Here is a 458,999-nt window from a genome sequence, read left to right as displayed (position 1 = left end):
GTGCGCTTTCGCGGCTTGGCCAAAAACACGGCGCAACTGGTGACACTGTTCGCTCTGTCGAACCTGTGGATGGCGCGCCGACATTTACTGACGAATGCAGGAGAGGTGCGCCTGTAATGCGGGAAATGGCCACCGGAGTGGGGTCCGGGTGGCGAAAACGTAAGAAATACTCGTCGAATTGATTGTTTTTTGATCATTTGGCGAGTTTAAAAGTTGCGCTAGGTGGTATGCCGGGGAAATACATGGCTACTTCAGACCATCCCTAACGCACAGGACTGCCAGCGGTTAGTCAGCGCACGCCATCAGCAAGCGTTGGCGAACTCTTTGTTTGATGGGCTACGGCAACACTTCAGCCGACGCCCTCCAGTGAACACTTATCTAGCTTGGCAGAAGGACCAGGAAAGATCCTAGTCTAGCTTTGTAGTTTCAGGGCGCTGAAAAGAAAAATGAGCAATGACCTCAAGTAGAGAAAAAAACAAACCAATAGTATTTGGTAGCGGCACTATTATCGGTGCCCTAGGTGGGCTGATTGGCTTGGGTGGCGCAGAGTTCAGGCTGCCACTACTCATCGGATTGTTTGGTTTCGGTGCGTTGGAGGCTGTCATTCTCAACAAGGCCATGAGCCTCGTGGTGGTAGCCACAGCTCTTCCATTTCGCGCATTCAGCGTTCCCTACTCTGCGGTCTTTGAACGGTGGGACATCATCGTCACGCTTCTGGCTGGAAGCCTTGCGGGTGCTTGGTTTGGAGCGGGATGGGCAACCAAGCTCAAGAGTAAAACCTTGTACCGCGTTTTGGCAGTGCTGCTCGTAGGCATCGCTGTTGCTTTGCTGTTCGGCCATGAGGCAAGCGCAACTGGGGTCGCCCTGCTTCAAGGCGAGACACTGGCTATAGTCGGGATCGTGGTTGGCTTCGGTATCGGAGTAGTTGCTGCATTGATGGGGGTTGCTGGCGGTGAGTTGTTAATACCCACAATCGTTCTACTATTCGGTGCTGACATCAAGCTCGCTGGCAGTCTTTCACTTGCTGTGAGCCTGCCCACAATGATTGTGGGTTTCACGCGATACAGCCGCGACCAGAGCTTTTCGATAATCCGCGCTCAACGGCCATTCATACTGGTCATGGCAGCGGGTTCCATCATAGGAACATTCATCGGCGGGCAATTACTAGGTCTGATCCCGACAACATATCTCCTCCCGTTGCTCGCCGCCATTCTCCTGATTTCCTCGGTAAAAGTATGGCGTCATAGTTGAACTTTGACTCGGCCGCTAAGGGAAAGGCACTCGCCCATGAACCGAATTTACTGGTCTGGCCAAAAACCTCAATTTAGTAGTACCTGAGCGCACGGCAACCTTGGGCCGCCCTTGTGGTTCGCACTTATGCGGCGGCAATTCTTCAATTTCACTCGCTCGCGGTAGAGGAGGCCACGCCAGCACATCCCTTAAGTAGGTATACGGATCATGGCTTAAAGGTGACGGGTGGATTCTTTGCTAGGATTATCGATAGTGCTCCAAGACAAAATCAGGATTCGCCATGCACGCCCGCCATGTACCAGTTTACCTTGTGCTGCTTGGTGTTCTGAACACGGTCTATGCAGGTTTCGATGAAGGTTTCTCGGCTTTTCAGCGAGGAGATTTCACCGCCGCTTTACGTGAATGGCGACCTTTAGCTGAACAGGGCAACGCTGCCGCACAATCCAACCTCGGAATGATGTACGTCCAGGGCAAAGGCGTGCCGCAGGACTTCAAGGAGGCCATCAAGTGGTATCGCCTCGCTGCCGAGCAGGGGGCAGCCCTCGCTCGATCCAACCTCGGAGTGCTATACGCCAATGGTTATGGGGTGCCGCAGAATCACGTGGTAGCTTATGCGCTCTTTAGCCTGGCGGCCGCGAGCGCTCCTGACAGCATTGCGTTAGAAGAGCGCGATAGGATTACCGCTTCAATGACGCCACAAGAGATTGAGGCCGCGCAGAAGCTGACGCAGGACATGTCTGGCAATCCCATCAAAGCCATAGATGCGTATCTTCACTGAAAAGGCGATGACCTATGGCCCGAAATATTGTGCCGATCATCATCCAGTTCGGCTCAATCGTATGCATAATTCCATTTCAAAGTTGATCAAGACACCCAGCAAGACCATCGCTGAGATTCATCAGCAATTGCTCGTAGTTGTTGGACAAGGGTTTTAGACCAAAGCCCAGCGCATCTAGTTCGGCAAAATGCACTGGCAGGCCATCGCTCAAGGTTTGCGCCAGACGTGGACGCATGGGTGGTTCGCTAAATATACAGGTAGGTCCAGCAGCCTTGAGGCGCTCTCGCATCTCTGCGACGTGGCGTGCACCAGGCGGGACCTCGGCGTTGATTGCGAAAACTCCAGTGTGCTGCAATCCGTAGGCCTCCTCAAAGTAGTCGAAAGCCTGGTGGAAGACGAAGAACGGTTTGCCTTCCAGCGGCTTGAGGCGCGCTTTTAGTTTGATATCGAGGGTTTTTAAGCGTTGCTCGAAGGCATCCAGATTTGCTTGGTAGCGAGCGGCATTGCCTGGATCGACAAGAGCCAGATCCGAAGCCATGTGTTTGGCGATCAACCGTGCATTCTCAGGTCTCAGCCAGAGGTGGGCATCCAGTGCACCGGGTCGATGAAGTTGGTCATGATTATCGACCTGCAATTCTGTTGCCTGCTCTTTTGCATCATGCCCCTCAGATTGATCTCCGACAGGCTCGTCGTCATGTCGATGCTCCTCGCCAAAATGCCTTAGGTGCAGCCCCTGCATGTCCTGCACAGCCACGCTCTTGCCCTTTCGGCCCTCAAGTACGGTAGGCAGAAAGCCCTCCAAGTCTGGCCCGATCCAGTAAACCAGGTCTGCTTCTTTTACCTGACGCAAGTCCGAAGGACGTAACGTGTAATGGTGAGGTGAAGCACCGGCTGGTAGTAACACATCAGGTGTCCCGACACCGTCCTGCACGGCCGCAGCAATGAGTTGCAGCGGTTTGATGCTGGTTAGAACACGGGGTTCGGCGAAGGCCGAGGCGGCCACCAACCAAGTCAGGGTCACGGCGGGCAAAAGGGAAGAGAGGCGAGGCAAGGCGGCATCACTCATTGATTTTTATAGTTACATAATAACATACCGATCAGCCGGCATGTTCAAGTCGATCCGTGAATTCTGGATTGAGCGATGGAGTGCATATCTGCCGTTGCTTTGCAGCACGCAGTACTCCCACGGCAGTGCTTCGAGGAACCGGCCTGCTCCAGGCTGACTTTCAGGGCGAGCTGGTCTCTTCAGATTTTGGCGGCCAATCATGCAGTTTGCCTGGAGCAGCCTTAAAGCAGGTGTTGACGCGGTTACCTATTCGGCCAGCGACGATGTTGATCATCAATGACATATGGATGTTCATGATCGGTGCCGCTGTGTCCGTCCAGGTGAGTATGGTCATCCGACAGATTCTCATGGCTGTGCCTGATACTCTCTTGATCATGGGCCGGACGCCAGATCACGATGCTGACCGCCAATGCGCTACCTGCCACGACAACGAGCCCAACAAACGAGGCCGTGAGGCTGATGTTGGCACCCAGCCATCCCGCCAATGGGTAGGTAATCAACCAGCAGGCATGGGATAGCGCAAATTGGGCGGCAAACAACGCCGGGCGATCTTCGGCATGTGCAGAGCGACGCAACAGTCGACCGCTCGGAGTCTGGGCCAAGGAGTAGCCCACCCCAAGCACCATCCACAGCGGCAGCAGAAAGTTGTAGGTGGTCAGGTTGATGCCAACCGCTAAGCCTGCGACCAATATGCCTCCGCCAAACAGCATGGCCGTTCGGTCTTTGATGTTTTTCAACAATCGAGGCAAGACCAGGGCAGCGACCATCGAGCCGCCACCAAACGCAGCCAGCGCTAATGCCGTAGAACTCTGAGGCAGAGCGAAGCGCGACTGCACCAGCACTACGGTGTTGACGATGACCATTGCACTAGCAGCCGCTACCGTCAGATTGAGAGCCAGCAGCCCCCGCAAGCGAGGAGTGGCCAGGAATATGCGCAGGCCACGAGTGGTTCGTTCGTAGATGCTGCGTCGTGGCGTCGGTTTCGCCTTTGGCAGGAGTACTGTGGCGACCAAGGCCGCTGAGGCAAGGAACCCGATGACGGTGCCGGCGAACAGGTTATGGAAGCTGATCACGGTCAGCAACGCGGCGGCGAGCATTGGGCTGGCGACACTTTCAAGATCGTAGGCGAGACGTGATAGCGACAAGGCGCGGGTGTAATCGTCCTCATCCGGCAGTATGTCTGGAATGGTCGCCTGGAACGTCGGAGTGAACGCTGCCGAGGCGGACTGAAGGACGAAAATCAGCACATAGATTTGCCAGACTTCGGTCACGAACGGCAACGCCAGTGCAACCACGGCACGTATCAAATCCAGCGAGACCAGCATCGCTCGACGGGGTAGGCGTTCTGCAAAAGCGGCGGCAATCGGCGCCACGCCGATGTAGGCCGTCATTTTAATCGCCAAGGCTGTACCGAGGACGGCGCCCGCTTGGGCGCCCGCAAGATCGAATGCCAGTAGCCCCAGCGCGACGGTGGCGAGTCCAGTCCCTACGAGCGCGATTACTTGGGCGAGAAAGAGATGACGGTAGGTGCGGTTGGCTAGGATTTTCAGCATGAGAAATCTCACATGGAGAGGCGTGTGACCACTAGATTGTCGAGCATTTCTCGAAGAAAGAGAGCAACGAGTTTCTCGTTTATAGATGTTCTTATATCCTCCCTAGGGGGATATCACAACATCCTAAACTAGAGGCGGGGACAGCTCAAGAAATAGGCACTCAGCCTTTCATCGAATGTCAGGGAAACAGCGAGGAAGTTGCTTGCTCGATGAAGGCAATTGGCCATACTCTGCAAGGCGTGAGAGGTCTCACGAGTATAAAAACATGAGCATGGAGCAAGCCCTGATGAAACTGTCTGCCCTTTTGATCGCCGCTTTACTTTCGATTTCGTCCGCTGCTGCCTTCGCGCATAGTGGTGGTACTGATTCAAAAGGTTGCCATCGCAACCATAAAACGAACGACTACCACTGCCACTAAACGGCAAAAGCCCAGCGCTAGGCTGGGCTTCAGTGCGAGCTGGTCTCTTTACATTTGAGGAGGCCAGTTGTGCGATTCACCTTGGCATTCCTTGCACCAGGCATAAAGCGCGTCGTACAGGATCAGTCCATGCGAAAGCATTTCATGATCATCGGAATATCGCTGCGACAGCCCCAGTGAGATGGCGTACAGCCCAGCCGATTGTGGCGTCAGATCCAGACGAGAGGTATCTGCTCCCCGCACGATCTTCGCGAGCTGCTGCAAGGCGGGCTCATTGAGCTGGTACTTCTTCACAAACGCGTCGAAGCTGCACAACTCACCCTCATGGGTAAGCTCTACGCCCGGAATGTCGTAGGGTGTCGCATCTTTCTCAGCTGCAATCCGCAGCACATCACCGCTGGGTACGTACAAGAACTCGGCCTGTGGATCGATAAAGCGAGTGATCAGCCAAGGACAAGCAACCCGATCGATCTTGGGTCGTTCACGGGTAATCCACCTCATGGAACACCTCCTGCCTAGCTCAATAGGCTGGGTGGTCAGGCGAGCCCAATGCCCGCCAAAGATTGCTAATCAATTCATGCTTTCTAGCGCAGCAAATGCACAGCCAACCCGACGAGCGCGCAGGCCATCAGTACCTGAATGACGCCTCGCTTGAAGCGGAACAAGGCAATCGCCGCAGCAATCGCGATCAACGCGGAGGGCCAGTCCAGGTTACCGCTGAAGCCTTTCGGCCAAAGTACGTGATAGCCGAAGAAACACGCCAGATTGAGGATAACTCCCACCACCGCCGCCGTAATGGCGGTAAGGGGTGCCGTGAACTTGAGTTCGTTGTGGGTCGACTCCACCAGCGGGCCACCCGCGAGGATGAACAGGAACGATGGTAGAAAGGTGAACCAGGTCACTAGGGCGGCGGCCACAGCTCCCGCCAGAAATACTTGATCGGCACCGAATACTTGCAAGACATAGGCCCCGACAAAGCCGACGAAAGCCACCACCATGATCAGCGGCCCTGGCGTGGTTTCCCCCAGAGCCAGCCCGTCGATCATCTGCGTCGGGGTTAGCCAGCCATAGTGACCGACCGCGCCTTGGTAGACGTATGGGAGCACTGCGTAGGCTCCGCCAAAGGTCAGTAATGCCGCCTTGGTAAAGAACCAGCTCATCTGGGTCAAGGTTCCTTCCCAACCAAAGAGGGCGGTCAAAATCCCCATCGGCAAAGCCCATAGCACGGCGCCGATCAGTGCGAGCGATGCCAATTTCAACCAGCTGAACCGGGCATGTTCCGGGGACGGAGTGTCGTCATCGATCAAGGCTGGGCCGAAGGACTTTTTGGCGGCGCTATGCCCCCCAGCTCTGAACTTCTCGGGAGCCAGGCGACCTCCGACATAGCCGATTAACGCGGCCCCCAAGACGATCAGCGGGAACGGAACATTGAATGCAAAGATCGCGGTAAATGAAGCCGCCGCTATTGCCCACAGCCAATTGTTCTTCAATGCCCGAGAGCCGATTCTATGTGCCGCCTGCACCACGATGGCCGTTACGGCGGGTTTGATCCCATAGAAAAGTCCGGCCACCGCGGGGACATCGCCAAAGGCGATATACATCCACGAAAGAGCGATCAGGATGAAAAGTGAGGGCAGTACAAACAAAGCACCCGCAATAACTCCGCCCCAGGTTCGATGCATTAGCCAGCCAATGTAGGTTGCTAACTGCTGAGCTTCAGGCCCAGGCAACAACATGCAGTAATTGAGGGCATGCAGGAATCTGCGCTCGGAAATCCAGCGTCGCCGTTCCACCAGCTCCTGGTGCATGATCGAGATCTGTCCGGCTGGCCCGCCGAAACTGATGAAGCCGAGCTTCAGCCAGAACCAGAACGCCTCACGCAGACTAATCGGTTCAGGCCTCGACATATCCTCTTCAACCTCTGGTGCCAAAACCTTACTCATTGGGTTGCTCCTCTTTCACGAACCCGGCGAGCAGGCCATCGAAGATGGCACTTGCAGCTGCCAGCAGATGGTCGTCATGGGTAATGGTTTCACGTAGCCCTGCCAGCACCCGTTCGATACCGGCAGCCTCCACCGGCTGGATACCTCCGATATCGAGGTAGTGCACCAATGCGGCGATACGGTTTAGGCCGGGCTCTTGAAGCTCAAAACTGGCTTGTAGGGTTTCGAAGGTGACGCGGTTACCAACATGGCTGAAGGTTGCGTCATCGAAATCAAAACCCAGGGCACCGACTGGACAGTCCTGTGGCGTGTTCAGCCAGAGGATCTGAGCTTGCGCGTCAATGAAGCGACGAATGAGCCAGGCACACGCCAGTCGGTCGACCCAGGGACGCTTGCGTGTTGCCCAGACGCGTCCCTGATAATCATCAACATAGAGTGTCGTTATTGTTTGGTTGCTGCTGTGTGGCTCATCCGGAGACAGGGCCCTGCTAACCGCTGTCTCTAGCTCCTGCAAAGCCAAATTAATTTGCTGCTTCGGCTTACCTGGAAAGTAATCGATGTTGACCAGTTGTTCGTAGGCTTTGCGCAGCTTGCGAATCTGCTTGGTGGTGGCCAGTGCGTTCTCAGCATTGAGCTGTGCACGGCATGCTTCGATCTCAGTGCGTAGCTTGGTGTAGTCCTCGCTACGGTCGAACAGCTCGACAAAGCGCTCACCGTGAGAATCGACGACGGGCAAGACGTAAGCGGTGCCGTTGATGGCCAGGATGTCGCGTTCGACAGACGCTAACGCTTCACGACAGACACCGGTATCAGGCAGCAGGTAAGCACCATCGCGCAAAACTGCCGCACCTGAAGCTTTCAAAGCGCGCCAAGCCCGCATGCGTTCGGTGGCATTAGCGGTGGGTAAGCCAAGAATCAGAGTCAGCCAATTTTTCATGTAGAGATAGCTATTTAATATGTAGTCAGTATTACATTACTCCTAATCTTGGCGTTTGGAAAGCCGCCCTATAGAGCTAGGGTTTTGGCGAGACCAACTGGAGAAGGGGTTGCGAAGGCAGGGTTAATAGGTGCTGTGCGTGTTGGCCTGTCAGTCAGGCTTTCAAGCTTCAGACGTTCGTGATGAGCGTCCGGTTTTGGCCGTTCTCTGCCGGTCATGGCCAAGAAGCGTACTGGTCGAATCCGATGCAAATGGCTGGTTAGGTCAAATGCAAAAGGGTGGTCCAGACTGTGCAATTACCCATGAATGACGCTCACAACCCGAAACAGATAACTATTGACCTTGCCATCGTGTCAACGTTGATGCTGTCGGTGCGGTGAAAAGAGACCGCTCAGCACGAGAGGAATAACCATGTTCGTCTTAGATGTATCAGGCATTGGTTGCGGCAGTTGCGTCAGCAAAATTACCAAAGCGATTCAGTCACTGGACAACGAAGCTACGGTTTCCGTGGATCGGTCAGCCGGTAAGGTGAGTGTTGAAAGCAGCGAAAGCCCAGAGCAGATTCGTAAAGCTGTCGAGGCGTTAGGTTTTCCTTCTCAGATCAGCGCTTGAATGCTGACACCTGCCCCTAGTCAGAGCCCCGTATGCAGGGGGCTCCCCTTGGTGAACCCTCAGGGAGTACCGAAGCAGCCGCGTCGGCCACAATTACCGCTCGCAAGCCCTTGCGCTACTAATCACCTCGCAGAGCTTTGAGCAAACCTTTGAATGCTCCATTCAACCGAGTAAAAGCGGCGTCGAAACGTATTCCATTTTCTGTGTATTTTGCGACCTCGACCTGCTGATCGACAGTATTTTGATCAATGGCAGGTTGAGCTGGTGTGCTGTAAAGCAACGCACCTCCGTAAATATCACCTGCTGATTCTTTTTCGGTAACGTGTTTTACATTTGTTGTTTTCAAATAAAACGGAGTAGCAGGAGTTTCTGTTGTCTGGCTTGCAAGCACAGTAGAAAAATCTAAGTCTCGGGCCTTGAAGTTCGGCGTATCAGCGTTTGCGATATTGTTACTCAGGATCTCAGCTCTTTGACTACGATAAATTAACGCTCTTTCTGCGAAGCCAAGCGCTTTCTCAAAATTAATACTCACGCTAAATCACCCTCAGTAGCGCTACTATTTCCCATGAACATCGAACACTTAAGTGTTGACGCGGTGCATCCAGGTTCAGATATGCAGTTCCAGTAAAGAAACTAAAAAAACATCTTCCCCTTGAAAGTTAACGGAAACTTACAAAGTCACGCACCTCAAACTGATACTCAGTAAATAGCGGTGTGACGCTGGAAGATCGAGACCTTACGGATTAAATAGCGTGTTCCTCAAGAGAAATATCGCAACCTGACACAACTGTAATATTCACCTAAGGTTCCTGACAGGGGATGAGTCTTATAGTCCTATTGAGCCTTAAGCTCACCCCTAAGAATCATCACTTGATGTGGATTCGGGGGTTACCAATACTCATCCGAGGAAATTCAAATGAACCCCATCAAAACTTTGTTCGTCATCGCAGCCCTGACCGTCTCTTCTTTGGCAATGGCTGAAGGCGGTGGTGACCGGGCGTTCGCACGTATGGAAGCGGCTAGGAATAATTCAATGGAATCGTATCAAGTAGCCCAAAAGCAAAGCACCCAACCTCCCATCGCAGAAAGCCAAGCCAAATCGACGGACCACAAGAATTGCTGAATAGCTTGCTGCGCTCCCAAGCTGACAGAAATGTAATCACTGTGGTGGTTCAAATGTGGCAATTTCTGAGCTCGCTTGCCGTAAGAACTCGTTTTTAGTGACGGCGAGCGAGCTCATTCGGGCTCATTACACCCCCCGAGAGAGTGCCTTCACCTGTTTGAGCAACTCATTGGTTGTTTCGCACGGCTTCCCTTTTGACTGATCGGACATAAACGGCATGCATTCCAAAACCTCTAGGCGGACATTCGTTAAAGGCCTGGCCGCTGGTGGCATTCTCGGCGGCCTGGGTCTGTGGCGCACTCCTGTATGGGCAGTGACCAGTCCTGGTCTGCCGAGCGTTCTCACCGGTAACGAATTTGATCTGTTTATTGGTGAAACCCCTGTAAACATAACTGGCTCGCCGCGCACAGCCATGACCATCAATGGTTCGTTGCCCGGACCTTTGCTGCGCTGGCGCGAAGGCGAGACGGTCACACTGCGTGTGAAAAATCGCCTAGACCAAGACACCTCCATTCATTGGCACGGGATCATTCTGCCCGCCAATATGGACGGTGTACCGGGTTTGAGTTTCCATGGCATCGCGCCCGATGGCATGTACGAGTACAAATTCAAGGTGCATCAGAACGGTACGTACTGGTACCACAGCCACTCTGGTTTGCAGGAGCAGGCAGGCGTTTACGGTCCAATCGTCATCGACTCGAAAGAGCCTGAACCTTTTCAATACAACCGCGATTATGTGGTGATGTTGACTGACTGGACCGATGAAGATCCTAGTCGCGTCATGGCCAAGCTCAAGAAGCAATCGGACTACTACAATCACCACAAACGTACCGTGGGCGACTTTATCGACGACGTCAGCAAGCAAGGTTGGTCTGCTGCCGTGGCCGACCGGAAGATGTGGGCTGAAATGAAAATGAACCCCACTGATCTCGCAGACGTCAGTGGGGATACTTACACCTATCTCATGAATGGCCAGGCGCCTAACGGTAACTGGACCGGTATTTTCAAGCCGGGCGAGAAGCTGCGCCTGCGCTTTATCAACGGCTCAGCTATGAGCTATTTCGACGTCCGCATCCCTGGTTTGAAAATGACCGTTGTGGCGGCTGACGGCCAACATGTCGAACCAGTCAGCGTCGATGAATTCCGCATCGCCGTGGCAGAAACGTATGACGTGATCGTAGAACCTGCCAGCGAAGAAGCTTACACAATCTTCGCCCAGTCCATGGATAGAACCGGTTATGCACGTGGAACCTTGGCAGTTCGCGAAGGATTAAAGGCACAGGTACCTGCGATCGATCCTCGGCCGCTTTTGACCATGGATGACATGGGTATGGGCGGTATGGCGGGCATGGACCATGGCAGCATGGCTGGTATGGGCGGCGGCGATATGAAACAAGGTGACATGTCAGGCATGGCGGGCATGGACCACAGCAAAATGGCGGGAATGGACCAAAGTGACATGACCGGGATGACCGGCATGGACAGCGGTGACATGACTAACATGGCCGGTATGGACCACAGCAAGATGGCGGGAATGGACAAAGGCGACATGTCCAACATGGCCGGCATGGACCACAGCAAGATGGCGGGAATGGACAAAGGCGACATGTCCAACATGGCTGGCATGGACCACAGCAAGATGGCAGGGATGGGCGGTATGGGTGGCGAAATGCAAACTCACCCAGCGTCCGAAACCAACAACCCGTTGGTTGACATGCAAGCCATGAACCCAACGCCCAAGCTAAACGATCCAGGCATCGGGTTACGAAACAATGGTCGTCGAGTGCTCACCTACTCAGACCTGAAAAGCACCTTCCAAGACCCTGACGGTCGCGAGCCCAATCGCACCATTGAGCTTCATCTGACCGGTCACATGGAGAAGTTTTCGTGGTCCTTCAACGGCATCAAATTCTCTGACGCCGAGCCGCTTCGTCTGAAGTATGGGGAGCGTCTGCGTATCACCCTGGTGAACGACACCATGATGACCCACCCCATCCACCTTCACGGCATGTGGAGCGACCTTGAAGATGAGAACGGCAAGTTCATGGTGCGCAAGCACACAATCGACATGCCACCAGGTACCAAGCGCAGCTATCGAGTCACCGCCGATGCCTTAGGTCGCTGGGCCTATCACTGCCACCTGCTTTTCCATATGGAAATGGGCATGTTCCGTGAAGTACGGGTTGATGAGTAAAGGAGACGATCTGTGAGCACATACCTAAATCGTAAATCGCTGGTCGGTTGCCTCTTTGCCGTCGGCTTGATGGGTGGACTCTCGTCCGTGGCGCTGGCAGTCGAAGATAGTAGTGTTCATTCACCTGCTACTCCTGCGGAAGCAACGAGCAAGCCTCCAACTGCGACAAACGAGTCAAAGCCCGATCACGGGTCAATGGATCACAGCAAGATGAGCCATGAGTCGATGGATCATGACCAAAAAACCAAAAAGGCAGATTGAGATCATGACCAGTAAGTTTTTACGCCCAACGTTGATAGCACTGGCAGTCTCTACCAGTCCTGCTTTCTTTGTCGTGGTTCACGCCGCTGAAGAGATGGATCACTCCAAGATGGACCACGGCTCAATCGGAGCTATGGACCATAGCAAGATGGGGGCTATGGATCACAGCAAGATGAGTATGGATGACGGGCAAATGGACGGAATGGAAAGTATGGATGGAGGGGCGACTACCACCAGTCGAACCCCAGTCCCCGTACTTACCGACGCTGACCGTGCAGCCGCCTTTCCAGATGTCGCTGGTCATGGTGTCCACGACAAAAAACTAAATTCCTTCATGCTGCTGGATAAATTTGAGTACCAGGATGCTGACAACGGTAGTGCATTGGCCTGGGATGCAAAAGGATGGATCGGCGGTGACGTTGACCGACTGTGGTTGCGCTCGGAAGGCGAACGTACCAATGGCGTAACGGAAAACGCTGAACTCTCAGCACTTTGGGGGCACTCCATCGGTCCATGGTGGGATGTCGTCACCGGCGTACGACAAGACTTCAAACCCGGGTCACCACAAACTTGGGGAGCGCTCGGTATTCAGGGCATGGCCCTCTATAACTTTGAAGCCGAAGCGACCGCCTACATCGGTGAGAACGGTCAAACCGCTGCTCGATTGGAAGGCGACTACGACATTCTGCTGACCAATCGCCTGATCTTGCAGCCGACGGCCGAAGCCAATTTTTACGGAAAAAATGATCCCCAGCGCGGCATTGGGTCTGGATTGGCAAACACCGAAGTAGGGCTCCGATTGCGTTATGAGATTGTTCGCCAATTTGCCCCTTACATTGGTGTTAGCTGGAGCCGCTCCTACGGCAATACGGCAGATCTGGCCAGCGATGAAGGAGAGGATGCCAACGAGGCCCGGTTTGTCGCCGGTATTCGGATGTGGTTTTGAGGGCCTGACATGAAAAGAACATTGAAAACATTGACTGCTGCCGGGGTGGTTGCCGCAATAACAGGTGCCGGCGTGGTTTATTTTGGTGTGATCAATGTTGGGGCGGATGAACCACATTCCGATCCCGTTTACGCGCTACTTTCCACCGCTCGGGATCGCTCGATCGAAGTGCGCTCACGCGACATTAAAGTCCCCGACCTGAGCGAAGAAGCTCTCATCCGCGCAGGTGCTGGCAACTACAACTCTATGTGCATCGGTTGCCATCTGGCTCCGGGTATTGCAGGAACCGAGTTAAGTAATAGCCTTTACCCTGCACCTCCGAATCTTTCAAAACTGGGCGTTGATGGAAACCCTGCCGCAGCTTTCTGGATCATCAAGCATGGAATCAAATCCACAGGCATGCCCGCTTGGGGTAAAAGCATGGCCGATCCCTACATATGGGGAATGGTCGCTTTTCTCCAGCAACTGCCTTCATTGGATGCAGAGCAATACAAAGCTCTAGCAACCAGCAGCGGTGGTCATCAACACGGTGGCGGTGAGAGCAAAATGCATAACCATGAAGGCCAGCATGAGGGCCAAAAAGGCGTTGTCGCGGGGCATCATGACGCGAGTGCAGCCGAAGAGATAGCCGAAGCAGGCGACCATCATGGCGAGAGAAACAGCGCTCATGCCCATGAGGCGGCCGCAGCGCCTTCTCAGGATGAAAGTACCGAACACGCCCATCCTCAGGTTGTGGAGGCTTCACATGACGCCCCTGAAACTCCGGCCACTCAGCCAAAAACTCATACCCACGCTGATGGGAAGGAACATACCCATGCGAAATAACTTTCTTCGTCCCGGTCGGGCACTTCGCCTCGCTGCATTTGCGGCTCTGTTTATCAGTTCAGCTGGTCATGCAGCAGAGTCGCTGACGATCGACGTCCATCGTGACGCTAACTGTGGATGCTGCAAGAAGTGGATCCAGCACCTTGAAGCTAACGGCTTCACCGTCGTTGATCATGTAGAAACCAACATGAGCGCGGTCAAGCAGGATCTCGGTGTTGCTCCACGACTCTCGTCCTGCCACACAGCAATGATCAATGGAAAGTTTGTTGAAGGTCACGTGCCCGCCGAGCAAATCATTGCGATGAGCAAACGTGACGACCTTCTCGGGATCGCCGTTCCTGGCATGCCGGCCGGCTCCCCAGGAATGGAAGTGGACGGGAAACATGACGCTTATAAGGTAATCGGCTTGTCCAAAGCAGGCACAGACCACGTCATTGCTGAATACCCCGGAAACTGATCTTCTAATCTTGTTCCTGCATGGTCAGGGTCATGGCAGTGCAGAGGACATAGCTCATTTTGAACGTAAAAAAGGCGCCACTAGGGCGCCTAAACCGCCTCCCAAACCAAAGGAGAAACAAGGAGGCGGGATGTATCTGGTGGTTGAGCAATACTTCACTGCGCGTTAGAAACCTTTCAACTGACAGAGATGATTTCATAAAATGGATAACTTCAGCCTGTCCTGAAAATTACTTCTACGTCAGCGGGCAGTAAGCTTGTTCGGACAAACGGAAAATTATGTTGCGCTTAAATAATTTGCATGGTCTAGCTTCCATGTGGGCAGTTGTCGGCCATAACCTTATATTCCACGGTGTTAAGCTTGCCGGTAGAGTCTTCGTAGGTCATGCGCGAAGGAGCAATACCACAGGTTTTATTGGCTTGTGTGACACTGACGACCTTCTGGATATCGAGGTTCATACCATATTCATAATGAACAATTTCAGGAGGTGTCTTACCATTTCTTGAGGCGTATTGTTCCATTGCCTGTTGGTTCTCTTGCATCATTCGACCATAAACGCGGTCACCGCCTCCCTCAGCCATGGCCAAAGCAGATAAGGTCAAAATAGTAGCGGCAAAAAATCCTTTCATTGCTGTCATTGCTTTCATAATTATCTCCAGAGCTCAATTATTTCTGAGTTAAAGAGTAACAAGTGAAAGCTTTCAGAAAGCTGCCGCGAATGTTACTAATGTGAAAGGTGGACCCTGCTCCGCGTCTACGCTTAGGAGCCAGATGGGATTTTTATTATCACCTGAGGTTGGCAGACGCTGACGGAATACAGATGCCCTCAAAAGCTTATTGGAACCGGTGGTCCCTCCCAATTCCTCGATACGCCGGTAGATCTGAGCAAGGCCTCCGCGTCGACTCCGGTTCTTGCCAAGCTTTCCAGATCCCACTCGAAGAAACTGGAAAAAACCAGGAAAACCTTGCTTGCTACCGCTGAGGTCAATCTTACCGTCGAGTAATTCACCGGGAGCTTCATCCTGATGAGTTCAGAGACAGTCCACACCAAAGTTCTTAGACGGAAATGCCATACTGACTCTTGATGAATCTTGATCTGTTGATAAGTAAGGGGAAACTTCTGCTTGCGCAGATCCAGTTCATGAGGTAACGAACTTGGGAGCAGCGATTGCAAATTCCGAATGTTCACTCTCTTCGGATCTTTCGTAACTTTGTATAGCTCATCTACGCCCGCTTCGATAAGGGCTGCATACGCGCCGTCTCTAGAGTCGACAGACTTCTCGGCCGTAACTGCAACTTTTTTAGGTGCACGGAGTTTTGCCATTAACCATGCGTTATCATTTTCTAGAATCCATTGCGTAGGTTTGTACGCTTTCTTCCAGAGGTACTCGACATCGGCGTCGGCACGTAGCGCTAAAAGCAACTCAATTTTTTGGCGATATCTAGTTTTTTGGTTAGGATGCGATTCTTCGCCTTTGGGAACTCGCGGAGAAATAGAGGCACTCAGCAGGATAGACTCATTCTTCAGAGCCTCTTCAAAGTCATCTGCACTGGAAAACAAATGAAGAGCAATGATCAAATGCCGCGCGAGCGGCATATTTAGGGAAACTCTGAAAAAGACTTTCTGATTTGGCAAAATACCGCGACCCCACCCACCGAGTTTCCCGATGAAGCAGATGACCTTCGCCGACGCCGAGTACGCTGGCAAGCGCAAGCAAACCCGCAAGGAGTTGTTCCTGATCGAGATGGATCGGGTGGTGCCGTGGAAGGGCTTGATTGCTTTGATCGAGCCACATTATCCGAAAGGTGAAGGTGGCCGTCCGGCCTACCCGTTGATGGCGATGCTGCGTGTGCATCTGCTGCAGAACTGGTTCGGCTACAGCGATCCAGCGATGGAGGAAGCGCTGTACGAAACCACGATCCTGCGCCAGTTTGCCGGGCTGAACCTGGAGCGCATCCCCGACGAAACCACCATTCTCAACTTCCGCCGCTTGCTGGAGAAACACGAGCTGGCGGCCGGCATCCTCGCTGTCATCAATGGCTATCTGGGCGACCGCGGCCTGTCGCTGCGCCAGGGCACCATCGTCGATGCAACGCTGATCAATGCGCCCAGTTCGACCAAGAACAAGGACGGCAAGCGCGACCCGGAAATGCACCAGACCAAGAAGGGAAACCAGTATTATTTTGGCATGAAGGCCCACATCGGCGCCGATGACGAATCGGGTCTGGTGCACAGCGTAGTGGGCACGGCGGCCAATGTGGCGGATGTCACCCAGGTGGACAAATTGCTGCATGGCGACGAAAACGTGGTCTGCGCCGATGCAGGCTACACCGGTGTCGAAAAGCGGCCCGAGCATGAAGGACGTGAAGTTATCTGGCAGGTGGCGGCACGCCGCAGCACCTACAAAAAACTCGATAAGCGCAGCGTGCTGTACAAAGCCAAGCGCAAGATTGAAAAGGCCAAGGCTCAGGTGCGCGCCAAGGTCGAGCATCCGTTCCGGGTAATCAAGCGCCAGTTCGGTTACACCAAGGTGCGCTTTCGCGGCTTGGCCAAAAACACGGCGCAACTGGTGACACTGTTCGCTCTGTCGAACCTGTGGATGGCGCGCCGACATTTACTGACGAATGCAGGAGAGGTGCGCCTGTAATGCGGGAAATGGCCACCGGAGTGGGGTCCGGGTGGCGAAAACGTAAGAAATACTCGTCGAATTGATTGTTTTTTGATCATTTGGCGAGTTTAAAAGTTGCGCTAGGTGGTATGCCGGGGAAATACATGGCTACTTCAGACCATCCTTAGCTGACCTTTGTCTGATTTGAGCCGGATCCATTGCTCATGCTTCCCGGTGTTATAGGCTGGATCAATCTGCGACAAAAGCTCATCGCCGTAAGCGCTTTGGATGCTGTCGAATAGTTTTGCGATACCCGCATTTTTTCCGAAAATGAATCCGCGTTTCTTGCATTGGCGGACGTAGCACGAACTTAATACCGTACTGCCTATCGGAGGAATATTGCGTTGCAAGATATCGTGTGCGAACAGGGCGACTTTCTGTTCCAGATTTGAGCCCTTGTGAGTCGCTGCGCTGTTTAAGGGGCTCCAGCCGCACGCGCATGGCTCAGTCAGATTGGGAAGTAGCTTCAATTTTCGGTAGAACGGGCGAGAGCACTCGGGGCAGGCATGGATCAATGCGTCGCCATGACGCCAACAGACGGCAACACCGGGTATCTGGTGAGATCGATGCCAGTAGGCAGAACCCCGATCAATCAAATCCTCCTGAACGCAGGTAGGACAAAGCTTAGCCTTGCCATGGGTGGACTCTTCTCTGCGGGGCACCCGTACCACCCCGTCATAACCGAGCGGTCCTACGTTGTTCTCCGGACCCTGCTTAACCCCAAGAAAAGGTCGGTAAGCAGGAAAAGTCGTGTTGCTACTGATCAGCTCTGCGAGATTGCTCTCCGATTGCCCCGGCAGCCTGTGGGCGAGCCTCTCGATCTGCTTGGGTACGATGCCACCAATGCAAAAGGGTTTCGATGCGAACAAATCGCGGTAGGTTTCTGTCGCGGTTCTATTGCCTGACAGATAGTGATAGCGGGTGACACGAGAGTGCAGCATTTCATCCGGCATCGATACGGGGAAAAATAATAGATCAGACATCATTTACCGATTAAAGGTAGGGCTCGAAGAGAACGTGCATCCGAGGGCAGTATATATGCAACCCGTAAAATTCTGTATCCGGCCTGGATTTGGAAATGACACAGCCGCTCAACTTTGAATCGTAGTGAATTCATTTAAACCCTGCCGCGACCGTACTCCTTGAATACAACACACGTATCGATAACCCGCGTAGGTCAGCCCATGGCGATTGCTCGCAGGTTAGTACATTTTACTTGCTGATCGTGATCATGCGTATTCCGGACCTATTCTGGAAGGTGCAAATTTTCATTAACAGAAAAACAATGTGTTCACGGTGAATTAATTCAGAACGTTTTTTAGATGGAGGGAATGGCGGGCTGGATTACAGCGTGGGCCGAATGCTCGCGACCCGGTAGAGCGAAGAACGTGATACAGGCTTGCCCTCCGAGAGCAATTTGCGTCTAGCCCATCGCAGACGCCTATCGTGAAAGCCTTCGATTGATTCACATACTTTGTCGAGCATTGCTGCACAGAGAGGAAGCTTGCAGAGCTGCTTTTCGAAGCGAGACAGAACATGAAGCTCCCGGCCAATTCTGGTACGCGAGATGCGGACAGGCTTACCCGCAAGAGCATAAAGCGCTTCAGCACACTGACGGACTTCTTCGGCCAGTCTCGCATCGAGGGCAGCGAACATTTCGGCGCTATTTAGACGGGGCGTACGATGGGGGCTTGGGTTTACAGTTGACTCCGAAAGCCACTGCCTATCGTGGCGATACAGCCACGCATACCCCCTGCATGCATGTGCTTTGTAAAAGCGATAATCAGCCTCGAAAGCCGCGCGTCTTGCGCATAGCTCAATGTGAAATCGTGCCTCCCTCCAAGCACCTTGCCCGCCGGCTACATTTCGGATGTGACGATAGACATACGCCAATGAAACGCCTAGAACGGCAGCGATCTTTTTGGCATCAGCTCCCTCAAGAGCATGTTTCCACACAGCGGCTGACGAACAGTCCAGGCCTTCACCAGGCATCACCGGAGAAAGGCGCGTGTGAAGTCGAATGTGAGCTTTCGGACCACACGCCACCGCCTGTTTCATTGGGCGTTGACCATGCAGCAAGCTCACCATGTCAATGCCCAGAGCACCGGCCAATAAAATGTATTTGAGCGGATGGTGGGAGGTTATTGGCGTACGAAGCAGCTTCATGACCCATGAGGCGGGTGTACCTGCACGAACTTCTCCGAGTATAGAAAATTCCCATTCTCGCGGGAGTGCAGCAAAAAAATCGGCCATGTGCTGCGCCAGCATGTGCAGGTGCAAGCGATGGTTATCAGAGGCAAGGTTAAGCTGCGTTGCCCTTTGTAAAAGCGTGTAGCGCACCGCCTCCGCCGACAAAGCACTGACTTCAGACTCGATGACCTGAAGTGATCGCAACGCTATTTCGTGAAGCGGCGGCATGCGCAGCAACGGGGTATCGAGAAGTACCGTGTGTGCTTGCACATTCTCATCACTCGGCAGATTGAGTTGTCGAGAGCTACGGCTGGACCAGCGAGGATCAAGGATCCTAAGTGACGTGCCGTGATGCGGACATACCAGCACGCCTGGAAGCATGTGGACCCTGTGCCAGTAAGCAACTCCCCGTTGGGCCTGATCTTGGGCGATACATTCTGGGCATAACCGCACTCGGGAGGCGAATCCAATACGGCTCGCGTTGACGCCCAGCTTCAACATCAAGCCCTTCCCATCGGCAGTCATCAGCGTCCGAGCGTGTTCTACCTGGCTCATACTCAAAAACGGCGCATAGTAGGGTAATAGCGTGTGACGCATGAGGACCTCGGCTATCGATAGCTCGGTACCGCTGGGTAGCGCGTCGACAAACTCCCCTAAATGACTTGGGAATGCCACATTTTGCGAAAATGCTGCCGCCGATTTCAGTCCGGCAAATGCTTCTTGGCAATTACGAACACCGCAAAGACGGGCATAGCGAGAAATCACGCTGTGCAGCGTCTCGTCGGGAAACGCGGCGGGGAAGAAATGGAGTTTAAGGTGCACTTCGCCACCTCCCGACTCACGCTTTGTGGTACATCGGTGAGAACTCAAACAGGTCCTCGTTGAGCCAGCCCGCAGCGCGCAGAGCATCGAGGGGAGCGTCATGTTCGCTTAGCGCTGTAGCCTCTGAGTTTTCCACTGCAGTAGCAATTGGCGATGGGTGGCCTTTCGCAAGAATGGTTGGAGATGGGTCTACCGGCTTCTCACGGGATACAACACTTCGAAGCAAGGCAAGGCGATCCTCTCGTGCCAAACCATCGAAGACCATCATTTCGCTCAGCTGATCCTCAATCGGCAGCAAATCGTCGAACTGTCGCATCCGCTTCGGATCTCGGCTACGCAGAGCTGAAAGGGCTGGCTTTAGAATCTGCATTTTTGAGTTGCTTACCTTCACCAGGACCTCGGCAGTCAAACACTCCGAGCCACTCTGGACCGCATAACGCTGACTCAATACCAGCAGCTTGACCAGGAAATCTGTGACGCCTTGAGTGTGCTCATACAGCGTGTCGAAAATCTCGTCGGTCAGCTCAGCAGTCTGTTTGCACCACTGATAGCTCCAGAGATTTTCGACTAACAACCGCCACTCCTCATCATCTTTCTCGAATCGTTTGAATTCCAGCGTACCGGCACCACAGACTCGGCGGGCAGTCCGCATGACTTCTGAGAACAGGCTAATCGTAGAGTTCGTGCCACTGAAAACGACCGGGATACCAATGTTGTTAACCAAGTGCAGAAAGAAATTCAGCATGCTCTCCTTACCACCGGTTTTCGCCAAGTGGAGGTTTTGCAGCTCGTCGATTAACAAGGCGCCGATGAAAAACGTGCTGGCCACCTGCTCCATCTGTTGCAGCGCATCATTGATGTTTCGATGCCTGTAGCGCTTGTGATAGTCCTTGTCTCCTAGAGCGTCACCAACTGCATAAAAAAACTGCTGGCAAAATCCAGCCAGCGATCCATCCCGAGGGCAGTCAAGCTTCAGCCAAGTGATTTGGGTATGAACAAACTGCTTTCCCTCATAACGCTCATGACGGATTGTCTGTGGATAAAGGCTCAAAATGGCGTGGAGTGCCGTCGACTTGCCAATGCCGCTCAGGCCGACGACGGTGAACGTTTCTGCAGTGGACTTGAACGCATCGTGGTAACGCTGAGCCCCCGATAAAGAATGCAAATGCCGGACGGTAGCGGGCGACATCGGGTTACGCCCAACATACCCTCGACGGATGAGCAGTGAAAACAGGGCCTCCAGTTCCAGGTGTAACAAAAACGGCTGCACCACGGTTCTCAACCGGTCGATACAGTGAATTCGAGTGGATCCTTCGAGGGTCAGCTCTTTCGGATCCACCGGCTGAGGAAAATTCGAGATCAGCTCAATAGCCGCCGCCTCCGACAATATCGGAGGCAAAGCTTCGATAAGCGGATTGCCCGCATACTCACTTATGTCCTGTTTGACGTAATTGGCAAACGTCTGCGCACCTTTCATTTTGCCTGTCCTGGCCGAATTCTTTTGAGCAAATCGATAACCTGCGCAGTTCGCTCGCCGGCATATGAGTCATGCGCTTTCGGTGTCAATTCAGATTGAAGTGAAGCTGGCTCCGCCCTGACGCCTTCAGGAACAACCGCATTTTCACGCTCACGGAGACGTTCTTCTGCGCGGTTCTCGCGGATGTTCCCAGTGGCCTCTGCCTTGGTGGGCGGAGCAGGTTCCAATTTTCGTTCTGCGAGCGCATGACTGATGATCTGGTGGACCTGATCGCTAAGCTGGACACGGCTTTCCAGCTCGGCTCGCCGGCGAGTAGGCGGTTTTTGGCGATAGGCTTCGAGCAGATCAAAAATCTCGTCCGAGCGGTAATTCGCGTAACCGGCATCCGATCGTCGAAGATCACAGCGGATAAACTGCTTGGCCTCTCCCTGGATCCAGATGTGCGCCGCAGAGTTCGGATCGAACCAACACTCTATTGACCAAACGCCCCCTTTGCGAGCCTTGGCAAACCAATCTTTCTCTATGGCCATATCACACACGTAGTGCATGCCGCGAAACATCACCCCGCCCTTTTGAACGGTCGCGCGCTCGCGCGGCAAGAGATGGAGGTAAACCAGCTCGTCGGGACGTTTGTTGGATTCGATCAGGTCGTTTTCGCAGGCCCAATTCCATATCCCGTTGGGCGTAGGTTCAACGCCGTCATTCATCATCGCCTGAGTCAGTCGGTCAGGCTGTCGATGGTGCCGGTTATAGTGGAGCACGCAATTGATGAGTATCTGGGTGAACTCTTTGAGGTTCAGCGTGGCATCGAGCCGGTAATCTCGCTCGCCTCGCTCTTTGTCTCGCGCAGCTACCCCGCCAGGTAGCCATCTGATACCCGTCAAATCATTCAAAATGCCAAACCGACTTTCTACCATAGGCTTCCAATCAGGCCGATAAGGCGGAGCAGTGCCCATCTCAATTCCCAAGCCTGACGATAGCCCCTCTGCTGCCAGTGACAACATCTCTCCCCTGTCGGCGTAAATCTGGTGGGGCAGGTGGTGACAATTCCAATCATCTGAATTGATTTCAACGCCGTTCTGAGCGCAGAACTCGACTTTGGAGGTAAACGCGTTGAACAGCGCTTGCCTCGCCCCGTTCCAACTGGGACCTTCCAATCCTACATAGAGGCCAACAATCATTCCGGAGAAACTATCCACAACGATATAAACTACGGGCCGGCCAATGAGCATCCGTCTAGAGTAGCTGTTGACCAAATAAATATCGGCAATAGTTGCGTCGATTTCGAACTGATGACACGGTCCACGCAGCCAATCGCGAACGGTACCTGAAAGCGGACGGCAGTCCTTTAACCACTTCCTCAACCCTTTACGGCCACGCTCGGTTTCAATTTCGTCGAAAAAAATCTGTCCCCAATATCTGAACTGCCTCAGGCTGGGCAGCTCTAAGCTAGGCAGCAAACGAAGCTCTTCTTCACTGTTTTTAGAGATGTCTCGAACCGAGTAGAATCTTCTCAACATTTCGTCATATGCGCTCGAAATAGAAGACTTTTTATCTTTTACATAAAGGGAATACCCAACTCGGATGCATCGTTTATCAACCGCACCGAGCATCTTGGAAGGCGCAGTAAGAACGCCTTGAAACTTAGGCTTTCGCCCTGGAGGCCTACTTGGATCATATTTTCTATCGGCAACACCTACCGCCGAGTAATTATTAAGCAATGAGTTTCGAACTTGACCATAAAACCAATATCGGTAAAGAAGCCGATAGATAGTTTTTCGCTGGATTCCGAGCTCTGACGCCCGTTTGCTAACAAGCCGGCCTAACTCCCCCCGTACAAATATTTGTCCTGGATATTCAGGATCTAGCAGAGGGGCGATGACGGCCCACTTTTCGTCCCGGCCTTGCTTGGCTCTCTCATCCAACTGCTCCTCAAGCACAAGCATAAACTCGGGCGTGGTGATGGCTGCTGGTTTGGTGTGACCAGACGCTAGCGAGCGACGCAGCTCATCAAGACCAACAGCGTACGGCTGCCGGGGAGGGTCAGCTAGATCTATCACAACTGCTAAGTCATGCGTTTCATCCTGGTAAATGAGCCTGGCTATCGTAGAGATGACCGACAGATCGGTAACAGGCTCGAAAACGTCATTAACGAGAACAGTCATGACATTTTCTCCATCAACGATACTTGGGCAGGGATCTGGAAAACTTCGAAGTCAGGAACTAGACCAGTAAGGTGGAGAGGAGTGTTAACCAAATCTATTTTCAGTATCTTGTTCCAAACCAGATGGAAGAAAATTGCTTGAGCATCTATATAGGAAATGGACAGAAGGCATGCTATTTTTCTTAGACAGGTGGCCAAGGTCCACGAATATTCCCGGCTGTTTGCTAGGCAGTCGATAAAATTCGAATGCAACGGGACTTTCATTAAATCGCGATGCAGCTTCGAGTATTTTCTGATTAGTCCAAGATTTTTTATCAAATCTCGTGTAAAAAACTCATCTGTGACGATCTTCCAATCAACACCTTGGCTATGCCAAAAGCGCTTTTCAATCTCAAGTTTTTCAAGCGTGCGGTTACTTCCTTTGCCAACTAGGTCGGATCGATACTTCACAGTTCTAGCTACCGACTTAAAGTTTCCGTTCAAGTCCTTAACAGTTAGCAGGAAATCTGTTGTCATTACATAGGGCAGTGTCGTTCTAGGGTATCTGGGATAACGTACATCTATTGCCGACGCTATCGCTTGCGCACGCTCTGTAGGTAGTAACGGATATTGCTCACGGATATCCACGACGTTTTCAGAAAATTCACACACAAGGAAGTACGAACGCTCGAGATCTGACAGTAGGTGATGAATCCTCTCGATCTTCACACCTTGGATCTTGTGCGAACGACCTATCGACGGGACATCTTGTACCCGCAGCCAAGGCACGTAGCTTGCCCCGGCGCCTTCGCCAAATCCATTTGCAATATGCCGTTCAATGTCTTGCTGTGATGCAAACTTACGACCTCGCAACCCACGCCTCCTCAGTCGATGCGGACCGCTTCACCTCACGCCGAGAAAAAGTCGTAGAAGGACATGACCGCCGTAGCGGCCATATTTCAAAGCGTTTTCTAGACTACACCCGCGGAGAGTTGAAGCGATGAATCCAGACCAAAGGGAAAGCCTGGAAAGGAAAAACCCCCATAGATACGGGGGTTTGGGCCTTGTGTCAATCTATGTTCATGAGTGTCAAACTTTATTGTTTTGTGTCAATCTTTATTGTTCAAAACCAAGTGTTCAGTCAGCTGTGGATAACTTATTCCACCGTCACCGACTTCGCCAGATTCCGCGGCTGGTCAACGTCAGTGCCTTTCAACACGGCCACGTAGTACGACAGCAACTGCAGCGGGATGGTGTAGAGGATTGGCGACAGGATGTCGTGGATGTGCGGCATGTGGACAACGTGGGTGCCTTCGCCGTTGGTCATGCCAGCCTTCTCGTCTGCGAAGACGATCAACTGGCCGCCACGGGCGCGGACTTCCTGGAGGTTGGATTTCAACTTCTCCAGCAGTTCGTTGTTCGGTGCCACGGTGACCACGGGCATGTCGTTATCCACAAGCGCCAACGGACCGTGCTTCAGTTCGCCGGCCGGGTAGGCTTCAGCGTGGATGTAGGAGATTTCCTTGAGTTTCAGGGCCCCTTCCATTGCGACCGGGAATTGCGCGCCACGACCGAGGAACAGGGTGTGGTTCTTCTCGGCGAACAGCTCGGCGATTTTCTCTACGGTGCTGTCCATGGCCAAGGCTTCGCCCAGCCGTGTTGGCAGACGACGCAGTTCTTCGACCAGAGTGGCTTCGACGCCTTTGGCCAAGGTGCCGCGAACCTGACCCAGGGACAGGGTCAGCAACAGCAGGCCGACCAATTGGGTGGTGAAGGCTTTGGTGGAGGCCACGCCGATTTCGCGACCGGCCTGGGTCAGCAGGGTCAGGTCGGATTCACGCACCAGCGAGCTGATGCCGACGTTGCAGATCGCCAGGCTGGCGAGGAAGCCCAGTTCCTTGGCGTTGCGCAGGGCAGCCAGGGTATCGGCGGTTTCGCCGGACTGAGAGATAGTGACAAACAGGGTATCCGGCTGCACCACGACTTTGCGGTAGCGGAATTCACTGGCGACTTCGACCTGGCACGGGATACCGGCCAGCTCTTCGAGCCAGTACCGGGCAACCATACCGGCGTGGTAGCTGGTGCCGCAGGCGACGATCTGTACGTTGCGCACTTTGGCGAACAGCTCGGCAGCCTGTGGACCGAACGCCTGCACCAAGACACCGTTCGGGCTCAGACGACCTTCGAGGGTGCGTTGAACCACGGCCGGTTGCTCGTGGATTTCCTTGAGCATGAAGTGGCGGAATTCGCCCTTGTCGGCTGCTTCAGCGCCGTCGCGGTACTGCACGCTTTCGCGCTCGACGGTTTGGCCGTTCACGTCCCAGATGTGCACGCTGTCGCGGCGAATTTCGGCGATATCGCCTTCTTCCAGGTACATGAAACGGTCGGTGACCTGACGCAGGGCCAACTGGTCGGAAGCGAGGAAGTTTTCACCCAGGCCCAGACCGATCACCAGCGGGCTGCCACTGCGCGCTGCCACCAGGCGATCTGGTTGATCGGCGCTGATAACGGCCAGACCATAAGCACCGTGCAGTTCTTTAACGGTGGCTTTGAGGGCCACGGTCAGATCGCGCAGGTCCTTGAGTTTGTGGTTCAGCAGGTGTGCGATGACTTCGGTGTCGGTGTCCGAGGTGAACACGTAACCCAAGGCTTTCAGCTGTTCGCGCAGGGCTTCGTGGTTCTCGATGATGCCGTTGTGCACCACGGCCAGGTCGCCGGAGAAATGCGGGTGCGCGTTGCGCTCGCACGGCGCACCGTGAGTGGCCCAGCGGGTGTGGGCGATGCCGAGGCGACCGATCAGAGGTTCGGCTTCCAACGCGTTTTCCAGTTCGCTGACCTTGCCCGGACGACGCATGCGCTCGAGCTTTTCATCGTTGGTGAAGACCGCCACACCGGCGCTGTCATAGCCACGGTACTCCAGGCGCTTGAGGCCCTCGAGCAGGATGGCGGTGATGTTACGTTCTGCGACTGCGCCGACAATTCCACACATGCTATTTCTCCTGACTGACAGCCGCGCAAATTAAATTGATGCCGCGGGCCTGAATCTGATCGCGTGCCGCTAGTGGCAGGCGTTCATCGGTAATGAGGGTATGGACGCTGCTCCAGGGCAGCTCCAGATTAGGAATCTTGCGGCCGATCTTGTCGGCCTCCACCATCACGATCACTTCACGGGCGACGTCAGCCATGACCCGGCTCAGACCCAGCAATTCATTGAAGGTGGTGGTACCGCGAACCAGGTCTATGCCATCGGCACCGATGAACAACTGATCGAAGTCGTAAGAGCGTAGTACTTGCTCGGCGACCTGGCCTTGAAAGGACTCGGAATGCGGGTCCCAAGTGCCACCGGTCATCAACAGCACCGGCTCGTGTTCGAGTTCGCTCAACGCATTGGCAACGTGCAAGGAGTTGGTCATCACCACCAAGCCCGGCTGTTGGCCGAGTTCCGGGATCATCGCGGCGGTGGTGCTGCCGCTGTCGATGATGATCCGAGCATGCTCACGAATCCGCGTAACAGCAGCGCGGGCGATGGCTTGCTTGTATTTGGAAACCGGTTGACCGATGTCGGCTACCAGCTCCTGAGGCATGGTGATCGCTCCGCCGTAACGGCGTAGCAGCAGACCATTACTTTCAAGTGCGGCCAAATCCTTGCGAACCGTAACTTCTGAAGTTTCGAAGCGCTTGGCCAGCTCGTCCACACTGACTTCGCCCTGTTCATTGAGCAAGGCGAGAATGTTGTGGCGGCGTTGGGGTGTATTGCGTTTCGACATGAGCGAGTAAGTTTCGATTCGAAAGATAACGGAAGCAATCAAAACCTATTGGCGAAACTTCGTCAAGTCTGCGCTAGAAAAATTATCTGTGGATAAAAGCTTCGCGGGCAAGTCGGATCGCCGCCCGCTCGCTCCTAAGGGCCAGAGTCGTTCACAAAATTTGTTAACGACATGGATCCTTCAGGAGCGAGTGGGCGGCGATCCGACTTGCCCGCGAAGGCAATCTCAAAACCGCCGCAACGCACTGTGGATAACTCAGCTCTTTTTGATCTTCACCGGCCGTTTCCAGCCATCGATGTTCTTCTGACGTGCCCGCCCCACAGCCAACTGCGCGTTATCCACATTCTGCGTGATGGTTGAACCGGCCGCCGTCGTCGCACCGGAAGAGATATCCACAGGCGCCACCAACGAGTTGTTGGAACCGATGAACACGTCTTCACCCAAGACGGTTTTCCACTTGTTGGCGCCATCGTAGTTGCACGTGATGGTGCCCGCGCCAATGTTGGTGCGCGCACCGATCTCGGCATCGCCCAGGTAGGTCAAATGACCGGCCTTGGCGCCTTCACCCAGGTGGGCGTTTTTCAGTTCGACAAAGTTACCCACATGCGCGCGAGCTTCAAGCACCGTACCCGGACGCAGACGTGCGAATGGACCGGCATCGCTGCCTTCGCCCAGGATCGCACCTTCGATATGGCTGTTGGCTTTGATCACCACGCCTTTGCGCAGGGTGCTGTCCTTGATCACACAGTTCGGGCCGATCACCACGTCATCTTCAATGACGACCTTGCCTTCAAGGATCACGTTGATATCGATCAGCACGTCTCGGCCGACGGTGACTTCACCGCGTACATCGAAACGGGCCGGGTCACGCAGGGTCACGCCTTGAGCCATCAAGCGGCGACCGGCGCGCAACTGATAATGACGCTCGAGTTCGGCGAGCTGCTTGCGGTCGTTGGCGCCCTGCACTTCCATGGCGTCATGGGGATGCTCAGTGGCCACCACCAGACCATCGCTGACTGCCATTGCGATCACGTCCGTCAGGTAATACTCGCCTTGGGCATTGTTGTTGGAGAGACGGCTCATCCATCCACCCAGCTGTGCGAAAGGCAGGGCCAGAATGCCGGTGTTGCCTTCGGTGATTGCGCGCTCGGACTCGTTGGCGTCTTTCTGCTCAACGATGGCCGTGACCTTGCCGGCGGCATCGCGGACGATGCGGCCATAACCGGTCGGGTCATCCAGCTCGACGGTGAGCAAGCCCAGTTGCTGCGGGGCCACTTTCTTGAGCAAACGTTGCAAGGTTTCAACTTCGATCAGCGGAACGTCACCGTACAGGATCAGTACGGTGTCGGACTCGATGAACGGCACGGCCTGAGCCACCGCATGGCCGGTACCCAGCTGTTGGTCCTGCAGGACGAAATTCAGATCATCCGCCGCCAGACGCTCGCGCACCGCTTCGGCGCCATGGCCAATCACCACGTGGATGCGCTGTGGATCAAGTTGCCGGGCGCTGTGGATAACATGGCCAAGCATCGAGTTGCCGGCGATCGGGTGCAGAACTTTCGGCAACGCCGAACGCATGCGAGTGCCTTGGCCGGCAGCGAGAATAACGATTTCAAGAGACATGACTGGCTACCAATCCTGGGTGGTCAGCGGCTGCGACCAGGTTATGAAAAACGGAAAAGAAAAAAGGGTAGCCGAGGCTACCCTTTTTAATCAATCGCGCAACAAGCAATGGCCTATTAGTGGCCAAACTTCTTGCGGATCTGCTGGACGGTGCGCAGCTGAGCTGCGGCCTCGGCCAGACGTGCGGCAGCAGAACCGTAATCGAATTCCGCGCCCCGCTCATGCAAGGCCTTCTCGGCAGCCTTAACGGCTTCCTGAGCGGAGGCTTCGTCCAGGTCGGCAGCACGTTGCACGGTGTCGGCAAGAACCTTGACCATGTTCGGCTGAACCTCGAGGAAACCACCGGAGATGTAATACACCTCCTCTTCCCCGCCCTGCTTGATCAGGCGGATCGGACCCGGCTTGAGATTAGTGATCAGCGGCGCGTGACCCAAGGCGATACCAAGATCACCCAGTGCACCGTGCGCAACCACCATCTCGACCAGGCCGGAAAAGATTTCCCCTTCCGCGCTGACGATATCGCAATGGACTGTCATAGCCATCTGATTGCCTCAACCTAAATTAGCGCCCGTTGCCGGGCGCCGGGATTACAGTTTCTTGGCTTTCTCGATCGCTTCTTCGATGCCGCCGACCATGTAGAACGCTTGTTCTGGCAGGTGGTCGTAGTCACCGTTGAGGATGCCTTTGAAGCCAGCAATGGTGTCTTTCAGGGAAACGTATTTACCCGAAGCACCGGTGAAGACTTCAGCCACGAAGAACGGCTGCGACAAGAAACGCTGGATCTTACGAGCACGGTTTACCAACTGCTTGTCGGCTTCCGACAGCTCGTCCATACCCAGGATCGCAATGATGTCCTTCAGTTCTTTGTAACGTTGCAGAACATACTGTACGCCGCGAGCGGTGTCGTAGTGGTCCTGGCCGATTACGTTCGGGTCCAGCTGGCGCGAAGTCGAGTCGAGTGGATCGACCGCTGGGTAGATACCCAGGGAAGCGATGTCACGGGACAGAACGACGGTGGCGTCCAAGTGGGCGAAGGTGGTCGCTGGCGACGGGTCAGTCAAGTCATCCGCAGGTACGTATACCGCTTGGATCGAGGTGATCGAACCGTTCTTGGTCGAAGTGATACGCTCTTGCAGAGTACCCATCTCTTCGGCCAGGGTCGGCTGGTAACCTACTGCGGAAGGCATACGGCCCAGCAGTGCGGATACTTCAGTACCGGCCAGGGTGTAACGATAGATGTTGTCGACGAACAGCAGAACGTCGTTACCTTCGTCACGGAACTTCTCGGCCATGGTCAGGCCGGTCAGTGCTACGCGCAGACGGTTACCCGGCGGCTCGTTCATCTGACCGTAAACCAGTGCCACTTTGTCCAGAACGTTGGAATCCTTCATCTCGTGGTAGAAGTCGTTACCCTCACGAGTACGCTCACCCACACCGGCGAACACGGAATAACCGCTGTGCTCGATGGCGATGTTACGGATCAGTTCCATCATGTTTACGGTTTTGCCTACACCGGCACCACCGAACAGACCGACTTTACCACCCTTGGCGAACGGGCAAACCAGGTCGATAACCTTGATGCCGGTTTCCAGCAGGTCGTTGCCGCCCGCTTGTTCAGCGAAGGTTGGCGCAGGACGGTGAATGCCCCAGCGCTCTTCGGTGTCGATCGGGCCAGCTTCGTCGATCGGGTTACCGAGGACGTCCATGATCCGGCCCAGGGTCGCTTTACCGACTGGTACGGAGATGGCTGCGCCAGAGTCGGTGACTTCCAGACCGCGCTTCAAGCCTTCGGTGGAACCCATCGCAATGGTACGAACCACGCCGTCGCCCAGCTGTTGCTGAACTTCGAGGGTGGTTTCAGCCGCGCTCACTACTTTCAGCGCGTTGTAGATGCTCGGTACGCTGTCGCGTGGAAATTCCACGTCGATAACGGCGCCGATGATTTGAACGATACGTCCGCTACTCATAGCTGGATCCTCTGAATATTTGAACCGTTAAACCGCGGCAGCGCCGCCGACGATTTCCGAGATCTCTTGGGTGATCGCAGCCTGACGCGCCTTGTTGTAGACCAGCTGCAAATCGCTGATCAAATCACCGGCGTTGTCGGTAGCGTTCTTCATCGCGATCATCCGCGCAGCTTGTTCAGCCGCGTTGTTCTCGACCACCGCCTGGTAGACCTGCGACTCCACGTAACGGACCATCAAGCCGTCAAGCAGCTCTTTGGCGTCCGGTTCGTACAGATAATCCCAGTGGTGCTTGAGTTCCTGATCCGGGGTTGCCACCAGCGGAATCAACTGCTCCACGGTAGGCGATTGCGTCATGGTGTTAACGAATTTGTTGGACACCACGGACAGGCGGTCAATACGGCCGTCCAGGTAGGCATCCAGCATCACCTTGACGCTGCCGATCAGGTCATTGATCGACGGCTCTTCACCCAGGTGGCTGATAGCTGCTACGACGTTACCGCCGAAGTTGCGGAAGAAAGCCGCACCCTTGCTACCAACAACACACAGATCAATCTCGACGCCGTTTTCGCGGTTTACCGCCATGTCCTTGACCAAAGCCTTGAACAGGTTGGTGTTCAAGCCACCACACAGACCACGGTCACTGCTCACCACGACATAACCGACGCGCTTTACTTCACGGTCGAGCATGAATGGGTGGCGATATTCCGGGTTGGCGTTGGCCAGATGGCCAATAACCTGGCGGATGCGCTCCGCATAAGGACGGCTAGCAGCCATGCGCATTTGTGCCTTGCGCATTTTACTGACCGCCACTTTTTCCATGGCGCTGGTAATCTTTTGCGTGCTTTTGATGCTCGCAATCTTACTGCGAATCTCTTTTGCGCCTGCCATGTAACACCTATCAGGTTAGCAAGCGGGAGCCTTGCGGCTCCCGCTGCGGCTTACCAGGTTTGGGTGGCCTTGAACTTCTCGATACCGGCTTTCATGCCAGCGTCGATTTCGTCATTGAAGTCACCCTTCACGTTGATCTTCGCCATCAAATCGGCGTGATCGCGGTTGAAGAAAGCAATCAGCGCTTGTTCAAAGCTGCCGACCTTGGCGATTTCGACGTCAGTCAGGAACCCACGCTCAGCGGCATACAGCGACAGCGCCATGTCAGCGATCGACATTGGTGCGTATTGCTTCTGCTTCATCAGCTCGGTAACGCGCTGACCATGCTCAAGTTGCTTACGGGTCGCTTCGTCCAGGTCAGAAGCGAACTGGGCGAATGCCGCCAGTTCACGGTACTGAGCCAGAGCGGTACGGATACCACCGGAGAGCTTCTTGATGATCTTGGTCTGAGCGGCACCACCCACACGGGATACCGAAACACCGGCGTTCACAGCAGGACGGATCCCGGAGTTGAACATGGCCGATTCCAGGAAGATCTGACCGTCGGTGATGGAAATCACGTTGGTCGGAACGAACGCGGAAACGTCGCCAGCCTGGGTTTCGATGATCGGCAGTGCGGTCAGGGAACCGGTTTTGCCGGTCACTGCGCCGTTGGTGAACTTCTCTACGTACTCTTCCGAAACGCGGGATGCGCGCTCCAGCAGACGGGAGTGGAGATAGAACACGTCGCCTGGGTAAGCTTCACGGCCTGGTGGACGGCGCAGCAGCAGGGAGATCTGGCGATAAGCCACTGCTTGCTTGGACAGATCGTCATAAACGATCAGCGCGTCTTCACCGCGGTCGCGGAAGAATTCACCCATGGTGCAACCGGAGTACGGTGCCAGGAATTGCAGTGCTGCAGATTCCGAAGCGCTCGCTGCCACGACGATGGTGTTAGCCAGTGCGCCGTTTTCTTCCAGCTTGCGAACCACGTTGGCGATGGTCGATTGCTTCTGACCGATCGCGACGTAGACGCAGAAAATGCCGCTGTCTTTCTGGTTGATGATCGCGTCGATCGCCAGAGCGGTTTTACCGATCTGACGGTCACCGATGATCAGCTCACGCTGGCCACGGCCGACAGGAATCATGGCATCGACAGCCTTGTAGCCAGTCTGTACAGGCTGGTCTACCGACTTACGCCAGATCACGCCTGGAGCAACTTTCTCGACCGCATCGGTCTCGGTGTTGTTCAGCGGACCTTTGCCGTCAACTGGGTTACCCAGTGCGTCGACTACGCGACCCAGCAGTTCCTTACCAACCGGAACTTCGAGGATACGGCCGGTGCACTTGGCGCTCATGCCTTCAGCCAGAGACTGATAGGAGCCCAATACAACGGCACCTACGGAGTCTTGCTCCAGGTTGAGAGCCATACCGAAGACGCCGCCCGGAAACTCGATCATCTCGCCGTACATGACATCGGCCAGACCGTGAATCCGCACGATACCGTCAGATACGCTGACGACAGTGCCTTCGTTACGGGCTTGGGAGGTCACATCGAGCTTGTCGATGCGGCCCTTGATAATTTCACTTATTTCGGAAGGATTGAGTTGCTGCATTGCTCTGCTGCCCCTTCAAACTCAAGATTTCAATGCTTCGGCAAGGCTCGCGAGTTTGCCGCGAACCGAGCCATCGATAACCAGGTCGCCGGCGCGGATGACAATGCCCCCAATAAGGGATTTGTCTTCCTCGACTTGCAGGCGCACTTCCCGGTTGAGTCGTGCACTGAGAACCTTGGCGAGTTTGTCTTGCTGTTCTTGGTTCAATGCAAAAGCACTGGTCACTTCAACGTCTACCGACTTCTCTTGTTCAGCCTTGTACAGGTCGAACAGAGCGGATATCTCCGGCAAAAGCGGGAGACGGTCGTTTTCGGCAACGACGTGAATGAAGTTCTGTGCCTTGGCATCAAACTTGTCGCCGCACACGTCAATAAACGTGGCGGCCTTGTTTGCGCTCGTCAGTCGCGGGGCCTTGAGCACGCGCTGCATAGTGCCGTCTTGCGACACTGCTGCAGCCAGGCCGAGCATGGCTGACCAAGAGGCCAGTTGCTGGTGGGCCTGGGCGTGCTCGAAGGCTGCCTTAGCGTAAGGTCGGGCCAACGTGGTCAATTCTGCCATGATCGCCCTCGCTTAAATTTCAGCAGCCAGTTTGTTTACCAGCTCCGCGTGCGCGTTTTGATCGATTGTGGAACCCAGGATCTTCTCGGCGCCAGAGACTGCCAGGCTACCCAATTGGGCACGCAGCGCGTCTTTGACACTGTTCAGTTCCTGCTCGATCTCGGCCTGAGCCTGAACCTTCACACGGTCAGCGTCGATACGGGCTTTTTCAACAGCCTCTTCAACGATCTGGTTACCGCGTTTCTTGGCTTGCTCAATGATTTCGGCTGCCTGAGCTTTTGCTTCGCGCAGTTGCTGACCCGCTTTATCTTGGGCCAGCTCCAGGTCGCGAGCTGCTCGGGCGGCAGCGTCCAGTCCATCCGCGATCTTCTTCTGACGTTCGTGCAAAGCCGCGATGACCGGAGGCCACACGAACTTCATGCAAAACAGTACAAAAATGAAGAACGCAACGGACTGGCCAATCAGGGTTGCATTAATGTTCACGCCAACACCTCGCTCGTTCGTTGCACATCACACCAATTACTCGAAGGTTCGAGTAATTAGCCAGCGAGTTGACCAACGAATGGGTTCGCGAAAGTGAAGAACAGAGCGATACCAACACCGATCATGGTTACGGCGTCGAGCAGACCGGCAACGATGAACATTTTAACTTGCAGCATTGGAACCATTTCTGGCTGACGCGCTGCGCCTTCCAGGAACTTGCCGCCCAACAGGCCGAAACCAATTGCGGTACCCAGTGCGCCCAGGCCGATCAACAGTGCAACAGCGATAGCGGTTAGACCAACTACAGTTTCCATCTTTCCTCCCGACTTTTACGTCGTATGGTTTAGGTTTTTTAGATTTTAAAGCGGTAAAACAAATCGTTTCATAGCCCTGTTCGGGCCCCCACCCGTTTGACCGGATGGGACATCAGACTAGTCGAGACTGGTCTTAATGGTTCTCTTCGTGTGCCATCGACAGGTAGACGATGGTCAGCATCATGAAGATAAACGCCTGCAGGGTGATGATCAGGATGTGGAACACAGCCCACGCCCACTGCAGAACTACGCCCAGGCCGCTAAGCCAGAGCAGACCGCTGCCGAACATCACAGCAATCAGAATGAAGACCAGTTCGCCGGCGTACATGTTGCCGAACAGACGCAGTGCCAACGAGATTGGCTTGGCGATCAGTGTCACGAACTCCAGCAGGAAGTTCACCGGAATCAGCAGGGCTTGAACGAAGATGTTCTTGCTGCCGAACGGGTGCAGGGTCAGTTCGCCGATAAAGCCGCCGATGCCCTTGACCTTGATGCTGTAGAAAATGATCAACGCGAACACCGACAGGGCCATGCCCAGGGTAGCGTTCGGGTCAGTGGTGGATACGGCACGGAATGGAATGTGCGCATCACCAGTGATCAGGATGGCCAGCTGAGGAATCCAGTCGACCGGAATCAGGTCGACGGCGTTCATCAGGAAGACCCAGACGAAGATGGTCAGTGCCAACGGTGCAATCACCGGGCTACGGCCATGGAAGCTGTCTTTCACGCTGCCATCGACGAATTCGACCAATACTTCAACGAAGTTCTGCAAAGCACCAGGCTGACCGGAAGTCGCCTTCTTCGCCGCCATGCGGAAAAGAAGAACGAAGATCAGACCCAACGCGACCGACCAGCCGAGAGTATCGACGTGGAAAGCCCAGAAGCCCATTTCTTTGGCTTCTGCTGCGGTGTGGGCAAAACCCCACCCGCCAGTTGGGTGCTGACCGAAGGTCAGGTTCTGCAAGTGGTGCTGGATATAGCCCGAAGCGGTTGTTTCTGCCATGGTTGCCTCAAACGCCCTAAGGTCTCGAAAGTCTTGTTCTCATCAGCAGGGGCGCGAACCAGCTGACCAGTTGGGTCAACACGAAGACGCCGAATACAGCTAGCGGCGCCAATGGCTTCACACCTGCGAACGTCAATGCAAAGAGCACTGCCGTCAAAATCAGTTTGCCCGCCTCACCGGCATAAAAAGACCGGACGATGGCTTGGGCTGCTCGGGCGCCGGAAAACCGAAATGCCCTGTGAGCGAAATAAACATTGGGCAGCAAAGCTATCAGGCCTCCGCAGAGTCCTGAGTACCCGGCAACGACTCCGTGCCATTGCCAGAGCGCCAAAGCGGCGATCAGCAAAACGACAAACTGAGCCATTAACACCGGAAAAACTGCCAGGCGATGGAACGGCAAGCGGTTTGGCGTGCGGCTTTCCATCACAATTACTCCCCAATGGTCGGCTGCCAGAATTCAATAACTTGGCATAATTTGTGCCGACAAAATGCGCGCAGAGTATAGGGGCGGTTCTGCCCCTATTCAACCGTCAGGTAGTGATTTCCGACTGCACGCTACATGAGGAAATGTTTCAACGAATGTGCGCGAGCACACCTTGAAGCTCATCGAGGGAGTTGTAACCAATAACCAACTGCCCTTTCCCCTTCTTTCCGTGGCGGATCTGCACCGCAGAGCCTAGGCGTTCAGCCAGGCGCTGCTCGAGTCGGGCGATATCAGGGTCCTGTTTAACCGGTTCAGCAGGCTCCTGTTTGCCACTCAACCACTGGCGAACCAGTGCCTCGGTTTGGCGCACCGTCAGCCCTCGTGCGACAACATGTCGCGCCCCTTCAACCTGTTGATTCTCCGGTAAACCGAGCAAAGCACGCGCATGACCCATTTCCAGGTCGCCGTGCGACAGCATGGTTTTGATAACTTCCGGCAACGCGATCAAGCGTAGCAGGTTGGCCACGGTCACGCGGGATTTGCCCACGGCTTCGGCGACTTGCTGCTGAGTCAGCTGGAATTCCTGCTGCAAACGCTGCAAGGCCACGGCTTCTTCGATGGGATTGAGGTCTTCGCGCTGGATGTTCTCGATCAGCGCCATGGCGATCGCGGTTTCATCCGGCACATCGCGAACCATCGCCGGGATGGTTTCCTGGCCAGCCTGCTGGCTGGCGCGCCAGCGGCGTTCACCGGCGATGATTTCAAATCGACCGCTGCCAATCGGACGCACCACGATCGGCTGCATCACGCCCTGGGCCTTGATCGACTGCGCCAGTTCTTCCAGCGCCTGAGGATCCATGTCCCGACGCGGCTGGTACTTGCCGCGCTGGATCAAGTCCAGGGGCAGGTGCTGCAGCTCACGCTGATCGGCCTGGACCGCTTGTTCTTCCAGCGAGCTGACAGTCGGACCACTCAGCAGTGCATCCAGTCCACGTCCGAGACCTCGTTTCTTGACGGCCATGGGGATTCCTTAAGTTGCCTGAGCGGCGGCGGTGCGTGAGTTTTTGCGTTGACGACGAACAAGCTCGCCGGCCAATGCCAGATAGGCGATAGCGCCACGCGATGCTTTGTCGTAGGCCAGCGCCGGCATGCCATAGCTAGGTGCTTCGGCCAGACGGATGTTGCGCGGGATGACGGTGTCGTACAGCTGCTCGCCGAAGTGCTCCTTGAGCTGCGCCGATACATCGTTCATCAGGCTCAGGCGCGGGTCATACATGGTCCGCAACAGGCCTTCGACTTTCAGATTCGGGTTGAGCAATTCAGCGATGCGCTTGATGTTATCCACAAGGTCGCTCAAACCTTCGAGCGCGAAGTACTCGCACTGCATGGGGATAATTACCCCGTCAGCCGCAACCAACGCGTTCAGCGTCAGCATCGACAACGACGGCGGGCAGTCGATCAAAATGTAATCGTAGTTTTCACGGATCGGCGCCAACGCACTGCGCAGGCGACTTTCCTTCATCTGCATTTCCAGCAGAACCACTTCGGCTGCAGTCAGGTCACGGTTGGCCGGCAACAGCTGGTATCCGCCGTGCTCGGAGTAGTGCATGGCCTCAGCCAGGTCACACTCGCCGATCAGCAGGTCGTAGACCGAGTTTTCCAGCCCGTGTTTATCCACACCGCTACCCATGGTGGCGTTGCCCTGTGGATCGAGATCGATCAACAGCACCCGGCGCTTGGTAGCGACCAGGGAAGCTGCGAGGTTGATGCAGGTGGTGGTTTTACCCACACCACCTTTCTGGTTCGCTATCGCGAATACCTTAGCCATTCTTGCTTGTGTTCCCAATCATGCCGTGCGGCGCAGTATCAGCAGATGGCGTTGGCCTTGGCAACCAGGTACGGCCAGGGCGTGTTCGCTATCGAGGTGGAAGTCTGCCGGCAATGCTACCAGCTCATCAGCCGGATGAACGCCCTTCATTGCCAGCCAGCGTGTATCGGCATCGCCCAAGTGGCGAGTCCAGTTGCTGAAGTTTTCCATGCTGCTGAACGCCCGGGAGATGATCCCGTTGAATGGCTGGGCAGGCTGGAAAGCTTCGACACGACTGTGGATAACTTGCAGGTTGTCCAGTTTGAGTTCGAGTTTGACCTGGGTCAGGAAGCGGGTTTTCTTGCCGTTGCTGTCCAAACAGGTCACTTGCGAGTCTGGAAACAGGATGGCCAACGGAATACCCGGCATGCCGCCGCCGCTGCCAACGTCCAGCCAGCGACCATTCTCGACAAACGACATCACGCTCAAACTATCGAGCAGATGACGGGAGACCATTTCGTCCGGATCGCGCACGGCAGTCAGGTTGTAAGCCTTGTTCCATTTGATCAACAGGGCCAGGTAGCCCAGCAGCTGCGCATGCTGGGCTTCTGTCAGCGTGACACCGAGCTGGCGAGCGCCTGTGGATAACTCTTCGGCATGTTGCGAGGTGACCAACGAACTCAAGCGCTTTGCTCCAACTGACGGCCCGCGCCGCGTTTTTTCAAATGAATCATCAACAGCGAAATCGCTGCCGGCGTGACACCCGGGATACGTGACGCCTGGCCCAAAGTCTCTGGACGGGTCGCGCCGAGCTTGCTCTGGATCTCTTTTGAGAGACCGGAAATGTTTGTGTAATCGATATCCACAGGCAGTTTTGTATCTTCGCTGGCCCGCAGGCGAGCGATTTCATCCTGCTGGCGATCGATGTAGCCGGCGTACTTGGTCTTGATTTCGACCTGCTCGGCGACTTGTGGATCTTCCGCGCCCCCACCGGTCACGGCGATCAGACCAGCGTAGTCGATTTCCGGACGGCTCAGCAGGTTGAGCAAATTGTATTCGTGAGTCAGCGGCGTACCGAACTTCTCGGAAATCGTATCGCCCTGCTCAGTGCCCGGGCGGACCCAGGTACTTTTCAGGCGCTGTTCTTCAAGGTCGATGCTTTCGCGTTTCTTGCAGAAGGCCGCCCAACGCGCGTCATCCACCAGACCCAGCTCGCGACCTTTTTCGGTCAGACGCAGGTCGGCGTTGTCTTCACGCAGGATCAGGCGGTACTCGGCACGGGAAGTGAACATCCGGTACGGCTCTTGAGTACCGAGAGTAATCAGGTCGTCGACCAACACCCCGATGTACGCCTCGTCGCGACGCGGGCACCAGGCATCTTTGCCCTGCGCACGCAGAGCCGCGTTGGCGCCAGCCAGCAAACCCTGGGCGCCGGCTTCTTCGTAACCAGTGGTGCCGTTGATTTGCCCGGCGAAAAACAGACCGCCGATGACTTTGGTTTCGAGGCTGTACTTCAGGTCACGCGGGTCGAAGTAGTCGTACTCGATGGCATAGCCAGGACGAACAATGTGCGCGTTTTCCATGCCGCGGATCGATTGCACGATCTGCAGTTGCACGTCGAACGGCAAGGATGTGGATATCCCGTTCGGGTACAGCTCGTGCGTAGTCAAACCTTCCGGCTCGATGAAGACCTGGTGGCTTTCCTTGTCGGCAAAGCGGTGGATCTTGTCTTCGATCGACGGGCAATACCGCGGGCCGATGCCTTCGATCAGCCCTGCATCGGAATACATCGGAGAACGATCGAGGTTGGCGGCAATGATTTCGTGGGTGCGAGCGTTGGTGTGGGTAATCCAGCAGCTCACCTGTTTCGGATGTTGCTCTTTGGACCCCATGAACGACATCACCGGGATCGGTGTATCGCCTGCTTGCTCGGTCATCACCGAGAAATCCACAGAACGACCGTCGATCCGCGGTGGCGTACCGGTTTTCAGGCGACCGACTCGCAGCGGCAATTCACGCAGACGATGAGCCAGGGCGATCGATGGCGGATCGCCGGCACGGCCACCGGAGTAATTCTGCAAGCCGATGTGGATAAGTCCACCGAGGAAGGTGCCAGTGGTCAACACCACGGAATCGGCGAAGAAACGCAGACCCATCTGGGTGACAACACCGCGCACTTGTTCCTGCTCGACGATCAGGTCATCAGCAGCTTGTTGAAATATCCACAGGTTCGGCTGGTTTTCCAAAGCTTCGCGGACAGCGGCCTTGTACAGAACCCGGTCTGCCTGAGCGCGAGTCGCTCGTACGGCCGGACCTTTGCGGCTGTTCAACACGCGAAATTGAATACCACCTTTGTCGGTAGCCATGGCCATCGCGCCGCCGAGGGCATCGATTTCTTTCACCAGATGGCTTTTACCGATCCCACCGATGGCGGGGTTGCAACTCATGGCACCGAGGGTTTCCACGTTATGCGTCAACAACAGGGTTTTTGCACCCATACGTGCTGAGGCCAGTGCTGCCTCGGTACCGGCATGACCGCCGCCGATGACGATCACTTCAAAACGGGAAGGGAAATCCACCACGCACCTCGTGCCTGCTTCAGTTAGGTAATCAGGAATAGTTTGAGCTCAGGTTTCTGGACCTGGTCGACAAGTATAGGGACTTCGCCCTTCCTAAAGAACCCTTTGCACAAAATTTAACCAGCTGTGGAGAAGTCGGGGTTATAGAAATTAAAAAGAGAGAAATTTATTAAATCTTTGTTTTTATGTTTATTTCTACTGAGTCACATTTCTGTGGATAGATCGCTACAAGCCTTTATATTCAATATGTACAGCGATTCAAAACCCTGTGGTCATGTACCAAGGAGGCCCTTGGATAACCGGTTTAAGCCTGTGGATGAAAGGGATGGTTATCCACAGGGGCGGTTATCTTCAGTTTTCACGCCCTGTTATCAACTGCCCTTAGTGGCACTTACTCACAGGGCTTAATCCACAGATAAATGCTGATCGAGCAAATTCCGGACACGGAAAATCCGCTCAAGCAGAAAGAATCTGCTCGGCACTGGAGGAAATTTAAGGCAAGGGAGGGAACAGACAGGCGCGAACGGCCTGTCTGTGTATATCGGAAGGACTATTTACCGATGCAGAAGCTGGAAAAAATACGTCCCAGCAGATCATCCGAGCTGAATGCGCCGGTGATCTCACCCAAAGAGTGCTGAGCCTGGCGCAAATCTTCCGCCAGCAGCTCACCAGCACCCGCCAGAGTCAACTGCGCACGGCCATGCTCAAGGGATGCGCTGGCGTGTCGCAACGCATCAAGGTGACGCCTGCGTGCACTGAAGCTGCTTTCCGAAGTCTGCTCGTAACCCATGCAGGCCTTGAGATGTTCGCGTAGCAATTCCAGCCCCATACCGCCAGATTTGGCACTAAGGCTGATGGTGACGTGGCCATCGTCACTGACTTCCAGGGCAATCGCTTCTCCCGTCAGGTCAGCCTTATTACGGATCAGCGTAACTTTTGCCGGATCCGGGCGGATTTCAAGGAACTCCGGCCATAACGCAAACGGATCAAGTGCCTCAGGAGCGGTCGCATCGACCACCAGCAACACCCGATCTGCTTCGCCGATGGCTTTCAACGCCCGCTCGACGCCGATTTTTTCCACCTGGTCATCGGTATCCCGCAGACCGGCGGTGTCGACCACGTGCAACGGCATGCCATCGATGTGGATATGTTCGCGAAGAATATCCCGGGTGGTGCCGGCAATCTCGGTCACGATCGCGGCTTCTCGACCGGCCAAGGCATTCAGCAGGCTGGACTTGCCGGCATTTGGCCGGCCGGCAATGACCACGGTCATCCCGTCGCGAAGCAAAGCACCTTGCCCAGCTTCACGAAGTACTGTGGATAATTCATCGCGCACTTTGTCGAGCATGGCCAGTACGTGGCCGTCGGCCAGGAAGTCGATTTCTTCTTCCGGGAAATCGATCGCAGCCTCGACGTAGATGCGCAGGCCGATCAACTGCTCGGTGAGGTTATGCACACGCAGGGAGAATGCGCCTTGCAACGAACGCAGTGCATTTCGCGCAGCCTGTGCAGAACTGGCCTCGATCAAGTCGGCGATGGCTTCCGCCTGGGCCAGGTCGAGCTTGTCGTTGAGGAAGGCGCGTTCACTGAATTCTCCTGGCCGAGCCAGACGACAGCCCAGTTCCAGACAACGTTTGAGCAGCATATCGAGAACAATCGGCCCGCCATGCCCCTGCAGTTCAAGCACATCTTCGCCGGTGAAGGAGTTCGGTCCGGGGAAATACAGCGCGATGCCTTCGTCCAGCACCTCTTCGTTTTCGTTGAGAAACGGACCGTAGTGGGCAAATCGAGGTTTCAATTCCCGACCGCTGATCGCCCTGGCAGCAATGCTCGCCAACGGCCCGGAAATACGGACGATGCCCACACCGCCGCGACCTTGAGCGGTGGCGACAGCTGCGATGGTTTCCCGAGGAACGCTCATAAACCAGTACCCAGACAAAAATGACAGATAGCAAAACGCCCCACTAGGGGGCGTTTTGAGTGGTTATCCACAGTGTAAATCAGGCAGCTGCTTTGGTAGCTGCTTCGACTTTACGAGTGATGTACCACTGTTGGGCGATGGACAGGCAGTTGTTCACAACCCAGTACAGCACCAGACCAGCCGGGAACCACAGGAAGAAGAAGGTGAAGATGATTGGCATCAGCTTCATGACCTTCGCCTGCATCGGATCCGGAGGAGTCGGGTTCAACTGCTGCTGGATAAACATGGTTGCACCCATGATGATCGGCAGAATGAAGAACGGATCCTTGATCGACAGGTCAGTAATCCACAGCATGAACGGCGCTTGGCGCATTTCAACGCTTTCCAGCAGAACCCAGTACAGCGACAGGAAAACCGGCATCTGCACGAGGATTGGCAAGCAACCACCCAGCGGATTGATCTTCTCTTTCTTGTACAGCTCCATCATGGCTTGCGACATTTTCTGCCGATCATCGCCATGTTGCTCTTTCAGCGCAGCCAGTTTCGGTGCCACTGCACGCATGCGCGCCATGGATTTGTAGCTGGCAGCCGACAGCGGGAAGAAAATCCCCTTGATCAGCATGGTCAGGAAGATGATCGACCAGCCCCAGTTACCGATCAGCGCGTGGATGTGTTGCAGCAGCCAGAAGATTGGCTGGGCAATGAACCACAGAATGCCGTAATCGACGGTCAATTCCAGACCTGGGGACAACTCTTTCAGCACAGCCTGGCTTTTTGGACCAGCGTACAGAACAGCGCTGACTTCGGCTTTTGCACCTGGTGCAACGGTCACTGCCGGAGCGGTGTAGCCGATGATGTAGTTGCCTTTGCTGTCTTTACGGGTCTGGACGAGGTTGTTTTCGCTCTTCGCCGGAATCCACGCGGTCACGAAGTAGTGTTGCAACCAGGCAACCCAACCGCCGTTAACGGTTTCTTTCAGCTGAGCCTTGTCCATGTCCTTCATCGACACTTTCTTGTACGGCTCGTTACTTGTCCACAGGGCAGCGCCCAGGTAAGTCGCGGTGCCGGTGGCAGTGCTGGAAGAAGGATCGGAGCTGGCGTCACGCTTCAGCTGGGCGAACATCGCACCCGACCAAGGCTTGGCGCTTTCGTTGTCGATCAGGTAGGAAACGGTTACGTCATACAAGCCACGTTTTACGGTGAAACGCTTGATGTAGTTGACGCCGTCCTTGCTGAACTTCAGGTCCACGACCATTTGGTCCTGACCGTCAGCCAGTTGGTAGATCTTCTTCTCGGAGGAGTAAACCGGGCGACCGGCTGGACTTGCGTCCGGACCGTCGGTGCCGATCAGACCGCTCTGGGCCAGATAAGTCCGCTCGTTGCCGTTATCGAACAACTGGAATGGAATTTCCGGATGGTCCTGGCGACGTGGATACAGCGGCAACGTCAGTTGGGCAACATCACCACCTTGTGGATCGATAGCCAGGTTGAGCACATCCGTTTTGATCTGGATGAGGTCTTTGCTTACAGCCACTGGTGTTTCAGTAGGTGCAGTTGCACTGGTATCACTTGGTGCGCGTGGAATGTCGTCACTGACAGAAGCATTATTGCCAGTCGCCGTGTCCGGTAGGCCCGGTGCGGTAGTACTGGAAGCAACATTCTGAGTCGGCAGGGCAGCCTGGCCATAGTCCTGGTTCCATTTAAGAACCATAACGTAGGACACGATTGCCAGGGCGACGATCAGGATCGTGCGTTTGATATCCATGATTACTCGGCCATCGAAGAAGAACGGGAGGTAGGGATAGGCGGAACCGGGTCATAACCACCGGGATTCCACGGATGACAGCGACCTAAACGACGAAAGGTCAGCCAGCCACCGCGCAGAAGGCCATGATTTTCTATGGCTTCATACGCGTAGCAGGAACAACTGGGGTAGAAACGACAGTGACTGGCCATCAGAGGACTAATGGCATAGCGATAAAACTGGATCGGAACGAGTGCCAGTTTACGCATCGGGACTGTCTACCCCTACAGTTTCGGTTTTGACTGCTGGTACCGGCTTGCTACGTGCCAGACGCTTCCAGAGCTTGCCGAAATGCTGAATCAATTCGGGGTTTTCTACGTCACCCAAACCTTTGCGCGCGACGATAACGATGTCCCAACCGACCAGTGAATCCTGGTTCAGGCGAAACGATTCGCGCATCAGACGTTTGAGGCGATTGCGCTCGACGGAGAGCTTTACGCTCTTTTTCCCGATAACCAACCCGAGACGGGGGTGATCAAGATCGTTGTTGCGCGCAAGGAGCAGGAGATTTTTCCCCGGAACCTTGCCGGTAGGGGAGTCAAAGACTGCCTTGAAATGCCGGGGAGTAAGCAGACGCTTTTCCCGACTGAAGTCCTGACTCACCTCCAGTGCCGGATTATCAAACTGCCAGACGCGCACGACCTTTGGCGCGACGACGCGACAGGACGGCACGACCGTTCTTGGTAGCCATGCGAGCACGGAAACCGTGGGTACGAGCGCGTTTGATAGTGCTTGGTTGGAAAGTACGTTTCATTGTCGTGTTACCTGGTTCGTCCACAACGGGCCGGAATGGCCCCCGTTTTAAGAGACCGGGGATTCTAGAGAAAGCAAGCCTCTAGGTCAATTTCCAACCAGCGTTTCCTTATAAATAGATCTCCAGGCCTTTTCTCGTCCGCACGCCTTCGCTAGATATAGAAATAAAGAAGGACGTTATTTAAAGCTTTTTTGTAAAGCTTATAAAAGCTAGGGAGGCGATCTTCTGTGGATAACTACCTTTAGCCCTTCTATCCCGTGCTGTACAGAGAATGACAACTACGGTGGAAAACAGGGGGCAGCCTGTGCTGCACTGTCGGATAAGCTGTGGGTGGAATGGCCAGTTATCCACAGGCGGGTTATCCACCGAGTTTCACCCCCACTTGTCCAGTGCCCTCATGGGCGGTTATCCACAGAGCTTATGCACATACCATTGGTCGCCTTTTTGGCGGTTAACGCGTTGATAATTCATGGCCTGTGCGCAACCTGCATGTGGATAAGTGGGCGTCTGGCCGCTACAATGGCCGCTTGTTTTTGCCTCACCGGCTTTCAACTTAGGGGATATCCGTGTCAGTGGAACTTTGGCAGCAGTGCGTGGAGCTTTTGCGCGATGAGCTGCCTGCCCAACAATTCAACACTTGGATCCGTCCACTACAGGTCGAAGCCGAAGGCGACGAGTTGCGTGTCTACGCACCGAATCGTTTTGTTCTCGACTGGGTCAACGAAAAGTACCTGGGCCGCGTCCTTGAACTACTGGATGAGCATGGCAATGGCATCGCGCCCGCGCTCTCCTTATTAATAGGCAGCAAACGCAGTTCGGCACCGCGTGCGGCACCAAATGCACCGTTGGCCGCCGCTGCTTCCCAGGCTCAGGCCGCTCAAGCGCCTGTCAGCGCTCCAGCGCCAGCCCCGGCGGCCGCACCGACCAAGCGTGCGACGCAAAAAGTGGCGGAGGTCAGTGAAGAGCCGTCACGCGACAGCTTCGACCCGATGGCCGGCGCCAGCTCGCAACAGGCTCCTATTCGGTCAGAGCAGCGCACGGTGCAAGTCGAAGGCGCGCTCAAGCACACCAGTTACCTGAACCGCACGTTCACCTTCGAAAACTTTGTCGAGGGTAAGTCCAACCAGCTGGCCCGGGCTGCCGCCTGGCAGGTCGCGGATAACCCCAAGCACGGTTACAACCCGCTCTTCCTTTATGGCGGCGTCGGCTTGGGTAAGACTCACTTGATGCATGCTGTGGGTAACCATCTATTAAAGAAGAACCCGAATGCCAAGGTCGTGTACCTGCACTCGGAGCGATTCGTCGCCGACATGGTCAAGGCCCTGCAGCTGAACGCGATCAACGAGTTCAAACGCTTCTACCGTTCGGTGGATGCACTGCTGATCGATGACATTCAGTTCTTCGCTCGCAAAGAGCGGTCCCAGGAAGAGTTTTTCCACACCTTCAACGCCCTGCTTGAAGGTGGCCAGCAGGTCATTCTTACCAGTGACCGCTACCCGAAAGAAATCGAAGGCCTTGAAGAGCGCCTTAAATCCCGCTTCGGCTGGGGCCTGACGGTCGCCGTCGAGCCGCCGGAGCTGGAAACCCGCGTCGCGATCCTGATGAAAAAGGCTGACCAGGCCAAAGTCGATCTGCCACACGATGCGGCGTTCTTTATTGCCCAGCGTATCCGCTCCAACGTCCGTGAGCTGGAAGGCGCGCTTAAACGCGTGATCGCACACTCGCACTTCATGGGCCGCGACATCACCATCGAGTTGATTCGCGAATCCCTGAAAGACCTGTTGGCGCTGCAAGACAAACTGGTCTCTGTGGATAACATTCAGCGCACGGTCGCCGAGTACTACAAGATCAAGATTTCCGATCTGCTGTCCAAGCGTCGTTCTCGCTCGGTCGCACGTCCGCGTCAGGTTGCAATGGCGTTGTCCAAAGAGTTGACTAACCACAGCCTGCCCGAAATCGGCGATGTGTTTGGTGGCCGCGACCATACGACCGTTTTGCACGCCTGCCGCAAGATCAACGAACTTAAGGAATCCGACGCGGACATCCGCGAGGACTACAAGAACCTGCTGCGTACACTGACTACTTGATGAACACCAGCGCAGCTTATTAAGGCAAGGGACTAGACCATGCATTTCACCATTCAACGCGAAGCCCTGTTGAAACCCCTGCAACTGGTCGCAGGCGTCGTCGAGCGCCGACAGACCTTGCCGGTGCTCTCCAACGTGCTGCTGGTTGTCGAAGGCCAGCAACTGTCGCTGACCGGTACCGACCTGGAAGTCGAGCTGGTCGGTCGTGTGCAACTCGAAGAGCCTGCGGACCCGGGTTCCATCACTGTGCCTGCGCGCAAGCTGATGGACATCTGCAAGAGCTTGCCGAACGATGCGCTGATCGACATTAAGGTCGATGAGCAGAAGCTCGTCGTGAAGGCCGGTCGTAGCCGCTTCACCCTGTCGACCCTGCCGGCCAACGATTTCCCTACGGTCGAAGAAGGCCCTGGCTCGCTGACTTGCAGCCTGGAGCAGAGCAAGCTGCGTCGTTTGATCGAACGTACCAGCTTCGCCATGGCCCAGCAGGACGTGCGTTATTACCTGAACGGCATGCTGCTGGAAGTGTCCGAAGGCATCATCCGCGCCGTGGCCACCGACGGTCACCGTCTGGCGATGTGCTCGATGAAGGCCGATATCGGTCAGCCGGATCGCCATCAGGTCATCGTGCCGCGCAAAGGTATTCTTGAACTCGCGCGCTTGCTGACCGAGCCGGACGGCATCGTCAGCATCGTGCTGGGTCAACACCACATCCGCGCGACCACCGGCGAGTTCACCTTCACTTCGAAACTGGTCGACGGTAAATTCCCTGATTACGAGCGCGTTCTGCCAAAAGGCGGCGACAAGCTGGTACTCGGTGATCGCCAAGCGCTGCGTGAAGCATTCAGCCGCACTGCGATCCTGTCCAACGAGAAGTACCGCGGTATCCGACTGCAATTGGCCAACGGCCAGCTGAAAATTCAGGCGAACAACCCGGAGCAGGAAGAAGCTGAAGAAGAGGTCGGCGTCGAGTACAACGGCGGCAATCTGGAAATCGGCTTTAACGTGAGCTATCTGCTCGACGTGCTGGGCGTGATGACCACCGAGCAGGTTCGCCTGATCCTGTCCGACTCGAACAGCAGTGCGCTGGTGCAAGAGTCCGACAACGATGACTCGGCCTACGTTGTCATGCCGATGCGTCTGTAATCATGCTCAGCAGAAGCTAGATGTCTTTAAGTCGCGTCTCGGTCACCGCGGTGCGTAATCTGCACCCGGTGACCTTCTCCCCCTCCCCCCGAATCAATATTCTTTACGGCGCCAACGGCAGCGGCAAAACCAGTGTTCTGGAAGCCATTCACCTGCTGGGGCTTGCCCGTTCGTTTCGTAGCACCCGATTGTTGCCCGTCATTCAGTACGAGCAATTGGCATGCACGGTATTTGGGCAGGTTGAATTGGCCGAGGGTGGCCACAGCGCGTTGGGGATATCTCGCGACAGGCAGGGCGAGTTTCAGATTCGCATCGACGGCCAGAACGCTCGCAGTGCGGCGCAACTGGCGGAGATCCTGCCGCTTCAGTTGATTAACCCGGATAGCTTCCGCTTGTTGGAAGGCGCACCGAAGATTCGTCGGCAGTTTCTCGACTGGGGTGTGTTCCACGTGGAACCGCGATTCATGTCCACCTGGCAGCGCTTGCAGAAGGCCCTGCGCCAGAGAAACTCTTGGCTGCGGCATGGTACACTTGACGCCGTTTCGCAAGCGGTTTGGGACAGGGAACTGTGCCAGGCCAGCGCTGAAATAGATGAATACCGCCGCGCTTACATCAAAGCCTTGAAACCAGTCTTTGAACAGACCTTGAGCGAACTGGTTGAGCTCGAGGGTTTGACGCTCAGCTATTACCGCGGTTGGGACAAGGACCGGGAGTTGAGTGCTGTGCTCTCCGGGTCCCTTCAGCGGGATCAGCAAATGGGTCATACCCAAGCCGGACCACAACGTGCTGATTTGCGCCTTAGGTTGGGTGCACATAACGCCGCGGACATCTTGTCCCGTGGTCAGCAGAAGTTGGTGGTCTGTGCATTGCGGATTGCCCAAGGGCACCTGGTAAGCCAGGCCCGACGCGGCCAGTGTATTTATCTGGTGGATGACCTGCCGTCCGAACTGGACGAGCACCACCGTCGCGCGCTTTGCCGCTTGCTGGAAGACTTACGCTGCCAGGTGTTTATCACCTGTGTAGATCATGAATTATTGAGGGACGGCTGGCAGACGGAAACGCCAGTCGCTCTGTTCCACGTGGAACAGGGCCGTATCACCCAGACCCACGACCATCGGGAGTGAAGGCATTGAGCGAAGAAAATACGAATACCTACGACTCAACGAGCATTAAGGTGCTGAAAGGCCTGGATGCCGTCCGTAAACGTCCTGGTATGTACATTGGTGACACCGACGATGGCAGCGGTCTGCACCACATGGTCTTCGAGGTAGTCGACAACTCCATCGATGAAGCGCTCGCTGGCCACTGTGACGACATCAGCATCATTATCCACCCGGATGAATCCATCACCGTTCGCGACAACGGTCGTGGCATCCCGGTAGACGTGCACAAAGAAGAAGGCGTTTCGGCAGCCGAGGTCATCATGACCGTGCTGCACGCCGGCGGGAAGTTCGACGACAACTCCTACAAAGTATCCGGCGGTCTGCACGGTGTAGGTGTTTCGGTGGTCAACGCCCTGTCCGAAGAGCTAGTCCTGACCGTTCGCCGCAGCGGCAAGATCTGGGAACAGACGTACATTCACGGCGTTCCGAAAGAGCCGATGAAAATTGTTGGTGAGAGCGAAACCACCGGCACCCAGATCCACTTCAAACCGTCCGATCTGACCTTCAAGAATATCCACTTCAGCTGGGACATCCTGGCCAAGCGGATTCGTGAACTGTCCTTCCTCAACTCCGGTGTCGGTATCGTCCTCAAGGATGAGCGCAGCGGCAAGGAAGAGCTGTTCAAGTATGAAGGTGGCCTGCGTGCGTTCGTTGAATACCTGAACACCAACAAGACTCCGGTCAACCAGGTGTTCCACTTCAACATCCAGCGCGAAGACGGCATCGGCGTGGAAATCGCCCTGCAGTGGAACGACAGCTTCAACGAGAACCTGTTGTGCTTCACCAACAACATTCCACAGCGCGATGGCGGTACTCACTTGGTGGGTTTCCGCTCCGCACTGACGCGTAACTTGAACACCTACATCGAAGCGGAAGGTCTGGCGAAGAAGCACAAGGTCGCGACCACCGGTGACGATGCCCGTGAAGGCCTGACCGCAATCATTTCGGTGAAAGTCCCGGATCCGAAGTTCAGCTCCCAGACCAAAGACAAGCTGGTGTCTTCCGAAGTGAAGACCGCGGTCGAACAGGAAATGGGCAAGTACTTCTCCGACTTCCTGCTGGAAAACCCGAACGAGGCCAAACTGGTCGTCGGCAAGATGATCGACGCGGCTCGCGCTCGTGAAGCGGCGCGTAAAGCCCGCGAGATGACCCGTCGCAAAGGCGCGCTGGATATCGCCGGCCTGCCGGGCAAACTGGCTGACTGCCAGGAAAAAGACCCTGCCCTGTCAGAACTGTACCTCGTGGAAGGTGACTCTGCTGGCGGCTCCGCCAAGCAGGGTCGCAACCGCCGGACCCAGGCCATCCTGCCGTTGAAAGGCAAGATCCTGAACGTCGAGAAGGCGCGCTTCGACAAGATGATCTCTTCGCAAGAAGTGGGCACCTTGATCACCGCGCTGGGCTGCGGCATCGGCCGCGACGAGTACAACATCGCCAAGCTGCGTTACCACAACATCATCATCATGACCGATGCTGACGTCGACGGTTCGCACATCCGTACCCTGCTGCTGACCTTCTTCTTCCGTCAGTTGCCGGAACTGATCGAGCGCGGCTACATCTATATCGCTCAGCCGCCGCTGTACAAGGTCAAGAAAGGCAAGCAAGAGCAATACATCAAAGACGACGACGCCATGGAAGAGTACATGACGCAGTCGGCCCTGGAAGACGCGAGCCTGCACCTGAACGAGGATGCTCCGGGTATTTCCGGACCTGCCCTTGAGCGTCTCGTGAACGACTTCCGTCTGGTAATGAAGACTCTCAAGCGTCTGTCGCGACTGTACCCACAGGAACTGACCGAGCACTTCATCTATCTGCCTGCTGTCAGTCTGGAGCAATTGTCTGATCACGCAGCGATGCAGAATTGGATGGCCCAGTACGAAGTCCGTCTGCGCACTGTCGAGAAGTCTGGCCTGGTCTACAAAGCCAGCCTGCGTGAAGACCGTGAACGTAACGTCTGGCTGCCAGAGGTCGAACTGATCTCCCACGGCTTGTCGAACTACGTCACCTTCAACCGCGACTTCTTCGGCAGCAACGATTACAAAACCGTTGTATCCCTGGGCGCTCAACTGAGCACCTTGCTGGACGACGGTGCGTACATCCAGCGTGGCGAGCGCAAAAAGCCGGTCACCGAGTTCAAGGAAGCCCTTGAATGGCTGATGGCTGAAAGCACCAAGCGTCACACCATCCAGCGATACAAAGGTCTGGGCGAAATGAACCCGGATCAGCTGTGGGAAACCACCATGGACCCAAGCCAGCGCCGGATGCTCAAAGTGACCATCGAAGACGCCATTGGCGCAGACCAGATCTTCAACACCCTGATGGGTGATGCGGTCGAACCTCGTCGTGACTTCATCGAAAGCAACGCCTTGGCGGTGTCTAACCTGGATTTCTAATCCAGCAGCTGATGTAGGTTCACTGAATAGTTGCGTACTTTCACAAATAGATGGTTCTATAACCTCCAGAGTTAAGGACCATATTAAAAAGGCCCGCTTACAGCGGGCCTTTTTTTGCACTTGAAAAAGGCCGAATAAGATACCAGAGCGCGGGTACGAGTGACTTGAAACAGAAAAAATACTTACCACTTTCATTTATAAGCGATATGAAAAATACCACTAGAGGTTTAATGGGTTTGATGGTTTTAGCGTTGCTTAAGTATAAGTACATTATACCTTGTTAGTTTTATTGGTAGATCATCCATGTGATGGCCAAGTCAAAAAAACATGCGGATTTTAGGTTTGGGTCATGGATTTTCCTAATATGCTGGAATACTATTTAATACCTAAACTTTCAGGTAAATAACTGTTCTGATAGTGAAATCAAAACCTTACTGAAAATAATTGAAGCCGAATCTTAATTCACGAATTTCTAGAGATAGCGCGTTTAGAGGATAACCGTATAACGGAATACCACCTGAATGATGCTAGCTATAAAACCAGATGGGAAAAATGAACAGCAGGAGGTGTGAAATGTAAAAACGCGACCAAAACCCAGGGGGCTTTGACCGCGCTGATTTGAAGCAGAATTGCTGTCTAGGAAACCGCAATTTCAGCTTTTTTTCAGCTCCTGTCAATCCCCTCCCATCATTTCGACTTTATCGAGGCTGCTCGACGGGAAAGTGTTGCCTGTCGGTCGTGGTCCTTGATTACCGGTCTGTACCCGTCTTTCGCGGTGCAGCGACGGTGCACGTCTATGGAGGTGTGCGATGGCAGTACGTAAGGTAGTTACTCGCAGCTCATGTCATTTCAGGGGGTACTTCCCTTCTCTGAAAAATGGTCATTCCGTGGCCTGGGAGTCCCAGCTGGAAGGAGGTTTTTTTCGGTTACTCGAGCTATCCCCAGACGTTCTTCGCTATGAAGTGCAGCCATCTCGGGAAAGGTTTCGATTGGGTGATTCGTTCGTAGATTACGTTCCTGATCTCCGCGTTTTTCTTGCGAACGGTGGCGAGTGGTGGTTCGAAGTTAAGCCAGAGAAAAAGCTCCTGATCAAAAGCGTCAAGCAAAAGTTGGAAGCAGCCATGGTCCACTTCTCTGAAACTAATAGAAGTTTTTCAGTAGTTACTGATGGCCAAATATGGAGGGAACCGCTGGCGAAAAATTTAAGAAGTATTTTGTATCACCGCCGCGGTCCGTTACTTTCGCAATCCGATCTAGCCGAACTCATCCTAAAATTAGATAAATACAAACCGCAAAAATTAGAAGAAGTTGTGTCAGTTTTTGGAGAAATGGAAGCTTGGCGTTTACTAGGGCTGTGCATCATCGGTGTCGACTTGGAAAAGCCGCTGACTCACAAAACCCCGGTTTTTCTATCTGGAGGACATCGCCATGCAAACCTTTTTGCTTAAGGCGAAGTTAGTTGTTGTTATCAATGGTACGACAATGTCGCTTCAAAGGCGGCTAGTCGACAGACGTTTGCTTTTCTTCGATGAATTGGGCGAACCAACTACGTTGACCGAATATGAGTTTCAGCTCGGATATGAACGACGGGAAATTGAAATTAGCGAAGAGCAACCTTATCTAGGGGAGGTTCCTCATGTAAGGAACGTTGCCCCGGATCTGACCTGTTTCCCTTTGAAACAACGTGAAGAAGCCTTACGCCGTCGTAGATATCTAGAGGGCGTAATGGAGGGTAATACCATTCTACCTAATAAAGAATCGTTGAAAGAAAAATTAGCAGAGGTCGCAGCGAATCTCAAAGATGCATCTGTTCCTTCTGTTTCTACCATTAGAAGATGGTATTCAAGATTTGTAGGTGGAAGTGTTGTAAAACTTGTTCCAAAACATACTGATAAGGGGAGGTCCAACGTAATATCTGGTGAGTTGGAAGAAATATTAAAAAATGTGATAGATGAAATATATCTTCAATTGCAGCGGCACACAATATCGGTAGTAGTGGGGGAATATCTAAAGCGAGTCGATGAGAAAAATGCGTTGCGCCTTCCTACGGATCAGCTAACCAAACCGTGTGGTATGACTGTTCGTAGGTACATTGCCAAGCTCGACCCATACGAGGTTGATGTACGTCGAATAGGTAAACATGCTGCCAAGAAAAAACACCGGGTTGCGGGTGAATTGCTCGTGGTTGACGGCATCTTAGATCGCTGGGAGATCGACCACACCCAGTTAGATGTGCAGCTGGTAGACGAAGAAACTGGGTTGGTGATTGGGCGTCCCTATATCACCGTCGTGCTGGATAAATTTTCCCGCATGATCATGGGCTATCTTCTTCACTTAGCTGCCCCTAACACTGAGACGGTTCTGCGCGTCATCGAGCGCTCCATTCGTCCTAAGGCGGCTTTTTTAGAACGCTTTCCTAAGGTGCAGAACGAGTGGCGTGCTCATGGGCTGCCCGCCCGACTCGTTCCTGACAATGCCGCCGAATTCCATGCAGACGACTTGATCGCTGGATTCAACGAGCTAGGTATCGAGATTATGTACCCTCGATCCAGGGGGCCAGAGTTGAAAGGTTCAGTGGAAAGATTCTTCCGCACTCAGAATCTGGGATTGATTCATAACCTACCAGGCACGACTTTTTCCAATATCCAGCAAAAGGGTGATTATAAATCAGAGAAACATGCTTGCTTCACACTCGCTCAGCTTGAAGCCAGCGTGGTGAAATGGATCGTTGATGGTTACCACCAAACTCCCCACCGAGGTCTTAACGGAAAGACTCCTGCACAAATATGGGCTTCCGGTGAGGCATGCCGACTTATCAAGCTGCCCGTTGATCCTGACGCACTTGAATGTATTCTTGCACGCCGAAGTTTGGTGCAGGTACATCATTATGGTATTGAAATCGATGGTTATGGTTACCATTGCCCTGAACTTTCAGAGTTGAGAGCGCGGCTGAAACCAAAAGAAAAAATAAGTGTTCGATATCGCGATGAGATCGACCATGTCTGGGTTCACGATCGTTTTAGAAATGTGTTTTTACAGGTTCATATAAAGGACAAAAGCATGCTCGGGTTGAGCCGTGAACTATTGAAAGCGGCAAAAAAAGCTCTTAAAGAGAGTGGAAACTTCAATCCTAGTTTCGAGCAAGTTCACCAGTGCTATCGCGACATAAGAGATGATGTCGAACAGGCACGCCGTTCTCAAAAAATACGCACACGTCGGGCAGTAGCTCGCGCTAAGTTAGATAAGGACGGCTGGAAGATCCGCGCAGCTAAACCTCAAATCGTATCTGCTGAGATGGATTGGCTAGACAAACCGATTACAACCGGTATCGCAACACCGTTCAAAGTTACTTATCGTCGTCCAGACACGGGGAGTAAATCATGAGTAATTATAAAGAAAACCTGGCCCAATTTTCCCTTCGTCACCACTTCATCCTTAGCCCTCAAGCAGAGCGAGCCCTGACCCGCCTGATTGAAGTCCATGGAGACACGCGGCGGACAGGGACCAGCAAAGGACTGGTTATACAAGGGCCAAGTGGTGTGGGGAAAAGTACATTGATCAAAGAGTATGTTAGAGAGTTGGAATCTGCAAAAAGAAAGGAGGGGGTACATCGCTCCGTACTCATTGTAGAAATTCCATCCTCTCCCACCAAAAAGAACCTGGCAACGGCAATGCTGACGGCGATGAAAGACCCTTACGCAGACTCTCGAGGTCACTCTGCAGAAACGAAATTTGCGAGGATCATTCTACTTTTAAGCAATCTTGGCGTTGAGGTGGTCGTTTTAGACGAAGCGCAGCATCTCGTGGATTACAAGCGTAATGATGCGTACGAAGCCGCAGATTGGATCAAGAGCATGATGAACGAGACTAGTATTACTTTCGTGCTCGTCGGCCTGAAGCGGACTGAAGGTCTGCTTTGGGCCAACGAGCAACTGCGTCGAAGATTCTCTGCCACGGTTGATTACAACCGATTCATGCTGACGGAGTCCTGTTGGACACAGTTTGCGATGCTGCTCCAAGGTATTCGTGAATTGCTGCCGGTGGCGTCTATTAATTTTTCGGACAAAGAAATGATCCGCCGTTTTTACCTGGCTTCGTTTGGTTTGATTGACTATTTAATCAAAGTTATAGATCGATCTGTTTGGTTGGTGCAGCATCGAGACGCAGAGGGTATTAATCTTCCGATACTTTGCGAGGCGTTTAAAGATGAAGTATGGAGTGCTGCGCCTGAGGAACGTAATCCCTTTAGTGATGCGTTCGACTTCAAACCATTGATTAGGGATTGTGAACCTTTCGAAAACTTCGACATTATCGCGGCTTAAGACTAACAATGCCCGGTGGTAATCACCGGGCATTGATGATCGCTTCATTTTTTCGATAGGTTCTATAGGTACAATATTTATGTTTGATTTGTTGGTGAATCCTGCACCTAAGCACGATGAGAGTTTATCTGGTTATCTACATCGCTTGGGGGATTGTAATGGTCTATGGAATGGTGAAGTTATAAAATTGTTCAAAGACCTCACAGATGAACAAGCGAGTAAATGGCTAGATGAGGATATTAGGCCTGTAAGCTGGAAAGATGTGGCCTTAGAAATTCGGGCCCCACAATTCAATATTCAGAACGTCTGGTCATTAATAAATATTAAGTATTGCCCGGTTTGCTTAGCAGGGGGATTTTATTGGCGTGAATTATGGGATTTAACTCTCTATACGACCTGCATATTCCACAATGTAAACCTCGTATATAAATGCCCCATGTGCCAAGAAAAATCTACTCTAAAACTCCTTATCACAAAGTGCTGTGAAAAATGCCAGCACCCTGTATTTGAGACGTTGGAACCAGACAGGCTAGTCGACGAATTCAGAATTTGGATTTCGGCCGAACTTGAAAAACGTCTTCGACACGGTCGCGACAAAAATTTAGAAGGTATTGATTCACTAACATATCAACAGTTTAACTTTTTAGCCATTCGTCTCGGAGTAAGGGTAATAAGTCTTAAATGTTTCATGAATATGATAGTCGTTTCAACAGTATTTCGGGATGTGGCTCCTGACTTAGCCGTTGCTGCTGGCGAGATGTTTTTGGGGTGGCCTAAAACGTTTCATAGTTTACTCACTGATCTAAAGAGGCAAAGGGCTTCTAGTCATCCATGGAAATTAGGTTTAGCATTTGGGCCAATTTACAACGATGTATATTTGTCGTTAATTGACCAGTGCTACGATTTTATTCGTAGTGAGTTCGAAAAGTACGTTATTCGGTACTGGGAAGGGCCGCTGGCTATAAGAAACCGGCGTTTAAGCGAATGTACGCTGCTTGCGCATCGTTGGCTTCCATACAATCAAGCGGCGCGAACTGTTGGGCTACCTGAAAACTTTCTCCGAAGGATGCGGTTGTCTGGTGAGCTTGATGATCGAGAGTTCACGTACCCGTGTGGGAAAACGGTCGCGGTGGTTGATATCGAAGAAGTTCGTAAGCTTTCTTTGGTTCGGCATGAACCTCTTAATTTACGAGAGACGTCTCGTTTGTTAAGCCTAAGTCGGAAGCGTATCGAGCAGTTGATAGATGCTGGGGTACTTAGATTTTTTGGAGGTTGTCCGAGTGCTGGAGAAAAATGGTTGGTTGACTACAATTCAATAGTTGCGCTCAGGCCATCAGAGTTTTTGACAAGTCCGGGCGAAGATTTTTTAACTATCTCACAGATTGCTAAGCACTATCTGCCCACATCGAGCGGGCTAGTGGAGTTGGTGAGAGCAATTCAGTCTGGCGAAATATCTGCGTTTTGCAGAGCAGACTCAGACACTATAAGTATGGGTAAATGGCTGGTTAGCCAGAATGAGTTGGTGCTAAATAAAATATTAGTCAATATTTCATCTCAAGAGAAAGGTATGTCAGTTGCCAACGCAGCAAAAATGTTAGGTGTCAAGGAAGAGGTAGCTTACGCAATGGTACGCCTTGGCTGGCTGAGAAGCGACATAGTTCAATGTTCACGACGGTCCGCCTTTGTTGTCAGTCTCGAAGCGATACAACATTTTAAACGAAACTATATTCTCGCCCCAGAAGCTGCGCTGATTCTGAATGCACCTAGAGTAAGAATTACATTCAAGTTGCAAGAAGGGGGCTTTTTGCCCGTAGCGGGCCCAGGTCTTTTAAATGCCCGCTGCCGACAATATGTATGGCGTCGGAGTAAAAAATTAGTGGCTTATCTTGCTACAGCAGGAAAATCTTGAAAGTTACGCGAATGATTTTTTCTTGCCGATGCATGGTACTATACTTATCAACAAATAGATGATCTGATCTTGAATGTAGTTTCCGATCAACTGAGAGCCGGCTTATTTTGCTTTTAAGTCGGATCTCTTGTTTTCAGGATTTTTGCTGCAAACGACTGTAGCGACGCAAAGTGCCCACCACCGGCCCGATCTAAATAGGCTCCATGCATACCAAATTCTATGGGGCCATCGCAATCACATCTCATTGAATCACCAATCATCCACGATTCTCCGTAAGCGCTCCATGAACCCCACATTCAAAGCGCTTAGCTGATGCCGGATGCTGTGCTCCCGATTCTCTCAGGAGGCCAGCTCGTCATGATGCGACCCGACGCCAAAGTTCAAAAAGTTTATCTCTACCCCAAGCCCGTGGACTTCAGAAAGTCCATTGATGGCCTCGCTGCGCTGGTCGAGCTGGACATAAAAGTGGCGGTGTTCGACCCCGTGCTTTTTGTATTCCTGAATCGCCACCGTAACCGGGTGAAAATCCTCTACTGGGAGCGCAATGGCTTCTGCCTTTGGCTTAAGCGCTTGGAGTCTGAGCGTTTTAAAACATCACCCGATGCCGCCGACGAGGCCATCGTGTTGACGGTTCAGGAGCTGAACTGGCTGCTCGACGGTTTTGACCTGTGGCGCAACCGCCCTCATCAAGTTTTGACTCCAAGATTCGTCGCCTGACCGGTATAATCCGGGCATGAATTTAATGCCCGAAGACCTCCCAGATGACCCTGTTCTGCTCAAGCAAATGTTGCTTGAGGCGCTCAGCCGTCAGCAGGTTACGGCTGAGGCATACCAGACTCATATCGTCGATCTGAAAGAACAGATCAAGCTGCTGCGCGACCGCCTGTTCAATCGTAAATCTGAGCAGACCGTTGAACCCAATACCCCGCAATTGGCGCTGTTCAACGAGCCCGAAAGCGAGCCGATGCCTTCCGTCGGCGACGCTGACGAAGAAGTTGTGGCTCCGGCGCCACGTCGCGGCAAGCGCAAGCCTCTGTCGGCCGATCTGCCGCGTATCGAAGTCATCCACGAACTGCCCGAGCACGAACTGACCTGTGCCTGCGGTTGCCGCAAGCATGTGATCAGCGAAGAAGTCAGCGAACAGCTGGATATCGTGCCGATGCAGATCCGTGTCATCAAACATATCCGCAAGGTTTACGGTTGCCGTGGCTGCGAAACGGCACCGGTCACCGCCGACAAACCGGCTCAACTGATCGAAAAGAGCATGGCCAGCCCGAGCGTTCTGGCCATGTTGCTGACCACCAAGTACGTCGACGGCTTGCCGCTGCATCGTTTCGAGACGGTGTTAAGTCGACACGGTATCGATATACCAAGGCAAACACTGGCGCGCTGGGTGATGCAGTGCAGCGAACACTTTCAGCCACTGCTGAACCTAATGCGCGACCGATTACTGGAAAGCCCGGTGATCCATTGCGATGAAACCCGTGTTCAAGTATTGAAAGAGCCAGGTCGAGACCCGACCAGCCAATCCTGGATGTGGGTACAAACCAGCGGTCCGCCAGATCGTAAAGTCGTGTTGTTCGACTACACGTCCAGCCGTGCGCAGGAGGTTCCGTTGCGTCTGCTGGAAAGTTATCGCGGCTATGTGATGACCGATGATTACGCGGGCTATAACGCCTTGGCGTTGCAGCCGGGGGTTGAACGGCTGGCCTGCATGGCCCATGCGCGCCGCAAGTTGGTCGAGGCTCAGAAAGTGCAGCCGAAGGGCAAGACGGGACGTGCCGATATCGCCCTAACAATGATCAACAAGCTGTATGGCATCGAGCGCGAGCTCAAGGACAGCGATGATGAACAGCGTTTAATCGGCCGTCAGCAAAAGAGCGTACCGATCCTGGCTCAGTTGAAAAGCTGGTTGGAGAAAACGCAGCCCCAAGTCACGCCACAAAGTGTGCTGGGCAAGGCTGTTAACTATCTTGCCAACAACTGGAACCGGCTGGAGCGGTACGTGGAAGCCGGCTTTTTACCGATCGACAACAATGCGGCCGAACGGGCGATAAAACCGTTCGTTATCGGTCGTAAGGCGTGGCTGTTCAGCGACACGCCCAAAGGCGCTACCGCCAGTGCTCAGATCTACAGCCTGGTGGAGACCGCCAAGGTCAACGGCCAAGAGCCTTATACGTGGCTACGCCACGTACTGGAGCAGTTACCACATGCGCAGTCGGTCGCGGATTATGAAGCGCTGCTGCCGTGGAACTGTTCGCCAGAGATACGACGTTAAGCCTGACCCTATCGTGGGGGGGGGGTGGATCGTACGCTATCGAGACCTTTCGATATCCTTTGCTGTACCGCCAAATCCACTCAACACGTAATAGACTCGGTACGTTTTTTGGGCCTCCAAAGCCCTGTAAAAACGGAAAATCCTACCCCCGGTACAAAAATAGTCCTACCCCTGGTACAGGTCAAAAATGGCTCACATGAGCACAGATGGGGCGTACTTCTCCATTTTCGTGGCATTTATGTGGCATTTGAATGGCACTTAAATACCACAGAAATAGGGCCCATCTTTTGTGCCACCTGAAATACCTGGCCTTGGCATTTTTATGCCACTGAAATAACCAAACTTTGGCATTTTTGTGCCACTAAAATAGCCAAACATTGGCATTCTTATGCCAGCAAAATGGTAGGTGAGCTATTTATGTGCCACAGGTAGAGAAATATACGGGGCACCGCGTCTGGGATCAGGTGGTAACTTTGAATGCGGGGTTCATGGAGCGCTTACGATTCTCCAGGTAGCACACCAACGAGTTGTGTCACATGCTGATAGATTTTGAATGATGGTTTGATTGCTCCGATCGCAAAACTGTATGCGTAACCATCCAGATTTGGGTAAAGCCTTTCGATTGCGGATGCATATGGTTGGGCAAGATTGGAGCAAACCGCGACCTTTACGCCAGCAGCCTGGAGAGCTGCCACCGCAGCGACTCCATCAGAATAAGCCTGGATGCTGGTCAACTCTTCATGAAGCCCTTCCTCAAGTCGAATCATGTACCTGTTCTCAACAGTGATTCCGAAATACTCCGCGGCTTGTCTAAGGTCCATGGACATAGACAGTAGATCCTCCGCGTCACTGACTTTGGGCCTTCGACCTTGTTCGATCCCGATTTTTAGGATCTTCCGATAGGGATTTGTTCCGACACCTATTTTTACCAGCGTGCCGAATGCATCAAATATAACTGCCAAAACGGGCATGTAAGAGCACCCCTTTTAGGACGGGATTTTAGTTGCGACGGAATACTTACCGTATTACCGATCATAGACTCCTCCAGGCTTAATGTCAGCGCGAGGTTATACGTCAGACCAGCGAATCTATCTTGCGAATAATGCGAGAGTTTTTATAGCGCAACAATATCCTCGGCATCAATGTGTCTGCGTCTCGGTAGTGTGCAGGGGTGTATCCCATCAAGCCTGAGTACTTGGAGGCTTGCCCACCCAGCGGCTCATATAGGCTATGGAACTCTGCCTCTTCCCCGATCGTGCGCAGCCGTTGGTACTGGCGTTTGCAGAATGCGCATATATCAAGGTAAAGCGGAATGAACAGCGGCCCAGCTGTGTATTTGGCGCCCGCTAAGGCATTCTGAAAGTGTTCGAGTGCCAGGTCATCGCGCCCTGACGACATAGCCTCCATCGCTGCCCGCCATTCATTCATCCACACTGGCGAGGCTGGGGTGCAGTTATACCAGCGGTCGATGCTTAGCGAGTCGAAGGACGGGCCGTACCAGTAGTCCAGCGCGGTGGGAATGCGGGTATCGCTCTCTGCAAGGTTGCTCCACAGCCTGAGAGTTTTTGCATATTGCCGATAAGTTTCCAGCGAAGCTTCAATGACGGCTCCATCCGCCGGGTCATCGTTTTCAAACAACATGTCCAGGGTATCGGTCACTGGCAGTAGGCTACTCACTGTGCCTCCCTGCGGATAAGACGCGCTTTGCTTGGACTGTTCAGTGGCTCCGCATTCGAGCACCTGAAGGGTGAGGTTGTGGCAGATGAACGCCGAAAAGGCCTGGGTCGAAAACGTACTTTCATCGACCTTGTCTCTCAGCAGATACGCCAGGGGCCGCACGGTGTCTAATACGCAGGAGAACTTGATCTTGTTGTTTTTGGCGAAACGCCCCGCGGTCTGTTTTGACTTTGTGTCAGTGAGCGTTGATTTAAGGTCGCGGGCCCACACCTCGGCGTCGGTTACATCTGGGGTTTTGGCACTTTGATGAAACTGGTGCAGCTTATGCCGGGAGACACCGCATTCGCTCAAGGCAGAGTCAAGGAAGTCGACGAGTGGCCACTGGCTCTCTGCCAGGGTCGCGCAGGGCCAAATAGTGCCTGCGGGGGACTCGGCAACCAGAGTTCTGACCAAACGCGTAAGTGTTTGGTCGAGAAAATGATGATAAGGACCCGCCTGGGTGGCAGGGCACTCTCTTAGGAATTCGCGATAGTACATCGTCGCTGACTGGTAAAAGCAGACCGCCAGTTGCGAGACACCATATCGGGCATACCGCTCCTCGATCAACGCTTCGATATATTTCCCGAGCTCGACAAACTCATCATGCGAGCCAAAGTCGGAACGGGCCAGCTCCTGGACCCAAGCATGAACAGTTCTGTCTTTTTTGGTAAGCGTGGCTTTTTGCGGGGCCATTTGCGTAGTGACGGCCACCAATTCATTTAGCGAGCCGTATACACCGTCTGCTTTTTTTATAGCCTCGAACGCTTCGTGCATTGCCGCGCGCCGGCTCTTTTCGGTTGCGGGAACCGTGAAGGTAATGTCGTTATTATCGCTGGCCCATAGCCCCAAACAATCGCACACCACCTTGTTGAAGTAGCCCAGTGTCGGCATTTTATGATCGGTCAGCACCACGGTTCCGTCCTTCTGATGAATGTGCCACCAGTTTAGGTAATACGGCAGGCAGTTCTAGGTATCAAAATCGTAATCGTGGTACTTGGCCCAACATTAAACGTGTGTCAGGCACCAGAACTTTCATCCCGTTGGCTCGGCGATTGGCGGTATAAGTCCGGCCATCGCGCCTTACGTGATTAGCCCGGCAGCCTCTTATGGCCGCAACCGATCGATTTCGCTCGTCCGCTACCGGGTGATCCAGCGAAGCACCAGTTCTTGGGGCCCAGAGCTCAATGGCGGATCTGGCCCTCTGTCAATTTTTTCGATGGGTAGATGACTTGTCCGGATGGTTACGCGCACTCGCTAGAATCGATCATATGGTTAGTGCTGTCGCTCTCGCCCAAGAGGTGACAATCCAGATATAAGGCAGCTGAAGGCTTCCACCCCAAGAGAAAAAAGAGATGGAGGGGCTTAGGCCCTATGTCAGAAGTGAAAACAGCATTACGATCGGTGTGTAGTTTTGGCAGGCAACCGTAAAAGCGGGTCGTCATATGAGTAAAAACAACAAGCTTTCGGAAGACTCGAGTGCTGAGGATATATTGGAGGTCAAACGACTAGCCAGAATCAGGCTTATAGATGCGTTTTACGCGGCAGATAGCGAGAGCCTTGAACTAGCGGCCCAATATGTCAAAGCTGCATTACGCGGCAAAGGTTCGATTCCGAGACCCAAAAGGTTCAGTAGCCTAGGTAGCGACGACTGAAGAATATTTGGCTCGGTTCAGTAGTCATAAGAAGGTATGACTCAAATATCTTCATGCAGACGAAAACCCGATATAGTTTTTCCTCAGACGGCTGACATCTGGCTTAGGAAAATCCCCGCAACGCGGGGATTTTTAAGCTTTTAGAAAGCTGGACTGCTCTTCGCATCCGCATGAACCATCTGATTGGTACACGGCCTCTGATCCATTGTGGTTACTCCAGGCGCCGAAACGCATAGGGATAGGCTCAATCCATACGGCAACTCTACTCGCCGAGTCTCGCTGTAAGGGATATCGGCGGTTCGTGTTACGCGCCCCTCATCCTTGATCACTTCAGGCATAGGCAGACGGTGTACCTGCTTTGTTGAGGACGTCTCGCGGCGCCACTCCTCCCCAACCGTGTAGACAAAATCGAGCCGAAGCTTCGTGGATTGCTCGTTGACGGAAAGAATCTGGATTTGACTTGTGAGCGTTACAATCCCCAGTGAGCACTCTGTCCGTTGTGCATTGCATTGGCGAATAGTGACAGGCGGATAAGTCTGGTTATTCGTGGACCCGGCAACGTCAAAAAAACTGTTTCCTTCCACGATGTTCATTTTCGGGCGACCAGAAATATCTTCGGAATTGACCCGGTAATCGACAACGACAGGCCCTCTATGGCTTGCGTTCCAGCCCGCACAACCTGCCAGCACAGCCAGACCCAATCCCACAGTAAAACCAGCAACAGAACGCATGAAGTTTCCTTTAGACAATTAGGGTGTGATGCTAGCCCCGAACTCGTCGAGACCTGTTCGCCGATACACACAAACTCGTATGCGATCATTTCGTTCTTGGAAAATAACGACGACGCCCAGCATCGTGGTATGAAGCCTCAGACAGCAGGCCTCAACAACACTGACGACCAATATTCAGTTTCAGTAACGCCACCGCCATCACCTCGTCCACCAAAGGCCTACGTTGCGTCTGAAGACGCCATGCCGCAGAAATCGTCTGTAACCATGATGTCGGCGATCTGACGCGTAGCGCACCGTTCGTGCACGCGGAACTCAACGCGAGCATAATCAAATGACTCGAATGATGACGTGAGACCTGCAGATCATGAGTGAAAGCGAGCGCTGGACGGTTAGATGCAAGGACACCGGCGACGGCAGCGGCGATGCGATAGTTGATTTGCCGCCAGAGTTACTTTCACAATTCGGCTTGAGCATCGGCGACGTAATGACCATCGAAGTGGTCAACGGCGTAATCGTGCTCCAACCAGTGCACGGCCTCTCAACTCCTTCCTCATCGGCCGGGGCTTTACGAGAAGACTTCTACCAAGCTTACAGAATGCGCTTGGAAACCTATCTCCATATTCCCGCCCAAGCCTCGGATCAGGCCATTCACGAACTGATCGAAGCTGGCTTTCCGGCCCATAGCCTCCAAGTACTTTGCGATCAGGGAATCATCAGCCCTGCCGAGCGTGACAGGATCATTCCCCGCCGGACGTTTAAAACGCGCCTGGCCAGCAACCAGCACTTGAAAGCCGATGAGAGTGATCGAGTGTATCGTGCGGCGCATATTGCCGCGATGGCCGTGGCGGTCTTCGGCAACATCGAAAAAGCCCAGCACTGGTTGTCCAAACCCAAATCACGCTTTTCGGGAAAAAGTCCGTGTGAGCTGCTTTCCACCAGCCTAGGCGTCTATCGAGTGGAGGAAATGCTGATTCAAGTGGCTGAGGGCTTGTACTGTTAATTTACTAGTGAGCAAGGCAACACCGGCCGCGCCAGTGCCACGTCTTTAAAGACGGTACTTCCCACTGACTGCTTAGCCATAAGCGGACACTCCAGGCCCTTTCGCTCCACCCTCGTGATTGAAGTCTCTCTTGCCGAGGGACGTTAGATGATCCCTCCGTCCGCCGATTGTTGTATAGGTATAGGGGGTATGCCTATCATATAGCGCAGCATAGGTAGGGGGTATCCCATGGGTCATATCGCAGCACACAAAGACGATCTTCTCAAACGCGTAAAACGTATCGCCGGGCAAATTCAAGCCGTTGAACGGGCATTGGAATCGGATCTCGATTGCTCCAAGACACTGCACCTTGTCGCCGCCACACGCGGAGCTATCAACGGCTTGATGGAGGAAATCATCGAGGACCACGCGCGGGAGCATGTTGCGAACCCTGGGCTCAGTGAAGAGGAGCGTAACAAGGGCGTCGAAGAGCTTCTTGAAGCCATTCGTCGTTACTCCAAGTGAATACATCCAGGCACACACTCATGAACAGCACGAACATCAACTACACGCACGACCACGTGTTCCTTGGCTCAGCGCACGACGAAAATGCCAAGCGTACGCTTTGGGTTGTGGCTCTAACTGTTGTGATGATGGTTGGTGAAATCACTGCCGGGTATATCACTGGCTCGATGGCGTTATTGGCCGATGGCTTTCACATGGCAACTCATGCCGGCGCATTGGGCATCGCGGCGGCCGCTTACGGATACGCGAAACGCCACGCTTCCAGCCAGCGATACAGTTTTGGGACTGGAAAGGTCGGAGACTTGGGCGGATTCGCCTCGGCGCTGATTCTCGGTATGGTCTCTCTGGGAATAGGCGTTGAGTCTGTCATGCGCCTCTTGCAGCCAACGGACGTTCAGTTCGGCACCGCTACGCTCATCGCCATTGCCGGTTTGATCGTCAACATTGTCAGTGCCCTCTTGCTGGGCCACGGGCACAGTCATGGGCACGATCATGATGAGCATGGCCATACGCATGCCCATCACGGGAACGACAACAACCTGAAATCGGCCTACGTCCACGTCCTCGCAGACGCGCTCACTTCGGTTCTGGCCATCGCTGCACTGCTCGCCGGCCGGTATCTGGGCTGGGTGTGGCTGGACCCGGCCATGGGCATCCTCGGCGCCATCGTTATCGCGCGTTGGGCATGGACCTTGATGGGAGTCACCGCAGGTGTATTGCTGGATCAAACAGATGCGCACGTTGCCGAAGAAATCCGCGAACTGGTTGAAAAACCGGGGGATGCCACCATCACGGACTTGCACGTCTGGCGCGTTGGACCGCAAGCCCATGCGGCCATCGTCAGCGTCCTTGGTCAAGCGAGTGTGAACGCCGACAGCATTCGTGAACGACTCAAGCCGGTTCACGAAGTCAGCCATCTGACGGTCGAGTTTCGACCGGCCTGATTCAGCGCCTCCCCACCATTATCTCCAAAGGAACCCGCATGCCTCCAGGGAAACGTGAACTGGCGCGAATAGAACGCCGGTTGGTAACCATGCTGACCGAAGCGTGCGAAACAGCAAAAGGTGAAATCAAAGGCTTTACCTGGCTCACCCACACTGCTGACATGAACGCGTGGGCTGAAACCCTGACGGTGATTTGGGTGTTCGAAACCCTGGCTGACAGAAAGCTCGCCCAGGCTGACGCGAAGGCTCGCATCTTTGAGCTTACAGCCATCGCGTTGAATGAGGCGGACATCGACCTCAACCCTTCAAATCACAGTGTTCGCTTCGACTCGGAGGAAGAGTGCCAACGCACTCACGGTGGAGACTGGAAAAGTCGCCTGACTCGATCACGCGTGGCCAAAGGTGACTGACAATGGCTAAAGAAATCGAAAATCCCTGCATCTCAGTTTGCCAACTGAGTAGTGATCTGTGTGTAAGTTGCGGGCGAAGCAAGGAAGACATCAGGAAGTGGAAACGCATGAAGCGGCCTGAAAAAATGGCCGCTGTGCAAAGGGCGAACGTGCGCTTGAAAGGGCTGAAGAAAGCACAGGGATAGTTGCTTGCACGGTATGACAGCTCTGGGTCGTTTTCTGCCTGTCGCCACCTTCAATTATGTGGCTTGGGGAAACATCGAGAGTGATGGAGTGATGGTGTTAAATCCATTCCGGGATACGACTACCGCGGCCCCTAATGTTTGAGGCTTCAATCGACACGAACTTGTTGAGTGCCCCGCCGTAACCGAATACGGTTTAATGCTACGCGGGCGGGGGAGCGAGCGAATGCGAATAGAGTACCCACTTACATCGACTTGACCGAGACCACTTCCACAAACCTGAATTTCTTTCTGGCCGCCTTAGTAGCTTCTTGTTCTGCAACTAAGGAGCTCAGCGTATCGGCCTCATGTACCATCTCGTGCATCTCGCCTTCAAATTCGTTTCCCACACGGAGCGTGATTCTCAACCTAGGTGTGAAGCCTTTTGAGACTGTCTTTTTCTTCGCTGCCTTCACCGGTTGCACGATCACAACATCCAAAACTGTATCCTGCACGTTTGAGTTAATTGCCAGCGCAGAGGGCTCAGAATCACCGAATAGCGCACGGCGCATCTCATCTTCCATCAATTCTGTATTCATACCATTTCTCAAAAGGGTTTTATCTATAATCTGATCGAGTCTATCAGGATGGCCGGACTCTGTAGTAAAGCGTCGCTGGGGGCAGACCTGAAGTGATAAAGGGCAGCAGATACCGGCAAGCGTCAGGGTCTGTCCATCTGCCGCCTATCATGGCGGACAACTGTCGGCTAAACGCGGACGCTGTTAGGCGATGTATCCGATAAAAGCAGTCACCCCTACGCTCAGCAAGCAATGGCGTGGCTTCGAGCATCAGCTGCGCGTCCTACCCTTCGAATGGGTGGCGCTTGCGGGATTGATCAAGGGCGTTTTCGTCGGCTTCCAAGATTGCCTTGGCTATGCTAATCACGTGCTCTTCGTCCGGGTCTGACATCTGGCAGTTTACGGCCCGATTTTTCTTCACCGGTCATGGCCAAGGCAAAAGATGGTGCTCCACCTTCATGCTATGGCCGGGCATGCATGTGTGCGTGGAACTGAAGCGAGTGGGCATCCCCGGTAACGATGGGCGGTCCTGTTCGGTGGTCAGCCCGAGGGTAGCTGTGCGTGACTTCATGACTTTGGTCAGCCCTCTACGTGCCCTGCCGTTATCCCCGTTCATGACGTAGCCAATCATCATAGCCATTGGAAGGCCATTGGAATACTGGCCTGTGACAAAGCGCATGAGGCCCTCATCGACATATGGGACACAGAGGTTACGTACGCGGGCTGCATAGGACACGTTTAGCCGCTTGCATTCATAAGCTAGGTAGACGTCTTCATCGTCACCCACTGTTAACACGAAGTCGATGCTACTCGACAGGGATACGTTGCCGTTGGCGTCCTCGATCAATAGGACATATTGGTATGTGATTCTACCCGGCACCTTCTTCGTGCGCCTCAGAGCCTGAACTAGATGCTCGGTAATGTGATCTTCATGCGTCATCGCGTCCTTCTTGGACTGTAAAGGTCTGATGCAGATTGGCCAGGCAGCTTCAATCGCTTCGGACATTTGCTCACCAAGATCTCGAAAATGAGCAAGCCAAGCATCAGGACTACCCGCCAGCATGGTCCACCCCCTCCATTCCATGGAGGGCCGCGGCCGCTACGAACTCCGCTGCAATCTGCTCCGCGTCAGCCAATGCTGTGGATCGAAGCCAGTGCCGCAGCGCCGTGGGCTTCACTAGATACATGTCGCGGTCAACGATGAGACGCAGATCAGGTATCAGTTGCACGTTGCCAGGCAAATCGATGGGAAGCTTTGCGGCGATCGACCCGAGGAAGTCATTGAACTCGCCAAACGTGTCCTCAGTGTACGGCGCCGCCTCATCGCCGATTGTCAGCTTCAACACCGCCACATCGGAGGAGCGCGCTGCCAATGAAGCTTTGACGGGTACGCGAAAGTACGGAGAGAGTGCGTTGCACAGCATGGAGGCGTAGGTCGCCCGCTGACTCGAGCTAGCCTGCGCCCAGATGGACTGCAAGCCGGAGTTGCGTCTGGGCTGCATTGCTGGGATGACATGGTGAACTGTGTCTTCGATGATGGCCACGTCACCGGCATCGAGTCCGTAATACTCGAATACCAGACGGTCGATGGCGCCCAACACATCTTGCCGCGAGGCAAGCAGCTTCTGCGCGGTCGCAAGCTCGCTGTCAATCAGTGCCACCAACTTCTTTTCCGCTTTGAACGCCTTTGCAGGATCCGGCATATTCTCAGGATCGTCGAACGGCAGCCTCAGCAATTCACCTTGGGGTACTTTGGCCCGATCGGCTCCTAGGTATGACGTGTCGTGGAAATAAAACCAGGCCGCCAGACTGCTGTTTAGCACGGCCGTCAGCACCTTAGCTTTACGTTCCTGTCCAGGCGGCACGGTGATCGACTGAAGCGAACTTCGGAACACGATGTCCTGTTCGCTGAATGCCGCCCGCACCCGGCCAACGGCCCGTTCCACCCCTTGCGGAATCAAGATGTGAGGCCCAAAAAATCCGGCGTCAAACCCTGCCCGATGAACGACTGATGTATGCCAGGGGCTAGCCTCTACTCGTGGTATGGCCACTGCCTGGAACTGACTCGCATCCAGGTAGGGCAGCCGAGTAACGATCTCGACAATGGTCGTCTGGTACTCAGGATCGTTCAGGCGGTTCTCTTGCGCTGGCTTAAAACCCTGCCCGATCACCCAGTGCTCGTCCCGGTTGAACTCAACCTTGGAACGCTTGAAGGCCTTAAACTCCTGTACAAGCGAGCTTATGGGCGGGATCGTACGAAGGTATTGCAGCAGTCGTTCCTCGGGAGCCCGCGTCCACAAGCGACGCTTGAAAACGGTGGAATCCTCGGCGACTAGGTCGGCGCGAAACGTCAAACGATCGGCGCGCGACAGCGTCACCAGGCGCTTGAGTCGTAGGTTAAGGTCAGCCTTGGGGATCCAGTACTCGAAGCGGTAGGGCGCTTGCTCTTGCTTCTGAGGCCCATACAGCACGAAGGCGGTTGGACGCTGCGCTCCATCGAAAAGCTGAAAGCAGAGATCAGACATGTTGATAATTCGGCGGATCCTGGACCGCTGCAGCAACATCCGGCGCGCGGCTTGGCTCTCCGTGTTGTGCAAGATCCCCATGGCAGGCAACAGAAATGCCACTAGGCCTGTTGGCTTGATCCCTTCCAGGGCCTTCCATACGAATCCCCATGCAATGTCTTTGGCGGGCGCGAGGTAGCCATTGGAGGTGGTCCAATTTTGTGCTGTTGTCAGCTGTCCGGTACGACCATTCCAAGGCGGATTACCGATGATCACGTCAAATGGGGGGGCATCCTTGACGCTGAAGAAGTCTGACCCGGGAAGTAGAGTCTTCCCATAAAGAGGCGGCAGCAACTTGCCGGCCTTGATGAGTTTGGGCAAGTCTGAAGGGCTCGATTGTTCGAGGAGGGCGATATACAGGGAAAACGCCGTGACACGCACTGCGGAAGAGTTGATGTCTCCTCCATGGAGGCGATTCGCAATGGCTTTCAAGTCGGTCCACGTTGCATGTCGCTTCTTCTTGACCTGGCAATGGTGCTCGACCAGACGCTGGAACAACCGCACCAAGAAGATGCCAGATCCGCAAGCCGGATCGCAGTAGATGCCATGCGTCTTCTGCTCGTCGGTCAGTTCGTCCCACAGTTGATTGACTACGATATCGGCCAAGAACATCGGGGTATAAAATGCCCCGTCTGCACTCTTTTTGTCCGCCTCTTCCTTCAGGAACCGGTCGTAAACCGCGCTAATGAGTCCGATCGACATGTAACGGAAGTCGTAGCCCCAGAACCGAAGCTGGCGAGTGGCCATGTTCTCGTGACCGCAGCGGAACCGCGTGAGCACGGCTAGATGCTCAGGCTTGAGCTTGGGTGGCAGAGCGTCTCCGGTCTCAAATGCGCAAGGGGCTTTGAAGAGGTTGCCGTTGAAAGCACCATGCAGCCATGTGAACAGCGCGTCAAAGAGCTCAGGGTCTCCGGACCCGAGCAGCTCCAACAGAGTGCCAAAGCGATCCTGTGACGCGGCACGAAATACGGCCTCACCGATGATCTGACGATCCTCTAAGTAGGCTACGAACATGGTTTGCATCAGCAGCGCCTGAGAGGCATCTTTCCCAAGCTCGTCCTTGAGGCTGCGAAACGCCATCAGTAGGTTGGCCAGAAGAACGCTGTCAACTCGGTTGTCCGGATTGAAATAGCCATCGTTCTCATACCAGAACCGCCCCGACTCAGCCGCGTCGAGTAATTCGCGCAGCTCCAAGGCATCGCTGAGAAGGGAGAGCGTCTTGACTAAGCGTGGGTCTTTATCCCGGTTCTGGTCGCTATGCAACGGGCGTTGCACGAGCGAGTACGCAATCAATTCGTCGCTGCGAATGACGAGCAGCATGCTCATCAAACCTTGATTCCACAGAATCCGATGAAGCTCGTCGATGCGCTCTATGGAAACGAGGGGATCGCTCAAAAAGGCGATTGTGGGAACGCCATTGATACAGCTAACCGCCGATAGACCCAATTCATCGAGTGTAAAGCGGATCGCCTCGGCATGCGCACCTGCGGCGACCTTGCTGCCGGCCGCATAGAACTCGGGGGCCCGGCGTCTGTCGAGCGTCAGTGCCTTCGACCAGCGGGAATCGATGACCGCACTCATGAGCGGAGCCTCCGCGGTTGCATCGGGCCCGTAATGCCGAGCGATACCCAAATGCCCTGATGCTCAGTCATTGGTGGAACCCCAACGAGGTCTGCTTGTCGCCTGCGAACCGGCCGCCGCCTGCAGCGCCGCGCGGCCGCTTCTTGACGGGCTGTACTCGCGCTATGACAGGTTCGTAATCGATACGGTGAGTGGACATTTCAGCGAGAAGACTGGCGATCAATGCGAGATGTACCGGGACTTCACCCCGCTTCTTATAGTTGGAAACCGAGTTGGGCTGCATACCTACGAGGTCAGCAAAGCGCTTTACACTGAGTCCCGCACTGTTGAGCTCAGCAAGAAAATTGTCGTAGGTCATGGCGTGGTTTGATCATAATTTAATGAGACTTTGACACATAAAAACATGAGGTTCAATCAAAACAAGCCGGCCAGACTCGCAACGGTCGGCACCACGAATATTAAGCGGATTGTTGTGCGGGCTTCGGTGAGTGGTACCTGTCGCATTCCAGCAGGCGTCAGATAAAGATGATGCTTTTAAATTTTTCGGGCTGTAGTGACGGAAAAGGGTTGAAGCTTTGGTGCGCGCTGCCGAACACCTAGGCCTGATCCTCGCGAAGAACGGCCGCTCCATGAGCAGCCCTGGCGCATGACCATTGGTCCCAATAATCTAAATGTGTATCTATGAAAACAGTCATTTCGTCACTCGAATCTACAGCTGAAAGTTTTTCGAAACTCACCACTGCTGCACTTAAGCTCAGTATCGGCCTAGGAAGTGCTTGCGTAATTCTTTATGCGCTTCGAGTTGGACACTTCCCTCAAGGCCTTGCCCTAGGGGACGGGTTACTGTTCTTACTTGCAGCGAGTTGTTTTGGCGGTGTTTATGCCATGTTCGTGGCCTGCATGGTCTCGCTTGGCGTTTGCATGTCGATCATCGTGCGGCCGGTGTTCAGCCTTATTTATGAATATGCGCGTAAAAAAACGGGGGGTAAAAAAGCTAAGTACGAACTGGCTCGTTTCAATTGGCGTGCTATTCCTTTGGCCATAGTGGCTGGCGTGTTGATTTGGGGCCTTGGGCGACGTGACATCGCGGCCTACTGGAATTTGCCCCTGCTATCGATTGCGCTTTATTTGTTCTTTTCCATTGCTCACTCGGCTGGAGCGCAGTACCGGCTTCATGAAAAACTCTTGAACAGCGTAATCGCTACGCCCGAGAAGGATGCTCTTCTGCAATCGGGAGATGCTGGAAAACAAAAATCCGCCTATTTGGTTAGCCTTACTGTGGTCCTGCTAACACCACTTATTTTCGGCGGCGTTTCTGGCCAACTCATGGATGGCGCCATGCGCTTGGCGCAGGTCCGCATCGAGCATGCGACTATTTATGTTAAAGCGCCTTATAACGCCTTGGTTCCAGACACTCTGTTGGCGAAGGAAGCAAAAGTGCTGGAAGGCTACAAAGCCTACGCAGGGGTGAGCGTCTTGTTCAAAGGCTTTGGCAGCACGACGGTCATTTCTTTTGCGGACGGCGATCTTAAGCGCCAGCTAGATGTCCCTAATGACCAGATTATTGTGGAGAAGAAGTCTGGTTAGTGACGATTGCTACTCTTGGCGAGAGGCAGAAATCGACCCAAAGCCGCCCTCTGTGGAGGGCTCGTTCAATCAGGAAGGTATGCTGGCTAGACGGCTATTCAGCTTGCGCCCCCGCATAAATTAACGGTATGCGGGGGTGCCTGGTGGTGGGGCTATTACTTGGTGATGTTTTCACTGCCGGGCCAATTCAACAAGCCATGGGTGAAACCATAACTCGCGGCTTGGTAATAGGTAATCGCACGTGCGATGAGTGGGTCGTCGAGCTGAACTGTCACTTCATGACTGGCGCCCAGCGCATCATCGTGGCGTCGCAACACCGCTCGGGGGCTGAGAATCGCCAGATCTTTACCATCGAACAGTCCTAGGTGTTGGTAATTTCCTACCAGCACGCGGGGCGGCAGGGTGGAAGGCTGAAGCAAATTGCGGCCGAAGAATGTCGATTCGTAATTGAGGTTCAAAAGACCGAGCAGGGTTGGGGCTAGGTCGATCTGACTTGCCAGCTGACCGTCTTCACGCGCAGGAAGGAGCTTTGGCGCATAGATGAACAAAGGGATTTGGTAGTTACGGATCGGAAGATCTTCTTTACCCGCGCTGCCAGCGGTGTGGTCAGCGACAAAGACGAAGATAGTGTCGTCGAACCAAGCTTTCTTTCGGGCTGCTTCAAGAAACTTGCCGATTGCATAGTCGGTGTATTTCACAGCACCGTCACGGCCGTCACCGGATGCAATATCGATCCTTCCTTCAGGGTAAGTGTATGGACGATGATTGGAGGTGGTCATCAGTTGCAGCAGGAATGGTTTTTGGTAAGCGAAATTCTCGTCTGCCAGTTTCAGCGTTTGTTGGTAGAGGTCTTCATCAGCCATACCCCAGGCATTTTTGAAATGGATCTCAGCTTCATCGACACTGCTTTGATCGACAACTTCATAACCATTCCCGCTGAAGAACGCGTTCATGTTGTCAAAGTAGCCACGGCCGCCATATACAAACACGCTGTCATAGCCGACGTGATTCAACTGTTGGCCCAGGCTGGCAAAACCACTTTCACGGCCTACCCGTTTGACAATAGAGCGGCCCGGCGTTGGCGGAATAGACAACGTAATGGCTTCCAGGCCGCGGTCCGTCCTGGTGCCAGTGGCATAGAAGTTGTTGAAGTACAGGCTTTCCTTACGCAATTTGTCGAGATTAGGCGTCAGGTTGCCAGGGTTCCCATTGCTGCCCATGTACTTGGCGCTGAAGCTTTCGATAATCACCAAGATAATATTATGTCGCTGGGTCTTATCGTTCTGGGTCACGATTCGACGGACATCGAGCGAATCCTTACCAATGAACCGAACATCGCTTTCCGCCAACTCTTGGTGGATGTTCTTGCCAACTACGTCATTCGGCAAGGTGCCGTAGAATTGATCGTAGTCCAGCTCATTATTGCGAAATGCGGCGAAGAACTGGTAGGGACCATTGCTGGCCAGCTCATGCTGATAGGTGTTGCCGCCCTTGCCACGTGGAGTGTCTTGGTCAACGACCAACAGAACGAAAGCACTCAAAGCGAAAATCACTGCGATACTCAGCAGGCGCTGACGCCAGGACGGCAAAGGCGCACCAATTACCCGCTGAAGAGGTTTGTGCAGAGCAATGCAAATGACCACCGCGATAACCGCCAGCCCGCTAAGCAATTTGCCGATTGGGTAGGACTCCAGGATGTTGTTAAACACCTCGTCGGAGTACACCAAGTAATCCACGGCTATAAAATTGAAGCGTACTCCAAACTCGTCCCAGAACAGCCATTCAGCCACCGCAGTAAATAACATGGCGAAAACGCTGAGCGTCAGTAGCCCCTGCAAAAACCACTGGTGACCACGTGAACGCCACAGCGACGGCGGGCACAGCAGCACATAAAGGCTCATCGGCAGTGCGGCGTACAGTAAAAAGCTCAGGTCGTATAAGACTCCTATGCCAAAGATCGACGCAAATGCAGTGCCCGACTCTGAAAGATGAGTAGCAAGTAACACTAGGCGGGTGAGGAAAAAAATCACTAGCCACAGGCTTGTGACCATCATCAGGAAACGCAGCGGGGCGGAAGCAGGCGAACGCATTAAAAACTCCTTGTTGTGCTCCCTCCAGATTGGAAATTACTGCCGATTGGCCGTATGCATTCAAGACATTCCTGTCTTCGAATGCAATGAGCTGCGACTCATTTGGAGGTGAAGTGAATCTATACGGCAAATTAGTAAAATTTTGTCAAAAATGCGGGATTCTGGTTATTCAAAGCTGATATGAAACATTTTGATACAATAAGTCCGCCGTTATCTCGCCTTACCTTTCGCCTTAATATGTCCGGCATGACGCTGTATGTAATCGCCAACTCACCCACATCTGATGGGCCTACAGGTGGTGCGCAACAAGAGGGCAGATAATCGCGATCAAGAAAGCCGATTCATGTGGAACAGCGTCGTCGATAACTGCTAAGAGTTGGCAATCAGACGAGTGCCAACCTAAATGAAAATGACATTTATTAGAGTTTTTTTTGACGTTTTTTTCTCATTTTGCGCTCTACATTTGCGGCCCCCTAAACATGCAAATGATTCGCATTGATGGGCCATGTATCTGTGTGCGTGACTTCCAAAAGAATCAGGAGCTGCAACAAAATGATTTCCCCTATGCCCTCGTTCCTCAAAACCGCTCTACTGGCCACGGCGTTGCTGAGCGCCGGTCAGGTGTTTGCCGCCGATGCCGACGGCATTGTGGTCTACAACGCCCAGCATGAAAGCCTGACCAAAGCCTGGATCGAAGGCTTCACCCAGGAGACCGGGATCAAGGTCACAGTGCGCAATGGCGACGACACCGAGATGGGAAACCAGATTGTCCAGGAAGGCGCCGCCTCCCCTGCGGATGTATTTCTGACCGAAAATTCCCCGGCCATGGTGCTGGTGGACAACGCGGGACTGTTTACCCCAGTGGCGCCGACCACCCTTGAACAAGTCGACGCAGCCTACCGTCCGGCCCATGGCAAATGGGTGGGCATCGCGGCGCGCTCCACCGTGTTTGTCTACAACCCGGGCAAACTGCCGGAAGCGGACTTACCGAAATCACTCCTGGACCTCGCCGAGCCGAAATGGAAAGGTCGTTGGGCCGCTTCACCGGCCGGCGCCGATTTCCAGGCCATCGTCGCTGCAGTCCTAGAACTCAAGGGCGAAACCGCCACCCTTGAGTGGCTGAAAGGCATGAAGGCCAATTTCACCGCGTATCGCGGCAACAGCTCCGTGTTGAAAGCGGTCAATGCCGGGCAGATCGACAGTGGTGTGATCTACCACTATTACCGCTTCGGCGATCAGGCCAAGACCGGCGAAAACAGCAAGAACACTGCCCTGCACTACTTCAAACACAAAGATCCGGGAGCGTTTGTGAGTATCTCCGGCGGCGGCGTTCTGGCCTCCAGCCAGCACAAAGAACAAGCCCAGGCGTTCCTCAAGTGGGTGACCGGCAAGGACGGCCAGGCCATCCTCAAGACCGGCAACTCCTTTGAATACGCGGTAGGCAAAAACGCTGAATCCAACCCTAAATTAGTGCCTCTGCAACAGCTCGACGCGCCGAAAGTCGATGCGTCAAAACTCGACAGTAAAAAAGCCGTGGAACTGATGACTCAGGCCGGACTGCTTTGAATTGATGCCTGAAACGCTACCGGCGGACGTCGCTGCGGCGATACCCGCACACTTGCGCCGCCGCTCCCGCGGTCTGTTCTCGGGGCGCGGCGGTGCGTGGGTGATGGGTTTGTCGGTGCTGGTGTCAGTCCTGGCGCTGTTGCCGATTGCCTTCATCATCGGCGTGTCGTTGCAAACCGGCTGGGCAACGCTGGCGGCGCTGGTGTTCCGGCCGAGGGTCGGCGAGTTGCTGATCAACACCGTGTTGCTGGTGGTGATCACGATTCCCCTGTGCGTGGGCCTCGGCGTGACGCTGGCCTGGCTGACCGAGCGCAGCGATCTGCCGGGGCGGCGCTGGTGGTCGTTGCTGGCGACCGCACCACTGGCGGTTCCGGCCTTCGTTCACAGCTATGCCTGGGTCAGCCTGGTGTCGTCGATCAACGGACTGTTTGCCGGGGTGCTGGTCTCGGTGATCGCCTACTTTCCGTTCCTGTATTTGCCGGTTGCGGCAACCCTGCGCAGGCTCGATCCGGCCATTGAGGATGTGGCGCAGTCGATGGGGCTCAAGCCTTGGGCGGTATTTTTTCGGGTGGTGTTGCCGCAATTGCGCCTGGCCATCTGCGGCGGCGCATTGTTGGTAGGGCTGCATTTGCTGGCCGAATATGGCCTGTACGCAATGATCCGTTTCGACACCTTCACCACGGCGATCTTCGATCAGTTCAAGTCCACCTTCAACGGCCCCGCCGCTAACCTGCTGGCTGGCGTGCTGGCCCTGTGTTGCCTGGCGATGCTGACCGTGGAGTCGGCGGCGCGCGGCCATGCGCGATATGCCCGTGTCGGTTCGGGAAGTGCCCGTGAACAACGAATCGTCTGCCTGAAAACCGCGCCAACCGTGCTTGCGCTCACTTTACTGATCGTCACCTGCGCCTTGGCGCTCGGGGTGCCGCTGATCACGTTGAGCAAGTGGCTGATCGCGGGGGGACGCATGTCTGGCAGGTGGCTGAGCTGATGCCGGCGCTGCAACAGACATTACTGCTCGGCTTCGCGGGCGCCGCGCTCACCACCTGCGCGGCCATCCCGATTGCCTGGCTGTCGATTCGCTCGCCGGGGCGGCTGCAACGCATTCTTGAAAGCTGTAACTACATCACCAGTTCCTTGCCGGGGATTGTGGTTGCCCTGGCCCTGGTGACGGTCACGGTGCATTTCGCCCGGCCGATTTATCAGACGACGATCACCGTGTTGCTGGCGTACCTGCTGATGTTTTTGCCCCGCGCGCTGGTGAGTTTGCGTGCCGGTATCGCCCAGGCACCGGTTGAACTGGAGAACATTGCACGCAGCCTCGGCCGTTCGCCTGGTCGGGCACTGTGGCTGATCACCTTGCGACTGGCCGCGCCCGGCGCTGCTGCTGGCGCGGCGCTGGTGTTTTTGGCGATCACCAACGAATTGACCGCCACCCTGCTGCTGGCCCCAAACGGCACACGCACGCTGGCGACCGGATTCTGGGCATTGACCAGCGAAATCGACTACGCCGCCGCCGCGCCCTATGCCCTGCTGATGATTCTGCTGTCACTTCCGTTGACCGCACTTCTCTATCACCAATCCAAACGAACGGCTGGCCGATGAACGCCCTCGAACTGCATTCGATCTGCAAATCCTACGGCGCGCACCGCGCCCTGGAAAACATCAGCCTGGTGGTGCCGACGGGCAGCCGCACAGTGATCGTCGGCCCGTCGGGTTCGGGCAAAACCACGTTGCTGCGGATGATCGCCGGCTTCGAATTCCCGGACCGGGGCTGCGTGACCCTCAACGGCCAGACATTGGTCGACGACACTCACGAGGTCCCGGCACACCAACGCCAGATCGGCTACGTGCCCCAGGACGGCGCGCTGTTCCCGCACATGACCGTGGCCGCCAATATCGGTTTCGGACTGACAAGCAAGGGCAGAAGGAAACACGAGCGTATCGCTGTATTGATGGACAGCGTGGCGCTGGACGCGAACATGGCCAATCGTTGGCCTCACGAACTTTCGGGCGGCCAGCAACAGCGGGTGGCACTGGCGCGAGCCTTGGCACAACAGCCGCGCCTGATGTTGCTGGATGAGCCGTTTTCCGCCCTCGACACCGGCTTGCGTGCGTCCATGCGCAAACTGGTGGCGCGGCTGTTGGCCGACGCAGGGGTCACCACCATTCTGGTCACCCACGACCAGAGTGAGGCGCTGTCGTTTGCCGATCAGTTGGCGGTCATGCGTGACGGCCAACTGGTGCAATCCGGCCATCCGCTGGATCTTTACCGTTATCCCGGCGACGAACAAACCGCGCTGTTCCTCGGTGATGCCGTGGTCATGCCGGCCAGAATCGAAGCTGGCTGGGCCCATTGCGACCTGGGGCGGATCCCCGTCAATAACCATCGCAACAACCGCTGTGCGCAGATCATGTTGCGGCCCGAGCAATTGCAACTGGTCGGCATCGTACCGAATGCCGTGGAATCCTCGGGCTGCCGTGGCGTCGTGAGCGAGCGCGACTTCAGCGGAAATACCTGCACATTGATCGTGGAACTCGAAGCGTTGCCCGACACTGACCAACCCGGCAGATCCTTGATGGTGCGTAGTACCGGCCTCTACGCGCCGCCAGCCGGCAGTGCGGTGCACGTCTCAGCCCTAGGTCATGCCCATGTGCTGAACGAGCCTTGAAGCTGAAATTCAGGGATTAAAACGATCCACCACCCTTCGCCCACGCTCTCGTGAGTTCGCGCTCTTCGATCACGCGAATAGCGAAGTGATTTTTAAAGGCATAGCTATAAGGCACGTGGTAGATCATCTGTACCGGGTGGCAACAGTTCAAGGCGCCCATGATCTTTGACGGGCGCAATCTGTACGACGCCGATCGACTGACGCGCAGCGGGTTTATGTACTTCCCGATGGGTCGGGGAGACTAATGCAAGTTGCCCATTCCGTATCAAAAATGGAATGGCACAGTCGCGCATTGATAGCTGAAACCCGGTGCTGGTGTTAAGTGGCGCAAAGCTCGCGGAAGCGGGTTGATCAAGCAAAGTTGATTACGTTATTGGAAAGCTTGTTCAGCCGACTCGAATCCCCTCTGACAACTCCGGACGCCTGACGCAGAATTTAAATCTTTCGCAAAACGTAGACACGCCACATTGAAAAAAACGGAATAAAGTCAGACTTGCTATCAATAACGAAACCAGCTTCCTTGAACTCGGCTTCTGCGACGGATCGAGGAATAACAAACCTATTTTGATATTTAGTCTGCTCGCCCATGGCTCTACGCCGTTGTCCCTGGCGCTTTCGCTTCCATGACTTGAAGTTACCATCTACCCACATCGATAGGATAACGGTGTCGCGCGTCACCCGGTGAAACTCTCGCAACATCGTCAATCGATGCACGGATTCACCAATATGATGAATCAACCGCATGCTGAAAATGCTGTCCACCGAATTACCAGGTAAATCGATGGCGAACACTGAAGTTTTTAGAGGCGTTACACGTTTGACTATATCGGCAGGTTGATTATCTAATGCTGCTGTAATCATCTCCGACGAACTGTCTGCGCCAATGATGACTCGATTAGAGTTTTCTGCAAGTACGGACCAGAACCGTCCCGCGCCGCATGGAAGGTCGAGAACCAGCCCCGGGTCTCCCGCCTCGTGTAACGCATGGCGCGCCATCTGTACGTCCCGATAATGGGCCAGTTTTTGCGACAGTCCATCCTGATGCTTCAGGAAGTAATGTTTTACGTTATTTTTATCGTACTTCTCATAAAATTTAAGTTTGACAGGGGCGCTCATTGGCGATCTCCAGTGGTCAGGGCTCAATGCTAATCATCCGCCTGTCGCTGGAAGGTCAACGTGATGTGAATTTTCTGTATAGCTGTAACTCAAGCCTCGTAACGTCATCCGGCTAGCCTATTTACAGTAACCAGGCCCGGCGTCGTAGTAGACTTATCATTCTAGTCCTTGGCATTTTTTAACGTAGTGCTGGACCAGTTGCATGCCGGCAATCGGCAAACCAATCCCAGTAATACACAGGCTCCAGATCAGGCCTTCGATACCAAAAGAAATCAATGCTCCACCAATGAAGGTGGCGGGCAACGCTGGAAAAAAAAGAATACAAATAATCAATGCATGTGCGCCTAAAAGCCTTTTCAACCGACCTCTGGCGTTGAAGATACAGACCATCCAAAACAGCGCCCAGAACGCAATGGTCATCAAATAGACGGCTAAATGAAGCAAATCCCCCGCCATTCCGTAGCCATGCATACCCCTATCTCCTTTATGGAATTAACCTTTTTACGCTGACCGTCTCAAGCGTAGGCGATTCTGCGACAAAGCGGCTTGCCGCCCTCCGTAAGCACAAAAGATTATTCTAATCAGTCATGTGACGCTGTAAAAACGCGGCAGAATAGAAGACAGGTTAATTTGATAAGAAGCATGAAGGTAGCCGATGAATATACTGATCATTGAGGACAATCGTGACATTCACGACAACCTGATGGACTTTTTTGTTTTGAAGGGTCACCACGTCGAGGGAGCACTCGACGGCTTGACCGGGCTTCATCTCGCTGCCTCAAAATTCTTCGACGCGATTGTTCTAGATGTCATGCTCCCTGGAATCGATGGCAACAAGATTTGCCAAAGCCTGCGTCAGATTTCCAAATCCGACGTTGCCATTGTCATGTTAAGTGCACGAGACCAACTGGAAGATCGATTGATCGGCTTCAAGGTCGGTGCTGATGACTACGTCACCAAGCCGTTTGCCATGTCTGAAATTCTTGCCAGAATCGAAGCCGTGGTGTCGCGCCGCGCTCGAAAAATGAATCGGGTCATGGTTGTAGCCGATCTGCATTTTGACTTGGACACCATGGAAGTATCTCGCTCCGGGACATCCATCAAGATAAATCCTATTTGCATGAAGCTGTTGGAAACCCTCATGCGTAGAAGTCCGCATGTTGTCAAACGGACCGAGCTCGAAGATCTCATCTGGGGGCGCAACCGTCCGAGCAGCGACAGCCTTCGCAGTAACATCCATATGCTGCGCCGGGCATTGGACAAAGCCTTTGATGAACCACTGCTTCATACCGTACATGGCATTGGATACAGGCTTTGCGTCCTGAGCACCCTCCCTTTATAAACTCCGCGCGTATCTCCCGTCGGGGCGACAATCGGCGCTAGAGTTTTTACGCTGGCAAAACCACGTTTCTGACATTCAAGGTGAACTCTCACAGCGCGTGGCGTGTTGAACGCCGTAAAAATATGTAGCTTTACTTAACTGTGTGTTATCTGATTTTTCCCCACTCTGTCGCTTCCAACGACCCGATGATGTTTGGTTTGTGCCTCCCATCCACTTGGACGAATATGGCTTGTGTGTAAGCGCTGGAACGAGCTCCCGCACGTACTCCCATCAGTCTTTCGAAATGGTCGATACAGCCACTGTGAGTAATCAGGACCAAATTCTCGTTGTCGCTTTTATGAGCTATTACGGCGCCTTTGAATCCATCATCGCACTCACTCACCCACTCCTGAGTCGCCACCACCCGACCTGAAATAAAATCGGCAGTTTGGCGTGCACGGGGCAAGGGACTGGCGACCATCCGGGCTTTTTCGAGACCCAGTCGTCGCAAACCTTTGCCGACCACCATCGCAGCATTGCTTCCTTCGATGGTGATGCCCTCGATGTCGCCGAGGCACGGGTTTGCAGACCGATCGCATCGTTCGGCGTGTCTGACCAGGACCACTACGGAACCTTGCCTCCATTGCGCTTCAAGTCCTGATTTGATCATGTTGTTTCCCGCGCCCAAATCCACCACAGATGTCGCCGTTGAAAACCATACGCCTATCACGCCGAGCAGCAGCGTAATGAGGATCACCGCGAAAAATTTGCTGTGCAAACGGATAGCGCGCGGGACGAATTTCGAAATTATCGAGTCGTTGATAAGGATGTGGGGCATACCATCGAACCTTCAGCTTCAGGACACTGGTGCCAGCCAGGGTTACCCCTTAGAACTTCACCCTGCCATTCGGGCAACGATAGATTTGGCGCTGTACTGAAGCGGTGAAAGCGATGTCAAAAATCAGTAAACCCGGACGTTGATTGGCCAAATCGGCTACGACTATTACCGTTCAGCGGCAAAACAACATCCATATGGCTTAAGGCCAATAAGCAATAATTTCCGGCTTTGCTTGCGAAAGTTGGCTGAATCCAAGCAAGCTCGAAAGCCGTGACTCTCTACGCGATTTTTCCATGTTACTTGCCGGATTATGAGATCAAGTTTTCCCTCGATAATGGCGACGTTTGCCTGACGGTATTCGCTGAGCCGACTACTACTGCGATTTCCAAGTCGGATATTGGGTATGGTCTTGAACCGCAAAACACGACGTCCTAATGCGTTGATTTTTATCGCGCCAAAGCATGTCGGCATACGCCGGGAGAATGGACTGTGCCTGGATACGGTCTCAGCCGAGGCGTGCCTGAACGACATGAAACCGGCAGTCATTAACTAGACACCGGACGGCCAATTTGCCTTCCCTCAGGCTCAGCTAAGTTTCATTACTTACTTTCTCTTTCCGCGCGCATTTCGCGCTGCTTAAGAGAGGCTATCCGCCTATGAAATCCGCAATAGCCGGCTGGGTCAACAAAGTACCCGAAGTGACGCTGTCATTCTGGATGATTAAAATCTTGTCCACGACCGTAGGTGAAACAGGCGCCGACTTTCTGGCCGTCGATGCTGGTTTCGGCGCGGGGCCGACCAGTATCGGTATGGCTGCAGTACTGGCAATCGCGCTGTTCTGCCAATTTCGCACTAAAGGCTACACGCCTTGGATCTACTGGCTGACAGTCGTTCTGGTGAGCATCGTCGGAACTCAAATTACTGACATTCTGACCGACATACTGGACGTCAGCCTTTACACCAGCACGGCCGTATTTTCCACTCTGCTGGCGATCAACTTCTTGGTCTGGTACCGGGTAGAACACAACCTGTCGATCCGCGAAATTGTCACGCCGCGCCGGGAGTTGTTCTACTGGGCGACTGTACTCTGCACCTTCGCCCTGGGCACCGCCGCCGGTGACCTGGCAACCGAGGCCTTGGGCCTGGGTTTCACCCTCGGCGCTGTCATTTTCGGTGCACTGATCGCTGCCACTCTGGTTGCCTGGCACATGGGCTGCAATAGGGTGCTGACGTTCTGGATCGCCTACATTCTGACTCGTCCTTTCGGCGCCTCACTCGGTGACCTGCTGACCCAGTCTAAAACCTACGGGGGCCTCGGAATGGGTGCCACCTGGACCAGCGCCATCTTCTTGTGCGTCATTGTCATTCTGGTTGCGGTGGCGCAAATCAGCGTCGGCAACCGCAAAACCATCACTCAGTAATTGCCCAAACGCCAATCAAGGAATCGTCATGCGCCAGATTCAAAACATCATTCGTCACGTAGCCATCGTCTCCTCCATCTTGTTGCTCAGCATCGCCGCTGGTTGCTCGAAGCCTGCCAACAAGCCCATTGCCGGCGCCACGTCAGGTTCTGTTAGCACACAACCCCAACCTGGTTCAAAACTAGGAGAACTGTCTGAGTTCCGTAATATTGCCGCCGACGTCTCCGCCCTCGTCGATAAAAATGACTTGCCGGGCGCCAAAGCCCGCATCAAAGATCTGGAGACCGCTTGGGACTCCGCCGAAGCTGGTATCAAACCCCGTGCCGCAAGCGATTGGCATGTGGTGGACAAGGCGATCGACCATGCACTCGATGCCTTGCGCGCCGGTAATCCGCAACAGAGTGACTGCAAGGCAAAAATGGATGAGCTGTTGAACACCTTCGATTTGATGAAAAGCAAATCATGAGTCCTATGCAGCGCTGATTTCGCGGCGGACAAACGCTTGCGCTGGTGCTTCACTACAATCGCGACGGTCATGCTTGTCGCGCTTTTTTCTGGAGCGGGAAATGCGGATATTGCTGGTCGAAGACGACCCGATGATCGGTGATGCCATCCAAGGCGCCCTGAACGATGCGAGTTATGCCACTGACTGGGTGAAAAACGGTCTCACTGCTCTTGCAACGCTGGTCACCCAACACTATGACCTCGTACTGCTGGATCTCGGGTTACCCGGAAAGGATGGACTAGATGTCCTAGACAGTATTCGAGGGCGCAACAACTCGGTCCCACTGCTGATCATCACCGCTAGAGACGGCTTGGATGATCGCCTTCGGGGCCTTGACGGCGGTGCTGATGACTACCTGCTCAAACCCTTCGATATGGCCGAACTTCTGGCCCGTATACGTGCCGTGTTACGACGCAAAGGTGGCAACGCCCTGTCTTTGCTGGACAACGGCGTGGTGACGCTGGACCTGATATCCAAAGAGGCTACTACCACGGAAAATCTAGCCGTCCTACTGTCCAGTCGCGAATTCGCCCTGTTGCAGGCACTGTTGATTCGGCCAGGCGCAATTCTCTCTCGCAGTGAGCTTGAAGACCGTATTTACGGCTGGGGCAATGAAGTGGAAAGCAATGCGGTGGAATTTCTGATTCACGGCCTGCGGCGCAAGTTGGGCAGCCATGTCATCAAGAACGTCAGAGGTATGGGATGGATGGTTTCAAAAAGCGCTTGAGGGACTCGGTTCAATTACGCCTGTCCGTGACGCTGTCGCTCGCCATCCTGATCGTAGCAGTGGTGGCCGGTATCTTTGCTTTCGTCTCGGCATTCGACGAGGCCCACGAAATGCAGGACGATACCTTGCGCCAGGTGGCGGTCCTATTTGATCGGCAGCAGATGAGCCTGCACTATCCCGCAGCTCAAGAAGTCGATGGCGATAAGGAAGAGTCCAGGGTCATCGTGCAATATCTGGTCGACGGCAGCAAAGCCATCGGTAACGATGATGCTCTGATGCCATTGCCCATCCCCACAATACTCGCCGATGGCTTGTCTACCTTGAATGTCGCCGGCGAAGACTTTCGTGTGTTGGTCAGAACTACGGCCCGGGGTGAGCGTATCGTGGTCGCTCAAGAAACAGGCGCTCGCAACAAGGAAGCCCGCGAGAGCGCCTGGCGAAGTCTGCTGCCGTTCCTTATTTTGTTTCCAGTATTGTTGCTGGTGGTGGGCGATCTGGTGCGCAAACTATTCCGCCCCATTGCTGCGCTCTCTTCTGACATCGATCAACGCGATGAACAGGCCTTGCACCCTGTCGATGAGCGCAATCTGCCGACCGAGATCCGACCTTTCGTCGTCGCTATTAATCGCTTGCTCGCGCGAGTCGCGCTGTCCATGGAAAACCAGCGCCGCTTTGTCGCCGATGCTGCCCACGAACTGCGCTCCCCCATGACGGCCCTGTCCATTCAAGCCGAGCGGCTGGCAGCCACGGAAATGCCAGAGCCGGCTCGTCAGCGCCTCTTGCCGTTATCCCGGGGAATAGAGCGCAGCAGAAACTTGATTGATCAACTGCTGACCCTTGCTGCCGCACAATCGAGCTCGGATCGGCCACACACTGCTGTTTCAGTCCATGGAGTCTATCGACGTGTATTGGAGGATTTACTACCGCTGGCGGAACGTAAAAACATCGATATTGGTGTTGAGAGTATCGAGGACGTGCATGTCCTCATCAACGAAATAGATTTGTTAATCGTGGTGAAGAATCTGGTGGATAACGCGATCCGTTATACCCCCCGTGGGGGATGGATTGACCTTGCGGTTGAGCTGGTACAAGAGACAGCAATTTTGCAGATCAAGGACTCAGGCCCAGGTATTACAGTAGAACAACACGTGCGGGTGTTCGATCCATTTTATCGCAGCTTGGGAACCGATGAAGCAGGTTCCGGGCTGGGCCTGTCTATTGTCAAGGCGATAGCAGACCGCACAGGAATACGCGTTCAATTGAGTTTCTCTAACGAAACGAAGAAGAGCGGTTTATGTGTTTCGGTGTGGTTGCGACAGGCAAGTGTTTCGGCGCCCGCACGGCGCTGATTGTCAGTATTTCGACCCAAGCAACCACCAAAAAATGACTACTTCTTTTTGACGTTTTTTTACCAAAGTGCCTCGTAGAGTCGCGCTGACCAGCAATCTTATGACGTAACGTGCAGCACTATGACTCCTTCCAATCTTCAGGCTTATTTCAATGGGTTCGTCGTTCTTTTCAACGTGGACATTCTGGGCTCTGCTGTCAGCAGTGTTCGCTGCAATGACGGCTATTTTTGGCAAAATAGGCATAACCGGCATCAACTCTGATTTCGCCACTCTGATACGCACCGTGGTGGTGTTACTCAGCCTGGCGATGATCTTATACGCGACCGGACAATATCAGTCCCTCGGCTCGATATCGGCTCGCAGCTATTTATTCCTGGTCTTGTCAGGTCTGGCCACAGGAGCTTCCTGGATATGTTACTACCGAGCTTTGCAGCTCGGACAAGCGTCCCTGGTCGCCCCGGTGGACAAACTCAGCGTGGTACTTGTCGCCGTCTTGGGGGTCACCCTCTTGGGAGAGAGACTCGACGCTCGCCAATGGACAGGCATCAGCCTGATCACCATCGGTGTAGTGATGCTGGCGTGGCGACGATAGCCGCTCACATTGCCATTTGAGCATGCGTTCCACACGGGTAACTCCGCATTACCGACGGATTGAATCAGCCTACAGTGTGGCTATAGACACGCAATATCTTGCGAAACAATAAAATTAGCGAAAACGCTAACCACGCTCAATAATCTCTGAATCAGTACAATACGTTTGGGTGCCTAAACGATGAACAGGAATGATTTTTCGGTTGAAAGCTCTAATGCATTTAGCATAGTTATAGTCAATTACAAGACGCCTGAAATCACCAAGATATGTTTAGATTTATTGCGCCAGCATGTGCTCAACAACAGCGTCCAAATATGGGTGGTTGACAACTATTCCGCCGATGAAAGCACCGATTATCTGAGGACATTAGATTGGATCAACTTGATTGAACGTTCTGTCTCTGAACCAGAGGCAGGCCATATCGCCCATGGCAAAGCACTTGACGTGGTTTTGCAGCGAGTTGAAACCGACTACTTATTCCTGATGCATACCGACACATTTGTTTTCGATAAAAATATTTTTCCGATGATGCTGAATAGGTGCTTAAAAAACCCAAAGGTAGCAGCCGTAGGTTGTGTAGAACAAATAAATCGGGGTACCACCAGAACGCTTTGGCGCTTTAGCTCGCGACTATTCAAACACCATTTCCGACGACTGAAAACTTCTATCGGCTTGCGCTCCAGAGAACCAAAACCTTACAGAGAAGTTTACTTGAAAAGTTTTTGTACATTGTGGAACTGTAAACTTATCAAACAGCACGGCCTGCATTTTTCGATGGATGATCGTGTGCCTGGTTATACCCTCCAGGACCGTATGACCGAGCTTGGCTATGCAGTAGAGACGATATCGCCGCGTAAAATCTTTAGCTACTTGGATCACATCCAGGGGGGGACTGTTGCAGCGGCTGGCGGCTATGAAACGACGCACAGACGAACCAAAATGTACAATAGCATCCTTAAACGCCTAGCCAAGAGTGACAGCAAACCCTAAGGTACGCAGATACGCAGCAGCAATTCGTTCGGATTTGTTGCCCTACAGGTTTTATGATGATTTATTGGAGCGGTAATGGAACCCTTTATTCAAACACTTCCGATGACCCTCTCCCCGGAACTCGATTTCGACCAGAACGCAGCCAGCGCTATTGGTCACTCATTGGCCAATCAATATATTCAGGCTACGCCATTTCCACACATTGTTATCGACAATTTTTTACAAGAATACTTGATTGCGAGTATCTGCTCAAATTTTCCAGTCGAACCAACCAATAACGAAATGCTCTACGAGCGCGGCTACAAAGGTCAACGAAAACGTCAAATTAGCCCCAACGAATGCGGCGCTCATTTGAAGAATATTTTTAACGCGTTTAATTCGGCACCCATGTTGCTATTTCTTGAAAAGCTAACAGGCATTGACGGCTTGATACCTGATCCCTACTTTAGCGGAGGCGGGCTGCATGAGACGAAGAGCGGTGGTTTCCTTGGGGTGCACTCTGACTTCAGGCTCAACAAAAAGCTTAATATTGAACGTAGGCTAAATGTCATAATTTATCTGAATGAAAGCTGGCAAGAGGAATACGGTGGCAACCTGGAGCTTTGGGATGTCAATATGAAGACCTGCCTTAAAAAAATTTTGCCCATATACAATCGCTGTGTCATCTTCAATACAGACAAAGACAGTAATCACGGGCACCCGGAACCTTTAACGACTCCAGAGCACATCACGCGCAGATCCATAGCGCTTTATTACTACACCGCAGGAACGATGGTCATGGATCCTGCACAAAGAAACAAAACGCACTATAAGCCAAGACCCAAAGATCGTTTAAGCCTCAAGTACTATATAAGTAAACTAATTAAGAAAAAAAATTAAACTGTCTCGTCGCAGGATATCTCAGTCATTAGATGTTTTTTGATCTCTACGCATGAGTAGTTAAGGTGAGAGTAATTCTGTTGAGAGGTATGCGTCCGGGCATCACGCCTTGCGTGATTAAACCGGCTGCCACCTATGCGGCAGCAACTGATCGACTTCACTCGCCCGCTGCGTCAGAAGGCGCGTGAGGACGTCCTTCAAATAAGCATACGGATCATGCCTGTTGAGCCGCGCTGACTGGATGAAGCTCATGATCGCCGCCGCCCGTTTGCCGCTGCGCAGCGAACCTGCAAAGAGCCAGTTTTTGCGACCGAACGCCCACGGTCGGATTTGTTTCTCGGCCCAATTATTGTCAATGGGTACGGCCCCGTCACTGAGGTATCGCGACAAAGCTGCCACACGTCGCAGGCCCACTGGCGGACAAGCCACATATGCGCCTTGTCCAGCCCCGCCAGTTCTAGGCGCCAGGCGAGGTCGGCGCTAATCGCGGCGCGGCAGTGCAGCACGTTGGACAGTTGCACCCTGGAATAACCAAGGTGTTAGGCTTGGGCGGTAACGGTCATTTTGATTTTGGGTAGCACGTCTTCGCGCAGCCCTCTCCTGGGTGGGTAGGATTATGCATAGTCATCTGTCGTTCGCCTGACAGTTGTAGTCGAATTAATCGACCAGCTCCATGTTGGTACCGATGCAATTAGGTGGTCAAGTGGAGCGCAATTACGCACTCTGTGGCTTTTCGGAGAGACTCGCGCTATTCAGACAATAGGATGACATCCGAAAGGCCCTTATTGAAGGTCATCTATTGTGTGAGCTGGGTAGGTTTTTCTCATCTTATCTGTGACTTCTACTTTCGTGAGTCAAAGAAAAAATGAATTTATCCCCGTGTTTGCGGGTAGGCTTGAGTCATCTATTTTGAGACCCTACAGCTGACTGCTAATTGAAAAAGGCCAACGCTCAGCGTTGGCCTTTTTTTATACCTTCAAAGATGATCGCAGAGCCAAACACATCGCAAATCGCAGGCATAAAAAAACCGGCTATATCAGCCGGTTTTTTTGCGCCCGAAAAAAACTTATGCACCATTTCCGGAGTTTTATGAGTTTAAGAAATATATATATAAATCATAAAGATACGCTCATAAAACGTTAGTTTTCGGTAAAACGGTACACAGGTTATCCACAGAATCTCAGACAGCCACTTGATCGTTGGCCGAGGGGGCGGCTGGGGCGGCTGGCAGCGAACCCATTTCCCGCTGCATCTGCTCGTTCCAGCTCTGCACACGGTCATTCAGATCGGCAATGGCGCGCGGCCCACTGCCTACGGCGTACATTGGCTCGCCAATGATCACGGTGATGACGCCTTGCTTCTTCGCCCAACCGGTTTTCGGCCAGAACTTGCCGGCATTGTGCGCAATCGGCAGGACTGGAAGTGCGGCATTGACCGCCAATGCGGTGCCACCGCGTGAGAACTTGCCGATGGTGCCATAAGGAACGCGAGTCCCTTCGGGGAAGATCAGCACCCAGACGCCATCCTTCAGCAATTCATGTCCCTTCTTCGCCACATGCTTGAGCGCAGCTTTCGGATTGTCGCGGTCGATAGCGATCGGTCGCAACATGGCCATGGCCCAGCCGAAGAATGGCACGAACAGCAATGAGCGCTTGAGCACTTGGCTCAATGGCTCGAAGTAGGCAGAGAGAAAGAAGGTCTCCCAGGTGCTCTGGTGGTTCGACTGAATCACGCAGGGCTGGTCAGGCACGTTCTCGGCGCCCCTTACTTCGTAGCTGATGCCCAGAAAGACTTTGCTCAGCCACAAGGCGCAACGGCACCAGTACACATTGATGAAGCGATACCGCGCCTTGAACGGCAGAAACGGCGCGATTAAAAAGCTCAGGCTGCACCAAAGCAAGGAGCTGGTGCCCAGCAGCAGGTAAAAGAGGAAGGTTCTGATGGCCTGCAGTATCGACATGGCGACATTTACCGTTGCGGGCACTGCCCGCCTATTCAAGCGCACTCCCGATCAATCCTTGGTCAGGAACAATCGAAGCACTCTAATTGTGGATAAGTTCTGCGGCAATCGCCGCAAGATCGTCAAAAATCAAGGTGCCCACCGGCAGGGTCTTGCCCAGAGTCTTTTCGCCTTTCCCGGTCTTTACCAAAACTGGTTGAGAGTCGACGGCTTTGGCGGCTTCCAGGTCACCAAGGGTATCGCCGACGAACCATAGATGAGTCAGCGATACGTTGTAATGAGCGGCGATGGTTTTCAACATCCCGGGTTTTGGCTTGCGGCAATCGCAGCCGTCGTCCGGCCCGTGCGGGCAGTAGACAATCAGCCCGACCTCGCCGCCCTGCTCCGCCACCAACGAGCGCAAGCGCTCGTGCATAGCGTCCAGGGTTGCGATGTCGTAATAGCCGCGAGCGATGCCTGACTGGTTGGTAGCCACCGCCACCGTCCAGCCGGCCTTGCTCAACTGCGCGATGGCTTCGATCGAACCGGGGAGCGGAATCCACTCCTCCACCGACTTGATGTAAGCGTCGGAGTCGTAATTGATCACCCCGTCCCGATCGAGAATCAGCAGTTTCAACAGCAGTCCCTCAGCCCAGCATCGAAATGTCGGCAACGCCGAGGAACAGTCCACGCAGGCGCGCCAGCAATGCGTAACGGTTGGCGCGGACCTTGGCGTCTTCAGCGTTGACCATCACGGCCTCGAAGAACGCATCCACCGGCTCGCGCAAGGCAGCCAGACGGGCCAGCGATTCGCTGTACTGACGGGCAGCGGCCATCGGCTGTACAGCCTGGTCAGCCTGCTGGATCGCCGAGTACAGGGAGAACTCGTTGGCGTTGTCGAAATACTTGGCTTCCACGACCGAAGGAATGGAGCCTTCGACCTTGCTCAGCAAGTTCGAAACGCGTTTGTTCACCGCGGCCAGGGCTGCGGCTTCCGGCAATTTGCGGAACGCTTCCACGGCTTGTACGCGCTGATCGAAGTCCAGGGCAGAACCCGGTTTCAGGGCACGGACCGACAGGTAAGTCCCGACATCCACGCCTTCGTCTTCGTAACGGGCACGCAGACGGTCGAAGATGAACTCCAGCACCGAATCGTTCAGGCCGGCAGCCTTGACCTTGGTCCCGAACGCATTCACGGCGAATGCCACGGCGTCGTTCAGGTCGAGGTCGAGTTTCTTGTCGATCAGGATGCGCAACACGCCGAGTGCTGCACGACGCAGGGCGTACGGGTCTTTGCTGCCGGTTGGCAGCATGCCGATGCCGAAGATACCGACCAGGGTATCGAGCTTGTCGGCGATGGCCACGGCCGCACCGGTCAGGGTGGTCGGCAGTTCAGCACCGGCACCGCGCGGCATGTACTGCTCGTTCAGGGCCAGTGCGACTTCTTCCGGCTCGCCGTCGTTGAGGGCGTAGTAGTAACCGGCGACGCCTTGCATCTCCGGGAACTCACCGACCATCTCGGTCGCCAGATCGCACTTGGACAGCAGGCCGGCACGGGAAGCCCAGGCTGCGTTGCCGCCAATGCGTTGCGCGATGAACGCGGCCAGTTTGGAAACGCGCTCGGCCTTGTCGTAGACGCTGCCGAGTTTTTCCTGGAACACCACGTTCTGCAGGCGCAGGTTGAAGTCTTCGAGTTTCTGCTTCTTGTCTTGCTTGAAGAAGAACTCGGCGTCGGTCAGGCGTGGACGAACCACTTTCTCGTTACCGGCGATGATCTGTTGCGGGTCTTTGCTTTCGATGTTGGCCACAGTGATGAAACGTGGCAGCAACTTGCCGTCGGCATCCAGCAGGCAGAAGTACTTCTGGTTGTCCTGCATGGTGGTGATCAGGGCTTCTTGTGGCACGTCGAGGAAACGTTCCTCGAACGAGCACACCAGCGGCACCGGCCATTCGACCAGCGCGGTCACTTCGTCGAGCAAGGCTGGAGGAACGATGGCAGTACCTTCCTGCATCGTCGCCAGCTCTTCGGTGCGTTTGCTGATCAGCTCGCGACGCTCGTTGGCATCGGCCAGTACGTAGGCGGCACGCAGGTCGCTCAGGTAATTGGCCGGCGAAGTGATACGCACGCTTTCCGGGTGATGGAAGCGGTGACCACGGGAATCACGACCGGACTTCTGGGCGAGGATCGTGCAATCGATGACCTGGTCACCGAGCAGCATTACCAGCCATTGGGTCGGACGAACGAATTCTTCCTTGCGAGCACCCCAGCGCATGCGCTTGGGGATCGGCAGGTCGTTCAGCGAATCTTCAACGATGGTCGGCAGCAGGCTCGCAGTCGGCTTGCCGGCGATGCTTTGGCTGTAACGCAGTTTCGGGCCGCTTTGATCGATTTCGCTCAGGTCGACGCCGCATTTCTTGGCGAAGCCCAGTGCTGCTTGAGTCGGGTTGCCTTCGGCATCGAACGCGGCCTGACGTGGCGGGCCGTCGAGGTTGATGCTGCGATCCGGCTGCTGAGTCGCCAGCGAGGTGATCAGCACAGCCAGACGACGTGGTGCGGCGTAGACGGTTTTGGTCTCGTAGTTCAGGCCCGCGGCTTGCAGGCCCTTGTCGATACCGGCCAGAAACGCGTCGGCCAGGGTGTTCAGGGCTTTGGGTGGCAGTTCTTCGGTGCCCAGTTCAACCAGAAAATCTTGAGCACTCATTGTGCAGCCTCCAGCTTGGCCAGTACTTCGTCACGCAGGTCCGGGGTCGCCATCGGGAAGCCCAGCTTGGCGCGAGCCAGCAGGTAGGCTTGCGCAACGGAACGCGCCAGGGTGCGCACACGCAGAATGTATTGCTGACGCGCGGTCACCGAGATCGCCCGGCGCGCATCCAGCAGGTTGAAGGTATGGGAGGCCTTCAACACCATTTCGTAGCTCGGCAATGGCAGCGGCTGGTCGAGTTCGATCAGGCGCTTGGCTTCGCTTTCGTAGAAGTCGAACAGTTCGAACAGCTTCTCGACGTTGGCGTGTTCGAAGTTGTAGGTCGACTGCTCGACTTCGTTCTGGTGGAACACGTCGCCGTAAGTCACTTTACCGAACGGACCGTCAGCCCAGACCAGGTCGTAGACCGAGTCCACGCCTTGCAGGTACATGGCCAGACGTTCCAGACCGTAAGTGATCTCGCCGGTCACCGGGTAGCACTCGATGCCGCCCGCTTGCTGGAAGTAAGTGAACTGCGTCACTTCCATGCCGTTCAGCCAGACTTCCCAGCCCAGACCCCAGGCGCCCAGTGTCGGCGATTCCCAGTTGTCTTCGACGAAGCGAATGTCGTGGACCAACGGGTCCAGGCCGACGTGCTTGAGGGAGCCCAGGTACAGTTCCTGGAAGTTGTCCGGGTTCGGCTTCAGGACTACCTGGAACTGGTAGTAGTGCTGCAGACGATTCGGGTTTTCGCCGTAGCGGCCGTCAGTCGGGCGACGACTGGGCTGCACATAAGCGGCGTTCCAGGTTTCCGGGCCAATGGCGCGCAGGAATGTAGCGGTGTGGAAAGTGCCGGCGCCTACTTCCATATCGTAGGGCTGAAGTACCACACAACCTTGCTCGGCCCAGTATTGCTGGAGGGCGAGGATCAAGTCTTGGAAGGTACGCACGGCTGGCGTAGGCTGGCTCACGAAATTCACCTGTTTCTTGGGCTGCGATTTAAAGAGCGGGAGTATACCCGATTCGGTCCTGCGCACGCCCCCTGGAGCCTTATGCCACGCTGCTTTTGGTGTTCCGAAGATCCGCTGTACATGGCTTATCACGATCAGGAGTGGGGCACGCCGCTACGCGATGCGCAGGGTTTGTTCGAGTTGCTTTTGCTCGAAGGGTTCCAGGCCGGCCTTTCCTGGATCACCGTGCTGCGAAAACGTGAGCGATATCGCGAGGTGTTGTTCGGCTTCGACGTACAACGGGTGGCGCAGATGAGCGACGCGGAAATCGATGAATTGATGCTCGATCCGGGCATTATTCGCAATCGCCTCAAACTCAACGCCGCCCGACGCAACGCCCAGGCCTGGCTGGCGCTGGAGGACCCGGTAACGTTTCTCTGGTCCTTCGTCGGCGGCACGCCTGTGATCAATCATTTCAAGGATCGCACCGAAGTGCCGGCGGTCACGCCGACGGCGGTGGAGATGAGCAAAGGCTTGAAAAAGGCCGGCTTCACGTTCGTCGGTCCGACCATTTGCTACGCACTGATGCAGGCCTCGGGCATGGTCATGGACCACACGCAAGACTGCGACCGCTACGCTCAGCTTGCCAACGGCGGTTAGAATGGCCGCCTCGCGCACCGCACAAGATCAGGAGTGACCTGTGGATAAGTTTAAAGGCGCCTTGCTGGTAGGCGCTCTGCGGCTGTTTGCCCTGCTCCCGTGGCGGGCAGTGCAAGCCGTGGGCTCGGCCATTGGCTGGGTCATGTGGAAAACACCCAACCGTTCCCGCGATGTGGTGCGGATCAACCTCGCCAAGTGCTTCCCCGAAATGGACCCGGCTGAACGCGAGCGTCTGGTCGGCCAGAGCCTGAAAGACATCGGCAAGTCACTGACCGAAAGCGCTTGCGCCTGGATCTGGCCGGCTCAGCGTTCGATCGATCTGGTGCGTGAAGTCGAAGGGCTCGATGTGTTGAAGGACGCCCTCGCCTCCGGCAAGGGCGTGGTCGGCATCACCAGCCACCTGGGTAATTGGGAAGTGTTGAACCACTTCTATTGCAACCAGTGCAAACCGATCATTTTCTACCGACCGCCGAAACTGAAAGCGGTGGATGATCTGCTGCGCAAACAGCGGGTGCAATTGGGTAACCGCGTGGCCGCTTCCACCAAGGAAGGCATCCTCAGCGTCATCAAGGAAGTGCGCAAAGGTGGTGCAGTGGGTATTCCCGCTGACCCGGAACCAGCCGAATCCGCTGGGATATTCGTACCTTTTTTCGCCACCCAGGCGCTGACCAGCAAGTTCGTACCGAACATGCTCGCCGGCGGTAAAGCGGTCGGCGTGTTCTTGCATGCCCTGCGCCTGCCGGACGGTTCAGGTTACAAAGTGATCCTGGAAGCCGCGCCCGAAGCCATGTACAGCACCGATACCGAAACGTCGTGCGCAGCCATGAGCCAGGTGGTCGAGCGGTATGTGCGGGCCTATCCGAGCCAGTACATGTGGAGCATGAAGCGCTTCAAGAAGCGGCCACCCGGTGAAGAGCGTTGGTATTGAGTTGATTGGCATGATCTGTGGATAACTTGTAGGAGCAAGGCTTGCCCGCGAAAGCGATATAGCATCCAGCATCAATGTTGAATGTAATGACCTCTTCGCGGGCAAGCCTCGCTCCCACAGGGGGCAGGTTATCCACAACGGTTCATACAAGGGCGCAAAAGATGTCCGAGCACCGCAAATCGTTTCGCATCAAGATCACTCACGAAAGCTTCGGCGAATGCCTCGGTCAGACACGTAACCTGTCGGCCACGGGTGTCTACGTCAAGCATCCCGGTTTGTCGTCGTTGCCTAAAGGCGCGGTGGTTTTTGGACAGGTGCAGGGCTTGCCCACCGGTGCGCCACGCGTGCGCATGGAAGTGGTGCTGGTCGACGCCGATGGCATCGGCCTGCGTTACCTCTGATCAGTGCGCCTGACGCTCAAGCTTCTTCAGAAACACCGTCATCTCCTTCTCTGCCTGCTTGTCGCCATGCGCACGGGCGGCTTCCAGGCCCTGCTCCCACGCCTGACGCGCAGCTGGAAAGTCGGCCAGTGCCAGATGGGCCTTGCCTAAGAGCTTCCAGGCGGCCGAATACTTTGGATCGAACTCGACGCAACGCTGGAAATGCTCGGCGGCCTTGGCGTTTTCCCCAAGATCCAGATATCCCTTGCCCAGGCCGAAGCGCAGCAATGAGTTATCCACACCCTTGGCGAGCATTTTTTCCAGGGATTCGAGCATGGGGGGTTCCTTGTTGAGGTGTGTCAGGCGTTGATCTGTTTTAGTGAGGCCGCCTTCGCGAGCAGGCTCGCTCCCACAATTTATCTTCAGTGAACACGAATTTGGTGTGCGGCGAAAACCCCACTGTGGGAGCGAGCCTGCTCGCGAAGAGGCCCGCGCAGACGCCAAAAATGCTTGATCAGAAGAAGCTGAGCCCCACATGGAACAGCTTCTCCACATCCCGAATATGCTTTTTATCCATAAGGAACAAAATCACATGGTCGCCCGCCGCGATCACCGTGTTGTCATGCGCAATGATCACTTCCTCATCACGAATGATCGCGCCAATCGTCGTCCCCGGCGGCAAACCGATGTTCTGGATCGCCTTGCCAATCACCTTGCTCGATTTTTCATCACCATGGGCAATCGCCTCGATGGCCTCCGCCGCGCCGCGGCGCAATGAGTGCACGCTGACGATATCGCCGCGTCGCACGTGGGCCAGCAGCGTGCCGATGGTTGCCAGTTGCGGGCTGATGGCGATGTCGATATCGCCGCCCTGGATCAAGTCCACGTAAGCCGGATTGTTGATGATCGTCATCACCTTCTTCGCACCCAGGCGCTTTGCCAGCAGCGAGGACATGATGTTGGCTTCGTCATCGTTGGTCAGGGCCAGGAAGATGTCTGCGTCGGCAATGTTCTCTTCCATCAGCAAGTCGCGGTCGGAAGCACTGCCCTGCAACACCACGGTGCTGTCGAGGGTGTCCGAGAGATGGCGGCAGCGGGCCGGGTTCATCTCGATGATCTTCACTTGGTAGCGGCTTTCGATCGCCTCGGCCAGGCGCTCACCGATCTGCCCGCCACCGGCAATGACGATGCGCTTGTAGGTTTCATCCAGACGGCGCATTTCACTCATCACCGCGCGGATATTTGCCTTGGCGGCAATGAAAAACACTTCGTCATCCGCCTCGATCACCGTATCGCCCTGGGGCAGGATCGGCCGATCGCGGCGGAAAATCGCTGCAACCCGGGTTTCAACATTGGGCATGTGTTCCCGCAACTGGCGCAGTTGCTGGCCCACCAACGGTCCGCCGTAGTAGGCCTTCACCGCCACCAGTTGCGCTTTGCCTTCGGCGAAGTCGATCACCTGCAACGCGCCCGGATGCTGGATCAGGCGCTTGATGTAATTGGTGACAACCTGTTCCGGGCTGATCAGCACGTCAACCGGAATTGCTTCGTTATCGAACAGCTCGGAGCGCGTCAGGTACGCGGCTTCGCGGACCCGGGCGATCTTGGTCGGGGTATGGAACAGGGTGTGGGCGACCTGACAGGCCACCATGTTGGTTTCGTCGCTGTTGGTTACTGCCACCAGCATGTCGGCATCGTCCGCGCCGGCCTGACGCAGCACCGTCGGCAACGAGCCGCGGCCCTGCACGGTACGGATGTCCAGGCGATCGCCGAGGTCGCGCAGGCGTTCGCCGTCGGTGTCGACCACGGTAATGTCGTTGGCCTCGCTGGCCAGATGTTCTGCCAGCGAACCGCCGACCTGGCCTGCGCCGAGGATGATGATTTTCATCCAGTCACTCCCTTATAAACCGGTTAACCGCGCGCGGCGGCGATCTTGATCAGCTTGGCGTAGTAGAACCCGTCGTGGCCGCCTTCCTGGGCCAGCAACTGGCGACCGTGAGGTTGCTTGATACCGGCCGCCGTGGCGAGGTCCAGTTCACGCGCACCCGGCGTGCGAGCGAGGAAGGCTTCGATGACTTCAGTGTTCTCGGTCGGCAGCGTGGAGCAGGTGGCGTAAAGCAGAATCCCGCCGACTTCCAGAGTTATCCACATGGCGTCCAGCAGCTCGCCCTGAAGCACCGCGAGTGCAGCGATGTCATCCGGTTGGCGAGTCAGCTTGATGTCGGGGTGACGTCGGATCACGCCAGTCGCCGAGCATGGCGCATCCAGCAAAATGCGCTGGAAGGGTTTGCCGTCCCACCAGGTCGCCGTGTCGCGGCCGTCGGCGGCGATCAGCTCGGCGCTCAGGCCCAGGCGTGTGAGGTTCTCGCGCACGCGCACCAGACGCTTGGCTTCCAGATCCACGGCCACGACGCCCGCCAGTTTTGGCTCGGCTTCGAGGATGTGGCAGGTCTTGCCGCCCGGTGCGCAGCAGGCATCCAGTACCCGTTGGCCCGGCGCGAGGTCGAGCAGGTCGGCGGCCAATTGCGCCGCTTCGTCCTGCACGCTGATCCAGCCTTCGGCGAAGCCTGGCAGGCTGCGCACGTCGGCGGCAGCTTCGAGAATGATGCCGTCCTGACTGTAGACGCACGGCGTAGCGGCGATGCCGGCCTCAGTCAGCAGCCCAAGGTAAGCGTCGCGGGCGTGATGGCGGCGGTTGACCCGCAGAATCATCGGAGGATGCGCATTGTTCGCCGCGCAAATGGCTTCCCATTGCTCAGGCCAGAATGCCTTGAGGGATTTTTGCAGCCAGCGCGGGTGGGCGGTGCGCACCACCGGGTCGTGTTCCAGCTCGGCCAGCAACGCTTCGCTTTCACGCTGGGCGCGGCGCAGCACGGCGTTGAGCAAGGCCTTGGCCCATGGCTTTTTCAGCTTGTCGGCGCAACCGACGGTTTCGCCGATGGCGGCGTGGGCCGGGACGCGGGTGTAGAGCAGTTGATAGAGGCCGACCAGCAGCAGCGCCTCGACATCGGCGTCCGCTGCCTTGAACGGCTTCTGCAGCAGCTTGGCCGCCAACGCCGACAAACGTGGTTGCCAGCGCGCCGTGCCGAAGGCCAGGTCCTGGGTGAAGCCGCGATCACGGTCTTCAACCTTGTCCATTTGTGTCGGCAGCGAACTGTTGAGTGAGGCTTTTCCGTTAAGAACAGCGGCAAGTGCCTTGGCGGCGGCCAGACGTGGATTCATTGAGCGTCCGCCGCTTGACCGAGGACGGTGCCGACGGCGAATTTCTCACGACGGCTGTTGAACAAGTCGCTGAAGTTCAGCGCCTTGCCCCCGGGCAATTGCAGACGGGTCAGACACAGCGCTTGCTCACCGCAGGCGACGATCAAGCCGTCCTTGCTGGCGCTGAGGATTTGCCCCGGTGCGCCCTGCCCCTCGGCGAGGCTCGCGGCCAGCACTTTCAACGCTTCGCCGTTCAGCGTGCTGTGGGTGATCGGCCACGGGTTGAACGCGCGGACCAGGCGTTCCAGCTCAACCGCCGGACGGCTCCAGTCGATGCGTGCTTCGTCTTTGTTCAATTTGTGAGCATACGTTGCATGACTGTCATCCTGCACTTCGCCTTCCAGCGTTCCGGCGGCGAGGCCGGCAATCGCCTGGATCACGGCCGGTGGGCCCATTTCGGCGAGACGGTCGTGGAGGCTGCCGCCCGTGTCTTCGGCGGTGATCGGCGTGGTGACTTTCAGCAGCATCGGCCCGGTGTCGAGGCCCAGTTCCATGCGCATCACGGTCACGCCGCTTTCACTGTCGCCTGCTTCGACCGCACGCTGGATCGGCGCCGCCCCGCGCCAGCGTGGCAGCAATGAAGCGTGGCTGTTGATGCAACCCAGGCGCGGAATATCCAGCACCGCTTGCGGCAGGATCAAGCCATAGGCGACCACCACCAGCAAGTCCGGCTTGAGTGCGGCCAGTTCAGCCTGGGCGTCTTCGTTGCGCAGCGTTGGCGGTTGCAACACCGGGATGTTGTTTTCCAGTGCGAGTTGCTTGACCGGGCTTGGCATCAGCTTTTGCCCACGGCCCGCCGGACGGTCCGGCTGGGTGTAAACCGCGACGACTTCGTAAGGGCTGGCGAGCAGGGCCTTGAGGTGTTCGGCGGCGAATTCCGGGGTGCCGGCAAAGACGATGCGCAGTGGCTCAGTCATGGGAGCAATCTCTGAAAAGAAAAAGGCTTGCCGCAGCAAGCCTTTGAAAGAAGGGCATCAAGCGTTCTGGCGATGGAGCTTTTCCAGTTTCTTCTTGATTCGGTCGCGTTTGAGGTTCGACAGGTAGTCGACGAACAATTTGCCGTTGAGGTGGTCGCATTCGTGCTGGATGCACACGGCGAGCAGGCCTTCGGCAATCAGTTCGTAAGGCTTGCCGTCGCGGTCCAGGGCCTTGACCTTGACCTTCTGCGGGCGATCGACGTTTTCGTAGAAGCCCGGCACCGAGAGGCAGCCTTCCTGGTATTGCTCCATCTCGTCGGTCAGCGGTTCGAACTCGGGGTTGATGAACACCCGTGGTTCGCTGCGGTCTTCGGAGAGGTCCATCACGACGATACGTTTGTGCACGTTGACCTGGGTCGCGGCGAGGCCGATGCCTGGCGCTTCATACATTGTTTCAAACATGTCATCGACCAACTGACGCACTTCGTCGTCCACTACGGCCACAGGTTTGGCGATAGTGCGCAGGCGCGAGTCGGGAAATTCGAGGATGTCTAAAATGGCCATAAGCTTAATTGCTGCACGTGTGAGGTAAAGTCGGGTCGATGGCCTGGCAGGTCCGAAGATGCAGGCTACCGTTGTGAAGCGTAGCTCCTTTTCTTTTATCAAAGAGTCAGGAGCGAGCCACGAGGGCTCTGGCGTTTCACGCGAACGCACATAATAAAGGGATTCACCGCATGAGGAAATCACTACTCGCCTTGCTCCTTCTGGCCTCGGCCGGTTTGGCGCACGGGCAAGTGCAACTCAAGGAAGGTTTTCCACAGCAATACACCGTGGTGACGGGTGACACTCTCTGGGACATTTCCGGAAAATTCCTCCGGGAGCCGTGGAAGTGGCCGGAACTGTGGCAAGCCAATCCTCAGATCGAAAACCCTAATCTCATCTATCCCGGCGACTCGCTGTCGCTGGTCTATGTCAACGGCCAGCCCCGCCTGACCCTCAATCGCGGGGCTTCGCGCGGCACCATCAAGCTCTCGCCTCGGGTGCGCAGCTCGCCGGTGGCCGATGCGATCCCGAGCATTCCGCTGCAATCGATCAACAGCTTTTTGCTGAGCAACCGCATCGTCGACAAGGTCGAGGACTTCGACAAGGCGCCTTATATCGTCGCCGGCGATGCCGAACGCGTGCTCAGTGGCACCGGTGACCGCATTTTCGCCCGTGGCCATTTCGACCCGAACCAGCCGGTCTACGGCATCTTCCGCCAGGGCAAGGTCTACACCGATCCCGATAGCAAAGAGTTTTTGGGGATCAATGCTGATGACATCGGCGGTGGCGAGATTGTGGCCACCGAGGGCGACGTCGCCACCCTGGCACTGCAACGCACGACTCAAGAAGTGCGTCTCGGCGACCGTTTGTTCAGCGGTGAAGAACGATCCATCAACTCGACCTTCATGCCCAGTGCGCCAAAAACCGAGATCAATGGCTTGATCATCGATGTGCCGCGCGGGGTTACCCAGATTGGCGCGCTGGATGTGGTTACCCTGAACAAAGGTCAGCGTGATGGCCTGGCCGAAGGCAACGTGCTGGTGGTGATGAAAACCGGTGAAACCGTACGCGACCGGATCACTGGCCAGCCACTGAAAATCCCCGATGAGCGTGCCGGTTTGCTGATGGTGTTCCGCACTTACGACAAGCTCAGTTACGGGCTGGTACTCAACGCATCGCGCTCTCTGGCGGTGATGGATAAGGTGCGAAATCCGTAAGCAGGCTCCACAAGTTACCAACAGAGTTATCCACAGCTTATTCCCGTTTGAACGGGGCTCATAACGATCAAGGATGATCCATGTCGCTGTCTGCCGTCACACCGGTTTCCCCTGCGGAACTGGAAGCTCGTTTACGTCTGCACCGATTGCCAGAACTCGGCCCGGCGCGTTTCAAGAAATTGCTCGAAGCCTTCGGCTCGGCGTCCAAAGCCATCAGCGCGCCCGCCAGCGCCTGGCGTTCGCTGGGCTTGCCGCTGGCGTGCGCCGAGGCACGGCGCGTCAATGAAGTACGCGATGGCGCGGCCCACGCATTGGCCTGGCTAGAGCGCCCGGGCCAGCATTTATTGATGTGGGACCAGCCTGAGTACCCGGCGCTGCTGGCGGAAATCAGCGATGCGCCGCCGCTGTTATTTGTGGCAGGCGATCCCGACATTCTGGAAAAACCGCAATTGGCGATGGTCGGCAGTCGGCGCGCCTCGCGACCGGGCATGGACACTGCGGCGGCGTTTTCGCGCAGCCTGGCCGGCGCCGGTTTCGTCATCACCAGCGGTCTGGCGCTAGGCATCGATGCCGCCGCGCATCAAGCCGCGCTGGACGTGGGCGGGCGAACGGTCGGGGTCCTTGGCACGGGACTTGAAAAGTTTTATCCACAGCGCAATCGGCGGCTGGCGGACGCCATGATCGCCTCGGGCAGTGCAGTGCTTTCCGAGTTCCCGCTGGATGCCGGCCCCAGCGCCGGAAATTTCCCCCGGCGCAACCGGATCATCAGCGGTTTATCCCTCGGGGTGCTGGTGGTCGAAGCGAGTGTCGCCAGCGGTTCATTGATAACGGCGAGGCTGGCGGCGGAGCAAGGACGCGAGGTGTATGCGATTCCAGGGTCGATCCACCACCCTGGCGCCAAGGGTTGTCATCAGCTGATCCGTGACGGTGCGGAATTGGTGGAAACCACCGAGCATATCCTCGAAGCCTTGCGCGGCTGGCAACGGTTGCCGTTGTCCACAGAGACGCTGCAAGCACCCACTCATCCACTGCTCCTGTTGCTTCACGCCGCGCCCCACACCAGCGAAGCGTTGTCGGTCAGCAGTGGCTGGGCCTTGTCCAAAGTGCTGGCAGCGTTGACGGAGCTGGAAATGGACGGCCGGGCGGTGTGCGAAAGCGGGCGCTGGTTTGCGCGGGTGAGCTAGGTTTTATAAGGAAGATCGGTAAACTGCGCAGAGCCTTATTCCGGAGAGTTTTTCATGGTCAACAGTTGGCGCGTGCAACAAGCCGCACAAGCCGTTCGCGCAGGGGCAGTAATTGCCTATCCAACCGAAGCGGTCTGGGGCCTGGGTTGCGATCCGTGGGATGAAGAAGCGGTCTATCGTCTGTTGATGATCAAGGGCCGGTCTGTGGAAAAGGGCCTGATTCTGGTAGCCGACAATATTCGTCAGTTCGACTTCCTGTTCGAAGACTTCCCGGAACTGTGGATGGACCGCATGGCCAGCACTTGGCCGGGGCCGAATACCTGGCTGGTGCCGCATCAGAATCTGTTGCCGCAGTGGATTACCGGCGTGCATGAAACCGTAGCGCTGCGCGTCAGCGACCACCCGCTGGTGCGGGATCTGTGCGCGGTGGTCGGGCCGCTGGTGTCGACCTCGGCTAACCCTCAGGGTCGGCCAGCGGCGCGGACGCGAATTCGCGTCGAGCAGTATTTCCGCGGGCAAGTGGACTACGTCTTGGGCGGGAATCTGGGTGGGCGCAAGAATCCGAGCGTGATTCGCGATGTCGCGACCGGGAACGTCATTCGCCCGGATTAATCCCGCAGTAACACCTGTGGCGAGGGAGCTTGCTCCCGCTGGACTGCGCAGCAGTCCCGTTCTTTTAAAGATATGAGGGGCCGCTTCGCGGCCCAGCGGGAGCAAGCTCCCTCGCCACAGTTTGATGTTAAGGCAGCAGAACAGTCGAGCCAGTCGTACGCCGCGCCGACAACTCGGTCTGCGCCTTCGCCGCCTCAGCCAACGGATACTTCTGGCTGACGTCCACCTTAAGTTTGCCGCTGATGATCAACTCGAACAGCTCATCGGCCATGCGCTGCAGGTTTTCTGCGTTATTGGCGTAGGTCGCCAGCGTCGGCCGGGTCACGTACAACGAGCCCTTCGCCGCCAAAATCCCCAGGTTCACCCCGTCCACTGCGCCGGACGCATTGCCGAAGCTCACCACCAGGCCCCGTGGTGACACGCTATCGAGCGACGTTAGCCAGGTGTCCTTGCCGACGCCGTCGTACACCACCGGGACTTTTTTGCCGTCAGTCAATTCCAGCACCCGTTGTGCGACGTTTTCGTGGCTGTAATCGATAGTCGCCCATGCGCCGTTGGCTTTGGCCAGTGCGGCTTTCTCCGGCGAGCTGACCGTGCCGATCAACTTCACCCCCAAGGCCTTCGCCCATTGGCAGGCCAAGGATCCGACACCGCCCGCGGCGGCATGGAACAGGATGGTTTCGCCACCCTTGAGTTCATACGTCTGACGCAGCAGGTATTGCACGGTCAGGCCCTTGAGCATCACACCGGCGGCCTGTTCAAAACTGATGGCGTCCGGCAAGTGCACCAGGTTGGCCTCCGGCAATACGTGAACCTCGCTGTAGGCGCCCAACGGGCCGCTGCCGTATGCCACACGATCGCCGACCTTGAACCGGGTCACTTCGCTGCCCACCGCCTCGACCACGCCCGCACCTTCCGAGCCCAGGCCCGATGGCAGGGCGGGCAACGGATAGAGACCACTGCGGTAGTAAGTGTCGATGAAGTTCAGGCCGATGGCCTTGTTGACCACGCGAACCTGCTGCGGGCCGGGCTCGGCGGGTTGATAGTCGACATACTCGAGCACTTCGGGGCCGCCATGGGCGCGGAACTGGATACGCTTTGCCATCAGAACTCTCCTTAGGTCATTTGCGAAGCTCCCTATCGGACTCCTAAGCTTGACCTTCGTCAACTGCGGCAGGCCCATCTGCGATGTTATGCTACGCGCCCATTTGCGCCGGCCCCTGCTCCGATGGAGCGCCGCGTAGTTTTGCCCGATTCAAGGTGATGACATGACGACCCGCACCGAGGCCGTAAAAGCCTACCTGCTCGACCTGCAAGACCGGATTTGCGCAGCCCTTGAAGCCGAAGACGGCGACACGGCATTCGTCGAAGACGCCTGGACCCGGCCTGCCGGCGGTGGCGGTCGCACGCGTGTGATCGAAAACGGCGCGGTCATCGAAAAGGGTGGAGTCAACTTTTCCCACGTCTTTGGCAGCGGGCTCCCACCCTCCGCCAGCGCCCATCGCCCGGAACTGGCCGGCCGTGGTTTCGAAGCCCTGGGCGTGTCGCTGGTGATTCACCCGCACAACCCGCAGGTGCCGACTTCCCACGCCAACGTGCGCTTTTTCATTGCTGAAAAAGAAGGTGAAGAACCGGTCTGGTGGTTCGGCGGCGGTTTCGACCTGACCCCTTATTACGGTAACGAAGAAGACTGCGTGCACTGGCACCGCGTCGCCGAACAGGCCTGTGCGCCGTTCGGCCCGGACGTCTATCCGCGCTACAAGGCCTGGTGCGACAGCTATTTCCACATCAAGCATCGCCACGAGCCACGGGGCATCGGCGGTCTGTTTTTTGATGACTTGAACGAGTGGGACTTCGACACCAGCTTCGCCTTCATGCGCGCCATCGGTGACGCCTTCATCGAGGCCTACCTGCCGATCGTGCAGCGCCGCAAGAACGATGCGTTCACCGCCAAACAGCGTGAATTCCAGGAATTTCGCCGTGGCCGCTACGTCGAGTTCAACCTGGTCTACGACCGTGGCACGCTGTTCGGCCTGCAATCGGGTGGGCGCACCGAGTCGATCCTCATGTCCCTGCCCCCGCAAGTCCGCTGGGGCTACGACTGGAAAGCCGAGCCGGGCAGCGAAGAAGCTCGCCTGACCGACTATTTCCTGCAAGACCGCGATTGGTTGGCCAAGGCCTGAACGAGGAGTTCTGATGGACCGTTACGTCGTATTCGGTAACCCGATTGGTCACAGCAAGTCGCCGCTGATCCACCGCTTGTTTGCCGAGCAGACCGCTCAGCAACTGGACTACAGCACCTCGCTGGCGCCACTCGACGACTTTTCCGACTTCGCCAAGACGTTTTTCCTCGAAGGTCGCGGGGCGAATGTGACAGTGCCGTTCAAGGAAGAAGCTTATCGCCTGGCCAACAGTCTGACGGCACGGGCGCAGCGGGCAGGCGCGGTGAACACCCTGAGCAAACTCGCCGATGGCACGTTGTTGGGTGACAACACCGACGGCGCCGGACTGGTGCGGGACCTGACGGTCAACGCCGGTTTCAGTCTCAAGGGCAAACGTATCCTGCTGCTCGGCGCTGGCGGCGCGGTGCGCGGTGCGCTGGAGCCGTTGCTGGCCGAGCAACCCGCTTCGGTAATTATCGCCAACCGCACCGTCGAGAAAGCCGAGTTGCTGGCGGAATTGTTCGCGGACCTGGGGCCGGTGTCGGCCAGCGGTTTTGACTGGCTGCAAGAGTCGGTGGACCTGATCATCAACGCGACGTCGGCGAGTCTGTCAGGCGATGTACCGCCGATTGCCAGCAGCCTGATCGAACCGGGCAAGACGGTGTGCTACGACATGATGTACGGCAAGGAGCCGACCTCGTTCTGCCGCTGGGCCACTGAACACGGTGCGGCGGTGTCGATGGATGGATTGGGGATGCTCGCTGAGCAAGCGGCAGAAGCGTTTTTCCTGTGGCGCGGTGTGCGGCCGGATACAGCGCCAGTGCTGGCCGAACTACGCCGCCAACTGGCGCTGTAGTTCTTTGTGGCGAGGGAGCCTGCTCCCGCTGGGGTGCGAAGCGCTCGCAGATTTTCAGGGCTGCTTCGCAACCCAGCGGGAGCAAGCGCCCTCGCCACAAGTTATGCGTTCGTCATCAGAGTGGTGTGTTAGTCCTCAAACCGGATCGGGCATTTCTCCGCCCCTTCAAGCTTCCTCAACTCCTCCACCACCTGCGGCCGCGCGCTGCGCAGCGTCAGGCTGCGATTCTGCTTGAGCAGCCGCCGCGCTTCCTGGTGCAGCATTTCCACCCCTGAATAGTCGATGAAGTTGATCTGCTGCGCCTCGATCACCACACGTGCGCCGTGCATCCGTTGCAAACGCACTTGCAGGTAATGGCTGGCGCCGAAAAAGATCGACCCGCCGACCTGCAGAATGTCTTCATCGCCTTCGCGCCAATGCTGGACTCGCGGTTGTGAAGTCCGCTTGAGGTAAAAGAACAGTGACGCCAGCACCCCGGCATAGATCGCGGTCTGCAACTCCAGCAGTAGCGTGGCCACGCAGGTCAGCGCCATAACCAGGAACTCGGCGCGGCTGACCCGCAACAGCGCGCGGATGCCGCGATGATCGACCAGTCCCCAGGCGATCAACAGGATGCTCCCGGCCATGGCCGGGATCGGAATGTGCGAAATCAACGCCGCGCCGAAGATGGCGAACAGCGCCACCCACAGTGCTGAAAATACCCCGGCCAGCGGTGAGCAGGCACCCGCCTCGTAACTCAGGGCCGAGCGGGTGAAGGAACCGGCTGACAGCGAGCCGGAAAAAAACGCACCGACCATGTTCGAAAAACCCTGGGCGCGTACTTCCTGATTGGCGTCGAGCAATTGCTGGGAGCGTGCCGACAAGGAACGGGCAATCGACAGGCTCGTCACCAGCCCGAGCATCCCCACCGCCACGGCGCTGGGCAGCAGGCGAAGGATCAGATCCAGGTCCAGCGGCAGCGGACTGAAGGGCGGCAGCCGCCCGACAAACGCACTGACTAACTTCACATGGCCAAACATCGATGGCCAGAACCACACCAGCAGTCCGCTCAGCGCCAAGGTGATCAAAAGCGTCGGCCAGCGTGGCAGCAGTAATTTCAGGATCACGCCCACCCCGACGGTGGCCAGCCCCAGCACCAGCGAAGGTTTATCCACGTCGCCGAGGTGTTTGAACACCATCAAAAAGCTGTCCAGCGCCGTGGACTGATTGGGCAGGTCCAGCCCCAGCAGGTTCGGCAACTGGCCGATGGCAATCACCACCGCCGCGCCGAGGGTGAAGCCCAGCACTACCGAGTGAGAAACGAAATTCACCAGGGCGCCAAAGCGCAACAATCCGAGCAGCCACTGGAAAATGCCGGCGAGCAGTGTCAGAAGCAGGATCAAGGTGACGTAGTCTTCTGACGCGGGAACGGCCAGAGGACTGACGCTGGCATACAGGACGATGGATATCGCCGCTGTAGGACCACAGATCAAATGCCACGACGAACCCCAGAGGCAAGCGATCAGCACCGGAATGATCGCGGCGTACAGGCCGTATTCCGGCGGGAGACCGGCGATCAGGGCGTAGGCAATGGATTGCGGCAGCGCAAGAATGGCGCCGCTGAGGCCAACGATTAGGTCACGCCCGACGCTGGCGCGGGTTTGCCGGGGCAACCAGGAAAGGAAGGGAAAGAGTGAATGGCGGCTGGGGAAGGCCATGGGTCCTCTCGGGTGGAGTTTTGCGCAAGGGTATCAGTACGGGGTGAACATTGTGGCGAGGGAGCTTGCTCCCGCTCGGGAGCGAAGCGCCCGCAGATTTTTAGGGCTGCTTCGCAGCCCAGCGGGAGCAAGCTCCCTCGCCACAGGCAACCCTTACAACTTCGCTTTTACCGCCGGCAACGCATCTTTCCCATCCACGGTCTTCACGCCATCCAGCCATTTATCCAGCACGGCAGGGTTGGCCTTGATCCACGCCTTGGCCGCCTCGGCATTGCTGATTTTCTTGTTCACCACCTCGGCCATGATGCTGTTCTCCATCTCCTGGGTGAAACTCAGGTTGGTGAGCAGCTTGCCGACGTTCGGACAGGCCTGTGCATAACCTTTGCGGGTCAGCGTATAAACGCTGCCGGTGTCGCCGAAATACTTCTCCCCGCCTTTCAGGTAATGCATTTTCAACTGCACGTTCATCGGGTGCGGCGTCCAGCCGAGGAAGGTCACGAACTTCTGTTTCTTCACCGCGCGGGACACTTCGGCCAGCATGGCCTGCTCGCTGGACTCGACCAGTTTCCACTGGCCCATGTCGAAGTCGTTCTTCTTGATGATCTCTTGCAGCGAGATGTTCGCCGGGGCGCCGGAACCGATGCCGTAGATCTTCTTGTCGAACTTGTCGGCGTATTTATTCAGGTCGGAAAAGTTATGCACACCCGCATCCCACACGTAATCCGGGACGGCCAAGGTGAATTCGGTGCCGTCGAGGTTCTTCGCCAGTTGGGTGACATCACCCGTGGCGACGAATTTGTCGTAGAAGCCCTGCTGCGCCGGCATCCAGTTCCCCAGGAACACGTCGACCTGGCCATCTTTCAGCCCGCCAAAGGTGATCGGCACCGCGAGGGTGTCGACCTTGGCCTTGTAGCCCATGCCGTCCAGCAGAAACCCGGTGATGGCGTTGGTCGCAGCGATGTCGCTCCAGCCCGGATCAGCCATTTTCACCGTGTCGCAGCTCTGATCGGCAAAGGCCGATGCACTGCCCAGAGCCAGTAGCCCGACCGTCAGTACTGTGGATAACTTTTGCATGGACTTCCCCTTAACATTATTGGTTTTGGCAGGGTTGTGGATAACGTGCTTTACGTTCCAGATCGTCGAGGTCGATGTGGTTGCGCATGTATTGCTGACTGGCGTCTACCAGCGGCTGGTGATCCCAGCTCTTCAGCTTGCCGATGGTCAGCGCCTCGGCGACGAATCGCCGGCGACGCTGGCTCGCGAGCACCTGTTGGTGGATCGCCGGAATGTCCCATTTGGCCCGTGCTTCAGACAGAAACGCCTCGAACAGCGGCCGATGTTGCGGCGATTGGCTGAGTTCTTCCTGTTCGCGCGGGTCGTTGTGTACGTCGAAGAGTAGGCAAGGGTCATCTTCGCTGTAGATGAATTTGTAAGCGCCACGGCGAATCATCATCAAAGGGCTGATGGTGCCTTCGGCCATGTATTCGCCGAAGACTTCGTCGTGACCGCCCTGCCCTTGCAGGTGCGAGACCAGCGAACGACCGTCCAGTGGCAAACCCGGTTCCAGCGAACCGCCGGCCAGTTCTACAAAGGTTGGCAGCAAATCAGCGGTGGAAACCGCAGCACTGACGCGCCCGGCGCCGAATTGTCCCGGTGCGCTGATCAACAGTGGTACGCGGGCGGCCATTTCGAACCAATGCATTTTGTACCAGAGGCCGCGCTCGCCGAGCATATCGCCGTGGTCGCCGGAGAAGACGATGATGGTGTCATCGATCAGCCCGGTATCTTCCAGCGTTTGCAGGAGTTTGCCGACGTTGCTATCGATATAGCTGCAAGCTCCGAAATAAGCACGACGCGCATCGCGAATCTTATCCACAGGCAGCGGCTTGTCCCACAGGTCATACACCTTGAGCAAACGCTGGGAATGCGGGTCAAGTTCGGTTTGCGTCGGGGTTTCCGGCAGCGGGATGTCGGCATCGTCGTACATGTCCCAAAAAGCCTTGGGAATGGTGTACGGATCATGTGGGTGCGTCATCGACACGGTCAGGCAAAACGGCTGGTCGCCATCCTCGCGAATGTGATCGAACAGGTATTGCTGGGCCTTGAATACCACCTCTTCGTCGAAATCCAGCTGATTGGTGCGCACGCACGGCCCGGCCTGCAGCACCGAAGACATGTTGTGGTACCAGGTCGGACGCACGTCCGGTTCATCCCAGTTCACCGACCAGCCGTAGTCGGCCGGGTAGATGTCGCTGGTCAGGCGCTCTTCATAGCCGTGGAGTTGATCCGGGCCACAGAAATGCATCTTGCCCGACAGCGCGGTGCGGTAGCCGAGACGCCGCAGGTAGTGGGCATAAGTCGGTACATCGGCGGGGAAATCGGCCGCGTTGTCGTAGGCGCCGATCTTGCTCGGCAATTGACCGCTGACCAGGGTGAAACGCGACGGCGCGCACAGTGGGCTGTTGCAATAAGCGGCGTCGAACACCACGCCTTCGGCGGCGAGGCGGCTGAGATTGGGCAATTTGATGGGCGAGGAACCGTAGAACGGCAACATTGGCGCGGCCATCTGATCGGCCATGATGAAAAGAATATTCTTGCGCTTCATGTGATCGCGGCATTCCATAGTGAATATTTATGCGAGAGTGCTGCGATCGAGCATGGAGTCCACGCACTTTGTGGTAAAGCCCATGCACGGCAATGACTAGGATAAGCACCGCTTATGTATGACGCCCTTGGAAGTTTGTCGCTGGACCTGCTGCGAGCGTTTGAAGCGGCGGCCCGCCATCGCAGTTTTACCGCCGCAGCGGTAGAGCTGGGCACTACGCAGCCCGCCGTCAGCCAGCAGATCAAACGCCTGGAAGAACAACTCACCGCGCGGTTGTTTGATCGCATTTACCGTGGCATTGAGTTGACTGAGGCCGGGACCATTCTTTTCGAGCAGGTTCAGCTCGGTTTGCAGAATATCGATGCCGGATTAAGCGCGATCAGCACACAGCATCAACATGAAGTCTTGCAGGTGGCCACGGATTTCGCTTTTGCCGCGTATTGGCTGATGCCCCGATTGCACCGCTTTCATAAAGCCAATCCCCACGTCGACGTCAGCCTGGTCACCAGCGAGCGCAATCACAACATGCTGCGCACTGATATCGATGTGGCGGTGTTGTTTGGGGATGGCCGCTTCAAGCAGGGCGAAAGCCATTGGCTGTTCAGCGAAGAAGTGTTTCCGGTCTGCAGCCCGCTGCTGTTGAAGGATCGTCCCCTGCCCTTGCCGGCCCAGTCATTGCTGGAATTTCCACTGCTGCACCTGCGCGGCGAAAACAGCAGCAACTGGTTTGACTGGAGCGGCGTCTTTCGCGAGTTAGGGATTACATCGGCCCCGGCCCCCGGGCAATTGCGCTTCGACAATTACACGTTGCTGATTCAAGCGGCGATTGGTGGTCAGGGTGTTGCAATCGGCTGGCGGCACCTTGTGGATAACTTGCTGGCGCAAGGTTTGTTGTGTCGACCGATAGCCGACACGGTGATTTCCAGGCTCGGCTACTACGTGGTTTTGCCCCAGCGAAAACGGCGTGGGGTATTGATCCAACAATTTGTGGACTGGTTGATGGCTGAGCAGGCCAGCAGCGCCCAATCGCTGAATGGTTTACCGCTGCCGTCTATCGCCGTGTAGGGTCGGTCGAAACGAAGTTCACATGCTCGCGAACGTGAAGATTCAGCCGCAGCTCATCGGCAATCCCTACGGCCACGCGGTTCAACCGTTCAAGCGGTTCGGCCAGGCCCGGTTCAAGGCTGCTGCTGACGTGGCTGAAATGTTCAATCGTCAGCCCCGGCACTCCGCGAGGCGCATTGACCAGGGTCCAGTGCAAGGCACTGCTTTGCAGTGCATCAAGGATTTCCTCGGCGGCATGCCGCTGAAGGGGGTCCAGCGCTTCAGCCTCTGTGTCGTCGAGTTCGGCAAAATCCCCCACCAGGAACAGCCGGGCAATACCGGCCGCCTGCATGCCCTCGATCAGCGCGTCCACGGCCAACACCTGTTCGACCGGGCCTGGAACGATGGTTTTTTCAACGGTCTCGCTATTGAATGGCAATCCGGGGGCATCCAGCAGGCAAATAACCACCGAACTCCCCGCTACGCTTTGCTTGACGCGTTCGGCCTCGAACAGATCGCCGGTCTTGGTGCGCAATCCTGGGCGCGGTGGGAGCGCCGTCAGGTCATCCAGAATCGCGATCACTTCATGTTGACGCCGTAGCATTTCAGCCATCAGCGCACTGCCCAGGCTACTCATGGCACCATAAAGCACCACTTTGACCACCGGGGTTTCGGCATTTTTCATGGCTGAGGTTCCTTGTTCACAACGTATATGGCGTGTGACCTGTGGGAATAGGTGAGGGTTCGACTGGGTTTCAGAGGGTTTCAGATGCAACAGATCAAGGGTTACCACGCCCATGTCTATTTCGACGCCACGAGCATTGACCAGGCGCGAGCGCTGTGTGAGCACGCCGCGCAGGTGTTCCCGCTGAAAATGGGCCGCGTGCATGAACGTCCCGTGGGTCCGCACCCGGACTGGAGTTGCCAATTGGCGTTCGGGCCGGAGCTGATCGGCGAAGTGCTGCCGTGGCTGGCGCTCAACCGCAAGGGTTTGGTGGTGTTTCTGCACCCGGACACCGGCGACGATTTGCTGGACCACACCGAGCACGCGATCTGGATGGGCGCAATCCGGCCGCTGGACCTGTCTATTTTTTGATCAGAGGTTTTCTTCGGCTTCGCCGGGCAAATGTTCGTCCAAGTGCAGCCAGGGTAAGTGGCTGCGGGTCCAGATGTGACGCTCGGCCGGGGCTTGCTCCGGGTGATCGAGGGTGGCGATGGTCACGTCGATACTCTCGGGGCTCAGATGTGTGATCAACGCCAGTTGCGCCCCACAGTTCGGGCAGAAATAGCGCACGCAGGTAGTTGAAGATTCGTACTGCGCCGGCGTCCCTTTCAGCCATTTAAAGGCCGATACGGGAACCGTGATCCAGGTTGTCACGATCCCGCCGCTGACGCGCCGGCAGATCGAACAATGGCAGTGGGCGATGTCGTGCAAAGGTCCGCTGAATTGATAGCGCAGATGTCCGCAGTGGCAGCCGCCGGTGTGAAATTCGCTCATGACCTTACCTCCTGATGCGTATTTCCTGACGCTTTCGCGAGCAGGCTCGCTCCCACATTGGTTTTGTGTACGACACAGATCCTGTGTGGGAGCGAGCCTGCTCGCGATGCCCGCAACTCGGTCGCCCTCCCTGCCCCAGTCCGACGACCGGTTGCACATCCGGTCAATGCTTTCATCAGCGAAAGCTGGGTGAAAGCTTCCCCGATTAGGATCGCCCCCACTGCCGGCAAAAGACCGGTCGGCCAATGCCAGTGTTTTATCGCTCGCACAGCCCATTTAACAACAACAATGGTGATTCTGATGTCCTCTGCTACCCGCCGCTTCGCTGCAACTCCGCCCGTACGCCTCGTGCTTCCCGTTCTGCGCTGACCCACCCGGTTCGCCCATTCCCTAGCCGCGCTACGCCTGGAGTATTCCCATGCTGACTTTCCTTGGCTTCGCCATGGTCATCACGTTCATGTTCCTGATCATGACCAAGCGCCTGTCCGCGCTGATCGCCCTGATCATCATTCCTATCGTCTTCGCCCTGTTCGGTGGTTTCGCGCCGAAGATCGGCCCGATGATGCTCGAAGGCATCACCAAGCTGGCGCCGACCGGCGTGATGCTGATGTTTGCCATTCTGTATTTCGCCCTGATGATCGACTCCGGCCTGTTCGACCCGGCCGTGCGCAAGATCCTCAAACTGGTCAAGGGCGACCCGCTGAAAGTGTCGGTCGGCACCGCCGTACTGGCGCTCGTCGTTTCCCTCGACGGTGACGGCGCAACCACTTATATGATCTGCGTGGCCGCCATGCTGCCGCTCTACAGTCGCATCGGCATGAGCCCGCGGATCATGGCCGGCCTGATCATCCTCGCCGGTGGCGTGATGAACATGACGCCATGGGGCGGCCCGACTGCCCGTGCGGCCAGTGCGCTGCATGTGGACCCGTCCGACATTTTCGTTCCGATGATTCCAGCGATGGCGTTCGGCGTGGTGGCAATCCTGGCGATTGCCTACTTCTACGGCAAACGCGAGCGTGCGCGTCTGGGTGAACTGCACCTGGTGGGCGATGAAATCGACCACAGTGAAATCAGCGTTTCGCAATTCCCGGATGCCCGTCGTCCGAAGTTGATCTGGTTCAACGGCGCCCTGACCCTGGGCCTGATGTGCACCCTGATTGCCGGTCTGTTGCCGATGCCGGTGTTGTTCATGGTGGCGTTCAGTATTGCCATGATCGTCAACTATCCTTGCCTGCAACAGCAGAAGGATCGCGTCGCGGCTCACGCTGGCAGCGTACTTGCGGTGGTCGGTTTGATCTTCGCGGCGGGCATTTTCACCGGTATCCTGTCGGGCACCGGCATGGTCGATGCGATGTCGAAAAGCCTGCTGGCGGTGATCCCTGATTTCCTCGGCCCGTACCTGGCCGTGATTACCGCGCTGGTGAGCATGCCGTTCACGTTCTTTATGTCGAACGACGCATTTTATTACGGCGTGTTACCAGTACTTGCCGAAGCCGCCAGTCATTACGGTATAACCGCGGTTGAAATGGCACGTGCCTCGATCGTCGGTCAGCCCGTCCACCTGTTGAGCCCGCTGGTACCATCGACCTACTTGTTGGTGGCCCTGGCCGGTATCGATTTTGGTGACCATCAGCGCTTTACCCTGAAATGGGCAGTGCTGGTGTGCATGTGCATACTGGTAGCCGCATTGCTGATGGGGATTTTTCCGCTGTTCAGCACTCTATAAGCCCAAGACTCACCACAAAGGGTCCAGGCTTCGCTGTTTGAAGCCGGGCCTTTTGTGGTTTAACACTCGCTCAAAGGAATACACATGGAATGGCTGACCAACCCTGAAATCTGGGTTGCCTTCTTTACCCTGACCGCCCTGGAAATCGTCCTGGGTATCGATAACATCATCATGATTTCGATCCTGGTCAGCCGCATGCCCAAACACATGCAGCAGCGCACCCGGATCTTCGGCCTGGCGCTGGCCATGGTCACACGGATCCTGTTGCTGCTGTCGATCACTTGGGTCATGCGCCTTACCACCGATTTGTTTGAAGTGTTCGGCCAAGGCATTTCCGGGCGAGACCTGATCCTGTTCTTCGGTGGCCTGTTCCTGCTGTGGAAGAGCTCGCAAGAGATGTACCACGCGCTGGAAGGTGAAGACGAAACGAACGAAGAGCCGAGTGGCAAGGGCGGCAACTTCCTCTACACCATCATCCAGATCGCGATCATCGACATCGTGTTCTCGCTGGACTCGGTGATTACCGCCGTCGGCATGGTCTCTCATGTACCGGTCATGGTCGCGGCGATCATTGTTGCGGTGCTGGTGATGATGCTGGCTGCCGGCACCATCAGTGAGTTCATCGACAAGCACCCGTCGCTGAAGATGCTGGCACTGTCGTTCCTGCTGATCGTCGGTACGGTGCTGATTGCCGAATCCTTCGACGTTCACGTGCCAAAAGGCTACGTCTACTTCGCCATGGCGTTCTCGCTGGCGGTGGAAGCGATCAACATCAAGATGCGCACCGCGATTGCTAAAAAGCGCAAACAGCAGGATCCGGTGAAACTGCGCAAGGACATTCCGGGGCAATAACCCGAACCTGTGCACTGGCTGCTGCCAGTCAGTGCACAAAACCTGTGGGAGCGAGCCTGCTCGCGATAGCGGCCTGTCATTCAACATCAACGTTGAATGTGACGGCCTCATCGCGAGCAGGCTCGCTCCCACTTTTTTTGCTCTGTGATTAGCCTGGCGGATCGAGGTTATTCAACACTCGATTGCGGATACTTCACGATGGCGTGTTCAAAGGTTGACGCACCGAGCTCTGGTGGTTAGCGTCCCTCGCTCGCTTCAAACGACATGACAAGGAATGCATATGTCTGGAAAACCGGCTGCACGCCTCACGGACCCGACCACCTGCCCCCTTCCCGGCCACGGCACCAATCCGATTGCCAGCGGCTCACCCGATGTCTTTTTCAACGGTCTTGCGGCCGCTCGGGTCAGCGACACATGCACCTGCGACCTGGCCCTGAACGGTGGATTCTCTTCAACCGTGTTCATCAACGGCCTGAATGCCATACGCTCGATAGCACCACCAGCCATGGCGGTGTGGTGATTGGCGGCTCCGGCAACGTCATCATCGGCAACTCTCATTCCCCTGCGCCCTTCATCCCGCCCTTGCCGATCATTGGCCAGCCTTTGGTCGAATTCAAAGCCGTCAGCGCTGGCAATGGCGAACCGATTGCCCAACAGGACTACGAAATCGAAACCGCTGAAGGCCGGATCGTCAAAGGCCAGACCAACGCGGAGGGCATGACCCAAAGCGTCGCTACCCTGCAGCCCGACCTCGCCGTCGTCCGCTGGACTGTCTGACGCCTCAAGGAAGAATGAAATGACTGGACAATGCATGGCCCCAGACGACCTGGACATGAAGAAACTCTGGGACAGCACCTGCGAACTCCCCGTTTGCAAACGCGAAACCACTAAGGGCGGCCCTAACCCGAAAACCCGCGTTGAAGTGCCATTACTGACCTGTAATTGCCTGTGGCGCAGGTTTCAAAAAGAAGCCGAAGAGTGGGTCGCACCGGGCGGCGTGTTGATTGCCGACCCGCAAGCCCGTAACCGCAAGATCAACGCGGCCTATGCACAATTGTGGCTGGCGGATAACCGGTTTCAGTGGGCGGGGTTGGCGGCGTTTGCTTCGAAGCAGGTGGGGTGTGGGTTGATCCATGCGACCAAGTTGCAAACGGCTATTGCGGCGCAGAAGGCGGCGCAGGAGAAATTGCGGACGGGGAAGTCGGAAACCCTTTTCGAAGGATTTGGGTTCAAGCTCAGCAAGACTGATCCGGAAATCGAGAAAGAGTTAGCGAGCGCCAAAGCGGCCAATCCTCTTCCCACTGAGGATATTACCTTCGGCGACAACTCCCGCTCCGCTGTTCAGCAGCAGTTGGACTACGTGTATGAAATGCTGGCCCTCGGTAATACCTCGCTGTTTCTGGATGTTTATCCGTTGCATCGGTTTTTTATGGTGCGGGGCTTCAAAGAAATGGAAGCCTGTCTTTCCAAACGCAACCAACTAAAAAATGAAGTTCTGTGGCCCATCGCTGACAAAGTAGAGTTCGGTGCAGCGCGTGCAGAAGTGACCGATACTTTCAAAGCCATAGATGAAGGAAGAATTACCAAAAGCGTCGAATTCATGGCCGGTCATGAACAGCTGAACATTTTGCAACCTGCAATGTATGACGATTCCCACTTCGCTTACCTAATGCGCGGCACCCATGCTGGAGATGTCGTATCAGTAGTCACAGGGATGCTGTCCGGAGCCGCAGAAGAAATCCAGTTGACTCTGGCAAGTCAATGCAAAGCGGCAGACGGGCGAAAGGTTGCCTTCGGCAGTAATCCATTGGCCAATCTGGCAAACAAGGATCAACGAATGGAATTCGTACTTCGTGCTGCAACACAATTCGATGCCTTATTAAAAAACCCCACTTCAAAAGCCCAACTAAAGCAATCCATTACAGAAATATCTCAAGGTGGAGGGATCCGCTGATGAAGCCACTCACCAGGCTATCTCTGATAAGCATGAGTGCAATTGTTATTGGGCTGTGTATTGCCTACTTCAATTGGAATACGGAAGTTTTGAGTGCGCACATAGGGAAGTCTTACAAGGATACCGTTGAGGACTCAACGTTTTCGGTGCCTGCGAATACCGCTTTTTATCCAAGCACGCCACCGCATCCTAGTTCTACATGGATATCAGAGCCAGTCATCATCCATTTTGATGATCCTGAGCATGGTTTTACGCTACCAGCAACCAAGTTTGGCGCCGTTGGTTTTGATGAAGGTAAAGTCTCGACCATGACAACTTCTCCAATGTTGGAGACCTTGCCTTTCAATCAGCTGATTCCCTTACTCACTCAGTTGCAGGGGAAGCTAAAAGACTCGGGCTGGGTACCGCGCAACCCACAAGATAACTCTTGGTTAGCCGTCGGCAGCGAAGTAGAAAAAAACGCTTTGCAAAGGCAGTTGTTCGATCAGGTAGTCATCGTGATGCTCCTTATACCTCACAAATACAGTCTTGCGCTAAACGTCAAATGCTACGCTCGCTGTGATGAGCGCGACCCGAAAACGGCGAAGTATTTGATAGATGTTAGCGTCGGTTCGGATTACTACAGCGAATGATGAGTCGCGCCAGAAGGCGGCGTCGGTGTTTGCAAAGAGCAGCATTTTTTACGCTGTTCATTTGTCTGACTTCTTTTCACCACCCAGTTGATTTTTTGAACATTCATATCGGGAAGTCATACAGAGAAGTCGCACAAGACTCGACATTCCCAAATATTTGATCGACGTAGGGCTAGGCGACGATTTCTTTAGCGATTGAACTACCAATGATCTTAGGGCAGCTGCGCAGCCCAGCGGGAGCAAGCTCCCTCGCCACAGGGGTTGTGTCGCGCACCTTTTCAACTGTCCGGCTGAGACCTTCGGGTCCCTTTTTTACTCTCTGCATCAACCTGTTTTCATGACAGTTTTGTTTCAATCACTTCTTTAGCTATGCGATGCTGGCGCCCAGACCGTTAGCCAACTACAGCTTAAGTACAGAACGTAGAACGTCGCGCGGCACCGTCAATTTGCCCCTCTGGGGCGCTACCACCACAGGGGGCCTGCATGCTCACCCTGCTCAATTTGTTATCGGCCGTGGCCTTGTTGATCTGGGGCACGCACATCGTCCGAACCGGCATCTTGCGGGTCTACGGTTCCAATCTGCGCCATGTGATCGGCCAGAACATGTCCAAACGCTGGCTCGCGTTCATCTCGGGGATCGTCGTTACCGCGATGGTCCAGAGCAGCAACGCCACGGCCATGCTCGTCACATCCTTCGTCGGTCAGGGCCTGATGGCGCTGACGCCCGCCCTGGCAACGATGCTCGGCGCGGATGTCGGTACGGCGCTGATGGCGCGGGTGCTGACGTTTGATTTGTCGTGGCTGTCGCCGCTGCTGATTTTTCTCGGGGTGATTTTCTTCCTGTCCCGCAAGCAGACTCGCCAGGGCCAGATGGGTCGCGTCAGCATCGGTCTTGGGCTGATCATCCTGGCGCTGCAACTGATCGTCGAATCCGCCGCGCCGATTACCCAGGCGCAGGGCGTGAAAGTGATTTTCGCCTCATTGACCGGCGATATCCTGCTGGACGCCCTGGTCGGCGCGTTGTTCGCGATGGTTTCCTATTCCAGCCTGGCCGCCGTGCTGCTGACCGCAACCCTGGCTGGCGCCGGCGTCATCAGCCTGCCGGTGGCGATCGGCCTGGTGATCGGTGCCAACATCGGCAGCGGTATCCTCGCGTTTCTCAGCACCAGCATGCAAAACGCCGCTGGCCGTCAGGTGGCGCTCGGCAGCCTGCTGTACAAACTGATCGGGCTGCTGCTGATCATTCCGGTGCTGGACCCGCTGGTGCACTGGATCGACAGCCTCGACTTCAGCCCTCAGGAAATGGTCATTGGCTTCCATCTGCTCTACAACACCGTGCGCTGCCTGATCCTGTTGCCCAGCGTCGGCCCGATGGCCAGGCTTTGCGCGTGGCTGCTGCCGGAGCGGCCGGAGCTCAACGGCACGGCGAAACCCCGCCACCTTGATCCGACCGCGCTGGTTACCCCCAGCCTGGCATTGGCCAACGCCGCGCGAGAAACCCTGCGCATGGGCGATCTGATCGACAACATGCTCGAAGCAATGCTCGACGTGCTGCGTGGTAAACAATCCGCCATCACCCAGGAAATGCGCAAACTGACGGATGATGTCGAAGCGCTCTACAGCGCCATCAAGCTTTACCTGGCGCAAATGCCCCGAGAAGATTTGAGCGACCAAGACAGCCGGCGTTGGGCGGAAATCATCGAACTGGCGATCAACCTCAAGCTGGCCAGCGATTTGATCGAACGCATGCTGCGCAAGGTGCAGCAGCAGAAAACCTCGCAGCGCCGGTCTTTTTCCGAGGTTGGTCTGGAAGAACTGGCCGGGTTGCACAGCCAGTTGATCTCCAACCTGCGTTTGGGCTTGTCGGTATTTCTCAGTGCCGACAAGGAAAGTGCCCGCCAGCTTCTGCGTGAGAAACGTCGCTTTCGCGCACAGGAACGCCGCCTGGCCCATGCTCACGTCAGCCGTCTGCAACGTAAGATCGTGCAAAGTATCGAGACCAGTTCACTGCACCTGGAGCTGATCGCCGACATGAAGCGCTTGAACTCGCTGTTCTGTAGCAGCGCTTATGTGGTGCTGGAAACATCGGACACCGGTGCACTGGCGGTCGACGATATGGCTGACATCACGCATTCGCCTTGAACGTCTGGCGGTGTGGTCAGTCAGTAACAGTGGTTCCGGTTCAAGATCATCGCGAGCAGGCTCGCTCCCACATTTGAATTGTGGTGTTCACAAAACCAATGTGGGAGCGAGCCTGCTCGCGATGGCTGCCTGGAAAGCGACACGGATCTCCAATCAGCCGTATGGAAGCTTGCTATGCGTTGTCTGCTGTTCGCCTGTCTGTTGCTTGGCTCATTTCCTTCGTTTGCCCTGGATCGTTTCCAGGTCGAGGGCTATACGCTGCCCAACGGTTTGCAATTACTGCTCAAACCCGGCACCGAGCGCGGGCACGTGGCGATTCGCCTGGTGGTCGGCGTAGGTCTGGATGATTTCAGCTGCGCCGACAAGGAGCTGCCGCATCTGCTCGAACACTTGTTGTTCAGCGGCATCGATGCAACCGGCGAAGGCGGCCTGGAAGAGCGCATGCAGGCGTTGGGCGGTGAGTGGAACGCGTTCACCAGCAACGCTGACACGACGTTCGTCATTGAAGCCCCGGCGAAAAACCAGCGCAAGGTGCTCGACCTGCTGCTGGCGCTGCTGACGCAGACCCGAATCGACGACAACGCCATCAACGCCGCCAAACAAGTGGTCGAGCGTGAGGACGGCGGCCATTACTCGCACTTGCAGCGCTGGCTGGATCGTCAGGACCTGGGCCACACCGCGAGCAATCAGCTGGCAGTGGAGCTGGGCCTTAAATGCCCCGAGCGCCCGGAAGTCGATAACCTGACTCGCGAGCAACTCGAGACGGTACGCAAGGCCTGGTACGCGCCCAATAACATGACGCTGATCGTGGTCGGCGAGCTCGACAAGTTGTTGCCGGCGTATCTGGAACGCTCCTATGGTGAACTTGAAGCGGTCGAGCCTACCGATCACCTGCCCTTGCCGGAAATCCAGGCCAGTGCCGCCCATGAACGAACGCTGAGCGATGGTTTCGTCGGCGGCGGCGCCAAGTTGCATTGGCTGGTGCCGGAACCGGTGCTGCAGGATCAGCACGACGAAACCTTCGACCTGCTCAAGGACTATCTGGACTGGGCGCTCTACCGCCAATTGCGCCTGTCCCACGGTTTGTCCTACGGCCCCTCGGCCGAGCGCGAGGTGTTTGGCGGGGTGGGCTTCATGAGCCTGAACGCCGACCTTGAGCGCGATGACGTGCCTAAGGCCCGGCAGGTGCTGGAGGATTTGAAGGCCGATTTGCTCAAGGACGGTCTCGACGCAAACACCTTCAACCGCCTCAAACAGGCCGCCATCGCCCGCCAGGCTTGGGCCGTGCAAGGCACCAGCGCGCTGGCCGATTACTACTGGAGCGCGCTGGGCGACTACCAGGACGGGCGTTTCGCCGCCCCGGCCAGGGAACTGCAAGGCGTGACGCTGGAAGAAGCGAACAAGGCCATGCGCGAGTTGCTCATGCAACCGGGGTATGTGCGGATCGAGAAGCCGCTGATGAGTTATGACCAGTTGATGTGGGCGATGGCCGGGGTGTTTGGATTGCTTGTCCTCGGGGTATTGGCTTGGCGAGTCCATCGCCGCCGGTAACTGGCCGCCCTGGCAGCAGGGCTTTTGTGGCGAGGGAGCTTGCTCCCGCTCGGCTGCGCAGCAGTCGTAAAACCGGTGCTTGCGCTCTACCTGATGACACGCAGTGTGCGGGTTTGGGGGCGCTTCGCACCCCAGCGGGAGCAAGCTCCCTCGCCACAATGTTGTATAGGGAAAACGGACGTATCCCCTCGCCACGCCCCCGCCCGGGCGGTACTCTGTCGAGGATTTTTCCCACGACTATTGCGAACCGCCGAATGCCTACTCTGACCCTGTACGTCCAGCGCATCCTGGAATTGATGAAGCGCTATCCAGGGGTCATTGCGCTCGGTGGTTTTATCTCGGGAGTCGGCAGCTTCATCCTGGTGGATCGGCAACAGGGCCTGGCGACCTGGATCACCATCATCATGGTGCTCAGCTGGATCTGGCTGATGCTGGAAAACAGCCTGACCAAGTTGTTCACCAAACTCTTCAAGCGCGAAATCCCCCAGCCTTTGCTGCGTTACGCCACGCAGATGATCCACCAGGAAAGCCTGTTCTTCGTCCTGCCGTTCTTTTTCATCACCACGACCTGGAACAGTGGCCAGTTTTTCTTCACCGGTTTGCTGAGCATGGCGGCGCTGATTTCCATCATCGACCCGCTCTACTACAAATGGCTGGCACCCCGGCGCTGGGCGTTCCTGGCGTTGCACACGCTGACGCTGTTTGCCGCGCTGCTCACCGCGCTGCCCGTCATCTTGCACCTGACCACTTCGCAAAGCTTCAAACTGGCGCTGGGCACCGCTGTTTTACTGTCGTTCCCGAGCCTGGCCTCGATCTTCCCGATCCGCACGGTGCGCAACGCGTTGGCGATCCTGAGTATCACGCTGGGCATCGGTGCCCTCGGCTGGGTGCTGCGTTCCTGGGTGCCGCCGGCCACTTTATGGATGACCGACGTGGCGATCAGCACGCAAATGCAGGACCGCACACCCGGCAAGAGTCTGGACGAAGTCAGCGCCGAGCAGATCCGTGGGGACGGGTTGTACGCCTACACCGCCATCAACGCCCCGCGCGGCCTCGATGAGCGGATTTATCACGTGTGGCAGTTCAACGGTAAAGAGGTCGACCGTATCCCGCTGGACATCCACGGCGGACGCAAGGAAGGCTACCGTGCCTGGACCCACAAGCAGAATTTCCCAGGCAATCCTGCCGGTAAATGGCAAGTGCGGGTGCTGACCGAGGATGGCCAGGTCATCGGCGTGCTGCGCTTCAAGATCACGGACAGCACACCGATCAAAGAAAAGTAATCCGGTTCGTGCTATTACGTAGCGCTGCGCTAATAGCCGAACAAGCACGGAGCTTATGACCAGCAGCACAATGGCCGGCAATGCCCAGCTAGATGTCTCTCACTCCCCTGCTCAACTGCGGGTCACGGGTGACTGGACGCTCGCCCACTACGCCGATCTCAAACACCTGAGCGAAAAGCTCCGCGGCCAATACGACGACAGCACGCACATCGACCTCAATGGCCTCGGTGCGCTCGATACCGCCGGGGCGTCGTTGTTGGTGGAATTGCTCGGGTCCGAGCGCTTGGGCCGATCCGCCGAACACCCTGATTGCACCCTCTCTTCTGCAGACCGTGCCTTGTTGCAGACGGTTTATTGCTCGCTCAGCGACTTCTGCGTGCCGGTCAAGGAACCGGAGATCAGTGTCGGCATTCAATTGCTGACCCGCATTGGCCGCGCAGTCGACACCGTCTGGCAGGACACCCTGCAACTGCTGGGCTTCGTCGGCCTGATCCTCGAAACCATCGCCCGCAATCTGTTTCGTCCCAAGCGCTGGCGCATCACGCCCATGGTCGCGCACATCGAACAGACTGGCCTCGACGCCGCGCCCATCGTCGCCCTGCTGACCTTTCTGGTCGGTGCGGTGGTGGCGTTTCTCGGGGCGACGGTGCTGGCCAGCTTCGGTGCGAGTATTTTCACCGTGGACCTGGTGGCGTTCTCCTTCCTGCGAGAGTTCGGTGTGTTGCTGACCGCGATTCTGATGGCCGGCCGCACGGCCAGTGCGTTCACCGCGCAAATCGGTTCGATGAAGGCTAACGAAGAAATCGACGCGATCCGCACACTGGGCCTCGACCCGATGGAATTGCTCGTGGTGCCACGGGTGCTGGCGCTGCTGGTGGCGTTGCCGATGCTGACCTTCCTGGCCATGCTCTCGGGGATTATCGGCGGTGGCGTGGTCTGTGCCGTGTCGCTGGGTATCTCGCCGGCGATGTTCCTGTCGCTGCTGCAAACCGATATCGGCGTTCAGCACTTTCTGGTGGGGATCGTCAAAGCGCCGATCTTCGCGTTCCTGATCGCTGCAATCGGTTGCCTCGAAGGCTTCAAGGTCAGTGGCAGCGCTGAGTCCGTGGGCGCGCACACCACGTCGAGTGTGGTGCAGTCGATTTTCGTGGTGATCGTGCTCGATGCCGTGGCCGCGCTGTTTTTCATGGAGATGGGCTGGTGAGTCGTTTACCCCGAGCGCCCTCCGAGGCGGTGATCGAAGTCCGTGGGCTGTGCAATCGCTTCGGCAGCCAGAGCGTGCACGAAAACCTCGACCTCGATTTGTACAAAGGTGAAATCCTTGCCGTGGTCGGCGGTTCCGGCAGCGGAAAATCGGTGCTGCTGCGCAGCATCGTCGGCTTACGCCAGCCCAGCGAGGGTGTGGTGAAGGTCTTTGGCAAGAACCTGCCGACGCTGCCCGAACATGAACGCTCGATGGTCGAACGGCGTTTCGGCGTGCTGTTCCAGAAAGGCGCCCTGTTTTCTTCGCTGACCGTGACCGAGAACGTCGCCCTGCCCCTGATCGAACACGCCGGCCTGAGCCGTGAAGACGCCGAGCATCTGGCGGCGGTGAAACTGGCGTTGGCCGGTTTGCCGCTGTCCGCGGCGGACAAATACCCTGCCTCGCTGTCTGGCGGCATGATCAAGCGCGCGGCGCTGGCCCGGGCGTTGGCGCTGGACCCGGACATTCTGTTTCTCGACGAACCCACCGCCGGCCTCGACCCGATTGGCGCCGCAGCCTTTGATCAATTGATCCTGACGTTGCGCGATGCGTTGGGCCTGAGTGTGTTTCTGGTGACCCATGACCTCGACACGCTCTACACCATCACCGACCGGGTGGCGGTGCTGGCGCAGAAAAAGGTGCTGGTGGCGGACGCCATCGACAAGGTCTCGGAAACCGACGACCCGTGGATTCACGAATACTTCCATGGCCCTCGCGGCCGCGCGGCGCTGACCGCCGCTCAACAGTTGAAAGAGGTCTGACATGGAAACCCGAGCCCATCATGTATTGATCGGCCTGTTCACCGTGATTGTGGTGGCAGGCGCCCTGCTCTTCGGCCTGTGGCTGGCCAAGTCCAGTGTCGACACCGAGTTCAAGGATTACGAAGTCGTCTTCAACGAGGCGGTCAGCGGCCTGTCCAAGGGCAGCGCCGTGCAGTACAGCGGGATCAAGGTCGGTGATGTGGTGACGTTGCGCCTGGACCCGAAAGACCCGCGTCGGGTGCTGGCGCGGATTCGCCTGGGCGGCGATACGCCGATCAAAGAAGACACCCGGGCCATCCTGGCGCTGACCGGGATCACCGGCACATCGATCATTCAACTCAGTGGCGGTACGCCGCAAAGCCCGACCCTCAAAGGCAAGGACGGCCATCTGCCGGTGATTGTCGCTTCACCCTCGCCTATCGCTCGCTTGCTCAATGACAGCGGCGACCTGATGGCCGGTGTGAACACACTGATGCATAACGCCAACCTGATGTTTTCCACGGAGAACGTCGAGCGCATCAGCAAGACGCTGGAGCACCTGGAACAAACCACCGGGACCATCGCCGACCAGCGCGGTGATATTCGTCAGGCGATGCAGCAACTGGCTTCCGTCGGCAAGCAGGCTGGCGCCATGCTGGAACAGACGTCGACGCTGATGCGCAACGCCAACGGCTTGCTCAACGATCAGGGCAAGCAGATGTTCGGCAGCGCCGAGCAGGCGATGAAATCACTGGAACAAAGCAGCGCGACCATCAACAAGTTGCTCACGACCAACCAGGATTCCCTGAACAGCGGCTTGCAGGGCCTCAATGGCCTGGCGCCAGCGGTGCGCGAGCTGCGCGACACCCTGACGTCGTTGCGAGCCATCTCCCAGCGCCTGGAAGCCAACCCCAGCGGTTATTTGCTGGGTAATGACAAGAACAAGGAGTTCACGCCATGAAGCTTGCGACCTTCGCCCTCCTCGCCAGCTTCACGTTGGTCAGCGCCTGCTCGATCCTGCCCAAGTCCGAGCCCTCCGATGTCTATCGCTTGCCGTCGGCCCAGAGCAGCGTTTCGGCCAGCCACGGCACGCCGCAACGCTGGTCGCTGCGCCTGACCAAGCCGCAGGCCAGCGAAGCGTTGAACAGCCCGAAAATCGCCGTGATCCCGCAAGGTGATCTGATCAGCAGCTACACCGCCTCGCGCTGGAGTGATCCGGCGCCGGTGTTGCTGCGTAATCGGTTGCTGGATGGTTTCCAGCGGGACGGCCGGGTGCCGCTGCTGAGCACGGATGACAGCAACTTCCAGGCAGATCTGGAGTTGGGCGGGAGCCTGCAAGCATTTCAGACTGAGTACCAAGGCACCGCTGCGAGCGTGGTCGTGCGGCTGGATGCCTTGCTGGTGCGCGGGTATGACCAGCGCATCCTCGCCAGCCGCCGCTTTGAAGTGCGTCAGCCATTGGGCGATGTGAAAGTGCCGGCGGTGGTGGCCGGATTTGGCCAGGCGAGTGATCAGTTGACGGCGCAGGTGGTGGCTTGGACGGTAGAGCAAGGCCAGAAAGTCGCCCTTAAAGCCAACACGGGACCCCTGTAGGCGTGAGCCTGCTCGCGATAGCGGTAAATCAGTCACCACTAATGTTGACTGTCACACCGCTATCGCGAGCAGGCTCGCTCCCACAGGGGATCGTTGGTTAACCGAAGAACCAGTAGCAAACGCCGATGGCGCCCAGTACGCCAGCAAGCTCCGCCAGCAACGCGCACCCTACCGCATGCCGCGCCCGCTGGATGCCCACCGCGCCGAAGTACACCGCCAACACATAGAATGTCGTTTCCGTACTGCCCTGGACCGTCGCCGCCACCAGCGCCGGGAAGCTGTCCACGCCAGAGGTCTTCATCGTTTCGATCAGCATCGCCCGCGCGGCGCTGCCGGAGAACGGTTTGACCATCGCCGTCGGCAGTGCGTCGACGAAGCGCGTGTCCCAACCGGCCCACTCCACCAGATGCCGAATCCCGTCGAGACCAAAATCCAGCGCCCCGGACGCCCGCAGTACACCGACGGCGCAGAGCATCGCCACCAGATACGGCAGCAGGTTCTTGGCCACGTCGAAGCCCTCCTTGGCGCCTTCGACGAACGCTTCGTAGACCTTCACTTTGCGCAATGCGCCAACCACCAGAAACAGCATGATCAACCCGAACAGCGTCAGGTTGCCGAGGATCGATGACAGGCCGGCCAGAGCGGTCGCCGAGAGCGTCGCCAGCAGCGCCATGAAGCCACCGAGGGCCAAGGCACCGGGAATCAGATACGCGAGCACCACGGGGTCCCACAGTCGCAGACGTTGCATGAACGCCACCGACAGTAGGCCCACCAGTGTCGAGCAGCTGGTTGCCAGCAAAATCGGCAAGAACACCAGCGTCGGATCGGGCGCACCTTGCTGGGCGCGGTACATGAAGATCGTCACCGGCAGCAGGGTCAGGGAGGAGGCGTTGAGGACCAGGAACAGGATCTGCGCATTGCTGGCGATGGTGGCGCTGGGGTTGAGTTCTTGCAGCGCCTTCATGGCCTTCAGCCCGATCGGCGTGGCGGCGTTGTCCAGGCCCAGGCCGTTGGCGGCGAAGTTCAGCGTGATCAGGCCGATGGCCGGGTGACCGGCCGGCACTTCCGGCATCAGGCGCAAGAACAAGGGGCCCAGCGCCTTGGCCAGCCATTCGACGATCCCGGCCTTCTCGGCAATTCGCAGAAAGCCCAGCCAGAGGGTCAGGGTGCCGAACAGCAGGACCATGACTTCGACCGATAACTTGGCCATGGCGAAAATGCTTTCCACCATCGCCGCGAAGATCCCGGCGTTACCGCCGATCAGCCATTGCGCCAGTGCCGAAACGGCAGCCACGATGAAAAAGCCAAGCCACAGGCCATTGAGCACAGTTAAATCCCCCGAAGAATGCCGCGAATGATAGCGGGGTGTGCAGAAACGACAAACCCCGGATTTCTCCGGGGTTTGTTTGTTCGGCTTACACCGGACCTTTGTAGGAGTGAGCCTGCTCGCGATGGGGGCGGCACATCCAACATCTCTGTTGTTTGATGCACCGCTATCGCGAGCAGGCTCACTCCTGCAAGGTTTTGCGTTAGTTCTTGGAAACCTCGCCAACTGGCAGCTTTTCCTTGCTGCGCCAGTGCGGCAGCGAGTTCCAGTAGCGTTGGCCCTTGGCGTCGTCGTACATGCCTTCCCAGCGGGAGATGACCAGCACGGCCAAGGCATTGCCGATCACGTTCAAGGCAGTACGCGCCATGTCCATGATGCGGTCTACACCGGCGATGAAGGCCAGGCCTTCCAGCGGAATACCCACGCTGCCCAAGGTGGCCAGCAGCACTACGAAGGACACGCCCGGTACGCCGGCGATGCCTTTGGACGTCACCATCAGGGTCAGCACCAGCAGCAATTGCTGGCTGATCGACAGGTCGATGCCGTACAGCTGGGCAATGAAGATCGCCGCGATGCTCTGGTACAGGGTCGAGCCGTCGAGGTTGAACGAGTAACCGGTCGGCACCACGAAGCTGCAAATGGCTTTCGGCGCGCCGTAGGCTTCCATCTTCTCGATCACGCGCGGCAGCACGGTTTCGGAACTGGCGGTGGAGTAGGCCAGCACCAGCTCATCCTTGAAGATGCGCATCAGCTTGATCACCGAGAAGCCAAACATCCTGGCAATCAGGCCGAGAATGACAAAGGCGAAGAAGGCGATGGCGACGTAAACCAGGATCACCAGTTTGGCCAGCGGTATCAGAGAAGCGAAACCGAAGTTGGCCACGGTCACCGCGATCAGTGCGAACACGCCGATCGGGGCATAGTTCATGATCATGTGGGTGACTTTGAACATGCTCTCGGATACGCCCTGGAACATCTTCACCAGCGGCTCGCGCAGGTCCGATTGCAGGCTCGACAGACCGAGGCCGAACAATACGGAGAAGAAGATGATCGGCAGCATTTCGCCGCGGGCCATGGCCGCGAAGATGTTCGACGGGATCAGGTTGAGGATGGTTTCGATGAACGCGTGTTCATGCTGAACCTCGGCAGCTGTGGCCTGGTACTTGGAAATATCCACCGTACCCAGGGTGCTCATGTCGATGCCGGTGCCCGGATGGAACACGTTGGCCAGCACCAGACCGACCACGATGGCGATGGTGGTGACGATCTCGAAGTAAATGATGGTCTTGAGGCCGATACGCCCGAGTTTCTTCGCATCGCCTACGCCAGCGATGCCGACGATCAACGAGGAGATGACGATCGGGATCACGATCATCTTGATCAGACGGATAAAGATATCGCCTGCCGGTTGCAGGACGTTGCTGATCCACCAGGCTTTTTCGGCACTGAAATGGTTGAGCAGCGCACCGATTGCTATCCCCAGAACCAGACCGATGAGGATCTGCCAGGCGAGGCTGAGCTTTGCCTTCTTCATATCTTTACCCTTACTTGCGTTTGACTCAGGCGAATGCAAGAACTGGAACGCTCGTGGCGAAAAAGTCTGCGCATCTGCCCCCGTATAAGGTGCCCCGGAGCGCTTTGTTTCGGCTCTCTGGCAGGCGAAAAAAGGCGCAACTATTCCGATGCAAGGATGCGACGTCTAATGCCGTAAACGCCTACCCTATGCCGAATCGGCATGAGCTTTTTTAATTGAAACTCGCGTCCCAACCGGTTCGAATACGACATTTCGGCAGGCATAAGTGCCGTGAACCGGCCATTTCAGAGGAGGTTGGTTGTTTTTTAAACAGTTGAATTCATGACGAAATTTCGGAAAAAGCCTACGTTTGGCAGCGAAAACTCTTCTGCCGAAAGTCGAAGGTTTCTCGATATACGGTCGTGAAGAAACACCGCGAAACGGTTTTGTGGGGAATATGCAGCAGGGGGAATAGGGTGCAGTGCTCTAGATCAACGCTTTGCACGTTGAAGCTCTTCGCAAGTCCGTCCAGCCACTCTGGGCTGGCGAACTTGCGTCGCAGCTTTATTACCTGACCCGGCCCTTGCGCAGACACTCCATGTGCCCGTAGGTCACTCCGACCCTGAAACAGTCAGAACGTCCCGACCCCTTGGTCATGCGTCTACCTTCCTCGGGTAGCGCACTGGAAAGAAGCGATGCTGCTCCTTTCGTGTTTCAAACTCAGTACCAGTTCGGATCTTTCTTGAGCTGTTCCATCAACATGTCCTGCATGCCTTGGTTCGGTTTCCCGAGGAAGCGGTAGTCGGCATGTCGCGTTGGCGACTTGTCGGCCGGCAATCCTGCAGGTACTTCGACCAGCATGGCGTAGGCGTCCTGTTTGTCGAAGCTGAAAGCCACGATCAAGCGCTTGTTCAGGCACGTCGGTTGCGTTTCGCAAAGCGGCCCGACCAGGTACTTGTCGCCATCCTCTTCAACAGCATTCATTTGCTCGGCATCGCCAGACAGGTTCATCACCCATTCCGGCAGTCGTTCTTCCTTTTTAACGACTTTAGTCCACGTTTCACGGTACTGCGGGTCCGAATTCAATAATTCGCTGGCCCGCGTCTGGCCGTCATTGGCCGCCATCGCCATGGCACTACCGCCCAGAAGCAGGGCGGCTGCCAGTGTCTTTAACAAAACGCTCATGTTCAGCCTCGACCGCGACGGCCAAAGAAGAAGGAAGCAATAAACATCACCAGGAACACGACAAAGAGAATCTTGGCGATACCCGTGGCGGTGCCCGCGATACCACCGAAGCCCAGTACTGCAGCGATGATGGCAATGATCAAGAATGTGATTGCCCAGCTCAACATGGTGATTCTCCTTACGCTTCTATATTAGAGGTGCAGCTTGTGTTGCTTTTCCCGGCGCATTGAGCGCGCCAAGTCCGGTTGCTCAGAACACCCAACGTTCCTGACGGGGCATCTCATCCACAGGCTGCGCCTGGTCGACGTCCATCATTCGCATCGGTGCGAGGTCAGCCTGGCTGCTGCTGACGGCGCTGAAATGGGTCTGGGTAGCACGTTGAATCGACAGGTGCGGAGCCTCTGGTTGCTGGCTCTGTTCCCAAAGCAAAAACTGCTGACCTGCGATCAGCGTGATCAGCAGCGCCAGAATGCCAAACAGTCCTTGTTGGATATGCAAAGGCGAGATACGCAATTGGGCGACACGTTGGCGATTCATCCTGAAACTCCTCCCACTCTGGTGGTGATCTTGTTTAGTGGGCGTCGATTCAAAATGGCCCTGGTTATCTAGACTATTGCAGCCCGCATGCCAGCTTTTTCAAAGAAAAAAATCGTTTTAAATCAATATGTTAGATCTGACGTATAAATCATGACGGACGCATCCTGCACGATGGGCCGTGCAGGGTCGTGCGTATTGCACGATCGTTTCCCGGCAACTTTGATTATTTTTGAATTGAGAGGAGAGCGCGGATGTCAGAAAAGAACGCAGGTAATCGCCTCAACGGCGATTTTCGTGCAAAAAACCAGAGAAATCAGTCCATTAGCTAATGGATGAGTAGAGAGCTACCCTGCCATGGCCGGAATGGATCAGAATCAACCATGCAACTTGCCCGATTTTTCCGGGACTAACTCAAGATCATTCATTAAAGGAGCGCAGGAACATGGAATCAGCCACTGAGCATCAAGGCCGCATTCTGCTGGTGGATGACGAATCCGCCATTCTGCGAACCTTCCGCTATTGCCTTGAAGATGAAGGCTATAGCGTCGCCACCGCGAACAGTGCAGCGCAGGCCGATGCGTTGCTGCAACGTCAGGTGTTTGATCTGTGCTTCCTTGATCTGCGCCTGGGTGAAGACAATGGCCTGGATGTGCTGGCCCAGATGCGCATTCAGGCACCCTGGATGCGGGTGGTGATCGTCACCGCTCACTCGGCTGTCGACACCGCCGTGGATGCGATCCAGGCCGGTGCCGCCGACTACCTCGTCAAACCTTGCAGCCCCGACCAGTTGCGTCTGGCCACCGCCAAACAGCTGGAAGTTCGGCAGCTCTCGGCACGGCTGGAAGCCCTTGAAGGCGAAGTGCGTAAACCCAAGGACGGTCTGGATTCCCATAGCCCGGCCATGAAAGTGGTACTCGAAACCGCACGCCAGGTCGCCAGCACTGACGCCAACATTCTGATTCTCGGCGAGTCCGGTACCGGTAAAGGTGAACTGTCCCAAGCCATCCACGGTTGGAGCAAACGCCAGAAGAAATCCTGCGTCACCATCAACTGCCCGTCGCTGACGGCGGAATTGATGGAAAGTGAACTCTTCGGCCACAGCCGAGGCGCCTTCACCGGTGCCAGCGAAAGCACCTTGGGTCGGGTCAATCAAGCGGACGGCGGCACCTTGTTTCTCGACGAGATCGGCGACTTTCCCCTGACGTTGCAACCCAAGTTGCTGCGTTTTATCCAGGATAAGGAATACGAGCGCGTGGGTGATCCCGTGACCCGCCGCGCCGATGTGCGCATCCTCGCCGCGACCAACCTGAACCTCGAAGACATGGTGCGCGACGGTCGTTTCCGTGAAGACCTGCTCTATCGCCTGAACGTCATTACCTTGCACTTGCCGCCACTGCGCGAGCGCCGGGAGGACATTCTGAACCTGGCCGACCGTTTCCTGGCGCGTTTCGTCAAGGAGTACGCACGTCCGGCACGTGGCTTTAGCGACGAGGCTCGCGAAGCGTTGCTGGGTTACCGCTGGCCCGGCAACATCCGCGAACTGCGTAACGTGGTGGAGCGGGCGAGCATTATCTGCCCTCAGGAACGGGTCGAGATCAGCCACTTGGGCATGGCCGAGACCCCGACCAACAACGCCCCTCGAATCGGTGCGGCGTTGAGCCTGGATGAATTGGAGAAAGCCCACATCGGTGCCGTCCTCGCCACCGCCGATACCCTCGATCAGGCGGCCAAGACACTTGGCATCGATGCCTCGACCCTGTATCGCAAACGCAAGCAGTACAACCTGTGAGCCGGCAATGAAACTGGCGATGAAGCTGCGTACTCGGCTGTTCCTGAGTATTTCGGCGCTGATTACCGTGGCGCTGCTTGGGCTCTTGCTCGGGCTGGTCAGCGTGATGCAGATGGCTGGCACCCAGGAAGTGCTGGTTCGCAACAACTTTGTCACGCTGGACCTGGGCTTGAAATTGCGTCAGGCCTTGGGCGATCAACTGATGATCATGATCGACGAAAATCCCGATCCCGCAGCGTTCCAGGCCTCCCGGCAGCACTACCTCGAGCTGCTTGACGAAGGCATTTCCCTTCAGCAATCCGGCAATGGCGGCTACGGTTTCACACAGGCGAAGGCTGACTACCTCGACTTTCTTCAGGCCTACGATCAAACACAAGCCTCGGTGCCCGTATTGACCGGCAACGAGGCGCTGTTGGAAAAATTCAATACCCTGCGCAGCGGTCTCGTCTCCGAACAAAAGCGTTCCCTGGATAACATCAATGACATCGAACGCCAGGCCCGGGAACGCGCGTTGCTGATTGCCGGGCTGCTCGGTTTGATAGGGCTGGCCGTGCTGATCATCGGGTTCGTGACCGCCCATGCAATCGCCCGGCGGTTTGGCGCTCCGATTGAAGCGTTGGTCCAGGCTGCCGACGACATCGGCCAGGGTAATTTCGAGGTGACACTGCCGGTTTCCTCCGCCGAGGAAATGAACCAGCTGACCAAGCGCTTCGGCATCATGGCAGAGGCGCTACGTGAGCATCAGGCGATGAACATCGACGAGCTGCTCGCCGGTCAGCAGCGTTTGCAAGCGGTACTCGACAGCATCGACGATGGGTTGTTGATGATCGACCGCGAAGGGTATCTGGAACACCTCAACCCCGTGGCCCAGCGTCAGTTGGGGTGGGACACCGACCGACTCGGTCAAGGGCTGGGCACAGCGCTCGATCGTCCTGAACTGGATGAGCAGCTGCAATTGGTGCTGCGCGGCGGGACCCTGGAGCGGGCGCCGGAAGACCTGAGTATTGAGGTCGACGGTGAGTCGAGGTTACTGACGTACAGCCTGACGCCTGTCAGCCATACGCAGGGCCACATTCTTGGCGCCGTGATGGTGCTGCATGACGTCACAGAACAGCGTGCATTCGAACGGGTGCGCAGCGAGTTCGTCTTGCGCGCCTCCCATGAGTTGCGCACCCCGGTGACCGGGATGCACATGGCCTTCGGGCTGTTCCGCGAACGGGCGAAATTTCCTGAAGACTCTCGCGAAGCCGATTTACTGGACACCGTGAACGAAGAAATGCAGCGCTTGATGCAGCTGATCAACGACCTGCTGAATTTCTCGCGCTACCAAAACGGGTTGCAGAAACTCACGCTGGCGCCTTGTTCCATTGAAGAGTTACTGGAACAGGCTCAGGCACGCTTTGCCGGGGCTGCGGCGCAGAAGGGTATTGAGCTGCGGGTGGAAGTGCAGGGGCCGTTACCCCGATTGCAGGCCGACCAGGCGCAATTGGACCGGGTGCTCGATAACCTGATCGATAACGCTTTGCGTCATACCGCCCAGGATGGACTGATACGTTTGCAGGCGCGGCGCCATGGCGAGCGAGTGATTATCAGCGTTGAAGACAACGGTGAAGGCATTGCCTACGGTCAGCAGGGGCGGATCTTCGAGCCCTTCGTCCAGGTCGGACGCAAGAAGGGCGGTGCCGGGCTTGGTTTGGCGTTGTGCAAGGAAATCGTTCAGTTGCATGGCGGGCGAATGGGCGTTTATTCGCGGCCGGGACAGGGCACGCAGTTCTACATGGCGCTGGCGGTGTAGACCCAGCAGTCTGCTCAGGCTTCATCATCCAGGCGTCGATTGCTCAATCGGCGCCCACGGGTAATCAGTTCGATGAACTGCACGGCGCTCAGTGCATGGGCGAACAGCCAGCCCTGACCATACTTGACGCCTTCGCTGCTCAGAAACGCCGCTTGGGCTTCATGTTCTATGCCCTCGGCAATCACCCTGAGTTGCAGGGCCTGGGCCATATGAATGATGTGCGGTGCCACGCCGCTGCTGGCGGCATCATGGCCCAGCGCATCAATGAACGCCTTGTCGATTTTCAGGCAGTCCACCGGCAGGGTTTGCAGGTAGGCGAGGCTGCAATAGCCCGTGCCGAAATCATCGATCAGGACCTGATGCCCGACATCGCGCAAGGCTTGCAGGTTTTCCCTGGCCACCACTACATCGATCAAGCCCCGCTCAGTCACCTCAAAAGCAATCTGCTTTGCCGCGACCCGGTGCAAGGTCAGCAGGCGTGCCATCACCTGGCCGATACGCGGCACCATGACGTCGCAAGCTGCAAGGTTGACGGAGATGTACAACTGCGGATTGGCGCGTAGCAGTTGCCCCAGTTGTTCGAGAAGTCGCTGCAATACGAAGTCGGTCATCTGGCGGATCTGGCCGGTGTTTTCCGCCATCGGGATAAACAGGTCGGGGCTGGTCAGCGTGCCGTCCGGCCTTCGCCAGCGCAGCAAGGCTTCGGCCCCGACACAGTTGCGGCTGTCGAGATCGAAGATCGGCTGATACAACACCTGCAATTCGCCCCGTCGAATGGCGCCGTTCAGTTCAGCGTCCAGTGACTGACGCTGGCGCACCAGCAGAAACACCATGAAACCGACCAAGGCACTCAGCGCCAGACTGGCCGGCAGCAGCCACCACCACACGGCTGGCACATGCATGTTCGTGCGTGGGGTGATCAGCACCAATTGGTATTCGGGGTTGTTGGTGGGCATGCGGTAAATCAAGCGGGTTTGTGTCACCTGCAGCGCATCGCGGCTTTCCAGGGGCCAGAACTCCGTGGGCGGCCAGGCCTGTGCGGCACCGAGGACAGGAATCGCACGAGTGCCATGGGAGAGCACCACCAGCAGGCTACTGCCCGGGGAGAGATCGACCATGTCGGTCAAATGGCCACGAGAGGTAGCGACCCGAAAGTTGCCGCGTCCCAGCATCAGCGCAGCACGGTTTTCATCGGGCTCGGTGGTGGTGTTCAGCCAGTAGCTGTAGGTGGGGCCTTTGATGTCCGGTGGTCGACTTAATGACAGCCCTACCTGGCGAGGTCGATTCGAGCAAATCCGCGAGGCGTCCATGTAGGCCGCTTCGTAAACAAATCGGTAGTTGAAGCTGACCTGTTGCAAGGTTGCGATCATTTCATCATCGCAGCTACGCAGGGGCTGGGCTTCCAGATCGTCGAGGCTTTCGCGTAGCTGCCCGAATAGCTGTTCAAGCCGGGCGAGGAAACGCTCGCCCTGGGCATTCATTTCCTGGCTTTCCCGCTGCTCCACTTGATGCATCGCCAGAAACAGGCTGGCGGTCATCAATAGCGTTGCACTCAAGGCAGCAGCCAGCGTCGCCAAAAACCAAGGGCGATAGAACCAGCTACGGAGCGTCTCTCGAGCTACAGCCATTATGGATATCCGAAGAATTACCAATGAGTTATAGCTGCTGATTGAGAAAAAGCCCTTACCGTCGGGCGGCCGTCATTATTTTGTCTGATTCAAAACTTGTAGAAGCGCCGCCGTCTGAGCGTCAGGAGTGCCATCGAATCGAGCGGGGCGGAAATGCATTTGAAAGGCCGCCAGTACATGGCGCGTGGCGACATCAAGCTCGCCCGTTTGTGGCGTGGCATAACCCAGTCGGGCCAGCTGTCCCTGATACCAGCTGATGCTCGGCAGTTCTGCTGCGAACTGGGTTTGCTGGCGTGCGACGGCCTGCTCGTTTGGCCAGACGCCTATGCCTTCGCCGGCCAGACGCTTCCAGGGGAACAGCGGGCCGGGATCGAGCTTGCGCAGCGGCGCGATGTCGCTGTGCCCGATGATGGAACGAGGGTTGATGTTGTAACGCTTGCTGATGTCTTTGAGCAGGAAGATCAGCGACTGAACCTGATCTTCACTGTAGGGATACCAAAGGCGGCCCGTTGGAGTGTCTTTGAAGCCAGGATTGACGATCTCGATGCCGATGGAGCTGGAGTTCAGCCAGGTCCGGCCTTGCCATTCGCTTTCGCCTGCGTGCCAGGACCGAAGATTTTCATCCATCAGCTTATAGATGGTGGCGCCTTTGTCGTCACCGATCAGGTAGTGACTGCTGACCTCGCCGTGGGTCAGCAATTGCAGGGAGCGCTCGAGGGAGGCGGAGGTGTAATGCACCACCACGAACTGAATACGACTGTCGTGATTGGCTGAAGGGTGGCTGGTGTCGATCCGCGGGCCGCTGGCACAACCGGCCAACAGGAGCAGCGACGTAAAGAAGGCAAGACATTTCATGGCAGGAGGCAGTACACGCAAGTCAGTAATGCAACAGTGTAACGTACTGACTTGCGCGCAGAGCGCAAAAGCGCTGTTTTAAATAAAATGGAACAATTGGCTGTCAACCAGCCTCGACGCGATTGCGACCAGCATTTTTCGCACGGTATAGCGCCTGATCGGCTCTTTTAAGCACCAGGTCGCTGTGTTCTCCGGGTTTGAATGCCGTAAAACCTATGGAAATGGTGATGGTCACCCGCTCGCCCTTGAAGTGAAAAGGGCAGGCTTCAATCGATGCGCGCAAAGTATCCAGCAGTTGTGCGCCATTTATCGGTGACGTGTCTGGCATCAGCAAGACAAACTCCTCACCCCCGAACCGCGCAATGAAATCCGTCCCGCGCAGGCGTTTGCGCAACACGTTGGCAATGATTTTCAGCACTTTGTCACCTGCCAGGTGACCGTAGTTATCGTTGATGCGTTTGAAGTGGTCGAGGTCGAGCATCGCCAGCAACAGGATGTTGCCGTGTTGCTGCCATTCGCGGACTTCGTGTTCCAGCCGCTCACTCCAGGCCGCGCGATTGGGCAGGCCGGTGAGGGGATCGAGCAGCGCTTTCTGCCGTTGTTCTTCAAGGTGTTCGCGGTAGCCCAGCGCTTCCTGTTCCATGTGCGCCACGCGTTCGGCCAGGCTTTGCAACCGAGCCGCGACTTCCTGCTCACGTTCGTCGCGCTGTTTCTGGTGTTGATCCATGGTGCCGAGCAGGCCTTCGAGGCGGTTCTCCAAGACGTGCTTGAGGTCGTCCAGGTCCGCCGCCTCTTGCACGCTGCTCTGCAGGCCGTCGACTTGCTCGCGAATCTGCGTATCCATCTCGCGTGCAGCCGAGCGGTTGTCGGCATGGCCGTCGCTGGCAGCTTGCAAGTTGCTCTGGAACGATTCGAGACGTTCGTTGAGTTGTTGCAGGTACGCTTCGAATTCGTGCTGGCCGCTGTCGGTGATCGCCAGCATCAACGTCGCCAGATCATCGAGGATCGGGATCAGTTCGTACCAGTTCAACCCGTTTTGCAGACGATCACGCATCGCTTCGGCTTGTGGTCGATGGCGTTCGGGCAGCGTCAGGTCGTCGAGGAGGCCAAGGAGCGTGTCTTCGATATGCTTGGCGACTGAACTATAGGACGGCTCGGGTGAGTCGGGCAGGGCGTAGAGAACTTCCTCTGGCGCCAGGTGCTCTGTCTCGATGGTCACCGGGGTCAGTTCATCCGGGTTGACTGCCTGTAGCTCTTGCTCGGCTGGCGTTGGATCTATCGGTTGTTCGATGTTCGGCTGGGTCTGTGGCTCTACCGCTTGCGCAGATGCAGTCTCTGACTGAAGCACAGGCGGGACAAACACCACCAATTCCGGAGCAGGTTCTATTGCCTGTACTTCCAGTGATTCAGGGATCGCAGCGGCAGGTTGGACGTCGATGACCGTTGGCTGTTCGACTGGCGGATGCTCCACCGCGGGTGCGAGATCAACCGTTGCCGGCGGGGTCTCGGCAATCGGTTCGACAGTTTGCAGGAGCGGCGCTTGCACCGCAGGAACGGTGGCCTGCGGGGTGGCCTCATCCGCTTCCCGGTTACCAAACAGGCGCTGCAGAAAACCGGGGCGATCAGGTTCTGCCGGGTTATCCAGTTGACGTAAGGCTTTGCCTTGCAGGCCACTCAGTTCGCTGAGCAGCAACGGAATCTCACGGGCCTGACTGACTCGACCATCCAGTTGTTTGGCAAAGTTCTTCAGCGTCCGGCTGACTTCGCGAGGCAGTGGCAGTGTTTGCAGCTGAGTCACCAGCGCAGTCAATGCGGCGCTGGTCTGGTTGACCCGGGTTTCCCGGCGCTGCTCGGAGTCGAGTACGGCTTTTTCCAGGCGTGGAAGCAGGGCGGCCAGACCGGCGTCCATGTCATCGGTGCGCACGACTTCGCGCATTTCCTTCATGCACTGGTCAACGGCGCGATCGGTGCCTTCTGCGGCCAGGGTGCTGCGCACCAGCCCACGGCGCAGCAAGTCGAGCCGGGCATCCCATCGGCGTTCGAGCTTTTCCTGTTGTTCGATGCTTTTAAGGTATTTCTCTTTCCAGCGCTGTGTTTCGTCGCTCATTCATGGGATCCGCGAAGGGGCAGGACTCAACGCGGGGAATGCATCGGCCGTGAGCGAACCCGGCAGACGAATCTCTACCGCGACGGGCAGGTGATCTGAAATCGGTTGTGCCAGCACTTCGACCTTTTCAAGGGTCAGAGTGGGGCTGAGCAGAATATGGTCGAGGCAGCGCTGCGGGCGCCAGCTGGGGAAGGTCGCTTCCAGTTGCGGTGCTAGCAGACCGAGGTCACGCAACGGGGAGTTCTGCAGCAAATCACTGGCGTGGGTGTTCATGTCGCCCATCAGCACCTGGTGTTTGTAACCGCCGATCAACTCGCGGATGTAAGCCAGTTGCATGCTGCGAGCCCGAGCGCCCAGCGCCAGGTGCATCATCACCACCACCAGCGCCTCCGGACCTTCGCCGAAACGCACCAGAATCGCCCCGCGGCCCTTGGGCCCCGGCAGCGGATGATCTTCGATTGCCCACGGGCGCAGGCGGCTGAGCACGCCATTGCTGTGCTGGCCGAGGCGACCGAGATTGCGATTGAGTTGTTGATACCAGTAGGGAAAGGCGCCGAGCTGCGCCAGGTGTTCAACCTGATTGACGTAGCCTGATCGCAGGCTGCCGCCATCGGCTTCCTGCAAGGCGACCAGATCGAAGTCGCCCAGCAGATTGCCGATCTTTTGCAGATTGTCGGCACGCCCGGTGTGCGGCAGCAGATGCTGCCAGCCTCGGGTCAGGTAGTGCCGATAGCGCTCGGTACTGATGCCGACCTGGATATTGAAACTGAGCAAGCGCAGACGGCTGTCTGCGGGCAATCCCGTCGATTCCAGGTGATGCTCGTTGACCCGCGGATCATGCAGGCCAACGACACGTTCAGTTCCCCAGCGGCGCATGGCGGGCCCCGCGCTTAGTTGGCAGCAGCCTTGTTAGCCGCTCGCTCTTTGTTGACGAGTTTGTCGGCCAATTCCAGCGCTTTTTCGGCACCGCCGGCAGAGCCCACGTCAAAGCGGTATTTGCCGTTGACGATCATGGTTGGGACGCCGGAGATTTCATATTTCTTTGCCAGTTCTTTGGCTTTGTTGATCTGGCCCTTGATGGCGAAGGAGTCGAAGGTGGCCAGGAACTTGTCCTTGTCTACGCCTTGAGTGGCCAGGAAGTCGGCCATGTCGTCTTTGTCGGTCAGTTTCTTGTGTTCTTTCTGGATTGCGTTGAATACCGCAGCGTGAACCTTGTTCTCTACGCCCATCGCTTCAAGGGTCAGGAACATCTGGCCGTGTGCGTCCCATGGGCCGCCGAACATGGCAGGGATACGGACGAAGTTCACGTCGGAAGGCAGTTTCTCGACCCAAGGGTTGATCACCGGTTCAAAAGCGTAGCAATGCGGGCAGCCGTACCAGAACAGCTCCACGACTTCGATCTTGCCAGGCACGGCGACCGGAACCGGATTGGTCAGTTCGACATAAGGGGCGGCGGGTGCTTCGGCGGCTTGGGCAGTCATGCCGAACAGGCTGGCAGCGACGAGTGCGGCGCTGATGATCAGATTACGCATGCTTTACTCCTGGACAATTTGGGTCGCCTCGCGCGACCTGTTTTCAGACAGGTCCTGGCGGGCTTGAGTTCTGTAGTGTAACGGCAGCGGCCACAAAAAAGGGCGGCCTGAGCCACCCTTTTTATACTTGCTGCGACGGATTAATAGAGCGTTAACGTTGCAGGAGATGTACTTCCCGCGGCACGCCCTGTTCGCCGGTCTTAGTGCAGGCCTTGAATGTAGCTGGACACCGCAGCGATATCTTCGTCGCTGAGCTTTTTGGCAATGCTTTGCATTGGTTTGGTATCGCCATCGTTGGCACGACCGCCTTCTTCCTTGCGGAAGTCGGTCAATTGCTTGGCAACGTATTGAGCGTGCTGACCACCCAGATGCGGGAAGCCGGCAGCCGCGTTGCCCTTGCCATCCGGAGAGTGGCAGCCGGTGCAGGCTGGCAGGCCCTTGGCCAGGTCGCCACCGCGGAACAAGGCCTCACCGCGAGCCACGACTTTCGGGTCGGCGGCGCCAACGCTGCCTTTCTGGCTGGCGAAGTAAGCGGCGATATCAGCCAGGTCCTGATCGCTCAGGTTGGTCAGCAGGCCGGTCATTTCCAGAACGGTGCGTTTGCCGGACTTGATGTCGTGCAGCTGCTTGTTCAGATAACGCTCGCCCTGGCCTGCCAGTTTCGGAAAGTTAGGCGCCATGCTGTTGCCATCCGGGCCATGACAGGCGCCACATACTGCGGCTTTCGCCTGACCAGCAGTTGCATCACCTGCAGCATGGGCTACGCCGGAGATCCCCACGGTCAACAGCAGACTCACGATCAATTTGTTCATCAGCTAATCCAACTACGGCTAAGGGTTAAAGAGTTATGGACCGGGATCACTCGCTCATCCACTGGATGATTGCCTGGTAATCCTCGGCACTGCAGTCCATGCACAAACCACGCGGCGGCATCGCCTTGAAACCCTGGGTCACGTGTTGCACCAGCGTCCCCATACCTTTCGCCAACCTCGGCGTCCAAGCTTCCTGGTCGCCCTTTTTGGGAGCCATGGGTAGTTGGCCGGAATGACAGGCACCACAAACACGGTTGTACACAGCTTCCGGATCCTGTGTAGCCTGAGCGCTGTAAAGCGGCATCAAGACACCGGCAGCTAGCAGCCATTTCGTCATAAAACGACCTTTTCAGGGTTGAGAGCGTTCTGCGTTCTAATGCGCAATCAAGGTCAATCGCTCTCGTGAACTTCATCCTACGCTGGGACAAAGCGCACACAAAATCTGCGGCATTATATACTGGCGTCACTGAAACGGAAACGACACCGCTTGCCGCGTCCATTCCCGGCGCCGCCCACATCGGAAATCCCATGCAACTCAAGAACCCCATCCTCGGCCTGTGCCAACAGTCCACCTTCATGCTCAGCGCTGCCAAAGTCGATCAATGTCCCGACGACGAAGGCTTTGAAGTGGCCTTCGCCGGGCGTTCCAACGCCGGCAAATCCAGCGCGCTGAACACCCTGACGCACGCTAGCCTGGCGCGAACCTCGAAAACTCCGGGTCGCACGCAGCTCTTGAACTTCTTCAAGCTAGACGATGATCGTCGTCTGGTCGACCTTCCGGGTTACGGTTACGCGAAAGTGCCTATCCCGTTGAAGCTGCACTGGCAGCGTCACCTGGAAGCTTATCTGGGGGGTCGCGAGAGTTTGAAAGGCCTGATTCTGATGATGGACATCCGTCATCCAATGACCGATTTCGACCTGTTGATGCTCGACTGGGCCGTCGCCAGTGGCATGCCGATGCACATTTTGCTGACTAAAGCTGACAAGCTGACCTATGGCGCGGCGAAAAACGTGCTGCTCAAGGTTCAGGCAGACATCCGCAAAGGATGGGGCGATGCGATTAGCATCCAGCTGTTCTCGGCGCCAAAGCGCATGGGTCTGGAAGACGCCTACACTGTATTGGCAGGCTGGATGGAGCTGGCGGACAAAGGCTCCGAGGTTGCGGAGCAATAAATCGCAGGCAAAAAAAACCCCGGACTTCTTATGGGGAGGGGGAAGTTCCGGGGTTCAAGTTCCGGACCGCTAGGGCGGGGTCCAGATATCTGCCAACACTTAACACAACATAGGAGCATCGAAGGGCTTCACCAGCCATTCAGTAACTCTGAGTGGCAGTTCACAGGTTTAGTTCCGGAGCTTCAGAAACCATTTGTAATAAGTGTGATTTCTTTCCGAAATAAGGGCTCTTGACCCATCTGCCGCGGCACTATGCCGCAGCAGAAAACGCTCTTTCAGACGGCTCAGTGAGCCTCATCCCAGTTATTGCCTACGCCAACCTCGACCAGAAGCGGTACATCCAGCTTCACGGCGTCGCTCATGTGCACGCGAATTTCATCGCGGACCTGGTCGACCAGATCTTCACGCACCTCAAGCACCAATTCATCGTGCACCTGCAGGATGACTTTGGCGTCGAGGCCCGAGGAGGTCAGCCAGTTATCCACCGCCACCATGGCTTTTTTGATGATGTCCGCCGCCGTGCCCTGCATCGGGGCGTTGATCGCCGTGCGTTCGGCGCCTTTGCGCAGGGCCGGGTTTTTCGCGTTGATTTCCGGCAGGTACAGGCGTCGGCCGAAGATCGTTTCGACAAAACCTTGCTCGGCCGCCTGGGTGCGGGTGCGTTCCATGTACGCCAGAACACCCGGATAGCGGGCGAAATAACGGTCGATGTATGCCTGGGATTGCTTGCGATCAACGCCGATTTGCTTGGCCAGGCCAAACGCGCTCATGCCGTAGATCAAACCGAAGTTGATCGCCTTGGCGCTGCGACGTTGATCGGTGGTGACGTCGGCCAGTTCCACGCCGAACACTTCGGCGGCGGTGGCCTTGTGCACGTCCAGGTCATTGCGGAAGGCGTGCAGCAAACCTTCGTCCTTGGCCAGGTGCGCCATGATCCGCAGCTCGATTTGCGAATAGTCCGCCGCCAGCAGCTTGTAGCCCTTTGGCGCGACGAACGCCTGACGAATCCGCCGCCCTTCGGCCGTGCGGATTGGAATGTTCTGCAAGTTCGGATCGCTGGACGACAAGCGCCCGGTCGCCGCGACAGCTTGATGATAGGACGTGTGAATCCGCCCGGTGCGCGGGTTGATCTGTTCCGGCAGGCGATCGGTGTAAGTGCTTTTCAGCTTGCTCATCGAGCGGTACTGCATCAGCACTTTGGGTAAAGGGTAATCCTGCTCGGCCAGTTCCGCCAGGACGGCTTCGGCGGTGGACGCCTGGCCCTTGGCGGTTTTGCTGAGGATCGGCAACCCGAGCTTTTCGTACAGGATCACGCCCAATTGCTTCGGCGAGCCCAAGTTGAATTCTTCACCGGCGATGGCGAATGCCTCACGCTCCAGCGCGACCATTTTGTCGCCGAGCTCGACGCTTTGGATGCCCAGCAGGTTGGCATCGACCAACGCGCCCTGGCGTTCGATTCGCGCCAGTACCGGCACCAACGGCATTTCGATTTCGCTCAGGACTTTGCTCAGGCTCGGAATGGCATTGAGCTTTTCCTGCAAGGTCTGGTGCAGGCGCAGCGTCACGTCGGCGTCTTCGGCGGCGTAAGGCCCGGCCAGTTCCACCGAGATCTGGTCAAACGTCAGCTGCTTGGCACCCTTGCCGGCGATGTCCTGAAAACTCGTAGTGGTGTGGTTCAGGTACTTGAGCGCCAGGCTGTCCATGTCGTGGCGGGTCGCGGTGGAATCCAGCACGTAAGATTCGAGCATGGTGTCGAACGCGATGCCTTGCACGGTGATACCGCAATTCTGGTCGCCACCGATGGCGCAGTTGGCGAGGATGTTCATGTCGAACTTGGCGTGCTGGCCGACCTTGAGTTTGTTCGGATCTTCCAGAATCGGTTTCAGCGCGCGCAGCACGGTGTCGCGATCAAGCTGATCCGGCACACCCATGTAGGAATGGGTCAGCGGGATGTAGGCTGCTTCGTTGGCCTGTACAGCAAACGACAGGCCGACAAGCTGTGCCTGCTGCGCATCGATGCCGGTGGTTTCGGTATCAAAGGCGATCAATTTGGCGTCGTTGAGCTTCTTCAGCCACAGGTCGAAATCGGCCTGAGTGAGGATCGTGGTGTACTTGAGCTCGGTCTCGACAGCGGCTTCTTCAGCCACCGGCACGGTAACTTCCTGGCCGGAACGCTTGGCATCGCGCTGGTTTTCTTCGAACCAGCTCTTGAATTCGAGCAGGGTGTAGAGCTCAGCGAGTTTGTCGTGATCCGGCCGGCCCATTTGCAGGTCGTCGAGCCCGATGTCCAGCGGCACGTCGATCTTGATGGTTGCCAATTGATAGGAGAGGAATGCCATCTCCTTATGCTCTTCGAGCTTGGCCGGCAGGGTCTTGGCGCCGCGAATCGGCAGGGTCGGCACGATGTCGAGCTGTGCGTACAGCTCGGTCAGACCGCCGTTCACACCCACCAACAGGCCGGAAGCGGTTTTAGGACCAATGCCTGGAACGCCCGGAATGTTGTCGGAAGAATCGCCCATCAGTGCCAGATAATCGATGATCTGCTCGGGAGCGACGCCGAATTTCTCCTTCACGCCCTCCACGTCCAGCGCGCTACCGGTCATGGTGTTGACCAAGGTAATGTGGCCGTCGACCAGTTGCGCCATGTCCTTGTCGCCGGTGGAGATCACCACTGGTCGGTCAGCTGCTGCGCTGCTGCGGGCCAAAGTGCCGATCACGTCATCGGCCTCGACGCCTTCAACGCACAGCAGCGGGAAGCCCAGCGCGATCACGCTCTGATGCAGTGGCTCGATCTGTACGCGCATGTCGTCGGGCATGCTCGGACGATTAGCTTTGTACTCGGCGAACATTTCGTCACGGAATGTCCCGCCCTTGGCGTCGAACACCACGGCGAACGGACTGTCCGGGTACTGCTTGCGCAGACTCTTGAGCATGTTCAACACGCCTTTGACCGCTCCGGTCGGCAAACCCTTGGAAGTGGTCAGCGGCGGCAGGGCGTGAAAGGCGCGATACAGGTAAGAAGAACCGTCCACCAGGACGAGGGGGGCTTGGCTCATGAGCAGGATCAACCTTTTCGGCGGGTCCGGCGCTAGAATAGCGGGACCGTTGACGACAAAGGGACAAGGTTATCATGCGCACACTAAATCGCCTGTTGCTGGCTGGCTTGTTTGCAACCGTTCCCCTGGCCGTCATGGCGGCGGATGATGCGCCCACACCGGAGCCGGAAGTCACGATCCGCACGGAAGGGGACAAAACGATTCAGGAGTACCGCCAAAACGGTTTCCTGTACGCGATCAAGGTCACGCCGAAGGGCGCACCGCCGTATTTCCTGGTGCGTGCGGATGGGACAGATGCAAACTTCATCCGCTCGGATCAGCCGGATATGCTGATTCCGTCGTGGAAGATTTTTGAATGGAAGTAGTTTCTTAATTTCAATCGGCGCTGGCTCATGCAGCGGCGCCCGTACTGGCAGTTTAAACATGTCTGTGTTCACCCCGCTGGCTCGGCCCGAGCTGGAAACCTTTCTCGCCCCATACGGGCTCGGCCGCCTGCTTGATTTCCAGGGAATTGCCGCCGGTAGTGAAAACACCAATTTCTTCATCAGCCTGGAGCAGGGCGAATTTGTCCTGACCCTGGTCGAGCGCGGTCCGGTTCAGGAGATGCCGTTCTTCATCGAACTGCTCGATGTGCTGCACGAGGCCGATTTGCCGGTGCCTTACGCACTGCGCACCACCGACGGCGTGGCCTTGCGCGAACTGGCCGGCAAGCCTGCGCTGTTGCAACCACGCCTGGCCGGCAAGCACATCAAGGAAGCCAACGCGCAGCATTGCGCCCAAGTCGGCGAGTTGCTGGGCCATCTGCATCTGGCGACCCAGGCCAACATGATCAAGCGCAAAACCGATCGTGGCCTGGACTGGATGCTGGAGGAGGGCACGCAGTTGCTCTCCCACCTGAATGCCGAGCAGAGTGATTTGTTGCAGCGGGCGCTGGACGAAATCACTCAGCAGAAGACGAAAATCCTGGCGTTGCCACGGGCCAACATCCACGCGGATCTGTTCCGCGACAACGCGATGTTCGAAGGCACGCACCTGACCGGGTTGATCGACTTCTACAACGCGTGCTCGGGGCCGATGCTCTATGACGTGGCGATTGCCTTGAATGACTGGTGTTCGGATGACGACGGGCTGATCGACGGGCCGCGGGCGCGGGCGTTGCTCGGGGCCTATGCCGCGTTGCGTCCGTTCACTGCCGCAGAGGCTGAACTGTGGCCGACCATGTTGCGCGTGGCGTGTGTGCGGTTCTGGTTGTCACGGTTGATTGCCGCGGAGTCGTTTGCCGGTCAGGACGTGTTGATTCACGATCCAATGGAGTTTCAGCAGCGGTTGGCGCAGCGGCAGAAGGTCAGTACGCCGCTACCGTTCGCCCTTTAACAGCTTCGCGGGCAAGCCTCGCTCCTACAGGTTTGTGTCGTGCACATTATCTGTGAACGGCACAAACTCCGTAGGAGCGAGGCTTGCCCGCGGATGGGGCGTCGCAGATCCCGCCGTTACAACGACTCCAGACACCCCGCCAAATCATTCCCCAACTTCTCCAGCACCTGCTCATACCCCTGCGCAGTCGCCGGCGTGTACCCGCCCAACGCATCCAGCTCCGCCAATTTCACCGGCAGGCCTGCCACCAGGGTTTCCGCCAGGCGCGGACGCAACGGCGGTTCACTGAACACACAGGTCTTGCCGACTTCCTGCAACCGCGTGCGCATCGCTGCGACGTGCTGGGCGCCCGGCTGGACTTCGGCGGCGACGCTGAATACGCCTGCGTGCTTGAGGCCGTAGGCGTCTTCAAAGTAGTCGAAGGCCTCGTGGAATACGAAGTACGGTTTGCCTGCGATGCCGGCCAGACGCGCTTTCAAGCGAAGATCCATTGCATCCAGACGCTCATCGAACGCCTTGAGGTTGCTCTGATAACGCGTGGCGTTGGCCGGATCGGTTGCACTCAAGTCAGCAGCCATTTTTGTGGCGATCACGCGAGCGTTTACCGGAGACAACCACAAATGCGCGTCCAGGCTGCCGGGGCGATGATCGTGGTCATGCTCATCGGCTTCTTCCGCGTGCGAATGGTTGTCTTCGCCGAAGTGGCGAAGTTTCAGTCCCGGCAGATCCTGCACAGCGACGCTCGGCAGCGTTCGACCGTTCAGCACGCGAGGCAGGAACCCTTCCATGTCCGGACCGATCCAGTAAACCAGATCCACCGATTGCACCTTCCGTACGTCGGAAGGACGCAAGGCATAGTTATGCGGTGAAGCGCCCGGTGGTAGCAGCACTTCCGGGATTGCCACGCCGTCCTGCACCGCAGCGGCAATCAGCTGTAGCGGCTTGATGCTGGTGAGGACTTTGACGTCGGCTTGAGCTGGGCAAATGAACAGAAAACTTGCGGCAAATGTGACAAAGATAGAAAAAAGTCGGGACACGATGACCACTCGAAGAGGCGAGAACGGGTAACATAATAACGTCTCTCACAAAACTCGTCGCCGCTCATGCCTAAAACACCGATTGCCAGCCGTCCACACGACCACTCTCATTGCGTACATAGCGCACTGACTGAGGCCGATGCCTTGTGCGCACGTCAAGGCCTGCGCCTGACCGCCTTGCGTCGGCGGGTGCTGGAGCTGGTGTGGCAAAGTCACAAGCCGTTGGGTGCCTACGACATTCTCGCGGTACTCAGTGAGCAGGATGGCCGCCGCGCTGCGCCGCCTACCGTGTACCGTGCGCTGGATTTCCTGTTGGAAAACGGCCTCGTCCACCGCATCTCCTCGCTCAACGCCTTCGTCGGCTGCAATCACCCGGAGCATGCCCATCAGGGTCAATTCCTGATCTGCCGCGAATGTCACGCCGCCATTGAGCTCGAACAGAAATCCATCAGCGACGCGATCATCAGCAGCGCCAAGGATGTCGGTTTCGTCGTCGAAGGCCAGACCGTTGAAGTGGTCGGCCTCTGCTCGGGTTGCCAGGGGGCTTGATGAGCAATGCGCTGATTCGCCTCGAGCAGGTTGTCGTCACCTTTGCCGGGCAAAACGTGCTGGATAACATCGAGCTGAGCGTCGAGCCGGGGCAGATCGTCACCCTGATCGGCCCGAACGGCGCGGGCAAGACCACGCTGGTGCGCGCGGTGCTCGGTCTGTTGAAGCCGGACAGCGGCAGCGTCTGGCGCAAGCCGAAACTGCGGGTCGGTTACATGCCGCAAAAACTTCACGTCGATCCGACGCTGCCGTTGTCGGTACTGCGCTTTTTGCGTCTGGTGCCTGGCGTGGACCGTGCCAGGGCCTTGGCGGCACTCAAGGAAGTCGGCGCCGAGCAGGTGATCGACAGCCCGGTGCAAAGTGTTTCCGGTGGCGAGATGCAGCGTGTGCTGCTGGCTCGAGCCCTGCTGCGTGAGCCGGAACTGCTGGTGCTCGACGAACCGGTGCAAGGCGTCGATGTGGCCGGCCAAGCCGAGCTCTACAGCCTGATCACGCGGCTGCGCGACCGTCACGGCTGCGGGGTATTGATGGTCTCCCACGATTTGCACCTGGTCATGAGCACCACCGACCAGGTGGTCTGTCTGAATCGTCATGTCTGCTGCTCCGGGCACCCGGAACAAGTCAGCGGCGATCCGGCTTTCGTCGAGCTGTTCGGCAAAAACGCACAAAGCCTGGCGATTTATCACCACCACCACGACCACGCCCATGACCTGCATGGTTCGGTGGTCAACGCGGCCCCGACGGCCCAACCCCATGTCCATGGAGATAGCTGCAAGCATGGCTGATTTTCTGCTCTACGCCCTGCTTGCAGGTCTGGCTTTGGCGCTGGTCGCAGGACCGCTGGGTTCGTTCGTGGTCTGGCGGCGCATGGCCTATTTCGGCGACACCTTGTCCCACGCGGCCTTGCTCGGCGTGGCATTGGGCTTTCTGCTGGATGTCAGCCCTACCGTTGCCGTCACCGTCGGTTGCTTGCTGTTGGCGGTGCTGCTGGTGACGTTGCAACAGCGTCAGCCGCTGGCGTCCGACACGCTTTTGGGAATTCTCGCACCAAGCACGCTCTCTCTGGGCCTGGTCGTACTAAGCTTCATGCACGAAGTGCGGATCGACCTGATGGCGTATCTGTTCGGTGACTTGCTGGCGATCAGCCCGACCGACTTGGCCTGGATACTCGGTGGCAGCGCTGGTGTTCTCGCGTTGCTGGTGACGTTGTGGCGGCCATTGTTGGCGATCACGGTGCATGAAGAACTGGCCCGGGTGGAAGGTTTGCCCGTGCCGGCGCTGCGCCTGGCCTTGATGTTGCTGATCGCGGTGGTGATCGCTGTGGCGATGAAAATCGTCGGTGTGTTGCTGATTACTTCGCTGTTGATCATCCCGGCGGCTGCGGCACAACGTCACGCTCGCTCGCCGGAACAGATGGCGCTGGGCGCGAGCCTGCTGGGCATGCTCGCAGTCTGTGGCGGGCTGGCGTTGTCGTGGTTCAAAGACACCCCGGCGGGCCCGTCGATTGTTGTGACGGCCGCCGCACTGTTTCTGCTGAGTTTTGTCCTGCCCCGTCGAGGGGTGTAGACTTGCTCGTTTTTTGCGCAAATAGAGAGTCGCAGGAATGAAGCTGTCAGCCTCCCGTTATCTGCTCCTTGTCGCATTTTCGCTGCTACTGGGCGCTTGCCAAAGCACGCCATCGGCCACCACTGCGGCGACCGATGCCCGGGCCACGGCCATCGCGCAGCTGGAACAAAACCTGGCCAGCAGCGAGCTGGCCACCGCCGAAGACCAGTTGGCGACCTTGCAGGCCCAGTCGCCAGACGATCCGTCCCTTGTGCAATATCAGCGGCAATTGGCCGAAGCCTATCTGCGTCGCAGCCAAATCGTGCTGCAAAAGGGCGATGTAAATGCGGCCGCTACGGCGCTGGCCCGGGCCCGGGCATTAATGCCAAAGGCTCCGGCGCTGACGGGTGGGGTCAACAACGCCATCGTCAATGCCCGTAAAGCTGAACTGGACAGGGCTGAAGCGGCGCTCATGGCAGCCGAGGCCAAGCCACCGGCCAAAGTCATTGATCCTACGGCTGAGAGCACCACAATTGCGTTGAACCTCACGGATATGAGCAAACTTCGCCGTCAATTGGATGCGATTGCCGCCGATGTGGTGAATTACCAGTGCGATGTCAGCATTCAGGCGCCGCGTACCCAGGATTACCCATGGTTGGCGACGTTGCTGACTAAACGGGTGAAGAAGCTGGATTCGGGGTTCGATCTGAATCTGCAGAAGCAGATCCTGCGCAACGTTCCGGCGCAGATCGTCTTGAGTCCGCGTAAACCCTGAAAGCGTCGCGAGCAGGCTCGCTCTCACAGTGAATCGGGGTTGATTACACTTTCTATGATCAAACCCCAACCCTGTGGGAGCGAGCCTGCTCGCGAAGGCGTCCTCCCTAACGATACAAAACCTTAAGCCGGAATCGCCTTGGCCTTAGGCTCCCGATCCCAAACCCGATGCTGCCCGATGGCGGCAAAGAACGGTTTGATCAACTGGGCATCCGCACCCACGACCAGCCCCGCATCCACCTCAAGCTTCAACACGTCCAGCAACTGCTTCGCCTCGCCATGCAGCGCAATCGCTTTCAAGTGTTTGTAAGCTTCCAACAGGTAATGCAGCGCTACGCCATCGCCACTCAACGCCTTGATCGACGCCGCGCCACCGGGTACGAACACCGCATCGAATGCCACCGAAGGCAAGCCTTCCATTGAAGCGTCCACCGGCAGTGTCTTGCCATCGGCGGTGGTCACTGGCGCGGAAGTCGGGCCGAGCAGCTTGGCGTGCGCACCTTCTGCCTTCAGCGCCTTCTTCATCGCATCAATCGCAGCACCATCGACACCGTTGGCCGCCAGAATCGCCACTTTCCGCGTTTTGATATCCCCCGGCAGCAGGTTGGCCTGGCTCAAGGCCGGTGAGCGATCGAGTGAAGTTTTACGCACTTCGACGGTGCCAGCCTTCGGCGCCGGCAAACCAAGGTTCTGCGCCACGCGTTTGGCCAGTTCCAGATCGATATTGGCCAGGATCTCGTTCACCTGACGTGCACGGATGAATTCACGCTCAACCTTGCCCAGCTCAAAGCTGTAAGCCGAGATGATGTGTTCCTGCTCGTGCTTGCTCATGCTGTGGAAAAACAGGCGCGCTTGGGAGAAGTGATCGCCGAACGACTCGCTGCGCTGGCGAATCTTGTTGGCGTCGATGCGCTCTGGATAGGTCTCGAATCCACCGTCCTGCGCGGCAGGCGGCGTTTCTTTCGGCCAACCGCCATCGATGGAATTCGGCTCGTAGGAGGCGCGCCCCTTGTCGATGGTGGTGCGATGCAGCGCATCCCGCTGGCCGTTATGGAAGGGTGCTACGGGACGGTTGATCGGGATCTCGTGAAAATTCGGCCCACCGAGTCGGCTGATCTGCGTATCGGTGTAGGAAAACAGCCGCCCTTGCAGCAGCGGATCATTGGAGAAGTCGATGCCCGGCACGATATGGCCCGGGCAGAACGCAACCTGCTCGGTTTCGGCGAAGAAATTATCCGGGTTGCGGTTGAGCACCATCTTGCCCAGCGGGGTAATGGGCACCAGTTCTTCCGGGATCAGTTTGGTCGGGTCGAGGATGTCGAAGTCGAAGTTATGTTCGTTTTCTTCTTCGATGACCTGCACGCCCAACTCCCACTCCGGGTAGTCGCCCATCTCGATCGACTCCCACAGATCGCGGCGGTGGTAATCGGTGTCTTTACCGGCGAGCTTCTGCGCTTCATCCCACACCAGTGAGCAAGTACCGGCGGTAGGGCGCCAGTGGAATTTGACGAAGCGTGATTTTCCTTCGGCATTGATCAAGCGGAACGTGTGTACGCCAAAGCCCTGCATGCTGCGCAGGCTTTTCGGGATCGCCCGGTCGGACATGGCCCAGATCACCATGTGCGCCGACTCTGGCACCAGCGAGACGAAATCCCAGAAGGTGTCGTGAGCCGAGCCGCCGGTAGGGATCTCGTTGTGTGGCTCCGGTTTCACCGCGTGCACGAAGTCAGGGAACTTGATCGCATCCTGAATGAAAAACACCGGCATGTTATTGCCCACCAGGTCGAAGTTGCCCTCGTCGGTGAAGAATTTCACGGCGAAACCTCGCACGTCCCGCACGGTATCGCCTGACCCACGCGGACCCTGCACCGTGGAAAAGCGCACGAAGACCGGGGTTTTCTTGCCGGGATCTTGTAGGAAACCGGCTTTGGTCAGTACGGAATGGTTTTCATAGGTCTGGAAAAAACCATGAGCGCCAGTGCCCCGAGCATGGACGATGCGCTCTGGAATGCGCTCATGGTCAAAATGCGTGATTTTTTCACGCATGATGAAGTCTTCCAGCAACGACGGCCCGCGCGCGCCGACCTTCAACGTGTTCTGGTTGTCCGAAACCTTCACGCCCTGATTGGTGCGCAGGGCTTGTTCGGTGGCGTCGGAGCGAAACTTTTCCAGGCTCTCGAGCTTGGCATTGGTGTTGCCGCGGTCCAGGGTATCGGTCCCGGCCAGTGCGCTTTTAGGTGCGGCAGGCTTTTTAGTACTCATCAGTCGTAAACTCCTCGTTGCGATCCCGTAGCCAGGACTTATATGCATTCCCCAGGCACGGCACCGGGGGCGTTTTCGAGTTGCCTTATTAGTGACTGGCGCGCTTTTTAGCCGTTCCTTTTTTCTAACCTTCGATCGCGTTATTGCCAAATGGAAGGTTGAATGCGGAATAAATGCTAATAACCTCTATACGGACAGGCTAAAATGCGCGCCCGGCTAACCGCTGACCCTTTTCCAACGCGCCCCACAAGGTTCGCTACGTGATCGAGTTTCAAAACGTCCACAAAACCTACCGCGTCGCCGGTAAGGATATTCCCGCCCTGCACCCGACCAGTCTGACGATTGAGAACGGTCAGGTCTTCGGCCTGATCGGTCACTCCGGCGCGGGAAAAAGTACCCTGCTGCGTCTGATCAATCGCCTGGAAGAATCCAGCGGCGGCAAGATCTTCGTCGACGGTGAAGAAGTCACCGCGCTCGACGCCAACAGCCTGCGCCGCTTCCGCCAGCAGGTCGGGATGATTTTCCAGCACTTCAACCTGCTGGCGTCCAAGACCGTGGCCGACAACGTCGCGCTGCCGCTGACCCTGGCCGGTGAACTGTCGCGCAGCGAGATTGACCAGCGTGTCGCCGAGTTGCTGGCGCGGGTCGGTTTGTCTGACCACGCCAAAAAGTACCCGGCGCAGCTGTCCGGCGGCCAGAAGCAGCGCGTCGGCATTGCCCGCGCCCTGGCGACCAAGCCAAAAATCCTGCTGTGCGACGAAGCCACCAGCGCCCTGGACCCGCAGACCACGGCGTCGGTCCTGCAATTGCTGGCTGAGATCAATCGCGAGCTGAAACTGACCATCGTCCTGATTACCCACGAGATGGACGTGATCCGCCGGGTCTGCGACCAGGTCGCCGTAATGGACGCGGGTGTGATCGTCGAGCAAGGTTCGGTGGCCCAGGTGTTCCTGCATCCGAAACACCCGACCACCAAACGTTTCGTGCAAGAAGACGAGCAGATCGATGAAAGCGAACAGCGTGACGACTTCTCCCATGTGCCGGGCCGCATCGTGCGTCTGACCTTCCAGGGCGAAGCGACCTACGCACCACTGTTGGGGACCGTCGCTCGGGAAACGGGCGTGGACTACAGCATCCTGGCCGGTCGTATCGACCGCATCAAAGACGTCCCTTACGGGCAATTGACCCTGGCTGTTACCGGTGGCGACATGGAGGCGGCGTTCGCCCACTTCACCGCAGCTGACGTCCACATGGAGGTCCTGCGCTGATGGAAGTCCTGACAAGTTTCTTCGTCAACATCGACTGGTTCGAAATCTGGCTGGCTACCGGCGATACCCTGCTGATGCTCTTCGGTTCGTTGTTGTTCACCGTGTTGCTCGGCCTCCCGCTGGGCGTGTTGTTGTTCCTGTGCAGTCCGCGTCAGTTGCTGGAATCCAGAACGCTATACGCCGTGCTGTCGCTGGTGGTGAACATCCTGCGTTCGCTGCCGTTCATCATTTTGCTGATCGTGATGATCCCGTTCACCGTGCTGATCACCGGCACCTCGCTCGGCGTCGCCGGTGCGATCCCGCCGCTGGTAGTGGGTGCCACGCCGTTCTTCGGGCGACTGGTGGAAACCGCCCTGCGTGAAGTGGATCGCGGCATCATCGAAGCCACCCAGGCCATGGGTGCGACGACCCGGCAGATCATCATCAACGCCCTACTGCCAGAAGCCCGCCCGGGCATTTACGCGGCGATTACGGTGACGGCTATTACACTGGTGTCCTACACGGCGATGGCCGGTGTGGTCGGTGCCGGTGGGTTGGGCGACCTGGCGATCCGTTTTGGTTATCAGCGTTTCCAGACCGATGTGATGATCGTCACCGTGGTGCTGTTGCTGGTGCTGGTGCAGGTTCTGCAAATGGTTGGTGACAAACTGGTCGTCCATTTCTCCAGAAAATAAACAGTTCTCGTAAACAAGACATGAGCCGGCCATTCGCTGGCAGGCGCCAAATCCAGGCGCCGCAAGCGGGTACCCACAAGGAGTTAGCTGAATGAAAAAACTACTCGTCGCGTTCGCAGCCGTTGCAGCGTTTTCCGCTCACGCTGACACTCTGACCGTTGCAGCCACCCCGGTGCCGCACGCGGAAATCCTCGAATTCGTCAAACCGGCCCTGGCCAAAGACGGCGTGGACCTGAAGGTCAAAGTGTTCACTGACTACATCCAGCCAAACGTGCAGGTTGCCGAAAAACGCCTGGACGCCAACTTCTTCCAGCACCAGCCGTACCTCGATGAGTTCAACAAGGCCAAGGGCACCGACCTGGTCGCCGTTGCTGGCGTACACCTGGAACCGCTGGGCGCTTACTCCAGCAAGTACAAGGCCCTGACCGAACTGCCAGGCGGCGCCAACGTGGTGATCCCGAACGACGCCACCAACGGCGGTCGCGCGCTGTTGCTGCTGGCCAAGGCCGGCCTGATCAAGTTGAAGGATTCGAACAACATCCTGTCGACGGTCAAGGACATCACCGAGAACACCAAGGACCTGAAATTCCGTGAGCTGGAAGCCGCGACCATCCCGCGCGTGCTGACCCAGGTCGACCTGGCGCTGATCAACACCAACTACGCGCTGGAAGCCAAGCTCGATCCGTCCAAGGATGCACTGGTCATCGAAGGCAACGACTCGCCTTACGTGAACATCCTCGTAGCCCGCCCGGACGACAAGGACAGCGAAGACATGAAGAAACTGATTGCTGCCCTGCACAGCCCGGAAGTGAAGGCCTTTATCCTCGAGAAGTACAAAGGCGCGGTATTGCCGGCGTTCTGATCTGAGTCGTTAACAAAAAATGGGGCGCATCGAATGCGCCCCATTTTTTTATGCCTGAAACACCGTCCCCTGTAGGAGCCAGGCTTGCCGGCGACGGCGATCTCACGGGCGCTTTCGCCGGCAAGCCTGGCTCTTACAGGGGGCGTGGTGTTTATTTGCGGTTGAGCATCACCGGCAACTGCGCCACCAACTTGGCGTTATTCAGCGGTGCACGAATGAACCCACGCTGTGTCCCGTCCGGCCCGATCACCGCGAGGTTGCCGCTGTGATCAACCGTGTAATTCGGCTTGCTGGTGTCTGCCGGAATGAACGGAATGCTCACCGCATTGGCCAGTTTCTGAATGTCTTCAATCGACGAAGGCGTCAGGCCTGTGAACTGCGGATCGAAGTAGCCCAGGTACTGCTTGAGCTGCTTGGGCGTGTCGCGGTTCGGGTCGACGCTGACCAGGATGATCTGCAACTTCGCCACAGCCTCTGGCGGCAGTTCACTTTTGATCTGGCGCAGCTGGGCGAGGGTGGTCGGGCAGATGTCCGGGCAGAAGGTGTAGCCGAAGAACAGCAGTGACCATTTGTCTTTCAGCTCGTTGACCATCACCGGCTTGCCGTCCTGATCGGTCATCGTCACGTTTGGCAGGTTGCGGCTTTGCGGCAGCAAAATGATCCCGGCATCGATCAATGCCGTCGGATCGCCCTGGCCTTTTCCGGACAGCACTTTGTTGATGGTCAGGCCCAGAACCAGCGCGATCAGGGCGACGAGGATAAAGACGGTTTTCTGAGTTCGAGTCATAGGTTCAACAGTAAGTAGTGGTCTACGAGCAGCGCGATAAACAGCAGGAACAAGTAGTAGATAGAGTACTTGAAGGTGTTGATCGCCGCGTGCGGCCGAGTGCCACGGTACAGCACCACGGCCCATTGCAGAAACCTTGCGCCCAGTCCCAGGGCGCAAATCAGGTAAAGCATGCCGCTCATGTGGATCACGTAGGGCATCAGGCTGACCGCCAGCAGCGCGAAGGTATAAAGCAGGATGTGGACCTTGGTGTAATGCTCGCCATGGGTCACCGGCAACATCGGGATGTTGGCCTTGGCATATTCCTCTTTGCGGTGAATGGCCAGGGCCCAGAAGTGAGGCGGGGTCCAGGCGAAAATGATCAACACCAGCAACAAGGGTTCGGCGCTGACATGACCGGTGGCCGCGGTCCAGCCGAGCAACGGCGGGGCAGCGCCGGCCAGGCCACCGATAACGATGTTCTGCGGCGTTGCGCGCTTCAGGAAACCGGTATAGATCACCGCATAACCGAGCAGGGACGCGAGGGTCAGCCAGGCCGTCAGCGCATTGGTGAAGGCCAGCAGCACGGCTTGCCCAAGCACCGCCAATACCAGGGCAAATGTCAGCGCCGCCGCAGGTGAAACCCGCCCTTCAGCCAAGGGACGTTTGTGGGTACGCGCCATCACTGCATCGATACGCCGGTCCACCACATGATTCACCGCCGCCGCACCCCCGGCACACAACGCGATCCCCAGGTTGCCGAACACCAGCACCGTCCACGGCACCCCGGCGCGGGTCGCGAGGAACATGCCGACCAGCGAGGTGATGAGCATCAGCACCACCACTTTAGGCTTGGTCAGCTCCAGATAGTCACGCCAGATCGCCTGACTGTGACGTTCGCCGATCAGAGTCGCCATGGCATCTCTCCTTTTATTGTTATGGGCCCGGCTGAGTGTTTACGCGGGCTGAACCGCCAGCGTGCAAGGTTTTGCTGTTTGACCCGAACCAGGCTGGTTCGCGCGTGATAATTGACCAGCACCATCGTGAGCAACAGCGCTGCGCCCCCCGCGTTATGCGCGACCGCAACAGGCAGCGGCAGGTGGAACAAGACGTTGCTGATACCGAGGGTTATTTGGGCCGCAAGGGCGATCAGCACCATTGCGGCCAAGCGCGTCATGCCAACCACTTTCAGTTGCCAGGCCAGCCCCAGCAGCACGAGCGTCACCAGCAACGCGCCGATGCGGTGAGTCAGATGGATCGCTGTGCGGGCATCACTGTCCAGTTGCCCGCCCAGGTAATTGGGGCCGATGTGTTGGGTCAGGTGAAAACCGTTGGCGAAATCAGCCGGTGGCAGCCATTGCCCATGGCAGGTCGGGAAGTCGATGCAAGCCACGGCTGCATAGTTGGAACTGACCCAGCCCCCGAGGGCGATTTGCAGGATTACCAGCAGCAACCCGGCCGTCGCCCAGTGCTGCAATCGCCGTGGCACGGTCAGCGCCGGCAGTACGCCGGACAGGCGCAAGGTCAGCAAAAACAACAGGCTCAAGGTCGCAAAACCGCCGAGCAAATGCCCGGTCACCACCTGCGGCCAGAGCTTGAGCGTCACCGTCCACATGCCGAACGCCGCTTGGGCGATGACAACCACCAGCAGAAACAGCGGCAGCTTCACCGGTTGCCCCGGATGACGACGATGCACCCAGGCGCGACCGGCCAGCACTGAAATCAACAACCCGAGGGTGCCGGCGAAATAGCGGTGGACCATCTCGTTCCAGCCTTTGTGGGCTTCGACGGGTGCATCGGGAAAATGCAATTCGGCATGGGCCAGTTGGGCTTCGCTTTTCGGCACGCTGATAAAGCCGTAGCAACCCGGCCAGTCCGGGCAGCCGAGGCCGGCGTGGGTCAGGCGGGTGTAGGCGCCGAGCAACACCACAATCAGTGCCAGCAAGGTGGCAAACAGCGCGAGGCGAAATCCAGGTTTGGCCATGACGATGCCCTTATCCGATGTTCGACAGTTTCAGCAAATGACGCAGGTCGTTGAGCAGGTCCTTACCCTTCACCGTCGGGTCGTAGCGCAGCACCAGATTGCCGTGCGGGTCGATGATCCACAGTTGCGGTACGGTTTTGCCTCCCGCTGTTTTGGTGAAAGTGGTCAGGTCCATTGGGTAGCGTTGCAGTTGCGGGTATTCGCGGGTCAGCTTGGCGTCGTAATCGGCCGCCAACGGTTGGGCCGCGGCCAGGGCGTGACTGGCACGCCCGGCATCGCGACCGAGGCCGATCTGGATCTGCCGCGCCAGATAAACCAGCTGCTGGCAGTCCACCGAACACTCCTTGGGCGCCGTGACCAGCAATTGCCAACGGTCCTCCTGCGCTTGCACGCCAAGGTCGGCGCGGGTCTGGCCGTTGCCGATCAGCTCGCCGTGATAACTGCGGCCTTCCGGCACCCAGAACTGCAACTTGTACATGCCCGTGGCGAGGATCATCGGACCGATCACCCCCAGCAGGATCAGCAATAACTGCAACCGGCCCTTGCGCCGACTCGCCGGCGTTTTCGCCTCAGACATGCTGGGTGGATTCATGGCCGCTCCCATGGTGTTTCTCCTTTGCGTTGTGCCAGCCGAGATAGAGATAAAGGCCGAACAGGGCGATCGACATGGCGAACCACTGCACGGCATAAGCGATATGTTTTTCCGGCCCCATGGCCACTACCGGCCAATCGGCCTGGTAGGACGCGGGGCCGGCTTCTGCGCGTAATTCGTAGGCAAAACCGTCACGGTCGAGCGCCGTCCACAGCTTGGCGGGTTCGACGGCAGTGATCAGTTGTGGCCAGGTGGCGGTGCTCGGGTCGGCGTGCAATTGGAAGGTGGCGCCGGGGGAGACGTAGACCCAGGCATCCAGGCTCAGGGCCTGAGTCGGTGTCGTGAACTGCGGCGGGGTACGCCGATCCGGCCACGGCAGCCAGCCGCGATTGACCAGCAACCAGAGCCCGGTCGCCTGGTCCTGAAACGGTTGCAGCAGTTCGACGCCGACCTTGCCGTCGCGCTGGCGGTTATCCAGCAGCAGGCTGTGTGCGGCATCGAACTGGCCGTGAATTTGAACCCGGCGAAAGGCTGGATCGTCGGTGTGTAGCAGCTCGGTGCTGGCCATCGGTTCAGCCGTGCGGCGCTCGGCGTAGCTGTGCAGCAGTGCGCTTTTCTCCGCGCCCCGGCTCAATTGCCAGAACCCCAGTGACACCAGCATGGGCAATAGAAGTGCGACCACCAGGGTCGGCACGATGCCCGGCCGGAAGCGCTTCATGGCGTCGCCAGAAAGTCGCTGGTTGCGATAGCTATACTCAAGTGCATCGCCTTTCCCCCGGAGTCCCACCATGCTCAAAGCAGCCATCGTCCTGATGCTGATTGCCACAGTTGTCAGCCTGTTCAGCGGCCTGTTTTTTCTGGTCAAGGACGACAGCAGTTCGAACCGCCTCGTCATTGCCTTGAGTGTTCGTGTTGCCCTGGCCGCTATCACCGTCGGCTTGATTGCCTGGGGTTTTTTCAGCGGCCAGTTGGTTTCTAGTGCGCCTTGGTAAAGCCTCAGAGCACGTAGACGAAAACGAACAGCCCGATCCACACCACGTCCACGAAGTGCCAATACCAACTCGCCGCTTCAAACGCGAACTGGTGCTCGTTATCGAAGTGCCCGCGCATGATCCGCATCAGCATCACAAACAGAATGATGGTGCCGATGGTCACGTGGGCGCCGTGGAACCCGGTGAGCATGAAGAACGTCGCGCCGTAGATGCCGGAACCCAGGGTCAGGCCCAGTTCGCGATAGGCGTGGATATATTCTTCGGCCTGAAAACCGAGGAACGCACAGCCGAGCAAGACAGTGATCGCCAGCCAGATTTTCAGCGCACCGCGATGGCCCTTTTTCAAAGCGTGGTGGGCGATGGTCACGGTGACGCTGGAGCTCACGAGCAACACGGTATTGAGCAGCGGCAGGCCCCAGGGGCTGATAACGTCCTTGGGTGCCGGGAAGAGTTTCGGATCCGGGTTGTTCAACAGCGGCCAGACGAACTCGAAGTTCGGCCACAGCATGTGCGCCAGGCCTTTCGCGCCTTCACCGCCGAGCGCCGGACCGGACACATGCCGCACATAAAACAGTGCACCGAAGAAGGCGATGAAGAACATCACCTCCGAAAAGATGAACCAGCTCATGCCCCAGCGGAACGAGCGATCCATCTGGGCGCTGTACAACCCGCTGCGACTTTCCTTGATTACCGTGCCGAACCAGCCGAACAGCATGTAAGCCAACAGCAGGCCGCCGACGAAAAAGATCAGCGGGCCGTGGGATTCCGGCCGCGCAGCCTTCAGGTCGTTGAACCAGGTGGCCAGGCCGAACACGGTGACGAACATGCCGACGGTGGCGATGATCGGCCATTTGCTCTGGGCCGGTACGTAATAGTGTTCATGAGTTGCCATTTATTGTTCTCCTTATCGGGCACGCTCAGCCGCCAGTGTTTACAGCTACCGGTGGATGTCGGGCGGTGATATCGAACAGCGTGTAGGACAGCGTCAGGTGCTTCACTTCCTTGGGCATGTCGCGGTCAACGATGAAACGTACCGGCATCTCGATCCGTTGACCGGGCTGCAGCACTTGCTGGGTAAAGCAGAAACATTCAGTCTTGTGGAAGTACGCTGCCGCGTTGCTGGGTGCGATGCTCGGCACTGCCTGGGCGCTCATCGGTTTGTCGGTCGGGTTGTGCGCGATAAAAATCATCTCGTTCACTGCCCCCGGGTTGGCCGTCAGTTCGTCACTTTTGGGATAGAAATCCCAGGACATGTCGGCGGAGTTGGTCGACAGGAACTGCACACGCACCTGTCGCGAAGTGTCGACCGTCTGCTCGCCCTCGTACTGCCCGGCGGTCTTGCCATTGATGCCGAACGCCTTGCACATCACGTCATAGATCGGCACCAGGGCAAACCCGAAGATAAACATCGCCACCACCACCATCAGCAGGCGGGTGACCAGCTTCTTCATCGAAATCGAGTCAGCCATGGTTTCCAACCTCTTCGCCGAACCCTGTGGGAGCGAGCCTGCTCGCGAAGCAAACACCGCGGTTTAACAGGCAGACCGCGTCATCGTTCTTCGCGAGCAGGCTCGCTCCCACATAGGTTTGTGTGTTCATTTCACTTCCGGCGGCGTAGTGAAGGTGTGATACGGCGCTGGTGACGGAATGCTCCACTCCAGGCCTTCCGCGCCATCCCACGGTTTGGCGGGTGCTGGCGGGCCGCCGCGGATGGTCTTGATTACGATGAACAGGAAGAAGATCTGCGTGGCGCCGAACATGAACGCACCAATCGACGACACCATGTTGAAGTCGGCGAATTGCAGGTTGTAGTCCGGAATCCGCCGCGGCATGCCCGCCAGGCCCACGAAGTGCATCGGGAAGAACGCCATGTTCATGCCGATGAACGAGAGCCAGAAATGCAGCTTGCCGAGGGTTTCGTCGTACATGTGGCCGGTCCATTTCGGCAACCAATAGTAGGCCGACGCGAAGATCCCGAAGATCGCCCCCGGCACCAATACATAGTGGAAATGCGCGACCACGAAGTAGGTGTCCTGGTACTGGAAGTCCGCCGGGGCAATGGCAAGCATCAGCCCGGAGAAGCCGCCGATGGAGAACAGGATCACGAACGCCACCGCGAACAGCATCGGTGTCTCGAAGGTCAGCGAGCCTTGCCACATGGTGCTGGCCCAGTTGAACACTTTCACCCCGGTTGGCACCGCGATCAGCAGTGTGGCGTACATGAAGAACAACTCGCCCACCAGCGGAATGCCGACCACGAACATGTGGTGCGCCCAGACGATGAACGACAGGAACGCGATGCTCGCCGTGGCGTAGACCATCGAGGTGTAGCCAAACAGCGGCTTGCGCGAGAAGGTCGGGATGATCGAGCTGACGGCACCGAAGGCCGGCAGGATCATGATGTACACCTCGGGGTGACCGAAGAACCAGAACACATGCTGGAACAACACCGGATCACCGCCACCGGCGGCACTGAAGAAGCTGGTGCCGAAGTGGATGTCCATCAGCATCATCGTCACGCACCCGGCCAGCACCGGCATCACCGCGATCAGCAGGAAAGCGGTGATCAGCCACGTCCAGACGAACAGCGGCATCTTCATCAACGTCATGCCGGGGGCGCGCAGGTTGAGGATGGTGGCAATCACGTTGATCGCACCCATGATCGAACTGATCCCCATCAAGTGGATGGCGAAGATGAAGAACGTCACGCTTTCCGGTGCGTAGGTCGTCGACAGCGGGGCGTAGAACGTCCAGCCGAAGTTCGGTCCGCCACCGGGGGTGAACAGGGTCGACACCAGCAGGATGAACGCCGCCGGCAACAGCCAGAAGCTGAAGTTGTTCATCCGTGGCAGGGCCATGTCGGGCGCGCCGATCATCAACGGGATCATCCAGTTGGCGAGGCCGACGAACGCCGGCATCACCGCGCCGAACACCATGACCAGACCATGCATGGTCGTCATCTGGTTGAAGAATTCCGGCTGGACGATTTGCAGTCCCGGCTGGAACAGCTCGGCGCGAATCACCATCGCGAACGAGCCACCCAACAGGAACATGGAAAACGCAAACCACAGGTACAGCGTGCCGATGTCCTTGTGGTTGGTGGTCAGCACCCAACGCATCAGGCCTTTGGCGGGACCGTGGGCGTGATCGGCATGACCATGGTCATCGATGACGGCGCTCATGGCGTGTCTCCTGCAAACAGATGGGCTGGGCAGGCCGGGGCGCGCTGCCCCGACCGGTTCCTTGGTTGCGCAATAGACCGGGTCATTTGCTTTCCGCCTGTTTCAGCTCCAGCACTTCTTTAGGAGTGACCATGTCGCCTTTGTTGTTGCCCCAGGCGTTACGTTCGTAGGTCACCACCGCCGCGATATCGACTTCCGAGAGCTGCTTGCCGAACGCCGCCATCGCGGTACCCGGCTTGCCGTGGTAGACAATGCTCAGGTGACCTTCCTTCGGTCCGGTGGCGATTTTCGAGCCTTTGAGCGCCGGGAACATCGGCGGCAAGCCCTGACCTTCGGCCTGGTGACAGGCGACGCAGGCGGTGTGATAGACCTTGTCGCCGCGCTCCTTGAGCTCGTCGAGGGTCCATTCCTTGCTGGTCAGTTCTTTAAGCTGCAGGGATTCGGCCTTGCGTTCGGCCAGCCATTTTTCGTAATCGGCCTTTTCCTTGACCTCGACCACGATCGGCATGAAGCCATGGTCCTTGCCGCACAGTTCGGCGCACTGGCCACGATAGATGCCGGGCTTGTCGACGCGGGTCCAGGCTTCGTTGACGAACCCCGGAATCGCATCGCGCTTGACCGCGAAAGCCGGCACCCACCAGGAGTGGATAACGTCGGCGGACGTCACGAGGAAACGCACCTTGGCGCCAATCGGCAGCACTAAAGGCTTGTCGACCTCAAGCAAGTAATGCTCGCCCTTGGTTTCCTTGTTGTGGATCTGGTCGGCAGGGGTCGTCAGGTTGCTGAAGAATTCGACGTCCTGGCCCAGGTATTTGTAGTGCCACTTCCACTGATAGCCGGTGACCTGGATATCGATATCCGGCTCACTGGCGTCGTACATCTTGATCAGGGTTGCCGTCGCAGGAACCGCCATGGCCACCAGAATCAGGAAGGGCACGATGGTCCAGAGGATTTCGACGGTGGTGCTTTCATGAAATTTTGCGGCCACCTGCCCGGTAGAGCGGCGGTGGACCATCATCGACCAGAACATGGCGCCGAAGACGATGATGCCGATCACTACACAGATCCAGAAAATGGTCATGTGCAGGTCAAATACTGCGTGACTGATTTCAGTCGCTCCCGGCGCCATATTCACAGTCCAGGCGGCTTGCGCCTGGCTGAAAATCGACCACAACAGGAGGCCCATCCAGACGTGTGGATGTCGCATCATTGCGGGTTCCCCTTATCGTTCTTGTTATCCCGCCGGCTTTCACCTGCGGCAAGGGAGCGGCTTTTTCAGACTACGAAACTTGAATCGCCGAGCCTTGCTGCGTGTGCAGTCGGGCGTCATCAGCTAACTCCATTCCCACCCGAGTATAGACAGCGACTGCTACCTCGCAACGTGATGGCGTAAATGATCTGAAACAGCTGGGACTTGCGTTCAAGGTCACGAATGGAGAAGGATGCAGACGAGTGGTGGCAAATCGATATAACGGAGGCGTCTCAAGGATGAAACAATTATGACAAATGCGTCTTAGCATTTTTCATAAGCAAGCTAAGTTATGTCTTCCCTATTTCATTGCCTTTGTTTCCTGGAGTTTTCATGAACACCGCCGCATTGCGCGAGCAGATCCAAAAAGCCCAACAACACGAGGCCGAGACCGGCCTGCTGACTCGTCAGCTTGAAAATCAATTGCCACACCTTCACTCCGCCATCCAATTGCCGGATGTCGACGCCAACGGCGTGATGACGCGTTTTGTGGCCGCGTACATAGAGCAAGTGCCGGACCTGCTGGACGCAGCCAATGAAGTCGCCAGGGAAGCGGGTATCGAATCACAGATCAAGCCGGTGCTGACGATCGCCGAGCAGTTCTTCCTCCAGCCACCGGCAATCATGGCCGGTCATGTCGGCCTGGACAGCCTGCTGGATGAAGCCTATCTGGCGCATCGGTTGGTGGAAGAGGTCAATGACCTGTACATCAAGCATTTTGGCCAGCCACTGATCCCCTTGGACATGACGGTCGCCAACCTGATTGCTCACCAACTGATCGGCGAGGATTTTGCCAACCAACTGGATGAGGCGGTGCATCACGCTGTGGATGAGATGCTCAATGAAGACAGTTTCGCGCTGGAGTCCGTGGAGGCCTACCGCGAAAAACTCAACAGCCCGGACACCGGCGCCGCCTGGAAGCGCTGGCCGTGCCTGTCGCGCCAGCTGGGCGTAGGGCTGGAGCTGGATCAGCCGGCGGCTTGATTCTTTAGAATCAGCACCGTCCCCTGTGGGAACGAGCCTGCTCGCGATTGCGATATGTCATTCAACATTTATGTCGATTGATACACCGCCTTCGCGAGCAGGCTCGCTCCCACATTGGTTACTTCTACGCCGTAGAGCCCACTCCCGAGGTGGTTCGTAAACGCCCCTCCAACCGACGCTTCAACCCCCGCGCTTCAATAATCAGCTTCGACCCCTTGGCCGCATTGGCCCGACCCCATTCCTCAAGCAACTCCAGACACGAGTGATCGATGTAGCTCAGGTTATTGAGCGGCACATGCACTGTCGCGCCTGGGGGAATGGTCCCCAGCACCTGGGTCAGCGCCGGCACCTTGAGAAAGGTTGCGGCCCCCGTCAGTCGTAACTCCATCTCACCGTCGGCCGGCAGGTCGATCAGGCTGATTTTCAACCGCGAGGCCTTCCAGGCCAGTTTGGCCAGGGTCAACCCGAAGCCGATCAGCACGCCGGTCAACAGGTCGGTGAAGATGATTGCCAGCGCTGTCGCGGCGTAGGTGAACATCGGCATCCGGCCATAACGGCCCAGGCCGCGAAAGGCCTTGAGGTCGACCAGTTTGAAACCGGTGTACACCAGCACACCCGCCAGGCTTGCCACCGGAATGCTTTGCAGCACGCTGGACAGCAACAACACGAAAGCCAGCAACCACAGACCGTGGAAGATCGCCGACATTCGCGTGGTGGCGCCAGCCTGGACGTTGGCCGAGCTACGCACGATCACGCCGGTCATGGGCAGCGCGCCAAGCAGGCCGCAGAGCATGTTGCCGACGCCCTGTGCCGACAACTCCCGATCGAAATCGGAGCGCTGGCCGCTGTGCATGCGATCCACCGCCGCTGCGGAGAGCAGGGTCTCGGCGCTGGCGATGAAGGCCACGGCGAAAGCGGCGATCAATAACGTCGGGTCGGCCAGATTGAGCAAGTCGGCAGGCTTCAGCCAGTCGATGGCTTCTGCCAGGTTGGCCGGGACTTCCACGCGTTTGACCTGCAAGGCGAGCATCAGGCTGGCCACCGTCGCCAGACCTACGCCAAGCAGTGCGCCGGGAATGAAGCGAAGAGAGTGCGGACGGAATTTTTCCCACAGCCACATCACCGCAATCGTCGACAGGCCAAGCAACCCAGCCTGCCAGCCAAGGGAAGGCAAGGCCTGGATCACGGCCGCCGGGAAGGCTGCGAGGTTATCCAGTCCCGAAGGCTTGGGCACGGCGTCCAGCATCACATGCACTTGCGACAACACGATCAGCACGCCAATCCCGGCGAGCATGCCGTACACCACCGCTGGCGCCGTAACCCGAAACCAGCAACCCAGCTTGAAGCGCCCGGCCATCAGTTGCAGAAAACCCGCCAACAGCAGGATGGGACCGAGCATGGCAACACCATGCTGGCGCACCAGTTCAAAAACCAGCACCGCCAGACCCGCCGCCGGGCCGCTGACTTGCAGAGGCGAACCTGCAAGCCAACCGACGACCAGTCCACCGATGATCCCGGTGATCAAACCCTTGGCCGGCGGCAGGCCCGAGGCGATGGCGATGCCCATGCACAAGGGCAGGGCGACCAGAAACACAACCACGGACGCCAGCAGCTCCCGTGGCAGAACAGCTTTGAGTTGAGCAGCACGCATGGTGACTCTCCCGAAGTTTTCTTCAGGCGTGGCAAAGCCAGGCTGCTTGATCAGCAACCTCGGCTAAACCACACCTGGGAGGATTTAGAAGCGCGCTTTGGGCGTCGCCACGGGGATCGGATGGCTGCCATCAAGCGGCAGGAAACACCCTTTGTCCGCGTCGTAAGCTCTGATTTCGCTGGTTTCGATGTTGTAGATCCAGCCATGGATAAACAGCTGACCGTTAGCCATGCGCGAGGCGACCGAAGGGTGCGTGCGCAAATGCTGAAGCTGGGCGATCACGTTTTCTTCGGTGAGGACATGCATGCTTTCGCTTTCGTCAGCGCAATGGCAGTTTTCCTGGACCATCGATTTCGCCACTTCGGCATGACGCAGCCAGGCTTTGACCGTGGGCATTTTTTCCAGGCTTTGCGGGTTGAGCACGGCGCGCATCGCGCCACAGTCGGAGTGCCCGCAAATGATGATGTGCTGTACGCCGAGGGCCAGGACCGCGTATTCGATGGCCGTGGAAACACCGCCGTTCATCTGCCCATAAGGCGGCACAACGTTGCCGACGTTACGGGTCACGAACAGGTCGCCGGGGGCGCTTTGGGTGATCAGTTCAGGAACGATGCGCGAATCGGCGCAGGCGATAAACATCGCTCGAGGGCTCTGAGCCGTGGCGAGTTTTTTGAAGAGTTCTTCCTGCTGGGGAAAAACTTCGTGATGAAAATGCAAAAAGCCGTCAACGATATGCTTCAGCGCTGCATCGGCGGTTTCCGCCACGGGTTGGGCTGAAGCCGACGCAGCCAACGGCTGTTTATCCTTGTCACTCATGATTCATCCTCTTTGGCGGAGTCAGGGAATTTTCCCGTTTTGTCCGGTGTGAAGCCAGTGGCTGTTTAAAAAACATCCAGGCCGAAGATCTCGACCCGTCAGTCACTCGATGAACAAGGTATCTGTCGAAACTTAACTCAAACTGAATCAAGCGCTCTAGGACGTGTGTTCCAGGTCACAAAAAACGTGACCAGCCTAATGGCCAAGTGCTTTTCCTCCTACTCAACCATAGGCCAATTGTCCTCAAATCAACGACATCTGGCGACCTGGCGGACAGAAGGCGTCGCAGTCCAGGTTAAAACCTTCGCGATGATTGAGCCCCAACCGTTTGATCGATTTGGCAAAGCGTTGCGCCAACAGATCGGCAAACGGCCCCTCACCGCGCATTCGGGCTCCGAACCGACTGTCGTAGAGCTCCCCGCCACGGCTCTGGCGGATCAGGCTCAACACATGAGCGGCACGCTGCGGATAGTGGGCGGCCAGCCATTCTTCGAACAGCGGCGCCACTTCCAACGGCAGCCGCAACATCATATAGGCGGCGCTCTGGGCACCGGCAGCATGGGCTTCGGTGAGCAGGCTTTCCAGTTCGCTGTCGTTGATCATCGGAATCATCGGCGAACACAGCACGCCCACCGGTATCCCGGCTTCGCGCATGACCCGGATGGCACGTAGCCGGGCCTTGGGCGCAGCCGCGCGCGGTTCGAGGATGCGTTTGAGTTCATCGTCGAGGGTGGTGAGGCTGATCATCACCGCCACCAGCCGTTGCTCGGCGAGTTCGGCCAGCAGATCCAGGTCCCGAAGAATCAGCGAGCCCTTTGTAATGATGGTCACCGGATGCCGGTAACGCAGTAGCACTTCAAGGGTCTTGCGGGTGATTTTGTGTTCGCGCTCGATCGGCTGGTAGGGATCGGTGTTGGAGCCCAGATTGATCGGCGCGCATTGATAGCCGCGCTTGGACAGCTGTTCTTCCAGCACATCGGCGGCGTTGGTCTTGGCGATCAGTTTGGTTTCGAAATCGAGCCCGGGTGACATGTCCCAATAGGCATGGCTGGGGCGCGCGTAGCAGTAGATGCAACCGTGCTCGCAGCCGCGGTAAGGGTTGATCGAGCGGTCGAAGGGCAAGTCCGGGGAATTGTTGCGGGTGATGATGGTTTTCGCCGTTTCGATGCGCACTTGTGTGCCCTGCGTGACGGGCGCTTCCTGATACCAGCCGTCATCCTCGGCCACCGAGCGATTCGGCGCGAAGCGGTTGTGCGGGTTGGTGGCGGTGCCGCGGCCGCGAGGGGGAATAGGAATGGCCATTTGAGCTCCTGCTAGCTGTATAAATACACAGTATTAGAAGCAACAAGATTTGCCTAGCTCCGTTCGGCGTGTTCTCCAAGGTAGAGGGGACTGGTTGTGTATATACCTGTCATGTTTGACAGTAGACGGGGCAAGAAATACATCCTATGAATAACAAGGCACCGATATCTGGCCGCTGTTTCACGTTTACGTCATAGGAGATTTGGTTATGGAGACGAGTAAAGGGATATTGTTGACGGTACTCGACGTTAATAAAGACGGAGTTCAAGAGGTCAAAATAGAATTTGTTACTCGGGAAACTGACTTCGATCTGGGCTCCGGGAATTTTAGCGACACTATCGTTAATTCATATGCGGTTTTGGTTTCTAAGAAAAATGGCTCGACAACATTCAATAAGGCTTCCGTGCATGGCGATATTGACCAAGATGGAGATATTGATATGGAGGATGAGCAACTGCTTTTTGATCTTGCAAACACAGTCATTAAATTCAAGGCGAGTAGCGGAAATTGAAGGCGCTGAACAGTACTGGATATACAGCCACCTGTCATGTATGACAGTAGACAGCTTGTGAGTGGGCGGCCTACTTTGGGTTGGAGGATTCCAATTCAATGGAACCTCCCTCTCAATTGACTGACTCACGAGGTGTCATGATGGCCGTTAAAGAGATTCGCATTTCCATTGAAGATTTGAACAACGATAAAGTCCCAGAAGTCTTGCTCGAGTTCTATGACAAAAAGAAGGAGCTCGAGTTTTCAACTTCCGTTTCGGCGTCAAAAAAGAAAGGTGTTTACGATAAGGTTGACGTTAAAGGTGACGCCGATGGTGATGGGGATTTCGATCCCGCCGATGATAAAAAATTCATCCGCCTTGCGGCTGCCGCCGCTGAAATGTTGAAGTAAGTATTGGTGAGGCCGTACGGAATGCTCCCTACGGCCTATTTAGTTTTGGATTTGTTGGAGTATTGATGGGTTCTATCAAATATTTGCAATCATGAGAAACACATCGCAAGTGGCGCAATTATAAACTTCATTAGTAGTATTCGTTTCACGCGAAATTGTCGTGTTTAAAACATTAAAAGGATTTAATGAATGTCGAATTACAATCAGCGCGGTATCTTTCTTCAGCTGTTGCCCGCCTCTATCGTTAGTCCAAAAGAAGTTCGGGTTTCCATGCAGTTTGCGTTAAAGGAGGAGGGTTATGACCCGGAAAACCGCACGAGCACTTACTCCCTGCTGGACTCCAGCACCCGCGAGGCTGTATCGAATGACGGCGGCGTGACCTTCACCATGGGCGCCGCTCGTTCTGATGTGGACGGTGATGGTGACATCGACGCGCAAGACAAGGCCGTTCTGCTGGCCCTGGCGAAAGCTTATTCGAAAATCACTAATCCTTGAGTGCTACTGAACGCAGGCTTGTATAAAAACTGCATGAGTATGTCTTTGAACTAAGCACTTATAAGCGGTGCGAAAATTTCCGTGCCGCTTCTGTGTTATTGAATTGTGTAGGTCGCGCGATGAAAGCAGGATGAACTGTTCGATTCACAATTCTTTGACGGTTGACTCACGGGCCTTTGACCGTTCAGGGCCGAAGCTGTGAGTCATCTATCCACTTCTTCACACACGGTCGTCCGAGCATGTCCTTAACGCGCCTCTTTCCTGTGACGCTCCTGTTGTCGCTGGCCGCACTTTTCAACCTGACGGTGGCCTTCGCTGACGACAGCGCATCGCCCCGCCCGGCGGAATGGGCTCAATCGGTAGAGGCGCAATACAACCTCTACCAAATGACCCCGACGCTTTACCGCAGCGCTTTGCCCGACAGCGGCGCCGTATCGCTGCTGAAGAAACTCAACGTCGCGACCGTCATCAATTTTCTGCCCGAGTCGGATTCAAGCTGGTTGTCCACGCCGGACATTACTCAGGTGCAGCTGCCCTATCGCACCAATCACGTGGATGACGCCCAGGTGCTCAAGGCCCTTCGTGCCATCCAGACCGCCGAATCCCACGGCCCGGTGCTCATGCATTGCAAACACGGTTCGGACCGCACCGGCCTGATGGCGGCGATGTATCGGGTGGTGGTGCAAGGCTGGAGCAAGGAAGACGCCCTGAACGAGATGACCCAAGGCGGCTTTGGTGACAGCACCCATTTCAAGGACGGTGTGCGTTACATGATGCAGGCCGATGCCGACAAGCTTCGGACCGCGCTCGCCAACGGCGATTGCAGCACCAGTCCGTTTGCGGCCTGTTCCATGAAGAGTTGGTTCCAGTCCGCCCACGTCGAATAAGCATCAGTTCAGTGGGCAGCGGCTGCTGGACGGCGTTGCGAAAAAGCTGTCGGCGATCGGTTGTCCGAGGAATTCTTCCAGGGCGACCAATAGCGATCGCGAATCCCCCGGCGAAAAAAAGGCTTCGCGAAAGGCCTTGCCGGTTTGCGGGTTGAATACCCACTCGCGTTGAAACCGTTTGAACACCTCGGTCGCCAGTACACCCGACCATTTGTAGGCGTAAACCGACGCTGCGTACCCGGTCACCAGGTAATCGAAGCTGTTGGCGAACCGACAGTAAGGCGGCAGTTGCAGGTGAGGGATCTCGCGCTGCACGTCATCGAAGATCTGTTCAACGCTTCGGCCATCGCCTTGGCTGCGGTGCAATTCGAAGTCAAACAACGCGGACATTAACAGCTCTGCGGTTTGCCGGCTGGTCTGGGTCTGGATGGCTGCCAATGCGGCGTCGACTCGCGCTTCGGCCAGGCGCTCGCCGGTCTGGTGGTGAGCGGCCAGCCACAGCAGAAACTCCCCTGACAGGCACCAAAGCTCGAACAATTGCCCGGTGAACTCTGCCGAATCGCGTCCCAGCTGGGTGATACCGGACAGGCGATGGTGAGGCGAGCGGGTCAGAACGTGCTGCAGGCAATGGCCGAACTCATGGAACAAAACCCGCAGGTCCTTATGAGCGAGAAGGCAAGGATGCTCGGCAATCCCGGGCGTGAAGTTGCCATGAAGCACGGCGATCGGCAGCGTCAATCGACCTTCGGCGTTCACCCGTCGATTACGTGGCGTGGCGGTCCAGGCAAAGTCCGGCGCTTCGTCCCGATGAAAAGGGTCGAGGTAAATGTACCCGACGACCTGGCCATGCTCGCTGATTTCAAACAGACGCACGTTGTCATGCCAGCGACTGCACTCTTTCTGTTCGACGATCCGGATGCCAAACATGCGCTCGCTGAACAGGCAGAGCCGCTGCAAAGTCCCGTCCAGTGGAAAGTACGTTCGCAGGTTTTTCAGCGCCCCGCCGAGACGTTGCTGGCGCAATTGTTCGGCGAGAAACTCGTGGTCCCAAGGATGGACTTCAGTCATGCCGCGCTCAAGCGCAAACGCCTTGAGTTCTTGTGCGTCCTTCTCGAGTTCCGGTGTTGCCTGCACGATTTGCCGCCGCAGGAAACCGGTGACTTGCTCGGTGGACTCGGCCATTTCCGTTACGAGGCTGAGTTGCGCAAAGTTCTCATACCCCAGCAACCTGGCTTTCTGATGACGCATGGACAACAGCAGCTCCAGCACCGGACCATTATCGAATTGCCGGTCGTGGGGGCCTTGATCGGAAGCCCGGGTGGAGTAAGCGACAAAGTATTCTTCGCGCAGGGATCGGTCTTCGGCATAGGCCATGACACGAGTGTAGGTGTCCTGGTCCAGACGCATCAGCCAGCCGTCGTGCCCTGCCTGTTGCGCGTTGACTGTCAGACGCTCCAGTGTCGCCGCAGACAAACCGCGCAACTGCGAGATGTCATCGATGCGCTTGCTCCAGGCTGCGCTGGCGCCTTCCAGGTTGGTCAGGAACAGGCTTTGCAGCACCCCGATGTCACGATTCAGCCGGGCCAGCGTCTGCTGTTGTTCGATGGGCAAGTCGATGCCGGACAAGCGAAACCGGCGCAGAATTTTGTTCAAAACCGCTTTGCGCGGTTCATCGTAATTCGCCGCAGCGGGACTTTGCGCCAGCCGCTGATAAGCCCGGAACAGTGCATGATTACCCATCTTTTCAGATTTGTACTGCGCAGCGGCATCGCGGCAAGTCCCGCTGGCTGCGTCCCAGGCCTTACCCTCATGTTTCACCATTGAAAGGGTTTCGATGACGCCCATGGCCTCATCCAGACGCGCATCGGTTTCATCAACGGCCAATACCAGATCATCCCAGTTCGGGGTCGTGGATTGGCTCGCGATAATCCCGGCAATGGCCTTGCGGTTGTCGGCAACAAGGGTGTCGATGGCATGCACCAGGTGCTCGGCGCGAATGTCCGGCCAGGGCGGCAGGTCCCAGTGTTGTAGCAGCGGATTGTTATCAGGCATGGCGTCTTCCTTGAGTAGGGCTGAAGGATTCAGCCTAAGGAAGAAGCGCGGGGGAAGGGTGGTAAATAGATACCACCTTCCACCCGGTCTAAGGGTGGAAGGTGATGTTGACTCAATGGTGCTCGTCAGGCTTCTTCTTCAGCTTCGGGTTCGGGAAGAACTGCACCGCCTGAACCTTGGCGTCCGGCACCTTGAGCGCCGAAGTGTTGACCCGCGTGCCCAATTCCTTGGGCACCGACAGACCTTGTTCATTGAGCGTATCCGAATAACCGCAGGCCACGCATTCGCGATGCGGGACCTCGTCTTCGTTCCACATCATCAATTTGTCCGGCTCGCTACAGGCCGGGCAGACCGCCCCGGCGATAAAGCGTTTCTTCGTGATCACAGGCCCCTCGCTCATGCTGCCGCGTCCTCACTCAGGCCGCTATGGCGCAAGAGTGCGTCAATCGATGGCGCACGGCCACGGAAGTCGACGAACAGCACCATGGGTTCCTGCGAACCGCCACGCGCCAGAATCGCTTCGCGGAACGCACGACCTGTTTCGGCATTGAGCACGCCGTCTTCTTCGAACTTCGAGAAGGCGTCGGCCGACAGCACTTCAGCCCACTTGTAGCTGTAGTAACCCGCTGCGTAACCGCCGGCGAAGATGTGGGCGAAGCTGTTCGGGAAGCGGTTGTAGGCCGGTGGACGCATGACCGAGACCTCGTCACGCACACCTTCGAGTACTTGCAGCACGCTGCGACCGTCGCCGTGGGTGGCGTGCAGTTCGAAGTCGAACAGCGAGAACTCGAGTTGGCGCACCATCATCAGGCCGGACTGGAAGTTCTTCGCCGCGAGCATTTTCTCCAGAAGATCCTGAGGCAGCGGCTCGCCGGTTTCGTAGTGACCGGAGATCAGCGCCAGGCCTTCCGGCTCCCAGCACCAGTTTTCCATGAACTGACTTGGCAGCTCCACCGCATCCCAGGCCACGCCGTTGATGCCGGACACGCCGGCGTGTTCTACGCGGGTCAGCAGGTGATGCAGGCCGTGACCGAATTCGTGGAACAGGGTGGTCACTTCATCGTGGGTCAGCAGGGCCGGTTTGCCGCTGTCGGCTGGGGTGAAGTTGCACACCAGATTGGCCACCGGGCTTTGCAGCACGCCGCTGATGGTGCGGCGACGGTCACGGGCGCCGTCCATCCAGGCACCGCCGCGTTTGTTGGCGCGGGCATAGAGGTCGAAGAAGAAGCGGCCGACGTGCTGGCCGTTTTCCTTGATTTCGAACAGGCGAACATCCGGGTGCCAGGCGTCGAAGCCTTTCAGTTCGGCGATCTCGATGCCGTACAGGCGCTGGACGATAGCGAACAGGCCGCCCAGTACTTTGTCGATCGGGAAGTAGGCGCGCAGTGCTTCCTGGGCAACGCTGTAACGTTGTTCGCGAAGCTTTTCGCCGTAGAAACCGCTGTCCCAGCTTTGCAGGTCCGGGCAGCCTTGTTCGGCGGCGTAGGCCTTGAGCTGTTCCAGGTCCTGGGCGGCGAACGGTTTGCTGCGTTTGGCCAGATCGCGCAGGAAGCTGAGGACCTGATCGCTGGATTCAGCCATTTTGGTGGCCAGGCTCAGTTCCGAGAAGCTGGCGAAGCCGAGCAGCTTGGCCAGTTCCTGACGCAGGTCGAGGATTTCTTCCATGACCGGGCCGTTATCGTTCTGACCGGCGTTCGGGCCTTGGTCCGACGCACGGGTGCAATAGGCGGCGTAGACTTCTTCGCGCAAGGCACGGTCCTGGGCGTAGGTCATCACCGCGTAATAGCTCGGGAATTCCAGGGTGATGAGGAAGCCATCCAGATCTTTGGCCTGGGCTGCGGCGGCCATTTGCGCCTTGGCCGAATCGGTGAGGCCGGCGAGGGCGGCTTCATCGGTCACGTGCTTGGTCCAGGCTTGAGTCGCGTCGAGCAGCTGGTTGGAGAAGCGGCTGCCCAGCTCTGACAATTTGCTTTGCACTTCGGCGTAGCGCTTCTGCTCGGCGTCCGGCAGATCGATACCCGACAGACGGAAGTCTCGGAGGGCGTGTTCCAGGATGGTTTTCTGCGCCACGTCGAAACCGGCGGCTTCCGGGCTGTTGGCCAAGGCTTCGAAGGCATCGAACAGTTCACGGTTCTGGCCCAGCTCGGTGGAGTAGGCGCTCAAGGCCGGCAGGCAGGACTCGTAGGCTTCGCGCAATTCGGCGCTGTTGCACACGGCATTGAGGTGGCTGACCGGGCTCCAGGCGGCGCCCAGACGATCATTGAGTTCGTCCATCGCCAGCACCAGGCCGGCCCAGGTCGGTTGTTTGCCCTGGCTGTTGAGGATCTCGATAATGGCGGCACGGTTGTCAGCCAGGATCTGTTCAATGGCCGGTTGTACGTGTTCGGCCCGGATCGCCGAGAAGGGCGGCAGGTCGTAGGACTGCAAAAGAGGGTTGTTCACGCTCACGGTTGGCACCTTGGCTGGAAGAAACATGGGGCCATCTTAATTACAATCGACGCTCACCGCAGCTATCAGCAAAAGAGAGAGAGCCTATCGTGACCCTTCGCAAGTATCAGAACCACACGCCGCTACTGGGTAAAGGCGCTTTTGTCGACGGCTCGGCGGTGGTGATCGGCGACGTTGAAATCGGCGAAGACAGCTCTGTCTGGCCGCTGACGGTGATCCGTGGCGACATGCACCGCATCCGTATCGGTGCGCGCACCAGCGTTCAGGATGGCTGCGTGCTGCACATCACGCATGCCGGGCCGTTCAATCCCGATGGCTTTCCCTGCTTGATCGGAGACGACGTGACCATTGCCCATAAGGTCATGCTGCATGGCTGCAGTGTAGGCAACCGGATTCTGATCGGCATGGGCAGCATCGTCATGGATGGTGCGGTGATCGAGGACGATGTGATTGTCGGCGCTGGCAGTCTGGTGCCGCCGGGCAAGCGTCTGGAAAGCGGCTTCCTGTATGTGGGCAGCCCGGTGAAACAAATCCGCCCGCTGACGGACAAGGAAAATGCCTTTTTCACCTACAGCGCGGCGAACTACGTGAAGCTCAAGAATTTGCATCTGGCTGAAGGCTACGACCAGCTCTGACCCTGCGCCCTTATTCAGGATTCAACATGCATTACCAAACCGTTTTGTTTGATCTCGATGGGACCCTGACCGACCCGCGCGAGGGCATCACCCGTTCGATCCAGTTCGCCCTGAGCAAACTGGGGATCGATGAACCCGACCTGACCAAGCTCGAACACTTCATCGGCCCGCCGTTGTTGCAGGCGTTCATGCAGTTCTACGACTTCGACGAGCCCAAGGCCTGGGAAGCGGTGAATTTCTACCGCGAACGCTTCAAGGTCACAGGCCTGTACGAGAACCGTGTGTTCGACGGCGTCACACCGCTGCTGGAAACCCTCGGCGGGCAAGGGCGACAGTTGTTCATCGCAACCTCAAAGCCGTGGGTGTTCGCCCGGGAAATCGCCCGGCACTTCGACTTCGCCAGGCACTTCAAGGTGATTTACGGTAGCGAACTGGACGGGACACGCACCAACAAAGTCGAGTTGATTGCCTACCTGATGGCCGAAGAAGGCCTGGACCCGGCCAACACCCTGATGATCGGCGACCGCAAACACGACCTGATCGGCGCGCGCAGCAATGGGCTGGATGCGGTGGCGGTCGGTTATGGGTTTGGCAGCCCGGAAGAATTGAGCGCAGAAGCACCGGCCTATCACTTTGAGACGCTGGAAGAGATGCATCAGGCGTTTTTGCGGCGTTGATCAGTACGCCTTCGCGGGCAAGCCTCGCTCCTACAAAAGCAACATAGACCCCGTAGGAGCGAGGCTTGCCCGCGAAGAGGCCCGCCCAGATACATCCTGTGCAACAGTTACCACCCAAGTCCCTTCTAATCGTCCTAGGCTCAAAGTCTGAGGTCACGATCAAGGAGGATCATTAATGACAGAGCTAAAACATGCTCATCGATTGCGCACCGGCCGATATTCGGAGCCCGGACAGATTTACCTCCTGACAGCCGTCGTTTTGAACCGGCAACCGTTATTCCATGACTTCAAGAGTGGGCGACTGGTAGTCGATGCCCTGAAAACTGCTGAGCAGGAAGGGTTTGCGACGTCACTGGCCTGGGTCGTCATGCCCGATCATTTCCATTGGCTGATCGAGTTACAGAATATTCAGTTACCCAGTTTGATGGCTCGAACCAAATCACGCATCGCAGTAACGCTTAATCGCTCGGCAGGACGCCAAGGTCCGGTTTGGCAACATGGTTATCACGATCGCGCCATTCGTAAGGAAGAAGATCTACAGGCAGTTGCTCGCTACATCGTCGCCAATCCGTTGCGAGCTGGCTTGGTCGAGAGGGTAGGGGATTATCCGCTATGGGACGCGATCTGGTTGTGAGGTTGAAAACGCCTTCGCGGGCAAGCCTCGCTCCTACAAAAGCAACATAGATCCCGTAGGAGCGAGGCTTGCCCGCGAAGAGGCCCGCCCAGCCACCAGATTTTATGACCCCGTCAATGCCTTCAGCGCTACCTTGCGCTCAACCACTGGCAACGCACCAAGCTGCTCGACGGCGGCATAAAACTTCAGCCAGTCCCCACCCTCCTGCCTGTACAGCGCCGCAAACGCCGGCACCCATTGGTCATACAACCCAAACGGTAACAACCGGGCGTTGTTCATTGGCGCGTTGATCCACGCGTCATAGCGTTTATCCCCGGCCCATTGGCTATCGCGCAGCTGTCGATAGTCATGGCGCAGACGTTCGAATTCCGCCGCTTTGCGTTGGCGCATCTGGTCGGCGGGCAGTGGCAGGGCGTAGAGATTTTCAAGCCGCGTGCGGGTATCCATAACCAATTGAATAAATTGGTCTCGATGCTGCGCCTGCGCGCCATTGTCCGCTGCCAGACCGCGTGATGCCCGCCATTGCCGGGTGCCTTCCTGCTCGACGAAGGTGGCGAAGGACTCGTTGAACTCGGTGTCGTCCTTCACATAAAAGCGCTGGTGCGCGAGCTCGTGGAAGATCAGCGTTGCCAGCCGCTCGTCGCCCCAACCCATCATTGAGCTGAGAATCGGATCGTTGAACCAGCCGAGCGTCGAATAGGCCTCGACGCCGCCAATGGACACGTCCATACCTTTCAGGCGTTGCAAGGCCGCTTCGCCGCGGGCAGCACTCTGGCTGTAGTAACCGCGATAGGCGACGCAACCGGCGATAGGGAAGCAATGGTTTTGTGCTGTCAGGGAAAATTCCGGCGTGGCAAAGACGTTCCAGACCACGAACGGCCGGCCAATGTCGGCGTACAGACGGTAGCTCTGGTTATCCGGCAGATGCAGCTGTTGGCTGGCGAATGTCCGGGCCTTTTGCGATTGGGTCAGGTGCGCACGCAGCATCGGATCGCGAGACGGATCGGCAAGCACCTGGGCCACCGGCTCCCTGGCCCGCAGCAATTGCAGCTGACCGCTGGCCAACTGGCTGTAATAGCTGACGCTGGCGCAGCCGCTGAGGAATAAAAGCAACATACCCGGAAACAAAATCCGCAAAACGCGATCAAGTAACCCAAGGCTTGGAAGCGGCCTGATCAAAATAAAATCATCCCTGGAGAGTCTGCCCGCAAGACTATCCCGCCTGACTGGAGCTCCGCTATGCGCAAATTGATGCTGACGGGAGGCTTGTTGATGCTGACCGGCTGTGCCGGTTTCGGTTTACCTCACCATGATCCGTCGCAAGCATGGATCGAACTGGACTCACAGCAAGAAGACACCGCCCTGCAAGCGCTGGAAGTCGATGACAAGGCCTCTACCGACAAGCGGTATTTCGAGGTGCATCCGGGCCGTCATGAGCTGACGGTGCGCTACCAGTTTGCGGTCCAGCCCACCAACATCGGCCCCGACGCCGAGCCGCTGTGGCGTGACTGCCAGTTAAACGTGAAATTCAACGACTTCAATGCCGGTGAGCGATATCAGCTGCAAGCGGGGAATATCGGCTTCCGGCCATGGGCAAAGCTCTATGATCAACAGCGAAAAGTGATTGGCCAAGGCACGCCGGCTGGCTGCCAAAGCAGCTGATCGGCGCTATGCTGAATGACCATCTTTTGGGACATTCATCATGCGCAGATTGATGCTGTTGCTCGCGGCAGGCGTGGTTGCCGGCTGCCAGAGTCCGTTACCGGCGGTAAATCCGCAGATGGCCTGGATCGACTTCTCGACGCCATTCCCCAACGACAGGTTGCTGATGGCAGAGCGACTGGACAAACAGCGATTGCGTGACGGGCGCTTTTTCCAGGTGACGCCCGGCAGCCATGAGCTGGTCGTCAGGTTCGACTTTGAGGTGCCCGGTGGTGGGGGCATGAACATGATGAACACCCCCACGGAACGGCTGTGCTACCTGACCGTCAAATACGATCATTTCGAAGCCGGCCAGCGTTATGTGCTGGAAGGCCGTTCGATCGCCTTCACCCCAAGCGCCCGATTGTTCAATGCAAAGCGGGAGATCGTCGCTGAAGATCGGCAGACCTATTGCGTCCCGTGAGGTGAATCAGCGGTCGTTTTTCTGGTAGATGATTTTCTTTGTGCCGTTTTCGCAGCTGCCGACGACCATGTTCTGATCGTGGACTTCGTCATTGGTGACGATTTCCAGGGTGTAGGACGAGACGTTATTGGCCTGGATCTTGGCCTCGATCTCGGCCTTGAGTTCTTCACAGGATTTCGGTGCCGCCAGGGCCGAAGTGGCCAGCGTGCAACCGATAATCGCCAAGGCAAAACGTTTCATGGTTGAAGCTCCCTTGAGGCCGCGCGCAGTTTTTGCGCTTGAGCGGCTGTCATTTATTCGACCACAGTTTTGCAAAGCGAGTTCTGACACCGCTCACAAAGCGCAGCTTTATCGTTGGAATTGTGTTGTTTACAAGTTCGCCTTCGCGAGCGGGTCGGGTCGCGAAGGCGTCGGTACATTCAACGCCTGATCATCAGCTGACCAACGTCGCATCCAGGCTGATTTTCGCATTCAGCACTTTGGACACCGGGCAGCCTTCTTTGGCCTTGTTGCTCAGCTCCTCGAACTGCGCCTGAGTCGCCCCGGGGATTTTCGCCTTGAGGATCAATTTCACCGCAGTGATCGCAAAACCACCGTCGACTTGATCCAGGGTCACTTCAGCATTGGTATCGATGCTGTCAGCCTTGAGCCCGGCATCACCCAGGATCATCGAAAACGCCATCGAGAAACATCCCGCATGCGCCGCGCCGATCAGCTCTTCCGGATTGGTGCCTTTGCCGCCTTCGAAACGAGCCTTGAAGCCGTAGGGCGCTTCTCTGAGTACACCGGTTTCAGTAGAGATCGAGCCGATGCCGGTTTTCAGATCGCCTTCCCAATGAGCCGATGCTTTCTTCGTAATAGCCATGTCTGCCTCCTCAAGATCCGGTGCGAGCGTCGCACCTTCATGGTTTTCGGTTGCTAGGGTTCTGAGGGTAGACGGTTGTGCAAAGTTCACCTCATCTCATAAAGTCCTACTGCTTTTGTAGGATTTTTTGGCCTGGCTATTGAATCTCGGGTATATGCCCTCATTGCATGAAGCACGCTTATAGATTCGGCAGGTTTTCGTTCGCAAGAAAAACCTGCGCCCACCATTGGAGAAGCAGGCTTATGAAACGACTGTCCGATATCAAGTTTTCGACCCTTGATCTGGTGCCCGTGCGCGAGAACGGCAGCGCGGCCCAGTCGCTGCGTAATTCCCTGGACCTGGCGCAGCATGTCGAAAAATTAGGCTATACCCGCTTCTGGGTCGCCGAACACCACAACATGGACGGCATCGCCAGTTCGGCCACCTCGGTATTGCTCGGCTACCTGGCCGGTGGCACGTCGACCATTCGTGTCGGCTCCGGCGGCGTGATGCTGCCCAACCACGCGCCGCTGGTGATCGCGGAGCAATTCGGCACACTCGAAAGCCTGTATCCAGGCCGGATAGATCTGGGTTTGGGGCGCGCCCCCGGTTCCGATCAAATGACCGCACGCGCCCTGCGTCGCGAGCGTTCCGGCAGCGCCGACGAGTTTCCGGAAGATGTTACGGAGCTGATGCGATATCTCGGCCCACGCACGCCTGACCAACGAATCATCGCCATGCCGGGCACCGGCACCAATGTCCCTGTCTGGTTGCTGGGCTCCAGCCTGTTCAGTGCACAATTGGCCGGTGAGCGCGGTTTGCCCTACGCCTTCGCCTCGCATTTCGCACCGCGCTTCATGCACGAGGCGATTCGCGTCTACCGTAATCACTTCAAGCCTTCGGCGGTGCTGGATAAGCCGTATGTGATGCTCGGTGTGCCGCTGGTCGCCGCTGACACTGACGAGCAGGCGGATTACCTGGCGACATCGGTCTATCAGCGCATCCTGGCGTTGATGCGTGGCCAAAGCCTGGTGCAGCGTCCGCCGGTGAAAACCATGGATGGCCTGTGGCTGCCACATGAGAAGGAAGCCGTCGGCGATTTCCTCGGGCTGGCGATGGTGGGCAGCCCGCAGAAGATCCGCGCCAAGCTTGAAGTGCTGATCGAGCAGACTCAGGCGGACGAGCTGATTTTCACCTGCGACCTTTACGAACATGCGGATCGGGTGCATTCCTATGAGCTGCTGGCGCAGGTCATGAAGGGCTGAGGCGCCGACGCCGCCACACAAAAAAGCCGACGCATTGCGTCGGCTTTTTGATTTGTAAGGGACATCAGTCTTTCTTGTAGACGATTGCCTTGGTGCCCTTTTCACAGGTACCGACGACTGTTCCGCCGGCCTCAGCGCCTTTATCGACGATTTCCAGTGAATAGCCGGCAACGCCCTTGACATCCAGTTTTGCTGCGATTTCGGCTTTCAGCTCTTCGCACGATTTGCCGTCAGCAAAGGCTGTTCCTGCAAGGCTCAACAAACCTACCGCTAAAATAAAATACTTCATCTGTCGCATTCCCTGGTCGGATCAAAGGGAGCATCCAGCCATCAGCCGGAGGCACTCATGTAGCGCTTTGCCATTTCCCTATGGCATTCGGCCAGCGCGCAAGTTCAGGAGACTAGCTCAAACTCAGCTGCTGGCAATCCGGAACCCGACTTTGAGCGTCACCTGAAAGTGAGCGGCCTTGCCATCCTTGATGTGCCCGCGGGTTTCGGTCACTTCAAACCATTCCAGGTGCTTGATGCTCTTATTGGCTTCGGCCAGCGCGTTATTGATGGCGTCCTCAATGCTGCTGGTGGACGAGCCAACCAATTCGACTTTCTTGTAGGTGTGATGGTCAGTCATGGCGTTCTCCTTGGGTGTGAAATACAGCCTAGCAGTGATTTTTCGTATTACTTCTGTCGGCTAATGCCATGCAGAAGTTCAGATTTACTGCACTTTCTCGAACCGTTGAAGTCCCAACCAACACACGCTACTCATCATCAATGAAGGAGAGCCACCATGGCCAACACCTCTTTACGTAAAGCCTCATTGCAAAGCATGGAAGCCGAGATCGAGAGTCTGCTGAAATCTTTGGAAAATCTGAAAGACGACGCCTCGGACGAGTCGCGTAAAACCCTCAAAGCGCTGAAAGGCAACGCCGAGAACGCGCTGAAACATTCGCGCCATCTGCTCAGCGATGCGTATGAAGAAGTCAAAGTCAAAACCCGCGAAACCGGGATTGCCACTCGGGACTACGCCCAGGAACACCCTTGGACTACTGCGGGCGTCGCTGTCGGCGCACTGGGTCTGCTTGCGGCTTATCTGCTGTTCAAGCGCGGCGACTGATCGGTTTGGTGCAGCTCGGCCTTGAGCCACTGCGCCAACTGTCGAGCGCGCCCGTCCGCGGCGCGCTTGGGTAGCCACAAGGCCAGTTGCGCCGGGGTTTCACTGAATCCCCAAGGCGCAACCAGGCGACCGGCCTTCAAGTCCTCAGCCACCAGCGGCTCAGGCGCAATCGCCACCCCCAGCCCCGCTACGGCTGCTTCCAGCAAATAATACAAATGCTCGAAACTTTGACCGTACTTCAACGCCTTGGCGTCGAGGCCACTTTGCTGTGCCCAGCTCGGCCAAGCCTGTGGGCGCGAGGTAGTGTGCAGCAAGGGTTCGTTCAATAACGCTGTGGCCTGCGCAGCTTGCAGCCTTTCATAACCCGCGAAACGCGGGCTCATCACCGGGCCGATTCGTTCGCTGGCCAACTCATAGACTTGCATGTCCGCCGGCCATGGCGGCTCGGCAAACACCAGCAGGGCATCGAGCCCCGGCCGTCGCGGATCGAGATCGCCTTCCCCGGCCGACAGGTGCAGGCGCAGGTCGGGCAAGTCCGCGTTCAGTCGTCCCAGGCGTGGAATAAACCAGCGCGCCAACAAACTGCCCGAGCAACCCAAAACAAATGGAGCGTCAGCGGTGCTTTGGGTCAGCTCTGCGCAAACCGTGCGTAGACGTTCAAAGGCCTCACCGCTGGCATCGCGCAAACGCACGCCGGCATCTGTGAGTTTCAAGCCGCGTCCATCCTTGATGAACAGGCTCACACCGAGGTGTTCTTCGAGCACCTTGAGTTGTCGGCTGACCGCACCATGAGTGACGTGCAGCTGTTCGGCAGCCTGACTGACGCTGTTCAGCCGTGCCGTGGCTTCAAAGGCGCGAAGGGCGTTGAGCGGGGGAAGGTCGTGGCTCATGGGATCTGTGAGTTTTCCTGACAGGTTGTGGCGATCTTATCGGTTTTCAGGCTGGGACGTCAGGGGTAGAGTGACCGTCATTGTCATCTCACGAATCCCACTGGAGCGACCCATGACCCAGACTAATCTGCGCAACGGCCCCGACGCCAACGGCCTGTTTGGCTCGTTCGGCGGCCGTTACGTCGCCGAAACCTTGATGCCGTTGGTGCTCGACCTGGCCCGTGAATACGAATTGGCCAAGGAAGATCCAGCATTCAAAGAAGAATTGGCCTACTTCCAACGGGACTACGTCGGACGTCCAAGCCCGCTGTACTACGCCGAACGCCTGACCGAATTCTGCGGCGGCGCAAAGATTTATCTGAAACGCGAAGAGCTGAACCACACCGGCGCGCACAAGATCAACAACTGCATCGGCCAGATCCTGCTGGCTCGGCGCATGGGCAAGAAACGCATCATTGCCGAGACCGGCGCCGGCATGCACGGCGTGGCGACGGCGACCGTGGCTGCACGTTTCGGCCTGGATTGCGTGATCTACATGGGCACCACCGACATCGAACGTCAACAGGCCAACGTGTTCCGCATGAAGCTGCTGGGCGCCGAAGTGATCCCGGTGGTCGCCGGGACTGGCACCCTGAAAGACGCGATGAACGAAGCGTTGCGTGACTGGGTGACCAATGTCGACAGCACCTTCTACCTCATCGGCACCGTGGCCGGCCCGCACCCTTATCCAGCGATGGTTCGCGACTTCCAGTCTGTTATCGGCAAAGAAACCCGTACTCAACTGCAAGCCCAGGAAGGTCGTCTGCCGGACAGCCTGGTGGCGTGCATCGGTGGCGGTTCCAACGCCATGGGCCTGTTTCACCCGTTCCTCGATGACAAAAGCGTCGAAATCATTGGCGTGGAAGCCGCCGGTTACGGCATTGAAACCGGTAAGCATGCCGCCAGCCTGAACGGCGGTGTTCCGGGTGTGCTGCACGGCAACCGTACTTTCCTGTTGCAGGACGACGATGGCCAGATCATCGACGCCCACTCGATCTCGGCCGGCCTCGACTATCCAGGCATCGGCCCGGAACACGCTTGGTTGCATGACATCGGCCGCGTTCAGTACACCTCGGTGACCGACGACGAAGCCCTCGATGCGTTCCACAAATGCTGCCGCCTGGAAGGGATTATTCCTGCACTGGAAAGCGCCCACGCCTTGGCCGAAGTGTTCAAGCGCGCACCGACCCTGCCCAAAGATCACCTGATGGTGGTCAACCTGTCCGGTCGTGGCGACAAAGACATGCAAACCGTGATGCACCACATGGAACAATCGAAGCAGGAGAAACACTGATGAGCCGCCTGCAAACGCGCTTTGCCGAACTCAAGGAACAGAATCGCGCCGCCCTGGTGACCTTCGTCACCGCTGGCGACCCGAGCTATGACACGTCCCTGGCGATCCTCAAAGGCTTGCCCGGTGCGGGTGCCGATGTGATCGAGTTGGGCATGCCCTTCACCGATCCAATGGCCGATGGCCCGGCCATCCAGTTGGCCAACATCCGCGCCCTTGGCGCCAAGCAGAACCTGGCGAAAACCCTGCAAATGGTTCGCGAGTTCCGTGAAGGCAATACCGAGACGCCGCTGGTGCTGATGGGGTATTTCAACCCGATCCACATGTACGGCGTGCCGCGCTTCATCGCCGACGCCAAGGAGGCCGGTGTTGATGGTTTGATCGTGGTCGACCTGCCGCCGGAGCATAACGGTGAGCTGTGCGAGCCGGCGCAGGCCGCCGGACTGGATTTCATCCGCCTGACCACGCCGACAACCGACGATGTGCGCCTGCCGACCGTTCTGAACGGCAGCTCTGGCTTCGTCTACTACGTGTCGGTTGCCGGTGTGACCGGGGCGGGCGCGGCGACGCTGGAACACGTTGAAGAAGCGGTTGCTCGTCTGCGTCGCCACACCGACCTGCCGATCAGTATCGGTTTCGGCATTCGTACACCGGAGCAAGCGGCGTCCATCGCGCGTCTGGCCGATGGTGTGGTGGTGGGTTCGGCATTGATCGACCACATCGCCAATGCCTCAACGCCGGCGCAGGCGGTTGATGGCGTGCTGAGCCTTTGCTCGGCGTTGGCTGAAGGCGTGCGTAAGGCCCGCGTCAGCTGAAGGTAAAGTTCCTGATACAGAGGAATTAGAGCCTCGCGGCACAGACTAAACAGCAAGACCGAGGGCTTCAGGACTACGTTCTGAAGCCCTTTTTGCTGTGTGTGCAGTGAGGAAAGACCTGATGAAAATGCCGAAACGTCTGATTGCCAGCCTGGGCGTGCTGATGCTCAGTGCCACGCCGCTGCTGCATGCGAGCGCCGATCAGCGCGACGATCACGACCGCGGCGGCCCGCCGCAGGGCCATTACGATAACCGTGGTGACAACCATGGCGATGACCACCGTGGCCCGCAGGACAATCATCGCGGCGGCCCTCCGCCACGGGACTTCGGCCCGGTGCGCCAGACTATTCACGATAACCACGGCTATTTTGTACGCGGGGCACCCCCTCCTCCAGGTGTTCATCTGGTGCGTGGTCGACCATTGCCTCACGGCTATTACGGTGAGCGTCTGGATAATCGTGCCTTGGGGCGGCTGCCGCATTACCCGGGCTACGAATGGCGCCGTGCAGGGGGCGACATTGTGCTGATCGCCGTGGGCACCGGGATCGTCTATGAAATTCTGGAAGGGGTGCTTTGATTTAACGTGCAGGCAAAGAAGGCGTCATGGATCATCCACGACGCCTTCTTGCTTATGGCAACTCCAGCCCGCCTGCTGCTTTATGCAATTTGCGCAAATGTTCGCCAACCAGTTTCAGGTTGGCTTCATTGGCGGCCATCTCCGCTGCCCGGCCTGGTTCGAGCAGCGCTCTGACTTCCTTGTCCAGATCGCCGGTCAGCAGCTGAAGCTGCTTCTGCCGCAGGTTGCTTTCCGATTCCAGGCGCTGCCATTCATTCGGTTGAGGCAATCCGTAACCGCCGGTGCCGAGCAGCTCTGCGGGACGACTGAGGAAGCCGCTATTAGCGAGAATTTGCTGCAAGGTCGCGTTTGCCTTGTCCATACCGCCGTTCTTCAATTCCCGTGCGCCCAGATAACGCTGCTTCACTTCATCCTGGGCCAGCACCAGTTGTTGACGGAAGCTTGCCTGCTCCAGCAACAGCAATGCCGCGCTGGTGCGCAAGTCAGCCTGCTCAAACCATTGCCGGCGCTCGTCAGCTTTTAATGCCAGCCAGTCTTCGACTTTTTCCTGCTTGATCGGCAAGTGCTTTTTCAGCACTTCGAACATCGCTTGGTAACGATCACGGAAGGAGTCGAAGCGGTAACCCAGGCGCAACGCTTCGCGTGGGTCATCCAGCACGCTGGTATTCGCCAGTCCGCGGCCCTTCATCACTTCCAGCAAGCCGTTGGGCATGATGCTGTCGAGCCCGACCAGTTTCGCGTTGTTGCTGCCGCTGCGCAGCAACTTCAAGCCTTCCACCGCGCAGTTGTTGGAGAGGAAATAATAATTGCCGTCGTAACTCCAATGCATCTCGGCGGCGTGTTCCACCACGTCTTCAATTTCGTTGCGCGTCAGGTTCAGCGGTACCGAGGCCAGGCTGCGCAGTTCAGTCTTGGTGTATTCGTCGATCACTTGGGCCAACGGCAGTACAAACAGGCGCGAGGGGTATTTACCCACCAGCCCATCCCAGCTCGAGAGCTGCACGTCGCCGACGAAGGCGCGGTAGGACAAGACCAGGTGCTGGTCGAGATCCAGTCGGCAATCTGGCCCGCGAGGCCGACCCGGCGCGCAGATCACCAGGCGCAACATGCTGTGCCCCCAGCGACTGACCCAGTTCTGGTTGGCTTCGGCCAGCAGATAGTCGACGGCGTACACCCGTTCCGGATCGACTTGGCCCAGCGGTTGTTTAGCAAAGTCGTTGCCGGCATTGAGGAAGGCAAAGGATTTGCTGCACGGGTCCTTGGCGGCGGGAGCCCAGCCGAAATGTTCTTTGTAGTAGCGATACAGCGCGGGGCGACGGCAGGCATAGCTCGGGTCGAGGAGGAAATACTCCATGTTGACCGCGACAAACTCTTTGGGACTGCTCGTTTCGTAGATGTCCGGGCTGCGGGCGATCTGCCGGTTGTGCTGCTCGCGCTCGCCACGGCGACCGACGTATTGCGGCCAACCGGCCAGGTCGAGCAAGCGCGGATCATCGCTCAGGGTAAAGCGGCGGTCGGATTGACCACGGCATTCATCCGGGATGCCGATCAGGCCGGAACTGTTGTTGCGCCGGGTACAGCGCTGGATCAGCGTACGTTCCGCGTCCGGCCACAGGCGCGAACGGTCGTAAATATGGGTGAGTTCATGCAACACCGTTGCGAGCATTTCGCGGCGGACGGTGACGTGGGGGCGATAGGTTTTTTTGGTGGCAGCGCTGCCGTCCGTGAGGCTGGCGAGCAGGTTGCGGTTCAGGTCGAGTTCGGACACCAGCGAAGCCTGGCCATAGGCATTGCTCGGCATGTCGTCGGTCCAGCCAACATCAATGCGCCGGTCCAGTTTTTCGATAAAACGTGGCGGCAAGGCCTGCATGGCTTCATCGAGCAACGCCTGACTGGCTTGCTGTTGTTCGGCGCTCAGACCCTCGGTCTTGAGTCGTAATTGCAAGCCAGCCTGGGCCGTGTTGCACAGCAGCAACATCAGCCCGGCCAGCAGCCAGGCGTTTGGCGACCTCACAGTGCGAGGATGGCTTCGGCGAGCACCTGATCACTGGCGTCCCGGGCTTCCGGCACACGGGTGCGCAATGTACTGAAGGCGGCCTCCAGATGCGCACCACGAATATCCCCATCGCTGGCGACGAAACTCGCGGCATCATCGTGGGCTTCGCGAATAATTTTCGAGTCGCGAATGGACGTCGTGGTATCGGAAGTGAAATCAAGTGTGCGTTGGGTGGCATTGATGAGGATGTTGCTGGTGGCAACCAAGGTGTGCGCCTGGGTCACATCGGCCAATAAAAGCAGGCCAAGGGCAACAGCAATCAGAGGGCTACGCATGGAACGACTCCGCAAGGACAAAGGATAACTATTGGACGAGAATTGCCTGCGCCAGTTCAAGGTCGCTTGCATGAAGTTTTGGCTGGCTGCGGCGCAAGTAAATCAACGCGGATTCCAGTTGCGCTCCGCGTAGTTGGCCGTCACTGGCAATGAACGCCGCAGCGTCATCGTGTGCGGCGATCAGCAGCTTACGGTCGAAGGGGGCGGCGGTCACCATGCTGGTGGCGTAACCCGTGACGACGATGCCTTGGGTCGACAAGTTGAACGCGTCGAAGGCATAGGTCGGGGCCGACCAGCAGGCCGCGAGAAATACTGAAATGAAAAGCTGCTTTGAAAGAAGACGCATGAGACTCGTTTGTCGAAAGCGAGTCCAAAGGCTAGCGCAATCCCCGGGCTAGAGCCAGTGCCGAAACATTGGGACACGACAGGCGTGTCCCATGTGACAGCGTTGCTTAGATCGTCAGGATGGCCTGTGCCAGCTGTGCATCAGTGGCGTTTAGCTGAGGAGCCTGGTGGCGGATGTGGTCAAGTGCGCTTTCCAGTTTCACGCCACGAATGGCGCCTTCGCTGGCGACGAAGCTGGCGGCGTCGTCACGGGCAGCGCGCACGATCTTGTCATCGCGAAAGGAGGAAGTGACATCGGAGGTTGCATCGGAACTGGACTTAAGTGCGCCTACGACGGCATCCGTGGTCACGATAAAGCTGGTCGCGTGGGAATTGGCAGCCACGGCAAGCAGGGCTGCAGCGCTGAGCAGACGAAGACGGGACATGGTGTAACTCCTTTGGATAACCGATTGAGAGGTGTTGAGGTAGCTGTTGAGTCAGACGCCTGTCGAACAGCGCTCGCCACGTTCTGGCTTGATATTAGGCCTGCTTTTATCGGTTCGAACAGTCCCTTCTGTTAAAGCAGCGGCCTAGCGCCAGAACGGTTTATCCAATTCATTAATCCGATCCGCGTGGCTGATGCCTAGGTCCGAGAGTTGCTGATCATTGAGCTGGCCCAGCAAACGCCGGGTTCTGGCTCTCTCAAGGGCGGCGGCGAGCGACTGCAGCAATCGTTTAAGTCTGTGGAGTCGAGGCTTCTTTAGAAGGGCGGGGGCAGAAACATTCAGTAAGTTATCCATGGCGCGAAGTCCTTTTGCCGGAGAGTCAGGACTTCATGTTGAGCGCAGCGACACTGGGCCTACAGATACACTGTCGTAAAATTGTACTGGTGCAATATGATAAATATTAAAACTGTACTCATTGTCGGCTAACCCTTTTGTACGGCCGCCGACTAGGGCCGAAAACGACAAAGCCCGTCGTGGTTTCCCACGACGGGCTTTGTTTTTTCAATTTGGAGTGCTGGCGGTGGACCCGGTGGGTCAGAGCCAGCGACGCTAACTTAGCGCCAGAACGGCTTGCTCAGCTCTTCGTAGCGTTGTGCTTCGCTAATCCCGGCATCAGCCAGCAGACGCGAATCCAGACGAGCCAGTTGATGGCGGCTGGAGATGCGGCGCTGCCACAGCATCAGGTTGGCAATAACGCGAAGAGGCATGGAAGCCTGGGTTTTTGCAGCGGTATCTTCGAAGAACAGTTCGGAACTGAGTGTACGTTCCATGGTTGACATCCTTCCGCTTGTGGCGGGATTAGGTAGTGGTTTAACTGATGCCAATGATCCTCTCGTTTGGCTAGTCTCTGTAGATACAGTTCACCTGTATTGTGAGGGACCAGTTAACTGTTAATAGGGGGTGTACTGGTCGAAATTGAGGCAACTGTACCTGTCGGCACTATATTGGTGCGATTTTGATGTTTTCGCTTGAATGGGTAGGCAAATACGGTAGGAAATGACCAGTACAGCAGTACAGTTTTAAACAAAATCTAGTGTGGCCAAGGCCAGCTGACACAACTGTGTTTGCGTCAGCTGTTTTTTTGCTGAATCAGACCGCCAGCATTCGTCCGGTTTCTTCCAGGTTGATGTGCCAGCGCAGGGCATCGCGCAGGATATGCGGGGTGTGCCCGCCCAATGCGCAGGCCGACGTAAAGTAGTCATCCAGCGCCTGGCGATAGTCCGGGTGCACACAGTTGTCGATGATCACCCGTGCTCGCTCCCGTGGTGCCAGGCCACGCAGGTCGGCCAGGCCAATCTCCGTCACCAGGATGTCGACGTCATGCTCGGTATGGTCGACGTGGCTGACCATCGGCACCACGCTGGAGATCGCGCCACCCTTGGCGATGGATTTGGTCACGAAGATTGCCAGGTGCGCGTTGCGCGCAAAGTCCCCGGAACCGCCGATGCCATTCATCATGCGTGTGCCGCAGACATGGGTAGAGTTGACGTTGCCGTACAGGTCGAACTCCAGAGCGGTGTTGATGCCGATGATGCCCAGGCGCCGCACGACTTCCGGGTGGTTCGAGATTTCCTGTGGCCGCAGGACCAGTTTGTCCTTATAGCGCTCGAGGTTGCCGAAGACGTCGGCGTTGCGCCGGCTCGACAGGGTGATCGAGCTACCTGACGCAAAACTCAGCTTGCCGGCGTCGATCAGGTCGAAGGTCGAGTCCTGCAGCACCTCGGAATACATGGTCAGGTCTTCGAATGGCGAGTCGATCAGGCCGCACATTACCGAGTTGGCGATGGTGCCGATCCCGGCCTGCAACGGGCCGAGTTTGTTGGTCATGCGCCCGGCAGCCACTTCTTGCTTGAAGAAGTCGATCAGGTGATCGGCAATGGCTTGGGTGTCGACGTCCGGCGGCAGGACAGTGGAGGGCGAGTCGGACTGGTTGGTGATCACGATCGCGACAATCTTTTCCGGCGGGATGGGGATGGCGGTGCTGCCAATGCGATCGTCAACCTTTACCAGCGGAATCGGTGTACGAGTCGGGCGATAGGTCGGGATATAGATGTCGTGTAGACCTTCGAGATTCGGGTTGTGCGCGAGGTTGATCTCGACGATCACCTGTTTGGCGAAAATCGCGAAGCTGGCCGAGTTGCCAACCGAGGTGGTCGGCACGATATGGCCCTGCTCGGTGATCGCCACGGCCTCAATCACGGCGATGTCCGGCAGCGTGAGTTGCTGGTTGCGCAATTGCTCCACGGTTTCCGAGAGATGCTGGTCAATGAACATCACTTCGCCGGCGTTAATCGCCTTGCGCAAAGTGCTATCAACCTGGAATGGCATGCGTCGCGACAGTACGCCGGCTTCGGTGAGCTGTTTATCGAGGTCATTGCCCAGACTGGCGCCGGTCATCAACGTGATTTTCAGCGGGGTGATTTTGGCGCGCTCGGCCAATGCGTGGGGGACGGCTTTGGCTTCGCCAGCGCGAGTGAAACCACTCATGCCGACGGTCATGCCGTCCTGAATCAGAGCGGCAGCGTCAGCGGCGCTCATCACCTTTTCCAACAACGAAGGCAAGCGAATACGATCACGGTACATGGATGGTTATCTCGGGCAACGGAAGCAAGGTGTGCAGTCTAGTGATTTGAAAAAAATCCGTCCCGCTACCATGGTCGAATGCAGAGGCCTGATTTAGAGCCTTTGGTCGGGTTTCACGGGGAATAAAAAAACCCCAGCCTACTAAAGGCTGAGGTTTTGGGTATTGCGTTGGAGCAGGTTTTACTCGACAGCTTTGACCATGTCTTCGATGACTTTCTTGGCGTCGCCGAAGACCATCATGGTTTTGTCGAGGTAGAACAGTTCGTTGTCCAGGCCGGCATAACCGCTGGCCATCGAGCGCTTGTTGACGATGATGGTCTTGGCCTTGAACGCCTCGAGAATCGGCATACCGGCAATCGGCGATTTCGGGTCGTTCTTCGCGGCCGGGTTGACCACGTCGTTGGCGCCGAGCACCAGCACTACGTCGGCCTGACCGAACTCGGAGTTGATGTCTTCCATCTCGAACACCTGGTCGTAAGGCACTTCGGCCTCGGCCAGCAGCACGTTCATGTGGCCAGGCATGCGACCGGCAACCGGGTGGATCGCGTACTTCACGGTCACACCGCGATGGGTCAGCTTCTCGGTCAACTCTTTAAGCGCATGTTGCGCCCGAGCGACCGCCAGGCCGTAACCCGGAACGATGATCACGGTGTCGGCGTTGGTCAGCAGGAAGGTCGCGTCGTCAGCCGAACCGGATTTAACCGGGCGGGCTTCTTTCGAACCGGCCGGGCCAGCCGCGTCTGCCGTATTGCCGAAACCACCGAGCAGCACATTAAAGAAGGAGCGGTTCATCGCCTTGCACATGATGTACGAGAGGATCGCACCGGACGAACCCACCAGCGAACCGGCGATGATCAGCATCGAGTTGTTCAGCGAGAAGCCGATCCCCGCGGCTGCCCAGCCCGAGTAGCTGTTAAGCATCGACACCACCACCGGCATGTCGGCCCCGCCGATCGGGATGATGATCAACACACCCAGCACGAAGGCCAGGGCCAGCATCAGCGCGAAGGCACTGAGGTTGCCGGTCAGCATGAAGGTGATGCCCAGCGCCAGAGTGGCCAGGCCCAGCAACAGGTTCAGCTTGTGCTGGCCACCGAACTGTACCGGTGCGCCCTGAAACAGGCGAAACTTGTACTTGCCCGACAGCTTGCCGAAAGCGATCACAGAGCCGGAGAAGGTGATTGCACCGATAGCCGCACCCAGGAACAGTTCCAGACGGTTGCCCGCCGGAATCGCATCACCGAGCTGTTTGACGATGCCCAACGATTGCGGCTCAACGACCGCCGCGATCGCAATAAACACCGCAGCCATACCGATCATGCTGTGCATGAAAGCGACCAGTTCCGGCATCTTGGTCATTTCAACGCGCTTGGCCATGATCGACCCGGCGGTGCCGCCGACCAGCAGGCCGACGATGACATAACCGATGCCGGCGGTGGCCAGCTCAGCGCCCAGCTTATAGATGAGGCCTACGGTAGTGAGAATCGCCAGGCCCATGCCGAGCATGCCGAACAGGTTGCCACGGCGCGACGTGGTCGGGTGCGACAGGCCTTTGAGCGCCTGGATGAAGCAGATGGACGCAATCAAGTACAGCGTCGTTACGAGGTTCATGCTCATTACTTGGGCGCCTCTTCTTTTACTTTCGGGGCTTTTTTCTTGAACATCTCAAGCATTCTGCGGGTGACCAGGAAACCACCGAACACGTTTACCGCGGCCAGCGCCACGGCGAGGGTGCCCATGGTTTTGCCCAGTGGCGTCACGGTCAACGCGGCGGCCAGCATGGCGCCGACGATGACAATCGCCGAGATGGCGTTGGTGACTGCCATCAGGGGGGTGTGCAATGCAGGCGTTACGTTCCAGACCACGTGATAACCGACATAAATCGCCAGCACGAAGATGATCAGGTTGTAGATACCGGGGGAGATAAGCTCTTCCATCGTCTGAATCCCTGCTTAGGCGTTTTTGCGGATGACTTGGCCGTCGCGGCACATCAGGCACGCGGCGACGATGTCGTCTTCGAGGTTGATCTCGAACTGGCCTTCTTTGTTGAAGACCAGCTTCAGGAAGTCCAGCAGGTTGCGTGCGTACAGGGCCGAAGCGTCTGCCGCGACCGCGCCCGCCAGATTGGTCGGGCCGCAAATGGTCACGCCATTCTCGACCACGACCTGGTCGGCCACGGTGAGCGGGCAGTTGCCGCCCTGGGCTGCGGCGAGGTCGATGACCACCGAGCCTGGCTTCATCTGCGCCACGGTTTCCGCGCTCAACAGCGTCGGCGCCTTGCGGCCCGGGATCAGTGCGGTGGTAATGACGATGTCAGCCTGCTTGGCGCGTTCGTGCACGGCCAGGGCCTGACGCTGCATCCAGCTGGCGGGCATTGGCCGGGCGTAACCGCCGACACCGACAGCGCATTCGCGCTCTTCATCGGTTTCATACGGTACGTCGACGAACTTGGCGCCGAGGGATTCGATCTGCTCTTTAACTGCAGGGCGCACGTCGGACGCTTCGATCACTGCCCCCAGGCGTTTCGCCGTGGCGATCGCCTGCAAACCTGCAACGCCGGCGCCCAGAATCAGCACGCGCGCCGCTTTCACGGTACCCGCAGCCGTCATCAGCATCGGCATGAAGCGCGGGTAGTGGTGAGCGGCCAGCAACACGGCTTTATAGCCGGCGATGTTCGCTTGGGAGGACAGCACATCCAGGCTTTGAGCGCGGGAGGTGCGCGGAGCCGCTTCCAGCGCGAACGCGGTAATGCCGCACTCGGCCAGCTTGGCAATGGTTTCATTGCTGAACGGGTTGAGCATGCCGACCACAACGGTGCCGCTTTTAATCAGCGTCAGCTCGCTGTCGCTGGGGGCGACCACCTTGAGAATCAGCTCGGCACCAAACGCGTCGTTGGCGCTGCCAATCGTTGCGCCTGCCGCTTCATAAGCACTGTCGACAACGCTGGCGTTAATGCCGGCGCCGCTTTGCACAGTGACCTTATGACCCTGGCCGATCAGCTTCTTGATGGTTTCCGGGGTTGCAGCAACCCGCGTTTCACCCGTCTGGGTTTCGAGAGGAACACCAATGTGCACGTCAAATCTCCTGCGTGATCTTATTGAGTAAACCCAGGCACTTCGGATGGTGCGGCTGGGGCGGCCGATCAGCACGATCCCGCCAAATCTGGGCGGGGCGCGGCATTTTGCAGGCGAACTTTGTGCCCTTCAAGGGATTATGACGGGTGACGGAAAATTAACTACAAGTCACCCCGTGACCGAATGTCGCAACCGACCGCCTCAATCCCTTGCAGGCCGTGCCTTGTAAGGATTTTGGCCGAATTTCAAGAATTTACACATCGGCACGGTGAATGAGGCGTCATTGCTGGTGAATGGAGGCTCAAAGCCACGTCGGCAGGCACTTGTGGGACGTTTGTACTGCTTGTCGGTACAGTCTGCGAATATGCGACAAAAACGTATATCTGTAGGGCTTTGGTTTTGTTGACTACGGGGTCAGCTAACGCCGGTAAGCCTTTACCCTTCTAGGCTGTAGCTTTGTGCTTGGGTGACCAGCCAATCGCGAAATGCCCGTAGAGACGCCGATTCGACCTTTCGCTCCGGAATCATCAGATAATAGGCCTTGATGCTCGACAGCGCCTGAGTGTTGGCTATCACCAGGCGCTTCTCCGTCAGTTCGCGTTGAATCAGGAATGGCGGAATCAGCGCGATCCCCATGTCGTGCATCGCCGCTTGGGCAAGCATGGAGAATAGCTCGTAGCGCGGTCCTGTCATGTCCCGTGGCACATTCAGGTGCTGAGAGTTGAACCACTGGCGCCAGGCATAAGGGCGCGTGGTCTGTTGCAGCAGGGGCATTTCGGCGATTTCATCGGGTGTCAGATTGGCTTTTTTGCGCAGTAGCGTAGGGCTGCACACCGGCATCGGATTTTCGCCCATTAGCCTGTGGGATTCGGTACCCGACCAATCCGCATCACCAAAGTAAATCGCGGCATCGAAGTCGGTATCGGCGAACAGGAAGGGGCGTGTGCGGTTGGTGAGGTTGACCGTCACTTCCGGGTGTTTGTGCTGGAAGTCTTTGAGGCGTGGCAGCAGCCATTGGGTGCCAAAGGTCGGTACGACGGCCAGCTCGATCACATTGGCGCCCTGTTGCCCCATCACGGACAAGGTGTCCCGCTCGACCGCGTCAAGCTGGGTTGCTACGCGGCGACTGTAGGAAAGTCCGGCTTCCGTCAGCTTCACTCCGCGCCGCGAGCGTCGGAAAAGTTCTACGCTGAGGAACTCCTCGAGGCTGGCGATCTGTCGGCAAATGGCGCCTTGAGTGAGCGAAAGCTCCTGCGCCGCTTTGGTAAAGCTCTCGTGGCGCGCTGCCGCTTCAAAGCTGATCAGGGCGGTGGTGCTAGGGATTTTCCGGCGCATGTACTCCAACCTCACTAATACATCGCATAAAGGCTATTTCGCGACGTTACGGAGTGAGAAATTAGCACAACAGTATGCAAAATCCTCGTTTGCCGTAATGCCGGACCAGGCCTAGGATCAGTCCACGTTATTTGACCCGATTCGAGAGGACACACTCATGGGCGGTAAAGCTAGCTTCAACTGGATCGATCCCCTGCTGCTGGATCAACAGCTCACCGAAGAAGAGCGCATGATCCGCGACACTGCCGAGCAATTCGCTCAGCAGAAGCTCGCACCGCGCGTGCTTGAAGCTTTCCGTCATGAAAAGACCGATCCGGCGATCTTCCGCGAGATGGGCGAAGTGGGCCTGTTGGGTGCGACCATTCCCGAGCAGTACGGCGGCAGCGGTCTGAACTACGTCAGCTACGGGCTGATTGCTCGTGAGGTTGAGCGTGTCGACTCCGGCTACCGTTCGATGATGAGTGTGCAGTCCTCGCTGGTCATGGTGCCGATCAATGAATTCGGCACTGAAGCCCAAAAGCAGAAGTACCTGCCGAAACTGGCCTCGGGCGAGTGGATTGGCTGCTTCGGTCTGACAGAGCCTAACCATGGTTCCGACCCGGGCGCGATGATTACTCGTGCACGCAAAGTGGAAGGCGGCTACAACCTGACCGGCAGCAAGATGTGGATCACCAACAGTCCGATTGCCGATGTGTTCGTGGTTTGGGGTAAGGATGATGCGGGCGACATCCGTGGCTTTGTTCTGGAAAAAGGCTGGAAAGGCCTGAGTGCTCCGGCGATCCATGGCAAGGTTGGCCTGCGTGCATCAATCACCGGCGAGATCGTCATGGACAACGTGTTTGTTCCTGAAGAGAACATTTTTCCTGACGTCCGCGGTTTGAAAGGCCCTTTTACTTGCCTCAACTCCGCGCGCTACGGCATTTCCTGGGGCGCTTTGGGCGCTGCCGAGTTCTGCTGGCACACCGCTCGCCAGTACACCCTGGATCGTCAGCAGTTCGGTCGCCCGTTGGCCGCCACTCAGCTGATCCAGAAGAAGCTTGCCGACATGCAGACCGAGATCACCCTGGCACTGCAAGGCTGCCTGCGTCTGGGTCGTATGAAGGATGAAGGCACGGCGGCAGTCGAGATCACCTCGATGATGAAGCGCAACTCCTGCGGCAAGTCCCTGGACATCGCGCGTATGGCGCGTGACATGTTGGGCGGTAATGGCATTTCCGATGAATTCGGTGTTGCTCGCCACCTGGTCAACCTGGAAGTGGTGAATACCTATGAAGGTACGCACGACGTCCACGCACTGATCCTCGGTCGCGCGCAAACCGGCATCCAGGCGTTCTATTAATAGGAGAACGTCCATGGGCGCGCTTTCGCATCTACGGGTACTGGATTTATCGCGGGTGCTGGCCGGGCCTTGGGCCGGGCAGATCCTTGCCGACCTTGGCGCCGAAGTGATTAAGGTTGAGCGTCCGGGCAATGGCGACGATACGCGTGCCTGGGGACCGCCCTTCCTGAAAGACGCCTATGGCGAGAACACCAGCGAGGCCGCCTATTACTTGTCGGCCAATCGCAACAAGCAATCGGTGACCATCGATTTCACGCGTCCAGAAGGGCAAAAGCTGGTACGTGAGCTGGCAGCCAAGTCGGACATCCTGATCGAGAACTTCAAGGTCGGTGGCCTGGCGGCTTATGGGTTGGACTATGAGTCGCTTAAAGCCATCAATCCGAATCTGATTTATTGCTCGATTACCGGGTTTGGTCAAACCGGGCCTTACGCCAAGCGCGCGGGTTATGACTTCATGATCCAGGGTCTGGGCGGGCTGATGAGCCTGACCGGTCGACCTGAGGGAGATGAGGGCGCAGGGCCGGTGAAAGTCGGTGTGGCGCTGACAGACATCCTGACGGGGCTCTATTCGACGGTAGCGATCCTTGCCGCGTTGGCCCATAGGGAACATGACGGTGGTGGTCAGCATATCGATATGGCGTTGCTGGATGTTCAGGTTGCGTGCCTGGCCAACCAGGCGATGAACTATCTGACTACGGGTAATGCGCCCAAGCGCCTGGGTAATGCACATCCGAACATCGTGCCCTATCAGGATTTTCCTACGGCGGATGGAGACTTCATTCTCACCGTGGGTAATGACGGGCAGTTCCGCAAGTTTGCGGAGGTGGCTGGGCAGCCTCAGTGGGCGGATGACCCACGCTTCGCGACCAACAAGCTGCGGGTGGCGAATCGCGCGGTGTTGATCCCGCTGATCCGTCAGGCGACTGTCTTCAAGACCACCGCTGAGTGGGTGTTACAGCTAGAGCAGGCGGGTGTGCCATGCGGACCTATTAATGACTTGGCTCAGATGTTTGCTGATCCTCAGGTCAAGGCGCGTGGTTTGGCGATCGAGCTACCCCATGTGCTAGCAGGCATGGTGCCACAGGTAGCGAGCCCCATTCGCCTGTCGGAAACGCCGGTGGAGTATCGTAATGCGCCTCCGTTATTGGGCGAGCACACGCTGGAGGTTCTGCAGCGGGTGTTGGGTCTGGATGCAGAAACGGTCGCCGCTTTCAAAGTGGCGGGGGTCCTCTGAAGATTCCTTCTATATAGAGGGGTGGTTTTGCTCTCCTATATAGAAGGAAGCGGTCTGTTTTCCGGCTTTCTGCAAGTTATTGATAGAAAAGCCAAATCAGGGGTTGACGGCAGATTCTGGAAGTCTATAATTCGCCCCACTTCCGGCGCAGTCGAAACGGAAAACTCCTTGGTAAACAAAGAGTTACGCAGTTTTCGACAGCGAGTTGCTTCAGGTTATCGAAGCCCAGAAGGAGTTGATCAGGCGGGGTTGTTTGGCTTGATTGACGGTTCGATCTTCTCGGTCGAAAGCGGAGAAAAAGAGGTGTTGACAGCAGCGAGTAACGCTGTAGAATTCGCCTCCCGCTAACGAGAGATCGGAAGCGCAAGTGGTTGAAGTTGCAAAGGAAACTTTGAAAACTTCTGAAAATAACCGCTTGACAGCAACAGAGGCTGCTGTAGAATGCGCGCCTCGGTTGAGACGAAAGATCTTAACCAACCGCTCTTTAACAACTGAATCAAGCAATTCGTGTGGGTGCTTGTGGAGTCAGACTGATAGTCAACAAGATTATCAGCATCACAAGTTACTCCGCGAGAAATCAAAGATGTAACCAACGATTGCTGAGCCAAGTTTAGGGTTTCTTAAAAACCCAAAGATGTTTGAACTGAAGAGTTTGATCATGGCTCAGATTGAACGCTGGCGGCAGGCCTAACACATGCAAGTCGAGCGGCAGCACGGGTACTTGTACCTGGTGGCGAGCGGCGGACGGGTGAGTAATGCCTAGGAATCTGCCTGGTAGTGGGGGATAACGCTCGGAAACGGACGCTAATACCGCATACGTCCTACGGGAGAAAGCAGGGGACCTTCGGGCCTTGCGCTATCAGATGAGCCTAGGTCGGATTAGCTAGTTGGTGAGGTAATGGCTCACCAAGGCGACGATCCGTAACTGGTCTGAGAGGATGATCAGTCACACTGGAACTGAGACACGGTCCAGACTCCTACGGGAGGCAGCAGTGGGGAATATTGGACAATGGGCGAAAGCCTGATCCAGCCATGCCGCGTGTGTGAAGAAGGTCTTCGGATTGTAAAGCACTTTAAGTTGGGAGGAAGGGCAGTTACCTAATACGTATCTGTTTTGACGTTACCGACAGAATAAGCACCGGCTAACTCTGTGCCAGCAGCCGCGGTAATACAGAGGGTGCAAGCGTTAATCGGAATTACTGGGCGTAAAGCGCGCGTAGGTGGTTTGTTAAGTTGGATGTGAAATCCCCGGGCTCAACCTGGGAACTGCATTCAAAACTGACAAGCTAGAGTATGGTAGAGGGTGGTGGAATTTCCTGTGTAGCGGTGAAATGCGTAGATATAGGAAGGAACACCAGTGGCGAAGGCGACCACCTGGACTGATACTGACACTGAGGTGCGAAAGCGTGGGGAGCAAACAGGATTAGATACCCTGGTAGTCCACGCCGTAAACGATGTCAACTAGCCGTTGGGAGCCTTGAGCTCTTAGTGGCGCAGCTAACGCATTAAGTTGACCGCCTGGGGAGTACGGCCGCAAGGTTAAAACTCAAATGAATTGACGGGGGCCCGCACAAGCGGTGGAGCATGTGGTTTAATTCGAAGCAACGCGAAGAACCTTACCAGGCCTTGACATCCAATGAACTTTCCAGAGATGGATTGGTGCCTTCGGGAACATTGAGACAGGTGCTGCATGGCTGTCGTCAGCTCGTGTCGTGAGATGTTGGGTTAAGTCCCGTAACGAGCGCAACCCTTGTCCTTAGTTACCAGCACGTAATGGTGGGCACTCTAAGGAGACTGCCGGTGACAAACCGGAGGAAGGTGGGGATGACGTCAAGTCATCATGGCCCTTACGGCCTGGGCTACACACGTGCTACAATGGTCGGTACAGAGGGTTGCCAAGCCGCGAGGTGGAGCTAATCCCAGAAAACCGATCGTAGTCCGGATCGCAGTCTGCAACTCGACTGCGTGAAGTCGGAATCGCTAGTAATCGCGAATCAGAATGTCGCGGTGAATACGTTCCCGGGCCTTGTACACACCGCCCGTCACACCATGGGAGTGGGTTGCACCAGAAGTAGCTAGTCTAACCTTCGGGAGGACGGTTACCACGGTGTGATTCATGACTGGGGTGAAGTCGTAACAAGGTAGCCGTAGGGGAACCTGCGGCTGGATCACCTCCTTAATCGACGACATCAGCTGCTCCATAAGTTCCCACACGAATTGCTTGATTCATTGAAGAAGACGATAAGAAGCAGCCCGAAATTGGGTCTGTAGCTCAGTTGGTTAGAGCGCACCCCTGATAAGGGTGAGGTCGGCAGTTCGAATCTGCCCAGACCCACCAATTTTGTGTGGGAACCTGTAGAAATACGGGGCCATAGCTCAGCTGGGAGAGCGCCTGCCTTGCACGCAGGAGGTCAACGGTTCGATCCCGTTTGGCTCCACCACTACTGCTTCTGTTTGTTGAAAGCTTAGAAATGAGCATTCCATTGTGATGATGGTGAATGTTGATTTCTAGTCTTTGGCTAGATCGTTCTTTAAAAATTTGGGTATGTGATAGAAAGATAGACTGAACGTTACTTTCACTGGTAACGGATCAGGCTAAGGTAAAATTTGTGAGTTGCTCTTAATTGAGTATTATCGAATTTTCGGCGAATGTCGTCTTCACAGTATAACCAGATTGCTTGGGGTTATATGGTCAAGTGAAGAAGCGCATACGGTGGATGCCTTGGCAGTCAGAGGCGATGAAAGACGTGGTAGCCTGCGAAAAGCTTCGGGGAGTCGGCAAACAGACTTTGATCCGGAGATGTCTGAATGGGGGAACCCAGCCATCATAAGATGGTTATCTTAAGCTGAATACATAGGCTTAAGAGGCGAACCAGGGGAACTGAAACATCTAAGTACCCTGAGGAAAAGAAATCAACCGAGATTCCCTTAGTAGTGGCGAGCGAACGGGGACTAGCCCTTAAGTGGCTTTGAGATTAGCGGAACGCTCTGGAAAGTGCGGCCATAGTGGGTGATAGCCCTGTACGCGAAAATCTCTTAGTCATGAAATCGAGTAGGACGGAGCACGAGAAACTTTGTCTGAATATGGGGGGACCATCCTCCAAGGCTAAATACTACTGACTGACCGATAGTGAACTAGTACCGTGAGGGAAAGGCGAAAAGAACCCCGGAGAGGGGAGTGAAATAGATCCTGAAACCGTATGCGTACAAGCAGTGGGAGCCCACTTTGTTGGGTGACTGCGTACCTTTTGTATAATGGGTCAGCGACTTATTTTCAGTGGCGAGCTTAACCGAATAGGGGAGGCGTAGCGAAAGCGAGTCTTAATAGGGCGTCTAGTCGCTGGGAATAGACCCGAAACCGGGCGATCTATCCATGGGCAGGTTGAAGGTTGGGTAACACTAACTGGAGGACCGAACCGACTACCGTTGAAAAGTTAGCGGATGACCTGTGGATCGGAGTGAAAGGCTAATCAAGCTCGGAGATAGCTGGTTCTCCTCGAAAGCTATTTAGGTAGCGCCTCATGTATCACTGTAGGGGGTAGAGCACTGTTTCGGCTAGGGGGTCATCCCGACTTACCAAACCGATGCAAACTCCGAATACCTACAAGTGCCGAGCATGGGAGACACACGGCGGGTGCTAACGTCCGTCGTGAAAAGGGAAACAACCCAGACCGTCAGCTAAGGTCCCAAAGTTATGGTTAAGTGGGAAACGATGTGGGAAGGCTTAGACAGCTAGGAGGTTGGCTTAGAAGCAGCCACCCTTTAAAGAAAGCGTAATAGCTCACTAGTCGAGTCGGCCTGCGCGGAAGATGTAACGGGGCTCAAACCATACACCGAAGCTACGGGTATCACTTAGGTGATGCGGTAGAGGAGCGTTCTGTAAGCCTGTGAAGGTGAGTTGAGAAGCTTGCTGGAGGTATCAGAAGTGCGAATGCTGACATGAGTAACGACAATGGGTGTGAAAAACACCCACGCCGAAAGACCAAGGTTTCCTGCGCAACGTTAATCGACGCAGGGTTAGTCGGTCCCTAAGGCGAGGCTGAAAAGCGTAGTCGATGGAAAACAGGTTAATATTCCTGTACTTCTGGTTATTGCGATGGAGGGACGGAGAAGGCTAGGCCAGCTTGGCGTTGGTTGTCCAAGTTTAAGGTGGTAGGCTGGAATCTTAGGTAAATCCGGGATTCTAAGGCCGAGAGCTGATGACGAGTGTTCTTTTAGAACACGAAGTGGTTGATGCCATGCTTCCAAGAAAAGCTTCTAAGCTTCAGGTAACCAGGAACCGTACCCCAAACCGACACAGGTGGTTGGGTAGAGAATACCAAGGCGCTTGAGAGAACTCGGGTGAAGGAACTAGGCAAAATGGCACCGTAACTTCGGGAGAAGGTGCGCCGGTGAGGGTGAAGCATTTACTGCGTAAGCCCATGCCGGTCGAAGATACCAGGCCGCTGCGACTGTTTATTAAAAACACAGCACTCTGCAAACACGAAAGTGGACGTATAGGGTGTGACGCCTGCCCGGTGCCGGAAGGTTAATTGATGGGGTTAGCTAACGCGAAGCTCTTGATCGAAGCCCCGGTAAACGGCGGCCGTAACTATAACGGTCCTAAGGTAGCGAAATTCCTTGTCGGGTAAGTTCCGACCTGCACGAATGGCGTAACGATGGCGGCGCTGTCTCCACCCGAGACTCAGTGAAATTGAAATCGCTGTGAAGATGCAGTGTATCCGCGGCTAGACGGAAAGACCCCGTGAACCTTTACTATAGCTTTGCACTGGACTTTGAATTTGCTTGTGTAGGATAGGTGGGAGGCTTTGAAGCGTGGACGCCAGTTCGCGTGGAGCCAACCTTGAAATACCACCCTGGCAACTTTGAGGTTCTAACTCAGGTCCGTTATCCGGATCGAGGACAGTGTATGGTGGGTAGTTTGACTGGGGCGGTCTCCTCCTAAAGAGTAACGGAGGAGTACGAAGGTGCGCTCAGACCGGTCGGAAATCGGTCGTAGAGTATAAAGGCAAAAGCGCGCTTGACTGCGAGACAGACACGTCGAGCAGGTACGAAAGTAGGTCTTAGTGATCCGGTGGTTCTGTATGGAAGGGCCATCGCTCAACGGATAAAAGGTACTCCGGGGATAACAGGCTGATACCGCCCAAGAGTTCATATCGACGGCGGTGTTTGGCACCTCGATGTCGGCTCATCACATCCTGGGGCTGAAGCCGGTCCCAAGGGTATGGCTGTTCGCCATTTAAAGTGGTACGCGAGCTGGGTTTAGAACGTCGTGAGACAGTTCGGTCCCTATCTGCCGTGGACGTTTGAGATTTGAGAGGGGCTGCTCCTAGTACGAGAGGACCGGAGTGGACGAACCTCTGGTGTTCCGGTTGTCACGCCAGTGGCATTGCCGGGTAGCTATGTTCGGAATAGATAACCGCTGAAAGCATCTAAGCGGGAAACTAGCCTCAAGATGAGATCTCACTGGGACCTTGAGTCCCCTGAAGGGCCGTCGAAGACTACGACGTTGATAGGTTGGGTGTGTAAGCGCTGTGAGGCGTTGAGCTAACCAATACTAATTGCCCGTGAGGCTTGACCATATAACACCCAAGCAATTTGCTGACCTGAAAAGGCACCAGATTGCGGTGTGTGAAGACGAAACGAACCGAAAGTTCGATTGTTCACAAACACCGAGATCTATCACATACCCATTCGCTGGAGCGTGCGCCGTAAGGCAAGCGACCTGGCTACCGAATTTCTTGACGACCATAGAGCATTGGAACCACCTGATCCCATCCCGAACTCAGCAGTGAAACGATGCATCGCCGATGGTAGTGTGGGGTTTCCCCATGTGAGAGTAGGTCATCGTCAAGATTAAATTCCGAAACCCCTATCTGCGTATGCAGGTAGGGGTTTTGTTTTAGTAGAAGTCACCAATTTTGCTGGCACGTTACGACTGTAACGGGCTGGTCACAGAATTTCTTGACGACCATAGAGCATTGGAACCACCTGATCCCATCCCGAACTCAGCAGTGAAACGATGCATCGCCGATGGTAGTGTGGGGTTTCCCCATGTGAGAGTAGGTCATCGTCAAGATTGAATTCCGAAACCCCTGTCTGCTAACGCAGACAGGGGTTTTGTCGTTTTGGCTCCTAAAAACGTCAGGTCATTATCCCCCGCGAGTCATGCCACTTCTGCGCCACACCCTTGCCCAGTGTTGATGTCCAATAAGTGCATCGAGCTCCAACGGCTCTAGAGCGCCGTTCGGCGGGAATGTCGGTCATTTCATACAAACCCCTAAGATTTCTCCGACTAGTGCCGAAAGACTAGTGAGACATGCGTGCACCAAAGTAGCGCGACCGAAGAATTCCGCCTGCGCTGTTACATGGAATGTTGCACCTGGAACGCATCCCCACTTTTTGCATAAGAAGTCCCATGAAATGAATCTCAAGTTCAGCCATAAAATCCTTCTGGCCGCCTCTGGCGTCGTGGTGCTGGCTTTTGCGTTGTTCACTTTGTACAACGACTATCTGCAGCGAAACACGATCCGGCAAAACCTCGAGTCCTCCGTCCAGCAAGCTGGCGATCTGACCGCCAGCAGCGTGCAGAACTGGATGAGCGGCCGTGTGCTGGTGCTGGAAAACCTCGCCCAGAACGTCGCTCATCAAGGCGCCAATGCGGACCTTCCCGGACTGGTTGATCAACCGGCCCTCACCTCGAACTTCCAGTTCACTTACGTCGGCCAGGCCAACGGCGTGTTCACCCAACGCCCTGACGCGAAGATGCCGGACGGTTACGATCCGCGTCAGCGTCCCTGGTACAAACAAGCCGTGGCTGCCGATAAGACCATGCTGACGCCGCCGTACATGGCCGCCGTCGGTGGGTTGGTGGTGACCATCGCCATGCCGGTGAAAAAGAACGGTGAATTGCTCGGCGTGGTCGGCGGTGATCTGAGCCTGGAGACCCTGGTAAAGATCATCAACTCGGTGGACTTCGGTGGCATCGGCCACGCGTTCCTGGTCAGTGCCGACGGTCAGGTGATCGTCAGCCCGGACAAAGACCAGGTGATGAAAAACCTGAAGGACATTTATCCAAACTCTGGCGTGCGCATCGAGAAGGGCAATCAGGACGTCACCCTGAACAAGCAGGACCGCATCCTCTCGTTCACCCCGGTGATCGGTTTGCCGAATGCCGAGTGGTACATCGGTCTGTCGATCGACAAGGACAAGGCCTACGCACCACTGAGTCAATTCCGCACTTCGGCGTTGATTGCAATGTTCATCGCCGTCAGTGTGATTGCCGTGCTGTTGAGCCTGCTGATCAACGTGCTGATGCGTCCGCTGACCACCATGGGCCGCGCGATGCAGGACATCGCCCAGGGCGAGGGCGACCTGACCCGTCGTCTGGCCGTGGAAAGCAAAGACGAGTTCGGCGAGTTGGGTGGTTCGTTCAACCAGTTCGTGGAGCGGATTCACGCATCGATTTCCGAAGTGTCCTCGGCGACCCGCCAGGTCCACGATTTGTCGCAGCGCGTAATGGCATCGTCCAACGCTTCGATCGTCGGCTCCGATGAGCAAAGCGCGCGCACCAACAGCGTGGCTGCCGCCATCAACCAATTGGGTGCCGCCACCCAGGAAATCGCCCGCAATGCTGCCGATGCTTCGCAGCATGCGAGCGGTGCAAGCGAGCAGGCGGATGATGGTCGTCAGGTAGTAGAGAAAACCATCCTGGCCATGACCGAGTTGTCGCAGAAAATCAGCCTGTCCTGCACCCAGATCGAAACCCTGAACGCCAGCACTGACAACATCGGGCACATTCTGGATGTGATCAAAGGCATCTCCCAGCAGACCAACTTGCTGGCGCTCAACGCCGCCATCGAAGCGGCGCGTGCCGGTGAAGCCGGTCGTGGTTTTGCGGTCGTGGCGGACGAAGTGCGCAACCTGGCGCATCGCACACAGGAGTCGGCGGAAGAGATCCACAAGATGATCACCTCGCTGCAGATCGGTTCTCGCGAAGCAGTGACGACCATGAATGCCAGTCAGCTCTCCAGTGAAGAGAGTGTCGAAGTGGCGAATCAGGCGGGCCTGCGATTGGTCAGCGTGACGCAGCGCATCGGCGAAATCGACGGCATGAACCAGTCGGTGGCCGCGGCGACCGAAGAGCAGACGGCGGTAGTGGAAACCCTCAATGTCGACGTCAACCAGATCAACTTGTTGAACCAGCAGAGCGTGGCGAACCTCAATGAAACGTTGAAGGATTGTGATGCGTTGTCGTTGCAGGCGAACCGGTTGAAGCAACTGGTCGATAGCTTCAAGATCTGATTCGGGTCAGTTCTACTGCGTTATCGTTCTTCGCGGGCAAGCCTCGCTCCTACAGGGCATGGAAAACCCTGTAGAAGCGAGGCTTGCCCGCGAAAGCGGTAGAAAAGTCACCGCTGAACCAATGCTCTACACAAACAGCTTCAACACATTATTCATCGCGTCATCCGCAAACCCCTGCACGAAATCCTTGAACCCCGGCAACGCCTCGGCACCTCCCTGCGCCGGTTCGGCAATGATGGTCCAGGTCGCCCGTGACGTGTTCGCACCAAGCGGTTCAACACTCATTGCCGCCCACAAATTGGCCACGCCCAGTGTGTTGTAAATGGTCGTCCACGTCATGCTCAGTGCCTGGTCATTTCGCGAGTTGAGTTGCTCGACCACCAGGTTGCCGTCCTTGAAAAATTTCTTGCGCAGCGACGACACGCCTTCGCCCGTCATCTCGATGTGCGACAGCGCCGGAATGAACTGATCGAAGCCGGCAAAGTTGCCGACCACCGCCCAGACCTGCGCGGCATCCGCCGGCACCTCCACCGAGGACACGACGTGGCAGCCTTGCGGGTTTTTGATCAGGGTATCGGGTTGCAGATTGTTCATGGTCTTGCTCCATTGGGTTTGAATGAATCAGATGAAATTGATTTCTTTGAGGTAGTCGCAACCGCGACGCAGCAGTGCGGGTGATTTTTCCGGGTAGTGCGCGCCCATCTGCCGAACGCCGGCCTGGGCGTTGTCGTGGCCGATCATCGAGATGTCGCCGATGTCTTCCTCGAAGCCGTTGAGGTAGAAACCGAGTACGCCGAACAGCGCGTTGTCGCTGTCGACCCGACCCAGTTGCTGTTGCCAGTCGGCGACGCTGACCATGGAGAACTCCCGGCCCGCCTCACGGAATGACGCGACGTAATCGTCCCAACTCAGGGGCTCGGGGTTGTGCAGGTTGAACACCGCTTTTTCAGACGAATAACGGCTGGCATGGAAGCCAATGAAGCGAGCGAGAAAGTCCACCGGCATCAGGTCGAAATTCAGCGAAAACTCCGGCACCTGGCCGAGCTGGATCGAGCCCTTGAGCATCAGCATCAAGCGGTTTTTGTGCGGCTGACAGACGCCGGAGAGGCTGTTGAAGCTGATGTTGCCGGGGCGATAAAGATTGACCCGCACCCCACGTTCACGCGCTCGTTCGAGGATCCGTTCGCCGACCCACTTGGACAGGTTGTAGCCGTTCTTGATGTAGATCGGCGGTGTCTGCGCTGCGGGTAATTCCAGCACTCGGCCATCGTCGGCAATCGTGCTGGACGCCGACAGCGTGGAGACAAAATTGAAGATCTTCTTGCTGCGCCCCTCGCACAGCCGCAGGCATTCGAAAATCGGCTCGACGTTGTCCCGCGCCAACGACTCGTAATCGAGCACGTGATTGACGTTGGCGGCGTTGTGCACCAGCGCGCCGAACTCTCGATCGAGGCGCTCGTAAACGTGCGCATCAAGCCCCAACGCCGGGCGAGTGATGTCTGCCGCGTAAACCTGCACCCGACTCAGGTCCAGGTGCTCCAGTCGGTTTTCCCGCAACGCATGAGCGAAGCGCTCAGCCGCCGATTGCCCACCGCCATCGCGCACCAGGCAGGCCACTTCAGTGACGCCCCACGCCAGCAACGCTTCGACGATATGCACACCGACAAAACTGTTTGCGCCGGTGACGATCACCTTGTGCACATCGCCCATGCGGCTGATGGGCAGTGGCTGAATATCCAGCTCGCGGAAGGCATCCGCCAGTGCTTGCGCGCTCAGGACTTCCTCGGTGCCGGAGCCGCGCACCAATGTCGCCAGCTTCGCAATAGTCGGCAATTCAATGAAGCGATTGATCGAGATGCTGCGGCCGAATTCTTCACGTAATCGCAGCAACATCCGTGACAACAGAATCGAGTGGCCGCCCAGATTGAAGAAACTTTCGTCGGTCGAAATATCGCTGGCCGGCAACTCCAGCAGCTCAGCCCAGATCTCCAGCAACAGCGCTTCATCGGCGCTGGCGGGCAAGCGCCGTGTCGTGTTTTCGGCAACATTCACCGGCATCGCCAGCAGCGCTTTGCGGTCGACTTTGCCGTTACTGGCGAACGGCATGCTCGGCAGTTCAGTCCAGGCGATGGGTTGCATGTAGTCCGGCAAAAACTGCATCGCATGAGCCTTCAAGGCTTCGCGCGCGGCGCCCGTTTGGTTCTCCTGAGGTTGTGCGAGGAACGCCAGAATCCGCCGTTGGCTGTCGATAACCACCGCCACCTGGCGGTACAACTGACTGTCGCGCAGGCAGCGTTCGATCTCTTCCGGCTCGACGCGAAAGCCGCGGATTTTCACCTGATTGTCCCGCCGTCCGCACAGCTCGATACCGTCGCCGGTCCATTTCGTCATATCGCCGGTACGGTAGGCGCGCAGGCGCTGGCCGTCTGGCAAGTTCATGTCCAGGTAACGTTCGGCAGTCTGCTGCGGGTTGTTCAGATAACCCAGGCACACCCCCGGCCCGACAATGTACAACTCACCGACGACCTGCTCGGCCACCGGCTGAAAAGCCTCATCGAGAATTAGCACCTGGCTGTTGGCAATCGGCGACCCGAGGGTGCGGTTGTTGTCGCCAGCGCGCAGTTGGCGCGCGGTAATAAGCACCGTGGCTTCGGTCGGGCCATAGAGGTTGTAGAGATTGCCCTGACGGGTGAGCTGCTCGATAACGTAGGGTTCGCAGACATCGCCGCCGGTCATTATATGATCCAGGACCTGCAGCTGATCCAGCGGCAGAATGCTCAACAGCGCTGGCGGTAAAAATGCATGGCTGAGGCGTTGATGGCGAATCAGCTCGACCAGTTGCAACGGATCGCGACGCTGGTCGTCGTTCGGCACGATCAGTTCGGCGCCCTGAAGCAGGGTCGGGAAAATATCGATCAGCGACGAGTCGAAACTCAACGACGAAAACTGCAAGGCCCGACTGTGTTCGGTCAGCTGCACATAGTCGGCATACCACGCGGTGAAGTGCGCGAGGTTAGCCTGGCTGAGCAGCACGCCTTTGGGATGCCCGGTGGTGCCCGAGGTATAGAGCGCCATGCAGGGCGCGTCGAGAGCGGGGCGCTGGCGCATCAAGGGTTGACCGAGGGCGACGTCAGCGAAGTCGATGCGACTGATGTCCAGCCCCGGCATTTCATCGGCGAGGGGATGCTGGCCGTCATGCAGCAACAACACCGCTCCTGCATTCGAAAGGATGTACTGCTGACGTTGCAGTGGATGGCTCGGCTCCAGCGGCAAGTACACCGCGCCGCTGCCCAGAATCGCCAGGATCCCTGCATACAACGCACTGCATTTCGGCAGGCAGATCCCCACCACCAACGGGCCTTGATGCTGTGCGAGCAACGGCAGCAAGCGTTGTTGGATCGCACGGCTCTGGGCGTGTAATTGCCGATAACTCAGCGATGTGCCGTCGATGTTCAGCGCAGGTCGTTCGGCGGACTCGATGAAGCGTTGTTGCAGGCGCTCGATCATCGGGATCCGGGCGAGTTCTTGCAGCCACGGTTGAGCGGTGTTGTTGAGTTGATGAACGAACGCCAGGCGTTCTAAAAACAGCAGATTGTCCACCTGTTCAAAATGGGCTGCCGCAGCCGGTTCAGCGCAGAGAAAATACTCGGCGTCCCGGGAGAATCGGCTGACCAGCAGTGAGACGTGATCCACCAGTTCCGCCACCGCTCGCAGGCGCAAGGCCTGGCCGTTTCCGCTAGGTTCATCGGCAATTGGCACGCGCGTGAACAGCGTTGATCCTTGCATGCACAGCAGGTCAATCGGCGGTAGACCGGTGACGTTCGGCACGCCAATTCCCAGTTGCAGTGTCAGATGCGGCGCATCACTCGGGACTGAAAACGCCTGGCTGGCGTCGTCAATCAGCAGATCAAACAACGGCGCCTCCTCAAACGCATCGAGCCGCACCAGCGAATGACCCTGTTGTTCAAGTTCCAGCGCCAGGTCGGTCAAGGCCTGGCTTTGCCCAATGAGCAGAATGTCGAGACGTCTCATGATGTTCTCCTCGTTAAACCAGGTAGTCGCTGAGGGTGTCTTGCACGCACGGCGAATCCAGCAGCGAACTGCTGCGGAAAAACCGCACGATGTTGGCGACCAGCGGGTGATGACGATTGATCGGGAAGGCCAGCCCCGAGATCTCGTTCTTGAGTGCCTGGCGTGCCGCGTCGCTGATCTGCAAGGCTTCGATCAAGCGGAAATCGAAGGACTTCTGGATGTCGTTGGTCAGGTAATGGCCGATGAACACTGGCAGGATTTGCGCGATGAGCTGGCGGTCGTCTTCGCTCGCGGTGTGCCAGTAAATGCGCACCATCCGCGACCAGAACCCGGAATGGCGGCCCTCGTCGAGCAAGTGATCGGCCATCAGGCCCTTGATCGACTGCTTGACCGTGTCGTCCTTGGCGAACGCCGCGACATCGCCGGTTACGGTGTTCTCGGCGATGGCCACGCAGATCAGTTCTACCGCGCTGCGCAGATGCTCTGGTGCGAGGGCCACGGCCGCCGGGATCGCCCGACTCAGCTCGATTTCATCCGGCAGCTGGATTGGCGTAATGCCGGTCATGGCGACGGTCTGCTGCATGAAGTCCATGGCCACCAGCGCGTGGTAATCCTCGTCCACCACCACAGTCATGGCGTCATAGCGACAGGCAAACGGGAACGCCACGGCGAAGCGATTTTTGGCGATGCTGCGGGCGGTCTTGTCGACGATCTCGGTTTCGAAAATCACCACGTCGTTGATGAATTTGTAGAGCGTCTGCACCAGCGCGAAGTCCCGTTGTTCCGGGCATTCGCGCAGGAAGGTCTCGCTCAGCACCAACGGTTGGCGGCTCAACGGATAGATCAGCTTGCCGTCGTTCTCCAGCACGCGCCGCGGGCGGGTGCGGATGGTCGCGCGACTTTCCCAGGCGTCGGCGAAGGATTGGTAGTCGGCGGCGTTCATGCGTTCACCTCCGCAACCGGTTCGCTCATGCTCAGGCGCAGGCCGTCCCACAAGGCAATGCGACTTTCCACGGCGGCAATGGCGCTGGCGTAGACGTCCGCTTCGCGTTGCGGATCGCCGTCGACCAGCCGGGCGAGGAGTTTTTCAGCGGCGGGGCCGTGGTCCTCGGAGTCGACTTCGATGTGCCGCTCCAGGTAGTAACGGAAGGTGGGCGCCTGCTCGATGCCGATGCCCCAGTCGTCGAGAATCCGTTGGAACATCTGCGGAATAACGCTCTCACGACCGTGCAAAAACGCTGCGGCAACGCTGTGTCCCGGCGCATGCAGCGCGGTGTGCAAGGTGTGCCGTACAAACTGCGCAGCCGCCGGATCGACATCAACGCTTTGCAGCGCCACGTCGTAACTCACGCCTTCTTGTTGCAACGCCACGAAGCGTTCCACGGCCGCCGTGCTGGCACCGACTTCGCGCATCGCATCCAGGTACAACTCGAAATGACTGTAATGACCTTGGGCCGGGCGATCATCGGACTCTTCACCCAGCACAATCTCATTGATAAGACGCGCGGCCTGCGGATCTCGCGGCGGCAACCAGGGCAGTTGGACGCAGGTCAGCTCCTGTTGCAGGCGTTTGGTCAGCGACATGAAATCCCACACCGCAAAGACATGGGTTTCCATGAACCGTTGAAGTACCGACAGCGAATGTATTTCAGAAAAGATCGGGTGTGCACTAAGTTCTGCTTTCTTCTGGTTGAGTCGGTCTTTATTCGTTTTCATGAGCGAGCCTATAAGTGATCTGAAGTGCCGTTAAGGGTGTTGTGATCAATAAGTGACGGTCGTCTAACATTTTTGTTGGCGAGCGAATGCCTCAACTAAATTGATCTCATTAAGTGCGATACAGTCGTTTGGGTGCCGGATTTGCTGGCGGCGGAGAAAAACTAATACACGAATAAAGTATCGAGCAAGTTATTTTTGTATTATTTGAGAGTTTAACTTTCTTGAACGCGACAAGTTCTAATAAAACTATAAGTATCAGTTTTATTTGGGCGTAGTTGCTCCTTTCGGCGAAGTATCGTCAAAATTCAAATGAAGAGTGAATGCCTCACTCAAAGCAACTTTCAAAGTTGTTCCGTTGAATGCTTCAAGGGGGTGGAAGTTGGCTGGGATTGACGCCGGTGCTTCCTTTCCCGTGACAAGACTCCTTCCGTAGGTTCTTGGTGCGAGGACTGTGCCGCCATGGCGGCGCGTCGCCCGTTCATTATTCGTTGGCAGCCCAAGAGTGAGCGTAAATCACGGCCGCCGCTATCGCCCGGCCGTCATCTTTGCTGGCGTATTGATGGAACCTGAGGGAGGCGAATCGAAGGCAGGCTTGGGGTGGGGGCGTGCGGTGGCTGAAGCGGGGATGTGTAAGTAGATTATTCACAGCAAGCGCGGCGCGCAGTTCGGACTGCGCGCCCAGGCTTGGCGCCGGGAGTTACCTGGGGGTTTTCTTGTTAAGCGCTTCGGGGCTGTTGAGGTAGCGCGTGATGACCTCGACACCGCGATTGAGGTGATGCTTGAGCAGCTCGACCGCACGCTCGACGTTGCGGTCTTCGACGGCCAGCAACAGCGCTCGGTGGTCTTCCTGGGACAACTTGCCCAAGCCCATGGCTTCCAGATTAAAGCGCAGGAAGCGCTCTTCTTCGTTCAACCCGTCCTCGACCAGCCGCAATAGCCGCTGGTTAGGCGCCTTGCAATAAAGCGCCATGTGGAAGAGCCGATTGAGGCGGCCGATTTCGCTGTAATCGTGCTCCATTTCCAGGTCGTCGATATGCTTGGCTGCCCGCTCGACGTCTTCCTTTTCCAACAAGGGAATCGACAAACGCAGTGCCTCGGATTCCAACAGAATCCGTAATGCATACGTTTCGACGGCATCGCCCTGGACCAGCGGTGCAACCACCGCGCCTTTATGGGCGATAACATTCAGCAGCGCCTGGGCTTCAAGTTGGCGCAAGGCTTCACGCACCGGCATGCGGCTGACGCCGAACAGGTCGGCCAAATCTTGCTGGCGCAACGCGGTGCCGCAGGGAATGCGCCCGTCTAGAATGGCCGATCGCAGGGTTTCTTCGATCACCGAGCGTGCCAAGTGAGCGGGAATCGGCCCGTTGACCTTGATACTGCTGAGGGGGTTGGGCTTCTGTGTCACAACTACGCACCCTGATTGGCTGAAATATTTGGATCCAAATGGACACTAGTGACTGCCATGCAGCTTGTCAAACGGACAAAAGACCGCAGCCCGCGACGTTTCATGTCACCTACCATTCAAAGTCTAGCGCGTTGCCAGTGATTGCACCGTGCCATTGTCTTTTAACGGGCTAACCTGCACCATCAACCGAATTTCACCTGCCTGACCTGGATGCCTCGCATTGGCGGTACGTTTCGCGATCCCTCGGACTTTGCGCTGGCTGTGCTGCGCGTTGCTGCTGGCTGGCGCCATGCTGGGCGGGCTGCATGCCGATTGGGATTTTTCGCTGATCAGCCGCAAGGCGCAGGCCTTGTATGGGCCATTGGGTGACGGGAAGCCGCGCATCGATGCCTGGCAGCATCTGCTGGCCACGCAGAAGCAGGCCAGCGAGCTGGAACAGCTCAATGTGGTCAACCAGTTTTTCAACAAGCAGGTGCGTTACGTTGAGGACATCGACCTTTGGCATGAGGTCGATTATTGGGAAACACCCATCGAAGCCCTGTGGAAGGGCGCCGGCGACTGCGAAGACTATGCGATCGCCAAGTACTTCAGCCTGCGCCATCTCGGCGTTTCCAGTGACAAGCTGCGCATTACCTACGTCAAGGCGTTGCGCCTGAACCGGGCGCACATGGTGCTGACTTACTATTCGAGCCCCGAGGCCATGCCGCTGGTGCTCGACAGCCTGATCGATGCAATAAAACCGGCCAGCCAACGAACCGACTTGCTGCCGGTCTACTCTTTCAATGCCGAAGGGTTGTGGTTGCCGGGCGCCAAGGGCAACAAAAAGGTCGGAGATACCAAACGCCTGTCACGCTGGCAGGACGTTTTGAAGAAAATGCAGGCCGAAGGTTTTCCGGTCGAAACGACTAACTAGGAGCACGCGCTCAGATGTCTTTGTTCAAACAGCTGTTGATCGCTATCTGTCTGTTCCTGGTGGTCGCCTTCACCGGCAGCTTCATGGTCAGCCTGGAAAGCTCGCGGACCCAGTACGTCAACCAGTTGCGCTCCCACGCCCAGGACGCCGCGACGGCATTGGCGTTGTCCCTGACGCCGAACATCGACGACCCGGCGATGGTCGAGCTGCTGGTCAGTTCGATCTTCGACAGCGGCTATTACGCGAGCATCCGCGTGGTCGACCTCAAGACTGACCAGACCATCGTCGAGCGCAGCGGCATTCCAGCGGTGAACAACGTGCCGGACTGGTTCGTCAAAATGATCGGCCTGGAACCGGCCGGCGGCGATGCGCTGGTCAGCCGTGGCTGGGAACAGGCGGCGCGGGTCGAGGTGGTCAGCCATCCGATGTTCGCCTTGGCCAAGCTTTGGCAGAGCGCGTTGGGCAGCCTCGGCTGGTTGCTGATTTGCGGTGCGGTGAGCGCGGTATTGGGCGCGCTGTTGCTGCGTCGACAACTGAAGCCGCTGGATTACATGGTCAAGCAATCCCACGCCATTGCTCGCCGCGAATTCCTCAGCCTGCCGGAACTACCGCGCACACCGGAACTGCGCCGAGTGGTGCAGGCCATGAATCAGATGGTCGAGAAGCTCAAGGCGCTGTTTCAGGAACAGGCCGAGCGCAGTGAAAAACTACGGGTCGAGTCCTACCAGGACAACCTCACGGGCCTGGCCAACCGTCGTTATTTCGAGATGCAGTTGAACGCCCGGGTGAGCAATCCGGAGCAGGCGAGTTCGGGTTATCTGCTGCTGTTGCGGGTCAAGGACCTGGCTGGTTTGAACCAGCGTCTGGGCGGTCAGCGCACCGACCAATTATTGCAGGCCGTGGGCGAGCAACTGTCCCGCGAGTGCGCCAAGTACCCGGAAACACAGAACCTCGTCACCCGGATCCGTGGCGGTGAGTTTGCCGTGCTGGCGCCGGGGCTGGTGCGCGAAGAAGCGCTGCAACTGGCGCAGAATCTGGACAGCGCCTTGGCCAGCCTGCATGCGACCGGTGCCACGGATGTGGCCTCGGTCGCGTCGATCGGTCTGGCGCCGTTTATTCATGGCGACTCGCCCCAAGCGGTGTTGGGTTTGGGCGACCAGGCGCTGGCTCAGGCTGAAGGCCAGGGCGAACAGAGCTGGGCATGCCTCGATCACAGCGCCTCGGTCAGCGTCGGGGATGACCATCACGCCTGGCATACATTGCTGGACCAGGCGCTGAATCAGCAGCGGTTTCAGTTGTATTTCCAACCGGTGGTGGCCAGCCAGGACACGCAAGTGGTGCTGCATTACAAGGTGCTGTCGCGGTTGATCGACGACGAGGGCCAGACCATTCCCGCTGGACGCTTCCTGCCGTGGCTGGAGCGCTTTGGCTGGACCGCGCGCCTGGATCGGCTGATGCTGGAGTTGGTGCTTGAGCAGATGGCCGAGCATGAAGAATCGCTGGCGCTGAACCTGTCTTCGGCGACGTTGGCCGATCCGCAGGCGCTGAATAAAGTCTTCGAGATTTTGCGTGCCCACTCCGATCTCGGACCGCGGCTGACCCTGGAAATCGGCGAGGAACAACTGCCCGAGCAAGCGATGCTGGAAGAACTGACACGGCGCCTGCGTGAGCTTGGGTTCTCGTTGAGCCTGCAACGGTTTGGCGGGCGCTTCAGCATGATCGGCAACCTGGCGCGGCTGGGGTTGGCGTACCTGAAGATCGACGGCAGTTACATCCGTGCGATTGATCAGGAAAGCGACAAGCGCCTGTTTATCGAAGCGATTCAGCGAGCGGCACATAGCATTGATTTGCCGTTGATCGCCGAGCGGGTGGAGACCGAAGGGGAGTTGTCGGTGATTCGGGAGATGGGGTTGTATGGGGTTCAGGGGCAGTTGTTTGGTGAGCCGAAGCCTTGGCAGTGATGCTTTAGGATTTGGTCGTCTGGGAGTTCGTCTTCGCGGGCAAGCCTCGCTCCTACAAGGTCGTGCGTTGGCGTAAACCTGTAGGAACGAGGCTTGCCCGCGAAGGCGTCAGCACAGCCAACATCGAAGGCTGAGGTTTAAATCAACCCTGTCTCATCATCATCAATCAAGTGACTCAACCCACCCAACGCCTCACGCGCCTGGGTCCGGTCCATCAGCTTGGCCTGGGCGGCGGCCGGCAGGTCGGTGACGCGGATAACGCCTTTGCTGGTCAGCACCTGGATCAAGTCGTCGAGTACCCGGATCATTTCCAGGTCGCTCTGCTTGAGCTGGGTCAGGCTTTTTTCCACAGCTTCGTTGGCGTACCAAGCCTGGATTTCATGGTTGTCGGCCGGCAGCGTTTCCGTGGCTTCGGCGTAGGCCGCAGCTTCCACGCGCACTAACTGACCTTGCGCATCGCGTTGCACGTAGAACATTGAGCATCCCTCAGAAATGAACCAGCGTCATGCTGTCAGCAGCATAGGCCAACTGGGCACGAGTATGCGGTGCGGCGACGAAATCGTCACCGGGGGGATGGGCACAAACGTGACGGCCGCCCCATAAGGGCGGCCGTTTTTCGTGGGATCAGCTGTTGTTGTGATCGACTTTGATGGTCGGGTCACTGCCGGCAATCAACGAGTTCAGGTTGGCGCTGGACCAGTTATTGCCTTCCAGTTTGATCGTCACATCCGGCGTTGCGGCCGCGGCATCGCCTGAGTTGAACTTGCCGCCGGAGCTGACTTGCAGCGACGACACGCCATCCACGGTGCTGATTTTCAGGAAGTTGTCGATGGTGCTGCCGGTTTCGCCTTGCAGCAGATCGCGCAAGTCGATGCGGTCACCTTCGCTGGCCTTGAAGTCCTTGATCACGTCGTTGCCGGTGTCGCCAGCCTTCCAGACGAAGGTGTCGGCACCCGAACCGCCAATCAGGATGTCGTTACCCTGACCGCCCATCAGCGAATCGTTACCCGAGCCGCCGAGCAGGATGTCATTGCCCTTGCCGCCGTCGAGCAGGTCGTTGCCGCCCTGGCCGAAGATAATGTCATTGCCCGAACCGCCCAACAGCGTGTCGTTGCCGTCATGGGCGCCGGACACGTCGAATGCGCTGTAGTGCTCGGTGATGAACTGGTGCACGTTGCTGGTGGTGACTTTGCTGACGTCCACACCGGTTTCTTTGGCGACGAACGCCTGCATCGCCTGGTAACCCTCGCCGGCGATGCCGTTGAAGCTCACCAGGTCGCCGAACAGGATGTCGTTACCATTGCCGCCATTGACCGTGTCGGCACCCGGCATGGTCGCTTCGGTGTGACCGATGATCGAGTTGGCCAGGTCTTTCGGATCAATGTTGGTTTGCGGCGTCTTGTCCGAGTCGTATGGCTTGAGGTCGCTGAGGGTGACGTCTTTGTTCAGGCCGATGGCTTCAACCGTCGACACCTTGTCCAGCAGCGCGAAACCGTTGGTCGAGTTGTCGATGGCGCTGGAGCCAGTGCTGCTGCCGTTGCCGTCGCGATAGGACAGCTCGTAAGTGCCGTTGCCCTCAGCGCGAATGGTGCCCAGTTCGGAACTGCTCCAGTAACCGCCCCACGAGTTCTTGTACGTCTGCAGCGTGACGGTGCCGGAGTTATCGATGGTCAGGTAGTGAGTGCTGTCCAGATAACCGGAGTAGGTCTGCCCCAACTTGTAATTGGTGGTGGTGATCACATCATCGAGCTTCACGTTGCCGAACAGGGTCGGGTTGGTCTGCTCACCGCTCTGGTAGTAGGTCGGCTTGCCATCGGTGATGAAATACGTGAGGTTTTTCGCCCCGGTGTTGGCCATGGCGTCGGCACTCTGGAACCAGTTCGCCGTGGTTTTGAATACGTCTTCGTAGTTGGTGCCGCCGCCCGACGACATGGAATCCAGCACCGCTTTGAGCAGGATCAGTGCATTCGGATCGTTCAGGTTCACCGAGACAGACTTGTTGACCTGGTTATCGAAGTCCGCAAGGAAGATGTTCACCGTCCCGGAATTACCACCCATGCTCTGCTTGAGGGTGTTGAATACCGACGTCAGCGAGTCCTTGGCGGCGCTGATCGACGAGGCGCTCATGCTGCCCGAACTGTCGACCATGAAGGCGATGTTGTAGTTGGTTCCCGGCACCACGGTCAGCCCGCCGATGTCGGCGACCATGATGTCGTTGCCGTCGGTGCCGGTGATGGTGTCATCGGCCGCCGTGGCAGTAACGGCGTTGTAGACCGCCGGGTAAACCGTGACCGGGATTGTCGCGGTGCTGGCCGCAGAGCCGCCGAGAACTTCGGTGGAGGTCGAGGTCACGGTCAGGTTGAACTGGCCGTTGTAGTACGGCGGCGGGGTCACGGTCAGGGAGCCGAGGTTCCAGCCAGTGACGTTGGCCTCACCCGACGAGGTGCTGGCGGTGAAGGTGTGGCCGGCGCCATCGGTGAGCACGGAGCCCGCCGGGATGCCGCTGATCTTCACGACCAGGCTTTCGGAGCCGTCGGTGTCCGTGAGCGCAGTTTTGATCGCAGACAGGTGAACGCTGGTGCCTTCGGCCGCTTCGTTGAGCTTGTAGCCGTCGTAGTAGCCTTCGCCGTTGGTGCCGTGCAGGTCGGAAACTGTCACGCCGGAAGCGGCCAGATCTGCCACGCCGGTGTACAGCGGCACACCAGCGCTGCTCAGGTCGACCGCCGCGCCGCCGTTGACCGACAGGTTGACGTCGTAGCTGCCCGGGCCGCTCTGGTTGTGGTGGTAGATATCCAGGGTGTAGTAGCCGCTGGCGGTCGGGGTGAACGAACCGCTCAGGTTGCCGCCCGCGCCCCAGAGCGCGCTGGCCACGTTTTTGCCGCCGATGGTCACGAGCAGGCTGTCATCGCCGGTGCCGCTGAAGCTGTAAGTCTTGCCGGCTTCAAGGTAGATCAGGCCGGACGTTTTTGATGCGGTGCCAGCGGTCACGCTGCCGTCGGACTGCACGTTGGTCACGGTGGTGCTGCTGTTCGGTTTGCCGGCCGCATCGATTACCGACTTCAGCGTGTTCGACGCCGCGCCGCTGCCATCAGTGCCGAGGCCCGACAGGCCGGTCCAGACTTCCTTGATCAGCCCGGTGGATTTGACACTGTTGTCCGCCACGCTCAAGGACGGCGCGTCAGCCACCGGCGTGATGTCGATCTTGATCGTGCCGATGCTGCCCAACGTTGTGCCGTCAGTAGGCTGGAACTTGATCTGTGCGTAGTCCGCCAGATTGTTGCCGACGCCGGTGCCGCCGTAGCCATTGGCGCCGGACTCGTTGGCATCCGGCAGGAAGCGCACTTTACCCGCGTCGATGTCAGCCTTGGACAGGGTCTGGTTGGTCGTCACGTCGGTCCAGGTCGAACCGTTCAGGTACTGCAATTTGCCTTCGCCCGGCAGGCCGGTGATTTTTACGCCGAGGCTGGCGGCCGGACTGTCGACGTCGCTGACGCCGAAGGTCGACCAGCCGAGGATCAGCGGGGTGTCCTCGGTGCCGGTGAGGTTAACCGGCGCGGCGGTTGGCGCATCGTTCACTGCCACGACGTTGACGGTGGTGGTCGCAGTGTTGGAGTAGTTGCTGCCATCGGTCACCGTCACGGTGATGATCCGCGGCACGGTGCTCGGGTCTTCACTGCTGTTGGTGAAACTGATGTTCTTGATCTGCTGCATGTAGTCGGCCAGCGTCGCATTGCCGGACAACGTCAGCGTGACGGTGCCGTCCTTGCTGTTGGCATTGATGGAGATGCCGTTGACGCTGTTGCCCAGGTTCAGCGCGTCGCCCGGTTGACGGTTGGTCAGCACGATGGTCGCGCCGGTCAGCAGGGTGCTGTCCGGGTCGGTGATTTTCAGGTCGGTGTCGCCGATCGATACACCTTGGCCCGTGGTGCCTTCGGTGAAGGTCACGTTGTAGTTGGCCCCGGTGGCGCCGCTGGAGTTGTTGGCGTCCAGGTCGAGCACGGGCGGCGCATCGTTGTCGATGATCGAAGTGCTGATGCTGCCGTTGGACGCGCTGATCGCCAGGTTCTCGAAGTTGCCGCCGGTGGCCGAGTCGATCTTGACCACGAAGTTTTCGGTGCCCTCGGTGATCCTGTTGTCCAAGGTCGCAACATTGAAATTCGCCGTGCTGGCACCCGCCGGAATTTTCACGGTGTACACGCCGGTGAAGTCCGAACCGTCGGCGGCGGTGCCGCTGTAGGTGATCTTCAGAGTGACTTCGGTCTGCGCCGGGCTCGTCAGGCTGACGGTGTAACTGGCGGTCTGGCCCTCAGTCACCGAGGTGCTGCCGGTGATGCTGACTTCGGTCCGGTCGAGGGTGTCGGTGACGTTGGTGACGGCCGCCGCCGGGCTTTTGACCAGGTTCTCGAAATTACCACCGGTGGCGTTGCTGATGGTCGCCTGGACCGTGCCCGCGTCTTTGTAGACGTCGTCGGCCGGCGCCTTGACGGTCACGGAGCCGCTGGTGGCGTTGGCGGCGATGGTGATCACTGCGCCGTTGCTCAATGTCACGGTGACCGGAGTGCCGGCGGCATGGGTCAGGTTCGCTGTGTAGACGATCGAACCGCCTTCAGCGACCGAGTCGGTTGCTGTCAGGCTAAGCGTGGTGGTGTCCGCCGAGTCGGTGACCGAGGTGTCCGCCGACTTGCCATCGACGTCGAGCTTCTCGTAATTGCCGCCCTTGGCGTCGTCGATTTTGACGCTCAGGGAGCCGCCACCGGCCAAGGCATCGTTCGGTGCGATGAAGTTCACACTGGCGCTGCTCGCGCCGACCGGAATGGTGATGGTCTGGTTGTTGGAGAGGGTCACGACAACCGGGGAACCGGTCACTGGCGCAGTCACGGACGCGGTGTAAACCACGGTGCCGCCTTCGGCCACGGAAGGCGTGGCGGTCAGGCTGACGGTCGAGGTGTCGATCGTGTCGGTGACGTTGGTGACGGCCGCCGCCGGGCTTTTGACCAGGTTCTCGAAATTACCACCGGTGGCGTTGCTGATGGTCGCCTGGACCGTACCCGCGTCTTTGTAGACGTCATCGGCCGGTGCCTTGACGGTCACGGAGCCGCTGGTGGCGCCGGCGGCAATGGTGATCACCGCGCCGTTCGACAGGTTTACGGTGACTGGTGTGCCAGCCGCGCTGGTCAGGTTGGCGGTGTAGACGATGGAACCGCCTTCGGCGACCGAATCGGTTGCTGTCAGGCTAAGCGTGGTGGTGTCCGCCGAGTCGGTGACCGAGGTGTCGGCCGACTTGCCGTCGACGTCCAGCTTCTCGTAGTTACCGCCCTTGGCGTCGTCGATTTTGACGCTCAGCGAGCCGCCGCCGGCGAGGGCATCGTTCGGCGCAACGTAGTTCACGCTGGCGCTGCTCGAACCGACCGGAATGGTGATGGTCTGGCCGTTGGACAAGCTCACGACAACTGGCGAGCCGGTCACTGGCGCGGTGACGGACGCGGTGTACACCACGGTGCCGCCTTCGGCCACGGAAGAAGTCGCAGTGAGGCTGACGGTCGAGGTGTCGACGGTGTCGGTGACGCTGGTCACCGCTGCGGCCGGGTCCTTGACCAGGTTTTCGAAGTTGCCGCCAGTGGCGTCCTTGATGGTTGCTTCGACTTTGCCCGCGTCTTTGTAAACGTCATCGGCCGGTGCCTTGACGGTCACGGAGCCGCTGGTGGCGTTGGCGGCGATGGTGATCACTGCGCCGTTGCTCAGGGTGACGGTGACCGGCGTGCCAGCCGCGTTGGTCAGGTTCGCGGTGTAGACGATCGAACCGCCTTCAGCGACCGAATCGGTTGCTGTCAGGCTCAGAGTGGTGGTGTCCGCCGAGTCGGTGACCGAGGTGTCGGCCGACTTGCCGTCGACGTCCAGCTTCTCGTAATTGCCGCCCTTGGCATCATCAATCTTGACGCTCAGCGAGCTGCCGCCAGCCAAGGCATCGTTTGGTGCAACAAAATTCACGCTACCCGAACTTGCGCCAACCGGGATGGTGATGGTCTGGCCGTTGGACAAGCTCACGACAACTGGCGAGCCGGTCACTGGCGCAGTCACGGACGCGGTGTACACCACGGTGCCGCCTTCGGCCACGGACGAAGTCGCAGTGAGGCTGACGGTCGAGGTATCGACGGTGTCGGTGACGCTGGTCACCGCTGCGGCCGGGTCCTTGACCAGGTTTTCGAAGTTGCCGCCAGTGGCGTCCTTGATGGTCGCTTCGACTTTGCCGGCGTCTTTGTAGACGTCATCGGCCGGTGCCTTGACGGTCACGGAGCCGCTGGTGGCGTTGGCGGCGATGGTGATCACTGCGCCGTTGCTCAATGTCACGGTGACCGGAGTGCCGGCCGCGTTGGTCAGGTTCGCGGTGTAGACGATCGAACCGCCTTCAGCGACCGAATCGGTTGCTGTCAGGCTAAGCGTGGTGGTGTCGGCCGAGTCAGTCACCGAGGTGTCCGCCGACTTGCCATCGACGTCGAGCTTCTCGTAATTGCCGCCCTTGGCATCATCAATCTTGACGCTCAGGGAGCCGCCGCCCGCGAGGGCATCGTTTGGTGCAACAAAATTCACGCTACCCGAACTTGCGCCAACCGGGATGGTGATGGTCTGGCCGTTGGACAAGCTCACGACAACCGGCGAACCGGTCACTGGCGCAGTCACGGACGCGGTGTAAACCACGGTGCCGCCTTCGACCACGGAAGGCGTGGCGGTCAGGCTGACGGTCGAGGTGTCGATCGTGTCGGTGACGCTGGTCACAGCGGCAGCCGGGTCTTTCACCAGGTTCTCGAAGTTGCCGCCAGTGGCGTCCTTGATGGTGACTTCGACCTTGCCGGCATCCTTGTAGACGTCATCGGCCGGAGCCTTGACGGTCACGGAGCCGCTGGTGGCGCCGGCGGCGATGGTGATCACCGCGCCGTTCGACAGGTTTACGGTGACTGGTGTGCCAGCCGCGCTGGTCAGGTTGGCGGTGTAGACGATCGAACCGCCTTCAGCGACCGAATCGGTTGCTGTCAGGCTCAGAGTGGTGGTGTCCGCCGAGTCGGTGACCGAGGTGTCGGCCGACTTGCCATCGACGTCCAGCTTCTCGTAATTGCCGCCCTTCGCATCATCAATCTTGACGCTCAGCGAGCCGCCGCCCGCCAGGGCATCGTTTGGCGCAACGTAGTTCACGCTGGCGCTGCTCGAGCCAACTGGAATGGTGATGGTCTGGTTGTTGGAGAGGGTCACCACTACTGGCGAACCGGTCACTGGTGCAGAGACGGATGCGGTGTAAACCACGGTGCCGCCTTCGACCACGGAAGGCGTGGCGGTCAGGCTGACGGTCGAGGTGTCGATCGTGTCGGTGACGCTGGTCACAGCGGCAGCCGGGTCTTTCACCAGGTTCTCAAAGTTGCCGCCAGTGGCATCCTTGATGGTCGCTTCGACTTTGCCGGCGTCTTTGTAGACGTCATCGGCCGGTGCCTTGACGGTCACGGAGCCGCTGGTGGCGCCGGCGGCGATGGTGATGACGGCGCCGTTGCTCAGGTTCACGGTGACCGGCGTGCCGGCCGCGCTGGTCAGGTTGGCGGTGTAGACGATCGAACCGCCTTCAGCGACCGAGTCGGTTGCTGTCAGGCTGAGTGTGGTGGTGTCCGCCGAGTCGGTGACCGAGGTATCCGCCGACTTGCCGTCGACGTCCAGCTTCTCGTAATTGCCGCCCTTCGCATCATCAATCTTGACGCTCAGCGAGCCGCCGCCCGCCAGGGCATCGTTTGGCGCAACGTAGTTCACGCTGGCGCTGCTCGAGCCAACTGGAATGGTGATGGTCTGGTTGTTGGAGAGGGTCACCACTACTGGCGAACCGGTCACTGGTGCAGAGACGGATGCGGTGTAAACCACGGTGCCGCCTTCGACCACGGAAGGCGTGGCGGTCAGGCTGACGGTCGAGGTGTCGATCGTGTCGGTGACGCTGGTCACAGCGGCAGCCGGGTCTTTCACCAGGTTCTCAAAGTTGCCGCCAGTGGCATCCTTGATGGTCGCTTCGACTTTGCCGGCGTCTTTGTAGACGTCATCGGCCGGAGCCTTGACGGTCACGGAGCCGCTGGTGGCGCCGGCGGCGATGGTGATCACCGCGCCGTTCGAAAGGGTGACGGTGACCGGCGTGCCGGCCGCGTTGGTCACGTTAGCGGTGTAGACGATCGAACCGCCTTCAGCGACCGAATCAGTAGCGCTCAAGCTCAACGTCGTGGCGTCCGCGCTGTCGGTCACTTTGGTGACGACGGCGGAGCGGTCGGTGTCGAGTTTTTCGAAGTTGCCGCCCGTGCTGTCTGCGATCGCTGCCCGAACAGGCGAGGCGCCGGTGTAGACGTCATTTGGCACGGTGTACGGCGCCGAACCGCTGGACTCGCCGGCCTTGATGTTGATCACCAGACCGTTATTCAGGGTCACGGTCATGGCCGTGTCGGCAGGATGGCTCAACGTGGCGGTGTAGTTGATCTGACCACCTTCGCCGACGGTGCTCACATCGGCACTGAGCTTGAGCGTGGTGGTATCCACGGTGTCGTTGACGGTGGTGGTGTGCGTGGTTTTGCTGACGTCGAGTTTTTCGAAATTGCCGCCGTCGGTGCTGGCGATGCCAACGGTGATTTTGCTGCCGTCCTTGTAGACGTCATCGCTCGGCGCCGGAACGGTGATGAGGCCCGACTTGTCGCCGGCCTTGATCAAGACGCTCTCGCCGTTGCTCAGTTTGACCGTCATGTCGGTGCCGGCGGCATTGCTGAGGTTGACGGTGTACGTAATGGTGCCGCCCTCGACCACGTAGTTGCTGGCGGTCATGGTCACTTTGGTGGTGTCCAGGGTGTCACTGATGGCGGTCGAGGTCGGGGTCTTGTCGGCGACCAGGCTCTCGTAATTGCCCCCCGTCACATCCTTGATGGCGTTGGTCAGCGGCTCGTGGCCGACCAAGGCATCGTTCGGCGCTTTGACGGTGATCGAGGCGTTACTTTCGCCGACCGCAATGGTGATTTTTTCGCCATTGGACAAGGTCACGACGACCGGCGAACCGGTGACCGGCGCGGTGACGGAAGCGGTGTAGACCACGTTGCCGCCTTCGGCGACAGAGGAAGTTGCAGTCAGGCTGACGGTCGACGTATTGATCGTGTCAGTGACTTCAGTAACCGCCGCTCCCGGGCTGGTGACCAGGTTTTCGAAGTTGCCGCCAGTCGCGTCTTTGATGGTCGCTTCGACTTTTCCGGCATCTTTGTAGACGTCATCGGCAGGCGCCTTGACCGTCACGGAGCCGACCGTCGCGCCGGCCGCGATGGTGATCACGGCACCGTTCGACAGGTTCACAGTGACCGGGGTGCCGGCAGCATTGGTCAACGTCGCGGTATAGACAATCGAACCGCCTTCCGCGACCGAGTCGGTAGCGCTCAGGCTGACGGTGGTGGTGTCTGCGGAATCAGTAATCGAGGTGTCTGCCGACTTGCCGTCGATGTCCAGCTTCTCGTAGTTGCCACCCTTCGCGTCGTCGATTTTCACGCTCAGAGAACCACCGCCCGCCAATGCGTCGTTTGGCGTTATGAAGTCCACACTGGCGCTGCTCGAGCCGACCGGAATGGTGATGGTCTGGCCGTTGGACAAGGTCACGACAACCGGCGAGCCGGTCACCGGAGCGGTAACGGACGCGGTGTAAACCACGGTCCCGCCTTCCGCCACGCTGCTGTTGGCCGTCAAGCTGACGGTCGAAGTATCGAGGGTGTCGGTAACGTCAGTCACTGCCGGAACAGTGCTTGGCACCAGGTTCTCGAAGTTGCCACCAGTCGCGTCTTTGATGGTCGCTTCGACTTTCCCGGCGTCTTTGTAGACGTCATCGGCTGGTGCCTTGACCGTCACGGAGCCGACCGTCGCGCCGGCCGCGATGGTGATCACCGCACCGTTGCTCAGGTTCACGGTGACCGGCGTGCCGGCAGCATTGGTCAACGTCGCGGTGTAGACGATCGAACCGCCCTCAGCCACCGAATCCGAAGCGCTCAGGCTCAGGGTGGTGGTGTCTTTGACGTCGGTCACCGAAGTCACCGCCGGGGTTTGATTCGCCACCAGGTTTTCGTAGTTGCCGCCGGTGGTGCCATCGATTTTCACGCTCAGCGAACCGCCGCCAGCCAAGGCGTCGTTCGGTGCAACAAAATTCACGCTACCCGAACTCGCGCCGACCGGAATGGTGATGAACTGTCCGTTGGACAACGCCACCACCACCGGCGAACCGGTCACTGGCGCATTGACCGACGCGGTGTAAACCACGGTGCCGCCTTCGACCGTGCTGGCCGTGGCGGTCAGGGAGACGGTGCTGTTGTTGATGGTGTCGGTTACGTCGGTGACTGCTGGCGTCTTGTCGGCCACCAGGTTTTCGAAGTTACCACCGGTGGTCTTGGTGATGCTGGCGTCGACTTTGCCAGCGTCTTTATAGACGTCATCCTTGGGGCGGCGAAGTTCACCGAACCGCTGGTGGCGCCCTTGGCGATGTTGATGACTGCGCCGTTGCTCAACGTCACGGTCATTGCAGTGCCAGCGGCATTGGTCAGGGTCGCGGTGTAGACGATCGAACCACCCTCGGCGACCGAACCGGTGGCGCTCAGGCTCAAGCCGGTGGTGTCGGTCGAATCGGTGACGGTGGTGACCGCCGGCGAAGAGCTGGTGACGACTTTTTCGAAGTTGCCGCCGTTGTGGCTGGCAATCGTTGCCTGGACTTTGCCGCCGTCGATGTACGGCGTATTGGCCGGTGCGGCGAAGTTCACCGAACCGGTGGTGGCGCCGGCGGCGATGTTGATCACTGCGCCGTTGCTCAACTTCACGGTCATCGCCGTGTCCGTCGGGTTGCTCAGGGTGGCGGTGTAGGTGATCTGGCCACCTTCGCTCACGGTGTGGCTGGCCGACAGGGACAGGGACGTCGTGTCCACCGTGTCTTTGACGGTGGTGCTCACTGACGTCTTGCTGACGTCGAGTTTTTCGAAGTTGCCACCGCTGGCGTCCGTCATCTTGACGGTGAGCTTGCCGGCATCCTTGTAGACGTCGTCGCTCGGCGCCGCGATGGTGACCGAACCGCTGGTCTTGCCGGCTGCGATGGTGATGGTCTCGCCGTTGCTCAGCTTGACGGTCACCGGGGTTTGCGCGGCGTTGGTCAGGGTCGCGGTGTAGGTGATGTGCGAGCCTTCGAGCACAGACTTGTCAGCGCTGAGGGTCAGTTGTGTGGTGTTAGTGGTGTCGGCGACGTTGGTCACGGCCGGATTCGGGCTGGTGACCAGGTTCTCAAAGTTGCCGCCAGCGGCGTCCTTGATGGTGACTTCGAGTTTGCCAGCGTCTTTGTAGACGTCGTCTTTCGGCGCGTCGACGGTCACGGTGCCAGTGGTTTTACCAGCCGCAATGGTGATCACGGCACCGTTGCTCAGGGTCACGGTGACCGGAGTGCCGGCCGGATTAGTCAGGCTCGCGGTGTAAACGATCGACCCCCCCTCGTTGACGTTGCCGGTGGCAGTCAGCGACAGGGTGGTGGTGTCGACGGTGTCGGTCACGCTGGTGCTGACCGGGGTTTTATCGGCGACCAGGTTTTCGTAGTTGCCGCCACTGACGTTGGTGATCGAATTACTCACCGGCGCGTGGCCGCTCAGCACATCATTCGAGACCACGGCGTTGACGGTGCCGCTGCTGGCGCCGACCGCTATGGTGATGGTCTGACCGTTGGCCAGCGTCACGATCACAGGCGAGCCGGTGACAGGTGCGCCGACCGAGGCGGTGTACACCACGGTGCCGCCTTCAGCCACGGCGCTCGTGGCGGTCAGCGTGACGGTCGACGTGTCGAGGGTGTCGGTGACGCTGGTCACCGCTGCGGCCGGGTCCTTGACCAGGTTTTCGAAGTTGCCGCCAGTGGCGTCCTTGATGGTTGCTTCGACTTTGCCCGCGTCTTTGTAAACGTCATCGGCCGGTGCCTTGACGGTCACGGAGCCGCTGGTGGCGTTGGCGGCGATGGTGATCACTGCGCCGTTGCTCAGGGTGACGGTGACCGGCGTGCCAGCCGCGTTGGTCAGGTTGGCGGTGTAGACGATCGAACCGCCTTCAGCGACCGAATCGGTTGCTGTCAGGCTGAGTGTGGTGGTGTCCGCCGAGTCGGTGACCGAGGTGTCAGCCGACTTGCCGTCGACGTCCAGCTTCTCGTAGTTACCGCCCTTGGCGTCGTCGATTTTGACGCTCAGCGAGCCGCCGCCGGCGAGGGCATCGTTCGGCGCAACGTAGTTCACGCTGGCGCTGCTCGAACTGACCGGAATGGTGATGGTCTGGCCGTTGGACAAGCTCACGACAACTGGCGAGCCGGTCACTGGCGCGGTGACGGACGCGGTGTACACCACGGTGCCGCCTTCGGCGACGGAAGAAGTCGCAGTGAGGCTGACGGTCGAGGTGTCGACGGTGTCGGTGACGCTGGTCACCGCTGCGGCCGGGTCCTTGACCAGGTTTTCGAAGTTGCCGCCGGTGGCGTCCTTGATGGTCGCTTCGACTTTGCCCGCGTCTTTGTAGACGTCATCGGCCGGAGCCTTGACTGTCACGGAGCCGCTGGTGGCGCCGGCGGCGATGGTGATCACGGCGCCGTTCGACAGGTTTACGGTGACTGGTGTGCCGGCCGCATGGGTCAGGTTAGCGGTGTAGACGATCGAACCGCCCTCAGCGACCGAGTCGGTTGCTGTCAGGCTAAGCGTGGTGGTGTCGGCCGAGTCGGTGACCGAGGTGTCGGCCGACTTGCCGTCGACGTCCAGCTTCTCGTAATTGCCGCCCTTCGCATCATCAATCTTGACGCTCAGCGAGCCGCCGCCCGCCAGGGCATCGTTTGGCGCAACGTAGTTCACGCTGGCGCTGCTCGAACCGACCGGGATGGTGATGGTCTGGTTGTTGGAGAGGGTCACCACTACTGGCGAACCGGTCACTGGTGCAGAGACGGATGCGGTGTAAACCACGGTGCCGCCTTCGGCCACGGACGAAGTCGCAGTCAGACTGACGGTGGACGTGTCGACGGTGTCGGTCACATCAGTTACCGCTGCCGCTGGGTCTTTAACCAGGTTCTCAAAGTTGCCGCCAGTGGCGTCCTTGATGGTCGTTTCGACTTTGCCTGCGTCTTTGTAGACGTCATCGGCCGGAGCCTTGACGGTCACGGCGCCGCTGGTGGCGCCGGCGGCGATGGTGATCACCGCGCCGTTGCTCAGGGTGACGGTGACCGGAGTGCCGGCCGCGTTGGTCAGGTTGGCGGTGTAGACGATCGAACCGCCCTCAGCGACCGAGTCGGTTGCTGTCAGGCTAAGCGTGGTGGTGTCCGCCGAGTCGGTGACCGAGGTGTCGGCCGACTTGCCATCGACGTCGAGCTTCTCGTAGTTACCGCCCTTGGCGTCGTCGATTTTGACGCTCAGCGAGCTGCCGCCCGCGAGGGCATCGTTTGGTGCAACAAAATTCACGCTACCCGAACTTGCGCCAACCGGGATGGTGATGGTCTGGTTGTTGGAGAGGGTCACCACTACTGGTGAACCGGTCACTGGTGCAGAGACGGATGCGGTGTAAACCACGGTGCCGCCTTCGGCGACGGAAGAAGTCGCAGTCAGGCTGACGGTCGAGGTGTCGATGGTGTCGGTCACATCGGTGACCGCTGCCGCTGGGTCTTTAACCAGGTTCTCAAAGTTGCCGCCAGTGGCGTCCTTGATGGTCGCTTCGACTTTGCCCGCGTCTTTGTAAACGTCATCGGCCGGAGCCTTGACGGTCACGGCGCCGCTGGTGGCGCCGGCGGCGATGGTGATCACCGCTCCGTTCGAAAGGGTGACGGTGACCGGCGTGCCGGCCGCGCTGGTCAGGTTGGCGGTGTAGACGATCGAACCGCCTTCAGCGACCGAGTCGGTTGCTGTCAGGCTGAGTGTGGTGGTGTCCGCCGAGTCGGTGACCGAGGTATCCGCCGACTTGCCGTCGACGTCCAGCTTCTCGTAATTGCCGCCCTTGGCATCATCAATCTTGACGCTCAGGGAGCCGCCGCCCGCGAGGGCATCGTTTGGTGCAACAAAATTCACGCTACCCGAACTTGCGCCAACCGGGATGGTGATGGTCTGGCCGTTGGACAAGCTCACGACAACTGGCGAGCCGGTCACTGGCGCAGTCACGGACGCGGTGTAAACCACGGTGCCGCCTTCAGCCACAGTGGACGTCGCGGTCAGGCTGACGGTCGAGGTATCAAGGGTATCGGTAATGTCAGTGACTGCCGGAACAGTGCTCGGCACCAGGTTTTCGAAGTTGCCGCCAGTGGCGTCCTTGATGGTCGCTTCGACTTTACCGGCGTCTTTGTAAACGTCATCGGCCGGCGCCGGGACGCTCACGCTGCCAGTGGTGGCACCCGCCGCGATGGTGATCACCGCGCCGTTCGAAAGGGTGACGGTGACTGGCGTGCCAGCCGCATTGGTCAGGGTCGCGGTGTACAGAATCTGACCACCCTCAGCCACTTCGGTGGACGCCGACAGGCTCAGGCCGGTGTCGTCCTTCGAGTCGGTAATGGCGGTCAGCGCCGGCTCGGTGCTCGGAGTCAGTTGCTCGAAATTGCCGCCGGTGGTCCCGGTGATGGTGGTGCTGACGGTGCTGCCGTTGTTGTAAACGTCATTGTCCGCGGTATCGACGGTCACGCTGCCGGTGGTCTTGCCCGCTTCGATGGTGATGACCGAGCCATTGCTCAAGGTCACGGTCATCGGCGTGCCGGCCGGGTTGGTCAGGGTCGCGGTGTAAGTGATCTGGCCGCCTTCGACCACGGTGCCGGTGGCGGTGAGGCTCAGGCCGGTGTTGTCGACCGAGTCAGTAATGGTGGTGACCGCTGGCGTGGTGCTCGGAGTCAGTTGTTCGAAATTGCCGCCGGTGGTCCCGGTGATGGTGGTGCTGACGGTGCTGCCGTTGTTGTAAACGTCATTGTCCGCGGTATCGACGGTCACGCTGCCGGTGGTCTTGCCCGCTTCGATGGAGATGACCGAGCCATTGCTCAAGGTCACAGTCATCGGCGTGCCGGCCGGGTTGGTCAGGGTTGCGGTGTAAGTGATCTGGCCGCCTTCGACCACGGTGCCGGTGGCGGTGAGGCTCAGGCCGGTGTTGTCGACCGAGTCGGTAACGGTGGTGACCGCAGGTGTAGTACTCGGCACCAGGTTTTCGAAGTTGCCGCCTGTAGCGCCAGTGATCGTGGCGCTGACGGTGCTGCCGTTCTGATAAACGTCATTGGCCGCAGTGTCGACGTTCACGGTGCCGGTGGTTTTGCCGGCTTCGATGGTGATGGTCGAGCCGTTGGACAGGGTGACAGTCACCGGCGTTTGAGCCGGGTTGTTCAGTGTGGCGGTGTAGGTGATCTGGCCGCCTTCGGTGACCGTCGAACCCGCCGTCAGTGTGAGGGTGGTGGTGTCCGGCGAGTCGGTATTGGTGGTCACGGCCGGAGCCGGGTTTGGCACCAGGTTCTCAAAATTGCCGCCGGTGGCGCCGGTAATCGTGGTGGTGACCGTGCTGCCGTTGTTGTAGACGTCGTTGGCTGGAGTCGACACGTCGACGGTGCCAGTGGTTTTACCCGCATCGATGGTGATCGTCGACCCGTTGGACAGGGTGATGGTGACCGGTGTCTGCGCCGGGTTGGTCAATGTCGCGGTGTAAGTGATCTGGCCGCCTTCGGTGACGCTGGCGCCAGCGGTCAAGGTGACCGTTGTGGTGTCGACGGTGTCGGTGACCTGGGTCACGGCCGGTGTCGTCGGCGGGGTGACGGTGATGCCGTTGCCACCCGTGGTGCCGGTGACGGTCACGCTGATCTGGGTCGAGTCGTTATAAACAGTGTCGTTCGGCGCGAGCGGGACGTTGACGGTACCGGTCAACTGGCCGGCCTGGATCACGATCACCGAGCCATTGGACAGGGTGATGGTCAGGTCGGTCAGCGGCGCCTGGGTCAGGGTCGCGGTGTAAACCAGTACGCCACCGGCCTCGGTGATGCTCGGCGTGGCGCTCAGGCTCAAGGTCGATTCGCGCTGTACGTTGGCGCTAGTGTCAGCCGTCTGGCCACCGGTGGTGAGTTGTGCCGCCTGTGCCGCAGTGCTGAGGCCCGCGGTCGGGAAACCAATGGTCGGATCTACCCGGCCAGCGGTTGCATCCAGCATCACGAAGCTGTGACCGCCACCCGCCGCACCGCCCGTGCCCGCAGCGGTAGGGCCGGCTGCGGTGGCTTCGAGTTCAGTGGTCGGGTCGGCACCGGCAACGATGGCTTGTTGCAGTTCTTCAACCGATGGCGCGGCTTGTGCAGTGGCTTCTGACAGGTCAGTGCTGGAATCCGGGTCGCTGGCGCTCCACTGAGTGTCGCGGCCCAGGTCCAGGGTGCGGCCGTCAGCCAGTTCCAGCGTAACGGCGCCCGCCGCGCCCGTGTCTACCTGATCGCCGACAAACAACCGGTCGCCTTCAACGAGTACTCGGCGAATGCCCTCTGGGGACACCGCGAAAACCTGACCGACAATGCTTTTGACGATGGCCACAACACTGCTCATTGAAGACTCTCCGGGTGTCACGTTCAGTTGACTTCCATGGACCTGATGGCGCTTTCGCCAACTCAGTCTGGACGTACTTTCAAGGTATTCGAGGCACAACTTTGACGCGCTTAATCGTCAACAAATTGGCTATACTTTTTCGCTATAAACTATATGCCAAACTATTGACCTTAGTGCTGTCATCCTAAACACTCGTCCCAGTAATGTCACATTGATATTTAGGTAACTACCCGCCCCGCAGAGTGCGATTCAGTTCCAAATTCAAACTTTCCGACACACGGTCATTCCGATGGTCATCATCCGATGCAGCGGTACGTTCTGCAGTGATTCAAGACAAGTAATTCCGGGAAATTCCAACCATGCGTTTGCACCTGTTCAAGGCTTTACCCTTCGCTCTAGCCGCCAGTTTTGTTCAGGCGCAGTCACTTCCGGAGGCCATGCAACAGGCGTTGGATGTCCATCCGGAAATCCAGGCAGGTGTTAATAGTCGATTGGCCGCGGATTATCAGTTAAAGGCTGCAAAAGGTGGATACCTTCCCCGGGTCGATCTGCTGGGCGGTTATGGTCGCGAAGGCACTGACAGCGTCACCACCCGCGCGGCCGGTAGTGACAATCACTGGGAAACCTTGAACCGTAGCGAGTCAAGTTTGCGTCTGTCTCAAATGGTTTTTGACGGTTTTGCGACGTCCAGTGAAGTCGGGCGTCAACAAGCCACCGTTAATTCCCGTGCTTATTCCTTGTTGGGCACGTCCGAACGTACCGCGCTGACCGTGGCTCAGGTTTATCTGGATGTACTGACCCGCCGCGAGTTCGTGCGCCTGGCCACCGATAACCTGAAAAGCCATGAACGCATTTTTGACCAGATCAAGTTGCGCACCCAGCGCGGCGTCGGCAGCGGTGCCGACCTCGACCAGGCCGAAGCGCGTATGGCCCAGGCTCGCAACAACCTGATCACCGAACAGACCAACCTGGCGGACGCCGAGACCAACTTCCTCAGTGCCGTGGGCCAGATGCCCGATCAATTGGAGCGGCCTGCCGATTTCCTCGCGCTGTTGCCGGCCAACCTGAATGAAGCCCGGGCGCAGATGCTGGAAAACAGCCCGATCCTGCGTTCGGCCGAGTCCGACATCGCTGCGGCCGAAAAACAGTACGACGCCGCCAAATCGTCCTTCTACCCGCGCTTCGATGCCGAACTGGGTCGCTCCGCCGACAACGATCTCGACGGTCAGAACGGCCACAGCAACGAATGGCAGGCGATGTTGCGCATGCGCTTCAATCTGTATGCCGGCGGCAGCAACAAGGCGGATCTGGAGTCCAAGTCCTACCTGTCCAACCAGGCGCTGGATATCCGCAATAACGCCCTGCGCGTATTGAATGAAGAACTGGGCCTGGCCTGGAACGCGTTGAACAACGCCAACGCCCAAGTGCCGATCGCCCAGCAATATGTCGATCACAGCACAAGCGTGCGCACCGCGTACCAGAAGCAGTTCAGCCTGGGCGAGCGCACCCTGCTCGACCTGCTCGACAGTGAAAACGAACTGTTCACCGCTTCCCGTCGCCTGGCCGAGATCAAGAACATTCAGTTATTTACTCAATACCGAATCAAGGCGACCATGGGCGAGTTGCTCAAGAGCCAGGGAGTGGTCGCACCGTTGGCATCCGTTGTGCAGAACGACGTGAAGCCCAGGGTCCAGCTACCCGGGATGAATTGAGTCTTCCCTTTTTACTGTTAGCCAAGAGTGCCGAGCGTGGAATCAGAAGTCAGTCGAGTTCAACTCATTCATGATCCACGCGCGCTGCACGACGATCCGTTACTGGACGGTCTGCTAGCCCTTTGCACCCTGCATCAGAAACCGGCCAGCGCCGCGATGCTGACCACCGGCCTGCCGTTGCCCAAGCAGCGTCTGAGCGTTGAGTTGTTGCCCCGCGCCGCCGCTCGCGCCGGTCTGCAAGGGCGGGTGCTGGTGCGCAAGCTGGAGCAAATTCCGGCGATTGCGATGCCGGCGCTGCTGCTGCTCAAGGATGGCCGCAGCGCCGTCCTGCTCGGCTGGCACGGTGAAGACCAGGCCCGCCTGCTGATCAGCGAAAGCGATGGCGGTGAAAGCCTCGTCAGCCGCGAACTGCTGGCCGACGACTACATCGGTAAAGTGTTCTTCGCCCAACCCCAGCACAAATTCGACGTCAATCACGGCACGCTGATCCCGCGCGCGCGCTCGTGGTTCCGCGACACCCTCAAGCGTTCGCGCTGGCTGTACGCCGACGCCATCGCCGCCAGTTTCCTGATCAACATCATCGCCATGGCCGCGCCGCTGTTTGTGATGAACGTCTACGACCGCGTGGTGCCGAACCAGGCGGAATCGACGCTGTGGGTGCTGGCCATCGGCATCACCGGGGCGTATCTGTTCGACCTGATCCTCAAGAGCCTGCGCAGCCTGTGCCTGGACCTGGCCGGGAAGAAAACCGACCTGATCATCTCGGCGACGTTGTTCGAGCGCATCGTCGGCATGGCTATGAAATACCGCCCGGCCCGGGTCGGCAGCTTCGCGCAGAACATCCATGAATTTCAGAGCCTGCGCGACTTCCTCGCCTCGCTGACCCTGACCAGCCTCATCGATCTACCGTTTACGCTGCTGATCTTCATGGTCATCGCCATTCTCGGCGGGCACCTGGTGTGGATTCCTGTGCTGGCATTCCCGATTGCCCTGCTGATCGGCTATGCGCTGCAAAAGCCGCTGGTGGCGACCATGGAACGAACCATGGCCTTGGGCGCCGAGCGTCAGTCGAGCCTGATCGAAACCCTCGCCGGCCTCGATGCGGTGAAGGTCAACAACGCCGAAAGCGAACGCCAGTATCAGTGGGAACAGACCATCGGCACGCTCAGCCGCCTCGAACTTCGGGTGAAAATGCTCTCCGGCCTGGCGATGAACATCACCTTGCTGATCCAGCAATTGGCCGGGGTGATCATGATCGTCTTCGGCGTGTACCAGATCATTGCCGGCAATTTGAGCATGGGCGGTCTGATTGCCTGCTACATGCTCAGTGGCCGCGCGCTCAGCCCGCTGGCTTCGTTGTCCGGCCTGCTGACCCGCTACCAGCAAGCGCGGGTGACCATGGTCTCGGTGGACCAGATGATGGAGCTGCCGCAAGAACGCAACTTCGAAGAGCGCCCGCTGAGCCGCAAGGTACTGCAAGGCGCCATCGAATGCCGGCAGATGAACTTCACCTACCCGAATCAACAGAACGCGGCGCTGAAAAACATCAACCTGATCATCAAACCGGGCGAGAAGATCGGCATCATCGGTCGTAGCGGCTCGGGCAAAAGCTCCCTGGCCAAACTGCTGGTGGGGCTCTATCAGCCGGACGACGGCGCGCTGTTGGTGGACGGTGTCGACATTCGTCAGATCGACGTCAGCGAATTGCGCCACAACATCGGCTACGTCGCGCAGGACATCCAGCTGCTGGCCGGCACCCTGCGCGACAACCTGGTCTCGGGCGCGCGCTATGTAGAAGACGAAATGGTCCTGCAAGCCGCCGAGCTGGCCGGCGTGCATGAGTTTGCCCGCCTGCACCCGCAAGGCTATGAGCTGCAAGTCGGCGAACGCGGGCAGAACCTGTCCGGCGGTCAGCGCCAGAACGTGGCCCTGGCCCGTGCGCTGCTGCTCAACCCGCCGATCCTGCTGCTCGACGAACCGACCAGCGCCATGGACAACACTGGCGAAGAACGCCTCAAGCAACGCCTCGCGGCAGTGGTTGAAAACAAGACCGTGGTGCTGGTGACGCACCGGGCATCGCTGTTGTCGCTGGTGGATCGCCTGATCGTCATCGACCGCGGACAAATACTCGCCGATGGCCCGAAAGCCGCCGTGATGGAAGCGTTGAAGAAGGGGCAGATCAGTGTTGCTTAAGACGGGTTTCAAGGATTCGATCCGCCGTTACTTCAAAGGCTCCGAGTCGCTGCATGGCCAGCCACTTCCCGAGGTCAATAAAGCCCTTATCGAAGACGCCCCGCGTGTGGTGCGGCTGACGATCTGGGCGATCATCGGCTTTTTCATATTCCTGATGCTCTGGGCCAATTACGCGGTGATCGACGAAGTCACCAAGGGCGACGGCAAGGCGATTCCGTCGTCGAAGATCCAGAAAATCCAGAACCTTGAGGGCGGTATCGTCTCCGAGTTATTCGTCACCGAAGGGCAGATTGTCGATGCCGGTGCGCCGCTGATTCGTCTGGACGACACGCGGTTTGCCTCCAACGTGGGCGAGACCGAAGCCGATCGGCTGTCGATGCTGCTGCGCGTGGAGCGTTTGAGCGCCGAGGTCGATGACCGTCCGCTGAACTTCCCCGCTGATGTGCTCAAGGCTGTTCCCGGTCAGGCCGCCAGCGAAGAGTCGCTGTACATCAGTCGTCGTCAGCAACTGCACGATGAGATCGGTGGTTTGCAGGAGCAGTTGATCCAGCGTCAGCAAGAGCTGCGCGAATTCACCTCCAAGCAGGCGCAATACCGCAATGGATTGTCGTTGCAGCGTCAGGAAATCAACATGTCCGAGCCGCTGGTGGCTCAGGGCGCGGTGTCGCCGGTCGAGGTTTTACGGCTCAAGCGGGCTGAGGTCGAAACCCGTGGGCAACTGGACGCCACAACGCTGGCAATCCCGCGCGCCGAATCGGCGATCAAGGAAGTGCAGCGCAAGATCGACGAGACGCGCGGCAAGTTCCGCAGCGAAGCCCTGACCCAACTCAACGAGGCCCGCACCGACCTGAACAAGGCCCAGGCCACCGGCAAGGCGCTGGAAGACCGGGTCAGCCGGACGCTGGTCACTTCGCCGGTGCGCGGCATCGTCAACAAGTTGCTGGTAAACACCATTGGCGGCGTGATCCAGCCGGGCAGCGATCTGGTGGAAATCGTACCGCTGGACGACACCTTGCTGGTGGAAGCGAAGATTCGCCCGCAGGACATTGCGTTCCTGCACCCGGGCCAGGAAGCGACGGTGAAGTTCACGGCGTATGACTACACCATTTACGGTGGGCTGAAGGCCAGGCTTGAGCAGATCGGTGCCGACACCATCACCGATGAAGACAAGAAGACGACGTACTACATCATCAAACTGCGCACGGATCGCAGTCACCTGGGGACAGATGAAAAGCCGTTGCTGATCATTCCGGGGATGGTGGCTTCGGTGGATATCATTACTGGCAAGAAGACAGTTCTCAGCTATTTGCTCAAGCCGATTATCCGGGCCCGCGCCGAAGCGCTGCACGAGCGGTAGTTCTCGGTTGGGGCTGATGGCCTCTTCGCGGGCAAGCCTCGCTCCTACAGGGTTTTGGGTTGAATACAAAATCTGCGTCCACTGAAGATCCCCTGTAGGAGTGAGCCTGCTCGCGATGAGGCCAGTCCAGCCAACACAATAATTGGGGATGTTTGCTAGCATTGCGTCTGAATCAATCCAGCCCAGACACGAGTGCTCAGCATGCAACTCCCGGACATGAATCTTCTGGTCGCCCTAGACGCCTTGCTCGATGAAGGCAGTGTGGTGGGTGCCGCGCGGCGGATGAACCTCAGCCCGGCGGCCATGAGCCGAACACTCACGCGAATCCGCGAGGCCATCGGCGATCCGATTCTGGTGCGCGCCGGTCGTGGTCTGGTGCCGACGCCCAAGGCGTTGGAGCTCCGCGAGCAAGTGCGCGACGTCGTCGAGCAGGCCGCGTTGCTATTTCGCTCGGCTGATGCGGTGGACTTGGGTTCGTTGCGTCGTCGCTTCAACATCCGGGCCAATGACTTCTTCGTCGGTGTCTACGGCGGCAAGCTGTTTGACACCCTCGACCGCCAGGCGCCGCATTGCGAGCTGCGCTACGTCCCCGAGGGCGATGGCGATGATGAAGCGCTGCGCGAAGGGCGCATCGACCTGAGCATCAGTAACACCCGGCCGCTGACCCCGGAAGTGAAGGTGCAGAATCTGTTTTCCACTCATTTCGTCGGTTTGGTTCGCGAGGACCATCCACTGTTCGACGAAGAGATCACGGCCGAGCGCTTCGCCGGTTTCTCTCACATCAGCATGTCCCGTCGCGGCATTGCTCGCGGGCCGATCGATACAGCACTCAATGCCCTTGGGCTTGAACGGCGGGTGGCGGTGATTGCGCCGAGTTTCCATGCGGCGATGTTTGCGCTGCCGGATTCCAACCTGATTTTACCGGTGCCCAAGGAGGCGCTGTTGAGTGTGCGGCGCCTGGGCTTGAAGCTGCGCTCGTTTACCCTGCCGGTTCCCTTGCCCACGCTGATGCTGACCCAGGCCTGGCACCCGCGTTTCGACAAGGATCCGGCGCATCGCTGGCTGCGTGAAACGCTCAAGGCGTGCTGTGACGAGACCTGGCTGGCCGCACAACCCACCTGAAATTGAACACTGTCCCCTGCTCGCGATAGGGCCATCACATTCAATATAGATGTTGACTGAACCACCGCTATCGCGAGCAGGCTCGCTCCCACAGGGGTTTTGTATTGCTGCATAGAGCGCACTTATAACCTGCCCATAAGTCAATTTTCGTCAGGTTCCACACTTCTTAAAATGCTTCGGTATTCAACCCCCGGAGCTTGCACCAAATGACTTCCCTCACGGTCACGGCACCTCTCGCCGCGGCCAGTCCGGCCGCCGTTACGCCTCCGGTCTTCGGCCCGCGGATCATCATCGGTCTGGTCGGCGTATTGCTGGCGGTGTTGGTGTCGGGCCTCAACGAGATGGTGACCAAGGTCGCGCTGGCTGACATTCGCGGCGCATTGGCGATCGGCTACGACGAGGGCACCTGGCTGGTTGCCAGTTACACGGCGACCTCGGTAGCCGCCATGGCCTTCGCGCCCTGGTGCGCGGTGACGTTCTCGCTGCGGCGTTTCACCCTCTGCGCCATCAGCGCCTTCACCCTGCTGGGCGTGTTGTGCCCGTTCGCTCCGACCTACGAAAGCCTGCTGGTTATGCGCACCTTGCAAGGCCTGGCCGGCGGCGCACTTCCGCCGATGCTGATGACCGTCGCGCTGCGCTTTTTACCGGCCAATGTGAAGCTATACGGTCTGGCGGGGTATGCGCTGACGGCCACCTTCGGCCCAGGGCTCGGGACCCCTCTGGCCGGTTTGTGGACCGAGTACGTCGGCTGGCAATGGACCTTCTGGCAAATCATCGCACCGTGCCTGATTGCCATGGCTGCCGTGGCTTACGGTCTGCCGCAGGATCCTCTGCGTCTGGAGCGCTTCAAGCAGTTCAATTGGCGCGGCTTGTTGCTGGGTTTTCCGGCGATTTGCATGCTGGTGATCGGCATTCTGCAGGGCAATCGGCTGGACTGGTTCGAGTCGAGCCTGATCTGCGGATTGCTCGGCGGTGGGTTGCTGCTGTTGGTACTGTTTTTGATCAATGAATGGTCGCAGCCGATCCCGTTTTTCAAGATGCAGATGCTCGGCATCCGCAACCTGTCGTTCGCCTTGTTGACCCTGGCCGGCGTGTTGGTCGTGCTGCTGGCAGTGATCATTATTCCGTCCAGCTACCTGGCGCAGGTCCAGGGTTATCGCCCGGTTCAGACCGCGCCGATCATGTTGCTGGCGGCCCTGCCGCAGTTGATCGCGCTGCCGTTGGTGGCGGCGCTGTGCAACCTGCGTTGGGTCGATTGCCGCTGGGTGCTGGGGCTCGGCTTGAGCATGTTGGCGCTGTCATGCATCGGCGGTTCGCAGCTGACCTCGGTGTGGATACGCGACGATTTCTACGCATTGCAATGGCTGCAAATCTTCGGTCAACCCATGGCGGTGCTGCCGTTGCTGATGCTCTCGACCGGCAGCATCACGCCGATGGAAGGCCCGTATGCCTCGGCCTGGTTCAACACCGTGAAAGGCCTGTCAGCGGTGGTCGCCACCGGGGTGATCGAGGCGTTGACCACGTCGCGGCTGCATTTCCATTCGACCATGCTGGTGGACAACCTCGGCAACTCCCCTCTGACCAACAGCGACAGCGCCGGCCTTGCCCATCGGCTGCATGACCAGGCTGTGGTGCTGACGGCATCGGATCTTTATCTGTGCATGGCCGGCGTCGCGCTGACGTTGATCTTGCTGATTTTCTGGCTGCCGACGCGGATTTATCCACCGCGTGCACCGACATGAATGCTTCACTGAAACAGAAGGTTTTTATGACGACTCAAACAAAGCAAAAAGTGGCTGTCGGCGTCGCCGTAGTGGTGGCGGTCGGCGTGCTGATTTACCTGCTGGCGCCAGGCGTTTTCGGTAAGCGCACCCAGCAGAACACCAATGATGCCTTTGTCTCGGCGGACTTCACCTTGGTGGTGCCTCGCGTGGCGGGTTTCATCAAGGAAGTGCTGGTGGAAGACAACCAGCAGGTCAAGGCCGGGCAGTTGCTGGCGTTGATCGATGATCGCGACCTGCGTGCCGCCGCCCAAGCCGCCGATGCCGAAACGCTGGTGGCCAGGGCGCAACTGCAAAATACTAAGGCGACCCTTGAACGCCAGACGTCGGTGATCGCTCAGGCCCAGGCCACGGTGGTGTCGGCCAAGGCTGAAATGGCCTTCGCCGAGCATGAACTGAACCGCTACAACCACCTCGCCGGGGTCGGTGCCGGCACTGTGCAGAATGCTCAGCAAGCGCGCACGCGCATCGATCAGGCCTCCGCGCGGTTGGCCAATGTCACGGCGGTGCTGGCGGCGGAACGCAAGCAAGTGGAGATACTCACCGCTCAGCGCGACGCGGCCGACGGTGGATTGAAGCGGGCGCAAGCGGCGCTGGAAATGGCCAGCTACGAGTTGTCTTACACGCGCATCGTTGCCCCTCAGGACGGCATGGTGGGCGAGCGGGCGGTGCGGGTCGGCGCTTACGTGACGCCGGGCAGCAAGATTCTGGCGGTGGTGCCGCTGGCACAGGCTTACGTGGTCGCCAATTTCCAGGAAACCCAACTGACCGACGTGAAGCCTGGGCAGGATGTGCAAGTGCGTGTCGACAGCCTCGGAGGCGAGGTCCTGACGGGGCGCGTCGAGAGCATCGCGCCGGCGACCGGTGTGACGTTTGCGTCGATCAAACCGGACAATGCCACCGGCAACTTCACCAAGGTGGTGCAGCGAATTCCGGTGAAGATCATTCTGGATCCGGGGCAGGCATTGGCCGAGCGGTTGCGGGTGGGGATGTCGGTGGAGGCGAGGATTGATACGGCCAGTGAGGCGACTGCGTCCGAGGTGGTTCAGCGATGAAGATCTTCGTTGGCCACTGGCCTCAACTCACCCTGTGCGCCTCGCTGGTCATGAGCCTTTCCGCCTGCACCGTCGGCCCCGACTTCCAGAAGCCTCAACCCCAAAAAATCACTGAGTGGTCAAAACCATCAAAAGCCGCCGCCAGCGAAGCGGTATCCACCGACATGAACGAACGCTGGTGGGACGTCTTCAACGACCCGAAACTCTCAGCCCTGACCCAGCGCGCCTTGACCGATAACCTCGATCTGAAACTCGCCAGCAGCCGCTTGCAGCAAAGCCGTGCGGCGCGTCAGGTCATCACGGCCGACCGTTATCCGAATACCGCCGCCACCGGCAGCTACGGGCGCAAACGCAACAGCGGAGAAGGTCTGAACGACCCATCAGGCAACAACGGTGATTCGGCGTTCAACCTCTGGGACGCAGGTTTCTCCGCCTCCTGGGAACTGGATTTCTGGGGCCGTGTGCGCCGCGAAACCGAAGCCGCCGATGCGACCCTGGAAGTCGCGGAAAACGATCGCCGTGGGGTGCTGCTGTCGGTGCTCGCCGAAACCGCTCAGGACTATATTCAACTGCGCGGCGTACAGAGCACGCGGGCCGTTACCGAGCAAAACCTCGAGGTCGCCCGGCACAGCCTGAAGCTCTCGCAACTGCGTCTGGCCGACGGCGTTGCCACTGACCTTGATGTCGCCGAAGCGGCTGCCCAAGTCGCCGCCATCGAGTCGCGTCTGCCCGCGCTGGAACAGCGCCAGTCACAACTGATCAACGCCCTGAGCTTGTTGATGGGAGAACCGCCTCAAGCGCTCCAGGCCGAGTTATCCACAGACGCCCCCGTGCCTTCGACACCGCGCCAGGTCGCCATTGGCCTGCCGTCGCAATTGGCTGAACGCCGCCCGGATATTCGTCAGGCCGAAGCCCGACTGCACGCCGCTACTGCGAGCATCGGCGTGGCCAAAGGGGACTTCTATCCGCGGATTACCCTGTCGGGCAACATCGGTTCGCAAGCCATGCAACTGAGCGATTTCGGCTCTTGGGGCTCGCGCTCGTTCGGCATCGGCCCGCAATTCAGCCTGCCGCTGTTCGATGGCGGCCGCCTGCGCGGGGTCCTCAACTTACGCGAGGCCCAGCAACAGGAAGCCGCCATCGCCTACCAGCAAACCGTCCTGCGCGCCTGGCATGAAATCGACGATCAACTGAGCGCCTACAACGCCAGCCAACTACGCCGCGACAGCCTCGCCGAAGCCGTCCGCCAAAACCGGATCGCCCTGCGCACCGCGCAGCAGCAATATGTGGAAGGGGTGGTGGATTTCGTTAACGTACTGACAGTGCAAGGCGCCTTGTTGGCGACACAGGAGCAGTTTGTCGAGAGCTCGACCGGGGTGTCGCTAGCGATGGTGGGTTTGTATAAGGCGTTGGGTGGGGGATGGGAGTCGGTGTATCCGTTGGAGGAGACGGCCCAGCGCTAATTTCAGGGCTGTGAAAATCCGACAATCAGCCCAATGAATGGGATGTGGATAGTCTCAGCTCATGCTGGTTGGGGACCGGCCTCATTCTTGCGCGATTAGCGTAATGGCTCGAAATGACGTAATAGAGCAGCCTGTTGGCTGCCTGCTCACCCAGCGAAATTTTCGATCTTTACCTGGCCATCTGGAAAAGTGGCGATGATTTCGAGTTCGCCGCCCATCGCGCGTATGTAGTTACGTAAAGTACTGATGTACATATCCGTGCGACGCTCCATCTTTGAAATCGCCGCCTGATTGATATGCAGCGTTTCCGCAAGCGTGGCCTGGCTGAGGGCTTTGGCCTGACGCAATTCGTGCAACGGCATTTCCTTGATATGTTGTTCATAAATCGACTCGGCGCGTGCCCGGGATTCGGGTGTCATCCGCGCTTCGAGTTCGGCAAATTTCTTAGCCATCGTTGTGACCCTCTTTGCGCAATGTGTCGAGATGCTCATCGTACAGCTGATCGGCCAGCGGTACATTGACTTCATACCATCGATCCTGACCGGTTTTATCACCACCAATCAACAGCAAGGCACATCGCCTGGGATCGAATGCATACAGGATGCGATAAGGGCGCCCTGCGTGTTGAACTCGTAGCTCCCTGAGATGACCGTGGCGTGAGCCATTTATGCCTGAGCTATGGGGGAACCTCAGCCCGGGGCCGAATTGGCCAAGCAGCTTGACGCTTGCAGCCACAGCGCTCTGCTCGCCTTCGCTCAGATCCGTCCACCACTCACCAAATTCGTCGGTGTATTCAATATCCCAATTCATGGGGCGAAATATGCATCTTATGGAATATTCCATCAAGGTTATATTTTCGATAAGTGGATAACCTTTGAGCCAACGAGATCTTTCTCGATACTTCGCTTTTCCAACAAGTGTTGGCTATCCACTTGACGCCCACCCACCCTGTCATAGACTCCGCTCATCCGTCAGGGAGATACGGTTATGCGGCGTTTTTGTGTTTGGGTTATTGGATTGACCGTTGTGACCTGCGCAGTACACGCGCAAACGCCCGCGCCAGACGATCCGTTGTTGGAAAACAGCACCGCTGGCAGCAATGCGACAACCAGCAGCGAGGCCCGGGGCGTGTTGCGTGCCCGGGATCAGGCGGTGCTCGCCAGTGAGTTGTCCGGGCGCATTGTCGAGCTGCCGTTCAGTGAGGGCGAGTCGTTCAAGAAGGGCGATACGCTGGCGCGTTTCGATTGTTCCGCTTATCAGGCCCAGCTCAATGCGGCGCAGGCTGCCAACCGTGGTGCGGGTGAAGAGCTGTCCCACAACAAACAGCTGGCGGCGTTGAATTCGGTCGGGCGTTTTGAAGTGGCGCGGGCCCAAGCCAAAGTCAGCGAGACGCAGGCGCAGTCTCAGGTTTATCAGGTTCAGGTGAAACGCTGCAGCGTGCTGGCGCCGTTCGATGGCCAGGTCGTCGAGCGCAAGGTCAAACGCTATGAAAGCGTGGCGGCCGGTGCACCGTTGCTGGATGTGGTAGACAATCGAACGCTGGAGATCCATCTGCTGGTGCCGTCACGCTGGATGGCCCGGCTCAAGCCCGGTCAGACCTTCAGCTTTGTCCCCGATGAAACCGGTCAAGCGCTGGATGCCACAGTCAAACGCCTCGGCGCTCGAATTGATGAAGGCAGCCAGACCTTGTTGCTGGTTGCAACACTGCCCAATGCCAACGGTTTGCTGGCCGGCATGAGCGGTACGGCGCGTTTCGCGGAGCTTAAATGAACGCGCCCGCTGCGAGCGGTGCCGAACAGGTCTTCGCCAGGTTTCTTGATCTCGAACGCCTGACCCGCGCTGCACGCACGCCTGCGCAACTGGCCTACAGCCTGGTCAATGACGGGCAGGCGCTGTTTGGTTTTCGTCATGCGGCGCTATTGATTGCCGGCAAGGTGCAGGCGGTGACGGGTGTCAGTGCCGTCGACCCGAATGCGCCATTCGTGGCGTTCGTCGAGCAGGCCGTGGCGCAGTTGTTCAAGGCCGGTGTGCTGAAGCAGGCAAGGGTGATACCGGCGAATGTCCTCAGCGAATCGATTCAGGCCGATTGGCAAAGTCTTTCGGCGGCTCAGGTGTTTTGGCTGCCGCTGATCGATCACCAGGGCGAGGTATTCGGTGGGCTGTGGCTGGCGCGGGACCTGCCGTGGAACCCTTCCGAGCAAGTGCTGCTGTCGCAACTGGGCGACACTTACAGCCATGCCTGGTTGGCGCTGCAACCGCGCAAACCGTGGCGGCTACGCTGGACCCGAAAACGTCGGGTGGCACTGGTCGCCGTGCTGTTGCTCGGGTTGCTGATCCCGGTGCGCCAATCGGTGCTGGCGCCGGCAGAAGTGGTTCCATTGGGCGGCCGCGTGGTGGCTGCGCCCTTGGACGGCGTGATTGCCGAATTCCTGGTCAAACCCAATCAGACGGTCAAAGACGGCGACCTGTTGCTGCGCTTCGAAAGCACCACGCTCAAGGCCCAGGCCGATGTGGCCGAACGCGCCTTGGGGGTGGCCGAAGCTGAACTGAAGGCCAATTCCCAACGCTCGTTCGCCGATGCCGAGTCCAGCTCGAAGATTGATCTGCTGGCTGCGCGAGTCGAGCAAAAACGCGCCGAACGGGATTACGCCCGCGAATTGCTCAAACGCAGTGAAGTCCGCGCCGAGCGCGGCGGTATCGCGGTGTTCGCCGATGCGGAACGCTGGACCGGCAAGCCGGTGCAGACCGGCGAGCGGCTGATGGAAATTGCTGACCCGACCCAGGCCGAGTTGCGCATCGAACTGGCGGTGGGCGACGCGATATCCCTTGAGCCCGGCGCGCAAGTCGCGCTGTTTCTCGACAGCGATCCGTTACAGCGGCACTTGGCGAAACTCGAACGCTCGGCTTATGAGGCGCAACCCACCGCTGCCGGACAACTGGCTTATCGCCTGGATGCGAATTTCGAGGGCGCACCGCCGCGCATTGGCCTGCGCGGCACCGCTAAAATTTTCGGCGACCGTGCTCCGTTGGCGTTGTACCTGCTGCGTCGACCTCTGGCCGGGTTGCGCCAGAGTGTGGGGCTTTAGATGAGCCTGCCGAGCCTGCGGGCCGACTTGCAACTGTCCGTGGCGACTCCGGCCCTCGATGGCTCGCCGCGCTGGACCCTCGCCGACCCAGTGCGAGGGCGCTATTTCAAACTCGGTGCCGCCGCGATGCGGTTGCTGCGTCATTGGTCGTTGGGGGATCCCGAGCAGGTGTTACGCGCCGCCAACCGCGAGCCCGGGTTGCCACTCGATGGCGCGGAGCTTGAGCAGTTGCTGGGCTTTTTGCGTGGCCACGACCTGATCAGCGCACTCGACCCGCAACAGCGCGCCAGTTACAGCCTGAAGGCGGCCGCCCAGCGTCAGACGCTGTGGCAGATCCTGCTGCACCAATACCTGTTTTTTCGCATTCCCCTGTGGCGCCCCGACGCTTTTCTCAATCGTGCCTGGCCATGGATCGAGCGCTTCGGCCCGCGGGCGCTGCGCTACGGGTTGCCCGTGACGTTGGGGCTCGGGGTGTTTCTGGTGTCGCGGGACTGGCAGCGGTTTATCGCCACCTTCCCGCATCTGTTCAGTCTCGGTGGCGCTCTGGCGTTCGGTGTGGCGCTGTTTTTCGCCAAGCTCTGTCACGAGTTCGGCCACGCCTTCATGGCCAAGCGCGCGGGTTGTCGGGTGCAGAGCATGGGCGTGGCGTTCATGGTGTTGCTGCCGATGTTTTACACCGACGTCAGTGATGCCTGGCGGGTCAATGATCGTCGTGCGCGACTGTTGATCGGCGCCGGTGGTGTGCTGGCGGAATTGCTGCTGGCGAGCATTGCACTGCTGGTCTGGTCATTGCTGCCGGACGGTCCCGGGCGCACCGCTGCATTCATGCTCGCCAGTGCCACCTGGATCACCACGCTGGTGATCAACCTCAACCCGTTCATGCGCTTTGATGGTTACTTTTTGCTCAGTGACTTCTGGGAAGTGGACAACCTTCAAGGGCGAGCCTTTGCCTTGTGTCGTTGGCGGTTGCGCGAGTTTTTGTTCGGCTATGGGGCTGCGGCGCCGGAGCCCTGGTCGCCGAAGATGCAGCGGCGATTGCTGATCTGGGGCTATGGTGCGTGGCTGTGGCGTGCGGCGTTGTTTCTCGGGATCGCGCTGGCGGTCTATCACCTGTTCTTCAAGGTGTTGGGGATTTTCCTGATGCTGGTGGAGCTGGTTTGGTTCATCTTCCTGCCGATCTTGAGTGAGTGGCGGCAATGGTGGAGCCGACGGGAGCAGGCCTATGTCCCCCGCGTGTTGCTCAGCGGTCTGGCCTTGCTCGGACTGGTGCTGGTGCTGGTTTTGCCGTGGCGCAGTGCGGTGGAGCTGCCGACGATGCTGGAAGCGGGACGCGCCAGTGCGTTGCACGCGCCCGTCGCGGCGCGGGTCAAAACGGTGAACGTGCATGACGGTCAGGTGGTTGCTCAGGGCGAGGTGCTGATCGAACTGGAATCGCCGGACCTGGACTCGCGCCAGGCCATCGTCCGGCGTGAAATCCAGATCCAGCAGTTGCAGATGCGCCGTCAGGCCAGTCGCAGCGAAACCGCCGCCGACGCCGGGATTATCGAGCAACGCCTGGCGGAGGCGGTGGCCGACTATCGCGGGCTGGCCGCCCAGCGTGAACGTCTGCTGCTGCGCGCGCCCCACGCCGGCACCGTGCGCGATCTGTTGCCGCAACTGGTGGCAGGTCGCTGGCTGTCGACCAAAGATCCCCTGGCGCGGGTCGTTGAAGACGGTGCACGGTTGCGTGGCTATCTGGCCGAAGCCGAACTGTGGCGCGTGGCGCCGGGGGCCACCGGGCGGTTCATTGCCGATGATCCGATGCACCCGGCGATCGCCGTGCGATTGACCGAAATCGACACCAATGGCGCGGCCTATGTCGATCAGGAAGCGCTGACGTCCGATCATCACGGGCCGATTGCCGTGCGCCGGGATGCACATCAACGGGCTGAGCCGGTGCAGGGACAATACGGGGCGCGGTTGAGCACCCTCGAAGCCGCGCCGACGCCGATGCAACCCTTGCGCGGCGTGGTGGTGTTGCAGGGCAGCGGCGAGTCGTTGTTGGGCGTGGCCTGGCGCCGCATGGCGGCGCTGGGTGTCAGGGAAAGCGGTTTCTAAGGAGAGCAGGTGATGGCGAATACCGAATCAGTAGCGGCCGATGGCTTGGTGGTTCGGCCCTCGCGGACCAACGATGGGCCTTTTTTGCACAGTCTTTACCAGGCGGCGCGGCCGGATTTGCAATGGATCGACGGTGAGCGAGATGTGGTGGAGCAGGTGGTCGCCCAGCAATTTCAGGTGCAGGAACAGGGATTGGGGGAGCGATTCCCCAACGCGATGCATTACGTGATTGAAAAGCTCGACACAGCCATCGGCGCGCTGACCACCGATTTTGGCCCCAATGAAATTCGCGTGTTGTACCTGGCATTCATTCCACAGGCCCGCGGCCAGGGTTTTGGCCGCAAGGTGCTGCAAGGTGTGCAACAAGCCGCCCAACAGATCCGCTGCCCGGTGGCCACGGTGGTCTGGGCCAACAATCCCCATGCGCGCCAGCATTACCTGGCGCTGGGGTTTCAGGTTGAAGAGTGCAGCCCGGCGGCGGAGCGGTTGGTGTGGTATCCACAAGGCTGAATCCACCCCCGCCCCCTGTAGGAGCGAGCCTGCTTGCGATGGCGGTGTATCAGTCACCATAGATGTGAATGAACCACCGCCATCGCGAGCAGGCTCACTCCTACAATGGGATTTCGGTGTGTTCAGTTGAAGGCGATATAGAAATACCCCATGTCCGGATCACGGCCCATGGCCGGCACACGAGAGACAAAAATGCCCTGCACCTGACCCAGCATCGGTAACTCCAGCGTGCATAACCCATCCACAAACGCTGTGGGTTCCAGACTGTTGAACTCGACACTGAACGGCACGCGCTCGCTGTTTGGCATCCGCGAATGGGGCGTTTCTTCAAGCGTGTCGATATGGATCGACAACTCACTGCCATCCGGCAGCCGCAGCGAGCCTGTCTTGCCCAGCAGGGTCTGAAAGTGTTGGCTTTGAACCTGTTGCAACATGGCGTCACTCCCGAAAAACGGCCGGGGGATGGGTATCCCCCGGCCAGACCTTAATTGCGAGAAGGGAACAACCCGTTCAAGGCGATGCTGAAGTTGAGCACCAGGAATGGGTTCATCGTTTCCATCGGCAAACCGTTACCGGCCGACGAGATTTCCCCCGTCACGGCAGTGGCCACGCCCTTCAGCGGTACCGCCGCAGCGCCTTGCGCATCAGAGAAGATGCTCGCCGAACCCGGGCCGCCGCCCGAAGCACCGATGTACGAGTTGGTCGCGGTTGGAGCGGTGACCGGGTTGCTCGCCGGGCTGGCCAGTTGCAGGGTGGTGGTGGCCGTCAGCCCGGACAAGGCATGGGTGTGATTCGGCAGGTTGGTGATGGTCGCGGTGACGTTCTCGGTCCCGGAGATTTCGCCAATGACCCGTGGTGTCAGGTTCAGCCCGTTGCCCATGCACACCGGCATTCGGCCTTGCAGGTTGGGTAGCATGAAGTTGGTGGAGCCATTGCCGCCGAAGTTGACGCCGAGCAGGGCAAATAGCGCGTTGTATTGCTGGACCGCCAGCGTCTGGCCGTTGCACAGGGCCCAGCCGTTGGGAGCAAAGTTAAAGGCGAAAGGCTGAATAGTGCCCATGAATACTTCCATAGTTCCTTATCCCTCAGGTTAGTGTCTGAAGCGTCACGTAAGGCCCGGTTATCCGGGCGGATCGCGCTGATCAGCCGACTCCATTCATCTCCGTGGCTGGGTCACGCCAAGCCAGAGCGTAGTAGATCCGGATGATTGCCGAATGTCGTTGGTCGTAAAGCCAGCATCGACGACGGCGCTGACGCTGACCTACAGTGATGACACGCTTCACGCTTTTTCACTGGCAGTCCCGAGGGGAGCAATGGAGGCGTACAGAGAATTGCCACTTGAGGGCACCCAAGGCCCGCAAGCGACACCCGGTGCCTGGGCGAGCGTCAAGCGCTTGCTTCGGTGGGTGCGCGAACATTGGCTGTTGCCGATCCTCGCGTTGGCCGCGCTGGTGCGTTTCTACGACCTGACGGCGGCGGCTATCTGGGGCGACGAAGGTTCCAGCCTGCTGATGAGCCAGTTTTCGCTCGGCGGGATCTGGCTGCACGCCGCGTACGATGTCCACCCGCCGCTGTATTTCATGCTGCTGCACGGCTGGGTCGAGCTGTTCGGCGACGGTATATTTTCGATCCGCAGTTTCAGCGCGCTGCCCGGGATCGCCACGGTGTGGCTCGGCGTCTGGCTGATGGACTTGCTCGCCACCCGGCGTGCCGCGCTGCTGGCCGGTTTGCTGTTGGCGCTGCTGCCAACGGCGGTGCGATACAGCCAGGAAGTGCGGATGTACTCACTGCTGGGCCTGTGGCTGATCGGTGCGACGATTGCGCTGGTCTACTGGATCCGATACCCCCGGCGCACGCGTTATCTGGTGGCGTATGTGCTGCTCATGACAGCGGCGTTCTACACCCATTACTTCACCGCCCTGTGCGTGCTTTGCCATTGGCTGTATCTGGGGGTGATCCGCCTGCAACCAGGTTACCGCTTGCGGCATATTCAACGCCCCGGCTGGTGGCTGGCGAACGTGGCGATTGTGTTGTTGTACTTGCCTTGGGTGCCGAGCCTGATCGATCTGGTCCAGCACATGGATCAGCTCAAGGCCAATGGCGATGTGGGATGGGAGGCACCGGTCACGTTCGGCTCGTTGCCGTCGATGATCTGGTCGTTTCTGATTCAGGACGATGGCGAGAACCTGCCGACCCTGATTTTCAGCACGTTACCTTTGGCGTTGCTGGCCTTGATGTGGGTGGCGCTGGCGCGGGATCGCAGCGTGATTCGGGGCAGTGCGCTGGTGGTGATCTACACCGTTGTGCCGTTGCTGGTAGTGTTTGGGGTGTCGTTTGTCTCGCCGGTGTTCATCGAGCGTTACCTCACTGCCTACGCCCTCGGCCTGCCAATGATTGCCGCACTGGCCATTGATCGTCTGTACTCAGGGGCCCGGGTATTGGCCATGACGGTGCTGGTGTTGTTTGCCGGTGTCGAACTGGTGGGCCTGAATAACAACGCCACGGTCGATAGCAACGACCAGTTCAACGTCATGGTCAATTACGTCAACCAGCACTTCGTTGCCGGTGACCGCATCGTCACCAGCGACATGCTTTGGTACCTCAGCTACGTCTATTACAACCGCACCGACGCCAAGCCGTTGCTGTACACGCCACCGTTATCAGGCGGTGCCTCGAGCCGGCCGAGTGCTTATGGTTTCGGCACGTTGGTGACCCCGGACATTTACCTCGATAGCCTTGGCACCTTGCCCAAAGGCACGGGGCGCGTGTGGTTGATCGGCACTGTCGGTGTGCCGGACGAGTTCGCCCCGTTGCCCGCCGGCTGGCGGAGCGTTGGCCAAACGCAGGCAGGAGGCGCCAATGCGCGCTTATTCGTGATGTATTGAATCCGCAACAAAAATCATCGTTTTCAGATGATTTAGCTTCGATTTGATATCAAAACACTACTGCTGTGCGGCCATTCATAGTCTACGCTCCGTCATACATAAAGGACTGATGATCAGGTGAAGGGATGCAGCAGTACCACTTTATCTCCGGCTTGCCGCGTTCAGGCTCGACCCTGCTTTCTGCAATCCTGTTGCAGAACCCGCGTTTCCACGCCGGCATGACCAGCCCCGTTGGCGCGCTGTTTTCAGGTGTTCTGGAACAGTGCAGCGCCGGCAGTGAGTTTGGCGCGGTGATCGATACCGATCTGCGCCGACGCTTATTGCGCGGTCTGTTCGACTCCTTCTACGCCGACAAGGCCGACAAACCGGTGGTGTTCGACACCAACCGGCTATGGAGTTCGCGCTTGCCGGCCATCAGCGACCTGTTCCCGCAAGCCAAGGTCATTGCCTGTGTGCGCAATGTCGCCTGGGTCATGGACAGCATCGAGCGTTTGTACCGCGCCAACCCCTTTGAAAACACCAAACTGTTCGGCGACGCGATCGAGCGCAACACCGTCTACAGCCGTTGCGAAACCCTGGCCCAGCGCAATCGCCTGGTGGGATTTGCCTGGGCTGCGCTCAAGGAAGCCTATTACGGCGAACACGCCGAGTCGCTGCTGATCGTCGACTACGACCTGCTGACTCAGGCGCCGGATCGGGTGATGCGGCTGGTCTACGACTTCGTCGGCGAACCCTGGTTCGAGCATGACTTTGATCACCTCGCTTACGACGCGCCAGCGTTCGACCAGGCCCTGGGGGTTTCGGGCCTGCACAAGGTCAAGCCGAGGGTCGAACTGCAATCGCGGCGAACGATTTTGCCGCCGGACTTGTTCAAGCAGTACGCAGAATTGTCCTTCTGGCTCGATGGCTCAGCCAGCGCCGCCAATGTCATTCGCATGAAAGCCGATGCCGCGATCAGTTGATCGCGGCATTTTCATTTTCGCGTCACGAAAGTTCGAGTCCGGGTGAGCAGCATGTGGTGGAGCAAAGGCAAGTCGCGGGTTACCGAAGGTGCACGGGCGCTGGTCTCGCCCATGATCATGTCCCTGGAGCCGCGGATGTTGTTCGACGGCGCGGTCGCGGCCACCGTGGCGGATGCCGCCCAGCCTGAAAGCCATCCCACGGCCGACGCGGCGAAAGCGCCGGCGAATGATCAGCCGGTCGCCAGCCAAGACACCCACGGCCAGGCCGATGCCACGCCGGCTTCAACACCTGTTGCCGTACCGGGGCAGAGCGTGGTGTTCGTCGATTCCCGGGTCAAGGACGCCGACAGCCTGCTCAAGGGCGTGGCACCCGGCACTCAAGTGGTTCAGCTGGACGCGAGTCGGGACGGTCTGCAACAGATTGCCGATTATCTGGATACCCATCAGGGCATCAGTTCCGTGCAAATCATTGCTCACGGCAACGCGGGCGACCTGTGGCTGGGCGACAGCTATCTGTCGGCCGACAACGTCGCGGCCCGCAGTGCGGTGCTGGCGGAAATCGGCAAGGACATGAATGCCGGCGGCGACATCATGATCTACGGCTGCTACACCGCCGAAGGTGAGCGAGGCTTGAGTTTTGTCGATTCCCTCGCGCAGCTGACCGGCCGTGATGTAGCCGCTTCCAGCAACCGCACCGGGATTGGCGGCGACTGGGACCTGGAAATTGTCACCGGCAACATCGAAAGCGCCAACGTGCTGTCGACCACGGCCATGAGTGAATATCAGTGGGGCCTGGCGACCTGGACTGCTACCAACAACGGCAACACCGGTATCGGCTCGTTGCGTGCCGCCATCGCTTCGGCGCAGAACGGCGATATCGTCACCTTCAACGCCAGCATGACGGTGCAGCTGACGTCCGAACTGCTGATCAGCCAGAACATCACCGTCGATGGCGACTTGAACAACGACGGCGTGGCTGACGTAATTCTCGACGGTCAGTACCGGACGCGGGTGATTGAAATTGCCGCGGGCAGAACCGTGACCCTTGATGGCCTGGTGATTACCCGTGGCCTGGTGGCGGGAACGGGCGGCAACGGGGGCTACGGTGCCTCAGGGGCAATGGCCGGGGGGATTTTCAACGCCGGCATCCTGACCCTTAACAACGTCAGCGTGACCTCCAATGCCGCTTCCGGCGGCGGTGGCGGCGGCGGTGTCACGGGTGCTTTTTACGGCGGTGGCGGTGGTGGTGGCGGCGGTTTGGGCGGTCAGAACGGTGGGCATGGTGGCTCGGCCGGGCCGGGCACCGGCACGTTGGGCGGACAGGCTGGCAGCGCCAATGCCGGCGGCTACGGTGGCGGTTATGACGCGACCCACATGGGCGGTCGCGGTGGCACCAATACTGGCGGCGCGGGCGGGCTGGGCGTGTCCTATTACAGTAACGGCGGTAACGGCTCGACGGCCACCAATGGCACGATTTCCATTGGCGGCGGGGGCGGTGGCGCCGGTTGGGACAAAGTCGGTGGCGCTGGCGGCAACGCGGCGGGCGGGATCTACAACGCAAGCAGCGGCACCATTACCATCATCGGCACTTCGACCATCAGCAACAACATCGGCGCCGGTGGTGGCGGTGGCGGTGGCGGTGGCCAAGGCAGCAATGCCAGCAATGGCGGCATCGGCGGTCGGGGCGTCGGCGCGATCTGGAACAAAGGCACGCTGCTGATCACGGCCTCCAACTTCGCGGCCCTGGCTGGTAATGCCGCGGCCAGTGGAGCAGGCGGTACCGCGCAGGGTGGAGGTACAACCGGCACTTCGCCGACCTCCGTCGCGACTATCTTCAACGACGGAGGTGTACTCAACACCGCGTATGCGCCGCCGCCGACCGCAACCATTGTGGTCGCTGACACCACTCTGAGCATCGGCGAAACGTCCTTGGTGACGATCACCTTTTCCGAGGCTGTGACCGGTTTCACCAACGCCGACCTGACCATTGCAAATGGCACCCTGAGCGCCGTCAGCAGCGCCGATGGCGGCATCACCTGGACGGCCACCTTCACGCCGACCGCAAGCATTTCCGATACGACCAACCTCATCACCCTGGACAACACCGGGGTGAACAACGGCCTGGGCACGGCCGGCGTCGGTACCACGAACTCCAATAACTACGTGGTCGACACCTTGCGCCCCACCGTCGGCATCGTGTTTACCGACACCGCGCTGAAGGTCGGCGAAACGTCGCTGGTGACCTTCACCTTCAGCGAGGCCGTGACAGGTTTCACCAACGCGGACCTGACGATTGCCAACGGCACCTTGTCGGCCGTGAGCAGCAGCGATGGCGGCATCACCTGGACGGGCACCTTCACGCCAACCGCCAGCATCACTGACGCGACCAACCTGATCACCCTCGATAACACCGGGGTCAGCGACCTGGTCGGCAACGCCGGCAGCGGCACCACCGATTCCAACAATTACGCCATCGATACCGTGCGCCCGACCGCGACCATCGTGGTGGCCGACACGGCACTGAAAATCGGCGAAACCTCGCTGGTGACCATCACCTTCAGCGAAGCCGTCAGCGGTTTCACCAACGCCGACCTGACCCTCGCCAACGGCACCCTGAGCGCGGTGAGCAGCAGCGACGGCGGCATCACCTGGACGGCGACCTTCACACCGACTGCCAGCGTCAATGACACAACCAACCTGATCACCCTGAACAACACAGGGGTCAGCGACCTGGCGGGCAACGCCGGCAGCGGCACCACCGATTCCAACAACTACGCCATCGATACATTGCGTCCAACGGCAACCATCGTGGTGGCGGACACCGCACTGAGAATCGGTGAGACCTCGCTGGTGACCATCACTTTCTCCGAGGCGGTGAGCGGTTTCACCAACGCCGACCTGACTATCGCCAACGGCACATTGACGGCCGTGAGCAGCAGCGACGGCGGAATTACCTGGACGGCGACCTTCACGCCGACCGCCAGCATCAACGACACAACCAACCTGATCACCCTGAACAACACCGGGGTCAGCGACCTGGCGGGCAACGCCGGCAGCGGCACTACCGATTCGAACAACTACGCCATCGACACCGTGCGGCCAACGGCAACCATCGTGGTGGCGGACACCGCATTGAGAATCGGCGAAACCTCGCTGGTCACCATCACCTTCTCTGAGGCGGTCAGCGGCTTCACCAACGCCGACCTGACGATTGCCAACGGCACGTTGACGGCCGTGAGCAGCAGCGATGGCGGCATCACCTGGACCGCGACCTTTACCCCGAGCGCCAGCATCAACGACACGACCAACCTGGTCACCCTGAACAACACCGGCATCGCGGATCTGGCGGGCAACGCCGGCAGCGGCACTACCGATTCCAACAACTACGCCATCGACACGGTGCGTCCGACGGCCACGATTGTGCTGACCGATACCACCCTGACCGCGGGCGAAACCTCGCTGGTGACCATCACCTTCTCCGAGGCCGTCAGTGGTTTCACCAACGCTGACCTGACGATTGCCAATGGCACGTTGACGGCTGTGAGCAGCAGCGACGGTGGCATCACCTGGACAGCGACCTTCACGCCTACCGTTGGCGTGAATGACCTGACCAACGTCATCACCTTGGCCAATACCGGCGTGGCCGACCTTGCCGGTAACACCGGCAGCGGCACCACCAATTCCGGCAATTACACGATCGATACCGTGCTGCCGACCGCCACCATCGTGGTCGCCGACAATGCGCTGAAAATCGGCGAAACCTCGCTGGTGACCATCACCTTCTCCGAGGCGGTGACCGGTTTCAGCAACGCCGACCTGACGATTGCCAACGGCACGTTGAGCGCGGTGAGCAGCAGTGACGGCGGGATCACCTGGACGGCGACTTTCACGCCGACCACCACCATTACCGATGCCACCAACCTGATCACGCTGGACAACAGCGGTGTGCAAAACGGTTCGGGCAATGCCGGCAGCGGCACCACCAACTCCAACAACTACGCCATCGATACCGTGCGCCCGACGGCAACCATCGTGGTGGCGGACACTGCACTGAGCATCGGCGAAACCTCGCTGGTCACGATTACCTTCTCGGAAGCGGTCAGCGGTTTCACCAACGCCGACCTGACCCTTGCCAACGGCACGTTGACGGCCGTGAGCAGCAGCGATGGCGGCATCACCTGGACGGCGACCTTCACCCCGAGTGCCAGCGTCAATGACACGACTAACCTGATCACCCTGGACAACACCGGGATCGCGGATCTGGCGGGCAACGCCGGCAGCGGCACCACCGATTCCAACAACTACGCCATCGATACGCTCCGCCCTACCGCGACCATCGTCCTGGCAGACCCGACCCTGAGTGCCGGCGAAACTTCGCTGGTGACGATTACGTTCTCCGAGGCAGTCAGTGGTTTCACTAACGCTGACCTGACGATTGCCAACGGCACGTTGACGGCCGTGAGCAGCAGCGACGGCGGCATCACCTGGACTGCGACCTTCACGCCTACCGTTGGCGTGAATGACCTGACCAACGTCATCACCCTGGCCAATACCGGCGTGGCCGACCTTGCCGGCAACACCGGCAGCGGCACCACCAACTCCGGCAATTACACGATCGATACCGTGCTGCCGACGGCGACTATCGTGGTCGCCGACAATGCGCTGAGAATCGGCGAAACCTCGCTGGTGACCATCACCTTCTCCGAAGCGGTGACCGGTTTCAGCAACGCCGACCTAACCATCGCGAACGGCACGCTCAGCGCGGTGAGCAGCAGTGACGGCGGCATCACCTGGACGGCCACATTCACGCCGACCACCACCATTACCGATGCCACCAACCTGATCACGCTGGACAACAGCGGAGTGCAAAACGGTTCGGGCAATGCCGGCAGCGGCACCACCAACTCCAACAACTACGCCATCGATACCGTGCGCCCGACGGCCACCATCGTGGTGGCGGACACTGCACTGAGCATCGGCGAAACCTCGCTGGTCACCATCACCTTCTCTGAGGCGGTCAGCGGCTTCACCAACGCCGACCTGACGATTGCCAACGGCACGTTGACGGCCGTGAGCAGCAGCGATGGCGGCATCACCTGGACCGCGACCTTTACCCCGAGCGCCAGCATCAACGACACGACCAACCTGGTCACCCTGAACAACACCGGCATCGCGGATCTGGCGGGCAACGCCGGCAGCGGCACCACCGATTCCAACAACTACGCCATCGATACGCTCCGCCCTACCGCGACCATCGTCCTGGCAGACCCGACCCTGAGTGCCGGCGAAACTTCGCTGGTGACGATTACGTTCTCCGAGGCCGTCAGTGGTTTCACCAACGCTGACCTGACGATTGCCAACGGCACGTTAACCGCCGTGAGCAGCAGCGACGGTGGCATCACCTGGACCGCGACCTTCACGCCCACCGTCGGAGTGAATGACCTGACCAACGTCATCACCTTGGCCAATACCGGCGTGGCTGACCTTGCTGGCAATACCGGCAGCGGCACCACCAATTCCGGCAATTACACGATCGATACCGTGCTGCCGACGGCGACTATCGTGGTCGCCGACAACGCCCTGAACATCGGTGAAACCTCCCTGGTGACCATCACCTTCAGCGAAGCCGTGAGCGGTTTCAGCAACGCCGACCTGACGATTGCCAACGGCACGTTGAGCGCAGTGAGCAGCAGCGACGGCGGCATCACCTGGACGGCGACTTTCACGCCGACCACCAGCATCACCGATGCCACCAACCTGATCACGCTGGACAACAGCGGTGTGCAAAATGCCTCGGGCAACGTGGGCAGCGGCACCACTGATTCGAACAACTTCGCCATCGACACCGTGCGCCCGACGGCCACCATCGTGGTGGCGGACACCACGCTGGCGCTGGGCCAAACCTCGTTGGTCACCATCACGTTCAGCGAGGCGGTCAGCGGTTTCTCCAATGCCGACCTGACAATCGCCAACGGCACATTGAGTGCGGTGAGCAGCAGCGACGGCGGCATCACCTGGACGGCAACCTTCACGCCGACCGTCAGCGTCAACGATGCGACTAACCTCATCACGCTGGACAACACCGGCATCGTCGACCAGGCCGGTAACGCGGGCAGCGGCACCACCGACTCCAACAACTACGTGATCGACAGCCTGCGCCCGACCGCCACCATCGTCTTGAGTGATACGACTCTGAAACCGGGCGAAACCGCGCTGGTGACCATCACTTTCTCCGAGGCCGTCAACGGATTCGACAACAGTGATCTGAGCATTGCCAACGGCACGTTGAGCGTCGTCAGCAGCAGCGATGGCGGGATCACCTGGACCGCGACTTTCACCCCGACCCTCGGCGTGACCGATGCGACCAACCTCATCACCCTGAACAACACCGGCATCGCAGACCAGGCCGGTAACGCCGGTACGGGCACCACCAACTCCGCCAACTACGTGGTGGAAACCCAAGTGCCGACCGCGACCATCGTGATCGCCGACAACGCCCTCAAGGCCGGCGAAACTTCAGGCGTGACCATCACCTTCAGCGAAGCGGTGAGTGGTTTCAGCAACGCTGACCTGACCATCGCCAACGGCACGCTGAGCAATGTCTCGTCCAGCGACGGCGGCGTCACCTGGACGGCGACCTTCACGCCAACGGTCGACGTGACGGACAGCAGCAACCTGATCAGCCTCGACAACAGCGGTGTGATCAATGCGTCAGGCAACAGCGGCGTGGGCGTGACCGATTCCAATAATTACGCCGTCGACACGGCGCGGCCGACCGCCACCATCGTGGTCGCGGACAATCGCCTCGGTATCGGCGAGACCACCACGGTGACCATCACCTTCAGCGAAACGGTGTCCGGTTTCGACTTGTCGGACCTCAGCGTGGCCAACGGTGTGCTGTCCAACCTGGCCAGCAGCGACGGCGGCGTGACCTGGACCGCGACCCTGACGCCGACGGCGAACATCAACGACACCACCAACCTGATCCTGCTCGACACCGGCAACGTGGCTGACGCGGCAGGCAATGCCGGTGCCGCGATTGCCATTTCCAACAACTACGCCCTCGATGCCACGCGCCCGACCGCCACCATCGTGGTCGCCAATTCGCATTTGGGCATTGGCCAGACCACGCTCGTGACCTTCACCTTCAGCGAGGTGGTCAGCGACTTCGACTTGTCGGATTTGAGCGTGACCAACGGCGAGTTGAGCAACCTGGCCAGCAGTGACGGCGGCAAGACCTGGACCGCGACCTTCACGCCCACAGCAAATATGTCCGACCCGAGCAACTTCATCGCCCTCGACACCAGCAATGTCGCCGACCTGGCAGGCAACATCGGCAGCAGCTTCGCCGTGTCCAACAATTACGCCATCGACGGTGAACGGCCGACCGTCACCGTCGTGGTCGCCAACCCCAACATTGGCGTCGGACAGACGTCGCTGGTGACAATCACGTTCAACGAAGCAGTGAGCGGTTTCGACCTGTCCGACATCAATGTGGCCAACGGCACGTTGTCCGACCTGTCCAGCAGCGACGGCGGCACAACCTGGACCGCGATGCTGACGCCTACCAACAATGTCAGCAACGGCAGCAACGTGATCAGCCTGAACATCGCGGGCGTCAGTGACGGTTCGGGCAATGCCGGCAGCGGCGCCAGCCAGTCGAATAACTTCGCGATCAACACCGTATCGACCCCAAGTGTGTTGGTGCCGGTCGATCCGGTGATCCCCGTCTCGCAACCCGTAACCGTTGCTGAGCAACCGAACGCGCCGCTGCAACCGATCATTTTCGCCGCGCCAACGGGCGCGCTGGGCTCGCCGCTGACCTTTACCCCGCTGTTCGAAGACCGGGTGATCGGCAACGGCATCCGGCCGCTGGGGGACATTTTCATCAACCGTGGCGCGCTGACCCGCAGCTTCATCGCCCAGGTATTCAGCAGCAGCGACAGTGGCGGCGATGGGTCAGGTCACGGTTTCCTTGGCTTTGGGGGTGGCGATGGCGGGGTATTCAGCACCAGTACGCTGTCGAGTCTGTTCAATCAGGACACCAGCAGTGAACGCGACTCACTGAACTCGTTCGGCAGTCATTCCATCAGGGGCGGGGATGTTTCCCAAGGACTGCGCGGCGTGTTTGGCGCGCTGACGCTGAACCAGCAATTGCAACAACTCAAAGACACCGAGCAACGGCAGGTCGACAGCCTGGCCGCAGCGTTGAAGCAGGTCGGCATCAGCGAAATGCAGGCCTGAAAAAACCATAAAATCAGTGCAGCACTCAGGGGCAGTCAAGGATGAATAGAAGTCACTCGTTGTTGTGCGTCAGCCTGCTGGCGCTTGCGATAAGCGGATGTGCCGTCAAAAGTGAACCGATCGAACGCAGCGTCAGCGAACAGCGTGCCAAGAGCGATCTGCAGAACATGTACACCGGCCAGGAGCCGCTCAGTGGTCCGCTGACCTTGCACCAGGCCATGGCCCGTGCGGTGAAGTACAACCTTGAAGGCCGGCTCAAGATCATGGAAGAGGCATTGGCCAAGCGCCAACTCGACCTCGCCAGTTTCGACATGCTGCCGCGCATGGCCCTGGATGCGGGCTACGTCGGGCGTAGCAACGTTGGCGCCTCCAGCAGCCAGAGCGTACTGACCGGCACCCAGTCTTTGGAACCGTCGACCTCCCAGGACCGCGACCGCCGAGTGGCCGACCTGACCATGGTGTGGAATGTCCTCGACTTCGGCGTCAGCTACATCAGTGCCAAACAGCAGGGCGACCAGCGCCTGATCGTTCAGGAACGTCGGCGCAAGGTCATCAACACCATCGTCCAGGACGTGCGCTCGGCCTATTGGCGAGCGGTGGCTGCCGAACGTTTGCTCACGCAGATCGACAGCCTGATGGCGCGGGTCGATACGGCACGCGGCAACAGCCAAAGCATGAGCACCCAACGCATCGGCGATCCGATCCAGGCGCTGGGTTACCAGCGTTCGCTGATCGAGGCGACCCGCCAGTTGCAAGAGCAACGCCGGGCGCTGTCCCTGGCCAAAACCGAACTGGCGACCCTGATCAACCTGCCGATGGGCACCGATCTGAAATTGGCGACCCCGGACGACTACTCGATTCCGCAGTTGAAGGTCGGCATGGCCAGCCTGGAGCATGAAGCCCTGGCCAGCCGTCCGGAGCTGCGCGAACAGGATTACCAGACCCGCATCAGCACTGCCGAAACCCGTAAAGCCATGCTGCGGCTGTTGCCGGGGCTGGAGTTTTCGGCAGGTGGGCATTACGACAGCAACTCGTTTCTGGTCAATGACAAGTGGGCCGACTACGGTGTGAAGCTGACCTGGAACCTGTTTAACGTGATTTCCGCACCGGCCGCGATCAACGTGGCCAAGGCCGGCGAAGAGGTCGCCAAGGCACGGCGCCAGGCCATGTCCATCGCGGTGCTGGCCCAGCTCTATGTGGCGAACGCCAACTACCAGGAAGCGCTGAATCAGTTCCAGACCAACCAGGAACTCTCGAGCATCGACGGGGAGATTCTGGGGCAATTGCGCAACCGTCATCAGGCGGCGGGACTTGGTGAACTGGACCTGATCCAGGGTGAACTGAACACGTTGCAGGCGGATTTGCGCCGGGACCTGTCCTATGCCGATCTGCGTAACGCCTACGGCCAGATCTTCGCCAGCGCCGGCCTCGACCCGATGCCGGACGAGGTGCAATCCACCGAAGTCCAATCCATCGCCACCGCCTTAGCCAACCGCGAAGCGGCGTGGGCGTCGGGCAATATCAGTGTGCCGGTGACCCATGCTCCGGTCCAATAACCTGCTGGCGCCGACCGCGAGCATCAATCGCGAACAACGGGAGACCCGCAATGGTCATCACGGCACCGCGATCCTGCTGACCGGTTTGCCGGCGGCGGGTAAATCGACGCTGGCCCAGGCCCTGCACGCTGAGTTGTTCGAGCGCGGCGTGCAGAGCGTGGTGCTCGATGGCGACGGCTTGCGGGTCGGGCTCAATCGTGACCTGGGCTTTTCCGACAGCGATCGTCTGGAGAACATCCGCCGCGCCAGCGAACTCGCGGCGCTGTTGGTGGAGAACGGGCAGATCGTCATCCTCGCGATGATCGCGCCGCTGGTGGAGTTGCGTGAGGTGTTCGCTCGCCGTCTGGGTGAGGATTATCGCGAAGTCTGGTGCAGCGCTTCGTTGGCGGTGTGCGAGCAGCGTGATCCCAAAGGTCATTATGCGCGGGCGCGTCGTGGTGACCTGGCGGGATTTACCGGGATTTCCGCGCCCTATGAACCGCCGCCGTCCGCCTCCCTGGTGCTCGACACCGGCGTGCAGTCAGTCGAAGCCTGCCTCGACCGCTTGCTGACCTGGCTCGGCGAGTGTGCGGTGCTGCCGAAACGATGAGCCGACCGGTATTTTCCCGCTTGCCGGTGGCGGTGGATTTGCCGCTGTTGTTGCAGGCGCTGGCGGCGATTGGCGAGGACGCGTGGCATGCGCATTTCAACAGCGATTACTACGCCGGGGACTGGAGTGGTGTGGCGCTGGTGTCGGCGGCGGATGCCCTGACGGAACTGTCCCCGGGGCGTGGCGAATCGCTGTTGCGTGCGCCGTGGTTGAGGGATCCGCGATGGCAGCAGGGCTTGCGGGATCTGCCGGTGGAGATCGTGTCGGCGCGCCTGTTGCGACTGGGGCCGGGCGGGCAGATTCATGAGCATCGTGACTACGATCTTGGCGGACCAGCCGCCGATCTGCGCCTGCACATTCCGCTACTCAGCCCGCCGAAAGTGGACTTCATGCTGGACGGTCAACGCATGCCGATGACGGCAGGCGAGTGCTGGTTCCTCGACCTGTCGCGACCGCACCGTGTGGACAATCGGGATACTCAGGCGCGGGTTCATTTGGTGCTCGATTGCCGGCCGGGTGACTGGCTGGAGCAGGCGATTGTCGACGGTGTATCGACCACGCCGCAGCCGGGTTCGGGTGACGGCGCCTTGCTGCAATTCCAGAGTCTGGTGGCCAGTGATTTGCAGCTTTCGAAGACCTTGCAGGGCTTGCCGGACACCGAGGTGTTTATCACCCGCACCTTGGAGCTGGCGGCGGAGCGAGGCCTGGAATTTTCTCGGGAAGAACTGCGTGCCGGGATGCGCAGCGGTCGCCGCCGATGGAATGAACAATGGAGCGCCTGAATCTCGAAGGCTGGTTGCCGATTCGGATCTGGCAGCCGGCTGGCGAGTGGCAGGTCGATTGGTGCTGGTTCGGGGACACGCCGTTGCATCAGCCGTTTTTTCGCGATGCCGTGGAAGCTGCGCTGAGGTTACCGTTCAATCAGGCGTTTCGTCGGCAGACGCCGTTGGCTGTTCTCGGCGACTGGCAGGCGCAGAGTCCCGGGTTGGCGCCGAGTGCATTCATTTTTCACGCTTCGCGATGCGGCTCGACTCTGATCAGTCAGATGCTCGCGCAACTCGCCAACCACATCGTCATCAGCGAACCGCCGCCGCTGGATGCGTTGTTGCGCAGTGGTTTGCCAGCCGTCGAACGGTGCGCCGCGATCAAAGGGTTGGTGTCCGCCTATGGTCAGCGTCGGCTCGGAACGGAGCAACGGTTGGTGATCAAGCTCGATGCCTGGAACATCACCGAATTGCCCCTGCTGCGCGAGTGCTTTCCCGACACGCCCTGGTTGTTTGTGTACCGCGATCCGCTGGAAATCGCTGTTTCCCATATACGCCGCCCGGGCATGCACATGGTGCCGGGAATGATCGGGGCGAGTGGGCTGGATGATGAATTGCCGTTCGACAGTCGTGAGGATTTTATTGCGCGACGGTTGGGGCGGTTGCTGGCATCGGGGTTGGCGCAATGCCAGGCGTTTGGTGGGGTGGCGGTGAATTACAGCGAGTTGCCGGGCGCAATGGCGGGGCGGTTGGCTGGGTTTTTCGGGTTGGATGACGTGCAGAGGGAGCAAGTGTTTGCGGCGGTGGGGCGGCATGCCAAACAGCCTTCATCGGTGTTTGTCGGGGACTGTGATGAAAAGCGGCGTGAGGCGTCGACGTTGTTGCATGAGCGGGTGGAGCGTTGGGCGCGGGGGCCTTATGAGGCGCTGGTTGCCAAGTCATGCATTGACAGCACTGACGCCATCGCGAGCAGGCTCACTCCTACAGTTGATCTTCAGTGAACACAAATTATGTGTACGACGCAGATCCAATGTAGGAGCGAGCCTGCTCGGAAATCTCCGGAGGCATTACCAGACGTTGGTGTTTTCGCGGAAGGTCAGGATTTGGACGACAAATCCGCCATCCCCTTGAGCAATTCGATCGGCAGCGGGAAGACGATGGTCGCTGTCTTGTCCCCGGCAATCGAGCTCAGCGTCTGCATGTAGCGCAACTGCATGGCCCCCGGCTGACGCCCCAACATCTCGGCGGCTTGCATGAGTTTTTCCGAGGCCTGCAATTCGCCTTCGGCGTGAATCACCTTGGCCCGGCGTTCCCGCTCGGCTTCGGCCTGTTTGGCGATGGCGCGGACCATCGATTCGTTGAGGTCCACGTGCTTGATCTCGACATTCGCCACCTTGATGCCCCAGGCATCGGTCTGGGCGTCAAGCACTTGCTGGATGTCGATGTTCAGCCGCTCCCGTTCGGCCAGCAGCTCATCGAGTTCATGTTTACCCAGCACCGCCCGCAACGTGGTCTGGGCCAGTTGGCTGGTGGCCATGAGGAAGTCTTCGACCTGGATGATGGCTTTCTGCGGATCGAGCACGCGGAAATACAGCACGGCGTTGACCTTGACCGAGACATTGTCGCGGGTGATCACGTCTTGTGTCGGCACGTCGAGCACCACGGTGCGCAGGTCGACGCGAACCATTTGCTGGACCACCGGAATCAGCAGGATCAGGCCTGGCCCCTTGACTTGCCAGAAGCGCCCGAGCTGGAACACCACCCCGCGCTCGTATTCGCGCAGGATGCGGAAGGTCGACCCCGCCAGCGCGATCAGCAGTAACAGCAGCGCGGCAAAACCCAGTTGCAGGCCCATGGCTATTCTCCCTTCGACGCCGCGTCAGCCGCGGCCACTTTCAGCAGTAATCCCTTGCGTGCCACCACCCGGACCTTTTGCCCCGGTTGCAGCGGCGTGCTGCTGAGCACTTGCCACTGTTCGCCTTGCAGGTGCACCCAGCCGTTACAGGCGTTGTCGGCGTTCAACGAAATCACCGGCGTTACGCTGCCCACAAGTCCGGCATCGCCACTGACGTTGTGCCGCGGTCGGGTTTTCAGGGCGCGGATCAGCAGGAAGATCAACAAAAGCGCACTGATCAGTCCCAGGCCGATCATCAACGGCACCGGCACCTCGGTGTTGGTCAGAATCACCGCGCCGATGACGAACATCACAATGCCGCCGAGCCCGATCACGCCGTAATTGGGCAGCGCCGCCTCGGCGATCAAAAAGGCGATGCCGAACGTGATCAGCCAGATCCCCATGGGGTTGGGGGCCAGCAAGACAATGGTGTCCGACGCGAAGACCGATCCGCTCAAGGCCAACAGCAGCGCAACTGCACAGCAACGAATGTTCACGCGACCCTCCGGGAGAGTCATTGATGGTTCTTTATACAGTCTAGCTGAGCTGTGGGTTGTACGAATTTTGACCAGTTGTTGACCTTGGCCCGGCGGGCGGATTTCACTCCGGAATGCGCCAGCGGGCCTAGACTTTCAGTACGAAGAAAAGTGTTAACCATCGTCCGCCAAACAGTGTTTGCGGACACCGAGGTGCATCATGCGTATGGCAAGAACCCTGCAGAGCAGCCTGGACAAGGCGCACTGCGAATATGACATCGTGTCCCACCCGCACTCGGCCAGCAGCCTTGAAACCGCGCGACTCGCGGGCATTCCTGCCGAACGGGTGGCCAAGTCAGTTATCCTCGACGACCAACACGGGCATTTCCTGATGGCTGTGCTGCCCGCCAGCCGTCATCTGGACCTGAGCAAAGTTCGCAGCAGCGGCGAATGGCAGATCTCCCGGGAAAGCAACCTGCCGCACCTGTTCGATGATTGCGAACGCGGCGCTGTGCCCGCCCTGGGCGAAGCCTATGGCCTGGACGTGGTCATCGACCCGCTACTGACCCGGCAGAAAGACATCTATCTGGAAGCTGGCAACCACACCAATCTGTTGCGCATGGAAATGCCGCAGTTTCTGAAAATGGTGCCGCACGCCGAGGTGCGTGAATTGAGCCAATGAGTTTTGTGGAGTCAGTGACATCGCCTTCGCGGGCAAGCCTCGCTCCTACAGGATCACGCTGTCACCTGTAGGAGCGAGGCTTGCCCGCGAATGACTGCGCAGCAGTCACCCCATCATTTGCCATAAAAAGGAGCCCGACATGGAATCCCCAACCCACAACCTCCCCTCGCTGTTCAAGCAACTCGGCCTGCCGGACGACGCCGAAAGCATCGATAAATTCATCGCCACTCACTCACCGCTCAAGCCCGAATTGCATTTGGCCGATGCGTTTTTCTGGAACGAGAGCCAGGCTCAGTTATTGCGGGAGGAGATTCTGGATGATGCGGATTGGGCGGAGGTGGTGGATCAACTGGATGTGCTGATGAGGAAGGGGCGGGGGGTGTAACCATCTGAGCGCAAGACCTTGTCACAGCTTTTCTGAAAGGTGTTACCTGAGCTGAAGTAGCTTTCATGGCGTTGAGTCCAACCATGAGACCGAGTCATGCAGCGTGTTTTGGCAGAAAGAGTCATCAGCATCTCTGAACTCGCGAAAAACGCAGGAACTATAGTGCGTGAGGCGCAAGACAGGCCTGTGGCGGTGATTGAAAAAAATCAGATCAAGGCCTCTCTGGTTTCGGCAGAGCTTTTCGAAACGATGCTGGTGCGTCTGGGCGATTTCAACCAGGGGTCCGGTTGAATGTCGTAAAACGGTCCGTCCGGCTACAGAATTGTTTCAAAACTTGACCAACTTTCCCCTCCAATGCCATATTGATAGTTAGCAAACTAACAGTGTGCATTTCCCCTCGTGCCGAAAAACCTCGACGCTCTCCAGATGAACATCAGCAGCTCCATGGTGGTGGCCGCGCGGCATTGGCGGAAGATCTGCCAGACCACGCTGGTCAACTATGGGATTTCCGAAGCCTGCGCCGTCCCGTTGTTGATGATCGGGCGCCTGGGCGAGGGTGTGCGACAGGTGACGGTGGCGCAGGCGGCTGGGATGGAGAGTCCGTCGCTGGTGCGTCTGCTCGATCAGCTGTGTCACGCCGGTTACGTCTGTCGCACTGAAGACGTCCATGACCGCCGCGCCAAATGCCTGAGCCTCACCGAAACCGGTCGGGAGCTGGTGCAGGCTGTCGAAATCGAGCTGGTGCGTTTGCGCCATGAAGTGCTCGAAGGGATCGACCGCAGTGATCTGGAAGCAACACTGCGGGTGTTGAGAGCCTTTGAAGCCGCGAACGCGCCATCGGTGGCCAACCCTTGAGCGGATTTTTCACCGGCGTTCCTCCGGCGCGGGACTGGTTCTACGGAGTGCGCACGTTCGCGGCGTCGATGATTGCGCTGTACATCGCCATGCTCATGCAAATGCCGCGTCCGTATTGGGCGATGGCCACGGTGTATATCGTTTCCAGCCCTTTTGTCGGCCCCACCAGTTCCAAGGCGTTGTACCGGGCGGTCGGCACCTTGCTCGGTGCGGCGGCCGCGGTTTTTTTCGTGCCGATGTTTGTCCAGAGCCCGTATGTGCTGGTGGTCGTGATCGCGTTGTGGACCGGGACGTTGCTGTTCCTGTCTTTGCATCTGCGCACGGCCAACAGTTATGCGCTGATGCTTGCCGGTTACACCCTGCCGCTGATCGCCCTGCCGGTTGTGGATAACCCGTTGGCGGTGTGGGATGTCGCGGAAGCGCGAACCGAAGAAATCTTTCTCGGCATCGCGGTGGCGGCCGTGGTCGGTGCCATGTTCTGGCCCCGGCGGCTGGCGCCGGTGTTCAACGATTCGGTGAACAAATGGTTCGCCGATGCCTCGACTTACAGCCTGCGTTTCCTCAGCCGCGACGTGCAACCTGATGAAGTCAGCGCCTTGCGCTCGGCGATGGTGGCGACGTTCAACAGCCTGGAATTGATGATCGGCCAGCTGCCCCACGAAGGCGCGCGGCCGCAGACGGTGCGTAATACCAAGGAACTGCGCGGCCGCATGATTCACCTGCTGCCCGTGATCGATGCCCTCGACGACGCGCTCTATGCCCTCGAACGCAGAACGCCCGAGCTTGTGGATAAGTTCGCGCCGCTGCTGACGGCGACCACCGAATGGCTGAATCACAAGGATGCCGACCTCGGCCGCTGGCAGGCGCTGAAAGATCAACTTGAGGCCTTGCAACCGTCCGCCGAAGCGCTGAATGACCGCAAGCAACTGCTGTTTTCCAACGCCCTGTATCGCCTCGGCGAGTGGATCGACTTGTGGCAAGACTGCCGCAGCCTGCAATACGCCATTCAATGCGAAAGCCAGGACAGCTGGCGCGCGGTGTATCGGCACTGGCGCCTGGGCCGCCTGTCGCCGTTTCTCGACCGGGGGCTGATGCTTTATTCGGCGGCGTCCACGGTGACCGCGATTATTGTCGCCTCGGTGCTATGGATCCTGCTCGGCTGGACCGATGGCGGCGCTGCGGTGATTCTGGCGGCGGTGGCGTGCAGCTTCTTCGCCTCGATGGACGACCCGGCGCCGCAGATTTTCCGGTTCTTTTTCTGGACCGCGATGTCGGTGTTGTTCGCCAGTCTTTATCTGTTCCTGGTCCTGCCCAACCTGCATGATTTTCCGATGCTGGTGCTGGCGTTTTCTGTGCCGTTCATTTGCATCGGCACCCTGACGGTCAAGCCGCAGTTTTACCTGGGCATGCTGCTGACGCTGGTCAACACCTCGTCGTTCATCAGCATTCAGGGCGCTTACGACGCGGATTTCCTCAGCTTCGCCAACTCCAACCTCGCCGGCCCCGTCGGCTTGCTGTTTGCCTTTGTCTGGACGCTGATCGCCCGGCCATTCGGTGCGGAACTGGCGGCCAAGCGCCTGACCCGTTTCAGCTGGCGCGACATCGTCAGCCTGACCGAGCCGGCCACGCTGGCCGAACACCGGCACTTGGGCGTGCAGATGCTCGATCGCCTGATGCAGCATCTGCCGCGCCTGGCCATGACCGGGCAAGACACCGGCATCGCGCTGCGGGAAGTGCGCGTAGCGCTGAACCTGCTCGACTTGCTGGCTTACACGCCGCGAGTGCTCGGCGCCCCGCAAGTGCTGCTGCATCAAGTAGTGGCCGAGGTTGGCGAGTATTTCAAGGCGTGCCTGAAGGCGGGCGAGCGATTGCCGGCACCGAGCCCGCTGCTGATGACCCTCGACCGCACCCGCCGCGCCCTCAACACCGAGTGCGATGACGGCGCGCGTCTGCACCTGTTGCATGCCCTGAGCGGCCTGCGCCTGTCGCTGCTGCCAGGGGTGGAATTCGTCGCCTTGGGCGAACTCGAAGAACCGCTTCCCCATGGCATCGATGGAGCGCCTTTATGATCGGTGATCTGGATATCAGCGGGGTGTTCCTGCCCACGTTGCTGGTGCTGATGGGCATTACGTATCTGTTGTTCCTGTTGGTGCACGGGCTGCTGACACGCCTGCACTTTTTCCGTCTGGTCTGGCACCGGGCATTGTTTAACGTGGCTCTCTACGCCTTGCTGCTTGGCGCCGTGGACTCACTCAGTCGATACCTGATGACATGAAAAAACCTTTTTTGACCCTCGGTCGCGTTGTCCTGACCTTGCTGATCGTGACCTTCGCCGTCGTCGTGGTCTGGCGCATGGTGATGTATTACATGTTCGCGCCCTGGACCCGGGACGGGCACATCCGTGCCGACATCGTGCAGATCGCGCCGGACGTTTCCGGGCTGATCCAGCAAGTGCAGGTGCGTGACAACCAATTGGTGAAACGCGGCCAGGTGCTGTTCAGCGTCGACCAGGACCGATTCAAACTGGCCTTGCGTCAGGCGAAAGCGGCGGTCGCCGACCGTCAGGAAACCCTGGCCCAGGCGCAACGGGAAGCCAAGCGTAACCGTGGCCTGGGCAATCTGGTGCCGGGCGAGCAACTGGAAGAAAGCCAGTCGCGGGTCGCTCGCGCCGAAGTGGCGTTGATGGAAGCCCAAGTGGCGGTGGACAGCGCCCAGCTCAACCTGGACCGCTCGACCATCCGCAGCCCGGTGGACGGCTACGTCAACGACCGTGCGCCGCGTGCGCAGGAATTCGTCACCGCCGGGCGTCCGGTGTTGTCGGTGGTGGACAGTAATTCGTTCCACATCGACGGTTATTTCGAAGAAACCAAACTCGACGGCATTCATGTCGGCCAGTCGGTCGACATCCGCGTGGTCGGCGACCGCGCGCGTTTGCGTGGCCACGTGGAAAGCATCGTCGCCGGCATCGAGGACCGCGACCGCAGCAGCGGCAGCAACCTGCTGCCCAACGTCAATCCGGCCTTCAGCTGGGTGCGCCTGGCCCAGCGGATTCCGGTGCGGATTGCCTTCGACGACGTACCGGCGGATTTCCGCATGATCGCCGGGCGCACCGCCACGGTATCGATCATGGAAGACCAGCCGCAGGAGCCCGCGAAATGAGCAGGGCCGCGGGTTTGGCTGTCGTCGGATTAGGCGTGTTGCTGTCGGCCTGTCAGGTGGTCGGGCCGGATTATCACCTGCCGGACGACGCGGCCATCCACCGTGAAGACTTGCAGGGTGAATTGGCGGTGAACGGTAAAAATGTCGTTTCCGCCCCGGTGCCCGCCGATTGGTGGCGCCTGTATCAGGATCCGCGCCTGGACCAATTGGTGCAGCAGGCCATGGTCACCAATACCGATTTGCGCGTGGCGGCGGCGAGCCTTTCCCGGGCCCGTGCTCAGGTTGACGAAGCGCAGGCGGCGGGCGGCTGGAGCGGCGGCGTGAAAATGGGCGCCCAGCGTTTGCAGGAGTCCGGCGAAGCCTTCTTGCTGGCGGATAAAGTACCCGTGGCCAACGTTGGCGACATCGGCATTACGACCTCGTATCAGTTCGACCTGTTTGGCACCTTGCAGCGCGGCATCGAAGCGGCCAAGGCCAATGCCGACGCGACCCAGGCTGCCGCCGATACCGCACGCATCACCTTGGTGGCCGATGTGGTTCGGGCCTACACCCAAGTGTGTGCGGCCAATGAAGAGCAGGAAATCGCTCAGCATTCCCTCGACCTGCAAGCCCAAGGCACGACCCTGATCCAGCGTCTGCGCGACGCCGGGCGCGGCGATGAAACCCAGGTCACGCGCTCGCAAACTCAATTCAAATCCTTGCGCGCCGACATGCCGCGCTATGAAGCGGCGCGCCAGGCGGGTTTGTTCCGTTTGTCGATGCTGTTGGCCAAACCGGTCGATCAGTTGCCGGCCGGGACCGCCACCTGCAACGAACTGCCGAAAATCACTCAATTATTGCCGGTCGGTGACGGCGCCACTTTGCTCAAGCGCCGGCCCGATGTGCGCCAGGCCGAGCGCCGATTGGCCGCCGCGACCGCTGGCATCGGCATCGCCACCGGCGAGTTGTACCCGGACATCAGCATCGGCGCGACCGTCGGCACCGTCGGCATCCTGGAAAACCTCGGCAAACCGGCGACCAACCGCTGGGGCTTTGGTCCGTTGTTGACCTGGACTGTGCCGTCCAATGGTTCCCGGGCGCGAATCCGTGAGGCAGAAGCGGCGACCCAAGGTACGCTTGCGCATTTCGACGGCGTGGTGCTCAACGCCATCCGCGAAACCCAGACCAGCCTGGCGCAATACTCCGCGCTGCTGCAACGCCGCGATGCGTTGGCCGATGCCGAACAATCGGCACAACTGGCCGCCGACCAGACCCACCGCTTCTTCCAGGCTGGCCGCGCATCGTTCCTGGCGGATCTGCAAGCGACCCGCACCTACACCGATGTACGGGCGCAATTGGCCTCCGCGAACACGCAAGTTGCCATGAGCCAGATCGATCTGTTCCTCGCGTTGGGCGGTGGCTGGGAAAGCGGACGAACGCAAGCGTCACAACCCGGCAAACCCTGAGGCCGTTGCTATGCTTTGATTTGATGAAGTCGCGCGTCGATTTCATCGATCAAGGCTCGCGTTGGTCATGGGGATCTAATAATGAAAAACCCTTATGCTCCCGGCTTCTGGTGCGCTATTGCGGCATTGGTTCTGCTGTCGGCCACCTATTTCTACGGCATCATGCTGGCCCACCAGATCGACAAGGCTCTGGTGTTCCTCGACAGCGCAGCCGCGCTGATTGCCGTGATGGCAATCGTCGTAGTGGCCTGGGCCTCAGTCCAGGGCCAGCGCATCAAGAAAAGACAACTCGAACAAGGCAAGACCCGGGTGCTGATCTGGGACACCAAGGTGGCTTTGCGTCGGGTCGAAACGGTGTTTGACCGCTATTTCTGGGGCAGTTACTGGCAACCGGGGCGCACGTTCCAGGAAGTCATGGGCGAACTCACCGGCACGCCACTGGAAAAAAGCCTCGATACGTTGAAGAAACAATGCCTTGAACTGGACAAGCAAGTCTCCGAAGACGGCAGGCACTGGCTGAACAACGCCCGCGAACTCTCCGATGTCGCCGCCGCCATGGCCCGCGAACGCTATCAGCTGGACTTCTGCGATCCCCGTGCGGACGTGGCGGGCGGGGCGGTAATCAATCGCGATTTTGAAGTGCTGGTGTATACGTGGACGGCGCGGCTCAAAAGCTTTGATCACCAGCTGGATGAGATGGAAGTTCAGTATTCCTGAATTGATGTTGTCGGTATTGACGCCTTCGCGGGCAAGCCTCGCTCCTACAAGGATCATGCGATACCTGTAGGAGCGAGGCTTGCCCGCGAACGCGATTTCATGACCGCCGAAACTCTCGGCCCGTGCACGCGGTCCATAGACACTCTTTAACCTTTAAACATTGGGCCACCCGGTGCGCCTGATGCTAATCTCCCTCGCACTTTCAGCGCAGTCGTGACCGCAACCCGTCAAGGGTTCAGGGAAGACGACCACATTTTCAACAACGGACATTGATCGGGTAATTCATGAATAAATCAGCAGGCGTGCTTCTTGGAATCGTCGTTGCCATCGGTGCAATCAGCGCCGGTGGTGCCTGGTACACCGGCACCAAAATCGAAGGCGTGCTGAATACCTCGATCGCTGACGCCAACAAAGAGCTGAAAGCCGCGCTGGTGGGTTCCAACGGCACGGCATCGCTGGAACTGGTCTCGCTGGAGCGCCACGTGTTCAGCAGCACCGCGCACTATCGCCTCAAGGGTGAAGGTGAAATGTTTGGCGAAGCGCCGGTCGAGTTGCTGTTCGTCGACCACATCGAACACGGACCGCTGCCGTTCTCGCGTCTGATGTCGCTGAAATGGCTGCCGGTCATGGCCACCAGTCACTACGAACTGGAAAGAACGCCAACCACCGAGAAATGGTTCGCCGCTGCCAAGGACCAGTCGCCTCTCAAGGGCCTGGTCAATATCGGGTACGACAATTCCACCAACGGCACGCTCGAATTGCTGCCGCTGGACGTGGCGCTGGACGCCACCTCCCACCTGAAGTTTTCCGGTCTGAACCTCGACGTCGCCGCCAGCGCCCAAGCCCAAAAGGTCAAGGCTGACGGCTACATGGACAGCCTGACGCTGACCACGGTGGCTGAAGACCAGACACCCGTGAAGGTCGAGCTGAACGGCCTGACCGTGGCCAGCAACCTGACCAAAAGCACCTACGGTTATTACGTCGGCGACAACACCCTGGAGGTGACCGACAGCAAAACCACCTTCGGCGCCAAACAGTCGGTACTGGGCTTCAAGAAATTTGAAATGAAAAACCACACCGAAGAGTCGGGCACCAGCGCTTCGGGGCGCGCCGATTACAAGGTGGGCGAGGTGTCGTTGAATGGCAAAACGTTCGGTTCTGCGCAGATGGCCATGAGCCTGAAAAACCTCGACATCCCGGCGACCATGTCGCTGATGCAGATCTACCAGACCAAATTGCAGCCCTACGAGAAGGCCGCCGCCGAAGCCGCTGCCGCCGGTGAACCGGCGCCAGAACTGGTGTTGACCCCGGAAGAAGAAGCACAGGTCAAAATCGGTCTGGAAAAACTGCTCGCGGCTGGCCCGCAGGTAGCCCTGGAGAATCTGTCGTTCAAATCCACCAACGGTGAAAGCCGCGCCAACCTGGTGCTCGACCTGACCAAACCGCAGTCCATGGACCTGCCGCCAGACCAGTTGACCCAACAACTGATTGCGCTGCTGGATTTCAATCTGAAAGTGTCCAAGCCAATGCTCGTTGACCTGTTCACTGTGCAATCGCAGATTGACGGTCAGACCGACGCCAAGCTCATCGCCGATCAGGCAACGGCGACTGCTGACATGTTCAGCAGCATGGCGGTCGGTACGCAACTGGCCAAGCTGGAGGGCAACGATGTCGTCACCAAATTGCATTACGCCAACAACCAGGTGGAATTCAATGGCCAGAAAATGACCGTTGAACAATTTGTCGGCTTCGTGATGAGCAAACTCGGCGGCGTTGCACCGATTCAGTAATACCGCTCGCTTCATGGCAACGCCCGGTCTCTGCGAACGCAGGCACCGGGCGTTTTGCTGTCCGCTGTTTAAACCTAATCCACATCCCGAATCAACAGCCACGCCTCATCCACCGGCAGCGGTTGCTTCATCCGTTCAGCGAGCATCGCCATCGCCCGCTCTTTGTCGCAGGCAACAGCCGCCACCACCACGCCGTTCTTGCTGAACAGGCCGATAAAGGGTGGATGGTCAGGGTTGCCTTTGAACTCGACTTCGTCCCAGCTTTCGGCGTGGCCGAGGTAGTCGTAATTTTTGCCGAAGTGCCAGGTCCAGAAATACGGCACGTCGAGGTAGTGCTCGTCGCCGCCCAGCATGTTCGCCGCCGCGATCCGCGCCTGTTGCTGGGCCAGGCGCCAGTGTTCGATGCGCTGGGGCTGGCCGTTGAGCGGGAAGGTCGCGATATCACCCGCCGCCCAGAGCCCGTCGGCCACGCGCATGCCGCCGTCGGCCTGCAGTGAACGGTCTTTTTCCTTGGGCAGGTCGGCAAACGGATCCGTCGCCGGGCTGACGCCGATGCCGACGAGCACCAGATCCGCAGGCAAACGTTGACCGTTTTCCAGTTTCACCGCTTCGACCTTGCCCGTGCCTTCGATCTGCGCGGCTTCGCTGTCGCTATGAAACACCACGCCGTTGGCCACGTGCCGGGCACGAATCGCCTTGCCGACCGCTTCGCCAAACTGCTTGACGAACGGCACTGCGTGGCGCGCCAGCACGGTGACCTCCAGACCGTATTGGCGCAGGGCCGACGCGGACTCCAAGGCAATGAAGCTATCGCCGATGATCACCACCCGTTGGCCGGGTTTTGCCGCGTTCAGAATCCGCGTCGCCTGATCCTTGGAGCGCAGCAGGAAGACTTGCGGCAAGTCAGCACCTGGCAACGTGAGGGGGTTGGGTGTGCCGCCGGTCGCGAGCAGCGCAGCGTCATAGGTCAGTGACTGACCGTCGGCCAGTCGCAGTGTTTTGTTGGCTGTATCCAGGCTCGCCACTTCACCGTTTATTCGCTCGATGCGCTGCTCGCGGTAAAAGCGTTCATCCCGTAGCGGCGGGACTTCTTCGGGCGGCATTTCCCCGGCAATCACGAATTTGCTCAGCACTGTGCGGTCGTAACCGGCGTCGGCTTCACGGTCGATCAGCACGACGCGGCCGCCGAAGCCTTTTTCGCGCAATGCCGCTGCTCCCGCCGTGCCGGCGGCCCCGGCTCCGATGATCACAAACGTGCGCTCATCATCGGCTGGCGGGGTGTGGGGATCCGATAGCGGCTGATCGTCGACCCAGACCTCGTCATCACGCATCTCCAGGGGATAGCGCTTGAGGCTGTCCAGAGACGGCGGATCACACAGCCCGCCATCCTCGATCCGATACGCGGCTTTGTGCCACGGACAGATCAGACGCCCATGGCACAGCGCACCCTCGGCCAGCGGCGCCCCGGCGTGGGGGCATTCACCTTGATAGGCGCGCAATTGATCGCCGACCCTTAGCAAAACTATCTTGGTGTCCGCGATCCGTACTTCCAGGCCTCGGTTTTCGGGCACATCGGCAAAACGGGCGACGCGGTGCAGGGCCATGATCATTCTCCAGGCGGGCGTTTCACTTAAGAGTTTGGCCTTAGTCCCGAGGTTCAGCCAATTCCCACTGCCACCGCACCAACGGTACGGCTATAGTTCGCAGGCCGACGAAGGCCCCATCCGCACAAGGTGCTCCGGAATGACCCGATTGACCTCTCTGAACCCTTGGCTGGCGGCCGTTGCAGTCGCCCTTTGCGTGCAATTTCCGGCGCAGGCCCAGGAGCGTTTCACCGTCAGCATTCCCGGTGTTTCGGATAACCGCCTGTTCACCTCGGCGGCGGCCAGCGACGCCAGCGGCTGCGGCGGCAAGAATCAGTCCCCGGCCCTGAGCTGGAACGCCGGCCCCCAGGGCACCTTGAGTTACGCCATCGTCATGCACGACCCGGACGGCCAGAAAGGCCTTGGGGTCGATCACTGGATTCACTACGGCATCAAGGCCACGACCCGTCAGATCCCGGCCGGTGTGGGCGCCAAATCCGCGCTAGAAGGTATGGGCGGCAGCAACAGCAAAGGCACCACCGGCTACATCGGTCCTTGTCCACCCGTCGGCGACAGCTCCCACCACTACATTATCCAGCTCTACGCCCTGGACCTCGCTCCAGACGCCTTGCCCGCCGGCCTGACGCGTGCGCAGCTGCTGGAGAAAATCAAAGGCCATGTGCTGAAAAACAGCAGTGTGGTGCGGCGTTATCACCGCTGAGATTAATTTTTCAGCCGGGTTAACCCGAATCTGAACGGGGGCTCGTCTCAGAGGATGAATGGATCAATTTCCTCCTGAGGTCAGCCCCCATGTCCCTCCCTCTGCATTTCCTCCGCCCGGCCGCCCAGGGTTTCACCGTCGGGTTGCTGTTGGCCGTTGCCGGTTGCGGCGCTTCCTCTAAACCTGAGTCCACCGCTGTGTCGCCACCGGCTCAAGGTGCACTGAAGACTGAGGCGCTGGTGCGCAGCGAGTCCGTTGCCGCGGATGCCTCGATGGCCAAACGCAGCACCCGTCCAGCCCCCATGGCGAGCTTTGCGCCTGAGGTGGCTGCGCCGGGTTATCGGGATGAGCAGCGCGAGCAATATCAGGCATTGGCGGATAACCCGATTCACAGTGTGGCCGAGGCGCCGGTCTCGACTTTCAGCGCCGACGTCGATACCGGCGCTTACGCCAATGTCCGCCGCTTGCTGAATCAGGGACGCCTGCCGCCCGAAGGCGCTGTGCGGCTGGAAGAACTGGTCAATTACTTCCCCTACGACTACGCGCTGCCCACGGACGGCTCGCCTTTTGGCGTGACCACTGAACTGGCGTCATCGCCATGGAATCCGCATACCCGTTTGCTGCGCATCGGTATCAAAGCCTCGGACCGCGCAGTCGCGGAACTGGCCCCGGCCAACCTGGTGTTTTTGGTGGACGTCTCCGGCTCGATGGACCGTCGCGAAGGTTTGCCACTGGTCAAAAGCACCCTGAAATTGCTGGTCGATCAACTGCGCGAGCAGGACCGGGTGTCTTTGGTGGTCTACGCCGGCGATTCGCGTGTGGTTCTAGAGCCGACTTCTGGACGGGAAAAAGCGAAGATTCGTACAGCGATTGATCAATTGACCGCCGGTGGCTCGACGGCGGGTGCCTCGGGTATCGAACTGGCCTATCAGATGGCGCAACAAGCCTTCATTCCCAAAGGCATCAACCGCATCCTGCTGGCCACGGACGGTGACTTCAACGTCGGCATCAGCGACTTCGACAGCCTCAAGCAAATGGCTGTGGATAAACGCAAGACGGGCGTTTCCCTGACCACCTTGGGTTTTGGTGTGGATAACTACAATGAACACCTGATGGAACAACTGGCCGACGCCGGCGATGGCAACTACGCCTACATCGACAACCTGCGCGAGGCGCGCAAAGTGCTGGTGGATCAACTCGGTTCAACCCTCGCGGTGGTGGCGAAAAACGTGAAGCTGCAAGTGGAGTTCAACCCGGCGCAGGTCAGCGAATATCGGCTGCTGGGGTATGAGAACCGGGCGCTGAAGCGTGAGGATTTCAGCAATGACAAAGTCGATGCCGGTGAAATCGGTGCAGGACACACGGTGACAGCGTTGTACGAAATCGTGCCCAAGGGCGAGAAGGGCTGGCTGGAGCCGCTGCGGTATGGCAAGGCTGAGCCGGGGGCTTCCGGTACAACTGGGGAGTTGGCGATGCTGCGTGTGCGATATCAGCTGCCGGAAGGTGGGAAAAGTCGCTTGATCGAACGGCCGATTGCGGGTAATTCGGTCGGCAACGCCAGTGATGACCTGCGCTTTGCGTCGGCTGTGGCAGCGTTTTCCCAGCAGCTCAAGGACGGGCGTTACACCGGTGATTTCAGCCTGAAAGACACCGAAGCCTTGGCGCGCGGTGCACGGGGCGACGACCCATTCGGTCTGCGCGCAGAGTTCGTGCAATTGGTTGAGTTGGCGCAGAGCCTGCGAACCACTACCACCGCCTCCAACACTGAGTCGCATAAAGGAGCTTATAACTGACATGTCCGCGCCTGAACCGAGCGACGAATCGCTACTGGCCCGGTACCGCGCAGGCGACGGGCCAGCGTTCGAGATCTTGTACGCCCGTCATCGCCAGGGCCTCTACCGATTCCTCTTCGGTTTGAGCGGCAGGCCTGAACTGGCCGAAGAGGTTTACCAGGACACCTGGCTGAGCCTGATCCGCAGCACCAGTCAGCCACAAGGCCGGGCGAATTTTCGTACATGGCTCTATCAGATTGCCCGCAACCGATTGATCGATCACTGGCGCAAACATGGCATTCACAACCCTTTGCACGACAGCTACGACGAACAAACCCACGCCGTGATTGATGAGGCGACCGATCCCGAACAACTGCTGAGCCTGAGCCGCGACAGCCAACGTCTCGAAACCGCGTTGCACGACCTGCCCGCCGACCAGCGCGAAGTGTTCCTGCTCCGCGCCCACGGCGATCTCGACCTGCCGCAGATCGCCGTCCTCACCGAAACACCCCTGGAAACCGTCAAGAGTCGCTTGCGCTATGCCCAGCAAAAACTGCGTCGGCTGCTGGCCGAGGAGGTACTGACATGACTGACGCCCGTAAAACACCGGAAGACCAAGTGCTTCAGCATTACCGTGAACACGTGGCTGGCGAACCACCGGCTCATCTGGATGCATTCATCCTGGCTGCTGCACACCGTGAAACACCTGCGCACAAACCGAACCTGTGGCAACGCTGGGTCCAGGCTTGCCAAAAACCTCGTTGGCAAGTCGCATTCGCCAGCCTCGTTGGCGTCGCCTTCATGTTGGCGCTGGTGCAGCGTACGCCTGAGCAAGTGCCAACTTTGGATTCCAGCCCTGCACCCAAAACCTCGTCTTTTGCGGCCAAGAAAGAAGCTGCAGAAGCGCCGGCATCGGTTGCCCGCTCAATGGCGGCCCCGGCCGGCGCGATGTCCGCGCCTGCGCCCGCACCCGTAGCGCCAATGGCCGAGTTGGCTGCGCCCGCGCAGAGCGAATCGATCAGCGCTGACATGGTGGAAGAAGCAAAAGTGAGCAAACGCCCAGGGGAGGCTCCGGCGAAGTTTATCGACGACCAGTTACGTGAAGTGATTCGCTTGCAAAATGCCGGTCAGACAAAGGCGGCTGATGAGCTGATGGCGAACTTGCACAAACGCTTTCCCAAGGAAAATCTCGCGGCTCGGCTCAAGGAATTGCAGAAAAACTGAGCAGCAGGGCGGTCGTCCATTTGGCAACGAGCCCCGAAAGCGCGCACTATCGGCCTATAGCCGATGCGTTGGAGGATGCCGTGGCAAAAAAAATCGACCGCATCGCCCAAATGCTCAACTGCCCGGAAAAGGGTGAGGTATTGCGGCGCGCTGTGACGGAGAGTCGTAAGGAGTTTCTGCTGGCGAAGCAGGCAGAGGAAGCGCTGGAGGAAGACGTTCTTGACGATGAAGAGGTTGAGGACGAAGAGGATGATGAGTATGACGAGTTTGATTGGACGACGGAATGAAAGACCACATTATGCTCGTTTGTGAATCTGACACCTTGGTTGCTCAGCGCTCGTCCTACACGGAATCACAGCAGATGGCAGTTCGGTTACAAGCTAAGGCTATTGAAGCTAGCTGTAATGATCCGCGTCCAAATATCGCCGCCGAAACAGTGTTTGCGGAGTTTTATGTGCTCATTGATGACATTGAGGCTAAGCAAAGCAGGACGGGACACCGCCCACAAAAAAGCCCCAGTCCTTAAGGCCTGAGGCTTTCTCGTTTCTACTAGTATGGTGCACCAGGCGGGATTCGAACCCACGACCCCTGCCTTCGGAGGGCAGTACTCTATCCAGCTGAGCTACTGGTGCAAGCGGGCGCCATGATACTCATATGCACTGCGGGCGTCCATGCTGCTGAATCGACTGCGGTTTTCGCAAGCGTAACAACCGTTTGCTACGTTGATCAGAAAAAGTAGGCAAATGCGGCGTTTTCGTTCTTTTTTTCGAACAGACTATTGTCCTTTACCCCCTTTGATCCTAGGATTCGTTTGAGATTTCAAACGCTCTTGTCTGGGTGCTGAACCGCACGAGTTTCGAACAGTGCGCTATTTATGTGCTTCAGCCCGGTGAATGATTTCCCTGACGGCAGCCTACAAGGCGCCTTTCTACAATCATAATTCGCTCCGCGCTGGTCGCGGTGCTGTTAAGGAAAGCCGACATGCAGCTTAAAGATACCCAGTTGTTCCGCCAGCAAGCCTTTATCGATGGCGCTTGGGTTGATGCGGACAATGGTCTGACGATCAAGGTCAACAACCCGGCAACGGGCGAAATTCTGGGCACTGTGCCGAAAATGGGCGCTGCCGAAACCCGCCGTGCCATCGAAGCCGCTGACAAGGCGCTGCCGGCCTGGCGTGCACTGACCGCCAAGGACCGCGCGAACAAGCTGCGTCGCTGGTTCGAACTGATCATCGAAAACCAGGACGACCTGGCTCGATTGATGACCCTGGAACAGGGCAAGCCATTGGCTGAAGCCAAGGGCGAAATCGTTTACGCCGCTTCCTTCATCGAGTGGTTCGCCGAAGAAGCCAAGCGCATCTACGGTGACGTGATTCCGGGCCACCAGCCAGATAAGCGCCTGATCGTGATCAAGCAGCCGATCGGCGTGACCGCAGCCATCACCCCGTGGAACTTCCCGGCCGCGATGATCACCCGTAAAGCCGGCCCGGCCCTGGCCGCCGGTTGCACCATGGTGCTCAAGCCTGCTTCGCAAACCCCTTTCTCCGCATTCGCGTTGGCTGAACTGGCCCAGCGTGCCGGCATCCCTGCCGGTGTGTTCAGCGTGGTCACCGGCAGTGCCGGCGACATCGGCAGCGAGCTGACCAGCAACCCGATCGTGCGTAAATTGTCCTTCACTGGCTCGACCGAAATCGGTCGTCAGTTGATGGCTGAATGCGCCAAGGACATCAAGAAAGTGTCCCTGGAACTGGGCGGCAACGCGCCGTTCATCGTGTTCGACGACGCGGACCTGGATAAGGCCGTCGAAGGCGCAATCATTTCCAAGTACCGCAACAACGGCCAGACCTGCGTCTGCGCCAACCGTCTGTACATTCAGGATTCGGTCTACGACGCGTTTGCCGAGAAGCTGAAAGTGGCCGTAGCCAAACTCAAGATCGGCAACGGTCTGGAAGAAGGCACCACCACTGGCCCGCTGATCGACGAAAAAGCCGTGGCCAAGGTTCAAGAGCACATTGCTGACGCAATCAGCAAAGGCGCAACCGTTCTGGCGGGTGGCAAGGTCATGGAAGGCAACTTCTTCGAGCCGACTATCCTGACCAACGTGCCGAAAAACGCTGCCGTGGCCAAGGAAGAAACCTTCGGTCCATTGGCGCCACTGTTCCGCTTTAAAGACGAAGCCGAAGTGATCGCGATGTCCAACGACACCGAGTTCGGCCTGGCCTCGTATTTCTATGCTCGCGACCTGGGTCGTGTGTTCCGTGTGGCCGAAGCCCTGGAATACGGCATGGTCGGCGTCAACACCGGGTTGATCTCCAACGAAGTCGCGCCGTTCGGCGGCATCAAGGCGTCGGGCCTGGGCCGTGAAGGCTCCAAGTACGGCATCGAAGATTACCTGGAAATCAAATACCTCTGCCTGGGCATCTAAGCTCGGCAGACGGGAATGCAACAAGCGGAAAGGGCACGAGAGCGCTGTCCCTTTCTGCGCTTCAAACGGAATTTTCTCTGTGGCCGGGAAAGCTGTGGCAGTCGATCATCGCATGCTGCCGTAGTTGCCTCCCCGCCGCATTTTCCTTGAACCACGCCGCCCGATGAGCGGTGAATGAGGACTTTATGAGCAAGACTAACGCATCCCTGATGAAACGCCGCGAAGCCGCTGTACCGCGCGGTGTTGGCCAGATTCACCCGATCTTCGCCGACCACGCGAAGAACGCCACCGTGACCGACGTTGAAGGTCGCGAGTTCATCGACTTCGCCGGCGGTATTGCCGTGCTGAACACCGGTCACGTGCACCCGAAAATCATCGCCGCGGTGACCGAGCAGCTGAACAAGCTGACCCACACCTGCTTTCAGGTGCTGGCCTACGAACCGTACGTAGAGCTGTGCGAAAAAATCAACGCCAAGGTGCCAGGTGATTTCGCCAAGAAAACCCTGCTGGTCACCACCGGTTCCGAAGCCGTTGAAAACGCTGTGAAGATCGCCCGTGCCGCCACTGGCCGTGCCGGCGTGATCGCGTTCACCGGCGCTTACCACGGTCGCACCATGATGACCCTGGGCCTGACCGGTAAAGTCGTGCCTTACTCGGCCGGCATGGGCCTGATGCCAGGCGGCATCTTCCGCGCGCTGTACCCGAACGAACTGCACGGTGTGAGCGTCGACGACTCGATCGCCAGCATCGAACGCATCTTCAAGAATGACGCCGAGCCGCGTGACATCGCTGCCATCATCATTGAGCCGGTTCAGGGCGAAGGCGGTTTCTACGTCGCGCCTAAAGAGTTCATGAAGCGTCTGCGTGCCCTGTGCGACCAGCACGGCATCCTGCTGATCGCTGACGAAGTGCAAACCGGCGCTGGCCGTACCGGCACGTTCTTCGCCATGGAACAGATGGGCGTTTGCGCCGACCTGACCACTTTCGCCAAATCCATCGCTGGCGGTTTCCCGTTGGCCGGTGTGTGCGGCAAGGCCGAATACATGGACGCCATTGCTCCAGGCGGCCTGGGCGGTACTTACGCCGGTAGCCCGATTGCTTGCGCTGCGGCCCTGGCCGTGATGGAAGTGTTCGAAGAAGAGCACCTGCTGGATCGCTGCAAGGCAGTCGGCGAGCGTCTGGTCACTGGCCTGAAAGCCATCCAGGCCAAATACCCGGTCATCGGCGAAGTCCGTGCCCTGGGCGCGATGATCGCGGTCGAGCTGTTTGTCGACGGTGACAGCCACAAGCCGAACGCTGCCGCGGTGGCATCGGTGGTGGCCAAGGCTCGCGACAAAGGGCTGATCCTGCTGTCCTGCGGCACTTACGGCAACGTTCTGCGCGTCCTGGTTCCGCTGACCGCGCCGGATGAGCAATTGGACAAAGGTCTGGCAATTATCGAAGAGTGCTTCTCGGAACTCTGATCTAAAATGTTCATATGAATGTGTGAGCTGATCGACAAAAAACCCGCTTCGGCGGGTTTTTTTGTCCCCGAGACAAACTGCACCGTCCATGATCAGCATTGACTAAGGTACAAGCATCGCAAAGGGAGCGTGCAGATGACCGCTGTGGTTTTACCGGCTGTACCGCGTGTGTTGGTTGCCGAGGCTGACCCTTGGTCTCGTGACCTGATCAAACAAGTGCTGTTGAGCGTGCGCTGTGACGCACGGCTGGATCTGTGTGCCGATGGTCAGGAAGCGTTGCGGCTGTTGGCGGAAAATCCGTATGACCTGGTGATCGTCGACGGGGAGCTGCCCGGCGTCGACGGTCTGAATGTCTTGCGCAACGTCCGTCAGCGCAAACGCAATCCGCCACTGCCTTTCATCCTGATGAGCAGCCGCAACGACAGCGCCAGTGTGCGCGAAGCCTTGCCCCTGGCGCCTACGGCGTACCTGACCAAGCCCCTGAACATGGAAAGCCTGACCCAGCGTCTGCAGGATCTGCTGCTGAACGCCGGTGAAGAGGTTTTCTGTGAAATGCCGACACTGGCGGCCGGCATGACCTTGTCGGTGTATCTGCAGCGCCGTCGCGAACTGGCGGAGGGTGCGCCATTGATGGCCGATGTGCAGATGGCGGTCAACGCCAGCCTGAACACCCGCGGTCTTGACCTGGTGCGGCTGGAAGAGGAAATCCGCACCGACCCGCACATCACCGCCGTTTTGATCGCGGCGGCTAACAGCGCGGCGCTGCACGTTGGCGATGCGGTCCAGACCTTGTCTCAGGCGCTGCACCGCTTGGGCTCCGCGCAAAGCATGAACCTGATCCTCGGGTTGGCACTCAAGCACAGTGCCCGGCTCAGCGATCCGTTCCTGGCGGACTATGCCGAGCGCTTCTGGGACTTGTCTCTGCACACTGCCGAATACGCCCGCACGCTGGCGCGGTTGCTGGATCTGGATCAAGAGCGTTGTTATTGCGCAGGCATTCTGCATTGCCTCGGCGACCTTGCGTTGCTGAGGTGTTTGCAGGAATGGAAGCAGGCCGGTGGCGAGCTGGATGAACGGGAGGAGGTCGGCAATGCCTTGGCCGAGTTCGGCGCAGCCTACGGTTCGTCGCTGCGGACTCGCTGGCGGCTGCCGCTGGAGTTGCGGGAGTTGATTGCAGCGGCCTATCAGCTCGGTGGCGGCGTTTATTCTCGCGAAGCGTTGGTGATGAACATGGCCGCGCAACTGGCGCGCCTGACCGAGCACGAGGGCATTGAGGCCTTGGCGAAGAGCCGGACTGCGCGGTTGCTCAAGATCGGCTTGCCGGAGTTGATGCGGCTGCGCAAAAAGTAAACTTCACACAAAAACCTGTGGGAGCGAGCCTGCTCGCTCGCACAGGAGTTGTGTTGGATTTTGGATGGGTGTCACCCGGAAATAATGCGGTTTTTTCCCTGGCGCTTGGCTTCATACATGGCGGCATCCGCGCGGGCGAACACGCTGTCGAGGGAGTCGTCCTCCGGCGTCAGGCTGGTCAAGCCCTGGCTGACGGTGATGCCGAACGTCTGGTCATCATGGCTGAAGCTCAGTTGCTGAATCTGCCATTGCAGGCGCTCGGCGACTTGCATGGCCATGTCGGGTGCACAGCCGGGAAACACCGCTGCGAATTCCTCGCCTCCGATCCGCCCGAATACATCTCCCCGGCGTAATGCGGCTCGACCGCTCTCGGCGATTCGTTGCAGTACGTTGTCGCCCGCTTGATGACCGTAAGTGTCGTTGACCCCTTTGAAGTCATCGATGTCCAGCAACAGGAACGCCATCGGTGCGCCTTGCTTGCGCGCCTGAGCAAACTCGCGCTGGGCGCATTCGAAGAAGTGTCGGCGATTGCTGCTTTGCGTCAGCACATCGGTGGTCGCCAGGCGCTGCAACTCGGCTTCCATCCGTTTCTTTTCGGTGATGTCTTCGGCAATGCCGACGATGATCACCGGTTGGCCCGGCTCGGCCTGGCGGTTGATGAAGCATTTGTCGCTGAGCCAGCGCACCTGGCCGTCGGCGGCGATGATGCGGTATTCGCGGTCTTCAACGGCGCCTTTGACCAGCACTTCGGCGAGGCTGCGCTCGGCGTAGTCGAGGTCATCGGGGTAAATGCTGTCGCGCCATTCATTGTAGTCGGACAGCAAGCTGCCAGCCGATCGGCCAAAAATCCGTTCATACGCCGGACTGACGTAGAGCACCTGACGGGTTTCCCAGTTGAAGGCCCAAAGCACCGCGTTGACGCTCACCAGCAGGGAGCTGAACAGCTGTTCGCGTTCGCTCAGGCGCGCGACTTCGCTCTGGGCGTGCATCAGCGCCATCAGGGTTTGAGCAGTGTCGGGCGATTGAGTGAAGGATGCGTCTTGCAGGTTTTTTGGGACCATTGGGACAACTCTCAAAGGGCGTGCGCCGCTTGAGGTTCGAAAGCAGCAACAACGAAGCCCGCCGGGGTATGGCGAAGTGTCTTTGAGATAGGGGATTTGGAGATTGGTTCCCGCACTACGTGGCGAGGAGGCTTGCTCCCGCCGGGCGGTATCTGAGGCGCGTTTCTTCAGTTAAAACGCGTCGTCAGATTGTGCGGCGACGTCGTCGCCGCACGGGGGCAAGCCCCCTCGCCACAGGGAAGAGCTTCGGCAGGGTCAGGCAGCGGCAGGGCGCAGGGAGTAGGTTTTCAGCTGGTCGGCGAAGTCGCGCAGGGATTGAATCCCGCTGGCTTCCGCTTCGTGTACCCAATCCTTGATGGCAGCCAGCATGTCGTGACCATTTGAGCTGGTCTTGACCCAGATCTGCTGCAAGGCCAGGCGTTTCTCGTAAATTACCTTCAGCGCCTGGCTGTGCTCGAGCATGGTCTGGATGCGCAGGTGGTGCTTATCGTCCAGCAGACTGGTTTCCCGCGAAAGCAGACGCTTGGCCCGGTGGAACTGGTGACGGACCGAGTGATCGACCTTTTCCAGCTCTTGCTTGACCAGCGGCGCGATAACCAATTTGCGGTATTGGGCCATGATCTGGAAGCGGTTGTTCAGGATCGCCATGGCGGTGTCCATGTCCAGGCTGCCTTTGCCTTCGACGCGGTGGGCGATCGGTGCAACCCGCTGGACCTTGGCCAGGCGGAAGAAACTGAAGACCTGGATCCAGGCCCAGCCGAGGTCGAACTCCCACTTCTTCACCGACAATTTTGCCGAGTTAGGGTAGGTGTGATGGTTGTTGTGCAGTTCTTCGCCGCCGATCAGGATGCCCCAAGGCACCAGGTTGGTCGCCGCGTCGCGGCATTCGAAGTTGCGGTAGCCGATGGCATGACCCAGGCCATTGACCACCCCGGCGGCCCACACCGGGATCCACATCATCTGGATCGCCCAGATGGTGATGCCGATGGTGCCAAACAGCAGCAGGTCGATGACGCCCATGATCGCCACACCCAGCAGCGGGAAACGGCTGTAGAGGTTGCGCTCGATCCAGTCTTCAGGGCAGTTCTTGCCGTAGATGCGCAGGGTCTCCGGGTTCTCCGCTTCGGCGCGGTACAGCTCGGCACCTTTGCGCAGAACGGTGGACAGGCCCTTGATGACCGGGCTGTGCGGGTCATCGACGGTTTCGCATTTGGCGTGATGCTTGCGGTGGATAGCGGTCCACTCGCGGGTGTTCTGCGCCGTGGTCAGCCACAGCCAGAAGCGGAAGAAATGTTTCAGGCCAGCATTGAGCTCAAGCGAGCGATGGGCTGAATAACGGTGCAGATAGACCGTGACGCCGACGATCGTCACGTGGGTCATCAGCAGGGTGACTGCCACCAGTGACCAGGGCGACAAGCCGAGAAAACCTTCGTACCACATAGGCTATAGGGCCCTCGATAAAGAAAAAAACAGCCGTTGCATTATCACTAAGCCCACAGATAAAACCAGTCACCCTTTCAGATAAGAGTGGCTGGATGTTTCTTTAACCTATAATCCCATCCTTTTCGCAGGGACAAGGACGGCTAATGTCTGCCACCTATCGCGACGCGTCGCGAGCAGCGCTGCTCTATCTATTGATTTCCATCGTCTGGCTGCAGCTCAGCGGCTATTTATTGAACAGTTTCTTCGATGGCTCCGACGAGCTGGTACGTTGGCAACTGATCAACGGTTATGCCTGGATCCTGCTGAGCACCGGCCTGATCTTCGTTGCCAGAGCGCGATTGCTCCGTTGCCTGGGGATCGGCAACACATTGAGTGAGCGTCATGAAGAGCGCGAGCGTTTGCGCCAGGCGGCCGCGGTGTTCGATTGCACACGTGAAGGTGTGCTGGTCACCGATAGCAATGGGCTGATCGTCCACGTTAACCGGGCGTTCATGGAAATCACCGGCTACTCGCAGGCGGAAGTGCTGGGTCAGCGACCGAGCCTGTTCAAGTCGGGCCATCACCCCGCGGATTTTTACCAGACGATGTTCGTGACACTCAAGAGCCTCGGCGAGTGGAGCGGGGAGATCTGGAACCGCCGCAAAAGCGGTGAGATCTACCCGCAATGGCAGACGATCCGCGTCATTCGCGACGATCAGGGCCAGCTCAGCCATTACGTCGCGGTGTTTTCCGACATTAGCGCAATCAAGAATTCCGAACATGAGCTCAAGCATCTGGCTCATCACGATCCGCTGACGGATCTGCCTAACCGTTTGCTGTTCACCGACCGTACCGAGCAGGCGCTGACGTCGGCGCAACTGCACAAGCGTGGCTGTGCATTACTGATGATCGACCTGGATCATTTCAAAATGATCAACGACAGCCTTGGGCACACCATCGGTGACGAACTGCTCAAGGCCGTGGCCGAGCGATTGCAGGCCATGCTCGGGCCGGAGCTCACGCTGGCGCGGCTCGGTGGCGATGAGTTCGCGGTGCTCGCCGAAAGCTGTCCGCAGTTGATGCAGGCGGCGGCGCTTGCGCAACGGATCATTGATGCTCTCAAAGAGCCGTTCCTGATCGGCGGGCATCAACTGTTCATCAATACCAGCATCGGTATCAGTCTGTTCCCCGGCGATGCATTGAGCGCCGAACAATTATTGCGTAACGCTGACTCGGCGCTGTTCAAGGCCAAAAGCGCCGGTCGCGATGGCTACGCCTTGTACACCGAAGAGCTGACCGCCCATGCCCAGAATCGGGTCGAAACGGCTGTTGAGCTGCGCCGAGCGCTGGAGCAGCAGGAGCTGCGCGTTTATTACCAGCCGGTTCACGACCTCAGGACCCGTCGCCTGGTGGGCGCCGAGGCGTTGGTGCGCTGGGAGCATCCGCAACGGGGGCTGGTGCCGCCGGCAGAATTCATTCCCATCGCCGAACGCACCGGGTTGATCGCGGAGATCGATGCGTGGGTGATGCGCCAGGCTTGTCAGCAAATGTGCTCGTGGCAGCAGGCCGGTGTGGCGTTGTCGTTTATCGCGGTAAACGTCTCGTCTCGACTGTTCGCTCGCCGTGAGCTGTTTCAGCAAGTGGCGAAAGTGCTTCACGAAACCGGGCTCGATCCAGCGTTTCTGGAACTGGAAGTCACCGAGAGCGCGGTCATGGAAGACCCGGAAGTGGCCTTGGAGCAGATGCATCGACTGCGCGAGTTGGGTGTGCGGCTGGCCATCGATGATTTCGGCACCGGCTATTCGTCGCTGCTGCGGCTCAAGCGTTTGCCGGTGCAGAAGCTCAAGATCGATCAGGGCTTCGTCGCAGGATTGCCGTGGGATGAGGACGACGTGGCGATCGTGCGGGTGATTATCGCGCTGGCGCAAAGCATGGGGATGCAGGTGCACGCCGAAGGGATCGAGCAGGTCGAGCAGGCGCGTTTCCTGCTCGAACACGATTGCGATCTGGGCCAGGGCTACTGGTTTGGGCGACCGGTTCCGGCCGAGCAGCTCGATTGGGCGCATGCGCCGGAAATTCGCTAAGCGCAGGTCCCCCCTTAATCCGTGACGCAAAGCGTCACCGGATACTTCCCCCCTTCGCGCATAGCGCCGAAGCGATCTGCTTTCTGGTTATATAAACATTCTTAAATAGTCTTTTTAAGAATATCTACGCGTCTCTAGTATTGCTCTCACGCCGCAAGCAGTGCCGCCACTGCCAGGCAATCTCTCAGTTGAAGGAGCAGCACCATGAGCGCATCCCTACGTAGCGTTGAGGGTCAAGACGAAGCCACCATCTTGCGTGAGATCCAGAGCGCACTGCGCGACCTGCGTTTTGGCGCAGTCGAGATCACCGTGCACAACGCCCAGGTGGTCCAGATCGAACGCAAAGAAAAATTCCGTCTGCAAAGCCCGAGCAACAAACCGAGCTGAAAAAAACCGGCAGCCCGCGCTTCCAGCACTCCATAAAAAAAGCCAACACATCCAAGAATTCCAGGAGCTTTCACCATGTCGTCGATTCGTCATTTCGCTTTGGCCGCCCTGGCCAGTGCATTTTTTGCTGGTTCTGCGGTTGCCAAGGATTACGAGTTGCTCAACGTGTCGTATGACCCGACTCGCGAGCTGTATCAGGATTACAACGCCGAGTTCGTCAACTTCTGGAAGAAGGACCACGCTGGCGATAACGTGAAAATCCAGCAGTCCCACGGTGGTTCCGGCAAACAAGGCCGTGCCGTGATCGATGGCCTGCGCGCCGACGTGGTGACCCTGGCCCTGGCCGGTGACATCGACGAAATCGCAAAACTCGGCAAGACCCTGCCGGTCGACTGGCAGAAGCGTCTTCCCGAGGCGAGCACGCCTTACACCTCGACCATCGTGTTCCTGGTACGCAAGGGCAACCCTAAAGGCATCAAGGACTGGGGCGACCTGGTCAAAAACGACGTGTCGGTCATCACTCCTAATCCGAAAACCTCCGGCGGTGCGCGCTGGAACTTCCTCGCGGCCTGGGCCTACGGCCTGAAAGCCAACGGTGGTGACGAAGCCAAGGCCAAGGAATACGTGCAGACCCTGTTCAAGCATGTGCCGGTCCTGGACACCGGCGCTCGCGGTTCGACCATTACCTTCGTCAACAACGGTCAGGGTGACGTATTGCTGGCCTGGGAAAACGAAGCGTTCCTGGCTTTGAAAGAAGACGGCGGCGCGGACAAGTTCGAAATCGTTGTGCCTTCGCTGTCGATCCTCGCCGAACCACCGGTGGCTGTGGTCGACAAGAACGCCGAGAAAAAGGGCAACGCCGAGATCGCCGAGGCGTACCTCAAGCACCTGTACAGCCCGGCCGGCCAGGAAATTGCGGCGAAAAACTTCTATCGTCCACGTGACAAGGATGTGGCCGCCAAGTACAGCAAGCAGTTCCCGACCCTGGACCTGGTGACCATCGACAAGGATTTCGGCGGCTGGAAAAGCGCTCAGCCGAAATTCTTCAATGATGGCGGTGTGTTCGACCAGATCTACCAGGCGCAGTAGTTTTAAATAGCCATCAACGAGTCCCGGATTTAAGTTCGGGGCTTTGCGCGTTCTCAACCAAGGACTTTTATGTCGCGTCGTATCTCCCCCGTCATACCCGGCTTCGGGCTGACGCTGGGCTACACCTTGGTGTACCTCAGCCTGATTGTGCTCATTCCACTGGCGGCGATGTTTGTGCATGCCGCCCAACTTACCTGGGATCAGTTCTGGGCGATTATCTCGGCGCCACGGGTGCTGGCGGCGTTGAAGCTGAGCTTCGGCACCGCGCTCTATGCCGCGATCATCAACGGCATTATCGGCACGCTGCTGGCCTGGGTGCTGGTGCGCTATACCTTCCCAGGACGCAAAGTCATCGATGCGATGATCGACCTACCCTTCGCTTTGCCCACCGCCGTGGCCGGTATCGCGCTGACTGCGCTATACGCGCCCAATGGTTGGGTGGGTCAGTTTGCAGCGGACCTGGGTTTCAAGATCGCGTATACCCCCCTCGGCATCACCCTCGCCCTCACTTTTGTGACACTTCCATTCGTAGTACGTACCGTACAGCCAGTATTGGCTGATATCCCGCGTGAAGTGGAAGAAGCGGCAGCGTGCCTGGGTGCAAAACCGCTACAGGTTTTCCGCCATATTCTGGTGCCCGCGCTGCTGCCAGCCTGGCTGACCGGTTTCGCGTTGGCCTTTGCCCGCGGGGTCGGAGAGTACGGTTCGGTGATTTTCATCGCCGGCAATATGCCGATGAAAACCGAGATCCTGCCGCTGCTGATCATGGTCAAACTCGACCAGTACGATTACACCGGCGCCACGTCCATTGGTGTACTGATGCTGGTGGTTTCCTTCGTCCTGTTGCTGCTGATCAACCTGCTGCAGCGGCGCATCGAAACCCCATAAGGAGGCGCAGAAATGTCCCAATCGTCTATTGCTGCTGCTTCCTCGAACGCCGCCCGCCGTGGCAGTGCTTCGTCGCGGCGAATCCTGATCGGCCTTGGCTGGCTGGTGTTCGTCCTGTTCCTGTTGCTGCCGCTGGTGATCGTGGTATCTCAGGGCCTAAAGCTCGGAATCGGTGCGTTCTTCACCGCGATCTTCGAACCCGACGCGTTGTCGGCCCTGAAACTCACGGTGATCGCCGTGCTGATATCAGTGCCGCTGAACCTGGTGTTCGGTGTCAGCGCTGCATGGTGCGTGAGCAAATACTCGTTCCGTGGCAAAAGTATGCTGGTCACGCTGATCGACCTGCCGTTCTCGGTATCGCCGGTCATCGCCGGTCTGGTCTACGTGCTGATGTTTGGCGCCCAGGGCCTGTTCGGGCCGTGGTTGCAGGATCACGACATCCAGATCGTCTTCGCCTTGCCGGGCATCGTGTTGGCGACGATTTTCGTCACCGTGCCGTTCGTGGCGCGTGAACTGATCCCGCTGATGCAGGAACAAGGCACCCAGGAAGAAGAGGCTGCGCGCTTGCTCGGGGCCAATGGCTGGCAGATGTTCTGGCACGTCACCGTTCCCAACATTAAATGGGGTCTGATCTACGGCGTGGTGTTGTGTACCGCGCGGGCCATGGGTGAATTCGGTGCGGTGTCGGTGGTTTCCGGGCACATTCGCGGGGTGACCAACACCCTGCCGCTGCACGTCGAGATCCTCTACAACGAATACAACCACGTGGCCGCGTTCGCTGTGGCGAGCCTGTTGCTGATCCTGGCGCTCTGCATCCTGCTGCTCAAGCAGTGGAGCGAAAACCGTATTAACCGCCTGCGCGCCAGCGCCGCGGAGGAATAAGTCATGTCGATCGAAGTGCGTAACGTCAGCAAGAATTTCAATGCGTTCAAGGCGCTGGACAACATCAGCCTGGACATTCAAAGCGGCGAACTCGTGGCCCTGCTCGGCCCTTCGGGTTGCGGCAAGACCACGCTGCTGCGGATCATCGCCGGCCTGGAAACCCCGGATCAGGGCAACATCGTGTTCCACGGTGAAGACGTCTCCGGCCACGACGTGCGTGATCGCAATGTCGGCTTCGTGTTCCAGCACTACGCGCTGTTCCGTCACATGACGGTGTTTGACAACGTCGCGTTCGGCCTGCGCATGAAACCGAAAAACCAGCGCCCACGCGAAAGCCAGATCGCGGTGAAGGTTCATGAACTGCTGAACATGGTGCAACTGGATTGGCTGTCGGATCGCTACCCGGAGCAACTCTCCGGCGGCCAGCGTCAGCGTATCGCGTTGGCCCGTGCCTTGGCGGTGGAGCCGAAAGTCCTGCTGCTCGATGAACCGTTCGGGGCGCTCGACGCCAAGGTCCGCAAGGAGCTGCGTCGCTGGCTCGCACGGCTGCACGAAGACATCAACCTGACCTCGGTATTCGTGACCCACGACCAGGAAGAGGCCATGGAAGTCGCCGACCGTATCGTTGTGATGAACAAAGGCGTGATCGAACAGATCGGCTCACCGGGCGACGTCTACGAAAACCCGGCCAGCGATTTCGTTTATCACTTCCTCGGCGATTCGAACCGCCTGCATCTGGGCGAAGACAACCATGTGCTGTTCCGCCCGCATGAAGTGTCGCTGTCGCGGCATGAGCTGGAAGACCATCACGCGGCGCAAGTGCGGGATATCCGTCCGCTGGGCGCGACCACTCGGGTGACGTTGAAGGTCGAAGGCCAGAGCGAGTTGATCGAAGCTGAAGTGGTGAAGGATCACGACAGCCTGATCGACCTGGCGAAGGGCGATACGCTGTTCTTCAAGCCCAAGGTCTGGCAGAAACTCGCCAACATCTAAGGCAAAAGCTTCGCGGGCAAGCCTCGCTTCTACAGGGGATCTATGGCGTACATAGATCCCCTGTAGAAGCGAGGCTTGCCCGCGAAAGCAATCTACGCAGCAGCGCGCTTCGGATTGACCCGCACCCCACCCACTCGCGCCTCGATCTGCTCTTTCAAATCCCGCCGCATCCCTAGCAAAAACGCCAGTTCAACCACCACAAACAGTGGCCCGACAATCAACCCCGTCACATCATCGACAAACGCCGGTTTGCGTCCTTCATAGTGATGACCGACAAACTGAATCGCCCAGCCCACCACAAACATCCCGATCCCGCTCGAGAGCCACACCAGCGTACTTTGCTGCGCGAGAACCTGACCCGCCCAGACGCACAGCCCCAGCAGCACCGTCATCAACACCCCGAGGCGTACCTCCAGGCGCAGGTAAAACCATGCCGAGGCCAGTGCCAGCAGCACCGCCGGCGACACCCAGCCCCCGACCCATTGCGGCCGCGACAGCAGCACCGCCACCGCCACCACAATCAGCGGAATCCCGATAAAGTGGCTGGCGATATTGCGCGGGTCACGGTGGTAAGCGGCGTATTGACTGAGATGGTCAACGAGGCTTTTCATTGTTATTCCTCCTGTAGGGTGATTGATCATGCCTCGGGTTCACCTTTCGCTCTGTCAGGCAGGCGACAATCTCCAGGAGTTTTCATGAACATGCAGGTTTGGCGTTCGCGCCTGGAGTCGGGGCAGTGGTTCAGTCATTTACCGGTTCCCTTACAGGATAGTCTGCTGGCTGCGGCCCGGGTGCGACGGTTGTCGACCGGGCAGCTGTTGTTCAAACGCGGTGACCCGCCGTGCGGGTTGTATGCGGTGATCGAAGGCGCGGTACGCATCGGCGCGGTCAGCGAGCAGGGCAAGGAAGCGTTGTTGAGCCTGGTGGAGTCGCCCCATTGGTTCGGCGAAATCTGCCTGTTCGACGGCCAGCCACGCACCCACGATGCGTTCGGCGTTGGCCAGTGCACCCTGTTGCACATCCCGCAGGCGGCATTGCTGGCGTTGCTCGACGAACAACCGGTGTATTGGCGGCAGCTGGCATTGCTGATGAGCCACAAACTGCGCCTGACCTTCATCAACCTCGAACAGCTGAGCCTGATGCCCGCCCCGGCACGCCTGGCTCACCGCCTGCTGATGATCGCCGAGGGCTACGGCGAATACGATCCGCCGCGCCGAGTGCTGCAACTGCCGCAGGAGCAACTGGCGTCAATGCTGTCGCTGTCGCGCCAGACCACCAACCAGATCCTCAAGGACTTGCAGGGGCAGGGCATTCTGAATTTGAAGTATGGCGAGATCGAAATCCTCAACGCCGAGGGCTTGCGGGCATTGGCGATTTTCTGAAACTCAGCGTTTTTGATGGGCTTTGCCCGCGAACGCGCCTAGCCTGTGATGACGACAATCGAGGTGTGCCATGCGTGTGCTGCTAGTAGAAGACGAATCGGAGATCGCCAAACGCCTGGCCAACGGCCTGAACGAGGCGAGTTATTCAGTCGATGTGGCGCTCAACGGTATGGACGGGCGTCGCTTTATCGAGTCCGGCGAATACGAACTCATCATCCTCGACGTGATGCTGCCGGGGCTCAACGGCTGGCAGTTGCTGCAACAGATCCGCAAGCTCGGCGACACGCCGGTGCTGTTGCTGACCACCAAGGACGGCATCGAAGATCGCCTGCGCGGTCTGGAGCTGCATGAAGATGATTACCTGCTCAAGCCGTTTGCTGTGAGCGAACTGGTGACGCGGGTGCGCAAGTTGTTGCGGCGGGATCGGGGGCGTTAGGGCGTTACTGCGGTGTCTGGCCTGGCCCCTTCGCGGGCAAGCCTTGCTCCTGCAGGTTTTTCGATTTGCCGCGATATTGTGGTCCATATGGAACCACTGTAGGAGCGAGGCTTGCCCGCGAAGAGGTCGGTTCTGGCAAACCATCTTTCCGATGTTTCACCGCAACCCATCCCGAAACTGCCCCGGTGTCATCCCGGTCCAGCGCTTGAACGCGCGGCTGAAGCTGCTGGTATCGGCGAACCCCAGCATATAGCTGACTTCACTCAACGAGCATTGCGGGTCACGCAGGTGCAGCAGCGCAAGGTTTTCGCGGCTTTCATTGAGCAACGCGTCGAATCGACAACCTTCGTCCGCCAGATGCCGTTGCAGGCTGCGCAAGCTCAGGTGCAGGGCCTTGGCGATGTGTTCGGCGCTTGGTTCGCCTTCGGGCAATTGTTCTTCAATGGCATCGCGGACCTTGCGTTCCCACGTCAGCGGCTTGAGTTGCGCCAAAGTACGCTTGAGCACTGCTTCGTTGTGTTCAGCCAGTTCCGGGTTGGCATCGTCCAGGTGACTGTCGAAGTCCACGAGGGCAAATTCCAGTCGGTCCTCGTCGGCGGCGAAGTGCACCGGCGAACGAAAGACTTTGTGCCATTGATGCGGGTCGGCCGGTTCCGGGCGGCGCAGATACACCGCCAGCGGTGCATATTGGCGGCCCAGGCGATTGCGGCAGGTGCGCACGTAAATCGCGGCAAACGCGTCGATGGCCTCCAGCGCCGGTGCGGGATTGCCTTGCGGAATTTTCAGACGGAAGCGGTAGCGATCTTCAGCGCGGGTCAGTTCCAGTTCCAGCGCATCGCTGACCACCTGGTGATAACGCACGATGCGCTCGAACACTTCGCGCAGGCTGCCACTGGCCACCAGCGCATAACCGAGCGCATGGAACGTGGTCGGGCTGACAAAACGCGACACCCGCAAGCCAATCGCCGGGTCGCCGCTGACCTGCACCGCGATTTCCCACAGGCGCGTGGTGCCCGACAACGGGTAACGGGCGTTCGGGTCGTCCATCAATTGCGGGTCGAGCCCCGCCTGCTGGCACAGAGCGGTGCTGTCGAGGCCCAGCGCATCGAGTTGCTTGCGCAGGGCGCGGGTCCAGCTGGCGAGGGAGGTCGGTTCAGTCATGCTGATTGGCGCTTCCGGTCAACAGGTTGGCGTTCACGGCTACCACGGTGTGAGGGTTCACAAGGCAGGATGCGAACATCAATAACCAGAGGATGGAAGCATGGACGGTACTTCTGCAAGTCCCCAGCGACTGAATGCAGCCCAACGATCAGCGCATATTCGCGAAGTGGTGCTGGCCAGAGGGGTCGAACTGCGCAAACGCTACCCGATTCTCAACCATCAGGACGCCTTGGGTGCGGGCATTCTGGCCTTCGCGCTCGCCGGAATGATCGGTTGCGCGGCGCTCTACCTGACCGGGCACCTGGCCTGGTGGGCGTGCCTGTTGCTCAACGCGTTTTTCGCCTCGTTGACCCACGAGCTGGAACACGACCTGATTCATAGCATGTACTTTCGCAAACAACGGGTGCCGCACAACCTGATGATGGGCCTGGTCTGGCTGGCGCGCCCGAGCACGATCAATCCATGGATTCGCCGGCATCTGCACCTCAATCACCACAAGGTGTCCGGTACGGAAGCCGACATGGAAGAGCGCGCGATCACCAACGGCGAGCCTTGGGGAATCGCGCGGCTTTTGATGGTCGGCGACAACGTGATGTCGGCGTTCATTCGCATGCTGCGCGCCAGGACCTGGGCGCATAAATTCAGCATCATCACACGCACGTTGAAGGTCTACGCGCCGCTGGCGCTGGTGCATTGGGGCGCCTGGTACATGTTCCTCGGTTTCCATGCGGCGAATGGCATTGCCTACCTGATGGGGTCACCCATCGAATGGTCGGCGACCACGCTGTCGGTGATGACGGTCATCGACATCGCGGCGGTGGTGATCATCGGCCCGAACGTGTTGCGCACGTTTTGCCTGCATTTTGTCAGCTCCAACATGCATTACTACGGGGATGTGGAGCCGGGGAATGTGATTCAGCAAACCCAGGTGCTGAACCCTTGGTGGATGTGGCCTATGCAAGCGTTCTGCTTCAACTTCGGCAGCAGCCACGGGATTCATCACTTCGTGGTGAAGGAACCGTTTTACATCCGCCAGATGACCGTGCCGGTGGCGCACAAGGTGATGCGCGAGATGGGCGTGCGGTTCAATGATTTCGGGACGTTTGGGCGGGCGAACCGGTTTGTACGCGAGGAAACAGCAGAGGCGCAGGAGGTGCGTGCCGCTCAGGCGTGATCGATGTTATCGGAAACTCAATACGGCAAAGGCGCCCGTCATCAATCTGACCCAAAGGGTCGGTACGTTATGACCCAAACAGGATGACTTGGTAGTTGCTGTATCGCGATCCACTTATGCGTTTCGGATCTAACAAAGTAATTAAATATTCCTTTATTGGATAAGTATTTAAGTCAATCATCGCATCCAGTGATGTTGATTAGCGCTAGCAGATTTTGAGTTTCCGGGGCCGTCTCCTTGGCAGGGTGCGGTCCCTTTTTTTTGTCTTTTCAAAACCACCGCATATTCCTTATAGGTCTTAATAAATAGCTTCTTATTCCTTAACGGATATAGCTCTCCTCCCTATACTCGACCGGGAACAGACACGCAGCAGGAGAGCTCCCCCATGCGCAACGAATCAATTCGCTACCTGATTGTGCCGGGCTGGCAAGGATCGCCGGAAGATCATTGGCAAAGTCACTGGCAGAACAGCCTGCCCAATAGCGCTCGGGTGGAGCAGGCCGACTGGCTGACGCCGCGCCGTGAAGACTGGGTTGCCGCGCTGGCAGAAGCGATTGCTGCCGACAGCACGCCGGTGATCTTGATTGCGCACAGTCTGGGTTGCATTACGGTCGCCCATTGGGCGGCCACGGCATCGCTGCATTTTTTGCGACAGGTTCGCGGTGCCTTGCTGGTCGCGCCGGCGGACGTTGAACGTCCGGCATGTGCTCCGGCCTTGCGCAACTTCGCACCGATTCCCACAACCCTTTTGCCCTTCCCGAGCCAGGTCGTCAGCTCCGACAACGACAGCGCCGTGAGTGCGCCGCGAGCCCTGGAGCTGGCTCGCAACTGGGGCGCCGAGGCGGGGATTCTGCCGGGTGCCGGACACATCAACGTGAAGTCCGGTCACCAGCGCTGGGAGCAGGGATTTGCCTATCTCTATCGCCTGCAAAATCGAATGGAACACCACGCCTTGCGACGCGCTTGAGCCTTTTTCTTTTTTAGAACGCCAACCCGTCTCCCGGCGGTTTAGGGCGGGAGTCTGCCATGAGTTTTGAAGCCTTCGGTCAGCCACTGCTGACCTTTCCCGACGCAGAAAAAAGTCCCCTGAGTATTCGCGCCAAGGCGCTGGTGTTTGTCGATCCACGTTCCCGGCAGTTGCGCCTGGAGCTGGAACAACTGGCGCCGCGCTCGATCTCGGTGTTGATCCGTGGTGAAACCGGCAGCGGCAAGGAATTGCTTGCGCGGCACATCCATCGTGCCAGTGATCGCGGCGGGTTATTCGTCTCGGTCAACTGCGGCGCCATCAGCCCGACCTATGCTGACGCCGAACTGTTCGGCTATGCCGCCGGCAGTTACAGCGGATCGGCCAGCAGCCGCGCGGGGTGGTTCGGTTCGGCCAATGGCGGCACGCTCTATCTGGATGAGATCGGCGACTTGCCGCTGCCGATCCAGATCAAATTGCTCGCCGCCCTGGAAAACCACGAAGTCACCCGCGTTGGCGCTCAGCAACCGAGCCCGGTGGACGTGCGCCTGGTGGCGGCCACCAGTATCGATCTGGCCCAGGCGGTGGCGGCCGGGAAATTCCATGAGCGTCTTTATCACTACCTCAGCGAAGGTCAACTCGAACTGCCGGCATTGCGTGACAGGGTCGGGGATATTTTGTCACTGTCAGAATATTTCCTCGGCATCTACAGTCAGCGCCTCGACCTGCCGGTGCCGCTGATCAGTGAGGCCGCGCAGTTGGTGCTGGAGCGGCACAGTTGGCCGGGCAATACCCGGGAGCTGGAGAATGTCATTCACTTTGCGCTGCTGGTCAGTACCGGCGACGAGATTTTGCCGGAGCATTTGAATTTGCCTGAAGTGCCTGTGTCGTTGGTGCAGATTGAGCAGCAGATCGCGCAAGTGAGCAAAAACGGCACGGCTGACGAGCGTTCGGCGCTAAAGGATCTGCTCGAAAGCTTTAGCCGAATGCTTTAACCCGTGTGGGTTAGAGCTGTATGAACAAAATGGAATATGAGAGTGAATAAAAGATATTGTTCGGGAATAAAAAATCCCGGTATTGTCCGCCTCACGCCAGCGATAGCACTTCACTGGCACACGTACTATTTAGCCGTCGTCGCTGACGACCGTGATTTTCGATAAGGACACTGCATGAAAAAGGTTCTGTTGTTCACCGCACTGGCGGCTGCCCTGACCGCGGGCCTGGCCCAGGCTGGCGAGAAACTGGTGGTGGCGGCGACCCCGGTTCCACACGCCGAGATTCTGGAACTGATCAAGCCAACCCTCGCCAAAGAAGGCGTGGACCTGGAAATCAAAGTGTTCACCGACTACGTTCAGCCGAACGTACAGGTCGATCAGAAGCGTCTGGACGCCAACTACTTCCAGACCCTGCCGTACCTGAAAAGCTTCAACGAAGGCAAAGGCACTAATCTGGTAACCGTGATCGGCGTGCACGTCGAACCATTCGGCGGCTACTCGAAGAAAGTCAAAACCCTGGCTGAGCTGAAAGACGGCGCGACCATCGCCATCCCGAACGAAGGCAGCAACAGCGGCCGTGCCCTGATCCTGCTGCAGAAGGCTGGCCTGATCGAGTTGAAAGACCCGAAAAACGCTCTGGCTACGCCGAAAGACATCGCCAAGAACCCGCACAACTTCAAGTTCAAGGAATTGGAATCGGCCATGCTGCCGCGTGTGCTGGATCAGGTCGACCTGGACATGATCAACACCAACTACGCGCTGGAAGCAGGTCTGAACCCGGCTAAAGATGCGCTGGTGATTGAAGGTGCCGATTCGCCTTACGTGAACTTCCTGGTGGCTCGTCCGGACAACAAGGACAGCGTTGCCATCCAGAAACTGGCCAAAGCCCTGACCAGCCCGGAAGTCAAAGCATTCATCGAGAAGAAGTACAGCGGCGCGGTACTGCCGGCGTTCTGATTCGCGAGGTAAACCCCTTCAAGGTTTCGAACGCCGACGGCTGGTAAAGCGTCGGCGTTTTTTTTGCCTGCGAGAAACCTGTGGCGAGGGCGCTTGCTCCCGCTGGGTTGCGACCCTAAATCCTGCACATGCGCTTCTTCAGGCACACCGTTTCGACTGATTTTGCGACTGCTGCGCAGTCGAGCGGGACGGTGCGGCGGTCCGACAAGCTCCCTCGTCACAAAAGCGCCCGCGCATTCAGGCTACCCTGGCCTCCAGCGCCCGGCGCAATGCCACCAATAACTTCACGATTTCTTGCGGATCCAACCGCTGTGGCACTTTCATCTCAGCCATTTTTCTCTTCCTTGTGAGGGTTCAGCCAGGGAGTCTGGCCAAAAGCTGTGCGTCCTTGGAGGGGCTTTTTGAAAAAAAGATCCCTCCTACAGCTGCAAGGAAAATAGTCGTCTTCTTTCGCCGCGACAAATCCGCGGGATAGTTTTTTGCGTGATGCGACAAGGTCGACGTGAAGCTGGCCAACACGACCGTCATCCGAACCTCAAGCTGGCTCTCAGTGGACTCCGCCAGGTGCTACAAGATTTGTGACTTGATGGCTTTATTTGAGGGCGTCAGGTGCACCCATGGAACCCTGTTCTAAGCTCACAGTCGTATCGCCATTGGCACGTCCGTACAACGCAAAGGAGTCTGCATGGCTGGTCCCGGATTGAAAATAGCGGTTGGTCTGAGCCTCCTTGCACTACTGACCGCGTGTGGCGATAAAAAACCGGTCGAGAAGGACCGTCCACGGGTCTTCGTCCAGGAGGTCAAACCCTTGGATTACGCCGCGTCGGTGACGCTCACCGGCGATGTTCAGGCCCGGGTCCAGACTGAGTTGTCGTTCCGCGTGGGCGGCAAGATCATTCAGCGCATGGTCGATGTCGGTGACCGAGTGTCGGCCAAACAAGTGCTGGCCAGACTCGATCCCAAAGACCTGCAGACCAGCGTCAATTCGGCCCAGGCCCAAGTCACCGCCGAGCAGGCCCGGGTCAAGCAGACCGCCGCCGCGTTTGTCCGCCAGCAAAAACTCCTGCCCAAGGGCTACACCAGCCAAAGCGAATACGATTCCGCGCAAGCCGCCTTGCGCAGCAGTCAGAGCGCGCTGACCGCTGCTCAGGCGCAGCTTGCCAACGCTCGCGAACAACTCGGCTACACCGCGCTGATTGCCGAGGCGCCAGGCGTGATTACGGCGCGTCAGGCCGAGGTCGGCCAGGTGGTGCAGGCGACGGTGCCGATTTTCAGCCTGGCGCGCGATGGTGAGCGTGACGCGGTGTTCAACGTCTACGAATCGCTGCTGGCCGAGGCGCCGGAGGATAAAACCATCGTGGTCAGCCTGCTCGACAACCCGTCGATCAAAACCACTGGCACCGTGCGGGAGATCACCCCGGCGGTGTCCGCGCAGACCGGCACCGTGCAAGTCAAAGTCACCCTCGACAGCCTGCCCGAGGGCATGCAACTGGGCTCGGTGGTAAGCGCTACGGCCAAGACTCCGGGCAAGTCCGCCGTGGAATTGCCGTGGTCGGCCCTGACCAAAAACCTCAGCGATCCGGCGGTATGGCTGGTGGATGGCGAGGGCAAGGCGCAACTGCACAATGTTACGGTCGGTCGTTACCTGACCGGCAAAGTGATCATCAGCGCCGGCCTGCAGAGCGGCGAGAAAGTCGTCATCGCGGGCGGTCAGTTGCTGCACCCCGGCGTGAAAGTTGAAATCGCCGAAAACACCTACAAGGATCTTGCTGTGGAAGCTCAGCCATGAAGCGTCTGTTACTGGTGTGCACGGCGATGATGCTGGCGGCTTGCTCGAAAGAGGAACCGCCGCCGGAGCCGATACGTCCGGTGCTGTCGGTCAAGGTCGAATCGCTGGACGAGGAACATCTCGGCCGCTTCGCCGGCAGCATCCAGGCCCGCTATGAAAGCAATGTCGGGTTCCGCGTGCCGGGGCGCATCGCCAGCCGTAACGTCGATGTCGGTGCCGAAGTGGAAAAGGGCGCGCTGCTCGCCACCCTGGACCCCACCGATCAGCAGAATCAGCTGCGTTCCGCCCAGGGCGATCTGGCCAGCGTCCAGGCGCAATACATCAACGCCCAGGCCAGCGCCCGGCGGCAGCAGGAATTGTTCGATCGCGGCGTCGGCGCCCAGGCGCAACTCGATGTCGCGCAGACCGACCTGAAGACCACCCAGGCCTCTCTCGATCAAGCGAAGGCGGCGGTCGATCAGGCCAAGGATCAGCTCAACTATGTCGAATTGCGCTCGGACCACAAAGCCATCGTCACCGCGTGGAATGCCGAAGCCGGGCAAGTCGTCACCGCCGGCCAGCAAGTGGTGACCCTGGCGCAGCCGGACATCAAGGAAGCGGTGATCGACCTGCCGGACACCCTGGTCGACCAACTCCCGAGCGACGTCGTCTTTCAAGTTGCGGCGCAACTGGACCCGAGTATCAACACGACGGCCACTGTTCGTGAAATCGAGCCCCAGGCCCAGAGTGCGACCCGTACCCGTCGAGCCCGCCTGACCCTGACAGACACACCGCCCGGTTTTCGCCTGGGCACAGCGATCAGCGTCACCCTCAGCTCCGCGATCAAACCCCGCATCGAACTGCCCTTGAGTGCGCTACAGGAGGTCGGTGGGCAATCGCGCATCTGGGTCGTCGATACGCAGACCCAGACCGTTGCCCCACGGGACGTCAACCTTCTCAGCCGCACCGATTCGACCATGGTCCTGGCCAACGGTGTGAAGTCGGGTGAGCGGGTGGTCAGCGCGGGTGTGAACAGCCTGAAACCGGGACAGAAAGTGAAAATCGACGAGGACAGCCCCCAATGAAAGGGAGTTTCAACTTATCCGAATGGGCCCTCAAGCATCAGTCGTTTGTCTGGTATTTGATGTTCGTCGCGCTGCTGATGGGCGTGTTCTCGTACATGAACCTGGGGCGCGAGGAAGACCCGTCGTTCACCATCAAAACCATGGTCATCCAGACCCGCTGGCCGGGCGCGACCCAGGAAGAAACCCTCAAGCAGGTCACGGATCGCATCGAGAAAAAACTCGAAGAGCTCGACTCCCTCGATTACGTCAAAAGCTATACGCGGCCCGGCGAGTCCACGGTGTTCGTCAACCTGCGCGACACCACCAGTGCCAAGGACATCCCGGAAATCTGGTACCAGGTGCGCAAGAAGATCAACGACATTCGCGGTGACTTCCCCCAAGGCCTGCAAGGGCCGGGATTCAACGACGAATTCGGTGATGTGTTCGGTTCGGTCTACGCCTTTACCGCCGACGGCTTGTCGATGCGCCAGTTGCGCGATTACGTGGAACAGGTTCGCGCTGAAATTCGTGAAGTGCCGGGGCTGGGCAAGGTCGAGATGGTCGGTGAGCAGGACGAAGTCCTCTACCTGAATTTCTCCACCCGTAAACTGGCGGCGCTGGGTATCGATCAACGCCAGGTGGTGCAAAGCCTGCAAACCCAGAACTCAGTGACCCCGGCCGGTGTGATCGAGTCCGGCCCGGAGCGCATCTCGGTGCGCACCTCCGGGCAGTTCGCTTCCGAGAAAGACCTGGCCAACGTCAACCTGCGGCTCAATGACCGCTTCTACCGCCTGGCCGACATTGCCGACATCAGCCGTGGCTACGTTGACCCGGCGACCCCGGAGTTCCGCTTCAACGGCCACCCGGCCATCGGCCTTGCCATCGCCATGAAGAAGGGCGGCAACATCCAGGAGTTCGGCAAGGCGTTGCACCAACGCATGACTGACCTGACCGCAGACTTGCCGGTGGGCGTTGGTGTGCACACTGTGTCCGATCAGGCCGAAGTGGTGGAAAAAGCCGTCGGCGGCTTCACCAGTGCCTTGTTCGAAGCGGTGGTGATCGTGCTGATCGTCAGCTTCGTCAGCCTCGGTGTGCGCGCCGGGCTGGTGGTGGCGTGCTCGATCCCGCTGGTGCTGGCCATGGTGTTCATCTTCATGGAATACAGCGGCATCACCATGCAGCGGATTTCCCTCGGCGCATTGATCATCGCCCTCGGCCTGCTGGTGGACGACGCAATGATCACGGTCGAAATGATGGTCACACGCCTGGAAATGGGCGAGACCAAGGAGCAGGCGGCGACGTTTGCCTACACCTCCACGGCGTTCCCGATGCTCACCGGTACGTTGGTGACCGTCGCCGGTTTCGTGCCGATTGGCCTCAACGCCAGCTCGGCGGGCGAGTACACCTTCACCCTGTTTGCCGTTATCGCGGTGGCGATGCTGGTGTCGTGGATTGTCGCTGTGTTGTTTGCCCCGGTGATCGGCGTGCACATTCTCAGCGCCAAGGTGAAACCCCATGACGCCGAGCCCGGGCGCATCGGCCGTGCATTCAATTACGGGATGTTTTGGGCCATGCGCAATCGCTGGTGGGCGATCGGTATCACCATTGCGCTGTTTGTGGCCTCGGTGTTTTCCATGCAGTTTGTGCAGAACCAGTTCTTCCCGTCGTCGGACCGCCCGGAAATCCTCGTCGACCTCAACCTGCCGCAAAACGCCTCGATGGCCGAAACCCGCAAGGCGGTGGACAAGCTCGAAGCGACGCTCAAGGATGACCCGGACATCGTGCGCTGGAGCACTTACATCGGCGAGGGAGCGATCCGTTTCTACCTGCCCCTCGACCAGCAATTACAGAACCCGTACTACGCGCAACTGGTGATCGTCAGCAAAGGCCTGGAATCGCGCAACGCCCTCAGCCAGCGTTTGCGCGAACGGCTGCGCAAGGATTTCGTCGGGATCGGCAGCTACGTCCAGGCGCTGGAAATGGGCCCGCCGGTGGGTCGCCCGATTCAATACCGGGTCAGCGGCAAGGACATCGATCAGGTGCGCAAGCACGCCATCGCCCTGGCCACCGAGCTGGACAAGAACTCGCACATCGGCGAGATCATTTACGACTGGAACGAACCGGGCAAAGTCCTGCGCATCGAGATCGCCCAGGACAAGGCGCGACAACTGGGACTGTCGTCGGAAGACGTGGCCAACCTGATGAACAGCATTGTGGTTGGTTCGCCGGTGACTCAGGTCGATGACGATATCTACCTGATCAACGTCGTGGGGCGCGCGGTGGACGCGGAACGTGGCACGCCGGAAACCCTGCAAAACTTGCAGATCGTGACCCCGAGCGGCACGTCGATTCCGCTGCTGGCGTTCGCCACGGTGCGCTATGAACTCGAGCAACCGCTGGTCTGGCGCCGTGACCGTAAACCGACCATCACCATCAAGGCGGCAGTGCGTGATGAGATTCAGCCGACTGACCTGGTGAAACAGCTCAACCCCGCCATCGATAAATTCGCCGCCGGTTTGCCGGTGGGTTATTCGGTCGCCACGGGCGGCACGGTGGAGGAAAGCGGCAAGGCCCAAGGGCCGATAGCCAAGGTGGTGCCGCTGATGCTGTTTCTGATGGCGACCTTCCTGATGATCCAGCTGCACAGCGTGCAGAAGCTGTTCCTGGTGGCGAGTGTCGCGCCGCTCGGGCTGATCGGCGTGGTGCTGGCGCTGATCCCGACGGGCACGCCAATGGGCTTTGTGGCGATCCTGGGGATTCTGGCGCTGATCGGCATCATCATCCGCAACTCGGTGATCCTGGTGACCCAGATCGATGCCTTGGAGAAAGAGGGCGTTTCACCTTGGGATGCCGTGGCGCAGGCCACGGAGCATCGACGCCGACCGATTCTGTTGACCGCTGCGGCGGCCAGCCTGGGGATGATCCCGATTGCCCGGGAAGTGTTCTGGGGGCCGATGGCTTACGCCATGATTGGCGGGATCATTATTGCGACGTTGCTGACGCTGCTGTTTTTGCCAGCGCTTTATGTCGCCTGGTACAAAATCCGCGAGCCGCAGAAAGAGGTGCAGTAAGGCGAGCGCTACGCGCTTATCGCGAGCAGGCTCGCTCCTACAGGGGGACCGCGTCCGTCTGGACAACTCGGTCAACTGTAGGAGCGAGCCTGCTCGCGATGGCGTCCTGTCAGGCTACACCGGCTTGCGCCACACACTCGCCAACCAAGGCTGCTGCTCCCGCGGCAGCCCCGCCGGCCGGTAGTAATGCTCCAGCTCCACAAACCCCGCCTCAGTCAGTAATTGCTGCCACGCCGCAAGATCGTGGTAAGCCCCATAACGCGGCCCATTCCACCCTTCCTGATTCTCGCCGCGAGGATTGGAACTGAACAACACGCCACCTGGCTTCAACGCCCTGCGCAACTCCTTCAACACCCGAGGCAATTCCTGGCGCGGGATATGAAACAACACCGCATTGGCAAAAATCCCGTCGAAGCGTTCATCCGGCAGGTCCAGCTTCAGAAAGTCCTGCTGCCATACTTCGCATCCACTGTCCTCACGCGCCATCTGCGCAAACTTTTCCGAACCATCGAGCCCGACAGCCCTGTGGCCCATGCGCGTGAACGTCTGCAAATCCCGCCCCGGCCCACAGCCGAAATCGAGAATGTCGAACGGCGCCTCGCCCTGAATATGCCGCAGCAGGGCATCGATGTTCTGGCTGACATCATGATCGCGAGTCCCCTCGCGAAAACCTTCGGCCACCGAGTTGTAATGGTCCAGGGTGGTGGCGGTGATCTTCTGGAGGTCGTCGGGGGTTTGCTTCATGGTCGGCTGCGCAGGCAATGGGGATATGGCCGAATATACGCCATCAGACGTGGGGCTGCTTCGCAGCCATTCGCGGGCAAGCCTCGCTCCTACAGTTGATCGAGTTGTTTCGACAGACGCGTACTCCTGTAGGAGCGAGGCTTGCCCGCGAAGGCGATTTCACTGCCGACCGATGTCAGCCCTGCTTCATCCCCAAACAATCAATGGAGCGATCAACCATGGCTTTGGCAATCTCCAGCAAATGCCAAACGGAAAACACCATGGCTCGATCCGCCCCCTTGAGGTGATCGCCACACTGATACGCGGTGACTGAAGCGCAGCGCAGCAAGTCCGCAACATAGAGTTGGGTGTCTTCAAAGCTCACGTCTTCACTGACGTTGTAGAACCGCAGTTCATCGGGGGCCGAAGGCTGTTCTCCGGTGAGGTAGAAATCGATCGCACGATAAAGGGCGGAACGATCTCTGAGTGGATCGTCGGTGGGTTTGTCTTGGGTGGATGTTTCGAGAGGTGGATCGGGGACAGATCTTTTCATTGGCGTTGCTCCTATTGCTGCAGGGGAGCCGACACCTTCGCCTACTAAGCGGTGGGTGGCAGCTGTACGCAGGTAGTAGGCCGGTCAATAGGAAAACCGGTGCACCCGAGAGTGCCCCACGTACAGCCACCATTTTCTGCACGCGGCAAGCAACACCGGGCATGAGCATGGAACCGCCATACGCCTATTGTTCCGGGCTACTAAACCCGATCACTGATGAGCAGTGACGGACCGAGACTAGCCACCGAATTTGGCAGGCGCAAGCGAGCGGAATGATCTAGGAAATGTCCTGCAAATGAAAGGGACCAGGCCTGTAGGCACACTGATTTTCCTGTGGGAAATGCTCCCCCTGTTGCGAGGGAAATTGCCCGTGTCGAGGACACTTTTGTGGCGAGGGAGCTTGCTCCCGCTGGGCTGCGAAGCAGCCCCCTGCCATTCAATAAGGTGTGTCAGATAAACCCGGTCTAAAGATCTTGCGATTGCTGCGCAATCGAGCGGGAGCAAGCTCCCTCGCCACAAAAGCGCTACAACCTTGACCGTGTTCAGCGCTTGTTGAGCCCCCGAGCCAAGCGATCCCCACCCAGCTGGATAATCGCCACCAACACCACCAGCAACACAATCACCGTCAGCATGATCTGGCTGTCAAACCGCTGATACCCATACCGATACGCAATGTCCCCCAACCCCCCCGCACCAATGGCCCCGGCCATGGCCGACGAGTTGATCATGGTCACCAACGTGATGGTGAAACCACCGACAATCCCCGGCAGCGCCTCGGGCAACAGCACATGCCAGACGATGTGCCAGCGCCGGCAACCCATCGCTTGGGCCGCTTCGATCAAACCGTGATCCACCTCGCGCAAACTGACTTCGGCTATGCGCGCAAAGAACGGCGTGGCCGCAATCGTCAGCGGTACCACGGCGGCCCAGACCCCGTAAGTGGTGCCGACGATCAACCGGGTGAACGGAATCAGCGCCACCATCAGAATCAGAAACGGAATCGAGCGGAACAGGTTCACGAAGGCGCCCAGTGCACGGTTCAGCGCCGGTGCTTCGTAGATGCCGCCTTGGGTGCTGGTGACCAGGATGACCGCCAGCGGAATCCCCGCCAGCAGCGCAATCAGCGACGACACGCCCACCATCAGAAACGTGTCGATGAAGCCTTGCAGCAAGCGATCAAACCACATAACCGAGCACCTCCACCTGTTGCGCCCAGTGGCCGGCGCGCTGACGCAGTTGCTCGGCGCCCAAGGACGACCCCGTCACCGCCAGCAGCAATTGCCCCAGCGCATGGCCCTGAATGCGTTCCACGCCACCTTGCAGCAACCTCACGCGACCGCCGAGGGCGCTGAACAGCGCTGCCAGATCTGGTTCGTCTGTGGCGCTGCCGCTGAAGCGCAAACGCAACACAACCGCCGCGTCCGAGGATTGAGGTTGTGGACGCAAACCGCTTTGCAGTTCTTCCGGCAGCGCGTGTTGCAGCGGCGCGAGCAAGGTCTTGCTGACTTCATGCTGCGGGTCGCCAAAGACTTTCCAGACCGGCCCTTGCTCGACGATTTTTCCGTGCTCCAGCACCACCACCCGATCACAGATATCGCGGATCACCGCCATCTCGTGGGTGATCAGTACGATGGTCAAACCATGCCGCCGATTGATCTCGCGCAGCAGGCCGAGGATCGATTGCGTGGTCTCCGGGTCCAGTGCCGATGTGGCTTCGTCACACAGCAGGATCTCCGGGTCATGCACCAACGCGCGGGCGATGCCGACACGCTGTTTCTGTCCGCCGGACAGCTGCGCCGGATAGGCCTTGTGCTTGCCTTGCAGGCCGACCAACTCCAGCAGTTCGCGGACTTTCTGTTCGCGTTTTTCCTTGGGTACACCGGCGACTTTCAGTGGCAATTCGACGTTCTGCCAAACGGTCTTGGCCGACATCAGGTTGAAGTGCTGGAAGATCATGCCGATCCGTCGGCGCAGCGCGACCAGGCGGTCTTCATCGAACTCGCCGATGTCCACTTGATCGATCAGCACCCGGCCGCTGCTCGGTTGTTCGAGACGGTTGATGGTGCGGATCAGCGACGACTTGCCGGCGCCGCTGCGACCGATGATGCCGAACACTTCACCGCGCTGGATCGCCAGGTCGATGCCGTGCAACGCCGCCACTGGACCCTGCTGACCGGTGTAGGTTTTGCCCAGGCCGATGAAGCGCACGTGGGCGCGGTTCAGGTCCGGGTGCAGTTCGGTCTGTTCGGCTTTATGTGGCTCTGGAATCTCCAGTCGCCGTTGGATCGCGGCCGTCATCCTCAGCTTTCCCAGCCGGCTTGATAGAGCTTGCCGTGGGCTTTATCCAAGGCCGCACGAACAGCCGGCGAGTGCTGGTAGATATCGACAAACTTGATCAGGCGCGGATCGGTTTTGCTCTTGGGCTGGATCACGAACTGGATCACGTATTCCTTGTGATCAAGACCGTCGAACAGCAACGCCGAACCGGCATCGAAAGTCTTCGACAGACGTATATACGCCGGGTAGCCCTGCACCAGATCGGCATCGTCATAGGCGCGCACCAGCTGTACCGCTTCAACCTGGAGGATTTTGATGTTCTTCGGGTTGGCGATGATGTCTTCTTCGGTGGCCTTGTAGCCGACACCCGGCTTGAGGGTAATCAGGCCAGCTTTGGCCAGCAGTTGCAGGCCGCGACCGCTGTTGATCGGGTCGTTGGCGATGGCGACGCTGGCGCCTTGCGGCAGTTCGTCGAAGCTTTTGTATTGCTTCGAGTAGAGGCCGACGTTGTTGATGATCCCCGGCGCAAACGGCACCAGGTCAAAACCGGCGGCAGCCTTGGCGTTTTCCAGGAACGGGACGTGCTGGAAATAGTTCACGTCGATGTCGCCGGCCGCGAGGCTGACGTTGGGGGCGATCCAGTCGCTGAACTCCACGAGGTCGACTTGCAGGCCTTGTTTTTTGGCTTCCTCGACGGCGGCTTCCAGCGGGATGGCGAAGGCCGCGGTGGTGCCGACTTTCAGCGGCGCGTCGGCGGCGAAGGTGACAGAACTGAAGAGGCCGAGGGCCAGGGCCAGTGCTTTGACTGGGTGGGAGAGGCAGGTCTTTTTCATGATGGGGTTTCCAGTCAGTGCATAAGTTTTGGGTGTTTGGGCGGGCCTCTTCGCGGGCAAGCCTCGCTCCTACAGGTTCAGCGCCGTACCGGACATTTGTGAACGACCAATACCTGTAGGAGCGAGGCTTGCCCGCGAAGCTTTTAGCGCCGAAACGCCGAGCCCGTATGTTGCTCAGGCAAATGCGCTTCGCCGTGAAACAGCTTTTCCCGCAGGCTGCCGTTGTCATAAGCCGTTTTGTACGACCCACGCCGCTGCAGCTCCGGAATCACTAGCTCAATGAAATCCACATAGCTTTCCGGCGTGACAATCCGTGTCAGGTTGAAGCCATCCAGCCCGGTCTCGGCGATCCACGATTCCAGTTCGTCCGCCACTTGCTCAGGCGAACCCACCACCGTGATGTAGCGGCCGCCGAGGGCGTGTTGCTCGAGCAATTTGCGCCGGGTCCAGTCGTTGTTTTGCAGGTTTTTGGTCGCCGACTGGATCGCATTGCTCTTCACGTACTGGATCGGCTCGTCGATCTCGTATTCAGAGAAATCGATGCCGGTCGACGCCGAAAAATGCGCGACACCGGCCTCCGCGCTGGCATAACTCAGGTATTCGGCGTGCTTGGCCCAGGCCAGCTCCTCGGTGGCGCCGACAATCACGTTCAAGCCCATGAACACCTTGATGTCTTCGGGATTGCGCCCGGCTTCAACAGCGCTGGCGCGAACCTTATCCACCTGAACCTTGGTCGATGGTTTGTTCTGCCCGCTGATGAACACGCACTCGGCATGACGCCCGGCGAACAGCAAACCGCGATCGGAACTGCCGGCCTGGAACAACACCGGCGTGCGCTGCGGCGATGGCTCGCAGAGGTGATAACCCTCGACCTGATAGAACTCACCCTTGTGTTCGACCTTGTGCACTTTTTCGGGTTGGGCGTAGATCCGCTGTTGCGGGTCATTCAACACCGCGCCGTTTTCCCAGCTGCCTTCCCAGAGTTTGTAGAGCACTTCGAGGTATTCATCGGCCTGGTCGTAACGGCGGTCGTGCTCGACTTGCTCGCTCAAGCCCATGGCCTTGGCGGCGCTGTCGAGGTAACCGGTGACGATGTTCCAGCCGACCCGGCCGCGACTCAGGTGATCGAGCGTCGACAGGCGGCGGGCGAACAGGTACGGCGGTTCGTAAGTCAGGTTGGCGGTGAGGCCGAAACCGAGGTTTTTCGTCACCGCCGCCATGGCTGAAACCAGCAGCAGCGGGTCGTTGACTGGCAGCTGGATCGATTCTTTCAGAGGCACGTCCACCGAGTTCTGGTAGACGTCGTACACGCCGACGATATCGGCGATGAACAGACCGTCGAACAAGCCGCGTTCCAGCAACTGCGCCAGTTCGGTCCAGTATTCAATCGTTTTGTACTGGGTGGAGGTGTCCCGTGGATGCGTCCACAAGCCGTGGTTGATGTGCCCGATGCAGTTCATGTTGAACGCGTTGAGCAGGATCTTCTTTTTCGCCTCGGCCATCAGATGGTCCCTCGCAACGGAGGGTTTTCATCGTTGAGGTAGTAGTTGCCGACGGCGTGATACTTCCAGCGCACCGGGTCGTGCAGGGTATGCACCCGCGCGTTGCGCCAGTGGCGATCGAGGCCGTGTTCGATCAGCGTTGCCTGACTGCCGGCCAGTTCAAACAACGTGCTGCCGGCGGCGAGGGAAATGTCGGTGCTGATGGCGCGGGCTTCGGCAACGGCAATCGAGGCCGCAGCGACGGTCTCGGCGTTGGTGTTGGCCTGGGCTTTGTCGAGGAATTCGCCGGAGCGTTCCAGCAAGGCTTCGGCGGCGTGCAGGCGAATGCTCAGGTGGCCGAAACTCTTGAGGGTGAGCGGGTCGTCAGTGGCTTTTTCATGGGTGGCGTCGATCCACGGTCGGGTTTTGGTGCGCACGAAGTGCAGGGCATCTTCATAGGCGGCGCGGGCGATGCCGGTGTCGATGGCGGCGTGAAGAATCTGTGCCAGCGGGCCAACGGTGGTCGGGCGCTCGAACGCACTTTGAAACGGGATGACGTCTTCGGCGGCGACGTAGACGTCTTCGAACACCACCGAACCGCTGCCGGTGGTGCGCTGGCCGAAACCGCTCCAGTCGTCGATGACGGTCAGGCCTTTGTTGTTGTGGGGGACGAACGCCAGTTGCTGCACGCCGTTTTCATCCACCACCGACGTCGGAATGCGTTGCGCATAGATCGCGCCGGTCGCGTAGAACTTGCGCCCGTTGATGCGATAACCGTCAGCGTCGCGGGTCAGGCTGGTGACGCGGTCATGGGCGGTTTTGGTGCCCAGTTCCGCCAAGGCATTGCCGAAGCGCTGGCCGGCGAGCACTTCGGCGTACAGGCGTTTTTTCTGCTCTTCGCTGCCGTTCACGCGCAGCACTTCGAGGGCGTAGAAATGGTTCTGGGGGATCTGTCCGAGCGAGCCGTCAGCCTGGGCAATCAGCGCGATGACCTTGGCCAGGGTCACGTTGGAAACCCCGGCGCCGCCGTATTCCTTGGGCACGCTGATGCCCCAAAGACCCGAGCGGGAAAACACTTCCAGCTCCGGGTGCGGCAAACGGCGTTCGCGGTCGCGCAGGGCGCTGTCGCGTTTGAAATCTTCGGCCAGATCGGTAGCGACGATCAGGGCTTGCTCATCGCTGGTTATGACCGCGACGTGGTGAGAATGAGTCATGTGTTTCTCCAGAGATCTGGTCGTTAAATCCAGGAGTGGCGAGCGGGCAGCGTGCCGTTCAGGTGATAGCTGCCGATGGCGTGGTATTTCCAGCGCACCGGGTCGTGCAGCGTGTGCACGCGGGCGTTGCGCCAGTGGCGGTCGAGGTTGAATTCGGCGAGGGTCGCGCGGCTGCCGGCCAGTTCGAAGAGTTTTTCGCTGGCGAGCAGCGAGATCTCGGTGGTCAGCACTTTTGCTTCAGCGACGGCAATCGACGCGCGCGCGGCGGACTCGGCAGTGAGTGGCGTGGCGCTGACCTCATCGAGTACTTGCCCGGCCTTGCGCAGCAGTGCCTCGGCGGCGTGCAGTTCAATTTTCAACTTGCCGATATCGGCGATGACGTAGAGGTCGTCGCTGGCCCGCTCGACCTTGGCGTCGATCCACGGACGGGCACGGGTTTTCACGAACTCGATGGCGTCGTCGATGGCACCGCGAGCGATACCGGCGTCAATGGCCGCTTGAATCAGTTGCGACACGGCACCCTGGATGTTCGGGCTGTCGTTGATCTTCCAGTTGTCTACCACCAGCTCGGCGTCGACCCGCACGTTGTTGAGCAAAATGGTGCCGCTGGCGGTGGTGCGCTGACCGAAGCCTGACCAGTCATCCACAATGCGCAGGCCCGGTGTGCCGCGACGGACGAAGGCCAACACTTGCTTGCCGTCGTCGTTCAGCGCCTTGACCGCCACCCAATGGGCGAACAGTGCGCCGGTGGAGTAAAACTTCTGCCCGCTGATGACAAAACCATCCCCGTCAGCGGTGATTCGTGCTTTGAGTTCGAGGGTGTTTTTGGTGCCGCGCTCCGGCCCGGCATTGCCGATGCGCCAGCCTTCGAGCACGCTTTTGAACAGCTGTTTTTTTTGCGCCTCGGTGGCGCTGCCGAATACCAGGTGCAGGATGCCGAACTGGTTCTGCGGGATCTGTCCCAGTGCCGGGTCCGCCGCAGAAATGATCGCGAAAACCTCGGCCAGGGTGACGAACGAAACCTGCGGGCCACCGTACTCGCGCGCAATGGAAATGCTGCCCAGGCCGCTGCGGGTGAACTGTTCGATTTGCGACCATGGCAATTTGCGCTGCCGGTCACGTTTGGCCGCTTGCAGGCGGGCGACTTGCGCCAGCTCATGGGCGGCCTTGATGGCTTGTGCGTCGTTGCGCAGGACCTGCGCGGGCAACAACAGGGGGGCGATGTCCAGATCACTCTGAACGATTGCATCTGCCAGTCTGGACATCAGTGCCGCTCCTTGGCTGCACGCAATGCCCTGGCGATCTGCACTGGGGTGATTGTGTTCCGGACCATACCTACCTCACATCTCATGGAGTCGCCGCGAGGGTTGCGGCGAACGAAAATCAAGAATGTCCGGTGGTCCGGTGTATATACCCTAAACATGTATAAAAAAATAATAAACTAACTTTTAGGAATATGCATAGAAGGGTGGTGCTTCCCCTGTAGGAGCGAGGCTTGCCCGCGAAGGCGGAGTGTCGGGCACCTTTGATGTTGGCTGACGCACAGCCTTCGCGGGCAAGCCTCGCTCCTACAGGGACGGCGGTGTTTTTACTTTTTGCGCGTTTCGGCGGCTTTCAATTGCTCTTTGAACGGCACTTTCAGATAGGGATTGTTGCAACCGATCTTGAGCCAGCGCGGTGGTGCCCACCCGGAGTTGTTGCCCACGCGATCGAGGATGCAGTAAGTCACCTCCAGCCGAAGGTCTTCGCCGGCTTCGAGAATGATCGCCGGCGGCACCCAGACCTGAACCGGCTGGCCCACCTCGTCGGCCTTGAGCTGCGGCAGGTCCATGCGCACATCACCCCAGCGCAGGGTGATTTCATCGTCGACGGCCATGTTCAGGTAAGGCTCGATGGTCAACGGCACGCCCCGCTTGATCTGGTTCGGATTGACCCCCTGACGGCGAATGGTTTCGGGGATGCCCACTGGCGCCAGGTGCTCGTTTTCGTGGCCGCACAGCGTGAGTGGCTGACCGCCCGGGCAATCGAGCTTGATCTGTACCCGTGTGGCGAGCGACAGCGCCGGCCCCTGTCCGACTTGCATGACGCGGTAGTGAATGCAGGAGGAGCCATTGGCAATGAAGCTTTGCGGCACACGCAGACTGACGACTTCGCCGACATCGTCGGCCATGAGGACGCGGGAGGCGACGTAGCAGTTGTCCCAGAACAGTTCGATCAGGTCGCCTTCGTCCATGCCGGGGTAGGGCGCCACATCGATCAGCAGATGGGCCGCCGAAGTGACATTGATGCCAGTCTTGTGGGATTGCGCCAGGGTAGGGGCCGCAAGTCCGGATTTATTCGAGTTGCTTGTCATGGGTTTCTCCTTGACGCCTTGCAGCGAAGTCCGTTTCTGAAAAATCAAAAGGCGTGTATTACCGAGCAACAAAGTTGTTCACTATTTGCAAGTTTCAATAATGGTTTTTAACGATGGTTGACGCCTGCTGGGGACTAGATAAGAGTGCGCCTGAATAGGTGTCAATAGAACTGACTAGTTAAGTAGGGTATTCAGTGCTATTCAGAAAAATCCTACGCCTTGAAGTTAATATGCCGCACCGCTCTGTCGAATTTCGCCGCGTATTTATTGATTTTCGGGCGTGGGTGGCGGCGACGGTGTGCTCATTGATGGCACTGGATCTGGCGGATTTTAGGCGCGTTGAATCTGTTGCAGAACATATATATGTACCGCATGCAGTTGTAAAAATTGATCTATTGTTCGAATGAACGAGAAGAGAGAATCGAGCGATGTGGGTGGCGGGGTAAGTTGTCACTTCCATCCATGGAAGTTGACAAATGGTGAAGCGATATTAAGGGTTGGTGTTATTCAGGAACTTGCTGAGAAACTGCTTCGTCCGTTCTTCTTTCGGGTTGGCAAACAACGCCTTGGCTTCGCCTTGCTCGACGATCACACCCTTGTCGAAAAACACCACACGGTTGGCCACGTCCCGGGCAAAGCCCATTTCGTGGGTAACGATCACCATGGTGCGCTTCTCTTCGGCCAGGCTGCGGATGGTCGCCAGCACTTCACCCACCAGCTCTGGATCAAGCGCTGAGGTGGGTTCATCGAACAGGATCACTTCCGGCTCCATCGCCAGTGCACGGGCAATCGCCACACGCTGCTGCTGACCACCGGAAAGGCGTCGCGGGTAAGCGTCTTCCTTGCCCGCCAGGCCAACCCTGGCCAATAGCTTTTTACCCAGGGCAACGGCGTCGGCGTGCGGGATCTTCTTCACGATGATCGGGCCTTCGATGACGTTTTCCAGGGCGGTGCGATGGGGGAACAGGTTGAAGTTCTGGAACACGAAACCGACATGCTGACGCAAGCGCCGCACCAGGTTCTGCTGCTGGTTCAACGGGCGGCTGCCATCGATCTCGATGTCACCGACCTTGATCCGGCCGCTGGTGGGTTCTTCCAGAAAATTCAGGCATCGCAGGAAGGTGGTTTTACCCGAGCCGCTAGGCCCGATGATCGCGACGACCTCACCTTCCTTCACTTCCAGATCGATGCCGTTGAGCACCACTTGACCCTTGAACTGCTTTGTCAGTTTTTCCACGACAATCATTGGGTCAGGACTCCTGGTCGTGCCGATTGACCCGCTCTTCCAACTTGTTCTGCAGGTGCGAGAGCACCGTGGCCAGAATCCAGTAGATCAGCGCGGCGGCAAGGTACATGGTGAACACTTCGAAGGTGCGTGCTGTGATCAGCTGCGCCTGGCGGAACAGTTCCGGCACCTGGATGGTGGCGGCCAGCGCGGTGTCCTTGACCAGCGAAATGAAGCTGTTGCCCAGCGGCGGTAATGCGGTGCGCATCGCTTGCGGGATAATGGCCCGGCGAAGGGTTTGCGCACGGGTCATGCCGATGCTGGCGGCAGCTTCCCACTGACCGCGCTCGATGGAGCTGATCGCGGAGCGCAGGATTTCACAGGCGTAAGCGGCCATGTTCAGCGAGAAGCCGATCAGGGCCGCCGGCAGCGGATCGAGTTCCATGCCCAATTGCGGCAAGCCGTAATAGATCACGAACAGTTGCACCAGCAACGGCGTGCCGCGAAAGAACGACACGTAGATGCGGGCGATCCAGCTGACCAGCTTGAAGCGCGACAGGCGCATCAGTGCCAGGCCGAAGCCCAGCATGAGGCCGAAGAACATCCCGCCCAGGCTCAAGATGACCGTGTAGTAGGCCCCCTTGAGCAGGAAAGGCAGGGAGTCCAGTGCGAGTTGAAAAGCTTCTTCCATTATTGAGTGACGTCAGCGCTGAAGTATTTTTCCGAAAGCTTTTTCAGCGTACCGTCGGCACGCAGCTTGTCGATGGCTTTGTTCACCGCAGCCAGCAACTCAGGCTCGCCTTTGCGCAGGGCAATACCGGCTTCCTGGCGGGAGAACGCTTCGCCGGCGGCGGTGGTGTCCTTGGCTTTTTTGGCGTATTCCAGGGCGGCCAGACGGTCGATCAGAATGGCGTCGATGCGGCCGACGCGCAGGTCCTGGAACTTGGTCGGATCATCGTCATAGGTCTTGATGATGGCTTTTGGCTGATTGTCTTTGAGCCACTGCTCGTAGTTGGTGCCCAGGCCTACGCCGACTTTCTTGCCGGCCAGATCGGCGGCAGACTTGATGTTCAGCTCCGCGGCCTTCTTGGTCAGCACCAGCGCCTGAATCCCGGAAACGGTGTACGGCTCGGAGAAGTCATACTTCTTCTTGCGCTCTTCGGAGATGGTCACCTGGTTGATCACTGCGTCCAGACGTTTGGATTCCAGCGCCGCGAGGATGCCGTCCCATTTGGTCGGTTGCAGTTTGACCTTCACGCCCAGTTCTTTGGCCAGGGCTTCGGAGAACTCGACTTCGAAACCGGCCAGTTTGCCGTCGGCGTCAACGAAGCTGAACGGTGGGTAAGTGCCTTCCAGACCGACGTTGATCACGCCCGCGTCCTTGATTTTTTGCAGCTGCTCACCGGCAACCGCTTGCCCCAGCAGACCGGCGCTCAGCGCCAGGCCCAGCGAACCGACCAGCAGATTTCGACGTAGTGCGGAAAAATTCATGACAAGCCCCTGTGTTTTCTTATGAAGACGCTTTTAGGAATGTTGGCAAAATCGGGATTTGGACGACTGCAATATCCTGCCCTAAAGCAGCGTATGCGTCTCGCTGCAAATTCGCCTGCGGCGTGACTATATGATGGTGCTTTTAGATAGGAAAATAATAAATATAGTGTTTGTTATTCTTTTATTTCATATGAGATGCACGCGATTCCCTGTGGCGAGGGAGCTTGGTCCCTCGCCACAGGAGTACTTCAACTGGTCAGCGAGTCCTTGTAGGCAAACAACGCTGGTGCCCCGCCGGTATGCAGGAAAATGATCGGGCCATCGTTGAACCGTTGACGACCGATGCCATCCAGCAACCCGGCCATGGCCTTACCGGTGTAAACCGGGTCCAGCAGCAACCCTTCCTGACTCGCCACCAGCTTCACCGCCGCCAGCGTCCCGGCATTCGGCTCGCCATACCGCGGGCCAAAATATTCGTCCCACAGTTCGATCTTGAAACCCGCCGGCAGGCTCACGCCCAGCAACTCGGCAGTGCGCTCGGCCAGGCCCTGGACTTTCGGGCGCTGATCTTCATCGCTACGGGAAACCGTGACACCAATCACTGGCAAATCCGGCAGTACTTCACTCAGTGCCAGCGCCAGACCACTGTGGGTCCCGGCACTGCCCGAGGCCAGGACCACGGCGGCAAATTGCAGGCCGGTGTCCTTGATCTGTGCGGCCAGTTCCAGCCCGGCGCGCACATAACCCAAAGCGCCCAGCGCATTGGAGCCACCAATTGGCACCAGATACGGTTTCTTGCCGTTATTGCGTAAACGGTCGGCCAAGGCTTGCAGTTGCTCGTCGGCATTGTCGAGGTTTTCCACCAGCTCGACCTTGGCATCGAACAGGTCGAGCAGCAGCCGATTGCCGTTGCCCAGGTAGTTGGCGTCGTCGGTGCCCAATGGATTTTCCAGCAGCGCGACGCAGCCCAGGCCAAGCTTGGCCGCAATGGCGGCAGTCTGGCGCACGTGGTTGGACTGAAGCGCACCCGCGGTGATCAACGTGTCGGCGCCCTGGGCCAAGGCATCGGCCGCCAGGTATTCGAGTTTGCGCAGCTTGTTGCCGCCCATGGCCAGCGGTGTCAGGTCATCGCGTTTGACGTACAGATCACGGCCGAGCCAGGTCGACAGCCGTTCGAGTTTTTCAAGCGCGGTAGGGTGGCCGAGGAGGTCGAGGCGGTTAAAGCGGGCAAGCTGTTGTTTGATCATGGGTCCGTACTGGCCAAGGAAGATGTCAGGACTATAGGCACGGCTATATGCATGGGCAACCGTCAATCGCTTATAGCCAAAAGAACTGAACACAGCACAATTGGTTCTTAATTCGGCCTCCAGACCTTGCCGTAAAGTAATCGCCGACAACGCGGCCAGATACTCCGGCCGCCCGTGAGGAGTTTTTACCGTGAGCGAGCGTTCCAGCCATTGGCAATTGCAGACCATCGTCAGTCAACTGCGTACTGCGCGGGACCAGTGGCGCGCACAAAACGGCCGAGTCAGCGGCGAGCAGGGCGGTCGCGAATTGCCTTCCCGGGCCGCCATGGCGGAGATACTGGAAGCGCTGTGCGGTGCCTTGTTTCCGATGCGTCTGGGACCGGTGGATTTGCGTGAGGAGAGTGAAGACTTCTACGTCGGGCACACGCTGGACGTCGCGTTGAACGCGTTGCTGGCGCAGGCACGACTCGAACTGCGTTACGCCGCTCGTCACAGCGCCGAAGCTGACACCGAAGTGGAGGCCAAGACTATTGCGATCATTCAGGATTTCGCCCTCGCGTTGCCGGGGCTGCGCAGCTTGCTGGACACCGATGTGCTGGCGGCCTATCACGGTGACCCGGCAGCTCGTAGCGTCGATGAAGTGCTGTTGTGCTATCCCGGGATTCTGGCGGTAATCCACCATCGCCTGGCGCACCATTTGTACCGCTCGGGGCTGCCGCTGCTGGCGCGGATCAGCGCAGAAATCGCCCACTCGGCCACCGGTATCGACATCCATCCTGGGGCGCAGATCGGTCGCAGCTTCTTTATTGATCACGGGACGGGTGTGGTGATCGGCGAGACGGCGATCATTGGTGAACGCGTGCGGATTTATCAAGCCGTGACGTTGGGCGCCAAGCGCTTCCCGTCGGATGAGGACGGCCAGTTGCAAAAGGGCCATCCGCGGCATCCGATCGTTGAAGATGATGTGGTGATCTATGCCGGCGCGACGATTCTGGGGCGGATCACCATTGGCAAGGGCTCGACCATTGGCGGCAACGTCTGGCTGACCCGTAGCGTACCGCCGGGGTGCAACCTGACGCAGGCGAATTTGCAGCATGATGACGGGACGCAGAAGTAAGCTTCGAAATTTCAGCTGATTGCACCGGCCTCATCGCGAGCAGGCTCGCTCCCACAGTGGATAGGTGTTGGACCACAGATTTTTGAACGACACATTTCCCTGTGGGAGCGAGCCTGCTCGCGAATGGATTTCAAGGCGAACGGTAATCATGGCAAATAGCTAATTTCCCGCTGAACGAATCCCCCAAATCCCACGTCATACCCATCCTTGAGCTAGCGTACAGAACGTACCGCCGAGCCCTGCGATTAGTCCTTAGCACCCTATTCATGTTTAACTTGAACGCTCATTCAAGTTAAACCGCCGGTTTGCTGCCCGTTCACAACAGGAGGCTTGCCTTGCCGAGTCCGTTATTGATTGCCCTGTTTCACCCCCTTGAGGTGCACCTTTCATGAGTGCATCGTCCCTCCCTCCAAGCGGCCAGGTCCGCATGAATCCGCCGGTGTTTTATTTCGCGGCGACCTTCATTCTGCTGTTCGGCATCGTCGTCATTGCCATGCCTGAACAGGCCGGCGCCTGGCTGCTGGAAGCGCAAAACTGGGCGGCCAATACGGTCGGCTGGTATTACATGCTCGCGATGACGCTGTATCTGGTCTTCGTGGTGGTCACCGCCTTGTCTGGCTACGGCAAGATCAAGCTCGGTGCCGACCACGACGAGCCCGAATTCAGTTACCTGTCCTGGGCCGGCATGCTGTTCGCCGCCGGGATCAGCATCACGCTGTTCTTCTTTTGCGTGTCCGAACCGCTCACTCACTTGGCCCAACCACCGCAAGGCGAGGCCGGCACGGCGGATGCGGCGCGTCAGGCGATGCAGATTCTGTTTCTGCACTGGGGCCTGCACGGCTGGGGCGTGTTCGCCTTTGTCGGCATGGCGCTGGCCTACTTCGCCTACCGCCACAACCTGCCGCTGGCCTTGCGTTCGGCGCTTTATCCGCTGATTGGCAAGCGCATCAACGGCCCGATCGGTTACGCCGTGGACGGCTTCGGCATCATCGCCACGGTGTTCGGCCTCGGCGCCGACATGGGCTTTGGCGTGTTGCACCTCAACTCGGGCCTGGACTACCTGTTCGGCATCGCTCACACCCAGTGGATTCAGGTCGGCCTGATCACGTTGATGATGGGCGCGGCGATCATCGTCGCGGTGTCCGGCGTCGATAAAGGCGTGCGGGTGATGTCCGACATCAACATGCTGCTGGCCTGTGCGCTGTTGCTGTTCGTGTTGTTCGCCGGTCCTACGCAGCATTTGCTCAACACCCTGATCCAGAACATCGGCGACTACCTCGGCGCGTTGCCGATGAAGAGTTTCGACCTGTACGCCTACGACAAACCCAGCGACTGGCTGGGGGGCTGGACCGTGTTCTATTGGGCCTGGTGGATTGCGTGGTCGCCGTTCGTGGGCCTGTTCATCGCCCGGATCTCCCGTGGCCGTACCATTCGCGAATTCGTCTTCGGCGTGTTGCTGATTCCGCTCGGTTTCACCCTGGCGTGGATGTCGATCTTCGGCAACAGTGCCATCGACCAGGTCCTGAACCACGGCATGACCGCACTCGGCATGTCGGCCGTCGACAATCCGTCGATGACCCTCTACCTGCTGCTGGAAACCTACCCGTGGAGCAAAACCGTCATCGCGGTGACGGTGTTCATCAGCTTCGTGTTCTTCGTCACCTCGGCCGACTCCGGCACCGTGGTGCTGTCGACGCTCTCCGCCAAGGGCGGCAACCCGGATGAAGACGGACCGAAATGGCTGCGAGTGTTCTGGGGCGCGATGACCGCGCTGGTGACCAGTGCGTTGCTGTTCTCCGGCAGCATCGATGCGCTGAAGTCAGCGGTGGTGCTGACGTCGTTGCCGTTCTCGATGATCTTGCTGCTGATGATGTGGGGGCTGCACAAGGCGTTCTTTCTGGAGTCGCAGAAGCAGATCGCGCAGCTGCATTCCCTGGCGCCGGTGTCCGGCTCGCGGAGGGGCGGTTGGCGTCAGCGCTTGACCCAGGCCGTGCATTTCCCGTCTCGCGATGAGGTCTATCGCTTCCTCGACACCACGGTGCGCCCGGCGATCGAAGAAGTGAGCGCCGTGTTCGTCGAGAAAGGATTGAACGTGGTCACTCAGCCCGACCCGGCCAACGACAACGTCAGCCTGGAAATCGGACACGGCGAAGAGCATCCGTTTATCTATCAGGTGCAGATGCGTGGCTACTTCACGCCATCGTTTGCCCGTGGTGGCATGGGTTCCAAGGAACTCAACAACCGCCGTTATTACCGGGCCGAAGTGCATTTGAGCGAGGGCAGCCAGGACTACGATCTGGTGGGTTACACCAAGGAGCAGATCATCAACGACATCCTTGATCAGTACGAACGGCATTTGCAGTTCTTGCACTTGGTGCGTTGAACGTAGTGGCGGTGCTGTTCACGTTTCGGTGGTCAACACCATGAACAGCACCAGCGCCGCCACCGGTACACCGAACACGGCGCTGCCAACGACCAGTTCCGTGCTCAACGGCTGGCCGGCATTGACCATGCCGACCGCGCCGTTGATCAGTGTCAGGGCCAGCCACAGGACCACAAAACTGTAGGTCAGGGTCTCGCGGCTGAAGCCGATTTTCTCGCCGATGAACAGCATCAACGCCAGCAGGATCAGGCCGAAGGTGATGATGATCGTGGTGTGCATGATGCATTCCGTCCTTTAGATGTGTGCTGCCCGCGAAGGCGTCTGGCCTGCCTGCAAACCAGCTTAAACCAATCCACCATTCACCCGCAGAATCTGCCCATTGACCCAAGCCGAATCCGGCCCGACCAGAAACGACACCACACGAGCAATGTCCTCCGGCTGACCGAGACGCTCCAGCGGAGGCATCTTGGCGAAGGTCTGGATCTGCTCTTCGCTCTTGCCGTGCAAAAACAATTCGGTCGCTACCGGCCCGGGGGCGACTGCGTTGACGGTGATGTTGCGCCCGCGCATTTCTTTGGCGAATACCTGGGTCAGGGATTCCACGGCCGCTTTGCTGGCGATGTACACCGCGTACCCCGGCAGGTTGAGCCCGACGGTGCTGCTGGAAAAGTTGACGATCCGCCCGCCGCTGTTCAGACGCGTCGCCGCCTCACGCAAGGTGTTGAAGGTGCCGCGCGCATGGATGTTGAAGGTCTGGTCGAACAGTTCGTCTGTGTGTTGCGCCAGCGGCATCACTTTGAGAATGCCGGCGTTGTTGATCAGCACATCGACCTTGCCCAGCTGCGTTTCGGTCTCGTCGAACATCCGGCGTACGTCGTCGGCATTGGCCACATCGGCCTTGATCGCTATGGCTTGATGGCCAGCCTGACGCAACTCCACCACCCGTTTTGAGGCTTCGATGGCGCTGCTGGCGTAGTTGATGGCGACGGCGAACCCTTCGCTGGCCAGTTGTCTGGCGATCACGGCACCGATGCCACGGGAGGCGCCGGTCACGAGGGCAACTTTCGAAGTTTGAGTAGTCATGGCGAACCTTTGAAGGTGTTTGTTGGGGTGAAGCCAGATTCACATGTTTACCGAAGCCGATAAATGCACGAGAGTTGCCTTGACTGTTCAATAATCGCCAACAATCGAGGAGCAGGAGCCGAGCGTGGATCAAGTCAAAGCAATGAAGGTTTTCGTGCGGATCTACGAGCGCAGCAGCTTCACGCTGGCCGCCGAGGACCTGAATCTGCCACGGGCGACGCTGACCCATACGCTGAATCAGTTTGAAGCGTGGCTCGGTACGCGCTTGTTGGAACGCAGCACCCGCAGAGTGCGTCCGACGCTGGACGGCGAGGCCTACTATCAGCGTTGTGTGCACTTGCTGGCGGAACTTGAAGAAGCCGAACTGGCGTTTCGCGGTTGCGCACCCAAAGGCCGCTTGCGCGTCGACTTGCATGGCACCCTGGCCAGGCATTTTGTGATCCCGGCATTGCCACAATTCATGGAGCGTTACCCGGACATCGAGTTGTCCATCAGCGAAGCCGACCGTTTTGTCGACCTGATCGCTGAAGGCGTCGACTGCGTGCTGCGCGCCGGCACCTTGAGTGATTCGGCGCTGATCGGAAAACGTATCGCCAGCCTGCGCCAGATCACCTGCGCCAGCCCCGCCTACCTGCGTCAATACGGTGAACCGAAAAGCCTTGAAGACCTGAAACACCATCGCGCGGTGAACTACGTCTCGCGCACCACCGCCAAGTTGTTCCCCTTCGATTTCATGGTCGATGGCGAGCTGAAAGAAGTCGCTATCGAAGGCGCGGTTTCAGTGTTCGGCGCGGAAATCTACGCGGCGTCGGCAATTGCCGGGCTCGGCCTGATCCAGTGTCCGCATTACCGTATGGAGGCGCAGATTTCCCAAGGCCTGGTGCAAGAAGTCCTCATCGACACGCCGCCACCGTCAATGCCGGTTTCGGTGCTGTACCCCCAAAACCGACACATGTCCCCACGGGTTCGGGTGTTTGTGGATTGGTTGGGGGAGCTGTTTACGGGCGCTGTTTGACCTTGCTGTTCTTGATCGTTCCCACGCTCCGCGTCGGAACGATCATCTGTGAAACGTTTCAGCTTTTTCTCGAGTCCGAGGTTTATCGGCGTTTGTCTGGGCGTATGCTGGGCAACTTGCGAAGCAGTCGATACCAACTTCAAGACAGACAAGAGAGGATTCGATGACTTACACCGCTGCCGAAAACCGCTACGACTCTATCCCTTACCGCCGCGTAGGCCGCAGCGGTCTGGTGCTGCCGGCGCTGTCCCTGGGGCTGTGGCACAACTTCGGTGACAGCACGCCGATCGACACTCAGCGCTCGCTGTTGCGCACCGCCTTCGACCTGGGCATCAACCACTTCGACCTGGCCAACAACTATGGCCCGCCGTATGGCAGCGCCGAGATCAACTTCGGTCGTTTGCTGCGTGAAGACTTCAAGCAGTACCGCGACGAGTTGATCATTTCAAGCAAGGCCGGTTGGGACATGTGGCCCGGCCCTTATGGCCAGGGCGGCGGTTCACGTAAATACGTGCTGGCCAGCCTCGACCAGAGCCTGCAACGCCTGGGCCTGGACTACGTGGACATCTTCTATTCCCATCGCTTCGACCCGGACACGCCGCTGGAAGAAACTGCCAGTGCGTTGGCCACCGCCGTGCAGCAGGGCAAGGCGCTGTACATCGGCATCTCGTCCTATTCCGGGGTGAAAACCCGTGAGATGGCGGCGCTGCTGAAAGAGTGGAAAGTACCGTTGCTGATTCACCAACCAGCCTACAACCTGCTCAATCGCTGGGTTGAAAAGGATCTGCTGGACGTCACCGACGAACTCGGCACTGGCGTGATTGCGTTCACGCCATTGGCGCAGGGCTTGTTGACCGACAAGTACCTCAATGGCATTCCGAAGGATGCGCGGGTCAATCGCCCGGGCGGTGGTTCTTTGCAGGAATCTCATCTGTCCGAAGCCAACATCGCCCACGTGCGCGGGCTCAACGAAATCGCCAAGCGTCGCGGTCAGAGCCTGGCACAACTGGCGTTGGCATGGACGCTGCGCGATCCGCGCGTGACCTCGGCACTGATCGGTGCGAGCCGGCCGGAGCAGATTATCGAGAACGTCGCAGCGTTGGAGAATTTGAGTTTCAGCGCGGAAGAACTGGCGGAAATTGACCGGTTTGCCCAGGAAGGCGGGATCAATCTTTGGGAGAAACCTTCGACGGCTGAATAAGTGTTCGGCGGCGGGTCTTCCTGAGCCTGTTCGTGCCTCTTCGCGAGCAGGCTCGCTCCCACAGGGGCCGTGCCTGACACAAATCCGCTGTGGGAGCGAGCCTGCTCGCGATGGGGCCAGAACAGGCAGTAAAGAACTCAGGGCTCACCGAAAGAAAGGCACATCCCCCAACACCGTCGCCCGCTGCATCACCCGCCGCGCCGGCCGGTAGTCATCCACGGCGTAATGCTGTGTCACGCGGTTATCCCAGAACGCCACGTCATCTTTCTGCCAACGCCAGCGAATCGTAAATTCCGGCCGCGTTGCGTGAGCAAACAGAAATTTCAAAATCGCTTCGCTCTCGGCGTCCGACAGCTCATTGATCTTCGACGTGAAGCCTTCATTGACGAACAACGAGCGGCGCCCGCTCACCGGGTGTGTGCGGATCACCGGGTGCGACAGCGGCGGATTCTTTCTGCGTGCTTCTTCCCACTGGGCCAGTGCTTCAGGCGTGTTGCCATAACGTTCCTGGGGGAACGAGCGGGTGAAATCGTGAGTGGCCGTCAGGCCTTCGAGCAAACTTTTCATCGGCGCGGACAACGCTTCATACGCCGCAATGCCACTGGCCCACAGCGTGTCGCCACCAAATTCAGGCAACAGCTTGGCACTCAGCACCGCGCCCATGGCCGGGGTGGGCAGGAAGGTCACGTCGGTGTGCCAGATTGCGTTGTCGCGCACGTCGGTGACGGCGGTATCGAGGATCAGCACTTCGGGCTGTTCCGGCACATTCGGGTAGATCGGATGGATGTGCAGATCGCCAAAATTCGCAGCGAATCGCGCCTGCTGTTGCGGCGTGATCGGCTGGTCGCGGAAGAACAGCACTTGATGCTTGAGCAGCGCTTGCTCGATGGCGTCGCGCTGTTCCTGATTCAGTGGCTGGCTGACGTCGATGCCGCTGATTTGGGCGCCGAGGGCCGAGCTGAGGGGGACGATGGTCAGGTTGCTCATGGTGATTCTCTTTAATCCGGGGTGCCGAGCTTTTGTAGGAGTGAGCCTGCTCGCGATAGCGGAGAGTCAGACGACAGGGTGGTGGCTGATACACCGCCATCGCGAGCAGGCTCGCTCCCACATTAAGATCCCAAAAAACTCAGTGGGCCTGGCCGTGCCACGGCACCAGTTTGCGTTGCAGGGCGCGCAGGCCCATTTCCATGGCAAACGCGATCAAGGCAATCACCAGAATTCCCAGCACCACCACATCGGTGACCAGGAATTGCGCGGCCGACTGCACCATAAAACCCAAACCGCTGGTGGCGGCGATCAATTCGGCGGCAACCAGCGTCGACCAACCCACACCGAGGCCGATGCGCACGCCAGTCAAAATATCCGGCAAGGCGCTCGGCAGAATCACATGGCGAATCAATTGCGCCCGGGTCGCACCCAGCGACTGCGCGGCGCGCAGTTTGGCCGGGTCAACCGTGCGCACGCCAGTTGCAGTGGCGATGGCAATCGGGGCGAAAATCGCCAGGTAGATCAGCAAGACTTTCGACAGCTCACCGATGCCGCACCAGATCACGATCAGCGGCAGGTAAGCCAGCGGTGGAATCGGCCGGTAGAATTCGATCAACGGATCGAGCACGCCGCGGGCGATGCGGTTATGGCCGATGGCGATGCCGATGGGCACGGCGGTCAGCACCGCGAAACCAAGGCCCAGACCGATACGGCTGAGACTGGCCCCCAAGTGCTGCCACAACGTTGAATCCATGTAGCCGCTGGTCACCAGCAGCCAGCCCTTTTGCAGCACGGCGGACGGTGGTGGCAGGAACAGCGGTTCGATCATCCCTGTGGCGGTGACGGCCCACCAAATGACAACCAGCGCCACCAGCGTCAGCACGCTGATCCACCGAGTGCTGAGGCTGCGACGTGACGGGATGTCCGTGGAACCCGGTTTAACCGCGACGGCGGGAATTTGATAGCTGCTCATGCGCGCTCCTGCCGCTGGGCGGTGCTGCGTTGGGAGAACACTTTGGCGAGTACGTGTTCGCGAGTTTCGATGAAGCGCGGGTCGGACTTGATCGAGCGAGCGGACTCACCGGCCGCATACCGCTGACCGAAATCCAGGCTCAGGCGCTCGACGATTTGTCCCGGATCAGGCGCCAGCAGAATCAGGTCCGTGGCGAGGAACACCGCTTCTTCGATGTCGTGGGTAATCAGGAAAACCGGTTTGGCGGTGCGCTGCCAGACTTGCAGCAGCAGCTCCTGCATCTGTTCGCGGGTGAAGGCGTCGAGGGCGCCGAAGGGTTCGTCCATCAGCAAAACGCGCGGGTCGGCGGCCAGCGCGCGGGCCAGGCCGACACGTTGCTTCTGGCCACCCGAGAGCTGCCAGATGCGGCGACTTTCGAAGCCGGAAAGGTCCACCAGTGCGAGCATTTCCTGAGCGCGCAGTTCACGTTTTTCCCGCGCAATGCCGGCCAGCTCCAGGCCAAAACCGACGTTGGCCAGCACATTCTGCCAGGGCAGCAAGGCGTCGTCCTGAAACACCACGCCGCGTTCGGCGCTCGGGCCTTTGACCGGCACGCCGTCAAGGGTGATGCGCCCGGCGCTGGGTTCGACGAAACCGGCAATCAAGTTCAACAGCGAAGTCTTGCCACTGCCGGACGGGCCGAGGGCTACCAGCAACTGCTGGGGGCCCAGGCTCAGGGAAATATCCGCCAGTACCGGTTCGGCGGCGCCGGGGTACTGTGCGCTGATGCGCTCCAGCTGTAGCAAAGCCATCGCAGTTAACTCCCGATCAGTTGGTGATGTACTTGGCGCTGACGTAAGGGGCGTAGTCCGGCAGCACGGCCTCGACCTTGCCTTGTTCCTTGAGGAAGGCGGCGGTGTCGGTAATGGCCTTGGTGGTCGGTGCGCCGAGGGTGATCACTTGGTCAGCCGCCAGCGGGAAGACGTTGCCTTGCAGCAACAACGGAATGTCGCTGGCCTTGGCGCCCGACAGTTTGACAAGCTTGTCCACGTTGCTTTGATTGGCCAGCCAGGCTTTCGGGTCTTTGCGGTAATCGGCGTAGGCGTCGAGGGTCACTTTGGCGAACGCAGTGACGATTTCCGGGTGCTTCTCGGCGAAGTCCTTACGCACGATCCAGGCATCGAAAGTCGGAGCGCCGAACTTGGCCAGCTCGCCGGAGGTAATCAGCACTTTGCCGTTTTCCTTGGCGACTCCGAGGGCTGGGTCCCACACGTAAGTGGCGTCGATATCACCGCGTTTCCACGCAGCGATGATGGCGGGCGGAGCGAGGTTGAGCACGGTGACCTTCGACGGATCGATGTTCCAGTGCTTGAGCGCCGCCAGCAGGCTGTAGTGGCCGGTGGAAACGAACGGCACGGCGATTTTTTTGCCGATCAGGTCTTGCGGAGTCTTGATCCCGGAGCCTTCGCGGGCGACCAGGGCTTCAGCCGCGCCGATCTGGGTGGCAATGAGGAAGGTTTCTACCGGGACTTTGCGGGTGATGGCCGCCGTCAGGGGGCTGGAACCGAGGTAGCCGATCTGCACGTCGCCGGAAGCGATGGCGGCGATGATGTCGGCGCCGTTGTCGAATTTGCGCCAGTCGATCTTGGCGTTGGTGGCTTTTTCGTAAGCGCCGTCGGCCTGGGCGACCTTTGCCGGGTCAACCGTGGTCTGGTAGGCGACGGTCACGTCAGCCGCCTGGGCAAACAAACTCGCAGCAGCCAGAGACGCGGCCGCCAAGAGGCGAAGAGAGAAATTCAGTTTCATTGAGAAGCTCCTTGTCAGGCGACCGAGAGTCGGCGTGAAAGGAGACTAAATGATCTAAGAATCCGAAAATAAATAACTTTTTCGAATGAGCTTATGAGCGGAAAATTCTAAGGGAGACCGCAGTGCGGCCTTCGCGGGCAAGCCTCGCTCCTACAGATTCGGGGTCGAGTCACAAATGGGGACCGACACAAAACTGTAGGAGCGAGGCTTGCCCGCGAAAAGGTCTGAAGGACCTTCTGATGTTAGTTGCTGATCGCCAGAATGCTCGCCTGATACGACCCGACAAACACATCGAAATCGCCGACTTCGTTCTGCTCCAGCGCCACCTGCTCTGCCAGCGAGGAGCGTGCGCGTTCTTCAAACTTCGCCTGATCTTCGCTATTCAACGGCTCGCTGCGGAAAAACTCCGCATGCGCCTGGCTCTGGCGCAGGGAGAACTGGGCAAAGCTCTCCTTGTGTTCTGCCATGGCCGCCAGCACTTGTGCTGAAGGTGTGCGCGACGAATCCTTGACCTTCTCCATCTGCACGTCCAACGCCTTGCTGTGGGCATCGCCGCCATGGCTTTGATCAAGCAGCGCCGCGAGCGGAGCTATTTTTTCCAACAATTCGCCGGCCCATTCCTTCAGGTCGACCGGTTGACCGTCACGCTGCAGTTGCAGGCCCGGACGACGACCTTCCTTGACCACGCTGAGGAAGTTCGAGGTCGCGTTGCCGCACGAAGTATTGGTCAGCAGCGGGCTGTCGTTCAGCGCGCAATACAGCAGGAACGCGTCGAGGAAGCGCGACTCTGGCAAATCGATGCCCATCGGCAGGAACGGATTGATGTCCAGGCAACGCACTTCGACGTACTGAATGCCGCGGGCCACCAGCGCCTGGATCGGCCGTTCGCCGGTGTAGGTCACGCGCTTCGGGCGGATGTTGGAGTAGTACTCGTTTTCGATCTGCAGGATGTTGGTGTTGAGCTGAACCCACTCACCGTCCTGATGCGTACCGATTTCGACATACGGTGCATACGGCGTGGCGACCGCTTTGCGCAGGCTGTCGGTGTAGCTGGCCAGATCGTTGTAGCACGGCGTCAAGCCGGCCTGGGCGTTGCTCTGGTAACCCAGGTCACTCATGCGCAGGCTGGTGGCGTATGGCAGGTACAAGGTGTCCGGGTCCAGTTGCTCCAACTGGTGCGAACGACCGCGCAGGAAACCGGCGTCCAGCGCAGGGGAGGCGCCGAACAGGTACATCAGTAGCCAGCTGTAGCGGCGGAAGTTGCGGATCAGCGCAATGTAGGCTGACGACTGATAGTCGCGGTCGGTGCCGACAAAGCCTTCAGCCTCTTTAAGCAGTGGCCAGAGCTTTTCCGGCAGGGAAAAGTTGTAGTGAATCCCGGCGATGCACTGCATGGTCTTGCCGTAACGCAGGGCCAGGCCCTTGCGGTAGACGTACTTGAGCTGACCGATGTTGGACGTGCCGTAATAGGCGATCGGGATGTCTTCCTCGGCCGGCAACGGGCACGGCATCGATGGACTCCACAGAAACTCGTTGCCGAGCTTGCTGTAGGCAAAACGGTGAATCTTGTCCAGGCTCGCCAGCGTATCGGCTGGGTCTGGCAGGGCCGGGGTAATGAATTCCAGCAGCGACTCGGAATAGTCGGTGGTGATTTGTTCATTGGTCAGCGCGGAACCCAATGCTTCCGGGTGCGGCGTTTGCGCCAGGCGACCTTCGCCGGTCACGCGCAGGCATTCACGTTCGATGCCGTGAAGGCACTGTTCGAGCAGAGAGAGGTTAGCGCGCTCGCCAAGCAGAGCCAGGCGGCGGTTGAGAAGTTCGCTCAAGTTGGATTCCTTCACGCGTCAGTCGCCCCAATATGGGGGTGGGCAAGACGGTCTACAAGGGTGAAGTTGAAACTGGCGTTTTCGCCTGGTTTTTGGACCGTACACGGCTGCTGACAGCAGCCAAGGAATTCCCTGTGGGAGCGAGCCTGCTCGCGAAGAGGGCGTGTCAGTCAACATTGATGTTGTCTGATACATCGCCTTCGCGAGCAGGCTCGCTCCCACAGGAAACTTCGGCGCTGCAGTCACAGCGCCGAAATTAACTCAAATCGATGACTTCTAGCTACAGGACAGCGAACGTGCCTTGTGCTTTTGCGACGAGTTTGTCGCCTTGCATCACGTCGGCTTCGACCACCAGCGTGCGCCGGCCCGGGTGAATCACCCGCGCCGTGCACATTACTTCACCGTCGGAAACGGCGCGAATGTAGTTGATCTTGCACTCGATGGTCGCGCTCTGCTGGTCAAAGCCGTGGGTGCTGGAACAGGCCAGCCCCATGGCAATGTCCACCAGACTGAACAAGGCCCCGCCGTGCAGCTTGCCGCCGCGATTGCGCAGCTCTGGCGCAAGCCCCAGGGCGACTTGCGCCACCCCGGCTTCCAGACTGTGCAAGCGACATCCCAGCAGCTTGAAAAAAGCGCTTTCGGTCAGCCCGGCAGGGATCTCCATCAGCGTTTCTTCAACTGCTTGGCGTTGGCAAACAACGATGCCATGGCGTTGTTGGCCGGGGCCGCCGCCGTGGTTTCCTTACGCGGTGCGTTGTTCTGGGACTGGCGTGGCGCCGACCCCGGACGTGCACCACGAGCGCCGTCGATTTTCTCGCCCGGGGTGTCGCTCATGCGCATCGACAGACCCACGCGTTTACGCGGGATATCGACTTCCATGACCTTCACTTTCACCACGTCTCCGGCCTTTACCGCTTCGCGCGGATCCTTGATGAACTTCTCCGAAAGCGCAGAGATGTGCACCAAACCGTCCTGATGCACGCCGATGTCGACGAACGCGCCGAAGTTGGTCACGTTGGTGACGACGCCTTCGAGGATCATCCCCAGTTGCAGATCCTTGAGGTCTTCGACGCCTTCCTGGAACTCGGCGGTCTTGAACTCCGGACGCGGGTCACGGCCCGGTTTTTCCAGCTCTTGCAGAATGTCGGTGACCGTTGGCAGACCAAAGGTTTCGTCGGTGTACTTCTTCGGGTCGAGACGCTTGAGGAAACTCGCGTCGCCGATCAACGAGCGAATGTCACGGTCGGTCTCAGCGGCAATGCGCTGCACCAGCGGATAGGCTTCCGGGTGAACCGCCGACGAATCCAGCGGATTGTCGCCGTTCATGACGCGCAGGAAACCGGCCGCCTGTTCGAAGGTTTTCTCGCCCAGACGAGCGACTTTCTTCAACGCCGCACGGGTTTTGAACGCGCCGTGCTCGTCGCGGTGGCTGACGATGTTCTGCGCCAGGGTCGCGTTGAGGCCGGAGATGCGGGCGAGCAGCGCCACGGAGGCGGTGTTGACGTCCACGCCCACGGCGTTCACGCAGTCCTCGACCACGGCATCCAGGCCACGCGCCAGTTTCAGCTGCGACACGTCGTGCTGGTACTGGCCGACGCCGATGGATTTCGGATCGATCTTCACCAGTTCGGCCAGCGGATCCTGCAAGCGGCGGGCAATCGACACGGCGCCACGGATCGACACGTCGAGGTCCGGGAATTCCTTGGAAGCCAGTTCCGACGCCGAGTAAACCGATGCACCGGCCTCGGAGACCATGACCTTGGTCATCTTCATCGCTGGGTATTTTTTGATCAGCTCAGCGGCGAGCTTGTCGGTTTCACGGCTGGCGGTGCCGTTGCCAATGGCGATCAGGTCCACGGCATGCTTGGCGCACAGGGCTGCCAGAATCGCGATGGTCTGGTCCCATTTGTTGTGCGGCACGTGCGGGTACACCGTGGCGTGATCCAGCAGCTTGCCGGTGGAATCGACCACGGCGACCTTGCAACCGGTGCGCAGGCCCGGGTCGAGGCCCAGGGTGGCACGCGGGCCGGCCGGGGCCGACAGCAGCAAGTCGTGCAGGTTGTGGGCGAACACGTTGATCGCTTCGGTTTCCGCGCCATCGCGCAACTCGCCGAGCAAATCGGTTTCGAGGTGGGTGTAGAGCTTGACCTTCCAGGTCCAGCGCACCACTTCGCCCAGCCATTTGTCGGCGGCGCGGTTCTGGTTCTGGATGCCGAATTGCTGGCCGATCATGCCTTCGCACGGGTGCATGGTGCCCGGCAGCTCGTCGCCGACTTTCAGCGCCGAACTCAGGATGCCTTCGTTGCGGCCACGGAAAATCGCCAGCGCGCGGTGCGACGGCATGCTTTTCAGCGGTTCGTCGTGTTCGAAGTAGTCGCGGAACTTGGCGCCTTCCTCTTCCTTGCCGGCGATGACGCGGGCACTGAGGGTCGCTTCCTGCTTGAGGTAGCTGCGCAGCTTGTCCAGGAGGCCGGCGTCTTCGGCGAAGCGTTCCATCAGGATGTATTTGGCGCCTTCGAGGGCCGCCTTCACATCGGCCACGCCTTTTTCGGCGTCAACGAAGCGTGCGGCTTCGGCGTCTGGCGTCAGGGTCGGGTCGTTGAACAGGCCGTCGGCCAGCTCGCCGAGGCCGGCTTCCAGGGCGATCTGGCCCTTGGTGCGGCGCTTCTGCTTGTACGGCAAGTACAAGTCTTCCAGGCGGGTCTTGGTGTCGGCGAGTTTGATGTCGCGTTCGAGTTGCGGGGTCAGCTTGCCTTGCTCCTGAATGCTGGCAAGGATGCTGATACGCCGTTCGTCGAGTTCTCGCAGGTAGCGCAGACGCTCTTCCAGATGACGCAACTGGATGTCATCGAGGCTGCCGGTCACTTCTTTCCGGTAACGGGCGATGAAGGGAACGGTAGAGCCTTCATCGAGTAGCGCGACGGCCGCTTCGACCTGTTGTGGGCGTACACCGAGTTCCTCGGCGATGCGGCTGTTGATGCTGTCCATAAAACCACCTGACAAATTGTGAAAGCAGGCTCGCAGGCGCAGGGATAAAGGCTCGGCGAGTCTGGTTGAGCGGCCTGGCGTGCGCCGCTACCTGGATCAACAGGTATCCCGTTGACCCGTGAAATCGAACAATGACTGCCGGCGCCATGAAAATAAAAAGCGGCCACCTGCAGCCATGATCAGACGTTGCCTGACACAAAAGGCCGCGCATTATAACCAGCGTTCTATCATTCAGGGGCATCGCAGGCATTAGCGCGAGGGCCGGATTTCTGGCAGTGAAGGAAAAATCTGCTAACAATGCACACGGTGCGTATAACGGCAGCTACGCCATAATGCGCGCCGAGATCAAAGGAGCATCCAATGAGCAGCACTGCAAACAATGCTGAAGGCGAAAAAATTCTTATTGTTGACGACGATCCAGGGCTGAGCAGCCTGCTGGAACGCTTTTTCGTCAGCAAGGGCTACCGCGCCCGCGCCGTGCCGAACACCGAACAAATGGATCGCCTGCTGGCGCGTGAAGTGTTCAACCTGGTCGTCCTCGACCTGATGCTGCCCGGCGAAGACGGTCTGACCGCCTGCCGCCGGCTGCGCACGGCGAACAATCAGATCCCGATCATCATGCTGACCGCCAAGGGCGATGAGCTGAGCCGCATCAAGGGCCTGGAACTGGGCGCCGACGATTACCTGGCCAAGCCCTTCAACCCGGATGAGCTGATGGCCCGTGTCAAAGCGGTCCTGCGCCGTCAGTCGACACCTGTGCCGGGCGCACCGGGCAGCGAAGACGAAAGCGTGACCTTCGGTGACTACGAACTGTCCCTGGCCACCCGCGAACTCAAGCGCGGTGACGAAGTGCACATGCTGACCACCGGTGAATTCGCGGTGCTCAAGGCCTTGGTCATGAACGCGCGTCAGCCACTGACTCGCGACAAGCTGATGAACCTGGCTCGTGGCCGTGAATGGGATGCGCTGGAGCGTTCCATCGACGTGCAGATTTCCCGTCTGCGCCGGATGATCGAGCCTGACCCATCCAAACCGCGTTACATCCAGACGGTCTGGGGCGTGGGCTACGTGTTCGTTCCGGATGGCGCCGCCACCAAGTGATCGGCGATTTGTAGGAGCGGGTCTTGCGGACAATCGTCCGCAGACTCGCGATCCGCAATATGCGAGCATCGCTCGCTCCTGCAAGTGTGTAGCGGTTATTCATGAAAACCCCCGTTTGGTTCCCCCAGAGTTTCTTCTCCCGCACCCTGTGGCTGGTGCTGATCGTCGTCCTGTTTTCCAAGGCACTGACCCTGGTTTATCTGTTGATGAACGAAGACGTGCTGGTGGACCGCCAATACAGCCACGGTGTCGCCCTGACGCTGCGCGCTTATTGGGCCGCTGATGAAAAGAACCGAGAGAAAATCGCTGATGCTGCCACCCTGATCCGGGTCGTGGGCGCGGGTGTGCCGGAAGGCGAGCAACATTGGCCTTACAGCGAGATCTATCAGCGGCAGATGCAGGCTGAGTTGGGTGCCGACACCGAAGTTCGATTACGCATGCACTCACCGCCGGCCCTGTGGGTTCGGGCACCTAGCCTGGGCGATGGCTGGCTGAAAGTGCCGCTGTATCCGCATCCGTTGCGCGGCCAGAAAATCTGGAACGTGCTCGGCTGGTTCCTTGCTATCGGCTTGCTGTCCACCGCCTCGGCGTGGATCTTCGTCAGCCAGCTCAATCAACCCTTGAAACGTCTGGTGTATGCCGCACGGCAACTCGGCCAGGGGCGCAGCGTGCGCCTGCCGATCAGTGACACGCCGAGCGAGATGACCGAGGTGTATCGCGCCTTCAACCAGATGGCTGAAGACGTCGAGCAGGCCGGTCGCGAGCGCGAGCTGATGCTGGCCGGGGTGTCACACGACCTGCGTACACCGCTGACCCGTTTGCGCTTGTCCCTGGAATTGATGGGCGACCACAACGACCTCACCGACGCGATGGTGCGTGACATCGAAGACATGGACGCGATCCTCGACCAGTTCCTCGCGTTTATCCGCGATGGTCGTGACGAGTCTGTCGAGGAAGTGGACCTGATTGACCTGGTTCGTGAAGTCGCTGCGCCGTATAACCAGAACGAAGAAAAAGTGCGTCTGCGCCTGGAACCGATCCAGGCGTTTCCCCTGCGTAGGGTGTCGATGAAGCGGTTGCTGAACAATTTGATCGGCAACGCTTTGCACCATGCTGGCAGCGGGGTTGAGGTGGCGGCTTATGTCTCCGGTGATACCAGCGCGCCGTATGTGGTGCTGAGCGTCATGGACCGTGGGGCAGGGATCGATCCGTCGGAACTGGAGGCGATCTTCAACCCGTTCACTCGGGGTGATCGTGCCAGGGGCGGGAAGGGGACAGGACTTGGACTGGCCATCGTGAAGCGGATCGCTTCGATGCATGGCGGGAATGTCGAGTTGCGCAATCGGCCGGGTGGCGGGCTTGAAGCTCGGGTGCGGTTGCCGCTTGGGCTTATGTTGCCGCGGGATGCGGTTTAACAGCTGACTACTCCGATCATTCCCACGCTCTGTGTGGGAATGCAGCCCTGAACGCTCGGCGTCCCAGCAACAGCCGAACGCGGAGCGTCCGTTAGAGCATTCCCACGCAGAGCGTGGGAATGCCCAGTGGGTCAGCCCTTGCCTTTGGTGCGCGTCATATTCGGCCCGCCATTCTTCTCAAGATGCTCGATGATGATCCCCGCCACATTCTTCCCGGTGGTGGTCTCGATCCCTTCCAGCCCTGGCGACGAGTTCACTTCCATCACCAGCGGCCCGTGATTGGAACGCAGGATATCCACGCCCGCCACCGCCAGCCCCATGACCTTGGCCGCCCGCAACGCGGTCATGCGTTCTTCCGGGGTGATCTTGATCAGGCTGGCACTGCCACCGCGATGCAGGTTGGAGCGGAACTCCCCAGGCTTGGCCTGGCGCTTCATCGCCGCGATCACCTTGTCGCCCACCACGAAGCAGCGAATGTCCGCGCCCCCGGCTTCCTTGATGTATTCCTGAACCATGATGTTCTGCTTCAGGCCCATGAAGGCCTCAATCACCGACTCTGCCGCCGTCGCCGTTTCACACAACACCACACCGATGCCTTGCGTACCTTCCAGCACCTTGATCACCAGCGGTGCGCCGTTGACCATGTCGATCAGGTCGGGAATATCATCCGGTGAGTGCGCAAACCCGGTCACCGGCAAGCCGATGCCGCGGCGCGAGAGCAATTGCAGTGACCGTAGTTTGTCCCGCGAACGGGCGATGGCCACCGATTCATTGAGCGGGAAAACCCCCATCATTTCGAACTGACGCAACACCGCGCAGCCATAAAACGTCACAGACGCACCGATCCGCGGGATCACCGCGTCGAAACCTTCCAGCGGCTTGCCGCGGTAATGGATCTGCGGTTTGTGGCTGGCAATGTTCATATAGGCGCGCAGGGTGTCGATCACCACCATTTCATGTCCACGCTCGGTACCGGCTTCGACCAGACGACGAGTGGAATACAGACGCGGGTTCCGCGACAGCACAGCGATCTTCATGCAACACCTGTGGAAGAGGTAGATACCGGGAACACCGGCTTGTCTTGTACATATTTAATGCCCGGATTGACCACCAGTTGGCCGTCGATCAGGGCTTTGGAGCCGAGGAGCAGGCGATAACGCATGGACTTGCGGCAGGCGAGGGTGAATTCGACCCGCCATACCCGATCACCCAGGGCCAGTGTGGTGCTGACCACGTAACGCATCTGAGCGTGACCGTTGGAGCTTTTGATGGTTTTGCGCGTCACCAGTGGCGCCTCGCAGCGTCGATGGCGCAACTGCACCACCGTGCCCAGGTGCGCGGTGAAGCGCACCCAGCTTTCACCGTCGCGCTCGAACGGCTCGATGTCGGTCGCATGCAGGCTTGAGGTGCTGGCGCCGGTGTCGATTTTTGCGCGCAGGCCCGCGACTCCCAGATCCGGGAGCGCCACCCACTCGCGCAGACCGATAACGGTCAAATGGTCAAATGTCTTCAATAGGAAAAAACCGGCGATTAACGCGTCCAGGCCTCAGGTGCTACCTGGGCCAACGCTTTGAATGCAGGCTTGGCGAACCAGTAACCCTGCATCAGAAATATTCCACAGTCCGCCAGGAAATCCCGTTCTCCGGCGCTTTCGATGCCTTCGGCGATGACTGTAACGTTCAACTCCGCACACATTGTGACAACCCCTCGGACGATCGCCTGACGAACACGGTCGCGATCGACATCGCGGATCAGTGCCATGTCGAGTTTGATCAGGTCCGGTTGGAAATCAGCCAGCAGATTGAGCCCCGAGTAGCCCGCGCCGAAATCGTCGATGGCGGTCTTGAAGCCGAATTCGCGGTATTCACGCAGAATATTAGTCAAATGGCGATAGTTATCTACGTGCTCGCTTTCCAGGGTTTCGAAAATCAGCCGGTTGATGGGGAAGTTGTGTGTTTTCGCGGCTTCCAGAGTGGTGCGGATGCACAGCTCCGGGCGGTACACGGCGTTGGGCATGAAGTTGATGGACAAGTGTGTCTGCATGTTTAGATTGGCCGCTCCTGCAATGGCGCGGGTCCGGCAGAGTTGGTCGAAGCGGTAGCGATTTTCCTCGGTGACCTGGTCGAGCACCGACAGTGCGCCTTCCCCGGCAATGCCACGCACCAACGCTTCGTGAGCAAAAACTGATCGGTCGCGCAGATCGACGATCGGTTGGTAGGCAAAAGAAAAATCGAAGCCCAGCGGCTCGCTTTGCTGGCAGCCCTGGCAACCGCCCTGCGGCGAGGTCAATGAAGACGGGAATATAGTCACTCGATCACTCCATGCCGGAACGCCGGCCAAGATCACAGTCTATCTGGGGGGCCGAGTTCTTGCGCCCGACAGAAACGGTAGTACAGTTCCGACTATGGGCTGAAAGAGGAATTCCAGTGGCACAAAAAAACGAAGAGGACGACAAGGTCCGTCTCGATAAGTGGTTGTGGGCCGCGCGTTTTTATAAAACACGTGCCTTGGCCAAGGCGGCAATTGAAAGCGGCAAGGTGCATTGCCGGGGTGAGCGCTGCAAACCGGGCAAGGAGCCGAGGGTGGGCGACGAGTTTCAGATTCGTGTGGGGTTCGAGGAACGCACGGTGGTGGTTCAGGCGCTATCGATTGTGCGCCGTGGCGCGCCAGAGGCTCAGACGTTGTATGCGGAAACCGATGCCAGCATCGCCAAGCGCGAAGCGGCTGCGGCCATGCGCAAGGCGGGCGCGTTGGGCATGAGCACCGATGGCAAGCCAAGCAAGAAACAGCGGCGGGATTTGTTCAAGTTTCGTGGGAGCAGTAACGACGAGTGAGGTAGATGCTTCCGTGTCGTCTGGGCTGAAGTCTTCGCGGGCAAGTCACGCTCCCACAGGTATAGCGCAGAACTTTGTGGGAGTGAGCCTGCTCGCGATCGAGTGCGCAGCACTCGCCGGCAGCACCACAAAATCAGGCCCTAAGCACCACACTCATCCGCGAAACTCCCCACATCGAATGGGCGCAGACTTGCAATCGCCCAGATGCGTAGCCATATCGGGTTGCTGGCCAGCGGCGCATTCAGCAGATGAAACAGCCACTCGTCGAAAATCACACACAGCATCTGACCCGTAGGCCATAACCAAAAGGCCAGCACCGCCAGAGGCACGGAATTGCACAGAGCCAACCGGCGCAGGTTCCACCTTGCTTGGAACAAACCCGGATTGTTCATAAAATGCCTCCCATGGCTGAACGTCGCGCACCAAAGTGGTGCTGCAAAGGCGCAATTTTCACGATTTGTAACCATTTTGTCATTACTTCAGAACCCAGACCTATGACCGATCTACCGGATACCGACTACACCCAACGCTTCATCTTCGATGACAGCGACACCCGCGGCGAGCTGGTTTCGTTGGAACGGAGTTACGCTGAAGTCCTCGCCAAACACCCGTATCCGGAGCCGGTCGCGCAACTGCTCGGCGAACTGATGGCGGCTGCGTCGTTGCTGGTCGGCACGTTGAAGTTCGATGGCTTGCTGATTCTTCAGGCCCGTTCAGACGGTCCGATTCCGCTACTGATGATCGAGTGCTCCAGCGAGCGTGAAATCCGTGGCCTGGCCCGTTACGAAGCCGACCGGATTGCCCCCGACGCGACCCTCGCCGACCTGATGCCCAATGGCGTGCTGGCACTGACCGTCGATCCCACTCAGGGTCAGCGTTACCAAGGCATTGTCGACCTGGATGGCGAAACCCTGTCGGAGTGCTTCACCAACTACTTCGTCATGTCGCAACAGGTTGGCACCCGGTTCTGGCTGTACGCCGATGGCCGTCGCGCCCGCGGCATGTTGTTGCAGCAACTGCCTGCCGACCGCTTGAAAGACCAGGAAGAACGCGAGGACAGTTGGCAGCACATCACCGCGCTGGGCAACACCCTGACCGCCGACGAATTGCTGAGCCTGGACAACGAAACCGTGCTTCATCGCCTCTACCATGAAGAACAGGTGCGCCTGTTCGATGTGCAGAGATTGCGTTTCCGTTGCAGCTGCTCGCGAGAACGTTCGGCCAATGCTCTGGTCAGTTTGGGCATGGAAGACGCGCAGGCGCTGGTCATCGAGCACGGCGGCAACATCGAGATCGATTGCCAGTTCTGCAACCAGCGCTACCTGTTTGACGCGGCCGATATCACCCAATTGTTCGCCGGTGCGGGTGTTGAGACACCGTCAGATACCCGGCACTAAAACGGTTCAGCGCAGGTAAATTCACTGGATAGCGCCGGAATAACGCCGTTCTGACGGGAGGGCCCTACTATTTTTGGGCGTTTCTGGCATAATCCGGCCCACTTTTTGTCGCGGTAGTAGTGCACGACTTTCTACTACAAAACGTTTGGAGCACACTCGGCCACTGGCCGACGGGGAATCTCATGACGCAAGCCAATAACGCCGTGTACACCGATCTGAGTGTTGATGATCTGGTAAAAGAAGCTCTGAATCGCGGTGAAGGCGAGCTTGCCGACACTGGCGCACTGGTTGTTCGCACCGGTCACCGTACCGGCCGCTCGCCAGTCGACCGTTTCATCGTTGAAGAGCCGTCCACTCAGGCCGCCATTGCGTGGGGCCCGATCAACCGCAAGTTCCCGGCCGACAAGTTCGATGCCCTGTGGGACCGCGTCGAGGCCTTCAACAACGCGCAAGAACATTTCGTTTCCCACGTCCATGTAGGTTCGGCTGAAGAGCACTACTTGGCCGTGAAAATGACCACTCAGACGGCTTGGCAGAACCTGTTCGGTCGTTGCCTGTTCATCAACCCGGCTCAGTACAACCCGGCCGGTCGTGAAGAGTGGCAAGTTCTGAACGTCGCCAACTTCGAGTGCGTTCCAGAGCGTGACGGCACCAACTCCGACGGCTGCGTGATCATTAACTTCGCCCAGAAGAAAGTGCTGCTCGCCGGCATGCGTTACGCCGGTGAAATGAAGAAAGCCATGTTCTCGGTGCAGAACTTCCTGCTGCCGGCCGCCGACGTGCTGCCAATGCACTGCGCGGCCAACATCGGTGAAGCGGGCGACGTGACCCTGTTCTTCGGCCTGTCGGGCACTGGTAAAACCACTCTGTCCGCCGACGAGAGCCGTTACCTGATCGGTGACGACGAACACGGCTGGGGCGAAGGCGTTGTCTTCAACATCGAAGGCGGCTGCTACGCCAAGTGCATCGACTTGTCCGAGAAGAACGAGCCGGTCATCTGGAAAGCCATCAAGCACGGCGCCGTCCTGGAAAACGTCGTCATCGATGACGCCAAGCACGCCGACTACGCCGACGTCAGCCTGACCCAGAACAGCCGCGCCGCTTACCCGCTGGAGCACGTTGCCAAGCGTTCCGAGAAGAACCTCGGTGGCGAGCCAAACGCTGTGATCTTCCTGACCTGCGACCTGACCGGCGTACTGCCGCCAGTGTCGATCCTCAGCGAAGAACAAGCGGCCTACCACTTCCTGTCCGGCTACACCGCACTGGTGGGCTCGACCGAAATGGGTTCCGGCAGCGGCATCAAGTCGACCTTCTCCACCTGCTTCGGCGCACCGTTCTTCCCGCGTCCGGCCGGCGAATACGCAGAACTGCTGATCAAGCGCATCCGCGGCTTCGGCTCCAAGGTTTACCTGGTCAACACCGGCTGGACCGGCGGCGGCTACGGCGTTGGCAAACGCTTCAACATCCCGACCACTCGTGGCGTGATTGCAGCGATCCAGAGCGGCGCGTTGATCGGTGCAGAAACCGAGCACCTCGACACCATCAACCTGGACGTGCCGTTGGCAGTGCCGGGCGTTGAGACTGGCCTGTTGAACCCACGTAACACCTGGGCTGACAAGGCTGCTTATGATGAAGCGGCCAAGGCGTTGGCTGGGTTGTTTGTTGAGAACTTCAAGAAGTTTGAAGTGAGCGACGCGATCAAGGCTGCGGGTCCTAAGCTGTAAGGCTTGGATTTAGCAGATGAAAAAGCCGCCCTTTGAGGGCGGCTTTTTTGTGGGCGTTTGATTTCACCATCCAACTCACAACTGCCAATATTCCAGCTGTGTTGGCGCTAAACGACCAGAATAATGGCACTTATGTGTTGGGCTCGATGCCTTCCAGTTCCTGTGTATCCCACCGTTGCACCTTGACCGCTTGGTAAAGCATGCCGATGGTCAGCGGGATTTTGTCACCGCGACCCTTTGCCTTTCGCTTGAGATGCACATCAAACCCTTCGGGCTGAAAGTAGCGATAGGCGTCGTAGTCATCGAGGTCGATCCCGAACTGTTGTTCCAGCGATTCCATCAAATGCCGCGCATCAGCGCCATTGCAGCCCAGGTCGAAGTTGATCGAGGTGGTGAGGCTGATGGTTTTGCGTTCGGGCAGGCCGAGCTCTTCGTGCAACAGCTGCATGAGCAGGTGCATGACTTGGTCGTCGGGGAAGTTGGGGGAGAGGTTCATTGCGGGGGTGTCCGGTTGGGCTTGGATGGATCTTATTGATCGGCAGGCTTGTGGGGAAGGGCGGGAGCGGGTTGTGACGGTTTGTCTTGTTGGTATTTGGCGAGCGCTTCTTCTCGCGTAGGCAGTGGTTTGTCGAGGTCTGCCGGTGATGTGTCGAAACCAGCGAGATGCAGACTGGCCAGGTAATTAGAGCGGCACACCTTTTCGTAGTGCGCTTGTTTGTGTTTGAACGTTAATTCAGACATCACGATTGTCTCAGGCGTTGAAGGCTTGATCGAATGCAGCCCGGGACGCTCTGCGTCCCAAGAGCCGAACGCGGAGCGTCCGTGGAGGCATTCCCACGCGGAGCGTGGGAACGATCTTTTCACTCGGCGTCAGGCAGGTGCTTTCCAGCCCATCATGCGTTGTTGGGCGACTTGGAGCAGGTCGCAGCCGTCCTGGGCCAAGAGGTAGAGCGCGTGGGTGATGTGGGGAATGTCTTCGACGTCGCCGTGTTTGAAGCAAACGCAGTGCAGGGTTTTGAGGAGGTCGCTGGAGGCTCGGATGCGCTGGAGGGCGGCTTCGAGGATGTCCTGGGGGTTGGCCTCTGTGTCGATGATCAGGGGCGGGGAATCGGTTAGGTTGGTTTGCAGTGGTAGGTAGCGATCGGTTGTGGACGGGTTCCATGTATTCATTTTATGTATTCTCAAATGCATTAGATGAAGCCACTACCATCGTGACCAAGCGATGGAGGCGGACTGTGTTCGGGTTGGTCAACCGTTGGAACCCATAAAGGCCGGCACGCCTAAAGGCGTCCCAAACACAGCCACCATATAGCGTGCAGACACTTGAGTGCCGGCAGCATACAACGGACGCGTTTATGTATTCCATCGGGTGACCAAGCCCGGTCGCTGATTTGTCAGCGACAGTCACGACTATAGATACGAGCCATCAAGCAGCGATAGACGACAAAGAGTCTCCGCTTGTAGGACCTGGCCGAACCTTGGCTAGGCCCTTTCCATAGGAATTTTCCGCGGCGCAATTTCTCGCGTTTTTTCGCCATCAGCCTCATCGCGTCCTCATCAGAAATGCTCGGCGTGAATCATCAAGGTTGGCCTGAACCTGCCCCCCAACCACTCAACCCATATGCTGATAAGCCCCCACATCCTGCAGGCCAGTGGTCAACCCAGTCGCCGGCGCATAGATCGTGCCTTTCACTGCCGAGAACTTGACCCCGTTGCTGCCCAGCGAAACGTAGCGCTCGCCCTGGTCCAGTTCGGTGAAGAAGGTGTACGAGCACTTTTCCATCGCTTTGTATTTCGCGGCGGCGCTGGCCATGGCGTTGTGGTGGTTTTGCAGGTCGGTCGGGGTCAGGTTGGTGGTTTTGTTCAGCGGCACACCCCAGCGTTTCAAGCACACTTCGGCAAAGTGGCGGACGATCAGGCCGGGTTCGGCCAGCGCTTTAGGGCCGCTGACACCATCGGCGGCGGCGTTGCCGACCAGCGTGCCGTGGCGGCCGGGCATCGGGTAGATGTGAGTGCGGGTGCCGGTGGCCGTTTGCGGGATGACGCAGCTGAAGCCTTTGGAGCGTTCGTCCCGGGCGTAGAAGCCAACGTATTCTTTTACGTTGGCATTCAGTTTGACTTTTTCTTCCTGAAAGTTACCGATGCCCGGCACCGGATCTATCGCAAAGATGTTCACCGGGATGTTCTTCAGTGCGCTGTCCTTGAACATGGCATTGGCCAGCATATGGCAACTAATGCCACCGCGGCTCCAGCCTACCAAGTTGACGTTGGTTGGAATAACGCCGTCCTTGCGGAATGTTTTGATGATTTGTTCCTGTAACTTCTGTTGGGTCACGCTGCGGTCGCCGTAGTTGTACTTGCGCCACAACCAGGAACCTTCGACGATCACATCTTCAATAGGGATTCCGGCAGCCTTGAGACGGTTGTATTCAGCCTCGGTCAGTTTTTCACGTTCCCAGTCGCATTTGCCTTTGATGATGTTGATGGCGTGTTTGACGTTTTCTTCCCAGCCCTTGCCGAACAGCGTGCCGCTCAGGCCGTAGTCCCCGGATTTGGTGAACAGCTCGTCGGCTTGCAGGTTGCTGGTGCCGGGGCCGTCAATCACGATCCATTCGGCAAATTCGCGGCCGCCGTGATGGGAAGCCAGTGTCGAGACCAATTCGCCGTTCCAGTAAGTCGGGTTCTGGTTGTCGAATTTGGTCGAGCCGGTGCCGCAGAAGAAAATAGTTAATGTAGTCATTGTAGTGCTCTTGATGGGTTTAAGAGCTTGCAGACTAGTGTTTGTTATTTGCAAGTTGAAGAAGTTAGTTGTTTCTGTATTTGTGTTTTTAAAGTTCTGTTCGTTGTCTTGCAACTTCAAGAAGTTCGCAGCCGTCCTGCGTTAATAAATAAAGTGCATTCACTATATGAGGAATATCCTTCAAATCCGCCTGTTTGAAGCACAGGCAGTAAAGTGTTTCGAGCAGGTCGCTGGCGGCGCGCAGACGTTGGTGGGCGGCGTCGAGGATTTCGTGAGGGTCGGCCTCGGTGTCGATGACCAACACGGGCGATTCGCTGTAGCGGGTTTTGAGCGGGCGATAGCGGTCTTGCATGAGGTCCGTCCTGTTTTCAGCGGCGACGCAAACTATAGAGGCGTACTTCCTGGCGTCGCAATACAGCGCAAATGGACGGGATTTGTAGGGGATTTACTTGCGTTGTGGCTTTTTGCCTACGTGTACCCCGAGGCTTTTTTCAGCAAATCCCCTAGAAGTCGAATTTCCTACATGTTTGTCAGGCGCAACGCAGCAATCCTCTGTATGGTGCGCGCCAGAATCTGTAGGACGTTTCGAAAACGTCTGTTCAATGCTTAAAGGGAATTAGGTATGCAATGGCTACGTATGGCCTCGATTTTGTTGCTGTGGGCAGGTGTTTGTCGTTTGGCGGGCGCAGCTGACACGGATAATTCGTTAATCCTCGCCAATGTGGATCGCACCGGTTGGCCAGATGCGATGACAAGCCAGGCCAATGTGGACACTGCGTCCCGCGCCGAAGTGTTGATGTTCGGTAAGGTGCTGCTGGCCAGCGAAATGCTCGACGAACAAAATCTGAAACAGCGACTGGGCGTGCAGGATGTAAAGCTCAAGTCGGTCAGGCGAGTGCGTGACGGGTTGTGGGATCGGTTACTGGTCACCTACCGCGGCGCCAGTCAGAACTGCGACGGCGAACCCTTCTGCCCTCGCGTGCGAAGCGTCGCCGATTTGCGTCAGTTGGCGGCGGCGTTCACGGGGGAAATCAGCCCGGCCCATGTGGTTTGGGTGAGCAAGAGCCAAACCGTTCACGAGCAAGCGCTGAATGATCAATTGCGTGTGGCGGTGTTGGTGCCCTGAGGGCTCTCGAAAGTCTTGCGGAGACTGCTCTGGTCTTTTCGCGAGCAGGCTCGCTCCCACACTATTTTGAAATGCATTTCCCTGTAGGAGTGAGCCTGCTCGCGATAGCGATCTGAACGCTGCCCAACCCTCATGCCTTGCCGTGTCCAGGTTGCATCCGCTGTATCATCCCGTATCGTTTTGGTCCCCGACCTTTTCTCGACTCGCTGCGTTTGCCGGCTAGGCTTTGGGCTTCGCAGCGGTCAACGGAGTGACAGCTTATGCACAACACCCTGGAACAGGTTTTCGGTTATCCACAGTTTCGGCCCGGCCAGGAGGCGGCGGTCAGCGCGGTGTTGGCTGGGCGTTCGGCAGCGGCGATTTTTCCCACCGGCTCGGGCAAGTCCCTTTGTTATCAATTGCCGGCGCTTTTGCTGCCGCACCTGACGCTGGTGGTCTCGCCACTGCTGGCGTTGATGCAAGATCAGTTGGCCTTCTTGCAGCGCCACGGTATTGCGGCGGGCAGCATCGATTCGGCCCAGAGTCGGGACGACGCAAGTGATGTGATGGCCCGGGCCAGGTCCGGCGAACTTAAGATTTTGATGATCTCTGTGGAGCGCCTGAAGAACGAGCGCTTTCGCAATTTCCTGCAGCAGGTGCCCATCTCGTTGTTGGTGGTGGACGAGGCGCACTGCATCTCGGAGTGGGGCCACAATTTCCGTCCCGACTATCTCAAGCTTCCCGACTACCAGCGCCAGTTCAACATTCCGCAGGCGCTGCTGCTGACCGCCACTGCGACGCCCAAAGTGATCGCGGACATGGAGGCCAAGTTCGCCATCGCACCCGAAGACGTGGTGACCACCGGTTTCTACAGGCCGAACCTCAATCTGCTGGTCGAGCCGGTACGCGGTCAGGACAAGCGCCGACGTCTGGTCGAATGGATGAGCGAACGTCCTGGCCAGCCGAGCATCGTCTACGTCACCCTGCAAAAAACCGCCGAGCACATCGCCGAACATCTGGGACGCAACGGCATCCAGGCCGAGGCCTATCACGCCGGTTTGCCACACGAACAACGCGAAGCCATCCAGAAACGCTTCATGGGCGGGCAGTCGAATTGCATCGTTGCCACCATCGCCTTCGGCATGGGCATCGACAAGAGCGACATCCGCAACGTGGTGCATTTCGATCTGCCCAAATCCATCGAAAACTACAGCCAGGAAATCGGCCGCGCCGGACGAGACGGGCAGCCATCCGACTGCCTGGTATTGGCGAACCGCGACAGCCTCAACGTGCTGGAAAACTTCGTCTACGGCGACACGCCGGAACTGGACGGCATTCGTTGTGTGCTCGATGAGATGCAAGCTGCCGCGCCAGAGGGGCAGTGGGAGTTTCTGTTGGGGCCCTTGTCGGACCAGAGCAACATTCGCCAATTGCCGCTGAAGACTTTGCTGGTGCAACTCGAGCTGCGTGGCTTGATTGCCCCGCGTTACGCCTATTACGCCGAATACCGCTTCAAGTATCTGCAAGAGCCGGAAGCCTTGCTGGCCCGCTTCGAGGGCGAGCGAAGAGACTTCGTTGCAGCCATCATTCAGACTTCCAGCCGTGCGCGGACCTGGGCTACGGTGAATTTCGACGCGCTCTATGAACAGCATCAGGCCGAGCGTAACCGGGTGGTCAAGGCCCTGGATTATTTCCAGGAGAAAGGCTGGGTCGAGCTGGAAAGCAAGCAGATGACCGAGGTCTACAGCCTGCTGCAAGCGAATGTCGACAGTCAGGCACTGAGCGCCGAACTGCACGCCTATTTCACCCAGCACGAACGTACCGAGATTGCTCGGATTCACGCGATGCTGGATCTGTTTGCCACCGACCACTGCCTGGGCTATCGCCTGGCCGAGTACTTCGGCGATGAAAACGCGCCTCGTCAGTGTGGACATTGTTCGGTGTGTCATGGGCACGTGGCGCGACTGCCATCGCCGCCGGAATTGCCGGCGCTTGTGGATAAAAACTTTGAAGCGCTGTGCGATGATTTTATCCACAGGCATGAACAGCACACCGGCAATGTGCCGTCGGCTGAACGCGTAACGCGATTTTTGTGCGGGATCAGCGTGCCGCTGTTTACCAAGCTCAAGGCGCGTTCGATATCGGGATTTGCGGCGCTGGAAAACTATCCGTATGCCGACGTGCGGGTGTGGGCTGAACAACATCTCGCAGGCTGAACTGCCCCCCCCTGTAGGAGTGAGCCTGCTCGCGATAGCGGATTGTCAGCCAACGTCGTTGTTGAATGTACTAACGCCATCGCGAGCAGGCTCACTCCTACAGGGGGCTCCAGTGTGTGGCTGAGGTAGATCCATCCGCTGAATGTTGCTCATCACAGGAATAAATTTCAAAAATGCCCAGCGGCTGACTATGGTGAGGACTGTCTTTGGATCGCCAACAAGAGAGCAAACATGAGCCAGACACCGTTCAACATTCAGCGCGCCGCCGTGATTGGTGCGGGCACCATGGGCCGTGGCATTGTCATGTGCCTGGCCAATGCCGGGGTGCCGGTCCAATGGGTCGATAACAACCCGCAGATGCTGGAACAGGCGCTGATTACCGTGGCGGACACCTACGCGCACAATGTGCGCCAGGGTCGCATCGATCAGGCCGAGGCGGATGCGCGCATCGCTCGGGTCACGGCAGCGGCTGATTATGCGGCGATCCGCGAGGTTGACCTGGTGATCGAAGCGGTTTACGAAAACCTTGAGCTCAAGCAAAAGATCTTTCGCGAACTGGACGGGCTGCTCAAACCCGAAGCCATTCTGGCCAGCAACACTTCAGCGCTGGATATCGACGCCATCGCCGCGGCGACTCACCGTCCGGCTCAGGTCCTGGGGCTGCACTTCTTCAGCCCGGCGCACATCATGAAATTGCTGGAAATCGTTCGCGGTGCGCAGACTTCGCCCGCCGTACTCGATGCGGCGCTGGAGCTGGGCGCGCGCATGGGCAAGGTCAGCGTGGTGGCGGGCAACTGTGAGGGTTTCATCGGCAACCGCATGCTCAATACCTACGTGCTTGAAGCGCGCAAGATGCTGCTTGAGGGCGCTTATCCCTATCAGGTGGATGCGGCGCTGCAAGGCTTCGGTTTTGCCATGGGGCCGTTTCGCATGTACGACGTGGTGGGCGTCGACCTGGGATGGCGGGCTCGGGAACTGGCAGGCACAGGCCAGGATGCGCCTGAGGTTCAGGTGGATAACCGTCTGTGCGAACTGGGGCGATTTGGTCAGAAGAGCGGCAATGGCTATTACCACTATGAGCCGGGCAGTCGACAGGCAGAACACGATCCTGAAGTCGATGCGCTGGTGCTAAATGTTAGCGAAGGGCTTGGCTTCCAGCGTCGGGAGATAAGCCCTGAGGAGATTCTTGAGCGCTGTCTGCTGGCGCTGGTCAATGAAGGCGCGAAGATCCTTCAGGAAGGTATTGCGGGGTCGGCGCACGACATTGATCTGGTGTACCTCAACGGTTATGGCTTCCCGGCGGACAAGGGCGGGCCAATGGCGTGGGCGGATCAGCAAGGGCTGGCGGATATTCATCAGCGTTTGATGGCGCTGGAGGCTCGCCAGGGCGATCACTGGAAGCCGGCGCGGTTGATTGGTGAGTTGGAGTTGATGGGTAAAGGGTTTGCTGACAAGTAATTGATGCAGCGCCTGTGCCGGCGCTTTCGCGAGCAGGCTCGCTCCCACAAGGGATCTCGGTGGCCCACCCCTTCAAGTCTAAACATACAAGCGAGCCTGCTCTCGATGAATACAGCGCGGTATTCGCCTTAGACTGGCAATCCAACTCCAGGAATTGACACGATGTCCAACCCGATGCCCCAACGCACCGACTACCCGCACTTCCAGCCCATCACCACCCGCTGGCACGACAACGACGCCTACGGTCACGTCAACAACGTCACTTACTACAGCTTCTTCGACACGGCAGTGAACACCTATCTGATCGAAATCGGTGGCCTGGATATCCATGACGGCGAGGTGGTGGGTTTTGTGGTGAGTTCGTCTTGCGATTATTTCGCCTCCATCGCCTTTCCGGAGCGGATCGAGATCGGTCTGCGGGTGGGCAAGTTGGGTAACAGCTCGGTGCAGTACGAACTGGCGGTATTCAAGGCCGGGGAAGACGAGGCCTGCGCGGCGGGGCGCTTCGTGCATGTGTTTGTGGATCGGACGTCGAATCAGCCGGTGGCGATCCCTGCCGGATTGCGTGGTGCATTGGAGCGTCTGGTGGTTTGACGGACAAAAAAAATCGCAGCCCTTGGGCTGCGATTTTTTATCTATCGGTCAGCGAAGCCGTTCAGGCCTCAATGATGACGATAGTGCTTGTTATGTTTGCGATGACCGTAGGCATGACCTCGGCCCGGGTGGCCGTCACGGTAGTAGCGACGATCATCACGGCCGCCGCGATAGGAGCGACGATCATCGTCTTCATCGCTCTTGTTGCCCATGTAGTTACCCAGCGCGCCACCGGCGCCGCCGCCTGCTGCGGAGCCAATCAGGCTGCCGGTGGTGCCGCCCATGCTGCGGCCGACCACGTTACCGCCTGCTGCGCCCAACGCACCACCAATGGCGGCTTCGCCACGGCTGCGTTTGTCTGCGCCGACTGCGCTACCACCCGCGCCGCCCAAGGCCGCGCCAATGGTGGAACCCGTATTACCGCCAAGCGACTGACCGACGACCGAGCCAAGAACCCCGCCCAATGCGCCGCCCACACCTGCTTCGGTGGTGCCTCCGGCAGAAGCGAAGCCACTGACCAGGCCAAGGGACAACAAGAGAATCGAGGAGAACTTCATAGAGGAACCTCAAGGGGATGACGGCGCGATCCTGAGGCTGTGTCGGGGTTGTGACAATCGAAATCCGACGAGTAACACGACTTGAGCACATTTCTATAAGTTGCTGTTTTTTGGGCGGAACTTAACGGTTTTTCGCCGGTCTTTAGCTACTTCGGATAGGCCGTTTTTGTGAAAAAGCGGCCTTTTTTGTGGGCGATTGGAAAGTATCGAAAGGGTCCCGATCATGTGTTGTCATGTCGGACGCTTTCGCGGGCAGGCCTCGCTCCTACAGGATTCGTGTCATGTACAAAAAAATGCGTAAGACACCGATCCTGTAGGAGCGAGGCTTGCCCGCGAAGAGGCCAGACCTGCCGTCCCGTTAAGCCGACTTGGCTAAAATCAACCCGGTCTCACTCGCCATTTCCAGACGGATCGCCACAAACTTCGACGTTGGCGTATGGCTGCCATCTCCGGTGCTTTCCAGCGGTACCAGTGGATTCACTTCTGGATAGTAAGCAGCCGCCTGCCCCGCAGGAATATCAAACGCCAGCAGCGTAAAGCCCTTCACTCGACGCTCACGTCCATCATCCCAGATCGAAACGATGTCAGCCTTCTGCCCAGGCTTGAACCCCAGACGAATGATGTCCGCTTCATTGACGAACAACACATCCCGCTGACCCTTCACGCCACGGTAACGGTCATCCAGCCCATAAATCGTGGTGTTGTACTGATCGTGAGAACGCATCGATTGCATGATCAGGTCCGGCAACACGCCCGTGGCGCGGGTGCGTTCGTGCACCAAGTCCTTGGGCAGGGCGTTCGGGCGGAAATTGGCGCGCCCGGACGGGGTGTTCCACTTGCGTGCACCGGCGCTGTTGCCGAGGTAAAAACCGCCCGGATTCTTGATCTTCTCGTTGAAGTCGCGAAAGCCCGGAATGGTATCGGCGATCAGATCGCGAATGCGGCTGTAATCGGCCACGAGCCAGTTCCAGTCCACCGGTCTGCTGCCCAGGGTCGCGGCAGCGATGCCGGCGATGATCCAAGGCTCCGAGCGCATCTGATTCGACAGTGCCTGCAACTGGCCGTTGGAGGCGTGGACCATGCTGAACGAATCTTCGACGGTCACCGCTTGCGCGCCTTCGGCCTGGATATCGATGTCGGTACGGCCCAGGCACGGCAGAATCAGCGCATCTTTACCGTGGGCCAAATGGCTGCGGTTGAGCTTGGTGCTGATCTGCACGGTCAGGTCGCAATTGCTCAGGGCCTGGAAGGTGCGCGGGCTGTCCGGGGTTGCCTGGGCGAAGTTGCCACCCAGACCGATAAAGACTTTGGCGCGGCCTTCGGCCATGGCATGAATCGCCTCGACCACGTTATGACCGTTTTCACGCGGCACCTTGAACTGGAAGCGCCGCTCCAGGGAATCGAGGAACGCCACCGGCGGACGTTCGTTGATGCCCATCGTCCGGTCACCCTGCACGTTACTGTGGCCACGCACCGGGCACAGGCCGGCGCCCGGCCGGCCGATGTTGCCGCGCAGCAGCATCAGGTTGGCAATTTCCTGGATGGTTGCCACTGAGTGGCGGTGCTGGGTGATGCCCATGGCCCAGCACATGATGACGTTCTTGCCTTTGGCGTACATGCGCGCCGCTTGCTCGATTTCCACCAGGGGCAGGCCGGACTGCTCGACGATCTGCTCCCAGGAAGTGTCGTCGACGGTGCCCAGGTACTCCAGGACGTTGACGCTGTGCTCATTGAGGAAATCGTGGTCGAACACGGCCGGCTCACCCGCTTTCTGCGCGTCGCGCTCCCATTGCAGCAGGAATTTCGCCATGCCACGCAGCACCGCCATATCGCCGCCTAGCGCCGGGCGGAAGTAGGCGGTGTTGGTCGGCTTGTCGCCGTTGGTGAGCATTTCGATCGGGTGCTGCGGGTGCTGGAAGCGTTCCAGGCCCCGCTCTTTCAACGGGTTGATACAGACCACCTGCGCGCCGCGTTTCACGGCTTCGCGCAATGGTTCGAGCATCCGCGGATGGTTGGTGCCCGGGTTCTGGCCCCAGACAAAAATCGCGTCGGCGTGTTCGAAGTCGTCGAAGGTCACGGTGCCTTTGCCGACACCGACACTTTGCGCCAACGCCACGCCGCTGGCCTCGTGGCACATGTTCGAGCAGTCGGGGAAGTTGTTGGTGCCGTAGGTGCGCACGAACAATTGATAGAGGTACGCCGCTTCGTTGCTGGCGCGGCCCGAGGTGTAGAACTCGGCCTGATTCGGGCTCGACAGGCCCTGCAAATGTTTGGCGATCAAGGCGAACGCCGCTTCCCAGCTGATCGGCTTGTAGCGATCGGTTTCGGCGTCATAGCTTAATGGCTCGGTCAGGCGACCCTGATACTCCAGCCAATAGTCGCTCTGTTCCAGCAACGAACTAACGCTGTGTTTAGCAAAGAAAGCGCCGTCGACACGCCGTTTGGTCGCTTCCCAGTTCACCGCTTTGGCGCCGTTCTCGCAGAACGCCACCATGCCGGCTTCGTTGGAATCGCCCCAGGCGCAACCGGGGCAGTCGAACCCGCCGTTCTTGTTGGTTTTGAGCATCATGCGCAGGTTTTTCAGCGCGTTGTCACTGGTCAACCAGGCCCGGGCAACGCTGGCCAGTGCGCCCCAGCCACCGGCCGGGCCTTTGTAGGGCTTGTAGCGAGGGACGGGTTTCTGGTCGGCTTGACGGTGTTGACTCACGCTTGATTCTCCAATGCCGGGCTGTAGACCCGCGGCGCATTCTTCTGGGGCAGATGGATGAGGTTGAGGTTGTGGCGACGGGCCCATTGCACGGCAAGGCCCGTGGGCGACGACAGGCTGACCAGGGTCTGGATGCCGGCGCGCAATACTTTTTGAATCAATTCGAGGCTGCAACGGCTGGTGACAATCGCCAGGCCGCCTTCAGTCGGGATCTTTTGGCGGATCAGCCCGCCAATCAGTTTGTCGAGGGCGTTATGCCGGCCGATGTCTTCACGGCCCAGCAGCAATTCGCCCTGACCGTTCATGAACACCGCCGCATGCACTGCGCCGGAGTACTGACCAAGAGGCTGGAACGCACCGATGCGCTGGCGCAAGCCATCGAGCCATTCGGCGGGGGGCAATGGGGCGCCGGGCAATACCTTGAGGTCTGGCAACGCCTGTTCAACCGCTTCCACGCCGCAGAGCCCGCAGCCGCTGGTGCCGGCCATTTGCCGACGCTGCTGCTTGAGGTTCCAGAACGCGCGGTTGGCGATGGTCACTTGCGCGTATTGCGCCGAGCCCGAGCCGCTGAGTTGCAAGTCATAGATGTCAGAGGCGTCTTCGATGATGCCGCTGCCGAGGCTGAAACCGACGATGAAGTCTTCAAGGTCCGTCGGCGTTACCAGCATCACCGCCTGACTGATGCCGTTATAAGCGATCGCCAACGCGACTTCTTCGGCGAGCGCGGTGCTGGCCGATTCGATTTGTTGAAGGTCGCTGTAACTGTAGGTCTGGCTGGCGGCGGGTGCGGGCGCTTCAGAGGCGGGCGCCGCGCAGGCAGGGCGCTTGGCTTTCATGGGCATCACCGACGGTTTAGTCAGCTTTAAGCCTAGGCGCGTCAACTTGTCGCGTCTAATCGCTTATACCGATCTACCGATAGATGACATCGATCAAGAAGCTGTCAGCGATTTCTGATAGATCGCAAAGCAGGCTTCGGCCAGCGCCGAACGCGGGGCGCTGCGACGCATGATCAGCCCAAGCCGGGCAAGGGTCTTGGCGTTTTCGATGGGTTGCAGACGCAAGTGATCGGTGAGGTTTTCCAAGCCGCCATCCAACGGCATCACCGCGCAGCAGAGGCCGCCGTGCACCGCTTGTAACAATTGATGGACAGCGTCGGTTTGCAGAAGCGGCTGGGGTGTCAGGCCGCGGCTGTGGAAGTTGTGATCGATGGACTGGCGAAAGTGCATGCCGCTGGTGAGCATGCCCAAGGGCAACTCGATCAAGGACTCCCAACTCAACGGCGCCTCGCCAAAGCTGAAGAAGCGCTGATCGTAGAGCAGGCCCATGTGGGTTTCGCTGAAGGCCAGGGAGTCGAAACGCTCGTTGTCCAGTCGCTCCAGGTAAGACACGCCGAGGTCCAGGCGATTGTTCGCCAGTTGTTCGAGGATTTGTTCGGAGCTCAGGGCCGAGAGTTCAAAGCGCAGGTTCGGGTGTTCGGCATGCAGGCGTTGCATCAACGGCAGCGGATCGAAACTCGACAGCGGCACCACGCCCAACCGCAGCGTACCGACCAGATTGCCGCGACAGGCGGCGGCCTCGGCCTGCAAGCCGTCGTAGGCCGCCAGCACCGTGCGTGCCCACGCCAACACGCGCTCGCCCGGCGCGGTGAAGCCTTCGAAGCGCTGGCCACGATTGACCAGCGGCAGGTCGAGTTCTTCTTCGAGGCTGCGCAGGCGCATGGACAGGGTCGGCTGGGTGATATGACAGCGCGCTGCGGCCTGGCCGAAGTGGCGGGTTTCGTCGAGGGCGATGAGGAATTTCAGCTGCTTGATGTCCATCTTCGCTCCAGGGCGCGGTGAAGGTCGGGATTCTAGCGCTTGTGCCGGATCAGCGTCATTGGTCGGGTTGGAACCGGGGGTTTCAAGCTTGGTCTAGTCTTTTGCGTCTGGAACCCTAAACCCAAGGAGCGTGCACCATGAGTATTTTTAGCTTTGTGAAAGAAGCAGGCGAAAAACTTATCGATCTACTGACACCGGGCAACGCCAATGCCAGTGAGCAGTTGAAGGAACACATCAGCAAGGTCGGCCTGGGTAACCCGAATGTGCAGGCTACGGTGGACGGCGACAAAGTCACCGTCACCGGTGATGTGGGCAGCCAGGAAGAGAAGGAAAAGATTCTGCTGGCGGTGGGCAATATCGCTGGAGTTGGCAGCGTGGACGATCAGATGACCGTGACCGGGCCGGTGGTAGTGGCCGCAAAGTTTGTCACCGTCGTGAAGGGCGACACCCTCAGCGCTATTTCCTTGCGCGTGTATGGCGATGCCAACAAGTATCAAAAAATCTTCGAGGCCAACAAACCGATGCTCAAGCATCCGGACAAGATCTATCCGGGGCAGACGTTGCGGATTCCTGAGTAATCCTTAAGTCCGTTTGATGGCCTTCGCGGGCAAGTCGGAGCGAGCGATGCGGCGTTCCGACTTGCCCGCGAAGCAGGCGATAAGGTCTAAAGCCCTGCAATAAGCTCCCGATAATCCCCCACCGCCGCAAACTCCGCCGTGTCCTTCGGCCCTTTGCGACTGTCCGGCTCACTCACCGCCAACAGGTGCGCCACCCCAAAACTCTGCGCACTGCGCAGGATCGGCAACGTGTCGTCGATAAACAGGCTGCGCGCCGGGTCGAAACCGATGTCGGCCTGTAACGCCTCCCAGAACTGCGGATTCTCCTTGGGAAAACCATAGTCATGCGAGCTGATCAACCGCTCGAAGTAGGGCGCCAGTTCAATCCGTTCCAGCTTCAATGACAGCGAATCACGGTGCGCATTCGTGATCATCACCACGCGCTTGCCCGCCTGTTTGATCGCCGCCAGAAACGTGTCTGCATCCGGTCGCAGGGCGATCAGGTGGGCGGTTTCCAGTTTCAGTTCGCGCACGGGCAGTTTCAGCTCGGCGCTCCAGAAATCCAGGCAATACCACTGCAATTGGCCGGCGTTGCGTTCGAACAGCGGCTGCAATTCCATCTCGGCCATGGCCCGGCTGACCCCGTGCAGCTCGGCATAACGCTGAGGCAGGTGCTCCATCCAGAAATGATTGTCGTAGTGCAGGTCCAGCAGCGTGCCGTCCATATCCAGCAGAACGGTGTCGATGTCGCGCCAGGGCAGCAGGGACATAAAAAACTTCTCCAGCGGTAAAAAAGATATCCGAGGTCAACAATCAGGATAGGCCGGGTATAGTAACCCGCTTACGCCAAGGAGCCTTTCATGCGCCAGAAACCCACCGTACTCGCCCGCGAGATCGTCGCCACCAGCCGTTTGTTCTGCGTCGAGGAGCTGAAGCTGCGCTTTTCCAATGGCGTGGAGCGCACCTACGAGCGCTTGGTCGGCAAAGGCGCCGGCTATGGCGCGGTGATGATCGTGGCGATGCTCGATGCGGATCATGCCGTGCTGGTCGAAGAGTATTGTGGCGGCACCGATGCTTATGAGCTGTCGTTGCCCAAAGGCTTGATCGAGCCGGGCGAGGACGTGCTGGCGGCGGCCGAGCGCGAGCTCAAGGAAGAGGCCGGGTATGGCGCGCGGCAACTGGAGCACCTGACCGAGTTGTCGTTGTCGCCCGGTTACATGAGCCAGAAGATCCAGGTGGTGCTGGCCACCGATCTGTACGAAGAGCGCCTGGAGGGCGACGAGCCCGAGCCGATGGGCGTGGACAAGATCAACCTGCGCGAGCTCTCATCCCTGGCGCAGAACCCGCGATTCACCGAGGGCCGTGCCTTGGCGGCGCTGTATCTGGCCCGTGATCTGCTGACTCAGCGTGGGGTGTTTCTGCCATGACGTTCCCGCATCCATTGATGGCGCCTGTGATTGAGCTGGCGTTGAAGGCTGGCGAAGCGATTTTGCCGTTCTGGCGCATCGGCACGGCGGTGACCGCCAAGGCTGACGATTCGCCCGTCACCGCAGCCGATCTGGCCGCCCACCATCTGATCCTGGACGGACTGACGGCACTGGACCCGAGTATTCCGGTGCTGTCCGAAGAAGACGCCAACATTCCCCAAAGCGTGCGAGCCGGCTGGCAGCGTTGGTGGCTGGTGGACCCGTTGGACGGGACCAAGGAGTTCATCTCCGGCAGCGAAGAGTTCACCGTCAACATCGCGCTGATCGAGGAGGGCCGGGTGGTGTTTGGCGTGGTGTCGATGCCGACCAACGGGCGGTTTTATGTCGGTGGTGCCGGTCTGGGCGCGTGGCGCGGTGATCAAGGTGCCGAGGCGTTGCCGATTCAGGTTCGTGAGATTCCTGCTGCGGGCGAGGCGTTTACCGTGGTCGCCAGCCGCCGGCATTCAAGCCCCGAGCAGGAACGTTTGCTGGCCGGTTTGAGCGCCAGTCTGGGTGAGTTGCAACTGGCTAATATCGGCAGTTCGTTGAAGTTCTGTTTGCTGGCTGAAGGGGCGGCGGATTGTTATCCGCGCCTGGCGCCGACCTCGCAGTGGGACACGGCGGCGGCCCAAGGTGTGCTGGAAGGGGCGGGTGGTGAAGTGCTGGATTTGAGCGGGAAGCCTTTTTGTTATCCGGCGCGGGAATCGTTGCTGAATGAGTTTTTTCTGGCGCTGCCGGCGAAGGCTGCGTGGCGAGAGAAGTTACTGGAACTGGCCCGATCCTGAGTTCACCCAAACCTGTGGCGGGAGCTTGCTCCCGCTGGGCTGCGAAGCGGCCCCAAAACCTAGACTCCGCGCAGCATCAGTTAACCCCGGCTGCCTGATGTGCGACTGCTGCGCCCGAGCGCGGACCGGCCGGCGGGAGCAAGCTCCCTCGCCACAGGTTTTGTGTCTTTAACGGTGCAAGACGTACTGCCCGGTAAACCTCACCGCATCCTCATCACTATCGGCATTGACGATCCGCGAATGCAACGCCAGCCGCGCCCGTCCATAGCGCTGATACATCGCCAGAAACTTCTTCCACACCACGGCGCTCGGCGCCTGGCAAATCGCAATCGCGTCCATGGTCACCGGCAGCGGATAAGTGATGTGCCCTTCCTGAATCACAATGTGCCCGCCTTCAATCCCTTCTTCGTGCAAGCGCAAATGCAGCCAGCCCCAACCTGCCAGCACCGCGCCGCAGTACAGGCTGCCGCCGAACATGGTGCTTTTGTGATTGACGTTGGCCTCCAGCGGCAAGTGCAGTCGCAGTTGCTGGTCGTGCCAGTCGAGCACTTTGAGGCCCATGTCCCGGGTCAACGGAATATCGCGGTGGAGGACTGATTCCAGGTGACGACTGTCGCGGCTCATTCACGGGTCTCTTTTTTAAAGATGATGATGGGACGGTAGCTCAATCGAGTTCGTCGGTGTGGCTGCTGGAGCCACCGTCGGCGAAGTTCAGGCCGTGCTTGCGCAGTTTGTCGTGCAGAGTCTTGCGCGGAATGCCGAGGGCCTCGGCGAGGCTGCGCACCGAGCTGTGAGAGCGCGCCAGTTCGGCGGCAATCAACGATTTCTCGAAGTTTTCCACTTGCTCGCTCAGGCCGCCGCTGACCACTTCGACGGTCATGCCGGCAGCGCCCTGCGGTGTGTTGTTGTCCAGGGCCAGTTCCAGGCCCAGGGCAAAACGTTCGGCGGCGTTTTGCAGTTCACGCACGTTGCCCGGCCAGGTGTGGCGCAGCAGCAGGGCGCGTTGCCCCGGTTGCAGTTCATGGGGCGGCAAGCCATGGCGGGCGCTGGCTTCGTCGGCGAAATACTGGAACAGCACCAGCGCGTCTTCGCCGCGCTCACGCAGCGGCGGAATACGCAGCGGCGCGACGTTCAGGCGGTAATACAAGTCGGCCCGGAAGCGCCCTTGATCGGCGGATTGACGCAGGTCTTCCTTGGTCGCGGCGATGATGCGGATGTCCAACGGGATCAGTTGATTGCCGCCCAAACGCTCGACCACGCGCTCCTGAAGCAAGCGCAGCAGTTTCACCTGCACATCCAGGCTCATGCTTTCGATTTCATCGAGAAACAACGTGCCGCCGTTGGCGAATTCGAATTTGCCGATGCGACGCTTTTGCGCGCCGGTGAAGGCCCCCGGCTCGTGACCGAACAGCTCGCTTTCCACCACAGACTCAGCCAAGGCCCCGGCGTTGATCGCTACAAACGGACCGCTACGTCGGCTCGACAAATCGTGCAGCGCGCGGGCCACGACTTCTTTGCCGGCACCGGTTTCGCCAAGAATCAGCACGTCAGCCTTGGTCGCCGCCAGCGCACCAATTTGCTCGCGCAAGCGCAGCATCGGCGCCGATTGCCCGACCAGGCGGGTGCTCAGTTCATTGCGATCGCTCAGGGCCAGACGCAGGCTGCGGTTATCCAGAACCAGTCGGCGCAGGGCCAAGGCGCGGCGAACGCTGTCCAGCAGCGCGTCGCTGGCGAAGGGTTTTTCCAGGAAGTCATACGCCCCGGCACGCATCGCTTGCACGGCCAGCGGCACATCGCCGTGGCCGGTGATCAGCAACACGGGCAACTCAGGGTCCTGGGCATGCAGTTCGGTCAGCAGTTCGAGGCCGTCCATGCCCGGCATGCGGATGTCGCTGACCACCACGCCGGGCCAGTCGCGCTCCAGTTGCCCGGCCAGGCCCTTGGCTTCGGCCAGTGGCAGGATTTTCAGGCCCGCCAGGTCCAGCGTCTGGCTCAAAGCCTGGCGCAGGTGGGGATCGTCGTCGATCAGCACGACCTGGACACGGTTATCGATGGTCATGCACTTCGGTCCTCGGACGGTTGCAGGCTCACACCCGGTGCGCCTGCGCGCAACTTCAGGGTAATCAGGGCGCCGCCTTCCTTGTGGTTGGCGAACGACAGTTCACCGCCGAAGGCGCGCATCAGGGTTTCGCAAATCGCCAACCCCAGGCCAAGCCCCTGGGTGCGGGTCTTGGTGGTGTAGAAGGGCTCGCTGGCGCGACCAAGGGCTTCCATGCAGAAGCCGGGGCCGTTGTCGCGAATGTACAGCGTGACGCCGTCCGCGGTGGATTGGGCACTCAACCAGAGTTTACGCGGCGGGCCTTTTTCGGTCAGCGCGTCCAGCGCGTTGGCCAACAGGTTGCCGAGCACCTGGCGCAGACGGGTTTCCCCGGCCTCGACCCACAACGTGGCCGCCGGCAAATCGCGGATCAGTTCGACTTCCATGCTGCGCCGACGCTTGGCCAGCAACGCCAGGGCGTCATCCAGCGCTGGTTGCAGGGCGACACTTTCCGGCGCATGGCGATCGCGCCGGGCGAAGGCGCGCAAATGAGCAATGATCGACGCCATGCGTCCGGTCAGTTCGCTGATCAGCTTGAGGTTGCCGCGGGCATCGTCGGTGCGCTGATGATCGAGCAGCACTTCGGCGTTTTCCGCGTAGCTGCGAATGGCGGCCAACGGTTGATTCAATTCGTGGCTGATGCTCGCCGACATCGTCCCCAGCGCCGACAACTTGCCGGCCTGCACCAAGTCGTCCTGGGCGCGCACCAGTTCCTGCTGGGCATGTTCGCGCTCCAGCACTTCCTGTTTCAATCGACGGTTGAGGCCTTCGAGGTCACTGGTCCGCTCGGCGACCCGGCCTTCCAGCTCGCGCCGCGCCTTGGCTTCGAAGGCGATGCGTTCGAGGTAATGGCGGCGGCGCTGCATCATCAGGCCGAGCAGCAACATCAAGACCAGCAACGTCGCGCCGCCAATGGCGACAACGGTACGCACCGGGCGGTCGATCAGGGTGCGGGGGGCGAGGATGCTGACGTTCCAGCCGGTTTCGGCGATCTGCTGGGTTTGAGTCAGCCAGGCGTTGGGGTTGAGCCTCAATGGTTTCGGATCGCGGGTCGGGTACGGCTGGATCGCAGTGATCGCTTTGCTTTCTTCTTCGCTCAAGGGCCGGGTCGAGCGGAATCGCCACTCAGGCCGCGACGTGAGGATGACCACACCGTTATGGTCGGTCAGCAGCAGTTGTTCCGGGGTTTTACCCCACAGGCTTTCGGTGTGGTCCAGGTCGACCTTGACCACCAGTACGCCGATGATTTTCTCGCCGTTGCGCACGGCGGCGGCGAAGAAATAGCCGCGCTTGGCTGACGTGGTGCCTAAGCCGAAAAAGCGCCCGAGCCGTCCGGCCATGGCTTCGCTGAAATACGGACGGAAGGAAAAATTGCGGCCGACGAAACTGTCGTGTTTGTCCCAGTTCGATGCGGCCAGGGTCTTGCCCGTGGTGTCCATCAGGTACATGACTTCGGCGCCGGTCTGGGCGCTGATGTTTTTCAACAGGCGATTGGCATTGCCTTGGGTGACGCTGTCATCCGGCGCCCCGAGCACTGCGCGCAGGGCCGGCAGGTCGCCGAGGATCTGCGGCAACACTTCATAACGGTGCAGCGTGCCCAGCAGGTTGGCAACGTAAAGGTCGAGGGTCTGACGGTTCTGCCCGGCCAGCTCGCTGCGGTAGTAACGCTCGGCCAGATGCTCCAGCGGCCACAGCAACGGCGCCAGGCACAGCGCAAGCAGTGCGAGGCTGCGCCAGCGGGGTCTGCGGGGAAGGGTCGGAGTCATGAGCATCGGGCGCCTGTGGGTACAGGCGCATTATGCCTAGGCTTGCTCGTCAAGACACTCGCGCAGCGCGGTTTGCCAGTCAGGCTGACTGACGCCCCATTCGCGTTGCAGGCGGCTGCAATCCAGGCGCGAGTTCAATGGCCGGGCGGCCGGCGTCGGATAGTCGCTGGAGGGGATCGGTAGCAGGTTTGCGCAAGGCTTGCCCTGATCCCGCAGTGCCTGGCCGATGGCCTGGGCGAAACCGAACCAGGAAGTCTCACCCTGAGCGGTCAAGTGATACGTGCCCCAGGCCCCGGCCTGTCCCGCTTGCCAGCGTTCGATCAGTGCGACGGTGCTGCTGGCGATCGTGCCGGCCCAGGTGGGCGCGCCGATCTGGTCAGCGACAATGCGCATCTCCGGCTTTTCTTGCAGCAGGCGTTGCATGGTCAGCAGGAAATTACGACCGTGAGTCGAGTAGACCCAACTGGTGCGCAGGATCAGGTGCTGGCCTTGTACCGCGCTGATCGCTTGCTCGCCGGCCAGCTTGCTCTTGCCGTAAACGCCGAGCGGGTTGGGCAAATCGGCTTCGTTGTAAGGCTCGGCTTTGCTGCCGTCGAAGACATAATCGGTGGAGTAGTGAATCAGCGGGATACCCAGCGCCGACGCTTCTTCGGCCAAAATACCCGGCCCGGTCGCGTTGATGGCAAACGCCAACGCCGGCTCGCTTTCAGCTTGATCGACTGCGGTGTGAGCGGCCGCGTTGATGATCAGGTCCGGGCGAACGCGCTGCACTTGCTGACGAATCTGTTGCGGCTGAGCCAGATCGAGCTGATCGCGACCCAAAACAACCCATTCGCCAACAGCACCCAGGCGAAGCTGCAACTCACGCGAAACCTGACCGTGCTGACCGCAGATAAGAATTTTCATGGAAACAGATCAGCCTCTTTCAGGCTTTTGCCGTTCTGATCCTTGGCCGACAGTTTGGGCGCTTCGTCCAGTTGCCAGTCGATGGCAAGCGTCGGATCGTCCCAGCGAATGCAACGCTCGGCGGACGGCGTGTAATAGTCCGTAGTCTTATAGAGAAACTCGGCGAATTCGCTCAGCACCACGAACCCATGGGCGAACCCTTCCGGCACCCAGAGTTGGCGACGGTTTTCTGCAGACAGGCGCACCGCTTCCCACTGGCCGAAATTCGGCGAGCTGCGACGGATGTCCACCGCGACGTCGAGCACTTCGCCGACGGTTACCCGCACCAGTTTCCCCTGGGTATTTTCCAGCTGATAGTGCAGGCCGCGCAGCACGCCTTTCTGCGAGCGGGAGTGGTTATCCTGAACAAACTGCGTGTCCAGGCCGGTCGCTTCTTCGAACGCCTTGGCATTGAAGCTTTCGTAGAAAAAACCGCGCTCGTCACCGAACACCTTGGGTTCAATGATCAGCACGCCGGGTAAGGCGGTTTCAATCACATTCATTGTTCTTCCCCGGCCAGTTTGAAGAGGTACTGGCCATAGCCGGTCTTGCCGAAATAGCTGGCGCGCTCCAGCAACAGCTCGCGGCTGATCCAGCCGTTTTCGTAGGCGATTTCTTCGAGGCAGGCGACTTTCAGGCCTTGGCGGTGCTCGATGGTCTGCACGTATTGCGAGGCTTCGAGCAGGCTGTCGTGGGTGCCGGTGTCGAGCCAGGCGAACCCGCGACCGAAGCGCTCGACCTGCAGATCGCCGCGTTGCAGGTAAGCGTTGTTGACGTCAGTGATCTCCAGCTCGCCGCGCGGCGAAGGCTTCACCGCTTTGGCGATCTCGATCACATCGTTGTCGTAGAAATACAGGCCGGTCACGGCATAGCTGGACTTCGGCTTTTTCGGCTTCTCTTCGATCGACAGGGCGCGGCCTTCGCTGTCGAAATCAATCACGCCGAAGCGCTCCGGATCCTTGACCCAATACCCAAACACGGTGGCGCCGGAAGGGCGCATGGCCGCGTTTTTCAACTGTTCGCCAAAGTGCTGACCATGGAAGATGTTGTCGCCGAGGATCAGGCACACCGGATCGTCGCCAATAAATTCTTCGCCGATCAGGAAAGCCTGGGCCAAACCGTCCGGCGACGGCTGTTCGGCGTAGCTGAAGTTGACGCCGAACTGACTGCCGTCACCCAGCAGGTTGCGGTATTGCGGCAAATCCTGAGGCGTGGAGATCAGCAAAATATCTTTGATGCCGGCCAGCATCAGGACCGAGATCGGGTAGTAGATCATCGGTTTGTCGTACACCGGCAACAGCTGCTTGGAGACGCCAAGCGTGATCGGGTGCAGACGCGTGCCGGAGCCACCGGCCAAAACGATGCCTTTCATCATGCGAGCAGCTCCTTGGTATTGATGGCACCCAGGCGTTCACCCTGATAACTGCCATCCTGAACGCGACGGCACCATTCCAGGTTGTCGAGGTACCACTGAACGGTTTTGCGCAGGCCGGTTTCGAAGGTTTCTTCGGGCACCCAGCCCAGTTCGCGCTCGATCTTGCTCGCGTCGATGGCGTAGCGCAGGTCGTGGCCAGGCCGGTCCTGGACGAAGGTAATCAGGTCAGCGAAATGAGCCACGCCTTCAGGCTTGTTCGGTGCCAACTCTTCGAGCAACGCGCAGATGCCACGCACCACGTCGATGTTCTTTTGCTCGTTGTGACCGCCAATGTTGTAGGTCTCGCCGACCACGCCTTCGGTGACCACTTTGAGCAGCGCCCGGGCGTGATCCTCGACAAACAGCCAGTCGCGCACTTGCAGGCCGTTACCGTAGACAGGCAAAGGCTTGCCGGCCAAGGCGTTGAGGATCACCAGCGGAATCAGCTTTTCGGGGAAGTGGAACGGCCCGTAGTTGTTCGAGCAATTGGTCAGCAACACCGGCAAGCCGTAGGTGCGCTGCCAGGCGCGGACCAGATGGTCGGACGCCGCTTTGCTGGCCGAATAGGGTGAGCTGGGCGCGTAAGGCGTGGTTTCGGTGAACAGATCGTCGACGCCATGCAGGTCGCCGTAGACCTCGTCGGTGGAGATGTGATGGAAGCGGAAGGCGCTTTTTTCCGGCTCGGCCAGCGTCTGCCAGTAGGCGCGAGTGGCCTCGAGCAGGCTGTAGGTGCCGACGATATTGGTCTGGATGAAGTCCGACGGACCGTCAATAGAACGGTCGACATGGGATTCTGCCGCCAGGTGCATGATCGCGTGAGGCTGGAAACGTGCCAGTACCGCACTGACGGTGGCCTGGTCGACGATATCGGCCTGGACGAATTCGTAGCGGGTGTCGGTGGCAATGCTGGTCAGCGACTCGAGATTGCCGGCGTAGGTCAGTTTGTCCAGGTTGAGCACTTCATGCCCGGTGTGCCGAATGAGGTGGCGAATCAGGGCAGAGCCAATGAAACCGGCACCGCCGGTGATGAGAATACGCATGTTGGCCAGCCTTTTTCTGTAAGACGATAAAGCGAATGAGCATAGCTTGTCGGCAGGAGCAGGGCGGTGCAAGAGGGTTGTTGGTCGTAATTGGCATTTGCCGCACCAGGGGGGGGTTGATTCTCGACCGATGCAGTGGCGATATAGGCGCCTAATAACATTTCAGGGGTCGTTGTATGCCGCTCGCCACGTTGATTCACCGCGCCAGTTTGCCCAGCCCGCAAGTGTCTGCGGAGCAAGCGCTAGAGCTGCTGGAAGGGCATTACGGGCTGAGTGGAAGGTTGCACGCCCTGGGTAGCCAGCAGGACCTCAATTTTCGGGTCGACAGTGATCACGGGCGTTTCGTCCTGAAAATCTGCCGTGGCGACTATTCGGCGCTGGAGCTGCAAGCCCAACATGCCGGACTCAAGCAGTTGGGTGAACACTCCGGCGTGCATGTGCCGCGAGTGATTCCGGCAATAAACGGCGCTGAACTGCTCACGCTGGAAGTCGGGGGGCAGGCCGTGCATATGCGTCTGCTCGATTACATCGAAGGCCAGTCGCTGACGCACCTTGATCATTTGCCCGGTCCGGTGGTGGCCGGTTTCGGTCGGCTGTGCGGCGAAATGGACCTGGCGCTGGCTGCTTTCGAGCATCCGGGCCTTGAGCGCACGCTGCAGTGGGATGCCCGCCACGCCAGTGCGCTGATCGGCCATTTGCTGCCGGTGATCAAGGACGACACGCAACGCCAGTTGATCGCCGACGCGGCGGAACGAGCCGAGCGCCATTTGCTGCCGCTGGTGGACAAGCTGCCGGTGCAGGCGATTCACATGGACATCACCGACGACAACGTGGTCTGGCAGCGTGACTCGCAACGCCAATGGCAGTTGCAGGGCGTGATCGATTTCGGCGACCTGATCCGTACCTGGCGCATCACCGATCTGTCGGTCACTTGCGCGGCGTTGCTGCATCACGCCGATGGCGATCCTTTCTATATTTTGCCGGCGGTCCAGGCGTATCACGCCGTCAATCCGCTCACCCATGAAGAACTGCGGGCGCTGTGGCCGCTGATCGTTGCGCGCGCGGCGGTGCTGGTGCTCAGTGGCGAGCAGCAAGTCAGCATCGATCCGGGCAATGATTACAGCCGCGACAACCTGAGCCACGAGTGGGAGATCTTCCGCGTGGCCACGTCGCTGCCGCTGGAATTGATGGAAGCGGCGATTCTGACGTCGGTCGGCCAGACACTGCCGAGCATTGGCAGCGAAGGTTTCGCGCCGTTGCTGCCGAGCCTGGTGGGGCGTGAATTTGCCTTGATCGATCTGGGTGTGCTGAGCCCGCATTTTGAGGCGGGCAACTGGGAGCAAGAGGGGGTTGATCAGCGTTTGCTGACTGAGGCTGCGGCGGCTCACGGCTTGGCGGCCAGTCGTTATGGTCAATACCGGCTGTCCCGTACTCGTCCAGATAGCTCAGGCGAACCCGACACCTGCCCGTTGCACGTGGAGTTGCGAGTGCCAAACGGCACGGCGGTCGAATCGCCGTTTGCCGGCGTGGTCCATCAGCCGGCGGCGGGTGTGTTGCAACTGGACGGTCCGCAACTGAGCGTGCGGTTGTGGGGCGTGACGCCGTCGCTGCACACCGGCGCGGCGCTGGTCAAAGGTCAGGTGCTGGGTGCGGTCAGCGGGCCGTTGATTGTGCAGTTGTGCCGAGGCGCTTCGTTCGATGCGCCGTTGTTTTGCACGCCGTCTCGCGCACCGGCCTGGCAAGCGTTGTGCCCGTCACCGGCGGCGCTGCTGGGGCTGGCTTGCGATGCTGAAGCCGAGCTCGATTCGCAGACGTTGCTGGCGCGCCGTGACGCCAGTTTCGCGCGCACGCAGAAGCATTATTACGTCGACCCGCCGCGTATCGAGCGTGGCTGGCGCAATCACCTGATCGACATGCAGGGCCGCTCCTACCTCGACATGCTCAACAACGTCGCGGTGCTGGGCCACGGTCATCCGCGCATGGCGGCGGTCGCCAGCCGTCAGTGGTCGTTGCTCAATACCAACTCGCGCTTCAACTACGCGGCGGTGGCCGAGTTTTCCGAGCGCCTGCTGAAGCTGTCGCCGGAGGGCATGGACCGGGTGTTCCTGGTCAACAGCGGCAGCGAGGCCAATGACTTGGCGATCCGTCTGGCATGGGCCTACAGCGGCGGTCGCGACATGCTCAGCGTGCTGGAGGCTTATCACGGCTGGACAGTGGGCGCGGACGCGGTTTCGACCTCGATTGCCGACAACCCGCAAGCCTTGAGCAGCCGTCCCGATTGGGTGCATCCGGTGATCGCGCCGAATACCTATCGCGGCGAATTCCGTGGCCCAGGCAGCGCGCCGGACTACGTGCGCAGCGTCGAACACAACCTGGCGAAAATCGCTGAGCAGAAACGCCAGTTGGCCGGTTTCATCTGCGAACCGGTGTACGGCAATGCCGGCGGGATCTCGCTGCCGCCGGGTTATCTGAAACAGGTCTATGCGTTGGTTCGCGCCCAAGGCGGTGTGTGCATCGCCGATGAAGTGCAGGTCGGCTACGGGCGAATGGGTCACTTCTTCTGGGGCTTCGAGGAGCAAGGCGTGGTGCCGGACATCATCACGATGGCCAAAGGCATGGGTAACGGCCAGCCGTTGGGCGCGGTGATCACCCGCCGGGAAATCGCCGAGGCGCTGGAGGCCGAGGGTTACTTCTTCTCGTCGGCCGGTGGCAGTCCGGTCAGTTGCCAGGTCGGCATGGCGGTGCTGGACGTGATGGAGGAAGAAAAGCTCTGGGAAAACGCTCAGGTGGTGGGCGGGTATTTCAAGGAGCGGCTTGAAGCGCTGATCGATATTCATCCGTTGGTGGGCGCGGTGCATGGTTCCGGCTTCTATCTGGGTGTCGAGCTGATCCGCAACCGCGAGACCCTGGAGCCGGCGACCGAAGAAACCACGGCGCTGTGTGACCGGTTGCGGGAGTTGGGGATTTTCATGCAGCCGACAGGGGATTACCTGAACGTCCTCAAGATCAAACCGCCGATGGTGACCTCGCGCCGGAGTGTGGATTTCTTTGTCGACATGCTTTCGAAGGTGTTGGATGAAGGGTTGTAAGGCTTGATATCGCCTTCGCGGGCAAGCCTCGCTCCTACAGAATTTGCGCGATTTCAAATTGGCGCATGGCCTGTAGGAGCGAGGCTTGCCCGCGAAGGAGTATTCGATAATGCCGATTGTTATCGGGATTAAGTGCGTAAAACTAGACGGTCGGAAGATTAATTGCTTTTAAAGCCGATATTTATCGGCTATAAAGTCGCCATTGCTCACGGCGTGCCTCATCGCGCCCGTGCTTCCCGTTTCTGTCATCGGTCGAGGCCATACTCGACCCATCAGCACTTGCCCGGAGATGATTCATGAGTCGTATCGTTACCGTCGCCGCCACCCAGATGGCCTGTTCCTGGGACCTTGAAGCCAACATCGAGACCGCAGAGAAGCTGGTCCGTGAGGCTGCAGCCAAAGGCGCGCAGATCATACTGATCCAGGAACTGTTCGAGGCGCCGTACTTCTGCCAGAAACCGAACCCGGATTACCTGCAACTGGCCACGACGGTTGAAGACAACGTCGCCATCAAGCACTTCCGGAAAGTCGCCAAGGAACTGCAAGTGGTGCTGCCGATCAGCTTCTATGAACTGGCCGGCCGCGCCCGTTTCAACAGCATCGCGATCATCGATGCCGACGGCAGCAACCTCGGGATTTATCGTAAAAGCCACATCCCGGACGGCCCGGGTTACCACGAAAAGTATTACTTCAACCCGGGCGATACCGGCTTCAAAGTCTGGAACACCCGTTACGCGAAAATCGGCGTCGGCATCTGCTGGGACCAGTGGTTCCCGGAGTGCGCTCGCAGCATGGCGTTGCTGGGCGCGGAAATCCTGTTCTACCCGACCGCCATCGGCAGCGAGCCGCACGACAAAACCATTTCGTCCCGCGACCACTGGCAGCGCGTGCAACAAGGCCATGCCGGCGCCAACCTGATGCCGCTGATTGCGAGCAACCGCATCGGTAACGAAGAACAGGACGGCTACGACATCACGTTCTACGGCTCATCGTTCATCGCCAACCAGTTCGGCGAGAAGGTCCAGGAACTCGACAAGACTGAAGAGGGCGTGCTGGTCCAGAGCTTCGACCTCGACGAGCTGGAGCACATTCGCAGCGCGTGGGGTTCGTTCCGTGATCGTCGCCCGAACCTATACAATGTGATCAAAACCCTCGACGGTTCCCTGGAGTCCTGATCGCATGACCACTTTAAACAGCACCCCGCGCGCCGACGGCTTCTACATGCCCGCCGAGTGGGCGCCACAAACCCAGACCTGGATGATCTGGCCGGAGCGCCCGGACAACTGGCGCCTGGGCGGCAAACCCGCGCAAGCCGCGCACGTGGCCGTCGCCAAGGCCATCGCCCGTTTCGAACCGGTGACCGTGGCGGTCTCTGCCGGCCAATACGAAAACGCCCGTGCCCGTCTCGACGTGCCGAATATTCGTGTGGTCGAGATGTCCAGCGACGACGCCTGGGTTCGCGACACCGGCCCGACGTTCGTCATCAATAACAGTGGCGAAGTCCGTGGTGTGAACTGGGACTTCAACTCGTGGGGCGGTTTCGATGGCGGTTTGTACTCGCCGTGGAACCGCGACTCGCAGGTGGGCGGCAAGATCCTCGAGATCGAGCGCAGCCAGCGCTACCGTACCGAGGGCTTCGTGCTCGAGGGCGGTTCGATTCACGTCGATGGCGAAGGCACCCTGATCACCACCGAAGAATGCCTGCTCAACCGCAATCGCAACCCGCACCTGAGCCGGGGGGAAATCGAAGCGGTGCTCAGTGCTCATCTGGCTGTGGATAAGATCATCTGGCTGCCGGACGGTCTGTTCAACGACGAAACCGACGGCCATGTGGATAACTTCTGCTGCTACGTGCGTCCGGGTGAAGTATTGCTGGCCTGGACCGATGATCCGCAGGACCCGAACTACCCCCGCTGCCAGGCGGCAATGAAAGTGCTGGAAAGCAGCACCGATGCCAAGGGTCGCCCATTCACGGTGCACAAGATGCCGATCCCGGGGCCGCTGTATGCGACCGAGGAAGAGTGTGCCGGCGTGGATCCGGTGGACGGGACTCAGGAGCGTAATCCGAGCGTGCGTCTGGCCGGTTCCTACGTGAACTTCCTGATCGTCAACGGCGGCATTATCGCGCCGAGTTTCGACGACCCGCTGGACGGTCCTGCGAAAGAGATTCTGCAGGCGCTATTCCCGCAGCATGAAGTGGTGATGGTGCCGGGCCGCGAACTGTTACTGGGGGGCGGTAACATCCACTGCCTTACCCAACAACAGCCGGCGCCGCACAAGGAGTGAGTGGGGTTGTAACAGCCTGAACCGGCTGAAAAATCACCAAGACGCCGGTTTATCCCCGCTCTTCACCCAGAAGCCCGCAGCCCCAAAGGACTGCGGGCTTCTTTGTATCCACTTGTCGACACTTGGGAAACATTGGCACAGCTCTTGTATCTGTCACGGAGTGAAACAGGGAGGGGGAGGACTTCGATGTTCTGTCATAAACCTTGGATAAGTTAGCCGCTCACGAACCAGGAGAGAGCGCTGAAATGAACGCCGAAGTGAACGTAGTGAGAGAGCGGGCGTTGCATCCCCTGGCAGTTAATAGCGAATCGCTCCAGGTCCTGGCGCACTGGTTGAAGTCCAATGGAACGCGTCAGATCAGAGAACCTGATCCGCGCCGGATGATGATCGAGCGCTACCCCGCTGGTTTATTCAGCGAGGCGGAACTGGAAGCGTTGTGGGATGTGATGGAAGGATAAGAAGAAAAAACAAAGGATTGATGAGAGCGCTGCCGGGATGGCGGCGCTTTTTTATGGGCGATGGATTTGTAAGCTACACCCTGACCATTGTAGGAGCGAGCCTGCTCGCGATGGCGGCCTGGCAGTCACATTAACGTTGACTGACCCGCCGCCATCGCGAGCAGGCTCGCTCCTACAGGTGATTGGTGGGAACACATCAGCAGTGTTTAGAAGCTGTAGGTCCCCGTCACCACCAGGCTGCGCGGTTCGCCGGGTTGAATCTGCGCGGCGCTGGTGGCCGACGAGTAATAGGTCTTGTCGCTGATGTTGTTCAGTGCCGCACGCAAGTCCCAATCCTTCTGCCGGAATCCGGCCAGTGCATCCCAACGGCCATAACCCGGCAGTACGACGGTGTTGAGGTTATCGGCGTAACGCTGGCCGACCAGGGTCAACCCGGTTTCCGCATACCAGCCCATTTCAGGTTTCCAGGTCAGGAACAGACTACCGTTGTGCTTGGCCACGTTGCTGATGCGTTTGCCTTCAAAGCCGTTGTTGTCCTTCTCGACCGTCGCGTCCTGTACGCCCACGCCACCGCGCACGTACCAGTTGCCGGCAATTTTACCGGTGCCGGTCAGCTCGATCCCGCGGGAACGTTGCAAGCCCGAGAGCAAGGTGACGGTCGGGTTGAGTGGATCGCTGGTGCGGCGGTTGTAGAGTTCCAGTTCGTAGATTGCCAGGGTGGTGCTCAGGCGGTCGTCGAGCCAGTCGCTCTTCACGCCGATTTCCTTCTGCTTGGTCAGCTCCGGGCTCAAGTCGTTGCTGTTACCGGCCGCGCCGGGCGTGATGCCGATCAAGCCGCCGCCCACTGGCGAGAACGTCTTGGTCCAGGAGGCATAGAAGGAATGATTCTGCAGCGGCGTCCAGACCAGGCCTACACGCGGGCTTGTGCTGTGGCTGTCACGGTCTTCGGAAATGTCGCGCAGCTTGTTGGTCGATTCGATGTCGAACGTGTCGTAGCGCAAACCGGCCAGCAGTTGCCATTGATCGTTCAGACGCAATTGATCCTGCACGTACACCGCACGGCTTTCGACTTCGGTGTGGTTGTCGCTGGACACCTGCATGCGGCCGGTGTGGCGCAGATCGCGATTCGGGTTGTGCAGGTCCAGCGCCGGCACCGGCGAGCTGCCCGGTCCGGAAGTGGCCGCGTTGTAAAGGGTCGGATCGCGGCGTTGACTGCCGATCTCGATCCCGGTCAGCAGGCGATGCTCCAGGCCGAAGGTGTCGAAACCTCCCTCCAGTTCGACGTTGTTGTAGACATTGCGGGTGGTCAGGTCTTGCTGCCAATGCTGACGCGTGACCTTGTTGGTGGCCGGGGTGTATCCGGTCAGGTACGTGTTGTCGAAATCGCTGTCGAGCTTGAACACGCCCAGGGTGTGGCGCAGCTGCCAGTTGTCGCTCAGTTCATAGCTGAGTTTGGAGCGCAGGGATTGCGACTTGTCGTCGATGAAATCGTGCTCGCTGCCGTAGGTCGTATCGCGTCCTACGTCTGCCGGGCGCCCGTTTACGCCAGGAATACCGCGATCCGGCGTGCGGTTGTAACGGCTGTATTCGTATTGCACCAACCAGTTCAGGTCCGGCGTCAATTGCCAGCTCATGGATGGCGCGAACAGTTGGCGGTTGCCGCTGACACCCTCGCGAAAGCTGTTCTGATCCATGTTGCCCATGTTCAGGCGCAGGCTGATGTTCTCGGACGGATCGGTGCTGAGGTCGGCATAAAGGCTGCGTAAATCATCGCTGCCGCCCTGGGCTTCGATGGTCGAACGGCGGCCGAACTCGGGCAGTTTGCTGACCCGGTTGACGATTCCGCCCTGGCTGCCACGCCCGTATAACACGGCGGCCGGCCCTTTGAGGACTTCGATACGCTCGATGTTGTGCAAGTCGCGCACGTATTGGCTGTCGTCACGAATGCCATCGAGGTAGAAGTCGTTGCTCGCATCGAAACCGCGGATACGCAGGCTGTCGAAACGAGTGTCTGCACCGCTGCTGACGTTGGGGATGCCGCTCAATGCAGTGCCCAGATCATTGGTGCCGTAATCCGAGACGTTCGAGGTTTTAATCGAGTCGATGGCTTGTGGCACGTAGCGCACCGGAGTCGCAGTCCGGGTGGCGGTGCTGGTTTCCTTTACTCGCGGATCGTCGGCCTCCGCTTCGGCACTGATCGAGGTTTCGGGTAAAACGGTGGTCGCGGCGCAGGTGAATCCGGCAGACAGAAAAGCAGAAAACCCAAGGGTGACGGGCATAAGGCGGAAGGGGGCAGGCATCTGAAGCGCATCCGAAAGGGTAGAAGAATTCGAGGGCGCGAATGGTAATGCTTGTTATTTGCTTCGGTTAATTATTCTTGAAAAGCTTCGTTGTTCGATTGTTTCAAGTTGTGTCGAGATTGCTACAGAGATTCGTCGAGTCTATTAGACCGATTCATGAAACAGACTGAACGCCATTCCAGCGTTTTTCCGCAACGGTCCGAGGATTAGTCTGCCGGCACTGAGTTTCCCTGATTGATTGCCGGAGTCTTTCCATGATCCTTCACTATATTTACGACCCTTTGTGCGGCTGGTGCTACGGCGCCAAACCGCTGGTGCACGCCGCCCAAGGCGTGTTGCCAGTGATCGCCCACGGTGGCGGCATGATGAGCGGTGCCAACCGCAAAGCCGTTTCGCCACAATTGCGCAACTATGTGATGCCCCACGACCGCCGAATCGCCGAGTACACCGGCCAGCCATTTGGCGAAGCGTATTTCGAAGGTTTGCTACGCGACGACACGGCGGTGTTCGATTCCACCCCGCCAATCGCTGCGGTGCTGGCCGCCGAACACATCGCCGGCCGTGGGCTTGAGTTGCTGGGGCGTTTGCAAATCGCCCATTACGTGGAAGGGAGGCGGATTGCCGATGAGGCGGTGTTATTTGAGCTGGCAAAAGAGATTGGTATTGAGCCTGATGCCTTTGCGTCAGCCTTCATAAGCACCGACTCGGATCGCCACATCAAGGACAGCCGCGCATTGCTGGCCCGTGTCGGTGGTCAAGGTTTTCCGACCTTGGCGTTGGAGCAAAATGGTCATTTCACGGTGGTCGATATCAGCCCTTGGCTTGGTAAGCCGCAAGCGTTCGCGTCCTGGCTTGCTCAGTCCGCTTAGATGTTTTTCGCCTATGGATAGACGATTCATCAAATTGACACAGCCTTCTGGGCGCGGCTACGATCGCGCCCAACGCCTGTGGCTAACCGCCATGACTCATAAAATAATAAAAAGGCCCGCCACGATTTCTTCGTGGGCGGGCCTTTTTGTTTTGGGGTGAAAAAAGAGTGCGATAGCGCCGTTTCAGCCGTTCGACACAGCGCGTATCAACCGGTAATAAGGAAAAAAACAAAATGTTGAATAAGCGAATCAGCTTGATCGCTCTGGGGATGTTGAGCGCTACACAGGCCATGGCTAACGACCAGGCCGAATCCAAGGGATTTGTTGAAGACAGCAGCCTCAAAGTGCTGCTGCGCAACGCCTACATCAATCGTGATTACAAAGACGGTCGTGCGGACAAAGCCGAATGGGGCCAAGCGGCCATCGGCACGTTCTCGTCCGGCTTCACCCAAGGCACCGTCGGTGTCGGTGTGGATGCTTTCGGTCTGTACGCACTGCGTCTGGATGGCGGCAAGGGTCGCACCGGCGCACAAGGCATCGACTTCTTTAAAAAGGGCGACAGCGGCAACGCGGCTGACGACCTGTCCAAAGGCGGTGCAGCAGTCAAATTCCGTGTCTCCAGCACCACGCTGACCTACGGCGACCAGATGCCGGCCCTGCCGGTGCTGAGCTACGACAACTCGCGCCTGCTGCCGGAAAGCTACACCGGCACCTTGATCACCTCCAAGGAGATCAAAGGCCTGGAGCTGAACGCCGGTCGCTTCACCGCCGAATCGCGCAAAAGCGCTGAAGGCCGTGACAGTGGTGGCCTGAAGTCGATCAACGTGTTGGGCGGTAGCTACCAGTTCACCGAACAATTCAAGGCGGCGCTGTACGCATCCGACGTTGAAGACGTGTTGAAGAAGCAATACGTGAACGCCAACTACGTGTTCCCGATCGACAAGGATCAGTCCCTGACCCTGGACTTCAACGGCTATCGCACCAAGCTGGATGATTCCTACGTCCGCGAAAGCGGCGCCACCGGCGACGACAACAAAATCTGGAGCCTGGCGGCGACCTTCGCCACCGGCCCGCACTCGTTCACCCTCGCTCACCAGCGCAGCACCGGCGACAGCAACCTGGGCTATGCCTACGGCGGTTACCAGAAGGACCAAGGTCGTGTCGGCGACGGCGGCAACACCATCTACCTGGCGAACTCCTACTGGTCTGACTTCAACGCCGAAGACGAGCGCAGCTGGCAGTTGGGCTACGGCCTGGACTTCACCGCATTCGGCGTTCCTGGCCTGAGCTACAACTTCGCCTACGTGCGCGGTGACAACATCACCACGTCCACCAGCGAAGGCGGCACCGAGCGTGAAATCTTCAACCAGTTCAAGTACGTCGTGCAAAGCGGCCCGGCCAAAGACCTGAGCGTGAAACTGCGCAGCTCGATCCTGCGTGTCTCGCAGAAATCCAGCGAGTACAACGTCAGCGGTAACGAAGTGCGTGTGTTCGTGGATTACCCGATCAACATCTTCTGATGATCGACTGAGTGTTCAACACTCACTAAAGAACCCCGACTGGCTCGGGGTTTTTTTCGCCTGAGATCCGTTGAAAAACGCATAAAAAGGCCATTTTCGATCGTAAAAAGTCAAACTAAAGCAACGTCATGCTCCGTTTCAAGCAGCGCTTGATATGCCTCAAATTCTTTCTCATGGACGTAAATCCTGTGCTCTCTAGATTAGGCAGCTAAATGCACGGAGATTTTTAAAATGATCGTTTTGAACAAAGAAGTGGGCGAATTTCTACGGCGTGACAAATATGCGAACGTCCGGGGTGCTGACTTCAATCTTTTCGGTCATTTCAACGATTTCGTCAGATTGACCAAAAGCTGGGAAAACATGGAGCCGGACAGTTACTACGGACAGTCCGAGGCGGGCATGCGCTACCGTCGCTACAGCGATTTCGAGTACAACCCGGTCACGCGCGATCTGAAGCAGCTGGAACACCGCGCCTATGTTCAGTCCAAGGCGAACAACAGTTACGTTGGCGGGATGGTTCGGCACTTCCAGGACTTCTCTGATGAAATCATCAGTTCGCCGGTGATGCGCAGCCTGATCGACACCGACTTCGAAGTGTACAAAAACGTTTTGCCACCTGAGTTGCACGACGAAATCTGGCAGTGCCAGATTCATCAGATCCGCATCGAGATCAAGCCTGGCAAACAACTGGAAATCACCCCGGAAGGTATTCACTGCGACGGTTATCCGTTCAGCGGCGTGCACTTCTGGGGACGCAATAACGTTGAAGGGGCAGAGAGCCGTTTGTACGACACGGAAAACCAGGAGCACCTGGCCTCGACGACGTATCAGGAAATCCTCGACACCACCTACTTTCTCGATCGCGACATGCGTCACTACGTGACACCGGCACGCAATACCCATTCTCACGACATGGCGTACCGGCAGATTCTGGCGATCTCTTTCTCGCGGCCCGGGACCGCTTTCGACATTGTTCGCTGAACAGTACAACACCGTGACCAGCCTCGCCGAGTGCCCCGCACCGGTGATGCTGCGGCGCACCACGGCCAAGGATGCACAGCGCCTGGAACGCTTCTTTCGGCAATTCGAAGAAGTGTCTTTCTGTGAATGGCAGGACGCCAAATGCCTGCGCAGTGTGCTGGTGCAGAAGACCACCACCGCGTTTATCGCACTGGACGTCAGCGGCGAAATCGTCGGCGCGGTGTTGGGCGGAATGCTCGGCAGTCGCGGCACGATCAACCACCTCGCCGTGAGCCCGGATTACCGCAGCCAAGGCGTCGGTCAACGCCTGGTTGAAGCAGCGTCGTCAGACATGAAGCGCGTGGGCGTGCTGCGGATGTTCCTGTTTGTCGACGATGCTAACCTTGCCGGCCAGCGCTTCTGGAGTGCCCAGGGTTTTTGCGAGCCGCGCGGCGAAAGAACATTTGAGAGGGACCTATGAATGAGACGTCCAGCAGCCAGCCGCTGATGGTCGAGCCGCACGCTTCGCGCACCTTCGCCGAAGCCAGCCCGGTGGTTGCGGGTTACTTCACGGTTTCGTTTGTGTTCGGTTTGATGGCGGTGAACGCCGGGTTGCCTGTGTGGCTGCCGGTCGCCATGTGCCTGTTCGTGTATGCCGGCGCTTCGCAGTTCGCCGCCCTCGCGCTGATTTCCAGCGGTGCGTCGCTGACCACCATCATCCTCACCACGTTTCTGATCAACGCGCGGCACATGCTGATGTCGGTCTACATGGCCAAGGCGTTGCAGGCGATGGGCCTCAGCCGAATGGAGCGCTGGTGTTACGCGGGTGGGCTGACCGATGAGTCGTTCGCTTTTCACAGCGTCAAACTGGGCAAAGGCTCGCCCGTCAACGTGCGTTACCTGATCGGTTTCAATCTGTATTGCCACACATCTTGGGTGCTCGGCGGTTTGCTGGGGGCGATTTGCGCGCAGTATGCGGCGCACTTGATCCAGTATCAGCTCGACTACGCGTTGACCGCGATGATGCTCTACGTGCTGGTGTCGCTGTGCAACACGCGTAACAAACTCATCGCCGCACTGGCCGCCGTCGCCTGCATGGGCGTGCTGAGCCTGGTCGGCAGCTCGCCCTTCAACGTATTCATCGCCACATTTGTGGGCTGCGGGGTGGGCGTATGCCTGACCAAACGTTCCTGATTCTGGTCGTTGTGCTGATGATGGCCGTGACCTTCCTGCCGCGCGCATTGCCGCTGCAAGTGAACACTGACCATTGGCCGCCCTTCGTCGCCCGGGCGCTGGAATACCTGCCGGTGGCGATCGTCGCTGCAATCAGCCTCACGCCGTTGTTGATCAAGGATCAGCACGTGCAGCTCGATCGCCCGGAATTTTATGCCGCGATTCCGACGTTGTTATGTGCGTATTTCAGCAAAAACCTCTTTCTCTCCGTTGCGGTGGGAACGGCTGCGTACATTGCGCTCGGCTCGTTCATGTAGCGGGAGGTCGACCACATCGTGCAAAGCCTGGCCCGACAACTCGGGATTATTGATCGCCAGCCGCACTTCAAGGGCATCCTCGAAGCCGGGGAAAATCGTCAGGCCATTGCGCTGGGCTGCATCCCGCGAAACCATGCCAAGGCCGTCCATCTGGGTGATCAACGACAGCGTCAGGGTTTCGCTGCACGAATAGACCATCCGCTTGCCCGACTCGTAATTGCCCAGACCGGCGTCGAGAAAGCGCAAGAAGCTGTGGGAATACGGACAATCGTCTGCCGGACGCACCTGAAACTTGTTGCCGAGCAGCACCAGCGGATCATGTTCCTGACCGCAATGCGCACCGACCACCTGCACCTGGACCTCGGGCAGGATGATGCTGGGCAATCCCGGCTTCTGCGGACCAATCAGCACCGCCAGGTCAAAGTCTTCGTTCTTCAGCTTGCTGAGGTTTTCCATCGACTCGGCGTAGCTGAATTCCAGCTGATAGTCGGGAAACACCTCAATCAGGCGTCCGATCATTCGCCGATTGAAGTCAGCCGACAGCGTCGTGTTCAGCGCTACCTTGAGCGTGCGCTGCCCAGGCACCTTCAACGCAGCGACTTTTTCTTCCAGTTGCCGCGTGGCAACCAACACCTTGTCCATGTAAGGCGTGAGTTCCGTGCCCTGCGTGGTCAGGGTCAACCCCTTGTTGGAGCGACGAAACAACCGAAAACCGAACTGTTCTTCGACCTTGTTCAACTGCGCGGCCAACGCCTGCACGGTTAAACAGGAATGCTCTGCCGCCGCCGACAAAGAGCCGGTCTGAACAATGCGCATGAGGTTGCGTAGGGTTCTGCTATCCATTGGGTAATGCCCTCTAAAGTGGGCTGGCTATTGTTGAGTACCTGGCCGCCGGTTGGGCGATACGTGCTGGCTATAATCCTGCACCTGAACACGCTTGTCCCGAGTTTAGTAGCGAATTGATGCTGCGTCCGATGGTTGGAGGCTTACATAGAGTCGAGGTTTTTTGGGAATGTTGGGTGATCAGGGTCAAAAAAATACTCAGGCCGGGAGGTTTGGGCATTTTTTTTGGGGTTGTGAATGCTCGACCTTGCCGCTTTTCTGTATCTGAGGGCGGCTACTGCGGTGGCTGGCAAAGGTATTTGTGAAAAAACAGGTTTCCTCCATAAATGATCAAAACGATCATTTGAATGATTGGTTTGCGCAATTAAGAACGAAAGCCTAAGATTATTTTGACTGACTCAATCACAAGATGATCGAATCAGTCAGTTTCGAGGTGAAGTACGTCTTACCAAACAATTATAAAAGGAGACCCTCGTGGCCCAAATTCCTATCAAGCGCACCATTGAACGCATCCCTGGCGGCATGATGATTGTCCCGCTGCTGATTGGCTCACTGGTGGCTACATTCCTTCCTGACACACCGAAGTTTTTCGGCTCTTTCACCAATGCGCTGTTCACCGGGGCGTTACCCATCCTCGCGGTGTTCTACGTCTGCATGGGCGCGAGCATCAATATCAAGGCCACGCCTTATCTGCTGAAGAAGGGCGGCACGCTGCTTATCACCAAAGTCGGCATCGCCGTGCTTATCGGCATTGTGCTCGGGCATTTTCTCGGCGAGCAGCCGATCTCGTCTGGCCTCTTCGCCGGCATTTCAACGCTGGCGGTCGTCGCAGCGATGAACGACACCAATGGCGGCTTGTACATGGCGCTGATGGGGCAATACGGTCGATCCGAAGACGTCGGCGCCTATTCGGTCATGTCCCTGGAGTCCGGGCCTTTTCTGACCATGGTCACCTTGGGCATCGCCGGCCTGTCGGCTTTCCCTTGGCCGACGCTGGTGGGCAGCATCCTGCCACTGGCCCTCGGTATGTTGCTGGGAAACCTCGACCGTGACATGCGCGACTTTCTGGCCAAGGCCGTCCCGGTGATGATCCCGTTTTTTGCCCTTGCACTCGGCGCCAGCCTGGACTTGCATAACGTCTGGCAGGCCGGTTTGCTGGGTCTCGGCATGGGCGTTGCGGTGGTTGTGCTGACCGGCATTCCGCTGTTCTTCGCCGATCGTTTGACCGGTGGCACGGGCGTCGCGGGTGTTGCCGCAGCCACCACCGCCGGGAATGCCGCCGCCGTCCCTGCACTGATTGCGGCAGCCAATCCGGTGTACGCCGAAGCGGCCAAGAGCGCGACCATACTGGTAGCCGCCTGCGTCGTGGTCACCGCGATCCTCGCGCCGTTACTCACCGCCGCCGTCGCCAAACGCGTGCAGCAGCGCAATCCTGTCGTCATACCTGAACCGGGGATCGAACCTCAAAAGCAGGAGGCTTTGCGATGAGGATTCTGATCATCGCTGACGATCTGTCCGGCGCGGCAGATTGCGCCATCGGCTTTGCCAGCGTGGGGATGCAAACGGTCGTCACCCTCGACCCCCTGAATGACGAGGCTGACGCTCAAGTGATTGCCGCTGATACGGACACTCGGCGCCTCCCACCCGCGCGGGCTGCCGAGCGCACGGTCGCGGCATTCAAAGCACTGCACAAACCCGGGCAACGGCTGTACAAAAAAATCGATTCGACGCTGCGTGGCAACTGGGCGGCTGAGGTTGCCGCCCTGCAACCGTTGGCCGGCCTGGCCATCGTCGCCCCGGCGTTCCCGGCCACCGGGCGCACGTTGCGCGGCGGTCGCGTGTTCGTCAACGGCCAGCCGCTGGAAACCACCGACACCTGGAAACTGGAAAACGCCGACCGTCCGGCCGATGTCGAGGCGATGCTGATTGCCGCAGGCCTGAGCACTGCGAAGCTCGATCTCGACACCTTGCGCGGCAACGAAAAAGCGCTCGAGCGGCACATTGCTGAAATTGCCGGCAATGGCACGCAGGCGCTGATCGTCGATGCGCAGACCGAAGACGACCTGCTGACCCTCGCTCGCTTGACCGCGTCGATGGATCGGCCGCTGTTCTGGATCGGTTCGGGTGGTCTGGCACGGGAAATCGCCAGTCTTCCTGATTTATCCGAAGCACAGTTCACGGTTGTCGAGCCTGCGGCCCTCGAAAAAAGCCAGGCGCCGATTCTGATCCTTGTCGGCAGCCTCTCCGGCGTCTGCGAGCGACAATGCGAGCGGCTCAAAGAGCGTGGCGGCGTCAGCGAACTGGTTATACCGCCTGAAGTCCTTCGTCAGGGTTCAACCCACGGCGATTGGTCGCTCTGGCAATCGCGCATTGGCGAGCAACTGGACGGCTGGAGTGACCTGCTGCTGCGCATCGGCCGCGATGAAGCGTTCGATCCCCAAGAGGGCGCGCAACTCTCGACCATGCTCGCCGTGCTGGTCGAACCGCACTTCGCCAAGGTCGGCGGCCTGATCGCCACCGGCGGCGAAACCGCTCGGGCCATATTGACCACCGTCGGCATCGACAGCCTGCAACTGCTGACCGAAATCGAAGCCGGCGTCGCCTTCGCTCGCCCGACCGTTTCCCGCCAGGGCCATCGTCCCGGCATCGTTACCAAGGCCGGCGCGTTCGGTACCGACAACGCCTTATATGCGGCATGGCAACACCTGAGCGACAGCGCCGATCGCTCCCCGCCCCAACGCACACGAATCCAAGGACTCGAATGAACACTATGAGCAATTACCTCCCCATCATCGGCATCACCATGGGCGACGCCACGGGTGTCGGCCCGGAAATCATCGTCAAGAGCCTGACTCACGACATCGTCTACCAACAATGCCGGCCGCTGGTGATCGGCGATGCCCGTCGCCTCGAACAGGCCAACGTCATCGTCGGCGGAAGTGCCAAAGTGCGCCGCATCGAGGACGCCTCCCAAGCCTTGTACGAAGCCGGCACCATTGACTGCATCGACCTTAAACTGATCCCCGACGACCTGCCGTTCGGCGAGTTGTCGCCCATCGCCGGTGACGCTGCTTATCAATACATCGCCCGCGCCGTGCAACTCGCCGAGGCCAGCCAGATCGACGCGATCTGCACCGCACCGCTGAACAAGGAAGCGCTGCACGCCGGCGGCCACAAATACCCCGGCCATACAGAAATGCTCGCGCACCTGACCAACGTCGACGAAGTGTCGATGATGTTGGTGGCGCCTCAACTGCGGGTGATTCACGTCACGACCCACATCGGCATCATCGACGCGATCCGCAAGATCGAGCCGGGCCTAGTCCAGCGCACCATCGAGCGCGGCAACGCGACACTGATCAAGGCCGGCATTGCTCGCCCGCGAATTGGTGTTTGCGGGATCAACCCCCATGCCGGTGAAAACGGACTGTTCGGTTATGGCGAAGAAGAGGAAAAAATCATCCCTGCGGTGAAGCTGCTGCAAGAACGCGGCCTCGACGTCACCGGCCCGCTGCCTGCTGACACCCTGTTCTTCCGCGCCGGTCGCGGTGACTTCGACCTGGTGGTGGCGATGTATCACGACCAAGGCCACGGCCCGGTCAAAGTGCTCGGCCTGGAAGCCGGCGTGAACGTCACCGTCGGCCTGGACGTGATCCGTACCTCGGTCGACCACGGCACCGCGTTCGACATCGCCGGTAAAGGCATCGCCGATGAACGCAGCCTGCTCGAAGCACTGCGCCAGGGCGCCGAGCTTGCTACGCGACGGGGATGAGGCGCAGGGGCTCGGTCGTGTAAGATCGACCACCGTCCCCACAACGAGACCCGCCATGAAAGCCTCCGAACGCCACCGCGCCATCCTCGATCTCGTGCGAATTGGCGATGCCAACGTCGAGCAATTGAGCGCGGCACTCGGGGTCTCGGAAGCCACGGTGCGACGCGACCTGACCATGCTCGCCAAACAGCGGCACCTGGTGCGGACCTATGGCGGCGCGACTGCGGTGGTCGGCGTTCATGAGCCGGAAGCCTCGCTCGAAGAACGCAAAACATCCCAGTGGGAACAGAAAGACGCCATCGCCCAGGCAGCGGCGGCCCACGTTCAGGATGGCGATACCGTGTTGCTCGACGGCGGCACCACGTGCGCCGCACTGGCCCATCATCTGTGTTCGCGACAAGACGTGCATGTGGTGACCAACAATTTGCTCGCCGTAATGACCCTGGCCAATGCGCCGGGCGTGCGGCTGACTTTGATCGGCGGCGATCTGCGCGGTTCGAGCATGAGCACGCTGGGGCCGCTGGCGGAACTGACGTTGAGTCGGCTCAGTGTCGACAAGGCGTTTCTGGGGGCTGATGGTGTGGTGGCGGAGTTTGGGTTGTGTGAAGCGAGTGCGCAGCAGGCGTATTTGAAGGAATGCATCATCAAGCGGGCGGCGCAGATTGTTGTGCTCGCGGACACTGACAAGTTGGGGCGCGCCCGACAGCAGCACTGGACGCCGATTGAGCGGGAGTGGCGGTTGATTACCGGCTCCACCGCGGATGAAGCTGCGCTTGCGCCGTTTTATGCGCTGAAGCAGATCACTGTGCAAACCGTGATCGTCGCTTGATTGCATCCCTACTGAAATGACCAAAACCAAAAAAATGCCTCGACCGATTCGGGGCTTTTTTTTGGATGAAAAGGCAGCGACGTTTCGGTTTTCAGCGTGTGAGGGGTTCAGTGAAATTGTCCGGTTTCGAAACGGTTTTGTGCAAAAAGCCAGATTTATGATCGTTTTTGAGCAAGTAAAATCGTTTTTATGCGTTTGAGGTCAGTTCGACGGTGCACCAATTCCATTGGTAGAGCTCAATTTGAAGTGCTCTAAATGTTCGTTTTTATGCATTAGTCCCAAAATATAATCATTTTTATGCAGCAAAACCTGATTTTGATCGTTAATCTCCATTTATGGCGGTTTGATTTGGCCGAGGATTTAAAAGGAGTGTGACGTGAGCGAGTTTCCCGTAGACCCCATCGGTGCGGCTTGGCTAGCGACGACATTCGACGTGCGGCCGATGGCACGGCTACCCGTGTTAAGTCAGGTCGGTAGCCGACGGTCAACTCAGGTCGAAGACGGTTTTCGTCTTGAGACCTATACGGAAAACATGCGCCCCGATCCGGACTTTTCATCCCATCTGCAATTTCACCTGCGGCATGAAGTCCCGAACCTTGAGTTCTTGACCAGACTGTTTACCAAGGTGGGTCCTGCACCGTTACAAGGCTGGTTGAATGACGAGCCCACCGGCCAATATGCCCGCAGGTCAGCGTTCTTGTTTGAGTGGCTCACTGGCGAGCAGTTGCAGGCGCCAGAACCTATAGGCGGTAAGTATGTCGACGCCATCAACGCCGATCTGTTGGTGGCGGCTTCACCCGAAGAGGCGGTGAAGGTGCCGCGTTGGCGAGTGAATGACAACCTGCCTGGTTCGCGCTACTTCTGCCCAATCGTCGTCAAGACAACAGCAGTCCAGTCAGCAGCGGACCTCGATGTGCCTCACCTCTTCGGTCAACTGACTGCAGAGTTTGGCGAAGCGCTTCTGCTGCGCGCCGCCGCATGGATGACGCTCAGGGAAAGCAAAGCCAGCTTCGCCATTGAAGGGGAGGCGGATCGTTCTACGCGTATCCAGCGTTTCGCAGATGTATTGGCGCGACGAACCGGTCAGGGCGAACTGCCGCTCACCGATGCTGCACTGGCTGATATGCAAGAAGAAGTCCTTGGCGCAGTGACCACACTGACACGTATGGGGATTCGGCAATCTCCGGTGTTTGTTGGCGAAACTGTCCGTTATCAGGAGATTGTCCATTACGTCGCTCCCCCGGAAGGCGATCTGGAGCGGATGTTGGAAGGCATCCGCGTCTTTCTGAATCGTACTCAAGGGCAATCCCCGGTCATGCGCAGCGCGGTAGCAGCGTTCGCTTTCGTCTATATCCATCCGCTGGCCGACGGCAACGGCCGGGTCCATCGCTTTCTGATCAACGATATTCTGCGTCGTGATGGGGCCATTCCAGACCCGGTGATTCTTCCGATTTCAGCTGTTATCACCGACGACTCTGCTGAGCGGCGTCTATATGACAGCGTGCTGGATCAGGTTTCAAAACCGCTCATGCAGGGCATACGAGACCAGGTAGCATTCGCCAATACGCGTACGCAATACCCTGATGGCGTGGTCTCGAATATTGAATTCACAGGCCAGGATCAGGCCCGCCCGGTGTGGCGCTATCCGAACCTGGGTCCACACGTTGTTTTCATGTCTAACGTCATTCGCCGCACCATCACGGAACAGATGCGTGAAGAGTCGCGGTATTTGCGCAGCCACATAAGGGCCAGACAGGCAATCAAGGAAGTCGTTGAGATGCCTGATCACCAGGCTGATCGGCTCTTGCGATCCATAGAGCAAAACGAAGGGAAGCTGAGCAACGTGTTGGCAAAGGAAATGCCTGTGCTGGCAAGGCCGGATATTTGGGCCGCGATTATCGAAGCGGTGGCTCAGTCGGTTCGGGGGGAGGAGCCGATAGACAGTAGCGTGAGTGATCGATACCACCCGAATCAGCCAGTGGGTCGATGACCGACTTACGCAAAAAGCCCCGATTGATTCGGGGCTTTTTCATGCGTGCGATTTGTTTATGGCGCGACGTTACTGGCTCGGTTGTTACATGGCGCGTCCAACACCTTCACCACATCATCAATGATCGCCTTGCTCATATCCTGCAAATAATGCGATGCCCAGGCGTGCCGGTCGGTGTCGCGAACCATGGCCGCGTCTGATGCGAGAAGCTTGGCGACGTGGAGCAGATCGGAGGCGTGGGAGAGGGCTTCGATCACCGGGACGCCGGCGTTGATGCGGAAGAGCGGTTCGTTGGCGTGGTAGGAGAAAGGGGTGAGGCCAATAGTTTTAAGGTCTTTGGGGTTGGTCATTGGGCACCTCCGGTTTTTGGGCGGTGGTGGGTGGTGACCAGTGAAGCGGGAACGCAAATTTTGGACGGATCGATAGCGGGCATTAGCAAAAACTCCTGAATCAAAGTTAGAGCTACCACGTTCGTTCTCAGGCGAATGGGTGGCAGCTATGCGCGGGCTGAGAAACCGGAGATACAGGAACCCGGCAGACCCGAAGGTCTCCCACGCACAGCCGCCATTACACGGAAATGCAGGCACAAAAAAACGCCAACAATCGTGATTATGGGCGCTTGTGCGCCTGTATCTTACTCGGGTTCTCAGGCCCGGTCGCTGAATTGGCAGCGACGGGTTGAAGGTAGCTTGAGGGGGGCGGATGCGCAATCGTGGCTAGGTGGTGGCGTGGGGTGAGAGTTTCAGTGCTTCACCGGCCCTGAGGTTTGGGAATCCGTGAGTGAGCCGCGCCCCGACTGATGCGCGCCTCATTCTCTTCGATGCTCGGCTTTTGGGAGCCATCAGTGACTATCGACAGCTCCACTTCCCCAGCCATTTTTTGGCGATATCTAAATGTTGCTGTAAATGGAAGTTGGCCGATCAATCATTTTTGATGCAAACAGTTTTAGTGGCTCCCAGCGAGGAAATCATTACACCAAGTAACTAATGATGTTCCCGCCCCCACCTTTATCCCCTCCAGCGAACTCCATACATTGAACTCCAACGCCGACCCATTCATTCCGAAGGGAAGGTCACTTGGAGATTCCTCATGCCTTTCGTAAGCGTACGCATCACCCGCGATGGCGTTACCTCTGAGCAGAAAGCTCAGGTGATCGCCGAAATCACTGAAACCCTGGAGCGCGTCCTGAAGAAGGATCCGCACCTGACCCACATCGTGATCGAAGAGGTCGACACCGATAACTGGGGCTACGCCGGCATCAGTACCACTAAGTACCGCAAGCAACTGGCTGAGGCGGAGGGCAAGTCATGACGGCGTCCGTCTCCATCGATTTCATCTCCGACGTGGTGTGCCCGTGGTGTGCATTGGGTGCGACGGCGCTGGAGCAAGCGATCGAGAACGTGGCCGGTGAGATTTCGGTGGAGCTGACCTACAAGCCTTTCGAACTGAACCCGGACATGCCGGCAGTCGGCGAAAAAGCGGTTGAGCATTTGATGCGCAAATATGGACGCACCGCCGCAGACGTCGCCGCCGGCAAAGCGATGCAGATCGAACGTGGCGCGGCCCTGGGGTTCAAGTTCGATCTGGACAAGCGCACTCACTTCTACAACACGTTTGATGCGCATCGGCTGCTGTTATGGGCGTTGCAGGAAGGGCGGCAGGTCGCACTCAAGAAAATCCTGTTGCGCGCTTACTTCACCGACGGCCAGAACCCGAGCGATCGCGAGACGCTGGTGAGTCTGGCTGCTGAAGCGGGACTGGATGCGGCGGCGGCTCAAGAGGTGTTGGCGTCCGGCGCATTTGCCAAAGAAGTGCGTGAGCTTGAAGCGTTTTACCGCCAGCACGGCATCCACTCGGTCCCGGCCATGGTGCTGAACGGTCGCCACCTGGTGTCCGGTTCGCAGTCAGTCGAGTACTACGAACAAATGTTGAGACAAATGGCCAAGGCCCCCGCCGAAGCCTGATTACTTACTTATTCAAACCATTCTTAATTAGTAGAGGTTCATCATGAGCAATTCGAAAAAAGTCATCGTTATCACTGGCGCATCCCAAGGCCTCGGCGCCGGTATGGTCAAAGCCTTCCGCGACCTGGATTACAAAGTTGTCGCCACTTCGCGTTCGATCAAACCGTCCACCGATCCGGACATCCTCACCGTGGCGGGCGACATCGGCGACCCGGCTGTTGCGCAGCAAGTGATTCGTGAAGCCATCGCACGTTTTGGCCGCATCGATACCCTGGTCAACAACGCCGGCATCTTCATCGCCAAGCCGTTCACCGCGTACACCGCCGAAGACTACGCCAACGTGCTGTCGGTGAACCTGAACGGCTTCTTCTACATCACCCAACTCGCGATCAACGAGATGGAAAAGCAAGGCAAAGGCCACGTCGTCAACATCACCACCAGCCTGACAGACCATGCGATTGATGGTGTGCCGTCGGTACTGGCTTCGCTGACCAAGGGTGGATTGAACGCTGCGACCAAATCCTTGGCGATTGAGTACGCCAAGCGCGGGATTCGGGTGAACGCGGTTTCCCCGGGCATCATCAAGACCCCGATGCACGGCGAAGAAACCCATGCAGCGCTGGGCAGTCTGCACCCGGTCGGCCACATGGGCGAAATCAACGACATCGCTCAGGCGGTTGTGTATCTGGACAACGCCAACTTCGTCACTGGCGAAATCCTGCACGTCGATGGCGGTCAGAGCGCCGGTCACTAAGACCTCTTTGACTTGTCCACAGCGCCGTCGATCACTATCGACGGCGTTTTTATTGGAGAACGCAGGATGAACACCCACGCTCACAAGGTTTTCCTGATCACCGGCGTCAGTTCAGGTTTCGGCCTTGCCTTTTCGCAAGCAGCGCTGGCGGCGGGGCACACGGTGGTTGGCACGGTGCGGCGCGAATCCGAGTGCGCCGCGTTCGAAGCGCTGGACGCCCATCGCGCTAAAGCGTTCGTGCTCGACGTCACCGATTTCCCAGCCATCGAACCACTGGTGGCTGACATCCTGCGCGAGGTGGGGCAGATCGACGTGCTGGTGAACAACGCCGGCTATGGGCACGAAGGCATTCTCGAGGAATCGCCACTGACTGAAATGCAGCGCCAGTTCGACGTCAACGTGTTTGGCGCGGTGGCAATGATCAAAGCAGTCCTGCCCGGCATGCGTGAACGGCGCAGCGGGCATATCGTCAACATCACCTCCATGGCCGGCTTCATCACCTTACCGGGCATCGCTTACTACAGCGGCAGCAAATTCGCCCTTGAAGGCATCAGCGAAGCGCTGGCCAAAGAAGTCGAAAGCCTGGGCATCCACGTGACCGCCGTGGCACCTGGCTCATTTCGCACCGAATGGGCGGGGCGCTCGATGATCCGATCCGGTCGCACCGTGAGTGACTATGACCCGGTGTTCGATCCAGTGCGCAAGGCGCGGGAAGAGAAGAGTGGCAAGCAGGCTGGCGATCCGCAAAAGGCTGCGCAGGCGTTGCTGACCTTGGTCGCCGCTGAAAAGCCGCCGGTTCATCTGTTGCTGGGTAAGGATGCGGTGAGGTTGGTGCGTGAAAAGATTGCGCGGTTGCAGGGGGAGATTGATGCTTGGGAGCATCTTTCGGTTTCTACGGAGTTTGAGTGATTGATGGCCGGTGTATAAAAATCCAGAACCCAGAAACAACAAAGCCCTCGTATTTCTACGAGGGCTTTGTTTTGTGGTGTCGGCAATAGATCTGAAAATCATTTGGGCGCCCCCCTCCTCTCGTAGGAGGCGAGTGATTCCATTCGCTACAGTCAGAAAAGCGCCACATCTTCGTCGTCGGGGACTTCGTCCGTAACAATCACTCGTGCGTGCGCGCTGTGCTCGTCCTCCATGCGCAACCCGAAGTAGCGGGTATCGTTGGCGTCCCAAAATGCCTCTATCTGCGCCATGGGTGCATGTTCAAGCAGCACCTCGGCGCTGTGCTCCAAGATGATCGAGTAACGTCGTTCGGTGTTCATTACAAAGAGGCTCGCAACGGCGGAGTGAAGTGGCAGGTTGTGCATAAGCACTGCTGTCATTATGCCGCCTCACTGATTTTCGACTGTAACCGCTCATCGTTTCGGTGAGATATGTAGATGCGCGGTACCAGAATTGGCTGCGTCGATTCCGCACCTTTGATGAATATAACCACCCTTCAGCGAGCGGGGTGCAAAAAGGGGCGAACACGAAACGGGGAGCGAGCAGAGGAAACCCAGGAGCGTAAGACCCATGAACGAAAAAGGCCCACCTTTCGGTGAGCCTTTTTCGATACTGCGTATGGTGCCGGCACCAGGAGTCGAACCCGGGACCTACTGATTACAAGTCAGTTGCTCTACCAACTGAGCTATACCGGCGTGTTAGGGCGACGATTATAGCGATTGGGTTGGTTCTGTAAACCCCTGAATTCAGACTATTTTTGCGCAGGCGTCAGGTCAGGCGCGAAGGAGGGTTTTCTTGAGTTTCTGAAGGGCTTTCCAGGTGCGGCTGTTTTGCATCGCACGCAGCTGTGCTTCGGCCTGTTCGGCGCGTTGCAGGGCGGCGGCGAGTTGGTGTTCGGCGTCGCTGACGGGGTGGCTGAAGTTGTGGCCTTTGCAGAACTGGAACTCGTCCAGGTTGCACGGCGGGATGTCGAAGGCGGGTTTGAGGTTCAGGTGTTCGTTGGCCAGGTAGTAGGTGTTGATGCCGTCGAACAGGATGGACTGATAGCCGGCGTCGGTGACGAGGGTTTCCCAGGTCTGGTCGCGGTCCCATGGGGTTTCGATGAGGATGACCCACGGCCGCCATTGGCTGAAGTCCATGCCGCGCAGGACGGTTTCTTCGTGGCCTTCGACGTCGATTTTCAGAAAGTGGATCTCGCGGCCCAGGGCGTGTTCTTCGCAGATGGAGGTCAGGGTGCGGGATTGGACGGTCTGGCTGCGCACGTCCATGCCGGCGTCTTTGTGCATTTGCGCCATGGCCGGATCGAGGGTGGAGAGGCCGGTGCCGGCGATGCCGTAGAAGGTCAGGTCGTTGGCGCTTTCACCTGCCACGCATTGCAGGTTGGTGTCTTTGGCGCGTTCCTGGCACAGCGCTTCGTAATAATTGGGCATCGGTTCAACGTTGATGCCGGTCCAGCCACGGTCATAGAAAGCTTTGGTCACGGAGTCGTGTGTGGGGTGGTTGGCACCGACGTCGATATAGAAGCCGTTTTCGACGGTTTTGAGGGCGCGCCACAGGCGTATGTCTTCGAAATTCTGTGCGTAAGAAATGAACGTCACTGTGGCTTCCTGTCTGTCAGAGATTTCTTGTTCGTGGGCGCACTTTGGCGCTCTTGCCTGCCTGTATAACAAGGGTGATCGCGGCACGCAATTTTCCGCCGAGCGCGACCGGGTTTCGGCGGTTATGTCCTTTTCGTCGGACGCTTATGCACAACGGCCGCACTCAGGAGTGGCGCTCATGACTTTTTTGTGGACCCATTCTCATTTGTGCGCAAATGCCTGTTTTTCTCGGTTTTTTATCATGTGTACGAAAATTGAACAGTAGCGTTTCACCGCTGAAACAGGCGGTTATATTGGATCCATGATAATTCCATCAACAGAGTTATCCACAGGCTGTGGCTTTTTACGGACGTTCTGCCAAGAGCAGGAAATTGCGCGGCGTGAGCGGGGTTTTGCAGAAGGTGCCGAGGCGAACGGTGTAGCCCTGATCGGCCAGGAAAAGTGCCCGATCGAGCACCAGCCAAAGCTCCAGCGGGCGTCGGAAAAGGCCACGCAGCAATTCCAGATTGCGCACTTCGGCAAGTCGCTGCCAGCCAGCGGCTTCGAGTGCTGACCAATCTTGCGGGCCGGTTGTGGATAACTCTTTCAACGCGGCCAAATGATGGCAGTAGTCGGCGAAGGACTTATCCAGCCAGACGCTCGGTAGGGAGGGAGTTGGCAGGTACTCGTCAACGCCACGCAGTTGTCTTTGCAGCAGGTCGAATCCGAGGCGCCGGGCCATGGAAGTGTCGCGCTGACGTCTGACGCGAGCCCCGGCGGTGACGGTTTCGCTCATCGGCAACGAGAGATCGTCGAGGGAGAGTTGTAGGTCGGATCGCAAACCGGCCGGGGAAAGCGGTTGGTACGCAGTAAGGCTGATTCGGTTATAGCAGCAGGGCGCGATGGCCAATTGTTTGCAGCCTGCGGCGCTGGCCAATTGAATGAGCCGCACGTGCAGATCACCACAAGCATGCAGCGCAACGGGCGTGTGATCGGCATTCAACATCGCAATGGTATCCGCCGCGAGCACATCCTGTTCGACATGCAGCGCATGCAGGTGATGGCGTTGACTGAACGCCTGGCCGCTGGCAACCAGCGCAGGGTCGTATTCCAGGCAGGTCAGTTGTTGGCCGTGTTGCAGCAACCGTCGACCCAAATGGCCCTTGCCTGAACACCAATCCAGCCAATGCCTGGGCGGCGAGGTAAACGACAAACGACTGGCGAACGCTTCAATCTGCTGCCACTTACGGCCCGGCACATCGACATTCAATCGATGCCCGGCCGCTTCCAATGCATGCGCCGGCAACTCGCCCACCGAATCCAGCTCAAGGGAAAGCGCCGCCAACGCAGCAAATGGCTGCGGCGCATCCAGCAAACCGGGTTGGTTATGGCTGCTTTCCGCATCCTCCAGCGACCGTCCCCGTAGCCAAAGTGCCAGTTCCGGGTAGGACGCTTCCCAAGGAAGTTGCAGATGAGTAAACGGACGAGGTTTCCACAACGCCTGATGCTTTATCAGAAAAGCATCCAGCGCCGTGAAACGGGCGAGCAGGGCCTCGCCCGTCAGCACAGGAGAATCAGCGCCCTTGGCAGGCATCGACGCGCAGCCAGCGCTCCAGCAGCTTGAAGCCACGCACCAGCACGTAAGCCATCAGCAGGTAGAACATGCCCGCGGCGAAGAAGATCTCCACCGGCAGGTAAGTCCGGGCAATGATGGTGCGGGCCATGCCGGTCAGCTCCAGCAGGGTCACGGTGCTGGCCAGCGCGCTGGCCTTGAGCATCAGGATCACTTCGTTGCTGTAGGCCGGCAGGCCGATGCGCGCGGCACGGGGCAGGATGATGTAGAAAAGTGCTTTCGGTCGGGACATGCCCAGCGCCCGCGCGGCCTCGATCTCGCCCGGCGGGATCGCCTGAATTGCACCACGCAGGATTTCGGCGATGTAGGCCGCCGTGTGCAGGGTCATGGTCGCCGTGGCACACCAGAACGGATCGCGCAGGTACGGCCACATCGAGCTGTTACGGACCGCATCGAATTGCGCCAGGCCGTAATAGACCAGGAACAGCTGAACCAGCAACGGCGTGCCACGGAAAAAGAAGATGTAGGCATAGGGAAATGCCCGCACGTACCAGAGCCGCGATGAGCGCGCGATGCCCAGCGGAATGGCCAGCAGCAAACCCGCAATGACGGCGATGGCCACCAGTTCCAGGGTCAGTGTGGCGCCCTGGGCCAGCTTCGGCAGCCACTTGATGATGACTTCCCAGTTCATTGGGTGCTCCTCGCGAAGCCGCGAGCGGCGCGTTTTTCCATGAAGTACATGCCCGTCATGGCCAGAATGGTCAGGCCCAGGTACATGAACGCGGCCACCATATAGAAGGTGAACGGCTGTTTGGATACGGTCACGCCGATTTGCGCATGACGCATGATTTCTTCCAGGCCGATCACCGACACCAGTGCCGTGTCCTTCATGAGGATCATGAACAGGTTGCCCAGGCCGGGCAGGGCGATGCGCCACATCTGCGGCATGATCAACCGGGTGAAGGTGCGAAACTTCGACAGGCCCAACGCCACGCCGGCCTCACGGTGACCTTTGGGAATCGCCAGGATTGCCCCGCGAAACACTTCCGTGGCGTAGGCGCCGAAGCACAGCCCCAGCGCAATCACACCAGCGGCGAAGGCGTTCAGTTCGAGGTCGGGATTGCCAAAAAACTCGCCCAGGGCACGCATCAGGTTGACCGTGCCGAAGTAGATCAGCAGCACCCACAGTAATTCCGGGATGCCGCGAACCAGTGTCGAATAAGTGCCGCCAAGCCATTGCAACGGCTTGTACGGGGAAGTCTTGGCCAAGGCGCCGAGCAGACCGAGCACCAGCCCCAGGCACAGGGCCGAGAGTGCCAGTTTCACAGTCATCAGCGCGCCAGCGGCGAGTGCCGGGCCGAATCCGTAGAGATCGATAGTCATGGATTTCTTTTCAATGTGCAGCAGGCAATGCCAAGGGCTGGCGCCGTCAAAGAACGGCGCCGGCCAGGCAAGTCAGAATCAATAGATGCTGAACGGGAAGTACTTGTCGTTGATCTTCTTGTAAGTGCCGTCTTCGACGATTTCTTTCAGGGCAAGGTTCAGCTTCGCGCGCAGGGTGTCGCCTTTACGTACAGCGATACCAATCTTGTCGCTTTCTTCCACCGGGTCGCCCTTGAATTCATACGAACGACCGGCGTCGCTTTTCAGCCATTCGTAGTTGACGTATTTGTCGGCCAGGATGCCGTCCAGGCGCCCGGAGGTCAGGTCCAGATAAGCGTTTTCCTGGGTGTCGTAGAGTTTGACTTCGACGTCTTTCATGTTGTCTTCCATCCAGGTGCCGGCGAGGGTCGCACGTTGTGCGCCGATCACTTTGCCTTTCAGGGAATCCTTGTCGGTTTTGAACTCTTTGTCTTTCGGCGCGATGAACTGCAGTTTGTTCGAGTAGTACGGCTCGGTGAAGTCGACCGCTTGCTTGCGCTCGTCGGTGATCGACATCGAGGAGATCAGGAAGTCGAACTTCTTGGCGTTCAGGGCCGGGATGATGCCGTCCCAGTCGGACGTGACCACGGTGCAATCGACTTTCATCTTGGCGCACAGGGCGTCGCCGATTTCCTTGTCGAAGCCGACGACATTGCCACTGGCATCTTTATTGTTGAACGGCGGGTAGGCCGCTTCGATGCCCATCTTCAGGGTTTCAGCCATGGCACCGGCGCTGAACGCCAGGGTGACGGCGGCAGCCAGGAAGACTTTTTTGAAGTTCTGCATGCGGGTAGCTCCGTTAGCGGTTGCTGGACATGAATTGTTTGCAGCGTGCCGAAAGCGGGTTTTCGAACACCTGCTGTGGCGATCCTTGCTCTTCTACCAAGCCCTGGTGGAGGAACACCACCTCGCTGGACACCTGACGGGCAAAGCCCATTTCGTGGGTGACCAGCAGCATGGTGCGGCCTTCTTCGGCCAGTGCGCGGATGACATTAAGTACTTCCTGGACCATTTCCGGGTCAAGGGCAGAGGTGGGTTCGTCGAACAAGATCACCTTGGGCTGCATGGCCAGCGTGCGGGCGATGGCCGCGCGTTGTTGCTGGCCGCCGGACAGTTGCGCCGGATAGGCGTGACGCTTGTCAGCGATGCCGACCTTGGCCAGCAGGGCTTCGGCCACTTCGATGGCTTCGGCCTTGCTCTGGCCGAGCACCCGGCGCGGGGCTTCGATGATGTTGTCGAGCACGCTCATGTGCGGCCACAGATTAAAGTTTTGAAACACAAAACCAATCTCGCTGCGCAGACGGTTGATCTGCTTGCCGTCGGCAGCCACCAGTTCGCCGTTCTTGGCGGCTTTGAGCTTGAGTTCTTCACCGGCCACCAGGATCTGGCCCTGGTGCGGGTTTTCCAGCAGGTTGATGCAACGCAGGAATGTGGACTTGCCGGAACCGGAAGAACCCAGGATCGAGATCACGTCGCCGTCGCGGGCGGTCAGCGAGATGCCTTTGAGCACCTCGAGCTGTCCGTAGCGTTTGTGCAAGTTGCGAATTTCAAGCGCGGGCGTGGCCTCAGCCATGTGCGTTCCTCATAGTGTTTCGCTCCTGCTGTTGGTTGGCCTTCCTGGCGAGGCGGCCAAGCTAGCATAGCGTTCGAATGGCAGCCAACAGCGCTACGGGCGGTAAACGGGTGGCATGTGGCAGGTTGTCGCATCGGTACAGCAGACTGTCGCGCTGCTATCAACCGAACAGCCGTTTGAACCAGCTGTCCCGCGGGTGTCGCGTAAAAAAGGGCGCGATGTTGCCAGCTTTGACGGGGTGTTGGAAGCGCTAACCGGCCAAACGTTCCTGATCTGCACTTTTATTGTGCGTCGACACATTTTCAGGTGTGTTTCTGGTGCGTTGTTTCGTTCTCAAAGTGGGTCGCAGGGTAACGCTCTGGCGAATTGCCATTAATCTCAAGGACTTGCGATGACTGTCCGGTCACGCCACAGGCCCCGTGCCTGGGGAGTTTGAAACATTTTGGCGCAATTATTGCGTGCAGAATATGGAACGCCCTGTTGGTTTCTTTTTACGAGAAGGAACGCCGGACGGGATGGATGCAAATCGCTTTCCCTTACAAAGGTAGTTTCAATGAGCAGTACCCCAAGCTCCAATGGCCTCGAACAGGGGCTCAAACCGCGTCATGTGACCATGCTGTCGATCGCCGGGGTTATCGGCGCCGGCCTGTTCGTCGGCTCCGGCCACGCCATCGCCGCCGCAGGCCCGGCCGTGCTGTTGGCGTACGCCGCCGCCGGTGCTCTGGTGGTGCTGGTCATGCGCATGCTCGGCGAGATGGCTGTCGCCTCGCCAGACACGGGCTCCTTTTCGACCTACGCCGATCGCGCGATCGGTCACTGGGCCGGTTTCACCATCGGCTGGTTGTACTGGTGGTTCTGGGTATTGGTGATCCCGTTGGAGGCCAATGCCGCCGCGACCATCCTGCATGCCTGGTTTCCCAACGTGGCGATCTGGGCCTTCACTTTGGTCATCACTTTGCTGCTGACAGTGACCAACCTGTTCAGCGTGAAGAACTACGGTGAATTCGAATTCTGGTTCGCCCTGGTCAAAGTCATCGCGATCATCGGTTTCATCGCACTTGGCATCATGGCGATCTTCGGCTACCTGCCGAACAGCCAGGTCAGCGGCGTTTCGCATTTGTTCGACACCCAGGGCTTCCTGCCAAACGGCATGGGCGCGGTGTTGGGCGCTATTCTGACCACCATGTTTTCCTTCATGGGTACCGAGATCGTGACCATCGCGGCCGCGGAATCGAAGAACCCGGGCCAGCAAATCTCAAAGGCCACCAACTCGGTGATCTGGCGGATTGGTTTGTTCTACCTCGTGTCGATCTTCATCGTCGTGGCCCTGGTGCCATGGAATGATCCGGTACTGGCCGCTGTCGGTTCCTACCAGACCGTGCTTGAGCGTATGGGCATCCCGAATGCCAAGCTGATCGTCGACATCGTGGTGCTGGTCGCTGTGACCAGCTGCCTGAACTCGGCGCTCTATACCGCTTCGCGCATGATGTTCTCCCTGGGCAAGCGCGGTGATGCGCCGGCCGTTTCCCAACGCACCAACAAGAGCGGCACGCCGTACTGGGCCGTCATGTTGTCGACTGGCGCAGCGTTCCTTGCCGTGTTCGCCAACTACGTAGCCCCGGCTGCGGTGTTCGAATTCCTGCTGGCCAGTTCCGGCGCCATCGCGCTGCTGGTGTACCTGGTGATCGCGATTTCGCAGCTGCGTATGCGCAAACAACGTATGGCTCGCGGCGAAAAAATCGCCTTCAGCATGTGGCTGTTCCCGGTCCTGACCTATGCGGTGATCATCTTCATCGTCGCGGCCCTGACCATCATGCTGTTCCAGGAAGCCCACCGCGTCGAGATCCTCGCGACAGGTCTGCTGAGCTTGTTGGTCGTGGCTGCGGGCTTGTTCGTAGCGCGCCGTCGTCGCAACGAGCAGTTGATCGCAGCGGTTGCGCGCTGAGTGTTCTGACACTATAGAAACACAGAAACGACCGCCATCAGAAATGATCGCGGTCGTTTTTGTTTTCATTCAGACGAGTGATCGGGCGTTTACCTGATGGACACAGTGATGGCTAGATAGTAGCCTTCTCGCTGAATGTGTATCTCGCTGTTGCGAGGTGCGATGGAGTTTCAGGACACGGATTGTTCGACGCCCCCAGCCTTCCTGGCTAAAGCCCCGACCCTTTCTTGCCTGCTCCCTCATCTGACGCGAGTCACAGATGCATTTGCGTGTGCTTGCCGTTTAAAGCGCTGCATGGAGAGCCCGGCCATCCAGCCAACCCATTGGGGCATCAAGGAGACAGGCATGGCGTTTACATCGGTTGTGTTCAAAAATCCTAACACCGGTGCCATGAAAGAAGCGCCAATCGGCTTCTCGTGGACCGTGTTTTTCTTTGGCTTTTTCCCGGCTTTGTTCCGTGGTGATTTCAAGTGGGCGGCGATCATGTTCGTCGTGGCCTGCTTCACGTTCAGCCTCAGCAACCTGGTGTTCATGTTCATCTACAACAAGCTGTACGTTAAGGACCTGATCGATGCCGGCTACAAGGCTCAGTCCATCGCCAAAGGCGAACTGGGTTATGCCAGCGCCAAGCTGGGTTTTGATATTCCGCGTCTGGAAGGTGTTGCTGCCTGATTGTTGTTTGAAGGTTTAAAAAAAAACGGCCGCTGTCAGTGATGACAAGCGGTCTTTTTTTTTCGTTAGCTTTATTCGATTCAATCGGGATGAACCCAATCCTCTACACGTAATCCTGGCACCCGTTCGAACTCACGCAGATTGTTGGTGACGACAATTAACCCTCGTGAGCGCGCATGTCCGGCAATCATTTGGTCATAGGGACCAATGGGCGTTCCGGCCTTCGCTAGCTCGGACCGTATCATTCCGGTATGCGCGGCTGCTTCATTGTCGAAAGGGAAAACTTCAAGGCGGGCTGTGAAGCCTTCAATTACCGCGAGGTTCTTTTCGGGGGTCGCTGATTTTTCGGCACCGTAGATCAACTCCATCAGCGTAATCGCGCTGATGCATAACTGTCCGTCATGCAAGTTGAAAGCTTCTCTGACTATTTGCGGTTTGTTCTTGATGGTGAAAATACAGATATTGGTATCGAGCATGAACTTGATCATCAGAACGACTCTCGCTCCTGATCGGCGGGTTGTTGGCGATCAGTCATAAAATCTGTGCTGACGTTATCTCCATCGAACCAGCTATCCCATGTCTCGTCTGCAGGCGTAATGATGCGAGCCCGACCGATGGCAAATACGTTGACCCGTTTGACGTCACTTGGCATCGCCACAGCTTTCGGCAGACGGACAGCCTGGCTTCGATTGCTCATGAAAAGGGTAGTCTGTTCCATTGTGGCCTCCTGCGTTTTTACTGGTGTCTGAGTCCAGAGAATAGATCTCTGTTGGGATATGTCAATGGGATATACCTGTCCGATGACGAGAGGTCGATGAGCTTTGGAAATGGATATAAAAAAACGGCCGCTGTCAGTGATGACGAGCGGCCGTTTTTGCTTTCAAGGGCGAGTATTTATTCGCTCTTTTCTTCCTGCGCATCCAGCGACTGACGATAGCTGTCCAGCGCATCGCCAAAATCAGTGATGAACTGCGGATCGGTCAGCCACGCCTGTGCGGCATCGCGGTCCATGCCATCGGTCCACATGCGGTAGTCGATCAGCATGTCGGCGGCCAGGTGAGTGGCGGCCATGGCTTCGTTGTCGGCGTTTTCCATGTCCAGCAGTTCGGGGTGGTCGCTGATGATTTCGGCGAGGTCCGACAGCAGGGCCAGCAGCATGTCATTGCGGCTGATGGCTTCGGCGTCGCGCATTTTGCTGAACATCGCCAGGGTGTATTCCGGGATCGGCTCGCCGATTTCGCCCAGGTCATCGCCCAGGTCATCGTCCAGTGCGGCGGGTTTGCGGCCGTGGATGTTGATTTGTTTGGCTTTGATCTTGGCCCGTTTGGCGCGTTTTTGCTGCTTGTTCAGGGATGCCATTAAATTCAGTTCGCTTTCTGTTGGGTTTGGGCCGCAATGACGTCGGACGCCGCGACATAGTCAGCCTGGAAGGCTGGCGATTCGATCCACGCCAGGGCGCCGGCTTCATCGACTTCGGTGGACCATTGGCGATATTCGATCAGCGCTGCGAGGATGAAATCCATCGCGCCTTCTTCGCCTTCCTGCTCGTACACCAGTTCCAGCAGCGGGTCTTCGAGGAAGGCCATGCACATCGCTTGCTGGCTGATTTTTTCCGCGTCGATCATTTTTTTGAACAGTTCGGTCAGGTCCACCGATTCGAAGTCGATGCGATCGTCATTCGGGTCCAGTTCCACCGGCGCGGCGGCCCGTTGGGTGCGGTTCTGCTTGGCCTTGGCTTTGGCGCGTGTGGCGCGTTTTTGCTGCTTGTTGGCGGAGGCCATGGGGGTCGTTCCGTATTTCGTTGAGTGGGCAAGTCCATCAGCTGCGTGGCACGCGCCGCCCGGGTGTGTCGGGGGCCAGTTCGCCGGTCTGCAACCAGGACAATGCAATGGGCCATAGTGTGGCTTGGTATGCGCTGCGAAAAAAGGCGAAATGTCCGACTTCTTCTTCGCCGATGTCTTCGGGGGCGATTCGCAGGTGGGTATTTGTGCTGTGGGTGAAGTAGCCGAGCAGGCGCTCGATGGCGGCAATCGTACCGTATGGGTCGTCGCTGATGCTGATGGCCAGGGTTTTTGCGGTGACTGATGCAAAGGGAAGCCGGCCGGTTTTTGCGTGCATGAGGCGACCACTGGGCCGCGTTTCGTAGCGAGCCGTGGGGGTGCTCCAGTCGCGAACCACCGCAGCGGGCGTGTCCTCCAGCCAGCCGAGGCGTTTGCCGGGGAAGTAGCCGTAAAGCCGGGTCATCAACGGCATCACCACATGCCACTTGCCGAACATCCGCCAGCGATGGGCGGGCGCATAGTCGCGCCAGTAAGCGAATTGCGCGCCGACTGTCACCAAGTGCCGAATCAAATGCCCGGACGCTCCCAGACCCGCTGCACAGCCTCCAAAGCTGTGACCGACGACATCAATGGGCTGGCCTGGGAATTCGCGCTGCGCGCGCTTGAGCATCGCCTCGAAATCCAGCGCGCCCCAATCGGACCATGACGCCTGCAACCCTTTCAACGACGTTGGGCGCGACTCGCCGATGCCGCGGTAGTCATAGGTGATGACATCGAAATCGTTGGCGAACAAGTAGTCGGCGAAGCGCGAATAATGTCGACAACGAACCGAGGTGGCCGCGTTGATGATGACGACCGGGCGCGCGCGGTCCTGAGAGGCGTGCCGCCAAGTGAAGCCGCCGAGGATGAAGGCGTCTGCGGCGGGCTCCTTGAACGGTTCGCCAGCAGTATCGGTGGTCAGCGACAATTCGATCTGAGTCGGTGCCAGTGAAGGCATGTCCTGCAAATTCATCGGCTTTGGACCTTTGCGGGTAGTTGCCAACGATAGTCCTCACACCGCGTGTGAACAATCCGCCCGTGTTTATCAGGGGATCAGATCAAGCAGTCGCTCCTCGATTGCCGCCCGTTCTCGATCCAGCTCAGCACGTAGTTCATCTTCGCTCGGCAGCACTAGTTTGTATTTGCTGGCGAACAGCTGATTTGGCGTTCCAGAGCTCGGCTTGACCAGTTTTGGTTGGCAGACTCGTCCATGTACCACTTGCGCGCCTTATCGCTGTCGACTCGCAGCAGCCTGCGGTAGTGGGTCCAGCTCAATTCGAGACGCAGTGCGTCTCGAATTGGAAACGCCTGATAAAACAGGCGCATTTTTCGCAAATTGGTTTCGTCAAAGCCTTTCCCGAACTCCGCTGTCAGTACCTTCGCCAGCGTAGACAGCAGCTGTTTGCCATAACCCGCCCGTCGAACCCCCTCCTGCTCGAACTCGACAATATGCCTTCCAATCTGCCAGCAGGTTTGCACCTGAACGGTATCGACCGCTCGCAGCACTTTCTGGCGCGCCTGACGTATCAATTCGCCAAGGTTGCCCACCAGAGAAGCGAGTTGTGGGTCTTGAGTGTTTTCGGTTTTGACCATGCTCCTGAAGTCTTCCGCAGCTGGAGGAACAGGCGAAAGAGGATGGCAAAAGAGTGCAGGGCGGCGATGCAGGGCGCGGCCGGGATATCCGCAGGAAATGCCGGATTCGTTTTGCAGGAGCGATCTGACTGAAATGCGTGCTTGAGGAATACAACGTGTAGTCCATTTCGCAGTGAGCCCAAGTACCAATCAATCTAAAACTTGAGTATCCAGCGAGAAATCCAAAAGGAGTAACGATTGGGTTCCGTGGAACCCGGGAGCCACCATCATGAAGTCCATCCATTCCCTCATGTTTTCCATCGCCACCATCGGTGTGCTGATGTTTCCCGCCATGTCAGGGGCCGCGAGCCTGGAGCCCATCGACAGTACAGGCGTGCAGATTCAGCGCCAGGAACAGAACGGGATTACCTATCTGTCCGGCGGTATTGGCGAGGATGAAGCGAAGGCCATTCAGCAAGCGACCGGCTACAACCTGCACATGACCTTTTCCATTGGGCCGGAGGGCAAATATGTACCGGATGTTGAATTGGTTATCCAGAGTGCTCAAGGTCAATCAGTGCTGACACTCAGTCAGGCAGGGCCTCTGGTTTACGTCCAGTTACCGGCCGGCAAGTACACCGTGGTCGCCACCCGTAATGGTGAGGAAAAGCGCGACACGACAGATGTCGGCAGCGCTGGCGTGCGTAATCTGGTGTTCAACTGGAAGGGTGATGAGTGACGGTGGCAGTCCTTCGAGACTGCCCCTCGCCAGTTGATCAGGCTTGCGTCGTCTGGCCACGCAGGATCAGTTGTTTACGCTGCTCTTCAGGCAAGTCGTTGATGCAGTAGTTCACGTAAAAAATGTTCAGGAAGAAGGTATAGAACCCGTTCATGCGCAGGTCGATTTTGTGCTCGTTGAGGGCGTATTCCGACAGTGCGTTTTTTGCCTTGAAGGCCCATACGATGTACAGCGCGTTCAATGCGATCAGCAAAATGCCGGAAAGCGAGTCGAACAACACGTCGCCCAGGTTCGACAACGCGCCGCTCCAGCCAAGGCAGACGGCGACCCAGATGACGTAGGTGTCGTCGACCACTTTGATTTTCGTGGTTTCGTTGATCTTCTGGTTGCTCTTGTACAACCACAACAGCAAGTAGATCCCGGCGGTCGCAATCGACAGCAGGACCATGTTCAAGGTTTTGGTGTTGACCTTGTCTTTCAGTTCATTGATGTCAGACATAACTGTTCCATGTTCAGGACTTTCGAGAAGGGAGCGTGCCTGGAGGGCTGGCTTCGTGTCGTCGAACAGGGGAGGGCAGTGTTTTGCGGGGAGGGGTGAAATGCACGCACTCCTTGCGCTGTCTCTATCCTGTATCGGCTGATTCGGATGCGGGGCATCGGGATCAATGTCGGCTTTATTCCATGCACGGGGAAAATAATAGCATGGTGCCATCATCGAGGCGGCGTACTAAAGCGTGATTGTTTTCCGGCAGCTGTGCTGCGGTGGATTGTCGTTATCAAATCCCAGGCATAAAAAAACCCTGAATCTTGCGATTCAGGGTTTTCGGTATTTGGTGCCCAGAGACGGAATCGAACCGCCGACACGGGGATTTTCAATCCCCTGCTCTACCGACTGAGCTATCTGGGCAACGGGGCGCATTAAACGGGTTTTTCGGGGGGTCGTCAAGCAAGTTTTCAAAAAAAATTTAACTATTACCGTCGCTTACGTTCCGACCCCCGATAAATCGGGACTATTCTGCCGGCGGAACGTAGCCGTCAGCCTTGGCGTATTCCTCGCCAGAGAAGTACTTGTCCATCTCGCCCTGAAGGTATTTGCGGTCTTCGGCGTTCATCATGTTCAGGCGTTTTTCGTTGATCAGCAGGGTCTGGTGTTTCTGCCAGTCGGCCCAGGCCTTGGCCGAGACGTGGTCAAAAATGTCCTGACCTTTGGCGCCCGGGAATGGAGCGCGCTCCAGGGCGGGCAATTCTTCTTTGTACTTGCGGCACATGATAGTGCGGGTCATGACAACTCTCCTGCGTTCAATACGGCGGCCGCGCGTTCGAGCAAGGTTTTGACCGGGGCGGCAAGGCCCAGGCGCGGCGGGGTGGCGAGGTTATACCAGAGCCAGTCGGCCTCGGCCACGTGATGGCCGGCCTCCTGGACCTGAACCAGCCAGGGTTCGATGGACAACTGGAAGTGGCTGAAGGTGTGGACCAGACTCGGCAGCGCTTGTTGCGTGCCCAGTTCCAGCGAGTGCTGCGAGGCCAGATGTTGCAGGTCGTCGAGGTCATCGAGTTCCGGCAGGCTCCACAAACCGCCCCACAAGCCCGTAGAAGGCCGGCGGTAAAGCAGAATCGCGCCTTCGCCGTTGGCGAGCATCGGCATCAACGTGCGCTTCTGTGGCACGGTCTTGCGCGGCTTCGGGATCGGGTAGCGGGTTTCCAGGCCAAGCATGTGCGCTTCGCAGCCCTTTTCCAGCGGGCAGAGCAGGCAACTCGGTTTGCTGCGGGTGCAGAGCGTGGCGCCCAGATCCATCATCGCCTGGGTGTAGGCGTTGACCCGATCATGCGGCGTGAAGCGCTCAGCGTTCGCCCACAGCTGTTTGGCGACCTTCGGCTCGCCCGGATATCCCTCTTGCGCGGTAAAGCGCGCCAGCACCCGTTTGACGTTGCCATCGAGGATCGGCGCCCGCAGGCCCATGCTCAGGCTGGCGATGGCGCCAGCCGTGGACAGGCCGATGCCCGGCAACTCGACAAGCTTTTCGACATCTCGCGGAAACTCGCCGCCGTACTCGGCCACGACGATCTTTGCGGTTTTCTGCAAATTGCGTGCGCGAGTGTAGTAACCCAGGCCGGTCCACAAGTGCAGCACTTCGTCTTCCGGCGCGGCAGCCAGGGCCTCGACCGTCGGCAGCGAAGCCATGAAACGGTCGAAATAATTCAGCACGGTGCTGACCTGGGTCTGTTGCAGCATGATCTCCGAGACCCACACCCGATACGGCGTGATGCCTTGTTGCCAAGGCAAATCGTGGCGGCCGTGGCGGTCGTACCAGTCCAGCACCGCCGTTGAAAACTGCTCGGCTCTCATCGCTTGAACAGCCCCTTCAACGCGTTTTTCAGTTCGGGGCTGACCTTGTCGCCAAGCTTCTCGTCAATTTTTTCACTGATCCGCTCGCCCGCCAGTTTGCTCGCGACCTCGCCCATGCGTTCATTATCGAGACGGCACGCCTTGGCGCCCAGTTCCAGCGGGCCACGGCAGCGCAGCGGCCACTCGATGCCGACGAACCTCTCGCCGACCTGGCAGGCCGGGTCCGGCATGTCGCTCTTATCGCCTTCGACGATCACGCCGACGCGATAATCCATGCCCAGTACTCGCAGGTCGACGTCGCCGTCACCTTTGACGGTCATGCCCGGGATGCGCACTTTCAGGTCCGGGTTGCTGGCCACGCCGTTACGGAAGGTCAGGTTACCGTTGAGCTCCTGGAACGGTGTGTCCTTGCCCCGTGGCTCGCCGCTGAGGCTTTTGCGGTTGAGTGTGGCGATGCCTTTGCACAGCTGTTGTTCAAGGTTGGCATTGAGCAGCACGCCGTTGTTGATGACGAAACTGGCGTTGCCGTTGAGCGTCTCGATCAGCGCTTGCTGGCTGTTGCCGCTGCCGGTCAGCGCGCTGTTGAGCGTCACCAGGCCGTTGACCGGTGGATTCTTCCCTTGGCTTTCAAGGATTTTTTCCACGGGCACTTTGGTGATGCGCGTCTGCATGTTCAGCGCCGGTACTTCCGGGCGCACGTCCAGGGTGCCCTTGGCTTCGAAGTTGCCGCCGTACAGGTCGCCGCGCAGTTCCTCCAGAGTCAGCAGGCCGCCTTGGCCAGCGGCCTTGAGCGTTGCGTTCTGAATCGGCAGTTTGTCGAGGGTCAACTGGCCGAAGGTCAGGTCGGCCTGTACGTCGAGTTTGCGCAAGCGTTCTACCGGCAACAGGCGTTCTGTACTCCACGCAGTTTTGGTCGGTGCGGCGGGCAACGGTGTGCTGCCGGCGCCGGCCATGGCGTCGGCCTCGGTGCTGGCGACTTCGGCCTGACGCACTTGCGTCGCGCTACTGGCTTCGGCGGACTTGGGTGGCAGATAGCGGTCAACGTTGAAGGTGTCGGCCTTGAGGGTTGCGCGCAGCGATTGCTTGGCGAAGTCCTCGACGGCGATGCGGCCACTGAAGCTGCTGTCGTCGACTTTCAGGTTGATGTTGTCGAGCGACAGGCTCGCAGGCGTGCCCGCCAGACGGCTGACCAGCTCGACCTTGCTCAGGCTGCCTTCGGCCATGGCCGGGAGTGTCTGGCCGATGCTGTCGACGAATTTCGCCAGGTCGAACTGGGCAATCGAAATGCCGCCGCTGATTTGCGGCGTCTTGTCGAGGTCGTTGACCTTCAACTCGCCCAGTGCGCGCATTTGGTTGGCAGAGATCTTGATACCGGTCCATTCGGCGACGTTCGCGGCTTTATCCAGCAGCAACTGACCTTGGGCGGCAAAGGTCATGGTCTTGCCTTGCAGCGGATCGCCGGCGACTTCGCCGGAGAGCTTCATGTCCTCGAATTTGTAGCGCTGCAAGGCGCGTTCGAAACGCAACTCGCCATTGAGCTCGGTGCGTACCCGCAGGACCGGCTGATTGGTGCCGAGGAACGCCGTGAGTTTGACCGGAATGTTGGTCGAGTCGTGGACCGGGCCGGTGCTCAGCTGGATGCTTTCGGCGCTGAACTGCTTGCCTGTCTTCTCGTCGTTGTATTCAACGCGGGCGTTGTTGACGGTCAGGCTGTCGATGTCCAGGCGAATCGGTTGGGCCGGTTTTTCCGCCTGGGCGGTGGTGGTCGGCGCAGGCGCAGGTTCGCCAGCAGTAGCGGCTGGCGTGGTCGGGGTGGCTGGCGCCGGGGCCTTGCCGATGTCTTCCCAGTTACCGTGGCCGTCCTTGTCGCGGTTCAGGCGCAGGTTAAGGCCTTCGACGCGCACGTCACTCATCTGCACTTCGCGGCGCAGCAGCGGCAGCACGCGCACGGACAGACCCAGCATCTGCAAGTCGGCGAACGGTTCGGTGGGTTTGGCCAGGGTCGCGACACTGGCTTCGTGCAATTCCAGGCCAAGCCACGGGAACAGGCTCCAGCCGATATCGCCATTGAGCGTCAGCTCGATGTGGGCCTTGTCGCGGGCAATCTGGCGAATCTCGTCTTTATAGTCGTTGGGATCGAAGAGGTGGGTCAGGGCAAAGCCCAGCGCCACAATGATCAGCAACAGCCCGAGAAGCACCAGACCCAGGATTTTGCCGAACGCTTTCATGGGCGAGTCCTTGTAGTTAGTCGAATTCGAAATTTAGCCGGGGAGTATAGCGCTCCGAAGCGGACGACCGGTCAGCGATCACGTCGGCAGCACATCCAGCGGTACTTTCAGCTTGGCGGCGAGTGCCTGAGCTTCGAGATGCCCGGCAGGTGCCAGCAGACGCAAGGTCACGCCCGATTGCGAAGCCATTTTCCGCGCTTCGTCCACCATTCGTTCGGCAACGCCACGGCGACGGGTAATTTTTCGCACGCAGATTTGGGACAAGTGCCAAACGTCGTGGTTTCGTTGCAAGCGAGCCGCGCCGAGCAACCGATCATTGAAGCGTCCGGCGATCAGCGAACCGTCCTCCAGGCAGCTTTCGATCAGCTGCAAACCCCCTGAAAACGGGGCGAACAGCCAGTCTGGAGCGTCGCGATAAATTTTTTGCAGGTCTTGCTGATCCTGATAAGTGGCTTCGTGCAGCAGCTCGACAATGATCGGCATGGCGGTTCCTTCAGTGGTACGAGAACAGATGACTTACACAAAGGTGATATCACTTTGGTTTTTCTGTCACGTACAGATGGTAACCTCTGCCGGTTCGTCCGTCCTTCTGCGACGTGATGTCGCACCAAAATGGAGCTTCACCCTGAAAAAGACAGTCATGCGTGCGCATAAGGCTGGGGGTGAAGAGTGGCTGGCGAACCATACTAATAATTGGGGGATACACAATGACCACGAGTATCACGGCGGATGGCTTTACAGCCAATCAGCCCGGGTTCCTGTCCAAGGAACGCATCATCGCCAAGCCCGGTTTCAACCGCTGGCTGGTACCACCGGCCGCACTGGCCATCCACCTGTGCATCGGCATGGCTTACGGCTTCTCGGTGTTCTGGTTGCCACTGTCCAAAGCCCTGGGCGTGACCAAGCCGGTAGCCTGCGCGCCGGACATGAGCTTCATCTCGCAAGTTTTCTCGTCGCAATGTGACTGGCCGATCTCGATGCTCGGCTGGATCTACACCCTGTTCTTCATCTTCCTCGGCTGCTCGGCAGCGATCTGGGGCGGCTGGCTGGAACACGCCGGGCCTCGCAAGGCTGGCGTTGTATCGGCACTGTGCTGGTGTGGTGGTCTGCTGATTTCGGCGCTGGGGATTTATACCCACCAGATCTGGCTGATGTGGATCGGCTCCGGGGTCATTGGCGGTATCGGCCTGGGGTTGGGTTACATCTCGCCGGTGTCGACCCTGATCAAGTGGTTCCCGGACAAGCGCGGCATGGCGACCGGCATGGCGATCATGGGCTTCGGTGGTGGTGCGATGGTCGGTGCTCCGCTGGCCGCAGCCCTGATGGGCCACTTCGCTTCGGCAGACAGCGTCGGTGTGTGGCAGAGCTTCCTGGTGATGGCCGCGATCTACTTCGTGTTCATGATCGGCGGTGCACTGTCCTACCGCGTGCCGCCAACCGGCTGGAAACCTGAAGGCTGGACTGCTCCGGCGAAGAAAGCTTCAAACGCGATGATCACTCACCGTCACGTCCACGTGAATGTGGCGTGGAAAACCCCGCAATTCCGTCTGGTGTGGCTGGTGCTGTGCCTGAACGTGTCGGCGGGTATCGGCATCCTGGGCATGGCTTCGCCGCTGTTGCAGGAAGTGTTCGGCGGTAAATTGATCGGTGTTGACCTGCCGTTCGGTCAGTTGGACGCCGGGCAACTGGCTTCTATCGCGGCGATTGCGGCCGGTTTCACCGGTTTGTTGAGCCTGTTCAACATTGGTGGCCGGTTCTTCTGGGCGTCGTTCTCGGATTACCTGGGCCGTAAAAACACCTATTTCGTGTTCTTCGCCCTGGGCTTTGCCCTGTACGCGCTGATCCCGAACCTCGGTCACCTGGGTAACGTTGCGCTGTTCGTGGCGGCGTTCTGCATCATCCTGTCGATGTACGGCGGTGGTTTTGCGACCGTGCCGGCTTACCTGGCAGACCTGTTCGGTACGCAAATGGTCGGCGCGATCCACGGTCGTCTGCTGACGGCGTGGGCGGCGGCGGGCGTGTTGGGTCCGGTGTTGGTGAACTACATTCGTGAGTATCAGTTGAGCATCGGCGTTGAGCGCGCCGCGGCTTACGACATCACCTTGTACATCCTCGCGGGCTTGCTGGTGCTGGGTTTCCTGTGCAACCTGATGGTTCGCCCGGTGGCCGACAAGTACTTCATGACCGACGCCGAACTGGCTGCCGAACAGGCGCTGGGCCACGACAAGGGTGCTGACGCCAGCACTGTGCTGGAGTGGAAAGCGGCGCCGGGTACCAAGCCGTTGGCGATTGCTGCGTGGCTGGTGGTGGGTATTCCGTTGGCGTGGGGTGTCTGGGTGACCCTGCAGAAGACGGCGGTTCTGTTCCACTAAGTAAAACGCACTGCCCCTGTGGGAGCGAGCCTGTTCGTGAATGCGGTCTGACAGTCGACAGAGATGTTGAATGTGAAGGCCCTTTCGCGAGCAGGCTCGCTCCCACATTTGTTTGAGGCGCCATCAAATCCGCTTGTATGGACATGTCTATCCCCGATACTCCCGGATTCACTCCGTCAGTGATATCACCTCCCGTGTTTCTGTTTCGCGCCCGCGCCCCTATAATGGCTGCCTTTTTCGCCCAATGATTTTGCGGAGCTGGTGATGGCCGAACGTAAGGCGTCAGTCGAGCGCGACACTCTGGAAACCCAGATCAAAGCCTCGATCAACCTGGATGGCACCGGAAAGGCCCGATTTGATATCGGTGTCCCTTTTCTTGAGCACATGCTGGACCAGATCGCCCGTCACGGGCTGATCGACCTGGATATTGTCAGCAAAGGCGACCTGCATATCGACGACCACCACACGGTGGAAGACGTTGGTATCACTTTGGGTCAGGCCTTCGCCAAAGCCATCGGCGACAAAAAAGGCATCCGTCGCTACGGCCACGCCTATGTCCCGCTCGATGAAGCGCTATCGCGTGTGGTGATCGACTTCTCCGGCCGTCCTGGCCTGCAGATGCATGTTCCCTACACCCGCGCCACCGTTGGCGGCTTCGACGTTGACCTGTTCCAGGAATTCTTCCAGGGCTTCGTCAACCATGCGCTGGTCAGCCTGCACATCGACAACCTGCGTGGCACCAACACCCACCACCAGATCGAAACCGTGTTCAAGGCATTCGGCCGCGCCCTGCGCATGGCCGTAGAGCTTGATGACCGCATGGCCGGTCAGATGCCGTCGACCAAAGGCGTTCTGTAATGCAGACGGTCGCGGTTATCGATTACGGCATGGGCAACCTGCACTCGGTGGCCAAGGCCCTCGAGCACGTCGGTGCCGGCAAGGTCCTGATCACCAGCGATGCCGATGTGATTCGCGAAGCCGACCGGGTGGTTTTTCCCGGCGTCGGCGCGATTCGCGATTGCATGGCGGAGATCCGTCGCCTGGGCTTCGATTCGCTGGTGCGCGAAGTCAGCCAGGACCGTCCGTTTCTCGGCATCTGTGTCGGCATGCAAGCCTTGCTCGACAGCAGTGAAGAGAACGACGGCGTCGATTGCATCGGTCTGTTTCCAGGCCAGGTGAAGTTCTTCGGCAAGGACCTGCACGAAGACGGCGAACACCTGAAAGTCCCGCACATGGGCTGGAACGAAGTGAAGCAGACGGTGAGTCACCCGCTGTGGCACAACATTCCGGACCTGGCGCGTTTCTACTTCGTGCACAGCTACTACATCGCCGCCGGCAATGCGCGGCAGGTGGTGGGTGGCGGTCATTACGGTGTCGATTTCGCCGCGGCGCTGGCCGATGGCTCGCGTTTCGCCGTGCAGTTCCACCCGGAGAAGAGCCATACCCATGGCCTGCAATTGCTGCAGAACTTCGCCGCGTGGGATGGTCGCTGGTAAATGGCTGCCAAGAAGAAGCCGCCGATCCTGACCCTCACTCCCGAACAGGAGAACGAGGCCAATCACAAGATCAAACGCTTCATGGAAGATCGCTTCGAACTGGACCTGGGTTCGTTCGAAGCGGCTGAAATCCTTGAGCTGTTTACTCGCGAAATTGCGCCGCACTATTACAACAGGGCGATTTTCGATGTGCAGACGCACCTCAAAGAGAGGTTCGAAAGCATCGAAAGCGACTTGTGGGCGCTCGAGAAAGCATAGGAGCAGCTGCAAGCTTTAAGCTGCAAGCTGCAAGAAGTAGAAACGCGTGCGTGCTTGCAGCTTATAGCTTGCAGCTTGCAGCTCTTTGGACGAAGGAAAAAGCATGCTGATTATTCCCGCTATCGATCTTAAAGACGGTGCCTGTGTTCGTCTGCGCCAGGGCCGCATGGAAGATTCCACGGTGTTCTCCGATGACCCGGTGAGCATGGCTGCCAAGTGGGTGGAGGGCGGTTGCCGTCGTCTGCATCTGGTCGACCTGAACGGCGCCTTCGAAGGCCAGCCGGTCAACGGCGAAGTGGTCACCGCCATTGCCAAGCGCTACCCGAACCTTCCGATCCAGATCGGTGGCGGTATCCGTTCCCTGGAAACCATCGAGCACTACGTCAAAGCAGGCGTGAGCTACGTGATTATCGGCACCAAAGCCGTCAAAGATCCGGCCTTCGTCGCTGAAGCGTGCCGTGCGTTCCCGGGCAAAGTGATCGTCGGTCTGGACGCCAAAGACGGTTTCGTCGCCACTGACGGTTGGGCGGAAATCAGCACCATTCAGGTGATCGACCTGGCCAAGCAGTTCGAAGCCGATGGCGTGTCCGCGATCGTTTATACCGACATCGCCAAAGACGGCATGATGCAGGGTTGCAACGTACCGTTCACCGCTGCCCTGGCCGCTGCCACGCGCATTCCGGTCATCGCTTCCGGCGGCATTCACAACCTCGGTGACATCAAGTCGCTGCTGGACGCCAAGGCGCCAGGCATCATCGGCGCCATCACCGGCCGGGCGATCTACGAAGGCACCCTCGATGTCGCTGAAGCGCAAGCTTTCTGCGATTCGTACAAAGGCTGAGGACTGACCATGGCGCTGGCCAAACGCATCATCCCTTGCCTGGACGTGGACAACGGCCGGGTGGTCAAGGGCGTCAAGTTCGAGAACATTCGTGATGCCGGCGATCCGGTGGAAATCGCCCGTCGCTACGACGAGCAGGGCGCTGACGAGATTACCTTTCTCGACATCACCGCCAGCGTCGATGGCCGCGACACCACGCTGCACACCGTCGAGCGCATGGCCAGCCAGGTGTTCATCCCGCTGACGGTGGGCGGTGGTGTGCGCACGGTGCAGGACATTCGCAACTTGCTGAATGCCGGTGCGGACAAGGTTTCGATCAACACCGCAGCGGTATTCAACCCGGAATTCGTCGGCGAAGCGGCCCAGCATTTCGGCTCGCAGTGCATCGTCGTCGCTATCGACGCCAAGAAAGTCTCCGGTCCGGGCGAAACCCCGCGCTGGGAGATCTTCACCCACGGCGGGCGCAAGCCAACCGGCCTCGACGCCGTTGAGTGGGCGAAGAAGATGGAAGGCCTGGGTGCCGGTGAAATCCTGCTGACCAGCATGGACCAGGACGGCATGAAAAACGGTTTCGACCTGGGCGTGACACGCGCCATCAGCGATGCGCTGGGTATCCCGGTGATTGCCTCCGGCGGCGTCGGCAACCTGCAGCATCTGGCTGACGGCATCATCGAAGGCCACGCCAGCGCCGTATTGGCGGCGAGTATTTTCCACTTCGGCGAATACACGGTGCAGGAAGCCAAGGCCTACATGGCGCATCGCGGAATCGTCATGCGCTAAACAAATCCATGCAGGCCAGTGGACAGCATGGCGGGCTCAAGGCACTCTTGGGCACGCCATGGATTTCGGTAGCCCAACATGATCAAACGCCTGCTTCTTGTCCTCGCCAGCGCTTCTCTGTTGCTCATCAATGGAGCCCACGCTGAAGAAAGTCCCGACACCGACCTGGTGTTGCTGACGGAAAATTTCCCGCCATACAACATGGCGAAGAACGGCAAGAACTTCGCTCAGGACGAGAACATCAATGGCATTGCCGTGGACATCGTCCGCGAGATGTTCAAACGTGCCGACGTCACCTACAGCCTGACGCTGCGCTTCCCTTGGGAGCGAATCTACAAGCTCGCCCTCGAGAAACCCGGTTACGGCGTGTTCGTGATGGCGCGCTTGCCGGACCGCGAAAAGCTCTTCAAATGGGTCGGCCCGATTGGCCCGGACGACTGGATCATGCTGGCCAAGGCTGACAGCAAGATCAGCCTGGAGACGCTGGAGCAGGCGCGTAAATACAAAATTGGCGCGTACAAGGGCGATGCGATTGCCGAGACGCTGGCCAAGCAAGGGTTGAAGCCCATTGTTGTGCTGCGCGATCAGGACAACGCGAAGAAGCTGGTGAGTGGTCAGATTGATTTGTGGGCCACGGGCGATCCGGCCGGGCGCTATCTGGCGCGTCAGGAGGGCGTTAACGGTCTCAAGACGGTGTTGCGGTTCAATAGCGCCGAACTCTATCTGGCGTTGAACAAAGACGTTCCAGATGACGTGGTGGCCAAGCTGCAAGCCGCGCTTGATCAGCTGCGCAAAGAAGGCGTGGTGGACGACATCATGGCGCGGTATCTCTGATCAAGTGTGGGAGCGAGCCTGCTCGCGATGAGGCAGTGTCAGTCAACATCACTGTTGGCTGATTCACCGCCATCGCGAGCAGGCTCGCTCCCACAGTGGTTTTGTGTTGTTGCGGATTAGCGGTACACGCCATCCTTTCCATGCGCAGCCGTCGCGCGATTGCTGCGCACGCTGATCATCTGCTTGATGTCGATCCACTCAATGCCCTGAGCCTTGAGCTTGGGCAGCTCCCTCTCCAGCACCGCCAGCGTCTGTGGATACGGATGCCCGATCATCACCGCCGAGCCTTGCTTGTGTGCCAAATTAATCGCCGTCTGCAACTGCGTGAAAATCGCCGCTTCGGTGCGCTCGTCATCCAGAAACACATCCCGCGAAACGCTTGCCAACCCAATCTTCTGTGCCTCGGCTGCCGCGACGGTCTGTGCGCTGGTGCGGCTGTCGACGAAGAGCTTGTGCCGGCGCTGCAAGTCCGCCATCAACCAGGCCATGGCCGGTTGCTGAGCGGTCATGCGACTGCCCATATGGTTGTTGATGCCGGCGGTGTAAGGCACGACCTTGAACGCTGCGCTCAGGCGTTTCTCAAGTTCGTCGATGGGCAAATCGGGATGCCAGGCAAACGGGCCGGTGGCCGGGTCCATGGGCATGTGCAGGATGACGATCTTGCCGGCGCGATGGGCCTCGCGGGCGAATTCGGTGGCGTGGGGCGTGTCGGGCATGATCGCCGCTGTCACCGGGCCGGGCAGGGCCAGCACGCGACGATCCCGGGGCAGGTTTTGCCCCAGGTCATCGATGATCAACGTGAGATAGGCTTTCTGTGGCGCAGCGGTAGCGGGCGTTGCGTGGGCAACGCCTGCCAGACAGCACAGCAGACCAATCAGCAGCCGCAGGCGCACCTCAGCGACCGGAGGTGATGCTCAGCCCTTTGAGCAGGCTCAGCGCCTGGGCCAGTTGGTAATCGTCATCCTGCGGCATTGCCTTGGCCTTGCTGCTGGAACCGCTCGGTTTGTCGGCGCCGCCGTTGCCATTGCCCAAGTGACCCTGCAGATCGGCTTCCTTGAAGTATTCGCCGTCCTGCTCGTTGGTGATCTTGGCCCTGCGCACTTCGATGTCCGGGACGATGCCCTGGGCCTGGATCGAGCGGCCGTTCGGCGTGTAGTACAGCGCCGTGGTGATCTTCAGCGCGCGGTCGTTGTTCAGTGGCAGCACGGTTTGTACCGAGCCTTTGCCGAAACTGGTGGTGCCCATGACCACCGCGCGTTTCTGATCCTGCAAGGCGCCGGCGACAATTTCCGAGGCCGAGGCGCTGCCGCCGTTGATCAGCGTAACCATTGGCACGGCTTCGCTTTCGTCTTTGCCGGTGGCCGAGAAGCGCAGTTCGGAGTTGGCGATGCGGCCCTTGGTGTAAACGATCAGGCCCTTGGTGATGAAGTGGTCGACCACTTCCACTGCCGATTGCAGCACGCCGCCCGGGTTGTTGCGCAGGTCGAGAATGATGCCGTTGAGCTTCTTGCCGTTGTCCTTGCGCAACTTGGCCAGGGCTTTGGACACTTCTTCGCCGGTCTTGACCTGGAACTGAGTGATGCGGATGTAGCCGTAGCCCGACTCCAGCAGCTGCGCCTTGACGCTCTTCACCTGAATGATGGCGCGGGTCAGGGTCACGTCGAACGGCGTACCGCCGTCGCGCACCAGGGTCAGGGTGATTTTCTGGCCGATCTTGCCGCGCATCTTGTCGACGGCTTCGGTCATGCTCTGGCCGCGAGTCGGCTGTCCGTTGATCTTCACGATGAAGTCGCCAGCCTGAATGCCAGCCTTGGACGCCGGGGTGTCATCAATCGGGGAGACCACTTTGATGAAACCGTCTTCCGCGCCCACTTCGATGCCCAGGCCGCCGAATTCGCCGCTGGTGCTTTCCTGCAATTCAGCGAAGTCTTCCGGGCCCAGATAGGCGGAGTGCGGATCGAGGTTGCTGAGCATGCCTTTGATGGCGTTTTCCAGCAGGGTCTTGTCGTCCACCGGTTCGACATAGGCGGCCTTGATCCGATCCATGACCTCGGCAAAGGTGCGCAACTCTTCCAGAGGCAACGGCGCCTTGGTGGTCGCAGCAGTGCCCGCAGGCGCGACCGCCGGGGCCGGTTGAGCGGCAAACGCCAGAGGCGCGCCGATCACCAGGGCGATCGTCAGGGCTAGCGAGGTAAGGCGGGACAAATGCAGCATGTCTAACGAACTCCTGAAGTAGATGGCGTACTTATCCTTGCGCACGACACCATTGCGCCGGATCACTCGGGTGACCCTGCTGACGAATAGCGAAATACAGCGCTGGTGTGTCCTGCCCGCCACTGTTACCGACAGTGGAGATGGACTCACCGGCTTTTACTACGTCACCCGCAGACTTGAGCAGCGTCTGGTTGTGACCATAAAGACTCAGAAAACCGTTGCCATGGTCGAGAATCACCAACAGCCCGGCGCCACGCAACCAGTCGGCGAATACCACGCGACCGCCATGCACGGCGTGCACCTGGCTGCCGGCGGAGGCGCTGATCATCACGCCGTCCCACTTGGTACGGGCGTCGTCGCCACGGGATTCACCGAAGCGTGCCAGCAGTCGACCATCAACCGGCCACGGAAGTCTTCCCCGGCTTGAAGCAAAAGGGCCGCCAAAGGTCTCGCCTGAACTGGAAACCAATGCGCCAGGGTTCGACTTGACCGGTTTGCGTGGGGCGTCAGTGGCATTCGCCTGCTCCTGAGCCTCACGTAAACGCTTTTTTTCGGCTTCCTGCTGGGCGATGAGCGCTTTTTGTCGCGCCTCTTCAGCCTCTCGTGCCTGGCGGGCCAGGGTTTCTTCGATGGTTTTAAGGACTTTAGACAGGTCTGCCTGATCCTGCTCGCGGGCGGCCAGCTTCTGGTCGCGCGCCTTCACGTCGTCGCTCAACTTGGCCAGGACTTGCTGGCGCTCCTTGCGAACCTTGTCGAGTTCGTCGCGCTGGCTGTCGAGGCTGCTCTTCTGCACCAGCAATTGTGCCTGTTGCAGGGCGATGTCTTTTTCGACGTTGGCCAGTTGGCGCAAGGTTTCGTTGAAATTCTTCAGCTGCTCCAGGCGGGCCTGGCTCAGGTAGTCGTAATAGGTGAGGGTTCGGGCGAATTTTTCCGGATTCTGCTGGTTCAGCAGGAGCTTCAAGTACTCCTGACGGCCGTTCTGATAGGCCGCACGGGCCTGAATGGCGATCAGTCGTTGCTGTTCAGTGCGCGCGCTCTGGAGTTTTTTTTTCTCACCATCGAGTCGCTGCAGCTCGGATTCGCTTTTCTTCAGCTCTTTTTGCAGGGCTTCGACCTGCTTCTCGAGCTTGCCCATCTCGGTCTCGGTGCCTTTGAGGTCTTTCTGCACACCGGATTTTTCTTCCTGCAGCTTGCCCAGCAGTTTTTTCAGCTCGGCAATATCCTGACGCGTGGCGTCCAACTGTTGTTGGGTTTGCGCGCGCTCATCAGCGAAGGCCGGTTGGAGCAGGCAAGTCAGGGCAAGGGCTATCAGGACGCGAAGCATAGAGGCGGGCGACACCAGGGAAAGGGACGGCCTAGTATGCCCGCCAAGCGCCGCAAAAAAAACGCCCAATTGGGGTTGTGTGATAACCGGAGCAGCGTTGCCTCTGAAAACACTCCAAAACCACTGTGGGAGCGAGCCTGCTCGCGATGGCGCCCTGACATTCAACAATGATGTTGGCTGTCAGATTGCTATCGCGAGCAGGCTCGCTCCCACAGGGTTTGGCGTCGTCAGATGGATCTGGTTACACCAGAATCGACGTGCCGGTCATTTCAGATGGTTTTTCCATCCCCAGCAGCATCAGCATCGTCGGCGCGACATCCGCCAGCACGCCGCCATCACGCACCTTGAAGTTCCGCTTGCCGACATAGATGAACGGCACTGGCTCGGTGGTGTGAGCGGTGTGTGCCTGGCCGGTGGAGGCATCGGACATTTGCTCGACGTTGCCGTGGTCGGCCGTAATCAGCGCTTCACCGCCAACCTTGTCCAGCGCTTCGACGATACGGCCGACGCACAGGTCCAGGCATTCAACGGCTTTCACCGCCGCATCAAACACGCCGCTGTGGCCAACCATGTCGCCGTTGGCGTAGTTGACCACGATCACGTCGTAACGCTGGTTTTCGATGGCCTCGACGATGCGGTCGGTGACTTCCGGGGCACTCATCTCGGGCTGCAAGTCGTAGGTGGCGACTTTCGGCGACGGAATCAGGATGCGTTCTTCGCCCGGGAACGGTTCTTCGCGACCGCCGGAGAAGAAGAAGGTCACGTGGGCGTATTTCTCGGTTTCGGCGATGCGCAGCTGGGTCTTGCCGTTTTTCGCCAGGTAATCGCCCAGCACGTTGTCCAGGCTGCCGGCGGCAAAGGCCGATGGCGCAGGGATGCTGGCGGCGTATTGGGTCAGCATCACGAAACCGGCCAGTTTCGGCTGGCGCGCACGTTCGAATTCCTTGAAATCGTCCTCGACGAACACGCGGGTCAGCTCACGGGCGCGGTCGGCGCGGAAGTTCATGAAGACCACGGCGTCGCCATCTTCGACTTTCACCGGCTCGCCGATGGAGGTGGCTTTGACGAATTCGTCGCTCTCGCCACGCTCATAGGCAGCTTGCAGCCCTTCCTGTGCGGTGGCGGCGTTGAATTCGCCGTTGCCGTCGACAATCAGGTTGTAGGCCTGGGATACGCGGTCCCAACGGTTGTCACGGTCCATGGCGAAATAACGGCCGATGATGCTGGCGATCCGGCCTTTGCCCAACGCCTGGAAAGTCGCGTCGAGCAGTTCGATGGACGACTGGGCGCTTTTCGGCGGGGTGTCGCGGCCATCAAGGAAGGCGTGCAGGTAGATTTTTTCGGCGCCGCGCTTGTAAGCCAGTTCGGCCATGGCGACCAGGTGATCCTGGTGGCTGTGAACGCCGCCATCGGACAGCAGGCCCATGAAGTGCACGGCTTTGCCGGCAGCAACGGCTTTATCCACAGCGGCGCAGATGGTCGGGTTTTCGAAAAACTCGCCGTCGCGGATCGATTTGGTCACGCGAGTAAAGTCTTGATACACCACGCGACCGGCACCCAGGTTCATGTGGCCGACTTCGGAGTTGCCCATCTGGCCGTCCGGCAGGCCGACGTCCATGCCGCTGCCCGAGATCAGGCCGTTCGGCACAGTGGCCCACAAGCGGTCCAGTACGGGCTTCTTCGCCGCAAACACGGCGTTTGATTCAGGGCTCTCACTGTGACCGAAGCCATCGAGAATAATCAGGACCAAAGGTTTAGGCGTGGTAGTCATGGATTCCACTCGTGGCTGAATTAAAAGAGGGCGATGGAAAAGGGAGTGGCAGTTTAAAGCGAAGTTCCTGCGCCGTCACCGCCGGACGGGGTTTGGCCCACCATAGTGGCTGTGTATACTGGCCGACATTTTAACGCCCTGGAACCTCCTTCGATGGTTGCTAACCTGATTCAATTCGCCACTAACCACTATCTGCTCGTCGGTATCTTCGTCGTACTGCTGGCGTTGCTGATCGCTTATCAGATGCAAGGCGGCGGCCGCAGCCTGAGCACCGGTGAACTGACCGGCTTGGTCAACAAGGACGCGGGCGTTGTAATCGACATCCGTCCGGTCAAGGATTTCGCCGCCGGTCACATTGTTGGCGCGTTGAATATTCCTCACGACAAGCTGACCGCTCGCATTGCCGAACTGGAAAAGCACAAGGCCAAGACCATCATCCTGGTCGATGCCATGGGCCAGACCGCCGGCACCCATGCCCGCGAACTGATGAAATCCGGCTACACCGCCGCCAAGCTGTCCGGCGGTATTTCCAGCTGGAAAGGCGATAACCTGCCGCTGGTGAAGTGATATGAGCAACGTCGTCGTCTATTCCAGCGATTACTGCCCTTACTGTTCGCGAGCCAAGTACCTGCTCGAAAACAAAGGCGTGGCCTTCGAAGAGATCAAGGTCGATGGCAAGCCGCAGGTGCGCGCCGCCATGGCCCAGAAGGCCGGACGTACGTCCGTGCCGCAGATCTGGATCGGCGAGCGCCACATTGGTGGCTGTGATGATTTGTTTGCCCTTGAGCGCGCCGGCAAGCTCGACGCCATGCTCAAGGCCTGAACGCCTTCCCTATAAGACCCCAAGATCAGAAAGGATCTGAGATGACTGACCAACAGAACACTGCAGCTAGCGAAGAAGAAACCGCACCGCAATTCTCCTTGCAGCGCATCTACGTACGTGACTTGTCGTTCGAAGCCCCGAAAAGCCCGGCGATCTTCCGCCAGCAGTGGGAGCCAAGCGTCGGTCTGGATCTGAACACTCGTCAAAAGGCCCTGGAAGGCGACTTCCACGAAGTCGTGCTGACCTTGTCCGTGACCGTGAAAAACGGTGACGAAGTGGCGTTCATCGCTGAAGTGCAACAGGCCGGGATCTTCCTGATCAAGAACCTGGACGACGCTTCGATGAGCCACACCCTCGGCGCGTTCTGCCCGAACATCCTGTTCCCGTATGCTCGCGAGACCCTGGACAGCCTGGTGACCCGCGGTTCGTTCCCGGCCCTGATGCTGGCTCCGGTGAACTTCGACGCGCTGTACGCACAAGAACTGCAACGCATGCAGGCGGCTGGCGAGACTCCGACCGTTCAGTAAGCGGTTCAGCAACACCCATGTGGGAGCGAGCCTGCTCGCGAAAGCGGTGTTTCAGTCGGTATTGATGTCGACTGACACGCCCTCTTCGCGAGCAGGCTCGCTCCCACATTTGTTATGGGTGTTACTTGAAACCGAGTTGACGCCAGCCTTCGTAGACGGCGACCGCCACGGTGTTCGACAGGTTCAGGCTGCGGCAGCCTTCGCGCATCGGCAAGCGCAGGCGTTGTTCGCCGGGCAGGGCATCGAGCACTTCCGCCGGCAAGCCACGGCTTTCAGGGCCGAACAGGAACGCGTCGCCCTCGGCGAAGCTGGCATCGTGGAACGGGCGCGAGCCCTTGGTGGTGAACGCGAACAGCCGTGGATGACCAAGACTTTCCAGGCAACTGGCGAGGTCCGCGTGGCGTTGCAGGGTGGCATACTCGTGGTAGTCGAGGCCGGCCCGGCGCAGGCGTTTGTCGTCCATCTCGAAGCCCAGCGGTTCGATCAAATGCAGGTGGCAGCCACTGTTGGCGCACAGCCTGATAACGTTGCCGGTATTCGGCGGAATTTCTGGTTGAAAGAGGATGACGTGAAACATGCACGGCTCCGAAGGTAAAGATGAGCGGCATTCTACGCCGCCCATCGATCCACGTTCGAAACTATTACCGCGGGTGATGGGTTCGCTGGCGATTGTCGGACTGATGGTGGGGCTGATGATCGGTCGCCTGACCACGCCTGACCCCAGCGAATTGCAACAGATCGAGGTGACGGACGATGGGCTGGTGGTGTGGTTCAACAACGAACCCAAATCCCATGGCGAATTCGTGGACGGCAGCCTCGCGCTGCTGTTCGAGGCGCAAGGCAAGGCGCAGAAAGGTCAGCTCAAGCTCAACGATAAGGTCGTGAACTGGCGGACGCGCTTGAGTGATGGGGGGTTGTTGCTGACGGTAGTAGCGGCCCGGCCACTGCTGGGCGAGTGGACCGGTAGCGAGGTCGATGACCGCTGGCGGCTGGAGATCCATCTCCGGGAGCAATAAAAGAGGGAATCCCCGGCCTGCCTGTACCAAGGTTCCCAAAACGGCAGGGCTCGCGCATGGCGTCGAGCCCGGTGTAAAGAAGGAACCCCTGACCTGCCTGTATCAAGGGCCCCAAAACTGGGGGGCTCGTCGCGAGTGCGGTATGAGCCCGATGTAAAGAGGGGAATCCCCGGCCTGCCTGTACCAAGGTCCCCGAAACCGGGTAGTGAACTGAATCACTGAATGGACTATTGCAGGGGGCGTGCCAGGTTTTAACAAGTTGAAACAGAAAGCTGCGCTGGAATGCCGAAAGCCCCGTATTACGGGGCTTTCGTGTTTTTTCGATAGGGGTTCAATTTCGAAAACCGGCGGGGTTCTGGATTTGTTTTTGTGCGCGATTGCGGTTCACGGTGCATTCAGTCGGTGCACGTTGGCCCCAAAAGCTTCGCGGGCAAGCCTCGCTCCTACAGGGTTTGCGCTATTTCAAGATTAGCGCGTGACCTGTAGGAGCGAGGCTTGCCCGCGAATGGATGTAACTGTCAGCGAAGAGCTAGAGGCTGCTTAGCCTTCTTCCCCCTCATCATCATCCCCGCCATCAACCTTCATCCCCAATTCCTTGATCTTGCGCGTCAGGGTATTACGTCCCCAGCCCAGCAAGACCGCCGCATCGCGACGTCGCCCGGCGGTGTGTTTCAGGGCGGTCTCGATCATGATCCGCTCGAACGCCGGTACCGCGCTGTCGAGCAAACTCGATTGACCGCGAGCCAACGCCTGATCAGCCCATTGACGCAGCGCTTGCTCCCAATTGGTCACAGGCGCCGAATCCTGCGGCAGGCTCAGCAGTTCCGGCGGCAGGTCGCTGATGTGCACTTCGCGACCCGAAGCCATCACCGTGATCCAGCGGCAGGTGTTCTCCAGCTGACGCACGTTGCCGCCCCACGGCAGGTTCTTCAGGTATTCCTCGGTTTCGCTTTTCAGCAGCTTCGGTTCTACCGCCAGTTCTTGCGCAGCGCGGCTGAGGAAGTGCTTGGCCAGGGTCGGGATGTCTTCGCGACGGTCCGACAGCCGTGGAATGTGGATGCGGATCACGTTGAGGCGGTGAAACAAGTCCTCACGAAATTTCCCGGCGTGCACCAGGGTTTCCAGGTTCTGGTGCGTCGCCGCGATGATGCGCACATCGACCTTTACCGGCGTATGACCGCCGACGCGATAGAACTCGCCGTCGGCCAGTACGCGCAGCAAGCGGGTCTGGGTGTCGGCCGGCATGTCGCCGATTTCATCGAGGAACAGCGTGCCGCCGTCCGCCTGCTCAAAGCGCCCGCGACGCAAGTTGGCTGCGCCGGTGAACGCGCCTTTCTCATGGCCGAACAACTCGGATTCCATCAGGTCTTTCGGGATCGCCGCCATGTTCAACGCGATGAACGGAGACGCAGCCCGTGGACTATGGCGGTGCAGGGCGTGGGCTACCAATTCTTTACCGGTACCGGATTCACCGTTGATCAGCACGGTGATGTTGGAGTGGCTCAAGCGCCCGATGGCGCGAAACACTTCCTGCATCGCCGGCGCTTCGCCGATGATTTCCGGGGTGCGGGTCAAGGCGACCGGGACTTCCAGGCCTTGCTGTTCCTGGGCGTGCTGGTTGGCGCGTTTGACCAACGACACCGCTTCGTCGACGTCGAACGGTTTTGGCAGGTACTCAAACGCGCCGCCCTGATAGGACGCGACAGCGCTGTCCAGATCGGAGTGCGCAGTCATGATGATCACTGGCAACCGTGGGTGTTGCTCGCGAATCCGCGCCAGCAGGTCCAGGCCACTGGCACCCGGCATGCGGATGTCGGAGATGATCACGTCCGGCTGCTGGCGCGCCAGGCGGCTCATCACGCCATCGGCGCTGTCGAAGCTTTGCGTGGTCATGCCTTCCTGCTGCAAGGCTTTTTCCAGGACCCAACGGATAGAACGGTCGTCATCGACGATCCACACGGTTTCACTACGGCTCATGTCGATGTGGCTCCTTGTTCCAGGGGCAGAAAGATCGAGAAAGTGGTGTGGCCTGGGTGGCTGTCACATTCGATCAGGCCCTGGTGCTGGCTGATGATGTTCTGGGTAATGGCCAGGCCCAGCCCGGTACCGTCCGGGCGGCCGCTGACCATGGGAAAGAAGATGGTTTCTTGCAGGTCCGCGGGAATGCCGGGACCGTTGTCGATGATTTCGATCTTGGTCACCAGGCGATGGCGCACGTGGCCAATGGTGAACTGGCGCATGGCGCGGGTGCGCAGGCTGATGCGGCCCAGGCGCAGCTCGTTCTGGCTGCTGATGGCCTGCATTGCGTTGCGCACGATGTTCAACACGGCCTGGATCATTTGTTCTCGGTCGATCAAGACGTCGGGAATGCTTGGGTCGTAGTCGCGCACCAAAGTGATGCAGCCCTGACTTTCGGCCTCGACCAGATGACAAACGCGTTCCAGAACTTCGTGGACGTTGCACATGGCCAATGACGGCAGCTTATTGGAGCCGAGCATGCGATCGACCAGATTGCGCAGGCGGTCGGCTTCTTCAATGATGACGTTGGTGTAATCGCGCAGGCTTTCCTCCGGCAGTTCACGGGCGAGCAATTGCGCCGCGCCGCGAATCCCGCCCAGCGGGTTCTTTATTTCGTGAGCGAGGCCGCGCACCAGCATTTTGCTGGTTTCCTGCTTCGACAGTTGCGCCTCTTCCTTGGTGATCCGCAACAAACGGTCACGGGGGTGGACTTCCAGCAGCAGCATCGTGGCGCCGTTGGCCAGGATCGGTGTCACCGCGTAGTCGACGGTCAGCGTCTGGCCGGTGAGGGCGGTGAGCATCGCTTCGCGCTTGGTAAACGGGTGCGCCTGCTCGACCGCCTGGCGCAAGGAATTCAGCGCTTCGGTGGATTCGGTGAACAACTCGCTGATGAACTGCCCATGGCTACGCTGACCGCTGATGGCCAGGAGCATCTCCGCCGCCGGGTTCATGTACTCGAGGCGCAATTCGGCATCGAGCAGAATGGTGGCGGTGGTCAGATTGTCGAGAAGCAGACGATGGAGTGCGTCACTGATGGTCATTTAGGACCTCTTTTGGAGCAGGGCATGCGCGCGAATAACGCGCCGATATGAGGAAAATGCAAAAACCAAACCAAGGCTCCGAAAAGAAGCGTTTAAAGCCTGAAACGGGCGTTTGACGCTCGTTTGCGTGGCGTTCTGCCAGCTTTTGCGGGTACTTTCGAACCAAAATGGGTTGAGATGTGGGTACGGTGCACCCTATTGCACCAATATAGTGCGCAAAGCTGAACGGCGTTAGAAGAAACGCAGGAAGGGATTTTTTTCTTCTTCGGGTTTGTCTTTGAGCGGACATTCCGGCCGTTGGCCGTAGTCGGTGAGGGTGCAGGGCTTGACCTTGCGCTTCTGTGCGAGGGAGATGCGCAGCATCTGGAAGGGTTGATTGGCCGTGCGTTCGACGGTGCGACCCTGTTCGTCGAGGATTTCCACGGACAGGTTGTGGCGGCCGCGGTCGATGTTGCTCAGGGCAAACACCGGACTGAGGCCCGGCTCGGCGGTGGGTTGGCCGTCGAGCAGCAATCGGTAGCGGTGCCCTCGTTGCAGGCCTGGTTCATTGGTGACACTGACGATCAGCTCACCGGCATTGCTACGGACCGTAGCGTCCGGTTCCGGGACCAGCACGCGGAGCATGTCGTAGTGGAACAAGGGTTTGTCTTCGGTTTTTTGCGCAGCGGTCACCGGCGCGCCCCCGCTGGGGTTGGCAGACATGCGATTGCTCGTCGCCAGCGGCACACGCTTGGCGTTGCCTGAGCCTGGCTGGTCGGTGTAGACCCGGTTGCCCTGGGCGTCGACGTAGGTGAACACCTCGGCCGTGACCGGCAGCGCGATCAGGCAGGCGATCAGCAGCCACATCCTCATCGCTTGTGCACCCGTTGCACGGTAAATGTCTGCGTCGGGCTTTGCTGGATGATGTGCTCGCCATCGATCACCTGCACCGCCAGGCTGTGTTCGCCACGATCGATATTCACCAGTTGCAGGATCGGCACGTTGCTCGATTGTCCATAGGGTTGGCCATCAAGCAACAACCTGAACAGATGCGGCGCTTGCAGGCGCGGTTTGATCAGGACGCTGACTGTGAACGTGCCGTTGTTGGCGCGCAGGGCTTCGTCGGTGGGCAAACCGGTCAACTCCAGCACCTCATAGGCGCTGCGCGGCGGCTCCCGGTTGCTGGCTTCGGCAGCGGGTGCGGGAGGTGCCTGAGGCGCAACGCTGTTGAGCGGTGGCAACTCGACCGGCTGCGCCTTGACGCCATCGGGTGGCTGATTGCTGTAGGCGGTGTTGCCGGAGGCGTCAGTGTACTTATAGATCTGCGCTGCGGCAGGCAGGGCGATCAGCAGCCACATCAGAAGAAAACCACGACCCATAAAATCGACCAGAAACGAAAGCGTTGGGGTGCAGCATAGGTCAGGGGGGGCGGTTGACCCAATTCAAAAACATCCGGGCATGATTTACAGGGATCTCCCAAACACAACAAAACCCTGTAGGAGTGAGCCTGCTCGCGATAACGGTGGATCAGCCAACATCAATATTGAATGAAAAAATGCCATCGCCGGGAAGCCGGTCTCACTCCCACAGGGTTTTTTCAGCGTTTGTTGTTGAATCGCGGGCATAAAAAAGACCTCCCGAAGGAGGCCTCTTTTTTGTCACGCCGCTTGCGCAGGCGCTACCGGATCAGCAGCTGTAGTACAGCTCATATTCCAGTGGGTGTACGAAGGTGCGGACCTTGATTTCTTCTTCGCTTTTCAGAGCGATGTAAGCGTCGATGAAGTCATCGGAGAACACGCCGCCTTTGGTCAGGAACGCGCGACCTTTGTCCAGCTCTTCCAGGGCTTCTTTCAGGCTGCCGCAAACTTGTGGGATCTCTTTCGCCTCTTCAGGCGGCAGGTCGTACAGGTTTTTGTCAGCTGCGTCGCCAGGGTGGATCTTGTTCTGGATGCCGTCCAGGCCAGCCATCAACAGTGCAGCGAAGCCCAGGTACGGGTTGGCTGCTGGATCCGGGAAGCGGGCTTCGATACGGCGAGCGCGAGGGCTGGACACGTAAGGAATACGGATCGAAGCGGAACGGTTACGAGCCGAGTAGGCCAGCATTACCGGCGCTTCGAAACCTGGGACCAGACGCTTGTAGGAGTTGGTCGACGGGTTGGTGAAGCCGTTCAGGGCCTTACCGTGCTTGATGATGCCGCCGATGAAGTACAGGGCGGTGTCGGACAGGCCGGCATAGCCTTCGCCAGCGAAGGTGTTCTTGCCATCTTTGGCGATGGACAGGTGAACGTGCATACCCGAACCGTTATCGCCGTACAGCGGCTTAGGCATGAAGGTCGCGGTGCGGCCGTAGGCATCAGCCACGTTGTGTACGCAGTACTTCAGGGTCTGAACTTCGTCAGCCTTGGCCACCAGGGTGTTGAACTTCACACCGATTTCGTTCTGGCCGGCAGTGGCCACTTCGTGGTGGTGAACTTCGATAACCAGGCCCATCTCTTCCATGGCGTTGCACATGGAGGTACGGATTTCATGGTCGTGGTCGAACGGCGGAACCGGGAAGTAGCCGCCTTTGACGCCTGGACGGTGGCCTTTGTTGCCGCCTTCCACGTCCTGGTCGGACATCCACGAACCTTGTTCGGAGTAGATCTTGAACATCGAACCGGAGATGTCGGACTTGAACTTCACTTCGTCGAAGATGAAGAATTCTGGCTCTGGACCTACGAATACGGTGTCGCCGATACCGGTCGACTTCAGGTATTCCTCGGCACGCTTGGCGATCGCACGTGGGTCACGGTCGTAGCCTTGCATGGTCGAAGGCTCGATCACGTCGCAAACCAGAATCAGGGTCGGCTCTTCGGTGAACGGGTCGAGAACGGCAGTGCTGTCGTCCGGCATCAGGATCATGTCGGAGGCTTCGATGCCTTTCCAGCCAGCGATGGAGGAACCGTCGAACATTTTGCCTTCTTCGAAGAAAGCTTCATCCAGCGCGTCGCGAGCCGGCATGGTCACGTGGTGCTGAGTGCCTTTGGTGTCCGTGAAGCGCAGATCAATCCACTTGACGTCATGATCTTTGATGAGTTGAACCGACTTCGACATAGTGTCCTCCGGGTGGCTTCGGGCTTAGTAGTGGATGCCCTTAGAATGTGGGTGATGCCGGCGCGAATACTCTGCCAAGGCAACCTGCCTCACAAGGGAGCAAATTGCATGCCAGTGCCCCAGCATGGGTTTTTTGCCCCAATATCACGCTTATAAAGGCACAAAGCGTCTGTAAGCGGAAAATCTCGCCCTACAATGTAGCGTTAAAATCATCAAATGACCTGTTTTGGTGCGCGCAAAACCTTCTGCACATTAACTGGTTAAACCTTGAGCAATTTCCGCTATAATCCGCGCCCCCCTTTTTCGGCTGGGCCTGCGCGCGCTGTTTTCATGAAATTAATCGTAAAAGTCTTCCCCGAGATCACCATCAAGAGCCGCCCGGTACGGATGCGTTTCATCCGCCAGTTGGCCAAAAACATCCGTACCGTGCTCCGCGACCTGGACCCGGCTGTGGTGGTGAACGGTGTGTGGGACAATCTCGAGCTGGAAACCCGCGTCAGCGAGCCCAAGGCCCTGAAGGAGATGACCGAGCGCCTGAGCTGCATGCCGGGCATCGCGCATTTCCTGCAAGTCGATGAATACCCGCTGGGCGACTTCGACGACATCGTCGCCAAGTGCAAGCAGCACTTCGGTGATGCGCTGGCCGGGAAGATCTTTTCGGTGCGCTGCAAGCGTGCCGGCAAGCACGAATTCAGTTCGATGGACGTCGAGAAATACGTCGGCAGCCAACTGCGTCGTCAGTGCGGCGCCGCGGGAATCTCGCTGAAAGAGCCGGAAATCGAAGTCCGCATCGAAATTCGCGACAAACGGTTGTTCGTGATCCACAGCCAGCACAACAGCATCGGCGGTTATCCGCTGGGCGCTCTGGAACAGACGCTTGTGTTGATGTCAGGTGGGTTCGATTCCACGGTGGCTGCGTACCAGATCATGCGCCGCGGCCTGATGAGCCATTTCTGCTTCTTTAATCTGGGCGGGCGGGCCCATGAACTGGGCGTCATGGAAGTCGCGCACTTCATCTGGAAGAAGTACGGCAGCTCCCAGCGCGTGTTATTTGTGAGTGTGCCATTCGAGGAAGTACTGGGAGAAATTCTCGGGAAAGTCGATAACAGTCATATGGGTGTAGTTTTGAAGCGTATGATGTTGCGCGCTGCTTCCCGTATTGCCGATCGGCTGGACATCGAAGCGCTGGTTACCGGCGAGGCGATTTCCCAGGTGTCGAGCCAGACACTGCCGAACCTGTCCGTGATCGACTGCGTGACCGACAAGCTGGTCTTGCGTCCGCTGATCGCCAGTCACAAGCAGGACATCATCGACCTGGCCAACGAAATCGGTACTGCCGACTTCGCCAAGCACATGCCGGAATATTGCGGGGTCATCTCGGTGAACCCCAAGACCCACGCCAAGCGTCCGCGCGTGGAGTACGAAGAACAACAGTTCGACATGGCAGTACTTGAGCGTGCGCTCGAGAACGCCAAACTGGTGCCGATCGATCGCGTGATCGACGAATTGGGCCAGGACTTGCAGATCGAAGAAGTCAGCGAAGCGTTGGCTGGTCAGATCGTCATCGACATCCGTCACCCGGATGCCGCTGAAGACGACCCGCTGGGCCTTGCTGGCATTGAGGTACAAACGATGCCGTTTTATGCATTGAACGCTCGTTTCAAGGAACTGGACCCTACTCGCCAGTACCTGCTGTATTGCGACAAAGGCGTGATGAGTCGCCTGCATGCCCACCATTTGCTCAGTGAGGGGCATGCCAATGTGCGCGTTTATCGACCGAGCTAAGTGCCCGGGGCTGTTTGCCTGTGGCCTGCGTCACCGGCCCCCCGACGCCGCCGTCAAGCTGTAACGGCTTTGCCGGACTCTACTGTTAATCGCTGCCAAGACTTGTCAGCACACCGAATCCTCTGATCGAGATACACAAGTGATCGAAAATCTACGCAACATCGCCATCATTGCTCACGTTGACCATGGTAAGACCACCCTGGTAGACAAACTCTTGCGTCAATCCGGCACCCTGGAGCGCAACGAGCTCAACGACGAGCGCGTGATGGACTCCAACGACCAGGAGAAAGAACGCGGTATTACCATTCTGGCGAAAAACACCGCCATCAACTGGAACGGCTACCACATCAACATCGTGGACACCCCGGGCCACGCCGACTTCGGCGGCGAAGTTGAACGCGTAATGTCGATGGTTGACTCCGTTCTGCTGCTGGTTGACGCTCAAGACGGCCCTATGCCGCAAACCCGTTTCGTGACCAAGAAGGCTTTCGAAGCCGGCCTGCGTCCAATCGTGGTGATCAACAAGGTTGACCGTCCAGGCGCACGTCCGGACTGGGTTCTGGACCAGATCTTCGACCTGTTCGACAACCTCGGTGCTACCGAAGAACAGCTGGACTTCAAAGTCGTCTACGCCTCGGCCCTGAACGGCATTGCCGGTCTGGAACACACCGACATGGCTGAAGACATGACCCCGCTGTACCAGTCGATCGTCGACAACGTACCTGCGCCGAAAGTCGACCGTGAAGGTCCGTTCCAGATGCAGATCTCCGCTCTGGACTACAACAGCTTCCTGGGTGTTATCGGCGTTGGCCGTATCGCTCGTGGCCGCATCAAGCCGAACACTCCGGTTGTTGCTATCGACGCCGACGGCAAGAAGCGTAACGGTCGTATCCTGAAGCTGATGGGTCACCACGGTCTGCACCGTATCGACGTTGAAGAAGCAGCTGCCGGCGACATCGTCTGCATCAGCGGCTTCGACCAGCTGTTCATCTCCGACACTCTGTGCGACCCACTGAACGTCGAAGCGATGAAGCCGCTGACCGTTGACGAACCAACCGTTTCCATGACCTTCCAGGTAAACGACTCGCCTTTCTGCGGTAAAGAAGGCAAGTTCGTGACGTCCCGTAACATCAAGGAACGTCTGGACAAGGAACTGCTCTACAACGTTGCCCTGCGCGTTGAAGAAGGCGACACCGCCGACAAGTTCAAAGTCTCCGGCCGTGGTGAGCTGCACCTCTCGGTACTGATCGAAACCATGCGTCGCGAAGGCTTCGAAATGGGTGTTGGTCGTCCGGAAGTGATCATCCGCATGGTTGACGGCGTGAAGCACGAACCGTACGAAAACGTGACCATCGACCTGCCAGAAGAATCGCAAGGTTCGATCATGGAACAGATCGGTATCCGTAAAGGCGACCTGACCAACATGGTTCCGGATGGCAAGGGCCGTGTGCGCCTTGAGTACAACATCCCGGCTCGTGGCCTGATCGGTTTCCGTAACGAGTTCCTGACCCTGACCTCCGGTGCAGGCATCCTGACCTCGATCTTCGACCGTTACGACGTGATGAAGTCCGGCGACATGTCCGGCCGTCAAAACGGCGTGCTGGTTTCGGTTGCTACCGGTAAGGCTCTGACTTACTCGCTGGAAACCCTGCAAGCTCGCGGCAAACTGTTCCTGGGTCACGGTGAAGACGTGTACGAAGGTCAAATCGTCGGCATCAACAGCCGCGACAACGACCTGGGCGTCAACCCAACCAAAGGCAAGAAGCTCGACAACATGCGGGCCTCGGGTAAAGACGAAACCATCGCTCTGGTTCCGCCTATCCGTTTCACCCTGGAACAAGCTCTGGAATTCGTTCAAGAAGACGAATTGTGCGAAGTCACTCCTAAGTCCATCCGTCTTCGCAAGAAGATCCTGGGCGAAAGCGAGCGTACCCGCGCTGCCAAGAAAGCTGGTAACTGAGTCTCGACTTAGTTAGCTGCTAAAAAAACGCCCCCGACCGCAAGGTCGGGGGCGTTTTTGTTTGTCTGGGGTTTGTGCGGTGTCAGTTCGGGTCCCTTCGCGGGCAAGCCTCGCTCCTACGGGTTTTGCACGCGTCACAAGAACGGCGCATGACCTGTAGGAGCGAGGCTTGCCCGCGAAGGCGATCTATCCGGCAGCGTGATTGCGGATCAGAACTTCTCAAGCGTCCTACGGCTGGCGCTGCTCTCGCGCGCCACTTCTTTAGGCTTGTATGCGCAATACCCCGGCCGTGGCCCGATTTTCGGGTGATTGCGGCAAGTGTCCGGGCGCTTTTCATAAATAGTGCACAGACGGCTCTTACGATCCAGGTACAGGCAATCGTTGTTGCTCATGCGCTGGAGGGTGAAGATCTCGGACTTCTGGTTGTAACGCTCGACGATCCCTTCCTTCTGCAAGCGCTTGGCAATGTTCTTTGGCGGCTCGCCGCGCTCGAACTCGTCGACGATGCCGATGCGGATCAGGTCCTTGATCTTGACCTCGACCGGAAGCGTGCAGCAGCTGGATACACACGAGCCGCACATCGGTGCAGAATATTTGGCCCAGGTATCGAGGCGATCGATCTCCGCAGCGGCGATCAGGTTGGACTTCATCATCGGTTGTTACCAGCGTGTGCATCAGGGCGCGCGATCATACCGGGACTGGTGGATTTTTGAACAACCTTTCGCCAGATTTTTTCTCCTTCGCTCAAATAACACCGTTAATCCGGCACGGCCCCTGCATTGATTCAGGCACATGACAATGTAATGCCGCCCTATCTCGCACTATCAGGAAAAACTGCCGAACCAGAGTCCCAACGGCCTGTCAGACCGTCTAGGCTCAACAACTCCACGCTCGCTCGAGGTCCTATCGATGACTCAAGAACCACTTGTTCGCGAAGCAGAGGTGGCCGCATTTCGCGATGCCGTCTTGACCAAACTCACCTACGCGGTGGGCAAAGACCCGGATCACGCCTTCGACCACGACTGGTTCGAAGCTATTGCGTTGGCAGCGCGCGATCACATGGTCGAGCACTGGATGGATCACACCCGGCAGATCTACCGCAAAGGTCAGAAACGGGTTTACTACCTCTCTCTGGAATTTCTCATCGGCCGGCTGCTCTACGACAGCCTGAGCAACCTTGGCCTGCTCGACGTCGCCCGCGAAGCGCTGACCGAACTCGGCGTCGACCTGGAACGTATCCGCCTGCTGGAGCCCGACGCGGCGCTGGGCAACGGCGGCCTCGGTCGTCTGGCAGCGTGCTTCATGGAAAGCATGTCGACCCTCGGCATCGCTGGCCACGGCTACGGTATTCGTTATGAACACGGCTTGTTCCGCCAGGCCATCGTCGACGGCTGGCAGCAGGAGCAAACCGAACACTGGCTGGACTTCGGCAACCCGTGGGAATTTGAACGGCCTGAAGTCGTGTACCCGATCGGCTTCGGCGGCAGTGTCGAAACCGTCACCGATGAAAACGGCAAGTCCAAGCAAGTCTGGTCCCCGGCGGAAACCGTGCGGGCCATTGCCTACGACACGCCGGTGGTCGGCTGGCGCGGGGCGAGCGTCAATACGCTGCGCCTGTGGCGTGCCCGCGCCATGGAAGATCTGCACCTGGAGCGCTTCAACGCCGGTGACCACTTGGGCGCTGTGGCCGAAGTCGCCCGGGCAGAAAGCATCTCCCGCGTGCTCTACCCGGCGGACAGCACCGAAGCCGGCCAGGAACTGCGCCTGCGACAGGAATACTTCTTTGTCGCCGCGTCCTTGCAGGACTTGCTGCGCCGCCATCGCAACATGCACACCTCGGTCCTGACCCTGGGCGACCACGCGGCGATCCAGCTCAACGACACGCACCCCTCGATTGCCGTGGCCGAATTGATGCGTCAGCTCGTCGACGTCTACGACGTGGCATGGGATGCCGCGTGGCAGGTCACTGTCGACACGCTCTCGTACACCAATCACACGCTGTTGCCGGAAGCGCTGGAAACCTGGCCGGTCGGTTTGATGGAGCGGATGCTGCCGCGGCACATGCAGATCATTTACCAGATCAACGCCCAGCACATTGACTCGTTGCGCGCCAAAGGCATTCACGACTTCGACGTGCTGCGCGCGGTGTCGCTGATCGAGGAAGACAACGGCCGCCGAGTGCGCATGGGCAACCTGGCGTTCCTCGGATCCCACAGCGTCAACGGCGTGTCCGCGCTGCACACGCAGCTGATGCGCAAAACCGTGTTCTCCGAACTGCACAAGCTCTATCCAGAGCGGATCAACAACAAGACCAACGGCATCACCTTCCGCCGCTGGCTCTACCAGGCCAACCCCGAGCTGACGTCGATGATGGTCGACGCCCTCGGCCCGGACCTGTTGGACAACGCTGAAGCACGCCTGAAGGAACTGGAGCCGTTTGCCGAGAAAGCTGCGTTCCGCAAAGCCTTCGCCGAGCAGCGGCTGCACAGCAAAAAAGCCCTGGCGTACCTGATTCATGAACGACTGGGGATCGCGGTCAACCCGGCGGCCATGTTCGACGTGCAGGTCAAGCGGATCCACGAATACAAACGCCAGTTACTCAACCTGATGCACACCGTGGCGTTGTACCAGGCGATTCGCGCCGAGCCGGAAATCGACTGGGTGCCGCGGGTGAAGATCTTCGCCGGCAAGGCGGCGGCCAGTTATCACCAGGCCAAGCTGATCATCAAGTTGACCAACGACATCGCCCGGGTGGTGAACAACGACCCGACGGTGCGCGGACTGCTCAAAGTGGTGTTCCTGCCCAACTACAACGTCAGCCTGGCGGAAAGCATCATTCCGGCGGCGGATTTGTCTGAGCAGATTTCCACCGCGGGCTTTGAAGCCTCGGGCACCAGCAACATGAAGTTCGGCCTCAACGGTGCGCTGACCATCGGCACCCTCGATGGCGCCAACGTCGAAATGTGCGAGTTCATCGGCCCCGAGCACATGTTCATCTTCGGCCTCAGTGCCCAGCAGGTTGAGGCGCGCAAGCAGAACCATGAGTTCAATGCGACGCCGGATATTGCCGCATCACACCGTTTGAATGACGTGCTGCAAGCGATTCGCGGCGGGGTGTTCTCGCCGGATGATCCGGCCCGTTACACCGGGTTGATCGACTCGCTGATCGATTACGACCGCTTCCTGGTCTGCGCCGATTTCGATTCCTATTGGGACGCGCAGATGCGCGTGGAAGCCCATTGGCATGATTCGCAAGCCTGGTGGCGTTCGGCGGTGTTGAATACTTCCCGGATGGGCTGGTTCTCGTCCGACCGGACCATTCGCGAGTACGCCACGGATATCTGGAAGGCATTGGAGTAACTTTTAGCAATAATTGCGAGCAAGGCCCGGCGGTTGTTGGGCCTGATCGATATACTAAGCCCCAGTTTCACCGGGCAGCAGGCACTGGCAATCCATTGTGGGAGCGAGCCTGCTCGCGAAAGCGGTCTGACATTCAACGTCAATGCTGAATGTCATGGCCCCTTCGCGAGCAGGCTCGCTCCCACAGGTTTATGTGGTTTCACACTAGACTCAGCCAGAGACTGCTTCACCCGGATTCGCCCCGCAGCGGGGCCGCTTAGGGATATCGACCATGCAATGGATGTTCATGCTGATTGGGCTGGTGCTGGGCTGGATACTCGATGAGTCATTCAGCGATGCGCTATTGGGTGCGCTGCTCGGGTTGGGAGTAGGGCAGGCCATTCGTATCGGCCGCCTGGATTCAGAAGCGACCGAGCAACGTCGTCTGCTGGAGCAGGCGCAGGTTGCGCTCAATGGCGTGCAGCAACGCCTGGCATTGTTGGAGGTGCCGGGCGTCACAACGCCTGAAACCAGCGAGCCGGTTGCCAGCGAAGCCGCTCCGTCGCCTGACTTCACCCTCGATGACATTCCTGTCGAAACCCCCGAGCTGATCTGGGATCTTCCGCCCGAACTCGAGACGATGAGCGCAACGCCGGCGCAAACCAGCCGTCCGCTGCCCGACGATGTCTGGAAACCCGAGCCTGTTACCCGCGAACCGCAACAACCCGCCGTCCCGCGTGGCCCGAGCTTCATCGAGCGGGCCATCAGCGGCGCTCGCAACTGGCTGTTCGGCGGCAACACCGTGCTGCGGGTCGGCGTGGTGCTGTTGTTCCTCGGTCTGGCGTTCTTGCTGCGGTATGCCACCGAAGGCATGGTGGTGCCGATCGAACTGCGTTACGCCGGGGTTGCGGCCGCTGCGTTGGGCCTGCTTGGTCTGGGTTGGTGGCTCAGGACACGCAACAGCAATTACGCGCTGATGCTGCAAGGCACCGGCATCGCCGTGTTGTACCTGACGGTGTTTGCCGCGATGCGCCTGCACCCGCTGCTCGATCCAAGCGCCGCCCTGGGGCTGCTGGTCGCGGTCACGGTGTTCTCGGCGATTCTCGCCATCACCCAGGATGCGTTGGGCCTGGCCGCGGCCGCTGCACTCGGCGGCTTCGCGGCACCGATCCTGACTTCCACCGGGGCCGGCAACCACGTCGCGCTGTTCAGCTACTTCGCCTTGCTCAACGCCGGCATCCTCGCCATCGCCTGGTTCAAGGCCTGGCGACTGCTGAACCTGATCGGTTTCGTCGGCACCTTCGGCATCGGTTTCGCCTGGGGCCTGCGCTCCTACACACCGGAATTGCTGTGGAGCACCGAACCGTTCCTGGTGCTGTTCTTCCTGATGTACCTGGCCATCGGCCTGCTGTTTGCCCGTCGCAAGCTGCTGGAGATGAGCGACGCCCCCGAGGACGATAGCCGCGAGGCGCTGCTGCGCTGGTCGGCGCGCAAGGGCGATTACGTCGACGGCACGATGCTGTTCGGCCCGCCGCTGGTGGGCTTCGGATTGCAGTTCGCGCTGGTTCAGCATTTGGAGTTTGCCGCAGCGTTCAGTGCCTTGGCCTTGGGCATGATCTACATGGGCCTGGCGCGTTTCCTGATGGGCGGCCGCGCATTGCTGCTCGCGGAAACCTGTTTGGCGCTGGGCGTGATCTTCGCCAGCCTCGCGATTCCGCTGGGGCTCGACGCGCGCTGGACGGCCGCCGCTTGGGCCGTCGAGGGCGCGGGCATTTTCTGGCTCGGCCTGCGTCAGCAACGACCGCTGGCTCGTGCGTTTGCCTTGCTGCTGCAACTGGGCTCGGCCATCGCGTTTGTCAGCGAATTGCGCATCGGCGACGGCAGTTTGCTCGACGGCGCTCCGCTGGGCGCGTTGATGCTCGGCGTGGCGTTGTTGTTCAGCTTCTATCAATTGCGCAAAGCCCTGCTCGAACAGACATCGGAATGGGAGCGCAAAGGGCGGCCGGTGTTGGCTTGCCTGGGCCTGACCTTCCTCTATCTTTTGGCGCCATTGTTCTTCCTGACCCACGGCACCGCGATCAGCTGGGCGTTGGCGGGGTTGGCGACGTTGTTTGTCGGCTTGCGCCTGCAATCGCGTACGTTCCTGTTCACCGCGTTTGCTGTCCAGTTGCTCGGCGGTGCGCTGTTCCTGCTGCGCTTGCAAGGTTCCAGCGGTGAGTCTGGCGCCGTGTTTAGCGCGGGTTGGAGCGGTTTGCTCAGTGCGTCTTTGATCGGCCTCGCGCTGATCGCCGGCATGTTGCTCGCCGCGCGTGATGAAATGGTGCGCAGCGATGTCCGGCTGCTGCGCGGCTTGTCGGTGGTGTTGCTGGCGGGTCTGGTGCTGATCAATCTGGCGGTGCTGTTCGTGCTGCCCTGGCAGACCGCGAGTGCGGTGTGGGCGGCCAGTGGCTTGTTCATCATTTGGCTGAGCCTGTACCTCAAGCAGCGCGTGAGTTTTGTCTTCGGTTTGCTTTTGCAGTTGATTGGCGGCGCGGCGTTCCTGTTCGCGGGGCCGGACCTGCTCGGGCCGCTGGCCAGCGAAGGGTTGAAACCTCTGGCCCACAGCGGTTTCTGGACGCCGCTGGTGTTGGGCCTGGCCGCGATGGTCGGAGCGTGGCGCTTGCAACTTGGCAACCATGCCTCGGCGTTTGATGTGCTGAGCTTGCAGCGTTTGTCCGAAGTGTTGCTGGTGTGGGGCGCAGGCTGGTGGGCGCTGGCGTGGATCAGTGAAGTGCTGCGTTTTGCACCGCTGAATCTGCAAGCAACCTTGTTGCTGGCGGTTGCCGCCTTGAGCGTGGCGCTGTGGGCGGTGTTGGCGCTGCGCTTGAATTGGTCGTCGCTGGGCCTGCTTTGCACCTTGCTGATGCCCGCTGCCGGTCTGGTACTGCTCGCCGCGTGGCACTCGCGATATCACCCGGCGGCCAATTTCGGTTGGCTGGTGTGGGCGGCCGTGTTCGTCGTGCATTTCATCTCCCTGCGACGCTTGGCGCCGATGTTGCCGGCGCGTGCCCTGAGCACCGCTCATGTGCTCGGCTGCTGGCTGTTGATCGGTGTGCTGGCCTTGGAGCTGCGTTACGGTTTGCTGCTGTTGTCCGAGCAGTACAACGCCTGGCGCTGGTTGGGTTGGGCGATCCTGCCGAGTCTGTATCTGGTGCTGATGGCGGCGCCACGCAATGGGCCTTGGCCTGTTTCGGCGTATCCACGCGAGTACCGTTTTTATGCGGCGGCACCTTTGGCGCTGCTGATGCTCGGCTGGTTCTGGCTGGCGAATATCGTCAGCGACGGCACGGCCGAGCCGCTGCCCTATGTGCCGCTGGTCAATCCGTTGGAGTTGGGTCTGCTGTTTGCGCTGTTCGGCGTCTACGTCTGGTCCCGCAGCGCCGTGACGCAACTGGCGATTCGCAAAGTTTACATAGCGCACGCCACGCAACTGATCGCCGGGGTCTCGCTGTTCGCGTTCTTCACCGCACTGGTGATGCGCACCGCGCACCATTGGGGCGGTGTGCCGTTCGAGCTCGATGCGTTGCTTGAATCGATGCTGGTGCAGGCGGGGCTGTCTATTGTCTGGACCCTGATGGCGCTGAGCCTGATGATCGGCGGCCATCTGCGTCATCGCCGTGAAGTCTGGCTGATCGGCGCCGCGCTGATTGGCGTGGTGGTGGCCAAACTGTTCTTTGTCGAACTGAGTAACCGTGGCGGCCTTGCGCGGATTGTGTCGTTTATCGGCGTCGGCGTGTTGCTGCTGGTGGTGGGCTATTTCGCGCCGCTGCCGCCCAAGCGCGCCGAGGCTGCGCGCCAAGGCGGAGCCGACGCTGAAAGGCCGGCCCCTGAAACCGAAGGAGTGTCGTCTTGAGTCAGAAGTTGAACCTGGGCTGGTTGGGCGCTGTTGCGTTGGGTGTGGCGCTGTCCGCCAGCGCTCAGGAAAAACCGGCGGACTTTGCCACGCACGTGCCGTTGTCGGTGAGCGGCGAAGGGCCTTGGTATCGCCTCGAATTGCCCTTGAGCGTGCAACTCAATGCGCGGCAAACGGACCTCAGCGATGTTCGCGTGTTCAACGCTGCCGGTGAGGCCCAGGCCTACGCCTTGGCTCGCGAGGCGGCGTCAACCCGGGAAAATCGCACGCTGACCGACGTGAAATGGTTCCCGCTGTACACCTCGGCGGACGCCACGGAGCGTGCGCCGGGCATCCGCGTGCAATCGAGCGCGAACGGCACGTTGGTCGAAGTGCAACCGTCGAGTCAGCTGGAGGCGGGCGAAGAAGTGCTACGCGGCTGGTTGCTCGACGCCAGCGCCATCAAGGCGCCGTTGCAGCAGTTGATCCTCGACTGGACCAGCGAGCGCGATGGCTTTCAGCGTTTCACCATCGAGGCCAGCGACGACTTGCAGCATTGGCAGTCGTGGGGCGAAGGCCAGGTGGCGCGGCTGACGTTTGCCGATGAACGGGTCGAGCAGCATGAAGTCGGCTTGCCGGGGCAATCGGCGCGTTATCTGCGCCTGCTGTGGAATTCACCGCAATTGGCACCGACGCTGACGTCTGCGCAGCTGCAAAGCGCGAGTCCCCGCAGTCTGCCGCTGCCGTTGGTCTGGTCGCAGCCGCTGGCGGGCAGCAGCGTGAAGGCGGGAGAGTACACCTGGCAGTTGCCGATGGGGCTGAATGTCGAGCGGGTTCAGGTCGAGCTGAGTCAGCCCAACAGCCTGGCGCCGGTGACGTTGTCCGGTCGTCGCGAAAGCAGCCTGCCGTGGCAGCCGCTGACCAGCGGTTTGCTCTATCGCCTGACCCAGAGTGGCCAGGACGTGGTGCAGAACGAATTGCAGCTGTCGGGGCAAACCGTACAGCAGTTGAAGCTGGTCGTGGATGAGCGCGGCGGTGGCTTGGGTGCTGAAGCGCCGACGTTGAAGTTTGCTGTGCGCTCGACGCAATTGGTGTTCCTGGCGCGTGGGGCGGGGCCTTATACGCTGGCGCTGGGGAGTGCGACGGTGAGGGCGGCGAACCTGCCGTTGTCGACGCTGATCCCGGATTACAGCGCGGCCAAGTGGGCGGCGCTGGGCAAGGCTTCGGTGGAGGGTGCGGCGGTGGTGAGCAACTCCTCCACGGTGACTGCGGCCGCGTCAGCGGACACGGACTGGAAGAAGTTCGGGTTGTGGGGTGTGTTGCTGCTGAGCGTGCTGTTTCTCGCAGCGATGGCGTTCAGTTTGCTGCGCAAGCCCCCCGTTAAACCCTGAATCTGTGGCGAGGGAGCTTGCTCCCGTTCGGCTGCGAAGCAGTCGTAACTTCTGCGGCTGCATGTTCTCGGACAAATGGCGGCGAATGCTTCAGGGGGCCGCTTCGCACCCCAACGGGAGCAAGCTCCCTCGCCGCCATAGAGTTCATTTACGGCTACGCTCAACCCCGCGCATGAACTCTATTGGGCGTATCACGTCTGATAGGAGGAAATGCGCCTCGACTCGCGTTAAACTGCGCGGGTTTTTAGCCCCCAATTCCACCGGAGCCTTCCATGTCCCGCGTTACCCTGAGTCGCTATTTGATTGAGCAGACCCGTAGCAACAACACCCCTGCCGATCTGCGTTTCCTGATCGAAGTGGTGGCGCGTGCTTGCAAGGAAATCAGCCACGCCGTGTCCAAGGGCGCCCTGGGCGGCGTTCTGGGCAGCATGGGCACTGAAAACGTCCAAGGCGAAGTGCAGAAGAAGCTTGATGTGATGTCCAACGACATCCTGCTCGAAGCCAACGAATGGGGCGGTCACCTGGCCGGCATGGCATCCGAAGAAATGGATAATGCCTACCAGATCCCGGGCAAATACCCGAAAGGCGCGTACCTGCTGGTATTCGACCCACTGGATGGTTCGTCGAACATCGACATCAACGCGCCGGTCGGTACGATCTTCTCGGTGCTGCGTTGCCCGAACGAATACCTGACCCAGAACGAGCCTTTGAACGAAAAGGCCTTCCTGCAGCCAGGCACTCAGCAGGTTGCCGCCGGTTATGCGATTTACGGTCCACAGACCATGCTGGTGCTGACCCTGGGCAATGGCGTGAAGGGCTTTACCCTGGACCGTGAAATGGGCAGCTTCGTGCTCACCCATGAAGACATCACGATCCCGGAGTCCACGCAGGAATTTGCGATCAACTCGTCCAACAAGCGTCACTGGGAAGCGCCGGTACAACGTTATGTCGACGAATTGCTGGCTGGCGATGAAGGCCCGCTGAAAAAGAACTACAACATGCGCTGGGTCGCGGCGATGGTTGCCGACGTACACCGTATCCTGACCCGTGGCGGTCTGTTCATGTACCCACGCGACAACCGCGAGCCGTCCAAGCCGGGCAAACTGCGTCTGATGTACGAAGCCAACCCGATGTCGTTCCTGGTTGAGCAGGCTGGCGGCGCTTCCACCGATGGCCATCAGCGCATCCTCGACATCAAGCCTGAGGGCTTGCACCAGCGTGTTGCGGTGTTCCTCGGTTCGAAAGAAGAAGTCGAACGCGTCACGGCTTACCACAAGGAATAAACCATGACCGCGCCCTGGCAGCCGTTGCTCGAGTGGTGGTTCGGAACCTTCGAATCCCCCCAAGACATAGCGGCTGACAAGGGCAAGTTATGGTTCGGCAAGCGCGACAGCCAGGACCTCGAAGCGCAGACGCGTTTCGGGGACTGGGTCGAGCAGGCACTGGCCGGCGGATTGACTGAATGGGCGCAACGCCCCGAAGGTTGGCTGGCCTTGGTGCTGCTGCTCGATCAGCTCCCGCGAATGATCTTTCGCGACACCCCCAAATCCTTTTCAGGCGATCTCAGGGCTCAGGCGCTGGTGGCGCAAGGCATTGCTGCGGATTTCGATCGGCAGTTGCGGCCGATTCAGCGGGTGTTTATCTACCTGGTGTTTGAACATTGCGAGAATCTGGCGGTGCAGAACGAGGCGGTTTCGCGGTACATCGATCTGGTTAAACAACAACCGGAGGGTGATCAGGCTTTGTTTACCGATTACCTGAATTACGCCGAAAAGCACCAGAAGGTGATTGCGCGGTTTGGGCGGTTTCCGCACAGGAATGCGGTGTTGGGAAGGGAGTCTACGGCTGAAGAGCTGGCGTTTCTTTCCGGGCCTGGTTCTCGCTTTTAGTTTTCTGCTGTAGCTGATGCCGCCATCGCCAGCAGGCTGGCTCCCACATTGGGTTTGTGTCGTTCACAATCCCCTGTGGGAGCCAGCCTGCTGGCGATGGGGCCAGTGAAAGCCGCTTAAATCCGGAAGCTGCCCACCAACTGCTTCAACCGTGCCGCCTGCTGCTCAAGGTCCGCACATGCACGCAATGTCGACTGCAAGTTCTCCACCCCTTCCTGGTTCAAGGTATTGATCTCGGTAATGTCGACATTGATCGACTCCACCACAGCGGTCTGCTCTTCAGTCGCGGTCGCCACGGACTGGTTCATCCCGTCGATCTCCCCAATACGCTGGGTCACGCTGCCCAGACGCTCACCGGCCTGGTTGGCGATGCCGACGCTGCTTTCGCTCTGGCGCTGGCTGTCGGTCATGGTGCTCACCGCTTCCCGGGCGCCGACTTGCAGTTCCTCGATCATCTTTTGCACTTGCTGCGCCGAATCCTGAGTGCGATGGGCGAGGTTGCGCACTTCGTCCGCAACCACGGCAAAACCACGTCCGGCTTCACCGGCGCGGGCAGCTTCGATGGCGGCGTTCAATGCCAGCAAATTGGTTTGCTGCGAGATGCTGGTGATCACTTCCAGAATCTGCCCGATGTTCACCGTGTTGCTGTTGAGCGTTTCGATGTTGCCGCACGAATCGCTGATCTTCGCCGAGAGCTGCTGCATCGCCGCGATGGTTTTATCCACCACTTGCTGACCTTCTTCGGCCAACGCGCGGGCATCGCTCGAATGCTGGGAGGCGAGGGCGGCGTTCTGGGCAATTTCCTGGGCTGCAGCGCCCAGTTCGTTGATCGCTGCAGCCACGCTGCTGGTGCGCGAGGCTTGCTGATCGGAATTGAACATTGACGAATTCGACGCGGCAACCACACGCAAGGCGACTTCGTTGACCTGGCCGGTGGCCGAGGACACTTCGCGGATCGAGGTGTGAATACGTTCCACGAAGCGGTTGAACGAGGTGCCCAAGGCACCGAATTCATCGTGGCCGTGGATGGTCAGGCGTTTGGTCAGGTCACCTTCGCCTTCGGCGATGTCATGCATGGCGCGGCCCATGGTCAGCAGCGGCTGCATCAGAAAGCTGATCAACATGCCCAGCAACGCGATGATGATGACTACGGCGATGACCATGGCAATGATCGCCGAGGTACGGAATTCGCTGAGCATCGAGAACGCGGTGTCCTGGTCCAGCACCAACGCCACGTACCAGTCGGCCGAGGGCACACCGTTGACGTGGGTAAAGGAGATGAACTGGGTCTTGCCGTCGAGCTCGACTTCTTTCATGCCCGGGCTGACTTTTGGTGCGCCGTTCGGGTAGGCCTCGGCGAGGCTCTTGAGCACCAGTTTGCTGTCCGGGTGGATCAGGATCTTGCCGTCGGCGCTGACGATGAACGCGTGGCCGTGACCGCCGAAGTTCAGCGAGTTGATGATTGCGCTGACGCTCGACAGGTCGATGTCCGCACCGGCGACGCCGATCATCTGGCTCTGATGCTGCACCGGCGTGGCCACGGTGATCACCAGTTTGCCGGACGAGGCGGCGATGTACGGTTCGGTGACGATGGTCTGTTGCGCGCTGTTGGCTGCCTTGTACCAGCCACGTGCGCGAGGATCGTAGTCTGCCGCACGATTGCCCGCCGGGATCGAGAACATCACGCCGTCAGTGCCACCGAAGTAGCTCAGCTGGAAGTTGCCGGTGTAGGCCGGCAAGTCGATGGCGCGTTTGAGGCTGGCGGGTGTGCTGCCGTCCACTGTGATCTGCTGGGACAACGATTGCAGCAACTGGATGCGGCTTTCCAGCCAGGTCTGGATGTTGCGGGTGGTCAGGCTGCCGAGTTCCTGCATCGAGGATTCGGTACTGCTGCGCAAGGTCTGGCGCTGACGGTAGTCGTTGAACAGGATGAAGCAGGCGAACGCAACAGCGACCACGAGGGCGGCTGCCAGCAGGATCTTGTGGCTGAATTTCATGTTTCTGGTCATTAAGTGCACTACCGCGGAGGGGCTGGTCAGCGAGGGGGCGTCAATTTGCCACAGTCGAGGGCTTTGCGCTGCTTCTATGTCGACTGGCCAGCGCCAAAGATTAGGCGTGTTTTTGCGAAAACCGATGAAATACTCAGCGGCGCAGGAAAGTTGCTGATTTTTCGAAAAAAGGCAGACGAGCGGCCCGATAAATAGCCGGGCGGTCGGGGAACCAGATGGGGGTTTTCTCTTCTAAGCTTCTGCTTGGCAGCCATGCCATTCCCCCCTCGCCCCAGGAGCTACACCATGTCGCTGCGTTCTATCGCCCTGCTCTCGTTCTGCGTGTTGTTGGCCGCATGCAGCAAGGTCAATCAGGAAAACTATTCGAAACTGTCGGCCGGCATGCCCAAGGCAGAGGTTGAAGCCTTGTTGGGTAAAGCCACTGATTGCTCGGGCGCGCTCGGTATGTCCAGTTGCACCTGGGGTGACAAGAACAGCTTTATCAGCGTGCAGTACGCCGGTGACAAAGTACTGATGTTTTCCGGCCAAGGCCTGAAGTAATCCGGGGCTACGCGCCCACGGGAGAAAAACAATGAAGCGGTTATTGATACTCCTTTTTGCCGGCCTGGTATTGGCCGGCTGCGCCACTTCTGGCACAGATCCGTTGGCGCCGAAAACCGTCAACAGCGTCAATCTCAAGAAATACCAGGGCACCTGGTACGAGTTGGCCCGCCTGCCGATGTATTTCCAACGCAACTGCGCACAATCCGAAGCCCATTACACGCTCAATCCTGACGGCAAGGTGCAGGTGCTGAACCGCTGCCTGACGGCGGACTGGCAATGGGAAGAGGCCAAGGGCACGGCTTATCCACAAGTGCCGGGCAAGACCGACAAGTTGTGGGTCGAGTTCGATACCTGGTTCTCGCGCTTGCTGCCAGGTGTGGCGAAGGGGGAATACTGGGTGCTTTACGTCAGCGACGATTACAAGACCGCCATCGTCGGTGACCCGAGCCGCAAGTACCTGTGGCTGCTGTCGCGCACGCCGACGGTCAACGGTGTAGTGCGTGAAGAACTGCTGAGCAAGGCGCGTCAGCAAGGCTACGACACTACGCGGCTGATCTGGCGCGCGTCGGATACGCAGATGGCCAAGACCTCGAACTGACGGCTAGTAAAGAACAAATGTGGGAGCGAGCCTGCTCGCGATAGCGGAGTATCAGTCAACACTTCTGTTGAATTTGATCGCCCTGTCGCGAGCAGGCTCGCTCCCACATTTCGTTTGTGTCAGCCCAGGAGGTCGCGCAGGACTTGGGTAAACGCCCGATTGCTTTCTTCTTCTGCTGCATGACGCCCGTCACGAACCACCCACTGGCCATTGACCAGCACATCGCGCACCTGGCGATCGCCGCCGGCAAACAACCAACGATTAAGAATCCCGTCACCGCTGGCCGTTGCCAGGTACGGATCGTTGCCGTCCAGCACCAGCCAATCCGCACGTTTACCAACTTCCAGTGCACCGATCGGCTGCCCCAGCGCCTGAGCGCCGCCATCCAGCGCAGCGTCATATAGCGTGCGGCCAACCATCGGCTGATCCGCGCCATACAGCCGATTACGCCGCTGATCGCGCAGGCGCTGGCCGTATTCCAGCCAACGCAACTCTTCCACAACGCTCAATGACACATGGCTGTCGGACCCGATACCCATGCGTCCACCCTGCGCGAGGAAATCCACCGCCGGAAAAATCCCGTCGCCGAGGTTGGCTTCGGTGGTCAGGCACAGACCGGCGATGGCGCGACTCTTGGCCATCAACGTGACTTCTTCCGGATTGGCATGGGTCGCGTGGACCAGGCACCAGCGCTGGTCGACCTCGGTGTTTTCGTACAGCCATTGCAGAGGACGACGACCGCTCCAACTCAGGCAGTCATCGACTTCCTTCTGCTGTTCAGCGATATGAATGTGCACTGGGCACTGCTTGTCGCTGGCCGCCAGCACTTCGCTGATCTGTTGCGGCGTTACCGCGCGCAACGAGTGGAAACACAAGCCCAGCGACTGCGCCGGTTGCTGCGCCAGGATCGGCTGCAAACGCGACTGAAGCGTTAGGTAGTTCTCGGTGCTGTTGATGAAGCGGCGCTGACCGTCGTTCGGCGCCTGGCCGCCGAAACCGGAATGGCTGTAAAGCACCGGAAGCAAGGTCAGACCGATACCGGCAGAACTGGCCGCCTGGCTGATGCGCAGCGCCAGTTCAGCGGGATCTGCGTAAGGCTGGCCGTTGGTGTCGTGATGCACATAATGAAATTCCGCGACCGAGGTGTAACCGGCCTTGAGCATTTCGATGTACAGCTGGCGGGCGATGACGCCGAGTTGATCCGGGCTGATTTTTCCGACGAGGCGATACATCAAGTCGCGCCAGGTCCAGAAACTGTCATTCGGATTGCCCGCCACTTCCGCCAGCCCGGCCATGGCCCGCTGGAAGGCGTGGGAATGCAGATTCGGCATCCCCGGCAGCAGCGGACCGCTCAGCCGTTCGGCGCCATCTGCGTTGGAATCGGCCTGGATATGGGTCAAAACGCCCTCGGCGCTGACCTCAAGACGTACATTGTTGGCCCATCCACTAGGCAGCAGCGCGCGTTCGGCAAAGAAGGCGGACATGGTTCAGAACCCCATCGTGTGTTATTTGTATATACATATACAGACGTTTGCCTGCTCGGTAAACTCCGGCAAGCTAGCGACTTCTAACAGACGACCAAGGATTAACCGTGCCGACTCCGCCCCCAGTGTCACCGTTGGCCGCGAACATGGGCGACAGTCCGGCGCCCTTGTACGCCCGCGTCAAACAGATGATCACCCAGCAAATCGACAGTGGAAACTGGCCGCCGCACTACCGCGTTCCGTCGGAAAGCGAGCTGGTCAGCCAACTCGGTTTCAGCCGCATGACTATCAACCGCGCCCTGCGCGAGATGACCGCCGACGGTCTGCTGGTGCGCATGCAAGGTGTCGGCACGTTCGTCGCCGAGCCGAAAAGCCAGTCCGCGCTGTTTGAAGTGCACAACATCGCCGACGAAATCGCCTCCCGTGGCCATCGCCATACCTGCAAGGTGATCACCCTCGAAGAAGAGGCCGCCGGTTCCGAGCGCGCTTTGGCGCTGGACATGCGCGAAGGCCAGCGGGTTTTCCATTCGCTGATCGTGCATTTCGAAAACGACATTCCGGTGCAAATCGAAGACCGTTTCGTCAACGCGCTGGTGGCGCCGGACTACCTCAAGCAGGACTTCACCCTGCAAACGCCTTACGCCTATCTGAACCAGGTCGCGCCGCTGACCGAAGGCGAGCACGTGGTCGAGGCGATTCTGGCCGAGGCCTCAGAGTGCAAATTGCTGCAGATTGAAAAGGGCGAGCCGTGCCTGCTGATTCGTCGCCGCACCTGGTCCGGCCGCCAGCCGGTAACCGCCGCCCGTTTGATCCACCCTGGTTCCCGTCATCGTCTGGAAGGTCGGTTTCATAAATGAATGTAACGAAGGTTCTACGCGCAAAAGATTACCCGCGAATGCCGTGGAAAAACGGCGGTGGCAGCACCGAAGAAATCACCCGCGATGCGGGGACCGGGCTTGACGGCTTCGGCTGGCGCCTGTCGATTGCCGATATCGGCGAGTCCGGCGGATTCTCGACGTTCGCCGGCTATGAGCGGGTGATCACCGTGTTGCAAGGCGACGGTATGACCTTGCGGGTTGACGGCCAGGACACGCCTCCATTGTTACCGTTGGAGCCTTTTGCGTTCAGCGGCGAAAGCCGCGTCACTTGCACCTTGCTGGGCGGGCCGATTCGCGACTTCAACCTGATTTATGCGCCCCAGCGTTATAGCGCTCGGTTGCAGTGGCTGGAGGGCGAGCAGCGGTTTTTCAGCTCGGCTGGCACCGTGCTCATATTTAGTGTCACTGACGAGCTTGTCGTGAAGGTCGGCAACAGCGCCTCGCAACTCGGTCGCCATGATTGCCTGCAACTCGGTGGTAACACCGGCCTGCTGGAAGTTTCCAGTAACGGCCCGTGCTGTGTGATCGAGCTGACTGCACGCTGATCCAATACCACCACTGATCGTTCCCACGCAGAGCTTGGGAGCGATCAACTGATTCGAAACTGCGCACCACTTTGTTACCGAACGCCCCAGCGTGGCGCAAAACCACGCCCAAGTAACAGCAATCACCCCCCTCGCAAAATCCCCCGAAAAATTTCATCGTTGCCAGAACCCTTGATCCAGGCGCTTTCCAGCCCGTTTAAAACTTTTCTTGAACGCCCCTCCAACAAGTTGGCCGCTTGATTGCATATGCTTGTATGTACAAGTAAAGACGTATGCGTATGAGTCGGCCGAGACTCCTCGCAACGTCCACTGATTCGCTTGTGGCGCAACAGTGCGCACAGGCTGGCTGACCCACCGCCAGGGTTGGTTTGGATTGATCGCTGAGGAGTCTTTTTCGTGACTGACAATACCCAGAAACCTACTAAATACCGTGATGTTGAAATCCGTGCCGCCCGCGGTAACAAGCTGACCGCCAAGAGCTGGCTGACCGAAGCGCCGCTGCGCATGCTGATGAACAACCTCGACCCGGAAGTTGCCGAGAACCCTAAAGAACTGGTGGTTTACGGTGGTATCGGTCGTGCGGCGCGTAACTGGGAATGCTACGACAAGATCGTCGAAAGCCTGACCAACCTGAATGACGACGAGACCCTGCTGGTGCAATCCGGCAAGCCGGTCGGCGTGTTCAAGACACACACCAATGCTCCGCGCGTGCTGATTGCCAACTCCAACCTGGTGCCACACTGGGCGAGCTGGGAGCACTTCAACGAACTCGACGCCAAAGGCCTGGCCATGTACGGCCAGATGACTGCCGGCAGCTGGATCTACATCGGCAGCCAGGGCATCGTCCAGGGCACTTACGAAACCTTCGTCGAAGCCGGTCGCCAACATTACAACGATGACCTGAAAGGTCGTTGGGTCCTGACCGCAGGCCTCGGCGGCATGGGTGGCGCTCAGCCTCTGGCTGCAACCCTGGCCGGTGCTTGCTCGCTGAACATCGAATGCCAGCAGGTGAGCATCGATTTCCGCCTGAACAGCCGTTATGTCGATGAACAAGCCACCGACCTCGACGACGCCCTGGCCCGCATCGAAAAATACACCAAGGAAGGCAAGGCGATTTCCATCGCGCTGCTGGGTAACGCGGCAGAAATCCTGCCGGAACTGGTCAAGCGCGGCGTGCGCCCGGACATGGTCACCGACCAGACCAGCGCCCACGACCCGCTCAACGGTTACCTGCCGGCCGGCTGGACCTGGGAAGAGTACCGCGCTCGCGCCAAGACCGAGCCTGCTGCCGTGGTCAAAGCCGCCAAGCAATCGATGGCCGTGCACGTTAAAGCGATGCTCGAATTCCAGAAAATGGGTATTCCGACCTTCGACTACGGCAACAACATCCGTCAGATGGCGCAAGAAGAAGGCGTCGAGAACGCATTCGACTTCCCGGGTTTTGTACCGGCTTACATCCGTCCGCTGTTCTGCCGCGGCATCGGTCCATTCCGTTGGGCTGCACTGTCGGGTAACGCTGAAGACATCTACAAGACCGACGCGAAGGTTAAAGAGCTGATCCCGGACGACGCCCACCTGCACAACTGGCTGGACATGGCCCGCGAGCGCATCAGCTTCCAGGGTCTGCCGGCCCGTATCTGCTGGGTTGGCCTGGGCCAGCGCGCCAAGCTGGGTCTGGCGTTCAACGAAATGGTGCGCAGCGGTGAGTTGTCCGCGCCAATCGTGATCGGTCGCGACCACCTGGACTCCGGTTCGGTCGCCAGCCCGAACCGCGAAACCGAATCGATGCAGGATGGCTCCGACGCTGTATCCGACTGGCCACTGCTCAACGCCTTGCTCAACACTGCGAGCGGCGCGACCTGGGTTTCCCTGCACCACGGCGGCGGCGTCGGCATGGGCTTCTCCCAGCACTCGGGCATGGTGATTGTCTGCGACGGTACTGACGAAGCGGCCGAGCGTATCGCTCGCGTCCTGCACAACGACCCGGCCACCGGTGTCATGCGTCACGCCGATGCGGGTTACCAGATCGCGATCGACTGCGCCAAGGAACAAGGGCTGAACCTGCCGATGATTACCGGCAAATAAACCAGGCTTTGGCCTGATGCAAAACCTGTAGGAGCGAGCGATGCGGCGCCCCGCATTGCTCGCTCCTACAGGGATCACCAACACCGACAAACAATCCACAGAGGTTGAACAATGGCTGTTAATGACGATCGTGCAGGCAGTAAACCGTTGATCGAGACACGTTCGATCGACTACATCCCGGAAGCGGAAAGACACGGTCGTCTGTTAAGCCAGTTCACCCTGTGGATGGGTGCCAACCTGCAGATCACCGCGATTGTCACCGGGGCGCTCGCCGTGGTGCTGGGCGGTGATGTGTTCTGGTCGCTGATCGGTCTGCTGATCGGTCAACTGCTGGGCGGTGGCGTGATGGCGTTGCATGCAGCGCAAGGGCCAAAACTTGGCCTGCCGCAGATGATCTCCAGCCGCGTACAGTTCGGCGTTTATGGTGCGGCCATCCCAATCGTGCTGGTCTGCCTGATGTACCTGGGCTTCACCGCAACGGGAACCGTGCTTTCCGGCCAGGCGCTGGGCCAGTTGTTTGGCGTCAGCGACAGCGTCGGTATCCTCATCTTCGCCAGTGTCATCGTGCTGGTCACGGTACTCGGTTATCGGGTGATCCATTTCATCGGCCGTGTCGCCAGCGTCATCGGCGTGATTGCCTTTGTTTATCTGTTCAGTCGTCTGATGAGCCAGACTGATGTGGGTGCACTCCTGCAAATCCGCCACTTCAGCTGGAGCAGCTTCCTGCTTGCGGTGTCCCTCGCGGCATCCTGGCAGATCGCCTTCGGTCCTTACGTGGCTGACTACTCGCGCTACCTGCCGAGCACGACTTCCTCGGTGAAAACTTTTTTCGCCGCTGGCGCGGGTTCGGTGATTGGTGCACAGGTGGCGATGATCCTCGGCGTGTTTGCCGCCGCTTCGGCCAACGGACAATTCGCCGGCCACGAAGTGGCCTATATCGTGGGTCTGGGCGGCACCGGTGCCACCGCTGCGCTGCTGTATTTCAGCATCGCGTTCGGCAAGGTCACCATCTCCACGCTGAACTCCTACGGCAGCTTCATGTGCATTGCGACCATCATCAGCGGTTTCCGTGGTCACCTGCAGGTATCGCGCTTGCAACGTCTGGTGTTCGTGCTGTTCATCGTCGGTACCGCCACCCTGATCGCGTTGCTCGGTCAGCACTCGTTCCTCGGTGCGTTCAAGTCCTTCATCCTGTTCCTGCTGGCGTTCTTTACGCCATGGAGTGCGATCAACCTGGTGGACTACTACTGCATCACTCGCGAGCGTTATGACGTGCCGGCGCTGGCCGATCCAAAGGGTCGCTATGGTCGTTGGAACCCACTCGGCATCAGCGTCTATGTCTTCGGTGTGCTGGTACAACTGCCATTCATCGCCACCAAGTTCTATACCGGTCCGCTGGTGGAAACCCTGGGTGGTGTGGATATTTCCTGGATCATCGGTCTGGTGCTTCCCGCAGCCCTGTACTACGTCTGTGCGAAAAAATGGCACGGCTCGGTACCCGATCACCTGATTCTGCCGGTTGAGCAGGACAGCGTTGTACAACAAAAAACAAGTGGGGCTGGTCGCGCTGCGGCGCAGGCCTGATTGGACGTGGACAGGGCTGGATGCCTCTTGACTGCCGTAAGCCAATTCATGATTAGGAGCGTCACTACAATGAAATCGAACAAGACCCTGCTGACCACATTGCTGTCCATGGGCCTGCTCGCCAGCGCCGGCGCCACTCAGGCTGCCGGTTGGTGCGAGTCGGGCAAACCGGTGAAGTTCGCCGGCCTGAACTGGGAAAGTGGCATGCTGCTGACCGACGTGATGCAAATCGTGTTGGAGAAGGGCTACGACTGTAAGA

General features: G+C 58.5%; 406 protein-coding genes, 5 tRNA genes, 4 rRNA genes and 10 pseudogenes (2 of these 425 cut by a window edge). 218 read left to right on the top strand and 207 right to left on the bottom strand.

The genetic code is table 11. The annotated features are described in order from the left end of the window. From BLU63_RS10200 to BLU63_RS10190, 3 genes are all read left to right on the top strand, one after another. Positions 1 to 117, top strand: partial view of an IS5-like element IS1384 family transposase gene (locus tag BLU63_RS10200; protein WP_010466230.1) — the final stretch only. The gene continues 864 nt to the left of window position 1, outside the view; 117 of the gene's 981 nt are visible here — the last part of the coding sequence; the start codon falls outside the window, past its left edge; the stop codon is at positions 115 to 117. Between the two features lie 336 nt (positions 118 to 453). Then, positions 454 to 1,251, top strand: a complete 798-nt coding sequence (locus BLU63_RS10195) for a sulfite exporter TauE/SafE family protein (protein WP_019821372.1) — start codon at positions 454 to 456, stop codon at positions 1,249 to 1,251. Positions 1,252 to 1,531: 280 nt separating this feature from the next. Then, positions 1,532 to 2,029 (top strand): tetratricopeptide repeat protein, encoded by a 498-nt coding sequence (locus BLU63_RS10190; RefSeq protein WP_019821370.1) that lies wholly within the window; start codon positions 1,532 to 1,534, stop codon positions 2,027 to 2,029. 76 nt (positions 2,030 to 2,105) lie between these two features. Here BLU63_RS10190 and znuA read toward each other — a convergent pair whose 3' ends face one another. Next, on the bottom strand, positions 2,106 to 3,095 hold the full coding sequence (znuA, locus tag BLU63_RS10185) for a zinc ABC transporter substrate-binding protein ZnuA (protein ID WP_019821367.1): 990 nt from the start codon (positions 3,093 to 3,095) through the stop codon (positions 2,106 to 2,108). Between the two features lie 242 nt (positions 3,096 to 3,337). Further along, positions 3,338 to 4,648, bottom strand: coding sequence for an MFS transporter (locus BLU63_RS10180; RefSeq protein ID WP_019821365.1), 1,311 nt, complete (start codon positions 4,646 to 4,648; stop codon positions 3,338 to 3,340). 175 nt (positions 4,649 to 4,823) lie between these two features. Between BLU63_RS10180 and BLU63_RS33970 the strand changes: the two genes are divergently transcribed. After that, positions 4,824 to 5,066 carry a YHYH domain-containing protein gene (locus BLU63_RS33970; protein WP_368773269.1) on the top strand — a complete coding sequence of 81 codons (243 nt, stop codon included), beginning with the start codon at positions 4,824 to 4,826 and terminating at the stop codon, positions 5,064 to 5,066. A gap of 48 nt (positions 5,067 to 5,114) precedes the next feature. On the opposite strand, the gene BLU63_RS10175 is transcribed toward BLU63_RS33970, so the two are convergent. The 3 genes from BLU63_RS10175 to BLU63_RS10165 all read right to left on the bottom strand — a co-directional run bounded on the left by BLU63_RS10175 (position 5,115) and on the right by BLU63_RS10165 (position 7,946). Continuing rightward, on the bottom strand, positions 5,115 to 5,567 hold the full coding sequence (locus BLU63_RS10175; RefSeq protein ID WP_019821364.1) for a chromate resistance protein ChrB domain-containing protein: 453 nt from the start codon (positions 5,565 to 5,567) through the stop codon (positions 5,115 to 5,117). Between the two features lie 83 nt (positions 5,568 to 5,650). Beyond that, positions 5,651 to 7,009: a chromate efflux transporter gene (chrA, locus tag BLU63_RS10170; RefSeq protein WP_019821362.1), complete on the bottom strand. Its 1,359-nt coding sequence runs from the start codon at positions 7,007 to 7,009 to the stop codon at positions 5,651 to 5,653. Then, the gene (locus BLU63_RS10165) at positions 7,002 to 7,946 is read right to left on the bottom strand and encodes a chromate resistance protein ChrB domain-containing protein (RefSeq protein WP_024078242.1); all 945 of its coding nucleotides are present in this window, start codon (positions 7,944 to 7,946) and stop codon (positions 7,002 to 7,004) included. Before BLU63_RS10165 ends, chrA begins: the two co-directional genes overlap by 8 nt. 411 nt (positions 7,947 to 8,357) lie before the next feature. Here BLU63_RS10165 and BLU63_RS10160 point away from each other — a divergent pair, with 411 nt between their 5' ends. Continuing rightward, positions 8,358 to 8,558, top strand: a complete 201-nt coding sequence (locus tag BLU63_RS10160) for a heavy-metal-associated domain-containing protein (protein WP_019821359.1) — start codon at positions 8,358 to 8,360, stop codon at positions 8,556 to 8,558. A gap of 118 nt (positions 8,559 to 8,676) precedes the next feature. Here the strand turns inward: BLU63_RS10160 and flgB are convergent, their stop codons facing one another. After that, positions 8,677 to 9,090 (bottom strand): flagellar basal body rod protein FlgB, encoded by a 414-nt coding sequence (gene flgB, locus BLU63_RS10155; protein WP_019821357.1) that lies wholly within the window; start codon positions 9,088 to 9,090, stop codon positions 8,677 to 8,679. A gap of 384 nt (positions 9,091 to 9,474) precedes the next feature. Here flgB and BLU63_RS10150 point away from each other — a divergent pair, with 384 nt between their 5' ends. The 6 genes from BLU63_RS10150 to BLU63_RS10130 all read left to right on the top strand — a co-directional run bounded on the left by BLU63_RS10150 (position 9,475) and on the right by BLU63_RS10130 (position 14,364). After that, positions 9,475 to 9,681, top strand: a complete 207-nt coding sequence (locus tag BLU63_RS10150; protein ID WP_019821356.1) for a co-regulatory protein PtrA N-terminal domain-containing protein — start codon at positions 9,475 to 9,477, stop codon at positions 9,679 to 9,681. 217 nt (positions 9,682 to 9,898) lie between these two features. Further along, positions 9,899 to 11,875 (top strand): copper resistance system multicopper oxidase, encoded by a 1,977-nt coding sequence (locus BLU63_RS10145; protein WP_024078243.1) that lies wholly within the window; start codon positions 9,899 to 9,901, stop codon positions 11,873 to 11,875. A 12-nt stretch (positions 11,876 to 11,887) separates the two neighbouring features. Then, positions 11,888 to 12,136 (top strand): hypothetical protein, encoded by a 249-nt coding sequence (locus tag BLU63_RS33020; RefSeq protein ID WP_154502361.1) that lies wholly within the window; start codon positions 11,888 to 11,890, stop codon positions 12,134 to 12,136. Then, a complete protein-coding gene (locus BLU63_RS10140; RefSeq protein ID WP_019821351.1) occupies positions 12,108 to 13,082 on the top strand; it encodes a copper resistance protein B in 975 nt (324 codons plus the stop codon). Before BLU63_RS33020 ends, BLU63_RS10140 begins: the two co-directional genes overlap by 29 nt. A 9-nt stretch (positions 13,083 to 13,091) precedes the next feature. Continuing rightward, entirely contained in the window at positions 13,092 to 13,907 is an 816-nt protein-coding gene (locus BLU63_RS10135; RefSeq protein ID WP_024078244.1) for a c-type cytochrome, read from the top strand. Beyond that, positions 13,897 to 14,364 carry a DUF411 domain-containing protein gene (locus BLU63_RS10130; protein WP_024078245.1) on the top strand — a complete coding sequence of 156 codons (468 nt, stop codon included), beginning with the start codon at positions 13,897 to 13,899 and terminating at the stop codon, positions 14,362 to 14,364. Before BLU63_RS10135 ends, BLU63_RS10130 begins: the two co-directional genes overlap by 11 nt. Positions 14,365 to 14,669: 305 nt before the next feature. Here the strand turns inward: BLU63_RS10130 and BLU63_RS10125 are convergent, their stop codons facing one another. Both BLU63_RS10125 and BLU63_RS10120 read right to left on the bottom strand, forming a co-directional pair. Next, positions 14,670 to 15,002, bottom strand: a complete 333-nt coding sequence (locus tag BLU63_RS10125) for a DUF2790 domain-containing protein (RefSeq protein ID WP_032874284.1) — start codon at positions 15,000 to 15,002, stop codon at positions 14,670 to 14,672. Positions 15,003 to 15,190: 188 nt separating this feature from the next. Then, positions 15,191 to 15,961 (bottom strand): transposase, encoded by a 771-nt coding sequence (locus BLU63_RS10120; protein WP_231990948.1) that lies wholly within the window; start codon positions 15,959 to 15,961, stop codon positions 15,191 to 15,193. A 70-nt stretch (positions 15,962 to 16,031) separates the two neighbouring features. Between BLU63_RS10120 and BLU63_RS10115 the strand changes: the two genes are divergently transcribed. Next, on the top strand, positions 16,032 to 17,012 hold the full coding sequence (locus BLU63_RS10115) for an IS5-like element IS1384 family transposase (protein WP_010466230.1): 981 nt from the start codon (positions 16,032 to 16,034) through the stop codon (positions 17,010 to 17,012). A gap of 134 nt (positions 17,013 to 17,146) precedes the next feature. Here the strand turns inward: BLU63_RS10115 and BLU63_RS10110 are convergent, their stop codons facing one another. The 26 genes from BLU63_RS10110 to rpmH form a co-directional block, all read right to left on the bottom strand. Next, entirely contained in the window at positions 17,147 to 18,016 is an 870-nt protein-coding gene (locus BLU63_RS10110; protein WP_231990947.1) for a TniQ family protein, read from the bottom strand. Between the two features lie 361 nt (positions 18,017 to 18,377). Further along, positions 18,378 to 20,045 carry a TnsD family Tn7-like transposition protein gene (locus BLU63_RS10105; protein ID WP_019821343.1) on the bottom strand — a complete coding sequence of 556 codons (1,668 nt, stop codon included), beginning with the start codon at positions 20,043 to 20,045 and terminating at the stop codon, positions 18,378 to 18,380. Between the two features lie 16 nt (positions 20,046 to 20,061). After that, positions 20,062 to 21,522: an ATP-binding protein gene (locus tag BLU63_RS10100; protein ID WP_019821342.1), complete on the bottom strand. Its 1,461-nt coding sequence runs from the start codon at positions 21,520 to 21,522 to the stop codon at positions 20,062 to 20,064. After that, positions 21,519 to 23,687, bottom strand: coding sequence for a Mu transposase C-terminal domain-containing protein (locus tag BLU63_RS10095; protein WP_019821340.1), 2,169 nt, complete (start codon positions 23,685 to 23,687; stop codon positions 21,519 to 21,521). Before BLU63_RS10095 ends, BLU63_RS10100 begins: the two co-directional genes overlap by 4 nt. After that, a complete protein-coding gene (locus tag BLU63_RS10090) occupies positions 23,684 to 24,538 on the bottom strand; it encodes a TnsA endonuclease N-terminal domain-containing protein (RefSeq protein WP_019821338.1) in 855 nt (284 codons plus the stop codon). Before BLU63_RS10090 ends, BLU63_RS10095 begins: the two co-directional genes overlap by 4 nt. Before the next feature lie 283 nt (positions 24,539 to 24,821). Continuing rightward, on the bottom strand, positions 24,822 to 26,654 hold the full coding sequence (glmS, locus tag BLU63_RS10085) for a glutamine--fructose-6-phosphate transaminase (isomerizing) (RefSeq protein ID WP_010465454.1): 1,833 nt from the start codon (positions 26,652 to 26,654) through the stop codon (positions 24,822 to 24,824). Between the two features lies 1 nt (position 26,655). Next, positions 26,656 to 27,432, bottom strand: coding sequence for a DeoR/GlpR family DNA-binding transcription regulator (locus BLU63_RS10080; protein WP_010465456.1), 777 nt, complete (start codon positions 27,430 to 27,432; stop codon positions 26,656 to 26,658). 255 nt (positions 27,433 to 27,687) lie between these two features. Further along, positions 27,688 to 29,055, bottom strand: a complete 1,368-nt coding sequence (gene glmU / locus BLU63_RS10075) for a bifunctional UDP-N-acetylglucosamine diphosphorylase/glucosamine-1-phosphate N-acetyltransferase GlmU (RefSeq protein WP_010465458.1) — start codon at positions 29,053 to 29,055, stop codon at positions 27,688 to 27,690. A gap of 116 nt (positions 29,056 to 29,171) precedes the next feature. After that, complete coding sequence (locus BLU63_RS10070) at positions 29,172 to 29,597, bottom strand: F0F1 ATP synthase subunit epsilon (RefSeq protein WP_010465460.1); 426 nt, start codon at positions 29,595 to 29,597, stop codon at positions 29,172 to 29,174. A 45-nt stretch (positions 29,598 to 29,642) separates the two neighbouring features. Continuing rightward, positions 29,643 to 31,022 carry a F0F1 ATP synthase subunit beta gene (gene atpD, locus BLU63_RS10065; RefSeq protein WP_008155715.1) on the bottom strand — a complete coding sequence of 460 codons (1,380 nt, stop codon included), beginning with the start codon at positions 31,020 to 31,022 and terminating at the stop codon, positions 29,643 to 29,645. Between the two features lie 27 nt (positions 31,023 to 31,049). Continuing rightward, positions 31,050 to 31,910: a F0F1 ATP synthase subunit gamma gene (atpG, locus tag BLU63_RS10060; RefSeq protein WP_010465463.1), complete on the bottom strand. Its 861-nt coding sequence runs from the start codon at positions 31,908 to 31,910 to the stop codon at positions 31,050 to 31,052. Positions 31,911 to 31,960: 50 nt separating this feature from the next. Beyond that, positions 31,961 to 33,505, bottom strand: a complete 1,545-nt coding sequence (atpA, locus tag BLU63_RS10055) for a F0F1 ATP synthase subunit alpha (RefSeq protein ID WP_010465465.1) — start codon at positions 33,503 to 33,505, stop codon at positions 31,961 to 31,963. A 21-nt stretch (positions 33,506 to 33,526) separates the two neighbouring features. Continuing rightward, entirely contained in the window at positions 33,527 to 34,063 is a 537-nt protein-coding gene (locus tag BLU63_RS10050) for a F0F1 ATP synthase subunit delta (protein WP_010465467.1), read from the bottom strand. Between the two features lie 12 nt (positions 34,064 to 34,075). Continuing rightward, positions 34,076 to 34,546, bottom strand: coding sequence for a F0F1 ATP synthase subunit B (locus BLU63_RS10045; RefSeq protein WP_007948090.1), 471 nt, complete (start codon positions 34,544 to 34,546; stop codon positions 34,076 to 34,078). A 56-nt stretch (positions 34,547 to 34,602) separates the two neighbouring features. After that, positions 34,603 to 34,860 (bottom strand): F0F1 ATP synthase subunit C, encoded by a 258-nt coding sequence (gene atpE, locus BLU63_RS10040; RefSeq protein WP_002555987.1) that lies wholly within the window; start codon positions 34,858 to 34,860, stop codon positions 34,603 to 34,605. A gap of 133 nt (positions 34,861 to 34,993) precedes the next feature. Beyond that, complete coding sequence (gene atpB, locus BLU63_RS10035; RefSeq protein WP_010465471.1) at positions 34,994 to 35,863, bottom strand: F0F1 ATP synthase subunit A; 870 nt, start codon at positions 35,861 to 35,863, stop codon at positions 34,994 to 34,996. A gap of 16 nt (positions 35,864 to 35,879) precedes the next feature. Further along, entirely contained in the window at positions 35,880 to 36,287 is a 408-nt protein-coding gene (locus tag BLU63_RS10030) for a F0F1 ATP synthase subunit I (RefSeq protein WP_010465473.1), read from the bottom strand. Between the two features lie 148 nt (positions 36,288 to 36,435). Then, positions 36,436 to 37,308 carry a ParB/RepB/Spo0J family partition protein gene (locus BLU63_RS10025; protein ID WP_077748853.1) on the bottom strand — a complete coding sequence of 291 codons (873 nt, stop codon included), beginning with the start codon at positions 37,306 to 37,308 and terminating at the stop codon, positions 36,436 to 36,438. A gap of 9 nt (positions 37,309 to 37,317) precedes the next feature. Further along, the gene (locus BLU63_RS10020) at positions 37,318 to 38,115 is read right to left on the bottom strand and encodes a ParA family protein (RefSeq protein WP_010465477.1); all 798 of its coding nucleotides are present in this window, start codon (positions 38,113 to 38,115) and stop codon (positions 37,318 to 37,320) included. An 18-nt stretch (positions 38,116 to 38,133) separates the two neighbouring features. Then, complete coding sequence (gene rsmG / locus BLU63_RS10015) at positions 38,134 to 38,778, bottom strand: 16S rRNA (guanine(527)-N(7))-methyltransferase RsmG (protein WP_077748852.1); 645 nt, start codon at positions 38,776 to 38,778, stop codon at positions 38,134 to 38,136. Next, on the bottom strand, positions 38,775 to 40,673 hold the full coding sequence (gene mnmG, locus BLU63_RS10010; protein ID WP_083375399.1) for a tRNA uridine-5-carboxymethylaminomethyl(34) synthesis enzyme MnmG: 1,899 nt from the start codon (positions 40,671 to 40,673) through the stop codon (positions 38,775 to 38,777). Before mnmG ends, rsmG begins: the two co-directional genes overlap by 4 nt. Before the next feature lie 550 nt (positions 40,674 to 41,223). Next, positions 41,224 to 42,594, bottom strand: coding sequence for a tRNA uridine-5-carboxymethylaminomethyl(34) synthesis GTPase MnmE (gene mnmE, locus BLU63_RS10000; RefSeq protein WP_010465483.1), 1,371 nt, complete (start codon positions 42,592 to 42,594; stop codon positions 41,224 to 41,226). Positions 42,595 to 42,673: 79 nt separating this feature from the next. Continuing rightward, the gene (gene yidC, locus BLU63_RS09995) at positions 42,674 to 44,359 is read right to left on the bottom strand and encodes a membrane protein insertase YidC (protein WP_083375398.1); all 1,686 of its coding nucleotides are present in this window, start codon (positions 44,357 to 44,359) and stop codon (positions 42,674 to 42,676) included. 2 nt (positions 44,360 to 44,361) lie between these two features. Next, positions 44,362 to 44,607, bottom strand: coding sequence for a membrane protein insertion efficiency factor YidD (gene yidD / locus BLU63_RS09990; protein ID WP_010465488.1), 246 nt, complete (start codon positions 44,605 to 44,607; stop codon positions 44,362 to 44,364). Then, complete coding sequence (gene rnpA / locus BLU63_RS09985; RefSeq protein ID WP_010465490.1) at positions 44,600 to 45,001, bottom strand: ribonuclease P protein component; 402 nt, start codon at positions 44,999 to 45,001, stop codon at positions 44,600 to 44,602. The genes yidD and rnpA overlap by 8 nt, the downstream gene beginning before the upstream one ends. 16 nt (positions 45,002 to 45,017) lie before the next feature. Beyond that, a complete protein-coding gene (gene rpmH, locus BLU63_RS09980) occupies positions 45,018 to 45,152 on the bottom strand; it encodes a 50S ribosomal protein L34 (RefSeq protein ID WP_003213577.1) in 135 nt (44 codons plus the stop codon). A gap of 566 nt (positions 45,153 to 45,718) precedes the next feature. Here rpmH and dnaA point away from each other — a divergent pair. The 10 genes from dnaA (at position 45,719) to tnpC (ending at position 60,444) form a co-directional block, all read left to right on the top strand. Beyond that, the gene (dnaA, locus tag BLU63_RS09975; protein WP_083375397.1) at positions 45,719 to 47,239 is read left to right on the top strand and encodes a chromosomal replication initiator protein DnaA; all 1,521 of its coding nucleotides are present in this window, start codon (positions 45,719 to 45,721) and stop codon (positions 47,237 to 47,239) included. A 39-nt stretch (positions 47,240 to 47,278) separates the two neighbouring features. Beyond that, complete coding sequence (dnaN, locus tag BLU63_RS09970; protein ID WP_008155702.1) at positions 47,279 to 48,382, top strand: DNA polymerase III subunit beta; 1,104 nt, start codon at positions 47,279 to 47,281, stop codon at positions 48,380 to 48,382. A 20-nt stretch (positions 48,383 to 48,402) separates the two neighbouring features. Then, on the top strand, positions 48,403 to 49,506 hold the full coding sequence (gene recF, locus BLU63_RS09965) for a DNA replication/repair protein RecF (protein WP_083375396.1): 1,104 nt from the start codon (positions 48,403 to 48,405) through the stop codon (positions 49,504 to 49,506). 5 nt (positions 49,507 to 49,511) lie between these two features. Further along, positions 49,512 to 51,935 carry a DNA topoisomerase (ATP-hydrolyzing) subunit B gene (gene gyrB / locus BLU63_RS09960; RefSeq protein ID WP_010465497.1) on the top strand — a complete coding sequence of 808 codons (2,424 nt, stop codon included), beginning with the start codon at positions 49,512 to 49,514 and terminating at the stop codon, positions 51,933 to 51,935. Between the two features lie 809 nt (positions 51,936 to 52,744). Continuing rightward, a complete protein-coding gene (locus tag BLU63_RS09955) occupies positions 52,745 to 53,383 on the top strand; it encodes a TnsA endonuclease N-terminal domain-containing protein (RefSeq protein WP_083375395.1) in 639 nt (212 codons plus the stop codon). Then, positions 53,364 to 55,319 carry a DDE-type integrase/transposase/recombinase gene (locus BLU63_RS09950; protein WP_083375394.1) on the top strand — a complete coding sequence of 652 codons (1,956 nt, stop codon included), beginning with the start codon at positions 53,364 to 53,366 and terminating at the stop codon, positions 55,317 to 55,319. Before BLU63_RS09955 ends, BLU63_RS09950 begins: the two co-directional genes overlap by 20 nt. Beyond that, positions 55,316 to 56,257: a TniB family NTP-binding protein gene (locus tag BLU63_RS09945; protein ID WP_083375393.1), complete on the top strand. Its 942-nt coding sequence runs from the start codon at positions 55,316 to 55,318 to the stop codon at positions 56,255 to 56,257. The genes BLU63_RS09950 and BLU63_RS09945 overlap by 4 nt, the downstream gene beginning before the upstream one ends. A 79-nt stretch (positions 56,258 to 56,336) precedes the next feature. Further along, on the top strand, positions 56,337 to 58,166 hold the full coding sequence (locus BLU63_RS09940; RefSeq protein WP_083375392.1) for a TniQ family protein: 1,830 nt from the start codon (positions 56,337 to 56,339) through the stop codon (positions 58,164 to 58,166). Between the two features lie 357 nt (positions 58,167 to 58,523). Then, entirely contained in the window at positions 58,524 to 58,883 is a 360-nt protein-coding gene (gene tnpB / locus BLU63_RS09935) for an IS66 family insertion sequence element accessory protein TnpB (RefSeq protein ID WP_231990920.1), read from the top strand. 16 nt (positions 58,884 to 58,899) lie between these two features. Continuing rightward, entirely contained in the window at positions 58,900 to 60,444 is a 1,545-nt protein-coding gene (gene tnpC, locus BLU63_RS09930; RefSeq protein ID WP_077750535.1) for an IS66 family transposase, read from the top strand. A 497-nt stretch (positions 60,445 to 60,941) separates the two neighbouring features. Here the strand turns inward: tnpC and BLU63_RS09925 are convergent, their stop codons facing one another. The 3 genes from BLU63_RS09925 to BLU63_RS09910 all read right to left on the bottom strand — a co-directional run bounded on the left by BLU63_RS09925 (position 60,942) and on the right by BLU63_RS09910 (position 64,543). Beyond that, positions 60,942 to 61,415 (bottom strand): HAD family hydrolase, encoded by a 474-nt coding sequence (locus BLU63_RS09925; protein WP_083375391.1) that lies wholly within the window; start codon positions 61,413 to 61,415, stop codon positions 60,942 to 60,944. Positions 61,416 to 61,518: 103 nt separating this feature from the next. Beyond that, positions 61,519 to 63,072 carry a hypothetical protein gene (locus BLU63_RS09920; protein WP_083375390.1) on the bottom strand — a complete coding sequence of 518 codons (1,554 nt, stop codon included), beginning with the start codon at positions 63,070 to 63,072 and terminating at the stop codon, positions 61,519 to 61,521. 880 nt (positions 63,073 to 63,952) lie between these two features. Further along, complete coding sequence (locus BLU63_RS09910; RefSeq protein WP_083375388.1) at positions 63,953 to 64,543, bottom strand: hypothetical protein; 591 nt, start codon at positions 64,541 to 64,543, stop codon at positions 63,953 to 63,955. A 364-nt stretch (positions 64,544 to 64,907) separates the two neighbouring features. Between BLU63_RS09910 and BLU63_RS09905 the strand changes: the two genes are divergently transcribed. The 5 genes from BLU63_RS09905 (at position 64,908) to BLU63_RS09885 (ending at position 67,586) form a co-directional block, all read left to right on the top strand. Further along, the gene (locus BLU63_RS09905) at positions 64,908 to 65,543 is read left to right on the top strand and encodes an antitoxin Xre/MbcA/ParS toxin-binding domain-containing protein (RefSeq protein WP_083375387.1); all 636 of its coding nucleotides are present in this window, start codon (positions 64,908 to 64,910) and stop codon (positions 65,541 to 65,543) included. Positions 65,544 to 65,771: 228 nt separating this feature from the next. Next, the gene (locus BLU63_RS09900) at positions 65,772 to 66,047 is read left to right on the top strand and encodes a metal/formaldehyde-sensitive transcriptional repressor (protein ID WP_083375386.1); all 276 of its coding nucleotides are present in this window, start codon (positions 65,772 to 65,774) and stop codon (positions 66,045 to 66,047) included. Between the two features lie 20 nt (positions 66,048 to 66,067). Next, a complete protein-coding gene (dmeF, locus tag BLU63_RS09895) occupies positions 66,068 to 66,991 on the top strand; it encodes a CDF family Co(II)/Ni(II) efflux transporter DmeF (protein ID WP_083375385.1) in 924 nt (307 codons plus the stop codon). Positions 66,992 to 67,029: 38 nt separating this feature from the next. After that, entirely contained in the window at positions 67,030 to 67,401 is a 372-nt protein-coding gene (locus tag BLU63_RS09890) for a hypothetical protein (RefSeq protein ID WP_083375384.1), read from the top strand. A gap of 2 nt (positions 67,402 to 67,403) precedes the next feature. Then, a complete protein-coding gene (locus BLU63_RS09885) occupies positions 67,404 to 67,586 on the top strand; it encodes a DUF1289 domain-containing protein (protein ID WP_083375383.1) in 183 nt (60 codons plus the stop codon). A 242-nt stretch (positions 67,587 to 67,828) separates the two neighbouring features. Here BLU63_RS09885 and BLU63_RS09880 read toward each other — a convergent pair whose 3' ends face one another. The 4 genes from BLU63_RS09880 to BLU63_RS09865 all read right to left on the bottom strand — a co-directional run bounded on the left by BLU63_RS09880 (position 67,829) and on the right by BLU63_RS09865 (position 72,643). Next, a complete protein-coding gene (locus BLU63_RS09880) occupies positions 67,829 to 68,161 on the bottom strand; it encodes a hypothetical protein (protein WP_083375382.1) in 333 nt (110 codons plus the stop codon). Between the two features lie 403 nt (positions 68,162 to 68,564). Beyond that, the gene (locus tag BLU63_RS09875; RefSeq protein ID WP_083375381.1) at positions 68,565 to 69,203 is read right to left on the bottom strand and encodes a hypothetical protein; all 639 of its coding nucleotides are present in this window, start codon (positions 69,201 to 69,203) and stop codon (positions 68,565 to 68,567) included. Then, positions 69,190 to 72,285, bottom strand: a complete 3,096-nt coding sequence (locus tag BLU63_RS09870; protein WP_083375380.1) for an N-6 DNA methylase — start codon at positions 72,283 to 72,285, stop codon at positions 69,190 to 69,192. The genes BLU63_RS09875 and BLU63_RS09870 overlap by 14 nt, the downstream gene beginning before the upstream one ends. Before the next feature lie 67 nt (positions 72,286 to 72,352). Beyond that, positions 72,353 to 72,643 (bottom strand): DNA-binding protein, encoded by a 291-nt coding sequence (locus BLU63_RS09865; protein ID WP_083375379.1) that lies wholly within the window; start codon positions 72,641 to 72,643, stop codon positions 72,353 to 72,355. Between the two features lie 323 nt (positions 72,644 to 72,966). Here BLU63_RS09865 and BLU63_RS09860 point away from each other — a divergent pair, with 323 nt between their 5' ends. Beyond that, positions 72,967 to 73,872, top strand: coding sequence for a hypothetical protein (locus BLU63_RS09860; RefSeq protein WP_083375378.1), 906 nt, complete (start codon positions 72,967 to 72,969; stop codon positions 73,870 to 73,872). Positions 73,873 to 74,027: 155 nt separating this feature from the next. Here the strand turns inward: BLU63_RS09860 and BLU63_RS09855 are convergent, their stop codons facing one another. Beyond that, positions 74,028 to 75,962 carry an LTA synthase family protein gene (locus BLU63_RS09855; protein ID WP_083375377.1) on the bottom strand — a complete coding sequence of 645 codons (1,935 nt, stop codon included), beginning with the start codon at positions 75,960 to 75,962 and terminating at the stop codon, positions 74,028 to 74,030. Positions 75,963 to 76,514: 552 nt separating this feature from the next. On the opposite strand from BLU63_RS09855, the gene BLU63_RS09850 reads away from it, so the two are divergent. The 4 genes and pseudogenes from BLU63_RS09850 to BLU63_RS33775 all read left to right on the top strand — a co-directional run. Beyond that, positions 76,515 to 77,528: an iron ABC transporter substrate-binding protein gene (locus BLU63_RS09850; protein WP_083375376.1), complete on the top strand. Its 1,014-nt coding sequence runs from the start codon at positions 76,515 to 76,517 to the stop codon at positions 77,526 to 77,528. 4 nt (positions 77,529 to 77,532) lie between these two features. Beyond that, positions 77,533 to 79,130, top strand: a pseudogene (locus BLU63_RS09845) (ABC transporter permease). Then, on the top strand, positions 79,127 to 80,197 hold the full coding sequence (locus BLU63_RS09840; RefSeq protein WP_083375375.1) for an ABC transporter ATP-binding protein: 1,071 nt from the start codon (positions 79,127 to 79,129) through the stop codon (positions 80,195 to 80,197). Before BLU63_RS09845 ends, BLU63_RS09840 begins: the two are co-directional and overlap by 4 nt. Before the next feature lie 122 nt (positions 80,198 to 80,319). Next, positions 80,320 to 80,442, top strand: a pseudogene (locus BLU63_RS33775) (hypothetical protein); the annotation flags it as partial. Positions 80,443 to 80,632: 190 nt separating this feature from the next. Here the strand turns inward: BLU63_RS33775 and BLU63_RS09835 are convergent. Together BLU63_RS09835 and BLU63_RS09830 are read right to left on the bottom strand one after the other, a co-directional pair. Next, positions 80,633 to 81,313, bottom strand: coding sequence for a class I SAM-dependent methyltransferase (locus tag BLU63_RS09835; RefSeq protein ID WP_083375374.1), 681 nt, complete (start codon positions 81,311 to 81,313; stop codon positions 80,633 to 80,635). Positions 81,314 to 81,469: 156 nt separating this feature from the next. Next, complete coding sequence (locus BLU63_RS09830; protein WP_083375373.1) at positions 81,470 to 81,784, bottom strand: hypothetical protein; 315 nt, start codon at positions 81,782 to 81,784, stop codon at positions 81,470 to 81,472. Between the two features lie 184 nt (positions 81,785 to 81,968). On the opposite strand from BLU63_RS09830, the gene BLU63_RS09825 reads away from it, so the two are divergent. Beyond that, a complete protein-coding gene (locus tag BLU63_RS09825; protein WP_083375372.1) occupies positions 81,969 to 82,655 on the top strand; it encodes a response regulator transcription factor in 687 nt (228 codons plus the stop codon). Positions 82,656 to 82,800: 145 nt separating this feature from the next. Here the strand turns inward: BLU63_RS09825 and pmrG are convergent, their stop codons facing one another. Beyond that, positions 82,801 to 83,472, bottom strand: a complete 672-nt coding sequence (gene pmrG / locus BLU63_RS09820; RefSeq protein ID WP_083375371.1) for a lipopolysaccharide core heptose(II)-phosphate phosphatase PmrG — start codon at positions 83,470 to 83,472, stop codon at positions 82,801 to 82,803. Between the two features lie 656 nt (positions 83,473 to 84,128). On the opposite strand from pmrG, the gene BLU63_RS09815 reads away from it, so the two are divergent. The 7 genes from BLU63_RS09815 to BLU63_RS09785 all read left to right on the top strand — a co-directional run bounded on the left by BLU63_RS09815 (position 84,129) and on the right by BLU63_RS09785 (position 89,935). Then, positions 84,129 to 84,893, top strand: a complete 765-nt coding sequence (locus BLU63_RS09815) for a COG4705 family protein (protein WP_083375370.1) — start codon at positions 84,129 to 84,131, stop codon at positions 84,891 to 84,893. Positions 84,894 to 84,921: 28 nt separating this feature from the next. Then, positions 84,922 to 85,359 (top strand): hypothetical protein, encoded by a 438-nt coding sequence (locus BLU63_RS09810; RefSeq protein WP_083375369.1) that lies wholly within the window; start codon positions 84,922 to 84,924, stop codon positions 85,357 to 85,359. 100 nt (positions 85,360 to 85,459) lie between these two features. Further along, complete coding sequence (locus BLU63_RS09805) at positions 85,460 to 86,125, top strand: response regulator (RefSeq protein WP_083375368.1); 666 nt, start codon at positions 85,460 to 85,462, stop codon at positions 86,123 to 86,125. After that, positions 86,101 to 87,474 carry an ATP-binding protein gene (locus tag BLU63_RS09800; protein ID WP_083375367.1) on the top strand — a complete coding sequence of 458 codons (1,374 nt, stop codon included), beginning with the start codon at positions 86,101 to 86,103 and terminating at the stop codon, positions 87,472 to 87,474. The genes BLU63_RS09805 and BLU63_RS09800 overlap by 25 nt, the downstream gene beginning before the upstream one ends. Positions 87,475 to 87,625: 151 nt before the next feature. Further along, a complete protein-coding gene (locus tag BLU63_RS09795) occupies positions 87,626 to 88,066 on the top strand; it encodes an EamA family transporter (RefSeq protein ID WP_083375366.1) in 441 nt (146 codons plus the stop codon). A gap of 180 nt (positions 88,067 to 88,246) precedes the next feature. Beyond that, positions 88,247 to 89,056, top strand: a complete 810-nt coding sequence (locus BLU63_RS09790; RefSeq protein ID WP_083375365.1) for a glycosyltransferase — start codon at positions 88,247 to 88,249, stop codon at positions 89,054 to 89,056. Between the two features lie 75 nt (positions 89,057 to 89,131). Next, entirely contained in the window at positions 89,132 to 89,935 is an 804-nt protein-coding gene (locus BLU63_RS09785) for a 2OG-Fe(II) oxygenase (RefSeq protein ID WP_083375364.1), read from the top strand. Between the two features lie 117 nt (positions 89,936 to 90,052). Here the strand turns inward: BLU63_RS09785 and BLU63_RS09780 are convergent. The 5 genes and pseudogenes from BLU63_RS09780 to glyQ form a co-directional block, all read right to left on the bottom strand. Next, positions 90,053 to 90,343, bottom strand: a pseudogene (locus BLU63_RS09780) (transposase domain-containing protein); the annotation flags it as partial. 772 nt (positions 90,344 to 91,115) lie between these two features. Further along, a complete protein-coding gene (locus tag BLU63_RS09770; RefSeq protein WP_010465499.1) occupies positions 91,116 to 91,895 on the bottom strand; it encodes a lysophospholipid acyltransferase family protein in 780 nt (259 codons plus the stop codon). 82 nt (positions 91,896 to 91,977) lie between these two features. After that, positions 91,978 to 92,517 (bottom strand): D-glycero-beta-D-manno-heptose 1,7-bisphosphate 7-phosphatase, encoded by a 540-nt coding sequence (gene gmhB, locus BLU63_RS09765; protein WP_167362290.1) that lies wholly within the window; start codon positions 92,515 to 92,517, stop codon positions 91,978 to 91,980. Between the two features lie 4 nt (positions 92,518 to 92,521). Beyond that, entirely contained in the window at positions 92,522 to 94,576 is a 2,055-nt protein-coding gene (gene glyS / locus BLU63_RS09760; protein WP_010465502.1) for a glycine--tRNA ligase subunit beta, read from the bottom strand. Beyond that, complete coding sequence (gene glyQ, locus BLU63_RS09755; protein WP_003213601.1) at positions 94,573 to 95,526, bottom strand: glycine--tRNA ligase subunit alpha; 954 nt, start codon at positions 95,524 to 95,526, stop codon at positions 94,573 to 94,575. Before glyQ ends, glyS begins: the two co-directional genes overlap by 4 nt. An 81-nt stretch (positions 95,527 to 95,607) precedes the next feature. Here glyQ and tag point away from each other — a divergent pair, with 81 nt between their 5' ends. From tag to BLU63_RS09740, 3 genes are all read left to right on the top strand, one after another. Next, positions 95,608 to 96,165 carry a DNA-3-methyladenine glycosylase I gene (tag, locus tag BLU63_RS09750; RefSeq protein ID WP_010465505.1) on the top strand — a complete coding sequence of 186 codons (558 nt, stop codon included), beginning with the start codon at positions 95,608 to 95,610 and terminating at the stop codon, positions 96,163 to 96,165. A 40-nt stretch (positions 96,166 to 96,205) separates the two neighbouring features. Continuing rightward, positions 96,206 to 97,093, top strand: coding sequence for a lysophospholipid acyltransferase (locus tag BLU63_RS09745; RefSeq protein ID WP_010465508.1), 888 nt, complete (start codon positions 96,206 to 96,208; stop codon positions 97,091 to 97,093). A 161-nt stretch (positions 97,094 to 97,254) separates the two neighbouring features. Continuing rightward, positions 97,255 to 97,494 (top strand): PilZ domain-containing protein, encoded by a 240-nt coding sequence (locus BLU63_RS09740; RefSeq protein WP_010465510.1) that lies wholly within the window; start codon positions 97,255 to 97,257, stop codon positions 97,492 to 97,494. Here the strand turns inward: BLU63_RS09740 and BLU63_RS09735 are convergent, their stop codons facing one another. The 5 genes from BLU63_RS09735 to def form a co-directional block, all read right to left on the bottom strand. Beyond that, positions 97,495 to 97,809 carry a tetratricopeptide repeat protein gene (locus BLU63_RS09735; RefSeq protein ID WP_010465512.1) on the bottom strand — a complete coding sequence of 105 codons (315 nt, stop codon included), beginning with the start codon at positions 97,807 to 97,809 and terminating at the stop codon, positions 97,495 to 97,497. A 178-nt stretch (positions 97,810 to 97,987) separates the two neighbouring features. Then, a complete protein-coding gene (gene trkA, locus BLU63_RS09730; protein WP_083375363.1) occupies positions 97,988 to 99,361 on the bottom strand; it encodes a Trk system potassium transporter TrkA in 1,374 nt (457 codons plus the stop codon). A 23-nt stretch (positions 99,362 to 99,384) separates the two neighbouring features. Further along, the gene (gene rsmB, locus BLU63_RS09725) at positions 99,385 to 100,695 is read right to left on the bottom strand and encodes a 16S rRNA (cytosine(967)-C(5))-methyltransferase RsmB (RefSeq protein ID WP_083375362.1); all 1,311 of its coding nucleotides are present in this window, start codon (positions 100,693 to 100,695) and stop codon (positions 99,385 to 99,387) included. Continuing rightward, positions 100,692 to 101,651, bottom strand: a complete 960-nt coding sequence (gene fmt, locus BLU63_RS09720; RefSeq protein WP_083375361.1) for a methionyl-tRNA formyltransferase — start codon at positions 101,649 to 101,651, stop codon at positions 100,692 to 100,694. Before fmt ends, rsmB begins: the two co-directional genes overlap by 4 nt. A 57-nt stretch (positions 101,652 to 101,708) precedes the next feature. Further along, positions 101,709 to 102,215, bottom strand: a complete 507-nt coding sequence (def, locus tag BLU63_RS09715; protein ID WP_010465519.1) for a peptide deformylase — start codon at positions 102,213 to 102,215, stop codon at positions 101,709 to 101,711. 170 nt (positions 102,216 to 102,385) lie between these two features. On the opposite strand from def, the gene BLU63_RS09710 reads away from it, so the two are divergent. The 3 genes from BLU63_RS09710 to BLU63_RS09700 all read left to right on the top strand — a co-directional run bounded on the left by BLU63_RS09710 (position 102,386) and on the right by BLU63_RS09700 (position 105,207). After that, positions 102,386 to 103,411: a LysM peptidoglycan-binding domain-containing protein gene (locus tag BLU63_RS09710; protein WP_010465521.1), complete on the top strand. Its 1,026-nt coding sequence runs from the start codon at positions 102,386 to 102,388 to the stop codon at positions 103,409 to 103,411. An 80-nt stretch (positions 103,412 to 103,491) separates the two neighbouring features. Continuing rightward, the gene (gene dprA, locus BLU63_RS09705) at positions 103,492 to 104,595 is read left to right on the top strand and encodes a DNA-processing protein DprA (RefSeq protein ID WP_083375360.1); all 1,104 of its coding nucleotides are present in this window, start codon (positions 103,492 to 103,494) and stop codon (positions 104,593 to 104,595) included. Between the two features lie 54 nt (positions 104,596 to 104,649). Further along, a complete protein-coding gene (locus BLU63_RS09700; RefSeq protein ID WP_010465525.1) occupies positions 104,650 to 105,207 on the top strand; it encodes an L-threonylcarbamoyladenylate synthase in 558 nt (185 codons plus the stop codon). Between the two features lie 127 nt (positions 105,208 to 105,334). On the opposite strand, the gene BLU63_RS09695 is transcribed toward BLU63_RS09700, so the two are convergent. Next, entirely contained in the window at positions 105,335 to 106,312 is a 978-nt protein-coding gene (locus BLU63_RS09695) for an NADPH:quinone reductase (protein WP_083375359.1), read from the bottom strand. Positions 106,313 to 106,475: 163 nt separating this feature from the next. On the opposite strand from BLU63_RS09695, the gene hemF reads away from it, so the two are divergent. Then, entirely contained in the window at positions 106,476 to 107,390 is a 915-nt protein-coding gene (hemF, locus tag BLU63_RS09690) for an oxygen-dependent coproporphyrinogen oxidase (RefSeq protein WP_083375358.1), read from the top strand. Positions 107,391 to 107,403: 13 nt separating this feature from the next. Then, the gene (aroE, locus tag BLU63_RS09685) at positions 107,404 to 108,225 is read left to right on the top strand and encodes a shikimate dehydrogenase (RefSeq protein WP_010465531.1); all 822 of its coding nucleotides are present in this window, start codon (positions 107,404 to 107,406) and stop codon (positions 108,223 to 108,225) included. A 128-nt stretch (positions 108,226 to 108,353) separates the two neighbouring features. Here the strand turns inward: aroE and BLU63_RS09680 are convergent, their stop codons facing one another. The 3 genes from BLU63_RS09680 to betC form a co-directional block, all read right to left on the bottom strand. Further along, positions 108,354 to 109,922, bottom strand: a complete 1,569-nt coding sequence (locus tag BLU63_RS09680) for a SulP family inorganic anion transporter (protein WP_083375357.1) — start codon at positions 109,920 to 109,922, stop codon at positions 108,354 to 108,356. Positions 109,923 to 110,075: 153 nt separating this feature from the next. Beyond that, positions 110,076 to 110,996: a choline ABC transporter substrate-binding protein gene (gene choX, locus BLU63_RS09675; RefSeq protein ID WP_010465535.1), complete on the bottom strand. Its 921-nt coding sequence runs from the start codon at positions 110,994 to 110,996 to the stop codon at positions 110,076 to 110,078. A gap of 16 nt (positions 110,997 to 111,012) precedes the next feature. After that, the gene (betC, locus tag BLU63_RS09670) at positions 111,013 to 112,527 is read right to left on the bottom strand and encodes a choline-sulfatase (RefSeq protein WP_010465537.1); all 1,515 of its coding nucleotides are present in this window, start codon (positions 112,525 to 112,527) and stop codon (positions 111,013 to 111,015) included. Positions 112,528 to 112,641: 114 nt separating this feature from the next. Here betC and BLU63_RS09665 point away from each other — a divergent pair, with 114 nt between their 5' ends. Beyond that, positions 112,642 to 113,592: a choline sulfate utilization transcriptional regulator gene (locus BLU63_RS09665; RefSeq protein WP_077748841.1), complete on the top strand. Its 951-nt coding sequence runs from the start codon at positions 112,642 to 112,644 to the stop codon at positions 113,590 to 113,592. Here BLU63_RS09665 and BLU63_RS09660 read toward each other — a convergent pair. Beyond that, the gene (locus BLU63_RS09660; protein WP_010465542.1) at positions 113,579 to 114,256 is read right to left on the bottom strand and encodes an NAD(P)-dependent oxidoreductase; all 678 of its coding nucleotides are present in this window, start codon (positions 114,254 to 114,256) and stop codon (positions 113,579 to 113,581) included. The two genes, BLU63_RS09665 and BLU63_RS09660, sit on opposite strands and share 14 nt — an antisense overlap. Positions 114,257 to 114,340: 84 nt before the next feature. Between BLU63_RS09660 and BLU63_RS09655 the strand changes: the two genes are divergently transcribed. Continuing rightward, positions 114,341 to 114,667, top strand: a complete 327-nt coding sequence (locus BLU63_RS09655) for a DOPA 4,5-dioxygenase family protein (protein ID WP_010465544.1) — start codon at positions 114,341 to 114,343, stop codon at positions 114,665 to 114,667. Here BLU63_RS09655 and BLU63_RS09650 read toward each other — a convergent pair whose 3' ends face one another. Continuing rightward, positions 114,668 to 115,069, bottom strand: a complete 402-nt coding sequence (locus BLU63_RS09650; protein WP_010465546.1) for a GFA family protein — start codon at positions 115,067 to 115,069, stop codon at positions 114,668 to 114,670. It lies immediately after the preceding gene. Positions 115,070 to 115,487: 418 nt separating this feature from the next. On the opposite strand from BLU63_RS09650, the gene BLU63_RS09645 reads away from it, so the two are divergent. The 12 genes and pseudogenes from BLU63_RS09645 (at position 115,488) to BLU63_RS09590 (ending at position 128,785) form a co-directional block, all read left to right on the top strand. Continuing rightward, complete coding sequence (locus BLU63_RS09645) at positions 115,488 to 116,795, top strand: CitMHS family transporter (RefSeq protein WP_017341736.1); 1,308 nt, start codon at positions 115,488 to 115,490, stop codon at positions 116,793 to 116,795. A gap of 84 nt (positions 116,796 to 116,879) precedes the next feature. Next, complete coding sequence (locus BLU63_RS09640) at positions 116,880 to 117,647, top strand: TerC family protein (protein WP_010465551.1); 768 nt, start codon at positions 116,880 to 116,882, stop codon at positions 117,645 to 117,647. 280 nt (positions 117,648 to 117,927) lie between these two features. Then, positions 117,928 to 118,424: pseudogene (locus BLU63_RS09635) on the top strand (PAAR domain-containing protein). Positions 118,425 to 118,443: 19 nt separating this feature from the next. Continuing rightward, complete coding sequence (locus BLU63_RS09630) at positions 118,444 to 119,601, top strand: DUF2515 family protein (RefSeq protein ID WP_083375356.1); 1,158 nt, start codon at positions 118,444 to 118,446, stop codon at positions 119,599 to 119,601. Next, entirely contained in the window at positions 119,601 to 120,233 is a 633-nt protein-coding gene (locus tag BLU63_RS09625; RefSeq protein ID WP_083375355.1) for a hypothetical protein, read from the top strand. The genes BLU63_RS09630 and BLU63_RS09625 overlap by 1 nt, the downstream gene beginning before the upstream one ends. A gap of 483 nt (positions 120,234 to 120,716) precedes the next feature. After that, positions 120,717 to 122,375 carry a Na/Pi cotransporter family protein gene (locus BLU63_RS09620; RefSeq protein ID WP_083375354.1) on the top strand — a complete coding sequence of 553 codons (1,659 nt, stop codon included), beginning with the start codon at positions 120,717 to 120,719 and terminating at the stop codon, positions 122,373 to 122,375. A 174-nt stretch (positions 122,376 to 122,549) separates the two neighbouring features. Next, entirely contained in the window at positions 122,550 to 123,926 is a 1,377-nt protein-coding gene (locus tag BLU63_RS09615) for a M16 family metallopeptidase (protein ID WP_083375353.1), read from the top strand. Positions 123,927 to 124,180: 254 nt separating this feature from the next. Beyond that, complete coding sequence (locus tag BLU63_RS09610) at positions 124,181 to 125,209, top strand: DUF5924 family protein (RefSeq protein ID WP_010465563.1); 1,029 nt, start codon at positions 124,181 to 124,183, stop codon at positions 125,207 to 125,209. 55 nt (positions 125,210 to 125,264) lie between these two features. Then, complete coding sequence (locus BLU63_RS09605; RefSeq protein ID WP_010465565.1) at positions 125,265 to 126,413, top strand: ABC transporter permease; 1,149 nt, start codon at positions 125,265 to 125,267, stop codon at positions 126,411 to 126,413. Then, the gene (locus tag BLU63_RS09600) at positions 126,410 to 127,213 is read left to right on the top strand and encodes an ABC transporter ATP-binding protein (RefSeq protein WP_010465567.1); all 804 of its coding nucleotides are present in this window, start codon (positions 126,410 to 126,412) and stop codon (positions 127,211 to 127,213) included. Before BLU63_RS09605 ends, BLU63_RS09600 begins: the two co-directional genes overlap by 4 nt. A gap of 1 nt (position 127,214) precedes the next feature. Next, entirely contained in the window at positions 127,215 to 128,153 is a 939-nt protein-coding gene (locus tag BLU63_RS09595) for an MlaD family protein (RefSeq protein WP_010465569.1), read from the top strand. After that, entirely contained in the window at positions 128,150 to 128,785 is a 636-nt protein-coding gene (locus BLU63_RS09590; RefSeq protein ID WP_083375352.1) for an ABC-type transport auxiliary lipoprotein family protein, read from the top strand. Before BLU63_RS09595 ends, BLU63_RS09590 begins: the two co-directional genes overlap by 4 nt. A 97-nt stretch (positions 128,786 to 128,882) precedes the next feature. Here BLU63_RS09590 and BLU63_RS09585 read toward each other — a convergent pair whose 3' ends face one another. The 5 genes from BLU63_RS09585 to BLU63_RS09565 form a co-directional block, all read right to left on the bottom strand. Continuing rightward, positions 128,883 to 130,112, bottom strand: a complete 1,230-nt coding sequence (locus BLU63_RS09585; protein WP_083375351.1) for a nucleoside recognition domain-containing protein — start codon at positions 130,110 to 130,112, stop codon at positions 128,883 to 128,885. Positions 130,113 to 130,314: 202 nt separating this feature from the next. Next, entirely contained in the window at positions 130,315 to 131,646 is a 1,332-nt protein-coding gene (gltP, locus tag BLU63_RS09580) for a glutamate/aspartate:proton symporter GltP (protein ID WP_010465575.1), read from the bottom strand. Between the two features lie 699 nt (positions 131,647 to 132,345). Then, on the bottom strand, positions 132,346 to 132,810 hold the full coding sequence (locus tag BLU63_RS09575) for an inhibitor of vertebrate lysozyme family protein (RefSeq protein ID WP_010465576.1): 465 nt from the start codon (positions 132,808 to 132,810) through the stop codon (positions 132,346 to 132,348). A gap of 2 nt (positions 132,811 to 132,812) precedes the next feature. Further along, a complete protein-coding gene (locus BLU63_RS09570; protein ID WP_003177151.1) occupies positions 132,813 to 132,977 on the bottom strand; it encodes a DUF1328 domain-containing protein in 165 nt (54 codons plus the stop codon). Positions 132,978 to 133,059: 82 nt separating this feature from the next. Further along, entirely contained in the window at positions 133,060 to 133,347 is a 288-nt protein-coding gene (locus BLU63_RS09565) for a hypothetical protein (RefSeq protein ID WP_010465600.1), read from the bottom strand. Positions 133,348 to 133,789: 442 nt separating this feature from the next. Between BLU63_RS09565 and algB the strand changes: the two genes are divergently transcribed. Beyond that, a complete protein-coding gene (gene algB, locus BLU63_RS09560) occupies positions 133,790 to 135,136 on the top strand; it encodes a sigma-54-dependent response regulator transcription factor AlgB (RefSeq protein WP_010465602.1) in 1,347 nt (448 codons plus the stop codon). A gap of 7 nt (positions 135,137 to 135,143) precedes the next feature. Next, positions 135,144 to 136,931 carry an ATP-binding protein gene (locus BLU63_RS09555; protein ID WP_083375350.1) on the top strand — a complete coding sequence of 596 codons (1,788 nt, stop codon included), beginning with the start codon at positions 135,144 to 135,146 and terminating at the stop codon, positions 136,929 to 136,931. A 14-nt stretch (positions 136,932 to 136,945) separates the two neighbouring features. On the opposite strand, the gene BLU63_RS09550 is transcribed toward BLU63_RS09555, so the two are convergent. From BLU63_RS09550 to BLU63_RS09520, 7 genes are all read right to left on the bottom strand, one after another. Continuing rightward, positions 136,946 to 138,559 carry an EAL domain-containing protein gene (locus BLU63_RS09550; protein ID WP_083375349.1) on the bottom strand — a complete coding sequence of 538 codons (1,614 nt, stop codon included), beginning with the start codon at positions 138,557 to 138,559 and terminating at the stop codon, positions 136,946 to 136,948. A gap of 75 nt (positions 138,560 to 138,634) precedes the next feature. Continuing rightward, on the bottom strand, positions 138,635 to 139,414 hold the full coding sequence (locus tag BLU63_RS09545) for an N-acetylmuramoyl-L-alanine amidase (protein WP_010465609.1): 780 nt from the start codon (positions 139,412 to 139,414) through the stop codon (positions 138,635 to 138,637). 103 nt (positions 139,415 to 139,517) lie between these two features. Next, on the bottom strand, positions 139,518 to 141,521 hold the full coding sequence (locus BLU63_RS09540; protein WP_083375348.1) for a GGDEF domain-containing protein: 2,004 nt from the start codon (positions 141,519 to 141,521) through the stop codon (positions 139,518 to 139,520). After that, entirely contained in the window at positions 141,522 to 142,397 is an 876-nt protein-coding gene (locus tag BLU63_RS09535) for an endonuclease/exonuclease/phosphatase family protein (protein ID WP_010465613.1), read from the bottom strand. It lies immediately after the preceding gene. A gap of 14 nt (positions 142,398 to 142,411) precedes the next feature. Beyond that, positions 142,412 to 143,053 carry a thiol:disulfide interchange protein DsbA/DsbL gene (locus tag BLU63_RS09530; RefSeq protein ID WP_083375347.1) on the bottom strand — a complete coding sequence of 214 codons (642 nt, stop codon included), beginning with the start codon at positions 143,051 to 143,053 and terminating at the stop codon, positions 142,412 to 142,414. 200 nt (positions 143,054 to 143,253) lie between these two features. Further along, entirely contained in the window at positions 143,254 to 143,865 is a 612-nt protein-coding gene (locus BLU63_RS09525; protein WP_010465618.1) for a c-type cytochrome, read from the bottom strand. Positions 143,866 to 143,911: 46 nt separating this feature from the next. Beyond that, positions 143,912 to 144,202, bottom strand: coding sequence for a c-type cytochrome (locus BLU63_RS09520; RefSeq protein WP_010465620.1), 291 nt, complete (start codon positions 144,200 to 144,202; stop codon positions 143,912 to 143,914). 191 nt (positions 144,203 to 144,393) lie between these two features. Here BLU63_RS09520 and yihA point away from each other — a divergent pair, with 191 nt between their 5' ends. Next, complete coding sequence (gene yihA / locus BLU63_RS09515) at positions 144,394 to 145,038, top strand: ribosome biogenesis GTP-binding protein YihA/YsxC (RefSeq protein ID WP_010465622.1); 645 nt, start codon at positions 144,394 to 144,396, stop codon at positions 145,036 to 145,038. A 284-nt stretch (positions 145,039 to 145,322) separates the two neighbouring features. Here yihA and polA read toward each other — a convergent pair whose 3' ends face one another. Continuing rightward, positions 145,323 to 148,094 carry a DNA polymerase I gene (polA, locus tag BLU63_RS09510; RefSeq protein WP_083375346.1) on the bottom strand — a complete coding sequence of 924 codons (2,772 nt, stop codon included), beginning with the start codon at positions 148,092 to 148,094 and terminating at the stop codon, positions 145,323 to 145,325. A 74-nt stretch (positions 148,095 to 148,168) separates the two neighbouring features. On the opposite strand from polA, the gene BLU63_RS09505 reads away from it, so the two are divergent. Then, positions 148,169 to 148,459 (top strand): DUF2782 domain-containing protein, encoded by a 291-nt coding sequence (locus BLU63_RS09505; protein WP_076029142.1) that lies wholly within the window; start codon positions 148,169 to 148,171, stop codon positions 148,457 to 148,459. A 58-nt stretch (positions 148,460 to 148,517) separates the two neighbouring features. Continuing rightward, on the top strand, positions 148,518 to 149,468 hold the full coding sequence (locus BLU63_RS09500) for a homoserine kinase (RefSeq protein ID WP_083375345.1): 951 nt from the start codon (positions 148,518 to 148,520) through the stop codon (positions 149,466 to 149,468). 116 nt (positions 149,469 to 149,584) lie between these two features. Here the strand turns inward: BLU63_RS09500 and BLU63_RS09495 are convergent, their stop codons facing one another. Beyond that, entirely contained in the window at positions 149,585 to 150,505 is a 921-nt protein-coding gene (locus BLU63_RS09495; protein ID WP_083375344.1) for a zinc ABC transporter substrate-binding protein ZnuA, read from the bottom strand. 66 nt (positions 150,506 to 150,571) lie between these two features. Here BLU63_RS09495 and zur point away from each other — a divergent pair, with 66 nt between their 5' ends. From zur to BLU63_RS09475, 4 genes are read left to right on the top strand one after another with little or no spacing between them, the layout of a single operon-like run. Beyond that, positions 150,572 to 151,054: a zinc uptake transcriptional repressor Zur gene (gene zur / locus BLU63_RS09490; protein ID WP_010465632.1), complete on the top strand. Its 483-nt coding sequence runs from the start codon at positions 150,572 to 150,574 to the stop codon at positions 151,052 to 151,054. Next, on the top strand, positions 151,054 to 151,839 hold the full coding sequence (znuC, locus tag BLU63_RS09485; RefSeq protein ID WP_010465634.1) for a zinc ABC transporter ATP-binding protein ZnuC: 786 nt from the start codon (positions 151,054 to 151,056) through the stop codon (positions 151,837 to 151,839). Before zur ends, znuC begins: the two co-directional genes overlap by 1 nt. Further along, on the top strand, positions 151,832 to 152,620 hold the full coding sequence (gene znuB, locus BLU63_RS09480) for a zinc ABC transporter permease subunit ZnuB (RefSeq protein WP_010465635.1): 789 nt from the start codon (positions 151,832 to 151,834) through the stop codon (positions 152,618 to 152,620). Before znuC ends, znuB begins: the two co-directional genes overlap by 8 nt. A 37-nt stretch (positions 152,621 to 152,657) precedes the next feature. After that, entirely contained in the window at positions 152,658 to 153,374 is a 717-nt protein-coding gene (locus BLU63_RS09475) for a PA5502 family lipoprotein (RefSeq protein ID WP_083375343.1), read from the top strand. Positions 153,375 to 153,496: 122 nt separating this feature from the next. Here BLU63_RS09475 and katE read toward each other — a convergent pair whose 3' ends face one another. Continuing rightward, positions 153,497 to 155,635, bottom strand: a complete 2,139-nt coding sequence (katE, locus tag BLU63_RS09470; protein WP_083375342.1) for a catalase HPII — start codon at positions 155,633 to 155,635, stop codon at positions 153,497 to 153,499. Between the two features lie 260 nt (positions 155,636 to 155,895). Between katE and BLU63_RS09465 the strand changes: the two genes are divergently transcribed. The 3 genes from BLU63_RS09465 (at position 155,896) to BLU63_RS09455 (ending at position 158,439) form a co-directional block, all read left to right on the top strand. Next, positions 155,896 to 156,903: a methionine ABC transporter ATP-binding protein gene (locus tag BLU63_RS09465; RefSeq protein WP_010465641.1), complete on the top strand. Its 1,008-nt coding sequence runs from the start codon at positions 155,896 to 155,898 to the stop codon at positions 156,901 to 156,903. Continuing rightward, positions 156,903 to 157,577: a methionine ABC transporter permease gene (locus tag BLU63_RS09460; RefSeq protein ID WP_010465643.1), complete on the top strand. Its 675-nt coding sequence runs from the start codon at positions 156,903 to 156,905 to the stop codon at positions 157,575 to 157,577. Before BLU63_RS09465 ends, BLU63_RS09460 begins: the two co-directional genes overlap by 1 nt. Before the next feature lie 91 nt (positions 157,578 to 157,668). Continuing rightward, on the top strand, positions 157,669 to 158,439 hold the full coding sequence (locus BLU63_RS09455) for a MetQ/NlpA family ABC transporter substrate-binding protein (RefSeq protein ID WP_010465644.1): 771 nt from the start codon (positions 157,669 to 157,671) through the stop codon (positions 158,437 to 158,439). 151 nt (positions 158,440 to 158,590) lie between these two features. Here BLU63_RS09455 and BLU63_RS09450 read toward each other — a convergent pair whose 3' ends face one another. The 5 genes from BLU63_RS09450 to BLU63_RS09430 are packed head-to-tail and all read right to left on the bottom strand — an operon-like array spanning position 158,591 to position 162,499. Continuing rightward, positions 158,591 to 159,226, bottom strand: coding sequence for an SCO family protein (locus BLU63_RS09450; RefSeq protein WP_010465646.1), 636 nt, complete (start codon positions 159,224 to 159,226; stop codon positions 158,591 to 158,593). Beyond that, positions 159,223 to 160,122 (bottom strand): heme o synthase, encoded by a 900-nt coding sequence (gene cyoE, locus BLU63_RS09445; protein WP_083375341.1) that lies wholly within the window; start codon positions 160,120 to 160,122, stop codon positions 159,223 to 159,225. The genes BLU63_RS09450 and cyoE overlap by 4 nt, the downstream gene beginning before the upstream one ends. Then, positions 160,110 to 161,189 carry a COX15/CtaA family protein gene (locus BLU63_RS09440; protein ID WP_077748827.1) on the bottom strand — a complete coding sequence of 360 codons (1,080 nt, stop codon included), beginning with the start codon at positions 161,187 to 161,189 and terminating at the stop codon, positions 160,110 to 160,112. The genes cyoE and BLU63_RS09440 overlap by 13 nt, the downstream gene beginning before the upstream one ends. Positions 161,190 to 161,199: 10 nt before the next feature. Next, positions 161,200 to 161,793 (bottom strand): hypothetical protein, encoded by a 594-nt coding sequence (locus BLU63_RS09435; protein WP_083377253.1) that lies wholly within the window; start codon positions 161,791 to 161,793, stop codon positions 161,200 to 161,202. Beyond that, a complete protein-coding gene (locus tag BLU63_RS09430) occupies positions 161,759 to 162,499 on the bottom strand; it encodes an SURF1 family protein (protein WP_083375340.1) in 741 nt (246 codons plus the stop codon). The genes BLU63_RS09435 and BLU63_RS09430 overlap by 35 nt, the downstream gene beginning before the upstream one ends. A 70-nt stretch (positions 162,500 to 162,569) precedes the next feature. Here BLU63_RS09430 and BLU63_RS09425 point away from each other — a divergent pair, with 70 nt between their 5' ends. After that, the gene (locus BLU63_RS09425) at positions 162,570 to 162,773 is read left to right on the top strand and encodes a twin transmembrane helix small protein (protein WP_010465658.1); all 204 of its coding nucleotides are present in this window, start codon (positions 162,570 to 162,572) and stop codon (positions 162,771 to 162,773) included. A gap of 4 nt (positions 162,774 to 162,777) precedes the next feature. On the opposite strand, the gene BLU63_RS09420 is transcribed toward BLU63_RS09425, so the two are convergent. The 4 genes from BLU63_RS09420 to coxB form a co-directional block, all read right to left on the bottom strand. Then, positions 162,778 to 163,665, bottom strand: a complete 888-nt coding sequence (locus BLU63_RS09420) for a cytochrome c oxidase subunit 3 (RefSeq protein ID WP_010465659.1) — start codon at positions 163,663 to 163,665, stop codon at positions 162,778 to 162,780. A gap of 25 nt (positions 163,666 to 163,690) precedes the next feature. After that, positions 163,691 to 164,242, bottom strand: a complete 552-nt coding sequence (locus tag BLU63_RS09415) for a cytochrome c oxidase assembly protein (RefSeq protein ID WP_083375339.1) — start codon at positions 164,240 to 164,242, stop codon at positions 163,691 to 163,693. Positions 164,243 to 164,368: 126 nt separating this feature from the next. Beyond that, positions 164,369 to 165,955, bottom strand: coding sequence for a cytochrome c oxidase subunit I (gene ctaD, locus BLU63_RS09410; protein WP_010465663.1), 1,587 nt, complete (start codon positions 165,953 to 165,955; stop codon positions 164,369 to 164,371). An 82-nt stretch (positions 165,956 to 166,037) separates the two neighbouring features. Next, complete coding sequence (gene coxB, locus BLU63_RS09405) at positions 166,038 to 167,165, bottom strand: cytochrome c oxidase subunit II (RefSeq protein ID WP_010465665.1); 1,128 nt, start codon at positions 167,163 to 167,165, stop codon at positions 166,038 to 166,040. Positions 167,166 to 167,537: 372 nt separating this feature from the next. On the opposite strand from coxB, the gene BLU63_RS09400 reads away from it, so the two are divergent. Then, positions 167,538 to 168,188, top strand: coding sequence for a hypothetical protein (locus BLU63_RS09400; RefSeq protein WP_077748823.1), 651 nt, complete (start codon positions 167,538 to 167,540; stop codon positions 168,186 to 168,188). 124 nt (positions 168,189 to 168,312) lie between these two features. Here BLU63_RS09400 and BLU63_RS09395 read toward each other — a convergent pair whose 3' ends face one another. The 3 genes from BLU63_RS09395 to BLU63_RS09385 all read right to left on the bottom strand — a co-directional run bounded on the left by BLU63_RS09395 (position 168,313) and on the right by BLU63_RS09385 (position 171,957). Continuing rightward, the gene (locus BLU63_RS09395) at positions 168,313 to 169,839 is read right to left on the bottom strand and encodes a SulP family inorganic anion transporter (RefSeq protein ID WP_010465670.1); all 1,527 of its coding nucleotides are present in this window, start codon (positions 169,837 to 169,839) and stop codon (positions 168,313 to 168,315) included. 84 nt (positions 169,840 to 169,923) lie between these two features. Then, a complete protein-coding gene (locus BLU63_RS09390) occupies positions 169,924 to 170,655 on the bottom strand; it encodes a carbonic anhydrase (protein WP_083375338.1) in 732 nt (243 codons plus the stop codon). A gap of 243 nt (positions 170,656 to 170,898) precedes the next feature. Continuing rightward, positions 170,899 to 171,957: a PA0069 family radical SAM protein gene (locus tag BLU63_RS09385; RefSeq protein WP_083375337.1), complete on the bottom strand. Its 1,059-nt coding sequence runs from the start codon at positions 171,955 to 171,957 to the stop codon at positions 170,899 to 170,901. A 208-nt stretch (positions 171,958 to 172,165) separates the two neighbouring features. On the opposite strand from BLU63_RS09385, the gene BLU63_RS09380 reads away from it, so the two are divergent. The 4 genes from BLU63_RS09380 (at position 172,166) to BLU63_RS09365 (ending at position 174,239) form a co-directional block, all read left to right on the top strand. Next, entirely contained in the window at positions 172,166 to 172,468 is a 303-nt protein-coding gene (locus tag BLU63_RS09380) for a hypothetical protein (protein WP_010465676.1), read from the top strand. 137 nt (positions 172,469 to 172,605) lie between these two features. Next, on the top strand, positions 172,606 to 172,857 hold the full coding sequence (locus tag BLU63_RS09375; protein ID WP_077748821.1) for a hypothetical protein: 252 nt from the start codon (positions 172,606 to 172,608) through the stop codon (positions 172,855 to 172,857). A gap of 189 nt (positions 172,858 to 173,046) precedes the next feature. Continuing rightward, complete coding sequence (locus tag BLU63_RS09370) at positions 173,047 to 173,352, top strand: hypothetical protein (RefSeq protein ID WP_010465681.1); 306 nt, start codon at positions 173,047 to 173,049, stop codon at positions 173,350 to 173,352. 239 nt (positions 173,353 to 173,591) lie between these two features. After that, positions 173,592 to 174,239: a phosphatase domain-containing protein gene (locus tag BLU63_RS09365; protein ID WP_042932457.1), complete on the top strand. Its 648-nt coding sequence runs from the start codon at positions 173,592 to 173,594 to the stop codon at positions 174,237 to 174,239. A 3-nt stretch (positions 174,240 to 174,242) separates the two neighbouring features. On the opposite strand, the gene BLU63_RS09360 is transcribed toward BLU63_RS09365, so the two are convergent. From BLU63_RS09360 to prlC, 3 genes are all read right to left on the bottom strand, one after another. Beyond that, positions 174,243 to 176,291, bottom strand: coding sequence for a M3 family metallopeptidase (locus BLU63_RS09360; protein ID WP_083375336.1), 2,049 nt, complete (start codon positions 176,289 to 176,291; stop codon positions 174,243 to 174,245). A 112-nt stretch (positions 176,292 to 176,403) separates the two neighbouring features. Next, entirely contained in the window at positions 176,404 to 176,691 is a 288-nt protein-coding gene (locus tag BLU63_RS09355; RefSeq protein WP_010465685.1) for a YheV family putative zinc ribbon protein, read from the bottom strand. Continuing rightward, positions 176,688 to 178,766, bottom strand: coding sequence for an oligopeptidase A (gene prlC / locus BLU63_RS09350; protein ID WP_167362272.1), 2,079 nt, complete (start codon positions 178,764 to 178,766; stop codon positions 176,688 to 176,690). Before prlC ends, BLU63_RS09355 begins: the two co-directional genes overlap by 4 nt. Positions 178,767 to 178,828: 62 nt before the next feature. On the opposite strand from prlC, the gene BLU63_RS09345 reads away from it, so the two are divergent. The 3 genes from BLU63_RS09345 (at position 178,829) to BLU63_RS09335 (ending at position 180,685) form a co-directional block, all read left to right on the top strand. Next, positions 178,829 to 179,374 carry a gamma carbonic anhydrase family protein gene (locus BLU63_RS09345; protein WP_010465689.1) on the top strand — a complete coding sequence of 182 codons (546 nt, stop codon included), beginning with the start codon at positions 178,829 to 178,831 and terminating at the stop codon, positions 179,372 to 179,374. Positions 179,375 to 179,400: 26 nt separating this feature from the next. Next, positions 179,401 to 180,051, top strand: coding sequence for an HAD family hydrolase (locus BLU63_RS09340; RefSeq protein WP_083375335.1), 651 nt, complete (start codon positions 179,401 to 179,403; stop codon positions 180,049 to 180,051). 175 nt (positions 180,052 to 180,226) lie between these two features. After that, on the top strand, positions 180,227 to 180,685 hold the full coding sequence (locus BLU63_RS09335; protein WP_077748819.1) for an REP-associated tyrosine transposase: 459 nt from the start codon (positions 180,227 to 180,229) through the stop codon (positions 180,683 to 180,685). Positions 180,686 to 180,787: 102 nt separating this feature from the next. Here BLU63_RS09335 and BLU63_RS09330 read toward each other — a convergent pair whose 3' ends face one another. Continuing rightward, positions 180,788 to 181,864 (bottom strand): aminopeptidase, encoded by a 1,077-nt coding sequence (locus tag BLU63_RS09330; protein WP_077748818.1) that lies wholly within the window; start codon positions 181,862 to 181,864, stop codon positions 180,788 to 180,790. A gap of 60 nt (positions 181,865 to 181,924) precedes the next feature. On the opposite strand from BLU63_RS09330, the gene BLU63_RS09325 reads away from it, so the two are divergent. Together BLU63_RS09325 and BLU63_RS09320 are read left to right on the top strand one after the other, a co-directional pair. After that, entirely contained in the window at positions 181,925 to 182,347 is a 423-nt protein-coding gene (locus BLU63_RS09325) for a PA0061/PA0062 family lipoprotein (RefSeq protein ID WP_077748817.1), read from the top strand. A 40-nt stretch (positions 182,348 to 182,387) separates the two neighbouring features. Then, positions 182,388 to 182,810, top strand: a complete 423-nt coding sequence (locus BLU63_RS09320) for a PA0061/PA0062 family lipoprotein (protein ID WP_042932455.1) — start codon at positions 182,388 to 182,390, stop codon at positions 182,808 to 182,810. A gap of 6 nt (positions 182,811 to 182,816) precedes the next feature. Here the strand turns inward: BLU63_RS09320 and BLU63_RS09315 are convergent, their stop codons facing one another. Next, positions 182,817 to 183,050: a DUF1161 domain-containing protein gene (locus BLU63_RS09315; protein ID WP_010465702.1), complete on the bottom strand. Its 234-nt coding sequence runs from the start codon at positions 183,048 to 183,050 to the stop codon at positions 182,817 to 182,819. 193 nt (positions 183,051 to 183,243) lie between these two features. Then, positions 183,244 to 183,675, bottom strand: coding sequence for an OsmC family protein (locus BLU63_RS09310; protein WP_008152515.1), 432 nt, complete (start codon positions 183,673 to 183,675; stop codon positions 183,244 to 183,246). A 242-nt stretch (positions 183,676 to 183,917) separates the two neighbouring features. Between BLU63_RS09310 and BLU63_RS09305 the strand changes: the two genes are divergently transcribed. Further along, positions 183,918 to 184,919, top strand: a complete 1,002-nt coding sequence (locus tag BLU63_RS09305) for an LLM class flavin-dependent oxidoreductase (protein WP_010465706.1) — start codon at positions 183,918 to 183,920, stop codon at positions 184,917 to 184,919. Positions 184,920 to 184,983: 64 nt separating this feature from the next. On the opposite strand, the gene BLU63_RS09300 is transcribed toward BLU63_RS09305, so the two are convergent. Beyond that, positions 184,984 to 185,208, bottom strand: coding sequence for a DUF1161 domain-containing protein (locus tag BLU63_RS09300; protein WP_010465708.1), 225 nt, complete (start codon positions 185,206 to 185,208; stop codon positions 184,984 to 184,986). A gap of 123 nt (positions 185,209 to 185,331) precedes the next feature. Further along, on the bottom strand, positions 185,332 to 185,547 hold the full coding sequence (locus BLU63_RS09295; protein WP_010465710.1) for a dodecin: 216 nt from the start codon (positions 185,545 to 185,547) through the stop codon (positions 185,332 to 185,334). Between the two features lie 156 nt (positions 185,548 to 185,703). Between BLU63_RS09295 and BLU63_RS09290 the strand changes: the two genes are divergently transcribed. Further along, complete coding sequence (locus BLU63_RS09290) at positions 185,704 to 186,030, top strand: DUF883 family protein (RefSeq protein ID WP_010465712.1); 327 nt, start codon at positions 185,704 to 185,706, stop codon at positions 186,028 to 186,030. On the opposite strand, the gene BLU63_RS09285 is transcribed toward BLU63_RS09290, so the two are convergent. Continuing rightward, a complete protein-coding gene (locus BLU63_RS09285; RefSeq protein ID WP_010465714.1) occupies positions 186,003 to 186,920 on the bottom strand; it encodes a LysR family transcriptional regulator in 918 nt (305 codons plus the stop codon). The genes BLU63_RS09290 and BLU63_RS09285 overlap by 28 nt on opposite strands. Before the next feature lie 112 nt (positions 186,921 to 187,032). Here BLU63_RS09285 and trpB point away from each other — a divergent pair, with 112 nt between their 5' ends. From trpB to BLU63_RS09270, 3 genes are all read left to right on the top strand, one after another. After that, positions 187,033 to 188,253, top strand: coding sequence for a tryptophan synthase subunit beta (gene trpB / locus BLU63_RS09280; protein WP_010465716.1), 1,221 nt, complete (start codon positions 187,033 to 187,035; stop codon positions 188,251 to 188,253). Continuing rightward, positions 188,253 to 189,065, top strand: coding sequence for a tryptophan synthase subunit alpha (gene trpA, locus BLU63_RS09275; protein WP_010465718.1), 813 nt, complete (start codon positions 188,253 to 188,255; stop codon positions 189,063 to 189,065). Before trpB ends, trpA begins: the two co-directional genes overlap by 1 nt. A gap of 121 nt (positions 189,066 to 189,186) precedes the next feature. Next, complete coding sequence (locus BLU63_RS09270) at positions 189,187 to 189,642, top strand: anti-virulence regulator CigR family protein (protein ID WP_083375334.1); 456 nt, start codon at positions 189,187 to 189,189, stop codon at positions 189,640 to 189,642. 52 nt (positions 189,643 to 189,694) lie between these two features. Here BLU63_RS09270 and BLU63_RS09265 read toward each other — a convergent pair whose 3' ends face one another. The 11 genes from BLU63_RS09265 to BLU63_RS09215 all read right to left on the bottom strand — a co-directional run bounded on the left by BLU63_RS09265 (position 189,695) and on the right by BLU63_RS09215 (position 199,795). Beyond that, the gene (locus BLU63_RS09265) at positions 189,695 to 191,656 is read right to left on the bottom strand and encodes a DUF7844 domain-containing protein (protein ID WP_083375333.1); all 1,962 of its coding nucleotides are present in this window, start codon (positions 191,654 to 191,656) and stop codon (positions 189,695 to 189,697) included. Beyond that, positions 191,653 to 191,973, bottom strand: a complete 321-nt coding sequence (locus tag BLU63_RS09260; protein WP_010465724.1) for a DUF2388 domain-containing protein — start codon at positions 191,971 to 191,973, stop codon at positions 191,653 to 191,655. The genes BLU63_RS09265 and BLU63_RS09260 overlap by 4 nt, the downstream gene beginning before the upstream one ends. Before the next feature lie 28 nt (positions 191,974 to 192,001). After that, positions 192,002 to 192,319: a DUF2388 domain-containing protein gene (locus BLU63_RS09255; protein ID WP_010465727.1), complete on the bottom strand. Its 318-nt coding sequence runs from the start codon at positions 192,317 to 192,319 to the stop codon at positions 192,002 to 192,004. Positions 192,320 to 192,425: 106 nt separating this feature from the next. Further along, positions 192,426 to 192,743: a DUF2388 domain-containing protein gene (locus BLU63_RS09250; RefSeq protein ID WP_010465729.1), complete on the bottom strand. Its 318-nt coding sequence runs from the start codon at positions 192,741 to 192,743 to the stop codon at positions 192,426 to 192,428. A 144-nt stretch (positions 192,744 to 192,887) separates the two neighbouring features. Then, a complete protein-coding gene (locus BLU63_RS09245) occupies positions 192,888 to 193,097 on the bottom strand; it encodes a DUF1127 domain-containing protein (protein WP_010465731.1) in 210 nt (69 codons plus the stop codon). Positions 193,098 to 193,357: 260 nt separating this feature from the next. Beyond that, the gene (locus tag BLU63_RS09240; protein WP_007902752.1) at positions 193,358 to 193,573 is read right to left on the bottom strand and encodes a DUF1127 domain-containing protein; all 216 of its coding nucleotides are present in this window, start codon (positions 193,571 to 193,573) and stop codon (positions 193,358 to 193,360) included. A 319-nt stretch (positions 193,574 to 193,892) separates the two neighbouring features. Further along, the gene (locus BLU63_RS09235) at positions 193,893 to 195,386 is read right to left on the bottom strand and encodes an acetyl-CoA hydrolase/transferase family protein (protein WP_010465734.1); all 1,494 of its coding nucleotides are present in this window, start codon (positions 195,384 to 195,386) and stop codon (positions 193,893 to 193,895) included. A gap of 180 nt (positions 195,387 to 195,566) precedes the next feature. Beyond that, on the bottom strand, positions 195,567 to 197,003 hold the full coding sequence (locus tag BLU63_RS09230; protein WP_010465736.1) for an NAD(P)(+) transhydrogenase (Re/Si-specific) subunit beta: 1,437 nt from the start codon (positions 197,001 to 197,003) through the stop codon (positions 195,567 to 195,569). Then, entirely contained in the window at positions 197,003 to 197,323 is a 321-nt protein-coding gene (locus tag BLU63_RS09225; protein ID WP_003187417.1) for an NAD(P) transhydrogenase subunit alpha, read from the bottom strand. Before BLU63_RS09225 ends, BLU63_RS09230 begins: the two co-directional genes overlap by 1 nt. 15 nt (positions 197,324 to 197,338) lie before the next feature. Beyond that, the gene (locus BLU63_RS09220; protein WP_010465739.1) at positions 197,339 to 198,460 is read right to left on the bottom strand and encodes a Re/Si-specific NAD(P)(+) transhydrogenase subunit alpha; all 1,122 of its coding nucleotides are present in this window, start codon (positions 198,458 to 198,460) and stop codon (positions 197,339 to 197,341) included. A 435-nt stretch (positions 198,461 to 198,895) separates the two neighbouring features. Then, complete coding sequence (locus BLU63_RS09215) at positions 198,896 to 199,795, bottom strand: LysR family transcriptional regulator (protein WP_077748814.1); 900 nt, start codon at positions 199,793 to 199,795, stop codon at positions 198,896 to 198,898. Positions 199,796 to 199,952: 157 nt separating this feature from the next. Here BLU63_RS09215 and BLU63_RS09210 point away from each other — a divergent pair, with 157 nt between their 5' ends. From BLU63_RS09210 to BLU63_RS33765, 11 genes and pseudogenes are all read left to right on the top strand, one after another. Continuing rightward, positions 199,953 to 201,134, top strand: a complete 1,182-nt coding sequence (locus BLU63_RS09210) for an acyl-CoA dehydrogenase (protein ID WP_077748813.1) — start codon at positions 199,953 to 199,955, stop codon at positions 201,132 to 201,134. Between the two features lie 13 nt (positions 201,135 to 201,147). After that, on the top strand, positions 201,148 to 202,368 hold the full coding sequence (locus tag BLU63_RS09205; protein WP_010465742.1) for a CaiB/BaiF CoA transferase family protein: 1,221 nt from the start codon (positions 201,148 to 201,150) through the stop codon (positions 202,366 to 202,368). Positions 202,369 to 202,395: 27 nt separating this feature from the next. Continuing rightward, a complete protein-coding gene (locus BLU63_RS33015; protein WP_162179687.1) occupies positions 202,396 to 202,716 on the top strand; it encodes a hypothetical protein in 321 nt (106 codons plus the stop codon). A gap of 292 nt (positions 202,717 to 203,008) precedes the next feature. After that, positions 203,009 to 204,547: ribosomal RNA gene (locus BLU63_RS09195) — 16S ribosomal RNA — on the top strand. 82 nt (positions 204,548 to 204,629) lie between these two features. Beyond that, positions 204,630 to 204,706: transfer RNA gene (locus BLU63_RS09190), tRNA-Ile, on the top strand. Between the two features lie 27 nt (positions 204,707 to 204,733). Next, positions 204,734 to 204,809, top strand: a tRNA-Ala gene (locus BLU63_RS09185). A 249-nt stretch (positions 204,810 to 205,058) separates the two neighbouring features. Continuing rightward, positions 205,059 to 207,950 (top strand): 23S ribosomal RNA (locus tag BLU63_RS09180). A gap of 158 nt (positions 207,951 to 208,108) precedes the next feature. Further along, positions 208,109 to 208,224: ribosomal RNA gene (gene rrf, locus BLU63_RS09175) — 5S ribosomal RNA — on the top strand. A gap of 107 nt (positions 208,225 to 208,331) precedes the next feature. Further along, positions 208,332 to 208,447: ribosomal RNA gene (gene rrf, locus BLU63_RS09170) — 5S ribosomal RNA — on the top strand. Together the 16S, 23S and 5S rRNA genes with 2 tRNA genes alongside form the textbook arrangement of a ribosomal RNA operon. A 344-nt stretch (positions 208,448 to 208,791) precedes the next feature. Further along, positions 208,792 to 209,769: pseudogene (locus BLU63_RS33770) on the top strand (cache domain-containing protein); the annotation flags it as partial. Between the two features lie 117 nt (positions 209,770 to 209,886). Continuing rightward, positions 209,887 to 210,672 carry a methyl-accepting chemotaxis protein gene (locus tag BLU63_RS33765; RefSeq protein WP_371859431.1) on the top strand — a complete coding sequence of 262 codons (786 nt, stop codon included), beginning with the start codon at positions 209,887 to 209,889 and terminating at the stop codon, positions 210,670 to 210,672. A 126-nt stretch (positions 210,673 to 210,798) separates the two neighbouring features. On the opposite strand, the gene BLU63_RS09160 is transcribed toward BLU63_RS33765, so the two are convergent. From BLU63_RS09160 to BLU63_RS09140, 5 genes are all read right to left on the bottom strand, one after another. Then, entirely contained in the window at positions 210,799 to 211,266 is a 468-nt protein-coding gene (locus BLU63_RS09160; RefSeq protein ID WP_083375331.1) for an SRPBCC family protein, read from the bottom strand. Between the two features lie 27 nt (positions 211,267 to 211,293). Then, a complete protein-coding gene (locus BLU63_RS09155; RefSeq protein WP_083375330.1) occupies positions 211,294 to 214,704 on the bottom strand; it encodes a non-ribosomal peptide synthetase in 3,411 nt (1,136 codons plus the stop codon). A 13-nt stretch (positions 214,705 to 214,717) separates the two neighbouring features. Further along, the gene (locus BLU63_RS09150; RefSeq protein ID WP_083375329.1) at positions 214,718 to 215,647 is read right to left on the bottom strand and encodes a diiron oxygenase; all 930 of its coding nucleotides are present in this window, start codon (positions 215,645 to 215,647) and stop codon (positions 214,718 to 214,720) included. Next, positions 215,644 to 216,420: a DUF3050 domain-containing protein gene (locus tag BLU63_RS09145; RefSeq protein ID WP_077750431.1), complete on the bottom strand. Its 777-nt coding sequence runs from the start codon at positions 216,418 to 216,420 to the stop codon at positions 215,644 to 215,646. Before BLU63_RS09145 ends, BLU63_RS09150 begins: the two co-directional genes overlap by 4 nt. A gap of 697 nt (positions 216,421 to 217,117) precedes the next feature. Beyond that, positions 217,118 to 217,828 carry a GntR family transcriptional regulator gene (locus BLU63_RS09140; protein ID WP_083375328.1) on the bottom strand — a complete coding sequence of 237 codons (711 nt, stop codon included), beginning with the start codon at positions 217,826 to 217,828 and terminating at the stop codon, positions 217,118 to 217,120. A 220-nt stretch (positions 217,829 to 218,048) separates the two neighbouring features. Here BLU63_RS09140 and lapG point away from each other — a divergent pair, with 220 nt between their 5' ends. Then, positions 218,049 to 218,741: a cysteine protease LapG gene (gene lapG, locus BLU63_RS09135; protein WP_010464935.1), complete on the top strand. Its 693-nt coding sequence runs from the start codon at positions 218,049 to 218,051 to the stop codon at positions 218,739 to 218,741. A 14-nt stretch (positions 218,742 to 218,755) separates the two neighbouring features. Next, positions 218,756 to 220,702, top strand: coding sequence for a cyclic di-GMP receptor LapD (gene lapD, locus BLU63_RS09130; protein ID WP_083375327.1), 1,947 nt, complete (start codon positions 218,756 to 218,758; stop codon positions 220,700 to 220,702). Between the two features lie 137 nt (positions 220,703 to 220,839). Here lapD and BLU63_RS09125 read toward each other — a convergent pair whose 3' ends face one another. Beyond that, complete coding sequence (locus BLU63_RS09125) at positions 220,840 to 221,178, bottom strand: tryptophan synthase subunit beta (RefSeq protein ID WP_083375326.1); 339 nt, start codon at positions 221,176 to 221,178, stop codon at positions 220,840 to 220,842. A 148-nt stretch (positions 221,179 to 221,326) separates the two neighbouring features. After that, positions 221,327 to 237,267: pseudogene (locus BLU63_RS09120) on the bottom strand (LapA family giant adhesin). 359 nt (positions 237,268 to 237,626) lie between these two features. Between BLU63_RS09120 and BLU63_RS09115 the strand changes: the two are divergent. The 7 genes from BLU63_RS09115 (at position 237,627) to BLU63_RS09085 (ending at position 247,950) form a co-directional block, all read left to right on the top strand. Continuing rightward, the gene (locus BLU63_RS09115) at positions 237,627 to 238,979 is read left to right on the top strand and encodes a TolC family outer membrane protein (RefSeq protein ID WP_010464927.1); all 1,353 of its coding nucleotides are present in this window, start codon (positions 237,627 to 237,629) and stop codon (positions 238,977 to 238,979) included. Between the two features lie 36 nt (positions 238,980 to 239,015). After that, positions 239,016 to 241,172 carry a type I secretion system permease/ATPase gene (locus BLU63_RS09110; protein ID WP_010464926.1) on the top strand — a complete coding sequence of 719 codons (2,157 nt, stop codon included), beginning with the start codon at positions 239,016 to 239,018 and terminating at the stop codon, positions 241,170 to 241,172. Continuing rightward, positions 241,162 to 242,529 (top strand): HlyD family type I secretion periplasmic adaptor subunit, encoded by a 1,368-nt coding sequence (locus BLU63_RS09105; protein ID WP_083375325.1) that lies wholly within the window; start codon positions 241,162 to 241,164, stop codon positions 242,527 to 242,529. The genes BLU63_RS09110 and BLU63_RS09105 overlap by 11 nt, the downstream gene beginning before the upstream one ends. A 201-nt stretch (positions 242,530 to 242,730) precedes the next feature. Beyond that, positions 242,731 to 243,651 carry a LysR family transcriptional regulator gene (locus BLU63_RS09100; protein ID WP_077750398.1) on the top strand — a complete coding sequence of 307 codons (921 nt, stop codon included), beginning with the start codon at positions 242,731 to 242,733 and terminating at the stop codon, positions 243,649 to 243,651. A gap of 206 nt (positions 243,652 to 243,857) precedes the next feature. Continuing rightward, positions 243,858 to 245,393: an MFS transporter gene (locus BLU63_RS09095; RefSeq protein ID WP_083375324.1), complete on the top strand. Its 1,536-nt coding sequence runs from the start codon at positions 243,858 to 243,860 to the stop codon at positions 245,391 to 245,393. A 26-nt stretch (positions 245,394 to 245,419) separates the two neighbouring features. Then, the gene (locus BLU63_RS09090; protein WP_083375323.1) at positions 245,420 to 246,487 is read left to right on the top strand and encodes an HlyD family secretion protein; all 1,068 of its coding nucleotides are present in this window, start codon (positions 245,420 to 245,422) and stop codon (positions 246,485 to 246,487) included. Next, complete coding sequence (locus BLU63_RS09085; protein WP_083375322.1) at positions 246,484 to 247,950, top strand: efflux transporter outer membrane subunit; 1,467 nt, start codon at positions 246,484 to 246,486, stop codon at positions 247,948 to 247,950. The genes BLU63_RS09090 and BLU63_RS09085 overlap by 4 nt, the downstream gene beginning before the upstream one ends. A gap of 146 nt (positions 247,951 to 248,096) precedes the next feature. Here the strand turns inward: BLU63_RS09085 and BLU63_RS09080 are convergent, their stop codons facing one another. Together BLU63_RS09080 and BLU63_RS09075 are read right to left on the bottom strand one after the other, a co-directional pair. Beyond that, a complete protein-coding gene (locus tag BLU63_RS09080) occupies positions 248,097 to 248,402 on the bottom strand; it encodes an XRE family transcriptional regulator (protein ID WP_083375321.1) in 306 nt (101 codons plus the stop codon). Beyond that, complete coding sequence (locus BLU63_RS09075; RefSeq protein WP_083375320.1) at positions 248,395 to 248,760, bottom strand: type II toxin-antitoxin system RelE/ParE family toxin; 366 nt, start codon at positions 248,758 to 248,760, stop codon at positions 248,395 to 248,397. Before BLU63_RS09075 ends, BLU63_RS09080 begins: the two co-directional genes overlap by 8 nt. 177 nt (positions 248,761 to 248,937) lie before the next feature. Between BLU63_RS09075 and BLU63_RS09070 the strand changes: the two genes are divergently transcribed. From BLU63_RS09070 to BLU63_RS09055, 4 genes are read left to right on the top strand one after another with little or no spacing between them, the layout of a single operon-like run. Next, positions 248,938 to 249,720 (top strand): efflux RND transporter periplasmic adaptor subunit, encoded by a 783-nt coding sequence (locus tag BLU63_RS09070; protein ID WP_010464919.1) that lies wholly within the window; start codon positions 248,938 to 248,940, stop codon positions 249,718 to 249,720. Then, a complete protein-coding gene (locus BLU63_RS09065) occupies positions 249,717 to 251,036 on the top strand; it encodes an efflux RND transporter periplasmic adaptor subunit (protein WP_010464918.1) in 1,320 nt (439 codons plus the stop codon). Before BLU63_RS09070 ends, BLU63_RS09065 begins: the two co-directional genes overlap by 4 nt. Next, positions 251,037 to 253,133, top strand: coding sequence for an HlyD family efflux transporter periplasmic adaptor subunit (locus BLU63_RS09060; RefSeq protein ID WP_083375319.1), 2,097 nt, complete (start codon positions 251,037 to 251,039; stop codon positions 253,131 to 253,133). It begins immediately after the preceding gene. A 12-nt stretch (positions 253,134 to 253,145) separates the two neighbouring features. Further along, complete coding sequence (locus tag BLU63_RS09055; RefSeq protein ID WP_083375318.1) at positions 253,146 to 253,643, top strand: GNAT family N-acetyltransferase; 498 nt, start codon at positions 253,146 to 253,148, stop codon at positions 253,641 to 253,643. Between the two features lie 122 nt (positions 253,644 to 253,765). On the opposite strand, the gene BLU63_RS09050 is transcribed toward BLU63_RS09055, so the two are convergent. Both BLU63_RS09050 and BLU63_RS09045 read right to left on the bottom strand, forming a co-directional pair. Continuing rightward, positions 253,766 to 254,077, bottom strand: coding sequence for a DUF6916 family protein (locus tag BLU63_RS09050; RefSeq protein WP_010464915.1), 312 nt, complete (start codon positions 254,075 to 254,077; stop codon positions 253,766 to 253,768). Positions 254,078 to 254,127: 50 nt separating this feature from the next. Then, positions 254,128 to 254,715 (bottom strand): phage tail protein, encoded by a 588-nt coding sequence (locus BLU63_RS09045; RefSeq protein ID WP_083375317.1) that lies wholly within the window; start codon positions 254,713 to 254,715, stop codon positions 254,128 to 254,130. 241 nt (positions 254,716 to 254,956) lie between these two features. Between BLU63_RS09045 and BLU63_RS09040 the strand changes: the two genes are divergently transcribed. The 7 genes from BLU63_RS09040 (at position 254,957) to BLU63_RS09010 (ending at position 269,644) form a co-directional block, all read left to right on the top strand. Beyond that, positions 254,957 to 256,528: a glycosyltransferase family 39 protein gene (locus BLU63_RS09040; protein ID WP_083375316.1), complete on the top strand. Its 1,572-nt coding sequence runs from the start codon at positions 254,957 to 254,959 to the stop codon at positions 256,526 to 256,528. Positions 256,529 to 256,653: 125 nt separating this feature from the next. Continuing rightward, positions 256,654 to 257,490 carry a sulfotransferase family protein gene (locus BLU63_RS09035; RefSeq protein ID WP_083375315.1) on the top strand — a complete coding sequence of 279 codons (837 nt, stop codon included), beginning with the start codon at positions 256,654 to 256,656 and terminating at the stop codon, positions 257,488 to 257,490. Positions 257,491 to 257,541: 51 nt separating this feature from the next. After that, complete coding sequence (locus tag BLU63_RS09030) at positions 257,542 to 265,734, top strand: Ig-like domain-containing protein (protein WP_083375314.1); 8,193 nt, start codon at positions 257,542 to 257,544, stop codon at positions 265,732 to 265,734. Between the two features lie 41 nt (positions 265,735 to 265,775). Continuing rightward, the gene (locus tag BLU63_RS09025; RefSeq protein ID WP_042932453.1) at positions 265,776 to 267,290 is read left to right on the top strand and encodes a TolC family protein; all 1,515 of its coding nucleotides are present in this window, start codon (positions 265,776 to 265,778) and stop codon (positions 267,288 to 267,290) included. Next, positions 267,274 to 267,879, top strand: coding sequence for an adenylyl-sulfate kinase (cysC, locus tag BLU63_RS09020; RefSeq protein ID WP_010464906.1), 606 nt, complete (start codon positions 267,274 to 267,276; stop codon positions 267,877 to 267,879). Before BLU63_RS09025 ends, cysC begins: the two co-directional genes overlap by 17 nt. Further along, positions 267,876 to 268,661: an aspartyl/asparaginyl beta-hydroxylase domain-containing protein gene (locus BLU63_RS09015; protein WP_010464905.1), complete on the top strand. Its 786-nt coding sequence runs from the start codon at positions 267,876 to 267,878 to the stop codon at positions 268,659 to 268,661. The genes cysC and BLU63_RS09015 overlap by 4 nt, the downstream gene beginning before the upstream one ends. After that, positions 268,649 to 269,644, top strand: a complete 996-nt coding sequence (locus BLU63_RS09010; protein WP_083375313.1) for a sulfotransferase family protein — start codon at positions 268,649 to 268,651, stop codon at positions 269,642 to 269,644. Before BLU63_RS09015 ends, BLU63_RS09010 begins: the two co-directional genes overlap by 13 nt. 95 nt (positions 269,645 to 269,739) lie before the next feature. Here BLU63_RS09010 and BLU63_RS09005 read toward each other — a convergent pair whose 3' ends face one another. Both BLU63_RS09005 and BLU63_RS09000 read right to left on the bottom strand, forming a co-directional pair. After that, positions 269,740 to 270,498, bottom strand: a complete 759-nt coding sequence (locus BLU63_RS09005) for a slipin family protein (protein WP_010464903.1) — start codon at positions 270,496 to 270,498, stop codon at positions 269,740 to 269,742. A 2-nt stretch (positions 270,499 to 270,500) separates the two neighbouring features. Continuing rightward, positions 270,501 to 271,034, bottom strand: coding sequence for an NfeD family protein (locus BLU63_RS09000; RefSeq protein WP_083377251.1), 534 nt, complete (start codon positions 271,032 to 271,034; stop codon positions 270,501 to 270,503). Positions 271,035 to 271,233: 199 nt separating this feature from the next. On the opposite strand from BLU63_RS09000, the gene BLU63_RS08995 reads away from it, so the two are divergent. From BLU63_RS08995 to BLU63_RS08950, 10 genes are all read left to right on the top strand, one after another. Beyond that, entirely contained in the window at positions 271,234 to 271,695 is a 462-nt protein-coding gene (locus BLU63_RS08995) for an aminoacyl-tRNA deacylase (RefSeq protein WP_010464901.1), read from the top strand. A gap of 139 nt (positions 271,696 to 271,834) precedes the next feature. Further along, entirely contained in the window at positions 271,835 to 272,080 is a 246-nt protein-coding gene (locus BLU63_RS08990) for a DUF2789 domain-containing protein (protein ID WP_010464900.1), read from the top strand. Between the two features lie 96 nt (positions 272,081 to 272,176). Beyond that, positions 272,177 to 272,371: a type II toxin-antitoxin system Phd/YefM family antitoxin gene (locus BLU63_RS08985; protein ID WP_010464899.1), complete on the top strand. Its 195-nt coding sequence runs from the start codon at positions 272,177 to 272,179 to the stop codon at positions 272,369 to 272,371. Positions 272,372 to 272,506: 135 nt separating this feature from the next. Then, complete coding sequence (locus tag BLU63_RS08980; protein WP_010464897.1) at positions 272,507 to 272,935, top strand: MarR family winged helix-turn-helix transcriptional regulator; 429 nt, start codon at positions 272,507 to 272,509, stop codon at positions 272,933 to 272,935. Continuing rightward, complete coding sequence (locus BLU63_RS08975; protein WP_077747464.1) at positions 272,932 to 275,004, top strand: FUSC family protein; 2,073 nt, start codon at positions 272,932 to 272,934, stop codon at positions 275,002 to 275,004. The genes BLU63_RS08980 and BLU63_RS08975 overlap by 4 nt, the downstream gene beginning before the upstream one ends. Next, complete coding sequence (locus BLU63_RS08970; protein WP_083375312.1) at positions 275,001 to 275,210, top strand: DUF1656 domain-containing protein; 210 nt, start codon at positions 275,001 to 275,003, stop codon at positions 275,208 to 275,210. Before BLU63_RS08975 ends, BLU63_RS08970 begins: the two co-directional genes overlap by 4 nt. Further along, positions 275,207 to 276,094 (top strand): efflux RND transporter periplasmic adaptor subunit, encoded by an 888-nt coding sequence (locus BLU63_RS08965; RefSeq protein WP_083375311.1) that lies wholly within the window; start codon positions 275,207 to 275,209, stop codon positions 276,092 to 276,094. The genes BLU63_RS08970 and BLU63_RS08965 overlap by 4 nt, the downstream gene beginning before the upstream one ends. Further along, positions 276,091 to 277,539, top strand: coding sequence for an efflux transporter outer membrane subunit (locus tag BLU63_RS08960; RefSeq protein WP_077747466.1), 1,449 nt, complete (start codon positions 276,091 to 276,093; stop codon positions 277,537 to 277,539). The genes BLU63_RS08965 and BLU63_RS08960 overlap by 4 nt, the downstream gene beginning before the upstream one ends. Positions 277,540 to 277,620: 81 nt before the next feature. Beyond that, the gene (locus BLU63_RS08955; RefSeq protein ID WP_083375310.1) at positions 277,621 to 278,256 is read left to right on the top strand and encodes an NADH:ubiquinone oxidoreductase subunit N; all 636 of its coding nucleotides are present in this window, start codon (positions 277,621 to 277,623) and stop codon (positions 278,254 to 278,256) included. A gap of 284 nt (positions 278,257 to 278,540) precedes the next feature. Then, entirely contained in the window at positions 278,541 to 280,046 is a 1,506-nt protein-coding gene (locus tag BLU63_RS08950) for a YdgA family protein (RefSeq protein ID WP_083375309.1), read from the top strand. Positions 280,047 to 280,120: 74 nt separating this feature from the next. Here the strand turns inward: BLU63_RS08950 and BLU63_RS08945 are convergent, their stop codons facing one another. Continuing rightward, on the bottom strand, positions 280,121 to 281,650 hold the full coding sequence (locus BLU63_RS08945; RefSeq protein ID WP_083375308.1) for an apoptosis inducing factor family protein: 1,530 nt from the start codon (positions 281,648 to 281,650) through the stop codon (positions 280,121 to 280,123). A gap of 139 nt (positions 281,651 to 281,789) precedes the next feature. On the opposite strand from BLU63_RS08945, the gene BLU63_RS08940 reads away from it, so the two are divergent. From BLU63_RS08940 to BLU63_RS08915, 6 genes are all read left to right on the top strand, one after another. Continuing rightward, positions 281,790 to 282,350 (top strand): YbhB/YbcL family Raf kinase inhibitor-like protein, encoded by a 561-nt coding sequence (locus tag BLU63_RS08940; RefSeq protein ID WP_010464881.1) that lies wholly within the window; start codon positions 281,790 to 281,792, stop codon positions 282,348 to 282,350. Positions 282,351 to 282,439: 89 nt separating this feature from the next. Next, positions 282,440 to 284,143, top strand: a complete 1,704-nt coding sequence (locus tag BLU63_RS08935) for a vWA domain-containing protein (RefSeq protein WP_083375307.1) — start codon at positions 282,440 to 282,442, stop codon at positions 284,141 to 284,143. 1 nt (position 284,144) lies between these two features. Beyond that, positions 284,145 to 284,711 (top strand): RNA polymerase sigma factor, encoded by a 567-nt coding sequence (locus tag BLU63_RS08930; RefSeq protein WP_083375306.1) that lies wholly within the window; start codon positions 284,145 to 284,147, stop codon positions 284,709 to 284,711. Beyond that, the gene (locus tag BLU63_RS08925) at positions 284,708 to 285,346 is read left to right on the top strand and encodes a hypothetical protein (protein ID WP_083375305.1); all 639 of its coding nucleotides are present in this window, start codon (positions 284,708 to 284,710) and stop codon (positions 285,344 to 285,346) included. Before BLU63_RS08930 ends, BLU63_RS08925 begins: the two co-directional genes overlap by 4 nt. 20 nt (positions 285,347 to 285,366) lie before the next feature. Continuing rightward, positions 285,367 to 285,633 (top strand): hypothetical protein, encoded by a 267-nt coding sequence (locus BLU63_RS08920; RefSeq protein WP_154502514.1) that lies wholly within the window; start codon positions 285,367 to 285,369, stop codon positions 285,631 to 285,633. After that, complete coding sequence (locus BLU63_RS08915; protein WP_010464870.1) at positions 285,630 to 285,872, top strand: hypothetical protein; 243 nt, start codon at positions 285,630 to 285,632, stop codon at positions 285,870 to 285,872. The genes BLU63_RS08920 and BLU63_RS08915 overlap by 4 nt, the downstream gene beginning before the upstream one ends. 29 nt (positions 285,873 to 285,901) lie before the next feature. Here the strand turns inward: BLU63_RS08915 and BLU63_RS08910 are convergent. Next, positions 285,902 to 285,978 (bottom strand) — tRNA-Arg (locus tag BLU63_RS08910). A 349-nt stretch (positions 285,979 to 286,327) separates the two neighbouring features. Here BLU63_RS08910 and gabD point away from each other — a divergent pair. The 3 genes from gabD (at position 286,328) to BLU63_RS08895 (ending at position 290,583) form a co-directional block, all read left to right on the top strand. Then, a complete protein-coding gene (gabD, locus tag BLU63_RS08905) occupies positions 286,328 to 287,770 on the top strand; it encodes an NADP-dependent succinate-semialdehyde dehydrogenase (protein WP_010464868.1) in 1,443 nt (480 codons plus the stop codon). 185 nt (positions 287,771 to 287,955) lie between these two features. After that, entirely contained in the window at positions 287,956 to 289,233 is a 1,278-nt protein-coding gene (gene gabT, locus BLU63_RS08900; RefSeq protein ID WP_010464866.1) for a 4-aminobutyrate--2-oxoglutarate transaminase, read from the top strand. Between the two features lie 135 nt (positions 289,234 to 289,368). Then, the gene (locus BLU63_RS08895) at positions 289,369 to 290,583 is read left to right on the top strand and encodes a response regulator (RefSeq protein ID WP_077747475.1); all 1,215 of its coding nucleotides are present in this window, start codon (positions 289,369 to 289,371) and stop codon (positions 290,581 to 290,583) included. 71 nt (positions 290,584 to 290,654) lie between these two features. On the opposite strand, the gene BLU63_RS08890 is transcribed toward BLU63_RS08895, so the two are convergent. Next, complete coding sequence (locus BLU63_RS08890) at positions 290,655 to 291,644, bottom strand: GGDEF domain-containing protein (RefSeq protein ID WP_083375304.1); 990 nt, start codon at positions 291,642 to 291,644, stop codon at positions 290,655 to 290,657. 255 nt (positions 291,645 to 291,899) lie between these two features. Further along, complete coding sequence (gene desA / locus BLU63_RS08885; protein ID WP_010464859.1) at positions 291,900 to 293,084, bottom strand: delta-9 fatty acid desaturase DesA; 1,185 nt, start codon at positions 293,082 to 293,084, stop codon at positions 291,900 to 291,902. 146 nt (positions 293,085 to 293,230) lie between these two features. Here desA and dibA point away from each other — a divergent pair, with 146 nt between their 5' ends. The 6 genes from dibA to BLU63_RS08855 all read left to right on the top strand — a co-directional run bounded on the left by dibA (position 293,231) and on the right by BLU63_RS08855 (position 299,389). Beyond that, positions 293,231 to 295,150 (top strand): phosphodiesterase DibA, encoded by a 1,920-nt coding sequence (gene dibA, locus BLU63_RS08880; protein ID WP_083375303.1) that lies wholly within the window; start codon positions 293,231 to 293,233, stop codon positions 295,148 to 295,150. 204 nt (positions 295,151 to 295,354) lie between these two features. Further along, a complete protein-coding gene (oscA, locus tag BLU63_RS08875; protein ID WP_010464855.1) occupies positions 295,355 to 295,537 on the top strand; it encodes a sulfur starvation response protein OscA in 183 nt (60 codons plus the stop codon). 75 nt (positions 295,538 to 295,612) lie between these two features. After that, on the top strand, positions 295,613 to 296,626 hold the full coding sequence (locus BLU63_RS08870; RefSeq protein ID WP_083375302.1) for a sulfate ABC transporter substrate-binding protein: 1,014 nt from the start codon (positions 295,613 to 295,615) through the stop codon (positions 296,624 to 296,626). 69 nt (positions 296,627 to 296,695) lie between these two features. Next, positions 296,696 to 297,514, top strand: coding sequence for a sulfate ABC transporter permease subunit CysT (gene cysT, locus BLU63_RS08865; protein WP_007899634.1), 819 nt, complete (start codon positions 296,696 to 296,698; stop codon positions 297,512 to 297,514). Between the two features lie 12 nt (positions 297,515 to 297,526). Continuing rightward, positions 297,527 to 298,396 (top strand): sulfate ABC transporter permease subunit CysW, encoded by an 870-nt coding sequence (gene cysW, locus BLU63_RS08860; protein ID WP_010464848.1) that lies wholly within the window; start codon positions 297,527 to 297,529, stop codon positions 298,394 to 298,396. Positions 298,397 to 298,399: 3 nt separating this feature from the next. Next, a complete protein-coding gene (locus BLU63_RS08855) occupies positions 298,400 to 299,389 on the top strand; it encodes a sulfate/molybdate ABC transporter ATP-binding protein (protein ID WP_083375301.1) in 990 nt (329 codons plus the stop codon). Positions 299,390 to 299,481: 92 nt separating this feature from the next. On the opposite strand, the gene BLU63_RS08850 is transcribed toward BLU63_RS08855, so the two are convergent. Further along, positions 299,482 to 300,000, bottom strand: a complete 519-nt coding sequence (locus BLU63_RS08850) for an Mpo1 family 2-hydroxy fatty acid dioxygenase (protein WP_010464844.1) — start codon at positions 299,998 to 300,000, stop codon at positions 299,482 to 299,484. 84 nt (positions 300,001 to 300,084) lie between these two features. On the opposite strand from BLU63_RS08850, the gene BLU63_RS08845 reads away from it, so the two are divergent. Continuing rightward, positions 300,085 to 300,771 carry a Crp/Fnr family transcriptional regulator gene (locus tag BLU63_RS08845; RefSeq protein WP_010464842.1) on the top strand — a complete coding sequence of 229 codons (687 nt, stop codon included), beginning with the start codon at positions 300,085 to 300,087 and terminating at the stop codon, positions 300,769 to 300,771. A 70-nt stretch (positions 300,772 to 300,841) separates the two neighbouring features. Then, positions 300,842 to 301,207 (top strand): response regulator, encoded by a 366-nt coding sequence (locus BLU63_RS08840; RefSeq protein ID WP_010464840.1) that lies wholly within the window; start codon positions 300,842 to 300,844, stop codon positions 301,205 to 301,207. A 156-nt stretch (positions 301,208 to 301,363) separates the two neighbouring features. On the opposite strand, the gene BLU63_RS08835 is transcribed toward BLU63_RS08840, so the two are convergent. Then, positions 301,364 to 302,368 (bottom strand): AraC family transcriptional regulator, encoded by a 1,005-nt coding sequence (locus BLU63_RS08835; RefSeq protein WP_083375300.1) that lies wholly within the window; start codon positions 302,366 to 302,368, stop codon positions 301,364 to 301,366. A gap of 100 nt (positions 302,369 to 302,468) precedes the next feature. On the opposite strand from BLU63_RS08835, the gene BLU63_RS08830 reads away from it, so the two are divergent. The 7 genes from BLU63_RS08830 (at position 302,469) to BLU63_RS08800 (ending at position 312,361) form a co-directional block, all read left to right on the top strand. Continuing rightward, on the top strand, positions 302,469 to 303,542 hold the full coding sequence (locus BLU63_RS08830; RefSeq protein WP_083375299.1) for a fatty acid desaturase: 1,074 nt from the start codon (positions 302,469 to 302,471) through the stop codon (positions 303,540 to 303,542). A 385-nt stretch (positions 303,543 to 303,927) separates the two neighbouring features. Further along, complete coding sequence (locus tag BLU63_RS08825; protein WP_010464834.1) at positions 303,928 to 304,509, top strand: alpha/beta hydrolase; 582 nt, start codon at positions 303,928 to 303,930, stop codon at positions 304,507 to 304,509. 59 nt (positions 304,510 to 304,568) lie between these two features. Further along, positions 304,569 to 305,501: a sigma 54-interacting transcriptional regulator gene (locus BLU63_RS08820; protein ID WP_083375298.1), complete on the top strand. Its 933-nt coding sequence runs from the start codon at positions 304,569 to 304,571 to the stop codon at positions 305,499 to 305,501. A 174-nt stretch (positions 305,502 to 305,675) separates the two neighbouring features. Further along, positions 305,676 to 306,458, top strand: coding sequence for a MetQ/NlpA family ABC transporter substrate-binding protein (locus tag BLU63_RS08815; protein ID WP_010464830.1), 783 nt, complete (start codon positions 305,676 to 305,678; stop codon positions 306,456 to 306,458). Positions 306,459 to 307,143: 685 nt separating this feature from the next. Further along, on the top strand, positions 307,144 to 308,247 hold the full coding sequence (locus tag BLU63_RS08810) for an efflux RND transporter periplasmic adaptor subunit (protein WP_083375297.1): 1,104 nt from the start codon (positions 307,144 to 307,146) through the stop codon (positions 308,245 to 308,247). Further along, the gene (locus BLU63_RS08805; RefSeq protein WP_010464827.1) at positions 308,244 to 309,311 is read left to right on the top strand and encodes an efflux RND transporter periplasmic adaptor subunit; all 1,068 of its coding nucleotides are present in this window, start codon (positions 308,244 to 308,246) and stop codon (positions 309,309 to 309,311) included. The genes BLU63_RS08810 and BLU63_RS08805 overlap by 4 nt, the downstream gene beginning before the upstream one ends. Then, positions 309,308 to 312,361, top strand: coding sequence for an efflux RND transporter permease subunit (locus BLU63_RS08800; RefSeq protein ID WP_010464825.1), 3,054 nt, complete (start codon positions 309,308 to 309,310; stop codon positions 312,359 to 312,361). Before BLU63_RS08805 ends, BLU63_RS08800 begins: the two co-directional genes overlap by 4 nt. A gap of 114 nt (positions 312,362 to 312,475) precedes the next feature. Here the strand turns inward: BLU63_RS08800 and BLU63_RS08795 are convergent, their stop codons facing one another. From BLU63_RS08795 to BLU63_RS08730, 13 genes are all read right to left on the bottom strand, one after another. After that, positions 312,476 to 313,105: a class I SAM-dependent methyltransferase gene (locus BLU63_RS08795; RefSeq protein ID WP_083375296.1), complete on the bottom strand. Its 630-nt coding sequence runs from the start codon at positions 313,103 to 313,105 to the stop codon at positions 312,476 to 312,478. A 175-nt stretch (positions 313,106 to 313,280) separates the two neighbouring features. After that, entirely contained in the window at positions 313,281 to 313,637 is a 357-nt protein-coding gene (locus BLU63_RS08790; RefSeq protein ID WP_083375295.1) for a DUF6124 family protein, read from the bottom strand. Positions 313,638 to 314,179: 542 nt separating this feature from the next. Then, complete coding sequence (locus tag BLU63_RS08780) at positions 314,180 to 314,824, bottom strand: methionine ABC transporter permease (protein ID WP_083375293.1); 645 nt, start codon at positions 314,822 to 314,824, stop codon at positions 314,180 to 314,182. Next, entirely contained in the window at positions 314,814 to 315,935 is a 1,122-nt protein-coding gene (locus BLU63_RS08775) for a methionine ABC transporter ATP-binding protein (protein ID WP_083375292.1), read from the bottom strand. The genes BLU63_RS08780 and BLU63_RS08775 overlap by 11 nt, the downstream gene beginning before the upstream one ends. Positions 315,936 to 315,937: 2 nt before the next feature. Next, on the bottom strand, positions 315,938 to 316,747 hold the full coding sequence (locus BLU63_RS08770; protein ID WP_010464814.1) for a MetQ/NlpA family ABC transporter substrate-binding protein: 810 nt from the start codon (positions 316,745 to 316,747) through the stop codon (positions 315,938 to 315,940). A gap of 143 nt (positions 316,748 to 316,890) precedes the next feature. After that, a complete protein-coding gene (locus BLU63_RS08765; protein WP_083375291.1) occupies positions 316,891 to 318,249 on the bottom strand; it encodes an LLM class flavin-dependent oxidoreductase in 1,359 nt (452 codons plus the stop codon). After that, entirely contained in the window at positions 318,249 to 319,442 is a 1,194-nt protein-coding gene (locus BLU63_RS08760) for an SfnB family sulfur acquisition oxidoreductase (protein ID WP_083375290.1), read from the bottom strand. Before BLU63_RS08760 ends, BLU63_RS08765 begins: the two co-directional genes overlap by 1 nt. A 23-nt stretch (positions 319,443 to 319,465) precedes the next feature. After that, complete coding sequence (locus BLU63_RS08755; protein WP_083375289.1) at positions 319,466 to 320,707, bottom strand: SfnB family sulfur acquisition oxidoreductase; 1,242 nt, start codon at positions 320,705 to 320,707, stop codon at positions 319,466 to 319,468. Positions 320,708 to 321,030: 323 nt separating this feature from the next. After that, positions 321,031 to 321,795 (bottom strand): hypothetical protein, encoded by a 765-nt coding sequence (locus BLU63_RS08750; protein WP_083375288.1) that lies wholly within the window; start codon positions 321,793 to 321,795, stop codon positions 321,031 to 321,033. Between the two features lie 490 nt (positions 321,796 to 322,285). Next, positions 322,286 to 323,041, bottom strand: coding sequence for an L-cystine ABC transporter ATP-binding protein TcyN (gene tcyN, locus BLU63_RS08745; protein WP_010464805.1), 756 nt, complete (start codon positions 323,039 to 323,041; stop codon positions 322,286 to 322,288). A 4-nt stretch (positions 323,042 to 323,045) separates the two neighbouring features. Then, positions 323,046 to 323,711: a cystine ABC transporter permease gene (tcyL, locus tag BLU63_RS08740; protein WP_010464804.1), complete on the bottom strand. Its 666-nt coding sequence runs from the start codon at positions 323,709 to 323,711 to the stop codon at positions 323,046 to 323,048. Further along, positions 323,711 to 324,511: a cystine ABC transporter substrate-binding protein gene (tcyJ, locus tag BLU63_RS08735; protein ID WP_010464802.1), complete on the bottom strand. Its 801-nt coding sequence runs from the start codon at positions 324,509 to 324,511 to the stop codon at positions 323,711 to 323,713. The genes tcyL and tcyJ overlap by 1 nt, the downstream gene beginning before the upstream one ends. Before the next feature lie 248 nt (positions 324,512 to 324,759). Then, the gene (locus BLU63_RS08730; protein WP_010464800.1) at positions 324,760 to 325,758 is read right to left on the bottom strand and encodes a D-cysteine desulfhydrase; all 999 of its coding nucleotides are present in this window, start codon (positions 325,756 to 325,758) and stop codon (positions 324,760 to 324,762) included. 190 nt (positions 325,759 to 325,948) lie between these two features. Here BLU63_RS08730 and epsC point away from each other — a divergent pair, with 190 nt between their 5' ends. Together epsC and betT are read left to right on the top strand one after the other, a co-directional pair. Continuing rightward, positions 325,949 to 326,875 carry a serine O-acetyltransferase EpsC gene (gene epsC, locus BLU63_RS08725; protein WP_010464798.1) on the top strand — a complete coding sequence of 309 codons (927 nt, stop codon included), beginning with the start codon at positions 325,949 to 325,951 and terminating at the stop codon, positions 326,873 to 326,875. A gap of 427 nt (positions 326,876 to 327,302) precedes the next feature. Then, entirely contained in the window at positions 327,303 to 329,258 is a 1,956-nt protein-coding gene (gene betT, locus BLU63_RS08720; RefSeq protein WP_167362289.1) for a choline transporter BetT, read from the top strand. Positions 329,259 to 329,276: 18 nt separating this feature from the next. On the opposite strand, the gene BLU63_RS08715 is transcribed toward betT, so the two are convergent. Beyond that, positions 329,277 to 329,537, bottom strand: a complete 261-nt coding sequence (locus BLU63_RS08715) for a hypothetical protein (RefSeq protein ID WP_083375286.1) — start codon at positions 329,535 to 329,537, stop codon at positions 329,277 to 329,279. A 63-nt stretch (positions 329,538 to 329,600) separates the two neighbouring features. Then, positions 329,601 to 330,341: an SDR family oxidoreductase gene (locus BLU63_RS08710; RefSeq protein WP_083375285.1), complete on the bottom strand. Its 741-nt coding sequence runs from the start codon at positions 330,339 to 330,341 to the stop codon at positions 329,601 to 329,603. Positions 330,342 to 330,465: 124 nt separating this feature from the next. On the opposite strand from BLU63_RS08710, the gene BLU63_RS08705 reads away from it, so the two are divergent. Together BLU63_RS08705 and mgrA are read left to right on the top strand one after the other, a co-directional pair. Then, positions 330,466 to 331,356, top strand: coding sequence for a LysR family transcriptional regulator (locus BLU63_RS08705; RefSeq protein ID WP_083375284.1), 891 nt, complete (start codon positions 330,466 to 330,468; stop codon positions 331,354 to 331,356). 163 nt (positions 331,357 to 331,519) lie between these two features. Continuing rightward, positions 331,520 to 332,557, top strand: coding sequence for an L-glyceraldehyde 3-phosphate reductase (gene mgrA, locus BLU63_RS08700; protein ID WP_083375283.1), 1,038 nt, complete (start codon positions 331,520 to 331,522; stop codon positions 332,555 to 332,557). 144 nt (positions 332,558 to 332,701) lie between these two features. Here the strand turns inward: mgrA and tauD are convergent, their stop codons facing one another. From tauD to BLU63_RS08665, 7 genes are all read right to left on the bottom strand, one after another. Further along, positions 332,702 to 333,544: a taurine dioxygenase gene (gene tauD / locus BLU63_RS08695; RefSeq protein ID WP_083375282.1), complete on the bottom strand. Its 843-nt coding sequence runs from the start codon at positions 333,542 to 333,544 to the stop codon at positions 332,702 to 332,704. Positions 333,545 to 333,683: 139 nt separating this feature from the next. Further along, positions 333,684 to 334,517 (bottom strand): taurine ABC transporter permease TauC, encoded by an 834-nt coding sequence (gene tauC / locus BLU63_RS08690; RefSeq protein ID WP_010464786.1) that lies wholly within the window; start codon positions 334,515 to 334,517, stop codon positions 333,684 to 333,686. Continuing rightward, positions 334,514 to 335,308 (bottom strand): taurine ABC transporter ATP-binding subunit, encoded by a 795-nt coding sequence (gene tauB, locus BLU63_RS08685; protein ID WP_083375281.1) that lies wholly within the window; start codon positions 335,306 to 335,308, stop codon positions 334,514 to 334,516. Before tauB ends, tauC begins: the two co-directional genes overlap by 4 nt. Positions 335,309 to 335,324: 16 nt before the next feature. Continuing rightward, on the bottom strand, positions 335,325 to 336,302 hold the full coding sequence (tauA, locus tag BLU63_RS08680; protein ID WP_077747498.1) for a taurine ABC transporter substrate-binding protein: 978 nt from the start codon (positions 336,300 to 336,302) through the stop codon (positions 335,325 to 335,327). 242 nt (positions 336,303 to 336,544) lie between these two features. Then, positions 336,545 to 338,128, bottom strand: coding sequence for a glutamate--cysteine ligase (gshA, locus tag BLU63_RS08675; RefSeq protein ID WP_010464781.1), 1,584 nt, complete (start codon positions 338,126 to 338,128; stop codon positions 336,545 to 336,547). A gap of 280 nt (positions 338,129 to 338,408) precedes the next feature. Next, positions 338,409 to 338,792: a PaaI family thioesterase gene (locus tag BLU63_RS08670; RefSeq protein WP_010464779.1), complete on the bottom strand. Its 384-nt coding sequence runs from the start codon at positions 338,790 to 338,792 to the stop codon at positions 338,409 to 338,411. After that, positions 338,792 to 341,116: a Tex family protein gene (locus tag BLU63_RS08665; RefSeq protein WP_010464777.1), complete on the bottom strand. Its 2,325-nt coding sequence runs from the start codon at positions 341,114 to 341,116 to the stop codon at positions 338,792 to 338,794. The genes BLU63_RS08670 and BLU63_RS08665 overlap by 1 nt, the downstream gene beginning before the upstream one ends. Positions 341,117 to 341,476: 360 nt before the next feature. On the opposite strand from BLU63_RS08665, the gene ompR reads away from it, so the two are divergent. Together ompR and BLU63_RS08655 are read left to right on the top strand one after the other, a co-directional pair. Further along, a complete protein-coding gene (gene ompR / locus BLU63_RS08660) occupies positions 341,477 to 342,217 on the top strand; it encodes an osmolarity response regulator transcription factor OmpR (protein ID WP_010464774.1) in 741 nt (246 codons plus the stop codon). 101 nt (positions 342,218 to 342,318) lie between these two features. Then, positions 342,319 to 343,632: an ATP-binding protein gene (locus tag BLU63_RS08655; RefSeq protein ID WP_010464772.1), complete on the top strand. Its 1,314-nt coding sequence runs from the start codon at positions 342,319 to 342,321 to the stop codon at positions 343,630 to 343,632. Between the two features lie 131 nt (positions 343,633 to 343,763). Here BLU63_RS08655 and rimK read toward each other — a convergent pair whose 3' ends face one another. The 3 genes from rimK to rimA are packed head-to-tail and all read right to left on the bottom strand — an operon-like array spanning position 343,764 to position 345,942. Further along, positions 343,764 to 344,669 (bottom strand): 30S ribosomal protein S6--L-glutamate ligase, encoded by a 906-nt coding sequence (gene rimK / locus BLU63_RS08650; RefSeq protein ID WP_007949201.1) that lies wholly within the window; start codon positions 344,667 to 344,669, stop codon positions 343,764 to 343,766. Beyond that, positions 344,666 to 345,145, bottom strand: coding sequence for a retropepsin-like aspartic endopeptidase RimB (gene rimB, locus BLU63_RS08645; RefSeq protein WP_010464766.1), 480 nt, complete (start codon positions 345,143 to 345,145; stop codon positions 344,666 to 344,668). The genes rimK and rimB overlap by 4 nt, the downstream gene beginning before the upstream one ends. Before the next feature lie 17 nt (positions 345,146 to 345,162). After that, positions 345,163 to 345,942, bottom strand: a complete 780-nt coding sequence (rimA, locus tag BLU63_RS08640) for a S6 modification regulatory phosphodiesterase RimA (RefSeq protein ID WP_010464765.1) — start codon at positions 345,940 to 345,942, stop codon at positions 345,163 to 345,165. Between the two features lie 116 nt (positions 345,943 to 346,058). On the opposite strand from rimA, the gene BLU63_RS08635 reads away from it, so the two are divergent. Next, positions 346,059 to 346,466, top strand: coding sequence for an RNA-binding S4 domain-containing protein (locus BLU63_RS08635; RefSeq protein WP_077747501.1), 408 nt, complete (start codon positions 346,059 to 346,061; stop codon positions 346,464 to 346,466). Between the two features lie 173 nt (positions 346,467 to 346,639). Here the strand turns inward: BLU63_RS08635 and BLU63_RS08630 are convergent. Beyond that, positions 346,640 to 346,858, bottom strand: a pseudogene (locus tag BLU63_RS08630) (phosphatase PAP2 family protein); the annotation flags it as partial. A gap of 102 nt (positions 346,859 to 346,960) precedes the next feature. Between BLU63_RS08630 and hslO the strand changes: the two are divergent. Further along, positions 346,961 to 347,863: an Hsp33 family molecular chaperone HslO gene (gene hslO, locus BLU63_RS08625; protein WP_083375279.1), complete on the top strand. Its 903-nt coding sequence runs from the start codon at positions 346,961 to 346,963 to the stop codon at positions 347,861 to 347,863. A 182-nt stretch (positions 347,864 to 348,045) separates the two neighbouring features. Then, positions 348,046 to 349,587 (top strand): phosphoenolpyruvate carboxykinase, encoded by a 1,542-nt coding sequence (locus tag BLU63_RS08620; RefSeq protein WP_077747502.1) that lies wholly within the window; start codon positions 348,046 to 348,048, stop codon positions 349,585 to 349,587. A gap of 130 nt (positions 349,588 to 349,717) precedes the next feature. Here the strand turns inward: BLU63_RS08620 and BLU63_RS08615 are convergent, their stop codons facing one another. The 5 genes and pseudogenes from BLU63_RS08615 to BLU63_RS08595 form a co-directional block, all read right to left on the bottom strand. Next, entirely contained in the window at positions 349,718 to 350,083 is a 366-nt protein-coding gene (locus BLU63_RS08615; RefSeq protein WP_083375278.1) for a DUF1493 family protein, read from the bottom strand. Positions 350,084 to 350,172: 89 nt separating this feature from the next. After that, positions 350,173 to 350,328, bottom strand: a pseudogene (locus BLU63_RS33285) (YhfG family protein); the annotation flags it as partial. Positions 350,329 to 350,457: 129 nt separating this feature from the next. Then, entirely contained in the window at positions 350,458 to 350,757 is a 300-nt protein-coding gene (locus BLU63_RS08605) for a hypothetical protein (protein WP_010464752.1), read from the bottom strand. A gap of 442 nt (positions 350,758 to 351,199) precedes the next feature. Further along, on the bottom strand, positions 351,200 to 352,327 hold the full coding sequence (locus tag BLU63_RS08600) for a hypothetical protein (RefSeq protein ID WP_083375277.1): 1,128 nt from the start codon (positions 352,325 to 352,327) through the stop codon (positions 351,200 to 351,202). Between the two features lie 88 nt (positions 352,328 to 352,415). Beyond that, positions 352,416 to 352,679 carry a hypothetical protein gene (locus tag BLU63_RS08595; RefSeq protein WP_083375276.1) on the bottom strand — a complete coding sequence of 88 codons (264 nt, stop codon included), beginning with the start codon at positions 352,677 to 352,679 and terminating at the stop codon, positions 352,416 to 352,418. A 270-nt stretch (positions 352,680 to 352,949) separates the two neighbouring features. Here BLU63_RS08595 and BLU63_RS08590 point away from each other — a divergent pair, with 270 nt between their 5' ends. From BLU63_RS08590 to BLU63_RS08575, 4 genes are all read left to right on the top strand, one after another. Then, positions 352,950 to 353,453, top strand: a complete 504-nt coding sequence (locus tag BLU63_RS08590) for a polysaccharide deacetylase (protein ID WP_083375275.1) — start codon at positions 352,950 to 352,952, stop codon at positions 353,451 to 353,453. Between the two features lie 260 nt (positions 353,454 to 353,713). After that, positions 353,714 to 355,648 (top strand): RecQ family ATP-dependent DNA helicase, encoded by a 1,935-nt coding sequence (locus BLU63_RS08585; protein ID WP_077747508.1) that lies wholly within the window; start codon positions 353,714 to 353,716, stop codon positions 355,646 to 355,648. Between the two features lie 231 nt (positions 355,649 to 355,879). After that, positions 355,880 to 357,106, top strand: a complete 1,227-nt coding sequence (locus BLU63_RS08580; protein ID WP_083375274.1) for a 3-hydroxyacyl-CoA dehydrogenase — start codon at positions 355,880 to 355,882, stop codon at positions 357,104 to 357,106. A gap of 162 nt (positions 357,107 to 357,268) precedes the next feature. Further along, positions 357,269 to 357,700 (top strand): acyl-CoA thioesterase, encoded by a 432-nt coding sequence (locus tag BLU63_RS08575; protein ID WP_010464723.1) that lies wholly within the window; start codon positions 357,269 to 357,271, stop codon positions 357,698 to 357,700. A 68-nt stretch (positions 357,701 to 357,768) separates the two neighbouring features. Here BLU63_RS08575 and BLU63_RS08570 read toward each other — a convergent pair whose 3' ends face one another. From BLU63_RS08570 to BLU63_RS08555, 4 genes are all read right to left on the bottom strand, one after another. Further along, the gene (locus tag BLU63_RS08570; RefSeq protein ID WP_010464721.1) at positions 357,769 to 358,257 is read right to left on the bottom strand and encodes a glycine zipper domain-containing protein; all 489 of its coding nucleotides are present in this window, start codon (positions 358,255 to 358,257) and stop codon (positions 357,769 to 357,771) included. Between the two features lie 358 nt (positions 358,258 to 358,615). Next, complete coding sequence (locus BLU63_RS08565; RefSeq protein WP_083375273.1) at positions 358,616 to 360,964, bottom strand: FdhF/YdeP family oxidoreductase; 2,349 nt, start codon at positions 360,962 to 360,964, stop codon at positions 358,616 to 358,618. Then, entirely contained in the window at positions 360,961 to 361,800 is an 840-nt protein-coding gene (fdhD, locus tag BLU63_RS08560; protein WP_010464717.1) for a formate dehydrogenase accessory sulfurtransferase FdhD, read from the bottom strand. Before fdhD ends, BLU63_RS08565 begins: the two co-directional genes overlap by 4 nt. A gap of 93 nt (positions 361,801 to 361,893) precedes the next feature. Beyond that, complete coding sequence (locus tag BLU63_RS08555) at positions 361,894 to 362,781, bottom strand: LysR family transcriptional regulator (RefSeq protein ID WP_083375272.1); 888 nt, start codon at positions 362,779 to 362,781, stop codon at positions 361,894 to 361,896. 137 nt (positions 362,782 to 362,918) lie between these two features. On the opposite strand from BLU63_RS08555, the gene lysM reads away from it, so the two are divergent. Next, complete coding sequence (lysM, locus tag BLU63_RS08550; protein WP_010464714.1) at positions 362,919 to 363,359, top strand: peptidoglycan-binding protein LysM; 441 nt, start codon at positions 362,919 to 362,921, stop codon at positions 363,357 to 363,359. A gap of 86 nt (positions 363,360 to 363,445) precedes the next feature. On the opposite strand, the gene yrfG is transcribed toward lysM, so the two are convergent. Continuing rightward, positions 363,446 to 364,108: a GMP/IMP nucleotidase gene (gene yrfG / locus BLU63_RS08545; RefSeq protein ID WP_010464712.1), complete on the bottom strand. Its 663-nt coding sequence runs from the start codon at positions 364,106 to 364,108 to the stop codon at positions 363,446 to 363,448. A 90-nt stretch (positions 364,109 to 364,198) separates the two neighbouring features. Between yrfG and nudE the strand changes: the two genes are divergently transcribed. After that, positions 364,199 to 364,765: an ADP compounds hydrolase NudE gene (gene nudE / locus BLU63_RS08540; RefSeq protein WP_010464710.1), complete on the top strand. Its 567-nt coding sequence runs from the start codon at positions 364,199 to 364,201 to the stop codon at positions 364,763 to 364,765. Continuing rightward, positions 364,762 to 365,589 (top strand): 3'(2'),5'-bisphosphate nucleotidase CysQ, encoded by an 828-nt coding sequence (cysQ, locus tag BLU63_RS08535; RefSeq protein WP_083375271.1) that lies wholly within the window; start codon positions 364,762 to 364,764, stop codon positions 365,587 to 365,589. Before nudE ends, cysQ begins: the two co-directional genes overlap by 4 nt. A gap of 168 nt (positions 365,590 to 365,757) precedes the next feature. Here the strand turns inward: cysQ and BLU63_RS08530 are convergent, their stop codons facing one another. The 7 genes from BLU63_RS08530 to rfbB are packed head-to-tail and all read right to left on the bottom strand — an operon-like array spanning position 365,758 to position 372,852. Next, positions 365,758 to 366,213, bottom strand: coding sequence for a YiiD C-terminal domain-containing protein (locus BLU63_RS08530; RefSeq protein WP_010464706.1), 456 nt, complete (start codon positions 366,211 to 366,213; stop codon positions 365,758 to 365,760). Positions 366,214 to 366,253: 40 nt separating this feature from the next. After that, on the bottom strand, positions 366,254 to 367,648 hold the full coding sequence (locus BLU63_RS08525) for a sigma-54-dependent transcriptional regulator (protein WP_083375270.1): 1,395 nt from the start codon (positions 367,646 to 367,648) through the stop codon (positions 366,254 to 366,256). Next, a complete protein-coding gene (locus BLU63_RS08520) occupies positions 367,645 to 369,453 on the bottom strand; it encodes a sensor histidine kinase (RefSeq protein WP_010464701.1) in 1,809 nt (602 codons plus the stop codon). Before BLU63_RS08520 ends, BLU63_RS08525 begins: the two co-directional genes overlap by 4 nt. 36 nt (positions 369,454 to 369,489) lie before the next feature. Next, entirely contained in the window at positions 369,490 to 370,359 is an 870-nt protein-coding gene (gene rfbD, locus BLU63_RS08515) for a dTDP-4-dehydrorhamnose reductase (protein ID WP_083375269.1), read from the bottom strand. Continuing rightward, positions 370,356 to 370,901, bottom strand: coding sequence for a dTDP-4-dehydrorhamnose 3,5-epimerase (gene rfbC / locus BLU63_RS08510; protein ID WP_010464697.1), 546 nt, complete (start codon positions 370,899 to 370,901; stop codon positions 370,356 to 370,358). Before rfbC ends, rfbD begins: the two co-directional genes overlap by 4 nt. Further along, positions 370,898 to 371,773 carry a glucose-1-phosphate thymidylyltransferase RfbA gene (gene rfbA / locus BLU63_RS08505; RefSeq protein WP_083375268.1) on the bottom strand — a complete coding sequence of 292 codons (876 nt, stop codon included), beginning with the start codon at positions 371,771 to 371,773 and terminating at the stop codon, positions 370,898 to 370,900. Before rfbA ends, rfbC begins: the two co-directional genes overlap by 4 nt. Beyond that, positions 371,770 to 372,852 carry a dTDP-glucose 4,6-dehydratase gene (gene rfbB / locus BLU63_RS08500; protein WP_010464694.1) on the bottom strand — a complete coding sequence of 361 codons (1,083 nt, stop codon included), beginning with the start codon at positions 372,850 to 372,852 and terminating at the stop codon, positions 371,770 to 371,772. The genes rfbA and rfbB overlap by 4 nt, the downstream gene beginning before the upstream one ends. A gap of 176 nt (positions 372,853 to 373,028) precedes the next feature. Here rfbB and BLU63_RS08495 point away from each other — a divergent pair, with 176 nt between their 5' ends. From BLU63_RS08495 to BLU63_RS08480, 4 genes are all read left to right on the top strand, one after another. Next, positions 373,029 to 375,941 (top strand): aminotransferase, encoded by a 2,913-nt coding sequence (locus tag BLU63_RS08495; protein WP_083375267.1) that lies wholly within the window; start codon positions 373,029 to 373,031, stop codon positions 375,939 to 375,941. A gap of 296 nt (positions 375,942 to 376,237) precedes the next feature. Continuing rightward, positions 376,238 to 377,116, top strand: coding sequence for an N-carbamoylputrescine amidase (gene aguB / locus BLU63_RS08490; protein ID WP_083375266.1), 879 nt, complete (start codon positions 376,238 to 376,240; stop codon positions 377,114 to 377,116). 4 nt (positions 377,117 to 377,120) lie between these two features. Continuing rightward, positions 377,121 to 378,227 (top strand): agmatine deiminase, encoded by a 1,107-nt coding sequence (gene aguA / locus BLU63_RS08485; RefSeq protein WP_010464688.1) that lies wholly within the window; start codon positions 377,121 to 377,123, stop codon positions 378,225 to 378,227. A gap of 245 nt (positions 378,228 to 378,472) precedes the next feature. Next, complete coding sequence (locus BLU63_RS08480; RefSeq protein WP_010464685.1) at positions 378,473 to 378,685, top strand: hypothetical protein; 213 nt, start codon at positions 378,473 to 378,475, stop codon at positions 378,683 to 378,685. 206 nt (positions 378,686 to 378,891) lie between these two features. On the opposite strand, the gene BLU63_RS08475 is transcribed toward BLU63_RS08480, so the two are convergent. Continuing rightward, a complete protein-coding gene (locus tag BLU63_RS08475; protein WP_083375265.1) occupies positions 378,892 to 380,985 on the bottom strand; it encodes a TonB-dependent receptor in 2,094 nt (697 codons plus the stop codon). 254 nt (positions 380,986 to 381,239) lie between these two features. On the opposite strand from BLU63_RS08475, the gene BLU63_RS08470 reads away from it, so the two are divergent. The 6 genes from BLU63_RS08470 (at position 381,240) to BLU63_RS08445 (ending at position 385,824) form a co-directional block, all read left to right on the top strand. Continuing rightward, the gene (locus BLU63_RS08470) at positions 381,240 to 381,854 is read left to right on the top strand and encodes a DsbA family protein (RefSeq protein WP_083375264.1); all 615 of its coding nucleotides are present in this window, start codon (positions 381,240 to 381,242) and stop codon (positions 381,852 to 381,854) included. A gap of 233 nt (positions 381,855 to 382,087) precedes the next feature. After that, positions 382,088 to 383,374, top strand: coding sequence for an OprD family porin (locus tag BLU63_RS08465; protein ID WP_010464680.1), 1,287 nt, complete (start codon positions 382,088 to 382,090; stop codon positions 383,372 to 383,374). 231 nt (positions 383,375 to 383,605) lie between these two features. Beyond that, positions 383,606 to 384,355, top strand: a complete 750-nt coding sequence (locus BLU63_RS08460; RefSeq protein ID WP_010464678.1) for a 2OG-Fe dioxygenase family protein — start codon at positions 383,606 to 383,608, stop codon at positions 384,353 to 384,355. Positions 384,356 to 384,401: 46 nt separating this feature from the next. Further along, positions 384,402 to 384,815 carry a GNAT family N-acetyltransferase gene (locus BLU63_RS08455; protein ID WP_169857613.1) on the top strand — a complete coding sequence of 138 codons (414 nt, stop codon included), beginning with the start codon at positions 384,402 to 384,404 and terminating at the stop codon, positions 384,813 to 384,815. Next, a complete protein-coding gene (locus BLU63_RS08450) occupies positions 384,812 to 385,528 on the top strand; it encodes an AzlC family ABC transporter permease (RefSeq protein ID WP_010464674.1) in 717 nt (238 codons plus the stop codon). The genes BLU63_RS08455 and BLU63_RS08450 overlap by 4 nt, the downstream gene beginning before the upstream one ends. Continuing rightward, positions 385,507 to 385,824 (top strand): AzlD domain-containing protein, encoded by a 318-nt coding sequence (locus BLU63_RS08445; RefSeq protein WP_010464672.1) that lies wholly within the window; start codon positions 385,507 to 385,509, stop codon positions 385,822 to 385,824. Before BLU63_RS08450 ends, BLU63_RS08445 begins: the two co-directional genes overlap by 22 nt. On the opposite strand, the gene BLU63_RS08440 is transcribed toward BLU63_RS08445, so the two are convergent. Continuing rightward, positions 385,741 to 386,667, bottom strand: a complete 927-nt coding sequence (locus tag BLU63_RS08440; RefSeq protein ID WP_042932449.1) for a LysR family transcriptional regulator — start codon at positions 386,665 to 386,667, stop codon at positions 385,741 to 385,743. The genes BLU63_RS08445 and BLU63_RS08440 overlap by 84 nt on opposite strands. A gap of 474 nt (positions 386,668 to 387,141) precedes the next feature. Between BLU63_RS08440 and BLU63_RS08435 the strand changes: the two genes are divergently transcribed. From BLU63_RS08435 to BLU63_RS08415, 5 genes are all read left to right on the top strand, one after another. Continuing rightward, positions 387,142 to 388,155, top strand: coding sequence for a 2-keto-3-deoxygluconate permease (locus BLU63_RS08435; protein ID WP_077747522.1), 1,014 nt, complete (start codon positions 387,142 to 387,144; stop codon positions 388,153 to 388,155). Further along, positions 388,152 to 389,432 (top strand): four-carbon acid sugar kinase family protein, encoded by a 1,281-nt coding sequence (locus BLU63_RS08430; RefSeq protein ID WP_083375263.1) that lies wholly within the window; start codon positions 388,152 to 388,154, stop codon positions 389,430 to 389,432. Before BLU63_RS08435 ends, BLU63_RS08430 begins: the two co-directional genes overlap by 4 nt. Before the next feature lie 5 nt (positions 389,433 to 389,437). Then, positions 389,438 to 390,439: a 4-hydroxythreonine-4-phosphate dehydrogenase PdxA gene (pdxA, locus tag BLU63_RS08425; protein ID WP_083375262.1), complete on the top strand. Its 1,002-nt coding sequence runs from the start codon at positions 389,438 to 389,440 to the stop codon at positions 390,437 to 390,439. A 55-nt stretch (positions 390,440 to 390,494) separates the two neighbouring features. Continuing rightward, positions 390,495 to 391,268, top strand: coding sequence for a DeoR/GlpR family DNA-binding transcription regulator (locus BLU63_RS08420; protein ID WP_083375261.1), 774 nt, complete (start codon positions 390,495 to 390,497; stop codon positions 391,266 to 391,268). Positions 391,269 to 391,644: 376 nt separating this feature from the next. Next, positions 391,645 to 393,258, top strand: coding sequence for a Fic family protein (locus BLU63_RS08415; RefSeq protein WP_083375260.1), 1,614 nt, complete (start codon positions 391,645 to 391,647; stop codon positions 393,256 to 393,258). 56 nt (positions 393,259 to 393,314) lie between these two features. Here BLU63_RS08415 and BLU63_RS08410 read toward each other — a convergent pair whose 3' ends face one another. Then, positions 393,315 to 393,608 (bottom strand): DUF3077 domain-containing protein, encoded by a 294-nt coding sequence (locus BLU63_RS08410; protein WP_083375259.1) that lies wholly within the window; start codon positions 393,606 to 393,608, stop codon positions 393,315 to 393,317. Positions 393,609 to 394,347: 739 nt separating this feature from the next. On the opposite strand from BLU63_RS08410, the gene BLU63_RS08405 reads away from it, so the two are divergent. From BLU63_RS08405 to BLU63_RS08390, 4 genes are all read left to right on the top strand, one after another. Then, positions 394,348 to 394,569: a tautomerase family protein gene (locus BLU63_RS08405; protein ID WP_010464654.1), complete on the top strand. Its 222-nt coding sequence runs from the start codon at positions 394,348 to 394,350 to the stop codon at positions 394,567 to 394,569. Further along, positions 394,566 to 395,222, top strand: a complete 657-nt coding sequence (locus BLU63_RS08400) for a DsbA family oxidoreductase (protein WP_083375258.1) — start codon at positions 394,566 to 394,568, stop codon at positions 395,220 to 395,222. Before BLU63_RS08405 ends, BLU63_RS08400 begins: the two co-directional genes overlap by 4 nt. 43 nt (positions 395,223 to 395,265) lie before the next feature. Beyond that, positions 395,266 to 395,976, top strand: a complete 711-nt coding sequence (locus BLU63_RS08395) for an SDR family NAD(P)-dependent oxidoreductase (RefSeq protein WP_077747532.1) — start codon at positions 395,266 to 395,268, stop codon at positions 395,974 to 395,976. A gap of 66 nt (positions 395,977 to 396,042) precedes the next feature. Continuing rightward, complete coding sequence (locus tag BLU63_RS08390) at positions 396,043 to 396,885, top strand: oxidoreductase (RefSeq protein ID WP_083375257.1); 843 nt, start codon at positions 396,043 to 396,045, stop codon at positions 396,883 to 396,885. 152 nt (positions 396,886 to 397,037) lie between these two features. Here BLU63_RS08390 and BLU63_RS08385 read toward each other — a convergent pair whose 3' ends face one another. The 8 genes from BLU63_RS08385 to BLU63_RS08350 all read right to left on the bottom strand — a co-directional run bounded on the left by BLU63_RS08385 (position 397,038) and on the right by BLU63_RS08350 (position 403,069). Next, entirely contained in the window at positions 397,038 to 397,244 is a 207-nt protein-coding gene (locus BLU63_RS08385; RefSeq protein ID WP_042932964.1) for a hypothetical protein, read from the bottom strand. Between the two features lie 299 nt (positions 397,245 to 397,543). Beyond that, positions 397,544 to 397,619: transfer RNA gene (locus BLU63_RS08380), tRNA-Thr, on the bottom strand. A 78-nt stretch (positions 397,620 to 397,697) separates the two neighbouring features. Then, entirely contained in the window at positions 397,698 to 398,522 is an 825-nt protein-coding gene (locus BLU63_RS08375) for an FkbM family methyltransferase (RefSeq protein ID WP_083375256.1), read from the bottom strand. Between the two features lie 343 nt (positions 398,523 to 398,865). Continuing rightward, positions 398,866 to 400,095 (bottom strand): methyltransferase, encoded by a 1,230-nt coding sequence (locus BLU63_RS08370; protein ID WP_083375255.1) that lies wholly within the window; start codon positions 400,093 to 400,095, stop codon positions 398,866 to 398,868. After that, the gene (locus tag BLU63_RS08365) at positions 400,076 to 400,765 is read right to left on the bottom strand and encodes an ABC transporter permease (RefSeq protein WP_010464640.1); all 690 of its coding nucleotides are present in this window, start codon (positions 400,763 to 400,765) and stop codon (positions 400,076 to 400,078) included. The genes BLU63_RS08370 and BLU63_RS08365 overlap by 20 nt, the downstream gene beginning before the upstream one ends. Beyond that, positions 400,762 to 401,457 carry an ABC transporter permease gene (locus BLU63_RS08360; protein WP_083375254.1) on the bottom strand — a complete coding sequence of 232 codons (696 nt, stop codon included), beginning with the start codon at positions 401,455 to 401,457 and terminating at the stop codon, positions 400,762 to 400,764. The genes BLU63_RS08365 and BLU63_RS08360 overlap by 4 nt, the downstream gene beginning before the upstream one ends. A gap of 78 nt (positions 401,458 to 401,535) precedes the next feature. Further along, positions 401,536 to 402,282 carry an ABC transporter substrate-binding protein gene (locus BLU63_RS08355; protein WP_010464636.1) on the bottom strand — a complete coding sequence of 249 codons (747 nt, stop codon included), beginning with the start codon at positions 402,280 to 402,282 and terminating at the stop codon, positions 401,536 to 401,538. Between the two features lie 13 nt (positions 402,283 to 402,295). Beyond that, a complete protein-coding gene (locus BLU63_RS08350) occupies positions 402,296 to 403,069 on the bottom strand; it encodes an ABC transporter ATP-binding protein (RefSeq protein WP_007897462.1) in 774 nt (257 codons plus the stop codon). A gap of 553 nt (positions 403,070 to 403,622) precedes the next feature. On the opposite strand from BLU63_RS08350, the gene gabP reads away from it, so the two are divergent. Further along, positions 403,623 to 405,014, top strand: a complete 1,392-nt coding sequence (gene gabP / locus BLU63_RS08345; protein WP_077747581.1) for a GABA permease — start codon at positions 403,623 to 403,625, stop codon at positions 405,012 to 405,014. A 345-nt stretch (positions 405,015 to 405,359) separates the two neighbouring features. Beyond that, positions 405,360 to 405,686 carry a hypothetical protein gene (locus tag BLU63_RS08340; RefSeq protein WP_010464627.1) on the top strand — a complete coding sequence of 109 codons (327 nt, stop codon included), beginning with the start codon at positions 405,360 to 405,362 and terminating at the stop codon, positions 405,684 to 405,686. An 80-nt stretch (positions 405,687 to 405,766) separates the two neighbouring features. Here BLU63_RS08340 and vapC read toward each other — a convergent pair whose 3' ends face one another. The 6 genes and pseudogenes from vapC to BLU63_RS08310 form a co-directional block, all read right to left on the bottom strand. Next, positions 405,767 to 406,174, bottom strand: coding sequence for a type II toxin-antitoxin system tRNA(fMet)-specific endonuclease VapC (vapC, locus tag BLU63_RS08335; protein ID WP_010464625.1), 408 nt, complete (start codon positions 406,172 to 406,174; stop codon positions 405,767 to 405,769). Further along, positions 406,174 to 406,404: a type II toxin-antitoxin system VapB family antitoxin gene (gene vapB, locus BLU63_RS08330; protein ID WP_083375253.1), complete on the bottom strand. Its 231-nt coding sequence runs from the start codon at positions 406,402 to 406,404 to the stop codon at positions 406,174 to 406,176. Before vapB ends, vapC begins: the two co-directional genes overlap by 1 nt. 176 nt (positions 406,405 to 406,580) lie before the next feature. Next, positions 406,581 to 407,045 (bottom strand): hypothetical protein, encoded by a 465-nt coding sequence (locus BLU63_RS08325; RefSeq protein WP_083375252.1) that lies wholly within the window; start codon positions 407,043 to 407,045, stop codon positions 406,581 to 406,583. Between the two features lie 5 nt (positions 407,046 to 407,050). After that, positions 407,051 to 407,467 (bottom strand): hypothetical protein, encoded by a 417-nt coding sequence (locus BLU63_RS08320; protein WP_010464618.1) that lies wholly within the window; start codon positions 407,465 to 407,467, stop codon positions 407,051 to 407,053. Positions 407,468 to 407,504: 37 nt separating this feature from the next. Then, a complete protein-coding gene (locus BLU63_RS08315; RefSeq protein WP_083375251.1) occupies positions 407,505 to 408,479 on the bottom strand; it encodes an alpha/beta hydrolase family protein in 975 nt (324 codons plus the stop codon). Between the two features lie 182 nt (positions 408,480 to 408,661). Next, positions 408,662 to 409,099 (bottom strand): annotated as a pseudogene (locus BLU63_RS08310) (DUF1016 N-terminal domain-containing protein); the annotation flags it as partial. A 268-nt stretch (positions 409,100 to 409,367) separates the two neighbouring features. On the opposite strand from BLU63_RS08310, the gene BLU63_RS08305 reads away from it, so the two are divergent. Beyond that, the gene (locus BLU63_RS08305; RefSeq protein WP_010464612.1) at positions 409,368 to 409,817 is read left to right on the top strand and encodes a hypothetical protein; all 450 of its coding nucleotides are present in this window, start codon (positions 409,368 to 409,370) and stop codon (positions 409,815 to 409,817) included. A gap of 37 nt (positions 409,818 to 409,854) precedes the next feature. On the opposite strand, the gene BLU63_RS08300 is transcribed toward BLU63_RS08305, so the two are convergent. The 6 genes from BLU63_RS08300 to BLU63_RS08275 form a co-directional block, all read right to left on the bottom strand. Further along, entirely contained in the window at positions 409,855 to 410,316 is a 462-nt protein-coding gene (locus tag BLU63_RS08300) for a DUF4234 domain-containing protein (RefSeq protein ID WP_010464610.1), read from the bottom strand. 332 nt (positions 410,317 to 410,648) lie between these two features. After that, positions 410,649 to 410,724, bottom strand: a tRNA-Phe gene (locus BLU63_RS08295). A 103-nt stretch (positions 410,725 to 410,827) separates the two neighbouring features. Beyond that, positions 410,828 to 411,100 carry an oxidative damage protection protein gene (locus BLU63_RS08290; RefSeq protein WP_010464608.1) on the bottom strand — a complete coding sequence of 91 codons (273 nt, stop codon included), beginning with the start codon at positions 411,098 to 411,100 and terminating at the stop codon, positions 410,828 to 410,830. Continuing rightward, a complete protein-coding gene (mutY, locus tag BLU63_RS08285; RefSeq protein ID WP_077747586.1) occupies positions 411,097 to 412,164 on the bottom strand; it encodes an A/G-specific adenine glycosylase in 1,068 nt (355 codons plus the stop codon). The genes BLU63_RS08290 and mutY overlap by 4 nt, the downstream gene beginning before the upstream one ends. After that, positions 412,161 to 414,392: an AsmA family protein gene (locus BLU63_RS08280; RefSeq protein WP_083375250.1), complete on the bottom strand. Its 2,232-nt coding sequence runs from the start codon at positions 414,390 to 414,392 to the stop codon at positions 412,161 to 412,163. The genes mutY and BLU63_RS08280 overlap by 4 nt, the downstream gene beginning before the upstream one ends. Before the next feature lie 78 nt (positions 414,393 to 414,470). Continuing rightward, complete coding sequence (locus BLU63_RS08275; RefSeq protein WP_077747588.1) at positions 414,471 to 414,875, bottom strand: acetyl-CoA sensor PanZ family protein; 405 nt, start codon at positions 414,873 to 414,875, stop codon at positions 414,471 to 414,473. Between the two features lie 224 nt (positions 414,876 to 415,099). On the opposite strand from BLU63_RS08275, the gene BLU63_RS08270 reads away from it, so the two are divergent. The 7 genes from BLU63_RS08270 (at position 415,100) to BLU63_RS08240 (ending at position 420,973) form a co-directional block, all read left to right on the top strand. Beyond that, complete coding sequence (locus tag BLU63_RS08270) at positions 415,100 to 416,764, top strand: OFA family MFS transporter (RefSeq protein ID WP_010464600.1); 1,665 nt, start codon at positions 415,100 to 415,102, stop codon at positions 416,762 to 416,764. A 264-nt stretch (positions 416,765 to 417,028) separates the two neighbouring features. Beyond that, on the top strand, positions 417,029 to 417,622 hold the full coding sequence (gene hisB / locus BLU63_RS08265) for an imidazoleglycerol-phosphate dehydratase HisB (RefSeq protein WP_003218037.1): 594 nt from the start codon (positions 417,029 to 417,031) through the stop codon (positions 417,620 to 417,622). Next, positions 417,622 to 418,260: an imidazole glycerol phosphate synthase subunit HisH gene (hisH, locus tag BLU63_RS08260; RefSeq protein WP_010464592.1), complete on the top strand. Its 639-nt coding sequence runs from the start codon at positions 417,622 to 417,624 to the stop codon at positions 418,258 to 418,260. The genes hisB and hisH overlap by 1 nt, the downstream gene beginning before the upstream one ends. Continuing rightward, positions 418,261 to 418,518 (top strand): DUF2164 domain-containing protein, encoded by a 258-nt coding sequence (locus BLU63_RS08255; protein WP_010464590.1) that lies wholly within the window; start codon positions 418,261 to 418,263, stop codon positions 418,516 to 418,518. A 103-nt stretch (positions 418,519 to 418,621) separates the two neighbouring features. Beyond that, positions 418,622 to 419,359, top strand: coding sequence for a 1-(5-phosphoribosyl)-5-[(5-phosphoribosylamino)methylideneamino]imidazole-4-carboxamide isomerase (gene hisA, locus BLU63_RS08250; RefSeq protein WP_010464588.1), 738 nt, complete (start codon positions 418,622 to 418,624; stop codon positions 419,357 to 419,359). Positions 419,360 to 419,368: 9 nt separating this feature from the next. After that, a complete protein-coding gene (hisF, locus tag BLU63_RS08245) occupies positions 419,369 to 420,139 on the top strand; it encodes an imidazole glycerol phosphate synthase subunit HisF (RefSeq protein ID WP_007972752.1) in 771 nt (256 codons plus the stop codon). A 78-nt stretch (positions 420,140 to 420,217) separates the two neighbouring features. After that, positions 420,218 to 420,973 (top strand): substrate-binding periplasmic protein, encoded by a 756-nt coding sequence (locus tag BLU63_RS08240; RefSeq protein WP_083375249.1) that lies wholly within the window; start codon positions 420,218 to 420,220, stop codon positions 420,971 to 420,973. A 116-nt stretch (positions 420,974 to 421,089) separates the two neighbouring features. Here the strand turns inward: BLU63_RS08240 and BLU63_RS08235 are convergent, their stop codons facing one another. The 4 genes from BLU63_RS08235 to gpmI all read right to left on the bottom strand — a co-directional run bounded on the left by BLU63_RS08235 (position 421,090) and on the right by gpmI (position 426,282). Beyond that, positions 421,090 to 421,866, bottom strand: coding sequence for a divergent polysaccharide deacetylase family protein (locus BLU63_RS08235; protein ID WP_077747589.1), 777 nt, complete (start codon positions 421,864 to 421,866; stop codon positions 421,090 to 421,092). Between the two features lies 1 nt (position 421,867). Further along, positions 421,868 to 423,187, bottom strand: coding sequence for a S41 family peptidase (locus BLU63_RS08230; protein ID WP_083375248.1), 1,320 nt, complete (start codon positions 423,185 to 423,187; stop codon positions 421,868 to 421,870). Positions 423,188 to 423,218: 31 nt separating this feature from the next. Continuing rightward, entirely contained in the window at positions 423,219 to 424,511 is a 1,293-nt protein-coding gene (locus tag BLU63_RS08225) for a murein hydrolase activator EnvC family protein (protein WP_083375247.1), read from the bottom strand. A 241-nt stretch (positions 424,512 to 424,752) separates the two neighbouring features. After that, positions 424,753 to 426,282 (bottom strand): 2,3-bisphosphoglycerate-independent phosphoglycerate mutase, encoded by a 1,530-nt coding sequence (gpmI, locus tag BLU63_RS08220; protein WP_010464572.1) that lies wholly within the window; start codon positions 426,280 to 426,282, stop codon positions 424,753 to 424,755. Between the two features lie 153 nt (positions 426,283 to 426,435). Here gpmI and BLU63_RS08215 point away from each other — a divergent pair, with 153 nt between their 5' ends. The 3 genes from BLU63_RS08215 to secB are packed head-to-tail and all read left to right on the top strand — an operon-like array spanning position 426,436 to position 427,632. Then, on the top strand, positions 426,436 to 426,849 hold the full coding sequence (locus tag BLU63_RS08215; RefSeq protein WP_010464571.1) for a rhodanese-like domain-containing protein: 414 nt from the start codon (positions 426,436 to 426,438) through the stop codon (positions 426,847 to 426,849). A 1-nt stretch (position 426,850) separates the two neighbouring features. Next, a complete protein-coding gene (grxC, locus tag BLU63_RS08210) occupies positions 426,851 to 427,105 on the top strand; it encodes a glutaredoxin 3 (protein WP_010464569.1) in 255 nt (84 codons plus the stop codon). Positions 427,106 to 427,146: 41 nt separating this feature from the next. After that, the gene (gene secB, locus BLU63_RS08205; protein ID WP_007949026.1) at positions 427,147 to 427,632 is read left to right on the top strand and encodes a protein-export chaperone SecB; all 486 of its coding nucleotides are present in this window, start codon (positions 427,147 to 427,149) and stop codon (positions 427,630 to 427,632) included. 121 nt (positions 427,633 to 427,753) lie between these two features. Here the strand turns inward: secB and BLU63_RS08200 are convergent, their stop codons facing one another. After that, positions 427,754 to 428,209: a tRNA (cytidine(34)-2'-O)-methyltransferase gene (locus tag BLU63_RS08200; protein WP_007949025.1), complete on the bottom strand. Its 456-nt coding sequence runs from the start codon at positions 428,207 to 428,209 to the stop codon at positions 427,754 to 427,756. Between BLU63_RS08200 and BLU63_RS08195 the strand changes: the two genes are divergently transcribed. Further along, on the top strand, positions 428,208 to 428,648 hold the full coding sequence (locus tag BLU63_RS08195) for a hypothetical protein (protein WP_010464565.1): 441 nt from the start codon (positions 428,208 to 428,210) through the stop codon (positions 428,646 to 428,648). The two genes, BLU63_RS08200 and BLU63_RS08195, sit on opposite strands and share 2 nt — an antisense overlap. Before the next feature lie 540 nt (positions 428,649 to 429,188). On the opposite strand, the gene ntrC is transcribed toward BLU63_RS08195, so the two are convergent. The 5 genes from ntrC to glnA form a co-directional block, all read right to left on the bottom strand. Next, positions 429,189 to 430,625 carry a nitrogen regulation protein NR(I) gene (gene ntrC, locus BLU63_RS08190; protein ID WP_010464563.1) on the bottom strand — a complete coding sequence of 479 codons (1,437 nt, stop codon included), beginning with the start codon at positions 430,623 to 430,625 and terminating at the stop codon, positions 429,189 to 429,191. Then, positions 430,622 to 431,707 (bottom strand): nitrogen regulation protein NR(II), encoded by a 1,086-nt coding sequence (gene glnL, locus BLU63_RS08185; RefSeq protein ID WP_010464561.1) that lies wholly within the window; start codon positions 431,705 to 431,707, stop codon positions 430,622 to 430,624. The genes ntrC and glnL overlap by 4 nt, the downstream gene beginning before the upstream one ends. 231 nt (positions 431,708 to 431,938) lie before the next feature. Further along, entirely contained in the window at positions 431,939 to 432,559 is a 621-nt protein-coding gene (locus BLU63_RS08180) for a DUF4124 domain-containing protein (protein ID WP_083375246.1), read from the bottom strand. Continuing rightward, positions 432,556 to 433,065 (bottom strand): DUF4124 domain-containing protein, encoded by a 510-nt coding sequence (locus tag BLU63_RS08175; RefSeq protein ID WP_042932447.1) that lies wholly within the window; start codon positions 433,063 to 433,065, stop codon positions 432,556 to 432,558. Before BLU63_RS08175 ends, BLU63_RS08180 begins: the two co-directional genes overlap by 4 nt. Before the next feature lie 307 nt (positions 433,066 to 433,372). Further along, positions 433,373 to 434,779 carry a glutamate--ammonia ligase gene (gene glnA, locus BLU63_RS08170; RefSeq protein ID WP_010464555.1) on the bottom strand — a complete coding sequence of 469 codons (1,407 nt, stop codon included), beginning with the start codon at positions 434,777 to 434,779 and terminating at the stop codon, positions 433,373 to 433,375. A 330-nt stretch (positions 434,780 to 435,109) separates the two neighbouring features. Here glnA and thiI point away from each other — a divergent pair, with 330 nt between their 5' ends. Beyond that, positions 435,110 to 436,564 carry a tRNA uracil 4-sulfurtransferase ThiI gene (gene thiI, locus BLU63_RS08160; RefSeq protein ID WP_077747593.1) on the top strand — a complete coding sequence of 485 codons (1,455 nt, stop codon included), beginning with the start codon at positions 435,110 to 435,112 and terminating at the stop codon, positions 436,562 to 436,564. 139 nt (positions 436,565 to 436,703) lie between these two features. After that, on the top strand, positions 436,704 to 438,524 hold the full coding sequence (typA, locus tag BLU63_RS08155; protein WP_010464551.1) for a translational GTPase TypA: 1,821 nt from the start codon (positions 436,704 to 436,706) through the stop codon (positions 438,522 to 438,524). Positions 438,525 to 438,733: 209 nt separating this feature from the next. Here typA and BLU63_RS08150 read toward each other — a convergent pair whose 3' ends face one another. After that, positions 438,734 to 439,177, bottom strand: coding sequence for a YkgJ family cysteine cluster protein (locus tag BLU63_RS08150; protein WP_083375245.1), 444 nt, complete (start codon positions 439,175 to 439,177; stop codon positions 438,734 to 438,736). Between the two features lie 256 nt (positions 439,178 to 439,433). On the opposite strand from BLU63_RS08150, the gene BLU63_RS08145 reads away from it, so the two are divergent. From BLU63_RS08145 to BLU63_RS08125, 5 genes are all read left to right on the top strand, one after another. Continuing rightward, a complete protein-coding gene (locus BLU63_RS08145; RefSeq protein WP_077747594.1) occupies positions 439,434 to 441,884 on the top strand; it encodes a glycogen/starch/alpha-glucan phosphorylase in 2,451 nt (816 codons plus the stop codon). Positions 441,885 to 442,155: 271 nt separating this feature from the next. After that, the gene (locus tag BLU63_RS08140) at positions 442,156 to 445,755 is read left to right on the top strand and encodes a DUF2339 domain-containing protein (RefSeq protein ID WP_083375244.1); all 3,600 of its coding nucleotides are present in this window, start codon (positions 442,156 to 442,158) and stop codon (positions 445,753 to 445,755) included. After that, a complete protein-coding gene (locus BLU63_RS08135) occupies positions 445,752 to 447,125 on the top strand; it encodes a DUF3999 domain-containing protein (protein ID WP_083375243.1) in 1,374 nt (457 codons plus the stop codon). Before BLU63_RS08140 ends, BLU63_RS08135 begins: the two co-directional genes overlap by 4 nt. 272 nt (positions 447,126 to 447,397) lie before the next feature. Next, positions 447,398 to 448,408, top strand: coding sequence for a class 1 fructose-bisphosphatase (locus tag BLU63_RS08130; protein WP_010464542.1), 1,011 nt, complete (start codon positions 447,398 to 447,400; stop codon positions 448,406 to 448,408). Between the two features lie 3 nt (positions 448,409 to 448,411). Beyond that, positions 448,412 to 449,014 (top strand): DUF924 family protein, encoded by a 603-nt coding sequence (locus tag BLU63_RS08125; protein WP_077747597.1) that lies wholly within the window; start codon positions 448,412 to 448,414, stop codon positions 449,012 to 449,014. Positions 449,015 to 449,130: 116 nt separating this feature from the next. Here BLU63_RS08125 and BLU63_RS33760 read toward each other — a convergent pair whose 3' ends face one another. Together BLU63_RS33760 and BLU63_RS33755 are read right to left on the bottom strand one after the other, a co-directional pair. Beyond that, positions 449,131 to 449,895, bottom strand: a complete 765-nt coding sequence (locus tag BLU63_RS33760) for a methyl-accepting chemotaxis protein (protein WP_370655188.1) — start codon at positions 449,893 to 449,895, stop codon at positions 449,131 to 449,133. 93 nt (positions 449,896 to 449,988) lie between these two features. Further along, a pseudogene (locus BLU63_RS33755) lies at positions 449,989 to 451,011 on the bottom strand (HAMP domain-containing protein); the annotation flags it as partial. Positions 451,012 to 451,308: 297 nt separating this feature from the next. On the opposite strand from BLU63_RS33755, the gene BLU63_RS08115 reads away from it, so the two are divergent. Next, on the top strand, positions 451,309 to 451,563 hold the full coding sequence (locus tag BLU63_RS08115; protein ID WP_010464535.1) for a hypothetical protein: 255 nt from the start codon (positions 451,309 to 451,311) through the stop codon (positions 451,561 to 451,563). A 31-nt stretch (positions 451,564 to 451,594) separates the two neighbouring features. After that, complete coding sequence (locus BLU63_RS08110; RefSeq protein ID WP_010464533.1) at positions 451,595 to 452,164, top strand: lipocalin family protein; 570 nt, start codon at positions 451,595 to 451,597, stop codon at positions 452,162 to 452,164. Positions 452,165 to 452,283: 119 nt separating this feature from the next. On the opposite strand, the gene BLU63_RS08105 is transcribed toward BLU63_RS08110, so the two are convergent. Then, entirely contained in the window at positions 452,284 to 453,648 is a 1,365-nt protein-coding gene (locus BLU63_RS08105; protein WP_077747599.1) for a formimidoylglutamate deiminase, read from the bottom strand. A gap of 146 nt (positions 453,649 to 453,794) precedes the next feature. On the opposite strand from BLU63_RS08105, the gene hutC reads away from it, so the two are divergent. From hutC to BLU63_RS08080, 5 genes are all read left to right on the top strand, one after another. Next, positions 453,795 to 454,505, top strand: a complete 711-nt coding sequence (hutC, locus tag BLU63_RS08100; protein ID WP_154505298.1) for a histidine utilization repressor — start codon at positions 453,795 to 453,797, stop codon at positions 454,503 to 454,505. Further along, positions 454,502 to 455,071: a HutD/Ves family protein gene (locus tag BLU63_RS08095; protein ID WP_083375242.1), complete on the top strand. Its 570-nt coding sequence runs from the start codon at positions 454,502 to 454,504 to the stop codon at positions 455,069 to 455,071. The genes hutC and BLU63_RS08095 overlap by 4 nt, the downstream gene beginning before the upstream one ends. A 396-nt stretch (positions 455,072 to 455,467) precedes the next feature. Then, the gene (gene hutU / locus BLU63_RS08090; protein WP_083375241.1) at positions 455,468 to 457,156 is read left to right on the top strand and encodes a urocanate hydratase; all 1,689 of its coding nucleotides are present in this window, start codon (positions 455,468 to 455,470) and stop codon (positions 457,154 to 457,156) included. Positions 457,157 to 457,267: 111 nt separating this feature from the next. Further along, positions 457,268 to 458,740, top strand: coding sequence for a purine-cytosine permease family protein (locus BLU63_RS08085; protein ID WP_083375240.1), 1,473 nt, complete (start codon positions 457,268 to 457,270; stop codon positions 458,738 to 458,740). A gap of 69 nt (positions 458,741 to 458,809) precedes the next feature. After that, on the top strand, positions 458,810 to 458,999 hold the beginning of the coding sequence (locus BLU63_RS08080; RefSeq protein ID WP_010464521.1) for an ABC transporter substrate-binding protein. The gene runs 779 nt beyond the window's last position; 190 of the gene's 969 nt are visible here — the first part of the coding sequence; it begins with the start codon at positions 458,810 to 458,812; its stop codon lies off the right edge, out of view.

Source organism: Pseudomonas mandelii (assembly GCF_900106065.1).
Taxonomy (GTDB): domain Bacteria; phylum Pseudomonadota; class Gammaproteobacteria; order Pseudomonadales; family Pseudomonadaceae; genus Aquipseudomonas; species Aquipseudomonas mandelii.
This window is presented reverse-complemented; position numbering and strand designations above follow the sequence as displayed.

What these genes read in the sequence shown, in the direction of transcription:
- BLU63_RS09420 (WP_010465659.1), bottom strand. Translation starts at nt 163,665, where the DNA reads ATGGCAACTCATGAACACTATTACGTACCGGCCCAGAGCAAATGGCCG.
- BLU63_RS08835 (WP_083375300.1), bottom strand. Translation starts at nt 302,368, where the DNA reads ATGACTGAACCGACCTCCCTCGCCAGCTGGACCCGCGCCCTGCGCAAG.
- BLU63_RS08590 (WP_083375275.1), top strand. Translation starts at nt 352,950, where the DNA reads ATGCAATGGCTACGTATGGCCTCGATTTTGTTGCTGTGGGCAGGTGTT.
- BLU63_RS08470 (WP_083375264.1), top strand. Translation starts at nt 381,240, where the DNA reads ATGATCCTTCACTATATTTACGACCCTTTGTGCGGCTGGTGCTACGGC.
- atpG (WP_010465463.1), bottom strand. Translation starts at nt 31,910, where the DNA reads ATGGCAGGCGCAAAAGAGATTCGCAGTAAGATTGCGAGCATCAAAAGC.
- BLU63_RS10025 (WP_077748853.1), bottom strand. Translation starts at nt 37,308, where the DNA reads ATGGCCGTCAAGAAACGAGGTCTCGGACGTGGACTGGATGCACTGCTG.
- ntrC (WP_010464563.1), bottom strand. Translation starts at nt 430,625, where the DNA reads ATGAGCCGTAGTGAAACCGTGTGGATCGTCGATGACGACCGTTCTATC.
- recF (WP_083375396.1), top strand. Translation starts at nt 48,403, where the DNA reads ATGTCTTTAAGTCGCGTCTCGGTCACCGCGGTGCGTAATCTGCACCCG.
- BLU63_RS09850 (WP_083375376.1), top strand. Translation starts at nt 76,515, where the DNA reads ATGATTTCCCCTATGCCCTCGTTCCTCAAAACCGCTCTACTGGCCACG.
- BLU63_RS09255 (WP_010465727.1), bottom strand. Translation starts at nt 192,319, where the DNA reads ATGCGTCTTCTTTCAAAGCAGCTTTTCATTTCAGTATTTCTCGCGGCC.
- BLU63_RS09460 (WP_010465643.1), top strand. Translation starts at nt 156,903, where the DNA reads ATGGAAGTCCTGACAAGTTTCTTCGTCAACATCGACTGGTTCGAAATC.
- chrA (WP_019821362.1), bottom strand. Translation starts at nt 7,009, where the DNA reads ATGAGTAAGGTTTTGGCACCAGAGGTTGAAGAGGATATGTCGAGGCCT.
- atpD (WP_008155715.1), bottom strand. Translation starts at nt 31,022, where the DNA reads ATGAGTAGCGGACGTATCGTTCAAATCATCGGCGCCGTTATCGACGTG.
- BLU63_RS09385 (WP_083375337.1), bottom strand. Translation starts at nt 171,957, where the DNA reads ATGGCCATTCCTATTCCCCCTCGCGGCCGCGGCACCGCCACCAACCCG.
- BLU63_RS08960 (WP_077747466.1), top strand. Translation starts at nt 276,091, where the DNA reads ATGAGCAGGGCCGCGGGTTTGGCTGTCGTCGGATTAGGCGTGTTGCTG.
- BLU63_RS08270 (WP_010464600.1), top strand. Translation starts at nt 415,100, where the DNA reads ATGACCACGAGTATCACGGCGGATGGCTTTACAGCCAATCAGCCCGGG.
- BLU63_RS08710 (WP_083375285.1), bottom strand. Translation starts at nt 330,341, where the DNA reads ATGACTACTCAAACTTCGAAAGTTGCCCTCGTGACCGGCGCCTCCCGT.
- BLU63_RS09080 (WP_083375321.1), bottom strand. Translation starts at nt 248,402, where the DNA reads ATGGCTAAGAAATTTGCCGAACTCGAAGCGCGGATGACACCCGAATCC.
- BLU63_RS09630 (WP_083375356.1), top strand. Translation starts at nt 118,444, where the DNA reads ATGACTGGACAATGCATGGCCCCAGACGACCTGGACATGAAGAAACTC.
- glnL (WP_010464561.1), bottom strand. Translation starts at nt 431,707, where the DNA reads ATGACCATCAGTGACGCACTCCATCGTCTGCTTCTCGACAATCTGACC.
- BLU63_RS09940 (WP_083375392.1), top strand. Translation starts at nt 56,337, where the DNA reads ATGTTTGATTTGTTGGTGAATCCTGCACCTAAGCACGATGAGAGTTTA.
- BLU63_RS09815 (WP_083375370.1), top strand. Translation starts at nt 84,129, where the DNA reads ATGAAATCCGCAATAGCCGGCTGGGTCAACAAAGTACCCGAAGTGACG.
- BLU63_RS09880 (WP_083375382.1), bottom strand. Translation starts at nt 68,161, where the DNA reads ATGAATACAGAATTGATGGAAGATGAGATGCGCCGTGCGCTATTCGGT.
- BLU63_RS10130 (WP_024078245.1), top strand. Translation starts at nt 13,897, where the DNA reads ATGCGAAATAACTTTCTTCGTCCCGGTCGGGCACTTCGCCTCGCTGCA.
- mnmE (WP_010465483.1), bottom strand. Translation starts at nt 42,594, where the DNA reads ATGAGCGTTCCTCGGGAAACCATCGCAGCTGTCGCCACCGCTCAAGGT.
- BLU63_RS10115 (WP_010466230.1), top strand. Translation starts at nt 16,032, where the DNA reads ATGAAGCAGATGACCTTCGCCGACGCCGAGTACGCTGGCAAGCGCAAG.
- dnaN (WP_008155702.1), top strand. Translation starts at nt 47,279, where the DNA reads ATGCATTTCACCATTCAACGCGAAGCCCTGTTGAAACCCCTGCAACTG.
- BLU63_RS09535 (WP_010465613.1), bottom strand. Translation starts at nt 142,397, where the DNA reads ATGCGCCGCTGGGGAACTGAACGTGTCGTTGGCCTGCATGATCCGCGG.
- aguA (WP_010464688.1), top strand. Translation starts at nt 377,121, where the DNA reads ATGACCACTTTAAACAGCACCCCGCGCGCCGACGGCTTCTACATGCCC.
- BLU63_RS08805 (WP_010464827.1), top strand. Translation starts at nt 308,244, where the DNA reads ATGAAGCGTCTGTTACTGGTGTGCACGGCGATGATGCTGGCGGCTTGC.
- BLU63_RS08820 (WP_083375298.1), top strand. Translation starts at nt 304,569, where the DNA reads ATGAGTTTTGAAGCCTTCGGTCAGCCACTGCTGACCTTTCCCGACGCA.
- BLU63_RS09700 (WP_010465525.1), top strand. Translation starts at nt 104,650, where the DNA reads ATGGTCAACAGTTGGCGCGTGCAACAAGCCGCACAAGCCGTTCGCGCA.
- BLU63_RS08930 (WP_083375306.1), top strand. Translation starts at nt 284,145, where the DNA reads ATGTCCGCGCCTGAACCGAGCGACGAATCGCTACTGGCCCGGTACCGC.
- BLU63_RS09520 (WP_010465620.1), bottom strand. Translation starts at nt 144,202, where the DNA reads ATGACGAAATGGCTGCTAGCTGCCGGTGTCTTGATGCCGCTTTACAGC.
- BLU63_RS08770 (WP_010464814.1), bottom strand. Translation starts at nt 316,747, where the DNA reads ATGAAAAAGACCTGCCTCTCCCACCCAGTCAAAGCACTGGCCCTGGCC.
- BLU63_RS08305 (WP_010464612.1), top strand. Translation starts at nt 409,368, where the DNA reads ATGAAGTCCATCCATTCCCTCATGTTTTCCATCGCCACCATCGGTGTG.
- BLU63_RS09890 (WP_083375384.1), top strand. Translation starts at nt 67,030, where the DNA reads ATGCCTCCAGGGAAACGTGAACTGGCGCGAATAGAACGCCGGTTGGTA.
- tag (WP_010465505.1), top strand. Translation starts at nt 95,608, where the DNA reads ATGCCACGCTGCTTTTGGTGTTCCGAAGATCCGCTGTACATGGCTTAT.
- BLU63_RS09010 (WP_083375313.1), top strand. Translation starts at nt 268,649, where the DNA reads ATGGAGCGCCTGAATCTCGAAGGCTGGTTGCCGATTCGGATCTGGCAG.
- BLU63_RS09565 (WP_010465600.1), bottom strand. Translation starts at nt 133,347, where the DNA reads ATGAATCGCCAACGTGTCGCCCAATTGCGTATCTCGCCTTTGCATATC.
- BLU63_RS08665 (WP_010464777.1), bottom strand. Translation starts at nt 341,116, where the DNA reads ATGGACAGCATCAACAGCCGCATCGCCGAGGAACTCGGTGTACGCCCA.
- znuA (WP_019821367.1), bottom strand. Translation starts at nt 3,095, where the DNA reads ATGAGTGATGCCGCCTTGCCTCGCCTCTCTTCCCTTTTGCCCGCCGTG.
- BLU63_RS08405 (WP_010464654.1), top strand. Translation starts at nt 394,348, where the DNA reads ATGCCTTTCGTAAGCGTACGCATCACCCGCGATGGCGTTACCTCTGAG.
- BLU63_RS08750 (WP_083375288.1), bottom strand. Translation starts at nt 321,795, where the DNA reads ATGACAAGCAACTCGAATAAATCCGGACTTGCGGCCCCTACCCTGGCG.
- BLU63_RS09290 (WP_010465712.1), top strand. Translation starts at nt 185,704, where the DNA reads ATGGCCAACACCTCTTTACGTAAAGCCTCATTGCAAAGCATGGAAGCC.
- BLU63_RS09475 (WP_083375343.1), top strand. Translation starts at nt 152,658, where the DNA reads ATGAAGCTGTCAGCCTCCCGTTATCTGCTCCTTGTCGCATTTTCGCTG.
- zur (WP_010465632.1), top strand. Translation starts at nt 150,572, where the DNA reads ATGCCTAAAACACCGATTGCCAGCCGTCCACACGACCACTCTCATTGC.
- BLU63_RS10070 (WP_010465460.1), bottom strand. Translation starts at nt 29,597, where the DNA reads ATGGCTATGACAGTCCATTGCGATATCGTCAGCGCGGAAGGGGAAATC.
- BLU63_RS09090 (WP_083375323.1), top strand. Translation starts at nt 245,420, where the DNA reads ATGACGACTCAAACAAAGCAAAAAGTGGCTGTCGGCGTCGCCGTAGTG.
- pmrG (WP_083375371.1), bottom strand. Translation starts at nt 83,472, where the DNA reads ATGCCCCACATCCTTATCAACGACTCGATAATTTCGAAATTCGTCCCG.
- BLU63_RS08225 (WP_083375247.1), bottom strand. Translation starts at nt 424,511, where the DNA reads ATGCTTCGCGTCCTGATAGCCCTTGCCCTGACTTGCCTGCTCCAACCG.
- BLU63_RS08955 (WP_083375310.1), top strand. Translation starts at nt 277,621, where the DNA reads ATGAAAAACCCTTATGCTCCCGGCTTCTGGTGCGCTATTGCGGCATTG.
- BLU63_RS09025 (WP_042932453.1), top strand. Translation starts at nt 265,776, where the DNA reads ATGAATAGAAGTCACTCGTTGTTGTGCGTCAGCCTGCTGGCGCTTGCG.
- BLU63_RS10095 (WP_019821340.1), bottom strand. Translation starts at nt 23,687, where the DNA reads ATGACTGTTCTCGTTAATGACGTTTTCGAGCCTGTTACCGATCTGTCG.
- BLU63_RS08585 (WP_077747508.1), top strand. Translation starts at nt 353,714, where the DNA reads ATGCACAACACCCTGGAACAGGTTTTCGGTTATCCACAGTTTCGGCCC.
- BLU63_RS08855 (WP_083375301.1), top strand. Translation starts at nt 298,400, where the DNA reads ATGTCGATCGAAGTGCGTAACGTCAGCAAGAATTTCAATGCGTTCAAG.
- ctaD (WP_010465663.1), bottom strand. Translation starts at nt 165,955, where the DNA reads ATGAGCGCCGTCATCGATGACCATGGTCATGCCGATCACGCCCACGGT.
- BLU63_RS09245 (WP_010465731.1), bottom strand. Translation starts at nt 193,097, where the DNA reads ATGGATAACTTACTGAATGTTTCTGCCCCCGCCCTTCTAAAGAAGCCT.
- BLU63_RS09785 (WP_083375364.1), top strand. Translation starts at nt 89,132, where the DNA reads ATGGAACCCTTTATTCAAACACTTCCGATGACCCTCTCCCCGGAACTC.
- BLU63_RS09830 (WP_083375373.1), bottom strand. Translation starts at nt 81,784, where the DNA reads ATGCATGGCTACGGAATGGCGGGGGATTTGCTTCATTTAGCCGTCTAT.
- BLU63_RS10030 (WP_010465473.1), bottom strand. Translation starts at nt 36,287, where the DNA reads ATGGAAAGCCGCACGCCAAACCGCTTGCCGTTCCATCGCCTGGCAGTT.
- BLU63_RS08175 (WP_042932447.1), bottom strand. Translation starts at nt 433,065, where the DNA reads ATGGGTCGTGGTTTTCTTCTGATGTGGCTGCTGATCGCCCTGCCTGCC.
- hisA (WP_010464588.1), top strand. Translation starts at nt 418,622, where the DNA reads ATGCTGATTATTCCCGCTATCGATCTTAAAGACGGTGCCTGTGTTCGT.
- BLU63_RS09885 (WP_083375383.1), top strand. Translation starts at nt 67,404, where the DNA reads ATGGCTAAAGAAATCGAAAATCCCTGCATCTCAGTTTGCCAACTGAGT.
- BLU63_RS09370 (WP_010465681.1), top strand. Translation starts at nt 173,047, where the DNA reads ATGTCGAATTACAATCAGCGCGGTATCTTTCTTCAGCTGTTGCCCGCC.
- BLU63_RS09155 (WP_083375330.1), bottom strand. Translation starts at nt 214,704, where the DNA reads ATGAGACGTCTCGACATTCTGCTCATTGGGCAAAGCCAGGCCTTGACC.
- BLU63_RS09430 (WP_083375340.1), bottom strand. Translation starts at nt 162,499, where the DNA reads ATGAAGCGCTTCCGGCCGGGCATCGTGCCGACCCTGGTGGTCGCACTT.
- tauC (WP_010464786.1), bottom strand. Translation starts at nt 334,517, where the DNA reads ATGAGCAGCTATCAAATTCCCGCCGTCGCGGTTAAACCGGGTTCCACG.
- BLU63_RS08810 (WP_083375297.1), top strand. Translation starts at nt 307,144, where the DNA reads ATGGCTGGTCCCGGATTGAAAATAGCGGTTGGTCTGAGCCTCCTTGCA.
- BLU63_RS08385 (WP_042932964.1), bottom strand. Translation starts at nt 397,244, where the DNA reads ATGAACACCGAACGACGTTACTCGATCATCTTGGAGCACAGCGCCGAG.
- BLU63_RS09375 (WP_077748821.1), top strand. Translation starts at nt 172,606, where the DNA reads ATGATGGCCGTTAAAGAGATTCGCATTTCCATTGAAGATTTGAACAAC.
- BLU63_RS09655 (WP_010465544.1), top strand. Translation starts at nt 114,341, where the DNA reads ATGCAACAGATCAAGGGTTACCACGCCCATGTCTATTTCGACGCCACG.
- BLU63_RS08915 (WP_010464870.1), top strand. Translation starts at nt 285,630, where the DNA reads ATGAAAGACCACATTATGCTCGTTTGTGAATCTGACACCTTGGTTGCT.
- prlC (WP_167362272.1), bottom strand. Translation starts at nt 178,766, where the DNA reads ATGTTTCTTCCAGCCAAGGTGCCAACCGTGAGCGTGAACAACCCTCTT.
- BLU63_RS10145 (WP_024078243.1), top strand. Translation starts at nt 9,899, where the DNA reads ATGCATTCCAAAACCTCTAGGCGGACATTCGTTAAAGGCCTGGCCGCT.
- BLU63_RS33765 (WP_371859431.1), top strand. Translation starts at nt 209,887, where the DNA reads ATGGCATCGTCCAACGCTTCGATCGTCGGCTCCGATGAGCAAAGCGCG.
- aroE (WP_010465531.1), top strand. Translation starts at nt 107,404, where the DNA reads ATGGACCGTTACGTCGTATTCGGTAACCCGATTGGTCACAGCAAGTCG.
- BLU63_RS09215 (WP_077748814.1), bottom strand. Translation starts at nt 199,795, where the DNA reads ATGCGCCGGAAAATCCCTAGCACCACCGCCCTGATCAGCTTTGAAGCG.
- BLU63_RS09450 (WP_010465646.1), bottom strand. Translation starts at nt 159,226, where the DNA reads ATGACTCGAACTCAGAAAACCGTCTTTATCCTCGTCGCCCTGATCGCG.
- BLU63_RS09680 (WP_083375357.1), bottom strand. Translation starts at nt 109,922, where the DNA reads ATGGCCTTCCCCAGCCGCCATTCACTCTTTCCCTTCCTTTCCTGGTTG.
- BLU63_RS09555 (WP_083375350.1), top strand. Translation starts at nt 135,144, where the DNA reads ATGAAACTGGCGATGAAGCTGCGTACTCGGCTGTTCCTGAGTATTTCG.
- yihA (WP_010465622.1), top strand. Translation starts at nt 144,394, where the DNA reads ATGCAACTCAAGAACCCCATCCTCGGCCTGTGCCAACAGTCCACCTTC.
- BLU63_RS08600 (WP_083375277.1), bottom strand. Translation starts at nt 352,327, where the DNA reads ATGACTACATTAACTATTTTCTTCTGCGGCACCGGCTCGACCAAATTC.
- BLU63_RS09040 (WP_083375316.1), top strand. Translation starts at nt 254,957, where the DNA reads ATGGAGGCGTACAGAGAATTGCCACTTGAGGGCACCCAAGGCCCGCAA.
- znuB (WP_010465635.1), top strand. Translation starts at nt 151,832, where the DNA reads ATGGCTGATTTTCTGCTCTACGCCCTGCTTGCAGGTCTGGCTTTGGCG.
- BLU63_RS09840 (WP_083375375.1), top strand. Translation starts at nt 79,127, where the DNA reads ATGAACGCCCTCGAACTGCATTCGATCTGCAAATCCTACGGCGCGCAC.
- tauB (WP_083375281.1), bottom strand. Translation starts at nt 335,308, where the DNA reads ATGGCTTTGCTACAGCTGGAGCGCATCAGCGCACAGTACCCCGGCGCC.
- rfbA (WP_083375268.1), bottom strand. Translation starts at nt 371,773, where the DNA reads ATGATGAAAGGCATCGTTTTGGCCGGTGGCTCCGGCACGCGTCTGCAC.
- BLU63_RS09905 (WP_083375387.1), top strand. Translation starts at nt 64,908, where the DNA reads ATGAGTGAAAGCGAGCGCTGGACGGTTAGATGCAAGGACACCGGCGAC.
- BLU63_RS08450 (WP_010464674.1), top strand. Translation starts at nt 384,812, where the DNA reads ATGAATGAGACGTCCAGCAGCCAGCCGCTGATGGTCGAGCCGCACGCT.
- BLU63_RS09650 (WP_010465546.1), bottom strand. Translation starts at nt 115,069, where the DNA reads ATGAGCGAATTTCACACCGGCGGCTGCCACTGCGGACATCTGCGCTAT.
- yrfG (WP_010464712.1), bottom strand. Translation starts at nt 364,108, where the DNA reads ATGTCCCTGCTGCCCTGGCGCGACATCGACACCGTTCTGCTGGATATG.
- BLU63_RS09235 (WP_010465734.1), bottom strand. Translation starts at nt 195,386, where the DNA reads ATGTACCGTGATCGTATTCGCTTGCCTTCGTTGTTGGAAAAGGTGATG.
- BLU63_RS08870 (WP_083375302.1), top strand. Translation starts at nt 295,613, where the DNA reads ATGTCGTCGATTCGTCATTTCGCTTTGGCCGCCCTGGCCAGTGCATTT.
- trpB (WP_010465716.1), top strand. Translation starts at nt 187,033, where the DNA reads ATGACCCAGACTAATCTGCGCAACGGCCCCGACGCCAACGGCCTGTTT.
- BLU63_RS09900 (WP_083375386.1), top strand. Translation starts at nt 65,772, where the DNA reads ATGGGTCATATCGCAGCACACAAAGACGATCTTCTCAAACGCGTAAAA.
- trkA (WP_083375363.1), bottom strand. Translation starts at nt 99,361, where the DNA reads ATGAAAATCATCATCCTCGGCGCAGGCCAGGTCGGCGGTTCGCTGGCA.
- BLU63_RS09380 (WP_010465676.1), top strand. Translation starts at nt 172,166, where the DNA reads ATGGAGACGAGTAAAGGGATATTGTTGACGGTACTCGACGTTAATAAA.
- BLU63_RS09230 (WP_010465736.1), bottom strand. Translation starts at nt 197,003, where the DNA reads ATGAGCATGAACCTCGTAACGACGCTGTACTTGATTGCGTCCATCTGC.
- BLU63_RS08275 (WP_077747588.1), bottom strand. Translation starts at nt 414,875, where the DNA reads ATGCCGATCATTGTCGAGCTGCTGCACGAAGCCACTTATCAGGATCAG.
- BLU63_RS09550 (WP_083375349.1), bottom strand. Translation starts at nt 138,559, where the DNA reads ATGGCTGTAGCTCGAGAGACGCTCCGTAGCTGGTTCTATCGCCCTTGG.
- BLU63_RS09160 (WP_083375331.1), bottom strand. Translation starts at nt 211,266, where the DNA reads ATGAACAATCTGCAACCCGATACCCTGATCAAAAACCCGCAAGGCTGC.
- cysQ (WP_083375271.1), top strand. Translation starts at nt 364,762, where the DNA reads ATGACGTTCCCGCATCCATTGATGGCGCCTGTGATTGAGCTGGCGTTG.
- BLU63_RS09050 (WP_010464915.1), bottom strand. Translation starts at nt 254,077, where the DNA reads ATGTTGCAACAGGTTCAAAGCCAACACTTTCAGACCCTGCTGGGCAAG.
- BLU63_RS09665 (WP_077748841.1), top strand. Translation starts at nt 112,642, where the DNA reads ATGTATGACGCCCTTGGAAGTTTGTCGCTGGACCTGCTGCGAGCGTTT.
- choX (WP_010465535.1), bottom strand. Translation starts at nt 110,996, where the DNA reads ATGCAAAAGTTATCCACAGTACTGACGGTCGGGCTACTGGCTCTGGGC.
- BLU63_RS09360 (WP_083375336.1), bottom strand. Translation starts at nt 176,291, where the DNA reads ATGCCTGATAACAATCCGCTGCTACAACACTGGGACCTGCCGCCCTGG.
- BLU63_RS10195 (WP_019821372.1), top strand. Translation starts at nt 454, where the DNA reads ATGACCTCAAGTAGAGAAAAAAACAAACCAATAGTATTTGGTAGCGGC.
- BLU63_RS09855 (WP_083375377.1), bottom strand. Translation starts at nt 75,962, where the DNA reads ATGCGTTCGCCTGCTTCCGCCCCGCTGCGTTTCCTGATGATGGTCACA.
- rimK (WP_007949201.1), bottom strand. Translation starts at nt 344,669, where the DNA reads ATGAAGATCGCTGTGCTGTCGCGGAACCCGCGTCTGTATTCCACTCGT.
- BLU63_RS09620 (WP_083375354.1), top strand. Translation starts at nt 120,717, where the DNA reads ATGCTCACCCTGCTCAATTTGTTATCGGCCGTGGCCTTGTTGATCTGG.
- BLU63_RS08340 (WP_010464627.1), top strand. Translation starts at nt 405,360, where the DNA reads ATGGCGTTTACATCGGTTGTGTTCAAAAATCCTAACACCGGTGCCATG.
- BLU63_RS09660 (WP_010465542.1), bottom strand. Translation starts at nt 114,256, where the DNA reads ATGAAAAATGCCGAAACCCCGGTGGTCAAAGTGGTGCTTTATGGTGCC.
- BLU63_RS09395 (WP_010465670.1), bottom strand. Translation starts at nt 169,839, where the DNA reads ATGCGTGCTGCTCAACTCAAAGCTGTTCTGCCACGGGAGCTGCTGGCG.
- BLU63_RS09425 (WP_010465658.1), top strand. Translation starts at nt 162,570, where the DNA reads ATGCTCAAAGCAGCCATCGTCCTGATGCTGATTGCCACAGTTGTCAGC.
- BLU63_RS09250 (WP_010465729.1), bottom strand. Translation starts at nt 192,743, where the DNA reads ATGTCCCGTCTTCGTCTGCTCAGCGCTGCAGCCCTGCTTGCCGTGGCT.
- BLU63_RS09085 (WP_083375322.1), top strand. Translation starts at nt 246,484, where the DNA reads ATGAAGATCTTCGTTGGCCACTGGCCTCAACTCACCCTGTGCGCCTCG.
- BLU63_RS08980 (WP_010464897.1), top strand. Translation starts at nt 272,507, where the DNA reads ATGAACATCAGCAGCTCCATGGTGGTGGCCGCGCGGCATTGGCGGAAG.
- BLU63_RS09800 (WP_083375367.1), top strand. Translation starts at nt 86,101, where the DNA reads ATGGATGGTTTCAAAAAGCGCTTGAGGGACTCGGTTCAATTACGCCTG.
- BLU63_RS10180 (WP_019821365.1), bottom strand. Translation starts at nt 4,648, where the DNA reads ATGCTGAAAATCCTAGCCAACCGCACCTACCGTCATCTCTTTCTCGCC.
- BLU63_RS09605 (WP_010465565.1), top strand. Translation starts at nt 125,265, where the DNA reads ATGACCAGCAGCACAATGGCCGGCAATGCCCAGCTAGATGTCTCTCAC.
- tcyN (WP_010464805.1), bottom strand. Translation starts at nt 323,041, where the DNA reads ATGATTGTCGTGGAAAAACTGACAAAGCAGTTCAAGGGTCAAGTGGTG.
- BLU63_RS08445 (WP_010464672.1), top strand. Translation starts at nt 385,507, where the DNA reads ATGCCTGACCAAACGTTCCTGATTCTGGTCGTTGTGCTGATGATGGCC.
- BLU63_RS08850 (WP_010464844.1), bottom strand. Translation starts at nt 300,000, where the DNA reads ATGAAAAGCCTCGTTGACCATCTCAGTCAATACGCCGCTTACCACCGT.
- BLU63_RS10120 (WP_231990948.1), bottom strand. Translation starts at nt 15,961, where the DNA reads ATGCCGCTCGCGCGGCATTTGATCATTGCTCTTCATTTGTTTTCCAGT.
- BLU63_RS10160 (WP_019821359.1), top strand. Translation starts at nt 8,358, where the DNA reads ATGTTCGTCTTAGATGTATCAGGCATTGGTTGCGGCAGTTGCGTCAGC.
- BLU63_RS09735 (WP_010465512.1), bottom strand. Translation starts at nt 97,809, where the DNA reads ATGCTCGAATCCCTGGAAAAAATGCTCGCCAAGGGTGTGGATAACTCA.
- BLU63_RS09540 (WP_083375348.1), bottom strand. Translation starts at nt 141,521, where the DNA reads ATGAGCGACGAAACACAGCGCTGGAAAGAGAAATACCTTAAAAGCATC.
- BLU63_RS10050 (WP_010465467.1), bottom strand. Translation starts at nt 34,063, where the DNA reads ATGGCAGAATTGACCACGTTGGCCCGACCTTACGCTAAGGCAGCCTTC.
- BLU63_RS09575 (WP_010465576.1), bottom strand. Translation starts at nt 132,810, where the DNA reads ATGAGCGTTTTGTTAAAGACACTGGCAGCCGCCCTGCTTCTGGGCGGT.
- BLU63_RS08525 (WP_083375270.1), bottom strand. Translation starts at nt 367,648, where the DNA reads ATGACCATCGATAACCGTGTCCAGGTCGTGCTGATCGACGACGATCCC.
- BLU63_RS10020 (WP_010465477.1), bottom strand. Translation starts at nt 38,115, where the DNA reads ATGGCTAAGGTATTCGCGATAGCGAACCAGAAAGGTGGTGTGGGTAAA.
- BLU63_RS09035 (WP_083375315.1), top strand. Translation starts at nt 256,654, where the DNA reads ATGCAGCAGTACCACTTTATCTCCGGCTTGCCGCGTTCAGGCTCGACC.
- atpB (WP_010465471.1), bottom strand. Translation starts at nt 35,863, where the DNA reads ATGGCAGAAACAACCGCTTCGGGCTATATCCAGCACCACTTGCAGAAC.
- rsmB (WP_083375362.1), bottom strand. Translation starts at nt 100,695, where the DNA reads ATGAATCCACGTCTGGCCGCCGCCAAGGCACTTGCCGCTGTTCTTAAC.
- BLU63_RS33970 (WP_368773269.1), top strand. Translation starts at nt 4,824, where the DNA reads ATGTCAGGGAAACAGCGAGGAAGTTGCTTGCTCGATGAAGGCAATTGG.
- BLU63_RS09835 (WP_083375374.1), bottom strand. Translation starts at nt 81,313, where the DNA reads ATGAGCGCCCCTGTCAAACTTAAATTTTATGAGAAGTACGATAAAAAT.
- fmt (WP_083375361.1), bottom strand. Translation starts at nt 101,651, where the DNA reads ATGACTGAGCCACTGCGCATCGTCTTTGCCGGCACCCCGGAATTCGCC.
- BLU63_RS10175 (WP_019821364.1), bottom strand. Translation starts at nt 5,567, where the DNA reads ATGAGGTGGATTACCCGTGAACGACCCAAGATCGATCGGGTTGCTTGT.
- BLU63_RS09210 (WP_077748813.1), top strand. Translation starts at nt 199,953, where the DNA reads ATGGGCGGTAAAGCTAGCTTCAACTGGATCGATCCCCTGCTGCTGGAT.
- BLU63_RS08985 (WP_010464899.1), top strand. Translation starts at nt 272,177, where the DNA reads ATGCAGCGTGTTTTGGCAGAAAGAGTCATCAGCATCTCTGAACTCGCG.
- BLU63_RS09945 (WP_083375393.1), top strand. Translation starts at nt 55,316, where the DNA reads ATGAGTAATTATAAAGAAAACCTGGCCCAATTTTCCCTTCGTCACCAC.
- BLU63_RS08935 (WP_083375307.1), top strand. Translation starts at nt 282,440, where the DNA reads ATGTCCCTCCCTCTGCATTTCCTCCGCCCGGCCGCCCAGGGTTTCACC.
- BLU63_RS08795 (WP_083375296.1), bottom strand. Translation starts at nt 313,105, where the DNA reads ATGAAGCAAACCCCCGACGACCTCCAGAAGATCACCGCCACCACCCTG.
- cysC (WP_010464906.1), top strand. Translation starts at nt 267,274, where the DNA reads ATGCTCCGGTCCAATAACCTGCTGGCGCCGACCGCGAGCATCAATCGC.
- BLU63_RS08370 (WP_083375255.1), bottom strand. Translation starts at nt 400,095, where the DNA reads ATGCCTGCCAAGGGCGCTGATTCTCCTGTGCTGACGGGCGAGGCCCTG.
- BLU63_RS08145 (WP_077747594.1), top strand. Translation starts at nt 439,434, where the DNA reads ATGACTCAAGAACCACTTGTTCGCGAAGCAGAGGTGGCCGCATTTCGC.
- gabP (WP_077747581.1), top strand. Translation starts at nt 403,623, where the DNA reads ATGAGCAGTACCCCAAGCTCCAATGGCCTCGAACAGGGGCTCAAACCG.
- secB (WP_007949026.1), top strand. Translation starts at nt 427,147, where the DNA reads ATGACTGACCAACAGAACACTGCAGCTAGCGAAGAAGAAACCGCACCG.
- BLU63_RS09790 (WP_083375365.1), top strand. Translation starts at nt 88,247, where the DNA reads ATGAACAGGAATGATTTTTCGGTTGAAAGCTCTAATGCATTTAGCATA.
- BLU63_RS08605 (WP_010464752.1), bottom strand. Translation starts at nt 350,757, where the DNA reads ATGAATACATGGAACCCGTCCACAACCGATCGCTACCTACCACTGCAA.
- BLU63_RS08440 (WP_042932449.1), bottom strand. Translation starts at nt 386,667, where the DNA reads ATGGATAGCAGAACCCTACGCAACCTCATGCGCATTGTTCAGACCGGC.
- BLU63_RS09865 (WP_083375379.1), bottom strand. Translation starts at nt 72,643, where the DNA reads ATGACCTACGACAATTTTCTTGCTGAGCTCAACAGTGCGGGACTCAGT.
- BLU63_RS08125 (WP_077747597.1), top strand. Translation starts at nt 448,412, where the DNA reads ATGACCGCGCCCTGGCAGCCGTTGCTCGAGTGGTGGTTCGGAACCTTC.
- BLU63_RS08845 (WP_010464842.1), top strand. Translation starts at nt 300,085, where the DNA reads ATGAACATGCAGGTTTGGCGTTCGCGCCTGGAGTCGGGGCAGTGGTTC.
- BLU63_RS08430 (WP_083375263.1), top strand. Translation starts at nt 388,152, where the DNA reads ATGAGGATTCTGATCATCGCTGACGATCTGTCCGGCGCGGCAGATTGC.
- znuC (WP_010465634.1), top strand. Translation starts at nt 151,054, where the DNA reads ATGAGCAATGCGCTGATTCGCCTCGAGCAGGTTGTCGTCACCTTTGCC.
- BLU63_RS08390 (WP_083375257.1), top strand. Translation starts at nt 396,043, where the DNA reads ATGAACACCCACGCTCACAAGGTTTTCCTGATCACCGGCGTCAGTTCA.
- BLU63_RS09545 (WP_010465609.1), bottom strand. Translation starts at nt 139,414, where the DNA reads ATGAAATGTCTTGCCTTCTTTACGTCGCTGCTCCTGTTGGCCGGTTGT.
- BLU63_RS08890 (WP_083375304.1), bottom strand. Translation starts at nt 291,644, where the DNA reads ATGGTCCCAAAAAACCTGCAAGACGCATCCTTCACTCAATCGCCCGAC.
- BLU63_RS10165 (WP_024078242.1), bottom strand. Translation starts at nt 7,946, where the DNA reads ATGAAAAATTGGCTGACTCTGATTCTTGGCTTACCCACCGCTAATGCC.
- BLU63_RS08215 (WP_010464571.1), top strand. Translation starts at nt 426,436, where the DNA reads ATGGTTGCTAACCTGATTCAATTCGCCACTAACCACTATCTGCTCGTC.
- BLU63_RS08575 (WP_010464723.1), top strand. Translation starts at nt 357,269, where the DNA reads ATGTCCAACCCGATGCCCCAACGCACCGACTACCCGCACTTCCAGCCC.
- BLU63_RS09590 (WP_083375352.1), top strand. Translation starts at nt 128,150, where the DNA reads ATGAAGCTTGCGACCTTCGCCCTCCTCGCCAGCTTCACGTTGGTCAGC.
- BLU63_RS09045 (WP_083375317.1), bottom strand. Translation starts at nt 254,715, where the DNA reads ATGGAAGTATTCATGGGCACTATTCAGCCTTTCGCCTTTAACTTTGCT.
- BLU63_RS09315 (WP_010465702.1), bottom strand. Translation starts at nt 183,050, where the DNA reads ATGAAACGTTTTGCCTTGGCGATTATCGGTTGCACGCTGGCCACTTCG.
- vapC (WP_010464625.1), bottom strand. Translation starts at nt 406,174, where the DNA reads ATGATCAAGTTCATGCTCGATACCAATATCTGTATTTTCACCATCAAG.
- BLU63_RS09150 (WP_083375329.1), bottom strand. Translation starts at nt 215,647, where the DNA reads ATGAACGCCGCCGACTACCAATCCTTCGCCGACGCCTGGGAAAGTCGC.
- BLU63_RS33760 (WP_370655188.1), bottom strand. Translation starts at nt 449,895, where the DNA reads ATGTTCAATTCCGATCAGCAAGCCTCGCGCACCAGCAGCGTGGCTGCA.
- trpA (WP_010465718.1), top strand. Translation starts at nt 188,253, where the DNA reads ATGAGCCGCCTGCAAACGCGCTTTGCCGAACTCAAGGAACAGAATCGC.
- BLU63_RS08840 (WP_010464840.1), top strand. Translation starts at nt 300,842, where the DNA reads ATGCGTGTGCTGCTAGTAGAAGACGAATCGGAGATCGCCAAACGCCTG.
- BLU63_RS09030 (WP_083375314.1), top strand. Translation starts at nt 257,542, where the DNA reads ATGTGGTGGAGCAAAGGCAAGTCGCGGGTTACCGAAGGTGCACGGGCG.
- oscA (WP_010464855.1), top strand. Translation starts at nt 295,355, where the DNA reads ATGAGCGCATCCCTACGTAGCGTTGAGGGTCAAGACGAAGCCACCATC.
- BLU63_RS09910 (WP_083375388.1), bottom strand. Translation starts at nt 64,543, where the DNA reads ATGCGTTCTGTTGCTGGTTTTACTGTGGGATTGGGTCTGGCTGTGCTG.
- BLU63_RS09285 (WP_010465714.1), bottom strand. Translation starts at nt 186,920, where the DNA reads ATGAGCCACGACCTTCCCCCGCTCAACGCCCTTCGCGCCTTTGAAGCC.
- BLU63_RS09205 (WP_010465742.1), top strand. Translation starts at nt 201,148, where the DNA reads ATGGGCGCGCTTTCGCATCTACGGGTACTGGATTTATCGCGGGTGCTG.
- BLU63_RS08495 (WP_083375267.1), top strand. Translation starts at nt 373,029, where the DNA reads ATGCCGCTCGCCACGTTGATTCACCGCGCCAGTTTGCCCAGCCCGCAA.
- BLU63_RS09390 (WP_083375338.1), bottom strand. Translation starts at nt 170,655, where the DNA reads ATGAGTGACAAGGATAAACAGCCGTTGGCTGCGTCGGCTTCAGCCCAA.
- BLU63_RS08580 (WP_083375274.1), top strand. Translation starts at nt 355,880, where the DNA reads ATGAGCCAGACACCGTTCAACATTCAGCGCGCCGCCGTGATTGGTGCG.
- BLU63_RS08715 (WP_083375286.1), bottom strand. Translation starts at nt 329,537, where the DNA reads ATGCACACCACGATCATCATCACCTTCGGCCTGATCCTGCTGGCGTTG.
- yidD (WP_010465488.1), bottom strand. Translation starts at nt 44,607, where the DNA reads ATGCGTAAACTGGCACTCGTTCCGATCCAGTTTTATCGCTATGCCATT.
- cyoE (WP_083375341.1), bottom strand. Translation starts at nt 160,122, where the DNA reads ATGGCGACTCTGATCGGCGAACGTCACAGTCAGGCGATCTGGCGTGAC.
- cysW (WP_010464848.1), top strand. Translation starts at nt 297,527, where the DNA reads ATGTCCCAATCGTCTATTGCTGCTGCTTCCTCGAACGCCGCCCGCCGT.
- BLU63_RS10080 (WP_010465456.1), bottom strand. Translation starts at nt 27,432, where the DNA reads ATGTCGAAACGCAATACACCCCAACGCCGCCACAACATTCTCGCCTTG.
- BLU63_RS08790 (WP_083375295.1), bottom strand. Translation starts at nt 313,637, where the DNA reads ATGAAAAGATCTGTCCCCGATCCACCTCTCGAAACATCCACCCAAGAC.
- hemF (WP_083375358.1), top strand. Translation starts at nt 106,476, where the DNA reads ATGACGACCCGCACCGAGGCCGTAAAAGCCTACCTGCTCGACCTGCAA.
- BLU63_RS09320 (WP_042932455.1), top strand. Translation starts at nt 182,388, where the DNA reads ATGCGCAGATTGATGCTGTTGCTCGCGGCAGGCGTGGTTGCCGGCTGC.
- BLU63_RS09455 (WP_010465644.1), top strand. Translation starts at nt 157,669, where the DNA reads ATGAAAAAACTACTCGTCGCGTTCGCAGCCGTTGCAGCGTTTTCCGCT.
- dmeF (WP_083375385.1), top strand. Translation starts at nt 66,068, where the DNA reads ATGAACAGCACGAACATCAACTACACGCACGACCACGTGTTCCTTGGC.
- BLU63_RS08730 (WP_010464800.1), bottom strand. Translation starts at nt 325,758, where the DNA reads ATGATCAAACAACAGCTTGCCCGCTTTAACCGCCTCGACCTCCTCGGC.
- BLU63_RS08925 (WP_083375305.1), top strand. Translation starts at nt 284,708, where the DNA reads ATGACTGACGCCCGTAAAACACCGGAAGACCAAGTGCTTCAGCATTAC.
- BLU63_RS09400 (WP_077748823.1), top strand. Translation starts at nt 167,538, where the DNA reads ATGAACACCGCCGCATTGCGCGAGCAGATCCAAAAAGCCCAACAACAC.
- BLU63_RS08760 (WP_083375290.1), bottom strand. Translation starts at nt 319,442, where the DNA reads ATGACTCATTCTCACCACGTCGCGGTCATAACCAGCGATGAGCAAGCC.
- BLU63_RS09440 (WP_077748827.1), bottom strand. Translation starts at nt 161,189, where the DNA reads ATGGCCAAACCTGGATTTCGCCTCGCGCTGTTTGCCACCTTGCTGGCA.
- BLU63_RS08350 (WP_007897462.1), bottom strand. Translation starts at nt 403,069, where the DNA reads ATGGCTGAGGCCACGCCCGCGCTTGAAATTCGCAACTTGCACAAACGC.
- BLU63_RS09365 (WP_042932457.1), top strand. Translation starts at nt 173,592, where the DNA reads ATGTCCTTAACGCGCCTCTTTCCTGTGACGCTCCTGTTGTCGCTGGCC.
- algB (WP_010465602.1), top strand. Translation starts at nt 133,790, where the DNA reads ATGGAATCAGCCACTGAGCATCAAGGCCGCATTCTGCTGGTGGATGAC.
- BLU63_RS09065 (WP_010464918.1), top strand. Translation starts at nt 249,717, where the DNA reads ATGAACGCGCCCGCTGCGAGCGGTGCCGAACAGGTCTTCGCCAGGTTT.
- tcyL (WP_010464804.1), bottom strand. Translation starts at nt 323,711, where the DNA reads ATGGAAGAAGCTTTTCAACTCGCACTGGACTCCCTGCCTTTCCTGCTC.
- BLU63_RS09925 (WP_083375391.1), bottom strand. Translation starts at nt 61,415, where the DNA reads ATGCCCGTTTTGGCAGTTATATTTGATGCATTCGGCACGCTGGTAAAA.
- BLU63_RS08945 (WP_083375308.1), bottom strand. Translation starts at nt 281,650, where the DNA reads ATGGCCCTGCACCGCGTCGCCCGTTTTGCCGATGTGCCCGAAAACCGA.
- BLU63_RS09055 (WP_083375318.1), top strand. Translation starts at nt 253,146, where the DNA reads ATGGCGAATACCGAATCAGTAGCGGCCGATGGCTTGGTGGTTCGGCCC.
- BLU63_RS09505 (WP_076029142.1), top strand. Translation starts at nt 148,169, where the DNA reads ATGCGCACACTAAATCGCCTGTTGCTGGCTGGCTTGTTTGCAACCGTT.
- BLU63_RS09305 (WP_010465706.1), top strand. Translation starts at nt 183,918, where the DNA reads ATGAAACGACTGTCCGATATCAAGTTTTCGACCCTTGATCTGGTGCCC.
- BLU63_RS08570 (WP_010464721.1), bottom strand. Translation starts at nt 358,257, where the DNA reads ATGAAGTTCTCCTCGATTCTCTTGTTGTCCCTTGGCCTGGTCAGTGGC.
- BLU63_RS09770 (WP_010465499.1), bottom strand. Translation starts at nt 91,895, where the DNA reads ATGTCGATACTGCAGGCCATCAGAACCTTCCTCTTTTACCTGCTGCTG.
- BLU63_RS09355 (WP_010465685.1), bottom strand. Translation starts at nt 176,691, where the DNA reads ATGAGCGAGGGGCCTGTGATCACGAAGAAACGCTTTATCGCCGGGGCG.
- hisF (WP_007972752.1), top strand. Translation starts at nt 419,369, where the DNA reads ATGGCGCTGGCCAAACGCATCATCCCTTGCCTGGACGTGGACAACGGC.
- BLU63_RS09950 (WP_083375394.1), top strand. Translation starts at nt 53,364, where the DNA reads ATGCAAACCTTTTTGCTTAAGGCGAAGTTAGTTGTTGTTATCAATGGT.
- BLU63_RS09530 (WP_083375347.1), bottom strand. Translation starts at nt 143,053, where the DNA reads ATGCGTAATCTGATCATCAGCGCCGCACTCGTCGCTGCCAGCCTGTTC.
- BLU63_RS08830 (WP_083375299.1), top strand. Translation starts at nt 302,469, where the DNA reads ATGGACGGTACTTCTGCAAGTCCCCAGCGACTGAATGCAGCCCAACGA.
- BLU63_RS08110 (WP_010464533.1), top strand. Translation starts at nt 451,595, where the DNA reads ATGAAGCGGTTATTGATACTCCTTTTTGCCGGCCTGGTATTGGCCGGC.
- BLU63_RS08775 (WP_083375292.1), bottom strand. Translation starts at nt 315,935, where the DNA reads ATGACGGCCGCGATCCAACGGCGACTGGAGATTCCAGAGCCACATAAA.
- BLU63_RS09075 (WP_083375320.1), bottom strand. Translation starts at nt 248,760, where the DNA reads ATGAATTGGGATATTGAATACACCGACGAATTTGGTGAGTGGTGGACG.
- BLU63_RS08780 (WP_083375293.1), bottom strand. Translation starts at nt 314,824, where the DNA reads ATGTGGTTTGATCGCTTGCTGCAAGGCTTCATCGACACGTTTCTGATG.
- BLU63_RS09610 (WP_010465563.1), top strand. Translation starts at nt 124,181, where the DNA reads ATGCCTACTCTGACCCTGTACGTCCAGCGCATCCTGGAATTGATGAAG.
- BLU63_RS09225 (WP_003187417.1), bottom strand. Translation starts at nt 197,323, where the DNA reads ATGGAAGAGCTTATCTCCCCCGGTATCTACAACCTGATCATCTTCGTG.
- glmU (WP_010465458.1), bottom strand. Translation starts at nt 29,055, where the DNA reads ATGTCTCTTGAAATCGTTATTCTCGCTGCCGGCCAAGGCACTCGCATG.
- BLU63_RS09570 (WP_003177151.1), bottom strand. Translation starts at nt 132,977, where the DNA reads ATGTTGAGCTGGGCAATCACATTCTTGATCATTGCCATCATCGCTGCA.
- hisB (WP_003218037.1), top strand. Translation starts at nt 417,029, where the DNA reads ATGGCCGAACGTAAGGCGTCAGTCGAGCGCGACACTCTGGAAACCCAG.
- desA (WP_010464859.1), bottom strand. Translation starts at nt 293,084, where the DNA reads ATGTGGTACGAAGGTTTTCTCGGCTTGTCGCCCTGGTCACTGGTGGCA.
- gpmI (WP_010464572.1), bottom strand. Translation starts at nt 426,282, where the DNA reads ATGACTACCACGCCTAAACCTTTGGTCCTGATTATTCTCGATGGCTTC.
- BLU63_RS08105 (WP_077747599.1), bottom strand. Translation starts at nt 453,648, where the DNA reads ATGTCCGCCTTCTTTGCCGAACGCGCGCTGCTGCCTAGTGGATGGGCC.
- BLU63_RS09810 (WP_083375369.1), top strand. Translation starts at nt 84,922, where the DNA reads ATGCGCCAGATTCAAAACATCATTCGTCACGTAGCCATCGTCTCCTCC.
- BLU63_RS09825 (WP_083375372.1), top strand. Translation starts at nt 81,969, where the DNA reads ATGAATATACTGATCATTGAGGACAATCGTGACATTCACGACAACCTG.
- BLU63_RS08555 (WP_083375272.1), bottom strand. Translation starts at nt 362,781, where the DNA reads ATGGACATCAAGCAGCTGAAATTCCTCATCGCCCTCGACGAAACCCGC.
- BLU63_RS08755 (WP_083375289.1), bottom strand. Translation starts at nt 320,707, where the DNA reads ATGTCCAGACTGGCAGATGCAATCGTTCAGAGTGATCTGGACATCGCC.
- ompR (WP_010464774.1), top strand. Translation starts at nt 341,477, where the DNA reads ATGAGCAGCACTGCAAACAATGCTGAAGGCGAAAAAATTCTTATTGTT.
- BLU63_RS08115 (WP_010464535.1), top strand. Translation starts at nt 451,309, where the DNA reads ATGTCGCTGCGTTCTATCGCCCTGCTCTCGTTCTGCGTGTTGTTGGCC.
- BLU63_RS08765 (WP_083375291.1), bottom strand. Translation starts at nt 318,249, where the DNA reads ATGGCCGAGGCGAAAAAGAAGATCCTGCTCAACGCGTTCAACATGAAC.
- BLU63_RS10100 (WP_019821342.1), bottom strand. Translation starts at nt 21,522, where the DNA reads ATGAAAGGTGCGCAGACGTTTGCCAATTACGTCAAACAGGACATAAGT.
- tauD (WP_083375282.1), bottom strand. Translation starts at nt 333,544, where the DNA reads ATGAGCAACCTGACCATCGTCCCCCTCAGCTCGGCCCTCGGCGCCCAA.
- BLU63_RS08595 (WP_083375276.1), bottom strand. Translation starts at nt 352,679, where the DNA reads ATGCAAGACCGCTATCGCCCGCTCAAAACCCGCTACAGCGAATCGCCC.
- BLU63_RS10135 (WP_024078244.1), top strand. Translation starts at nt 13,092, where the DNA reads ATGAAAAGAACATTGAAAACATTGACTGCTGCCGGGGTGGTTGCCGCA.
- BLU63_RS08085 (WP_083375240.1), top strand. Translation starts at nt 457,268, where the DNA reads ATGGCTGTTAATGACGATCGTGCAGGCAGTAAACCGTTGATCGAGACA.
- BLU63_RS10110 (WP_231990947.1), bottom strand. Translation starts at nt 18,016, where the DNA reads ATGTCTGATCTATTATTTTTCCCCGTATCGATGCCGGATGAAATGCTG.
- BLU63_RS08320 (WP_010464618.1), bottom strand. Translation starts at nt 407,467, where the DNA reads ATGGCCTCCGCCAACAAGCAGCAAAAACGCGCCACACGCGCCAAAGCC.
- rfbC (WP_010464697.1), bottom strand. Translation starts at nt 370,901, where the DNA reads ATGAATGTGATTGAAACCGCCTTACCCGGCGTGCTGATCATTGAACCC.
- BLU63_RS08460 (WP_010464678.1), top strand. Translation starts at nt 383,606, where the DNA reads ATGATCGTTTTGAACAAAGAAGTGGGCGAATTTCTACGGCGTGACAAA.
- BLU63_RS09740 (WP_010465510.1), top strand. Translation starts at nt 97,255, where the DNA reads ATGTCCGAGCACCGCAAATCGTTTCGCATCAAGATCACTCACGAAAGC.
- grxC (WP_010464569.1), top strand. Translation starts at nt 426,851, where the DNA reads ATGAGCAACGTCGTCGTCTATTCCAGCGATTACTGCCCTTACTGTTCG.
- BLU63_RS08475 (WP_083375265.1), bottom strand. Translation starts at nt 380,985, where the DNA reads ATGCCTGCCCCCTTCCGCCTTATGCCCGTCACCCTTGGGTTTTCTGCT.
- BLU63_RS09710 (WP_010465521.1), top strand. Translation starts at nt 102,386, where the DNA reads ATGAGGAAATCACTACTCGCCTTGCTCCTTCTGGCCTCGGCCGGTTTG.
- BLU63_RS09415 (WP_083375339.1), bottom strand. Translation starts at nt 164,242, where the DNA reads ATGGCTGACTCGATTTCGATGAAGAAGCTGGTCACCCGCCTGCTGATG.
- atpA (WP_010465465.1), bottom strand. Translation starts at nt 33,505, where the DNA reads ATGCAGCAACTCAATCCTTCCGAAATAAGTGAAATTATCAAGGGCCGC.
- BLU63_RS08410 (WP_083375259.1), bottom strand. Translation starts at nt 393,608, where the DNA reads ATGACCAACCCCAAAGACCTTAAAACTATTGGCCTCACCCCTTTCTCC.
- dibA (WP_083375303.1), top strand. Translation starts at nt 293,231, where the DNA reads ATGTCTGCCACCTATCGCGACGCGTCGCGAGCAGCGCTGCTCTATCTA.
- BLU63_RS09310 (WP_008152515.1), bottom strand. Translation starts at nt 183,675, where the DNA reads ATGGCTATTACGAAGAAAGCATCGGCTCATTGGGAAGGCGATCTGAAA.
- BLU63_RS09805 (WP_083375368.1), top strand. Translation starts at nt 85,460, where the DNA reads ATGCGGATATTGCTGGTCGAAGACGACCCGATGATCGGTGATGCCATC.
- mgrA (WP_083375283.1), top strand. Translation starts at nt 331,520, where the DNA reads ATGACTTACACCGCTGCCGAAAACCGCTACGACTCTATCCCTTACCGC.
- BLU63_RS09125 (WP_083375326.1), bottom strand. Translation starts at nt 221,178, where the DNA reads ATGTTCTACGTGCAACGCGATGCGCAAGGTCAGTTAGTGCGCGTGGAA.
- betT (WP_167362289.1), top strand. Translation starts at nt 327,303, where the DNA reads ATGAATCCGCCGGTGTTTTATTTCGCGGCGACCTTCATTCTGCTGTTC.
- BLU63_RS09525 (WP_010465618.1), bottom strand. Translation starts at nt 143,865, where the DNA reads ATGAACAAATTGATCGTGAGTCTGCTGTTGACCGTGGGGATCTCCGGC.
- BLU63_RS08520 (WP_010464701.1), bottom strand. Translation starts at nt 369,453, where the DNA reads ATGACTCCGACCCTTCCCCGCAGACCCCGCTGGCGCAGCCTCGCACTG.
- hisH (WP_010464592.1), top strand. Translation starts at nt 417,622, where the DNA reads ATGCAGACGGTCGCGGTTATCGATTACGGCATGGGCAACCTGCACTCG.
- rpmH (WP_003213577.1), bottom strand. Translation starts at nt 45,152, where the DNA reads ATGAAACGTACTTTCCAACCAAGCACTATCAAACGCGCTCGTACCCAC.
- def (WP_010465519.1), bottom strand. Translation starts at nt 102,215, where the DNA reads ATGGCCATTTTAGACATCCTCGAATTTCCCGACTCGCGCCTGCGCACT.
- glmS (WP_010465454.1), bottom strand. Translation starts at nt 26,654, where the DNA reads ATGTGTGGAATTGTCGGCGCAGTCGCAGAACGTAACATCACCGCCATC.
- BLU63_RS08200 (WP_007949025.1), bottom strand. Translation starts at nt 428,209, where the DNA reads ATGTTTCACGTCATCCTCTTTCAACCAGAAATTCCGCCGAATACCGGC.
- gabT (WP_010464866.1), top strand. Translation starts at nt 287,956, where the DNA reads ATGAGCAAGACTAACGCATCCCTGATGAAACGCCGCGAAGCCGCTGTA.
- BLU63_RS09645 (WP_017341736.1), top strand. Translation starts at nt 115,488, where the DNA reads ATGCTGACTTTCCTTGGCTTCGCCATGGTCATCACGTTCATGTTCCTG.
- BLU63_RS08465 (WP_010464680.1), top strand. Translation starts at nt 382,088, where the DNA reads ATGTTGAATAAGCGAATCAGCTTGATCGCTCTGGGGATGTTGAGCGCT.
- BLU63_RS08400 (WP_083375258.1), top strand. Translation starts at nt 394,566, where the DNA reads ATGACGGCGTCCGTCTCCATCGATTTCATCTCCGACGTGGTGTGCCCG.
- BLU63_RS08280 (WP_083375250.1), bottom strand. Translation starts at nt 414,392, where the DNA reads ATGAAAGCGTTCGGCAAAATCCTGGGTCTGGTGCTTCTCGGGCTGTTG.
- BLU63_RS08990 (WP_010464900.1), top strand. Translation starts at nt 271,835, where the DNA reads ATGGAATCCCCAACCCACAACCTCCCCTCGCTGTTCAAGCAACTCGGC.
- BLU63_RS09260 (WP_010465724.1), bottom strand. Translation starts at nt 191,973, where the DNA reads ATGCGTAGCCCTCTGATTGCTGTTGCCCTTGGCCTGCTTTTATTGGCC.
- cysT (WP_007899634.1), top strand. Translation starts at nt 296,696, where the DNA reads ATGTCGCGTCGTATCTCCCCCGTCATACCCGGCTTCGGGCTGACGCTG.
- BLU63_RS09870 (WP_083375380.1), bottom strand. Translation starts at nt 72,285, where the DNA reads ATGAGTGCGGTCATCGATTCCCGCTGGTCGAAGGCACTGACGCTCGAC.
- BLU63_RS09240 (WP_007902752.1), bottom strand. Translation starts at nt 193,573, where the DNA reads ATGGAACGTACACTCAGTTCCGAACTGTTCTTCGAAGATACCGCTGCA.
- BLU63_RS08800 (WP_010464825.1), top strand. Translation starts at nt 309,308, where the DNA reads ATGAAAGGGAGTTTCAACTTATCCGAATGGGCCCTCAAGCATCAGTCG.
- mutY (WP_077747586.1), bottom strand. Translation starts at nt 412,164, where the DNA reads ATGAGAGCCGAGCAGTTTTCAACGGCGGTGCTGGACTGGTACGACCGC.
- BLU63_RS09435 (WP_083377253.1), bottom strand. Translation starts at nt 161,793, where the DNA reads ATGGGAGCGGCCATGAATCCACCCAGCATGTCTGAGGCGAAAACGCCG.
- BLU63_RS08620 (WP_077747502.1), top strand. Translation starts at nt 348,046, where the DNA reads ATGACGCAAGCCAATAACGCCGTGTACACCGATCTGAGTGTTGATGAT.
- katE (WP_083375342.1), bottom strand. Translation starts at nt 155,635, where the DNA reads ATGAGTACTAAAAAGCCTGCCGCACCTAAAAGCGCACTGGCCGGGACC.
- BLU63_RS08455 (WP_169857613.1), top strand. Translation starts at nt 384,402, where the DNA reads ATGCTGCGGCGCACCACGGCCAAGGATGCACAGCGCCTGGAACGCTTC.
- BLU63_RS08195 (WP_010464565.1), top strand. Translation starts at nt 428,208, where the DNA reads ATGCACGGCTCCGAAGGTAAAGATGAGCGGCATTCTACGCCGCCCATC.
- BLU63_RS08970 (WP_083375312.1), top strand. Translation starts at nt 275,001, where the DNA reads ATGATCGGTGATCTGGATATCAGCGGGGTGTTCCTGCCCACGTTGCTG.
- BLU63_RS08480 (WP_010464685.1), top strand. Translation starts at nt 378,473, where the DNA reads ATGAACGCCGAAGTGAACGTAGTGAGAGAGCGGGCGTTGCATCCCCTG.
- BLU63_RS08655 (WP_010464772.1), top strand. Translation starts at nt 342,319, where the DNA reads ATGAAAACCCCCGTTTGGTTCCCCCAGAGTTTCTTCTCCCGCACCCTG.
- rfbB (WP_010464694.1), bottom strand. Translation starts at nt 372,852, where the DNA reads ATGCGTATTCTCATCACCGGCGGTGCCGGTTTCATTGGCTCTGCCCTG.
- BLU63_RS09295 (WP_010465710.1), bottom strand. Translation starts at nt 185,547, where the DNA reads ATGACTGACCATCACACCTACAAGAAAGTCGAATTGGTTGGCTCGTCC.
- BLU63_RS08615 (WP_083375278.1), bottom strand. Translation starts at nt 350,083, where the DNA reads ATGAACCTCTCCCCCAACTTCCCCGACGACCAAGTCATGCACCTGCTC.
- BLU63_RS08290 (WP_010464608.1), bottom strand. Translation starts at nt 411,100, where the DNA reads ATGACCCGCACTATCATGTGCCGCAAGTACAAAGAAGAATTGCCCGCC.
- BLU63_RS09595 (WP_010465569.1), top strand. Translation starts at nt 127,215, where the DNA reads ATGGAAACCCGAGCCCATCATGTATTGATCGGCCTGTTCACCGTGATT.
- BLU63_RS08815 (WP_010464830.1), top strand. Translation starts at nt 305,676, where the DNA reads ATGAAAAAGGTTCTGTTGTTCACCGCACTGGCGGCTGCCCTGACCGCG.
- BLU63_RS10190 (WP_019821370.1), top strand. Translation starts at nt 1,532, where the DNA reads ATGCACGCCCGCCATGTACCAGTTTACCTTGTGCTGCTTGGTGTTCTG.
- vapB (WP_083375253.1), bottom strand. Translation starts at nt 406,404, where the DNA reads ATGGAACAGACTACCCTTTTCATGAGCAATCGAAGCCAGGCTGTCCGT.
- yidC (WP_083375398.1), bottom strand. Translation starts at nt 44,359, where the DNA reads ATGGATATCAAACGCACGATCCTGATCGTCGCCCTGGCAATCGTGTCC.
- BLU63_RS08360 (WP_083375254.1), bottom strand. Translation starts at nt 401,457, where the DNA reads ATGACTATCGATCTCTACGGATTCGGCCCGGCACTCGCCGCTGGCGCG.
- BLU63_RS08995 (WP_010464901.1), top strand. Translation starts at nt 271,234, where the DNA reads ATGCGTATGGCAAGAACCCTGCAGAGCAGCCTGGACAAGGCGCACTGC.
- BLU63_RS09100 (WP_077750398.1), top strand. Translation starts at nt 242,731, where the DNA reads ATGCAACTCCCGGACATGAATCTTCTGGTCGCCCTAGACGCCTTGCTC.
- tnpC (WP_077750535.1), top strand. Translation starts at nt 58,900, where the DNA reads ATGAATTTAATGCCCGAAGACCTCCCAGATGACCCTGTTCTGCTCAAG.
- nudE (WP_010464710.1), top strand. Translation starts at nt 364,199, where the DNA reads ATGCGCCAGAAACCCACCGTACTCGCCCGCGAGATCGTCGCCACCAGC.
- glyS (WP_010465502.1), bottom strand. Translation starts at nt 94,576, where the DNA reads ATGAGTGCTCAAGATTTTCTGGTTGAACTGGGCACCGAAGAACTGCCA.
- BLU63_RS08240 (WP_083375249.1), top strand. Translation starts at nt 420,218, where the DNA reads ATGATCAAACGCCTGCTTCTTGTCCTCGCCAGCGCTTCTCTGTTGCTC.
- BLU63_RS08140 (WP_083375244.1), top strand. Translation starts at nt 442,156, where the DNA reads ATGCAATGGATGTTCATGCTGATTGGGCTGGTGCTGGGCTGGATACTC.
- BLU63_RS09500 (WP_083375345.1), top strand. Translation starts at nt 148,518, where the DNA reads ATGTCTGTGTTCACCCCGCTGGCTCGGCCCGAGCTGGAAACCTTTCTC.
- BLU63_RS08825 (WP_010464834.1), top strand. Translation starts at nt 303,928, where the DNA reads ATGCGCAACGAATCAATTCGCTACCTGATTGTGCCGGGCTGGCAAGGA.
- tcyJ (WP_010464802.1), bottom strand. Translation starts at nt 324,511, where the DNA reads ATGAATTTTTCCGCACTACGTCGAAATCTGCTGGTCGGTTCGCTGGGC.
- gabD (WP_010464868.1), top strand. Translation starts at nt 286,328, where the DNA reads ATGCAGCTTAAAGATACCCAGTTGTTCCGCCAGCAAGCCTTTATCGAT.
- BLU63_RS09795 (WP_083375366.1), top strand. Translation starts at nt 87,626, where the DNA reads ATGGGTTCGTCGTTCTTTTCAACGTGGACATTCTGGGCTCTGCTGTCA.
- BLU63_RS09625 (WP_083375355.1), top strand. Translation starts at nt 119,601, where the DNA reads ATGAAGCCACTCACCAGGCTATCTCTGATAAGCATGAGTGCAATTGTT.
- BLU63_RS08355 (WP_010464636.1), bottom strand. Translation starts at nt 402,282, where the DNA reads ATGCAGAACTTCAAAAAAGTCTTCCTGGCTGCCGCCGTCACCCTGGCG.
- BLU63_RS08180 (WP_083375246.1), bottom strand. Translation starts at nt 432,559, where the DNA reads ATGAGGATGTGGCTGCTGATCGCCTGCCTGATCGCGCTGCCGGTCACG.
- BLU63_RS08530 (WP_010464706.1), bottom strand. Translation starts at nt 366,213, where the DNA reads ATGAGCCGCGACAGTCGTCACCTGGAATCAGTCCTCCACCGCGATATT.
- thiI (WP_077747593.1), top strand. Translation starts at nt 435,110, where the DNA reads ATGAAATTAATCGTAAAAGTCTTCCCCGAGATCACCATCAAGAGCCGC.
- BLU63_RS08895 (WP_077747475.1), top strand. Translation starts at nt 289,369, where the DNA reads ATGACCGCTGTGGTTTTACCGGCTGTACCGCGTGTGTTGGTTGCCGAG.
- BLU63_RS09015 (WP_010464905.1), top strand. Translation starts at nt 267,876, where the DNA reads ATGAGCCGACCGGTATTTTCCCGCTTGCCGGTGGCGGTGGATTTGCCG.
- BLU63_RS09070 (WP_010464919.1), top strand. Translation starts at nt 248,938, where the DNA reads ATGCGGCGTTTTTGTGTTTGGGTTATTGGATTGACCGTTGTGACCTGC.
- BLU63_RS09640 (WP_010465551.1), top strand. Translation starts at nt 116,880, where the DNA reads ATGGAATGGCTGACCAACCCTGAAATCTGGGTTGCCTTCTTTACCCTG.
- lysM (WP_010464714.1), top strand. Translation starts at nt 362,919, where the DNA reads ATGAGTATTTTTAGCTTTGTGAAAGAAGCAGGCGAAAAACTTATCGAT.
- BLU63_RS09115 (WP_010464927.1), top strand. Translation starts at nt 237,627, where the DNA reads ATGCGTTTGCACCTGTTCAAGGCTTTACCCTTCGCTCTAGCCGCCAGT.
- lapD (WP_083375327.1), top strand. Translation starts at nt 218,756, where the DNA reads ATGTCTTTGTTCAAACAGCTGTTGATCGCTATCTGTCTGTTCCTGGTG.
- BLU63_RS09095 (WP_083375324.1), top strand. Translation starts at nt 243,858, where the DNA reads ATGACTTCCCTCACGGTCACGGCACCTCTCGCCGCGGCCAGTCCGGCC.
- BLU63_RS08315 (WP_083375251.1), bottom strand. Translation starts at nt 408,479, where the DNA reads ATGAATTTGCAGGACATGCCTTCACTGGCACCGACTCAGATCGAATTG.
- BLU63_RS09300 (WP_010465708.1), bottom strand. Translation starts at nt 185,208, where the DNA reads ATGAAGTATTTTATTTTAGCGGTAGGTTTGTTGAGCCTTGCAGGAACA.
- BLU63_RS08130 (WP_010464542.1), top strand. Translation starts at nt 447,398, where the DNA reads ATGTCCCGCGTTACCCTGAGTCGCTATTTGATTGAGCAGACCCGTAGC.
- BLU63_RS08255 (WP_010464590.1), top strand. Translation starts at nt 418,261, where the DNA reads ATGGCTGCCAAGAAGAAGCCGCCGATCCTGACCCTCACTCCCGAACAG.
- BLU63_RS09340 (WP_083375335.1), top strand. Translation starts at nt 179,401, where the DNA reads ATGCATTACCAAACCGTTTTGTTTGATCTCGATGGGACCCTGACCGAC.
- BLU63_RS08420 (WP_083375261.1), top strand. Translation starts at nt 390,495, where the DNA reads ATGAAAGCCTCCGAACGCCACCGCGCCATCCTCGATCTCGTGCGAATT.
- coxB (WP_010465665.1), bottom strand. Translation starts at nt 167,165, where the DNA reads ATGATGCGACATCCACACGTCTGGATGGGCCTCCTGTTGTGGTCGATT.
- BLU63_RS08150 (WP_083375245.1), bottom strand. Translation starts at nt 439,177, where the DNA reads ATGATGAAGTCCAACCTGATCGCCGCTGCGGAGATCGATCGCCTCGAT.
- BLU63_RS09145 (WP_077750431.1), bottom strand. Translation starts at nt 216,420, where the DNA reads ATGAAAACGAATAAAGACCGACTCAACCAGAAGAAAGCAGAACTTAGT.
- BLU63_RS08230 (WP_083375248.1), bottom strand. Translation starts at nt 423,187, where the DNA reads ATGCTGCATTTGTCCCGCCTTACCTCGCTAGCCCTGACGATCGCCCTG.
- hutC (WP_154505298.1), top strand. Translation starts at nt 453,795, where the DNA reads ATGGGCGACAGTCCGGCGCCCTTGTACGCCCGCGTCAAACAGATGATC.
- BLU63_RS08950 (WP_083375309.1), top strand. Translation starts at nt 278,541, where the DNA reads ATGAATAAATCAGCAGGCGTGCTTCTTGGAATCGTCGTTGCCATCGGT.
- BLU63_RS08325 (WP_083375252.1), bottom strand. Translation starts at nt 407,045, where the DNA reads ATGGCATCCCTGAACAAGCAGCAAAAACGCGCCAAACGGGCCAAGATC.
- BLU63_RS10150 (WP_019821356.1), top strand. Translation starts at nt 9,475, where the DNA reads ATGAACCCCATCAAAACTTTGTTCGTCATCGCAGCCCTGACCGTCTCT.
- BLU63_RS08300 (WP_010464610.1), bottom strand. Translation starts at nt 410,316, where the DNA reads ATGTCTGACATCAATGAACTGAAAGACAAGGTCAACACCAAAACCTTG.
- fdhD (WP_010464717.1), bottom strand. Translation starts at nt 361,800, where the DNA reads ATGAAAGCCAAGCGCCCTGCCTGCGCGGCGCCCGCCTCTGAAGCGCCC.
- BLU63_RS10140 (WP_019821351.1), top strand. Translation starts at nt 12,108, where the DNA reads ATGACCAAAAAACCAAAAAGGCAGATTGAGATCATGACCAGTAAGTTT.
- hslO (WP_083375279.1), top strand. Translation starts at nt 346,961, where the DNA reads ATGACCGATCTACCGGATACCGACTACACCCAACGCTTCATCTTCGAT.
- BLU63_RS09270 (WP_083375334.1), top strand. Translation starts at nt 189,187, where the DNA reads ATGAAAATGCCGAAACGTCTGATTGCCAGCCTGGGCGTGCTGATGCTC.
- BLU63_RS10125 (WP_032874284.1), bottom strand. Translation starts at nt 15,002, where the DNA reads ATGACAGCAATGAAAGGATTTTTTGCCGCTACTATTTTGACCTTATCT.
- polA (WP_083375346.1), bottom strand. Translation starts at nt 148,094, where the DNA reads ATGAGCCAAGCCCCCCTCGTCCTGGTGGACGGTTCTTCTTACCTGTAT.
- BLU63_RS09875 (WP_083375381.1), bottom strand. Translation starts at nt 69,203, where the DNA reads ATGCTGGCGGGTAGTCCTGATGCTTGGCTTGCTCATTTTCGAGATCTT.
- BLU63_RS09860 (WP_083375378.1), top strand. Translation starts at nt 72,967, where the DNA reads ATGAAAACAGTCATTTCGTCACTCGAATCTACAGCTGAAAGTTTTTCG.
- aguB (WP_083375266.1), top strand. Translation starts at nt 376,238, where the DNA reads ATGAGTCGTATCGTTACCGTCGCCGCCACCCAGATGGCCTGTTCCTGG.
- BLU63_RS09695 (WP_083375359.1), bottom strand. Translation starts at nt 106,312, where the DNA reads ATGGCAAAGCGTATCCAGTTCCGCGCCCATGGCGGCCCCGAAGTGCTC.
- BLU63_RS08940 (WP_010464881.1), top strand. Translation starts at nt 281,790, where the DNA reads ATGACCCGATTGACCTCTCTGAACCCTTGGCTGGCGGCCGTTGCAGTC.
- BLU63_RS09335 (WP_077748819.1), top strand. Translation starts at nt 180,227, where the DNA reads ATGACAGAGCTAAAACATGCTCATCGATTGCGCACCGGCCGATATTCG.
- BLU63_RS09005 (WP_010464903.1), bottom strand. Translation starts at nt 270,498, where the DNA reads ATGGGCCTGCAACTGGGTTTTGCCGCGCTGCTGTTACTGCTGATCGCG.
- pdxA (WP_083375262.1), top strand. Translation starts at nt 389,438, where the DNA reads ATGAGCAATTACCTCCCCATCATCGGCATCACCATGGGCGACGCCACG.
- atpE (WP_002555987.1), bottom strand. Translation starts at nt 34,860, where the DNA reads ATGGAAACTGTAGTTGGTCTAACCGCTATCGCTGTTGCACTGTTGATC.
- BLU63_RS09325 (WP_077748817.1), top strand. Translation starts at nt 181,925, where the DNA reads ATGCGCAAATTGATGCTGACGGGAGGCTTGTTGATGCTGACCGGCTGT.
- tauA (WP_077747498.1), bottom strand. Translation starts at nt 336,302, where the DNA reads ATGAAACTGAATTTCTCTCTTCGCCTCTTGGCGGCCGCGTCTCTGGCT.
- BLU63_RS08965 (WP_083375311.1), top strand. Translation starts at nt 275,207, where the DNA reads ATGAAAAAACCTTTTTTGACCCTCGGTCGCGTTGTCCTGACCTTGCTG.
- tnpB (WP_231990920.1), top strand. Translation starts at nt 58,524, where the DNA reads ATGATGCGACCCGACGCCAAAGTTCAAAAAGTTTATCTCTACCCCAAG.
- gltP (WP_010465575.1), bottom strand. Translation starts at nt 131,646, where the DNA reads ATGAAGAAGGCAAAGCTCAGCCTCGCCTGGCAGATCCTCATCGGTCTG.
- BLU63_RS09955 (WP_083375395.1), top strand. Translation starts at nt 52,745, where the DNA reads ATGGCAGTACGTAAGGTAGTTACTCGCAGCTCATGTCATTTCAGGGGG.
- BLU63_RS08670 (WP_010464779.1), bottom strand. Translation starts at nt 338,792, where the DNA reads ATGGAGATCCCTGCCGGGCTGACCGAAAGCGCTTTTTTCAAGCTGCTG.
- BLU63_RS09060 (WP_083375319.1), top strand. Translation starts at nt 251,037, where the DNA reads ATGAGCCTGCCGAGCCTGCGGGCCGACTTGCAACTGTCCGTGGCGACT.
- rfbD (WP_083375269.1), bottom strand. Translation starts at nt 370,359, where the DNA reads ATGAAAATTCTTATCTGCGGTCAGCACGGTCAGGTTTCGCGTGAGTTG.
- BLU63_RS08395 (WP_077747532.1), top strand. Translation starts at nt 395,266, where the DNA reads ATGAGCAATTCGAAAAAAGTCATCGTTATCACTGGCGCATCCCAAGGC.
- dprA (WP_083375360.1), top strand. Translation starts at nt 103,492, where the DNA reads ATGTCGCTGTCTGCCGTCACACCGGTTTCCCCTGCGGAACTGGAAGCT.
- BLU63_RS08095 (WP_083375242.1), top strand. Translation starts at nt 454,502, where the DNA reads ATGAATGTAACGAAGGTTCTACGCGCAAAAGATTACCCGCGAATGCCG.
- betC (WP_010465537.1), bottom strand. Translation starts at nt 112,527, where the DNA reads ATGAAGCGCAAGAATATTCTTTTCATCATGGCCGATCAGATGGCCGCG.
- glnA (WP_010464555.1), bottom strand. Translation starts at nt 434,779, where the DNA reads ATGTCGAAGTCGGTTCAACTCATCAAAGATCATGACGTCAAGTGGATT.
- BLU63_RS09615 (WP_083375353.1), top strand. Translation starts at nt 122,550, where the DNA reads ATGCGTTGTCTGCTGTTCGCCTGTCTGTTGCTTGGCTCATTTCCTTCG.
- BLU63_RS08365 (WP_010464640.1), bottom strand. Translation starts at nt 400,765, where the DNA reads ATGAACTGGGAAGTCATCATCAAGTGGCTGCCGAAGCTGGCCCAGGGC.